Genomic DNA, 461,373 nt, shown 5'->3' with positions numbered 1-461,373 from the left:
TTAGCACAAGCATTAGATCCGAGTTTGCCTGTGCTGGAGCGCTTAACTTTTTTAATTATTTTTTCACGTAATTTAGATGAGTTTTTTGAAATTCGTATTGCTGGCTTGATGAAACAACGCGATATGAATGTAATAGCACGAACCCCTGATGCTGTTCCCACTGAAGTGATATTAGAAGGCCTGTCCGAATCCATTCATCGTGCCGTCAAAAAACAATTTGAAATTTTAAATCATTCGATTTTACCTGAGTTACAAGCACAAGGCATTCAGTTCATCCAGTTCCAAGATATTTTAGAAAAACATAAAGCGTGGATTGCAGAATATTTCGCCAAAGAAATCCAACCGGTTTTGACCCCAATTAGTTTAGATCCGTCACACCCTTTTCCTCGTCTCGTGAATAAAAGTCTGAATTTCATTGTGAGTTTACAAGGTAAAGATGCTTTTGGACGGAGCATTGAGATGGCGATTGTCCCAGCACCGCGCTCATTACCGCGTTTAATTCATATGCCGAAAAACGTGGCAGGCAATATCGACACGCAGATTTTTTTAACCGCAATGATTCAGCAGCACATCAGCGATCTGTTTCCGGGGATGAAAGCCACGGGCTGTTATGCTTTTCGTGTGACGCGTAATGCCGATCTGATTTTGTCTGAAGATGTTGATGATTTGGCGGTGGCACTGAAAGATGAGTTGTCTTCACGCCGTTTTGGTCGCGCGGTGCGTTTAGAAATCGAAGATGACTGTCCCGAAGCGGTGATTGATTATTTGCTCAAGGAGTTTGATTTAACTGAGCAGGAGCTTTATCGCATTGATGGGCCGATCAATCTTTCACGCCTTAGCACCAGTTGTGACCGGCCTGAATTAAAGCATCCAGTGTTTATTCCAGTCATTCCCAAGGTTTTGCGTAAACAAAAAAGTACCTTTGATACCTTAAAAGCACAGGATGTGTTATTGCATCATCCTTTTGATTCTTTTCAGCCTGTGATTGGTTTATTAAAAGAAGCAGCGAAAGACCCAAATGTGCTGGCGATTAAACAAACGCTCTACCGCAGTGGGCCTGACTCAGAAATTGTACAGGTCTTGGCAGAAGCAGCACGAAATGGCAAGGAAGTCACGGCCGTGATTGAGTTGCGTGCGCGTTTTGATGAAGAGTCGAACATTACCGTGGCCAATATTTTGCAAGAAGCGGGTGCGGTGGTGGTGTATGGCATTGTTGGTTATAAAACCCATGCCAAAATGATTTTGATCGTGCGCCGTGAAAATGCTCAGTTGATCCGTTATGCCCATCTGGGCACAGGTAATTATCATGCGGGCAATGCCCGTATGTATACCGATTATGGGTTGATGACCACACAGCCTGATATTTGTGAAGATGTACACCGTATGTTCCAAGAACTGACGGGAATGGGCAAAATGGCCAAGTTGAAGGCGTTGTTACATGCGCCTTTTACGTTACACAGTGAACTGTTAAAACTGATTGAGCAAGAAATTCAGTTTGCACAAGCCGGTCAAAAGGCGCGTATCATCATTAAAGTCAATGCCTTAACGGAGCCGCAGTTAATTGCTGCACTGTATCGTGCATCACAAGCGGGGGTACAGGTCGATCTGATTATCCGTTCGATCTGCTGTTTAATTCCACAGGTCCAGGGCATGTCTGAGAATATTCGTGTGCGTTCGATTGTGGGCCGTTTTCTGGAACATACCCGCGTGTATTGTTTTGAGCATGGCGGTGAGAAAAAGCTGTACTGTGCCAGCGCAGACTGGATGGGCCGTAATTTATTTTCGCGTGTTGAAACCTGCTTTCCAATATTAGATCGCGTTTTGAAAAAGCAGATTTATAAAGACGGATTAATCAGTTACTTAAATGATTGTTTGAATGCTTGGGAGCTACAAGCCGATGGTCATTGGCTTAAAGTGGCCTGTACCGATCCAGAGCAAAGGTATAGTGCGCAGCAACATTTGATTGCACAGAAGCAACTCAAAATTTAACAGTTGCCATAAAAAAGCCTGACATGTGTCAGGCTTTTTTATGGTTGGACCTAATTAAGAGGCTTTAGATTGTTTTGCTTTTAAAATTTCCGTTCTTAAGCTTTGCGCCAACTCCGCAGACTCAGCACCCATGCCATTGACCATAAAGGCATGACGGGTCAAGACATTGGTTGGATTAGGTAAATTCACCAGTTGGTAACTTTCAGAAATGTCTTTCAATAATTCGTTGCTTAAATGTACGGCACTCTCTTTGGCCGACAACTGTTGCACCAAACGCTCAGCAGCTTGATTTGCAGATAGTTGCATTGCATCGACTGCGGTTGAAATGCCACAACGCGTTTGCAAAACAAAGCGCTTTTCTTCGCGGTAACGTTTATACAAAACTTCAGATAGCAGTTGGAACACACTGCTGATCATCATTAAACATGGCACGGCATTAGGTGTGTCTGTCGACATGCTGAGGGTGGCCCCATGCTCATTAAAGGATTGAACTGTAGTAATGTCTGAGCTGTTGAGTTTGTAGTGTTTTAAACAAAGTTCTGTGCTTTTATTGAGGAAAATCTGACACAAATTAAAGTATGGAATAGACACGGTTGTATTGACCGAGTCCATCAACTGTTTCGGGTCGTAGAATTGAATATTAAGCGCAACCGAATGATTATCCACGATCACGGGTTTTTGTTCTTTAGGTTTCGCACTGGTTTTGATTTGTTGTTGTGCTTGGGCAATCGCGACTGCCGTATGGTGTTTCTCTTGTTCAAGCGTTTGGGTTAAAACTTGAATTTCGTGTTTTAAGCGGGATTCATTATTGATCCGTGCCAAATATTCGGTACGGCTTGGGCGCGCAATGGCGCGATAAGCTAACCACAGTAAACCATGAATTGCTAAGGACAATAAAATCGCTAACCACTGAGTACGTAAAATTTCACCCATACTTGGTTTAATGAGCGTGATTTCAATGCTACCCACTTTCTTTTCATTTTGCAGCGCATCACGGACAAACACTTCGCCATCACGAGTTCGAACTTGGCCACCTGTCGCCAAGACTTGATTGTTGGCATCCAAAATACGAATGGAAGCTACGCTTGGATTGGTCGCATAGCGATCGACCAAAAGTGCAAGAGAAACCGTGTTGGCAGGCTCCAGCTCTGCAAGACTGTCCGTGACCAATTGAGAGGTCATCAGTTGGCCTTGGTTGGCACGGTTTTCATTCAGTTGATGAGTCGTTGCCAATACCAATAAAAAGGTATGTAAAGCAAAACTTACAATTAATAGGCTAGCAAATAGCCCTTGTCTAGGCGCATTCAACGTAAACTTCCAAAGAAAATATATTCAATTTCGATTATGATTCTAACAATAGTCGTAGCTCAGACCCGAGTCAATTCATGCGAGAAATCATTCTTATTTCATTTTTAGGACCAGACCAACCTAATCAGTTCACTCGATTAATGCAGGTATTGTCCACTCATTCATTACAAATTTTAGATGTCGGACAAGCAGTTATTCATAACCAATTGACCTTAGGTATTGTTATTTCTTCAGATGACCAAACTGCAACAGCTTTGGCCATGAAGGAAATTCTAATTTTAGCACATGATATTGGTTTAACTGTACGTTTTAAACCAATCACTACAACTGAATATGACCAGTGGGTGAGTGAAGGTGGACGGACGCGTTATATCGTCACGGCTTTGGCGCCAGAGCTTGAAGCGTCTCACTTACAAGCAGTTACAAATATTGTGTCCAACCAAGGTTTCAACATCGAAACCGTGACCCGTCTGTCTGGTCGTCCAGTCTTAAATGGCGAAGTCGATGGGCCGAAACGCGCCTGTGTTCAATTCGGTTTAAGTGGTCAAATGCTGGATGCCGCAGCCATGCGTGCAGCTTGTTTACGTTTGTCACATGAACTAAATGTCGATGTAGCGGTACAAGAAGACAATGCCTACCGTCGTAACCGCCGTTTGGTGTGTTTTGACATGGACTCGACTTTAATCGAGCAAGAAGTGATTGATGAGTTGGCGATTGAAGCGGGTGTCGGCGCACAAGTCGCTGAAATTACCGAACGTGCAATGCAGGGTGAGCTAGATTTCCAGCAAAGCTTCCGTGCACGTGTCGCACTGCTCAAAGGGATGGATGCCTCTGTCCTACCTAAAATTGCAGAACGTCTGACCGTTACAGAAGGTGCTGAACGCTTAATTTCGACTTTAAAAGCGTTGGGCTACCGCACGGCTATCTTGTCGGGTGGTTTTCAGTACTTTGCAGAGTATCTACAAGCCAAACTTGGTATTGACGAAGTTCATGCCAATGTCCTAGACGTTGACAATGGGTTGGTGACGGGCGAAGTTAAAGGTCACATTGTCGATGGTGCACGTAAGGCATTATTATTACGTGAGTTAGCCGATAAGATGGGCATTTCTCTTGAGCAGGCGATTGCAGTAGGAGATGGTGCGAACGATTTACCGATGCTGTCGATTGCTGGCCTAGGTGTAGCTTTCCGTGCGAAACCGCTGGTGAGACAAAACGCCAATCAAGCCATTTCAAGTGTCGGCTTAGATGGGGTGTTGTATTTATTGGGTGTGCACGATAAAGATTTAAATCGTGCTTAAAGCATCTCGGTGTTATCAAAAACGCAGACTTTGAGCTGCGTTTTTTTGTTGCAAATTTAAGCGAAAAACGATGAGCGGTCAGTGAAAAATGTCGATAAAAACAACGATCAACAGAATTGGAAAAAATATTTTTAAGCGCTGAAAATACGGGGTTTATTTTGTAATGACACGCCAAGACTCAGCGCGTCTTTGTTTTGGAAAAGTTCAAATCTAAAAAAATGTAATGACAATATAATATGGCGACAAGGTATGTCGCATTCTAAAAATACAAGCCTTTTTTTCTTTTCAAAACTGCTCATAATGCATGCATAGAGTTTGAAAGCTACACAATCCATTAATTTTAAACGGTATCGGGGATGAGTTCAGCACAGTGTATCAGTCGCCTGAATTTATCTTAGACGGAGGTTTTTATGGTAACAGCGAATTTAGCAACCATCGTTGGCTTAAGTTTAGTCGCCGCTGCGTTAATTGCTGTTTTCTTTTCGCCTTATCGTCGCTGGTTGAGTTTTATGGTGGCGGGTATGGTGTTTTGGGGAATCTTGGAAGTCATTCGCCTAGGTGTGCAAGCAGTGTTTGAAATGCCGATCACTTATAGCTACTTAACTGCTTTAACTTCAGCGATGTTTATTGTGACGATGTTGCTTCTACGTGAAGACCGTCGCGCAGAACGTGCACTGGCGCAGCGCCGTTGTATTGAACATACACCTGTATATGAAGATGACCAACAGCAGTGTTCTAGCCGCTAAGTCATAACCTCAGACCGTAAAAGAAGATGCCCTGTGCATCTTTTTTACGTTCTTACATGATTGTTATACAAAGCCTAGCGGTAAAAATGGCAACTTGTGGTAGCATTGAAAACAGTCAATTTATCAACAATTACAATAGGCTTTCATGTCATGAAACTATCTTCAATTCCTGTGGTTAAACTTCCATTGGTTGATGTCAGCACGGATCCGCTGGATTTAATGGTTACTGGTTTGGCACTTCGTATGAAACAGCTGGCGCGTACCAGTCCAAAATTTATTGAATTAGTTCATGAACGTCAGTTCCGTATTCAAATTGGTACGGATTTGGGTATGGCACGCCAAATTATTGTGAACAATGGTCAGATTGATACCGTTTCAGGTGATGCTGAAAAAGCCGATTTTATTTTACAGTTTGCGGACAGTGAGCAGGGTGTGAAAACTTTAATCAAAGGCGACCCGACCGCATTTATGACGGGCATGCAAAACGGCAGCATTAAAATGGAAGGTGATTTTGGTCTATTGGTTTGGTTCAACCAAGTTGCAAAATTGGTTCCACCAAAGCTACCAAAGCCTGTGAAAGCAAAAATTAAAGCCGCTCGCGCGTTTTTGAAAGAAAAAACCGGTAAGTAAAAATATTTTTTAAACGCCTCGATTTCTGCTCCTTTATAAAAGGGAGATTGAGCGCGATGAAATCGAAAAAGCCCTCTATCGAGGGCTTTTTTATGCGTGGTACTTTATTCGACTTCTAAATTGAAAGTTACGGGCCCATCATTGACCAAATGTACTTTCATGTCGGCAGCAAAAATACCGGTTTGCACATGCTCAAACTGGGTCTTGGTATATTCAACCAGTTGTTCGTATAAGGCCTCGGCATCATTCGGTGGCATGGCTGGTCCAAAGTCAGGACGTAAACCTTTTTGGGTGTGCGCCATTAAGGTGAATTGAGAAACCAGAAGAATACCCCCACCAGCTTGGCTGACATTCCAGCCCATTTTGCCTTGCTCATCGTCAAAAAAACGATACTTTAAAATTTTATCGATCAGCTTTTTGCCTTTGTCTAAAGTGTCTTCTTTCCCCAGACCTAAGAAAACCAAGATACCGTGTTGAATTTCGCCTGTGGTTTCACCATCGACCACCACTTTGGCTTCGAGAACGCGTTGTAATAAGGCCCGCATGACTGATTCTATCTACCATTTGATTGTGCAGACTGAAATTGTAGCAAACCCAGTGCAGCACAGGAGAGATATCGATTGAAAAAACAAGGCAATTGCGTTGATATTCACAGCAATGTTTAAGTAAAAGAGCATAGACCAAAAGCGATGACAGCAAGGGCATCAACACTTGGATTCTGAATAGAGAGAAACAAGGGATGTACCGAGTAATTGGTCGAATAGCAAGGCCGAATTACCAAAACATGGCTATGCAGTTTAAAAAAATGTGCTTTAATGCAATAAGTTGCTAAAAACCGAAAATGATATGTCTGCCATCATCCAATCCTTATTAGATACTGATCTGTACAAATTTACGATGCTACAGGTGGTCCTGCATAAGTTTCCCCAAGCGCATAGTGTGTACCAGTTCCGTTGTCGTAATTTGGATGACACGGTCTATCCTTTGGTCGACATTCTCGAGGATTTAAATCACCAATTAGATTTGCTCTGCCAATTACGTTTTCAAGACGATGAACTGCAATACCTGCGCGGTTTGCGCTTTATCAAAAGTGATTTTGTCGATTATTTAGAGTTGTTTCAGCTCAAACGCCGTTTTATTGTGGCCAGTATCGATCACCAAGGCCGTTTAGACATTCGAATTGAGGGGCCGATGGTTCAAGCTATGATGTTTGAAATCTTTGTGCTTGCCATCGTCAATGAGTTGTATTTCCGCCGTATTCGAAGCGAAGAGGTCATGGCTGAGGGTGAACGTCGACTACAGGCCAAAGTGGCTTTATTAAAACACTATGAAACATCGCAAACGCCAAATGATCCCCCATTTTTAGTCTCTGATTTTGGCACGCGGCGCCGCTATAGTTTGGCATGGCAAAAACATGTGATTGAAGTGTTTAATCAAGCTGCACCGCATATTTTCCGTGGCACCAGCAATGTCTTAATTGCAAAGCAATTGGGTCTGACCCCGATTGGGACCATGGCGCATGAATTCCTACAAGCATTCCAAGCGCTGGATGTACGTTTACGTAATTTCCAAAAATCAGCACTGGAAACTTGGGTACAAGAGTACCGTGGTGATTTAGGTATTGCTTTGACGGATGTAGTCGGAATGGATGCATTCCTGCGTGATTTTGACTTGTACTTTGCTAAACTGTTCGATGGTTTACGTCATGACAGTGGCGACCCTTATGAATGGGGTGATAAAGCCTATGCTCACTATAAAAAGCTGAAAATTGATAGTAAAACCAAAATGCTCACGTTTAGTGATGGACTGAATTTAGAGAAAGCGTGGGATCTGCACAACTATTTCAAAGATCGCTTCCAAGTCAGCTTCGGGATTGGCACCAATTTGACCAATGATATGGGACAAACTCCTTTAAATATTGTGCTTAAATTGGTCGAGTGTAATGGCCAGTCGGTTGCGAAAATTTCAGACAGTCCAGGTAAAACCATGACAGATAACGATACTTTTTTGGCGTATTTACGTCAGGTTTTTGAGATTGCTGAAGCAGAAGCCAATTAATCCAGAATACATGCAATGCCAGAATCCGTTCTGGCATTGTTGTATTAAAAAACTGGTGAATAGTGATATCTATAATTCTGCTAAAAGAATGCAAAAAATCAGAATAATTGTAAAAATGAGTTGTGCTAAGATCAAAGCATGATCTGAAAACATACGAAATAATATGACACATTCTGCCTTTGATTTTGGCTTGTTGATAGACGCAGAGCAGTTGGTTCCGCATTTAGGTAATGACAAATTACGCATCGTAGATTTAAGTCGTGCTTCAGTCTATGACCAATTGCATATTCCTCATGCTTTGCATTTAAAGCCGAGATTTTTGGTGCGCCAAGACGAACAAGCCACCGGTCTACTTCCCGATGTAGACGGTTTACAAGAGCTGATTCGTTATCTGAATATTTCACCCGAGCAGCATGTGGTGGTCTACGATGATGAAGGTGGTGCTTGGGCAGGACGTTTGATTTGGAATTTACACTGCTTAGGTTTTGAAAATACCAGTCTGCTGAATGGTGGAATTCATGCATGGCTTGCAGCAGGATTTCCAACCACTTCGGACGTGGAACAGTTTGAACCTGTCAGTGCTTTGGTGCAGGTCGATCAAGCCAAAATACAGCAGTATCGAATTGAATATGCTGAGTTATTAGAGAAGGTTCAAAGCAGTCAGGTTCAACTCTGGGACTGCCGAACAGAAGATGAATATACGGGCCTGCGTCTTGCAGCGCGACGCGGTGGTCACATTCCAAATGCACTACATTTTGAATGGAGTACTGCCCTTAACCGTGAAAATCATTTAAGATTGCACCCTTTAGAACGCACGCAGCAACGCTTAGAGCAATTGGGTTTTAACTTAAATGAACCTGTGGTGGTGTATTGTCAGTCACATCATCGTTCAGGACTGGCTTATATTTTAGGTCGTTTATTGGGTTGGAATATTCAAGCGTATGACGGTGCGTGGAGTGAATGGGGCAACCGCCTCGACAGTCCTATCATTACCGGAGAGATGCCGTCTTGAGCCTCACATCACGCTTAAAAAAACAAATTTTCATTCAAGCTCAACGTGTTGTACCCCAACATCAGTTATCACGTGTCGTGGGCAGAGTCGCAGCCAGCGAAAATCCGATTGTGAAAAATGCGGTCATCACTGCGTTTAAAGCGCAGTACGGCATTGATATGTCGATTGCTGAGCAGACCAATGCACTGAAGTTCAAGTCTTTTAATGAGTTTTTTACCCGTGCATTAAAAGAGGGTGTACGTGATATTGATACCGATGCGACCAGTATTGTATCGCCTGCGGATGGTGCGATTTCACAGTTGGGTCCCATTGTGGAAGGTGATATTTTCCAAGCCAAAGGACAAAAATTCACCGTTGATAATTTAATTGCAGATCCGCAGTTGGCTGAACCGTTTAAAAATGGTCAGTTTGCAACGGTGTATTTATCGCCTAAAGATTATCACCGTGTGCATATGCCATTTGCAGGCACATTGACGGAAACCTTATATGTGCCGGGTGAATTGTTCTCGGTCAATCAAACCACTGCTGAAAACATTCCAGGCCTGTTTGCCCGCAATGAACGGATGGTTTGTTTATTTGATACGGAAATCGGCCGTATGGCCGTGGTCCTCGTTGGCGCCATGATTGTGGCGGGGATTGAAACGGTTGCAACAGGAAAAGTGAAACCTACTGGCCGTTTAGAGCTAAATCAGCATAACTTGTTCTTAGACAAAGGCGCTGAACTGGGTCGCTTTTACTTAGGCTCAACTGCTGTGGTACTGTTTGAAAAAGACAAAATGACGTGGGATGCAGCCTTTAAAGCCAACTCGACTGTGGTGATGGGTGAAGCGATGGGACATACAGTTTAATCGTTTCAGCTCTCGGTCACCGTCCTTGTTAAACGGAAGGTGAGAGACAAAAAAGCACCGATATCGGTGCTTTTTTCATGCTTTTGAAGAAAGGCTTATTCAGGATTATAGGTGCGTTCTTTGGGGAAAATCACTTTAAAAATAGAGCCTTGATTTTCTTTAGATTCAATTTCTAAATGTGCTTGGTGCTGCATTAACACGTGTTTCACAATTGCGAGTCCTAAGCCTGTGCCACCCGTTTGTCGACTGCGCGCGCTGTCAACACGGTAGAAGCGTTCGGTTAAACGGGGCAGGTGTTTAGGATCAATGCCTATGCCAGTATCTTCCACGGTAAAATAAGCTTGCTCACCATTGTCATGCCAACCCATGGTCACCGTTCCACCTTTCGGCGTGTATTTGATGGCATTGGTAATCAGATTACTAAAAGCACTGGCCAACTCCATATCTGAACCGATCAAGTCGCAGTGACTGTCGATGTCGAGATTGAGCGTATGCCCATAATCAATATTATAGGCATGTGCGTCGTCATAAAGTTGGTTCATTAAGCTAGGCATATCAATGATTTGATTTTTAGCAATTTGCTTGTCATTTTCTAGGCGTGACAGTAATAGCAAATCATTCACCAAGGCATTCATGCGTTTGGCTTGTGCCTGCATTTGGTCAAAGGCCCGCTTCCAACGTGGGTTGAGGTCTTCTTGGTCGGTAAAGGTTTCAATATAACCACTGAGTACCGTCAGCGGTGTGCGTAGTTCATGTGAAATGTTATCGACAAAGTCTTTACGCATTTGTTCGAGATTGTGCATGCGGGTCACGTCATAGGCGACCAGTAAGCGACTTTCTCCACCAAATCGAGTCATTTTGACTTGAACATAATGTTCATCAAAACTGGATGACTTCATTTTTAAGCCATCTGGTGCCGCATCAATATTATTGTAATAATCCACAAAACTTGGTTGGCGTAATAAAGTCAAAATATTACGGCCACGGTCATTTTGTTCGATGCCCAATAACCGTTCTGCAGCAGGGTTCCACCATTCAATTTGTTGCATGTCATCGATCAGCACCACAGCTTCTTGCAAAGCGACCAAGGATGACTGCGCCCGATCAATCAACCCGACCATTTCCGCTTGTACAATCCGTTCTTGGCGCTGTGCACGATAGACATTGAACAATAATGCCCCCCAAATGCCCCCAAGGTTGGGTGGAACTTCGTAGGGACGATTGGAAATCCAGTCATTGACTAAATACAAAGAGCGCATTTGCAGAATAAAAAAAACGGCAAAAGCAAAGGAAATACACGTCCAAAAATAACCGACGCCAAAGCCAATCAAGCTTGCAATCAGCAAGAAAAAGGCAAGGAGACGTAAGTCCTGTTTGGCAAAGCCCCATAAACTGCTGTATCGCGTTTTTTTATGCTCGCGTGCAAGTTCAGGGACCGGGTAGGGTTCATACATAAAACAAAATTAACCTAGGGCGATATCCGCACGTGTAGAGAATCGATAGCCTGTACCCCGAACTGTTTGCACAAAGCGATCTGCCGCATAAGGCTCAAGCACTTTACGTAAACGGCGAATATGCACATCGATGGTACGGTCTTCAATATACACGTTTCCGCCCCAGACTTGGTCAAGAAGTTGTGCACGGGTGTAGGCACGTTCAGGATGAGTCATGAAGAAGGCCAATAAACGATACTCAGTTGGCCCCATGTCGAGGAAATTGTTGCCAAAGCTGACCCGTTGGCTGACAGGATCTAAGATTAAGCCATTGGCATCAATGGATTTTTCACCGCTGAGCGCATTAGCGCGGCGTAAAACGGCTTTAATCCGTGAAACCAATTCACGGGTCGAAAACGGTTTGGTCATGTAGTCATCTGCACCAGCGTCCAGACCTTGTACTTTATGGTCTTCCTCACCACGTGCCGTGAGCATAATCACTGGAATTTCAGAGAGATTTTCATCGCGCTTGAGACGGCGACATAAGTCTACGCCACTGACGCCACCAGGCATCATCCAGTCGAGCAAGATCAAAGCAGGGCGCTGATCCACAATCATTTGGTGGGCTTGTTTTGCATCTTCGGCTTGTAAGCATTGAAAGCCTGCCATATCCAACGAGGTGTGAATCATTTCTCGAATGGGAAGTTCATCATCGACGATTAAAATGTAGTCATCTTTCACAACGCAATATCCTATTGTAGGTAACGGCAGGCCGTTTTAATTTTATGACAGGCTTATTACAAAGATTAATTATGACAGTATCATTGCAAAAAACAGACGATTGATGAAATTTGCAAAAAAATGTGACAAAAAATCGTCATATTGGAATTTAAAATTAATGGAAGTTTAATCTAAATTTCATTCGGAAATGCCGATCTCATCCAAGTGAAAAGTCTTAGACATCCAATTTTGCCCGTGTATTCGGGTCTGAAAAGGTTTCTAGGAGTGAAATAAACACAATACGGCTGGAGGTTAAAACTTCTTCAAAGGATTGTTTAAACCCACTGACCACCCAACGGATCGCAATTTGCGTAACATAGCCATTGAGGCCTGTGGCGACCAGCGAAATTTCTCGTTCGGAACGGTTAATTTGCGGCATCATCAGCATGACAAAGGCTTGAATCATCCGGTCAAAACGGGTCATGGTTTCATGAATGGTGGCTTGGTTATGTAATTCTTGGACCAACATTGCATCGATATAAATAATACGCGCCATGCGGGGATTGTCTTTTAAGGTAGTGAGTAGGGCACGCAGTCCTGCATCAATCATTTTGTGTGGATCTGAAGAGGCTTGCATGATGGCTTGCATGACATTGTGCTGTAACTCATCGATCAGCTTTAAAAAAATGGTTTGAAACAGCTGCTCACTTTTTTTAAACGACTCATAAAAATAACGTTCAGTAAGTTTGGCTTCATTACAAATATCTTTCACCGTCACGGCAAAAAAGCCGTGAGTGCCGTAGGCTTCAATTCCTGCTTCAATCAATTTTTCACGACGCAGCTGTTTACGTTCAGAAAGAGATAAGCCCTTGAATTGTCTTTCTTTGGTTTTATTGTTATCGCTGTTTTGTTGTACTGGTTCAGATGCCGTCATCAGATTTCATCGCCCTATTTTAAAGCCAAGGTTTTGCATAGTTTAGCAATAAACCACGACTCTACCTATGCGTAGGCTTTAATCTCTAGCTGGTTTTTATAGACTTGACACTTTTGGCTATTAAATTTATGACAATTGATATTGTCAATTATAAAAAAAGCATCTACAGTCGATGTACAAAGATAAAGGACAACCACAATCTCATGAAGAATTTTAAAAATAAAGTCGCGGCAATTACAGGTGCAGGATCGGGTATTGGCCAACAATTGGCACTTTTATTGGCCAAGGCGGGCTGTCATGTATCATTGAGTGATGTCAATGAACAAGGGTTGGCGAAAACAGTTGAACTGCTACAAGGCAGCAATGTACGTGTTACCACGAAAAAATTAGACGTCTCAGACCGTTTATCGATGCAAGCGTGGGCTGAAGAAACCGTACAAAATCATGGTTCTGTGAATATGATTTTTAATAATGCCGGCGTGGCTTTGGGTTCAACCGTAGAAGGTGCATCCTATGAAGAGCTGGAATGGATCGTGGGGATTAATTTCTGGGGTGTGGTCTATGGCACCAAAGAGTTTTTGCCTTATATTAAGAAAACAGGCGATGGGCATATCATCAATATTTCCAGTTTATTTGGTCTGACCGCTCAACCGACTCAATCTGCTTACAATGCCACTAAATTTGCGGTGCGTGGCTTTACCGAGTCATTACGCCAAGAGTTAGATATGGAAAACTCTGGTGTGAGCGCGTTGTGCGTGCATCCAGGTGGAATTCGAACCAATATTGCCAATGCAGCCAAAGTGAATGACAGCTTGCGTAGCATCGGGATGAACCCTGAGAAGTCTGCGCAGACCTTTAATAAATTATTACGCTGTCCACCTGAAGAAGCAGCGCGTCAAATTTTAGAGGCAGTACAAAAAGACAAGCGTCGTTTATTGATTGGCAATGATGCGAAAACGTTAGATTTGATTCAGCGCATCTTACCAACGGGCTACCAAAAAGTGACGGCTTTTGCGACCAAATTAAGCCAAAGAAAGTCTTAATGTTGTGATGTAAAAAACCCGCTTTGGCGGGTTCTTTTATGCTTAATTTTAATGAGTGTCATGGTCAAAAAACTGTTTTATCAAATATCCGTTTAGCTTTAAATGAGCGTTTCAATGGTCTTTTTCTTCCAAATAAATTGATAATAAAGCCCCTGCATAATGCATAAGCTGACAAAGGCCAGTGCATAAGCATACCAAATACCTTGCAGTCCCCACCATTCACTAAATAAGTAGGCACAGGGCACTTCAATCGCAATAATCGCAATGATATTGATGATCATGGGCATGGTGACTGTACCGCTGGCCCGCATAATGGAGGCAAAAATGGCACTGGCACCAAAGAATAAAATGGACCACAGCACAATGAACAACAGCTGTTGCCCTAGCTCAACCACTGCATGGTCAGTGATAAAGAGTGCCATGAGGTATTTGGAGAAAAGATAAGCCAAGACCACCAAGGAACCTGTAATGATGATGTTCATGCCGAGCGCGGTACGTGTGACTTTGGCCAATAACTCGGATTTGCCTGCGCCAATGGCTTGTGCACCAAAAATCGATGCAGCAATGGCAATCGATAGAGCAGGGAATTGAATATAATTCAGAACCTGATTGACCGCACCATAAGCTGCGGTCGCATCGGCCCCGTGGCGGTTGACTAGGCCCACAATCACAAGACCCGCAACCGAGGTGGTGATCATTTGAATACCTGTTGGAACCCCTAAGCGCAGAATGATTTTACTCAGCTGGCGGTCAAAGCGAATATGACGTAGCAGTTGTGCATCGAGTCGGAGTGGGTGCTGTTTATAGTTCAAATAGAAATACAAAAAGGTCAGCACAGAAACAAAGCCTAAAATGGTCGCAATGGCAGGCGCAACAATCCCCAGTTTTGGAAAGCCAAAATAACCCGCAATCAGAACGGGTGTGACACAAAGCCCAATCAAGATGGTCATGCCAGAAGCAATTAGAGGTGTCGTGCTGTCTCCGACACCGCGTAAAATTGAGGTATAAATAATATATACAAACAGTAAAGGGCTACCTGCCAACATCCATTGCACATAAGGTAACGAGAGATGCATGACGTCTTCATCGATACCCAAAGTCGATAAAATTGGTCGCGCAAAAATTACCCCAAGAAATGCAATAAAGCTGCCACCAATGAGGGTCATAAAAATAGTGGAGCCGACCACCGCACGGACTTTTTCAATATTCTGTGCGCCCCATGCTTGACCAACCAAGACGGTCGATCCCGCGGATAGTCCAATTACGAAGGCCATTAAGCAAAACAGGATGGGGAAGAACACTGCAACCGCTGCAATCGCCTGCACACCCATCATCTGTCCGACAAAGATGGTATTAATCGTACCCGACAGATTTTGCAGAATATTGGTGGCAATCAAAGGCATCAGGAAAATAAAAAAGGCTTTCCATAGCTTTTGCTGTTGCACCAATGGGGTGTGTGCTGACATAAGTCATCCTGAGGTTATTTTTATTACATTTCTAAGGCTTACCCTAGCATAGTTCGGCGCTGAAAAGCCGATGTATTTCAGTAAGCGAAGCCTGTCTTGTGCAAAAGCAAAGCTGAAAAAAGGTTTAAACGCTTTGCAAAATTTCAGCTGCCTGAGCCAAGGTTTGATCGGTCTTAGCAAAGCAAAAACGGATCATGCGTAGTGCTTCTGGTGCCTGCTGATAAAACACCGAAACAGGAATGCCAACAATGCCATGCTGCTCTGCCAGAAAGTGGCAAAATTCAACATCGTTTAAATCGGGACGAATGCGGCTGTAGTCGACATTTTGAAAGTAAGTGCCTTGCGAAGGTAGCCATTGAAAGCGTGAGCCGGTTAAACCCTCAATAAAACGATCGCGTTTTGCTTGATAAAAGCCGGCTAAGTTTTGAATATGCTCAGGATGTTGCTGCATATAATTGGCCAAAGCCAGTTGTACTGGGGTGACTCCGCAGAAGTTGGCAAACTGATAGACCTGACGGAACAGTTGCATCAGCGTAGGTGTAGCAACGCAGTAGCCGGTTTTCCAACCCGTCACATGAAAGGTTTTGCCAAAGGACCCGACCACTACACTGCGTTCACGCAGTTCAGGAAAAGACAGCGCCGAATAGTGACGTTGACCATCAAATACTAGATGTTCATAGACTTCATCAGACAGGACTAAAATATTGGTGTCGCGAATCAGTTCAATCAGGGTGAGCCAATCTTGCTTGCTCCAGATAGCACCACTCGGATTGTGTGGCGTGTTGATAATGATCAGCTTAGTTTTGGCTGTGATGGCCGATTTGACCTGCTCCCAATCGACCGAAAAATGTGGTGCTTGGAGCGCAATATGAATGGCCTTACCCCCGACCAAAGCCACACTTGGCGCATAGCTGTCATAACTGGGGTCAAAAATGATGACTTCATCGCCTGCATGAACCACGGCTTGAATGGTGGCAAAAAGGCCAATGGTTGCACCTGGGGTGATGGTAATTTCAGTCATCGGGTCAAGCTGAATCTGATCGCGCTGTGCAAATTGTTGCGCCAGTTGCTCGCGTAACAACCAGACCCCATCGCCCGGAGCATACTGATTGAAACCACTTTGAGTGGCCTGTGCTAAAGCATCTAGCAGTTCAGCGGGGGCTTCAAAGTCTGGAAAACCTTGGGATAGATTTAGGGCATTTAAGCGCTGTGCCATGGCAGTCATGGTGCTGAAAATAGTGACGCCTTGTGCAGGCAGTTTAGATGAAGGCAACTGAATCATGAATGCTTAAAAGTGTCTAAATATCAGCCCAAAATAGCATATTCATCCCCTTTTACTTATGCAAATTTTGCATGTAGGGCAGGGGTAAAGCATACATTTTTGTGGATTGCTTTTATAAGAGCTGTTCAACTGCCGCGCGAATAATCCCCAGTGCTAAGCCAATAAATGCACCGACTACCACACCATTGACCCGAATCATATGCAAGTCGCCACCGACTTCATTTTCGATCTTATCAATCATCACACTGGAGTCCCATTCGTGAATACGTTCACTGATAAAACGAATGACTTTTTCACTGTATTGGTCGCTGAGATTGACCGCAATGCCGCTGAGGCGTTGATTAAGCAAGTCTCTGACGGCTTGATTGGAGATGATGTTTTCCCCGATTTGTTGAATGGATACACGGATGTTGTGAGCAATGCCAGAGTCTGGTTTTTGTAGGTCTTGTTTAATGGCATCACATAAAATGACCACTGCACCGCTAATAAAATTCAGCACTTGTGGGCTATCTAGCAGGGCATCTTTGGTTTGGTTTAAACGCTGGCTGGCCCTACTGTCTGTGTCTGCCAGTTCGAGCATGAGCGCGTGCCCTATCGCTTCAATCTTTTGACGCCACGGATGCTCAGGATCGGCCAACATTGACTCGACTCGTTGAATGAGTGAGTCGATGGTTCTTTGCTGCACATCGATGCCAATCCAACTGGCCCCTTTGGCCAGTTTCCAGACCCCGAGTTCTTTGAACAAGGTTCGGGTCAACTCACGACTTTGTTCAGGATGTTGGGTCATCCAGTCATGTGCCAAGTCGAGTCCGCGTTGTAATACATCTTGATGGAAATCATTTTCCAGTACTGCACGCAGCATTTCACTGGCCAAATGATTGACTTGAGTGTTGCGCACCCACTGCACGCTGTTACTTTGAATAAAGCGTCCGATTTGTTCTTGGCCCACAAATTCAAAGACTTTAGGCACCGTTTGTTGAATGACTTGGGTGACTTGCAGATTGTTTTGTGGGTTGGCAAGCCATTGGCCAACCGCCAAAGACAGGTCGGTACTTTGCAGGCTTTTTTCCACCACTTGTGGAGAAAGAAAGTTTTCTTGTACAAAGCGGCCCATAGACTCTGCAATACGGTCTTTGTTACGAGGAATAATTTCGGTGTGATCGCGTAAAAACTTTGGAATTGGCATTTTCCCAAAGGGATTACGGAACAGCACAGTAATGGCATACCAGTCAGCCAAGCCGCCGACTACACCTGCTTCTGCGGATAACATTAAAATATGAATGATCCAGACTTTGTCTGTGGGGACAAACTTGGCCACGACCATCAGCAGCAGCCATGTCACCACTGCCGTGATTAGGGCAATGGTGGCAAAACGTTTGCTGCGTTTCAGACTCGATGGGACGGCTTGAGGTTCATTCATAGGCAGGCTCTATGCTTTATTTGCTGGTCGACGCGGGGCTACTCGGTTCAGGCGGTGGGAGCACTTCACCGGTTGGGCTCAAACCGTATTTTCCACCCAGCGATTTTAAAATCAGCGTGGCATCAAAGGCATCGCTTGGTGCCGATTTTTGGTCTTTAAAGCATTGAATGCTGTATGACACTTGCACGGGGTCAATGTCGACTACACGTGGTACATCGTAGAACGGATCAGGCCAAAAGGCTGGATGACGAGAATAATAACCATATGGGTAATAAGGCATTGGGTTTGAATACACCACGGCTTGTCGGGGCGGTTGGTTTTGGTTGCTCGGGTCATTCAGTACTTTAAAGAAACGATAACCATTTTGCACTGTGGTTTGCGCGGCTTTGACCAGGGTAATTTCTTCAGCCGTGCCATAGCTCATATTTGGGCGCGCTTGGAAACTGATGCGATAAGTCGAGGTGTTTAATGGCGTATTACTAAACCGACCTAACTGGTCGAAGGTTAAGGGCTTTGAGGGGGTAGAGGCACAGCCTACTAAACTCAGACCCGTCGCCAGTGCACAGGCGATTAAAATTTTCTTCATGAGATAGACTCCTTAGCACAGAGGGAGAAGCCGAACAGTTAAAAATGGCTGTTGGGCTGAGTCAAAAAATCCAGTTCTTCTTGGCTTGAGTTGCGGCCAAGGACTTGGTTCCGATGCGGATAGCGTCCAAAACGATCGATAATCACTTTGTGACGCTGTTCAAAATCGAGGTTAATCGGATTGCCTAAGTCTTCGAACAATTTTAAAGCATATTGATGAATAAGTTTCGATTCACTATGCATAAAGGGCATATATAAAAAACTACGTTGTATGGGTGGCAGCGCTGCATCCAGTTGTAGCGTGATGGCTTCTTGTGCTAAAGCCAAGGCCAAGGCATCTTGAGCAAAGGCCAAAGGACTGTTGCGATACAGGTTTCTCGACAGTTGGTCGAGCACAATAATTTCAGCCAAACGCCCTTCAGCACTACTGCGCCAAGACCATAGCTCAGCATGTGCCGCTTGTTGATGAATTGTCTTAAATTTTTCTTCGATGAGTGCATCGAACGCATCATTTTGGCTAAACCACCAGCTTTGGTTTTTAGGATCGAACCAAAAATCTAAAATTTCTTGATAATTCATAAAGTTTACAATTCTTTAGCATTTATTCTTCAATACAATCACACTTTTGACATGTCTAATAGCGTAACTTTGTGATAAATATTTTCCGAAAAAATAGAACAGATGGTTTACTTGAAAATAGGACTGGGTGTAATGTGCCGAATTAAAATCACGTTATACTGATATAAACTGATGATTTTATTTTATTCGTCGTTGTAATTGTTTCTTCCAAAAAGTGAGATTGTAATGGGTCAACCCGCATCTAAATCTACAGCTGTGTTACCGACTTGGGTCAATTCATCACTTTTGCAAGGGATGTTACGCGGGATTGAGCGTGAAAGTCTGCGCATGCAAAGTGATGGTTTTTTATCACAAGCCGATCACCCTCAAGCTTTGGGTTCTGCGCTGACTCATCCGCATATTACGACGGATTATTCAGAAGCTTTATTAGAGTTTATTACGCCACCCCAGCCCAGCATTACTGAGGCGTTGCACTATTTAAAAGACATTCATAGCGTGGCGCATCGTCATTTGGAACATGGTGAAAAGCTCTGGCCGCTGTCGATGCCATGTATGTTGGATGACAATGACGATAAAATTCGCTTAGCCCAATATGGCAGCTCAAATATCGGGAAGTTCAAGACCTTATACCGTCATGGTTTAGGGGTACGTTATGGTCGTCGTATGCAAACCATTTCAGGTTTACACTATAACTTGTCTTTTCCTGATCAACTGTTTGAACAATTACAACAACACGAAATAGATGAGGCACTAAAAGCCTTATCTGCACAAGACTATCGTAGTCACCGCTATTTTGGTTTGATCCGCAATTTTATTCGTCTCACACCGTTGGTGATGTTCTTGGTCGGGGCAAGCCCATCGGTCTGCCAGTGTTTTATGACAGGGCGTGAACACCACCTATTGCCATTGCTGCGCGGGACCTTGTATTTACCGTATGCGACTGCTTTGCGAATGGGACGTTTTGGTTATCAAAACTCAGCACAAAAGCAGCTCGGTATTCATTACAACAATATCGACGGTTATCTCGAAGGCCTACAAAAGGCAGTCAAAACGGCTTATGCGCCGTTTAGTCGTTTAGGCCTCAACGATGCGCAGGGCGAGCCGATTCAAATTAATGATCATGTCCTGCAAATTGAAAATGAGTACTACAGTTTGGTGCGTCCAAAGCAAGTACCGCAAGCAGGTGAAACGCCATCACAAGCACTGAGCAATCGAGGCGTTGGGTATGTCGAACTGCGTGCGGTGGATGTGAACCCATATAGCCCAATTGGGATCAATGAAGATACCGCAGGTTTCTTAGAAGTGCTGGCGCTGTATTGCTTACTGCTGGATAGCCCAGATTTATTAGCTGAAGAGCAAGATCAAATCGAGAAAAACCAAGCGGAAGTGGTCAATCGTGGTCGCGCACCGAATGCTGCAATTGCTGTGGGTGAGCAATCGTTCCCAATTGAAGCATGGAGTCAGTCTCATTTAGAGGCGATGCAAGAACTGGTTGTGTTGTTAGATCAGTGCTATGACACCACACTCTATAGCAAAGCGATGACAGTCATGCAACAGAGAGTCGCTGAAGTTGATGATACTTTGTCGGCGCAGATGATAGAAGATACTCTGGAAGCGGGTGGGACATGGGGCTTTGGTAGCCAAATGGCTGCACAACATGCATCGAGTTATGAGCGTCATCAGTTGAGTGCAGAGACATGGGCTTATTTTGACGATTTAGCCACGCAATCACTGCAACAACAACAGCAATTAGAGCAAGACAGTCAACTGAGTTTTGAACAGTATCTTGCGCAATTTAGATAAAAAATTAAGAGGATTGACCATGCAATGGAGTTATCGCTTCGTGAGTGGTGTTTTGGTTTTAGCCAGTATCATCGGGATGGCCTTTGCCTTGTATTTAGAGCATGGCCCGCTACAGTTAAACCCATGTCCACTCTGTGTGTTCCAACGTGTGGGACTGATTGGACTGGGGATTATTTCGCTGATTGCCTTTTTGCATAACCCTGCATCGAATGGTTTTAAACGCTTTTATGCATTTTTAGGCAGCCTCTCGATCTTATGGTCGGCTGGTGTGGCAGCACGTCACGTTTGGTTACAGAGCTTACCGCCTGATCAAGTGCCGAGCTGTGGCCCAGGCTTGGATTATTGGTTAGACACGTTGCCGCTGCGTGCTGTGTTTGAGCAAGTCTTAACAGGTTCAGGTGAATGTGCACTGGTAGACTGGACTTTCTTAGGTCAGTCTTTACCTGTGTGGTCGTTGGTGTTTTTTGTGACACTGGCGTTGATTAGTCTGTGTCAATTGTTGCGTAAATATCCAAGCCACGTACAGAAAAAATAATAAAGATAAAAAAGCCAACGTCGTGTTGGCTTTTTTATTGGGTGTATCAGTGATTTAGGTGAGTGCAATGCCTTCTAAGTCATCCAGCCCGATCATGTATTCATGCACTTGACCATATTCCGTTTCGGTTGGATTTGGATAGAACCAATTCACGATTTGTTCGGCAACACTGGCATGGGTGTGTAGCTCAAAATGGTTTAAGCCGTAGAAAATGGCTTTATGTGAATCGGGGACTTTCAGTTGAAAGCGTGGATTCATGTGCTCGCCTAAGGCACTTTTCACACTGACCAAGTAATCCCCGATCACATTGAGCGCACGATATTTGCGATGCTCAAACTCAATGGTACCTGCCACTAAGAAGGTATTAATATGAGAGGGTAAAGGGGCTGGCTTACGGTTGTCATCGACATGACCAATACGCGCTTCATTATGTTCCCAGTCATCATCCCGCACACTGCCATGACGTAAGTCTAAAATACCGTTGCTGCGAATGTTGACGATATGCCCAATAATTTTGACAAAAGGGAAACGTCCCAATTTGTCCTGCAAATGAAAGCCAAAACGTTCTAAAGCCGCACCATGATGCGGAGAACCAATACAGACCATGTTTTCCACCACATGAATCCAGCTTTGCATATTTTGTTTGCCGTAGAACAGCGCACTGCGCGAAACCAGTCCGCCCATACTGTGTCCAATCAGATCAATCGAGCTAATCCGTGGGTTACGGTTGAGTAAATCTTGTAGTGAGTTGGCAAAGCTACGCCCATTGGCTGAAATACGACGACCCGTGTTGTAGTTGAGATATAGCATGGTATTTTGTGCACGTTGCGCCAGCAGTTTTTCCCCTATACCGCCATAACGCGCCGTGCTCCAGTACAAATGGTTCATGCAAAGACCGTGGACCATAATCACCACGCGACCAGACAACTCGCCTTGCTGGATAGCACCGTAATGATCATAAAACACCATCGGTAGCGCCACAGGGTTGTGATATTTCAGTAAATAGTCGCCCAAAACACCATTGATTGCACCGACTAAATAATGCATGGTTGGGGTTAAGGATTTGCGATGCAAATTTGGAAATTTTTCAATGATATGACGCAAACTTGGCGCCAATAAATAGCTACCGTAGTTTTGCAAGGTATTGAAGGAAAACTGGTAAATTTTTTCAATTGACCGTGTCGACAGAAACTTCTTGGAACTGGTTTCATTCATTCCAAATAAACTGATTAAAATTTCACGCTGAATGGCCTGAATTAAATCGTGGACGACATCGCCTAAGCGGGTTGTCACCAACTGAGCAATCCCTTCAAGCAGGTCGGCTTGGCTGGGAGGAGTACGATCCCATTTACAATAGGTCTCGTGCAGAGGCGTTAAACTTGGCATTTTTTCTACCCTTGTGTTTCTGTGTCCAAAGGGACTTTATTTTTTTCAACGATCACGGTATAAATTCTTAGCACTCTAGCTTATCTAATTCATCTCGAACAACTTTTACAATAGCGATGAATACACAGATGACCTTATTTTTTTGTCTGACAATTTTTATATCCATACAAAATAATACAGTCGGCTGAAGCCATCTCTTTTGAGCTCAATAAAAATGATGTAGAAGAGTAAATGTACAGCATGAATATTATTTATTTACATGGCTTTCAAAGCAGTTCTTTATCGATTAAAGGTCAATTGCTGAAACGCTATTGCGAATCTCGTCCACAGTGGCACGTGCATTTGCCAGACTTGAACATGCCGCCACATTTGGCCTTAGAAAAATTGGCCGCCTTGATTCAGGAGCTGGATCAGGTGGTGCTGGTGGGCAGCAGTTTAGGTGGGTTTTATGCGACACAACTGGTCGCGAAGTTGGCAGTACCGGCTGTGCTGATCAATCCGGCTATGCAACCATGGCATTTGTTCCGAGATCTATTTGGTGCGACGCAACTGCCCTATAGAGTTAATGAACATTGGACGCTCGATGATGCGCAATTGGACTATTTAGAACAGATTGAGCTGCCATTTGTGCAAGATGCAGACAAAATTTTAGTGTTATTGCAACAAGGCGATGAAGTTTTGGATTATCGTGAAGCACAGCGCTATTATAATGGCGCAGCGCTCGTGATCTCGGAAACGCAAGGCAATCATGCGATGGAAGATTTCGCAGACAAAATACCGATGGCATTACAGTTTTTATCGGACTGCTTAAAATAAGGAAACAGTACAACGTGTCTCAATATACGGCTCAATCGCTTGAAGTATTATCTGGTTTAGATCCGGTACGTCGTCGTCCCGGCATGTATACCGATACCACACGCCCAAACCATTTGGCGCAAGAGGTTATTGATAATGCAGTCGATGAGGCACTGGCTGGTCATGCCAACAAAATTACCGTCACCGTTTATAAAGATGGTTCACTCTCAGTCGAAGACAATGGTCGCGGTATGCCTGTCGATATTCACCCCGAATATGGTCAAAGCGGGATTGAGATCATCCTGACCAAGCTGCATGCAGGTGGTAAATTCAGTACCGACAACTACCAGTTCTCAGGCGGTTTGCATGGTGTAGGCATTTCTGTGGTAAATGCCTTATCTAGCCGAGTCGAAGTAGAAGTTCAGCGTCAAGGCAACCTTTACCAAATGGCCTTTGAGCACGGTGAACCGACTGCACCCTTGACGGTGCTAGAAGGTAAAGCTCCGAAGCGTGCGACAGGAACCACCGTTCACTTTTGGCCTGAAGCCAAATATTTTGATTCACCGAAATTTGCCCTGAAAGCGCTGAAGCACAACTTAAAAGCTAAAGCCGTTTTGGCGGCAGGTTTGCAAATCAATTATGTCGACCAAATTAATGACGAAAAAATCGTTTGGCAGTTTGAAAATGGCCTCGTCGATTATTTGATGGATGAAATTGAGGATCGTGAGATTCTGCCTCATCCAGCCTTTGTGGCAACAGGAGATGCAGAGCGTGCCAGTGCCGAATTTGCCATTTGTTGGAATGCCGATGGCGGAGAATTGGTTCAAGAAAGTTATGTGAACTTGATTCCAACGGCACAGGGCGGCACCCATGTGAATGGTCTACGCTCAGGTGTAACCGATGCGATGCGTGAGTTTTGTGAACTGCGTAACTTGCTGCCACGCAATATGAAGCTGTCGGCTGAAGACGTTTGGGATGGCGTGAACTATATTTTATCGTTGAAGTTCCAAGAGCCACAGTTTTCAGGCCAAACCAAAGAGCGTTTATCCAGCCGTGAAGCATCGGGCATTGTTCAAAACATTGCCAAAGATGCTTTTGCACTGTGGTTGAACCAAAATTCCGATATTGCTATGCAGTTGGCGGAAATGGCGATCTCAAAAGCAGGTCGTCGTCTGAAAGCTGCGAAAAAGGTCGAACGTAAGAAAATTGTGGCAGGGCCAACTTTGCCCGGAAAACTGTCAGACTGCGTTGGGCATACCTTAGAAGAGTCTGAACTGTTCATTGTGGAAGGGGATTCTGCGGGTGGTTCAGCCAAGCAGGCGCGTGATAAAAACTTCCAAGCGATCATGCCTATCCGTGGAAAAATCTTAAATACGTGGGAAGTCTCTTCCGATGAAGTCTTGGCTTCGCAAGAAGTGCATAACATTGCCATTGCGATCGGGGTCGATCCGGGGTCGGATGATTTATCAGAATTACGTTATGGCAAGATCTGTATTTTGGCCGATGCTGACTCGGATGGTCTACACATTGCGACGCTGCTGTGTGCTTTGTTTGTGAAACATTTTCCGATCTTGGTTGAAGAGGGACATCTGTATGTGGCGATGCCACCGCTGTATCGAATTGATGATGCAAAAGATGTGCACTATGCCTTGGACGATGACGAGCTCGAAAGCATGTTAAAAAAATGCAAAACCAAGAACCCGCAAATTACTCGATTTAAAGGTTTGGGTGAAATGAACGCAAGCCAACTGCGTGAAACTACGCTGGATCCAAACACACGCCGTTTGGTGCAATTAGATTTGGATGACAGTCATTTTACTGCTGGTTTGTTGGACAAGTTGCTGGCCAAAAAACGTTCGAGTGACCGTAAAGAATGGTTAGAGCAGAAAGGTAACTTGGCCGAGTTAGTGGTTTAAGTACCGCTAAGGACAAAATCAAAAAGCCCGCACATTGCGGGCTTTTTGCTGCGCAGATGAGCAATAAAATTGCGCCTAATCTGTGCACAATTTTCCAGATCAATCGACTGAATTAGGCGAAATGAATTGATTTGGAACACATGATGTATACAAGTTTGTATGCAGAAAAGTAGCCATTTGAGCGCAAATCTACCTAAAATACAGTGCATTTAAAAATTAATAAATAATTGATAAATATTGAAATAATTAAAATTTTTACAATGATTTTCACATCATAAAACCCTGCTTGGCATAGAAATTGAATTGGCACTCATAGCGCGAATAACAATCATGCATTGCAAAATGCACCCTAAGTTTCAAGTTTGGAGAAAATCAAGATGTTCCAACAAAAATTACTCACTAAAACATTCCTTGCAACTGCAATGATGGGGACTATTGCTTTGACAGGTTGTTCAAAACCTGCGGAGAAAGCGGAAACAGCAACGTCTGAGCCAACAGCGGCAGTGAGCAGCGGTGACACCATCAAAGTCGGAATTTTGCACTCGCTATCAGGCACCATGGCAATTTCTGAAACCTCACTCAAAGATACGGCCTTGATGACTATCAATGAAATTAATGCCAATGGTGGGGTGCTGGGTAAAAAATTAGAACCTGTCGTAGTCGACCCAGCATCTGATTGGCCTTTATTTGCTGAAAAAGCACGACAACTCATTACCCAAGATAAAGTCGCGGTGATTTTTGGTTCATGGACATCGGTATCACGTAAGTCAGTGTTACCTGTGGTAGAAGAGTTGAATGGTTTATTGTTCTATCCAGTGCAGTATGAGGGGCAGGAACAGTCGAAAAATATTTTCTATACAGGCGCCGCACCGAACCAACAGGCGATTCCTGCGGTGGAATATTTGATGAGCGAAGAGGGTGGTAAAGCAGAGCGCTTTGTTCTACTCGGTACGGACTATGTCTACCCACGCACCACCAATAAAATTTTACGTGCGTTCTTGAAGTCCAAAGGTGTGGCCGATGCGGACATCATGGAAGAGTACACACCCTTCAGTCATAGTAACTATCAAACCATTGTCGGTAATGTGAAGAAATTTGCTGCGGGTAAGAAAACCGCGGTCATTTCAACCATCAATGGCGATTCTAATGTGCCGTTCTATCGTGAGCTGGGTAACCAAGGCATTAAAGCTTCAGATATTCCTGTCATGGCTTTCTCTGTGGGTGAAGAAGAACTCCGTGGTATTGATACCAAACCATTGGTTGGACATTTGGCTGCATGGAACTATTTCATGTCGGTGAAAAATCCGACCAACACCGAATTTGTGAATAAAATGAAGCAGTATGCGGTGCAGTATAAGCTGCCGAATGCTGACAAAATCGTGACCAATGACCCGATGGAAGCCACCTATGTGGGCATCAATATATGGAAGCAAGCGGTTGAAAAAGCAGGCAGCACCGATGTTGATAAAGTTCGCGTTGCGATGGCTGGTCAAGAGTTCAAAGCACCTTCAGGCTATACCTTAAAAATGGATGCTGAAAATCATCATCTACAAAAACCAGTGATGATTGGTGAAATCCGTGGTGATGGTCAGTTTGATGTGGTCTATAAAACACCAAAAGTGATTAAGGCGGAACCTTGGAGTCCGTACATTCCTAAATAATTTTCTTAAGCGTTGAGCCTGCTGCGATTGCTGTGGGCTTTTCAGTAAGCACATCCCGATGTGGGATGTTTTAAGCAAGCTTAAGGAAGTCATATTATGAATCTTAAATTTTTTTGTGCCGCACTGCTGTGCGCAATGGCACAGTTCGTGAGTAGCAGTATTTGGGCTGAAGAGGCTCAACTTTCTGCTCAGACCCAAAGCGTATCAGCATCGAGCGATACGATTCAACGTTTTGTCAAAGCTGAGTTTGCTGAGCGCCGTGCCATGCTGAGCCAATGGCCGGGGACGATTGAAGAATTTGATCGATTGGTGGCACTGATCGACAGTGATGAGCTGTATCGGGACAGCGCAGGCACGACGTATATTTTAAAAAATAATGAAAAATTATTGCGTTATCCCGATGAGCAAGTGATTGACACTTGGCCGGGGGATTTGTCTCAGGTAACTTTGGTCAACACTTTACGTAAAGCCTTAAATTTTGGGCAGGCACAGGCCAAATTAAAATCTGAAGAATCTGCCCAACGTTTAGCAGCCATTGATATTTTAGAAAATAATCTGTCTGAACTGAATGTTGCGCAGATTAATCAGCTCTATCTGCATGAACAAAATAATAAAGTTAAACAGCGCTTGGCACAGCTCAAAGCGCGCCTCGACTTTGAAAGTCCAGATGTTTTAGTCCAAATTCAGGCTGCTAAAGTCCTTACTGATTCCAATCGTCCCGAGGTGCTGGCACTGGTTGAGCAGGCTTTAACACAATCAAATTTGAACCCCGAACTCAAAGCTGTTTTGCTGGATGCCAAAAGTCAGATTAAAACCCGCATTCAAGCCAGTGAATGGGCTGGACATGTATTTTCTGGTTTCAGTACAGCCAGCATTTTACTGCTAGCAGCGCTCGGTTTAGCCATCACTTATGGCCTGCTGGGTGTGATTAATATGGCGCATGGTGAGTTGATTATGATTGGGGCTTATACCACCTATGTGGTGCAAAGCCTGTTTAAGACCTACTTGGGTAGCTATGTCGATTGGTATTTAATTGCAGCTATTCCTGCAGCCTTTTTAGTGAGCGCCTTAATTGGCATGTTGATTGAACGGACGGTGATTCGTCCACTGTACGGCCGTCAGCTTGAAACCTTGTTGGCCACTTTTGGGGTCAGTCTGATTTTGATGCAATTGGTGCGGATGATTTTTGGCGCGCAAAATGTTGAAGTCTCGAATATTTCTTGGTTATCGGGCGGGATAGCGCTGAGTCCAAGTTTGATGCTGCCGTATAACCGGATTGCCATTATTGTGTTTACGGTTGCGGTGTTACTGCTGTTGGTTTACCTACTCAATAAAACTCGCTTTGGTCTGTTTGTTCGTGCCGTAACACAAAACCGTCAAATGGCACGTGCTGTCGGTATCCGCTCTAGCCGTATCGATATGTTGGCCTTTGGGCTGGGTTCTGGGCTGGCTGGTCTAGCAGGCTGTGCCTTAGCACAAGTGGGTAATGTTGGGCCTGATTTGGGTCAGAACTATATTATCGATGCTTTCTTGGTTGTTGTGGTAGGTGGTGTAGGACAAGTTTGGGGAGCTGTGCTGGCGGCGCTTGGTTTAGGGATCAGCGGTACAGTCCTTGAAATTGGGATGGGGGCTGTTCTTGCGAAAATTATTCTACTGGTTCTTGTGATTTTGTTTATTCAAAAACGTCCACAAGGTTTGTTTGCCATCAAAGGCCGTTTTGTGGAGTAAGGGCATGAAAATCACTTCTTTATTTTCCGATAAACCTTATAGTGCGCTCGCTATTGCGGTCTGCTTTACGGTGATGTTGATCCTGCCTTGGTTACATTTGCTACCGGCAGATTCTGCCTTTCATCTCTCTGCGTATTGGGTCACCTTGATTGGCAAAATCATGTGTTTGGCTCTGGTGGCTTTGGCGCTGGACTTGGTTTGGGGTTATGCAGGCATTTTAAGCCTAGGCCATGGCTTGTACTTTGCCCTTGGTGGTTATGCCTTCGGCATGTATCTGATGCGTCAGACAGCGGGTGACAGTCTGCCTGACTTTATGCGTTTTTTAAGCTGGACTGAACTGCCGTGGTATTGGGTGGGCAGCAATCATTTCTTATGGGCTTTGGCCTTGGTGGTGTTGGTGCCTGGTATGGTGGCCTTCATCTTTGGTTTCTTTGCCTTTCGCTCCAAAATTAAAGGCGTGTATTTCTCGATTATTACGCAGGCCATGACATTTGCTGCGGCACTGTTATTTTTCCGCAATGAAACAGGCTTTGGCGGAAACAATGGGTTTACAGGCTTTAAGACTATTTTAGGCATGGATATCACTTCTGCTCCCATGCGTGCCACCTTATGTTCCCTAACGGCTTTGGTGTTGATGTTGTGCTTTGTAGGGTTGCGTCATCTCATGAATAAACCCTACGGTCGTGTGCTAGGGGCGATTCGAGACAGTGAAAACCGCTTGCAGTACTTGGGCTATCGTACGCTGTGGTACAAGCTTTCTGCATGGGTACTGTCCGCAGTGATTGCAGGTATTGCCGGAGCATTGTATGTGCCCCAAGCAGGCATTATTAACCCGAGTGAAATGAACCCTGTCAATTCGATTGAAATGGCGGTGTGGGTGGCTGCGGGTGGGCGTGGGACTTTGATTGGTCCAATTTTGGGTGCAGGGTTAATTAATGGTGTGAAAACCTATTTCACCGTGGCTTATCCAGAAGCATGGTTATTGATCTTGGGTGCTTTATTTATTGTGGTCACCATTTTCTTACCCAAAGGTGTCATTGGTCTGTTTGACCGTTTTAAAAAGGAGCGTAGCGAATGAGTGAAATGATTCAACCTCATGGTGGCCATGCTTCAGATGGCTATGGACGTCCCAAAGAACAAGGTGCCGACTTTAGCCATGGGATTGCACTGTACATGGAAAAAGTTAGTGTTTGGTTTGATGCTTTTCGTGCCTTAAATGATTTATCGCTATACATCCAAGAAGGGGAGCTACGCTGCATCATTGGGCCCAATGGTGCAGGTAAAACCACACTGATGGATGTGATTACGGGGAAAACCCGACCGACCGAAGGCTCCGCTTTTTTTGGGCAAAACTATGATTTGGCCAAGATGAGTACCGAGCAAATTGCGGAAGCAGGCATTGGGCGTAAATTTCAAAAACCAACGGTGTTTGAAAACTTTAGCGTGATGGAAAACCTACTACTCGCTGCACCCAAAGATAAGCGCGTCAAAAAAAGCTTTTTTAGCAAACTAGATCCGGACGCACAGCTGGCTTTAGATGAGTCTTTAGCTCAAATTCGCCTAGAAGAATGGGTACACAAACCTGCGGGGCTGTTGTCACATGGACAAAAGCAATGGTTGGAAATCGGCATGTTGCTTATGCAACGTCCTAAGCTGATTCTACTCGATGAACCTGTGGCGGGTATGACCGATGCCGAAACAGAACGAACCGCTGAGCTATGTTTAGAGTTAAAGAAAAATCACACCTTGGTGGTGGTTGAACATGACATGAGCTTTATCGACACTATCAGTGAAAAAGTGACTGTACTGGCTCAAGGGGCGATCTTAGCCGAAGGTACATTGGCTGAGGTACAGGCCAATGAAGATGTGATTGAGAAATATTTAGGACGTTAAGGAGCCGACCATGTTAGAAGTCAAAGACGTCAATCAGTTTTACGGTGGCAGCCATATTTTAAGAGATGTCTCCTTTCAAGCACCTGTAGGAGAGTGCTCCGTGGTGTTGGGGCGGAATGGCGTAGGGAAAACCACTTTACTGAAATGTTTAATGGGGATTTTACCGATTAAGTCCGGACAGATTCTACTTGATGGTCAGGACATCTCAAAAATGAGCCCCGAGCAACGCGTGCGTGCGGGTTTGGCTTATGTGCCGCAAGGGCGTGATATTTTTTCGACCTTAACAGTCGAAGAAAATATCTTGATTGGTATGGCCAAGTTTAAGGGGGCGAAAACTCGAAAAGTGCCTGAGCATTTGTATGAAATTTTCCCAATTTTAGATGAAATGAAGCACCGCCGAGGTGGGGATTTATCAGGAGGGCAGCAGCAGCAACTGGCGATTGCGCGTGCTTTAGCATCAGAGCCTCGGGTGTTAATTTTGGATGAGCCCACAGAAGGCATTCAACCTTCTATTATCAAAGACATTGGCCGAGTGATTCGTAAACTGGCGGATGGCGGCGACATGGCGGTGGTTTTGGTCGAGCAGTTTTATGATTTTGCCGAGGAGCTGGCCGATGCATATACCGTCATGGCCCGTGGACAAGTGATTGCGCAAGGGGCAGGCTGTGAAATGCCTGCAAAAGGTATTCGAGAGTTGGTGGCGATTTAAGCTTTTTTATTCTCCCCCTCTTCCAAAGGGAGAGGGGGATAATGATGAAAATATTGAATATTGTATCGCGATCTTAGTCTACTTTTAGAAATAAACCGTCTGCCGAAACATTGTGCCCAAAACCACAGCTCATGTTATTGGTTTCGCTGACACGGATGGTGTGTCCCATTTTGGGATCGAAGGCGAACTTTAAATTAATTTTACAGTCGTCGACCTGATATTGCGCTTGAGTTCGATTGAGCGGCATTGTGGTTTCAAATTCGCCAATATTGGGGCCATAGATGAGACTGCGTAGTCCCATATAAAGACCATTAAATTCAATCTGATATACATTGTTAAGCGGTTTTACCTTAATCTGATTCCACTGCCCAAAGCCTGCATACTGCACATATTTACCTGCCAGTGTTGCTGATTGTTTAGGGGGTGGCAGTTGCTTTAAATTAAATTGACTGGATTTAGACTCAGCATCACGCAAAAACCATGCTCTAGCCCAAAGCGGTTTTCCCAACTTGCTATAACTTAAACCGACATTGTTATTGGCAATTTCGACATCACGCTCAGTAAGAGATACACCGCTTTCAGGTTGATTCATTAAACAAAAAGAAGACCACGTCGCCTGATACTGAAATTGCTCTAACGCTTTTTGATATTGTTTTTGATCATAAAATTTCTTACCAGTGCTGGCAGAGCTTTTGACTTTAGCACAACCTTGGCGAAGTTCTTGTTCAAAGGTGTCGTCTGCTGAAGCGAGTGTGCTTACAGTTAAAAGTCCAATCAAGAATGGATACTTAAGCATGATTTGATTCCATTTTCGTTATGCTTTGAATAAAACATAGGGAACTATTCGAAGTAAAGGGACAATCTTTAGGGGCTTGGAATTATTCAAGATAGCGGGATGATAGAAACTGAAAAATTACTCATACAAATTGTTTGAGCAGTATGCTTTTAGACGCGTTAAGCTAAGGGAAAGCAACAACAATAAGAGCAGCCATATGGACACATTATTATTAAGTATTCCGCCCAATGCTTTGGAAACGTTGATTTTAGAATCTATTTCTGTCGACGATGTGCTGAATTCGGAGCACATCGAGTCACATCTGCTTTTAGGTAAAAACTGGAAAATCTTACAGACCTTATTGCAAGGCAGTTTTAAGTCTGGCACTTCTTTACTGGCTTTGAGTGTGCAAGCCGAGCATCACTTGGCAGAGCGCCAAAAACAACTTACAGAGGTACGTTATAACACCGCGGTGCGTGTGGTTGAAGTCCAAGAGGCTTTAGAAAAACTGGATATCGAAGACTTTAAAAAGCATATGCAAACCAATTGTTTGAAACGCTTAGAACAGGAACATGGCATCCAGACCGAATCGATTGAATTGCAATTTGCCGAGTTGAGTTTAGTCTTTGCTCAGCTCAGAAACTTTTATGAACATGCGGCCAAGCATACCTATGCCGTGATCAGCGTCACCAGTGACAATTTAGTCCCGACTTCACTGATTTAACAGCAGTTGCATCAACACCAGATCACGCCATTGCCCAAACTTCTGTCCGACTTGGGGCATATAGCCAGTTTGTACAAAGCCAAACTTTTCATGCAAAGCAATTGAAGCCAGATTGGCGTGGTCAATTCCTGCAACCATGACATGCATTTGCTGCAATTTCGCCTGTTCAATCAAATAGGCTAAAAGCTGCTGGCCTAAGCCCTGACGAGCATAGTTAGGTGAAATATAAATCGAGTGCTCAACGGTATAACGATAGCCTGAAAAATTACGGAAGGTGGCATAGTCTGCAAAGCCAGCAATAGCCTGCGTTTCTTGGTCTTCCACCACGCAAAATGGAAATTGGTTTTGTTGAAAGTGTAGTAGTTGTTTTTGGAAATGCGCTAAATCATAGGCATGTTCATTCCAAGTGGCCATGCCATGTAAGACTTCTGCATTATAAATGTTTTGGATCTCGGGTAGATCGTGTTCAGTGGCTGGACGAATGAGAAAAGACATGAAGGCAAGGTTGTATGCGTTGGGGCTTTATCATGCTGCTTTTGCATAAAAAAAAGCAAGACAGAAGTCTTGCTTTTGGATATTCACAAAAGTGAATTAGAAGTGGTATTTGATTAACGCACTTACATCATTTTGGTCAACGCCTTTATAGCCGTATTTGTTATTCCAAACTGAGTGCTCGATACCCATGTATAGGCGTGTATCTGGAGAAATGTGTTTACCTACATTCCATTTGTACTGACTAGTCCAGTTTAACTCGCTTGCATGGTCATCTTCAGCAGTTGACCAGTCAAGGAAGGCATCAACTAAAAAGTCTTCAGAACCAAGTTTGAACGGTACTGCATAGGTGATGGTCATTTGATAATCATCATCAGTCAGGTCGTTATCTGCTTTGTAGAAGTTGATGTTTGCATATTGTGTATATGGCACATTTAAGGCAAAACCAATACCATAGAGGTAGTTGTTGAAACCTTCACCGCCTTCCCATGTCGTTGCAACTAACACATCTTTAACTGGGCCAAGCTCAAGTTTAGTTCCTGTCATCGCACCTAAGCTGAAACGTGGTGCAACTTCAAAGTAAGTTTCATTGCCATCAGCATCGTTGTTGGTACGGTCAGCGAAAGCGAAGAAATCGCCATATTTGAAGCCAGCTGCATATTCTGCAGTAATGGTTGTTTGCTCAAGTTTTTCGTCTTGAGTCACAAATGGTGATTTGTAGTTTTCACCATATAAACCAGTGAAGCTAAAGTCTTGCCAAATCGGCGCAGCTTGAGAGATTGCCGCAGCAGAAGATAATGCTACGAAAGCAGCAATTTGAGTCAGTTTCATGAATATTTCCCCAAAAAATCGGATACAGGATACCGATTATTAAGCAAAAATAAAGCCAAATTTGACGAACGTCATGGAAAATAGATATCAAAATGAGCCATTTTTTATACTTTTTTTACCAAATGGTTTAATGTTACCTTTCAGGCATGACACTTAATTTGATATGGACCTTCCTGGAAAAAATGTTAGGGGATTGAATAATAAATTTAGCAATATCGACATGATACAGCACGGGAAAATCCTAGAATGGAACAGGGTTTGCACTTATTTGGGCATGTTTGCAAAGAATGAATGATCGATGTTTGCAGTCATTCCTGCCGTAATTGAAGTTGTCATAATCATTAGATGTTTTTGTTCATTCTAGCCAATGAAGTCACGTGAATAGTTAGAAGATGGAATCAAATCCATCTGTTTTTAGCCATGCAAGTAAGGGCTTGTCACAATAAGTATCCTTTTCATATTTTTTTAAAAATATCACTTGCATAATTTTCAGTTAGGCCCGATATTCAAAGGAGAAGGACACAGATCTGCAGACTCAAAAGTGTTCATCATTCAATCGATGGAGGTTAAATTCCAAAGCAATTGAAGATGGTCGAATACTGTTAAAACAGTAAGTTACAAGTGTGCCAAGAGATACAAATCTTCGTACAAAAAAGAGTCGAATAAAGAAAGAGAGAGGATGTTATTTTATGAACATAGAAATCCGTACAGATAAAAACATTCAAAATAGTGACCGTTTAATTAGTTATATACGCGAAGAGCTGAATCAAGAATTTCAACGTCACAGTGAGCGCATTACCCACTTTTCAGTGCATCTAAGTGATGCCAATAGCCATAAAGGCGGAGATGACGACATTCAATGTATGATTGAAGCGCGTCCAGCAGGTTTAAAACCCGTGGTTGTAAATCATAAAGGTCATAATGTCGATACTGCGATTCATGGCGCGATCGATCGCCTTAAACGTAGTTTAGAACATACCTTTGAAAAAAATGATAAACCACGTGCTGGCCAACCTGTATATGCAGATCAGGATGATGGCCTAGTTGATGATGAGGAAGATTAAACCTCACCGAATTTAAAAAAAGCCCCTCAATCAGGGGCTTTTTTAATGCTGGGCACTCACTTTTATCCAACATTACGGATAACAAATGTCCCGTTTATTCGGCATAATAGAATAAACTGAATTGAAGAGCGTCATCTCCATGTTAACCGCGCAACAACAAGCTTTCGTGCAAGCACTTGAAGAATTAGATCTTCAACAAGTTCAACGTCTATTGACTGATGGGTTAAGTCTCAATTTTATCGATCCTGAAAAAGGACCTGTGATTTCTGTCTGGTCAGATGGCTTATTCAAATGGTGGGAAGCGATTTGCGAAGCGTATGAAGCAGGCGCACCGCTGTCAGAACAAGAAAAACAACAGACTCTAGCGGTACATTTAGATATTTTAGAACAACTGATTCATGGCAAAGCAAACTTGCATTTGTGGGATACAGAAGAAATTTATGGCCCACTTTGGGATGCTGCAAGTGCTGCATGTGCGCCCGCGGTCAAACGCTTATTGGATGAAAAAGTTGATCCAAACACCAAAGATGAAGATGGCTTAACTATTTTATCTTCAATTAGCGATTTATTCTTTGATTGTGAGTTTGACGAAATTAATTGGGCCGAAGCATTGGCTGAAGAAAAGCAAACTTTAGAGTTGCTTCGTCAGCATGGTGCAAAAATGACAAAAGAATTAGCTTAAACAGCGAGATCATCATGATGCAATTAAAACATTTAGGTTTATGTGTAGCCGCTGGGTTCAGTATGAATGCGATGGCTGCAGATTTTTCCTTTGACCGCCCAGGTTCGGGCATAGGGACAGGGATTACGCCTGTGGGGCAGTTGGCTTGGGAGCAGGGCTTGGCCAATGCGCACTATGCTGAATCGACCACGGCTCATGGTGAAAAAGTCAAAACCACCAGCTTAAATGCAGATATGTTATTGCGCACAGGTTTAGCTGAAAACATCGAATTGCAATTGGGTTGGGCTGGGCCCTCTTGGCAACAAATGAAAGTGGCAGGCAATAAGTCTGAAACAGATGGTTTGGGTGATGTCAGTGTGGGTGTGAAAGCGGCGATTCCTTTGGATGATGAACGCTTGAGTATGGCGGTACTGGCTGAAGCGATTATTGCCACAGGTAATGATGGTTTCACCAATGAAGATGATATTTATAGTCTGTCATCTGTGGTGGCATACGATTATAGTGACCTCGTGTCGACATCCATCACCATGCGTTATGAAGTGCAAAATAGTGATTGGGCCATTTCTGCAATTCCGACTTTAGAGTACCAATTTACCGATAAACTCAGTGGTTTCTCTGAATTGGTTTACCGTAAAGCAGAAAGTCAAGACAATGAATATGCGCTCGGTACAGGTGTCATGTATGCGGTGAATAATCGGATGCAGTTGGACGCAAGTGTTGGTGTTGACTTAAATGGTGCAGATAAAAGTTATTATTCAGGACTTGGCGTTTCATACTTATTTTAATTAGAAAAAAGAACATATTATGAAAAAGCATCTTCATCTGAAACAGGGGATGAGCGGCAAAACGTGGTATCTGGCGCTGTCAGTATTGATCATCAATCTGTGTATCTGGGCCAGTATCCTAAACGTTCATGCGGAAACTCCACTTCTTTCAGCTGAAGATGCTTTTCCATTTACAGTGGAATCCACGACTGAGCATACCGCTCAACTGCACTGGAATATCCCTGAACAGTATTATCTGTATCAGCACAAATTTGAAGTACAGCAGGCGGGTCAGTCCCTTAAGCTTGAGCTGCCGCCTGCGCATGATTTGTATGATGAAAACTATGGACACACCCAAGTTTATTATCAACAAGTGCAATTTGACTTAGACACACAGGCCTCGCAGACCTATAAGGTGACTTGGCAAGGCTGTGCCAAAGATCGTATTTGCTATCCACCGCAAAGCATTGAGTTTAAAACTGATGTCAATGGCTTGGTCAGCCTACAAGATCAAGCGGGTGGATCAAAACGACTGTTAGATTTAGCCGCGCAGTCGAATTCGCAATTTGAGCCTATCAACCCAACGGTCACTGCTGAACCTGCCGCAACAGCTTCCGATGCGATGGCTGCGCAAGATCAAATTTGGTCTGAAGAGTTAGCCAAAAGCTCATTGGCTTATGGTTTATTGCTGTTCTTTGGCCTCGGGATATTACTCGCGTTTACGCCGTGTTCTTTACCGATGTTGCCGATTTTAACCTCTTTAATTATTCGCGATAGCAAAGGCCTCAAAGCATGGATGATTGCCTTGGTCTTTGTGTGCAGTATGGCCATGGTCTATGCCATTTTGGGCTTGGTGGCCTCATCAGCAGGTTTGAACTTCCAGCGTTGGTTACAACAGCCATCCACCCTGATTGCTTTTAGCATTCTTTTTGTTTTATTCGCGCTCAATCTATTTGGTTTGTTTGAACTTAAACTGCCGCAAGCCGTGGTGAATAAACTTGATCATATCCAGTCTATGCAAAAGGGTGGAAGCCTGATCAGTGCTGCGATTATGGGCATGATCTCTGCGCTGTTGGTTGGACCGTGTATGACGGCGCCTTTGGCAGGTGCTTTACTATTTATTTCGCAGACACAAAGTCAGTGGCAAGGGGCCATTTTGTTGTTCACCTTAGGGTTTGGTATGGGTACACCACTGTTACTGGCAAGCGTACTGGGCGCTAAGGTATTGCCTCGTGCTGGGCTGTGGATGAATCAGGTTCGGGTATTCTTTGCTTTTATCATGTTGGCTTTGGCGCTGTATTTTGTGCGTCCTTTGCTTTCTGAAACATGGATGCAAGCACTGAGTCTGCTGCTAGGTTTAAGCTTTATTATCTATGTATTGTATCGTTTGATGTGGCATAAAACCCAGTTGCGTATGCTGTACATTGTAGCTTTAGTCATTGGCGGGACTTACATTGCTTATAGCCAATATCAGCAGAGTCAGCGTTTCTTTGAAGCACCTATGGCTGCATCTGCGCGTTGGCATGTGGCAGCGACGGCAGCGGAGTTTAAGCAGCTCTTGGCACAAGCACCAAAAGGTCAAAAAATCATTATCGATGTCTATGCGGATTGGTGTGTTGCTTGTCAGCCGATTGAACACCGTATATTAAAGTCTGCAACGGTACAGCAAGCGCTTGCGCCATATTATTTGATTAAATTGGATTTGAGTCATTACGATGCAACCCATCAAGTGCTTTTAAACCAGTGGGATATTTTAGGACCACCGACCTATCTATTCTTAGATGCCTCACAACAAGAAATTCGTGGTTTACGTTTAACCGGTACATTTACTGAGGCTGAACTGCTAGCTCAATTACAACGTTTTTAACCTGAAGGAGAGCGGGTATGCAACGTTTATATATTGCCAATAAAAATTACTCCAGTTGGTCGATGCGAGCATGGTTGGTCTTGACTGCATTTGATCTGGATTTTGAAGAAATCCTCATTCGCTTTGATGTAGAAGACCCGACCTTTAAGCAGCAACTGTCTCAGATTCATGCCAATGCTAAAGTGCCTGTATTGGATGTGGGTGAATTTAAAATTTGGGATTCTTTAGCCATCTGTGAATATTTGGCCGAGCAAAATCCAGATTTAGCCCTGTGGCCCAAGCTTGACTATTTGAGAGCAGAAGCACGGAGTATCAGTGGTGAGATGCACAGTAGTTTTATGGCACTACGCCAATTATGCCCCATGAATATTCAGGCGCAGTACAGCATAGCTGAGGGGCTAGCTTTGTGTGCGCAGCATGCTGAATTAAGAGCAGATGTCGAACGAATTGAACAAATTTGGGCACAGCGTTCGGATGAGCATACCTTTTTATTTGGTGATTTTTCTATAGCCGATGCCTTCTATGCCCCTGTAGTGATGCGTTTCAAGAGTTATGCACTACCTGTATCTGAACGCAGCCAGCAGTATATGCAACACATTATGCAGCATCCTGCGGTCATACAATGGGTCGACGCGGCACGGGCAGAAGCCGTTTAGTTAGGTGAAATGTGCTGTGTGTCACCACATGCAGCGCTATATTTGAGCTCACCGGGATTGATTTCTAAATAGCATTTGATTTGATTACGTCCACTGGCTTTAGCGGCATAGAGTGCTTTGTCTGCTTGACTCAAAACTTGCTGAGGTCTGAGTCCATGGTGAGATTGTGCAATACCAAAACTAGCTGTGACATGGATAGATTGGCCTTCATCATTGTTAATGACTAAAGCCTCGATGGCTGAACGACAACGTTCCACAATTTGATGGGCTTTAGAGAGTGAAGCATGTTTTAAAATAAGGATAAACTCCTCTCCGCCAAAGCGCCCCACTAGGTCATGTTTTTGTATCTGGTCATTTAATTCTTGGCTCACTGCGACGAGCACTTTATCTCCCATATGATGTCCAAATTGGTCATTGATGCTTTTAAAATGATCGAGATCTAAGAGGACGACGGCATAGGGATTCTGCGGATCTTGCTGATGCAAATACTCTAAACTTTGGCTAATACGGCGACGGTTAAATGTATTGGTCAGTGGGTCGGTCTGACTTAAATGTTGAATCAGTCGTTCACGATGTCGCCATTGGCTAAGTAAAATTTCAAATAAAATCAGACAAGTGATTAGGATGGGAATAACGAAATACAGCATCGACAGGAGCCAAAACCCATTGAGAAAGAGTTGGCCATCAATCTGAAAAATAGGAGCATAAGGAATCACATCAATAAAACTGAGGTAGCCTGAGAAGGTTAAGAAGCATGTAGCAGGGACTAACATCGCATACACGATCTTTCGCTCAAACAACACCAAACCGACAGCGATCAGACAAATATAGACCACCATAGTGACAGGGCTAAACACCCCAATCATATAACCGTTATAGCAAAGTGAAATGATTAAAATTCCAATCGCAATATAAGGGAGGAATCGTTTTACCCAAGCTTGTTTTTGTAGGGCATAGCAAGGGTAAATCAAACCCAATAACGTGATGAAAAAAATGGAATTAATAACCAATTTGTGGTGCAAAAGCTGAACATTAACGACATGCCAATATTCTGAGTTGAGAAGTACATAAGTCTCCCAAACTAACCAGATCAAATTGACACAACAGCCGAGAACAAGGATTAAAATACACTTTTTCAAGGTATCCCAGTTCATAATCACTTCCTCTTCAAGTAGATAATGAGAAAGTTTGCTGTTGCTTAGCTGTTTAGATATTGAGAACCATGAACTCATTCAATCGTTTCATCCTTGATATATCCGCTTTATTTTTTAAATAATGTGATTGATTTCTTATACATTGCTTTCAACATATCACAATCTTATAAAAAGACGGTATCAAAGGTGACGAACTGAGTATGTAGCTCAGAAGGGAAAGACCATTCTATTTTTAGAACATAGTGTTTTGAATAGGCCTATTATTCTAAGGATAATCTTATTTTAAAATGCAACTATTCAATAAAGATTATGTTGGAACATCCCATGAAAGTTTTACATATTGATTCAAGTATTATGGCGGATGCTTCTGTGTCTCGTCAGTTGAGCCAAGCCATTGTTTCGCAACTCAGCGAAAAGCATGCGCAAGTTGAGGTTGAATATTTGGATTTGGCAACGCAACCGATTCCACATTTAGACGCAGAAATTTTAATGGGTCAAAATGCAGAACAATCGGCTCTGGGCGAACGTATTATTCAACAGTACTTAGATGCGGACGTTGTGGTGATTGGTGCAGCGATGTATAACTTCGGGATTACTTCGACTTTAAAAGCATGGATTGACCGTATTAGTGTTGCAGGTCGTACCTTTAAATATACTGAAAATGGCCCTGTCGGTTTGGCTGGTGACAAGAAAGCCTATATTGCCAGTAGTCGTGGTGGTGTCTATGGTGAAAATAGTCCTGTTGACTTCCAAGAAGGCTTCTTAAAAACTGTCTTTAATTTTACTGGTGTGACCGATGTTGAAATCATTCGTGCTGAAGGCGTGAATATGGGCCCAGAGCTGAAAGACAAAGCCATTGCAGCAGCTCTAGCGCAGGTGCAAACGATCTAATAACAATAACTGTAGTTCCATGATTACTCACTTGGTCAGCGTTAAGCTGACCTTTTTTTATGCGGAATTTGTTTAGTCTTGGTCGAGCGCTTGAGCAAACGTTGCGATATCATCTAACGCCATTTGAGCTTCAGGAAACCATGCATTAAACATTTGAAAGTTATGCCACATGCCTGTGTAAAGTTTAAATGTCACGTCTACGCCGGCCTTGGTCGCTTTATCTCTAAACCGTTGGGCATCGTCCAAGAGAATTTCTTTCGAACCAACTTGTATAAGGGTCGGCGGGAGGTCTGCTAAATCATCAAATAAGGGTGAAATGAGCGGGTCGGCTGGGTCAATTTGCTTTGGGACATAATAATCGATGCCTGTTTCAAGGGCTTCGATCGATAATAGCGCATCGAGTTTGCTGTTATAGCGAATAGATTCACTGGTTAAGCTTAAATCCAAAAATGGTGAAAGCAGAATCAGCCCACTGACTTGAGGACGTTGCTCATCACGAATGCGCAGTGCCAAGGCTAGGGCTAAATTTGCACCACATGAATCCCCTGATAAAATAATGTCTTTGGCTTGTATACCTTGCTCCAATAACAGCTGATAAACGTCAAACAGCGCATCAATGGCTTCAGGATAGGGATGTTCAGGCGACAAAGGATAGTCAAGATGAATGACCTGCATTTGTGTACTGGCTGCAAGGTCTGAGACAAAAGCACGATGGGTATTCATTGAACCTAAAAAGAAAGCCCCACCATGAATGTGTAAAATGAGCTGAGTGGCTTCAGTTTCAGGTTTTAATTCTTCCGCACACAGGCCTGCAAGACGTAGAGGGCGAATGCGGATCAACTTATTGAGCGGAAATGCACGGCACATTTGTTCAAGAAGAAAACGCTGACTACTGGGTGGGAGACTAAAGCGACTTGGGGTTCGAATCGTGGTTTTTAACAACTGCTCCGTCAAAATTTGTTTCCATGGATCGGCAATCTTCATAGTTATTCCATTTTGTTATTTGTTTTACCTTGAGTTTGTGTATTTACCAACATAATTTACAAGGTTACACTAATTGGTCACATTGAAAAATTGAAAAATTGTTGTGACTTTTTAATAATGATAGTCGTCTATACTAGACTAGGGAAATGACAAAAATGAAAAAAATTGCACTTGCACTAAGCGTACTAGGATTAACCGCTCTAGCTCATGCAGCAGATCCGCTGAATGGCACTGTTTGGAAAACGATTGATGATAAAACTAAACAAGCGAAAGCCTTGGTTAAATTCACTGAGCAAAAAAATGGAACTTTAACTGCGAGTATTCAAGGTATTTTGACACCAGGTGAAGAAAATGCATGTACGAAGTGTGAAGGCCCATACAAAAACAAATCGTTGAAAGGTTTAACGATTGTACATGGTCTGAAAAACGCGGGTGGTACAAGCTATGAAGGTGGATCAATTTTAGATCCGCAAACGGGTAAAACTTATAAATTAAAAGGCAACATTGCTGCTGGTGGTAAAAAACTAGAGCTTCGTGGCTACATTGGTGTGGCTGCATTAGGCCGTAACCAAACTTGGATTCGCGCGAACTAATCCCATCCAACAAAAAAAGCCGAGCAATTGCTCGGTTTTTTTCTGTTTTGTTATGCCTTCAAGGCACGAATTGCATCTTCATTGAAACCCACAATAAAACCATTTGGGGTTGCAATCACAGGGCGCTTGATGAGACTGTTATGGGTCGTGAGGGCATCAATGAGTCCTTGCTCTGAAGCTAAAGCAGTGTCTTGTTCTGCTTCAGTCAACTTACGCCAAGTAGTGCCTTTTTTATTCAGGACTACATCTGCCCCAATCTGATCGAGCCATGTTTTGACAGTGGCAGCATCAATGCCTTGTTTTTTATAATCATGAAACTCATACGCTAAACCTAACTCATTCAGTAGGTCGAATGCTTTTTTCATTGAATTACAATTTTTAATGCCATACACGTTTAACATGGAAAACCCTTCTGAATTTTAAGCTGGGTTTAGAGTAACGGAAAAAGCAGAGCAGCTCTAGTGTGTCGATCTAGGCTTAAAGCGTCATCGTCTTGTCATAAAAGCGATTTAGAATCAAATCAAAGAAAAATAGAATCTAAAAAGAAGAAGCATTAAAAAAGGCAGAGACTAAAAAAGAGAAAACCCGCATTTAATCATCCTGATCATGCGGGTCTCATTACAACGTCCATTGTCACATCCTTGAAAACCAACTATTTCCATAGTTCGTTTTAATTTCATCCTACGGCGTCCTGTCCTTGTGCTGTCATCCTGACATCGTCCCTTTGCCGTGGAAACATAATGCACTGATTGATTGATCAGAAAAAGACTCAAAAAACGGCAGATAATGTAGGTTAAAAACTCATATTCAGTAAACAGGTGTTAACTGAATATGAGCTAAATACTTAAATTTTTCTAGATTTTGTAGTCAATAATGACAGGTGCATGGTCGCTAAACCATGTTTCTTTATAGACCCAAGCATTGACTGTACGGGCTTTCCAGTCAGGTGAGCACGCTTGATAGTCAATGCGCCAGCCTACGTTCTTCGCACGAGCTTGTCCTCGGTTTGACCACCAAGAATAAAGCTCAGCCTCTGGACGCACTTCACGGAAAGTATCGACATAGCCAAGTTCATCATAAATATGATCGAGCCAAGCGCGTTCGTGTGGTAAGCAGCCTGAGGCTTTTTGGTTGCCTGACCAGTTTTTAATGTCGATGCGTTTATGCACGATGTTGTAGTCACCACAGACAATCACGGATTTATTTTCATCACGGCATTGTTTCAAAATTTGTTTGTATTCTTCTAAGAAGTGGTCTTTACGTACTTGTGCCTCTTCACCAGAAGAACCCGATGGTAAATAGAGTGAACAAATATGCACGTTTTGGTCTAAGCCTAAGTCAAACTCAGCCGAAATAAAGCGGCCTTGAGAATCGGCCAATTCAAAACCAAGTCCATCCGTGACTGAAACAAACGGTAAACGGCTATAAATAGCAGTGCCAGCATACCCTGGACGTTCAGCAGGGAACAGGTGAGTATGCCAACCTTCAGGTTTAAATTTATCGGTCCATTGTTCGTGGGTGATGCGAGATTCTTGCATGCAAATCACATCAGCATCTGATGTGGCAATCCAATCAAAAATCCCTTTTTTTTCTGCAGAACGTAGACCATTTACGTTAATTGAAACTACACGTAAAATTTTTTGATCACTTGGATAGCTACTCTTTGGTATCATGCGCAAGTCTTACCTCAATTTGAAAATACGGAGCACCGCATGACAACGCAAGCGACATTTAACCCTCAAGCTTTTATCGAACTCGCATTATCACGTGGCGTGCTTAAATTTGGTGAGTTTACTTTAAAATCGGGTCGTGTGAGTCCTTATTTTTTTAATGCAGGTCTACTCAATGACGGTGAAGCCTTGTCATTACTGGCGTCTGGCTATGCAGCCAAACTGACAGAATGCAACAATGTTGAGGTCATCTTTGGTCCTGCGTACAAAGGGATTCCTTTTGTTGCTGCAACAGCTGTGGCTTTGTCACAAAATCATGGGGTGAGTGTACCTTGGGGGTTTAACCGTAAAGAAGCCAAAGATCATGGTGAAGGCGGGGTTTTGGTTGGTGCATCCGTTACAGGCAAAAAAGTCTGGATTATTGATGATGTGATTACTGCGGGCACAGCGATCCGTGAAGTAGTCACCATTTTGAAAAATGCAGGTGCGCAGATTGCAGGTGTGTTGGTGGCATTAGACCGCCAAGAAAAAGGTCAAGGTGAACTGTCTGCGATTCAAGAAGTCCAAAAAGAATTGGAAATTCCTGTGCATGCATTGGTGACCATGAAAGATTTGATGAATTATTTAGAGGCTAAAGGTGAGACAGAAGCTTTAGCAAAAATGGAAGCCTATCGCGTGAAATATGGCGTTTAAGCGTTGAAACAAAAAAGGGAAGCTTCGGCTTCCTTTTTTATTCGCTCTCTCTTTCGGTTGGCGTTTGGCTATGCGCACCTTCCCAACCAATCATCGCGGTTTTACGTGTCGTCCCCCACATATAGCCGCCACGTTGTCCTGAAGACTGAATGACCCGATGGCATGGGATTAAAAAGGCAACGGGATTGTTACCAATTGCTGTTCCGACCGCTCGTGAGGCACGCTCTTGCCCAATCTCTTGGGCAATATGTGCATAACTGCTGAGCTGCCCCATGGGAATTTTGAGCAGGCTTTGCCACACCTTGAGCTGAAAGTCGGTGCCTTTCAGATGCAGTTTAATCTTTGATAGGCTGTGTTGATCTTGCTGAAAAATTGTGAGTGCTTTGCGTTGTAATTCATCCTGATCTTCAATAAATGTCGCACGTGGAAACTGTTTTTTCAGATAGGCCAATGCATCCCGATTTGCTTCGGTAAAGGCCATATGGCAAATCCCTTTAGGGGTTGAGGCAATAATGACGGAGCCAAAAATGGTCTCGGCAAAGCTGTAGTGAATGTGGAGTGCTTCACCGCCCTGTTTATATTCTGCGGGCGTCATCCCTTCGATTTGGACAAATAAATCATGCAATCGACTGGTGCTGGAAAGGCCAGTGTCAAAGGTTGCTGCAAAAATATTATTTTCTGTGTGATTTTTCAAAACCGACTTTGCATATTCCACACTAACATATTGCAGAAATTTCTTCGGGCTAATACCTGCCCATTCGCTAAAGATACGCTGAAAATGAGTAGGACTTAAATGCACGTGTTCTGCAATCTCAGCCAAACTGGGTTGCTGTTTGAAGTTTTGTTCAATGTATTCAATTGCCTTTGCCACACGTGCGTAATTGCTATGTTCTGTCATGATTACTCGCGGAAATCATTTAACTTAAGAAAACAGTAACAAATCCAGTCAGGCCTGAAAATCCGTTTCTTGCGCTTTATCAGAAAAGGTTAGAAGCATGCATCGATTGGCTTAGGCACCCCTTGATAAGCATAAAAAAGCGGAACAGTGACCTGTTCCGCTTGAGATGGCGTTTTAACTGAAGGGGTTTAGAACTGGTAGTTCAAGCGCATGAGGAAGCTACGTGGTGTGCCTGGCATAGAGTCCGAACGCCAGTATTCTTTATTGGTCAAGTTGCTGACAGCTAAAGTCACGTTCCATGGGTCAGTACTATAACCAATGGCAGCATCGACACGGTTGAAGCCTTCCATTTTGTTCAAGTTATTGATGTTTGTGTAATAAGAGCCCACATAAGTCACACCAACTTCACCGTAGAGTTTTTCTGTAGGTAAGTAGCGCACAAATAGGTTGCCTGTGTTTTTAGAGGCATTTGCTAATGCATTCCCTACATTCTCTGGTTTTTCCTTATCCTTTTTCACTTCAGTATCGGTATAACCATAACCACCACGGACAAATACGTTGTCCAGTACACGACCGATGAAGCTGAACTCTAAACCTTTGGCTTGATGTTCACCACCTACGGACCAAAGGAAAGGTTGTTCTTTTGAATCAGGTTGATAACGAATATTCTTTTTACGAATGTCATAAACAGAAAGTTGTGTGTTTAAGCGTTGGTCTAACCAATCACTCTTAACCCCAATTTCATATTGTTCATTGTATTGAGGTTCAGCATCATAGTATTTAGGATCAGTATTAACATCAACAGAAATATTGCCACGACCTCCATAAGGGGCGAAGCTTTTATTGTATGAAGTATAAAAACTGTGTTGTTCTGATGGTTGCCATACAAAGCCAATATTAGGGCTGAAGGTCGTATCATCATATTGTTTTGAAAGGTTCTGGATATGATTGGTCGATTTGAAATTGTACTGATCATAGCGCATACCTAACATCATTTTAAGTTTAGGTGTCAGGCTAATTAAATCTTGAGCAAAGAACCCCATTGACTCACCTACGTGATGATTATCAGAGGTTACAGGGAGACGTTCTGAGCTTGGTAACGTATTATATTGGTCTGCTGGATTGTAAGGGTTAATAAAACCATAGTAGCGAGGAACACCTGTACCACTTGAGTAATTTCCTAGTTTTGGTGAACGGTCTTCACGGCTGACATCTGCACCGACGAGGAGCTGATGTTCTATAGCTCCAGTTTTGAATGAGCCAGAAATATCAAAAGTATTGGTAATGGTCTTATTCATGGTTTCTTGCCATGCATAGCTTTGACGTATGTAACCATTCCAAGTACATGCTTTTGGTGTTGCTTCTAAAGTGAGATTGTTATTGCAATAGGTACCACCAAAGAAGTTGTCAAAGTTTTGATAAGCTTGGCGATAACTGAGCGCCCAGTGGAAATTCCAATTTGGCGCATATTGATATTTCACATCAGTACGAATAACTTGTAATTCATCTTCAATAAAATCGCCTTCTTGAGCAAAGCCAGTCTTGATTGAAACACCCGCGGGTAAGTTACTATAAGAAGGCCCGCGGTCAGGGGTTCGATTTAATTTGTCATAAGTATATTGTGTGGTCCACGTGAGGGTTTCATCATCATTTTTATAAGTGAAACTTGGCGAGATCATTTCAATTTTACTATCAATGCCTGAACGGAAACTATCCGCTTCACCGTATTCACCTGTTAAACGGACAGCCCAATTGTCATTCAACACTTGGTTAATATCTGCTGTTGCACCGTAGTTATCATATGAGCCTACGTAAGTACCGACGGAACTTTTCGAGTCAAAGTTGGCGTATTTACTCACCATATTGATCACACCACCGCCAGCACTACGACCGTAAAGTACCGAGGCAGGGCCTTTTAAAATTTCGATCCGTTCAATGTTGGATGTGCTGCGACGTACTTGGCCACTTTCACGAATACCATCACGGTAAATATCACCCGAGTCGGCAGAGAAACCACGGAGGGTGATGCCATCACCACGCGTATCGTAGCTGGTGGATACTCCCGGTGTGCCTTGTAGCATCACACTGAGGTCGTTAGAGCCATAGATTTTATATTTCTGTACATCGATGGTATCGATGGTTTGAGGAATATCTTTTTTCTTTAACCCATTTCGTGTGACATTGGCATGATCATAATCGACATAGCTTTTGATTGGATCAAGTTCACTCATTGCCTCAATTTTCAAGGTAGGCAGAACTGCTGTTGTGTTCGATTTGTTTGTCGTCGCTTGAGAGGAGGGGTTCTCATTATTTTGTAGTGTCGCTTCATCCGCATAAGCTGCATGCGCATTTAAAATCATAAAGCTGAGAAGGCTATATTTGAATAGGTTAGAACCACAAAGCGGCTGTGGTGAAAATTTCATCATGATTTAAGGCTCGGAGAGAGTGAATTGCCAATAAAAATGAGAAGTATAATCATTTACTAAAAATGAACAAGACTTACGGTAATATTCATTTTTTCTACATAGTTTTACTGAGTTTAAAAGTACAGCTATACAGGCTATTTAATTTTTCTAAAAAATTGATAAATAAGCATTAAAATTTGAAGAAAATGCAAAAGAATTATTTTTGTGAATTTTCCATACATTTTTTACAGCTTAAAAGAACACCTATTTTTTCTTGGCGTCCTTGCTCAGTTTGTACCCAGGGACGGTTTTGCCACGGTGGAGTATGGCGGACATGTTGTGTGTGACCACAGGTAAGCTCCGCCACCCAATGACGTTCTTCATCTAGATGAAAACCGACAATCGCTTGTTGCACTTAAGTATCTCGACTGTCGTGTTGGGTCTGTTCCAAACCGTTTAAAAAACGCTGACACAGTTGATGGATGGCTACCAAATCATCGGGATCTAGACCTAAAGAACATGCCAGCTCAAATGGAATGGCCATAATTTTATCTTTGGCTAAGAGTGCTTTTTCCAGCAGAACGACTTTTTTCATACGTTCATCTTCTTTGACGGCAACACGCTTCAAAAACTGTTTTTCTTCTAGTTTTTTAATAATTGGGGTTAAGGTGCCTGAGTCAAAAAAGGTTTTTTGTCCAATCTCGGTCAGCGTCACATTGTCCTGCTCGTATAAAGCCAACAAAACAATAAATTGCGGATAGGTCAGATCGTAAACCTGTAAGCGTGGACGGTATTGACGAACCATGGCATTGGTTGCGGAATACATGGCAAAACACACGCGGTTTTCTAAAAGTGGGGTGTCCGCCATGTTGCATGTCCTTGGGTGTTGATGTCTGTAAAGCAGTATAAATGAAATAGGGATGAAAGTGTATTGTGCATAATAATCTTGTGCACAAGTTAATTGTGTGCGATATTTATTTGAGGTTGAGATCGATTCAGAACTTGAAGCGACTTTAATTAATGACATTTTGATGAATGGAAGAGATGTAATGACCACAATTTATGATTTTCAGGCCGAACTGTTGGAAGGCGAGCAAAAGAATCTGGCCGATTATCAGGGCAAGGTTTTATTGGTGGTGAATACCGCTAGCCAATGTGGTTTAACCCCGCAATTTAAAGGTTTGGAGCAGTTATATCAGGACTATCAACAGCAAGGCCTGCTGATTTTAGGTTTTCCTTGTAACCAATTTGCGCAGCAAGACCCTGCGAGTAATGAAGAAATTGGTGGCTTTTGTCAGCGTAACTATGGAGTCTCTTTCCCAATGTTTGCCAAAGTTGACGTGAATGGGCCTACAGCGCATCCGCTGTATCAGTATTTAACCACTGAAGCTAAAGGTATTTTAGGTAGTCAAAGCATCAAATGGAACTTCACCAAGTTTCTCATTAACCAAAAAGGGCAGGTGGTGAAACGTTATGCGCCAATTGTTAAACCTGAAAAAATTGCTAAGGATATTCAACGCCTTTTGGCTTAATGGAGAAGGTGTGGAAAGGAGCTGTCGCTTGGTAATGGATGCATACTTTCCTTTGTTGCATCGCGCAGTTAGCATCTGATTAGTTGCCGCAAGAAGTTGTAGTTATTTGAATAAAATAGATTTTTTAATCTTTAATTATTACACAACTTGTTGCACCCAAACCTGAAAACTTCGCTATACTTTTTGCCAAGTTTAAAAAAATTTGAGCGTGAGAATTATGCGTGTACTAGTAGTGATGGACCCGATTGAAACGGTGAATCTGAAAAAAGATTCCACCATGGCCATGTTATGGGCAGCAAGCCGTCGCGGACATGAGCTGGGTTATGCATTACAACACGATTTATATATCGATCAAGGCAAAGCCTTTGGTCTGATTTCTCCCTTAAAAGTGTTTGAAGATTACGATCATTATTTTGAGTTGGGTGAACAGCAAAAAGAGTCCTTGGCCGATTACGATGTGATCTTGATGCGTAAAGATCCACCGTTCGACATGAACTTTGTCTATACCACTTATATTTTGGAACAAGCGGAACGTGAAGGCGCGTGGATTATCAATAAACCACAGTCCTTACGTGACTGTAATGAAAAACTGTTTGCCACGCAGTTCCCCGAACTCCAAGTCCCTACATTAGTGACTTCACAACAAAGCCTGATCCGTGAATTTATCAAAGAACATGGTGATGTGATTGTGAAGCCTCTTGATGGGATGGGCGGCATGGGAATTTTCCGTTTATATCAAGATGGTGTGAACATTGGCTCAACTTTGGAAATGTTGACGGAAATGGGCACACGTCCAATTATGGCGCAGCGTTATATTCCTGAAATTGTGGAAGGGGATAAACGTATTTTGCTGGTCAATGGCGAACCGATTCCATATTGCTTGGCGCGTATTCCACAAAATGGTGAAGTGCGTGGAAATTTGGCCGCAGGTGGTTTGGGTCAAGCACGTCCTTTGACTGAGAATGACAAGGCCATTGCTGCAAAAGTGGGACCCTTCTTACGTGAAAAAGGTTTGGTTTTTGTCGGACTTGATGTGATTGGCAATTATGTGACCGAGATTAATGTCACTAGTCCAACCTGTATTCGTGAGATTGATGCGCAATTTGGTACCTCGATTGCCGATGATTTATTTGATGTCTTGGAAGCAGGCAAAGCCAGCTAAAACGACAGAAAAGGAACCTGAAATGGTTCCTTTTTTCTTTCATGGTGGTGGTCGGTTTTGAAATAGAGCTGTACTTTGCTGCAAAGTGTATCAATTTGGTTGAAAATAAAGCGGATTATGTTGCCAGACACTACAAATTTTCATCCTACTCAAATGTATGCACTCAGATTGTATTTCTAGGCGCTAAAATGACGCGAATAGGGCTTTAGAATTGTATTAAATAATTGATTCCAATCAGCTTCCTAGTTTTAATTTTAAATATCGCCAATTGCGCTGTTGAGCCTGATTGTGTGCTGTAGTTTGAGTAAAAATGCACATCTGATAACAAATCTAGTTTAAACTTGAAAATCAGTAGAAAAAAACAATCAAATGCCTGTTGAAAAAAAGTAAATAATCTTTCGCGACTATGCGTTTGTGATTACAATTGATCGCTTAAAATTGAATTTTGTTTCCATATTTTTAGAATTGAAGAATTAGACTGTGACCGAAGCAACACCAACAAAGCCGAAACATGTAATGATGATGGCTGCCGGAACGGGCGGGCATGTTTTTCCAGCACTTGCTGTGGCTAAGGAATTACAGCAACAAGGCTGCCAAGTCTCGTGGCTTGCTACGCCTACAGGTATGGAAAATCGCCTGCTTAAAAATCATGATATCCCAATTTATCAAATTGATATTCAAGGTGTGCGCGGCAATGGCTTAGTCCGCAAAGTATTGGCACCCTTTAAAATTTTAAAAGCCACTTTAAGTGCAATACGTTACATGAAGCAGCTCAAAGTCGATGCCGTCGCGGGCTTTGGGGGGTATGTCGCTGGGCCTGGTGGATTGGCTGCGCGCGCACTGGGTATTCCTGTGATTATTCATGAGCAGAATGCGATTGCTGGATTTACCAATACGCAGTTATCACGTATTGCCAAAACTGTGTGTCAGGCTTTTCCAAATACCTTTGCTGCACAAGATAAAATTGTGACTACGGGTAATCCCGTCCGCAAAGAGATTACGGAAATTTTAAATCCGTCTTGGCGTTATCAAGAACGTGAAAAAGCTGGAGCCACGCTTCGAGTTTTAATTGTGGGTGGTTCATTAGGTGCACAAGCGTTAAATGAGCGTGTTCCTGAAGCATTGAAGCAATTGAATGTGCCGTTAAGCGTTTATCATCAGTGTGGTCAAAACCATGCAGAGACGACCCAAGCGCGTTATGCCGATGCTCCTGAACAGCTTCAGGTTGAAGTCCACCCTTTTATTGAAGATATGGCCCAAGCCTATAGCGATGCCGATTTAATTATTTGCCGTGCTGGGGCGTTAACCGTTACCGAAATTGCGACTGCCGGTGTGGCTGCGGTTTTTGTTCCACTGCCAAGTGCAGTGGATGATCACCAAACGGCCAATGCAAAGTTTTTAGCCAATATCGGTGCAGCCAAAATTTGCCCGCAAGCAAGCATGACGCCCGAGAGTTTAAAAGCATTATTATTACCCTTGATGAACCGTCAGTTATTGTCTGAAATGGCAGTGAAAGCACGTCAGCAAGCACAACCCGATGCAACCCAACATGTGGTTCGTTTAATTCAAGCATTGTAAACCGAGTATTTTATGTCGCCATCTACGCCTGCTGATCAAGCAAAAAAGTTAATTAAAGTGCCAGAAATGCGCCGTATTAAGCACATCCATTTTATTGGGATTGGTGGTGCGGGTATGTGTGGTATTGCTGAAGTGCTCAAGAACCAAGGCTACAAAGTCTCAGGTTCAGATATTAAAGCATCAAAAACCACGGCTCAGCTTGAAGAAAACGGCATCAAAGTCTATATCGGGCATACCGCTGAAAATATTCAAGGGGCAAACGTGATTGTGGTGTCGACTGCAATTGATGCAGAAAACCCTGAAATCAAAGCAGCCATTGAAACGCGTACACCTGTGGTGCGCCGTGCAGAAATGCTGGGTGAGCTGATGCGCTACCGTCATGGAATTGCTGTTGCGGGAACGCATGGTAAAACCACGACCACTAGCCTTGTCACGTGTATGTTGGCAGAAGAAAATCTCGACCCAACCTATGTGATTGGCGGTTTGCTGAACCGTACTGGTGTGAATGCTGCGCTGGGCGCGAGTCGTTTTATCGTGGCAGAGGCAGATGAGTCAGATGCATCATTCCTGCATTTGCAACCGATGGCTACCATCGTGACCAATATTGATGCAGACCACATGGACACCTATGGTGGTAGTTTCGATGTCTTAAAAGATACCTTTGTGCAGTTCTTACAAAAACTACCGTTTTACGGCTTGGCTGTAGTATGTGGCGATGATGCCAACATTCGTGAAATCATGCCGCGCATTGGTCGTCCATTGATCACGTATGGTTTTAACGAAGATAATGACATTCGTGCAGTGGATATTGAACAAGAAGGCATGCAGTCGCACTTTACCGTATTACGTAAAGATCGTGAGCCTTTGCGTTTAACCATCAATTTGCCAGGTTTACATAATATTTTAAATGCACTTGCGGCGATTGGTATTGCAACCGATGAAGGTGTGTCTGATGCTGCGATTGCACGTGCGTTAGAAAGTTTCAGCGGTGTAGGTCGTCGTTTCCAAGTCCAAGGTGAATTTGACATCGACGGCGGCAACGTGAAATTGGTGGATGACTATGGTCACCATCCTAAAGAAGTCGAAGCGACCATTAAAGCGGCACGTGCAAGCCATCCAGATCGCCGTTTAGTGATGATGTTCCAGCCACACCGTTTTAGCCGTACCCGTGACTGTTTCGATGACTTTGTGGATGTATTGTCACATGTCGATCAGTTGTTGCTGCTTGAAGTCTATCCTGCGGGCGAAAAGCCGATTGTGGGGGCAGATAGTCGTTCATTGGCGCGTAGTATTCGTTTACGTGGCGATGTAGAGCCGATTTTAATCGATCCAGTCGAAGGTAATTTGCAGCATGCGTTGAAAAAAGTGTTACAAGCGGATGACTTGTTATTGACGCAAGGCGCAGGTAATGTGGGGGCTATCTCGGTTGAGCTTGCAAGCAATCATTTATATTTAAAATAATCACGTTTTGTGATTACTCAATGAATAAAACAGTCATAAAGTTTAAGGATATCAACGTGTCAAATGCTTCAAAATTCGGCAAAGTAGCGGTGTTGCTTGGTGGTAGGTCTGCTGAGCGTGAGGTTTCTCTAGATAGTGGTGCAGCTGTACTTGAAGCATTGGTTCGTTCGGGTGTAAATGCAGAAGCTTTTGACCCGAAAGAGCGTAGTGTGACCGAATTGGTCGGTTATGACCGTGCGTTTATTGTGTTACATGGTCGTGGTGGAGAAGACGGTCAAATCCAAGGGGTCTTGGAGTGGCTCAACATCCCGTATACCGGAACAGGCGTACAGGGTTCTGCCATTGGTATGGATAAAGTTAAAACCAAGCAAATTTGGCAGGGTTCAGACTTACCAACAGCGCCTTATCGCATCATTGGCCAAGAGTCAGATTTGGCTGAAGTGGTAGCGAATTTGGGCCTTCCACTGATTATCAAGCCAGTACACGAAGGTTCAAGTGTCGGCATGAGTAAAGTCGAAAAAGCAGAAGATTTGGCAGCGGCAATCGCCAAGGCGACCCAACACGATGCTGTGGTGATGGCTGAAAAATGGATTACGGGACGTGAATTCACGATTTCATTTTTAAATGGTCAACCGCTACCTGTGATTCGTCTACAACCGCCTGCTGATGTGGCTTTTTATGATTATGAAGCGAAATATCAACGTAATGATGTGGAATACGGAATTCCGTGTGGCTTAAGCGCTGAAGAAGAGCAAAAGTTGCAAGCGCTTTGCCTCCGTGCATTCCAAGCGGTGGGTGCAAGTGGTTGGGGTCGTATTGATGCGATGCAAGATGAGCAAGGCAATTTCTGGTTACTCGAAGTGAATACAGTACCTGGTATGACCAGTCACTCTTTGGTACCAAAAGCAGCAAATGCAGTGGGTTATAGCTTTGATGCACTTTGTGTCCAAATTTTAGAGCAAACACTGACAGGTGCGGCTCACTAAATGGCGCAATTACCCGCTTCTATGCGCCGTAAACGCGCAGCGATTACTTCGATACACGATAAACCACCGACGCGTAAGGAAAAGCTTGCCAACTTCGGTGGTTGGGTGATGTTGGTCGTTGCCGTGGCGGTGCTGTTGGTTGGTATTTATGGCTTATATCAAGTCATGACAGATGCACGTGTGGCCGAACTTGATGTAGTCGGCGTACGTTCTGAGGCGGAAAAAAATCAGGTGATGGGACATGTTTCACCAGCCATTACTCATAATTATTTCACCTCAGATTTAGAAGAAATTCGTGATCGCACTTTAGAGTTGGCTTGGGTCGATCGCGTGGTGGTTTCGCGGGCATGGCCGAATGCGATTCGCGTTCGTGTTATGCCACGGCATGCAATTGCACGTTGGGGGACAGGGCGTCTCTTAAGTGACAGCGGTGATGTATTTAGCGAAGTGACGCCGAAAAATAATCAGAATTTGCCTTTATTACACGGCCCAATCAGTCAGTCTAAAATGATGATGCGCCGTTATAATGAAATTAATCAATTATTCCAGCCAGTCAATCTCCGTTTAAAAGAACTATATTTAACGGAGCGTATGACTTGGTTTATGCAGTTCGATTCAGGTTTACGTGTTATCGTAGATCAGGATCAAACCATGAGTAAGCTGCAACGTTTGAGTTATTTGGCTCAAAGTGATTTGAAGCCAGTTTGGGTCAAAGTATCTGCCATTGATTTGCGTTATCGGAATGGCTTGGCCATCCAATGGAAAAATGCTGCCGCACCAAAGATAGCAAATGGTCATTTTGTTGTAACGATTGATGACACAAGCATTGCAGGTGGAGCAGCAGCAAAGCCATAATACTTGGCTTTAAAACAGAGGCATAAAGCCATAAATTAAACAAACATGTGATGGTAGTAGTAAATAATGAATGAAGCGGTTCCCTCAGTTGTTGCGATTGACATTGGGACGCACAAAGTTTCAGTTTTGATTGGTAAGGTACATGCGCCAGACAATATCCAAGTGATAGGAATGGCAACTGCTCGTAACCGAGGCATGAATAAAGGAAAAATTGTAAGTCTTGATAAAGTCATTACAGCGATAAAAAATGCCGTGCAAGAAGCAGAAGATATGGCTGAATGCCGTGTCCATTCCGCGTGGGTCTCAATCCCAAGTGCCGAGTTAAAAAGCTTTTATGCATCTGGACGAACGCCAGTTGAAAATACTGACCATACAATTACAACAAGTGAAGTGGTTCGTGCATTAGAGTTGGCCAAAGCCAGCCACATGACCTCGGATCATTATTTGGTCAGTGCTGTTCCACTGGGCTTTGAGTTGGATGACTCCACTGAGTGGGTACAAAACCCAATACGGATGTCTGCACACAGCATGATTGGTCATTATCAGTTGATGATGTTACCAATTAGTACCATGCAAAACCTTGATCGGGCCTTAAAAGGCGCGAACATCGGGGTGGAGAAACTGGTGGTGTCTTGTCTGGCAACGGCAGAAGCGAGCCTACTCAAAGATGAAAAAGAGTATGGCGTCTGTTTAGTCGATATTGGTGCAGGTACCACCAACATTGCGGTGTATTTGGATGGTCGTTTGGCGTTGACACATACTTTGCAGCGTGGTGGCGAACATGTCACCCGTGATATTGCTGCTGTGTTACAAACCACCACTGAAGAAGCTGAGCGAATTAAATTACTCTATGGGTGTGTCGACATTAAGTCGGTTAAACCGGACCATATGATTCAGATCCAAGGGATTGATGGTCCGCAAACGATTAGTCGTATTGAGCTGACTGAAATCGTGATTGCGCGTTATGAAGAAATCTTAGGCCAAGTTCGCCAAGAGCTAGAGCGTAATGGTGCGATTCATGGTTTGTATCATGGTGTGGTGTTAACTGGTGATGCCAGTCAAATCGAAGGTATGGTGACGTTGACCCGTCGTATGTTGGGTGTGTCTGCGCATTTGGGTAATCCACCTGTGCAAGTGACAGCAGATGAGCAAAGTATTGCCGCACTGCGTCGCTCTCAGTATGCCACTGCTGCAGGTTTGTTGATGTTTAGCCAGAGCGAAACACAAGAAACCATAGTGGAACCAGAAGATACGGAAAAACTGTCTCTGATTAAGCGCGTTGGACGTGCTTGGTCTGGACTCAATGAAAAGCTGAAATCTGTTTTTTAAGTTGAATTTTTTTGGAATATTGTTAAGAAGTTGTACAACGCATCGCTTAAACTTGACAAGCTATGGCTTGCACAGCATGCTTAAAAGCAATTTTGTTTATTAAGATCAAGGCAGTATACGGGCTTAAGTGACTGCCAATAACGAATTAGGAAATCTATAGGTCATGGCCTCATTTGAATTTTTAGAAGATGATCAAACCGATAGCAACGGTCAAGCCCGTTTTACTGTGTTTGGTGTTGGTGGTGCAGGTGGTAACGCCGTACAACACATGCTTGAGTCAGATATTCAAGGTGTAAAATTTGTATGTGCCAATACGGACAAGCAAGCGCTAGACCGTATGAATGCACAATTCAAGATCCAGTTGGGTGAGCAAAGTACTCGTGGCTTGGGTGCGGGTGCCAATCCAAATGTAGGTCAAGCAGCGGCTGAAGAAAGTCGTGACTTGATTCGTCAGCACCTTGAAGGTACTGACATGGTGTTTGTCACTGCTGGTATGGGCGGTGGTACAGGTACAGGTGCTGCGCCAGTGGTTGCTGAAATTGCCAAAGAAATGGGCATTTTAACCGTAGGCGTAGTAACGACACCGTTTAACTTTGAAGGTAAACGTCGTCTTCAGTCTGCTGAGCAAGGCATTGAAGCATTAGAAGCGCATGTAGATTCTTTAATCATCATTCCAAACCAACGTTTGTTAAAAGTTTTCCGTGACATCTCAATGAAAGATGCTTACAAAAAAGCGGATGATGTCTTGTTAAATGCGGTCCGTAGTATCTTTGATTTGGTAGTACGCCCAGGTCATATTAACCTTGACTTTGCTGACTTGAAAACTGCGATGAGCACACGTGGTTATGCCATGATGGGTGCGGGTTTAGGTCGTGGTGAAAACCGCGCACGCCAAGCAGCTGAACAAGCGATTCGTAGTCCATTGCTGGATAACGTCACCATTATGAATGCCAAAGGGATTCTGATTAATGTGACGGGTGGTGATGACGTCACGTTTGGCGAAATCGAAGAAATTACCGACGTTGTGAACCAAATTGTCGATCTAGACGAAGGCCAAGTCTTCTACGGTACCGTATTTGATCCGGATGCGCGTGATGAAATCAGTGTCACTGTCATTGCAACCGGTTTGACTCGAAATTCAGCAGATTCTGCTGAGCCAGTGAAGCGCCCAAATGCACATGTGCAGGTAGCACAACATGGGCATGCAACGCAAGTGGTTGTTGAAGATGATGATGTGCCTGCAATCCAGCGTCAGAACCAAGACGTGGCTGCTGCAGCAAGTTCTGCATCGACAGTGAGTGCCGCACGTCCAACTCCAATGAGTATTCAAGATTACTTGAAAAATCAACAACGTAAGTAGTGTTTGTCTATGTGGTTAAGCCACATGTGATGAAGAAAAGGTAGTCTCTGACTACCTTTTTGTTTTTTATCAATGGCTAAATATGCTAACGTATAGCGGTTTAGTGGTGAGATGATATGAAACATGTTGAAACAAAGAACTCTACAACGTGTCGTTAAAGCAAGCGGCATTGGTTTGCATAGTGGTCAAAAAGTCTTAATTAACTTTGTGCCACATCATGCGGACGGAGGAATTGTGTTTCGTCGTATCGATCTCAATCCACCGGTCGACATTCGTGCAAATGCGATGTTGATCCAAGAAGCCTTCATGTGTTCAAACTTAGTTCAAGAAGATGCCAAAGTCGGTACGATTGAACATGTTATGAGTGCAATTGCAGGTTTGGGTATTGATAACTTGATCATTGAAGTGTCTGCCTCTGAAGTCCCAATTATGGATGGCAGTGCAGGTCCGTTTATTTACTTGCTCATGCAAGGTGGTCTCAAAGAACTGGATGCCCCTAAAAAATTTATAAAAATCCTCAAACCTGTAGAAGCACTTATCGACGACAAACGCGCCATTTTCCGCCCGCATGAGGGTTTCCAACTCAATTTTACCATTGACTTCGACCATCCCGCTTTTAAGAAAGAATATCAGTCTGCCACTATTGATTTTTCAACCGAAACCTTTGTTTATGAAGTCAGCGAGGCTCGTACTTTTGGTTTTATGAAAGATTTGGACTATCTCAAAGCCAATAATCTCGCTTTGGGGGCAAGTTTAGACAATGCCATTGGCGTCGATGAAACGGGGGTGGTGAATGAAGAAGGTTTGCGCTTCTCAGATGAGTTTGTTCGTCACAAAATATTAGATGCGGTGGGGGATCTTTACTTGCTCGGTCACCAAATTATTGCCAAATTTGATGGATATAAGTCTGGGCATGCTTTGAATAATCAATTATTGCGCAATGTCCAAAGTGATCCAAGCAGCTATGAAATTGTAACATTTAATGACGAAGATCAGTGTCCAATTCCTTATGTGAGTGTGACTTAAGTCATTGTCTTTATTGTGTGATGTTATATTGTAACAAACATAAATGTGATGAATTTATCATTTTAAAAACGCAATTCTGAAGCGGGTCGAGACGAGGTTACTTTTTTTTGCTTGCCAAACGTCGCATTGCTTGGCTAAGCTTAGGGTCGCTCACAAAGTCAGCAGCACCTCGGATTAAGTCTTGAGTTTCTGTGCTTAGCGATCTTGAAATAGATTGTATCTTTGCGGGTGTTTGAGAGGGGATTCTCAAACGAACTTGGAGTTTTTGTAGGTCTTTAAACTCATCAAGTTCCGACAGTTGTGCAATATATTGTTTTTGAAGGTAACCAAGTTGACTAATCATCGCTTGATTTTCGCCGGTAATCGTCAAAATACCATATTGATAACAAACAACCTGCCACTGCTCTGGTTGCGGTAGGATAGGTTGAATCAGTTTTGTAAGTTTCTGCCATGCAGTTACTTGCTTTGAGAGAAACGTTAAGTTTCCTGTTTTTATGTGTTTTCTGGTTTGTTGAAAGAGATTCACTGGTTCGGACATACATATTTCCTTCATGTTAATGTCTTAATCTTATGCGCTTCTTTCGGTAGATATCAAGGACGAGATCACGCAAGAAACATTCGTAAGAACAGTTTTAAGAGGTTTTTTATGCATATGCGACGTATTTTGTTGGCTTTTTCTTTTGCGGCATCGGCTGCTTCAGTAGCCTTCGCTGATTTGGTAGAACTCAATACAAATAATGCTTCTTCGGATCGAATTGAGCAATTGACACGCACTTTATCGGAAGGCGCTTATACCGAATCGAATGATATTGATATCCCTGCCGAAACGAAAATGTCCGTGAAACTACGTGAGAAAACGGTTGAGCTCAACAACGCTTCACTGGCGAAAAAATACGGTTCGGAATCCTCTGCAAAAAGTTTTTCAAATAATCCATATTCGTGGTTAGTGACACACCCGCTTCCAAGTGCACGTGTTAGCTCAAGTTACGGTGGCCGTACAATGAATGGTCGTGCTGAGCGCCACTCAGGTCTAGATCTTGCTGCGCCAAGCGGTACACCGATTTATGCGACAGGCCCAGGGATTGTGACCAAGTCAGGTTGGGGTACGGGCTATGGTCAATATGTTGAAATTAACCATGGCAATGGTTATATCACGCGCTATGCTCATGCATCACGTTTAATCGCTCGTGTTGGCGACCGTGTAGACGCGGGTGAACATATTGCTAATGTTGGTTGTACAGGTCGTTGTACTGGCCCACATTTACACTATGAAGTAGTTAAAGATGGTCAACGCAAAAACCCATCGACTTATCTAGCCATGTTGCCTTAATCCCGATTTGATTGATGATCCGAACTTACCGTTGGTCTGATGCTTGAAAAAGAAATACAGCTCTGACGAAATCTAAGTTAGCATCAAAAAACAGCATTAAATGTATAAAAAACCGCCTAAATTGGCGGTTTTTTGTTATCTTGGGTAACGAATGGTCAATGACTATTTAGTTGCTAAATAGTAGGGCTCAGCCATATTCAGCTGTAGCGATACTCTTATAGGACGAAAGTATGATACATATTAGCGTATAAGATTAGGATATCGAAATAGGTGAATTATGGCGTTTTATGGTGATACTGACGCGCAAGAAACGCAAGAATGGCAAGATGCGTTTGACTCCGTTTTACAACACATGGGGACTGAGCGTGCAGCTTTTCTACTAGAAAAACTGTATCAACAAGCAATCGCTAAACATGTCCCTATTCAGCGTTTAAACACGCCTTATTTAAATACAATTTCAGTGGCTGAAGAACCTGCAATGCCAGGCGATCAAGACATGGAGCGTCGTATCCGTGCGTTGATTCGTTGGAATGCGCTAGCGATGGTACTCCGTGCCAATAAAACGGGTGATGACTTAGGTGGTCACTTGGCAAGTTTCGCATCTTCAGCAACTTTATATGATGTCGGTTTTAACCACTTTTTCCGTGCCAATAACGACAACTTTGGCGGCGACATGATCTATTATCAAGGTCACTGTGCGCCAGGCATCTATGCGCGTTCATTCCTTGAAGGTCGTTTGACTGAAGAGCATCTAAACAATTTCCGTCGCGAAGTGGATGGTGTTGGCTTACCTTCTTATCCGCATCCATACTTAATGCCTGATTATTGGCAGTTCCCAACCGTATCGATGGGTCTTGGCCCAATCATGTCGATTTACCAAGCACATATTCAAAAATATTTGATGAACCGTGGTTTGATTAAAGAAGAAAATCGCAAAGTTTGGGCATACCTTGGCGATGGTGAGATGGATGAGCCAGAAAGCACAGGTGCAATTTCACTTGCGGGTCGTGAAAAATTAGACAATCTCATTTGGGTTGTAAACTGTAACTTACAGCGTCTAGATGGCCCAGTACGTGGTAACGGTAAAATTATTCAAGAATTAGAATCTTTATTCCGTGGTGCGGGCTGGCGTGTCATTAAAGTGGTTTGGGGTCGTCATTGGGACCCACTACTTGCAAAAGATAAAACTGGTGCTTTAAAGTCGGTTATGGAAGAAACACTGGATGGCGAATACCAACGCTTACAAGTGAAGGGCGGTGCATATGCACGCGAAAAATTCTTTGGTAAATACCCAGAAGCGGCTGAGTTGATTAAAGACTTAAGCGATGAAGATATTGATAATCTAAATCGTGGTGGTCATGACCCGTACAAAGTTTTTGCAGCCTATGCAGAAGCATGTACAGCCAAAGGTCAACCAACTGTAATCTTAGCGAAAACTGTTAAAGGTTATGGCTTGTCTGATGAAATTGAAGCAGTAAACAAAACGCATCAAATCAAAAAGATGCAGATTGATTCGTTGAAATATGTACGTGATCGCTTCAATTTGCCATTTAACGATGAGCAATTAGAAGAAGTGCCTTTCTATCGTCCAAGCGAAAACTCGCCTGAATTGAAATATATGAAAGCACGTCGTGAAGCACTAGGTGGTTACTTACCTGCACGTCGTAAAGAAAGTGAACAGTTGGCTATTCCAGAACTTTCTGTCTTTGATGCAGTATTAAAAGGCTCACAAGGCAAAGAACAATCAACCACCATGGTGATGGTTCGTTTAATCGCTGCATTGTTAAAAGAAAAAGCAATTAAAGACCGTGTTGTTCCTATTGTTCCAGATGAAGCACGTACTTTTGGTCTAGAAGGTATGTTCCGTCAGTTAGGTATTTATGCAGCCAATGGTCAGCATTACACGCCTGAAGACCAAGAACAGTTAATGCATTACCGTGAAGCAAAAGATGGTCATATGCTTCAAGAAGGCATTAACGAAGCAGGTGCAATGAGCGCTTGGGCAGCATTGGCAACCAGTTATTCAACCAATAACTTACCAATGATTCCAATGTACATGTACTACTCTATGTTTGGTTTCCAACGTATTGGCGACATTGCATGGGCTGCAGGTGATGCACAAGCACAAGGTTTCTTATTGGGTGCAACAGCAGGCCGTACCACGCTAAACGGTGAAGGCTTACAACACCAAGATGGTCATTCACATATTCTTGCGAACACGATTCCGAACTGTGTGTCGTATGACCCATGTTTTGGTTATGAGTTAGCGGTCATTGTGCATGACGGTTTACAACGCATGTACGTGAACCAAGAGCGTATTTTCTATTACTTAACGGTAATGAACGAAAACTACGAGCATCCTGAAATGCCACAAGGTGCTGAAGAAGGCATTAAACGTGGTATGTACTTACTTCAGAAAGATGAAAAAGCCACTGTTCAGTTGATGGGTTCAGGTGTGATTCTGCGTGAAGTCATTAAAGCTGCTCAAATCTTACGTGATGAATACCAAATCCATTCAAATGTATTTAGCGTAACAAGTTTCAATGAGCTTGCACGTGATGGTATGGCATGTGAAGAATATAACCGCTTGCATCCAATGAGCGAGAATGTGAAAGAGGCTTGGGTGACTGAGCAACTGCGCGGTACAGAAGGTATCGTGGTTTCTGCAACAGATCATATGCGTGCTTATAGCGAACAAATTCGTGCATATCTTCCAGACAACCGTCCATTCGTAGCATTGGGTACAGATGGTTATGGTCGTTCAGATTCACGCGCTAAATTACGTAGTTACTTTGGTGTAGATGCTGCACATATTGTGGTTGCCACACTGAAGAAATTGGCTAATGAAGGTGAAGTGGATGCACGCTTAGTGAAAGATGCCATCTCTACATTTGAATTAGATACAGATCGTCCAGTGGCTTGGGCTCCTCAAGCAACGCCATCTGTACACGCTGTAGCTGACTACAAAGAGGAGAAATAAGTATGCAAATTACAACTCCTGATATTGGTGTAGATAAAGCCGTTGTTGCTGAAATCTTAGTAAAAGTCGGTGATCGCATTAGTGTCGATGACAGCATTATTTTACTTGAATCCGACAAAGCTTCTGTTGAAGTGCCAAGCACTTCAGCTGGGGTGGTGAAAAGTATTTTGGTGAGCTTGGGTGACTCGGTTGCCGAAGGTGCAGCGCTCATTGAGCTGGAAGCTGAGGGGCAAACTGAAGCGTCAGCGGCACAAGTACAGGCTGAAGCTGTTCAAGTTGAAGAAAAGCCTGTACCTGCTACTGTTGCTCAAACGACTTCACCAGCTGCGACTACAGAATCACAAGTGATTGATGTGCAAGTACCAGACATTGGTGTGGAAAAAGCAACCGTTGGTGAAATTTTGGTGTCGGTTGGCGATCAAATTGACGTCGATCAAAGCATCCTTGTGGTTGAGTCAGACAAAGCGACGGTTGAAGTCCCGAGTACGATTTCAGGCACAGTGGAATCAATTAGCATTCAAGTTGGTGACAGTGTTAAAGAAGGCGTAGTGATTCTGACTGTAAAAACAGCAGCTTCAGTTGCACCAGTGACTGCTGAGCCTAAGCCAGTTGCAACACCTCAAGCCACTGAAACTCAGCCTGCTGAAGCGGCGCCACAAGCTGCTGCTGCGCCTGCAGATGCAGTTGAAATTGCAGTGCCTGACTTGGGTGTGGACAAAGCGGCTGTTGCTGAAATTTTAGTGTCAGTAGGTGATACGGTTGAAAAAGACCAAAGTATCATCGTGGTTGAGTCAGACAAAGCAACGGTTGAAGTGCCTAGTACAACAGCGGGTGTGATTAAAGCCATTCATGTTGCATTGGGACAAAATGTATCGGAAGGTGTGGCTTTGGTGACCATTGAAGCTGAGGGTCAAGCCCCTGTACCAGTGGCACAAGCGGTTGCTCAGACACCAGCGAAACCTACAGCTGCTCAAGCTGCAACTGTGCCAGTGGTAGCATCTACTGTACAGGCTGCACCAGCAGTTCAAGGTGCAGATAAGCTAACCAAAGAGCAAAATGCAGCCAATGCTAAAGTCTACGCGGGTCCTGCAGTACGTAAACTGGCGCGTGAATTGGGCGTGGTGCTGGCAGAAGTCAAAGCCTCTGGGCCGCATGCACGTTTAATGAAAGATGACATTTTTGCTTATGTGAAAGGTCGCTTAACCGCACCGCAAACTGCACCTGCTGCGACGGTTGTTGCTGCCGCGGGCTTACCGAAACTGCCTGACTTTAGTGCGTTTGGTGGTGTAGAAGAGAAAGTGCTGACACGTCTGCAACAAGTCTCTATTCCGCAGTTGTCTTTAAACAACTATATCCCGCAAGTGACTCAGTTTGATTTGGCAGATATTACTGAACTTGAAGCTTGGCGTAATGATCTTAAAGGTAACTTTAAGAAAGATGGTATTAGCTTGACCATTATGGCTTTCATTATTAAAGCTGTTGCGTATTTACTCAAAGAAGAACGTGATTTTGCTGGTCACTTGGCTGATGATGGCAAGTCTGTACTCTTGCGGAACGAAATCCATATGGGCATTGCTGTAGCAACACCAGATGGTTTAACCGTTCCTGTATTACGTAATCCAGACCAGAAATCGATTAAAGACATTGCGGTGGAGCTTGGTGTATTGGGTCAGAAAGCACGTGATAAGAAGCTTTCGCCGAAAGATCTACAAGGTGCAAACTTCACGATTTCAAGCTTAGGTGCAATTGGTGGTACGGCATTTACACCACTGGTGAACTGGCCACAAGTCGCAATTTTGGGAATTTCTCCAGCGACAATGCAACCAGTATGGAATGGTCAAGGTTTCGATCCGAAACTGATGTTGCCGTTGTCATTATCTTATGATCACCGTGTAATCAATGGGGCTGATGCAGCGCGCTTTACCAATAAGCTGACCAAGTTGTTGAAAGACATCCGTACTTTACTGATCTGATGATCTAGCTTTTAGCCCTGTTGATTTCTTTTCTCAAAAGAGAGAAAAGCTGCTGGAAGTCCTGAAAAATACCTCAATAAAGACCCTGCTTCGGCAGGGTCTTTTGTATTTATAGATTGCCAAAAAACATATTTTCGCCTAACATGGTGTTACTTCATTGGGGAGTAGCCGCTGTTCCTAAGAACAGGTGATGATCAACATATTTGCTCTAAAACGAGCATGGTCATCATAGCAAAGAACCAAATGAGCTTCTAAAGAGCTTTCTTTTGTTGGCAAGACCTTTGATTTACCACTCTGCAGATTTTTGGCTAGCAGGAGCGGTGAGTCATTGGTATTTGTTATGCTAGCCAGAGAAAGACATCATGTATGAATTCCTCCTCTCCACAGCCATCGTGGCTTTAGCTGAAATGGGCGATAAGACCCAACTGCTCGCATTGTTGCTTGCTGCACGTTTTCGTAAACCCGTCCCAATTCTATTGGCTATTTTGCTGGCGACCATTATTAACCATGGTGTCTCTGCTGTTTTAGGCCAATGGATCACCACAGTTTTAAGCCCTGATGCGCTGATCTGGATTCTCTCGATTGGTTTCATTGCTATGGCAGGTTGGATGTTAATTCCTGATCAGTTGGATGATGAGTCAGGCAGCATTAAGAAATGGCAGAAACTTGGGGTATTTGGTGCAACGTTTGTGTTGTTCTTCTTGGCCGAAATTGGAGATAAAACCCAAATTGCTACCGTGGCTTTAGCTGCACGTTTTGACAGTATAGTTTGGGTGATGTTGGGTACGACTTTAGGGATGATGTTGGCTAATGCGCCAGCGGTCTTTATTGGCGATAAGTTGGCGACCAAGTTGCCAATTGCCTTAATTCATAAAATTGGTGCGGCCATTTTCTTGGTCATTGGTATTGCGACACTTGTACAGCATTATTTCTTCTAATTTATCGTAAAAAATAAGAATCCCGACTTAAAAAATCGGGATTTTTTATTGAGAAATGATCTTCAATTTATTGATATATCAAATGATATTGGTCGCAAATGCATTGTAAGTTTGTGTAAATCCATATATGTTGTAGGTATTAAAAAGTCTTTTAAGAAAAACAGCATTTTGAGGGGATGGGCATGGCATTTGACCGCACAACGTCACAGGTTTTATATGATGATGGCACACATAAGTGTATTAGCTTTACCAGCTTGGTCAAAGGAGAGGGTGTACAGGCAAATCAGTTTTTAATTATTGACCATGAGCGTGCTGCGGTCTTAGATCCGGGTGGTGATTTAACCTATGTGCCGCTGACCATGGAGTTGAATAAATATACGCGTTTGACCAATCTTGATTTTGTAATGGCCTCACACCAAGACCCCGACATTATTACCTCAATGCCGCGTTGGTTGGTCTATACCGAAGCGAAAGTGGTGGCTTCTAAACTTTGGGCGCGCTTTTTACCCCACTTGAACTCTGCTTTTATGAGTGAGCGGATGAAAGGTAACTGGCTGGATCGTTTGGTGGAGCTACCAGACCACGGTCAGGTGATTACGTTGGGGCAGTCTTCGATTATTGCTGTGCCTGCGCATTTTTTACATTCGGTGGGTAATTTTCAGTTTTATGACCCAATTGCCAAGATTTTATTTTCAGGCGATATGGGGGCATCGATGGTGGACGATGCCTCAAAACCTTTGGAAAACTTTGCTGCGCATATTCCTAAAATGAAAGGGTTTCATCAGCGCTATATGTGCAATAACAAAGTGATTCGTTTATGGGTCAATATGGTCCGCACGATGGATGTCGAAATGATTGTACCGCAGCATGGTACACCGTTTATTGGGCAAGAGCAGATTCATCAATTTTTAGACTGGATTGAGACTTTGGAGTGCGGTACCGACTTGATGGATGAGAGTGTTTTTACCTGTCCAACTTAAGTGACAAAATAGTCGTAAATTTTGCTTGTTTGGCAACCACAATTTTTTTAATATTTTCTTCCAAAAAAAGTTTTTTGAAAATGAGAATATAAAGGATGTTGTCTCAAGTTCCAACGGAAGATGCCTGTTTAAGCTGCGGGGCATGTTGTGCCTTTTTTAGAGTCTCATTTTACTGGGCTGAAGGCATCTCCATGCCTGAACATTACACAGAGCCAGTGACGGCTGTGTATTCATGCATGGTTGGAACCAATCAAGCCAGCCCACGCTGTATCGCACTGCAAGGCATCATTGGTGAACACGTGAGTTGTGGGATGTATGAACAGCGTAGCTCTTCATGTAAAGAAGTTCAAATCGCTGATGATCAATGCAACAAAGCGCGACGTGCGCACAATATGATTCCATTTGTGCAATTGGAAGCGAGCATTCCTGTCAACGATGAAGGTTTTGATCAAGTGTGTTAATCGGTAAAAGCAGAGTTAAGGCTCTGCTTTTTGAGTTTTAGAACGTCAATTGAACCCATCTCAAAACAAGAAATAAAAAAATAAAGGTGAAAATGAAGGTCTCAAATAAAATATAGGTTTTATCACTTTATTTTCTAAGATAAAAAAATAAATTTTCAATTGAAATGAAATTTAAGTTCATATTTGTTTATAATAGCGCACGGAAATTACCAGTGAGACTGCCATGTTGACCATCGTTCAAGACGCGTTAACTTTTGATGATGTCCTATTACTCCCTGCCTATTCTACTGTTCTCCCAAAAGATGTCTCATTAAAGACACGATTCACGCGCGGCATTAATTTAAATATCCCCCTTGTTTCAGCAGCAATGGATACGGTGACTGAATCACGTATGGCGATTGCGATGGCGCAAAACGGTGGTATTGGTATTTTGCACAAGAACATGGATATTGCTGCACAAGCTGCAGAAGTCCGTCGTGTGAAAAAATTTGAAGCAGGAATGGTGAAAGATCCAATTACTGTGACACCTGAAACCACAGTGCGCGAATTGATCTCGATTACTCAAACCAACAACATCAGCGGTGTGCCTGTTGTGAAAGATGGCAAAGTGGTCGGCATTGTCACAGGTCGTGATACACGTTTTGAAACGAACCTTGAGCAACCTGTAAGCAATATCATGACTGGTCAAGACCGCCTTGTGACGGTTCGTGAAGGTGAGTCGAAAGAAAACATTCAAGCATTGCTACAAAAGCATCGCATTGAAAAAGTTTTGGTCGTTGGAGAACACAACGAACTCAAAGGTTTAATTACAGTCACTGACTTCCGTAAAGCGGAAAGCTATCCAAGCAGCTGTAAAGATGACCTTGGTCGCTTACGCGTAGGTGCTGCAGTCGGTACAGGTGTAGAAACACCAAGCCGTGTAGAAGCTTTGGTTGAAGCGGGTGTAGATGCGATTGTCGTAGATACGGCGCATGGTCACTCTGCGGGTGTGATCGAGCGTGTACGTTGGGTGAAAGCGAATTACCCACAGGTCCAAGTGATTGGTGGTAACATTGCAACAGGTGATGCGGCATTGGCACTCCTTGATGCTGGCGCAGATGCGGTCAAAGTCGGTATCGGTCCAGGTTCAATTTGTACCACGCGTATTGTGGCGGGTATTGGTATGCCGCAGATTTCTGCGATTGACAGTGTGGCTAATGCACTGAAAGATCAAATTCCATTGATCGCAGATGGTGGTATTCGTTTCTCTGGCGACATGGCGAAAGCGATTGGCGCGGGTGCGAGTACGATTATGGTCGGTTCACTCCTTGCAGGGACTGAAGAAGCGCCAGGTGAAGTGGAATTCTTCCAAGGTCGTTACTATAAAGCGTATCGTGGTATGGGTTCATTGGGCGCGATGGCAGGCGCAACAGGTTCTGCGGATCGTTATTTCCAAGACTCTAAAGCAGGTGCTGAGAAACTTGTTCCTGAAGGGATCGAAGGTCGTGTGCCATACAAGGGGCCAATGGGTAACATTGTGCACCAGATGATGGGCGGTTTACGTTCTTCTATGGGTTATACGGGTTCATCTGTGATTGAAGATCTTCGTCAAAATGCGAAGTTTGTGAAAATTACTTCGGCAGGTATGTCTGAGTCACATGTTCATGACGTAACAATTACCAAAGAAGCACCAAACTATCGCGTTGGCTAATAAAGTTATACGAATTGTTGAATGTAAAAGCCGTCATTTTTATGACGGCTTTTTCGTTTTGGTGTAAAGTGTCGTGAGTAAAAAAGTGATGATTTAGATCACCATTAAGAAGTGAGTAGAACATGAGTTATTTTGGTACCGATGGTATTCGCGGTAAGTTTGGCGTCCTCCCTATTACCCCTGAATTTGCCCTTAAATTAGGCTTTGCAGCAGGGAAAGTTTTAAAACGCCACAGTAAAAAATCAAAACCATTGGTAGTACTCGGAAAAGATACACGTTTATCCGGTTATATTTTAGAGTCGGCATTGCAAGCAGGTTTAAATGCGGCAGGGGTTTATGTACATTTATTGGGCCCATTACCAACCCCAGCGATTGCACATTTGACTCGTGCTTTACATGCAAGTTTGGGCATTGTGATTTCAGCATCACATAATCCTTATTTTGATAATGGGATCAAGTTCTTTTCCAGTGAAGGTAAGAAGCTACCAGATGCTATTCAAGAAGAAATTAATCAAGAACTTGAAAAAGAATTAGTGATTGAAGACACGGCAAACTTAGGTAAAAGTGTCCGCGTAAAAGATGCCAATGGCCGCTATATTGAATTTTGTAAATCCACATTTCCATACCATTTAGACTTGAATGATTTAACCATTGTGGTGGATTGCGCCAATGGTGCTGCATATAACGTGGGTCCATCGGTCTTTCGTGAGCTCGGCGCCAAGGTCATTGCCATTCATAATGAGCCTAACGGTGTAAATATCAATGAGCAATGTGGTTCGACCCATCCTGAGCATTTGCAGCAACTCGTAGTGAAACACAAAGCTGATCTGGGGATTGCCTTTGATGGAGATGCAGACCGCGTTATTTTAGTAGATAAAAATGGCAAGCTGATTGATGGCGATCATATTTTATATATCTTGGCGACACAAAGTGCTAAAAAGCCTGCTGGAATAGTTGGTACCTTGATGTCAAACATGGCTTTAGAGTTGGCATTGGATAAAGCGGGTGTGGCGTTATTACGTGCCAAAGTGGGTGATCGCTATGTCCTACAAGGCCTAGAAGAAAAAGGTTGGGTCATTGGTGGTGAGCCATCAGGGCATATCTTAACCTTGGATAAAAGTACCACGGGTGATGCCATTATTGCGGCTCTACAAGTCCTTACCGTGATGGTCGAGCAGAAGAAAGCGCTGCATGAATTGGTTGCTGACTTTAAGCTTCTACCGAATGTGTTGGTGAATGTACGTTTAGAGGCGATGTTTGACCCTTATGCTGTGCCTGCTTTGGTGGCTGAATTTGATAAAGCCGAGCAACAACTTAAAGGTCGTGGTCGTTTGTTGATTCGTAAATCAGGTACTGAGCCTGTGATTCGTGTCATGGTGGAAGGGGATGATCTCGATGAAGTCAGCACTTTAGCCCATGCATTGGCTGATGCTGTACGTGCGAACGCGGCTTAATTGGGAGTGAAAAATGAGTGATTTAATTAAAGATCTCAGCGAGCTTCGTTTAAGTTACCAAAAAGGTGAGCTGCGTGAAGATCGAGTAGAAACCCATCCACATGCTCAGTTCTTGCTTTGGTTTAATCATGCCCTAGAAGCACAATTACACGAACCTTATGCCATGTCACTAGCAACAGCAAGTGCGCAGGGTCGGCCGCATGTGCGAACGGTATTGCTGCGCGGTGCAACTGAAGCAGGTTATGATTTTTATACCAATTATGACAGCCAAAAAGGCAATGATTTGGCTGAAAACCCATATGCAGAGTTACTGTTTTATTGGCAAGAGCAGGAACGTCAGATTCGCATTGGTGGTAAAGTGGTCAAAATTTCTGAAGCAGAATCGACGGACTACTATCATAAGCGTCCACGAGATAGCCAAATTGCAGCACATATCAGTACACCACAAAGTGGTGTGATTGAAAGCCGTGAAGTCTTGCAACAACGTTTTGAGCAATTGCAAAGCCAAGTTGAAGGTAAATCAGAACTGAATAAACCTGTCTTTTGGGGTGGCTACCGTCTTGAGCCTGACTACTATGAGTTTTGGCAAGGGCGTCCGAACCGTTTACATGACCGTTTAAGCTATGAAAAACAGCACGATGTTTGGGTGTTGAAGCGTTTGATGCCATAAATGTCAGCCATTGAAATTAAGCAAAGACCCTTTATTACCTGTCCTGAATTATTTCAGGACATTCCTGCGTTTATTGCAGAAATTTTAGCCCGCCGTGGGGTGGCGTCAACGCAGGAGCTGGAGTTAAAGCTCAAGCATTTACTGGCCCCTAGTCTGAAAGGCTTAAATGAAGCGATTCAGTTGATGGATGCTGCAATTGATCAGCAACACAAAATTGTCATTGTAGGTGATTATGATGCAGATGGTGCAACCAGCACCGCTTTAATGATTTTGGCTTTGCGAGAAATGGGGGCGCAGGTAGAGTATCTGGTTCCAGATCGCTTTAAATATGGTTATGGCTTAACGCCTGCGATTGCGGATTTAGCATTTACCAGCTTTACACCTGATTTATTGATTACCGTTGATAATGGTATTTCCAGTCATGACGGCGTGAAACAAGCGCAAGATCATGGTATGCAGGTGATTATTACCGATCACCATTTGACCACCAAGCCGACTCCCAGTGCCCAAGCGGTAGTGAATCCGAACCAGTTGGGGTGTGATTTTCCAAGTAAAGCCTTAGCTGGGGTGGGTGTGGCCTTTTATGTCTTGGCTAACTTATCGACCTATCGTAAAAAACTAAATAAGTCTTCGACACTCATGAGTCAGTATTTGGATTTGGTGGCCTTAGGCACCTATGCCGATGTTGCGAGTCTTGACTATAACAATCGCATCTTGGTCGATGTTGGCCTGAAGCGCATTCAACAACATTTATGTCGTCCCGGCATTAGTGCTCTACTGGAGATTGCGGGGCGAGAGGCTGCAAGTTTAAAAGCGCAAGATTTGGGGTTTGTACTGGGACCACGTATTAATGCGGCAGGTCGTATGGAAACCATGGATATCGGGATTGAATGTCTATTGGCACAGGACTTTGCCTCTGCCTATCCATTGGCAGAACAACTGAATCAGCTGAATGTGGAACGTTGTCAAGTTGAAACCACGATGAAACAAGAGGCCTTAATAGCCTTGGATCAAATTCAACTAGATGATACGGTCTTACCCGCGGCTTTAATTATGTTCGAGCCGCATTGGCATCAAGGGGTGATTGGCATTGTTGCGGGGCGTTTAAAAGAACAGTTTCATCGTCCGAGTATTGTGTTTGCTGCAGATGAAGATGGGATACACATCAAAGGTTCAGCACGTTCGATTGAAGGAGTGCATATCCGCGATGCCATTGAGTGTGTTGCTGAGCAACATCCACATTTGATCAGCCACTTTGGTGGGCATGCTGCGGCAGCGGGTTTAACCATTCAAAAAGTCCATTTTGAAGAGTTTAAGCAGGCCTTTGAAGTACTGATGGCAGCTCAGGATGAAGGTTTATTTACGGCGACTTTATGGACCGATGGCGAGTTAGCTGCACAGAATATTCAAGTTGAAACGGTAGATCTTCTACAGCAGATTAGCCCATGGGGGCAAAAGTTTCCAGCGCCTATTTTTGAAGGAAATTTTCAAATTTTAGATTTCCGCTGGCTGAAAGAAGTGCATTTAAAATTACGTGTTGCTTTAGACAATGGACAGGTCGTGGATGCCATTGCTTTTAATGCGGCGGACAAATACCAGTTCAATGAGATGAACCATCAAATTCGTTTGGTCTATGAGCTGGATAAAAATGAATTTCGTGGGAATGTCAGCGTACAACTTCGCATTTTGCATTTAGAACAACATTAAAAAAACCGCTCTATAGAGCGGTTTTTTTAATAGATTTTAGTTGCAATTAGAAGCGGAATGTACCATTGATACCGTATGAATCAGCATCTTCCGTTGTTGTGTAGTTCAAGCCAACAGCAATAGCAGGCGTAAAGAATTTTTGCGCGCGAACAGCCCAAACAGTGTCAAAGTCATCGAATGTTGTATCCATAAATGAAACACCAACACTTAAGGTTGGATCGATATATAAATCGGCACCTAAGCGGTAAGCAGTTTCATCGCCAAAGTATGTTGCACCTTCAAAATTGGTAAAATGGTTACCAATTTGAGTCACATATTTAGCGCGTAAGGTCACAGCTGTATCATCTGCTACTGCGGAGATATTTGAGAATGTATCAATGAAGCCATTTTTTGAAACATACATTGGATCAAGATTTTCTTTGGCTACACCAGCCGCAATGAGTAGCCCATCGACAGGCAGGTAACCTGCTTCTAATGCATAACCCACATTATCATCTGATGCTTTACCAAATTCACTTTCAACCGTTACTTCAGCGCGGTTGAGGCTACCAGAAACATAAAATTGAGAGTTTGGGATGAAAAATTCACCATTTAAACCGACTGTGTCAATTTCTAAATCGGCGCCGTCTTCATCAATACTTGAGTTCGCATAACCAAGACCAATGTTGCTTGCTTTGCTTAAAAAAGCAGCCTCTGCAAGTGGCGAATTTTTAGTGTTCACTCCATTTAAGTAGTACTTGCCACTGATGCCAAAAGTATCAAGGTCTTCACTGTCACCATCAAAGCTTGTATTTTCGTAGTTTGCATTGATTTCCGCTTGGTAAGCATGTGCAGTCCCGAAGCTCGCAATAAGTGCGGTAGTAAGTGCAAGTTGTTTAAGCATTTTAGAGGTTCTCTCTTTGTTATAAAAATATGACTGTTCTATGACAGTTGTAACGAAGTGTACAAAAAAGTAGCAGGGAGTCAATCTTTATTTATAACAATGCTTTATGAGAGGGCAAAAAGCCCATTCGAAAATGGGCTTTTTGTATGTAAGGTTTTATTGACTGGTCTTAGAAACGGTATTTCGCAGCTACACCGAATTTGTTGTAGTCGTTGTTGCCAACTTCACCAAAGCCAACACGGCCTTCAAGGCTGACTTGTGGAGTAAAGAATTTACGGGCATTGATACCAAATTCGCTAGTATCACTTAAGTCATTGCTGTAATAGTCAGCACCTAAGCTTAAAGTTTTATCGATGAAGTAATCGCCTTTAAGATTGTATTCATCAAGATCACCAAAAGCTGCGCCTGCTTCTAAGTTAATGTCTTTACCATTGCTCAGTGTGGTCACATATTTAGCACGTAAAGTTGGATCGACACCGTCGTTATAGTCGTTGTCATAACCTTTTAAACCCGCAGCAATTAATAAGCCTGGTGCAGGTAAATAACCGACTTCAGCGCTATAAACGGTGGTATCAAAGTCACCGCCATTGTCAAAAGAATAATCATCACGACCCACTTTACCACCTAGGTAAAAGTCTGAGTTCGGGATGAAAACTTCAGCACCGACGCCATATTGATGACGCTCATCATCACCGACTTCGTCGTATTGGTATTTTGCGTTAACGTTACTTGCACGGTCTAAGAACGCTGCTTCTGCAAGTGGCGCATTACGTGTTTGAACTGGATTGAAATAGTATGTGCCATCTACGCCAAAAGAGCCGCTTGAACTACCGTTGTCTGGATCAATTAAGCCAGCTGAAGCACCCACCTCTGCTTGGTATGCATGTGCAGTACCTGTGATCGCTAGAGCGGAAAGTAATGCTGAAGCAATTGCTAATTTTTTCATGGTATGTACCCCTCGTAAGTGGACCCGTATTTCATTAATTTTTTGTTACAACTTCAGTCTAGGGCAAAATAAAAAAGCGTCAACTAAAGGAAAGTTAATGCTCTGTATCTAAGGTTACATCATGTAATTTTTTAAATTTAAATGATTGATAATAAATTATAAATTTATAATGTTTTGTTTTATTAAAATTGTGTAGATTCTGTGGATTTCATAATTTTTGACGATATTTTAATCAATTTTAACTCAAAATGTTTAGTCCGTTCGTCTGTTGAGAACACTTCTCAGGTGTGTATTTTGTGGGATGGTTCGCATTTAAATGCAGCTTGATTGCGGTTCAAGTGAATACTTTTTCGGAGGCTAAACAGTTTTAAGCTCTAGAAAGAAGGGTGTGATTTTGTCGAATTTGAGATGAATAATCCCAGCCGTCGACTGTGATATAATCAGCGGCTATTTTTCGCTTTATATTGATTGAGAGTAATTCACGTGGAAATTAATCCGTATCTAAACCAATTAAAAGACTTAAACGACCGTGGTCTCACATTACGGGGGTATCTTTGACTACGATCTGAAAAAAGAGCGTTTAGAAGAGGTTCTCCGTGAATTAGAAGACCCAGCGATTTGGAATGATCAAAACCGTGCACAAGCCATGGCCAAAGAAAAAGGCGAACTTGAAAACGTCTTAAATGTGTTAGATGGTTTGGCAACGCAGCTTGAAGATGCGCAAGCGATGCTTGATTTGGCAGTCGAAGCCGATGATGAAAGTCTGTTGGCTGATGTCCAAGCTGAATTGACCTCTGCAGAAGAAGAGTTAGCGAAGCTTGAATTCCGCCGTATGTTCAGTAATCCAATGGACCCAAATCCATGTTATGTGGAAATTCAAGCTGGTTCAGGTGGTACAGAAGCGCAGGATTGGGCGTCAATGCTACTGCGTATGTATATGCGTTGGATTGAACGTCACGGATTTAAAGCTGAATTGATGGAAGAATCAGACGGCGACGTGGCTGGGATTAAGTCAGCAACGATTCGTGTTGAAGGTGAATATGCCTATGGTTGGTTGCGTACCGAATCGGGTGTGCATCGCTTAGTGCGTAAATCGCCATTTGACTCGGGTAACCGCCGTCATACCTCATTCTCTGCTGTGTTTGTCTCGCCAGAAGTCGATGACAACATTGAAATTGATATCAACCCATCTGACGTGCGTACCGATACCTACCGTGCTTCGGGTGCAGGTGGTCAGCACATTAACAAAACAGACTCTGCGGTACGTTTAACCCACGCGCCAACAGGCATTGTGGTGGCGTGTCAGAACCAACGTTCACAACATGCCAACCGTGACCATGCTTGGAAACAGTTACGTGCGAAGTTGTATGAGTTGGAAATGAGCAAGCGTAACGAAGCGGCTCAAGCACTTGAAGACTCGAAGTCGGATATTGGTTGGGGCAGTCAGATTCGTTCTTATGTGTTGGATGACTCGCGTATTAAAGACTTACGTACAGGTGTTGAAAACTCCAACACAGGTGCAGTACTAGATGGTGACCTTGATAAGTTTATTGAAGCAAGCTTAAAACAAGGTTTGTAATTTAAATGATGAATGAAAGCAAAGTGTTATCAGTTATTTTACAATATATCTAAAAAAATCGATATTAAAATCGAAAAAATGCGATATATTAGGTAAAACAAGCTGACAACGCTTTGCTGCCCATTAAACGTGTCTTGAGTATGGATATAGATTTAATTTTTAAAGCCTTGGCTAATCCAACGCGTCGCCAAATTTTGGAATGGTTAAAAAAACCGGAACAATTTTTATCGAGTGACGAATGTGGTGACTTTAGACGCGGCGTATGTGCAGGTCATATCGAACGGTTGGGAAATGTATCGCAATCGACGATGTCGAACCATTTGTCTGTGTTACAGCAGGCCGGTTTAATTCAAGTGGAAAAATATGGACAATGGTCTTATTTTTCGCGCAATGAAGCGTTGATTCAGCAATATATCGAACATTTGCAACGTTCACTTTAATTGAAAAAAGTGGCGATCGAGGCGACTATGGCTGAACTGAATACTTCTTTAACTTTAGGTGATCTACACTTAAAAAACCGTGTCATTATGGCTCCTTTAACACGAAGTCGTGCAACGGCAGACCGTGTGCCAACAGCCATGATGGCGGAGTATTATGCACAGCGTGCAAGTGCAGGTTTGATCATTTCTGAAGCGACCGTGATTTCTGAAGAAGCCAATGGCTACTTGAATACACCGGGGCTATTTAATGAGGCTCAAGTTGAAGGTTGGAAACAGGTGACTCAAGCGGTACATGACCAAGCGGGCTTAATTGTGGCGCAGTTGTGGCATGTCGGTCGTGTATCGCATCCTGATTTATTGGATGGTGAAACCCCAGTTTCAGCAAGTAGTGTACAACAAAAAGGCTATGTCAGCTTATTGCGTCCGAAACGTGAATATGTGGTGCCTCGTGCATTAGAGATTGCCGAAATTCAGAGCATTGTTGAACAGTATAAACAGGCTGCGATTCATGCTAAAGCTGCGGGCTTTGATGGTGTGGAATTGCATGCGGCCAATGGTTATTTGATTGACCAGTTTTTACAAAGCTCAACCAATGTACGTGAAGACCAATATGGTGGCAGCGTAGAAAACCGCGCGCGTTTGTTACTTGAAGTGGTGGATGTGTTGATTGAAGTCTGGGGTGCAGGTCGTGTTGGGGTGCATTTGGCACCACGCGGTGATGAGCATGACATGGGTGATGATGATCCACGTGAAACCTTTGGTTATGCGTTGGAACAATTGGGTCAGCGTCAGATTGCCTTCTTCTTTACCCGTGAATATTTGGCAGATGACAGTATTAGTACTTACCTGAAACAACGTTCGGGTGGTGTGCCATTGATTGCCAATATGAGTTTAAGCCGTGAAGATGCGATTGATCTATTGGCATCGGGTCAGGCTGATGCAGTGTCTTGGGGTAAGGATTATATTGCCAATCCAGACTTGTATGAACGTCTACTACAAGATGCGCCACTGAATGAATTGAAACTGGAAAATATGATTGGAACAGATGTCGCGGCAGGCTATGTGGATTATCCGACTTTAGCTGAAATGGAAACTGCTGCGGTTTAAATTGCTTTTCCGTTAAATTCGCGACAAGATAACAGCGCAATTCATGGGATAATATGAGTTGCGCTGTTTTATTTTTGCATTGATTTTTGGAGCACATATTTGGCTACTCCTTTTTGGTATAACGCAGCACTTGCGCTGATCAAACCGCTGTATAAGTCTAAAATAAAAAAACGTGCAGAGAGTACAGAACAATTTCAACAAGAATGTCTCGAACGTTTCGGGCCATTTCAACTGGTTAAAAATCGCCAAGCGATTTGGTTCCATGTGGTGTCGGTGGGCGAAACCAATGCAGCGCAGCCTCTCATCGAGCATTATTTAAAAGCGGGTCATCCAGTCTTGGTGACCAATACTACCAAAACGGGTCAAGCGCGGGCCAAATCCCTATTTTTAAAAGCACCTTATTTAGACCTGTTCCAAGCCGTATATTTACCTGCAGATCAAAAGCCTTTAGTTCGTCAGTTTTTTGCATTGTATCAGCCCAAACTCTTGGCTTTGGTTGAAACGGAACTATGGCCAAATTTAATTGCTCAAGCGGGGCAGAGTCAGGTGCCATGTATCTTGATTAATGCACGTCTTTCTGAAAAATCAGCCAAAGGCTATGCCAAAGTGTCTAGCCTGACGCAGCCGATGTTACACGGAATAGATCAGCTCTTGGCACAAGATCAGGCAACTGCAGAGCGCTTTATTCAGCTCGGTGCAGCGCCATCGGTAACACAGGTGGTGGGGAGTATTAAGTTTGATATTCATGCGCCAGAATCTTTTGTCAAACAAGCAGTTCAGCTCAAGAAAGAATGGTCGCTCGTTGGGCGTAAGATCATTACTATTGCCAGTACTCATGCACCTGAAGAACAAAAACTGTTAAGTGCGCTTAAGCCATATTTGGATACACAGCCTGAACTGTTGTGTATTGCTGTGCCGCGTCATCCAGAGCGTTTTGATGAGGTCTTTAACATCACGCAAAGTTTAAATTTAAACACCACTCGCAGAAGTACGGGACAAAGAATAGAGGCGGACACCCAAGTCTATTTAGCCGATTCGATGGGGGAGATGTGGTTATGGTATGCCTTATCTGATGCTTGTTTTGTCGGGGGATCACTAAATGAACCTGGTGGCGGACATAATATTTTAGAGCCAATTGCGTTACATGTGCCGACGGTTTTGGGCAAAAACTATTTTAATTTCCAAACCATTGTCGATGAATTTGTACAAGCCGATGCGGTGAAAGTTGTTGATGATGCTGAACAAGCTGCTGCGCTGTTGATGACACTGTTAGAGGATACTGAGCAGGCGAATACACTGAATCAAGCGGCACAAAAGATTATGCAGTTAAATACGGGCTCTTTGAAAAAGCATATTCAAGTGATTGATGCTTATTTATAGACTATTCACAAAAAATAGGAACGGTGAGGTGGCAGGGATGCCACCGTTAGGCTGTGGTATAGGGATGTACTATCAGCCTAACAAAGAGTTTTGCCTACTTTTGCTCTTTCAAAAGTAGGATCATGCCTACACAGGGGCTTTAAATTTATATTGTTATTTGTGGCTATGAGTGATTAAGCTGCTGAATATCACGAGTTCGCACAGTTTAAAGTAGTTTTTTCAAATTATGAATATCGTTCTCTTAGATCCGCGCCAAACTGAATCTGAACTCTGGTCCATTAGCGCCAAGCGTCAGCTTGAACATTTGCATCGGCATTTAGAGCTGAAAGCCGGTGATACGTTAAAAGTCGGGATACAAAACGGAAAGCGTCATCTTACGCAAGTGGTTGATGTTTCCGAAACAGCTGTACGCTTAAAACCCTTATATGAAGAACCTGTACCAGCCAAACTACCCGTGACTTTAATTGTCGCGATGCCACGCCCTAAAGTTCTGCGTCGTTTGATGATGGATGCGGTGACTTTAGGGGTTGAAAAAATCATTTTGTTGCACAGCTATCGAGTCGATAAAAGTTATTGGCAAACCCCGTTCTTACAACAGTTGGATCAATATGTGACTTTGGGGCTAGAGCAGGCAGGTGATACGGTTGCCCCGAAAATTGAAATTTATAAACGCTTTAAGCCTTTTGTTGAAGATCACTTGCCAAGCCTGATTTCAGCCGATTGTCCTGCCTATGTGGCACATCCCTATAGCGATGCCAAAATGCCTTTTGCGATTCAGCATCCGTGTACGGTTGTGATCGGGCCGGAAGGAGGATTTATCCCATACGAAGTTGAACTACTGGAAAAAAACGGCTGCCAAGCGGTGAGCTTAGGCAACCGTATTATTCGAACTGAAACCGCGATTCCTTATGTTTTAGGACGCTTATTTAGCAGCTGAAGTTTCTGTCGGGTAGCTATCATTTTTTGCGACGCGAACTTCTTGAACTGGGTAAGGAATAGAAATCCCTTGCTCAGCAAAGGCCTGAACCACATATTCTTGTACTGAGCTGATCGAGCCAGATACCGTGGTTTCTGTGGTGTTGACCCACCATTGAACTTTAAGATTTACTGAAAAATCTGCAAGTGCAGCGACGTTCACACTAAAACCCGGCTGACTTAAAATAGTCGTGTCTCGGTCTAAAATGCCCAGTACAATATCTTTGGCTTTTTTGATGTCATCTTCATAACCTATACCAACCAAGAATTCACAGCGACGACGTGGATAGGCCGTGTTGACGGTGACCGCACTGGTATATACAGTCGCATTTGGGATCACGATACGACGGCCATCTGGTGCACGTAAGTAAGTGGCACGAATTTGAATATCTTCAACATTACCTTCCATACCCGAGACAATGATGTCGTCGCCAATCTTAAATGGTTCACCCAGTAAAATCAGGATTCCTGAAAGAAGGTTTTGGAAGATATCTTTAAATGCAAAACCAATGGCAACAGAACCAATCCCCAAAGCACTCATCAGCTGACCGGGTGTGAAACCTGGAATTGCAATCACCATGGCAATCAGGAAGCCAATAAAGACGATGGCTGAACTGCCGACACGATTCAGGACTAGGACAAGGTTTTGCTTGGTATAAGAACGATCAGAGAGTGCTTTACGAACAAAAAGCTTAAACAGTTTGGAGAGCAAATAAAAAATGACGAAGGTAATCAGTGCAATACAAAAATAAGGCATACGCTCCCAAAAACCATCGATAAATTTGTCGATGGTGGAATAGGCATCATTATATTTTGCAGTATGTGCAATCACGCTTTGCGTGGTTTTTGCTGTCGCGTCATGTAGCATCTCTGACGTACCTTGAGCAACCTCGCTCAAGCTATGATTTTGTTCTGACACTGGTGCTCCAATCGCTGAAAATTTGGCATATTTTGCCTGAAAAATGTGTGCGTTTAATAGAGAAATACGTATGAAATTATCGCATTCTGGGTGATTGATAGACGGATAAAAACCAATATTTAGGTTTTTTAAACGCTTTAGTTTTGAATTGAAGGCACTAAGTCATGCTCCTTGTGCATGAAATAGTACCGACTGAAGTGTAACAATATGCTTAAAAAAGCCTAGCTGGAGCGACTTTACTAAGTTCAGCTTTGTTCATGTTACGGATTAAACACAGGATGTTATTGAAAGATCACTATAAAATGTGTTTTAAATTGTAGAAATAATATACGACCAAAGCCGTGTTGATCTGTTTAAAAAACAATCGTCATACTGTGGTTATGCAGTCCAATAATAAACCAATAACTGTGGCATGAACTCTCGCGATGAGAGTCAGAATATAAGGAAGTATGATATGAAAGAAGTCTATCCTGTACCTGCTGAATTTGAAAAAACTGCGCGCACCAATGAACAAGAATATTTTGAGCGTTATCAAAAGTCGATAGAACAGCCTGACGAATATTGGGCTGAACAAGCTTTGAAACTCGATTGGATCAAGCCTTTTAGTCAAGTTAAAAACACCCGTTATGACAAAGATAATTTTAAAATTGAATGGTTTGCCGATGGCCAGTTAAACCTAAGTGCCAACTGTCTTGATCGTCATTTGAAAGAGCATCCGTATAAACCCGCCATTATTTGGGAGGGCGATCATCCGTCGCGCCATAAAATCATTTCCTTTGCTGAACTGTATGACGAAGTGTGTCGTTTTGCCAATGTCCTGAAAAAGCATGGTGTGGTGAAGGGTGATCGTGTGGTGCTGTATATGCCAATGATTTCAGAAGCAGCCATTTCGATGTTGGCCTGTGCCCGAATCGGTGCCGTGCATTGTGTGGTGTTTGGTGGCTTTTCACCTGATTCATTGGCGAGCCGAATTGATGACAGTCAAGCCAAAATTGTGATTACCGCAGACTCCGGAATGCGCGGGGGGAAACCCATTCCGTTGAAAGAAAATGTAGACGCGGCATTAAATTTATCTGGGACAGACTCGGTACAAAACGTGATTGTGGTGCACCGGACAGGCAATCCGATTACGCTGAAAGAAGGACGTGATTTGTGGTATCACATGGAAATCATGACCGTTAATGAGATTTGTCCACCTGAACCAATGAATGCCGAAGATCCACTGTTTATTTTATATACCTCGGGTTCAACGGGTAAGCCCAAAGGTGTGCTGCATACCACAGGGGGCTATTTAACTTATGTGAATAGTACCTTCCGTGAAGTATTCGACTTAAAACAAGATGATGTATTTTGGTGTACCGCCGATGTGGGCTGGATTACGGGACATTCTTATGTGCTGTATGGCCCTTTGTCGAATGGAACCACAACAGTGATGTTTGAGGGGATTCCCCAGTATCCAAGTTGGGCACGTACAGGACATATTGTCGACAAACACAATGTGACGATTTTGTACACAGCACCAACAGCGATCCGCGCCATGATGCGTGAAGGGGATGCCTTTGTCCGTGAGAGTGACCGTAGCAGTTTGCGTTTAATTGGTTCCGTCGGAGAGCCGATTAACCCTGAAGCATGGAATTGGTACTACACGGTAGTGGGAGAAAGCCGTTGCCCAGTGGTGGATACTTGGTGGCAAACTGAAACAGGCGGGATTTTGATTTCTCCACTTCCAGGTGCGACACCACTTAAACCTGGGTCTGCAACGCGTCCTTTGTTTGGGATTCAACCCGCTTTGGTTGATGCTGAAGGCAATGAGTTAGACGGAGAGGCTGAAGGCAATCTGGTGATTAAGGATTCATGGCCGGGACAAATGCGAACCATTTGGGGGGATCCTGAGCGGTTTATCGAAGCGTATTTTGCAACTTATCCGGGAACGTATTTCACGGGCGATGGTGCACGCCGTGATAAAGATGGTTATTACTGGATTACAGGACGGGTGGATGATGTACTGAATGTGTCAGGGCACCGCTTAGGCACGGCCGAAGTGGAAAGTGCTTTGGTGGCACATGAGGCGGTTGCTGAGGCTGCCGTAGTAGGAATGCCACATGAGATCAAAGGGCAGGGAATTTGTTCCTTTGTCACTTTACAAGCGGGCACTGCACAAACGGAAGAACTCCGTGCAGAGCTGATTCAGTGGGTACGAAAGGTATTGGGTCCTGTGGCGACACCAGATGCCTTACATTGGGCACCGTCTTTACCGAAAACACGTTCAGGTAAAATTATGCGCCGTATTTTAAGAAAAATTGCGGCGAACGAGTTAGATAGTTTGGGCGATACATCGACACTGGCTGAACCGCAAGTGGTCGAAGTGTTGATTAAAGAAGTATATCCGAACGGATAAATGTTGGCTGCAGCCAAAAAGCCCATGTCTTAAATTTTAGACATGGGCTTTGTCTTTGTGAACGAAGAGCTATTCAAGTGTTTAGTTTTTATGTTTGGAGAATTTATAGCCTTGATCGCAAAGGGCAGTTAAGACCACAAATAAACCTGCTAGCGCTAAAATTAGAATCACGCCTGTCGTCGAATGGGTTGGTGAAGCCGCCACCAACGACAAGGCACCTAAAGGTGCTAAGCCCCCTGCAATTGCTGTTCCAATTTCGCGGCCTGTACTCACTCCAGTAGAACGGTTCTCCACGGCAAACTGACGACTGAGGAAAGATCCCTGTGGTGCGAACATCATTGGAGCAAGAATACCTGTTCCAATCGCTAAAGCGATGTAAATTGAAGTATTGTTCCCTGTTTCCAGTAACTTCATAAAAGGATAGGCAAACAGGATTGAGAGAAAACCACCTAAGATCAGAACATTTCTACTGTTCCATTTGTCACACAACCAACCAAAAAATGGGACAGTGAAAATCGCAACCAAACTGGCAATGGTCACGGATAATGAAGTGACATGTGCCGTAACACCTTGGAATTGAGTTAAATAAGCCAAAGAGAAGGTTTTAAAGATATAGCTCAAGGCGTTATAGCCAATTGCAATCAGAAAGACCACGCTTAGGCCTTTCATATTGGTTTTTAAGATCTGTTTAAATGGATTTTCCTTAGATTTTTCGACATGTGCCTCAGCATAATCTGGGGTTTCAGGTAAGCTTTTACGCACCCATAAACCAATAATCACCAGCACAAAACTGAGAATAAACGGAATACGCCAGCCGCCATTAATCAAGAACTCATCACCATTTAAGGTTAATAAGAAGACCGTAAGTGAAGAGAGTAGGAGACCTAAGTTTAGACCCAGAGCAGGCCATGCACCTTGACTACCGCGTTTATCTTCAGAGGCATGTTCATACGAGGTAATGGCTGCACCCGCAAATTCAGCCCCTGCACCGAGACCCTGAATAATACGGAAGGTCACCAACAACACTGCTGCCCAGATACCGATGGATTCATAGGTAGGAATTAGACCAATGGCCGTGGTACATAATCCCATCAACAAGAAGGTGACAAACAGCATCTTCTTACGACCATATTTATCGCCAAAATAGCCAAAGAATAGCCCCCCTAGAGGGCGTGCGATAAAGCCAATCGCGAAAGTCGCAAAGGCTTTCAAACTGGCACTGCCTGGGTCTGAAGTGTCAAAAAACACTTTAGCAAAGACAATTGAGGCCATCGTGGCATACAGATAGAAGTCATACCACTCTAACATGGAGCCGACAATGGTTGCGGTTGCTACTTTTTTGAGTCGCTTCTTTTTTTCTAATTCTGTTTCATGAGTATTGCTCATTTGATATTCCTTTATGAGAGTCAGTTTTTTATTAGTGGTGAGACATGACTTCGCGCACAATATATTCGGCAATCGCTAAAGAGGAGGTCGCACCCGGAGACGGGGCATTACGAATATGGGTGATATTGCCTTGTTTGCGAATGACAAAGTCATCGACCAATGAGCCATCAGCTTCCATAGCTTGAGCTCGAATGCCACGTGTTGCAGGTTCAACAGAGACGTCAGCAAGAGATGGCACATATTTAGCTGCTTCTGCGACAAAATTGGTTTGGCTAAGGACCGTTCTCAGCTCTCGTACCGCTGCGGGCATGTTTTTAGAGGAGAATTTCCAAAAACCTTTGTAAGTAAGGAAGTCGTAAATATCGGTGAGGTTAAATTTATTACCGGTATAGTTTTCACGGCCAAAAGAAATAAACGCATTTGGTCCAATGGTCATCTGACCATCAATTCGTTTGGTGAAATGTACCCCTAAAAATGGATATTTAGGATCGGGTACAGGATAAATCAGACCTTTGACATGATTTTTGAATTGTTCATCAATCACATAGTATTGACCAAAAAATGGGACAATTTTTGGCGTGGCAATATCGCCTGAATTGCTCGCAAGACGGTCAGACTGTAAACCTGCACAGGTCACGACGTAGTCAAACTGGGTTGGATAGACCTCATGATCGTCAAAATGTACGCTAATTTTATTATTTTTTTCCGTCAAATTAATGACTTTTCGACCCAATACCAATGTGCCATTTTTCTGTTTAATTTCTTCTGCCATTTTTCTGGCAATTGCACCGTAGCTGACAATTGCGGTACGTGGGGAATAGAGGGCTTTGGTTCCAATACAATTCGGCTCCACGTCTTGAATTTCGCCAGCTTGCAGAATACGGACATCAGGAACTTGGTTGGCCATCGATTTTTTGTAGATTGCATCGAGACGACCTTCTTCATCTTTAGAGAGTGCAACCACGACTTTGCCACATTCATCATAGGGAATTTGGTTTTCAGTACAGTATTGTTGAACCAGTGTCGCACCACGACGGCATAAGCGGGCTTTTAAGCCACCTGGTTCATAATATAGTCCAGCATGTACTACACCTGAATTATGGCTAGATTGATGCATGGCAACATCAGTTTCTTTTTCAAATACCGTGACACGGGCATCTGGATAGTCCAACAGAAGTTGGCGGGCAACAGCCAATCCATTGATTCCCCCCCCGATGATGGCATAATGTTTATTCAGCATATTGATTCCCTTTGTAAAACCTCATGAAACTGATCCAAAAACCAAAAACATTAACTGAAGAAGCTTTTGAAATTTTGCAGGATGCAATTATCAATAATCACTTACAGTTCAATGTCTTGTACTCAGCAACAGAATTGGGTCAGATGCTTGGCGGCATTTCACGCACACCTGTACGTGAAGCAGCACAAATGCTTGAAAAGATTGGTATTGTGAAAATTGAGAAAAATAAAGGGATACGTATTATTCCGACAACATTCACCACAATGATTGAATCCTTTCAAATCCGATTGATGCTGGAGGTTCCTCTGGTCTACCGTGCAACTAAGGTCAGAACAGAGCAAGACATTGAACATTTGAATGCTATTTTTGAGGAGTTCAAACTGAAGGCGGCCTCAAATGACATTACAGGGACTCTAAAAGCTGACCGTGATTACCATTTAGCGTTATTACAAATCGTGGGCAATCAGAAAGCGATTGATATTATTAGCAATACCCGTAACCAAGTGTTAATCGCGGGTTCTGCAACCATTCCGCATTCGCGAAATTGTATGCAGACCTTTGATGACCATTTAAAGTTACATCATGCATTTGTGAGTGGAGATGCTCAACAAGCTGCTAACTTGATGAAAGCTCACATAATCAATACCGCTACGCTACTGATAAACCAAGAATCGGAAAAACGTGAAAACTGGTCAGATTACAGTACCAATGACTATCTCAACTGGATCTAAAATTGATAGTAGCATGTTGCATGCAACATGTAAATTTTGAACAATCTCTCCTGTGCGGAAATTTTATACGACTTTAGTCGTAGTTTTTGGCAGCGATTATTGATGTGAAATATGAAGCTCAACCCTTAGAGATTTGAACTGAGAAGAGTCGAAAAGGGGGATGAGTATCGGTAAGTTGATTGATGCTTAATATTTAAATTATACGTATATCATTTTGATAAATAATACTTTTAAAATACAGAAAACGCCTGAGTTAGGCGCTTTTGTACAGCTGTAATGTCAAAAAACGCAGTTTAACGCTGATGGATGCTTTCTAAGGTATCCACCATCGTCCGTGTCATCTGATCAATTTCATAATTGACTGCATCGCCGACTTGTACCGATGCCCATGTGGTTAGACGCAAGGTTTCAGGAATCAAATCAACTGAAATTTCATGGCTGTTACGATCAACACGGTTGACGGTGAGGCTACAACCATTCAGACCAATAAAACCTTTTAAGAAAAAGTATTTGATATTACCCTCGGGAATGTGGAGATCCACATGCAGAGTCTCGCCGTGACGGCTCAGCTGCTTTACTGTAGCCGTTCCTTCGATATGTCCATACAAGTTATGCCCCCCATTTTCCATTCCGACTTTGGCTGAACGTTCGATATTCACCTCATCACCTGCCTGTAAAGTGCCTAAAGTGGTCAGGCGTCGAGTCAAATCTGAGACATCAAAATGGACTTGATTGGCGGTAAGATCGATGTGCGTTGCAGTTAAGCAGGTGCCATTGATAGCTACACTTGCACCGATGAAGACATCGTGAAAAAAGTTGTGTGTATTTGAAACCACAAGGGTGCTAAAACCGTCGCCTTGACGGACATCTAGAATTTTCTCTAAGCCTTGTACAATACCTGTGTACATCAGAAGTCTTCCTCATTCGGGGGTTATGTTTAATGTAAATGATCTACAACTTGATGTGGTATTATTTTGAGTTGAGATGCGCTAAAGCTGTATCTTTAATGGGATTTCGACGCCAATAATAGGGCCGCAAAAATCGGAGCAACAGCCGTAAGGGCGTCATCCATACGATTCGAGTATGGCGACGTTTATTCTCTAAAATACGTTGGGCCAAATAGCGGCAGACCACCTCAGGAGGATCGATAATAAACAAAAAAAGCCGTTTCATTTTGTTCCAGTACTGAACATTGCCATTTTGCCAAGAGGATACCAGTAGGTCAGTTGCTACCATTCCGGGACTGAGTGTACCGACTTGAATGTGGGTCTGTTTGGTTTCTTTAAACAGGGCTTGACTAAAGTACCCTATGGCACGTTTGGTGGTGGCATAGGCGGTCATGCCTGCACTCCATTCGCCTCGAGTACCCCAACCTTCCATATTGAAAATTTGACCATAGCCTTGTGCTAGCATGCCGTTTAAGGCCACTTGTGAGCCGAACATACTGCCTAGAATATTGGTTTGAACCACAGTCTGTATGTCTGCTGCTGCGAGATCTTTAAAGTCTAGTGTCGCTGTACAACTGCCTGCATTATTAATCCAAATCTGAACAGCACCAAAGTGTTGAATGGCTTCATCCCAAAGCGTTTGTACTTCATGGATCTGCGTGACATCGCAAGTGACGGCATGAATCAGCGCAGCGGGAAAACGATGCCGTAGCTGTTGCAGGGTGTGCTGCAAATCTGTGCTATTTCGCCCAGAAATCACGACGGCTTGTTGCTGTTCCAAGAAGGCTTGAGCTAAACCCAAGCCGATACCTTTAGAACTGCCTGTAATGACGATGCAACCTGATTTTGAATTCATATGGATCCTTTACTTTGTGAACTAAAGGACGTCGCTTTTTGTCTGTGAAGCATGCAATAACAAGTGGATAGACTGATCATTGCAAGGTTCATAACCACAGGATTAAAAGCACGAATGAGACTATCTGGGATCAGAAAAGCGACCAGTGCGAATAAAAACACTAAGCTGAAAATACTGAGGTAATGCAGATATTTACTGGAATTAAAAAGTAAAAATAAAGCAAAAACACACTCAAGCACACCTGAGCCCTGACCTGCCAGTTGGGCCTGTGTGTAGGAAAGCCCAAAAGTTTGCCAAATGGCAATCTCATCGGGATTGATAAAAAGGATTTTAGGAACTAAACCTTGATAGCCCCATAAAAAGGCCAAAGAGAGATTAATGAATTTGGAAGGTTGGCTGTTGTTCATATCAAGTGGTTATTTTTTACTTTGTGTGGATTATACACCAATAAAAAAACCCTCAAGCCGAGCCTTGAGGGAAGAATAGAGTCACCTATGATTATTATTTTTTAGTTCGTGTCTGCTGCTTACCGAGCTAAGCAGATTTGGCAGTCTCAACGGATTGCTGCTGAGCTTCCAACTCACGAACCAATGGCAACACTTTGGCACCGAAGTATTCAACCTCTTCGATAAAATGTAAAAAACCTGAAAGGATTAAATCCGCACCAACGGCTTTTAATTCCACAATACGTTCCGCAATTTGGCGTGGTGTACCAATCAAATTGGTTTTAAAGCCATCATTGTATTGAACCAAGTCTTCAAAGGTCGATTTGGCCCAGTTGCCTTCACCTTCCAGTGTTGCTGCACCCGCTTCACGGGTGGCATCGCCAAAGGCGTGTACTGCTTGAATATTGGCTTTATCAATAATTTCTTGCAGAACCGTTTTAGCTTCTTCTTCGGTATCTCGGGCAATGATAAAAGCATTCACCCCAATTTTGACCTGATGGCCATTCTGTTGGGCTTTTGCACGAATATCATCAATCTGTTTTTTGAGCTCCTCAGGGGTATTGCCATTGGTAAAATACCAGTCTGAAACCCGTGCAGCCATATCCCGTGCAGCGCGTGAACTGCCGCCTTGGAAAATTTCAATATGCGGCTTTTGCACAGGTTTGGGTGACAAAGTGTAGTCTTTGAACTGGTAGTATTTTCCATTGAAACTATAGTTGTCTTGGGTCCAAACGCCTTTTAATGCACGAATAAACTCTTCCGAGCGGGCATAGCGTTGGTCATGTTCAGGCCATGGTTCACCAATGGCATCAAATTCGCCGCGAAACCAACCACTAACCACATTAATCGCAATACGCCCTTGGGTTAAGTGGTCGATGGTTGCAAGCTGTTTTGCGGCAAGCACGGGTTTCCACGGGCCAGGTAAAATAGCGGCAATGACTTTGAGTTTGCTGGTTTTGGCTAAAATACCGTGACTAAAACTGACCGACTCATGTTGGTTTTCTGCGTTATAACCCGCAGTAAAACGAATCTGAGTCAGGGCATAGTCAAAGCCATTTTTTTCCGCAGCCTGCGCTAAACGGACGTTATAGTCATAACTCCAGTCTGTGCGTTGCTCAATATTACTCACCACTAAGCCACCGCTGACATTGGGAACCCAATAAGCAAACGTAATATTTTTATTCTGTTGTGACATGTGAAAACCCTCTCAATGCTTTTTGCGTTAAGCGACCTGTGGTTTGGCTTTTTTCTGATGCAAGCGAGACTCGGCTACATCTAAATTCGGAACTGCGGCTGAAGGCAGCACATCGTCTTGTTCGATTTGCGTGTTGATACCCAAGTTCTGATTGGCAAGTTGGGTCTTTTCTTTCACCACTTCTGCACGCTGACCTTTGGCAGGTGCCCATTCTAAGATGGGTAAAGCACGGGCCACAGCAAGAGTAATGCGATCTCGTAATAATTCACTGTGGATGGTATACGCCGGGGTAAAGTCTTTGTCTGTGGCATAGACCCCAATGGGTAACGTTTGCGCTTGGAAGAAACTGAATAGTGGGCGTAGTTGGTGTTCCAGTACCAATGCATGACGTTCACTGCCGCCTGAGGCTGCAAGCAGTACTGGTACATCGACCAGCGCCGTTTGCTCAACAAAGTCGAAAAAGTGTTTGAATAAACCAGTAAATGAAGCACGGTAAACTGGCGTTCCAACAATCAAAGCATCGGCAGCTTCGACCGCGGCTAAGTCATCTTGCACACGTTGTGGCAGTTGATTGCGGTAAATCGCACCACCGAGTAGATGTCCAATTTCGCTGAATTTAATGAAATGTACATGGATTGGGGTTGCTTCCCCCAGTTCATTTAATATTTCTTGTACTAGCGCCTCAGTTTTAGACGGGGTATTTAAACCGCCTGACACAGCGACAATATTGAGTGGTTTTTGCAGTAAAGTAGACATAAGGAAAGCCCTAAAGTGTTGTATCTCGGAATGGGCTTATTTATCTAATATCTGAACGAAGGCTGTAAAATAAAGAAATAGCGTTAAGTTATCTGATTTTAAGATATATCTGTTGATGCTGAAAAAGACTATCTAAATTTTTATTAAATGGTTGTATTTTTTATATATATTTAAATTAAATAACCTTTTTCGATGTGCTGATAAATTTTATATCAAAATGTGATTAGTTATTTATATTTCAATATCGACTTGGAATTGAGGCTATTTTCCTACTTAAAGCGTGATAAAGTGAAAAAAAGTTAGACTTTGCATATCCTTATCGGCACTTGTATGGTTAGAATAGTCAAGACTAGTGCACTCGAAATCTCTCGTTGCTTATGAATATATTAATCGTTGATGACCATCCGCTGTTTCGCCATGCGTTAATCCAAGCTGTTCGTTATAGCTTACCGCAAGCTCAAATTCATGAAACAGCCGCAGTAAACGAGTTTTATGAACGCCTTGAAAAAGGTCCTGAACCTGATTTGGTGCTATTGGACTTAAACTTACCAGGTGCTTCAGGTTTTTCTGCATTGGTACACGTTCGTGCCCAGTATCCATCATTACCGATCATTGTCGTTTCAGCGCATGAAGAGACGTCGATCATTCAGCGTTCAATTGCGCATGGAGCGATGGGGTATATTCCAAAGTCGGCACATCCAAGTCATATTGGCGAAGCAATTCGCGAAGTCTTAGATGGTGAAATTTGGTTGCCACCAAATTTACCCGCTAACATGAACTTTGACCCACGTGCTGCCGATGAAACTGCACTGGCTGAGCGAATTCAATCCTTAACACCGCAGCAGTTCCGTGTTTTGATGATGGTGGCAGAAGGTTTGCTGAATAAGCAGATTGCTTATGAACTTGATGTTTCAGAAGCGACGATTAAAGCGCACGTGACTGCGATTTTCCGTAAGCTTGGAGTACAGAACCGAACTCAAGCGGTCCTTGCGATCAATGCTTTAAATATTGAAGAAAAACGCATGTAAGCTGATCTATTGAATTAAAAAAAGCGCTGAATCATCAGCGCTTTTTTTCGTTTTTGAGTTTAAGCCAAGCAGTTTTGTTTGCTGGTGACATCGGTACAAAATAAAGGATTTAAAGCACATTGCAAGTCATCAATTTGCTCTTCAGAGACATAGCCCTGTTGTTTCAAATAAGCGGCAACACGGTCATCACGCAGACTTAAAAAGGCCGCATCATACACGCCAAGATCGACAAATAAAGCCGCCGTTTCCAAGCTGTTGAAACGGTCTAAGTAGATTTCGTTGTCATACATGAGGAAAATATGGTCTTGTGTTCCTTGCGCATCAATACTTAAGCGATCCGCCAAGACTTGCGGTGGTGTTTTAATAAAGAGCAGATCCGACAATTGGTCAAACTGGGTGGTGTCGAGTTGATCCTGATCGGTTTTGACTTTACCGAGCCATGCTTTAAACACCAAAACTGCACCGCCGCGAAGGAGCATGCTCCAAATTTGATGGCGCACATCTTCACTGAGTCCGCTGGATTCGGCTTCCAATGCCAGCAAGAATGGGTCTTCTTGTTGCTGAAGTTTTTCAAATAGACCTAAACCTTGCGGTTGGTAAGCCGCGGGGCGAAACACATCAAAGTCGAGTTGTTCAAACACTTGTAATGCGAGGGGAATAGCGGTGTGATACAGCGTATCTAAGGCCTGAACATGAGTCTCGCTGAGTTTACTTTGCTTAAAGAGTTCGACCCAGTCAATACTGGGTAAAAAGGCATTGGCACTATACTGGCGTAGAAATTGTTGCGACTGATCTGAGCCATGTGGCATTGCTTTAGAAATGTTCATCATAAAACTCCAAGAGAAGGATGATCAGTTTCTTCAGCGAAGGAAGGGGTATATAGGTAGAAAAACTGATCTTTTCTTAGTCCTAGTTATCTGCCAATCCCCTGTGGAGATGAATACGACTAAAGTCGTAGTTTGTGTTTTTATGTATATTTAGTTTAAATAAAACAAATACTTGAAAAATTGTAACTAAGTATACAAGTGTTCACTAATGTAACTGGTGTATTTTGCCATAGTAAAAATAGATGTGTAATTTTTAGCCAATATTGTTGGGCTTCAAAGGGCTGAAAATGAGCACTTTGGTCGAAATCCTTAAAACTTTAGTCAGTTTGCCATGTATACAGAGCCCAAAAAAGACAAAACCCAAGTCAGGTAACTTGGGTTTTGTGAGCGAATGTAGTGAATTTATTCAGGATTTGAAATTTTTAAACCCGATAACCATGCCCGTAAAGAAGCAGGTTTTAACGGCTTTTTCAACAGCACGATATTCATATCTTTGACCCGTTGTGGCAGTTCAGGATCTGAGTCTGCGGTAATCAAAGCGACGGGGACATTTTCTTGACGATTGGCTAAAATAAAGTCCAAACCAATTTTGTCATGGTTTAAGTGTTGATCGACCAACCAAACCTGAATATTTTCTTGTTGAATCATCTCAAAAGCCTGTTCAGGTTCAGTTGCCTTAAACACTTGATAGCCCCATTTGGTCAGTAAAGTCGACATCCCTTCTAAAATGGTTTCGTCATTGTCCAAGCACAAAATTTTATAGGCTTTGGTTTTGAGTGGAACCGCTTGTACAGGCGCTGCCACGACTTTTGGTGGGTCAATGATTGGTACTTCAATCATAAAGCATGACCCTTTGCCATACTCTGAATAGACATGCACTGGGTAGTCGAGCAGGCTGGTCATCCGTTGTACGATGGCTAAGCCTAAGCCAAGCCCTTGCTCACCCCACGGTGAGGTATGGCCACAGCGCTCAAACTCTTGGAATAGTTTGATTCGTTGTTCTTCTGCAATCCCGGGTCCTGTATCCCACACTCCAATTCGAATATGGCGTGGTTTGTCCGTGGAGCGGAGTACGCCCACCACCACTTTGCCTTTGGCAGTGTAGCGTAGGGCATTACTGACAAAGTTCTGAATAATACGGCGAATCCATTGTGGGTCGGTATCTATCCAGAACTGAGCATCATGTACGCTGAAACGAATACCGCGCTGTGCTGCAATGGATTTAAACTGCAATTCGAGGTCACTGAGTAAATCATGCAGCGGATAAGCCTGACGGTTGGGTTGAATGGTGCCACCTTCAAGACGGGCAATATCCAACAGGGCAGACAACATACTTTCTGCACCGTGTAAGGCACGATCAAGCTGTTGTAAGGTTTTACGGTCTTCTTCACTTTGTACGCTTTGTTCTAAAGCTGTACTGAACAGACGCGCAGCATGCATCGGTTGCAATAAGTCATGACTGGCCGCGGCAATAAAGCGGCTTTTCGACATATTGGCTTTATCGGCTTGTTCACGTGCCAGTTGTTGTTCAGTCAATGCATCTGCTAACTGTTGAGTTCGGTCTTGGACACGCGCCTCCAGCATGGCTTCATTTTCACGGAAGGCGGTAATGTCGGCGAAGGTGGTGACAAAGCCGCCGCCTTCAATTGGATTGCCACGCATTTGAATGACACGACCATCTTTACGAATGCGTTCAAACTCGTGCGCACTACCGACTTGCATCCAGTGCATCCGTTTCCGTACATGTTCTTCGACCGAACCCGGGCCACATTCGCCGCGCTCTGCGTTATACCGAATCAAATCCGAAATCGGACAACCGACATAGACAATGTCTTTTGGATAATCAAACAGTTTTAAATATTGGTTATTCCATGCCACCAAACACATATTTTCATCGACCACACTCACCCCTTGGGTCATGTGGTCAATCATGGTCATGATCAGGTTTTGATTAAAACGTTGCCACTGTGAGGCTTGGTCTAGAATGTTTGCCACTTGCCCCAAAGCGAGGCCATTGTTGACCATTGCGGTGGTGAGCAGGGTACGCGCCGATGCAGCACCAATAGTGCCTGCCAAATATTGTTCGGTAAAACGCCACCACATGCCGTTGGCATTGCTGTTTTCATTCAGCACTACATTGTTCTGGGCACAGAACTGTTGGAAAGCGCGCATAGTTGCGCCATCACCAGTAATCCGTTTGGCTAAGGTGATTAAATCACCAACTTTTAAACGTGCAACATCGTGATGAATGTAGTTGATGTCTGTAGACGTGCTCTGTGTCGGCAGTGGCTTAGTTTCATAATAGAAAAAGCTTTCTGCTTGAATTTGTTCGGCCACGCTGGGGCGGAAAACGCGGGAAATCCAAATGTATAAAATAATATTCAAACCGAGTGCCCATACTACCCCATGAGTGAGTGCGGCAAAGGATTCAAAACCGAGCAGGGCTTCAGGACGTAACCAGTTAATGCCCATGGGCCCGACATTAAGAAAACTTTCGGTAAAGTGTGAATATTCAGCAGGCAAACTGCGCAGCACAGTCGGTAACAACAGGGTGTAGGCCCACATGCCAAAACCAGCCAATAAACCTGCATAGACGCCTTGTTTACTGCCGCCACGCCAGTATAGACCACCAATGAGGGCAGGTGAGAACTGAGCCACCGCACTAAAGGCCAACAAGCCAAAGACTGAAAGTTGGTCAATGTCATTAAAAAAATGGAAGAACAAAAAGCCCAATAACATGACGGCTAAAATACAGACCCGACGGGTAAATTTAAGTACCAAAGGTAAGCGTTTATCGTGGCGGGACAGTAAATTGGTACGCCATAAGGCAGGCATGATCAAGTCATTACTGAGCATGATCGACAGCGCCACTGAAGACACCAACAGCATACCCGTAGAGGCAGAGAAGCCGCCTAAAAAGGCTAATAGGGTTAACCAGTCTTGGCCATAACTTAAGGGTAAAGACAAAACCGCTACATCGGGGATCGCTAAGTAACCTGGCGTTGCATGCAGCGCCCAACTGGCAATCGGGATAATGGCAATGATGGTTAAAACTAAATAAACTGCGAACCAGCGCCGTGCCCCACGAATATGTTTTTCATCACGCAATTCGACCACAGCGACGTGGAACTGACGCGGTAAGCAAATGATCGCGAGTCCAGCCAACAAGGTTTGAATCCAAAACGTATCGGGCACACCAATGAGTTGTACTTGATGGAAAGTCTCCGCGACATCTTTGGAGATTTGATGAATGTTTTCAGGTGCAGCAAACACGAAAAAGAGCGCGACACACAGCAAAGCAAACAGTTTGACAAAAGACTCGAAGGCAACCGCCAACATCAGACCGCCATGTTGTTCTGTATTGGCAATCTGCCTCGTCCCGAAAATCATGGCTAAAATAGCCAAGATACCAGTGAGGAACAGTACACCGTTGGTGGTTGAGGCGATACTGCCTGCGGTGGGCTCTAAAATCACCGCAGCACTAAGTGCAATAGCGCGTAACTGCAGGGCTAAGTAAGGAATAATCGCAATGACGGCGAGGATAGTCACCATTGAGGCCAAAGGCCCACTTTTACCATAGCGTGCAGCGACAAAATCGGCAATCGATGAAATAGCATGGTGCTGACGGACGCGGCCTAAACGACGCCAAATGTCATAGCCCAGTGCGACGAAAAGTAGTGGGCCAAGGTAGATCGGCAGAAAGATAATGCCTTCACGAACTGCTGCACCTGTTGCGCCATAAAAGGTCCAAGATGAACAGTAGACCCCTAAAGTTAAACTAAACAATAGCATGCGCCCACGCGTGCTCAGGCGGCTGGCGTGTTTCTCACCAAAAAAAGCGCAGATAAAGAGTAAGACGATATAGAGGGCCAATACCCCGATAATGAGCCAGCTGTTCATTTTACCTAAAGTTTTTCCATCATCTCGGCCATCATAGCGCATCTGGGATAGAGGCTGCTGAGCTTGTTTAAAATTTACAGACCAAAGTCTAAATTACAACCAATACAGAAGCTTGCTACTTTAGCAAATGTAATAATTCGAATTAAAAAATTGTATCTACGGTTGGATACGCACAGGAGTATGGTTATGGATGAGAGACAAGTAGAACAGATTCTACAAAATCCCAAATTCAAGGAAATGGTTAGTCGTAAAAGTAAACTGAGCTGGACACTGACAACCATTATGTTGGTTGTATACGTTGGTTTCATGTTGTTGGTTGGCTACAACAAAGAATTTTTAATGACTTCAGTCAGTGGTGGGGTGACCACGATTGGCATGCCATTGGGTCTAAGCATTATTGTATTGTCTTTTGTTTTGTGTGGTGTGTATTCGTATATCTCGAATAACAAACTCGACGCATTAAACGAAGAAGCAATGCGTGAAGTTGAAGCCATTGCGCAAGAGAAAGGACAGCACTAATGAAATGGAATTCATTGAAAGCGCTTGCAGTCGCTGCTACAGCACTGTTGGCTTCGAGCCTAGCAGTTGCAGGCCCAGATTTGGGTGAGGCTCAACAACAAGCGACAAACTGGCATGCAATTATCATGTTCGGTATCTTTGTCGGATTTACTTTGCTCATCACCAAATGGGCAGCAAAACAAACCACCAACACTGCTGACTTCTACACAGCAGGTGGCGGGATTTCAGGTTTCCAAAATGGTTTAGCGATTGCGGGTGACTATATGTCCGCAGCATCATTCTTGGGTATTTCCGCAATGGTTTTCAGTTCAGGCTTCGACGGCTTGCTGTATTCATTGGGTTTCATGGTCGGCTGGCCAATCGTATTGTTCTTGGTGGCTGAACGTCTACGTAACTTAGGTAAGTTCAACTTATCTGACGTAGTGTCATTCCGTTTAGCAGAAAAACCAGTACGTACGCTTGCAGCAGTAAGTTCACTGGTTGTCGTTGCATTCTATCTGATCGCTCAGATGGTGGGTGCAGGTCAGCTGATCAAACTCTTATTTGGTTTGAACTACAACATTGCTGTAGTGATTGTCGGCCTTCTGATGATGGCTTACGTGATCTTCGGTGGAATGTTGGCAACGACTTGGGTACAGATTATTAAAGCTGTGATGCTTTTGTCTGGCGCGACATTCATGGCGTTCATGGTGATGAAAGGCGTAGGCTTCAGCTTCTCTGAAATGTTCACGCAGTCAATTCAAGTTTTCTCTAAAGTACATGACATTTCTTTAGCAGAAGCGGGCAATATCATGGGACCAGGTAAACTTGCAGCAAACCCAATTGATGCCATTTCTTTAGGTTTGGCATTAATGTTCGGTACAGCGGGTTTACCACACATTTTAATGCGTTTCTTTACCGTTAAAGATGCTAAAGAAGCACGTAAATCAGTGGTTGTAGCAACAGGTTTCATTGGTTACTTCTACCTTTTAACTTTCATCATTGGTTTTGGTGCGATCCTTTATGTATCGAACAACCCGCAGTTCCTTGATGTCGCGAAAATGGCAGTAACTGGCAAGCTAGAGCTTGTTGGTGGTAACAACATGGCAGCGGTTCACTTGTCTGATGCATTGGGCGGTGACTTGTTCATGGGCTTCATTTCAGCAGTGGCGTTCGCAACGATTCTTGCTGTTGTTGCAGGTCTGACCTTGTCAGGTGCTTCAGCAATCTCGCATGACTTGTACGCAAACGTATTCAAGAAAGGTCAAACGACTCCTGAATCTGAACTTCGTATGTCTAAAATCGCGACTTTAGGTCTTGCTATTTTTGCAATGATTTTAGGGATTCTGTTCGAGAAACAAAACGTTGCTTTCATGGTCGGATTAGCATTCTCTGTAGCAGCATGTGCAAACTTCCCAGTTCTTGTACTTTCAATGTTCTGGAAAGGTTTAACCACGCGTGGTGCGGTGATTGGTGGTGTAGTGGGTCTAGCGACTGCAGTAGTACTTATTGTCTTGTCTAAAGCCGTTTGGGTAGATACATTCGCAATCTCTGAAACGCCAGTAAATCCATTCAATGGTCCAGCGATCTTTGCAATGCCATTGGCGTTCTTCTGCTGCTGGTTGTTCTCTGTGACTGATAACTCAGCACGTGCACAAGCAGAACGTAAAGCATTTGATGCGCAGTATGTACGTTCACAAACAGGTATTGGTATCTCAGGCGCTTCAGATCACTAATCTGAACCTGAACTAAAAAAAGCCCCATTGATTGGGGCTTTTTTTATGGTGTTGAATATCCTAATTTTGTTGGCTTTGAATGCTGAAATGCAAGATCGTGATATACAGTCTGTACTCAAGTTGTAATCAAAATGAATTGACTCACGTGAATAAAAAGCATCGGTTTCAGTGGCTATTCATGCTAAGTTAAAAAAGCGAGAACAAGAACCAATCAAACTTGGCGTTAAAAACAACAGGCTGCATATGCAAGTATTTGTCGAATTTTGGAAAGGCTTCCGTCTACTGCCTTCAGCATGGTTACTGCTGTTGCAATTTATTATGCTGATTTTGGCGTTGTTGAGCGGCCATAGTTTGTCCTTACGTGTATTGGTTTGGGGCTTAGGTGTTTTGGTCCTGTTACTCATTGCCAAGGTCATTCGTCAAACTCCCGTGTTCACCATTCTCGGCTTGAGCTTTGTTGGTGGGGCATTGTTCTTTTCCTTACTGATATTGCTCGGTGCGCGAGATCCGATGCTGTTGGTGATTAGCCATGCCTTTGAGGCGATGGCCTATTTTATTGCGGCCTATGGCTTGCTGCGCTATATGTTTGCAGACCGTTATTTGACCAAAGATGAGCTATTTGCTGCAGGGGCAGTGTTTACCCTTATTGCATGGGGTTTTGCCTTTTTATATAGCATTTGCCAGATTTTAGAACCCAATAGCTTTTTAAATCCCAATGTGGCGGGCGCACAGTCATGGCTCGATTTACTTTTTTTAAGCTTTAGTTTGCAGTCGGCGACAGGTTTGTCCGATTTAATGCCATTAACACCGCTGGCTCGTATGATTGCAATGTTGCAGATGTTTTGTGGGGTGATGTATTTGGCTTTAGTCGTTTCACGCTTGATTGCCTTGCAGTATATTCAGCATCGGCCCAATGATCATAAAGAAAATTAAACTGTTACAGGATTCGCACTGCCTTATTTTTCAACATAAATTATGATGGAACAGAATCGTTAAATTTTAAGCTATTCATTCTTCACTCTTTATTAGACTCGTCTAATTAACCATTTTGGTTATATCTTTGTACTAAAAATAATTTTCTGGGGGAATTATGCCTTCCATAAAGCCATCGCTGTTTGCAAACATCAAACGGAATGTATTTCTCAGCACTGTCCTGATTCTAGTGCTTTTTCTGGCCTTGATTCTTTTTGACCCAAGTGGTTTTGAGGCTTTAACCAAACATTTAAATCAATGGATTATTGATTCATTTAGCTGGTTTTATGTTTTATCTGTCGCGTTATTTCTGATCTTGCTGATCTTTATTGCGCTCTCCGATATGGGGAAAATCAAACTCGGTCCTGATCATAGTCTGCCTGAATATAGCAGTGGTTCTTGGTTTGCTATGCTGTTTACCGCAGGGATGGGGATTGGTTTGATGTTCTTCGGTGTCGCTGAACCGGTGATGCACTATGTCAACCCGCCCACGGGAGACGGGCAAACCGTAGATGCCGCACAACAAGCGATGCGAATCACCTTTTTCCACTGGGGATTACATGCATGGGCCATTTATGCACTTGTGGGATTGTCACTGGCTTATTTCTCTTTCCGACATAATTTGCCGTTAAAGGTTCGCTCCGCTTTATATCCTTTGGTGGGCAAAAAAATCTATGGTGTAACGGGAGATGCAGTTGATACCTTTGCAACCTTAGGCACCATTTTCGGGGTTGCTACCACACTTGGTTTTGGGGTGACCCAAATTAATTCGGGACTGAATTATCTTTTTGGCATTCAGCAAAGTATTGGCATTCAGGTCGGGCTAATCATTTTTGTCACTTTTTTAGCTTCGCTCTCAGTCGGTTTTGGTTTGGACAAAGGCATTAAACGGCTGTCTGAATTGAACTTGGTACTGGCAGTGGTTTTACTGTTATTTGTGTTTTTTGCCAGTTCTTCCATTTATATCTTACAAACCAGCATTCAAAACGCAGGGCAATACGTATCCAATTTGTTCACGATGACTTTCAACCTCTATGCCTATCAACCCAATGGTTGGATTGGTGGTTGGACCATTATGTATTGGGCTTGGTGGATTTCGTGGTCGCCTTTTGTTGGAATGTTTATTGCCCGAGTGTCTAAAGGTCGAACCATTCGTGAGTTTATTGTCGGGGTGTTGTTCATTCCTACAGGTTTTACCCTGATTTGGATGGGCTTCATGGGGAATGCAGCGCTGTTCAGTATTATTCAAGATGGGCACACTTCGTTAATCTCAGCGGTACAACAAGATTCATCCGTCGCACTGTTTGAATTTTTGACCCATTTACCTTTCTCTCAAATATCGAGCCTGATTGCGACCGTTCTGGTGGTACTATTCTTTGTGACTTCAGCCGACTCAGGCTCATTGGTCATTGATTACTTAACCGCAGAAACAGAAAACTCACCCTTGTGGCAACGGCTATTTTGGACCATTCTGATTGCGTTACTGTCGATTATCTTACTGATGGCAGGCGGACTTTCAGCCTTACAATCGGCCACAATTATGAGTGCCTTACCCTTTACTTTGATTATGTTGCTGGTCTGTTGGGGCTTACTGAAAGCACTGCGTTTGGATGTCACCAAAATGCGTGCACTACAAGATGCGCGAATCACGCCACGTGCGATTCAAAATCCACGCAGTTGGCAACAGCGTCTAGGTCTGATTATGCATTATCCGCATACCCAGTCTGAGGTCGAAGAATTCATTGGTCAGCAAGTCCAACATGCTTTTTCAGCGGTACAAAAGGAATTTCAGCGCCGTCAGCTAGACGTGACCATTCAACCGATTGAGCATGGCTTGCAGTTACGCGTGGATCACCATAATGAAATTAACTTCATCTATCAGGTGGTTGCCCGTGAAACCCAGCCACCCAGTTTTATGGCAGATCGACTCGAAGAACAGCAGTTTTATCAAGCTGAAGTTTTCTTAAGAGAAGGTGGACAGAATTATGATGTGATGGATTGGACTTTAGATGATCTCTTGCAAGATATTATTGACCAATATGAGCGTCATTTACATTTTTTAAATTTAGTCAGAGCCACAAACTAAAAAAAGGACGCTTTAAGCGTCCTTTTTTTGTATTCAGTTTCTAAATTGAATTAGAAGCGGAATTTAGCGTTTACGCCAACAGATTGAGTGTCAAGCGCTTTAGTTTCAGCATTAGCATTTACATAGCTCGCACCTACAGCAATCGCTGGAGTGATGAAGTAGTTTACGTTCGCACCCCAAGCTTTGTTCGGTGTTAAGTCAAAGCTAGACTCTGCATAAGAAGCACCAACACTTAACGCAGGTGTTAAGTAAAGGTCAGTTTTTAATTGGTAAGCAGTGTCGTCACCATAAACAAGACCAGCTTCTAAGCCAAGTGCCATGTTAGTACCGTCGATGTTACCTACGTATTTAGTACGTGCAGTAATCGCATCTTGGTCGTCAGCAATAGTCGCTGCTTCGCCAAAAGTTTTAACTACACCATTGTTCATGATACCGAACGCATCAAGAGCAGTTTGGTCAGCAACGCTAGTATAACCTACAGCAACCAAGAAGTTAGGAGCTACTACAGCACCAAGTTCTAATGCATAACGGTCGCCATTATCATCACGAGTTACTGAATTTTTGCCATCAGTGTGAGTGTGGCTGTAAGACGCGCTTGCATAAGCAGGAACGAATTTAGTTGGTACATAAGCTTCAGCTTTAGCACCGTAAACATGAGATTCGATGTCAGAACGACCTTCATCTACAGGAGCATCATACTGACCATATTGGTAAGCTAAAGATACATTTGATGCTTGGTTTAAGAAAGCAGCTTCAGCTAAAGGACCTTTAGATGAATCAACGTTTTTGAAATAGTAAGTACCTTGTACAGCACCAGTGAAGTTTTTGTCGTTTTCAGTTGTATCTACATACTCTGACTGACCTTGTACTTCGAATTGGTATGCTTGAGCACCGGTCATGGCTAATAATAAAGCAGTGGCTAAACCGAGTTTTTTCATGATATTTACCAGATTGTTAACATTGGATTAAACTAAGGCTATTCTATTGTAACAATTTATTAAGTCAATGAACTCTAATGGTATTACATTATTGAGTAATTACTCTAACTATGTTATAGGTTAAAAATTGCTCAATTGATCGTATCCTTGTCAACCAAAAAAAACTTACAGCAGAACAATAGTGTATACCTATTTAGAAAACAGAGAATGCGCGATATCGAATTGTACTGAACTTGATTTTTAATTGATAAATTAGATTGAAGTAATTGGTATAAACGGTAAAAAAGTTAAATAAGGCGCCTCAAATATAGGCGTTTTTGTGTCCTAAGTCTAAAAAATGCCTAAAATTAGCGCAAAAAACTCGGGTTTTGCTTGTATAATGTACATATCTTCTCTGTATTTGTGATAATTCTCACAATAATTATGCAATTATATTAATCCATAGTGCTTTGGTTGGCTTTACAATAGAGCAGATTTATTTCATAATAATTTTAGCGAATCATTTAACAATATTGTTGTTTTCTGAGAAGCTAATTCTCCTCAAACAGTTTTTGTTTATCTGCCCAACTTTCCCCAAGGTTGGGCTTTTTTTATTTAAATTTTCGAGATCTTCTTTTTTTCTGAATAATATATTGGAATTTAATGCATCATAATGGTGCAATTATCAATCTATATTTTTCATTAAAAACTTTTATTCGGGCAAAAAAAAACCAACTTCTAAAAGAAGTTGGTTTTTTCCGCCAAAACTTGTGGGAAAATTAGAATATCTGCTGAGGATATACTCTAATTCGCCCCAATACTGTGCATTATGCACCTAAATGTTGCATTTGTAAATATAGGCACTTTAAAAAATGGGAAAATTAGAAAATATTGAATGAAATTCACCCTAAACATGAATATTATTAAGGATTGATTTACTTAGCTTTCATAGGTGAGTGAAAGTTTAGCCGTGATCATTTGGGGCTGATGAAATCTTAAAATGATGCAAAACAAAGAATTAATCACTTAAATACACGATATACTGTTCGTATAATAAACAGTTAATTTGGTTTTCTTTTATTTTGGAATGGGGGCGTGGTTGAAGTATGCGAGAAATACGCTCTGAGTATTTGAGTCAAAAGTTGTACATTGCAATGAGCATTATTATTTTGTCATTGTGCAGCTTATCCATTCCGTTGATGGTCAAAAGTTATCGAGATTACATCAAAACCAACCAAGCTTTAACTGAAATACAAGCCTTACAGGCTGTTGCAGACTTGGCCAATAAGATTTCACGAGAGCGTGCGCCAGCCAACAAGCTCATGTCGAGTAATCAGCAAGACTTTGCCCAGCATGTGCTTGAGTTAAAACTGTATCGGCTCACGGTAGATGAGCAGATGCAAAAGACCTTAGAGGTTTTAAAGCATTCGAACCTCCCAAATTTAGATTTAAGTTTATTTGACCGTTTAGATGAAGCTTTAACGCAAGGCAGACAACAGGTAGATGCCTATGCAGCTCTACCACGTGAGCAACGTAATGCCGAGACCATGGATCAAGCCATCCTAAAAATGTTCAATGCTTGGGATCGTAGTCATGATATTTTAAAAGACGTAATCGCTGTATCTGAAGGCAAAGACACCGCTGTTTCAAACTTCTATGTCCAAATTTTATTATTAGCGGACTTACGTGATCAGGCCGGTCGTGCTGCATCCAATGTGATGGCGCATGTAGCTTTTAAACAACCGATTCCTGAAACCAATTTAGCGCGTTCTTTACAGACTCGGAAGCAAGTGATGTATTTGTGGGAACTCATTGATACCTTACAGCCCGAGCGTGATAAAACCGAAGAATTTAAAGTGCTGCATCAAGCGGTTTATAACGAGTTTTTAGCCAAAGGGCTATTGATTGTTGAACGCTTGATGAATGAAAGTATTTACCATCGACCATACTATTTAACGGGGACACAGTTAACTGAAGCAATCGTTGATAAATTTTCGACCGTGGTGGAATTGCAAAATTATTTACTTAAATATAGCGTTGAAAAAGCCATCATTGAAAAGCATAAAGCACAAAATATTTTGCTCACAACGGTGGGTATTTCACTGATTTCAATTTTTGCGGCACTGTTTACCATGATCTATGCACGCAAGAGAGTGTTTAGTCCACTTATTCAAGCGCGTGAAATTCTGTTTGATTTATCCCATTCCAGTCTTCGCCCCAACCCGATGGATACCAAAGACCAACCCGCCAATGTTTATTCTTTATTTACAGCGATTCAGCAATTAAAACAGACACTTCAGCAGCGAGATGCGTTGGAGTTTCGACTCAAGAATATTGCACATTTGGATTCATTAACCGGGGTTGCAAACCGTTATGCGTTGAATGAATACATTAAACTTTTGGAAAATCAGCCGACTCAGTTTTCGGAGACTTGTTTAATGGTAATCGACATCGATCATTTTAAACAGGTTAACGATGTGTATGGGCACCTGATGGGGGATCAGGTCATTCAATTTGTGGCTGAAAAATTAAAAGAAAATATTCGGACATCTGACTTGTTGGTACGTTACGGTGGCGATGAATTTATCGTACTGATTGAAAATGTTGGAATGGAGCGCGCTTTAAAAATTGCGGAAAAGATTCGTTCTGAGATTTATGAAGCGAAGTCAGTTGATAATGTACGCTGCCCTGATTTGAAAGTTAGTATTAGTATTGGGGTGGCAATTGGTGCGACCAGTTGGATGGCACTGTTAGAAAAAGCCGATCGTGCTTTGTTTCAAGCCAAAGAGCAGGGTAAAAATAAGGTTGTGGCTTATTCAGTTGATGAAGTGAATGAGTCATATTATATTTAAAAGAACTAGATCAAAATAAATAAGTAAATTGAATAACAGTACAAAAGAATAAATGAGGGGAAAATGGGAACAGACTGTATTTTTTGTCAGATGACACGAAATGAAATACCTTGCCATATTATTGATAGTAATGATGAATTTATGGCATTTCTCACGATATTCCCCAATACTTTGGGTGCAGCTGTTGTAATCCCCAAAAAACATTACACAAGTTATGCTTTTGATTTGGATGATGAAGTTTTAACTGGATTGATGCTATATACCAAGAAAGTTGCGAAAAAGTTAGATGGATTTTTTGAAGACGTTGGGCGTACAGCAATGGTATTTGAAGGTTTTGGTGTGGATCATGTTCACGCTAAGTTATTTCCAATGCATGGTACTAAGCAAGTGCATGAAAACTGGCAAGCTGTGAACTCTAATGTTGATAAGTATTTTGAGCAGTACGAAGGCTATATTTCATCACATGATTTTCAGCGAGCGGATGATGGAGAGTTGGCTTTGCTTGCTGAGCAGATTCGAGCTTTTGAATAATAAGTTGAACGATTGGTATTAATGACTATCGTTTTAGAGCATCTTCCTACTGGATTGCTGGCGTAATTGCTATTGTGTAGCGTTATCTCATTTTTACTGGGCAAAAGTGACAAAACCCATTTGTTTGACTATGCTCAGTCCCTTGAGCATAGTCAAACAGGCGACATTCATGTCGCCTTTCGTGTGATTGGATTTCAGATAAATTCAATCATTAGTAAATAGCTTTATGTAGGCTTTGATACAAGTTCTTTCTAGCCTCTAGAATTTTAGTTCTATATTCGGCTGTTTTCTGTATATCTACCGAGCCATTTTTAAACAAAGTATAGGAATTGAATTTTCCTAAAAGTTCTCCATAAAATCTTAATTTTTCTTGTTGTTCTGTGTATCCTCCGTGGAGTAATAAAAGACCTTCATTCTTGCTTAAAAGATCGAAGTCATTGAAAAGTGATGTTCTTAAAGGATCAAGTCGTTCTAATATTTTAGTTTGATTTATTGGTGATTTCTTTGCTTCGAACTCAAAGATACTCCATATCTTTAATATTAAATGATTAATTTCTTCAACATCTTTAGAAATATTGGTTAGTAGATTTCGGTTGTATAAAAGATTTTCTTTGGTAACAGAAGCTGAGATGCTCGCTTTTTGATTAAAATACGCTATTACACCTGTGACCAGTGCTCCTAAGCCAATTTTAATGGATGTATCTAATATTTCTAATAAAGTCATAAATGTTAAAATTATGAATAAATCATAGTTTTAGCATAATTATTTTATGAATCAAATTCTTCTTCAACCTCCTTTGAAAAAGGAGGCTGAATTATAAAATCACTTCAACATTGGTTTTAAGAACTTCGCTGTATGTGAAACTTTATTCTTCGCGACATCTTCAGGTGTACCTTCCGCAATAATCATCCCACCACCTGCACCACCTTCAGGGCCTAAATCAATTACCCAGTCAGCAGTCTTGATCACATCCAAATTATGCTCAATCACCACAATGGTATTGCCCTTATTGCGAAGCTCATGGAGGATATCTAACAGTTTAGCAATGTCATGGAAATGTAAACCTGTAGTTGGTTCATCCAAGATATATAACGTTTTACCTGTATCACGTTTTGCCAATTCACGTGCCAATTTCACACGTTGCGCTTCACCACCTGACAGTGTCGTTGCAGACTGACCTAAACGAATATAACCTAAACCGACTTGATTCAATGTTTCCAAACGACGATGAATCACAGGAATAGCATCAAAGAAATGCATGGCATCTTCAACTGTCATATTCAGTACATCTGAAATATTTTTACCCTTATAACCCACTTCTAAAGTTTCACGGTTATAACGTTCACCATGACAATTATCACAAGGCACATACATATCAGGTAAGAAGTGCATTGCCACTTTGATCATGCCGTCACCTTCACAGGCTTCACAACGACCACCTTTCACGTTAAACGAGAAACGTCCCGCAGCATAACCGCGTGCTTTGGCTTCAGGCGTTTGCGCAAACAATTCACGAATTGGGGTAAACAAACCTGTATAGGTTGCAGGGTTAGAACGAGGTGTACGACCAATTGGGCTTTGATCAATATCAACAACTTTATCAAGGAATTGCAGACCATCAATCGAGTCAAATTTTTCAGCTGTTAAAGTGGTTGCACCATTAAGCTGTGTCGCTGCCAAAGGCAATAAAGTACGGTTAATCAGCGTAGATTTACCTGAACCAGACACACCAGTCACACAGGTCATCACACCCAAAGGAATGGATAAATCCACATTTTGTAGGTTATGACCCGCAGCACCCATTAATTTAATTTGCTCTTCAGGCTTTGGCGGTTCAGTACGCTTTTTCGGTACTTCAATTTTCAGTTTGCCTGATAAATATTGACCTGTAAGTGATTCACTATTCGCAAGGATTTCATCATAAGTCCCTTCAGCAATCACATGACCACCATGAATACCAGCACCAGGGCCAATATCGATAATATGATCTGCTGCACGAATCGCATCTTCATCATGCTCAACGACTAAAACGGTATTCCCCAAATCACGTAAACGAACTAAGGTTTCTAATAGGCGATCATTATCACGTTGATGCAGACCAATTGATGGTTCATCGAGTACATACATCACCCCCATCAAACCTGCGCCGATTTGCGAAGCCAAACGAATACGTTGCGCTTCACCACCAGACAATGTTTCTGCTGAACGAGAAAGGCTTAAATAATTCAGACCCACTGAAACTAAGAAATGTAAACGCTCACGGATTTCTTTAAAAATCTTATCGGCAATTTCGCCTTTTGCACCATCAAGATTTAAATCTTGATAATAACTTTCCGCATCACCAATCGACATTTTAGTAATTTGGGCAATGGTTTTGTCTTTAACCCGAACATGGCGTGAAATTTCATTCAGACGTGATCCACCGCAGGCATCACATGCCGCATTAGACAAATATTGTGCCAAATCATCACGAACATAGTTTGACTCTGTTTCACGATAGCGACGTTCTAAATGTGGCAAAATTCCTTCAAAAGGTTGCACACGATTATGTTTGCGACCCCGTTCGTCGATATAACTTAAATCAACTTTTTCTTTGCCAGTACCGTATAAAAATTTCTTTTTGGTGTCGGCATCCAATTCATTCCAAGGTGTATCCAAAGAAAAACCAAAATGTGCTGCCACTTTTTCAATCATGCTGTAGTAGTACGGACGTTGTCTGTCCCAACCACGAATCGCGCCTTGGCTAATAGAAACCTCAGGACTTGGAATGAGTTTTTCAGCACTAAAATGGCTACGGGTCCCTAAACCATCACAGGTTGGGCAGGCACCAAAGGGATTGTTAAATGAAAACAAACGCGGCTCAAGTTCTGCAACGGCACGGTCACATTCAGGACATGAGTGTTTAGCCGAAAAGACCCGATCTGGGTGTTCACCATTCATCCACGAGAGAATGGCAATATCACCGCCCAAACGTAGAGCAGTTTCAAAAGATTCTGCAATGCGGTTGCCGAGGTCATCACGGACTTTAAAACGATCCACCACCACTTCAATGGTGTGTTTTTTCTTTTTATCGAGTTCTGGAATTGGGTCGAGATCAACAATCTCACCATCGACGCGCGCCCGTACAAAACCTTGACTTTGTAGCTGTTCAAACAGGTTGGAATATTCGCCTTTACGCTCACGCACCACAGGTGCAAGCAGCATCAGCGCTGTTCCTTCATCCAATCCTTTTACTGCATCGACCATTTCCGATACGGTCTGTGCCACCATCGGCAAATCATGCTCTGGGCAAAAAGGCGTGCCGACACGTGCGTAGAGTAGACGTAAATAGTCATAAATTTCGGTAATGGTACCTACCGTAGAACGTGGGTTATGGCTGGTTGACTTCTGTTCAATCGCAATGGCAGGGCTTAAACCTTCAATTGAGTCAACTTCAGGTTTTTCCATTTGTGACAAGAACTGGCGCGCATAGGCCGAGAGTGATTCGACATAACGACGCTGACCTTCGGCATAGAGTGTATCAAATGCAAGCGATGACTTACCTGAACCAGAAAGTCCCGTGATCACCACGAACTTATCGCGGGGAATATCAAGGTTCACATTTTTTAAGTTATGGGTACGTGCGCCTCGAATACGGATATGACTTTGGCTCATAAAACTATCTCGAAATTGTGCAGATGAAGGAGGTATATGATAACGACTTATGCTTTATTCAAGTGTTAAACATGATTTTATAGCGACAAATCATGTCGGCCAAAAGAAAATTGATGCTGCTAGACTGTAGCTAGATTTCAGTGTTGAAACAAGTCTCAAGCTATCGATATTGGCTGCGACTGAAGACAGAAAGGTGTTTACGCGTTGCGTAAAAAAGAGTGGATCACCCATTCGGCGCAGCGCAAAAGTTGCATCATGGTTGTGCTATTTTTGGTTTGCCATACGCCTTCAGGGATAGAGTGTTGTTGTGGTTGCAGCATTTAGCATGCTAGTGCATAAGGACGTTCAAAGATTGAATCGACCGTCTCAAAAGCAAAGGGACGGATAATGTCATGATGAAGACGGGCATAGAAATTGACTTTGTGCTCAAGAGTTTGCAAGAAGGCATCGTAGTCATTTTCAAAGTCTGGTAGGTCGAGTAAGTCTTGTTCTCGACTTAAAACGCAATGATATTTTTTAATAAACGCCAACATCAATTTTTGAATATGTGGATTGGTATAATAAATGAGATAGGTCGCGGCAGAACCGCAGTGTAAACAGCCTTTTTCAAGGTAAATTTCTTCGTTATTTAGCCAGCAACATTGTACGGTAAAAAATGCACGAATGGCTTCAGTACCTAGAGTATCAGGATGCATGAGAACGGCCCTCGAAAGTTAATTGTGCAAATGATAATTATTATCATTATTGGAGTTTAGTTTTAAATGCTTAAAATAGCAATCGCGCCATCTGAAAAATACGAGATTCGGTCAATAAAAAGCCCTGAAGGGTTCAGGGCTTTTGGGATCATTTTCGCTTTTAAGCGTGGTCTAAACCGAGCCATTGCTGTTGTTTATAAGCGCTGTCCCAGAACAACCATTCCAGTTCAGCCCCTTTACGGTAGGCTTTATGCATTTTCTCAATAGTGTCTGCATCGCAGCGTGCAGCCACTTTATCGATGGTTGCAATTACATTACGTACTGCTTGGTTGAATTCTTCACCTGCGTAAGTATCAATCCACGCTTGGTATGGGTTGTTGGCGATAGAGTTACCCACAATGTCTTTACCGACTTCAGCATAAATCCAAAAACAAGGTAAGAGTGCTGCTAACACTACAGGGTAGCTTTCAGACCAAGCGCTTGCCGTTAGAAATGAAGTGTAATGGTGACATGCTAAAGTCAGCGGGGTTTCTTCAAACTGCTGTTTTGAAATATCAAAATTTTTCATAAAGCCATCATGCAAACTGCGTTCCACCACAATCGCTTCTTTAGCCCCTTGGCTAAACTGAATAATGTCGTCAGCCTCATACGCTTTGGCACCACACACCGCTAAAGCACGACCATAAGCCACCAAGTAGTGCGCATCTTGAATCACATAATGACAAAATGCTTCTTTATTAAGTGTGCCTGAAGCTAATTCTTGGTTAAAAGGTAAAGCCAGTGTTTTTTGATATAAGTCGACATTACGTTGCCAAACGTCTTGAGAAAAAGCCATGATTAGATCCTGAGGGAAGCCAAAATATGGGCAAGACTATAACAACAGTTTACGCGGAACAACAATCCATCTCCGTACATCGGTGAGATAAGTAAAAATTAACGAAGATGTTTTGGTTTCAGGCGCAAAAAGCGTCATAATTGCGGCCATAAAACTCAACCTGTTTTTTAAGTTTTCGTTCATCTCCAAATTTTTTATAGGTCGATCTGTCATGATGAAACATTTTGGTTTCTCTATCATTTTTACGATCGTGTGTCTTGCGTTGTCTGCGTACTGGGGTTTTACCCATGGACCAGAAGCGGGCTTAAAGACCATGTTTACTGCTTTGACCATTACTGCAATTTTAGCGGTGATGGAGGTCTCGTTATCTTTTGATAATGCCGTGGTCAATGCATCTGTGTTACGTGGTTGGGATCATTTCTGGAAAACCTTGTTCCTGACTGTGGGGATTTTAGTCGCTGTATTTGGTATGCGTTTAATCTTCCCTGTCGCAATTGTGGCTGTAACTGCAGATATGGGCTTCGTTGAAGTCGTACAACTGGCTTTGAATGATCCAAAAACCTACTCACAACGTCTGATGGATCATCACCCTGAAATTGCTGCGTTTGGTGGTGCATTCTTGTTACTTGTGTTCTTAAACTTCTTCTTAGATGAAGAGAAAGACACACACTGGTTCCGCTGGTTAGAACGTCGTTTGACCAACTTAGCCAATGTTCCTGCAATGTCAGTCTTCCTTGCACTGATTGCACTTTTGGTGATGGCGGCTAATGTCGATGAAGCCAAACGTCTGGTGGTGACCATGGCGGGAATCTGGGGCATCGTGGTTTATATTGGCGTACAAGTTTTGAGTCATTTGTTGGGTGGTGAACCTGAAGTTGATGAAGATGGCAATGCGGTTACACATGATGCCAATGGCGCAACCACAGGTGTGGTCAAAGCAGGTATTGGTGGTTTCTTATACCTAGAAGTACTTGATGCATCGTTCAGTTTTGATGGTGTAATTGGTGCGTTTGCTATTACTTCCGATGTCGTAATTATTATGCTGGGTCTCGCGATTGGTGCGATTTTCGTGCGTTCGATGACTATTTACTTGGTCGAAAAAGGCACCTTGGATGCCTATGTTTTCCTTGAGCATGGTGCACACTACGCCATTGGTGCTTTAGCATTCATTATGCTGGCAAGTGGTACAGGTCTACATGTACCAGAAGTTGTCACGGGTTTAATTGGTGTGGCCTTTATTGTTTGGGCTGTTATTGCTTCTATTCAATACAAAAAGCATCAAGCCGCTTAAAGCAGATTGCTTTAAACCGCAGAAAAGCGCAGCTCAGGCTGCGCTTTTTGTTTTTCAGATCAGGAAGGCTTTTATTAAACATAAAATTCATGCCGCTAGTCGGATTGAATAGCCTATAATCTTGATCCAAGATTAATTCAATACAGTCTGTCCTCGTTTATGATGAATGCTTTAGAACGTCGTTCAACTTTTGCCTTAAGCAGTATTTTTGCCTTACGCATGTTGGGTTTGTTCATGATCATCCCTGTATTTTCTGTGGCAGGGCAGACCTATGAATATGCAACGCCTGCGTTGCTCGGTTTGGCTGTGGGGATTTATGGCTTAACACAGGCCATTTTACAGATTCCTTTCAGCTTGATTGCCGACCGTTATAGCCGTAAGCCTTTGGTGGTTTTTGGGCTACTCCTATTTGCTTTGGGTGGTGCAATTGCTGCGATGTCAGACACCATTTATGGGGTGATTATTGGCCGTGCCATTGCGGGTGGGGGGGCAGTGTCTGCGGTAGTGATGGCATTACTGGCGGATGTGACCCGTGAAGAAAACCGTATGAAAGCCATGGCAACCATGGGCATGAGTATCGGGGTTTCTTTTGCTGTGGCTTTTAGTTTGGGGCCGTGGCTTACCGGTTTAGTGGGGATTTCAGGATTATTCTGGGTAACGACCATCATGGGTTTGGCGGCCATTTCAATGCTGTTTTTGGTGCCCAAAGTCACTCGCCATCATCGTAATTATCAGCAAGGTTATTTGGCTCAGCTCAAACAGGTCTTAAAAATGGGTGATCTGAACCGTCTGCATGTGTCGGTGTTTAGCTTACATTTATTGCTGACGGCAATGTTTATTTATGTCCCATCACAGCTTATCGATTTTGCAAAAATTCCACTAAATTCGCATGGCTGGGTGTATTTACCGCTGTTGGTAATTAGCCTATTTTTTGCCTTTCCAAGCATTGTATTGGCTGAAAAATATCGCAAAATGCGAGGTATCTTTTTAACGGCCATTGGTGGCATTATTTTAGGCTTAGGCATTCTAATTTTTGGCTTTGAGTCGAAGTATATTTTGCTCACTGGTTTGGGCTTATTCTTTATTGCTTTTAATGTCATGGAAGCGCTGTTGCCGTCATGGTTATCGAAAGCTGCGCCAATTCAGTCTAAAGCCACTGCCATGGGCGTAAATGCCAGCAGCCAGTTTTTAGGCGCATTCTTTGGTGGTGTCACAGGCGGTCAGTTGCTGCTGTTAAACAATACTGCCTTGGGTTGGAGCATCCTGACTGGACTAGCGATTGTTTGGTTATTGATTAGTTTTGGCTTGGCACAACCGCGCTATTTGTCTTCGATGGTGTTGCGTTTACCTGAACATAAACAAACGGACGAGTGGACTTCACAGCTTTTAGCGATTCGTGGTATTGAAGAGGTCGTGGTGATGTCTGATCAGCAAGTAGCGTATGTAAAAGTCGATAAGCAGCAAATAGATGATGCTACGCGACAAGATTTAACGCAGTTGTTGGGGAAAGAGGTAGCCATTTAAGCATAACTCTTATAAAGTAAATAATAGAAATAGATAGGAAGTAAACATCAGATGCGCGGTGTAAATAAAGTTATTTTAGTGGGCACATTAGGCCGAGATCCAGAGACGAAAACTTTTCCAAACGGTGGTTCGTTGACCCAGTTTTCAATTGCAACGAGCGACTCTTGGACAGATAAAAGCACAGGTGAGCGTAAAGAGCAAACCGAATGGCACCGTATTGTGTTACACAACCGTCTAGGTGAAATTGCGCAACAATACCTACGTAAAGGTTCGAAAGTTTATATTGAAGGTTCACTGCGTACTCGTCAGTGGACAGATCAAAATGGTCAAGAACGCTACACTACAGAAATTCGTGGTGAGCAAATGCAGATGCTCGACAACAACCGTCAGCAAGGTGAGCAAATGCAAGGCGGAAATGATGGTTATGCACAACCACGTTTCAACAATAACCAAGGTGGTGGTTATAACAATAACAACAACCAAGGCGGTTATGGCGGCAATCCTGCAGCGGGCAATAGCAACAACCAACAAAGTGGTTATGCGAACAATAACCCAAGCGGTTTTGCACCAAAGGCGGCTCCTCAGTCAGCGCCTGCGGCAGCACCAGCAGATATGGATGATGATCTTCCGTTCTAACTTGTGCAGTTAGTAAATATTGTATGAAGTGAAAAAGAACTTGATTTATATCAAGTTCTTTTTTTTATGGCTAAGCAAATTTGGTATTTAAAAAAGAGCTTTATGGCATCAAAATGTTCAGCTAATACGAGTGACAGAACATACTTTTCCTCTATAAAAAAGGGACCTCCGATGAGATCCCTTTTTAAAAAGACGAAATGCTAATAAATCATGATAAAGATTGCTGAGGATGAACCATATTTTTGATCGATAGCACATCAGCCAAAATTTGATCAGACAATAGGTTTTCAGCTTTAATTAAAGCCAATACACTTTGACCAGTTTCATTGGCTTGTTTTGCAATACGAGTCGTTGTTTCATAGCCCAAATAGGGATTGAGTGCAGTAATAATGCCGATAGAATTATCTACATTGGCCTGACAGTGTTCAGCATTGGCACGGATGTTTTCAATACATTTATGTTGGAACATTTGCATAGCTTTACCCAACAAATCGATAGATTCGAACAGTTTAAAAGCAATTAACGGCTCCATCGCATTGAGCTGCAGTTGACCTGCTTCGGCCGCCAAAGTAATAGCCAAATCATTTGCAATGACTTGAAAACACACTAAATTCATGGCTTCTGGAATAACAGGATTCACTTTGCCTGGCATAATTGAGCTGCCCGGTTGACGCGGTTCTAAATGGATTTCATTCAGACCAGTACGAGGGCCACTAGAAAGCAAACGCAGGTCATTGGCAATTTTTGAGAGTTTAGTCGCGGTACGTTTTAAGAAGCTCGATAATAAAACGAAATCGCCCATATCTGAGGTTGCTTCGATTAAATCAGGTGAACTGCTGATCTGCTTTTGCGTAATTTCAGACAACGCTGCGATGGCATATTCACGATATTTAACTTCGGTATTGATGCCTGTTCCAATTGCTGTTCCACCCAAATTTACAACACTTAAAGCAGACGGCATGATGTCATTGAGCTTGTTTAAATCATTTTGTAAGGTATTTGCAAATGCGCCAAATTCTTGACCTAAGGTCATTGGAACGGCATCTTGCAATTGGGTACGACCCATTTTTAAGATATGCGAAAACTCATCTGACTTGTTCTTAAAACTTTGAATTAAATTTTGAAACGGGCTATTCAATTGCTCTATTGCAAAAATTAAACCCACTTTAATTGCCGTTGGATAGACATCATTGGTTGACTGAGACATATTAATATCATTATTTGGATGTAAATATTGATATTCGCCTTTTAAATGATCTAAATGTTCTAATCCAATATTAGCCAGTACTTCATTGATATTCATATTGGTGGATGTTCCTGCACCACCTTGAATCATATCAATTGGAAATTGGTCATGATACTTATAATTAATAACTTGTTCACATGCATACTGAATAGCATTGTATTTATTTTCTTCAAGTTTATTGAGTTTAAAATTGGCTTCTGCGCATGCAGCTTTAACCATTGCAAGGGCATTAATAAAAACAGGGAATTGATTGAGTTTATTTGGACTTAAATTAAAGTTCTCTAAAGCTCTTAAAGTTTGTACACCATAATAGCAATGAGCAGGAATTTCTTTATGTCCTAATAAATCCTTTTCAACGCGTGTGTTAATCTTAATGTTCATTTAAATAGACTCTAATCTCGAATAAATCGATATTAAAGTGCGCACAGTATTTTTTCTAATGTAAAAATATATTACTACATGCATTTTTTGCATAATAGATTATAATTGATCAAAGGATGAGTGAAGAGTGAGTTATGACTTTAGAAATTCGATGGATTGAAGATTTACTTGCATTAGAGCAAGAAAAATCGATATCTCAAGCAGCAGCTCTACGACATGTCACGCAGTCTGCCTTTACGCGCAGAATTCAGAATATTGAAAACTCATTGGGTTTCCAAATTTTGAAAAGATACAGTAAAAATATTGATTTCACAGAAGCAGGCCAAGTTTTACTGGCTTCGGCAAAAAATATACAAAATCAACTCACTACAACAATAAAATATTTAGAAAAGAATGTGAAACATGATGAGTTAACCGTCAAGTTTGCAGTGTCACACTCGCTCATTACCCAGTTTTTCCCCCGCTTTATTCATGAATTATCGATGGATATGACGGACTTAAAATTGGAAATTATTGCTTCTAATTTCAAACAGGGCATGCGCTTATTAAAAGATGGCTCGTGTGATTTTTTAATCAGCTATTGCGATCAAAAAACATTAGAACAATTCGATCGTTCTTTGTTCGAATTTCATAAAATTGTTGAAATGGAAATACTCCCAGTGACGGCCTTAGATCATGACGGGACTGCCAAATATTCACTCGATCAGTCTTTTCCTTTGTTGTCTTATAGTAAACAAGCATATTTAAGAAACTGTGTGGATGAAGCGATTGAAAATAAGTTGGATTATAGAACTCTATATGAGACGGATAATGCAGGTGATTTAAAAGAGTTGGTATTGCAAGGTTTAGGTGTGGCATGGTTGCCTAAATTATTGGTTGAAAGAGAAATTCAAGAAAACAAATTAAAAGTACTGGACGGTAAGCAGTACTATTTATTCCAAGATGTCTATCTGGTTAAACGAGAAATGTCATTTTCAAATCGAATTAATTATATTTGGAATATTTTAATTCAGAAAAATAAATAATTGGATTTTATGAATTATTTTTTTTAATCGTTGTGAAGCATATTATTAATAATACATAAGGTGATTTTATGAATAGTAAATAAAGAACTTTTTACTTACTATTTAAAAATCACCATTTATTTTCTCTATAAATAAGTCTAACTGTTATCCGCCAATTGGTTTGCGGGAGGAATGTTGTTCACCATGATACCTTCTTGCTCCGTAAGCTCATCTTTATTGCCCTCAGTACGTGCAATCACGGCAGTTGCAATACTATTTCCAATCACATTGGTTGCCGTACGGCCCATATCTAAAAACTGATCAATCGCTAAAATTAATAGAATACCGGCTTCAGGAAGCTTGAACATAGCCAGAGTGGAGGCAATCACCACTATGGATGCTCGTGAAACACCTGCAATCCCTTTACTCGTAATCATGAGGGTAAAGAGTATGAGTGCTTGCTGAGAAAAACTTAAATCGATGTTGTAGGCTTGTGCAATAAATAACACGGCAAATGCCATATACATCATCGAGCCGTCGAGGTTGAAAGAATAACCTAAAGGGAGCACGAAACTGGTAATACGTTTAGGCACACCGAATTTATCCAAAGCTTCCATAGTTTTTGGATAAGCCGATTCACTACTTGCGGTCGCAAATGCCAACATGGTGGGTTCACGCACGATTCGCATCAATCTAAAAATATCTTTTTTCAAGAAGATATAGCCGAAAGCAATCAGGAGAGTCCAAAGCACCAGTAATCCCACATAGAACTGTCCAATGAAAATACTATAATCAATAATCAGCTTAGGGCCTTGGATGGTAATCGCGGAAGCAATGGCTGCAAAAACGGCGATAGGGGCAAATGCCATGACATAATCTGTAATTCGGAACATCACCTTACAGAGTTCATCAATAATTTTGCCAATGACGGTCACTTCACTATGATGTTGAACATAGGCCAGTGCAGAACCAAAGAAAATTGAGAAAACCAAAATCTGTAATATCTCATTATTGGCCATGGCTTCAGCAAAACTACGCGGGAAAATATGCGTAATGAACGTTTCTAAGCTCAGACTTGTCGCACTGACACCAATATCAACCGCTGTTTGAGGGACGGTGAGATTCATTCCAGCACCAGGTTGGAATAAATTGGCTAAGCCCATGCCCAGTAAAAGTGAAATAAATGATGCACCAATGAACCAACTCATGGCTTTTAAGGTGATTGATCCCAGAGATGAGGATTTTCCCATCGAGAGCAGACCAGAAACGATTGTTGCAAACACTAAGGGTGCAATAATCATTTTAATTAATCTTAAGAATACATCGGTCACTATTTTAAAATAGGCGGCAAGTTCTGTGGTTTGTGCAGTTGTTAACGTGCTATGAAAAGCCCAACCAATCAGTATTCCAGAGATCATGGCAATCAGAATATATTTCAGTAATTTCTTCTGCTTCATACTTATCGTTCCTTCTTTTAATCTTCTTTTCATCAACTTTTGGCCTGATGTAGCAAGGCATTGATGACATTCCATGTTGATCAATTTATATAGGCATTGCTTTAGATATTGAGTGCTAAATCGTCGATTGGGGATTTAACTGTGGCAAGTGTTACTTTTTTTTAAAAAAAACGACAATGCAATTTTTAATTCAGTTATGCAAAAAATGCATGAGATGATTCTTTAGTTTTACTTGATATAGGTGAGCTGTTCTTGGACTTAAGACCGAATGTTTGTTTTTTAATTCTGATTGGTGATAGGAAAGATACTAAATTTCCTGACTCTGTGAGGAAGAGCCAAGGTCAGAAAACGAAGCCAAAGTTAATGAATGCACGAACTCAAAACCGAGCTTTTGCTCATCATTTTTCCGCGGACAAAACCATTGAATTTCCCGTTTTTATTCAATATTTTAATAATTAGCTCATGACTTTAAGTTGCTGATATAAATAGATAATTAAAAAAGAGATGTATCGTGTTGATAACATTGATTTAGCAAGATCATGATTTTTCACAGCTCACGCACAAGGGCTTGATGTTTTCATTCTTTCCTTGCGTACATCCACAAAAAATTATCCACGCACAATTCATTGTGAATGCGACAGAATTTCTAAACATGAATTTGGTTCACTTTGGTATGAGATTAAATCATTTTTATTCATGTGATCATTCAGGTATAAATTAAACCACGCTCTTAACGATAGATCATATTCATCGTTGCTTCTTAGCCTGATGCTCAGAAAAATCTGAGAAGGTTGGAAAGACGATTTGCTAGAAAGATCCAAAAAGAAAATTGGACCCTCTAGAAAGAGCATGAAAGAAATTCAGTTTTATCGCAGAAATATAGGGGTAACAGATCGCCATGAGTACAGAGTTTGCATGTTCAATTAAACGCATTCGTTTTGATGAAAACTATCAACCAGCAGATAACACACGTCTAACGACGAACTTTGCTAACTTGGCGCGTGGTGAAAGCCGTGAGCAGAACCTACGTAATACACTTCGTATGATTAACAATCGTTTCAATGCCTTAGCACAAACAGATAACCCGAATGGTGATCGTTATTCGCTTGAAATCGATATTATTTCTGCAAATTTAGACATTGAGGGGAATGGTCAAACTTTCCCGATCATTGAAATGCTGAAAAGCACAATTAATGATCATCATACCCATCAACGTATTGAAGGTATGATTGGCAATAGCTTCTCATCTTATGTACGTGACTACGATTTCAGTGTGGTATTGAAAGAACATAATAAAGAGAATTCGACTTCGTATGCACCTGAAGGTTTTGGTGAATTACATGGCAAGCTTTATCAGTACCTTGTAAATTCAGATACCTTTAAAGCAGAATTTAATCAACAACCAGTGATTTGTTTGAGTGTTTCAACGGCGAAGAAGTATCACCGTACTGCCAATGAGCATCCTGTTTTAGGTGTTGAGTATAAACAAGATGAATATTCACGTACCGATGAGTATTTCCATAAAATGGGCTTACAGGTTCGTTTCTTTATGCCAAAAGGGAGCGCTGCACCTTTAGCATTCTATTTTGCGGGTGATTTACTGCGTGATTACACCGATCTTGAATTGATCAGTGCGATTAGCACCATGGAAACCTTCCAAAAGATTTATCGCCCTGAAATTTACAATGCAAATTCATCAGCAGCTCAAGTCTATCAAGCCAGCCTAGAGTACCCAGATTACTCATTAACACAAATTGTCTATGACCGTGTTGAACGTGGTCAGCTCGCGGTCAAGCAAGGTAAATGGACGGAAGAGAACTTTATTAAGCCTTATCAAGACATCCTTGAACAATGGGCTGCGAATTACACCGTAAACAGCAACGCTGCTTAATTTACCTGAAATAGAATATTGAAATAGAGATTTAAAATGGCCATTTTATTACCAACATCAACTGCGGGCAGTTTACCGAAACCTTCTTGGCTTGCTGAGCCTGAGAAACTTTGGTCACCTTGGAAACTCGAGGGTGAGGCATTACTCGAAGCGAAACAAGATGCCTTACGTTTGTCATTGCAAGAACAACTCCATGCAGGCATTGATATCGTTAGTGATGGCGAACAAACCCGCCAACATTTTGTGACGACGTTTATTGAACATCTGGATGGCGTTGATTTTGAGAAACGTGAAACGGTTCGTATTCGTAATCGTTATGATGCGAGTGTACCTTCAGTAGTCGGTGCAGTAAGCCGTCAAAAGCCTGTGTTTGTTGAAGATGCTAAGTTTTTACGCAGCCAAACAAATCAGCCGATTAAATGGGCGTTACCGGGTCCAATGACCATGATTGATACGCTGTATGATGGTCACTATAAAAGCCGTGAAAAACTGGCTTGGGAATTTGCCAAAATTCTGAATCAAGAAGCGCGTGAGTTAGAAGCTGCTGGCGTGGACATCATTCAGTTCGATGAACCTGCATTTAATGTGTTCTTTGATGAAGTGAATGACTGGGGTGTTGCAACGCTTGAACGAGCACTGGAAGGTCTGAAATGTGAAACTGCGGTTCATATTTGCTATGGCTACGGCATTAAAGCCAATACCGATTGGAAAAAGACCTTAGGTTCAGAGTGGCGTCAATACGAAGAAGCATTCCCGAAACTGCAACAATCTAAAGTTGATATCATCTCACTTGAATGTCAAAACTCGCGTGTACCAATGGATCTGATTGAACTGATTCGCGGTAAAAAAGTCATGGTCGGTGCGATTGATGTGGCAACCAACACCGTTGAAACACCAGAAGAAGTTGCGAATACGTTACGTAAAGCACTTCAGTTTGTCGATGCAGATAAACTCTATCCTTCGACCAACTGTGGTATGGCTCCTTTAGCACGTGAAGTAGCACGTGGTAAGCTGAATGCGTTAAGCGCAGGTGCAGAAATTATTCGTAAAGAACTTTCGGCTTCATACGCAGCAAGTGCGTGATGTGAAAGGGCTACCCGTTTGATAAAATGGGTAGCGCTTATCTGAGTCAAAGCATGTGTCCGTTCTACTGAGGAATAAAATGATGATTGAAGCAACAGACTTTAGAAATGCAATGTCTTTGTTAACCAGTGCAGTCAGTGTCGTAACTACGGCAGGCATGGCTGATCGTCATGGCTTCACAGCATCTGCCGTATGCAGTGTGACGGATACACCACCGACATTATTGGTCTGTATGAATAAAGCATCGCGTTCACATGCACATTTTGTCGATAATAAAATCCTCACTGTGAATGTGTTGGGCGCACAACATCAGCATATTTCGAATGTCTTTGCATCTAAAATGACGTCTGAAGAGCGTTTTAAACATGGTGTTTGGACAGAGTTAGAAACGGGTGCACCTGTTTTAAAGGATGCTTTGGTCAATTTTGATTGTGAAATTGATGACATTCAAGAAGTGGGAACACATACGGTTTTTATGTGCCGTATTGTCGCGATTCAACAAAGCCAGCATGAGCAAAGTTTGGTTTATTTTAATCGTGCTTATCATCAGGTCGGGCAGACGGAAACGGCTTAAATTCACTTTTTATTGAACATCAACGCTTGGAAATGACCTTCCAAATCATAGATTTTCCTCGGCTTGACTCTAGATTTGACTGTATTGCGCTCATTTGAAAAATCGAAAGGTTTTCATTTAGATCATAAGACGGTGAAAATCGGGCAAGATCGTCGGGAAATAATAAATCTAAAAATCCGATAGAAATAATAAAAACTTACTGTTTTACCAATTTTAAATTTGTGCGTATTCTCGCTTCATCACTTAAGCACTCTCACAAATCTTTTGAGGACAAATACATGAGTTTAATCAATACTGAAGTTAAGGCGTTTAATGCAACAGCTTACCAAAATGGTGAGTTCATTGAGTTGTCTGAGCAAAACTTAAAAGGCCGATGGTCTGTCGTATTTTTCTATCCTGCTGATTTCACCTTTGTATGTCCAACAGAATTGGGCGATTTAGCCGATCACTATGCTGAATTTCAAAAACTGGGTGTGGAAATTTATGGTGTATCGACTGATACTCATTTTACCCATAAAGCATGGCACGACACGTCAGATGTGATTGGTAAAATTCAGTATCCATTGATTGGTGATCCAACGTGGACTTTGTCTAAAAACTTTGACGTGCTGATTGAAACTGAAGGTCTAGCAGACCGTGGTACTTTTGTGATTGATCCTGAAGGTAAAATCCAAATTATTGAAATTAATGCTGGCGGGATTGGTCGCGATGCATCTGAACTCTTACGCAAAGTGAAAGCAGCACAATATGTGCATGCACACCCAGGTGAAGTATGTCCTGCAAAATGGAAAGAAGGTGAAGCAACGCTTGCGCCATCAATCGACTTGGTTGGTAAAATCTAAGTCAACCTCAATGGTTGCATCGTGCTGAGTCATGAGTATGATGCCTGTACAAAATCAGCCCAAGTGGCTGATTTTTTATGTGGGTTCTTTTCGGTTCTAGAGATGGTAACCCTTGCTGGTACTGGCAAAGTCTCTTAAACCCTGAATCAAATGCTCAATCAGTTTTTCCATGACCAAACGTTGTCCTTTACGTGAAGCATAGACCAACTGTACGGTTCCAATATTGGAACACCAGTCGGGCAAAATGTGAACTAGGCGACCTGAGGCAATATCTGCCTCTACCGTTAAGTAAGGCAGGTTGGCAATGCCGAGTCCATCCAGAGCAGAGTAATACACACCTGCGACATCATTACTTTTGACCCGTGGTTCTAAAGGAATCACGATCTGTTCATCACTCTGGGTATGATGCAGTAACCATTGATAATTGGACTTTTGTACCCCCAGTGCGAGCGTTGGAAAATCATTCAGCTCGGTGGCAAATTGAATTTCACGGCCCTGTAGCAGATCAGGACTGGCCACCAAACAATGCGTGGTTTTGACCACATCACGGACCACAATGCTCGAGTCTTCATTGGCGCTAAAATTGGTCCGAATGGCAAGATCAATGTCATCATGCAAGACATCGACACGACGGCTGGTCAGTTCCATTTCCACTTGGACTTTGGGATATTGTTTTAAAAAATGATTGAGTAAGTTTCGTACTTGATAGCGCATCATCACAGAAGGGCAGCTGATCTTGATTAAACCTTGCGGTTCACTTTTCTGTTTCAGTAAAACATTGTGTGCACTTTCGACTTGCTGAATGATTTGACGACATTCTTCAAACAGCTCTTGTCCCAAAGGTGTGACTTTAAAATGTCGTGTTGAACGCTGAATCAGGGTCACGTTGTACTTGGCTTCAAGGTCTAAAATGCGGCGACTAAGCTTAGACTTGGTGATGTTCGAGGCATCGCTTGCAGCACTGAAACCGCCGTGCTTGACCACAAGATAAAAATAATAATAGTCGTCAAATGAATGCATGATGGGTTCAAGCCTGTATTGATTTGTGACCGAAGGCAGTCTGTGATGGATAATCTGATACTGTATCATCGCTGATGATTGCACACGACAAAAAAGCGATCCGAGGATCGCTTTTACTGAGGTTTGATTATTTCTGCGCTGTATTTTTGCTATAGCTTTGAATTAGGTTTTTATAGTCTGGAATATGCGCTGCAAAGAGTGAACCGAGGCCTTCAATATCATTACGCCAGTCGCGGTGTAATTCACATGCTGCACCAAACCATGACATCAGCTGTGCACCTGCCTGAGACATGCGATCCCATGCTGCATCATGGGTGATGGGGTTAAAGGTTCCTGAAGCATCGGTAATCACAAAGACGTCAAACTCTTCTTCCAGTGCAGACAGTGCAGGGAAGGCCACACAGACTTCAGTCACTACACCTGCAATAATCAATTGTTTTTTACCTGTAGCTTTTACGGCTTGAACAAAGTCTTCATTGTCCCATGCATTGATTTGTCCTGGGCGTGCAATATAGGGTGCATCGGGAAACATTTCGACCAATTCAGGGACCAAAGGGCCGTTTGGTCCATCTTCAAAACTGGTGGTCAGAATGGTGGGAAGATTAAAATATTTCGCGGCAGCAGCCAGTGCCAGCACATTGTTTTTAAATTTGTCTGGGTCAATGTCTCGGACCAATGAAAGGAGACCCGCTTGGTGGTCAACCAAAAGAACCGCTGCATTATCTTTGTCTAAACGAATGTAAGGTTTAGCCATTTTTTTGTCCTCGTTGTGATTATCAGTCGAGTCTCAAGGCAATCAGTAAATAGGTTACTGTCTTGAGCTTGAATATCATCATAGGTAGGAAAATGAGACAATAAAATAAGCCAAACGAGATGCTTAATCTTAAAAATAGGAAAATTTGAGCAAAAATATGCCATAAAGATAAAGAAAGGCTTTGTTTTTAAATTGGTTTTTATGTGGGTGAGATAATTTTAACGAGATTGTCCTATTCGTGTGATTGTGTGTGCTAGCACAGTGCTATAAGAGGGCTGAGGAAAGGGGTAGTATAGATTGCATATTCATCCTATCGATATAGGAGTTCCAAGATGAAAAAAGTAATTGGTGTTTATCGTAATCAAGACATGCATTGGGTGGGTGATGGTTTTCCTGTCAAAAACCTCTTTTCATATGACCGCTTAGGACAAGCGATTAGTCCGTTTCTACTTTTGGACTATGCTGCACCTTACAAATTTGATCCAACCACATCGCAACGTGGTGTGGGTTCACATCCGCATCGTGGCTTTGAAACGGTTACCATCGCCTATAGTGGTGAAGTGACACACAAAGACTCTAGCGGTGGCGGTGGTACCATCAATACCGGCGATGTACAGTGGATGACTGCGGGTTCTGGTGTGGTGCATGAAGAGTTTCATTCTCCAGCCTTTGCTGAACATGGTGGCCTGTTTGAAATGGTGCAACTTTGGGTGAATTTACCAGCCAAAGACAAAATGACCACACCGCGTTATCAAGCCTTGACCGTGGCGGAGATTCCACGTATTGAAATGGATGATAATGCTGGACATCTACGTGTGATTGCGGGTGAGTTTGGTGGTCATCATGGCCCTGCTCAAACGTATAGTCCCGTCAATGTTTGGGATGGTGAATTAAAAGCAGAGTACGAAACTTTTATCCATGTACCCGTCACACATAACACGATTGTGGTAGTGCTCAGTGGTGAAATACTGATTAATGGCACGCAAAAAGTGGTGGATAGTTCCATTGTGATGTTTGCTCAAGATGGCGAAGCTGCAATTCAACTACAAGCGCTGCAAGACACTAAGTTCTTGGTGTTGACTGGTGAACCACTAAATGAGCCAATTCAAGGTTATGGTCCATTTGTGATGAATAGCAAAGCGGAAATTGTGCAAGCTTTTGACGATTTTAATCGTGGCAAGTTTGGTGAAATCCCCGTTGCTGTGGTGGACTAAAATCTTGTCGCTAAAAAGAAGAAATCCCTACTCGGTCAAGGGTAGGGATTTTTTAGGCGCTGTAGTCTTCTTGTTTTGCATAGTTGGTCATGGATTATTGTGTGATGTAGTTATCGTTTTTATGCGAGGCGTATCTTAGCGTCTTTTTGCTGTTTTGTAAAACAGATGTTATAAAAATAGTTAATTTATATACCTTGTTTTTAAACAACTTATATTTTTATTTAAAATAAAATATATAAAAAACGTGTGCTTATTTGAGTGATTTTTTAGTGTAATGAAATGTAATTTAAGCAGATATCGTCCTATCGGTGCGGCACATGAAAAAATGTGATTCTGGTATTTTTTAATAGCCCTATTTTTTCGACATTGGGTCATAATTTCAGTCAATATAAGTCAGACTGACGGATCATAATTTTGGATATTGCAGTTATTGGTAGCGGCATGGCCGGTCTTGCTACCGCAAGAATTCTAAAGGATGCTGGGCATAATATTACTATTTTCGAAGCACTGACTGGGCGAGGGATGGATAGCCACAGTACAGAGTTTGAAGGTGGTCTGATTGATGCTCCGTTACGTGTCATGAACCCACACTTATGGAAAAACACCTTAAGTCTTGCGACTTATTTAGGCATCAAAACGTATCCAGTACGCACCTACATGGCGTGTAGTTGGTTGTTTGAAGACCGTACAGAAACGTGGCTAACCACTACCCGTAGCCGCATTGGCAATTTCCCGATTATCAATAACCGTAAAGGCCTACAGCAGTATGGATGGCGCTTGGTTAAAGGTATGTTGCAGCTTAAAACCGCGATTGCTAAATTCTTCAAATCTAAAGATCAAGACATTACCTTGGCTGAATTTATCAACCAGCATGACATTGAAGAAGTATTTTGGCATGGCGCAGTCATGCCTGTACTCTATACCATCTGTACCTGTAATCCAAAAACCATTGGCGAATGGCCAGCGAAACCGCTGTTGATCTTTTTACGTCAGTTGACGGATGGCGATGCTTTATTGCGTATACAAGGTGGAACACCTGCCTTGGTCGATAAATTGATTGAAAACATCAATATCCAAAGCGGATCGGCTATTAGCAAAGTCACTGAACAAGGTGACAAGGTTTTGGTTGAAAATAATAAGGGCGAACAGCAACTGTTTGACCGTGTGGTGGTGGCAACGCCAACCACAAAAATTGAAGAGTTTTTAGATCCTGTTCAGTTTGCAGATGATATTGCGCTGTTAAAGCAGTTCCGTTTTGAGCAAGGTCAGCTGGTGATCCATACTGATCCTTCCGTGATGCCGCCTAAGCGTAAAGACTGGTCGGTGCTGAGCTATATGATGGACCGTAAGTTTACCCGTCAACAGTTCACGGTTTGGCTCAATTCAGTCGAACCAAGTCTGGTCGGTAAAAACGCCGTGTTCCAAACGTGGCAGCCTGTGACCGAGATTGACCCGAAAAAAGTGATTTCAACTGTAACTTTGACCCGTGCAGTGGTGGACTCGCAAACTGTGGCTTTGAATAAAGAGTTACAACAACGCCATAAGAGTGCTAACCGAAAAGTCTTTTTCTGTGGTTCATGGTCGTGCGATGGTCTGCCTATCTTAGAGTCTGCCGTAACTTCAGCAATGCATATTGCAGAAATTTTCGGTGCGCCATTGCCGTTTGTTGGATTAAAACCTAAAGTTGAGGTTGCCCCACAACTCGGCTACTAAAGCATGAAATGGCTCCAAACCTTACAGCGACATCTGCCCAAACATAAATATGCAATTGATGCAAAACAATTGGGAGATCACGCTGTATTGGCTTGGAGCAATCTTGGCTATTGGGAAAATAGCCAATCTTCCTATCCTGAGGCTTGCCAAACACTAGCCATACATCTTGCTAATCGATTACAGCTAAAATCAAATGACCGTGTTTTAGACTTGGGTTGTGGACAGGGTGCGAGTCTATTGCTGTGGCAGCAGCATTACCATGTTCAGCAACTTTGTGCGGTTGAGTTACAAGCCGAATGTGTCCAGCGCATACAACACACTTTAAATTCAAAGACCCACATCATTCAAACGTCATTTTTAAATTTAAATTCAAAGCTATTTTCAGTACCTTTTAATGTGGTGTTGTGCCTTGATGCCGCTTATCACAGTGATTTAAATTCATTTCTAAGATCAACCCATTCTGTTTTAAATTCAAAAGGGCGCATCGGTTTTCACTATCTGATGTTGAGTGATGCATTTTTGAATTTAAATCGTTTTGAGAAACTTCAACTGAAAATGCTGTTAAAAGCAGCCGATGTTCATTTGGAACATCTTCAGTTAGAAGTGAACTTGAAGCATTCGATAGAAGCGCAAGGCTATCAGCAGGTTGCTATTGAAGATTTATCAGATGCAGTTTTTGCGGGTTTTTCTCGTTATTATCATGCACATTTAGCACAGCAGGCCGCTCAAAATTTGGATCATTTCAAAATTAAAATGACGGCAAAACTCTGCCAAAAATTATTTGAACAGGGCATTGTGCGCTATGTTCAAATTACGGCAATGAAAGACATTTAAAATGAAATAAAAAACCAAAGGGCTAGAAACAACAAAGCCTCACTAAAAAGCGAGGCTAAGTATAAAATGGTGCCGGCACACGGATTCGAACTGTGGACCTACTGATTACAAGTCAGTTGCTCTACCAACTGAGCTATGCCGGCAACGTGGTGAGAATAATAGCGGATTTTCTTGAAAACGCAAGCCAAAAAGTGAGCGATTGAAATGCACATGGTTGTTTGTGCAAACTTCACCCACCAAAGGGTGGGTGAAAGCTAAGAATAAAATTCGGGGCTTTGATGAAACTGTTTTTAAATAGGGTTAAGTGAAAATATGGAACTTATTTGCTCCTTAAAATTTGATCGAGGTCTTGGGCACATTCTTCCAAAGTAAAAGCCATGTCGAGTTGCATTTGAGGTTTGAGTTCATTGGCCAGTGTTCTCCATTGTTCAATCAGACGAATTGCTTTTTGAATTTTATGTTTGTTGACATCCTTTGCAAGGGTTGGGGTATAACCGCCTCGTTTAGCGTTTTTAATTTGTTTGACATAATTGGTGCTGTTATTCATTCTGACTCCCGAATAGCAGTTTTATTGGTCAATTTTGTGTTTCGCTAGTTATATACCGCAAATGAATTGTGCTTCATAAACATTGCATCTAGATGATCATTGATGATTTATTTTAACCTCCCTTAGAAATTGTTTTAGCTCAAGTTTGAATCAGGTTCAAGTGTTTATTTTTGAATAAATATTTCACTTTGTGGTGCAAATTATCCTGTTTTGTGAAGAGTCGTTTTTATGAAGCAGACTTTATGCCAAGTCTAAATAAGAATGTTCAGCATAAAAAAAGACCTTAATCTTTCGATTAAGGTCTTTAAAATTTTGGCGGTGAAAGAGGGATTCGAACCCTCGAAACGCTATAAACGTTTACACACTTTCCAGGCGTGCTCCTTCAGCCACTCGGACACTTCACCATGGCGGAGGATAATATCGAAAAACATAGCCATCGACAAGGTGAAACAATTGAATTCGAGCAAAAGTTTTAGCTCAATGATATGATTCGCAAAAATAGTGTCGATAATTGAAGACAAGCTTATGCAAAGTACTGCAAAAAAAGCCGCCTTGCCTGCGATGACCTTGGCAGCATTAGGGGTCGTGTTTGGGGATATTGGAACCAGTCCACTCTATGCATTGAAAGAATCCTTCCACGCTGCACATGGCTTGGGCATCACCCCTGCAAACGTATTGGGTATTTTGTCCATTATCTTCTGGACCATGACCATGGTCATTACCATTAAATATTCTGCAATTGTCATGCGTGCAGATAACAATGGTGAAGGTGGGATTATGGCTTTGCTTGCACTCAATTTGCGCAATACCAATTTTAGCCATCGGAAAAAATTACTGTTAATCTCGATTGGCTTTATTGGGGCTTCACTATTTTTTGGGGATGGGATCATCACCCCAGCCATTTCAGTCTTATCTGCCGTAGAAGGCTTATCCATCGCAACCGATGCACTTGACCCTTATATTGTGCCAATTGCGATTAGCATCGTCACTGCTGTATTTGTCATGCAAAAGTATGGGACAGCCTTTGTTGGTAAGTTCTTTGGCCCACTGACCTTATTGTGGTTCTTCTCTCTGGGTATTCTTGGAATTTCGAGCATTATTCAAACGCCTTTAGTTTTAGGTATGCTGAGCCCACATTGGGCATTTCAGTTTATCGTGACCAACCCGTTAATGGCTTTTTTCATTATGGGTGCGGTAGTGTTGACCGTCACAGGTGGCGAAGCCCTGTACGCAGATATGGGACATTTTGGTCCTGTGCCGATTCGTTTGGCTTGGTTTATTGTGGTTTTGCCGTGTTTACTGCTTAATTATGCAGGACAAGGTGCATTGCTGCTGCGTGATCCGACTGCGATCGAAAATCCATTTTACCTGTTGGTGCCAGAGTGGGGCTTGTACCCAATGATTTTCTTGGCCACTATGGCCGCCGTTATTGCTTCACAGGCGGTAATTTCAGGGGTCTTCTCTTTAGCGCGTCAGGCCATTCAATTGGGCTATTTACCACGTTTAAATGTGAAGCATACTTCAGATTCGGAACAGGGGCAGATTTATGTACCTTTACTGAACTGGATATTGTTGGCATCGATTATTGTCTTAATTTTAATCTTCCAAACCAGCTCACAGCTTTCACATGCCTATGGTCTAGCGGTCACCATGACCATGCTGTGTGACACCTTATTGATTGCGGTATTTATTCGTTATACATGGAAATGGAGTATGCCAAAACTGGTGTTGTTGATTATTCCATTCCTTGTTTTAGATTTGGTCTTGGTGAGCGCGACCTCACTTAAAGTATTATCAGGCGGTTGGGTTCCATTGCTGATTGGCGGTATTGCATTTATGTTATTAATGACATGGAAACAAGGTCGCGAGTTAACTTTTGCCAAGCTTCAGCAAGATACATTGCCACTCGATTTATTTGTACAAAGTATTGGTGAACAAGCCAATTGGGTTGAAGGCGAAGCCGTCTTTTTAACAGGGACACCAACTGTTGTGCCACATGCCATGTTGCACAATATGAAGCACAATAAAGTACTGCATCAAAAGAACATCATTCTCACCGTTAAAATCCAAGATGTTCCTTATGTGGAAGAGTCCAATCGCTTCCATGTCGAAACCATGAATCAGCATTTCTATCGTCTTGAATTGTACTATGGCTTTAAAGATGAAATGAACATTCCACAAGCGCTTGAAGCGGTGTATCAAGCGATTGAATTGGAATATAACTTAATGCAGATCAGCTTCTTTGTATCGCGTGAACGGATTATTAGTACCGTGGGTGATGGTATGGCGCCGTGGCGTGAAAAGCTCTTTATCTCAATGCAAAGGAATACCAGTCCTGTGAGCGACTTTTATCAGATTCCACCAAACCGTGTGGTTGAGCTCGGTAGTCAGATCGAGATTTAAAACCTCAATAAAAAAACCAGCGCATATGCTGGTTTTTTTGGGAGGATAAATCAGCTGAAGTCTTAGTTCATTGGGTCATTTACAGGTGCTTCAGGCATCGCTTGGACAGGCTGTTCTGCTGAAGCGTCAGGAAGTGCCTGTGCAGGGGCATCAGGTGATGGTAGTGAATCAGGCTCAACCGCATTGACGGGTGCTTCTGCTGATGAATCTAATTGAGGTGCAGCAGCAGGGGCAGCATTCATGTCTGCATTTGCCGTGGGTGCGACAGCATCATTTAACGCCGCTTCAGCTTGTTGTGCTGAGAGTTCTGCATTTGGTGCCAGCGGATGTTGCTCTGTTGGAGTCGCAGCGACTTGTTGTTGCGCTGTGGTATCAGGTGCGGCCTGTTGAACAGGGGCTTCACTCTGTGGTGATGTTGGCATCACTGCTTGGTCATTGGGTGCACCTTGGCCCGTTGGGCTGACAGGTGCTGCATTTGGATCAAGTAATTTAATTTGCCCTGAGCTTACGAGTTCTTGAATAGAACCCGGTTGACCATTAACAGTAGTCGTGACTTTGGCTTGAGAGAGACTTTCTAAGGTGTCACCCGGTTGGATAGGGGGCTCGGCGAAGGCAGAAGCACTTATCACTGTGCCGATTAAACCAAGAGAAGCTAAAATCTTAGAATGCATAAGAACTCCGTAAATTGCATGTATTATTTCGTTCGATTCATTTTTACCTTGGCATATTTTTTGAAGCGACAGCAATCAAAGATACGCAATCGCATCACGTTGCCGTAGAAAAACTCTACAAAAAAGACATTTTGTTACATGCAAAATCATCTAAATATGGCGTTTTGTTTAATTGTTATGCGAATAGAACTCGAGCGATATACTTCGTATACGCTGATTGTTAAGCTCGTGAAAAACCGATGTTTATTGTAGTTGTGATGGCGAAGAAGAAAAGTAGTTCAGGTAAGTCAGTCTTTAAGATGTTTAATCAAAATGGCCTGAAAGTGATTTTAGGATTGGTGGCAACGGGAAGTTTTGCGATTGCCTTTGGTCAAGAAAAAATTCAGCAATACGTGTCTTTAAGCCCAAGCTCAAATTCAGCCTGTTTAGAACAATTTTATCGGGAAATTCCGCCTTATTTACTCAAAGAAAGTTTAAGTAAACACAGCTATGCACTGTGCTTTAACGGTTTTAATGTGATGTATTCGGGCGTTTCGAAAACACCTCTCTGGGTTGCAGAGGCCCTGACGCCACAGCGCCTGAGCCAAAAAATTCCACGTGAAGATAGTTTTCACGAAGAAAATAATGTTGCAACCGAACATCGAGCGACATTGTCGGACTACCGTGGTTCAGGCTATGACCGTGGACATATGGCACCGAATGCTGATATGCCCAACAAAGCCTCACAATTCGACAGTTTTTCTTTGGCCAATATGGTGCCACAGGCCCCTAAAAATAATCAGCAAGTGTGGCGTGAATTGGAAGAAGCCACACGGGCGCTTGTGACCAAGCAAAAGCTGGATGTTTTTGTGGTAACTGGGCCTGTATTTCAGGGCAAAAAGCTCAAGACCATTGGTCAGGGAGTGATTGTTCCGAGTGCGGTGTACAAAGCGGTCTATATGCCAAAAACGGGTGCAATCGGCGCTTATTACGCAGCGAATGATAATTCACAGCAGGTAAAAATTGTCAGTGTCTGCTATTTGGAAGAGCAGTTGGGTGTAAACTTATTTCCGCAACTGACAGAAGAGCAAAAACGTAATACCTATAAACTACCGTTGACAGCAACGGCAGTAAAAGCCAATAGTGCAATTCAATACTCGCATTGGGATGCGGAAAGTCAGTGTGCTGTAGAGGTTTCATCCGAGCAGCTCAAAGCCTTACAAAAAAACTTTAAATCGGGCTCTACTCAGTCGAGTAGTGGTAGCACAGTCACAAAGGGCACAGGTATTGATGCGGCGGATCAAGATGCGATTGTGAAACAATTGGTCGACGCCTTATTGCAATATATTTTGCAGCTGTTACGTTAAAGTTCTAGGCAGTTGGATGTATAGCATTCGACTGCAGTACCCAATGCCTGAAGAATAAACAAGAGTAAAAATAAAATGTTTAAACCTTTTGTACAAGGTAACGAGTCCCATGCTATTCATGATCTGACCCTTGAAAATGACACGGACTGCGTCAGTATTTATGGCAATTTACAACTCACCAAAGACCAAGCTGGCCTAGCTGCGGCCAAAGCATTGCAGGCGTATCTGAATGCCATTGTGCAACAGCTTGAAAGTGAAGCTCAGCTTCCTGAGAAAATTGAACATCCGCAGCCGGGTGAAATTGACAATCCATTTTTATAATATAGGCCTATCTATGTTCCATGTGGAACAATAAGAAAAGCCCACTGATTGTGGGCTTTTCTTTTAATGAATGGAGAATTAATTAATCCTCTTTTTCTAAAATTTTATAAATAATAGCGCCGATAATGGCACCGACAATCGGAGCAACCCAGAACAACCAGAGTTGGCTTAACGCGGCTGTTTCAGCAAATATGGCAACACCTGTACTTCGTGCAGGGTTAACCGAGGTGTTGGTCACAGGAATACTGATCAGGTGAATCAAGGTTAGGGCTAAACCAATCGCAATTGGGGCGAAACCAGCAGGTGCACGTTTATCTGTGGCACCCATAATCACGATCAAGAACATTGCGGTCAGTACAATTTCAATCATTAAAGCGGAGATTAAGGAGTATTTTCCTGGTGACAGCTCTGCATAACCATTGGTCGCAAAGCCTCCTGTACCAGCAAAACCCGCTTGGCCTTGGACAATCAGGTATAACACCCAAGCGGCTAAAACTGCACCGACCACTTGGGAGACCACATAGGGGATCAGATCTTTGGTATCAAAACGTCCACCGACCCATAAGCCGACACTGACTGCAGGGTTAAAGTGCCCGCCAGAGATATGTCCAAGGGCAAAGGCACCCGTTAAAACGGTTAAACCAAAGGCAAGCGCAACGCCAAGAAAGCCGATGCCTAACTCGGGAAAAGCTGCTGCAAAAATGGCACTGCCACAGCCTCCGAAGACCAACCAAAACGTTCCGATGAATTCAGCAAGATATTTATTCATAATGCGCCTTTTGTAGTTATTGATGTTTTATTCGCGTAGAACTTTATATTTAACGAGAAAATGCTCGTTTTTCAATCAATTTAACAAAAAAAGCATGACATCCTGATGACGTGGATCAAACAGATCAGATTTTAGTGAAAATGCTGAATACGCCACTGCTGAGGTGTGACTTGAGTCCAGTGTTTAAAGGCACGTTGAAAAGCACTTTGTTCAGAGTAACTCAACAACAGTGCAATTTCCTGTAAGCTTAGGTGAGGATCTCTTAAGTATTGCTCCGCCAAGATGCGTCGGACTTCTTGCATCCGCTGTTGGTAGGTCGTGCCTTGTTGTTGTAAGTAACGTTGCAGCTGTCGGACTGAAAAATTTAGTTGCCGAGCAATATGTTCAATTTGATACTGGTTTTTTTGTAGCCCAGTTAAAATCGCATGCTGTAAGCGCTGGTCGATGTGAGTAGAGTTAGGAAGTTTTTCCAGTAAGGCTTCGGCTTGCTGTAAGAGCAATTTTTGCAGGGTTTGATCACCTTGCTGAAAGGGCATGGATAATTCACTGAGGGGAATCATCATCATTGGCCGGCTTTGAGAGAAGCGAACTTTACAATTAAAGTATTGCTCATACAGTGCCGTATTTTTCGGTATAGGGTGAGTAAAATGAACCTCACTAAGCTGGATGTCGTCATGGGCGACAAAGTGCTTCATAAACTGAATGATCAGCGCCATCGCCACTTCATTGCTGAGTTGTGTGGTCAGTTCAATCGGCATCTCCACCCAACCAAAGCATAGATTTTCACCTTCAACTGCAACATATAGCGAGCTGCCATCATAAATGAGACGGTGAAAGTCATGATAACGGGTGAGCGCCTCGCCTAAATTTTCGCAGGACAGCGCAATATAGCCCAAAATGCCTAAATGCTTGGGCTGTACATACTTTGCAATCTCAAGTCCGAGCGCAGGGATGTGCAGATGGCTGTCAAGATCATTCAGTAACTCTAACCACAGGGCATAATCAAAACGTTCTAAGTTCTGTGCTTTTTCAAGCTGTTCAGAAATTGGGTAGCCCACGGCTTGGCAATAGGCATAGAGTAAATGCCCCAGTCCACCGTAGACAGAACCTGTGTAATCTTTGAAATGTTGCATTTATTGGCTCTATTGTTCTTGTCGTAATTTGTCAATGAATTTGAATGCTAGGGTCAATATTTAGCATAGTTTCCACATTATATTCAATCTGAATATAGGAGGAATTTGCCATGTGGAAGGGTTTTGTCGCAGGACTGGTGGTTGCCAATGCGTTTGAGTGGGTTGCACATAAATATATTTTGCATGGAACACACCGTGCTGGAAAGCCACGCTATAGCCCCGTGCCTGACAGCATGAAATCGCATTGGGAGCATCACCGAGAAGTACGTAAAACCACGTTTCATGATCATGGTTATGTTGAAGGTTGGAGCAACTGGCGCACTAAAAATGAAATCGTGTCACTCGCTGTCGTGGCAGGTGTGTTTGGAACGTTATTTTATCCTGTCTCCAAAGGCATGACTTTGTCTGTGCTGTACAGTGCGGGAAATTATTACTACATCCACCGCCGTGCGCACTTAGAGCCAGACTGGGCAATGCGTAAGATTCCTTGGCATTATGACCATCATATGAACTCCAATCAGGATGCCAACTGGTGTGTGACCAAGCCGTGGTTTGATTATATTTTGGGAACGCGGGTCATTTCCTCGCTGGATTTGCAAGAGCAAAATCCGTTGGGTATTGCTTTACCCCAAGTGGTGTCGGATAAGCTCACCCAGTGGGTCAATCAAGTCTTCCCTGCAAAATGGGTTAAGGCACCTGAAGCGATTACATTGAATTCAGTGCAGACGGCGGAAACGGTTGCAGGATAACTGAATAGGTATTTATGTCGTGATTTGTCAATAATATTGGTATGTATTGTCAATATTTCGTCATTTGAACATTCTATAGTAAAGCTGTTGATGAGATGAAATCATCTCATGAGCACTAGTACGTCATTTTTCATTTTCCAGTTTAACAAGACAATGTTGTAGTTATTCTAGGTTTATAGGGAGTCGCAAGACTCCCTTTTTTTTATCTCAAAAATTGAGAGCATAAGTTCGGTCGAGAGCCAGCGAGCATTCTAAACTTTAACATTTGCTGCGTAATAGAAGCGATAGTACTGTCCGACTTAGCATTAGCTCAGCTGTGCCGAAGTACAGCGTAATTGAGCCATTTAATTCGTCTGCTTTTTAAAGCCCGTTAAAATATAGCGATCCATTTCATCGGTATAGTCCGGGGAAAACTGAAAGCAGACATGCTCGTTGATGTTTAAGGTTTTGAGATCAGGGAAGCTTTGTCTGGCACGTGGACTATTGCTAAATAAAAAAGCTTGTCGATCACTCTGAAAGTAAAACACTTTTTCAGTACTGATGTTGTGCCGTCGATAATGGGTGACCTCCGACCATTGTGTAAAAATACCACAAGCCCGAATTTGATCAGGTGCAATCAGCGCTTTTTCATAATACTGTTTAAACTGATATTTGTAGAAGCTGATATAGCTAAACAGGCATAAACCAAGGAGTAGCAGTACGGCCAGCATACCGAAAGGGCGGTCAGCATATTTCTCCATCAACAGGATGAAAACAAAACAGATCAATAGACCACAAATAAATAAGATTAGTTCTAAGTGATACATTTTTTCTCATCTTTAAAATGATAAAAAGAGTACTCGAAAGCACTCTTTTCATAGGTTTTACGGTTATGGTCTGTTTATAGACGCATTTCAATGCCTTGCTCTGCAAGGTATTTCTTCGCTTCAGGAATGGTGTGTTGTCCAAAGTGGAAAATTGAAGCAGCCAGTACAGCGTCTGCACCACCTTTTAAAATACCATCGGCCAAGTGTTGTAAGTTTCCGACACCGCCCGAAGCAATGGTTGGAATTGTCACGCGGTCATTGATTTGACGCATCAGCTCAAGGTCATAACCTGCTTTAGTACCATCGGCATCCATCGAGGTAATCAGCAGTTCACCTGCACCAAAGTCGGCCATTTTTACGGACCATTCAATCGCATCAATACCGGTTGGTTTACGGCCGCCATGGGTAAAAATTTCCCATTTATTCTCGCCCGTTTTTTTTGCATCAATGGCAACCACAATACACTGTGCGCCAAAGCGTTGCGATGCTTCTTGTACAAATTCTGGGTTAAACACCGCTGCTGAGTTAATGCTAACTTTGTCCGCGCCAGCATTGAGTAAGAGACGAATGTCTTCAACTTTGCGAACGCCACCACCGACCGTTAAGGGAACAAAAACCGTTTCAGCCATACGTTCAACAGTACGATAAGTCGTGTCGCGACCATTCGAAGTTGCGGTAATGTCTAAGAAGGTAATTTCATCAGCACCTTGTTCGTTATATCGACGTGCTACTTCTACTGGGTCACCTGCATCACGAATATCAAGGAATTGAACACCTTTCACTACACGACCGTTGTCTACGTCGAGGCAAGGAATAATACGTTTAGCTAGCATAATTTTTTCCAAAAATAACAGCCGATTATGAAACTTCGCGACTTAGATGCTACACCTTAATAGTCGGAGCGGGTATTCTATCAAACTTATGTAAGTTTTTTTGCAGGTTTTATATGTCGGTTTATACCACTTTGACTTTACAGGAAGTTCAGGCGTTTGCCGCACCTTATGGACTTGAGGTAATCGATCTGATCCCAATTCAAGGCGGTATTCAAAATACGAACTATTTTATTGTGTGTGAAAATGCTGTGCAGTATGTATTGACTGTATTTGAAGAAATGGATGAACAGGGTGCAGGCGAGTTAGTTCCTGTACTTGAGCATTTAGGTCAGGCTGGTTTAGCAGTTCCTGTACCCTTAAGTCATTCAGGCAAAGCCATTCATAGTTTAAAAGATAAACCTGCGCAAATTGCTCCACGGATGATGGGCAAACATCCCATGCCTGCGACCCTTGAACAAGCCGAGGCGATTGCAATTGCACAAGCGCAAATGCATGTCGCACTGCAAGATTTTCCACTGGAGCGTGCAGAATACCGTGACCATGACTACTGGCTCGCTGTAGCCTTACAGATGAAACCGACATTAAGTGAGGCGGATCAAGCACTGCTGAGTAAGTTGTTGGGTTTGTATGATGCATTATCGGCGGTTTATCCGAATCGTCCTAAGGGCTTTATCCACTCGGATTTATTCCGTGATAACACTTTGTTTGAGGGCAATCAGCTCAAAGGCATTTTAGACTTTTATGAACTGAATAAAGATGAGTTCTTGTTTGATATTGCGATTACCCTGAATGACTTCTGTACCGAATATCCAAGTGTGCACTTAAATGAAGACAAGGCCATCGCATTCTTAAACGCCTATGAAAGCATTCGTCCTTTAACGACTGATGAAAAATCTTGCCTCGAGTTGTATCTGGCAATGGCTGCTGCGCGTTTTTGGATGATGCGTTTACAAGTGGCGAAAAAAAATGCTGAACAAGGCCGTACGGGGGAGGACATTTTGCAGAAAAATCCTGCCGAAATGCGTAATATGGTGATTGACCGCTTAAAGTTTGTAACTGTTTAAATAGGAAAGAAAAATGCGTGACCAAGGACGACTCGTTGAATGGTTCGATGAAAAAGGCTATGGCTTTATTCAGCCCAACGATGACAGCAAAGATCGCGTGTTTTTACATATCAAGGACTTTGCACGGCAAGGTCCTCGTCCTATTTTAGGCTGTGCGTTGGAATACAACGTGCTTGTGGATGCGCAAGGGCGTTATCGTGCACAGCAAGTCAGTTATTTAAAAGCATCACAAACCCAAAAGAGTCGTACCTCAAAAGTCTCACCGAAAAAGACCGAACAGGGTCAACGCTGGAGTCCAATGCAAATTGCGTCGGTGGCATACATCGTGTTTTTGGCGCTATTGGTATTCATGGGACGTTTGAGTGGATTAGTGCTGCTGTTGATTAGTCTGATGAATGCGGCCAGTTATTGGTTCTATGCGCAAGATAAAGAAGCTGCACAAAATGGGCAGCGCCGTGTACCTGAAAATACATTACATCTCCTTTCATTTTTAGGGGGATGGCCTGCAGCATGGTTAGCGCAGCAAAAGCTACGACATAAAACACAAAAACAACCGTTTAGAAAGATTTACTTTTGTACAATTCTATTCAATATTCTTTTAATTTTATGGCTTATTTCTCCTTTCAATAGTTTGCCTATTTAAAGTTCAAGCCCACTTTATGAGGGACAATATGAATTATTCAGTCGATCAAGATCCGAATCGTAGTCTGACTTTTATTCTTTATATTTTGTATATCGTTGCGATTTTTTCCGCAGGGATTTTAGCGATCATTGCTTTAGTGATTAATTATGTGAAGCGTGGCTCTGTGCGTGGTTCCATTTTTGAGAGCCATTTTACTTGGCAGATTCGCACCTTTTGGTGGTATTTGATTTGGAACGTGATTGCCTTTGTGCCATTTATTTTCTTATTCTTTACGGGTGAAAATGCCACCGCTTTCGCAGGTGTCGCACTCGGTGCTTCAACCTTCTGCGTGTCTGTGATTGGGTTGTCGTGGGTGTGGATTGTGTATCGTGCCATTAAAGGCATTATTCGTTTAAACGACAATCAACCCATGTATCAATAACAAGTGATGGGATTTAAAAAAGGGCAGTGTGCCCTTTTTTTATGACTTTATTTTTTATAACAAGGTTTATGCACCGAGATGAACCAAGCTGATGCAGCAGTGTCTCTATTTTTGCGCAGGCTTTTAAAAAGCATCTTACTAAATTGAATTTCAATATTTACCTTTTTATATTAATAAATTTACTTTTTTAATATTTACAACTTACATTTTTGTTTATAAATAATTATTTTTTTAATAATTATAATTTACATTTTTAATAAATTAACATTACATTAATGTACAGTTATTTATATGAATTAATACGTAGAGAATATTATAAAAAATAGTCCTTTTTTGACTAAGCGTAGAATCTTCCTCGACGACGTTTTAGCCCCAAAACATGGATGGCACGAACCAAAACTGCATAAGAAACCGAATAGCCAAAGTGTTGTTCAAAAAGTGGAACTAAATCGCTAATATTTTGAAATTTTGTATTTTTAACAAATACTTGAAATGCACTCCAGTCTTTAATATGGCTGGGTGCTCCACGGCTGTTGGCTACTTTTGGAGACAAGCCGCCTGTTTCTTCTTCGAGCTTAATCCATGCGTCTAAGGTCACACGAGAGATGTTAAATTCCTTGCAAACTGCAACCTTATAATCCGTGAGTTTATAGCGTTGAATCGCTGCTTTTCGGGTTTCTAAATCGTACTTTGGCATTTAATTCAATATTTTTAAAATAGCGAAGCTGTTATTATATGGCATAGTTGTTGCAAAAACCAAAATCACTAGATTAAAAATGAAAGATGGTGATTTCGGTGAAAAATGCAGATTTTTCTTTAAAGAAAATGTCACTATGGCAAGTGGTCATTATTGGTGTGGCCTATATGACCCCGATGGTCGTGTTTGATACCTTTGGGATTGTGTCTGGGATTACCGATGGGCGTGTGCCATTGGCTTATATTTTGGCGTTGGTTGCAATGTTACTGACCGCATTTAGTTATGCACGTTTTAGCCGAATCAGTGGTGACTCAGGTTCTGCCTATAACTACACGGCACAGTCGTGTGGAGCCAAAGCAGGCTTTTTTGTCGGCTGGTGTTCACTGCTAGATTATATTTTGTTGCCCTTGGTGAATGCCTTATTGGCAAGTATTTACTTAGAAGCTGTGATCCCGAGTGTGCCGTATTGGGTCTGGGTGGTTGTATTCACGGGTTTGGTTACGCTTATTAACTGTTTCCGAATCAATATTTTGGCGAATTTAAGTCTGTTGTTTGTACTTTTACCCTTACTGCTGATGGTTTTATTTATCTATCTAGTCATTCAAGGCGTGGGTTCTGAACAAGGCTATGATCATGTACTGACTTTAGCCCCGCTGTTTAATGGAGACAGTTCTGTTTTGCCTTTGATTGCGGGTGCATCGATTTTATGTTTTTCATTTTTGGGTTTTGATGCGGTCACGACCATGTCCCATGAAACCAAAGATCCGCAAAAGAATATTCCACGTGCCGTGCTGCTTACCACGTTGCTCGGGGGCGGAATTTTTATTAGTGCCTCATGGTTTATCCAGCTGTATTTTCCAAGCAATGTGCGTTTTAACAACCCTGACGAAGCCTTACCTGAAATTGTCCTCTATGTGGGGGGAGCACTTTTCCAAGCCGTATTTTTATGTGCCCAAATCATGAATACCTTCGCTTCAGGTTTAGCCACTCATGCCAGTGCTTCACGTCTGATTCATATTATGGCGAAGGATGGCATTTTCCCCAAAGCAACCTTTGGGCAGCTCCATGCAAAATTAGGTACGCCACTTTATGCCGTCTTAAGTATTGGCTTGATTTCGCTATCGGCCATTTTTCTAGATCTTGCGACGGTGGTCAGCATGATTAGCTTCGGTGCTTTGATTGCCTTTACGGCGGTGAATTTCTCGGTTTTTGTGAAGTTCTATCTGTTGGAAAAACAAACCCAAGGCATTAAAAACAAATGCCTCAATTTGATTCTTCCCTTGTTATCTGTATTGGTGATGCTTTGCCTTTGGGTCAATTTAGAACGAAATGCGCTAATTTTTGGTTGCGCTTGGCTGGCGATAGGCATTGGTCTATTTATTTATAAGAAATTGAAAAGACAAAACATTGTGATTGGAAATGCATATTAAACCCTGCATGAAAATGAGATAAATATTGAGTGTGAATGAAATGAAGATGAATAAACCGACATTTTTAGACGACGTTGAATACAAAACCAGTTCTGCAATGCAAAGTGGTAAAGAGTGGAATTGGTTGAACCCGCAGCGTGCTGCGTTTAGTCATCCAGCCAATTACTACGAAAGCTCGTTACAAGCATGGCATGAGTTTGAGCCTTTAAATGCGGATATCGAATGTGACGTGGTCGTTATAGGCGGTGGCTTACTGGGAGCATCGGCTGCACTGCATTTATCGGAGCAGGGTGTCGATACGGTCTTGGTTGAAAAAAACCGAGTGGGCAGTGCCGCCTCAGGGCGCAATGGTGGGCAACTCACACCGGGATTGGCACGTTGGGAAGCCGAAACCATGATTGAGCACTTCAGCTTTGAAGAGGCTAAAAAGTTATGGCACTTTACCTCAACGGAAGCGATGGCTTTGATTGATAGTATCACTGAAAAATATGACTTAGATGTGCAACGTAAACATGGACACTTGACGGCTGCGGTACACCCTGGACATTTAGATGCACTGCGTGAAGGGATGAAAGCACGTCAGTATTTAGACGAAAAAAATACCACAATGCTGACCCAAGATGAATTACGTGAGCATGTGCAATCCGACAACTATTTTGGCGGTCAATTGGATCAGCTCGGGGGACATATTCATCCTTTAGCACTGACGCGTGGTTTGGCTTATGGCTTTTGTCAAAACGGTGGCACGATTTATGAACAGACAGAAGTACAGTCAATCCAAGAACGTGCCGATGGTATTTATGTGACCACAGCGCAAGGCGTGATTAAAGCACGTAAAAGTGTGGTGATGGGCGTACATCATGCCTCATTTAAACTATTAGAAGAACGCAATCAAACCACCATTCCTTTTTATACTTATGTGTGTACCACTGCGCCTTTAGCATTGAATTTGAAAGAACTTTTGCCGACGGATCTGCCTGTATACGACACCCAGTTTCAAATTGATTACTACCGCGGGGTCTCAAAAAACCGATTGTTATTTGGCGGTGAAGGCACGGGTTCGTGTTGGGGTCCTGAACAAACCCATGACTATTTGCTAGGACGTATTCAACACGTATTTCCTCAGTTAGAGCAGGTCCAGCTTGATTTTGTGTGGAGTGGCACGACCGATTTAACCGTTAATGGTGCCGCAGATAGTCGCAAATTTGGCAGCCAATACCCAATCTATGCTGTTCAGGGGTGGAGTGGACATGGTGTTGCGCAAACGGTGCGTATTGGTAAAGCCATTGCGGATGATTTCTGCGGTCAGAGTGATGACTTTAATATGTTGACCCGTATTCAACATCAGAACATTCCTTTTGGCCGTGCACTGGCGCCGTTGGTCATTCCAATAGCCAAAAGCATGTATGGACTCGGAGCAATGATTAATCCGGGCAAGATGGTGTCATTCTAACCACCTGACTGAGCTACTGAATCGATGGCCATTGATCACTCGATTCAGCAGTTTTTGCGTTTCGGAGATGGGCTAAAGTTGTTCGACGTTCTTTTTCGACTTCAGCAGTTTTGGTTTCCATTCACTGATCATAATGCCAAACACCACCAAAAGCCCGCCCAACAAAGCCAGTGGTGCTAAGCGTTCTCCTGCAAGACGCCCAAACAGTGCCGCCCATACAGGCTCTCCTGCATAAATAATTGCCGCTTGAGATGGATTGACTGAGCGCTGTGCCCAATTCATTACATATTGAATCACGGCACTGGCAAGACCCAAGCCGAGTGCGATACTCAGTAAAGGCCATGAAAAGTCTGGAATGCGGTGTTCACCTGCCAATGGCATGGCTGCAAAGGCGAGCGCAGAGGCAACCGCCAGTTGAATCACCGTCACTCGACCAATATCGACTGTTGGGGCAAAATAACCAATCAGGATAATTTCCATCGCTATAGCGATTGCACCGAGTAGAGTTAAGGTCTGGCCAAAATTCAGTGAAATTGAATTCAGGCTATTGCCTGTAAGTAAGACTAAGCCCATAAATGCACAGAGCGCACCAATCCAAATCATAAAATGGGGCACTTTACGAAAGATCAGCCACAACAATACAGGTACCAAAGGCACATATAGTGCAGTTAAAAAGGCAGATTCACTGCTACTGACTGTTTGTAGTCCGACTGTTTGTGTGCCATAGCCAATAGTGACCATACAGCCAATGAGTGCACCTGCCCACAAGTCCTGTCGGGTGATGTGCTTTAAATGCTGATAGGAAAATAAGCCAATAATTGTCGCGGCGCAGGCGAAACGACAACCTACAAAAAACATGGGGGAGCTGAAATTTAAGGCGTATTTCACGGCCAAGAAAGTACCGCCCCAAATAAAGGTAATTAGAATCAGCGCAATGACAGGCGCTTTAGAACCGAGCTGAGTATTCAACATAAAAGAACCAATGTGCAATATATTGCACATAGCTTGTCATGCTTTGTTTTTTTGTGCAATATATTGCTCAATGTTTTTTGATTTATCTCTATGAAGTCTCCTGCGGTACTACAACACGTCAGTCAAAATGTGCGTCATTATCGAAGTTTAAAAGGCCTGAGTCAGCAACAACTGGCGGATTTGGCTGGTTTAAGTCGTCGCATGGTGGCTGGAGTTGAATCTGGACAGGACAATATTAGTTTGGCAAAACTCAGTTTGATTGCCGATGTACTTGAGGTCGATTTTGTACAGATCATTGCTGCGCCTGAACAGCAAGGTCAAGCGGTCGTCAACGTTCTGGCTTGGCAGGGTACACAAGCCCACAGTGAAGCAAAATTAATGGCTTCAGCGGCAGCAACACAAAAAGTTGAACTGTGGACATGGGTACTTGCCCCAAATGAACACTATAGTGCAGAACCCGACCCAGTCGGTTGGCGCGAAATGCTCTATGTGATGGAGGGGGAGCTAACTTTGGATTTGGCAGGTGACATAAAAGTCTTAGGTGTAGGTGAGTCGATTGTGTTTTCGAGTGCCATCGAATACCAATATATCAACCGTGGAACTGTACCGTTAAAGTTTATTCGTAATGCAATTTATTAAGAAGCAGATCTTAAAAACTGATATTTAGCGCATAAAAAAGAGGTCAAAAGACCTCTTTTTTAAATTCTACAATTAGAGCGATTGTTCATCTAACAGCAATTGTGCTTCACGTAGGTTTAAACTGCCTTCATAAATCGCACGACCGGTAATTGCACCCAAAATACCAGGTTGACCTTTGAGGTTACGTACGTCATCAAGGTTGGTCACACCACCTGATGCAATCACAGGTAGACCAGAGTATTGCGCCAGTTGAACAGTTTGCTCAACGTTCACACCTTGCATCATCCCGTCACGCGCAATGTCGGTATAGACAATGCTCGATACGCCCGCATCGGCAAAACGTTTGGCCAAATCGGTTGCTTTCACATCGGTCACGTTGGCCCAACCATCGGTGGCCACCATGCCATTCATGGCATCGATGCCGACAATGATATGACCTGCAAATTTCTTACAAGCTTCTTCAACAAACTCAGGGGCTTGAACTGCCTTGGTGCCAATAATGACAAAAGACACACCCGCTTCTAAGTAGTGTTCAATGGTTTCTAGTGAGCGAATACCACCGCCAATTTGAATTGGCAGTTCAGGTTGCGCGCGAGCAATGGCTTCAACCACAGGTTTATGAATTGGCGTACCAGCGAAAGCACCATTTAAATCGACCAAATGTAAGCGACGCGCGCCTTCATTTACCCAGTGCTGTGCAGTTGCAACAGGATCATCAGAAAAAACCGTATCGTCTTCCATACGACCTTGTTTTAAACGAACACATTTGCCATCTTTCAGGTCAATTGCAGGGATGATCAGCATGCTTTCGCTCCTAGCCAAATCTTAAATAAAATCAATGTCCGTCATCTTAGCAAAGTATTGGCAATTTTCTAAGCATCTGTTACAGCTTTTCATGACGACAAGGTTTTGTTGTTTTTTCTAATTCTTTGGAAATATCTTTTGGAAGTCGCTCTAAACGCCGCAATTCTTCAAAAACCAACAGCGCCGCATAGGCATCCGCAGCAGCATAGTCAACTTGTTCAGGCGTGAGCATTTTCCTTGCCCAATTTGAAGTGCTGACTTTTTTACTTTTCGGGAAGTTGAGTTGAAACAGCAGGGCGATGGCATTTTTAATGCCAACAGGGTTGGATAAACCAAAGCTGGCAAAGCATTTTGACAGCTCAACCACACCCTTGAGCTCAAAACCTTTTTTACGGAATAGATGGGCATCATTTTTTAAACCAAAGCCCACTTTGAGCTGGGCGGGATTCGCCAAAAATGGTGCAAGGAAGCTCCAAATGGGTGGACTCATTTGAAACAAATAAGCATGCTCGATGCTGGCCAGTTGAATGAGATGCGGACCCGTGGAGACTTCTCCCACTTGAAAGGTCGGTTTGGACTCGCTGTCAAAACCAAAGATGGCAACCTGTTCCAGTTCAACACGGATTGCTTCACACTGTTCTAAGTTTTGAATGACATGAATTGCTTGTTTTGGCAAATTTTGAAAACGAGGAAATTGTTGAATTTCGACTTTGCTGGGAAGGATGTGTTGAAAAGAAGAATCCATCATGCTTTGACTATGCCATTGTTGCCTAAGCCTAAAGCTTTTGTGTTGATTTAGCAAAACAGCCGACCTAGGCAGGCTGTTTTGCATGGGTAATTTTAGGACATAAAACCAGCCGCAATACCGCCGATAATTGCTAAAACGAAAATCACGATGTAAATCCATGCCAAAACGGCTTCCCAGCCTGCGGTTGGGCGTGGTGAGCCATAGCTGTTGCTACGATCATCGCCTGGTGCGAAAATCAGGTAAAGCATTAAGATCACGTTGGCAAGAGGCACCAACATCAACAGTGACAACCAGCCCGTATGGTTGCGGTCATGCAGGCGACGAATAGTAAATACAAAAGTGAAGTACATGAGCGCAACATAGATCAGGGCGATAAAAATCATGCCGCCACCGAAGTTGCCTGTTTCCAAGTTCACGAAGGTATTAGGAAAGATGGCGATGAAAATACCAAGAATAATTGACGCTACAATGGCAAGTAGACAGTTCCATGCAAGGTATGAAAAACGGCCGAAACGACCTGCGGCATTTAGCGCAGATTCTTGTGCATATTGAGTCATAGTGACTTACCTTATCGTTGTAAATTAAGTTTTTTATAAATAAAAATGTCTAAAAAGCAGGCAAATCATAATCAAATTTGGTGACAATGAAAAGGCATCGTAGTCATCTTGAGTATACTAGTCTGCTGTAAAGCAAAGATTTTATATATTGAAAGGTACAGGAGTGAGGTCACACGCCTTATTTACTTAAGCTGTTTCTGATTTATTTTGAGCTTAGGTGCATCAATTTTGGATAAACAAAAAGCCCAACCGAAGTTGAGCTTTTTCAATCAAACAGAGGCTGGAATAAATTAAATTCTCCATTCCACAAAGTTTTTCAGCAGTTGTAAACCTGCGGTATGACTTTTTTCAGGGTGGAACTGGGTCGCAAACAAATTTTCTTGATGAATGGCTGTGCAGAACTCTAAACCGTAGTCACAGGTCGCCGCCACAATGCCAGAGTTGTTCGGTTCAACATAGAAGCTGTGCACGAAGTAAAAACGTGCATCTTGCTCAATGTCTTTCCACATTGGATGACTCGGATCGGCCTGATGAACTTGGTTCCAACCCATATGGGGGACTTTTAAGCCGTCTACATCAGGAAAGCGTTTCACACTGCCTTCAAAAATACCGAGAGCATCCACTCCGCCATTTTCTTCAGAGCGTTGCATTAGCGCTTGCATACCCACACAAATCGCTAAGACAGGCTTATTAAATGCTGCATGACGAACGACTTCATCAATCCCTGCTTCATGCATGCCTTGCATACAGTCACGCATAGCACCTACGCCGGGGAATACAATTTTATCAGCTTGAGCCACTAACTTGGGATCATTGGTCACATCGACCGTTGCACCAACATGCTCAAGCGCTTTTGCTGCTGAGTGTAGGTTACCCATACCATAGTCAAGAAGGGCAATACGGGTCATTACAAACTACCTTTGGTTGAAGCAATGGTGTTGGTTGCACGTGGGTCAATTTCACAGGCCATACGAAGTGCACGCGCAAATGCTTTGAACACACTTTCAATTTGGTGGTGACTGTTTTTACCTTTGAGGTTATCAATGTGTACCGTCATGAGTGCATGGTTCACAAAGCCTTGGAAAAACTCAGAGAATAGATCCACATCAAAACGACCAATCATGGCACGGGTAAATGGAATATCCATAAATAAACCCGGACGGCCTGATAAGTCCACCACAGCACGGCTTAAAGATTCATCTAACGGTGCATAAAAATGACCATAACGACGTAAACCTTTTTTGTCACCTAAAGCTTTGGCAAAAGCCTGCCCAAGCGTGATACCACAGTCTTCAACCGTGTGGTGATCATCAATTTCCAAGTCGCCATCACATTCAATATCAATATCAAATAAGCCATGTCGCTTGATTTGATCAACCATATGATCTAAAAAGGGAATACCTGTGTTGAGCGTGCCTTGACCCGTACCATCGAGGTTTACACGAACTCGAATTTTGGTTTCGTTGGTATTTCTTACCACTTCACTGATACGTTCTGTCATAGACACGTTCCTCAAAGACGTCAAATAATTGATGTAAAATGTTTCGCCGTAACGAAGTCACCGCATATTAGATTGCTCAGGAGGGTTTATCAATGCCTATTACCGTACACGCTTATACTTCACTGGAAAAAGAAGAGTTGCGCAGCCAGCTAGAGCGACTGTACGACACCAGTCCTGAATTTGGCGATGGGCATGATGCCGTAGAACAACTTGAGCAAAATCTAGCTCAGTATACCTTACTTTACACCGCAGAATTTAATACTAAAGTCATTGGCGCCATTTGGTGTAGTGGGCAGGGTGAAAATAAAACCTTAGAATACATCGTAGTACATCCTGCAAACCGTGGACGAGGGGTTGCGGAGCGGCTGGTTGAAGAAGTTTGTCGTATGGAAGAAGCCAAAGGTGTGAAAGTGTTTGAGCCGGGCTGTGGTGCGATTCACCGTTGCTTAGAGCACATTGGTAAAATTTAAGCTTTTTTAAAGCAGTCTTTGGGCTGCTTTTTTCATGAATAGTGATGGTGACGCGCTTTAAGTGCAAATAATGACTCAAAAAATGTACGAAGGGTGCTGGGTTTGCTGTAAAAGTAAACACTCAACTGATTTTTTTGAAAACGCACTTGACGCTGCTTCGCTTAAACTGTTTAATACGCGACATCGGCGTGATAGCTCAGTAGGTAGAGCAACGGATTGAAAATCCGTGTGTCCCCAGTTCGATCCTGGGTCTCGCCACCATATTCAAAATCTTATTTAAAGATTTCAATCCCTGATCCCATCAGGGATTTTTTTTGTCTGAAATTTATCCGATCAAATAAAAAAGTGATGATTTTTATTGACTATTCATCCGAGATACGGCTTAATACACGGCATCGGCGTGATAGCTCAGTAGGTAGAGCAACGGATTGAAAATCCGTGTGTCCCCAGTTCGATCCTGGGTCTCGCCACCATATTCAAAAAAGCCTCAAACAATGTTTGGGGCTTTTTTTTGTCCCATGAAAAGTAGAATTGTATAAGGTGTTGGAGAACATCATGCTTTAGTTAATGGAAAATGTGCTAATTTTGAGTCTAAAAGAAGACTGAGAATGGCTTATGAAAGACCTTTTTTCATCGGGAAGTCAGCTTTATCAACTCGCACGTCCGAATTATCCAGCGGGTTTGATGCAAGAAATACTCAAACATGTGGCGACTCCTCAATTTGCGTGGGATTGTGGTGCAGGATCGGGGCAATTGACTCAATTGTTGGCGCCGCATTTTGATGCCGTGGTGGCGACAGATATCAGTGCTCATCAGTTACAACATGCACCTTATTGTGAAAATGTCAGTTATCAAGTTCAGTCTGCAGAGCACACCAGTTTTGCCGAGCAGAGTTTTGATTTAATCACAGTGGCCCAAGCCATTCATTGGTTTGATTTTGATGGTTTTTATGCAGAGGTGCTGCGGACTTTACGACCTGAAGGCATTTTGGCGGTCATTGGCTATGGTTTAATTCAGCTGCAGCAACCTGAGTTACAGGGTTGTATTGAGCGACTTTATTTTAAGACTTTGAAAGGCTATTGGGATGCCGAACGTCGTTATATCGACGAGGCCTATCAAACCATTCCTTTTCCCTTTGAAGAAATAACGACACCTGAATTGTCGATGTCATTTCAATGGTCTGCTGCTCAATTGTTGGATTATTTAAATACATGGTCTGCACTGAAACATTATCGAGCGAAAAATTCAGATGACCCCTTATATGAGTTCAAAGCATTCTTTGCGTTGGATGATGATGCGAACCAAGTCTTTGCGCTTAAATTTCCAATTTTTTTAAGATTGGGTCGTCTGCCTGTATCGGCGCATTGAGTGTCTGAGCTTAATCGGCAATCAGACGTTTACCAAAGCACACGACTTCGATTTCCTCATAGCCCAGCTGCTCATAGAAGCTTTGCACGTCGATGTTTTCTTTACGTACAAGCAGTTGTAGTTTGGGGCAACCTAACGCAATCAGGCGCTTCTCGAGCTGCTGTATGAGTGCAGTTGCGACTCCATTGCGTTGAAAGTGTGGATGTACTGCCAAATAATTAATCCAGCCGCGATGGCCATCATAACCACCCATCAATGTGGCGATGAGTTGTTCATCTTTAACGGCCAGTAAAAATAAACCATCTTTTTGCGCAGTTTTTCTAAAAATATCAATTTCAGGGTTGTTCCAAGGGCGAGTAAGGTCGCACACCTCCCAAAGTGCAATGACGTCTTCTAAATCTGTTTCGAGATAGGGGCGAATAATGAACATGAGCTTGGCATTTTTATTTTTTGGATGCCTTTAGATTAATTGAGTTTTTTTATTTTGATAAGTGTTTTATTACACTTTTCATCAGACATAAAAAAACGCCCAAGAGGGCGTTTTTTTTTAACTTTAAATTAAGCAGATTTTGCTTCTGCTTGAACAGGAAGCATGTGGCCTGTTTCTTCAAAGTTAGAATGCCAAGACAACGCTTCACGTAGAAGGTGAGGTGTATGACCACCTTTTGCACATGAACGATCGAAGTAGTCGTTTAATGCATCACGATACAGTGGGTGTGCACAGTTGTCGATAATCGCACGAGCACGTTCACGCGGTGCTAAACCACGCAGGTCAGCCAAACCTTGTTCAGTCACAAGAATGTCAACATCGTGTTCAGCATGGTCGATGTGCGACGCAAACGGTACGATTGAAGAGATATCGCCACCTTTCGCAATTGATTTGGTTACGAAGATCGCCAAGTGCGCATTACGTGCGAAGTCCCCTGAACCACCGATACCATTCATCATTTTCGTACCGCAAACGTGAGTTGAGTTTACGTTACCGTAAATATCAAATTCAAGCGCAGTATTGATGCCGATAATACCTAAACGACGAACCAATTCAGGGTGGTTCGAAATTTCTTGCGGACGTAAAACCAATTTATCTTTGTACGCTTCAAGGTTATTAAATACTTTCTCGCCGTATTTTGCAGAAAGGGTAATTGATGAACCTGAAGCAAACTTCATTTTACCTGCATCGATCAATTCGAAAGTACAGTCTTGTAGGACTTCTGAGTACATGACGAGGTCTTCGAAGTTTGAATCTTTAAGGCCTGTAAGTACAGCATTGGCAATTGAGCCAATCCCTGCTTGTAATGGGCCTAAGTTCTTCGGTAGACGCTCTTCAGCTACTTCTTTTTCAAAGAATGTGATTAAGTGGTCTGCAATGCCTTGAGTTTCATCATCTGGCGCAGTTACCGTTGATGGAGAGTCGTGCAAGTCGTTGTTGATGACGATACCCACGATTTTTGCAGGATCAATATTGATCGCGTGCGTACCAATACGCTCATCCACTTGAGTCAATGGAATCGGTTGACGTGTTGGACGGTAAGTTGGGATGTAAATATCGTGTAAGCCTTCAAATGCAGGGCTTAAGTTGGTGTTGATTTCAACAATCACTTTTTCTGCGAAAATTGCGAAGCTTGCTGAGTTGCCTACAGATGTTGTTGGAATGATGCCGCCATCTTCAGTGATCGCAACTGCTTCAATGATCGCTACATCTGGCTTTTTCAACTGAAGATTACGCATTTGCTCAACAGTTTCAGACAAGTGTTGGTCAATGAACATCACTTCGCCATTGTTGATGGCTTTACGTAAAGTGTTGTCCACTTGGAACGGTAAACGACGTGCCAATACACCCGCTTCAGTCAATTGCTTGTCTAGGTCATTACCTAAAGAAGCACCAGTAATTAATGTGATTTTTAAAGGATTTGTGTGTGCACGTTTAACCAATGCCAAGGGTACAGCTTTCGCTTCGCCAGCACGAGTGAAGCCACTCATACCTACAGTCATGCCATCTTCAATAAAAGCAGACGCTTCTTCTGCACTGATGACTTTATCGTGAAGTGAAGCTAAACGGATACGATCTAAAGACATGGTTTACTCTCGTTAATATTCTGGATCTGGCACCGATTGTACCGATCAAGAACGACATTGTGCATACCTGTTAGGCTAAGGTCTAATTTTTTGAAAAAATGTGGGTATAAGGGATTCTGATGATTTGTAAGTGGTTGAAATATATTTGGTAAAATTAAATTGTTGAATAGTTGAACAAAATCGTTTGATCAACTATTGTACAAAGTTTAAAAATGCTCAACCAAGGTTTGCTTTAATTTTTCGAGTGGGTTGTTGCTGGAAATTTCAGCATCTTGATTGTGATGAAGAGGCAGCGAAATAATTGCTTCAAGTCCGCCTTGTTCCCGATTATGAATGCTGAGTTGACCTTGGTGAATGTCGACAATCCGTTTCACAATGGCGAGACCTAAACCACTGCCTTGGACTGTTCTGGCTTCATTGCCACGTACAAAAGGTTGCATGAGTTCTTCAATTTGATCATCAGGAATGCCTTCACCATGGTCTGCTACGCTAATTAAAATATGTTCATTTTCCACTGTTGCGGAAAGTTCAATCGGCTCAGCACCGTAGCGTTTTGAATTATTAATCAAGTTACCAATCAGGCGTTTAAGAGACAGACTACGTGCCTGAATAATCGGTAATTCAGCGGGTTCAAAACGAATATCTAGCGGTTTGAATTGCACCACCAATTCTTGTAACAACATATTTAAATCGGTGTCTTGGATTTCCTCATCCGAGCCGTCACGCATATAGGAAATGAACTGATTTAAGATCGCGTCCATATCTTCAACGTCATAAATCAGTCCCTCTTTTAAAAAATCATCATCGGGCATCATTTCCGCACTGAGTCGAATACGGGTCAGAGGGGTGCGTAAGTCATGTGAAATCCCTGCCAACATAATCCGACGGTCACGTTCAGTCTGATCTAGGGTGTAAATCATGTGATTAAACGCTTGGTTGACCTCGCGAATTTCTTGAGGGCCGTGATTAGTCTCTAAATAAGGCGCTGTGCCTGTTTTACTATAACTGTTGGCAGCATTTTGCAGACGACGCAGTGGGCGATTGAGCTGACGAACCAAGGTTAAAATAATGGCTGCTGCAATCAAGGGGACGCCAAGTAGCCAGCCGAAAATTAGCTCAGGGCTGTAGTTGGCATAGGTTTTCAGTGGTTCCCGTACCCAGTTGCCGTTCATTTCAGGCGTTTGAATCCAAATGCGCGGGCTAGGTTTAAATTGGAAATATACTGTGGCATGTTCGACTTTTAATTCTTTGGCCAGCTTAGCTTCAATTTGGTTGGTAAAGAACTCGGCAATCACCTTATCTTTAACATTGGGGTATTCTTTGGGATCGGTGACGTATTCAATCCCGACGCGGCTTCTTAGCCAGTCATCGACATCGACTTCAGTATTTTGATGATAAATCCGTAAATCGGGGTTGTTGAGAATTTCTATTTCAACAGCAAGATAGCGAGCATGTTGCTGGATTTCTGGAAGATATAGAGTTCGCCAAAAGAACCACAAGGACATAAATAAACTGAAAAACACAATGAAGAGTACCAGTACGGTGGTACGCATGGCAGCAGAGCGCGGCTTGATTTTATCTAAAAAGCGTTCCCAACGCGTGCGTTTCCGTTCTGAATACGTTTCGTAATCTGTAAATTTTTGAGGGTCGATGGGTTCGAGTTTCACGTGATTTCCTGTTTCTATGTAAGAGACATAGTTCAATGGTGACAGGTATGCGATACGCGAAAAGTCATCTGCAATTGTTCGAGGCAGGAGGTCTGAATGTTATAAAGTTTCTGCGAGCATGATGTTGAAATGCAGAAATATGCCGAGTTTTGCAGATGACAATGGTTTTGCTTACTTTTGTCGAAACAAAAGTAAGGCGAACCGCAGGTTAATCGATAAAGTTGAGCTTCATTTTAGGACTCCGTCGTGCTGATTATTGCTACTCAGCTTAAAAAGACCGAAGCCGTATTTTTCTGTTTTGAATTATTCCGCGCCATCTGGAACGAACACATAACCCACACCCCAAACCGTTTGGATATAACGTGCACGAGCAGGGTTTTCTTCCACAAGGCGACGTAGGCGCGATACTTGAACATCAATCGAACGTTCCATTGCACCCCATTCACGGCCACGCGCAAGGTTCATCAATTTGTCGCGAGTCAAAGGTTCACGCGGATGTTGTACCAAGGCTTTGAGTACCGCAAACTCACCTGTGGTTAGGGTTACGACTTGACCTTCACGCGTTAGAGTGCGTGTAGATAAATCAAGTGACCATGGCCCAAAGCTGACCACTTCCATTTGTTGGCTTGGTGCGCCTGGAACTTCACGGACTTGGCGGCGCAGTACGGCGCGAATACGTGCTAACAACTCATTTGGATTAAATGGTTTTGGTAAATAGTCATCTGCACCCGCTTCTAGACCTGCAATACGGTCTGAGTCACTGCCACGTGCGGTGAGCATAATAATAGGCGTATCAATATTGGATTGGCGTAGACGACGGCAGATACTTAAACCATCTTCAACAGGGAGCATGAAGTCGAGCACAATCAGTGAAAACAGTTCGCGCTGTAAGAGACGATCCATTTGGGTTGCGTCATGCGCTGTTTTCACCACAAAGCCTTTATCTTCTAAAAAGCGTTGAAGTAGCGTACGTAAACGCACATCGTCATCTACCACTAAAATGCGTTCAACGCGATCTGCGTCGCTATGTACAGCATCTGTTTTTTCAGCAGGTACAACTAAACTCATTGAAGTGCTCCTTTATTCTTTATTGTCATCGTAAACAAAAGTCGGGATAGTCTTGAGTATACGACTCATTTGTATGTCTTTACTATGCTCTAAAGCAACAAATATTGCAGGTAAAATCAAGACATAGATACCAAATGTATACATCTTAGCCCATAGAAAAAAATGGCAAAGAATACCTAAAAATAAGATTTAACACTGAAAATGAGATGGATTTATGAAATTTGCCTGAAATATGTCACATTTAAGCCATTAAATTAATAAAAACAGTTGTGGATTTTATAGTCTTGGTCTTTATAATCATGGCTTTTAGTACATATCCTTGTGGGATCACATACGATGACTGACTTAGTTCAGCAGTTGGCAAAAGAAATTGCCGTACGTCCAAATCAAATCGAGGCTGCCATCAAGTTGATTGATGAAGGTGCTAGCGTTCCATTTATTGCGCGTTACCGTAAAGAAGTCACGCAAGGCTTAGATGATGCGCAGTTACGTCAGCTCGATACACGTTTGGCTTATTTACGTGACTTATTTGAACGTCGCGACAAGGTAATCGAATCATTAAAAGAACAAGACAAATTGTCTGATGATTTATTGGCACGTGTAAATGCTGCTGAAACTAAAAATGCCTTAGAAGAAATTTACGCACCGTACCGTCCAAAACGGACCAGTAAATCATTTAAAGCCAAAGAAGCAGGCTTAGGCCCGATTGCAGAGAAAATCTTTGCAGAAGCGGTTGATCCAGCTGAAGCATTGGCAGGCTTTAGCCATGAAGATTATCCAGATTTAGAAAGTCAGTTGGATGCGATTCAACATATTCTAATTGATGACTGGGCGCAGAACATTGCACTGACCACTGAACTTAAGGCCACGTTTGCAAAAACAGCCACTTTAAAAAGTTTAGTGGCAAGTGATGAGAAAAAAGAAGTTGGCAAAAAATTCCGCGATTACTTCGACTTTTCTGAAAATTTAAATAAAGTCCCGTCACACCGCTTATTGGCTATGTTACGTGGTCGTCAAGAAAATGTTTTAGGTTTAAAAGTTGATGGCGAAGATGATGCACCATTGGCGCGTATTGAAACAGAATACAGCCTTGAAACTGCACAGCCGCAAGCACGTCAAGACTATTTAAAACAAACGGCTAAATTGTTCTGGTTAGGCAAGGTTCGTCCAAGTATCGAACATTCGTTGCTCACCGAAAAACGTCTTGCAGCTGAATCTGAAGCCATGGATGTTTTTGCTGAAAACTTACGTCATTTGTTGTTGTCTGCACCTGCGGGCGCACGTACAACCTTAGGTGTGGACCCTGGCATCCGCACAGGGGTGAAATTGGCTGTGGTGAATGCATCAGGTGATGTACTTGCACATAGCACGATTTATCCATTTGCACCCAAAGATGATAAAGCGGGTTCAATTGCAGAACTTGCCCGTTTATGCCGCGAGTTCAATGTTGACCTGATTGCCATTGGCAATGGTACAGCAAGCCGTGAAACAGAAAGCGTTGTGGCTGAAATGATGGCTGCAAACAGCGATCTTAAATTGACGCGTGTTTCTGTATCAGAAGCGGGTGCATCGGTTTATTCAGCGTCTGAATTGGCATCTGCGGAGTTACCAGAGTTAGATGTGTCGATTCGTGGTGCAGTGTCGATTGCACGTCGTTTACAAGACCCATTGGCTGAACTGGTGAAAATCGATCCAAAATCGATTGGTGTAGGTCAGTACCAACATGATGTGAACCAAACTGGTTTAGCGAAAACCCTTGAAGCAGTCGTTGAAGACTGTGTGAACTCAGTGGGTGTGGATGTTAATACTGCATCATCTGCTATTCTGGGTTATATCGCAGGTTTGAATAAGTCGATTGCACAGCAAATTGTCGATTTTCGTAAAGAAAATGGCCGTTTCGACAACCGCCAAGATTTGAAAAAAGTACCGCGGTTAGGCGAGCGTACTTTTGAACAAGCGGCAGGTTTCTTACGTATTCAAGATGGTTCAGAGCCACTGGATGCTTCTGCTGTTCACCCAGAGTCTTATGCGCTGGTGGGTAAAATTGTTGAAGCGAAAGCGACGACAGTGAAGGATATCATTGGTAACTCGGAAATCATTCGCCAAGTGAATGCTGAAGAATTTGCAGATGAGAAATTTGGTTTACCAACCATTCAAGATGTACTGTCTGAACTGGAAAAACCAGGTCGTGATCCGCGTCCAGAGTTCCGTACAGCAAAATTCCGTGAAGACATTACCGAAGTTGCGCAACTGACTGAAGGCATGCATCTTGAAGGTGTCGTGACCAATGTGACGAACTTCGGTGCTTTTGTGGATGTTGGTGTACATCAAGATGGTTTAGTTCATATTTCAGAGTTGGCGAATGAATTCGTTGCAGATCCGCATAAAGTGGTGAAGCCAGGGCAAATTGTACAAGTTCGTGTACTCACTGTAGATGCTGAGCGTAATCGTGTGAATTTGTCGATGCGCCCTGAAGGTGCTGAAGCGCCTAAAACTCCACGTCAGCCACGTCGTGAAAATACAGAGCGTAGTGAACGTAAACCACAAGGTAAACGTCCACAACAAGCACGTTTGCAAGGCGAGCGTGCTCAAACAAACAAGAAGCCGCAAACGGCTAAACCTCAAGAAAATAAAATTGGTGGTTTAGGTGCATTGTTACTTCAAGCAGGGATTAAAGGTTCGAAATAATCTTTAAGATTTGAATAAAAAAACCTCCTCATCGGGAGGTTTTTTTTATGTTTACTTTTATCCGTTGATGATGGGCACGATCCAACTGGTGATAATCAGCATAATGCCAAAGTGCCCAAGCTTTCGGCAAACTTTGACAAAAGTTGGGGCGGGTTGTTCCAGTCGAGTGGCATAATCTTTGAGGCTTATGGCTTGTGTACTACGGCTATGCCACAGGAAAACAGCAAGATCGATACAGATTAGAATCGTCCCGACATTGGCCACGATATCCATCATCACATAATCTTGTAAATACAGGCTACTGCCTACTCGGTAGCAGAGATAAATCGCAAAAGCGATACACACATATTGCAGTACGAAAGTAAAAGCGCGCATAAATTCACAAAATAAAAAAAGACGGCTGTTTATAACACAAAAAGCAGAAGGGGCGCGTCGTCTTTATATTGTGTCCACAAAAAAGGGTATGTGCCTTAACGGATTAGGCTTTGTGCAATCAGGCTGGAAAAAATGGAGACTAAACCTATTTTTGAAAAAATATTGCAATACATGCTCGAGGGTTGTGAGGTTGGCCCAGTTTCTGTTTCTAGCGAGCGTATTTCATTCGTCAGTGGGGTAGGCTGTTGCGGTGCGCGTTGGCTCTTAAAGCCAAATTCGAGCAAGATCATCAGCAAACCGCCATGAATCAGCACTTGCCAGATTGAAATATGAGAGAGGGTAAGTTCTGTATACAGATTAAAAGCAGTGATTGCAGCAAAGATGAAGCAAAAAAGCTTGAATAAATAAAGTGCCTGCATTTCTTTTCCCCTTTTATTGTTGCTCTTATGGTGGACTTTTTTTCTTAAGCGAATATTAATAACTATAAAAGAGTTGCGAAAAATTTAGCTACCCAACCTTTGATCAAAGGTTGGGTAAATTGTAAGAAAACTTACCAATGCTCACCTGGGAACAAGCGTGCATACGCTTTTTGTACCCAGTTGAGTTTTTGCGGTTCACCTACCGACGCAGTAGAACTTGGGAATAAGTTATAACCAATCGACATGAGCTTATTGTTGATGTCTGGTGCAATTGAATAAGTGATCGATGCCAAACGACCTAAGTTAGTTGCCACTTTCTTCGGACGCTTCACAATCGCATAAGCAACCAGATCTGCTGCCTGTTCAGGCGAAAGGGTAGGAACGTATTTATAAATTTTTGTTGGCGCAATCATCGGGGTGCGTACCAAAGGCATATAAACAGAAGTAATCGCAATTTTATGTGAATGCACTTCGGCAGAAAGACAGCGACTGAATGCATCTAGTGCCGCTTTAGACGCCACATAAGCTGAGAAACGAGTGGCATTTGCCAATACGCCAATCGAGCTAATGTTAATAATATGCCCATCACGACGAATCATCATTTGTGGCAGGATGTTCATGACTAAACGTACAGCACCAAAGTAGTTGAGCTGCATGGTACGTTCAAAGTCGTGGAAGCGTTCCGCTGACTCATGTACAGCACGGCGGATCGAACGACCTGCGTTATTAATTAAAATATCAATATGATCGACTGAAGCTAAAATCTGCTTAGAGATTTCATCAATCGAGTCTAAATCATTTAGGTCACATGGAAAAACAGAAGCTGAACCCCCTTTGGCTTCGATTTCTGCTTTAACTTCTTCTAATGTTTCTTTGGTGCGCGAAACTAGAAGGACGTGCGCTCCTGCGTCAGCCAGTTTGTGTGCAACGGTTAAACCAATACCACTTGAAGCGCCTGTAATTAAGACGGTTTTTCCATTTACGCGTTCTTTAAAAAGTCTATCTATTCTTGAATTCACGTTATCATTCCTGATCTAAGTCAAATATTTGAGGGTTATGGCTGTTTTTATATTCGATTATTAAGGCTGCATTTTCAAAGAAATGTAGCGGCTTTCCTTCACGGTATAATACCTAAACTGCTTAAAAATATCACGGCATAAGTTATTGAAATAATAAATAATTTTAGAGTAAAAACTCTATTTCATTGGTTCTAATGACTTGTTTTTACCACGAATTCAAGCGAAGTGAAAGGGCTATAAATATAAAAGACAAGCGTATAAAAAACCTCAATCATGTGATTGAGGTTTTAAGTTTGGCAGTCTGTTTTTTAGACTTGAGCCAAGGCCTGCTCTAAATCTGCAATCAAATCATCAATATGTTCAATACCTACAGATAAACGCACCATATCAAGACTTACTCCAGCAGACTTTAATTCCGCTTCATTCAGTTGGCGATGTGTGGTGGTGGCGGGGTGGCAGGCCAGACTTTTGGCATCGCCAATATTGACCAAGCGAGTGAAGAGTTGCAGAGCATCAATAAAGCGGGTGCCACCTTCACGGCCATCTTGTACCCCAAAGGATAAAATTGCCGAAGGTTTTCCTTTGACATATTTTTGCGCCAAGCCATGCTGAGGGTGATCTTTCAGGCCAGCATAGTTGACCCATTTCACTTTGGGATGGGCTTGTAAATATTCTGCGACTTTCTGCGCATTTTCAGTATGACGTTCCATACGCAGATTTAACGTTTCTAAGCCTTGTAGAATCAAGAACACGCTTAAAGGGCTAATCGCAGCGCCGGTATTGCGTAATGGCACCACGCGGGCACGTGCGATATAAGCCGCTTCGCCTAAAGCTTCGACATAGTTCACGCCGTGATAGCTTGGGTCTGGCGTATTCAGCACTTTAAAGCGCTCAGGATACTTGCCCCAAGGGAATTTACCGCTATCGACAATCGCTCCACCAATTGAGTTACCATGCCCGCCAATATATTTGGTCAAGGAATGCACCACAATATCTGCCCCATATTCAAACGGTTTCAGCAGCGCAGGCGTTGCAACCGTGTTATCGACTACCACAGGCACGCCATATTCATGCGCGATTTTGGCAATCGCTTCTAGGTCAATGATGTTGCCGAGTGGATTGCCAATCGATTCAACAAAGACCAACTTGGTTTTTGCATCAATTAAACCGCGTAGGGCTTCTGGATCTTGATAATCAAAGAAACGGACTTCAATGCCTTGTTTCGGTAGAGTGTGGGCAAACAGGTTATAAGTGCCACCATACAAGGTCGATACTGAAGCAATATTGTCGCCTGCTTCGGTAATGGTTTGAATGGCGTAAGTAATGGCTGCCATGCCAGAGGCTAAGGCCAACGCGCCAATACCGCCTTCGAGTGCAGCCAAACGTTGTTCTAGCACCGCAGTGGTCGGGTTCATAATTCGGGTATAAATATTGCCTTGAACTTTTAGGTCAAATAGATCTGCACCATGTTGTGTATTATCAAAGGCATAAGACGTAGTTTGATAAATCGGTACGGCCACTGCTTTGGTGGTGGCTTCGGGGCTATAACCAGCATGGATAGCCAAAGTTTCATCTTTATAGGTCATGGGACTTCATCTGCGTGAGTTAAATATTGCACAGTCTACCATCAATGAATATGAGTGAAAGTGTGAAAATAATGAATATTTATCTAAAAAATTCATAAAGATGAGCTGCGAGCAGCTACTTGTCTGCGGAAAAGTGAGATAAAGAGGGTGTTTAAAAAACAACCGCACTGAAAGTTGTAACATTGCATTGAAGATCGGTTTCATGCCTTATTTTTTCAACGTATTCATCGTATAATGCCCGCAAATATTTTTTCGCTTCTTGCGATTTTTTGGTTTTTCTATTGAGGAGTCCTACGTGGCCCAATATATTTATACGATGAACCGAGTGTCTAAGATGGTTCCGCCTAAGCGCGAAATCTTAAAAGACATCTCTTTGTCATTTTTCCCGGGTGCAAAAATTGGTGTACTTGGTTTAAACGGTGCAGGTAAATCGACCTTGCTTCGTATTATGGCGGGCGTAGACAAAGATTTCTCTGGTGAAGCACGTGCGCAACCGGGTATCAAAATCGGTTACCTAGAACAAGAGCCGCCACTCGATCCAAATAAAGATGTGCGTGGAAACGTAGAAGATGGTTTACGTGAACCATTGGATGCTTTGGCGCGTTTGGACGAAGTATTTGCTGAATATGCAGCAGAAGATGCAGACTTTGATGCATTGGCAAAAGAGCAAGAAAAACTTGAAGCGATTATCCATTCATGGGATGCGCATAACCTGAGCAACCAAATGGATCAAGCTGCAGCTGCCTTGAACCTACCAGCTTGGGATGCAGATGTCACACTACTTTCCGGTGGTGAGCGTCGTCGTGTTGCATTGTGTCGTTTGCTTTTATCTAAGCCAGACATGTTGCTTCTAGACGAACCGACGAACCACTTGGATGCAGAATCTGTGTCTTGGTTAGAGCGTTTCTTGAAAGACTTTGCTGGCACGATTGTGGCGATTACGCACGACCGTTATTTCTTGGATAACGTAGCGGAATGGATTCTTGAGCTTGACCGCGGTATGGGTATTCCATATCAAGGCAACTATTCTTCTTGGTTAGAGCAAAAGAATGCGCGTCTAGAACAAGAGAACAAGCAAGAAGAATCTTTTGCTAAAGCATTGAAGAAAGAACTTGAATGGGTTCGTTCAAATGCCAAAGGTCAGCAAAAGAAAAACAAAGCGCGTATGGAGCGTTTTGAAGAGCTTAACTCACGCGAATTCCAACAGCGTAACGAAACTTCTGAAATCTATATTCCACCTGGCCCACGTCTAGGGAATAAAGTCGTAGAAGTGGAAGGCATCAGCAAATCATTTGATGGTCGCGTACTGTACGAAAACCTAAGCTTTACCGTACCGCCTACAGCAATTGTGGGTATCGTGGGTCCAAACGGTGCGGGTAAAACCACACTGTTCCGTATGATGACTGGTGAACAACAGCCAGATACAGGTACGGTGACTTTGGGTGAGTCGGTTAAAGTAGCGTATGTGGGTCAGATTCGTGACACCTTAGATAACAATAAAACCGTTTGGGAAGAAGTTTCTGGCGGTTTGGATATCTTAAGAATTGGCGATTATGAAATTGCATCACGTGCTTATATCGGTCGCTTTAACTTTAAAGGTCAAGACCAGCAGAAGCGTGTAGGGGAGCTGTCAGGTGGTGAGCGTAACCGTTTACAACTGGCGAAAATCCTGCAAATGGGCGCAAACGTCATCTTACTGGATGAGCCATCGAACGACTTGGATATCGAAACCTTACGTGCGCTTGAGGATGCAATTCTTGTATTCCCAGGTACGGTAATGGTGGTGTCGCACGACCGTTGGTTCCTTGACCGTATTGCAACGCACATCTTGTCGTTTGAGAACGAACAGCCTGAATTCTACGAAGGTAACTATGCTGAGTATGAAGCTTATCGTTTAGCGCGTTTAGGTGATGCTGCGGTTCAAAAACGTACCAAATACAAGAAAATTGGCGGTTAATTTCCCTGCATAAAAAAACCAGCCTTCGGGCTGGTTTTTTATGCTTATTAATTGTCGCTTAAGGCGTTTTAGGGGCATTCACTTGTAAGCTGATAATGGTGTAATACTGATTTTTAGGTTTTGCTTTGGCATCGACTTTTTCGCTCACTTCAATCAGGTATTGCCCAGCTTGTGCAAACGTGAGTGTGGCATGGCCTTGTGCGTCGACAGGTGTGCTTTTCGCTTGCTGCTCAAGCTCACCTTGAGCGCGAACCATGAGTTCTGCGTGTGCAAGAGCTTTGCCTGCTTGAGTAATTTGCAGTTGTACCGGCTGTTGCACCGTGATTTCATTTGGATGGGTTTTGAAGTTGACTTGAATTGGGGCTGGTGTTACAGCAACAGGTGTGGTGCTGTCTTTGCTCACATAGCTTTGAGTGCTCCATTCGCGAACCGTCGAAACCTTGCTTGGTACTTTGCCTTTAAAGTCACTCGGAATGACATAGTCACGCTCGCTTAGGGCAGGGACTTTATCTGCTGCGACATCAGCAAAGATTTTCCATTGACGATTATGTTGTACATATTCAATTGGATATGAGGTTTTGGCAAAAATGGTATAGGTGCCTTTTTCTGGTAGTTTAAGATCAAATGTAGTTGCAGATTCTAAGTGCTTTTGTGCTTGAATCGTCGTCTGTGTTTGGTTTGGTTGGAAAACGCTGAACGAAATATCTTTTAGGGCATATTCAGGATGAAAGGCTTGTTCTGCATAGGCGCTCAATACAGGGACTTGGGTATTTTCAGTGTGATACGCCAGTGGAGCGACATAGGGTTCATGGGCTTGAGCCACTGAACAGAATAAGAGTGTGCAGAGTAGAGCGTTTTTCATAGAGACTAGGCCTAAAATATTTCGTAAGATGAGACTCTTGATTATATCGAGAAAAACTAACAGGTGATAATAATTATTATTTATTCTTTGAGCAGATAAAAGGGAGTGCATAGACTCCCTTTTTGGATGCGGGTTCTAAGTTAAGGCTTAGATTTCCCACTCATGGTCGCACTCGCGGCATTTCCATTTTTTCTGAGACTGCATGAAGCCTTGCATTGAAATCTTAAAATCAGGAAGGTCACGGTAAAATAGGAAGCCTGCAATCAAACACACGATGAAAACCACAACCGTTGCAATTTGTAATGTTGAGCCAGCACCATCCCCAAATAGCCACATTGCGATGCTAATGAGCACCAAAAGTAATAATACAAAAATGGCTGGAACTAAAAAAACCAGACTTTTAGGCACGACAGGGCGTGTTGCTGGAGCTCCTGCTTGAGCAACAGGCATAATTTTTGGGCTTTGACATTGAGGACAACGATATTGCATTACAACTCCAAAATTCGAATCTATGCTGTATTCTAATCGGATTGGAGCAGAAAGCCAAAAAAGCGCGGTAATGAAGTGCTGATAAATTTGAGGTAATAAAAAACCCAAGTCATAATGCTTGGGTTTTTTACCAGATGTTGCCATCTTAAATATGGCGTCCCTACGGGGATTCGAACCCCGGTTACCGCCGTGAAAGGGCGATGTCCTAGGCCTCTAGACGATAGGGACTTATTGAGGCATCACGTTGAGTGGTTAACACCGTCTCTCTGTGTGAGCGCTATATTAGGGATATAACGCCCATGCGTCAACTAAAAAATCAATTAAGCTTCATCAACTGCGTCATTTTTCGGCAATTTTAGACTTTCATTGAGTTTTTCCCAAATTTTTGCTTCTTTTTTGCTTGGACCACCCACAATTTCAAGGGCATGACGTAAGCGCGCGAAAGTTAAGTCAGGGCCAATGGTGACCATGGTTTGCATCACTGGGGTCGAAGCGGTTGAACCTGCAATGGCAATAAAGAACGCTGGCATAAAGTCACGGAGCTTAATTTCCATTTGGCTGGCTAAGTCCATCAAGGTTTGACTTACGGTGTCATTGTTCCATGTGAACATGCTTTCCAAACGCCAAATCGCAAATTGCAGACTTTGACGAACTTGCTCTTCGCTCAGTTTCTTGCTTTCAAACTGTTCTTTGGTCAAGCTTGGGAACTGGTTAAAGTAATGCGCAGACCAGTTCACCGCTTCTGAAAGCAAGTTTATACGAGGTTGAATCGCTGCGGCGATGTCTTCGAGCATCTTACGATCGGCTTTCCATGTCAATAAGGTATCTAACAGTTCAGCAGGGCTTAAGCCTTTGATCCATTGACCATTGAGCCAATTCAGTTTTTCCACATCAAAAATTGGACCACCGAGGGATACCCGTTGAATGTCAAAGTGTTCAATCATCTCTGCCAATGTGAATTTTTCGCGTTCATCTGGCATAGACCAGCCCATGCGGCCTAAGTAGTTCAACAAGGCTTCAGGCAAGACACCAATATTTTTGTAGTAGTTAATAGAGGTTGGGTTCTTACGTTTTGACAGTTTTGATTTGTCTGGGTTACGTAATAATGGCATATGCCCCAATACAGGCATTTCCCAACCAAAGTATTGGTACAACAACTGATGTTTAGGTGCTGAAGGCAACCATTCTTCGCCACGGAAAACGTGGGTGATTTGCATCAAATGGTCATCGACGACATTGGCAAGGTGATAGGTTGGTAAACCGTCTGTTTTAAGCAAGACTTGCATGTCCACTTGCACCCAAGGAATTTCCACTTCCCCGCGCAGTAAGTCATTGACTGTACAAATGCCTTCTTCGGGCACTTTCATACGAATCACGTGTGGCTCACCTGCAGCAAGGCGACTTTGGACTTCTTCAGCAGATAATTTTAAACCACGGCCATCGTACTTTGGTGTTTGACCACGGGCCTGTTGTTCTGCACGCATTTGATCCAACTCTTCACTTGTAGCAAAGCAGTAGAACGCATGACCTTTTTCAACCAAATCCAGTGCATATTGCTTATAAATATGCATACGTTCAGACTGGCGATACGGTGCATGTGGCCCACCAATGTCTGGACCTTCAGACCAATTCAGTCCTAACCAACGCAATGAATCTAAAATCATTTTTTCCGATTCAGGAGTCGAACGAAGTTGGTCGGTATCTTCGATACGTAGAATAAATTCACCACCATGTTGCTTGGCATAGCATAAGTTAAATAACGCAATATACGCTGTGCCCACATGCGGGAAGCCAGTTGGAGAGGGTGCAATACGAGTACGAACAGTCATAGCCAATTATGATTCAGAATGTAAATTGAGGTCTATTATAACGAAAAAGCCCGATCACTTAATGCTTAATTCAACATTCAGTGATCAGGCTTTTATGTGCAAATGTCATAACTTGAGAGAGGTTATGACGCTATTGCTTATTTTTAGTTTAGAGGAACAATGATTGCACAAAACGACTAAAGCGCTGGTTTTGTGTAGCAAAGAAATTTTGTGTCGGTGCAACTTTGATTGAGGTCATGATTTTTAAATCATTATCCGTCATCGTGGTTCGGTCACTGCCTTTTTGTTGGCTGAGCGCTTTTTCAATCAACGATGTTTTCTCAGTGGGCATTGTCGCTTTGTCATTGCTTTGAATGGCTGCACTATGTCCCAGTTGGCTAAAACAAGCCAAGCCGATACTCAACGTAACGGTATGTAAAAATGTTGCTTTCATGTCCTTTTCCCCCTCTCAACATGGTATTGGAACAAATTTTTATTAAAATCATTGGTAATCTAGTTTCAATTTAACCGATTTTACAAATAAAAAAGTAGAACTGTGTCACACAATTTACAAAATTATAAACAAATTTGGGCTAAATTGACATTTAAACATCAAATATAAATCATTTGGCTTTTGTACCAAATAACTGTGGAGATAGCATGGAGATTTTGAGCTTGATCTGTGGAGGATGGATATGGGTTTATCCTTAAAAGTGCACAAAATAGTCCTTTTAGAGATATCTTTTTATCAGATATAAAAGCCATAATTAATTATAACTAGATGATTGTATTGATTTTTTATCGTTTATATAGTGAGCAAATTCAGTTCGAGTATAAAGCAATGAAAAAAATATTAGCGACATCTATTTTAGTATTACTTGGGGGCTTTGCAGCCAGTGCTTATGCGGCAAAAGATATTTTAAATGTGTCTTATGACCCGACCCGTGAGTTTTATCAAGAATATAACCAAGCCTTTGGACAGTATTGGAAAAGCAAAACTGGGCAGGAGGTCAACTTTAAACAGTCTCATGGTGGATCGGGCAAGCAAGCACGTGCCGTTGCAACGGGTCTACAAGCAGATGTGGTGACCTTGGCCTTGGCTAATGATATTGATGAAATTGTGAATACTGGACAAATTGATAAAAACTGGCAAAAAGAATTTCCAAATAATTCTGCACCTTATACTTCAACGATTGTTTTTTTAGTGCGTGAGGGTAATCCGAAACAAATTAAAGACTGGAATGATTTAACCAAACCTGGGGTTGAGATTATTACCCCAAATCCAAAAACAGGGGGGGCGCCGCGTTGGATCTATTTATCGGCTTGGGGTTATGCGTTAAAACAACCGGGAGGTAATGATGCTAAAGCCAAAGAATTGGTGAAAAAACTTTATCAAAATGTCAAAGTCCTTGATTCAGGTGCGCGAGGTTCATTGACCACGTTTGCTGAACGAAGCATAGGAGATGTGTTGTTGTCTTGGGAAAATGAAGCCTTACTGGCAACCCAAGGCCTCGGTAAAGACAAATACGATATTGTTTATCCGTCTATTTCGATTTTAGCGGAGCCATCGGTTGCGATTGTGGACAAAACCGTCGACAAAAACGGCAATCGAAATTTGGCCAAGGGCTATTTAAATTATCTGTATTCGCCAAAAGGGCAGGAGTTGGCGGCGAAGCATTTCTTCCGTCCACGAAATAAACAAGTGGCGAACAAATACCTTACGCAATTTCCAAAGCAAAAAACCTTTAATATTAATGATGTCTTTGGAGGGTGGGCCAAAGCGCAGAAAACTCACTTTGTAAATGGTGCGATTTTTGATCAAATTTATACTGAAAAATAAACGTGCTGTGGTTTAATGAGATCACGTTCGAACATAAAAGTGGATATACGCATATCCACTTTTATTATATTTTAAGCATAAAAATTTATATAATAAGAATAAGTAAAGTGTTTGCTATTATTTTAAATAAAAACAATTCATTAAGTCTTAGTGATTCTAAAATAACGAGTATTTAAAAAACAAAAGTGAATTGCGATTTATGATTTTGTTTCATATATTTAGCATAATTCTTGATATTTAATTTAATACGCCATGAAAATGCATTTGAAATCTCTCTGGGCTGCTGCCGTAGTGGCAACAGGTCTGACATTTAGTATGACATCAGCTCAAGCGGCTGACCGTACTATGCTCAATGTCTCCTATGATGCAACACGCGAATTTTACGATGAGTTCAATAAATCCTTTGGTGCTTATTGGCAAAGTCGTACAGGACAAACGGTCGATTTTAAACAGTCACACGGGGGTTCAGGTAAACAAGCCCGTTCGGTCGTGGATGGTCTAAAAGGGGATGTGGTGACCTTGGCCTTAGCCAATGACATTGAAGAAATTGTTAAATCAGGTCAAATCCAGCCGGGTTGGCAAAAAGAGTTCCCAAATAACTCTGCACCTTATACGTCGACCATTGTGTTCATGGTACGCAAAGGCAACCCGAAAAAAATTAAGGACTGGTCTGATTTAACCAAACCGGGTGTACAAATTATTACGCCTAATCCTAAAACAGGCGGTCTACCACGTTGGGTGTATCTGTCTGCTTGGGGTTATGCACTGAAACAACCAGGTGGCAATGAGGCCAAAGCCAAAGAGTTCGTGGGTAAAATGTACCATAACGTGAAAGTCATGGACTCTGCGGCACGGGCGTCTATGACCACCTTTGCAGAACGTCGCATTGGTGATGTGTTGTTGACTTGGGAAAATGAAGCCTTAGTGACACAAAAAACTTTAGGTAAAAATCAGTTCGATATTGTTTATCCATCGATCTCGATTTTAACTGAGCCTTCGGTGGCAATCGTGGATAAGACTGTGGCGAAAAATGGCAACAAGTGGTTAGCACAGGGTTATATCAACTATTTATATTCACCACTGGGTCAGGAAATGGCGGCGAAACACTTCTATCGTCCGCGTAATGCTGCGGTTTTAGAAAAATATAAAGCGCAATTTCCACCGTTAAAAACCTTCACCATTGATGAAGTGTTTGGTGGTTGGGCCAATGCTCAAAAGACCCACTTTGTGAATGGGGCGACCTTCGACCAAATCTATAATAGCCGTAAATAATCAGTTAATTATTTCAGCTACTGCTTAAAAAGCCTCCCTTGGGAGGCTTTTTTGATAATGAATGCTGTTTAAAAACGGTTTTGTCTATGAAAAGTAATATTTCCCTACAAAAAGTCGTTTGGAGCTTTGTTAAAACAAGGTAATAATGTGCAGTTACATTTCTCCTTCCGATCATATTGAGTCTTTATGTCGCATATTTCTGTATTACTTCACGAAACTGTTGATGCTTTGGTAGCAGATCGCAATACAGGGATTTTCATTGACGGGACGTTTGGTCGTGGCGGACATACGCGTTTGCTGTTGTCTAAGCTGGATGAAAATGCACGTGTCTATGGTTTTGATAAAGACCCGCAAGCACTGGAAACAGCCGCAATTTTAGAACAAGAAGATCCACGTTTTAAAATTATCCATGCCAGCTTTGCTGACCTTAAACATGAGTTAGAAGTACGTGGTATTGGCTTGGTCGATGGTGTCATGGCCGATTTGGGCGTGTCTTCACCGCAGCTTGATCAGGCGGAGCGTGGCTTTAGTTTTATGAAAGATGGACCACTGGATATGCGTATGGACAATTCAAAAGGTCCAACCGCAGCGCAGTGGTTGGTCAATATTGAGGAAGAGGCATTAGCCAATATTATTTTTCAATACGGTGAAGAGCGTTATAGCCGTCGTATTGCCAAAGCGATTAAAGCGGCTGGGTTGATTGAAACCACAGCGCAATTGGCTGAAATTGTGAAAGTAGCGCACCCGAAATGGGAAAAAAATAAACATGCCGCAACACGAACTTTCCAAGCAATTCGTATTGCCATTAATAAAGAATTAGAAGATATTGAAGTTTTCCTACCGCAAGCGGTAGACGTATTAAAACCGAATGGTCGCTTGGCTGTGATTAGCTTCCATTCGCTAGAAGATCGATTAATTAAACAATTTATTCAAAAAGAGTCGACACTTGAGGAAGACATGGGTTGGGGAATGCCACAACAACGACCAGATACACGTCGTTTAAAGAAGGTATCACGTGTGAAAGCAAGTGATGCCGAGGTTAAAGCCAATCCACGTTCACGTAGTGCATGGCTTAGAGTTGCAGAGCGCTTAGCACTTAAAGGCGAATAATGAAAACTGAAGTCGTTGAAAAAATTCCAACAAAGTTAAAGTTTAAGAAGCTGATTGCCTATGTCATTTTATTGGTGCTGGTATTTATTAGTGCCATGATGGTGGTGTTTCAAGTGTTTGAATACCGCCATGACTATCGCGAAATGAGTTCTTTTATGCGCGAGCGTGATGACTTAAATGCAGAGTGGGGCCGTTTGCTGATTGAACAGCAAACTTTTGGCGCAACTGCACAAATTGGAACGCGCGCAGTGACGCAACTGCGGATGTATTCACCACCTGCGGCGCAAACCGTAGTGATTTCTTTACCCACGACTTCAGAAGACAAAAAATAAGGCCGCTGTAACATGGTAGAAAAGCGTAAACCCACTCGTAAAAAACAGCAAGCGGTGACTGAAAAATCGGCTCTACAGGTTGAAATGTGGCGCTTTTATCTCATGTGGGCGGTGGTTTTAGCTTGCTTTATTGCTTTGGTTGGACGTGCTTTTTACGTGCAGGTCATCAATACCGAGTTTTTGCAAAACAAAGCCAATGCCAATATTTTAAGAACTGAAAAAATTAAAGCCATGCGCGGTGTGATTTATGACCGTCATGGTGTGCCTTTGGCGATCAGTACGCCGATCATGAAAGTGGTGATTGATCCACGTGATTATTTTGATAATAAAAAACTGTTTGATGAAATTACCGCTGAATTAGCCAAAGATCCACACAATCGTAAATTGAAGCGTCAATTACCAGACAAAAATCTAAATCTGGATGAACTGGCTGATGCCGTGGGCATGGATCGTGCGGAACTGAAGCGGAAACTGAATGAACGTCCGCGTTCGCGCTACTTGGTTTTGAAAAAAGAAGTGCCACCTCAGCAGGCCGAACTGATTGCAAAACGTGAGTTCCAAGGTGTGTATACCGAAAAGAACTACAAACGTTACTATCCGCAGCCACAACCGAATGCGCAAATTATTGGTTTGACCAACAGTGAAGGTTCGGGCATTGAAGGTTTAGAAATGCAGCTGAATCAACGCCTGTCGGGTATTGATGGTGAGCAGCAAATTGTTCGAGATAAAAAGGGCAATCGTTTTAAAGATGCAGAGGTAGTTAAAGAAGTTGAGCCGGGCGAAAATATTACGCTCAGTATTGATTCGCGCCTTCAGTACATTATGTACCGTGAACTGACTGCTGCGGGTGTAGCCAATAATGCTCGTTCTGCAACAGCGATTGCGGTCGATGTGAAAACGGGTGAAATTTTAGCGATGGCGTCGTGGCCGTCGTATAACCCGAACGATAAAAACAGTTTGTCCAATAAAGACGCCATGCGTAACCGTGGTGCGGTTGACTCTTTCGAACCGGGTTCAACCATGAAGCCTTTGACCATTTCAATGGCTTTGGAAAGCGGCAAATATATGCCGAATACGGTGGTCAATACCACTCCAGGTTCGATGCGGGTCGGTAACCATACCATCAGAGATACACATAACTATGGTCCACTAACTTTGGGTGGGATTATTCAAAAATCATCTAACGTGGGTGTGGCTAAAATTGCCTTGTCTCTCCCTTATGCAACTTTACCGACTTTTTATAAACGTCTCGGTTTTGGTCAGCGTTCTGCGGTTAAATTCCCAGGTGAAAGTGGTGGTTTAATTCTTCCGCCAAGTAAATGGAATGTATCGGAAGTCGCGACTATGGCATATGGCTATGGCTTAAATGCGACTGTGCTGCAAATGGTGGATGCTTATGCCATGTTGGCTAACAAAGGCGTGAAAATGCCTTTGAGTTTGTATAAGTTGGATGCACCGCCCCGTGGTGAACAAATGATTGATCCAAAAATTGCGGATCAAGTTTTGTTTATGATGGAAACGGCAACCTTACCGGGTGGTACTGCGACGCGTGCGACTATTCCGGGTTACCGGGTGGGGGGTAAAACAGGAACCGCGCATAAGTTACGTGCTGACCGTAAAGGCTACTCAACCAATGAATATCGTGCGCTTTTTGCTGGTGTAGCACCTGTCAGCGACCCGCGTTTAGCGATGGTGGTTGTGGTCGAAAACCCGCAAGGGACCTACTATGGTGGTACGGTGTCCGCGCCTGTATTTGCCCGTGTTATGCAAGAATCCTTACGTTTAATGAACGTACCTTTAGATAAACCTTTAGATGCTCCTGTAATCAAGAGATAGGTGATGAATGTCCATTACATTTCAACAACTCTACACCGCTAACTTCAGCGCTGAATGGATGGCACAGCCATTTCAAGGTTTTGTTCTTGATGGTCGTAAAGTACAGGCAGGGCAAATTTTTATTGCGCTGACATCGCTTTCACAACCTGAAAAAACCGTGCAGTTTGCACAAATAGCCTTGGACAAAGGGGCTTTAGCGGTGGTGAGTGAAACTGAGCTTGGGCTTGAAAACAGTATTGTGGTGCCGAATGTACGTCACTTGATGGGAGGCTGGCAAAAGCAATTTTTGTTGGCCACTAGCCAAGTACAGCCTGCTCGCATTTTAGCGGTGACGGGAACCAATGGTAAAACCACCATTTCTCGTTTGGTTGCTGAACTGTTGATGTTGCAAGGTCAGTCTTGTGCTGTGATGGGCACGACAGGTAATGGCATTTTACCCAATTTAGAAGCATCGTCGCATACCACTTTAGATGCGCTACACTTACAAAATGCACTACATAGCTATGCCAAGCAAGGGGCTGAATTTGCTTCGATTGAAGCTTCTTCACATGGTTTGGAACAAGGTCGTTTAGCGGGCAGTGAAATTGAAATTGCTGCATATAGTAACTTAAGTCGTGACCATTTGGACTACCATGGCACGCTTGAGGCCTATGCCGAAGCTAAATCGCGCTTGTTTCAATTTCCATCATTGAAAGTTGCAGTGATTAATCTAGATGATGAGCATGCTGGAGTCATGATTCAAGCGGCACAAAATAATCCAGCCCAACCGAAAATTTTAACCTATTCAACCACGCAGCCTGCAGACTATCAGGTGAAGAATATTCAATATAGCCTGACGGGTGCAAACTTCAGCCTGTGTACGGCACAGGCCGAATATCAGGTACAGAACCCATTATTGGGTCATTTTAATATTGAAAATTTGGTCGCAAGTTTGATTATGGTTGAACAAGTGGGTTTTGATTTAGCCGATGTGGTTACTACGACAGCACAGCTGAAGGGTGCACCAGGCCGTATGCAAGTGATTCGTGATGATGCGCGTTTGTTTGTGGTTGATTATGCGCATACGCCTGATGCTCTGGTGCAAGTATTAAGCACGTTGAAGCGCCATGTAGAACAGCAACTCTGGGCAGTATTTGGTTGTGGTGGAGACCGCGACCGTGGCAAACGGCCACTCATGACCCAAGCAGCATTAAACGGAGCAGATGTGGTGTTGTTGACTTCAGATAACCCACGGACCGAAAATCCTGAGCAAATTTTTGCTGATATGAAAGCGGGTGTTGATTTCTCAAACCGTGTGGTTCATGAAATCCATGATCGTCGTGAAGCGATTAAATTTACCGTTCAACAGGCCCAAGCGGGTGATATTGTCGTGATTGCAGGCAAAGGTCATGAAAACTATCAAGAAATAGAGGGTGTTCGGCATTGGTTTGACGATGTCGTCGAAGTGCAATCCGCGATTGATGCACAGCACCACACTACTGATTCTGCTTATCCTGCACACTAAGGAAGTCGTATGCATACCTCAACAACCAGCACAGTGCCTTTAGTGTCATGGACCGCCGCACAGTTACTCGAAGCCACCCAAGGTTATTGGCTAAATGATCAAGCGCCGAACAGCGATATCAAACGTATTTTGACGGATTCACGTGATGCAGAAGCAGGAGATGCTTTCTTGGCACTCAGAGGCGAACGTTTTGATGCGCATGCTTTTATTACGCAAGTCGCTGAACAAGGCTGCCAAGTGGCCATTGTGAGTCAGCCTATAGATGCAGAGATTTGTCAGTTGGTGGTGCCTGATACACGTTTGGCATTGGGACAGCTGGGGGCTTATCGTCGTGCACAAAACGCACAGCTAAAAGTGATTGCGCTGACGGGGAGTAGTGGTAAAACCACCACCAAAGAAATGTTAGGCAGTATTTTGTCACGTATAGCACCAACGTTGGTGACCCGTGGCAATCTGAATAACGACTTGGGTGTGCCGGTCATGTTATTGGAATTACGTCCTGAGCATCAATATGCAGTGATGGAATTGGGTGCAAGCCATCAAGGTGAAATTGATTATACCTCGAATTTGGTTCAGCCCTTGGTTGCAGGCATTATCAATATTGGTACAGCACACTTGGGTGAGTTTGGTGGACGCGATGGCATCTGCCGTGCCAAGTCTGAGATTTATGCGCATATTGCCCCAAATGGGACATCTATTGTTCCTGCGGCTGATGATTTTGCCGATAGTATTCGTCAAGCAGTACAAACTGAACAGATGCTCAGTTTTGGTGCGGGTGGTGAAATCTTTGCCACTGAGATTGAGTTACAGGCACAATCGGCAACGTTTAAGTTGAATACCCCGCAAGGCGTGCGTCAGGTGAATTTACCATTTGCTGGGGAGCATAATGTTCAAAATGCAACCGCTGCGGCAGCTTTTGCTTTAGCGATTGGTATTAGCTTGGATGATATCGTGCTTGGCCTTGAGCAAGCGGTCGGTGCAAAAGGGCGTTTGAACTTTATTCAACAAGGCCGTCATTTGTTGATTGATGATACCTATAATGCCAACCCAACCTCTATGCGTGCCGCTGCTGAAGTGCTTGCACAGCAAGAGGGGGTTCGAGTGATGGTGATGGGTGATATCGGTGAGCTAGGTAGCTCTGCTGCACAGCAGCACTATATGCTGGGGCGTGATTTGGTCTCGGTGAAAGGGCTGAACTTCGTGGTGGCTGTTGGTGAATTTGCACCTGCGGCACAAGAAGGCGCACGCAGCACGCAATATGGCAAAAAAATGCAGGCTTTTTTAACTCAAGAGCAGGCTTTGCCGTTCTTACTCAGTTTAATTGAAACACATCAACCCCAGTCTATGAGTTTCCTGTTTAAAGGTTCTCGTTATACCCATATGGAAACGTTGATGGCTGATTTGATGGAGAAACTCTAAATGTTGTTATGGTTATTTGAACAGCTGGCGGGCTACCATAGTTCGTTTCAGGTGGTTCGTTATTTAACATTGCGTTCCTTGCTCAGTGTTTTAACCGCACTGACCATTGGTCTAGTGCTCGGTCCTGTGATGATTCGCAAGTTGCAAGCACTCAAATATGGTCAAGCCGTGAGTTCATATGCTCCTGAAAATCATGCCAAAAAAATGGGCACACCAACCATGGGTGGTGTGTTGATCTTACTCTCAATTGGTATCTCTACACTGTTGTGGGCAGATTTATCCAACCCATATGTATGGATTGTCTTGGCAGTGATGGTGATTTTTGGTGCAGTGGGTTGGGCCGATGACTGGATCAAGATTCGCTATAAAGACAATGCAGGCTTACCTGCCCGTAAAAAGTTCTTTTGGACCTCGCTTGCATCATTGGGTGCTGGTATTGCACTATATGTAATTGCGCAGCAACAGAGCAATCCTGTACATACCGCAAATATGCTGGATCTGCTAATTCCATTTTTTAAAGATTTAAGTATTCCTTTGTCGGTGATTCCGTTGGGTATTGGTTTTATCATTTTCACCTATTTGGTGATTAATGGTGCATCAAATGCCGTGAACCTCACTGATGGTTTGGACGGTTTAGCGATTATGCCTGTGGTACTGGTTGCAGCGGGTTTAGGCGTATTTGCATATCTGGCTGGTGATGTCCGTTTTGCCAATTATTTACATATTCCTTATGTGCGCTTTGCCTCTGAATTGGTGGTGATTTGTGCCGCCATGATTGGTGCGGGTTTAGCCTTCCTCTGGTTTAATGCACATCCTGCACAGGTCTTTATGGGCGATGTGGGTGCATTATCATTAGGTGCAATGCTCGGTACAATTGCGGTCATGGTTCGTCAGGAAATTGTCTTTGCTATTATGGCTGGTGTATTTTTGGTTGAAGCGATTTCAGTCTTCTTGCAAATTGGTTCCCTCAGAATGCGCAATAAACGGGTGTTCTTGATGGCGCCATTACATCATCATTATGAGAAAAAAGGCTGGCGTGAAACCCAAGTGGTGATTCGTTTCTGGATTATCACAATTATGCTGGTAGTTTTAGGGCTAATGACCTTAAAATTGCGTTAAGCAAAAGTATGAAAAGAGTCGGTATTTGCCGGCTTTTTTTTATGCCTGAGGTAATGTCTTGGAGAAAATAATGAATCTGCTCATGTGTCCTGTGTGTCGTGAGGCTTTAACTTTAAACGAAAGAACATGGCGCTGTGCGAATTCACATAGTTATGATGTGGCGAAACAAGGCTATGTCAATCTGCATGTCGTCCAACATAAGCACAGCAAAAATCCGGGGGATACGCCTGAGTCGGTACAAGCCCGCCGTGCCTTCTTAAGTGCAGGTCATTACGCGCCTTTACAGCAAGCGGTGATCAATAAGGTACGTGAGTTACGTATTGAAAATTTACTCGATATTGGCTGTGGTGAAGGCTATTACACCGATGCGATGCAGGCCGAAGTACTGCAATGTGTCGGTGTAGATATTGCAAAAAATGCAGTGCAAGTGGCTGCGAAAATCAATAAAAATATCACGTGGGTGGTGGGTACAGGAGCAACTTTACCGGTGCTAGATCAATCGATTGATCTATGTAGTAGTTTGTTTAGCCCGATTCCAAGACAAGAGATTTTAAGGGTGCTCAAGCCGCAAGGATATTTGTTGGTGGTGACGCCGGCGCCTCAGCATTTATATGCAATGCGTGAGGCTTTGTTCGAAGAGGTGAAGCCGCATGAACCGAGCAAATTTGTAGAACAGTTGAGTGATGCATTTGACTTGGTGAGTGATGGTGTCGTCGATGCTGAACTTAAGCTTAATCAGCAGGATTTAAAAAACCTGATTGCCATGACCCCTTATGCCTATAAAGCAAAACAAGAGCGCCGTGAAGCTTTAGAGTCGCAAGCAGCTTTTGACTTACATGCCCAGTATCAAATTTTACTGTTTCAGAAAAAAGCATAAGTATAAAAAAGCCCGCAGATGCGGGCTTTGATTATTGGACTTGATTAATCAAATGATCGAGCGCATCCGTTTTAGGTTTCGGTTGTTCTTTGGGTGCTTGCATGATGGGTGGGGCGCTGTTCTTTGGAACCAGCGTTTCCTCTTCACCCGGCAAATCATCAAAGTCACGCTCAGGAGTACGTGGAACCACCACCGGTGCAGGGCGATACAACGGTTGCGCCAATGGTGGGGTCGGCCCTAAGTTGCTCTGAGGTGCTTCTTTCTGATGGCGTTGAATCGGTGCTTTGGCTTTGGCGTCGAGTTGAACCCAAGCCGAAGGCGTGCCTTGTAAGGCTTTGCCCATGAAGTCTGTCCAAATCGGGAGCGCAGCCACACCGCCATATTCACGGCGCCCTAAAGTCGTCGGTTGGTCGAAACCGACCCATGCTATAGTCACCAGTTTGCCATTAAAGCCAGCAAACCAAGCATCTTTTGCGTCATTGGTGGTTCCGGTTTTACCGCCCAAGTCATCTCGTCCAATACGTAGCGCAGCACGGCCTGTACCATGTTGAATCACGTCTTTTAAAATATTCGCCATATCGTAAGCAGAACTGGATTTTAAAATACGTTGCGCTTGACGATAGTCACTGTTGATCTCAACAGGTTTTGCCGATTTTTCAGCAGGGTTCAGATCTTGGTTAGTGACTTCAATTACTTCATCATCAGGTGTGATGGTGTCAGCAGATTGGGGATTTGATTCTTGTTGAGAGATACAACTGATACATGCATATTCAGGGTTGTTCTGATAAATGACCTTGCCATAGGCATCTTCAATCCGATTGATGAAGTGTGGCTGAATACGGTAACCGCCATTGGCAAATGCAGAGTAACCCGTGGCCATTTGAATTGGTAAAACCTGAGGTGTTCCGAGTGCAATGGTGTAGTTACGCGGAATCTGTTCATCGGTTAAGCCGAAGTCCATGAACAATTGGCGTGTACGTTCAATGCCCACGGTTTGCAGGAGTCGAACTGACACGGTGTTACGCGATAAATAGAGTGCACGACGCAGGGGAATCATGCCTAAATAACGACCATCGGCATTACGCGGTGACCATTTCCCAATCGTGATTGGGCTGTCATTGACCATGCTATACGGTGTCATACCGCGCTCTAAAGCGAGTGCATAGACAAAAGGTTTAATAATCGAACCTGGTTGGCGCCAGCCTTGTGTAGTTCGGTTAAATTTAGATTGATAAAAATTATAACCACCAACCAATGCTTCTACAGCGCCATTGTTTGGGTTAAGTGCAATCAGCTGACCCTGAACTTTAGGCAGTTGCACCAAAGCCCATGAGGTTTTGGTGTCATTGGGGCGCAGACGTACAATGTCTTTCACTTTAACAATTTGAGATGCTCTTGATGGCGCACCGCCTACGGCATTCGCGTTGCGATAAGGACGTGTCCAAGACATGCCAGACCATGGTACGGTTACCGTTGAGCCATCTTGCATTAAGGCATCAAAACTATTTTGATTCACACGGGTAACTTCGGCAGGGAAGGTGTTGGCAAATGCACTAAAGCTACTTAAGGGTTTGTCATGAGCTTCCGCACCACGCCAACCATGACGACGGTCATAGGCTTCTAAACCATCTTGTACCGCTTGTTCAGCATAGGCTTGGCGTTCACTGTTGATGGTGGTGTAGACTTTATAACCAGAGTCAATCGCGTGCTCACCGAACTTTTCAATCAGTTCGCTACGGACCATTTCACCGATGTAGGGAAATCGTTTGCTTACCCCACGGTCAGGCATATCGAGGTTAATTGGTTCGGCAATGCTTTTTTCATATTGGCTTTGGTTAATGTAGCCTAGCTGCAGCATACGACCCAAAATCCAATTACGGCGTTCTAAAGCACGTTCGGGGTTGACCACTGGATTGTATTTAGACGGCGCTTTAGGCAGACCTGCAATCATTGCCATTTGCGCAATGCTGAGTTCATCTAAGCTTTTGTTGTAGTAGATTTTAGCTGCCGCTGCGATACCGTAGGCATTTTTACCCAAGAAAATCTTATTGACGTAGAGGGTTAAGATTTCCTCTTTCGTCAAATTTTGTTCAATTTTTCGGGCCAGAAAAACCTCAGTCAATTTACGTTTTAATGTACGCTCGGGACTGAGATAATAGTTTTTTGCCACTTGCATGGTGATGGTCGAGCCACCCGTTTGGACGTTTGAGCCGGTAATACTTTCACTGACTGCACGTCCTAAGCCTTTAAAGCTAATGCCACTATGCTCAAAAAAAGAAGAATCTTCCGCCGCTAAAAAGGCGTGAATAAAACTTTGTGGGATCTGATCGTAATCTACGGGTACAGATAGCTTGCCACCGTATTCCGAAATGAGTTGGTTATCCGCACTATAAACTTGTAAAGGTTTTAGTAATGGCGCCTTTTTTAGAGTTGTCATTTGCGGCAAAGATGGGGCAATATAGAGATACATGCCATAAAAACCCATTGGAATTGAGACCAACATTATAATAATGATCAAAAAAAATGGATGAACACGGCCCGAACAAGATAGCTTTTTCATAACAAGTAAGTTTTAATAAGAGCTAATGGCAAACTAATTAGCGGTCAGTATATCCTGTACACATACGGAATGTTAGATGAGTTATTGTATCCGTATAAAATTATAGACGCGGACTAATTAGTGGGTTACTTTTTTTGGGGATAAAAAAATAATAGGAATGATACTGTGCTCAGGTTATATCGTAAGCCAAGTAAGGGGTTAATAGGAGTAGATATTAGTTCGACTTCTGTTAAGGTATTGGAACTTTCTGTTAAAAACAATCGGTATTGGGTGGAGAGCTATGCACTAGTCCCATTACCAGAAGGAAGTGTGGTCGAAAAAAATATATTGAATCCAGAAGCAGTTGGTGATGCCCTTGAGCGTGCGGTAAATTTGGCCAATGTTCAATCGACAGACGTAGCACTGGCAGTTCCGACGTCCATGGTGATTACTAAAATCATCGAAATGGATGCCGATATGAACGATGACGAACGTGAAATTCAGATTCGTGATGATGCTGAACAATATATTCCATTCCCATTAGACGAAGCGAGTTTGGACTTTGAAGTCCTTCCAGACCGCTTAGCCAATCCCAATCGTGTCAATGTACTCCTCGTTGCAACCCGCATTGAAAATGTAGAGGCGCGTGCCGAAGCATTGGAGTTGGGTGGTTTAACGCCTAAGATTGCCGATGTTGAAAGTTTCGCCATTGAAAATGCATTCAAAGTCTTTTCAGATACGCTTCCAATGGGTGTAAACACCGTTGGGATTCTGGATATTGGTCACACCATGACCACCTTATCCGTCATGCAAAACAATAAAGTCATTTATACGCGTGAACAGGTGTTCGGTGGTAAACAACTGACTCAAGAAATTCAAAACCGTTATGGTTTGTCTTTTGAAGAAGCTGGACGTGCCAAAAAAAGCCGTACCTTGCCTGACGACTATGATATTGAAGTACTTGAACCTTTTCTTGAAGCTGTGGTGCAGCAAGCAGCACGTTCTTTGCAGTTCTTTTTTTCGTCCTCTCAGTTTAATGAGATCGACCATATTTTATTGGCAGGGGGGAATGCCAATATTCCAGGACTGGCGAAGTTATTACAACAAAAATTAGGTTATCGGGTCACTATTGCCAACCCATTTTTACAGATGGGCTTTTCTCCACAAATCGACATTAAAAAAATTGAAAATGATGCTTCATCACTCATGGTGGCATGTGGATTGGCATTGAGGAGTTTTGATTAATGGCAAAAATAAACCTACTCCCTTGGCGTGATGCGTTAAGAGAGAAACGAAAAAAAGAATTTATTGCCTATTGTGTTGGGGCTGCATTAGTTGGGGTTTTAGCTGTTGCTTTGGCTTGGTTCTTTTACAGTCAAAAACTTGAAGATCAAGAACAGGCCAATCAGTTGGTGGTGAGTACCAATCAAAACTTAGATGTTCAATTAAAGTCATTGGAAGGTCTGCAAGAGCAGCGCAATGCGATTGTTGAAAGGATGAAGTTGATCCAAGGTTTGCAAGGTCAGCGTCCTGTGGTTGTTCGTTTGGTCGATGAAATGGTGCGTGTCACACCAACTAATATGTATATTACTAAGTTTGTGCGTACAGGCGATAAATTTACCATTGAAGGGAAAGCGGAAAGCCCGAATACAGTTGCGGAATTCTTACGTAATTTAGAAGCATCGGCGTGGTATCGCAATGCCTTTATGAATTCATTCTTGGTTGCTGAAGAGAAAAAAGATAAAGCACCAAGTTCCATCGTGCCACGTGTTGAAGAAACCTATGGCACCTTTGTGGTCACGGCAGATTTAGATGAGATTGCTCAGCCAGTAGCACCTGATGCGACGACGACACCTGAAGCAACAAGCACAGTTAATAATTCAACAGCGGGGGCAGCACAATGAGTCGCGATGAATTTGAAGAATTAACATCAGAAAACCATGCTGTAACCAAGAAAAAAATGACGGTTGATAAGTTTTTTCAACAGTTTAATACTTTAGATCCAAACAATTACGGCAGTTGGCCATTTTCTGTCAAATTGACTTGTTGGATCTTTATCATTTTAGTAATTGGGGCATTGGGTTATTTTGTCGTGATTAAGCCGAAGCTTGATGCGATTTCAAATGCACATGCACAAGAACAAAATTTACTGAATGAGTTTCGTGAAAAAGATTCAAAATTACGTAACTTGCAGCAATATCAAGCGCAATTGCAAGAAATGGAAGCTAATTTCAATCAGCAGTTAGAACAGTTGCCGAAAGAAACTGAAATTCCTGGTTTGGTTGAAGATATCAACGTGAGCGGCGTAAATTCTGGATTAAAGTTTAAGAATATTCGTTTAGAGCCAGAAATTCGCCAAGAGTTCTTTATCGAACAGCCGATTTCTATTGAAGCGACGGGTGATTATCATTCTTTTGGTTCATTTGTCAGTGGAATAGCAGCTTTGCCGCGTATTGTGACCTTGCATGACTTCGATATCTCAGCATCAAGTAATAATGAAAAAAAGACGGATATTCCGCAAATTTCATACAGTGTAAAAGCGAAAACCTACCGTTATGTCGGGGCGACAGCTGCTGCAGGTGTGGAAAATACAGCTAAAGTAGATGCAGGAGGTGCTCAGTAATGAAATATCAAAATCTCATGCTTAGTCTCTGCGTAGGACTATTCCTTGTCGGTTGTGATTCACGTATTGATGCGGTCAATATGCAAATGGCTGAAATTCGCAATCAGCCACCATTGCCGATTGAGCCTTCGCCAGATTTTCCACCTGTACCAACTTTTAATTATGCTGCGCATCAATTAAAGAGCCCGTTTATGCCAAGCTCATTAGCGGCTGAGCTGAAGATTATGGCTGGAAAGCGTGTCTATCCAAACCTATCACGCCAATTACAGCCCTTGGAAAGTTATGCGATTGAATCGCTTAACATGAAAGGCAGCATGCGCGGACAAAATGGACAAATTCTGGCGTTGATTCAAACACCTGATGGTGAAATTGAACGCGTGCAGCGTGGTAGTTATTTGGGGATGAATCATGGTCGTGTGATTAATATCACCGCCACACAAATTGATTTGATTGAAATTATTCCGGATGGGCGTGAGGGCTATGTCGAGCGCCCGCGAAGCCTAGTATTAATTGGGCCGGCGCCTTAAAAAAGGAAAAGGAATAAAAATGAAAAATAGTGCTAAAGATTTTATATTTGGGGATGGCAATACGATGAACCATATGTTCCGTCAGTTTTCAATGGGTGCAATTGCAATGGCGGTGATGCAGGCTGCAAGTGCGCAAGTCAGTATTACGAATATTGTGCCGATGCAAATTCCGGGACAGGGAACAGAAATTCGTGTCATGTTCAACGGTTTGCCACCACAGCCGCAAGCCTATCAGTTGGAACAGCCATCACGTTTGGTTTTGGATTTTGATAAAGCACAGCAGAGCTTAAAACAAGGCAGTATTGCGGTGGCAACGGTTGAAGCAAGTACAGTAGATGTAACTTCAGATGCGCAGCGTTCACGTTTAACTGTAAATTTGGCTGATGCCGGTGCATTTACTACACGTGTTGAAGGTAATACCTTTATTCTGAAAATTAACTCAGCGAACCCAGCGGTAGCAACACCTGTTGCTGCAGCGCGTTCAGAGCAAGGCATTTCAAATATTGGATTCCAACGCGGTTCAGATGGTGAAGGCCAAGTTGTGATTGATTTAAAAGGTAGCAATACCCCTGTCGATGTGAAACAACAAGGCAGTAAAATTGTGGTGCGCGTTTTGGGGAATAAAATTCCTGCCCACTTATCGCGCCGTCTCAATGTGAATGATTTCGCCACGCCTGTATCGACCATCGATGCACAAAATGATGGTAGTAACGGCCTGATTACGATCCAATCGAATGGTAGTTTTGAATATATGGCTTATCAGGCAGAAGATAAGCTCACCATTAGTTTAAAGCGTCCTGAAGATAAAAATCCAATGAAGCCTAAAGCACCAAGTGCTTATACGGGCAAAAAGATTTCTTTAGATTTCCAAGATATTGAAGTGCGCCGTGTATTACAGCTCTTGGCTGATTTCACAGGTATTAATATGGTGGCCTCGGACACAGTACAAGGCAATATTACCTTGCGTCTTAAAGATGTTCCGTGGGATCAAGCACTTGATATTATTATGAAAACAAAGAATTTGGACAAGCGACGCAATGGTAATGTGATTTGGATTGCGCCTGTAGCTGAACTGATCAAATCTGAGGAAGATGAAGCGAAGGCGATTGCACAAAATATTAAGCTTGCACCAATCCAAACAGATTATATTCAATTGAGTTATGCAAAAGTAGAGGATATCGAAAAGTTAATGACCCAATCGAAAGGGTCGAATAATTCAAATGGCGTTGGCAATGATAATAATGATTCATTGCTTAGTGCGAGAGGTTCGGTGACGTCTGATAAGCGTACCAATACGTTAATTTTAAATGATACATCACAAAATATTGATAAGATCCGCCGGATGATTGACTTGCTGGATGTTGCAGTGAAACAGGTGATGGTCGAAGCCCGTATTGTCACGGCACAAACGGATTTCTCTCGTGAACTAGGCATCCGTTGGAGTGCTCAAAAATTGGGGAATAGTCCAGTTTGGGGGGGGGATTTCCAGCCGAGTTTTGACTTGGGAGTAGATTTAGCAACAGGTACGGCTGGAACGTTTAACTTTGGTTTATTGAAAATCTCAGATTATATGCTGAATCTTGAGTTAACTGCACTACAAGCAGATGGTCATGGTGAAGTGTTATCTGCGCCGAAAGTACTCACGGGTGACAAGCAAAAAGCCTATATTTTACGTGGAGATCAAATTCCTTACCAAACTTGGAGTGCTGAGACAGGGACAACAACCAGTTTTGTTGATGCGAATTTAAAGTTAGAAGTGACTCCAAGTATTACGCCTGATGGCCGTGTACAAATGTCGTTGAAAATTGAAAAAGATACTGTTGGCGCACTAACATCTGCAGGGTATTTGATTAATACCAATGAACTTGAAACCAATGTTTTGGTGGATGATGGCGAGACGGTTGTATTGGGTGGTATTTTTGATGACATTAAGCAAAATCAATATGAGAAGGTTCCCTTTTTTGGGGATTTGCCTGTAGTGGGTGCTTTATTTAAAAATAACACCAAATCTAGTGCGCAAACTGAGTTATTGATTTTTGTGACACCACGAATTGTTAATGACAGTGTTTCAAGAAATCATTAATATATTTTCAATTTGAACAAATCTAAAAGGTGACTCCTTGCCAAGCAAAGAGTTTGAAACCCTACCAAATATTTATTTGGTAGGGCCTATGGGGGCTGGAAAAACAACGGTAGGACGACATTTAGCTGAACTGTTAGGACGTGAATTTCTTGATAGCGATCATGAGATCGAGCGTAAAACAGGGGCAACGATTCCATGGATCTTTGAAAAAGAGGGTGAGCTTGGGTTTCGTAGTCGTGAAACAGTTGTGATTGATGAGTTAACCTCTCGACCCAACTTGGTCTTGGCCACAGGTGGTGGGGCGGTGACTCAGGCTCCAAATCGCACATTTCTCAAACAACGAGGTATCGTTGTTTATCTTTATACTCCTGTAGAGATTCAACTACAGCGAACCTATCGTGATAAAAATAGACCACTACTTCAAGTGGAGAATCCTGAACAAAAGTTAACTGATTTACTCAGCGTTCGAGATCCTTTATATCGTGAAGTTGCCCATTATATTATCGAGACCAATCAAGGGGCTGCACGTGATCTTGCGCAGCGTATCTTAAACTTGATTCTTGTAAAGTAGTTTTGATTCAGTTTTGAAGTGATTTGATCCATGCAAACCTTATATGTTGAACTTGGCGAACGCCGTTACCCGATCTTTATTGGTAGTGATTTAGATCCGAAAGCTTTACTTGAGCCGTATATTCACGGGCGCCAAGTCATGATTGTGAGTAATGAAACGATCGCGCCTTTGTATTTAGCGCGTTACGTGGCAGCAATTGAAGCATTGGGAAAAACAGTTGCAACGTGTATTTTGCCCGATGGTGAAAAATATAAGAATATTGAGCACCTCAACCTGATTTTTGATGCATTGTTAGTGTCAGGTTTCAACCGTGATTGTACAGTTTTAGCTTTAGGTGGTGGTGTGATTGGTGATATGGCAGGCTTTGCTTCAGCATGCTTCCAGCGTGGGGTCTATTTTATTCAGGTGCCAACGACACTTCTTTCACAGGTTGATTCGAGTGTCGGTGGTAAAACAGGGATTAACCATCCGCTGGGTAAAAATATGATCGGGGCATTTCAGCAACCGCAAGTGGTCTTGGCGGATATGTCTCAACTTAAAACGCTGCCAGCACGTGAGTTATCCGCAGGTTTAGCAGAAGTGATTAAGTACGCACTCTTGGGTGATGCTGATTTTCTCGCTTGGTTGGAGCAACATATAGATGATTTGGTGCAGGGTGATGAAGCTGCACTGGCTGAAGCTGTGTATCGTTCTTGTGCCCATAAAGCGCGTATTGTTGCCAATGATGAAAAAGAACAAGGTGAGCGTGCCTTATTGAATCTTGGGCATACCTTTGGACATGCGATTGAATCTTATCTAGGCTATGGTGAATGGCTCCATGGAGAAGCTGTGGCAACAGGTATGGTGATGGCAGCAGATTTATCGCAGCGTATGGGATGGGTCAGTGCAGAAGATTTGGCACGTACAAAAAATATCATTCAACGCGCGAATTTGCCGATAGTATGTCCACAGATTCCCCTCGATGACTTTTTGGCGTATATGGCGCATGATAAAAAAGTCTTGAACGGGCAGCTGCGTTTGGTTTTGATGCAAGCGGTAGGGCAGGCCATCATTACCAAAACATTTGATGTAGAATTGATGAAACAGGCGATTTTAGCCAACCAAGAACAGGCATAACTTTATTATGGCAACAACCCTTCGAACCCAGTGGCAGACAAAGCAAAATTATATTTGGCTTGCATTCGGAGGGGTATGCTTGTTTGGCGCCTTAGTCTTTTGGGCCATTACAGATCAAGAGACTGTGGTTGAAGTTGAAAAAAAAGCTGAATCTGAAGTTGAGTTACAAATTCAGCCAGAAAAAGTCGCAACAACCGCACATTTAGGCTCATTCCTCGATGAAGTAAAGCCTTTGGATATGACGACACGTGTTGTAGCAATCGCGCAGCATGAAGCTGAATTTCGTGGGACCAAATTTATTCAGGAAAATAAAAAGAACAGTACAGTTGAACTGTTTAGAGTCTCAGAAGAAGCGATTATTAAGCGCTTTTTGCAAAGGCAATCTGATCGTCAAGCTTTTAGCTACTTAAGACTGACGGGTGAAAACCAAATTGAGCAATATGTGCTGATCTATGGTGTGTATAAAAATGCCAATGAGGCGCAAAAGGGATTAGCTGATTTAAAACTGACGTTGCCGAAGTCGGTGCAACCCAAAGTTAAAAAAATTGAAAGCTATGCCGAATATGTCAATGACCTCGGTTCTGATGAGCTTGTACTTAGCAATAAGCTCTATGCCGTGCAGTTGAAACCAGCCGCTGTGCCCGTGATTGATGAAGCCACGCTTGCTGCGCGTCAACAAGCGGCACGTGCAGCAGTTGCACAAAATAAACAATCGACAACATCGACGACGGTTACTCGTCGTGATACGGATGGAAATGTGGTTGATGTGCAAAAGTCACAAACGACCGTAGAGAATGCGCCACAAAATAAAACAAATGTACCTGAAGTGACCGACCCATTTAATTAAAATTGGTTCATTATGGCGCATCAAAAAATGTAAATTCCATATGTGCACAGATATAGTGCAATAAATGGATTGTCCTCGAACTAAATTTTTACGTAAAAAACACAAACCTAATAAAACTAAAGCGTTTAACACACAAAATAAATAATTGGCATAAAACTTGCTTTAATGGTGCATGAATTGAGTTGATGTCACTGTTTTGGCGCAAAAAAGATTCGATTTATGAGCGAAATAGTAGCGGCCAAGTGCCTTAAATAAGTGCGTGACTGCTGCATACATTTTTTCAATTAAGACATGCATAAAGACGAAAATCAGTCTATCTTGGGTGTGAAGAAAAAATGCTGTACTTCAATCAGAATCTGAATATGAGTCAATTGAACGAATCGGCAAGAAGTAATTAGATTGTTAGACGCCCGACAGGGCCTGTAGAAAGAAGGGTACGCTATGCACATGCCATCGCCTAATACTGTAGCTCCCGCTCAAGGTTTATACCAACCGGATGAGTTTAAAGATAACTGTGGTTTTGGTTTAATCGCCCATATGCAGGGTGATGCAAGCCATGATCTTGTCAAGACTGCTATGCACAGTCTGAGCTGTATGACCCACCGCGGTGGTATTGCTGCAGATGGTAAGACAGGGGATGGTTGCGGTTTACTCTTAGCAATGCCAAAACAGTTTTTCCGTGAAGAAGCGAAAAAACTCAGTGATATTACACTCAGTGAGGTTTTTGCTGTCGGTACGGTGTTCTTAAGCCTCGATCCAGCAATTGCAGCATATGCAAAACAAATTCTAAGCAAAGAAATTGAATCTGAAGGTTGCCGAGTATTGGCGTGGCGTGTGGTCCCGACCAATAACGATGCTTTGGGTTCGATTGCGATGCAGTCACTTCCTGCATTTGAGCAAATTATTGTGAACTGCCCAATGGGTGTGTCTGAAGTTGAGTTTAACCGTAAACTCTTCTTGGCACGCCGCCGTGCAGAACAGCAGCTTACTAATGACGCTTCATTTTATGTAACTACATTATGTTCAACAGTGATTAGCTATAAAGGCTTGATGATGCCTGAAGCGATTGCTGACTTCTATACAGACTTGGCAGACCCACGTCTTGAGTCACATATTGTGGTGTTCCACCAACGTTTCTCGACCAATACTTTGCCGCGTTGGCCTTTGGCACAGCCATTCCGTTATCTTGCGCACAATGGTGAAATTAATACCATTACTGCGAACCGTAACTGGGCGATGGCACGTACGCCAAAGTTTGAAAACCCATTATTGCCTGGTTTAACTGAACTCAACCCAATTGTGAACCGTACTGGCTCGGATTCTTCAAGCTTAGATAACATGCTTGAAATTCTTGTTGGCGGCGGTATGGACTTGTTCCGTGCATTACGTATGTTGGTTCCGCCAGCATGGCAGAACGTGGAAACTTTAGATGCTGATTTACGTGCATTCTATGAGTTTAACTCGAAACATATGGAAGCGTGGGATGGTCCTGCTGGTCTCGTGATTCAAGATGGTCGTCATGCGATTTGTATGTTGGACCGTAATGGTTTGCGTCCAGCCCGTTGGGTGATTACCAAAAATGGTTACATCACATTGGCTTCTGAAATTGGTGTATGGGGCTACGAGCCTGAAGACGTGATTTCTAAAGGTCGTGTCGGACCAGGTCAAATTCTAGTGATCGATACTTTCACAGGTAAAATGCTCGACACTAAAGATGTCAGCACGCATTTGAAAAAAATGCGTCCTTATCGTGAATGGTTACGTGAAAACTCAGTTCGTGTACAAGGTAGTCCAGAGCTTGAAGAGTATTTATGTGATCAAGGCTTAAAAGGCGATGACCTGAAAGCATCACAAAAAATGTTTATGGTGACCTTTGAAGAGCGTGATCAATTGCTTCGTCCAATCGCTGAAAGCGGTCAGGAAGCAGTGGGTTCAATGGGTGATGATACGCCAATGGCGGTTTTGTCTCGCCAAGTACGTCATGTGTCGGATTATTTCCGTCAACAGTTTGCTCAGGTTACTAACCCACCAATCGATCCATTACGTGAATCGATTGTGATGTCATTGGAAACGTGTTTAGGGCGTGAGCAAAACGTTTTTGAACAGAGCCCTGAGCATGCGGATCGCTTGATCATTTCAAGCCCAGTACTGTCAAATTCGAAAATGCATCAAATCCGTACGCTGGGTCGTAAGGGTTATGAAATTGCAGATATCGATTTAAATTATGCGGAAGATGAAGGTCTAGAAGCTGCAATTGCGCGTATTTGTGAAGAAGCAGCGCAAGCGATTCGTGATGGCAAAACCTTATTGGTGTTGTCTGATAAGAAAATTCGTCAAGGTTTCTTGCCTGCCAATGCATTGATGGCAACAGGTGCTGTACATCACTATTTAATTAATGTTGGTTTACGTACTGATGCCAACATTATTGTTGAAACAGCATTGGCGCGTGATCCGCATCAATTTGCAGTTATTCTAGGCTTTGGTGCGACAGCAATTTATCCTTATCTTGCTTATGACGTGATCAATGACTTGGTTGCCAAAGGTGAGCTATTGGGTGACCCAATCCAAGCGCAAGTGAATTTCCGTAAAGGCATTGAAAAAGGCTTGTTAAAAGTCCTTTCAAAAATGGGGATTTCAACGGTGGCCTCTTACCGTGGTGGTCAGTTGTTCGAAGCGGTGGGTCTGTCTGAAGAAGTGGTTTCAAAATGCTTCACAGGTGTACCGAGCCGTATCAAAGGTGCAACCTTTGTTGATCTTGAAAATGACCAAAAGAAATTGGCTGATACCGCATGGAAAACACGTAAACCAATCGATCAAGGTGGTTTGCTGAAATTTGTCTTCGACAAGGAATACCATGCATTCAACCCAGACGTGATCAATGCTTTGCATAAATCAGTGCGTTCTGGTCAATATGCAGACTTTAAAGAATATGCTGAGCTGGTGAATAACCGTCCAGTGGCAACAATTCGCGACCTATTAAAGTTAAAAACAGATAACTCGATTGCTCTAGATCAAGTGGAGTCTGTAGAAGCGATTTTACCGCGCTTTGACTCTGCAGGCATGTCTTTAGGTGCATTGTCTCCTGAAGCGCATGAGGCGATTGCGATTGCGATGAATACCATTGGTGGCCGTTCAAACTCGGGTGAGGGCGGTGAAGATCCAGCGCGTTATGGCACGATTCGTAACTCGAAAATCAAACAGATTGCATCAGGTCGTTTTGGTGTAACGCCTGCGTATTTAACCTCTGCTGAAGTCTTGCAGATTAAAGTGGCGCAAGGGGCTAAACCGGGTGAGGGTGGTCAGTTACCAGGTGGTAAAGTGAATGGCTTAATTGCGCGTTTACGTTACTCAGTGCCGGGTGTAACACTAATTTCGCCACCGCCACACCACGATATTTATTCGATCGAAGATTTATCGCAATTGATCTTTGACTTGAAACAAGTCAACCCTCAGGCGATGGTATCGGTGAAATTGGTTTCTGAGCCTGGTGTTGGAACGATCGCAGCAGGTGTTGCAAAAGCGTATGCAGACTTCATTACCATTTCTGGTTATGACGGTGGTACAGCGGCATCTCCACTTTCATCGATTCACCATGCGGGTTCACCTTGGGAACTCGGTTTAAGTGAAGCACATCAGGCGCTTCGTGTGAACGATTTACGTGGTAAAGTCCGTGTTCAAACCGATGGTGGTTTGAAAACAGGTTTAGACGTGGTGAAAGCAGCGATTTTAGGTGCAGAAAGCTTTGGCTTTGGTTCTACGCCAATGATTGCTTTAGGTTGTAAATACCTGCGTATTTGTCACTTGAATAACTGTGCAACGGGTGTTGCAACTCAACAAGATCATTTACGCCAAGAACATTATATTGGCGAGCCACAAATGCTCATCAACTTCTTCACCTTCATTGCTGAAGAAACACGTGAGTGGCTGGCAGCGTTGGGTGTTTCAAGCCTTAAAGACTTGATTGGTCGTACGGATTTGCTTGAAATGCTTCCAGGTGAAACGGAGAAACATGCGCACCTTGATTTGAGCGCATTACTGGAGTCACATCCTTCTGCGCAAGGTAAGGCGCAGTACTGTGAAGTTGAAGGTAACGCACCGTTTGATAAAGGCTTGCTTGCTGAGAAAATGGTTGCTGAAATGCTACCAGCAATTGAAGCTGGGACCACAGGTGAATATCACTTCAGCATTGGTAACTGTGACCGTTCAATTGGTGCTCGTATTTCTGGTGAGATTGCGCGTCGTTATGGCAACCTCAGCATGGAAGCGCACCCAGTAAAAATGAACTTGGTCGGTACAGCGGGTCAATCTCTCGGTGTTTGGAACGCAGGTGGTTTGCACATTCGTTTAGAGGGTGATGCGAATGACTACGTGGGTAAAGGTATGGCAGGTGGTCGTGTGTCGATCTTCCCACCAAAAGGTTCGCCTTTCCAAACCCAAGAAACTGCAATCATTGGTAACACCTGTTTATATGGTGCAACAGGCGGTAAATTGTTCGCGGCAGGTACGGCAGGTGAGCGTTTCGCGGTACGTAACTCAGGTGCTTTTGCCGTGATTGAAGGTGCGGGCGATCACTGCTGTGAATATATGACAGGCGGTATCGTGACCGTACTTGGTAAAGTGGGTCATAACTTCGGTGCAGGTATGACAGGCGGTTTTGCTTACGTTCTTGACCTTGATAATGACTTCGTTGATCATTACAACCACGAGCTGATTGAGCTGAATCGTATTTCTACTGAATCGATGGAAGAACATAAAGAGTTCTTAGGCCGTATCTTAGATGAACACATTGCTGAGACTGGTAGTGCTTGGGCGTACAAGATCCGTAATGAGTTTGATTTCTACAGTCGTAAATTCTGGTTGGTGAAACCGAAAGCTGCCAACTTACAGACTTTGTTGAAAACCACTCAAGCTGATCCACAATAATTCCACTACTGCTGATACATAGGCAGGTGCAGACGATAGATAAACGGGCTGCACCTACCCACGGAGAGAGACATGGCAGAGCGCCTAAACAATGACTTTCAATTTCTGGATGTAGCACGCCAAGATCCAGAGAAAAAAGAGATTCAGGTCCGCAAAGCAGAGTTTGTGGAAATTTATAAACCTTTTACAGCGGAAGTGGCAGCAAATCAGACCCACCGTTGTTTAGGGTGTGGTAACCCATATTGTGAATGGAAATGTCCAGTACATAACTACATTCCAAACTGGTTAAAGTTGATTGCTGAAGGCCGTATTTTCCAAGCAGCAGAGCTGTGTCACCAAACCAACACGCTACCAGAAGTATGTGGTCGTGTTTGTCCGCAAGACCGTTTATGTGAAGGGGCTTGTACCTTAAACGATGGTTTTGGTGCAGTAACGATTGGTAACGCTGAAAAATATATCAATGACACTGCGTTTGCACTGGGCTGGCGTCCAGATATGTCTTCAGTAAAGTGGACAGATAAAAAAGTCGCGATCATTGGTGCAGGCCCAGCGGGTCTAGGCTGTGCTGATATTTTGGTGCGTAGCGGGGTTAAACCTGTTGTATTCGACAAACGCCCTGAAATTGGTGGTCTACTGACCTTTGGTATTCCAGAATTTAAAATGGAAAAAGATGTGATGAAGCGTCGCCGTGAAATCTTCACGGGCATGGGCGTGGAATTCCGCTTAAATACTGAAATTGGTACAGATGTTACTATTGATCAACTCCTTGCAGAATATGATGCGGTGTTCATGGGTATGGGTACTTATACCTACATGAAAGGTGGCTTCGCAGGTGAAGATTTAAATGGTGTCTATGATGCCTTGGATTTCTTGATTGCCAATGTCAACCGTACTCAAGGTTGGGAAAAAGACCCAAGCGAATACATTAGTGTTGAAGGTAAAAAGGTGATCGTTCTTGGCGGTGGTGACACAGCAATGGACTGTAACCGTACTTCGATTCGTCAGGGTGCGGAAGTGGTGAGCTGTGCATACCGTCGTGATGAAGAAAACATGCCAGGTTCGCGTCGTGAAGTGCAAAATGCCAAAGAAGAAGGTGTGAACTTCTTGTTTAATCGTCAACCGATTGAAATCGTCGGTGAAAATGGCAAAGTCACGGGCGTGAAAGTGGTTACGACTCAACTTGGCGAGCCTGATAGCCGTGGTCGTCGCAGTCCAGAACCAATTCCGGGTTCAGAAGAAATTTTACCTGCAGATGCAGTTTTATTGGCATTTGGTTTCCGTACCAGCCCTGCGGATTGGTTTACAAATGTGAATATTAACCTTGATGGTTCAGGTCGTGTAGTTGCGGCTGAACAGCAAACCTATAAATTCCAAACCTCAAACCCGAAAATCTTTGCGGGTGGTGATATGGTTCGTGGTTCAGACCTTGTTGTCACAGCGATTTGGGAAGGCCGTCAAGCAGCTGAAGGTATTTTGGATTATTTAGACATTTAATCTAAATCGTTCAACACAAAAACCCGCTTCGGCGGGTTTTTTTATTGATTACTGTTTGCCTGAGATGATATGAAAGAGGTGGGTCGGGATAAATCGAAAGAGATCTGGTGGTAAGTTCTGTAAAAATGGACGAATTTGCAAACGCACTAAGCATTTTTGCCATATGTGAATGGCCTCTAAATTCAGATACTGAAGATCGCTCGGTTAAATGTTAGGAAATGGACATGACTCAAGTGACGACAGAAAAACTATATCAACATCGTCCAAAAGCTCAGGGTATTACGATTCGGCGTTTGCAATTCAACCCCAAAGCCATTCGTCGGCATTATTTTGCCAATTCACCAGTCATGTCGCATTTGCTGACGGCATTGTCTTCGACGTTTCCCATAGGCGAGCAGTTCTTTGTGCATAGTGTGCGCAATGTACGTGACCAAGTGAAGGATGACAATCTGCAAGCGCAGATTGCGGCATTTATTGGTCAAGAGGCGATGCATTCTCAAGCACACACGGCATTTAATGCTGCATGGCGCCGTGATGATTATAATCTCGACCGTTTTCAGGCATGGTTGGCGCGTAAAGATGATTATGTGAAAAATCTGCATCCTAAAATTCAGCTCGCAATCACCTGCGCTTTTGAGCATTTTACGGCACTGCTAGGCGGCTATATTTTAAGGCATCCTGAGGTATTGAGTACCTTGGATGATGATGCGGTTAAACTCTGGGTGTGGCATGCCATTGAAGAAATTGAGCATCGTGCGGTTGCCTTTGATGTTTATCAAAATGTGTATGGTGATGACAAGATTCGCCGTTTAATTATGCGCAGTGTAACGACAGGTTTCGCCAGTTTAACTTTTTACTCGGCTAGTCGATTATTTTTACAAGACCACAAAAAGAGTATACCTAAATTGGGCGGGAATCTGTTTGGATTGTATTTGCTGGCGAAGATGTTTGTGCAATTGCTGCCTGAATATTTGTCGTATTATAAAACCAACTTTCATCCCTCAGATATTGATTACACCCAACTGTTGAAATACTGGAAAACCCGTTTGGCAGACGACTATCAACTCGAAGGTTTTCAGCAGGAATTGCAGGCGGCTATTTAGTTTAAGTATAAAAATAAATAATCAAAACCGAGTGAAAATCGCTCGGTTCTTTCATTTTTAGCTACTTTAACTAAAAGCAACAAAAGGATAATCAAATGTGTTTACAATCAGGTTATTGCAATAAATACAAAAGAAAGAGGATAGCTGAATGAATTTTATGAAAAAAACTGCTGTCGTTGTTACCCTCGCGAGCACGTTAACGCTATCGGGCTGTGGTTATAATACCTTGCAGGTCAAAGATGAGGCAGTTACAGCTGCTTGGTCAGAAGTGCAAAACCAATATCAGCGCCGCGCAGATTTGGTGCCGAACTTGGTGAATGTAGTGAAGGGGTATGCTAAGCATGAAGAGCAAGTCCTAACCGAAGTCACACAAGCTCGTGCCAATGTGGCGGGTTTAAAAGTCGATAAAGAAGTATTAGAAGACCCTGCATTATTCCAAAAATATCAAGAAGCGCAGGCGCAAATGACAGGTGCATTGTCGCGTTTAATTGCGGTCTCAGAAAATTATCCAGATTTAAAAGCCAATGAACAATTCCGTGATTTGCAGGTTCAGCTCGAAGGTACCGAAAACCGTATTGCTGTGGCGCGTAATCGCTATATTACTACGGTGCAAGACTTTAACTCCTATTCACGCCAGTTCCCACAAGTCATGACTGCCAAGGTGATTGGGATGGACACCAAACCGAACTTTAGTGCAGAGCAAAGCGCGCAAAAAGCACCAACGGTGTCATTTAATTAACTGAAACCTCAGTGATCTAAAGCAATCGTAGGCATAGGGTGAATGAATGATAGGACAGCAGCAGTTCGTACGCTTTTCGTATAAATGGGTGCTTGCATTCATTTTATCAGGACTGCTGTGTCTAAGTTCTTTAACATGGGCAGAGGTTGCTACAGCAACAGATGGTGGTGCTGAAACAGTTATCGCTGGAAAAATTATTCAAGGTCAGCAAGCGGAGAGTTCCAATAATGTAAGCTCGACGAATATTGATGCCGTTCCACAACCACACGTTGCCAATGATATGGCAGAAGGTGAATCGATACGAGCGTTACCGACCTTAAATGAACCCGTGGTCGATCAAGCACATATTTTAAGTACTGAAGATAAACAAGCCATTGGCCAAAAAATTCGTGCCTTACATGACACAGGAAAAGCCCAAATAGGCGTAGTGATAGTACCGACCACAGGTCAAGAGGATATTTTTGGTTTTGCCATGCATATTGCAGACCAATGGCAGCTCGGTTCAGCAAAGCAGGACAACGGTTTGCTGATAGCAATTGCCGTTAATGACCGGCGTATGCAGATTCTTACGGGTTATGGTTTGGAAGGCGTCATTCCTGACATTATTGCGAACCGCATTATTAACCAACAAATCACACCGTATTTTAAGCAAGCTCAGTATGCTCAAGGGATCAATGCGGGGCTTGCTGAAATTGAACGGATTTTAAATCTTGATCCTGAAGTTGCAGCCCAAGCGGCGCAAGAACTAGAAGAACGCCAAGACCAAACCATTCGGGAACAAGAGGCCGAAAGTAAAACCTTTAGTATGGCTTTATTTATTTTAATTGCTGGCGCAATTGGCTCATTTGTGGTGGGGAAGCGTTTAAGTGCCTCGACTGCAGCAGTTGCAGGCATCGTGGCAGGCTTGGTGAATGGAGCAGGTTTAGTCACCAGTTTACTGATTGGTGGTGGGATTTTCTTTTTACTCATCACGACCTTAGCCCAAACAATTTTTCAGCTTTTTCTCTCCTCAGGCGGGGGAGGTGGACGTGGAGGGCGTGGCGGCGGCGGTTTTGGTGGAGGTGGATATAGTGGCGGGGGCGGCGGCTTCGGCGGCGGAGGAGCATCAGGATCATGGTAACAACAACTGAAACGACGGAAATCGTCACTAAGCCAAAGCTAGATGAAGTCGTACAACCGAGTTTTAAGCGTTGGTTAAAGCATTTACTGCATATGCCAGCAAGTAAACGTTTCTTTAATCAGCAAGATCAACATGTGATTGCGCAAGCGGTAGTTGCTGCTGAACATGGGCACATTGGTGAAATCCAAGTTGTGATCGAAGGGCACATGCCTGCACGAGAAGCCTATTATTTAGATACTCGTGGACGTGCGAAACAACTTTTCGCTGAGCTAGGTATTTGGGATACCGAGCTGAATAGTGGTATTTTACTTTACTTAAACTTGTGTGAGCGGAAAGTCGAGATTGTCATTGACCGTGGGATACAGCAAGCCACTACACAGCAGGTGTGGGATGAGGTCTGTCAGAGTATTATTAAAAAAATGTCACAGCAACAGTATCGGCAGGCTTTAGTCGAAGGCGTAACTCAAATCGGGACTATTTTGGATCAATTCTATGCCAATAAAATAGAAGACAAAGCTGATGAATTGAGCAATTCGCCAATTATGTTGAACTAGAAAGAGGGAAATTGACAATATTTGTCAGTTTTTTACATAAAAACACAATGCTCAAAAATAAATTCTTAAATAGTGAAATAAAGTGCTGTTTTTTATTTGAAAATAAATATAATAAAAGTTGGCATAATACATGCTAATTACAAAGTAGCTTAAAAAGCTTATAAAAAATTAACAAAACATTTGTGGAGAATGTTATGAACGCTCAAAAGGGTTTTACTCTTATTGAATTAATGATCGTTGTTGCAATTATCGGTATTCTTGCTGCGATTGCGATTCCTGCGTATCAAAACTACACGAAACGTGCGCATGTTTCTGAAGGTTTGAGCTTAGCTGGCGGTGCAAAAGCTGCTGTTGCAGAATTCTATTCTTCTAACAACCGTTTGCCACAAGCTAACTCAAGTGTTGGTTTGGCTGATGCTGATAAAATTACTGGTAATGCTGTGAGTAAGGTCTTTGTTGGATCTGCTGACTCAAGTGGTGTAGCTGATGGTCAAATTCTAATTCAATATAATGATAAAATTGACGCTACGAAAAAGGATTTAATTTTGAGTCCGATTACCTCTGTAGGCGGTGTTAAATGGACTTGTAAGCCACAAACAGGTACATCGGGTATTGATACTAAGTTTGTTCCAACAAACTGCCGTTAATATTTATTAATAAAAAACGCTCATCAAAGATGGGCGTTTTTTATTTTTTAGTTAAAGCATCTTAAGAGTAAGATATGTACAAAAAATATTATTCAATTATCATATTTTTCTTTATTTTAGTTTTAACGGTATTTGTATATTGGACGGGTTTGCAAGGTAATTTTTTATTTGATGATTATCCTAATTTACAAGATTTAGGTACTTATGGAGTTATAGATAGTTGGGATAAAGTCAGAAACTTTATTTCTAATGGTTTTTCTGGCCCGACGGGTCGCCCAATTTCATTACTCAGTTTCTTAATTGATGCAAATACATGGCCAGCATCCCCTTATTCATTTAAATATACCAATTTAATGATTCATTTGTTAAATGGTGTTCTTTTATATTGGGCAATATTATTATTGCTTAAAAATTATAATTACAAAGAAAGTAAATCTATATGGATTGCACTAGTTGCAAGTGCGATTTGGTTATTGCACCCATATTTTGTTTCTACTACGTTGTATGTTGTGCAAAGAATGGCACAGCTTGCTACTTTATTTAGCTTAGTTGGTATTGTTGGATATTTAAAATACCGTTTATCTATACCTTTTAAGCCTGTTCGGGCATACATTGGGATGGTATTTTTTCTGGGATTGGGAACAGTCTTTGCAACATACAGTAAAGAAAATGGTGCTTTGCTCCCTTTTTTAATCTTAGTGATAGAGTTTTGTAATCCCAATAAAATGAATAGACCAATATGGCAATGGAGGGCTTTCTTTTTATGGTTACCATCTATTGCCATTTTGGTTGTGCTTAGCAAGTATATAACGTTTGCTGAAGATCCTTGGCCTAATAGAAATTTTAATATGATTGAACGACTTTATAGTGAAAGTCGAATATTATGTGAATATTTATTTAATTTACTGATACCTCAAGTTGAATTAAGAGGTCTATATCAAGATGCTTTTATAGTGTCAAAATCAATTTTTAATCCTATTACAACTTTATATTCAATAGTTTTTTTATTAGCTTTGGTGTTTTTAGCTTTATTTTTTAAAAAGAGATATCCTTTATTTGCACTGGGAATTCTATTTTTTTTAACAGCACACTTAATGGAATCAACAGTTATTGGTCTAGAACTATACTTTGAACATCGTAACTATTTAGCTGCAATTTTCTTATTTTTACCTATAGTAAGCGGTCTTGCACTTCTCAAAGATAAAATAAATGCTCAATTGGTTAATTTGATTGTTATTTTCATTTTAGGTGGATTGAGTTTTTTTACCTATGAAAGAGCTAAACTCTGGGGTAATACTCCTGCTTTAGAACTGTATTGGGCTCAAAATTCACCTAATTCGCCCCGAGCTCAAAGTTCTATAGCGGGTATGTTATTTGATCAGGGGAGGGTGCTTGAGGCTAATCTATTTTTAGAAAAAGCAATTCAACGCATGCCTGAAAGTGCTTTGCTAAACATGCGGTTGCTATTGCAGAAAGTTTATTCGGATATAGCAACAGAGCAAGATTTTGCAATAACGTCTCAAATGCTGAGAAAACAGCTTTTTGATGCACAAGCTGTTCAAGCCTTACGTAATTTAGTTGAATATATTACAGCGCAACATAAAACGCAGCATTATGGGCAATGGTCGTTACAGCTGATAAATGAATTAGAGACAAATAATGAATATAAAAATTACCCAGTATTTCAACGTTTGATGCCTTACTTGAAAGCTAAAATTTATTTAGAGCAAGGGAATGTAGAAAAATCTTTAAAATATTATAGTGATGCAATAATTTTATATAATGATGTTGAGGCAGGAATGATGATGGTTTCCGAACTGGCCACACATGGAAAGATGAAAGAAGCGTTGGTTTTGTTAAATACAGTGGAAACCATTTACAAAAAGCAAGAGATATCCACCCTTAAGCGGTCAAGTAAAGAGTATGACTTCGAAATAGGTAGAATTAGAGTGATTTTGGAAGAGCAATTAAATGAACATAAGTCATGAAGTGTGTAAAATTAGTATAGTTCTACCAGCCAAAAACGAAGCAGGAGCTATTCAGCAGACAGTTAAGGCAATTAAGCAACTCAATAGAGTTGATGAAATTATTGTAGTCAATGATGGTTCAACTGATGATACTGCTCAAATTGCAGAGCAAGCAGGTGCTAAAGTCATTAGCCATCCTTATTCGAAAGGCAATGGTGCAGCAATTAAGACAGGTGCTAGAAATGCAACGGGTGATATCATTATATTTATGGATGCTGATGGCCAGCATGATGCTAATGATATTTTTAAGCTCATTGAAAGAATTGAAGAAGGTTATGATCTCGTTGTAGGTGCTCGTCAAAAAGGTTCACAAGCAAGTATAGGTCGTGGAATAGCAAATAAGCTTTATAATAATTTAGCAACTTATATGTCTGATCATCCTGTAGAGGACTTAACATCAGGCTTTCGAGCAGTACGGGCAGAAAAATTTAGAGAGTTTATTTATCTTTTACCTAATGGCTTTTCTTATCCAACCACCAGTACGATGGCATTTTTTAGAGCGGGTTATTCTGTGAGTTATGTCCCAATACATGCGGCTAAAAGAATTGGAAAAAGTCATATTCATCCATTGAAAGACAGCATTCGCTTTTTTCTCATCATTTTTAAAATAGCAACCTTATATTCTCCTTTAAAAATGTTCCTGCCATTTTCAGTTTTGTTATTTATTTTAGGAACAGGATGGTATGGATATACACTTTATGAATATCAGCGTTTTACAAATATGAGCGCTTTATTGTATACCGGAAGTATTATGATATTTCTTATGGGATTAATATCAGAGCAAATTACATCATTAATGTATAAAAAAGATGAGTGAGTGTTGACGTGTTGAACACTGTATTTGGAATTTGGAACATACTTACACCTTTAGATAAACGAAAAGTAGGAATCGTTTCTTTACTCGTTATTTTGATGGCTATAGTTGAATCTATTGGTGTTATATCAATAATGCCATTTCTTGCAGTTTTGGCAGATTTTGAAGTAGTTAATCAAAATAAATTATTAAAAAAATTGTATATATTTCTTGATGTAAATAATATTAATGAATTTATTGTTTATTTAGGAGGTATTTCACTTTTTATTGTTATTTTTTCTGCCGTTTTAAAAATTATCACTCAATATGCGCTAAATCGTTTTTCAAGTTTGCAGCGTCATTACTTTTCAAGCCGTTTGCTAGATATATATCTTCAGCAAAACTATAGTTTCTTTACCCAAAGAAATAGTGCGGAATTGTCAAAGCATATTCTTTCAGATGTTGATCAGGTTGTCTGGGGAGTTATTAAACCACTATTAACAATAGTGTCATATGGATTGGTTGTGGTCTCCATGATTGTAATATTGGTTTTCTATGATCCAATCATGGCTTTATCTACGGCTATTATTATTATTTTTTTTTACACCCTAATGTTTGTTGTTGTAAAAAGAATGATGAGTAAAATCAGCAAAGAATATTCGAAAGCGAATGAAGAGCGTTATCAGAGCTGTCAGGAAGTATTCGGCGGTATTAAGGATGTCATGATTAATCATGCACATTCACATTATTTAAAGCGTTTTGACTCTAACTCCCGTATATATGCACGACATTTAGCTACACAAGAGTCTTTAGGGCAAATTCCATTACATGTAATTGAAGCAATTGGCTATGGTTGTTTAATTTTATTGGCAATTTTTCTTGTATTGCAAAATCAAGATGTGGGCACTATTTTACCAGTGATTGGATTGTATGGAGTAGCAGCATATAGAATGTTGCCAGCGGCACAAAATATCTATCGTTCATTTACTACTTTAAAATTTTCAGAAAATATATTGAAAGAAGTGTTAGATGAATTTGAATTAAAACATCAAGAATTAAAAGCAGATTTTGTTACCTCTCCAATAAAATTTGATAAAGGGTTTAGTTTATCAAATGTAAAATTTTACTATCCCAATAACCCTAATAAAGTAATTTTCTCTGATGTTAATATTGTAGTTGAAAAAAATACAAGTTTAGGCATTGTTGGTAAAAGTGGGTCAGGTAAAAGTACTTTGATGGATATAATGTTGGGACTGCTTGAACCTACACAAGGCATTTTGACAGTAGATGAGCAAATTATAACTCAAGATAATGTTAAATCTTGGCAAAAAATTGTGAGTTATGTACCTCAATTTATATATTTGGCTGATACGACTGTGATGGAAAATATTGCATTTGGTATTCCTCAACATAAGATTAATCTGGATGCTGTTATCGAGGCGGCAAAATTGGCGCAAATTCATGAGTTTATAGTTAGTAATTTAGAAAATGGCTATCAAACTATAATTGGGGAAAGGGGGATTCTGCTTTCAGGCGGGCAACGACAGCGTTTGGGTATAGCACGTGCATTATATGTGCAACCGCAAGTTATTTTTATGGATGAAGCAACAAGTGCTTTAGATGTGGGAACAGAAAAAGCAGTAAATGAAGCAATTCAAAGCTTAAATGGAAAAATGACTATGGTAATTATTGCACATAGAGAAAGTACAGTTGCAGATTGTTCTAATATTCTAAGTATTGGTTTTGGGGATTTATATGAAAAATGATAAACCAGCTTTTATATTCCGATTATTCAGAGCATTTACGCCACCAATTATGTTTAATTTCATAATGAAATTGATAGATAAGAGTCAATCATCACTTTTTGATGGGGAGCAAAATGCTTTATTATTTAAAAAATATATTCAGGACTGTAGAGTGTATGGTGAGTATGGATGTGGTTTAAGTACAAATTATGTTTTAAAAAACACAAACTGTTTTGTAATTGCTACCGATTCTTCAAGTGAATGGGTTGAACTGGTTGAAAAAAGAGCAAATTTTTCTAAAAAACTAGATATAAATTACATAGATGTAGGTGTTGTTGGTGATTGGGGAAGACCAATAGATTATAAAAAAAGAGAAAATTTTAAAGATTATACAGATCAATTATGGGGGAGAAATTTAAAACCTGATTTAGTTTTAATTGATGGTAGGTTTCGAGTCGCTTGTTTTTTAACGTGTCTATTAAAAGCACCAATAGGTACAGTAATTATATTTGACGATTATATAAATAGACCTCAATATCATATTGTTGAAAGTTTTGCTTGTTTGACAGAATTTAGTGGTAGACAGGCTGTTTTTATTAAACAGGCTTTAACACAAGATCAGGTCGTTGGAGTTCAGAATATGCTTGATAAATTTCGTTATGTTATGGATTGAGGCGTTATGGTTAATATTGATGAATTAGCTCCAATAGCGCTGTTTGTATATAATCGTCCAGAGCATACTAAGCGAACTATTGATGCTTTAAAAAATAATAAATTAGCAAATCAAAGTGAGTTATTTGTTTTTAGTGATTGGGCAAAAAATGATGAGAATATTAAAGATGTAGAAACAGTTAGAAAATATCTCAAAACTATTACAGGGTTTAAGAAAATTACAATTTATGAGAGAGAGAGTAATTGGGGACTAGCTCAATCAATTATTGATGGTGTAACAAATATTATAAATAAATATAATAAGATCATAGTGGTTGAGGATGATTTACTGGCTAGTCCGTATTTTTTATATTTTATGAATGATGCTTTATTTTTTTATGAAGATAAAGCCAAAGTTTGGCATATAAGTGGTTGGAATTATCCAATAGATTCATCCGAATTAGGGGAGTACTTTTTTTGGAATACTATGAATTGTTGGGGGTGGGCAACGTGGAAAAACAGATGGGAAAATTTCGAAAAGAACCCTAAGCGCCTTATTAGAGAGTGGTCTGAAGAGCAAATTAAACAATTTGATTTGGATAATTCGGGTATATTCTGGAGTCAAATACTTGCTAATATGGAAGGGAAAATAGATACGTGGGCTATTTTTTGGTATGCAACAATATTTGAACATGACGGATTATGCCTCAATCCTACGAAAACATTTGTAAAAAATTTTGGGCATGATGGTACAGGCACTAATTGTACAAAAAAAAATAATTATTTAGAAGGTGAGCTTAATTTGAAAAGGATAAATATAAAATCTAATCAAATTATTAATTCAACAAAAGCAACCATCTTAATTCAGAATTATTATGCCACTCCAAAAAGCATTTGGAAAAACTTAGCTAGAAAAATTAAACTATTCATATGTAGAAAATGAAATAGTGAGTGCAGTATTTATATGATAAGTTTTAACTAGTGAGTTCTTTAATGAATATTGATTTTTCTAATATTAGTTTTAATACATATGAAATAGAAGAGATAAATAAACTATTGGCTAGGCAAAAGGATGGGCTTAGTGATTTAGAGCAAATGTGGTATTTGATGGATTTAATATGGGATGATATGAGATGTGATAATGAAGACTTAAATTGGGAATCTATAGCTGCTTTTTATTCACATCCTGTATGGTTGTTGAATGGGTTTTTCATTGAACAAGATTCAGTATCTATGGAACATAGGCATAATATTAGTAATTGGATGATTACGCAAAGATTTGTTAATATTGTAGATTATGGGGGTGGATTTTGTACTTTAGCTCGTTTAATTGCAATAAAAGATGTCAAAATCAATGTTGATGTATACGAACCTCATCCAAGTGAATTTGGTTTAAAAAGAATAGCTGAATTTGATAATATAAAAATTATACAAAATTTAACTCAAAAATATGATTGTTTAGTTTCTACAGATGTTTTAGAGCATGTCCCTGATCCGTTGAAAGTTTTTTCGGTGATGGTTGATAGTGTAAAAGAAGATGGTTATTTAGTAGTAGCCAATGCTTTTTTTCCTATGATTAAATGCCATTTACCTCGAACTTTTCATTTAAGATATTCTTTCCCTTTTTTTGCAAAACTTATGGGACTGAAAAAAATAGGGTTATTGGATGGAAGTCATGCAACAATTTACCAAAAGATTAAAACTGCTCAACCCAATTGGTATACGATTCGTTTATTTGAATTGATATCTAAATTAGTATTTCCCCTTCTCGAAATATTAAAGAAAACCCTAAATTTTTTAAAAAGAATTAGTAGATGAAAATTGTACATTTTAATAAATCTGATCTTCATGGCGGTGCTGCTCGTGCAGCTTATCGTATTCACCATGCATTACGTAAGATTGATATAAATTCAACAATGCAAGTTGATAATGCTGTCTCAGAAGATTGGACTGTGCAAACATCTGAAAGTTTAATTTATGATTTAATTAAAAAAATACACAGACTTATATCGAAAACTGTAAAACGATTATTAAGAACAAAGAACCTTATTCTTCATTCACCTGCAATTTTTTCATCGGGGAGGGATAGGAAAATTAATAATAGTAATGCTGATATTGTACACTTACATTGGATACAAGGTGAAATGCTTTCAATTAAGGAAATTGGAAAGATAACGAAACCAATAGTTTGGACATTACATGATATGTGGGCATTCTGTGGTGCTGAGCACTATACCGAAAATAACCGCTATAAAGATGGGTATGTAAAATATAATCGACCTAATGATGAAGAAGGTTTTGATTTAAATCGTTGGACTTGGAATAAGAAATGCAAGTCTTGGAAAAGGCCAATTCATATTGTTACCCCTAGCCATTGGTTGGCTGATTGTGCGAAATCAAGTTATTTAATGAAAGATTGGTCAGTTACTGTTATTCCTAATGCTATTGATACAGACCAGTGGAAGTTTATAAACAAAGGTTACGCTCGTTCAATATTGACATTACCAGAGAATAAAAAATTGTTGCTATTTGGTGCTATGGGCGGAGGGAGCGATTTAAGAAAGGGTTTTGACTTATTATTATCGGCTTTACAAGTATTAAAAGAACAAGTTGCTGAAATTGAATTGGTTATTTTTGGGCAACTTGAACCAAGGGAGCCACTCCATTTAGGCTTTCCAATTCATTATATGGGACATTTATATGATGATGTGAGTTTAAATTTACTATATAGTGCGGCAGATATTATGTTGATTCCTTCGAGACAAGACAATTTGCCTAATACAGGTGTTGAGTCACTAGCTAGTGGGACTCCTATAGTTGCTTTTGATACTTGTGGGCTGTCAGATATTGTAAAGCATTGTAAAACAGGCTATTTAGCAGAAGCATTCGATATAAATGATTTTGCTAAAGGAATAGCGTGGATTTTAGAAAATGATCAACGATATGAAATTTTATCTAATAATTCACGGCAATTTGCTGTTAATAACTTTTCTTATTCTGTCGTTGCAGGAAAATATCGAACTTTATATGAAAAAGTTATGGAGCAGCAATGAAAAAAGCACTCATCACAGGAATTACAGGGCAAGATGGTTCTTATCTAGCAGAGTTTTTGCTGGAAAAAGGTTATGAAGTTCATGGGATTAAGCGTCGTACTTCAAATTTTAATACTCAGCGTATTGACCACATATATCAAGACCCACATGTAGATCACCAACGTTTAGTACTTCACTATGGGGACCTAACGGATTCATCTAATCTAACTCGTATTATCAATCAAGTTCAGCCAGATGAAATTTATAATTTGGCTGCGCAATCACATGTGGCAGTTAGTTTTGAGTCTCCAGAATATACTGCTGATGTCGATGCTTTAGGAACTTTGCGATTATTGGAAGCAATTCGTTTTTTAGGTTTAGAGAAGAAAACTAAGTTCTATCAAGCATCGACGTCTGAACTCTATGGTTTAGTGCAAGAGACTCCTCAGAAAGAAACAACGCCTTTCTATCCTCGTTCTCCTTATGCTGTGGCTAAACTTTATGCCTATTGGATCACGATCAATTATCGTGAAGCATATGGCATGTTTGCTTGCAATGGAATTTTGTTCAACCACGAGTCTCCAAGACGCGGTGAAACTTTTGTAACACGAAAAATTACTCGATCATTTGCAAATATGGCAGTGGGATTGGAAGAGTGTTTATACTTAGGAAATATGGATGCATTGCGAGATTGGGGGCATGCAAAAGACTATGTACAAATGCAATGGATGATGTTGCAACAAGAACATCCTCAAGATTACGTGATTGCAACAGGTGAGCAATATAGTGTTCGTCAGTTTGTTGAGTGGTCTGCTGAGGAGTTAGGTATTCAATTGCGTTTCGAAGGTTCAGGGGTTAATGAAATTGGAATTATTGAGTCTCTTTGTTCCGAAAATTGTCCAGCATTAAAAGTAGGGCAAATTGTTGTACGTGTTGACCCAAGATATTTTAGACCCACTGAAGTTGAAACCTTATTGGGTGATGCTTCAAAAGCAGAACATGAGTTGGGGTGGAAAGCCCAAATAAGTGTAAAAGAATTATGTGCTGAAATGGTTCAACATGATTTAAAGCTTGCTCAAAAAAATGCATTATTAAAACAACATGGTTATACCATAGATGTTTCTTTGGAAAAGTAAAACATGAGTTCACCGCGTATTTTTGTTGCAGGGCATCATGGGATGGTGGGCTCAGCAATTGTTAGACAACTTGCACAAAATTCAGATTGTGAAATTTTAATCGCATCTAAACAAGAGCTAGATTTGTGTGATCAAAATGCCGTTAATCATTTTTTAAAGCAGAACCAAATTGATCAAATTTACTTAGCAGCCGCAAAAGTAGGAGGGATAGGAGCAAATTCACAATATCCCGCTGATTTTATTTATAAAAATTTAATGATTCAGAATAACGTGATTCATGCTGCTCATTTGAATGATGTACAAAAATTACTATTTCTCGGATCTTCCTGCATTTATCCTAAGTTTGCTCAGCAACCTATTGCCGAAACTGAATTGCTGACTGGCTATTTAGAGCCATCAAATGAGCCTTATGCTATTGCAAAGATAGCGGGCATAAAAATGTGTGAAAGTTATAACCGTCAATATGGTCGTGATTATAGAAGTGTAATGCCAACCAACTTATATGGGGTAAATGATAATTTCCACCCAGAGAATAGCCATGTCGTTCCAGCATTGATACGTCGGATACATGAAGCAAAACACAATCATTATAAATCGGTTGTCATCTGGGGAACGGGACATCCATTACGTGAATTCTTATATGTAGATGATATGGCAGCTGCGTGTGTATATCTACAGAATTTGAATCTAGAAAGTTATGAACAATGTGTTAGTCCAATGATGTCTCATATTAATATTGGGACCAACGAGGAAGTATCTATTTCACAATTAGCAAGCGTAATCAAAGAGATTGTTGGTTATACTGGACAACTTATCTTTGATACAACTCAACCTGATGGAACACCTCGTAAACTCCTAAATAGTAAGAAAATAAATAATTTAGGTTGGAAATCAAAAATTGGGCTAAAACAAGGAATAAAAATCACGTATGATTGGTTTCTAGAAAATGAAAATCAATTAAGACAAGTCTAATTTGGGGGAAATGGATGATTGTTCCTGTGATTTTAGCGGGAGGTGCTGGTACTCGTTTGTGGCCATTATCTCGCACTAGCTACCCAAAACAATTTCTAAGATTACTGAATGAACATTCGTTATTGCAAAATACAATCTTAAGACTTAAAAATTTAGATTTACCTTTTGTTGACCCAATTATTATTTGTGGTGAAGAGCATCGTTTTATTGTGGCAGAGCAGTTACGTGAAATTGCTATTGAACAGGCAGATATTATTTTAGAACCCGTAGGTCGAAATACAGCTCCAGCAATCACACTTGCAGCACTACATGCACAAAAGAAATACCAACAAAAGGGGGTGAATTTATTTGTACTCTCGGCTGATCATGAAATTCAGAATCTTATTGCGTTCAAACAGAGCATTGAGCAAGCTTATAATTATCTCAAAGACTCTTCAATTGTTATATTTGGAATAGAGCCAGAATATCCTGAAACAGGCTATGGTTATATTAAATATAGTGAATTGATTGATTTTCAATCAATTTGTAAAGTTGATCGCTTTGTAGAAAAACCAAACTTAAAAAAAGCTGAAGAATATTTACAAATAGGCGGCTATGCATGGAATAGCGGTATGTTCATGTTTGATTTGGACGAGTTTTTTAATTTGATTGATCAATATGCTCAGGATGTAAAACAAACTTGTATTCAAGCTTATGAACAAGCCAGAGTTGATTTAGACTTTATTCGTATAGGTGTAACCGAATTTAAACAATGTCCAGATATTTCGATTGATTATGCATTAATCGAAAAAGTAAATAATTTGTTGATGGTAAAGTTAGATGCAGGTTGGAGTGACATTGGATCATGGGCTGCTCTTTGGAATATTCAAGAAAAAGACAAAGATCTTAATGTGATAAAAGGAGATGTTATACAGCTTCATAGTCAGAATAATTTGGTATATGCTACTGATAAATTAGTGAGTTTACTGGGTGTTGAAAATCTTATTGTTGTAGAGACAAAAGATGCATTGTTGATTGCAAATAAAAATTATATGCAGAATGTAAAGGACATTGTTCAAATTTTGAAAAAAAATGATCGAACAGAAGTTTCAGTGCATCGACAAGCTTTTAGGCCATGGGGGAAATATGAATGCATTGATGTTGGTTCTCGTTACCAAGTAAAACGTATTACTGTCAATACAGGTGAAAAATTATCTTTACAACTGCATCATCATCGAGCTGAACATTGGATTGTGGTGAAAGGAACTGCAAAAGTGAGAAAAGGGGATAGTAGCTTTTTACTAAGTGAAAATGAATCAACTTATATTTCAATTGGGGAAATTCATTCGTTAGAGAATCCGGGCTGCATACCGTTAGAATTAATAGAAATACAAACAGGTTCTTATTTAAGTGAGGATGATATTCAGCGGTTTGAAGATTTATATGGAAGAACACAACCATGATTGAAAATAATAAGTATAAGATAAGTGTAATTACTGCAGTTTATAATGCTGAATCTTGTATTCAAAATTTAATAGAAAGTTTAAGAGATCAACAAGATAAAGACTTTGAGTGGGTTGTAGTAGATGGAGCTTCAACAGATAAAACTTTGGAAATTTTGAAAAATATAAATGACTTAAATATTAAAATTATCTCAGAACCTGATTTTGGTATTTATGATGCTTTAAATAAGGGTGTACAAGCTTGTTCAGGTGAGTATTATTTGGTTGCTGGAGCTGATGATATATTTTTTCCAAATGCGATTCATAGCTATAAAATAGTAATTCAAAACGATATAAGTTTAATAACTGCGACTATTATTAAGGGAGGGCATAAATTAAAGGGCGGGAAGGGTCAATCCTGGATATATGGGCAGTTTCATTGGATTTCTGATCATGCTTTGGGGACATTAATTAAGAAAGAATTGCACAATGAATATGGGTTTTATTCACGAAAATTTCCTATAGCAGCAGATCAGCTTTTTATTAAAACTTGTTGCCAGAATGGTGAAAAAATTAAAAAAATAGAATGTGTTGTTGGTGAGTTTGGTTGCAATGGTGTAAGTTCCGTAGATAGTATTGGTACATGTACAGAATTTTTTAGAATTCAGTTGTTAACAGAGCGATATAAGTGGGTGCAATATATATTATTTGTATTAAAGTTGACAAAGAGAATATTACTAAGTAAATAGTTTTTTACTAATTTCAGACCACTGATGATTGTCAGATTGATTTAGAATTATTTTTCTTTCTTTAATTTGAAGATTTATTATTTTACATAACGATTCTATGTCGTTTACAAGTGCAAAATCATTAAGTGTTGCATGCTCAGATAAGTTAAAGTTTTGGGTAATATTCGACGATAGCGTTGCGACAATAGGTACTTGTATGGCAATATATTCCGCTATTTTACAAGAAGAAGCATTATTCAAAAACTCTGAATTTCTATAGGGTAAGGCGAGTAAATCACAGCATGCCATAGCAATAGGTACTTTGGAAAAAGGTATATTTCCAAGATAAGTAATAAATTTGTAATTCAAATTTAAATTCTCTCGTTTTTTCCCACTAAGTAAGATATATATATTTATATTTTGTTGCCTTAGTATTTTTACAGCTTCAATTAAATCATCAATACCACGCTCTTCTTCCATGCTCCCAAAATACCCAATATATATAACCTCTTAGCGCTGATGGTAGTGTGGAGTTATCCATGTGAGAGTAAGTCATCGCCAGCTCATTAATTCAAATCCCCCTCCGCTTATAGCTGAGGGGGATTTTTTTATGCACGAAAGGTTAAATAATATAAATAAAGAATTATTAAGAGGGAAAAATAAGAAGAAGTAATCAGATGAAAAGAGCTGGAAATAAGCTATCTATAAGGGCCTAAATAGTAAAAAGCCAGCATTTGCTGGCTTTTATATATTATTTGATGAAATCATTTAATTGCACACAGAAAATCTTATTAAAAGAACATGCATCATGAATTTCGCAGTTTAGGTATCGTATCTAGCTGTCGACGTGCATGTTTTAATGCCGTTCTTAAACCTTCTTCAAGGGTTGGGTGATAAAACGGTTTTTCCAAAATTTCATCGACGGTCAGTTGTTCTGAAATCATCCATGCCAGTAAATGGGCCAAATGTTCAGTAGATTCTGTGAGTAATTCAGCACCAAGTAGTTTTCGACTGCTTTTATCCACATACACGTCAATGGCCCCATGGTTTTTACCCAGAACTAATGCACGCCCTTGTTTAGCATAAGATACTTCGCCGATGACAAAATCGATAGGTGCACTTTGTAGTTGCTGAAAGTTTTGTCCAACCATTGCCATTTCTGGGCTACTAAACACGATGCCTAAAGGTGTTAAAGTTTTGACTGGTTCTATAGTGGGGAAGTTCAATGCATTTTTGACCGAAACTTTACCTTCGTGTGAGGCTTCATGTTGTAATGGAGTATCAGTATGTGCATCGCCAATGATAAAAATCGGATAGTCGGCGAGTTGTTTGGTCTCAGGATCAACAGGTAAATGTTTTAAGTCTGTGAATGAGGTGTCGATATTTTCGAGTTTAAGGGTATTTAAAAGACTGCTGCGTCCTGTAGCAACCAATAAATAATCGACGTTGAGTGTTTTAGGCTGACCATTTTCAATAAAACTAATTTCAACTTGATCGTTTATATACTTAATTTTAGTGGGTAAAACTTCGAACTTGATCTCAAGTTCAGTGCTAATTTCTGTTTGTGCCAACTGCTGCAATTTCGGGCTGGTCAGAACGCCGACTTTACGACTACGTGCAAAGACTGTGGTATTGACGCCAAGTCGTTGCATGGCTTGCGCAAGTTCAATCGCGATGACTCCGCTCCCAATCACCGCTAAAGATTTGGGTAAAGCATTGAGTTCAAAGATTTGATCGGAGGTGATGAGTCGATCACCAAGTTCATTCTTCCATGCTGGGTCAAAGCTAGGTGTGGAGCCTACAGCTAAAATAAAGCTTTTGGCTTGGTAGAGTTGCCCATTAACTTCGACCGTTTTTGCATCGACAAAGCGAGCACGACCCTGAATTTTATGAGACTCAGGCCAGCTCTCTACGGTTTTAAGGGTGCTATGAGTAAAGCGATCACGGAGTTTTTGTACGTGTTGCATGACCTGACTGCGGTCTATTTTTGACTCTACTTGCAATCCGACACGATCCGCATGTTGAATATCATGCATGCGATTTGCTGTAGAAATCAGCACTTTTGACGGCATGCAGCCGACACGTGCACAAGTAGTGTCCCATGGCCCATCATTAATGATTAATAGATTTTGTGTGGACTTCACGGCTTGTTGGTAGGCTGCGATACCCGCAGTTCCAGCCCCAATAATAATCAGATCATACATAAGTAAACGTTTATCTAAGCGAGACATACTCTATAGTTAACATATTCAGGGCTGTAGATGATTATATTTTGTAAAAAAACGGCACTAGATGCCGTCTTTACTTTCATTTGACTTATAAGCCAGTACCAACGCTTACCCCAACAGTAGGACGTACATTCATTGAACTACATGCTGTCATTAAGGTACAGCAGAGTAAAAGTAGCAACAGTTTATTCATGGAGTAATCCTCGTTGTTTTGCCTGATTGAACAGCAGACTAGAGCGAGCACCACTCTTACAGACCATTAAAATAGGCTTGGGCAATTCATTATAATATTTAGCAAATTCGACCACGTCTGTTTCAGAAATTTTACTGCTGGTAACCGGTTGGTAAATTACGCTGACTTTGGACTGTTCCGCAATATTACGCAGTTGATCAACGTGAACGGTATTACCTTGTTCTTGATCTGGTCGGTTGACAATGACCGACTTAAAACCTTGTTTTATCAACTGTTGAAACTTGTCTTGGGTCATTTCCCCTGAAATACTGAGCTGTGGGCTGAGTGCTTGACTCAGGTTATTCGTTGCCGCCCATAATGCACTGCTTGTTAAAATCAGAGCAGTGCAGATGACACTTTTAAACAACCGTTTAGTCATCTAACAGGTCCATTTGTTTCGCCAGTTGGTATAAGTTGTTTGAGCGATTACCAGTACGGCAGAACATTAAAACAGGTTTTGGTAGCTCATTGAAATGATTGGCAAAAGTGCGTACATCCATTTCTGTGATTTGCCCTGCAACCACAGGTTGATAGACATAATCGAGGCCTGCAATACGTGCTGCTTCTTCAATTTGAGCGCTGGTTGGTTGTTCTGGGCCACCTTCCATATCTGGGCGGTTATTGATCACAGATTTAAACCCTTTTTCAACCACTTGAACCAAATGTTCTGGGCCAATTTGACCTGCAAAGCCTACATTTTCGCTCATGCTGTCACTCCAAAATTAAACTAATCGAGATATGCTTTATGATAGCATTAAGCTGAAAGCTCAGCCTATGCTGTTGAAATATTTATAAGCGATTACAACCATAAAATAACGCAATGGAGCAGGTATGCACGCCTATACCGTTGAACCGCTATATGTCAAAAGTGGCCAAGAGGTCATTGCTGCGGATTTCTATCGTCCGAAAACTGAAGAAAAGCCAGCAGTGATTGTGATGGCCCATGGTTTGGCTGGGCTGCGCCAATTCAAACTGATCCAATTTGCGCAGCGTTTTGCACAAGCGGGTTATGCAGTCGTGTTATTTGACTACCGTTATTGGGGCGGTAGTACTGGACGTCCACGAGAATTGGTCTCGATTAAGAAACAGCTGGAAGACTGGCGGACTATGATTAACCACCTCAAAGAACGTAAGTCGATTGATAGTCGACGGATCGTGCTGTGGGGGACCGCGCTCAGTGGCGGTTATGTGCTCGATATCGCAGCAGAGTTCAAGAATGTACAGGCCGTGATGGCGCAAGTGCCTTTTGTAGATGGGGCAGCAAGTGCTAAGTTATATCCTTTGCAACAGTTCCCCAAAGCCTTAAAACTATCCAGCCAAGATTATATGGGGGGAAAAGTAGGGATGTCCCCGACTACTTTACCTGTGGTTGATCCACGTGAGTTATGTTTTTTGCCGACGCAAGATGCGTATTTGGGTTATCGTTCGATTATTAATCCTGATTATTATTGGAGTGGAGAGATACCTGCCCGACTCTTTTTTAATCTAATTCGTTATCGTCCCATTCAAAATGTCAGACAAATTAATATTCCTGTACTTTTCATTGCTGCCAAGCATGATAGTTTAATTCCGATCGAATCCAGTCGTGAAGCAGCCACCAATATTGCCCCTTTTGTTCAATATCATGAGTGGGAAATGCAGCATTTTGATATTTATCATGCCAGTTGGTTTGAAAAAGCCATTTCGACCCAATTAGAATTCTTACATCAACATATTGGAGTCAACTAAATGATTATCGTCTGTCCTACTTGTTTGGCCAAGAATCGTGTGCCTGAAGAGAAATTAAGTGCTAATCCGAGCTGTGGTCAATGCCACGCAGCGCTTTTACCTGCGGCACCGATTGAATTGAATGAGCAGAATTTTAGCCAGTTCATTAGCCATAGCGATTTACCTGTGTTTATTGATTTATGGGCAGAGTGGTGTGGTCCATGTAAAATGATGGCTCCGCACTTTGCTGAAGTGGCCAAGCAAAATCCGCAGGTTATTTTTGCTAAAATTAATACCGAAGAATCTCCGCGCTTGAGCAGTGCGTTTAACGTACGTAGTATTCCAACCTTAGTTTTAATGAATAAAACTACTGAAATTGCTAGAATAAGCGGTGCGCTCCGTGCGCCACAATTGCAACAATGGTTAGATCAACAGTTGCAAGCCCAGTCATAACGAAAATTGGAGTCAACGTGTCAGAGATTCATGTGAAACCAGAAGGGATGTTGTCTCTTCAGACAATTGCAATGCCAGCCGATACCAACTGGAGTGGAGATGTTTTTGGTGGTTGGATTGTGTCACAAATGGATTTGGCGGGTGCAATTCACGCAGAGCGTTTTAGTAAGGGACGCTGTGCAACGATTTCAATTAATCAGATGACGTTCTTAGTCCCAGTGAAAGTTGGCGATGTCATCAGTTGTTATACCAAACTGTTAAAAGTGGGCAATACGTCTATTCAGATGGAAATTGAAGTGTGGGATAGTCATGACAGTTCACGTCCGCCTGTACGTGTGACTGAAGGTGTATTTACCTTTGTTGCGGTTGATGTCAAAGGCAATAAACGTCAGATTCCAGCGGATGTTAAAGAAAAGTTTCTTGCGAGCCAATCCAACTAAGGTTTGAGTCGGTCTGCAAAAAAGCCAGTGTAATCACTGGCTTTTTTATTGTTATTCCACACAGTCCGATGGATTAAAACATGGTATTGCGGTTCGCGGACTCCGCGGGAATAGTTTGTATCACATCCCAGTGTTCTACAATTTTGCCTTGTTCGACGCGGAAAATATCGACAACGGCTTCACCACGATCTTGTGTATTTTGAGTGGAATGTACATGGAGCACCACCAAATCACCTTCGGCCACGACACGTTTGATGGTATTTTTTGCATCTGGATGTTCTTTAAAATACTGGGTGAAGTAGTTTACAAAAGGTGCTTTTCCGTCTGCAACATAGGGATTATGTTGAATGTATTGTGTACCAATATAGCGGTCAGAATAGGTTTGAACCTGATGTTTGCTAAAAACTCCTTCATAAAAGTCCACTACAAGTTTTTTATTTTGTTCGGTCAGGGCAGAGGCAGAATGGTGACTCGGCATTGTTGAAACAGATTCATTGGCGGGATTGTGCTGTTGGCAGGCCACCAGCCCTAAAGAAAATAGGGCAATCGCTAAAATTAGTCTTTTTTTCATCAAGTCAGCTCAAATATTCATGTTATGTAGCATGATTTTGAGCTGAGTCGAAACAAAGATATAGTAAGTTTTAGTCGCAGCTTTAGCGTATTGTTTTAAATTTTATACTTACCAAACAGTAAGTTATATTTACATTTTTACTTTTTTAATGATGCTTTGTCGAGCCACGCCCATAACATTTCACATTGAACAGGTGCTTCACCCGATTCATCCAGCACTGTCACAGAAACTAAAGTTTCACCTTTAGCGGTGGTTTGCATCAGCTGCTGCTGTTCTGGTGTTAAGGTGGCTGTCGCTGTCATGGCACCTTTACTTGGGCGTTTAAAGTCAACGTGCATGCTTTTAATCAGAACGATGCAATGGTCAGGCACATTCATCCCTGTTACAAAACCAGTTGCCGTTTCAGCAATCAAGGCCATGGCACAGGCATGCAGTTGACCAATATGGTTTTGCATGGCACGGTGATTTTCGATTTTGACCACGACTTCACTTGGGCTGACTTGCAAATAACGAATATTGGCACTGCCGACCATCGGAACTATGCGACCAAAAGCTTGACTCCATAATCGCGTACGCAACGCTTTCGGCAAGCGTGACGTGGTTTTTACAAGTTTTGATAAGCGATTGGACTTTTGCATAGTTACCTCAAATGATCAAACAAGAGTATTAGTCTTTAAAGTTATTGAACTGTAAAGGCAGACCAAATTGTTGTTCTTTTAAAAAGGTCATTACTTGTTGTAATGTATCGCGCTTTTTATCAGTCACACGAATTTTGTCGCCTTGAATTGAAGATTGCACTTTAATGCCGCTTTCTTTAATGGCCTTGTTAATTTTTTTTGCGGTATCTGAGTCAAGTCCGTCTTTTAATTTCACCACTTGAAGTACATTTTTACCTGAAGCAGTCATTTTTTGTGGATCAAGCGCTTGAATATCGACTTTACGCTTAAAGAAATGGTTCTCTAACATGGTGTACACTTGTTCACACTGGAAATCACTTTCAGTTGAAATTTTGATTTCTTTGTTTTTTTCATTGAGTTCAATTGAAACGTCCTGACCACGGAAGTCGAAACGGGTTGCGATTTCCTTTTGGGTGTTCTGAACGGCATGATTTACTTCAAAAATTTCTAATTCTGAAACAATATCAAAAGATGGCATGGATTAAACCTTTACAAATGGAAAGAATATCTGAGATGCTAGGGATGTTTTCTTCATTTGCCAAGTGTTGTTTACATCAAAGGAGTGCGCAATGATCCGTAAACAAGAAATTACAACATTTGAGTTCCCAGAGGATGCGATCATCTGGGATGTACGCGATTCAAGTGCTTATGCTGAAGCACACGTGAAAGGGGCGATTAATCAGCCAATCACAGAACTTTCAGCACAAAGCCTTACTCAAGTGTCGACGGATCAACCGATTTACATTTTATGTGGTGGCGGTAGTAAAGCGCCACGTGCTGCAGAGTTACTCGAAGGTTTTGACAGTGCGCGTGAGTATGTGATTTTAATGGGTGGTACCCGTGCTGCTCGTGATGCTGGTTTAGCCTTAGAACAAAGTCACTAAGCAGAAGCAAAAAAAGCGCCGTAAGGCGCTTTTTTAATGTCTTGGAAATGTGATTTTTTTCTATAACGCCATGCGCTGTCTTGAGTCATAAGCAAAACTAAGACGGCGTTTTAAAATAAGGCTTTTTGGCTTTGAGTTTTTTCTGGAATCGGGTCGGGCTAAACTTTTGTAGCAGTGACTCAGGAACGGGGCAGGCCTCTTTCAGTATCTGCGCTGCTAAAATTTCACTACATAAAGGCGCAAACAAAAAGCCTTTAGAACCCAAGCCAGCAAAGCTATAAATTTCAGACTGTTCAGACATTTTTCCAAGGACTGGAAAATAGTCCAAACTTTGCGCGCGAACGGATGCACGGCCTTGCCAATTCGTTACGTCAGGAAGTGATTGTGCATAATCTGGAAAGACACTGTGGATAAGCTCGTAGTTATGCACATGGTCTTCAAGCAAAACATCGCTGTCATCCCGATTGGGATGGAAGGATGCACCTAAAATGAACTGTTGAGCATCAAGCTGCATACAATAGCCGCCATAGCTATAAGCTTGATTGAGGGTTAAAGGTTGTGCGGTGTTCTCCACCCAACTGACTTGTCCGCGAATGGGCTTCAGCACGGGGTACTGCTCAAAGAAAGCAGCCGTGTGGCGTGCACAACACACAATCACATGATCAAACTGACCTAAAGATTGGGCTTGTGCATTGAAAAGTTCATTGTGCTCTGGGTGGATTTGAGTAATGTTGGCTTGTACGAACTGAATGAGCGGATGCGCTAAGATTTGATCTTTGAGTTGATGTGGTGATACAGCGCCGGCTTCGGTTAAATTCAGACTAGGATATTCAGTAATTAACGCAGAATCAGCAGCGGTTTCGGCTGTCAAAAGACCCGCAGGATATTGTTGTTCGAGATCGAGTAAGTCTTCGGCTTTTTTCAGTGCCAGTTGATGTACTTGAATGGGGCGAAAAGCCTGAAACTTGGGATAGTGCTGTAAAGCATGTTGCCAAGCCAAAGTCATTAAATGTTCATGACTTTGTTCAATCGGACAAAGTTTGGGATTAAGTAAGGCCAGCGGATTGCCTGAACCTCCTGCAAGTGGCTCAGATTGGTCGTAGAGCGTGACTTGGTGCCCACGTTCAGCAAAGGCCCATGCACTAGTTAAACCTGCAATCCCTGCGCCAATGATAGCAATCTGGCGTTGTTTAAAAGTGTGTGGTACTTGATCAGGTTGATTTTGATTTAATACTGATTGGGTATCTACAGCATCTGATGTATTTTCAGGCTCAGCAGATAACCAGATGGCTTTCAGCATTTCGCGTTTATGCTTATAGCCACGCGGACGTGAAATAGAAATACCATGCTGTGTTAAACCACGTTTGAGCACGCCTGCGACACTAAATGAAGAAAATGTCGTTCCAACACCAGATAAGCGAACGATGTGATTCAGTACTTGCTCTTCCCATATGTCTGGGTTACAGGCAGGTGCAAAACCATCGAGGAACCATGCGTTAACGCTACTGGTTTTTGCCATGCTAGGGAAAAAATCTTGTGCATCGCCTAACCAAAGGTCAAGGCTGAAACGTTCCTCAGGGAAGCTCAGGCGATGACAACCCGCAATTGGGTGCGGGTACTGTGCGATCAGTTGATCGGCGATCGGTTTGAGTTCAGGCCAGACATTGAGTGCACGTATTAGATCAGTCTTAGACAGCGGAAATTTCTCAACTGAAATGGCATGAAGGTGGCTGTGGTTATTTGGGCGCACCTGTTGCCAAAGTTGCCAAAGTGCCAAGATGTTGAGCCCTGTGCCAAAGCCTGTTTCACCAACACTAAAATATTCAAAGGGCTGAAGATTGGACAGGCGCTCAGATAAATCATTGCCATTTAAAAAGACATGGCGAGTTTCGAGTAGACCATTGTCTTTGGAAAAATAGACATCGCCAAATTGTTTTGAGACTGGCACATCTATGCCACCAATCTGTTGCCACTCTAAATCGGCAGTTTGAATTGCACGCGACACAACCACAGCACCCTATTGTTTTCAATAGGGCTTAGCTTACCACTGACGACGACGTTTGGTGTAAACGTAACTGGCAATTAAGAAACCCAGTAATACGCCAACAGCAATGGTCGCCGCGCCGTAGAGAAACATTTGCGCACTGCGTTCGCTTTGTAAGACTTGTACTTGTACACCGAGGCTATCATTTTTGAGTTGTAGCTCTTGGTTTTGCGCCAAAGCATCAAGGTTGGCTTTTTCCAATTGTGCAAGACGTGAAGCTTGGTCTTTGACCAGTGCTTTGACTTTGGCATCTTGCAATGCTTTGTTCTTTGCCAGTTGTTCAGTGGTGAGTGGTTTGGCTTCTTGTGGTTGACCTGTTGGGCTAACTGTGGCCACTGCTGGAATGATTTTCGGTTGAGTTGTACTGCCTTGCACTTGAACAGGTGCGGCAGTCGTTGCTGGTACAGCAGAGGCTACACTCGGGGCAGGAGCGGTTTCAACGGCCCACACCATAGAAGAAAAAAGAGATAAGCCCAATAAGCTTGTGACAACAACGCGCATGACCTTATCCTTGAGGGAATGCTTTATTAAATGGTTTAACATCAATCTGACGATAAACCCCTGCTTTTAAGAATGGCTCTTCCTGTAACCAGACATCGAGTGCTTCACGTGAGTCAAAGTCAACAATGATCGTACTGCCGTAAAAGCCTGCTTGCGGATTGCTTGGATCTTTCGGCATCGCTCCTGCAACAATTAAACGACCTTCGTCATTGAGCTTTTGTAAACGAGCAAGATGTTCTGGACGTGTAGCAAGACGTTTTTCGACTGTACCTTCTTGATCGGTACATGTGACGACGAATAGCGGCATAAGAGTTCTCGATGTATGTTCTGGCTAAATTACTCTTCAGAAGATTTAAAGTATTTACGCAATACAATAAACTGAATAATGATAAAGGAAAACATCACGATCATGTCACCAAAAGCCGTGAATTCTCCCCAATATTTTCCGTCCATAAATAAAAATGCGAAAAATACGTGTAAAAAAGACATGAGGGCAAACATAGCAGCCCATGCAAAGTTTAAATTTTTCCAACCTGCGTCGGTTAAATTGAAGATTGGGCCAAACAAGCGTTTGATCAGCGGTTTGCGTTCTTTGCCAAAATAAGGAGAAAGTAAGAAAGCGCCTGAGAAAATAATATTCAGTAAGGCCGCTTTGAGTTTGATGTAAAAGTCATCCGACAGCATTAAGGTGACACCGCCGAAAATAACCGTCATAAACAACACAATCCACTGTTGTTTGTCTAAACGGAACTTTTGCATAAAGAACAGTGCGCCGTAAACCACCAGCATCGAAATAATCAGACCTGTGGTGGCTACAAGAATATTATTATTATCGACACCCCCAGCAGAACCAATCAATTGGAGCAATGGGTGATCAGTATTTTTAGGATCTACAGTTTTATATAAATAAAAGAAAATTATCAGCGGCACAAAGTCTAAAAGTGCTTTCATGTTAGAGTATCTAAATCTGTTCAAATAAATAGCTAGTATAAGTGATGGAAGGCGTAGATTTACATACTCACAGCAATATTTCTGATGGTACTTTCACACCGAAGCAATTGGTTGATGCTGCTGCGGAAAAAGGCATCCACACCTTGGCTTTGACAGACCATGACACCATGGATGGTCTCGCGTTGGCAGAGTTGGCTGCAAAGTCGCATGCGATGCGTATTATTTCGGGTGTAGAAATTTCGAGTCAGTGGTCGAGACCCTCAACCCAGAAAAACTATGGTGTGCATGTGGTTGCATTGAATATGCAAGATCTAGAGCCACTGCAAAAATGCCTTGAACAGCAAAAACAAATCCGTGCGCGACGTGCTAAGCAAATCTGTGATTTGTTGATTCCATTGATTGGTGAAGATATTTATCTCGATGTTTTAGCGAAAGTTGAACAGATGCCTGACCGTGTGACTCGAACGCATATTGCCAAGACCTTGGTTGAAAAAAAGTATGTGAGTCGTGCGCAACAAGCGTTTGATAAATATATTAAGGAAGGTAAGAAAGCCTACGTGAAATTTGATGGGCTGGGTTTAGAAGAAACCATTCAAGTGATTCATGCCAGTGGTGGTTTTGCCGTATTGGCGCATCCGACACGGTATGACTTATCTGCTACGAACATTCGTTATCTGATTGAAATATTTGCGCAGTTTGGTGGGGATGCGGTTGAGTTGCCGCCCAATGTCGAACCGACATCTACCCGTCAAATGGTGGACCGAATGATTGCCGAGCATGGTTTAAAAGTATCGGTCGGGAGTGACTTTCATGGCGACAATATGCCGTGGATTAAGTTGGGCAATATTCCCAGAGTTAAAGACGGGCAAGTGGGGATTTGGGAAAGTTTTGTCTAAAGATTTTTGACCATTCCTACCTTCTCCAAGAGCTATATAGCCTAAGAGAAGGTAAGCATGAGCTCGATTAGAGTAAGTTATTGTCTTGTGCTTGAATGGGGGGGGGAGTCGGTTTACCTAAAGTCCCAAGCAGTTCAATTTCGATGGTACGTACCATCGAGTCCAGCGGCAAGTCATTACTTTGCGTTCCGAAAGGTTCTTCAATTTCCGAGCTTAAAGCATCGAGTCCTAAGAAAGTATAGGCCAACACACCAACCAATAGCGGGGTGAAAATACCCAAGGTTGAGCCTAAGCTGAACGGTAAAATGAGACAGAAAAAATACACCGTACGATTGAGTAATACCGAGTAGGCAAAAGGTAGCGGCGTTGTCGCAATACGGTCACAACCGGTTTGCACCACACTCAAGTCAGCAACGTGCTGATTTAGCTGCGCATACACAATGTCACTAATTTCACCTTCTTTTAATGCCTGCATCAACTCCCACTGAATTAAGCTGAGCGTGTACTGCGGGGCATTGGCTTGTTGATATAGCTGAGTCAGTGCATTTTGACTTAAGCCACTGGTCTGCACCAATTCTGTTGGATTGGCTGTTTGATGGCGTAAACGGTCACGCAAGACATTGGCAAAGACAATGACATGTTGAATCACACGTTCACGACGACCTTGAGTCAAGATACGACAGTCACGGTCAAAGTGACGCGAGTTAGCAATTAAAATGCCCCATAACTTCCGCGCTTCCCACCAACGGTCATAGCAGGCACTATTTTTAAAGCCGAGGAAAATAGAAAGTACCACCCCAATGAGGGTGAAGCCGACCAAAGGCAGTTCAGGGAAGTGGAAATAGCCGACATAGGACAAAATGCCAATAATGGCGGAGACCAACATGACCACGCCCAAAGGGGGTAAAACTTTGGGAAGAATGGTGCCACGCCATGAAAAAAGCACCTTAAAAATACTTGGCTGATCACGCACAATCATGTGATTAGAATTCTTTTAAAATTTTGCTTGATCTTCATATTTGTCGTCGTATTTGTCAATCATTTGTCTGCATATTTAAACGGATTGGATCAGGCCGTGTTCAGCAAAAGAAAAAGCACCTTCGGGTGATAAAATGAAATGATCAATCACTTGAATATCCACGAGCTGAGTGGCTTGAAGAATGCGCTCGGTCAGTTCGATGTCCGCCGTGGAGGGTTGAGCTTTTCCAAGCGGATGGTTATGGGCAAGCACCATGAATGTAGCGTGTTGAGCAATACAGTAACGTAGCAATTGATTGATCGATATTTCACAAGAATTGACTGCGCCAAAAAACAATTTTTTAAAGTTTATTTTTCTTAAATGTGCATCTAAGCAGAGCACCGCAAAGACTTCTTGGTTTTCGCCAGAAAATTCATACTGTAAAAACTTGAGCAGTTGAGCTGAATGATTGAGTTCCAACTTGTGTTGCTTGAGCTGCTGGCTGCCGTAACGTCGCCCCAATTCTTTGACGGCCATTAATTGTGAATACTTGGTCGGGCCAATGCCGTGAAACTGGCTGAGCTCGGGCAGTTCAGCATCGAAAACCGCATTCAGACTACCAAAATGTTGCAACAAAAGACGTGCCAATTCGACTGCAGAATGTTGTGTTGAACCCGAGCGGATGAAAATAGCCAGCAGTTCTGCATCGGATAGGCTGGCTGGCCCTTGTTGTAATAAGCGTTCACAAGGCCGTTCTTGTTCAGGCCATTTTTTTATGGATAAGTGCATTATTTTATACTTTTTTATTCTTAATCCGAGAAACAGGGCCCAATCGATGATTGGGTACGAGACTATTTAATGCTATTGTGAGCGCCACTGCAACAGAAAGGTAGCCTGTTCGTGAGCTTTGATCTCAGTGTAATTCCAAATAAAAATATCCTTTTAGCTGTTACGGGCGGTATTGCTGCCTATAAAAGTGCCATTTTGGTTCGCCGTTTAAAAGATGCGGGTTTTCAAGTCCGTGTGGTGATGACCGAAGGTGCGCAGGCTTTTATTACGCCGCTAACTTTTCAAGCTTTGTCGGGCAACCCCGTACATACAGAACTTCTCGACCCTGAAGCCGAAGCGGGCATGGGGCATATTGAGCTGGCACGCTGGGCAGACCTGCTTTTGGTTGCGCCTGCCAGTTGCAACACCATTGCAAAGTTTGCTGCGGGTTTAGCTGATGACTTACTTTCTACTTTATATTTAGCCACCAAAGCCCCTGTATGGGTCGCACCAGCCATGAACCAACAAATGTGGGCAGCAAAAGCGACACAGCGTAATTTAGCGACTTTGGTGGAAGATGGCATGCATGTGATCATGCCAGATGCGGGTGCGCAAGCTTGTGGTGATGTCGGTTTAGGCCGTATGCCTGAGCCTGAGGATTTGGCACATCAAGTGACAGAATACTTCCATAAAGTGCAGCGTGCCATGGCTGAAAAATTTGGGATGTTGGCGGGTAAAAAAGTCACCATTACTGCTGGGCCAACGCGTGAAGCAATTGATCCTGTGCGTTATATTTCCAACCACAGTACCGGAAAAATGGGCTTTGCCATTGCTGCTGCCTGTTATGCGGCAGGAGCCAAAGTAACTTTAATTGCAGGTCCTGTCAGCTTAGACACACCGAACGGTGTACGCCGAATCAATGTTTCATCTGCCATGAAAATGCTGGATACCAGTATGCAAATGTTAGATGAAGGCTGTGATGTGTTTATCGCGACTGCCGCTGTTGCGGACTATCGTGTTGCAGAAGTTGCAGAACATAAGATTAAGAAAGCAGGGGACGAGCTCAATGTTTCTTTAATCAAAAACCCTGATATTGTGGCGACCATTGCACAGCAAGATAAACGCCCGTTCATGGTGGGTTTCGCAGCAGAAACACGTAATGTCGAGGAATATGCCGCAGGTAAATTGGTCGCGAAAAAGCTCGATATGATTGCCTGTAATGATGTGTCACGTCCTGATATTGGTTTTGCTTCTGATGAAAATGCGATGACGGTCTTTTTTGCAGAAAGCTATAAAATGGACAAGCGCGATTTGGAAAAAGCGTCGAAACAAGAAATTGCTTTGCAGTTGGTTGAGGCGATTCATGATGCTTTACATCGAGACCCTGAAAGTGATGATGATTTTTAATTTACATCAGTCTTAATTTTTGCGATATTCAATGCAGCCTTAGGCTGCATTTTTTTTGCAAACTCATAGGAATAAGAATGAAAACATTATTAAAGGTTGTGCTGTTGAGCAGTGGTTTATGTTTGGCAGGACTTGCACAAGCGTCGGAAGTGCTAGAAGGTGCGATGAAATCTTTGGCGAAAAACTCAAAAGCTTTTACTCAAGCCAAGACTGCCACAGAGGCGAATACCGCATTAGCTGAAATGCAAAAAGCCGCGGCAACTGCCAAGCAAAACAAGCCTGATACTTTGGTGAAACAACCAAAAGACAGTGTTAAAGTGAAACAATATGAACAAAAGTTTGATGCATTAACCCAAGAAATTGAACATGCTCAACATTTGGTACAGGCAGGGAAACTTGCGGAAGCTAAACAAAGTTCAGCCAAGTTTGAGGCCATTAAGCAGCAAGGCCATAAAGCATTTAAATAATTCAGTACAATAAAAAAGACCGCAAAAGCGGTCTTTTTTATGTTTGAAGGGCTTAAAGTTTTAAGCTTGACCTTCAACAGCGGCTGCTTGAGCACGCTGCATATTTGCTTCGAACTCAGCATCAAAGTTAATTGGAGTAAGTAACAATTGTGGGAAACTGCCTTTAGTCACCATATCATTCACCGCTTCACGAAGGAACGGGAACAAGATGTTCGGGCAATATGCACCTAAGATGTACGGAAGACGTTCTTCTTCAACACCATCTACAAGGAAAATACCCGCTTGAGTGACATCAACAATAAACGCCGTGTCGCCTGCATTGTTTGCTTGTACAACCACTTTAAGTGAAACTTCGTAGTGAGTTGGATCAACTTTTTCAGCAGAAGATGACAAGTTGATGTTCAACTCTGGTTGCCATTCTTTGGTAAAAACTTGCGCCCCAGGGACTTCAAAAGAAATATCTTTTGTGTAAATACGTTCTAAAGCAAGTTGTGGTTGAGCTTCACTCATTTTCTAATCCTTAATATGCTGAGCTAATTATGCCAATAGTTGGTCGAGTTTACCTTCACGCTCTAAAGCATAAAGTTGATCAAAACCACCAATAAATTGGTCATCAATAAAAATTTGTGGAACCGTACGGTGATTGGTGCGTTGCATCAATTCAATGCGGACTTCTGGCGCTTCTTTAGATAAATTAATTTCTTTATATTCAACGCCTTTACGCTCAAGGAGCTGCTTTGCGCGAACGCAATATGGACATACAGTCGTTGAGTAAATAGTGACTTGAGCCATGAGTTTCTCCTTGTGCGAATTATTTAGCTTTAACCAGTGGTAAGCCTTGAGCCTTCCAGTTGCTAATCCCGCCATCTAAACGATAGCTGTCAGTATGTGCAACTTGTTGTAAAGCGGTACCTGCCACTTGGCCTAAGTTACAGATGAACACGAGTGGACGATCTGCTGCTTTTAACTCTTCAGCATGTTTTGTAATTTGGCTGTAGGGAATGTTGCGACTTCCACTGATATGACCCTCACGGAAATCTTTGGCATCACGTAAGTCAATCAACATGGCATTTTTAGCTTTCACTAAAATACCTAAAGATTGTGGTGAAATTTTGCGACCATTGCGTTGTCCTTCAAGTACGAAAAACAAAACAACCAATACCGCAAGTGTTCCAAATAAGAAGGGGTGATTCCCCATAAACTCGAACCAACGTTCCACAAGTCACCTAAATTACAATTCAAAAATTGCTAGAGAGTATAGCTCATAAAATATGGTGATCAAAATCACCGCTTCAAGGGCTAAGGTTGAATAAAAATTAATTTTTTTGCTGAGCTTCAGCAATTTCATCAATCAGACGTAAATAGCTGTCTAAACGGCGCGTTAAAATTTCACCATTTGCCGCTGCTAAGCGTAAAGCGCATTGTTTTTCATGTTTATGGGTGCAGTTACGGAACTGACAGTAGCCCAACAAGTTTTCAATTTCAGGAAAGCCGCGTTGCACTTTGTCTGCATCTAAGTGCCATAAACCAAACTCACGAATTCCTGGTGAGTCAATCAGCGAGGCGCCTTCGCCAAAACCAATCAAACGGGTAGAGGTCGTGGTGTGCTGCCCTAAGGCTGAGTTTTCAGAAATCACATTGGTTTTTTGTGCAGCGTCAGGCACGATGGCATTAATCAGCGTACTTTTACCAACGCCAGACTGACCGACAAAGGCCACAGTTTCATTTTTTAAACGCTGGGTCAGTGCGGTTAAATCGCCATCGGCTTGTGTTTGCATCACTTCATAGCCTAAGGTTTGATATTCCGCAATCAACGCTAAAATCGGGTCATTGTCTTTGAGCAAATCGGTTTTGTTCAGCACCAAAAGTGCTGGAATGTTGGCATCGGCACAGGCCACCAAATAACGGTCAATCAGACCTGGTGCAGGCTCAGGCAGTGGCGCAAACACAATCACAATCAGGCTGATATTGGCCGCGACAGGTTTTACTTTATGGTAACGGTCTGGACGAGTCAGTAGCGACTGACGTGGCTGTATGGCATTGATGATCCCGAGCCCCGTATTTGGGTCGGCTTGCCATTTGACACGATCACCTGTGACCAGAAGTTCGAGGTTGGTGCGTGTATGACAGCGCCAAATACTGCCCAGTTCAATCGGTTTCCAAAACGGTTCAGGCTCACCTGCTTGTACTGTCGGTTTGATGGGATGTGGATCTGGAGTCGTAAGGGCTTGCACTTCAAGCTGACGGCCGTAGTGTTGTACCACCAAGCCTTCTAAATCATTTGAAGTGTCGATATCTTCTTGACGTGTTTGCTGTTGTTTCTGAATGCGACGTTGTTGCTGTTCAGTTAAACGACGTTTACGAATTAAAGCCATTCATATCCTAAAAAACCATGAATTCAAGATGGCAAAAATAGCACGAAGCAGGGTATCAGTTACAGCATCGAAGCAATTAATTTGCTACTATCATCGTTTTTAAGCCGAATAAGATTGCACATTTATGAGCAGCACCGCTGATACGCGTTTGATTTGGATTGACCTTGAAATGACAGGTCTCGATACTGATAATGACCAAATTATTGAAGTTGCTACAATTGTGACGGATGATAACTTAAATATTTTAGCTGAAGGGCCTGTGCTTGCTGTACATCAGCCAGACCGTGTGCTGAATGCAATGGATGAGTGGAACACCCGTCAACATGGTCAATCGGGCTTAATTGAACGTGTACGTCGCAGTAAATTGACTGCGCAAGATGCGGAGCAGCAAACTTTAGAATTTCTAAAAAAATGGGTCAATCCAAAAAGCTCACCAATGTGTGGCAATTCAATTTGCCAAGACCGCCGTTTTTTACACCGTTTAATGCCTGAAATGGAACAGTATTTCCACTACCGTAATTTAGACGTGTCTTCGGTAAAAGAGTTGGCTAAACGCTGGCGTCCAGAAATTATGAGTGGCTTGAAAAAGAATGCTTCACACTTAGCGATGGATGACATTCGTGATTCGATTGCGGAACTGAAGTATTATCGTGAATACTTTTTTATTATGAATAAATAAGTAGTAAAGAAAGAGGCGCTAGCCTCTTTTTTATTGAAATCGAATAGAATAGAGCTGAGGGTGTTTGTGTAGAAAAAAGAAACACTTTTTTGCTATACAAGTTTAAAACAAGCTTTATGATAAAGTAAATTAATTAAATTATAACAAAGAGTTGAGTTATGCAAAGTAATAACCCTATTTTGAACCGCGTGGAAACACATGCGGACTATAGTCAACCGATGACTGTTCAAGGTGCTATTCAGAAGTCTGTATTACTTACAGTGATTGCAGCTGTGGTCGGTATGGCACTGTTTTTATACTGTTTCATGACCTTAAATATTTCGCTGGCCTATGCTGCAACCTTAGTCGGGGCAATTGGTGGTCTAATTTTAGGCCTGATTGCAACTTTTAAACCAAATACCGCACGTACCCTTGCCATTCCATATGCCTTGTTTGAAGGTGCTTTTTTAGGTGGGGTGTCGGTTATCTTCCAATTGAAATATCCGGGTGTACCTTTACAAGCGTTGTTGGCAACTTTTGTCACCACTTTAGTGATGTTTGGCCTGTATCGTTTTCAAATTATTCGTGCCACTGAAAAATTCAAATCGGTAGTAATGTCTGCATCGATTGCCATCGCGATTGTGTTTGTGGTGCAGATGGTTATGCGTTTGGCTTTTGGTTCAAGCATTCCATTTTTATTTGAAAACAACTTATTAGGCCTAGGTTTTGCCGCTTTTGTTGCAGTGATTGCATCACTGAACTTAATTCTAGATTTTGATTTGATTGAAAGTGCTGCGGCTCAACACGCTCCGAAAGCGATGGAATGGCTGTGTGGTATTGCGCTACTAGCAACTTTGGTGTGGATGTACTATTCATTCCTACGTCTACTCAGCATGCTGCGTGGTGATGACTAATCTCCCTAGTTTTAATAAATACGCCCCTTCATCGGGGCGTATTTGTTATTGAATGTTGATGACTTGAAAAAAGGCGCATTATGCAATTTCGGTTTCAACTTAAACTTGGCATTATGCAGATAAATTATTTTGAGTGAGAGTCACATGGCACAAGGACTATTGGCTGGAAAGCGTTTTTTAGTAGCGGGTATTGCAAGTAAATTATCAATTGCATTTGGTATTGCTCAAGCGCTTCACCGTGAAGGTGCGGAACTTGCGTTTACTTATCCAAATGAAAAACTGAAAAAACGTGTAGATGAATTTGCAGCACAATTTGGCTCAACGATTGTTCTACCATGTGATGTGGCTGTCGATGCTGAAATTGAACAAACTTTTGTTGAATTGGCAAAACATTGGGATGGTTTAGACGGTGTAGTACATTCGATTGGTTTTGCGCCTGCGCATACCTTGGATGGTGACTTTACCGATGTAACGGATCGTGATGGTTTTAAAGTGGCACATGACATCAGTGCATATAGCTTTATTGCTATGGCGCGTGCTGCGAAGCCATTACTTTTAGTTCGTCAAGGTTGCTTATTGACCTTGACTTACCAAGGTTCTGAGCGTGTGATGCCAAACTACAACGTGATGGGTATGGCGAAGGCCTCGCTAGAAGCGGGTGTACGTTACTTGGCTTCAAGCTTGGGTGCAGAAGGGATTCGTGTGAATGCGATTTCAGCAGGCCCAATCCGTACTTTGGCTGCATCAGGTATTAAATCGTTCCGTAAAATGTTAGACGTCAACGAAAAAATTTCACCACTTAAACGTAATGTGACCATTGAAGATGTGGGTAATGCCGCATTATTCCTTTGCTCACCTTGGGCAAATGGTATTACGGGTGAAATCATGTATGTCGATGCAGGTTTCAATACTGTAGGAATGAGTCCAGACTTGATGCTCGATGAGTAATTAGACTGATTCATGTTATATGATAAAGCCGCTTTTATAGCGGCTTTGTTTTCAAAATGGTAGCGAGACTCTAAAAATTATAGCAATATGTTAAGCTCCTAATATTGTTGCTTTAAAGTTAATTTAATTTGTTGTTTTATAAAATAAAAATTTATTAAAACTAAAGAGCTGAAACGTTGATAATCATTTTCAAAAGATTTAAAATTTGATTGAGTTTACAAGAAAAATGTCAACTCATATACTTCATCTAGAGATAGCGCATGGTCACTCTACACACTGAAACACCTTTAGCAAAGGCTATTTTTGAACTATTCAATGATTTGGCTCAATTAATCAAAGACAATCACAGAGACTTAGTTGCTGGTTCAATAACTGCTTATATATTTGGAGGTTGTGCAGTTCACTTGTATACAAATGCACGTGGAAGTAATGATTTAGATGCAGAATTAATCGCTGCAAACAAACTTGATATCAACAGCATAATTTTAGAGCTTGATCCTGTCTATTTTGATGATCCAGAGGCAGGTGAGTCAAGCCTAGATTTTGATATAAATTTTAATATTGGTTTGCCATCCTTAGGTCCTGATTACAAAGAAAATGCTATACCTTTAGTAAGTGAGGACAGTGTATTACATATATTCTTAGTGAGTGCGGTTGATATTGCTGTATCTAAGCTATCTAGATTGGCGGAAGATGATTTAAAAGATATTATTTCACTTTATAAAGCAGAACGTTTTAGTTTAGAAGACTTTCAACGTGTAGCAAGAGATGCTGTGTATTACAGTCCTACGCCTGATAGTTTGCAAAAGAACGTAGACTATGCTATAAGATGCATAGAGGAAGTATGATTATTAATCATCGTAGGTTTGTAACAATGAAACGTACACAAGAAGTTTTTGATAGATTGGTCAGTAGTGAGTTCAGTTTAGTATCTTTTGAAGATGTCAAGACTGTTGCTTTAGCTATGTGGCATGAAAATTTCGTACCTCAAGTGAAACATTTATCTGAATTCTCTGCAAAAGCTGCTGGTTATATAGTAGATAAATTAATGCGCTTTAATTGTGTTTCTCAAGAGCTTAAAGCAAAACTACGAAATGTACTGACAGAACTTAAAGCGAAGTTTAGTTTCACACCAGTTAAAGTCAAAAATTGTGATAAGTTGGCTCAAAACTGGGGGTTAGCAGAAGACCTGAAACAACAAGTTCGAGAACTTCTCGAATATCAAACGAGACACTATAAACATACTTAAGCAATAAATTAAAGCACCTTATGAGGTGCTTTAATTTATGCATATATTACTGCGACTATACAACAATTTATAGCTAAAAATTTTAATGTGATACTCAATTTAATAATTAACTATATTTATAAACATATCGAAAAATATACCTAATCATTTGTCATCTAATATTTTATATGCTAATAAATCCTAGTTTTTGTTGAATTAAAATTCTAAAGATAAAGTCAATAAGCATATAATTTTGAGCTTTCGGGGTAGGTTAAAGCGTGAAAAAAATAACTGTTGTTTTTGGATTAGTCACTCTTCTTTCACTTCAAGGTTGTGCCGCGGTGATGGCGAGTAACCAGCCGCATAAAAAGAATTTGACAGTTTTAGAGGTTGGAAAACACCGTAATTATGTGATTTCTGAATTGGGTGCGCCAGTCACCTCAGAAACCGTTAATGGAGAGTGTAAAGAGATTTATACTTTCAAACAGGGCTACTCAAAAGCAGCCAGAATCAGTCGTACGTTATGGCACACGACTGCGGATATTGCCTCGATTGGTCTATGGGAAGTGATTGGCTCTCCAGCCGAGATGTATTTCGATGGTCAGCAACTTTCGTATGAAGTTGTTTTTGATGACCAAGACAATGTTAAACGTATTCACCAGATCCAGAATAATCCAGATATGGTGAAAGAATAAGAGAACAAAACAATAGCGCTAGGACTATTGTTTTGGTAGTTCTTTTATAGGGCTACCACCGAGTGCTTGCATCAACGTCACATAGGCGTTGTATTGGCTTTGTTTGGTATTGACCAAAGTTAAGCGCGCAGTGCGCGTGGTTTCTTGTTGATCCAATAAGGTTTTTAAAGCCACGGCACCATAGCGATAACGCACTTGGGTCAAACGTTCCACTTTCTCAGCAAGTTCTAAATTCCGCTGTTGCAATTGCACTTGTTGACTCAACTCAGTTCGTGCTGACAATGCATTTTCCACATCGGCAAAGGCTTGGTACAAGGTCTGACGATACTGCACGATAGCTTTTTCATAGTCCAATTGGCTAATCGCAAGGTCGCGTTTCATGTCGTTATATTGCAAGAACGGTAGACTTAAACTTGCGCCTAAGGTTAGGGCAGGGTTTTTGAGCAGTTGCGTGAGCGAGGTACTGCTTGAACCAAGATTCCCAGTCAAACTGATCGAAGGATAATAGCTCGCCGTGGTGGCATCTTTGGTGGTTAAACTCTCTCGTAAACGTAGCTCAGCCGCTTTTAAGTCTGGACGGCGCGACAAAATGTCGGCAGGTAAGCCCGCAGCAATGGTTGGTAAAGCCAATTGTGGTAAACGCTGAGGTTCATCAATACTCAACTGCTGTACAGGCATATGCAGTAACACGGCAATTGTGGTACGGGTCTCGACCAAACTTTGCTGAATTTGACTCAGACTGGCTTTTTGACTTTGTACTGACTGTTCAGCTTGAGTTAAGTCCAATCCTGATACAGCACCAGCTTGATACTGAACTTTAACCAAGTCATAGAGTTTTTGTGAGGTTGCAAGGCTTTGCTCGGCAGTTGTACGGCTTTCATTATAATAGGCCAACTGCCAATATAACTTCGCCGTGGTGCCAATTAAGCTTTGAGCAGTGGCTTGTAAATCTTGCTCAGTCGCTAGTGCTTCCCATCTCTTTGCTTCAGTTTGACGAGCCAATTTACCAAATAAATCGACTTCATAACTTAAGCCAGCACCCAAAGACAGGCCACTTGAGCTGTCATTGCCTGAATTTAAGTCGAACTGATGACCTGTAGATACTGTAGAGCTCACTCGTGGCTTTTGTTGATTCTCAGCCAGTTCTGCTTGTAAGCGCGCTTGTTTTAAGGTCATCCCGGCAATGGCTAAATCGGCATTCTTTGCGAGCACAGCATCGACCAGTTGATTGAGTTGTGCATCACCAAATAACGTCCACCATTGATCGGCATACAAGGCTTGTTGGCGTTGTTGTGATGTTGCTTTGTCGTATTGAAACTGAGTTGGCGTCTGTACTGCTGGTGCTTGATAAGGGGTTTTAACCACAGCTGCACAGCCAACCAAAGTGCTGCCAAGCAGCATCGCGGTACAAAGGCGCGTTAATAAAAAAGGCATATTTTTTCCTTATTCTCTGGCAAGTGCTGCAACAGGGTCGAGTTTGGCTGCATTTTTGGCAGGCAAGAAACCAAACACCACACCAATTAACGTCGAGCATACAAATGCGGCGATAATAGACGTGGTTGAGTAAGCAACCCCGAAATTGCCCCCAGCAAATTTTTGAATGATTTGTCCTAAGCCAAGTGAGAGCAACACGCCTAAAACCCCACCAATCAGGCAGACTAAAATGGCTTCAATCAGGAACTGCTGCAAAATATCACTTTGACGTGCACCCACTGCCATCCGAACCCCAATTTCTTGCGTCCGTTCGGTGACCGAGACCAACATAATATTCATTACACCGATACCACCTACCACCAAAGAAATCACGGCAATTGCAGAAACCAATAGGGTCATGGTACTGGTGGTCTTTTCAATGGTTTGGCGAATACTATCGCTGTTCATGGTGAACACATCTTGTTGACCATGGCGCAAGGTGAGTAAGTTCACAATTGCGTTTTCAGCCGCGCTGGTGGAGTACTTATCGTTGATTTGCACCACGATATTACGCACATTACTTTGACCGAGCATACGACTCATGACCGTGGTGTAGGGCATATAGACATTCAAAGTATCATCGGAACCCATAGCACTGGTTTGTGGTTCGACGACACCAATAATGCGTGCAGGAACACTGCCCAAAAGTACAACTTGCCCAATTGGACTGCTACCATCACTAAAAAACTGTTTTTGTGTATTGGTGTCAATGACCACGTCTTGGGTGCGGTCACGGACGCTCCGCTGGTCAAAGGTTTGTCCATTTTTGAAGGTCAGGCCTTTCACTGTGAAATAATCACCGCCGACACCATTAATGGTGGCATTGGCTTCACTCTGTTGATAGCGAATGGTTTTGGATGAACTCACCATTGGACTAACCGCACTCACATACGGTTGGGTGGCGAGCGCTTCAGCATCGGCAGGAACAAGAGTTTTAAAGTTGGCCGTTTTGGAGTTATCACCAAAACCGCGACCTTGGAACACCGTAATGGTGTTAGTTCCTAAACTACTGATGTTACTTAAAATCTGTTGTTGTGATCCATTTCCCAAAGCCACCACTGTCACGACGGAGGCAATCCCGATAATAATGCCGAGCATGGTCAAAAAGGTTCGCATGCGGTGTGCATTCATGGACAAAAGTGCCATACGAAAGGCTTCACCTAAACGATCAAGCAGAGAACGCCATGCAGAGACACTTTTATTTTTTTCTTGCTGGGCAGAAATCGCAGTTTCTGCATCAGGGTCACTGTGTAGTTCAGTGTCGTGCTCAGGTTGATTGACACGGTCTGCAATGATTTGGCCATCGCTGATCTCGATAATCCGCGAGGCATTTTTCGCCACTTGCATATCGTGGGTGACCAAAATAATGGTATGGCCTGCGGCATTTAACTCACGCAAAATCCGCATCACCTCCACGCCACTATGCGAGTCTAGGGCACCTGTCGGTTCGTCAGCGAGAATGACATCACCGCCATTCATCAACGCACGTGCAATCGAGACACGTTGTTGCTGCCCCCCAGAAAGTTGACTTGGACGGTTTTGAGTTTTATTGCCCAGCCCTAATTCTGTCAGTAAAGCAGTGGCACGTTGTTTACGTGCATACGGTGTTGCCCCTGCATAAACCGCAGGGACTTCAACATTACCTTCTGCGGTTAAGTCGCCTAAAAGGTGGTAACGCTGGAAAATAAAACCAAAATACTCACGACGTAATTCGGCCAATTGATCCGGTTCGAGTTTGCCAGTTTCGCGACCATTGACCTGATAACTCCCAGAGGTCGGGCGGTCGAGACAGCCCAAAATATTCATCAGGGTCGATTTACCTGAACCAGACTGGCCGACAATGGCAACCAATTCACCTTCGTAAATGGTCAGATCAATACCTTTGAGAATTTGGACAGTACTTTCGCCAGCAGGAAACTCTCGCACCAAATTGCTGACTTCAAGCAAGGCTTTTTTGGTCATGCTTACATTCCCATTGGTGGACTGTTACGACGGCGGTTGCTGCTATTGGCAGAAGCGGCAGAGTTCTCCGAACTGTCTGCAATCACCACTTGATCGCCTTCTTTTAAGCCTGCAAGCACTTGTGCATTGACACGGTTATTGATCCCCACCAAAATTTGTTTGGGTTGAGCTGAGCCGTCCGCTTGTAAGACACGAACCACGCTCAGCGTAGCTTTGCCTTCTTTGACCAATTGTTGTTGTGCTGCATTTAAATTTAGACGTTCAAGTCGCGGACCTTGAGGTCGGTCTGAGTCCGATTTGCTTTGTGTCGATGACGCAGCTTGCGTATTTGAACCGCTGTTACGCTTTGCATTTGCAGGACGAGTGGAAATCGCAGAAGAAGGGACTAATAACGCATTTTTTGCAGAATCGAGCACGATGTAGACTTGTGCCGTCATATCAATACGTAGCTTGCCATCATGGTTGGGTACATCAAACAGCGCATTGTAGTAAATTGCAGTGCTGGTTGATGTGCTGGTAGTACTTTCATCTGTAATCGAGTCTGGCGCGGGCTCAACTTGACGTAGGCTAGCATAACGCTTGCTGTCATCACCTAAAGTGGTGAAATAGACCTGTTGGCCTTTTTCAACTTTCATAATGTCCGCTTCACTGACCTGCGCCTTAATGGTCATGTTTTGCAATTTTGCAATTTTAACAATAGTCGGCGCACTTTGATTGGCGTTTACAGTTTGACCTTCCTCAGTCACGATCGCCACCACAGTACCATCAGTAGGTGCCACAATGCGGGTATAACCGATATTGGTTTGTGCGGTCGACTTGGTTACTTTTGCAGATTCAATCTGTGCATCAATCGCTTTAATCTGTGCTTGTGCTGTTTTATAGCTGGCCTCAGCCGATTCTAATTCTGCTTTTGATGTGGCATCTTGCGCATACATTTGTTGTTGACGCTTATATGCCAGTTGCGCCTCATTAAGACTGGCTTCTTGTTGTAGACGCTGCGCTTGCAAATTTTTAATATTGGCTTCTGCTGTTTTGAAGCTGTTTTCTTGAGTGGTTGAATCAATTTGCGCAATCAATTGACCTTGTTTAACTTCATCGCCCAATTGCACATACATTTTCTGTACTTGACCTGAGACCTGTGCGCCGACACTCACCAGTTTGGTTGCATCTAGAGTACCTGTCGCCAATACCGTATTTTCAAGATCACCACGAGTGACAGATTCGCTAATATATTGTGGTTGTTCTTGTTTTGGTTTGAAATATGTCCACGCGACATAAGCAAGTACGGCAACACATAGTACCGCGATAACCATTTTGACAGCTTTTATTTTTTGCATTGGAATCAGGGAGTAAACAGAATTGCAGATAGTATAAAAGCGAAATACGGATAAATCGTGAATTTTTTGAACAAATAGAAATGATTATTATTTTAAAAAGACTCGTTGCGGTAATTTAAGCGGGAAAGAGTGACTTTCCACACAGCGTTGCAATGGCTTGCATCACGACATGTTCAGCATTTTCATGCCCCAAACCTTTAATCGAAGCATCAATGCGAAGCAAGAGACTAGGCCACGTTAAAAAGCACTGCGGATTCAGTCGACGTAAGGCGTGTTGATAGACGCTGACTTTATTCTTCCAAATCCCCAGTTGTAGTGCATTTTGCGGTTGCTCAAACAGTTGCATGAGTAAACGCATTTCTTTACTGATGCTCCACAAAATCAAACTGAGGGGTTCACCTGAGGCAATCAGGTATTGGTAAATTTTAATCGATTGCGCCAGATTGCCTTCGAGCAGAGCATCACTTAAATCGAAAGTACTATAGCGGGACTGATCTTGTAAGCAGGCATGTAAATGATCAATCTGAATCAGCTCAACCTCGGCAAAGGTGTCGCTGACACGCATTAAGCTATTTTTAGCTGCGAGTAAGTTGTGTTCATGGTGTTGTTCTAACCACTGCCATGCATCCTGACTCAGTTTAACCCCAAGCTTATCTGCTTCAATGCTTAAAATCTGCTGACGATCACGCGGATAATTCGCGGTCAGGGCAACATGCACTCCATTGGCTTCAATCGTTTGGAAAAAGCCCGTTTTTAGGCTGGCGCTGTCCTGTTTTGGCATCACCACCAAAAGCAAGTTCTGTTCATTGCTTTGGATATAGCTTTTTAGCAACTTTAAAGCGTTAGCATCGGGCTTAATATTGCCATGAACTTCAATGGCAAGCTGACTTGAAAATAAGGACAAGCTATTGAGCGCATTAAAGACATTTTTCCAGTCATTGACATTGCTAATGTCATGCCGTTGTCGTTCAATCTCTTGCTTTTGCCAACTTGCTCGAAAGGCATCCAGTAAGTTTTGCTCAAGCAATGGTTCTTGACCTTGCATAATCCACGCGCCGCGAGCTTCATCGACACGTTTTAGGGCCTGCAAATAGTCAAGTTTCATTGTTAAACCTTACTGCTGTGCTGGTGGTAAGCGGTTCGAAGAAATCTGACGCACAATTTGCTGCGCGACATCATCCACGATGACTTGATTCAAATAGTTTTTCTCTTGGTCATCGGTGTTGACGGTTTCAACGTTGTATTGATAACTACGCGTTGCAACTACGGTTCGTGGTTCAGTCAGCGCACGGCCTTGCGCATCTTCGATACGGAAGGTGACATTGAGGCGTAGTAATACTTCAATCAGTTTGCCGTTCAGCTCTAAACGCTGTGGTTTATAGTCTAGCACGCGAAGCACATAGGCATCTGATCCACTGCTCAGCTGTACACCTGACGCACCCAAATAAATGGCCAATTTTTCATGCAGTTCATCGGTGTTCTTCGGAAGCACCAAATTCATTTTTGAATAAGCAATCGGTGTTGCGCTTGGATTGGTGCCTTTTAAATGAAAGCCACACCCGACCAAGCCAGCACTTAGGCCACAAGTTAAAACAATAGCTGCCAAACGTTTGCCTAAATGCATGTGTTGTCCTCTGTTTGCTCTTTTTGATAAAAGAAAAATAATATGTCGTGATTGTATGTGCAAAGCCCGTTGACTGGCAACGGGCTTTGTTTGGGTTTTGTTTATCGTTTTCAGTTCCTTCTCCCTTAGGGGTGAGGGGAATTTACCTCTCCCTAGCCCTCTCCTTGAAGGAGAGGGCACTTAAGAAGGAGTTTTAAAGCTTTTTAAACCACCAAATTCACTAATTTATTTGGCACCACAATTTCTTTCTTGGTTGGACCTGTCAAGAATTGTTGAACTTCTGGTAATGCTTTAGCCAGTGCAAGCAATTCATCTTTCGATGTATCGACAGACACTTCTAATTTGCCACGCAGTTTACCATTCACTTGAACCACAATCGTTTGCGTATTACGTGTGAGTGCAGATTCATCTACAGTCGGGAACAATACACTGGTTAAGTCCAGTCCAAATTCAGCCAATAAAGTCTGGCTTAAATGTGGTGCAAATGGCGCAAGTAAAGTTAAAAGCGTTGTAATCGATTCACGAGCAACCGCAACATCATTATCATTTTTCGCTTCAAACTTATTGTTCGCATTTAACAGTTCCATCATTGCTGCAATAGCCGTGTTAAAGGCATGGCGGCGTTCGATGTCATCACCCACTTTTTGAATGGTTTCATGCGTTTTACGACGTAAGTCTTGTGCTTCTGTAGACAGTTGAGCAGTATCAATTGCAGAGGCTGCATTGCCTTTTTCAAGGAAGCTGGCAACCAAACGCCATACACGTTTCAAGAAACGGTTTGCGCCTTCTACACCTGCATCAGACCATTCAAGTGATTGATCTGGTGGAGCTGCAAACATCATGAACACACGTGCCGTATCTGCACCGTACTGATCAATAATAGCTTGTGGGTCGATACCGTTATTTTTCGATTTCGACATTTTCTCTTGGCCGCCAACAATCACGTCCTGACCATCACCTTGGTATTTCGCAGACAGAATACGACCTTTTTCATCACGTTCGAGGTCGATATCCGCAGGGTTAAACCAAGTTTTCTTGCCTGACTCAGCTTCACGGTAATAAGTGTCTGCCAAAACCATACCTTGAGTTAACAGGTTGGTAAATGGTTCATTACCTTGTACTACACCTTCATCACGCATCAATTTGTGGAAGAAGCGTGCATAAAGTAAGTGCAGAATCGCGTGTTCAACACCACCGATGTATTGGTTTACAGGAAGCCATGTTTGAGCAGCTTCAGGCTTAACTAAACCATCAGTAAAATCAGGGGATGCATAACGTGCATAGTACCAAGATGATTCTACAAAGGTGTCCAAGGTATCGGTTTCACGACGTGCATCGCCACCACAACTTGGGCATTTGGTTTCGTAGAATTCAGGCATCTTGTTCAATGGGTTACCCGAGCCATCAGGTACGACATCAGTTGGTAAGACCACTGGAAGTTGCTCTTCAGGTACAGGAACCTGACCACATTTTTCACAGTTGATCATTGGAATTGGGCAGCCCCAATAACGTTGACGCGATACACCCCAGTCACGTAAACGGAACTGAACTTTCGTACTTGCAAGAGTTGTTGGTTCTAATTTTGCCAAGAACGCATCATAAGCAGCTTGGAAGTCTAAACCGTCAAATTCTGCTGAATTGACCAATTTACCTTCTTTAGAGCCGTACCATTCTTGCCATTGTGCAGCATCAAAGTCTGCATCGTCTGCACCTTGAGCATCAATCACTTGTTTAATGGTTAAGCCGTATTTATTGGCAAATTCAAAATCACGTTCGTCGTGTGCAGGTACAGCCATCACAGCGCCAGAGCCATAAGACATCAACACGTAGTTGGCAATCCAAACAGGAATTTCTTCGCCAGTGACAGGATGCTTCACAGACAGACCTGTTGCCATGCCTTTCTTTTCAGCAGTGGCAAGGTCAGCTTCAGCCACAGAACCCATACGGCATTCTTCAATAAATGCCTTAAGTTCAGCATTGTTTTCCGCAGCTTTCAGCGCCATTGGATGTTCTGCTGCAACTGCAACATAAGTCACACCCATTAAGGTGTCAGCACGTGTAGTGAATACAGTAAGGCCGTCTGCGTAAATTTCAGGATTCGCTGACGGGAAGGTGATATCCATTCCTTGTGAGCGACCAATCCAGTTACGTTGCATGGTCAAGACTTGTTGTGGCCAACCGTCTTTTAAGGTATTTAAATCGTCTAATAATTCTTGCGCATAGTCAGTAATGCGGAAGTAATACATTGGAATATCACGTTTTTCAACCAATGCACCTGAACGCCAGCCACGACCATTTTCAACTTGTTCATTGGCCAGTACCGTCTGATCCACAGGATCCCAGTTTACTGTTGAAAGTTTACGGTAAATAAGGCCTTTTTTATAAAGTTGCACGAACAACCACTGTTCCCAGCGGTAGTATTCAGGGGTACACGTTGCAAATTCACGATCCCAATCAACTGATAGACCTAATTTTTTTAATTGGTCACGCATATATGCGATGTTTTCAAAGGTCCATTTTGCAGGTGCAACTTGGTGTGCAATCGCAGCGTTTTCAGCAGGTAAACCAAAAGCATCCCAACCCATAGGTTGTAGGACGGTTTCACCCTTGAGGCGGTGGAAACGGCTGATGACATCACCAATGGTGTAGTTACGCACATGACCCATATGCAGTTTGCCACTTGGATAAGGGAACATCGAGAGGATATAACGATGTGGACCTTCTACAGAGTCGGCAACTTTAAAGGCTTTACGAGCTTCCCAGTCTTGTTGGACGGTAGGTTCAATCGCGCTCGCTTGATATTCAGGGTCAATGTGAGTAGTCATATACGTATGTAGAACAATGGTTAAAAAGTTTGTTGCACAGCATAGCGCAAAATGCACCTAAAAGTGAATTTTGCGCTATGTTTTGTGCAGGAAATTAAAGAGGCTGAAAATTAATCTGGAACCGTAAGGAATGATTAAACCGCAGGGCGGACTTGTTGGCCTTGTTGAAGTGCTTCATTCGCTTCACGTCGTTGATTTTCTAACTCAACCGCTGGTGCTGCTGGGGCAGCGCTTGGTACAGCATTGGGGGGAGCTGGTACGGTATTTGGCATATTGGCAGGTGGAGGTGCTTCCGATGACGCAGCTTGTGGCGAATTTTTCCAACCATAGGTATCGACTTTGCCTTTTTTCTTTGCTGTTTTAGGTGGAGGCGTCGTGGTGTAATGTGTCGAGCCTTGATTATCGACCCACTTATAATAAGTTTTAGCAAAGCTTTGTGTGCTGCCCATTGCAAGCCCCATCCCCACCAAACATGCTGCCATTCTTGCAAACTGAATACTCATCTACCATTGTCCTTTTTATATCCGTAGTCATTGGATTTTATCGGGTTTATCGTTGTCGGTATTTTATGCCAATTTTAGAACAATAAGCATTGTTTGATGCGTTTTTCATCTGAGTTTTTTGAAATATTTTGCAGGTCAAATCCTCAGTTTAACGTGTGAAATATGCGTTATGGCACAGTATGAAAATAAGAAGGTTATGCTAAAACCTGATGTATAAATGCTGATCTATATTTAAAACTGAAAAAATCTGAGATAGATGTTGGATTTAAATTTGGGTGAATATCTTATTAAACTTATTTATGGGTTTTATTATGTTTTTTTATTAATAAATTCAGTGAAATAGAAATCTATTTGTTTTTGCACTAAAAAACCAAGAAAAAGCAGCTCAGTTTTCTTTGTCCGTGATGAATAAAAAACAAACGCTCTGTAAATAAACAAAAAAAAGCTAATTTTTAAACTTGACTTTAGTCACGAAACTCCTAAAAATGCTGTCTTTAGTTTTATATGCCTTTACTCGATCACCCTTCGATAAAGTGTCATTTCATGCAATGGACACGCTTTCTAGCCGAGACCGTGAACAAAGTAAAAAAATGTGTTTATCCCAACACGTTTTAGATCTCATATTGCTCAAACAGCATACAGATCAGAATTTTTTCCTATTGCTATGAAAACTAAGAAATATGTGTGCTATAACAGTGCAGACAATCAATGAATGAAACACTGCTGGTGCCTTCCACCATTGCAGTGATAAAGATTAGGGTGAATCACGTTGGAACTTTTATCTGGTGGTGAAATGCTCGTTCGCGCATTGGCGGACGAAGGCGTTGAACATGTATTTGGATACCCAGGCGGCGCAGTTTTACATATCTACGACGCGTTCTTTCAACAAGACAAAATCAATCATTACCTCGTGCGCCATGAACAAGCTGCTGGTCATATGGCAGATGCTTACTCACGCGTAACAGGTAAGACGGGTGTGGTCCTCGTGACTTCAGGTCCGGGTGCAACCAATACTGTGACTCCAATTGCAACGGCTTATATGGACTCAATCCCAATGGTGATTTTGTCCGGTCAGGTTGCGTCACATTTAATTGGTGAAGATGCATTCCAAGAAACAGATATGGTCGGTATTTCTCGTCCGATCGTAAAACATAGTTTCCAAGTGCGCCATGCCAGCGAAATTCCTTCGATTATTAAGAAGGCATTTTATATTGCAGCTTCTGGTCGTCCGGGTCCAGTTGTGGTCGATATTCCAAAAGATGCAACTAATCCTGCTGAGAAATTTGCTTACGAATACCCAGAAAAAGTGAAGATGCGTTCGTATCAACCACCGCATCGTGGTCACTCAGGTCAAATTCGTAAAGCGATTGAAGAGCTGATTCACGCTAAACGTCCTGTGATTTATTCAGGCGGTGGTGTGGTTCAAGGTAATGCTTCTGCACAGTTAACTGAATTGGCGCATATTTTGGGCTTCCCAGTCACCAATACCTTGATGGGGCTTGGTGCATTTCCTGGCAATGATCCGCAGTTTATTGGCATGTTGGGTATGCATGGTACGTATGAAGCGAATATGACCATGCACAATGCTGATGTTATTTTGTGTATCGGTGCGCGTTTCGATGACCGTGTAACCAATAATCCAGCAAAATTCTGTCCAAATGCCAAAGTGATTCATATTGATATCGATCCTGCGACGATTTCAAAAACCATCATGGCGCATATCCCGATCGTGGGTGCGGTAGAACCTGTCCTTCAAGAAATGTTGACACAGTTGAAACAAATGAATGTGTCTAAACCAAATCCTGAAGACATGGCTGCTTGGTGGGCGCAAATCAATGAATGGCGTAAAGTTCACGGCATGCGTTATGAGTCAGGTGCAAATGGGGTAATGAAACCACAACAAGTGGTGGAAGCACTGGATAAAATCACCAATGGTGATGCGATCATTACTTCTGACGTAGGCCAGCATCAAATGTTTGGTGCGAACTATTACAAGTATAAACGTCCACGCCAATGGATTAACTCAGGTGGCCTTGGCACCATGGGTGTGGGTTTACCCTATGCGATGGCGGCGAAATTGGCTTTCCCTGACCAACAAGTGGTGTGTATCACAGGTGAAGCATCGATTCAGATGTGTATCCAAGAGCTTTCGACGTGTAAGCAATATGGCCTAAACGTAAAAATCCTCTGCTTGAATAACCAAGCTTTAGGGATGGTGAAGCAGTGGCAAGATATGAACTATGAGGGACGTCACTCAAGTTCTTACATTGATTCATTGCCTGACTTTCCTAAATTAATGGAAGCATATGGTCACGTTGGTATCCAAATTGACCATGCGGATGAGCTAGAGTCGAAGCTTGCTGAAGCAATGGCGATCAACGATAAATGCGTATTTATTAATGTGATGGTTGACCGTACAGAGCATGTTTATCCAATGCTTATTGCAGGTCAGTCAATGCAAGATATGTGGTTAGGTAAAGGGGAGCGCACGTCATGAGACACATTATCTCTGTACTTGTAGAAAACGAAGCTGGTGCGCTTTCTCGTTTGGTGGGTTTATTCTCTCAACGTGGTTATAACATTGAGACTTTAAACGTTGCGCCAACCGAAGATCCAACCTTATCTCGTTTGACATTAACGACTTATGGCGATGATCATAAAATTGAACAAATCACCAAACAGCTCAACAAATTGGTTGAAGTGGTGAAAGTGGTTGATTTGTCTGAAGGTGCGCACATTGAACGTGAGTTGATGTTGATTAAAGTCAAATCACTTGGCTCGGCACGTGCTGAAATCAAACGAACTGCGGACATTTTCCGTGCGCAAATTGTTGATGTCACCCCAACGACGTATACCATTCAAATCGCGGGTACGACTGAAAAAATTGATGGTTTTATTGATGCACTCGCAGAGAACACCATCCTTGAAGTTGTACGCTCAGGTGTTTCAGGCATCGCGCGTGGCGAAAAAGTTTTAACCATTTAATTCATTAACACGATTCAACCTCCTTTTGAGAAAGAGGAGGATTTCATCAAACAATAAACCCCTTGATGGAATTACAGAATACCAAGCATTTTAGCGGAGACAGCAATGCAAATTTTTTACGATAAAGACTGCGACTTATCTATCATCCAATCTAAGAAAGTAGCGATCATTGGTTACGGTTCACAAGGTCACGCGCACGCGCTTAACCTTAAAGATTCTGGTGTAGACGTAACTGTTGGTTTACGTGCAGGTTCTACTTCTTGGAAAAAAGCTGAAAATTCAGGTCTTAAAGTTGCTGAAGTTCCTGCTGCAGTTGCTCAAGCTGACGTTGTCATGATCTTGACTCCAGATGAGTTCCAATCACAACTTTATCGTGACGTGATTGAGCCAAACATCAAAGAAGGTGCAACATTAGCATTTGCTCATGGTTTCTCTGTTCTTTATAACCAAGTTGTTCCACGTGCTGATCTTGACGTAATCATGGTTGCACCAAAAGCACCAGGTCATACAGTACGTTCTGAATACCAACGTGGTTCGGGTGTTCCTGACTTAATCGCGATTCATCAAGATGCGTCTGGTAATGCACGTAACCTAGCACTTTCTTATGCTTCTGGTGTAGGTGGTGGTCGTACAGGTATTATCGAGACTTCATTCCGTGAAGAAACTGAAACTGACTTATTTGGTGAGCAAGCAGTTCTTTGTGGTGGTGCAGTAGAACTTGTGAAAATGGGCTTTGAAACTTTAGTCGAAGCAGGTTATGCACCTGAAATGGCTTACTTCGAATGCTTACACGAACTTAAGTTAATCGTTGACTTGATGTTTGAAGGCGGTATCGCGGACATGAACTATTCAGTGTCAAACAACGCTGAATATGGCGAATATGTAACTGGCGTTGAAGTAATCAACGAACAGTCTCGTGAAGCGATGCGTAATGCACTTAAACGTATCCAATCTGGTGAATACGCAAAGATGTTCATTAACGAAGGTGCGTTGAACTACCCATCAATGACTGCGCGTCGTCGTCAAAACGCAGCGCATGGCATTGAAGTAACTGGTGGTAAGTTGCGTGCGATGATGCCTTGGATTCAAGCAAACAAGATCGTAGATAAAGAGAAGAACTAAGGTTACGTTACGTGCCTTTAAAAATGGGAAAGCAATGCTTTCCCATTTTTTTCGTACCTTGGATTCAAGCGAACAAAATCGTAGACAAAGAAAAGAACTAAGTTTCTGATCTAGCTAATTTTAAGTAATAAAACCCTGCTTTGGCAGGGTTTTTTATTAATCTACTACCAGTTTGTTATGTAGGGCAAACCTATTGACTAAAAAGCTGTGAGTACAAATGGGATGCTGATATGGATATTGCTACACAGCTATAAGTTGATCTTACCCGTGTTCAAAATCGTTATATGGAATCAATGAGAATTCCATTTCAGTGCTAGATGTATGGCAGCGTATATTGTAAAAACTGTTGGATTAATAACGTATCCGTGGGCTTTATTGCAATAAATGAAACTCTCAGAAAAGTGTACTTATCATTATGTTTGGATTTTTAGAGTGAGCTTTAGTTTTTTAAAATAGTGGGTCATGTAAATTTAAGGCTTGATTATGTGATTTTAGTCATATTGTTCAATCACTGAAATTGGGTAAATAGCATGTGAATAAACTTTGGATTTTAGCAAGATGATCGACATGAATTGGAAAATTGATGGAAATATAAAGTAAAAAAAAGATGAAAAATGAATTTTTCAGCGATTTAAGAAATTATTTAATTGAAAATGTAATGAAATGTAAAAATAAATTTCTAATATAAAACAGAGATCTATTTAAAATATAAAAAAGCACTAAAATGGAGCATCACTGAAATTAGTGTAACTGTTTTTAGGGATTTATAAAATTAATTAACAACTAAAATAGAAATAAAAACAAAATCTTAATTTCACTTTACTGGGGTTTTAAAGTTGGTTCTTTATTTGAGTGAAAAAGGCTGCATAGGTGGTTTTTTATACAGAATAACTAGAATAAAAACACACTTAAGAAAAGCTTGGTAGCCAAGCAAGGTCCAGTTTTGATTAAGGGTGATCATAACAATTAATCAGGTTTAAAAGAAAAATCTCGGAGAGTAGCTATGAATAAAATACTTCAAGCATCACTAGTTGCAACACTATTAGGTGCAGGTTCTACAGCCCTTTATGCAGAGGAAGATACAGCATCACGCCCTAGTTATAACTGGGGGAACTGTACTTCTCTAGGTTGTGAAAAAGATATTCCTATTAAATTAGAAATCCCTAAAAAATGTGAAGTGCTTGGCGGTAGTGCCATTACGCTGAATAAAAATGGTGGAACACAAAGTTCAAATTATACTGTACGTAGTAATACGCACTATACACTTAACATTCAAACAGCGAACACAGGTACAAGTGCAAGTACTTATGTTAAACATGAGGACGATGGCAGTGTTCGTGTACCAACAACAATTGTTACAAATAAAACAGGTGGCGGTGTAATTCCATTCGGTAATTCAAATCATAATGGTCTAGCTGACGATCAATATTCTGTTTCGGTAACTAATGCAGCAGTTGGTGCATTCCAACGTGCGGGTACATATACTGATACTTATCGTATCAAAGTCTATTACTAATTTTTTACTAAACCTAACTTGATCACAGCATCAGGTTAGGTTTTTTTATAAATTATAATAAGGCGGTGTAACATGAAAAAAATAATAGCGATTTTGGTGTCTTCGATGTTTTATATGTCGGTATCAAATGCTGGTGTTTCAGTTGATCCAGTCCAAATGTATATTCAAAATCCAACAAAACAAAGAACCACAACACTTACCTTAGAATCTAAAGATGAAACTGAGAAGAGAATTTTTGAAGTAAAAGCATTTAAGTGGACGCAAAAAGAAAATGGCGAAAACGTACTGGAGCCTGATAACTCCTTAATTATTAATCCTAAAAACTTTATTTTGCAGCCGAATGGTAAACAGACTATTCGTGTGGGCTTTAACCGTCCCATTGAGTCTATTTTAAGTGGACAGCAAGAAGGGACATGGCGTGTGATGGTTGATGAGATTCCGCAGGCAGTGAAAGAGTCATCTGTGAATTTTCTTGTAAGTTTTAACTTGCCACTCTTTGTTGGAAAGCAAGAAGATGTTAAACTCAAATTTAATGTAGAAAATAATAAACTCGTTGTTAAAAATAACGCGAATTCCCATATTCAAATTGCAAATTTGAAGATTGTCGATGCTAATAAAAAAGAAGTTTTTAAAACGGAGACTATGAGTTATTTGCTTGCAAATAAAAGCACGTCCTATGATTTAAACAATACACGAATATCAAATCCTAAAAATTATTATGTTCAATTGTTTACTGATAAGAACGATAAAATGGTGGAACTCAAATTCTCGGATTAGTCTGAGGTGGGGAGTTTACGATGAATACGAAAATAAGAATACTTATCGTTATTCATATTTTTTTTGCACTAAATGTGAATGCCAGTGAAGCTGTGCTGGAAGAAAATATTGCAAATTTATGGATTAATGATTTAGATCATCATACGGATGTTGCCTTATTAAAAGAAGGCGATCAATACTATATTGAATGTAATATACTGGCAGAACGTCAAATTACAACAAGCCAATTAAAAACGCTCTCCTCTCGGCCAGAGTTTTGTTCAGTGTCATCAGGAGTAATTCAGTCAGCGTTTGATGACACATCACAATCCATTAAATTGACTATTCCTACAGACTCTTTTGAATCTGATTTTAATAACTTAAATGGAAGTGTTATTCCAGAAAAAGCCAGTTTTGGTGGTTTCATAAATTATGATTTTCTTTATGCAACTAGTAATTCTAATAACTCATATAGTGGACTTATGGAGCTAGGGGTTTTCAAAGATTATTGGATCATGAAAAACTCTATGTTGTATCAGAATACCCCCACTGATGAGCGGGTGGTTCGCCTGAGTAGTAGTGTCGATTTTGAATTTCCTAAACATATGACCCGCTTAACGATAGGGGATACTACAACTACATATAACCCTTTGATTAATTCTTTACGTTTTGCAGGTTTAAATTGGGGGACGAATTACACTGAAAGACCAAATTTTGTGTACTGGAATATGCCAAGTTTACAAGGGAGTGCACGCGTTCCTTCTACTGTTGATTTATATATAAATGGCGTAAATATTTATAATCAAAAGGTGAGCCCTGGTGATTATAACTTACTGATGGGGGCACAAATCCAACAAGCAGGTAATGCGCAAATTGTAGTTGAGGATGTACTCGGGAATCGAAGTGTACAAAGCTTTCCTATTATGGTGACCAATAGACTATTACGATCTGGTTTGAATGAATATAGTGTTGCAGCAGGTAAACTTCGTTACAACTATAATTTGGATAGCAGTGATTATAGGGACTTCTTTGTGAATACTTATTTTCGCAGAGGTATGTCAAACTCAACTACGTTAGGAAGCAATTTATCTTACAGTAAAGATATACAAAATATAGGGTTCATGTGGACACAAGCGATTAGTAATATTTTTGTTCTCGATAGTGTTGCTCTTGCTTCTCATGATGATGAAAACCAATTTAATTATTCCTATGGGTTATCCGCAAGTAAAGACTTTGGTCGATTTTCAATGGGGGCGAGTTCAAAATATACAGAAAAAGATTTTAAATTTTTAGGAGATGAGTTAGGTGCCAATTCTAACTATCCGAAGTTTGAAAATCTTGCATATTTTGGTATGAGTAATGTGCCCTATTTACATAATCTAAATATTAACTATGCAGAACAAAAATACTATGAAAATCCTGAGTTTCCTAATAGTAACCAAAAGGTAATAAATGTTGGGTTTAATCGGAATTTTGGTCGTCGAATTTCATTTGGTTTAAGCTATTTCAACTCTTTTGGTGACAGGAAAGACTCAGGCGGCATTCTTTCACTTAGCTACAGTTTTGATAATAAGTCCGTTTACTTTAGTCAATCAGCTGACCAAAATACAAATCTCCAGTTGGTGAAATATGATTCCAATCAAGTCGGTTTCGATTATTCTCTTGGAGTAAACCGTCGTAGTGAAGATACGATGTTTAACTTTAATGGTGTTGTTAAAACAGATGTAGGAGATTTAGATTTCTATCATGTGCAAGGTCGTGAAGATCGTGAATCACAGTTAAATTATCGAGGAGCAGTTGTTTGGTTGGGTAATAAAATCAGTTTTACTAAAATGGTTGATAACGCATTTACTCTAGTCAAAGTAGGGGATTATCAAGATATTGATATTTTAAGATCGCTGACCTATGTTGATAAAACCAATAAAAAGGGGTATGCCTTTATTCATGATGTTATTCCTTATGTTAAATACGACATTGCATTTGATCAAAATCAACTACCTATCGAAGATAAAATACAGTATTCAAGCAAACAATTAACAGCTTTAAATCAACGCGGTTATATCATCAATTTCCCAGTATTCCATGCGAAACAAGTCACTGTTAAACCAGTAGACAGTAACAATCGGTCTTTTGCTGCTGGTTCGGAGCTTTATATTGATAATAATGGTGAAGGAGAGGTTTATCCGATTTCTACCGATGGTAGCGTAACGCTTTATGGTTTGATTCCGGGAATATATAAGATACAAATTAAAACTAAAGAAGCACGCAGTTGTTCGGCAGAACTTACAATTACAGATACTAAGAATGATGACAACTCATCAGTACTGGATCTTCAGTGTAAATAAATGGAGTAGAGCCATGAAACTGAACATTATTATACTGCTGTTTTGTGTAGCGGCCACCCCAATAGCTTATGCAAAACAGTGTCAAATTGAGCGTTTAACTTCAAGTCAGTTGAATCTAAGTTCATCGTATCTTAGTCAAGCTGCAACTTCTTTCTCAGTGGCTTGTGATAGTAATTACGCGATTAAATTCAATTCGCGTAATTTAACTAATGCAACAGGGAGTAGTTATTTAGTCAATGAGAAAAACTATAAATTGAGAACTCAAATGAATATTTCAGGAGCAAGTGCATCACGTTGGAATAGCCCTATTGCTCAACCAGCAACTGAGCAAAATAAGTTTGTAGTCTTGGTGCAATTGATGGAACGCCCAACTGCCTTAACCCCAGCAGGTGTGTATAAGGATAGCTTGTATATTAATTTGATGTTTTAAATTTTAGGCCTTTAAATTATTAATATGTAAAAAGATACCTACTAATCATAGGTATCTTTTTATTTGATTGCATTCATTATCATCAAACTGTCAAATAGTTTAACTAAACTTGAGAGACAATAAGAAAAGTTTGGAATAACATGATCGGTTCAATGACAACAAAATTATTCAAACAGCACAATTTTCCAGAAACTCAGCGGTTTTACCTCAAACAACAACATCGGCATGATCTTCAGCAAGAACTCTCTATCCTTGAAGAAACACTCAAGCCTAAGTTAAAAATAACCATCGTGACGGAAACATGGTCACCAGAAATCAATGGTGTTGCGAACTCTTTATTACAACTGTGTAAAGGTTTGCAGAAACTGGGGCATCGTATTCAGCTCATCCGCCCAATACAAAAAACCATATGTACCGACTTTCAGGCAGAACAGGAGTGTTTGGTTTGGGCAAAGAGCATTCCTAAATATGCTGACATGCAATTTGGTATGCCTCAGTATGTTAAAGTCAGCAAAGCGATTGAGCGCTTCGCACCAGATGTGGTCCATATTGTGACGGAAGGTCCTCTAGGGCTGACTGCACTGTATGCGGCTCAAGCACATCAAATTCCAGTATCAAGTGGCTTTCATTCAACTTTTCATGATTTTAGCCGCTTCTTTGATTTGGCTTTGCTTGTTAAGCCGATTGAAAGTTATCTTTGCTGGTTTCATAACCATACGGTGCTCACCTGTGTGCCGAGTCAAACGACGTTAAATCAACTCCATGCTTTTGGAGTGACTTGTCCTTTGGTTGAGGTTGGACGAGGGGTCGATACAACTCGCTTCCATCCAGAGCATCGCTCAGAACAACTGCGTCAGCGTTGGGAGGCAGATGCAAATACCACTGTGCTTTTATATGTAGGGCGTTTATCTCCGGAAAAAGAAGTCGATGTGCTCATTCAAAGCTATTTGAATATCAAGAAGCAGTCATCACGCAAATTTAAAATGGTGATTGTGGGGGATGGGCCAGATCGTAAGCGTTTAACGGAGATGGCCAGTGGTTCAGATGTTATTTTTACAGGCAGCTTAACAGGGCAGTCATTAGCTCAAGCCTATGCCAGTGCGGATGTTTTTGTTTTTGCTAGCCAAATAGAAACTTTTGGCAATGTGGTACTCGAAGCCATGGCCAGTGGCTTGCCCGTGGTGGCCTATAACTATGCCAGTCCACAGCGCTATATCAAGCAAGGTATAACAGGGTGGTTGAGTCCTTGTGGACAAGTGGCACACTTTATGCAAGCTATTATGCAGTTGCCAGAGCAAAAGGTGCTTAGATGTATGGGAACTCAAGCGCGTCAAGACATTGAGAGTGTGGGTTGGCAGTATCCTGTGAAACAGTTTGAGCAAGCCTTATATCACGTGGCCAATATTAAGGCAGCCCCTTAACCAATAGTTGTATTAAAGCGTCCGTGATAAAGATGAGTTGGGTAATTTTGATGGGTTTTAACTTAAATCATCAAACTGTCAAAAATACCCTTTAATATGAGCTTAACGAGAAGCGATTTTGATGAATTAAATCGTCATATAACAATGATTTTCCAGCTGAACTTTCAACATTGTTGTTAAGGAGAAGTGGTATGAATCTTAAAACTGCAAAAATAAGAATATTAGATTTAGATTTAAAAGGCTGTGTTTATCTCAATCATTTTTCCCATTCGCATACTGTAGCCAATTTTTTTAAGCGGATCAGTCGATTGGGAGATGGCATCTTTTGGTACACCATGTTGGCTTTAACTTGGTTGTTGCAAGGCTTGGTCTACAGTTTGCAAATCGTGTATTTGGTGCTTGGTTCATTGTGCGGGACTTTAATTTATAAAGTTTTAAAAATCAAAACTATTCGCCCAAGACCCTATCAAGTACATCAGGTGATTCGAATGGGTGAGCGACCACTTGACCATTTTAGTTTTCCTTCAGGTCATACTTTACATGCGGTGATGGTCAGTACTTTATTGGGCTTTGTACAGCCAATTTTATTGGTGCTCATGTTGCCTTTTACTGTTTTGGTTGCCGCGTCACGCATGATTTTAGGGCTACATTATCCAAGTGATGTGTTGGTGGGAGCGGCTATAGGTGCGGTGGTAGCTGTTACTTTAATTTGTAGTGCACCATTTTTAAATATCGCGTTGTAAAAAAAGCCCAGTTTTATCTCAAACAAACTAGCGCTTAAATTTCAGAGTTTGCTACAGTACAGCATCTTCTACATTGTGATGAGACTCCACCATGGGCTTACGTTGGTCAGACACTATTGATATTGCTATTGAGTTGTATGAAGCTCATCCAGATGTCGATCCGCAGTGGATTCGCTTTACAGACTTACATGCTTGGGTGTGTGCCTTACCAGACTTTAGTGATGATCCGACCAAGTCGACTGAAGGTTTGCTTGAAGCAATTCAAATGGCATGGATTGACGAAGCGCGATAATCCTTGTATTGAAAAAAGCAATTTTTTACAGAGTAAAAGCAGAAAATTGTGCATTATGTCGGTATAATGCGCCAAAATTTTCATGTCTACATTGACTTAAGGAGCCAATCATGGCTATTGAACGTACTTTATCTATCGTAAAACCAGACGCAGTTGCTAAAAACCACATCGGTGACATTTTTGCTCGTTTTGAAAAAGCTGGTCTTCAAATCGTTGCAACTAAAATGAAACACTTGACTCAAGCTGAAGCTGAAGGTTTCTACGCAGAGCACAAAGAGCGTGGTTTCTTTGCTGACCTAGTTGCGTTCATGACTTCTGGTCCAGTTGTTGTTTCAGTTCTTGAAGGTGAAAACGCAGTTCTTGCTCACCGCGAAATCCTTGGCGCAACTAACCCTAAAGAAGCTGCTCCAGGTACTATCCGCGCTGACTTCGCTGTAAGCATCGACGAAAATGCTGCTCACGGTTCTGACTCTGTAGCATCTGCTGATCGTGAAGTTAACTACTTCTTCGCTCAAACTGAGATTGCTCCACGTACTCGTTAATTCGAAGTATTCAAACCAGATAAGTGTTATTATACTTATCTGGTTTTTTTATTCCCTGAATAAATTTCTGCTCGTTTATTGAGCTTCTCCTTTCATCGTTAGACATGGTTTAGGTAATACACATGAGTACTGAAGTGGTCGCTGTCTCTACAGTTTCGGCTGAACAGCAACAATCTCCATCCGCTCCTGCACAGCAAAATTCTGTTGCGAAAGTGAACTTACTTGGCATGTCACGTCCGCAGCTTGAAAAATTCTTCGAAGATATGGGAGAAAAAAAGTTTCGCGCAGGACAGGTGATGAAATGGATTCACCAGTTTTTTGTGACTGATTTTGCTGAGATGACCAATATCTCAGGTAAATTGCGTGAAAAACTTGAAAAGCTCTGTGAAATTAAAGCGCCAGAAGTGGTGCATAAAAATTATTCTAAAGATGGCACGCGTAAGTGGGTCTTTCGTGTTGGTGAGGGCGAAGGCTCTTTGGTTGAAACCGTATTGATTCCTGCTGAGCATCGCAGTGGTTTGCGCCGTACTTTATGTATTTCATCTCAAGTGGGCTGTGCACTGGATTGTTCATTCTGTTCAACCGGTAAACAAGGCTTTCAGCGCGACTTAAACCCAGATGAAATTATTGGTCAGTTATGGGTCGCAAACTATTCTTATATGGAAGATGTGCCTGTAGCTGAGCGTGAGCGTTCGGTGACCAACGTCGTAATGATGGGGATGGGCGAGCCATTACTCAACTATGATGCCGTATTGAGCTCAATGCGTATTATGCTTGATGACTTTGCTTATGGTATGTCTAAGCGCCGTGTAACCTTGTCAACTTCAGGTGTGGTGCCGAAAATTGATCAATTGGCACAAGATATTGATGTTGCATTGGCAATCTCCCTACACGCGCCAAATGACGAACTGCGTAATGAATTGGTTCCAATCAATAAAAAATATCCATTGGTACAGCTGATTGCAGCATGTCAGCGTTATATCGCCAAAGATGGTAATGAAAGTGCGCGTAAGCATGTCACGATTGAATATGTGATGTTGGATGGGGTGAATGATCATCCTGAGCATGCACAGCAGATGATTAAACTGTTGAAGAATTTACCAAGTAAAATTAATTTAATTCCATTTAATCCATTTCCACACGCGCCTTATGGTCGTTCAAGTCGCAACCGCATTATTTCTTTCCAAAAAACTTTGTCTGATGCAGGATTTGTGTGTACGATTCGTCAAACGCGTGGTGATGATATTGATGCTGCCTGCGGACAATTGGTTGGTCAAGTGGCCGATCGAACACGTCGTGCCGAGCAGTGGAAAAAGAAAGTAGCAGAGAAAAACGAGATTCTACGTTCACAAGGATAATATAAGGGGATGCCAATTGAAAAAACCCGTTTCTAAACTTTACCTTGCGCTGACACTGGGTGTGTCAGTGTGGTACTTGATGGGTTGCCAAACCGTGAATACGAAAGGTGACCCAAGTAAAGCAGTACAAGTTAGAACGCAATTGGCGGCTGAATATATTAAGTCGAATGATTACGATGCTGCGAAACGTACATTGGATCAGGCATTAGACATCGACTCTCGTGATGCATCTGCAAATATGATGATGGGCGTGTTGTTACAGCGTGAAGGCAGTCCACAAAATGTGGAAAAGGCAGAGCGTTATTTTAAGCATGCAATTGCGGCTGAGCCAAAAAATGCACAGGCTCGTAACAACTACGGTACGTATTTATATCAAATTGGGCGTTATAATGACGCGATTGATCAACTTCAAGTTGCAGGTTCAACTTTAGGGTATGATCAACGTTATCGAGCATTGGAAAATTTAGGTCGTGCGTATATACAAGTAGGTCGAGTGGCGGAAGCAGAAGCTGCTTTTAAACAAGCTCTACAGGTAAACTCAGGTGCCTATCTTGCTATGATCGAAATGGCGGAAATTTCATATTTACGTCAGCAAAATGCTGAAGCTACGCAATACTATGAACAGTTTGTGCGAGCGGTGGGCGAGAAAAACTTAGATGCGCGTGCGCTTTGGATTGGGATCCGAATTGCGCGAGCAAATCATGACACCATGGGTTCGCAAGTACTGGTCAACCAGTTACGTGCATTGTATCCAGACAGTCAAGAATACAAACGTTATTTGCAATTACAGTACACTACTGAGGCCGTATGGAAGTAAATCCTAATTCACCACAATCGAATGGTTCTAGCAATGCTTTAGGAAATATCCAACGTCCGGGTGATTATCTTCGTCAAATTCGTATTACACAAAAACGTGAATTAAGCGACGTTGCCAAAGAGTTGAATATTCCACTCAAGACCTTAACTGCGCTTGAGCAGGACGAATATACAGCGCTTCCAGAAGCAACCTTCATTAAGGGTTACTATCGTACTTATGCGAAGTTCCTAAAAGTGGATGCTACTACGATTATTCAGCGTTTTGATGACATCTATGCCAATGATACGGGGCTATTGCCAAATCACGCATTGAATAATTCACCGATTAAAATCATGGGTAAATTACCCGGTTCTAACCGTGACCGTAACCGTAAATGGTTGAAACGTGGGCTGATTGCGATTGTTGTAATTGCGATTTTGGCAGCGTTGTTTGGCATGATTCAGAATTGGTCAGGCAGTACAGATGAGGCTGCGACTCCGCAGACGGCATCTGATGTACAAATCATCAATATGAATGGGGCTGCTGCAACCACAGGGGATCAGTTGAAACTTGAGTTCAATCGTCCTACGTCTGTACATATTGTTGATTCAACGGGGAAGGTACTGGCAACTGGGCGTCAAGCCTCTACACTTGAGCTTGCTGGTGAGACACCTTTTCAAATTCGTATCGATGATGCTGCTGCTGTGTCACTCAGCTTAAATAATGAAAGTATTTCATTGTCACCATATACCGTCGGTGGAAAAGCAGATTTCCGCTTGTCACGTTAATGGGATCAAGGAAAAGCAATGATTGTAAACCCAATTAAACGCAAGCCTACTCGTAAGATTCGTGTAGGTTCAGTCTATGTCGGTGGCGATGCACCCATCAGCATTCAAAGTATGACCAATACTGAAACTTGTGATGTGGAAGCAACGCTAGCGCAAATTCAGCGCTGTGCAGATGTAGGTGCGGACATCATGCGTGTTTCTGTACCGACGATGGAAGCTGCAGAGGCTTTTGGTGAAATTCGTAAGCGTTCATCAGTGCCGTTGGTTGCAGATATTCATTTTGATTACAAGATTGCACTGCGTGTTGCGGACTTGGGGGCGGACTGTTTACGGATTAATCCCGGAAATATTGGCTCTGAAGCAAAAATTCGTGAAGTGGTGGCTGCAGCGCGTCATAACGATATTTCTATGCGTATTGGGGTGAATGCAGGTTCACTGGAAAAAGATATTCAAAAGAAATATGGTGAGCCAACTGGTCAGGCATTGCTTGAGTCGGCGATGCGCCATATTGATATTCTAGACCGTTTAGATTTCCACGAATTCAAAGTCTCAGTGAAAGCATCCAATGTGTTTTTAACCATGGACGCTTATCGCCTACTTTCACAGCAAATTGATAATCCGTTACACCTTGGTGTAACGGAAGCTGGGATTTACCGTACAGGTTCAGTGAAGTCTGCGATTGCATTGGGCGGTTTGTTATTGGATGGCATTGGTGACACCATGCGTATTTCCTTGGCAGCGGAACCTGAAGAAGAGATTAAGATTGGTTTTGATATTTTAAAATCACTCAGTCTTCGCTCAAATGGCATTAACTTCATTGCTTGTCCAAGCTGTTCACGTCAAGAGTTTAACGTGATTTCAGTGATGCAAGCCTTAGAAGAGCGTTTAGAGGATATTCGTACCCCAATGGATGTGTCGGTGATTGGGTGTAAAGTGAATGGTCCGGGTGAAGCCAAAGAAGCCGATATTGGTGTAGTTGGTGCAAGTCCACGTTCACTGGTGTATCGTAATGGTGAAAAGAGCCATTTAATTGACACAAATCAGTTGGTTGACGAAATCGAAACGATGGTTCGTCAGCGTGTTTCAGAGCTTGAAGAAGCTAAATCTAAAGAGATCATCCGTAGTTCATCATGAGTTCAATTGTCGCAATCAAAGGTTTTAATGACATTCTTCCTACGCAAACACCAGCGTGGAGACGTCTTGAACAGCATCTCGCATCATTGATGGATGCGTATGGCTACCAGCAAATTCGCCTGCCTATTGTTGAACAAACCAATTTGTTCAAACGTTCGATTGGTGATGCAACGGATATCGTTGAAAAAGAAATGTACACCTTCTTGGACAAAGGTAATCCGCCTGAGTCTTTGACTTTGCGTCCTGAAGGAACAGCAGGCTGTGTACGTGCCATGCTGGAGCATAACTTGCTTCGCGGTGCGACGCCTCGTGTTTGGTATATCGGGCCGATGTTCCGTTATGAAAAGCCGCAAAAGGGTCGTTATCGTCAGTTCCACCAGTTCGGCGTGGAAACCTTTGGTGTGGCAACCCCAGATATGGATGCTGAGCTGATTTTGATGACAGCACGTCTGTGGAAACGTATGGGTGTAGCAGATAAAGTTCAACTTGAGTTAAATACTCTCGGTGAATCTGATGAGCGTGCAGCTTATCGTGCGGCATTGGTGGAGTTCTTAGAATCACATAAAAATGATTTGGATGAAGATTCACAGCGTCGTTTAACCACCAATCCACTACGTATTCTTGACTCTAAAGATGCCAAAACTCAAGCCATTTTAGAAAATGCGCCGAAGTTGCATGATTTTATGGGGGAAGAGACGCTACAGCACTTTGCCACTTTGCAGCAGTATTTAACCGATGCAGGTGTGAACTTTGTGATTAATCAAAAACTGGTGCGTGGCTTAGATTATTACAATAAAACTGTATTTGAATGGACCACCACGCATTTGGGCTCACAAGGCACAGTCTGTGCGGGCGGTCGTTATGATGGCTTAGTGGGTCAGCTTAAAGGCAAGTCAGATCAGTCTGTACCTGCAGTTGGCTTTGCGATGGGCATGGAGCGTCTGTTGTTGTTGCTTGAGCAAGTCGAAGACGCTACACCTATACGTGACTGCGAAATGTTTTTGTTGGCAGATCCCGCCTCTCAAGGCAAAGCTTTGGTGCTTGCAGAACAAATTCGTAACCAGTTAGATGCTGCATCAAGTACGCTTCGTTTGAAAGTTGGATCACATGGTTCAATGAAGTCACAAATGAAAAAAGCGGATCAGTCTGGCGCATTGTTTGCCCTCATTTTGGGTGAGCGCGAGGTGGAAGCTGCACAGTTTGCCGTAAAAGAGTTGGCGACAGCTGAACAAACTTTGGTTGCGGTGGATGACATCGTGCCATTTATGATTGAAAAATTTTCTTCAAAATAAGCCAAAATATAAGGAAAGGGTAGTCACATGAGCGCATTAAGTGATGAAGAACAACTTGATAGTTTAAAGTCTTTCACTAAGAAATATGGTTCAGCCATTATTAGTGGGATTTTAATTGCGCTGATTGCCTTTTTTGGATGGCAATACTGGCAGAAGAAGACTTTGGCTGAGAACCAAATGAACACGGCTAAAGTTCAGCAATTAATGGATGAAGCACGTGCAACACAAGGCGATGCATTTACAGCCTTGTCTGCAACTGCGGACAAAATTGTGAAAGAAGCACCAGATTCAGCGCAGGCTATTCAAACGCAATTGTTGATGGCAAAATTGGCCTATGACAAAGCGGATTATGCTAGTGCTGAAAAAGCGTTAAAGAAAGTTGAAAACTCGAAAGTGGATGACGACGGCTTAGTGCAAATTGTGAAATTGCGTTTAGCGTATGCACAATTGGCTCAAAAGAAGTTTGATGATGCGATTAAAAACCTCGCATTGGTAAAAGATCCTGCTTTTAAAGCGACAGCCGATGAAGCTTTGGGCGATGTCTATGTGGCTAAAAACGACATCGAAAATGCGAAAAAAGCCTACCAAAGTGCATGGGATCAGTTGGTTAAACGTAAACAAGAACGCCAAATTTTACAAATTAAACTCGAAAGTGTTGGTATTTTAGTTGATGATCCTGAAATCGAACGTCCACTTATAGAAACAGCAGCGGAAGAAACTGAATGAATAGAAAATACAAAATTTCGTGCGCATTAACCGTATTAACTTTAGCGCTTGCGGGTTGTGCAAGTAGCGGAAAAGTAGAAGAAGTTAAGCCGAATCCACTTCCAAAACTGACGCAGGCGAAAACTCTGACTCCTGTATTTTCTCAAAGTGTGTCTTCAACTTCGACTGCTGATCCTTTACGTTTACGCCTAGATGCAGACAACGGTGTAGTTTTTGCACTTGACCCTAAAGGTGTCGTAACGGCGTATCAAGGCAAACAAAAACTATGGCAGAAAGAAGTATCTAAAGCGGGCTTGAGTTCAGGTGTTGAGGCTGCCGATGGTCATGTCATTGTAGGTAACGCCAAAGGTCAGTTGTTTGCTTTAGATCAGGCAACTGGTGAGCAAAAATGGACTGCACAATTAACAGGTGCACTTCTTGCGCCATCGTTGATTCAAGCGGGTCGTGTTATTTCTGTCAGTAATGATGGCACTGTTTTTGCGCATGATTTGGCAACAGGTCAGCAAGTGTGGACCTATAACTTACCAAATGTACAACTTAGCTTACGTGGTAATGCAGCGCCTGTTCCTGTTGATGCGCGTACAGTGCTCATTTCTTCAGCTAATGCCTATGTTTATGCTTTAGATGTGCTCACTGGCGTGCCACGTATGCAGCGCCGTGTAGCTGTGTCGGATGGTCGTTCGGATATTCAACGTTTGAATGATGTTGATGGTGATCCTGTAGTGGCAGGTCAGTACTTGATTACGACCAGCTATCAAGGTCAAGTGACCATGACAGACTTGGCTTCACAGCAAGTGGTGTGGAGTGAAGATTCGAGTAGTACGCAGCGCCCTGAAGTGGTGGGTAATGGTGTATTCGTGGCGCAAACTGACGGCAAGTTAGTGGCTTATGAAATTAGCACGGGTCAAAAGCTTTGGGAAAATGACAGCCTGCTGAACCGCCAATTGAGTAATCCTGTGATGTTAGGCCAAGACTTGATTGTCGGTGATCTAGATGGCGTATTGCACATGCTGAACCCTGCGACAGGTGAATTGATCGGTCGTGCTAAGACGTCTGGCGAAGTGCGTACTTTACGTGTGATTGATGATCAGCTCTATGTTGCGACACGAAAGGGTGCATTAAGCATTTGGCAGAATCGTTAATTCTGTTCGACTTATGTTAAACTAGTCGAAATTCGTATTTTTTAAATTCCTCGGGGTGTTTGCTTAGTCAAAACCCCGAGTTTTTATTCAGGTTTTTCACCTAATTTTTCTTCCAGTTTCTGATGTTCAGACCAGTCTCACTGGCTGATCTTGAATAAAGGTTAATCTATGAAACCCGTAATTGCGCTCATTGGTCGTCCGAACGTCGGAAAATCAACGCTATTTAACCAGATCACCAAAAGCCGAGATGCGCTTGTTGCTGACTTTGCCGGTCTGACTCGTGACCGTAAATATGGTGATGCCGTATTTCAAAATAAGTCTTTCATTGTGGTTGATACTGGTGGTATTGGCGAAAATGAAGGCGGTATCGACTCTTACATGGCGGAACAGTCTAAAACAGCCATCAATGAAGCCGATATTATTGTCTTCGTAGTCGATGCACGCGCAGGCCTACTCGCATCGGATGAGCAAATTGCTCGTGAGCTACGTACACTCGGTAAGAAAGTTTACCTTGTGGCGAACAAAGTTGATGGTGTACATGCCGAAGCTGCACTTGTTGAATTCTACAAGTTGGGTATGGGCGAACCCATGCAAGTGGCTGCGAGCCATGGTCGCGGTGTACAGCAAATGCTTGAAGATGTGCTTTCAAGTGTGCCTGAAGATGAAGATGCAGACGAACACGATAAGAACACAGGCTTACGTTTAGCGATTATTGGTCGTCCAAACGTAGGTAAATCGACGCTGGTGAACCGTTTATTGGGTGAAGAGCGTGTAGTTGCATTTGACCAGCCGGGGACAACCCGCGACTCGATCTATATTCCGTATGAACGTGATGGCCGTCAGTACACCTTAATCGATACTGCAGGTGTGCGCCGTAAAGGTAAAGTCGATGAAATGATTGAGAAGTTCTCAATTGTGAAAACACTCCAAGCTATTAAAGATGCGCATGTTATCGTGGTTGTACTTGATGCACGTGAAGGTGTGGTTGAGCAAGATCTACATTTGATTGGTTACGCGCTTGAAGCGGGCCGTGCGATGGTGATTGCGATTAACAAATGGGACAATATGTCCGAGTATGATCGTAAACAATGTAAGTTGGATGTCGATCGTCGCTTTGACTTTATTCCTTGGGCGAAAGTGCATTTAATTTCTGCATTGCATGGTACGGGTGTGGGGGATCTATATCCATCGATTCACCGTGCTTATGATTCGTCACATTTGAAAGTTTCACCTGCAAAAATCACACAAATTTTAAGTGATGCTACGGATGCGCACCAACCGCCAATGGTCGGTGGTCGCCGTATTAAAATGCGTTATGCACATATGGGTGGTCAAAATCCACCAACGATTGTAGTGCATGGTAACAAAGTCGATAAAACCCCTGCGGATTATCGCCGTTATTTAGAAAACGTATTCCGTAAAGTGTACAAACTTGAAGGTACGCCAGTACGTATTGAGTTTAAAACCTCTGAAAACCCATTTGAAGGACGTAAGTCACAGGTGGATGAACGTACAGCAGCACGTAAGCGTCGTTATGTTCAGAAGTTTAAGAAAGCTGAGAAGAAATTCAAACGCTAATCAGGCATTTAGGTTTTGATGCTGAAAAGCCCAAAGTGATCTTTGGGCTTTTTTATTTTATGATGCATGAAACCATGATAGGAAGGCAAAGTGGCAAGGACAATACGTGTTGAGCTGAAAAAGATTGAGGACATTGTTCAGGTGGATCACAGCCTGTCACGTGTGGAGCAAATTACGCAGCGAAAACAAGCCATTTATCAATATCGCAATCAATGCTTATCCGAACAACGGCAAATGATTGTGGATGATCACTCCATTGCGCTCAGTGAGACAGGTAAACCTTATTTACTTGATCAACCTTCCTTTTATTTCAATCATAGTCACAGCCAAAACTACTACGCTTTAGCTACGAGTGAGCGGATGCAGGATCTAGGTGTGGACGTGGAGGAGTTAAGCCGAAAAGTCCGCTTTGAGGCTTTGGCTAAACATGCTTTTCACGTAGAGGAACTTCGCGTGTGGCAACAGTATGATCAGGACAAAGCATACTGGTTTAAGGTCTGGACCACCAAAGAAGCTGTGCTTAAAGCATCAGGTTTAGGCATTCGTTTAAACTTAAATGAACTGAACACTCAAGCACATCCAACGCATAATGGCGGCATGTGTAGTCATCCGCTGATTGGGAGTTTTGCCTATCAAAATTTTGAGTTGGGAGATGTGATGTTGACCGTGGCTTGGCGGGCAGAACAGTCCTGCCGTGGCTATGCGTTGCCTCAGATTGAGCTGATACAACATCTTCACACCGACATAAAAAAGCCTCTCGATTGAGAGGCTTTCTTTTTTCACACTATGGTGTGCATTTATGGAATTTCATTTTCTTCTTCAAACTCAGGCTTCACTTGAACAATGAAGTCTTGACGGTTTAAGCCACGCCATAAAGCAAAAGCTGTACCGATGTAGATTGAAGAGTAGGTACCCACAAAGACGCCCACAAACATCGCAACAGAGAACCATTTAAGGCCATCACCACCGAGGATCATCATCGAGATCACCACCAACAATAAAGTCATTGAGGTGTGAATGGTACGACGTAGGGTCTCAGTTAAAGCGATGTTAACGATCTCTAAAGGCGAAGCGCCACGAATCTTACGGAAGTTTTCACGTATACGATCCGAAACGACAATATTGTCATTCAGTGAGAAACCAATCAGAGCCAGAATTGCAGCCAATACAGTTAAGTCAAATGGCCACTGCATCATGGCAAAAATACCAATGGTGACCACCACGTCATGGAACAAAGACAGTACCGCACCCATCGCCAGTTTGAACTCAAAGCGAACCGTTACGTAGACCAACATTAGCAGTAACGCTAAAGCCACAGCACCCGCTGAGCGAATGTAGAGTTCATTCCCGACTTGTCCACCCACCACATCAACTTTGTTAACTGAAGCCGAGTTACCCGGTAACTGTACAGCTTGGGTAATGGTTTTGGTTAAGTCTTCTGCGGCTGTGTCCTCTTGTACAGGCATACGCACAATCAAATCACGATCTGAACCAATGGTTTGTACCACAGGGTCATGAAAGCCAGCTTTGGTTAGTGCAGCAGATACATCGGCTGATTTCACTGGTTTGCTATAGTTCAATTCGGCAGAAATACCACCAGTAAAGTCCAAACCTAAGTTAAGACCCTTGGTGAAAATAAAGAATAGGCTGCCGATGGTTAAGACAATAGAAAGAATGGCTGCAGGCAGCGCAATCTTCATAAAATCAATCACACGTTCATCATCTGGACGGCCGTATTTTTTTGAATCTTGTTGAGTCACATCAGTCATCATCGATCTCCTTATATGCTCAACTTTTTCAAGTTACGTTTTTTGCCATAAATGAGCTGTACAATCGCACGTGTTACTGTAATAGCAGTAAACATAGAGCAGATAATACCGATCATTAAGGTCACAGCGAAGCCTTTAATTGGGCCAGTACCGATAGCAAATAGGATAAACGCAACCAAGAACGTGGTTAAGTTTGAGTCGAAAATGGTGTTATAAGCACGGTCATAACCCGCCACAATGGCTTGTTTGGGCGATGCTCCCCACTTTATTTCTTCACGTATTCGCTCACAGATCAAGACGTTGGCATCGACCGCCATACCAATGGTAATCACGATACCCGCAATACCTGGGAGGGTAAGGGAAGCACCAATCCAAGACATGACCGTTAGAATCATGGCTAAGTTGAAGACCAAGGCAAAGTTAGCAATTAAGCCAAAGAGACGGAAGAACACCACCATCCAGATCGCGACAAGTAAGAAACCGATTTGAGTCGATAGCACACCTTTATCAATGTTTTCTTGACCGAGGCTTGGACCAACAACACGCTCTTCAACAAAGTACATTGGCGCAGCAAGTGCACCCGCACGTAGCATTAGTGCGAGTTCAGACGCTTCTTGAGGTGAATCTAGACCCGTAATACGGAATTGAGAGCCGAGGACTGCTTGAATAGTTGCAGCGTTAATCACGACAGACTCTGCATAAGGTGTACGGACTTCGGTTTGCGCACCAGTCGCAGGATCGGTGATATAGCTAATACGTTGTTTATTTTCAATGAACAACACAGCCATACGCTTACCCACCGCATTACGGGTTGCATCCGCCATCAGTTTACCACCTGCTGTGTCTAAGGTAATGTTTACCTCAGCACCGCCAGTGTCTTGGCTAAAGCCACTTGATGCGTTTTGAACACGTTCACCCGTTAAAATACGGTTACGGTTTAAAAGTAATTCACGTCCGCTGTCTAAAGACTGATATGCAAAAAGTTCGGTTCCTGGTGGAAGCGGTTGACCATTGCTCTTGCCGGTATAAGGGTCAATCACTTGGTCATTTTGGTCAGAGACCAAACGGAACTCTAGGTTTGCTGTACGACCCAAGACACGTTTTGCTTCAGCAGTGTCCTGAACACCTGGAAGCTCAACCACGATGCGGTTACTACCTTGTGTTTGTACCAAGGCTTCTGCCACACCTAACTCGTTAATACGGTTACGTAAAGTGGTTAAGTTTTGGTTCACGGCATAAGATTGAATTTCTTGGCGGCGAACATCGGTATAGGTTAAACGTAAGGTTGAACCTGTCGCAGTTGCGACCGCTTGCTGATTAAATTCATTACCATTGCTACGTAAGTAGTCTTGAGCCGCAGTACGATCATCATTGTTGGCGAACTGAACGGTAATGGTGTTGTTGTTTAATGCAAGGCTGTTAAATTTAATTTTGTTGTCACGGAACTGACGACGTAAATCAGTCGCAGAGGTTTCCATGCGTTGAGCAATCGCTTTATCCATATCCACTTCTAATAAGAAGTGAACACCACCACGTAAGTCCAGACCGAGCTTCATTGGTTTTGCACCAATTTTTTGTAGCCACTCTGGCGTGGTTGGCGCCAAGTTCAACGCGACAACATAGTCATCACCAAGGCCACGACGTAACGCTTCTTTGGCTTTTAATTGTGCTTCGCTAGAGTCAAGACGTAACAGTGCAGCATTATTGCTAAAACTGTTGTCATGGCTTGAAATACTTTCAGATTTTAAAATCTGCTCTGCTTTTTGTACGATGCTTTGGTCAATTTGGGTACCAGCTTTGGCACCAGAAATTTGAACCGCAGGCTCATCCGGATACAAACTAGGCAGGGCATATAATGTACTGATCGTCAAAACCACGAGAATCAGTAGATATTTCCATGCTGGGTAACGCATTTGTTTTCTTCTTAAAATGAAAAAAGTCGTGCGGATGCACGACTAATTTTTTTGATTAAAGGTTATTTAATGTGCCTTCAGGAAGAACTGAAATCACACTTGCGCGTTGAATTTTTACGTCTACACCGCGGCTCAGTTCAACCACTGCAAAGTCACCTTCGAGTTTAGTGATTTTACCCATTAAGCCACCAGCAAATACTACTTCGCTGCCTACGCCAAGGCTTTCAACCAAAGAGCGGTGCTCTTTAGCACGTTTTGCTTGAGGGCGCCAAATTAAGAAATAGAAGATTGCAATAAAAACAGCAATCATCAATAAGTTTGCGACCATACTTGGTTGTTGTGCAGCTTCACCCGCTGCGTGAGCTGTAGAAATAAAAAGGCTCATTTCAAATTCCTAAACTAAAAAAACGGTGACCAACGAATTGATCATAAATAGACTTGTTCTGCAATTTACCTTGTCTTTTTACCAAGCGCAAATGCTCACAACAATTAATCTTGGGGGCAAGGTGGAACTTCTAAACCACGACGTGCATAAAAATCTTCAACAAAGGCATCAAAGCGATCATTATCCAATGCATCACGAATGTCTTGAGTGAAGCGTTGGTAGTAACGTAAGTTGTGAATAGTACCTAGCATTGAACCCAGCATCTCTCCACATTTTTCCAAATGGAATAAGTACGCGCGAGTAAAGTTGGTACAGGTATAACAGTCGCAGTGTGGATCAAGCTGACTTTGATCATGACGGTATTTACTGTTACGGATACGTACTAAACCGTCGGTCACAAAATAATGTCCATTTCGGGCATTACGTGTAGGCATGACACAGTCAAACATATCGACACCACGGCGGATGCCTTCCACGATGTCTTCAGGTTTACCCACGCCCATCAAGTAGCGCGGTTTGTCTGCTGGCATTTTTTCTGGAAGATAATCCAGCACCTTGATCATTTCTTCCTTCGGTTCACCGACGGACAGACCACCAATGGCATAACCATCAAAACCAACTTCAAGCAAGCCTTTTAAAGACTCATCACGTAAGTCTTCATACATACCACCTTGAATAATGCCGAATAGTGCATTTTTATTTTCAAGCACATCATGATGCTGAGTCTTACAACGCTTTGCCCAACGCAATGACAGTTGTAGAGACTTTTGTGCTTCTTCATGTGTTGCAGGATAAGGGGTACATTCGTCAAAAATCATCACGACGTCTGAGTTCAATGTATGTTGGATGTCCATTGAGATTTCAGGAGACAAAAATACTTTAGAGCCGTCAATTGGAGAGCGGAACGTTACGCCATCTTCTTTAATTTTACGCATCGCGCCCAAACTGAAGACTTGGAAACCGCCTGAATCGGTCAGAATGGGTTTATCCCACTTCATGAATTTATGCAGGCCGCCGTGCTCTTTAATCACTTCAAGGCCAGGGCGTAGGTAAAGATGGAAGGTGTTACCTAAAATAATTTGCGCTTTGATATCTTCGATATCACGCGGGAGCATGCCTTTCACCGTACCATAAGTACCGACAGGCATGAACACAGGGGTTTCAACCACACCGTGCTCTAAAGTTAAACGACCACGACGGGCGCGACCCGACTGACCTAATTTTTCAAACTTCATAAAATATCCTGAACAAGAGCAAAGCACTGCTTTGCTTGCAGTGCAAGAGCGAAAAAACAGTTCGCCGCTAAAAGGAGGCTATTTTCCTTGATTATGCAAATAAACACCAGTGTTGTAACACTTTTAACGCAAAGCACTTCGGAGCAGGGGTGTGTGCTGTAAGGGCTGTTTCGGTTTGAATTTATGTCATGGTGGCGAGTGAGTCGTGATTAGGATGAAAAGAGTGGATCGCCTAGACGATGTTGTGAACCTAGACGTTAAAAAGGCACTCATTTTGAGTGCCTTGGATGTGTGATTTGTGTTAAAGCGATTTTTTAGTTGAAATTGGGGCGGTAATCAAAATTTTGCAGCGCAGCGGCGTCACGGAATGGACGCACAGCTTTTTTACCAACAGTCATGGTGTTTACAATGTTATTCGGAAAGATTTGAATGTGGTTGTTAAACAGTTCGACATTGCGGTTAAAGATGCTGATCGCAGCACCGACATTTTCATTTTGCTCTTCAATTTCATTCATCATTTTTAGATAAATATCATTGGCTTTAAGTTCAGGGTAGTTTTCGACCACAACATTGAGGCTACGCATCAGCTCTTGGTTTAATGCTTCGATACGTTGTAACTGATTGACATCTGTATTGTTTAAGTTCAGGTTGAGAATGTTCTGACGGAGCTCAGTAACTTTTTCCAAGGTGCCTTTTTCAAAGCTGGAGTATTGTTCGACTAGAGGCTCTAAGCCATCTAGAATTTTTATTTTCTGGCGCTCATAGGTTGCTACATCCGACCATGCGCGAATGGTTGCATTGTGGTGTCGCACAATATTATTGCGAATGACGATTATGCCAAACACGATTGCAATAATAATCAATAAGAAAATCAATAGCCCCATACAGTCCTCAAACGGCAAAATGTCATTATTTTAAAAATTGCGTTAGATCAGATTCTAAGCGCTCTAGATAAGGTAATTTAAAAGTGCGTAAGTGTCCACGCAATGTCGAAATGTCATTGATTTTTTTTGTTTTGCTGGATATTTCAAACAGGTTTTGTGGGCTGATATAGCACAAGATATTTTTTTCAGGATGAAAAAGTAAATCGCCTTCACGAGAACGGAAAAAATCGGCAGTACGCAGCACAAATGCAGGGGAGAGGAGTTTGGCCATCTGCATCTGGTCAGTACCAAAAAACTTGAGCTTTTGGTTGATTTGAATATCACTGCTATGCCATGGAAAACTATAAGGATAATAAAATTTTTTATTGTATGCGGTAATCGCGAGTCCTTGCGTGGGTACCTCAAAGACAAAACATCCCCATAAGTCTTTATGCACTTCTTTAACTTTTAACTCATTGCCATCTTTATCACGTACGCGAATTTCATCGACAAAGTGGTATTGAAACAGCAAAACCTGATGTTGTTGTCCTGCTTCATCCTGCCAAGTGGTACTGGCGTAGTAAGGAATATCATTGCTGATGGCGCCTTGATTAAAAATTGGAAACAGCTGTTTGAGGTGGGCAATAAAAAATGCAGGTTGTAGGGCCACGCCAATATGCTGCGGAGGGGTAAACTCGTTGAGCTGGTATTTTTTATGAATAATTTGTTTTTCGAGATAGTCAGTGACCTCTTCAAGCGGATCATCTTGCTCATAACTTAAATAGGCCCAAAGCAGACAGCCTAAGCCGAATAAAAAGCTGAATAAGGTCCAAATGTGCTCTCCGACAAAGAACACTGGCACAATAAAAAAAATGCCGACTATTCCAAGTAGAATAGGCAGCACATTTTCAAATTTGAGGGTAATCGGGGCATTCCAAGGGTGCAGTCGGTCAAGAATGTCTTGTGCCGAATCTGCCCCTCGGCCGATGTCCCAAAGCTTGTCGATATTATCAAACACAACTTTATTCTTTTTACGTCGAATATGAATGGAATGTTTGATTGTATCGATAGGCATATGAGGTTCTTATTTGGGTTGAAGTTGGTCGACTAACATGGCATCGCCATAACTAAAGAAGCGATACTGGTTGGCTACCGCATGTTGATAAGCCGTCAAAATATTATCACGATTTGACAGCGCTGAAACTAACATCAGAAGGGTCGATTCAGGCAGATGGAAGTTGGTGATAAGACGATCCACCACTTTGAACTCATAACCTGGATAGATAAAAATTTGAGTATCTCCCGTCCACGCTTTCAGTTCACCCTGATGCGCTTGAGCCGCACTTTCTACGGCACGGGTGGCGGTTGTTCCAACAGAAATGACTTTGTTGCCGCGAGCTTTGGTTTGGCGAATCAGCTCAACGGCGTGCTCCGGAACATCACACCATTCACTGTGCATAATGTGATTGGCAATATCATCGGTACGTACAGGCAGAAAGGTACCAGCACCCACGTGTAAAGTGACAAAGGTTTTCTGAATACCTTTGGCTTCAAGTTGATCCAAGAGCTTTTGGTCGAAGTGTAAGCTTGCGGTAGGTGCAGCGACACTGGCTAACTTGGTTGGATCATTAAATACTGTTTGATAACGCTCGGTATCAATGGCTTCAGCTTCACGGTTGAAGTAAGGAGGGATCGGAAGTTGTCCGTATAAATCCAGCACCGTTAAAATTGGCTGGGAAAACTCCACAATAAATAAATTTTCATGACGACCTAGCACCGTGACTTTAACGACATCTGGGCCAATAAAGAGCTCAGCGCCCGCTTTGGGTGTGTTGCTGGCTTTGATGTGGCAGTGTGCAATAAATGCATCTTGCATGCGTTCAACCAGAACTTCGACAGCTCCGCCGCTAGCACGTTTGCCTTTGAGACGTGCTTTCATCACTTTGGTATCATTTAAGACCAGTAAATCACCTGCATCGAGCAAATCTAAAATGTCGGTGAATTGGAAGTCATGATGCTGACCTTGAGCATCGAGGTGTAACAGTCGAGAAGCACTGCGCGTGTCTAAAGGATAACGGGCAATAAGTTCATCAGGGAGGTCGAAATTAAAATCAGAAAGTTGCATGATGGGAAAGCAGCGTCAAAATAAAGGAGGTCAAAATTGCGCTTAGTATATGCGTTTTTGTTGAAAAACGCTGAAATTGCACAAATATAAAGCAAAAAAATCAAATATGACTTAAAAGTAGCCAATCATCACCAACTTGCGTTGACAAGTTTTCCAAAAAGTTTAATATACGCATCAACACCTTCCCGAGGTGGTGAAATTGGTAGACGCGGCGGACTCAAAATCCGCTGTCAGAGATGACGTGTCGGTTCGAGTCCGACCCTCGGGACCAAGATATTAAAAAACCCAAGCATATTCAGTCTTGGGTTTTTTATTGCCTGAAATTTAAGATTTGAATTAAATCGCCGTAAAACGTTACAGATGGCTTAAAGCAATTGAATGTTTGGGGTGGGTTTGCTTAATTATTTCCTCATATAATGGACTCAAAATTTTGTTTTAATCATTCTGATAAATAACGATTTTTCAAAAAGAGAAAGTACTCACAAGATAAAAGCCTGACATAATTGATTTTTTTGTTAAATGCCACGCTTGTATTGTTGTATTTTTATATTGTTTTAATGCTGAAAATTTGCTAATAAATAGAAGTAAATAATAGGTTTGTGCCGAAAAAATCACAAAAGATGAGGCAGAAATGGGTATTCAATTGCTAGATGTCGGGTCTGATACAGAACAGTTAAGTGCTTGCCACTTATCTTTATTGTTGGGCGTGAACAGTAATGACAATAAAATTAAGAGCTTTCTCAAATTTGCGCGAAAAATTTTAGGTGCACATGCCGCAATTTTAACGTTTAGCAATGAACCTTATAGTTGGTATGCAGGCAAACATGCATTCAATGCTTTTCAGTTACCCGCTGAAGCCAATTTTGCTACTCATTTTGAAGGGGATATCACGATTGATGTCCTGCATCGCCATTATCATCATCTTTCTCAGCAGGTGAGTGCTCTAGGCTTTGAACATCGCCGTATCATCGCATTGGATTTAAAGGCATCGGATAAATCTATAGGGCAAGTGATTTTCTTTGATGAACAGTTGGAAGCTTTTACGCAAGATGCTGTAGAAAATGTCTATGAACTGGCATCTGGTTTTCTCAATCTGCTACATTTGCGCATGGAAAATGCGGAGCTCAAAGAGTTGTATGAGCAACAGGTGGCCATGAATGTCAGTAAAACCAAATTTTTCCAAATTATTGCACATGACTTAAGGGCGCCTTTTCATGGCTTAATTGGTTTCTCAGAAGTGTTGGCTGAAGAGCGCAAAAGTTTGGATGAGTCTGGTGTGCAAAGCATTGCAGATTATTTGCATGATACCGCACAATCGACTTATAGCTTGTTGGAGAGTTTACTGAATTGGGCGATGGCAGAAGGCGGGCGCTTTGTTTATCACCCCATCCATTACAAGCTTAAGCAGTCCTCTCAAATCGTTTTTGATGTGTTGCATGCGTTGGCTATCAATAAAAATATTCAACTGATTGACCGTGTCCCCGACGATTTAAAAATTTTTGCAGATATCAATATGGTGACCTCGGTGATCCAAAACTTGGTCTCAAATGCGCTAAAATTTACCCATATGCATGGCGAAGGTGTTGTGACGATTGATGCTAAACAACGTGATGACTTTATCGATATCTACATTCAAGATACGGGTCTAGGTATGACATTGGGGCAAATTGAATCTTTGTTTGAACCGAAACTAACCGTTAGTTTTAAGGGGACAGCTGGGGAGAAAGGTACGGGTCTAGGTCTGGTGTTGTGTAAGCGTTTTGTTGACTTAAATAAAGGTGAAATTTCAGTCACATCGAAAGAAGGTGTCGGTTCAATTTTTATCGTCAGTCTGCCACGTTCGAACAGCGCACATCAAGCATTGCCACTCGAGACATCCCAGCAAGAATTTAGTGAATAATCATACTTTTCTTATAAAATAATTCACCTAATCTCATGATCTGCTGTTATAAATAACCAAAACAATCCGAAAGAGTCGATCATGAATGCTGAGCAATTGCAAAAGACATTGCGCGCAAGTCAATATGCGGAACAAGTCCTATCTATACATCAGGTTTATCTTGAACAAGATTATGCAATTGATCAATTTTCTCAGCCATTGACCACCGAACAAATTTTCGATGTCGTTCAAAACACCTTAAAAGAGATCAGTGATGAAAGCACATGGATGCGCACCATCCGAATTTTACGTGCGCGTTTAATGTTTCGCTGGATTTGGCAGGATGCCAATCAACTGATCGATGTGATGACGCTAACGCGGGAGTTATCTGATTTTGCTGATGCAGCCATTTGTGTGGCAAAAGCGTTTGCCTTAGCGCCATTGGTGGCTAAACATGGTCAGCCTGTGGGCTATAACCATAAAATTCAAGATTTAATTGTGGTTGCGATGGGGAAGCTCGGTGCACAAGAGCTGAATCTCTCCAGTGATATCGACTTGATTTTTGCTTTTGATGAGCAAGGTGAAACTGATGGTCGTAAATGCATCGACGTACAACAGTTTTGCATTTTGTGGGGGCAGAAGCTCATTTACTTGTTGGACCATATCACGGCTGATGGTTTTGTCTTCCGTGTGGATATGCGCTTGCGCCCTTGGGGCGATGGTTCTGCATTGGCCATTAGTCATGCGGCACTGGAGAAGTATTTAAGCCAACATGGGCGCGAGTGGGAGCGCTATGCGTGGATTAAAGCTCGGATTGTGGCAGGGGGCAAAGAGGGAGATGAGTTGTTGGACATGACTCGTCCTTTCGTGTTCCGTAAGTATGTCGATTACACCGCTTTTGAAGCTATGCGCGAAATGAAAGCCATGATTGAGCGCGAGGTATTACGCCGCAATATCGAAGATGATATTAAGTTAGGTGCGGGCGGTATTCGTGAAGTCGAATTTATTGTGCAAGTTTTTCAGCTAATTTATGGCGGGGCAAAATTAGAATTACAAGACCGTCAATGTTTAGTGAGCTTACATCATTTGGGTGAAGTGGGTTTGCTGGATGGTCAGGCGGTCAGTGAGCTGGAAGATGCTTATTTATTTCTGCGCCGTGTAGAGCATGCAATTCAAGCCTTAAATGATCAACAGACCCAGTCTTTGCCCACAGAACCAGAACTCAGACAAAGGATGATTGATACCTTGGGTTTTGTAAGTTGGGATGCATTTATTGAGCACTTAAACCAAAAGCGCGTCAAAGTTATTTACCAGTTTGAGCATTTAATTAAAGAAAAAGAGCATGACCCTTTCGTAGAAAGTTTTAGTCAGTTAGAAGCGCGGTTAAATGAGGTGTTGGATGCGAATGCAAAAAACCTCATTCATGAATTTTGGAATGGTCATGCGCTAAAAAAGCTGCCTGCAAAAGCGGTGCAGCGTTTAAAAATGTTTTGGCCGCATTTGATTGAAGCGATTTTACAGTCAGATAAGCCGCAAGCCGCGCTGCTTCGCCTCATGCCCTTGGTTGAGTCGGTGATGCGACGCACCGTATATTTGGTCATGTTGATTGAGAGTAAAGGGGCTTTACAGCGCTTAGTGAAAATGGCAACCGTAAGTCCATGGATTTGTGAAGAGTTGACCCATTATCCAGTGCTCTTGGATGAATTTTTGTCAATGGACTTTGAGCTGCCGCGCCGTCAAGATTTGGAAGATTCTCTGCGTCAACAGTTGCTTCGTATTGAGCTTGATGACGTTGAAGATTTGATGCGTGTGCTGCGCCTATTTAAAAAATCCAATGTTTTGGCAGTTGCAGCCAGTGATGTTTTGGCTGAAAGTCCGTTGATGAAAGTATCCGATGCTTTGACCGATATTGCAGAAGTTTCGGTCAGTACAACTTTAAATTTGGCTTACCAAATGACGGCAAAGAAACATGGTTATCCGCTCGATGTTGAAGGACAGCGCTGTTCGATCGATCATTTGGCATTTGCTGTGGTGGGGTATGGAAAAGTTGGCGGGATTGAGCTGGGTTATGGCTCGGACTTAGATCTGGTCTTTATTCATTATATGGATGAGCAAGCCGATACCGATGGGCTGAAGTCGATTAGTGGATTCGAGTTTGCAATGCGTGTTGCGCAGAAATTTATGTCGTTGATGACCACGCAGACCCTCGATGGTCGGGTCTATGAAATCGATACACGCTTACGTCCATCGGGTGAAGCAGGGGTATTGGTTACCAGTTTAAAAGCCTTTGAACAGTATCAGTTGAAAAATGCATGGGTCTGGGAGCATCAAGCATTGGTACGTGCTCGTTCGATTGCGGGTGAGCCAAGTTTGCGTGATAAGTTTGAAGCATTGCGCTGTCGGATTTTGACGCAGCCACGTGATGAAGAAAATGTACGCGCAGAAGTGCTGAAGATGCGTCAAAAAATGAAAGACCATTTGGGTTCTTCTAAAGAACAACAAAAAGATGGAATTTTTCATTTAAAACAAGACGCAGGTGGTATCGTCGATATCGAATTTATGGCACAGTATGCTGTGTTGGCATGGAGCGGATCTCATCCAGATCTTACCCATTATTCCGACAATGTACGAATCCTTGAAGACGCCGCAAAAGCCAGTTGCTTATCCAGTGACGATGCGACTGCATTGATTCAAGCTTATCTCAGTGAACGAGCCGAGAGCCACCGTTTAGCCCTTGCGAATCAATCCATGCAAGTAAATGCTGCGGACTGGCGCGATACCCGAGTGATCGTTTGCAAATTATGGCAAAGATTAATTGATCCAAGCTCAATCGTGAGCATTGGGTAACATGACTGTGTATATAAATTTGGAGTGTGTGTCATGAATTTGGCTGATCGTGATGGTTTTATTTGGCAAGATGGACAATTGGTTGACTGGCGTGAGGCAAAAACTCACGTATTAACACATACCTTGCACTACAGCATGGGTGTGTTTGAAGGTGTCCGTGCCTATGAAACACCGAATGGCACGGCTATTTTCCGTCTAAAAGAACACACTAAGCGTTTATTGAACTCTGCAAAAATTTATCAAATGAAAGTCCCGTTTGATCAAGCAACACTAGAGCAAGCTCAAATTGATGTGGTTCGTGAAAATAAATTAGCGTCTTGCTACTTGCGTCCAATTATTTTTATTGGTTCGGAAAAATTAGGTATTGCTGCAACAGACAATACGATTCATGCAGTAGTAGCGGCATGGAGCTGGGGTGCGTACCTTGGTGATGAAGCAATGGCGAAAGGTATTCGAGTGAAAACTTCATCGTTTACCCATCACCATCCAAACGTGACGATGTGTAAAGCGAAAGCATCAGGTAACTACACCTTGTCGATTTTGGCTCACCAAGAAGTAGCGCATTCAGGTTATGACGAAGCAATGTTGCTCGACCCTCAAGGTTATGTATGCCAAGGTTCTGGCGAAAACGTATTCTTGGTGAAAGATGGTGTTTTACATACGCCAGATATCGCGGGTGGTGCACTGGATGGTATTACGCGTCAAACCATTATTACCATCGCAAAAGACTTGGGCTATGACGTGGTTGAGCGTCGTATTACACGTGATGAATTCTATATTGCAGATGAAGCATTCTTTACAGGTACTGCTGCTGAAGTGACGCCTATTCGTGAATATGATGACCGTGAAATCGGTTCAGGTACGCGTGGTCCTATTACTGAACAAATTCAAACCACATTCTTTAATGCGGTTAAGGGTAAAGACCCGAAATACGCACACTGGTTAACTTATGTAAAATAAGTAATTAGGTGAAAAAGGGCTCTTCGGAGCCCTTTTTTATTTTCATTATTTAAAAAGGTATATGAATTATATTTTATAGCATTTAGTTGTTTATAAAGGATCGAAGATTTTTGAACTTTTAGTAAAAATAATATTCTTAAAGAAGCAAAAGTATTTAGAACATTATTTGTTTCTGATGAGAGATATCTAAAAAAAAGGTTTATTAATAAATTAGGGTATACCCCAAATTTTAATCAACCTGAAAGTTTTAATGAGAAAGTTACTGCACGAATGATTTTTGAAAGAAGTGCACTACATACCAAATTAGCTGATAAATCGGCAGTAAGAGAATTGATTATAGATCGGATTGGAGAAAAACATCTGGTCCCACTTATAGGCACATATTGTGACTTTAAGAATATTGATTTTGATCAACTTCCGAACCAATTCGTTTTAAAGTGTACCCACGACAGTGGAAGCGCTATTATTTGTCGCGATAAAGGTACATTTGATGTTAATAGAGCGGAAAGCAAACTAAATAACAGTTTAAAAATGAATATGTACTACCGCAAGCGAGAGTGGCACTATAAAAATATTTCGCCGCTCATCTTGGCAGAGCATTATGTTGACTTATATCGTGATGCTAACACGAATGCCACCATTACAACATGTCGTGTTCACTGTTTTGAAGGGCAGCCTAAGTATGTTGAAGTCGATGTCCAAGGGAGTGATGGTACAGAGTATTCAAATATTTATGATACCTCTTGGGTGCTACAGCCTTTCACCGTAGATTGCAAAGAAAATACGCCAGAAGCGGTGATAGAACCGTGCAAGATGCATAAAATGGTTGAGCTATCTGAGCAGTTATGTTTGGAATATGGTTATAGCCGAATTGACTTCCTATTGTCACAAGATGAAGTGCTGTTTAGTGAAATTACATTGACCCCAAATGCAGGACGTATGGTTATTTCTCCTGTTGAGTGGGATGTAAAACTTGGAGAATTATGGCGTTCTTAATCATATATTGATAAATATATGCAAAAAGAAAAATAAATAAATTATTTTTATAAAGGTAGAGTCATCATAGGATTATTTATGATGGCTCTGGTGGTGTTTAATTTGGTATTTCTCTTAAATAATTTAAGCCAATGTTTTGTATAGGCTTAATATTTTTTGATACTGTAATTTTTAATAAAAGCCATTCCATAAACCTCATCGAGTATAAATAAAAGTTATCCTATTGCTAAGATGTTGCTATTTAAAAATAACCTTCGTTTATTTAGTTGAGGATCTTCAACAGAAGGAAGGATAGATTTTTTCTACCTCAAAGAATTTGTATAGGTATAGGGGACAGTTTTGTGTTGGATGGTGATTTAGTAAGAAAAATTTATAGTGTAACGATCTACAATTTAATTTAAATACACCTGTATTTAAAAACCCTAATTACACAGTAATTAGGGTTTTTATTTTAGATTGGTTTAATTAGCGAGAGGCTTTTTATTTAAACCTGATAAAAGTCACGATACCAATCTACAAATTGTTTCACACCAGCTTCAACTGAAACAGAGGGTTTATACCCCACACTTTTTTCTAAAGCGCTGCTATCTGCATAGGTATCAGGTACATCACCTGCTTGAAGCGGGAGTAATTCTAAAATGGCTTCTTGGCCAACGGCTTTTTCAATTGCTTGAATATATTCGATGAGTTTCACAGGATTGTTATTGCCGATGTTGAATATACGGAAAGGCGCATTGCTGGTCGCTGGATCTGGGTGATTGCTGTCCCAATTTGGGTTGACCTCAGCAATTTGATCACTTGAGCGAATCACGCCTTCAGCAATGTCTTCAATAAATGTGAAATCGCGGGTGTGATTACCATGGTTAAATACGGGAATTGATTGACCCGCAATGATGTTTTTGGTGAACTTAAACAGCGCCATATCGGGGCGTCCCCAAGGTCCATAGACCGTAAAGAAACGTAAGCCTGTGGTTGGCAATTGAAATAGGTGACTATAGCTATGCGCCATTAATTCATTTGCACGTTTTGTTGCTGCATAAAACTGAATTGGATGGTTTACACCATGTTGCTCACTAAAAGGCATGGTGGTATTTGCACCGTATACGCTGCTGGTGCTGGCATAGGTCAGATGTGGTGTTTTCGCATAGCGGCAAGCTTCAATAATATTGGTAAAGCCAATAATATTGCTTTCTACATAACTCATTGGATTTTCAAGTGAGTAGCGCACGCCTGCTTGTGCAGCCAAGTGAATCACACGGTCAAACTGGTGTTGTTGAAAGCATTGATCAACTGCTGTTTTATCGGCAAGATTGGCTTGAATGAAGTCAAATTGGCCAGCACTTTGCTGAGCAGTTTGATGTAATAAGTCGATACGAGCTTGCTTTAAAGCAGGATCATAATAATCATTCATATTGTCAAAAGCGACAACTCTATCACCACGCTCGAGTAGTTTTTTAGAGACATGAAAGCCGATAAAGCCTGCTGCACCTGTTACTAAAACGTTCATTCATCGCCTCCAAAAATATCACGGGTATAGATTTTGTCTTCAACATCGCTTAAATCCTGTGACTTACGATTGGCGATGATGACATCACTTTGTTGTTTAAATTGTTCTAAATCATTAATCACTTTGGATTTGAAAAACTCATCCTCATTTAAGGTTGGTTCATAAACAATCACATCAATGCCTTTGGCCTTAATGCGTTTCATGACGCCTTGGATCGCGGACGCACGGAAGTTATCAGAGCCACTTTTCATCACTAAACGATAAATGCCGACGGTATTAGGATTTTTTGCAATAATAGAGTCTGCAATAAAGTCTTTACGGGTACTGTTGGAATCTACAATGGCCTGAATCAGGTTGCTCGGCACTTGATTGTAGTTGGCAAGAAGTTGTTTGGTGTCTTTCGGTAGACAATAGCCACCATAGCCAAACGATGGGTTGTTATAATGATTGCCAATGCGTTGATCTAAACATACGCCTTCAATAATTTGACGAGTGTCTAGACCGAAAGACTGGGCATAAGTATCGAGTTCATTAAAGTAAGCGACACGCATCGCGAGATAGGTGTTGGCAAATAACTTAATCGCTTCGGCTTCAGTTGAGTCAGTGAACAATACAGGGCTGTCTTTTTTGATTGCACCTTCGATCAGCATATCTGCAAACAATTGAGCACGTTCTGACTTTTCACCAACAATAATCCGAGAGGGATAAAGGTTGTCATGCAGCGCCTTGCCTTCACGTAAAAACTCTGGGGAGAAGATCACATTGTCAGTGTGATATTGGTTTTTGACTTTTTGAGTAAAGCCCACTGGCACTGTTGATTTGATAATCATCGTTGCCTGAGGGTTGATCTCGACCACATCTCGAATAACACTTTCCACACTCTGCGTGTTGAAATAATTAGTTTGCACATCATAGTCGGTGGGTGTTGCAATGATGACAAAATCAGCGCCTCGATAGGCTTCATATTTGTCAGTTGTGGCACGAAAATTGAGCGGTTTTTCGCTTAAAAATGTTGATATATCTGTGTCTTGAATCGGGGAGATTTTTTGATTCAACATGTCAACTTTCGTGTCGATGATGTCTAGTGCAATCACTTCATGGTGTTGTGAGAAGATCATGGCATTAGAAAGGCCGACGTAACCTGTGCCTGCAACTGCTATTTTCATATCAACCTGATTATATATTCTTCATATGAGAGCTAAGTGAACCCTGTAAAGGATTTATCTAAGCGACTCCGTATCATAGCACAAACTATTTTTGAGTATTATGAGGGCTTTGAAAAAGCCATACACTAACTTATTGCAAGAAATGTTATGATACAACGCAGAATGCTGGTGGATGATAGAACATGCTGGAAAACGTAAACGACTCGTTGTCAAAACAGGCTGAAACACAGACAGATCAAAATATTGTGTTATGCATGAAATGGGGCACCAAATATGGGGCCGAGTACGTCAATCGTTTATATAACATGGTGAAGCGTCACACCACGGTTGATTTTAAAATGGTTTGTCTAACAGACCGCACCGAAGGGATCGATCCTGCAGTTGATTGTTTTCCCATTCCACCTTTAGCGCTTCCAGAGGGAAGTCCTGAACGAGGTTGGAATAAATTGTCTACATTCGAGCCAGACTTGTACGGTTTACAAGGTAATGCGCTCTTTTTAGATTTGGATGTGGTGATTGTTGACAATATTGACAGTTTCTTTACCCATCCTGGGGACTTCCTAATTATTCATGACTGGAAACGTCCTTGGCGGATTACAGGCAACAGCTCGGTTTACCGTTTTAAACTGGGTGCTTTCCCTGGACTGATGCCTTATTTTCGGGAGCATTTTGATGAAATTCGTCAAAAATTCCGCAATGAGCAAGCTTATTTGTCTTGGTATGTCGATCAAGAGAAAAAACTTTCTTACTGGCCTGATAGTTGGTGTAAGAGTTACAAATATCACTGTTTGCAAAAAATTCCGTTGGCATACTTTAAACCGCCTGTAAAACCTGAAGGGGTTAAGGTCATTATTTTCCATGGTGAAATCAATCCACCTGATGCTATTAATGGTGGTGGTGGAAAATGGTATCGTTATGTATTGCCTTCACAGTGGATTAAGGATGCTTGGCAATAAATGCCTATTAGACTCAGATTTTGAAGTGATCAAGTGAATGCAAAATATTGATATCGTGATTGCCTGGGTAGATGGCAATGATCTTGAATTAAAAAAGAAACGTCATAAATATCTGACTGGTGAAGATGCATCTGACGCAGTCAGTGCGACGCGCTTTGCCAGTAATAACGAAATTTATTATAACATCGCTTCCATTTTGAAATATGTACCGTTCTGTCGACATATCTATGTGGTGGCAGATAGTCAGCGTCCTGAGTTTATCGATGAATTTGCAGCGCAAGGTTTGTGTGCTGCCGATAAAATTCGTGTGGTTGATCACCGAGAAATTTTTAGAGGTTTTGAAGAGCATTTACCGACCTTCAATACCCGTTCCATTGAAAGTATGCTTTGGAATATTGAAGGCTTATCAGATTATTTTATTTATCTAAATGATGATTTCTTTTTTAATGCGTCTGCACAAGTCGAAGACTTTTTAAAAGCGGAAAACTTGGTAATCTATGGCCATTGGCAGAATAGTTTTGCACTCAAGGTAAAGCTCAAATATCGTCAGCTGATGAGTCGCCAATTTGGAAAGCCAATTCAGCCGAAACATATGATTGCGCAGATGCTTGGTGCGGATGTTTTGGGATTCAATAAATTTTTTGAAATCCATCATTATCCACATATTGTAGATCGTCATGCATTAAAAGAGTATTTGCTTGAGCATCCACAGCTTTTAGAAACACAGATCAAGTTTAAATTTCGTAGTGTAGAGCAGTTGAATCCGATTTCATTAATGAACCACATTAAGATTCAAAAACAGCAGGCTGAGTTAAAGCCTGATCTCGAATTGGCCTATCTTAAAAATCAGGACAGTTTGAATAGTTTTATACAAGCCCTACATAATCCTGAGATTAAGTATGGCTGCATACAGAGTTTGGATCAGCTTGATAGTGATGCTGCAAAGAAAATCAGTATGGCTATGCAGGAAAAATTAGCAGGCTATTTGCCCCATTCAGTTTTAGTTTAAAGGTTCATGATGAAAGTTGTTACTTATTTGATTAATTTGGACGGCAGTCAGGAACGACTTGAAAGAGCAACTCAGCAGCTGAATCAAGTCAACTGGCCTTTTGATCGCTTTTCTGCAGTCGATGGTCGTGGTAAAGATTTAACTGAATTTGCAAACTACGATGATCAAGGGGCGAACGACGTACTTGGCCGTAAACTGATGAATTCGGAATTGGGCTGCTATTTAAGTCATTATGGCTGCGCGGAAAAATTTTTAAGTACAGATGCTGATTATTTGGTGGTGCTTGAAGACGATATGAAAATCAACCAAGACTTTAAAAACAAGCTTGATGGCGTGATTGAGTATCTAGATCAGCATAAAGAGCTGGATTGGTACTTGATTAACATTGCAACCAAAAAGAAAAAGCTAGCTAAAGATATTACGAATGTTGATGGTATGAGTTTGTGGCATGCTTTTTATTTTCCTATTCGTGGTTTAGGTTTGGTGTGGTCACGTCAAGGTGCAGAAGCATTTATGCAAGCTGGGAGAAAAATGACCATGCCTGTCGATATTTTCTTTCAAACATGGCTCAGTAAAAATGGGAAGGGTTTAGGCGTGTGGCCTGCTTTAGTGAAACCTGCTGGCTTGGATAGTGATATCTTGGGCACCGTGGCAGCACAAGGTATTTCTCGTAAAGAAAAAGAAGGGCGGAGTCTTTCTCACGGCATCAAAAAACAAAAGCGGATGTGGCGTGATAAGTTTTATGCTGTAAAGCATTTGGTTGCATCGAAATAAGTAGTATCGATATGAAAAATATAGTCATTAGCTTAAAAACAGCGGCTGCGCGTCGTGAGCATATCGTGCGAGAATTCGGCAAACAGAATGTTGGGTTTGAGTTTTTTGATGCGCTGACGCCTGATTTAGCACGTCCTTTAGCAGAAAAAATGCAGCTCAATATTCGGGATGAGTTTTTAAGTCCTGGTGAGTTGGCTTGTTTTATGAGTCATGTCTCGATTTGGCAAAAAATGGTAGATGAGCACATTCCTCATTTGGCTATTTTTGAAGATGATGTGTATTTAGGTAATGCTGCTGCTGAATTATTAAATAACGCAGGCTGGATCAACCCAAATTGGGACATTATTAAGACGGAAGCATTTGCAGATCAAGTTTTTCTCGGTAATGCCCAGTCGGAAATAGCAAATGGCACGCGTCATATTGTTCAACTCACGGGAAAAAACTTAGGCACCGCAGGTTATATCCTGAGTCTTGAAGGTGCTCAAAAATATTTGGAATATGTGAAAAAAATTCAATTGATCCCACTGGACCAAGTGATGTTTGATGAATTTATACGTCATACATTTCATCCCGTATATCAGATGACGCCTGCTTTATGTATACAGGAAATGATGTTATTTCCTGAAAAGAAAACGACACTTTCAAGCGACTTGCTTGCAGAGCGTAAAGCTCGGATGAAAAAGCAAAAGAAGAAGGGGTGGGCTAAAGTCAAACTTGAGATTTTACGCATATTGAAACAAGTAAAATATGCGTTAGTAGGTAAGCGTGTTGAGTTTAAATAAGAGCTGATCTAGCAGTTAAAGTGAATACTTTGATATCTTACTTAACAAATCAAAATGTAAATGTGATGAAATGATAGGAATAGCTTGATATGCGCATTCTAGTAACTGGTGGCGCTGGATTTATTGGTTCAGCAGTAATACGTCATATTATTGAAAACACCCATCATCATGTTTTAAACGTAGATAAGTTGACTTATGCAGGTAATCTGGAGTCACTTCAATCCATTGAACAAAGTGAACGCTATCAATTTTTCCAAACCGATATTTGTGATCAGGTTGAATTAGAAAAAATCTTTGAAAACTTTCAACCGAATGTAGTGATGCATTTGGCTGCCGAATCGCATGTCGACCGCTCAATTGATGGTCCTGCTGCATTTATTCAGACCAATATTGTGGGCACTTATAGCTTGTTGGAAGCCGCACGAAAATATTGGTTAAGTCTCACCTTAGACGCAAAAGAAGCTTTTCGCTTCCATCATATTTCGACCGATGAAGTGTATGGTGATTTAGAGGGAACTACGGATTTATTTACCGAAACAACGTCCTATGCACCAAGTTCACCGTATTCTGCAAGTAAAGCCAGTTCAGATCATTTGGTTCGTGCATGGCAGCGTACGTATGGTCTACCCACGATTGTGACGAATTGTTCAAACAATTATGGCCCATATCACTTCCCTGAGAAATTGATTCCTTTGGTTATTCTCAATGCTCTAGATATGAAACCTTTACCCATTTACGGCAAGGGTGATCAAATCCGTGATTGGTTATTCGTTGAAGATCATGCACGTGCTTTATATCAGGTTGTCACAGAAGGTGTAGTTGGTGAAACCTATAATATTGGTGGACATAACGAAAAGCAAAATATTGAAGTCGTAAAAACGATTTGTAAGATCTTGGATGAATTAAAGCCTCAAGCCAATGGTCAAAAGTATGAGTCTCTTATTAAATTTGTCGAAGATCGTCCTGGGCATGATTTGCGTTATGCCATAGATGCGGGAAAAATTGAAAAAGATTTATGCTGGAAACCCCTAGAAACCTTTGAAACTGGAATTCGAAAGACGGTTGAATGGTATCTGAATAATTTAGATTGGTCCCGTCGAGTTCAAGATGGTAGTTACCAACGAGAAAGATTAGGTGTAAATGCTCAATGAACACAAAAGGCATTATATTAGCAGGTGGCTCTGGTACACGACTGTATCCGATTACCCAAGGTGTATCGAAACAGCTACTGCCTATTTACGATAAACCAATGATTTATTATCCATTGTCAGTACTGATGTTGGCAGGAATTCAGGATGTTCTGATCATTACAACTCCTGAAGACTTAGATAGTTTTAAACGCTTACTAGGCAATGGGGCTCAATTCGGTATTCGATTAGAGTATGCCATTCAGCCAAGTCCAGATGGTTTAGCACAAGCATTTATTATTGGTGAAGAGTTTATTGGTGATAGTAATGTGTGTTTAGTACTAGGCGATAATATTTTCTATGGTCAAGGTTTTACACCAATGCTAAAACAGGCTGTTGCGCGTGAAAAAGGTGCAACAGTTTTTGGCTATCAAGTAAAAGACCCAGAACGCTTTGGTGTCGTTGAGTTTGATGAGCAGAAACGCGCAATTTCACTAGAAGAAAAACCTCAACATCCAAAGTCTCATTTTGCAGTAACGGGGCTGTATTTCTATGACAATGATGTGATTCAAATTGCCAAACAAGTTAAACCATCAGAGCGTGGCGAATTAGAAATTACCACCGTGAACCAAATGTATTTGGAACGTGGGGATTTAAATGTGGAACTACTTGGACGTGGTTTTGCATGGCTCGACACAGGTACACATAGTAGTTTACTTGAAGCTGCACAATTTGTAGAAACTTTAGAAAAGCGTCAAGGCTATAAAGTGGCATGTTTGGAAGAAATTGCATTTAATCAAGGTTGGTTAAGTAAAGAGCAGGTTTTAAAAATCGGTCATACTATGAGTAAAAATAGTTATGGTCAGTATTTGATTTCATTAGTTGGTTCGTTGTAGTTATGTCTAAAAAAATAATTCATGTCAGTATGGCTGATAAGTTTTTACCGCCATTTATTGATTTTATACAGGAAAAATTTTCTAAAGAAAATAATACTTTTTATCTCTATGGTGATGAGAGTGTTTATGGTTTTTTAAAAGATAGGGGGGTATTTTTTTTGGGGAAAAAAGAGAGTCAAGTAAGTTATTTTCGACTTCTGTTAGAAATGTATAATGCTGATAAAATAATTTTACATGGCTTGTTTAATTCAAAAGTAATAAAGACTCTATTTTATCACCCTTGGTTATTAAAAAAGTGCTATTGGTCAATGTGGGGGGGGGATTTATATGGGGAAGATAAGAGATCTAAAATATCTAATTTATATAAAAAAATGGTTATAAAGAATATGGGTTTTTTGATAACTTTTATTCCAAGAGATGTTGAATATGCACGAGATAAATTTGGTGCTAAAGGAAAGTATGTTGAAAATCTTGGTTATTTGAGTAACATTTTTACTCCAGTTTATTCTTTGATAGAAGAAAGGAAAGGAAGTGTTAATATTCTGTTAGGTAATTCAGCAGATCCTGCGAATGAGCATATTGAAGCGTTAGTTAAACTTGAAAAATTTAAAGAGTCAAATATTAAGATTTATGCACCTTTATCTTATGGAAATCAAACTTATGCTGACCAAGTGATCCAATATGGAAAGACTATATTTGAGCATAAATTTGTCCCCTTGACTGAGTTTATGCCATATGAAAAATATTTAAGTTTTCTTCAAAATATAGATATTGCTATTTTTAATCACAAGCGGCAACAGGCTATGGGTAATACAATTAATCTTTTAGGCATGGGGAAAATAGTGTGTTTGAGGAATGGAACTCCGCAATGGGAACTGTTTAAAGGAATGGATATTGATATTTTTGATATTGAAGAATTTAGTTTAACTAATAATCAAAAATTAGTTAAAAATGAAAACAATATAAAAAGTTACTTTTCAAAAGAAAACTTTGAAGATAAATGGAAAAATTTGTTGGAGTCATAAGAAGTGGCATATTTATCTGAAGAACAACTCAATGTAATGGGTTTTAAGAATTTAGGCATAAACGTAAAAATTAGTGATAAAGCTTCGATTTATAATTGCGAACAAATAACGATTGGTGATCATTCGCAGATTGATGATTTTTGTGTTATTTCAGGTAAAGTAACAATAGGAAAGTATTGTAGAATAACGCCAATGTGCTTATTAGCTGGAGGATCGATGGGTATTATTCTTCAGGATTATGTTTCATTAGCGTATGGAGTTAAAATTTTCAGTCAAAGTTCAGATTATTCAGGCACTACAGTCGCTAGTTCACTTATTCCAGAAAAGTATAAAAAGGAATATAAAGCAGAAGTAATTGTTGAGCAATATTCTATAATTGGGGCAAATTCAACAATCTTACCTGGTGTAAATGTTGCAGAAGGTTCTTCTATTGGTGCAATGACTTTAATATTAAAAAGTACCGCACCATGGGGAATTTATATTGGAATACCTGGGAAAAGAGTAAAAGATAGAAGTCGTGAAATGTTAAAATTAGTGGATGAATTTAACTCGGAGTCAAATAAGTGATTCCTTTTAATAATGCGCCAGTATTAGGTTCTGAAACTAAATTGATTGTAGACGCCATCCAGTCTAAAAAGCTCTCAGGTGATGGTAAATATTCGAAGTTATGTCAAAAATGGTTTGAAGACTCGTTTACTTGTAAAAAAACTTTATTAACCCCTTCTTGTACACATGCACTTGAGCTAGCAGCATTATTGCTAGATATTTGTGAGGGGGATGAAGTCATTATGCCAAGCTATACTTTTGTAAGTACGGCAAATGCATTTGTTTTACGAGGTGCAAAAATTATTTTTGTAGATATTCGTCCGGATACAATGAATATCGATGAAACAAAAATAGAAGCAGCAATTACATCAAAAACAAAAGTGATTGTTCCAGTGCATTATGCAGGTGTTGCATGTGAAATGGATGTAATTATGGATTTAGCCCATAAATATCATTTATATGTCGTTGAAGATGCTGCGCAAGGTGTCATGTCTAGCTATAAAGGAAAGGCATTGGGGACTATTGGACATTTAGCTGCTTTTAGTTTTCATGAAACAAAAAATTATACGAGTGGCGGTGAGGGCGGGTTATTACTCATAAATGATCAACGGTTTATAGAAAGAGCAGAAGTTATTAGGGAAAAAGGCACTAATCGTAGCCAGTTTTTTAGAGGTATGGTGGATAAATATACTTGGAGTGATATTGGTAGTAGTTTATTGCCAAGTGAGCTTCAGGCTGCTTATTTATTTGCTCAGTTGGCTAGTGCTGAACATATTAATCAAGAGCGCTTAAAGGCATGGAACTATTATTATGAAAAATTGGTTCCCTTAACATATAGCTCAAAAATAGAATTATCACCAATTCCTGAAAACTGTAAACATAATGCTCATATGTTTTATGTGAAAGTTAAAGATATAAAACAAAGAACTAGTGTACTCCAATATTTGAAAGACAACGGTGTTCAGGCTACATTTCATTATGTTCCCTTGCATAGCTCTCCCGCAGGTGAAAAATACTCTGAGTTTTGTGGTCTTGATGAATTCACGACTAAAGAGAGCGAGAGATTGCTAAGGTTGCCTTTATGGTATGGTATTTCTAATCAACAACAGGAAACTGTCGTGAAAATGATTTATACATTTTTTGAAACTATAATTAGTGCAGATAAATGATGGAACCACTAATTTCTGTATATATACCAACCTATAATAGGTTGGAGCTTTTAAAAAGGGCAGTTCAGTCTGTACAGAATCAAACATATAAAAATTTTGAAATCATTATTGTCGATGATAACTCATCAGATGGTACACAAGATTTTTTAGTTGGATTGGCCAAAGTAGATTCACGTATTCGCTATTTTTTTAAGGATAAAAATAGCGGTGCATGCGTCAGCCGAAATATTGCAATTAATTTAGCACAAGGTGAGTTAATTACAGGCTTAGATGATGATGATTATTTTTTACCACATCGCCTTGAGTTCTTTCTAGATTATTGGGTAAATAAAAAGAGAGAAGACTCAATCGCTTTATTTACCTCAAATATTAAAAGTGAAAAAAGTAATCAAACAAAAGAGCATAGTTTATTTTCTAAAAAATACTTTAAGAAAGATGATCTCCTTTTTGCAAACTATGTTGGTAATCAAATTTTTACAGAAACAAAAACGTTACGACAAGTTTCTGGTTTTGATGAGAGTTTCTGCATGTGGCAAGACTTAGAGCTTTGGTATCGAGTTGGTGACTTGGGTAATTTTGAGCACGTTGATAAGCCTACATATTTTTTTGATACAAGTCATTTGTATGGGAGAATTAGCGAAGCTAAATCAGAAAAAATATTTAAAACAGTTGAGCAGTTTTCCGAAAAAAATCAGTTAAATAATTTTAAAAAAAGAATGTTAAATAATCACTTATACAACTATAAAGTGATAGATAAAGATCGTTTCGCAAATTTTATTAAAGAAATTTTGAAGTTAAGTATTATTATGAGAAACTTTTTTAAATAAATGGGCTTATTTCAGAGAGTATTTAGAAATACTCTCTGAAATAAGTTTTTTGCTTATTTGCTTTTTCGGCCTTAAATTTATAGGTTAATTTATATATTTTATATATATCCTTTTCTAACTTGGAACTATCAATTTGATTAATCTCTTTAAATAAAATGCTATTTAAAAGATGGCGATTGTCACCATATTGAGGTAGTTTTTTAAGATTCTCTTGGAAAGATTGTATATTTCGATATAAAAGTTCGAAATAATAGTCGATTAAAAAGTAATCTACAAGTTGATTGTTATTTTTCCAATATTCGAAAAATAAGTCTTTAAATAGCAAAGCAATGAAATCATTTTTACCAAATTTTATAAAATTACCAGCCCAACGACCTTTTGATATTGAGTAGGTAGGAAAAATAGCGCTAGTTAAGCTAAAAAAAGAATGATTTGTTACGTATTTGGGAAGTGGTGACAGGGTTAAATATGTTGAATCAATCCATATACCCCCATGCGTTGCTAACAAGGTAAATCTTAATATATCCGAGAGTTGTGTATAAGAGATGATACCTTTTTTAAATTTTTCTTCAATGTAAGAAGGTAAATCAATAAAATCTTTATAATTATCTAATGTTACTATTTTAATCGTGTATTCATCTTGATTAAATTGCTTTAGATTCCAGATACACTTTTGTACCAGAGCAGGAGCTTGATCTTCTCCCTGAAACCAGCATACCCAAATAATATTAGTGATGCTTGGGTTATTATTTATTAATAGTTTCTCTTTGTACGTTTCTAATGTATCGAGATGTAATTTTTGTAATTCCTGAACAATTAAATCTGTTTTTTTCTGGAATAAAAAGTTTGAAAATCTTCTCAAAAAATAATGCTTTTTTGAAATTTTAAACAATTTATTGATCAATTGAACTTGTCTAAATATTTTTGGCGAAATTGTTTGCATATATTTAGAACCTATTCCTTATCCGCATTTCCTTTCAGGACCATATAAATTAAGCCAACAAAAATGACAAAAGCACCTGCAAGGCTACTTACACAGAAAAAGACAATGCGGTCATAGGTTGTTAAATTGAATAATTGATTGTCTAGAATATAGCGCATGAAAAACCATTGTACGATTGCAAACACAATTAGCACAATACCACGACGACGGACTTCAGGGCGCATAGCCATTTGGTTGCTCACAACTTATCTAAAATAGTGCGCTATTATGCCACTGCTGAGAATTGATCTCAAATGAATAAAAGTATTCTATTCAGGCCTTTAGCAAATAGCATAAATTATTGCTTTCGAACTGCTTGAGATCATGTGCGAGTTTGTGGAGCCTACATTGGTGGCTGTATCCGATAAGCATTGATATTGCCATAACAATTTCTAAAACGTTTATAGGACCAAATATACTGTTCAGGTGCTTGGTTAATTATGTCTTGCATGGCAAGATTTAAACTGTCCACCGACAGCTGTAGATCTGTCGATAAAATATCTTGAGATAGCTCAGTACAGTACACATCAAAACCTGCTGCGTCAGTATTACGAATACAACTTAATCCGATCACATTGCATTGTGTTTTTGCCGCCATTTTAGAGACCAGTGTCGTGGACAAAGTATTCTGCTGGAAAAAATATGAATAAATACCGCCACTAGGTTTTGGCAGATGATCCGGTAAAATCACCGTCAGCCCACCTTGTTTTAAGTGTCTGAAGATACTGCGGATACCCGTTTCATCGGTGGGAACTAGTGTGGCATTAAACTTTTGACGTGCAGCTAGAATATAGCGGTTAATCCCTTTAATTTTATAGGGTTTATACATAATCATTGGTTGCGTATAGACATTTAACCATGCATTTAACAGCTCCCAACAACCAAAATGCGGAATGACCACAATCACGCCTTTTTTATTGGCTAAAGCCTCGGTTAGAACAGATTCACCATGAATGTTTTTCAATAAATCTAGGTTGTATTGTGGAGGCATTCCCCAACATTTTAAAAATTCAATATAGGTCTGACATTGGCTTTGAATACTGAGATGAACGCGTTTCTGGAGTGTTATTGGGTCGAGTTCAGGGTAGGCCAACTGCAGATTAATGGTGGTGATACGCTTAATTGAAGAGTCACTAAAGTAAAGTAGGTGCGCAATTCCGCGTGCGATGTATTGTAAAAAGGACAATGGAAAAAGTGAGATGATTTTAAGTAGATAATAAATAGCCATATTTTGACTCAGAAATCTTTTTAAAAGATGAGATGAGAGAAAATTTTGCAAAGAGACTTAAAAATCTAAGATAGATAAAATCAAAAAAAGATGAGTGTCTTAAGAACAAAATAAATGAATAAATCAACAGAATGATTTAGTGCAAGAACTGCTGCAATAAAATATAGACTATCGTGAATCACTGTAAGGGGGATAGATCAAAAGTTCAAAAGAAATTTTGGAAAATTTGAAGCGAAAATAATATCTATTGAATGGATGGTCTGGTCTTGAATGAAAAAAACCCTGCGCATGGCAGGGTTTCTTTAATCAAAATCTAAAGATTATTTGGTTTCTTCAGCTTTTGGTTTTTCACGTAAGCGAATACCTAAATCACGTAGTTGATTTGATTCAACTGGTGCAGGTGCTTGCGTTAATGGACATTCAGCAGTTTTCGTTTTCGGGAATGCAATTACATCACGAATAGACGCACCACCCGTCATGAGCATGACTAAACGGTCTAGACCGAATGCTAAACCACCATGCGGAGGAGCACCGTAACGTAATGCGTTGAGTAAGAAGCTGAATTTTTCTTCAGCTTCTTCTTCGCCAATACCTAATGCTTCAAAAATTGCTTTTTGCATTTCTAGGTTATGAATACGTAGTGAACCACCACCAATTTCAGTACCGTTTAACACCATGTCATAAGCCACAGAAAGTGCAGCACCTGGGTTATTTTTCACATCTTCAACGCTTGATTTAGGCAGTGTGAATGGGTGGTGAACAGAGGTCCATTTGCCATCATCTGTTTCTTCAAACATTGGGAAGTCTACCACCCAAAGCGGTGCCCACTCGCAAGTTGACATTTTTAAGTCATGACCGACTTTAATACGTAAAGCCCCCATGGCATCGTTCACAACTTTAGCTTTGTCTGCGCCGAAGAACACGATATCGCCATTTTCTGCGCCAACACGTTTCAAGAGATCAAGCACGATTGGCTCGATGAATTTCACGATTGGAGACTGTAAGCCTTCGATGCCTTTTTCAAGCTCGTTCACTTTAATGTACGCTAAACCTTTTGCACCGTAGATGCCGACAAATTTCGTGTATTCATCAATTTGGCTACGTGGTAGTGAACCTGCACCCGGAACACGTAATGCAACGATACGACCCTTAGGATCTTTCGCTGGACCTGCGAATACTTTGAATTCAACTTCTTGCATTAGGTCTGCGACGTCAACCAATTTCAAAGGAATACGTAAATCTGGTTTGTCCGATGCATAGTCACGCATAGCATCTGTATAGGTCATGCGTGGGAATTTATCGAATTGAACGTCAAGAAGTTCTTTGAACATCTTAACCGTCAACGTTTCCATTAAATCCATGATGTCATCGTCACTCATGAACGATGTTTCAACGTCGATTTGGGTGAATTCAGGCTGACGGTCTGCACGTAAGTCTTCATCACGGAAACATTTTGCGATTTGGTAGTAACGATCGATACCACCGACCATCAACAATTGTTTGAATAATTGTGGTGATTGTGGAAGTGCATAGAAGCTACCGTTAGATACACGGCTTGGCACTAAGTAGTCACGCGCACCTTCAGGCGTTGCACGGGTTAAAATCGGAGTTTCAACGTCTAAGAAACCATTGTCTTCGAAATAGTTACGAATTAGGTTGGTTAGCTTAGAACGGAAACGTAAACGATCTAACATTTCAGGACGACGGATGTCCAAGAAACGGTATTTCAAACGAATTTCTTCAGAGATATTGGTGTTGTCGTCATTCAATGGGAACGGCGGAGTTTCTGATGCAGCAAGAACTTCGATTTCTTTACCTAAAACTTCGATTTGACCGCTCACCATATTGGCATTTTCTGTGCCTGCATAGCGGCGACGTACACGACCTGTAATTTTTAATACGAATTCTGAACGTACTTTGTCTGCAGTTGCGAATGCTTCAGGAGTGTCTGGGTCAATAACCACTTGCACAAGACCATCACGGTCACGCATATCAAGGAAGATGACACCACCGTGGTCACGGCGACGGTGTACCCAACCGCAGAGGGTTACTGTTTCATCAATTTGAGTTTCGGTTAAAGAACCGCAGTAATGAGTTCGCATCATGGCGTTAAAAATCCAACTATATGGCTAAAGGTAGCGAATACGTAAACAGCGTACCGCCAGAAATAAAGGTAGGATTATGCCTCTTTGGACATTGACTCTCAAGGTATAGCTTAAAAAAGGCATGAAATAGCATTTAAGCGTTGGTCTAAATTCAGCCTAAACGATAGTCTCGATCTAAAAATAAAAACAGAATGCAGCCAAAGATTAAAATCAGTAAAGCGACTTGGCTAAACTCATTAATACTTCGCCCTGTAAAATAATACAGGTCTGACTGCCAAACTTGCGTGGGAATATAACGTGCATAGTCCCAAACACTGACGAAACCGCCTAAAAGGCTCAGTATGAACAGTCCAATTGCAAAGCGTTTGATTTTTAAACTCACTGGAAAATGTTGCTGATAGGTTTGGTAATAGCGCCAACCCATCCACGCCAACAAGGGCAAAGCCAGTGCCGATGTGCCAATTTGTAAAATGCGGTGTAGCGGATAGCCGTGCCCTAACAAAGAGATCTCTTGGCTTAAAAATGCATGTCCAAACAAGGTGCGGAAGTCAGCATGGGTGAGTCCGTCCCATAACAGATGCGTTGCTGTACCCAGCAGGATCGCGAGAATAACGGCCACAGAAAATTTAAAAAAACGTAGCATACTGCTCAGCCTTAACTCATGCTGAATACCTAAAAAACGATAAAAAAAGGGCCGCAATAGCGCGTACCACAAAACACAAAAACTGAGTCCAATCCAAAGATCGGGGTGAATCAGTGAAGTCCAGTAGTGGGTAGTATTTGAATTGGCTTGTGTAAACAGTCGATAAAGATCGGGGGTCATACTACCAATAGCAATGGCAGCAATGGGTAATCGGTCACCACTGAGTTTGGCTAGAGGAGGCGCGAGAACAGCATGTGAAATGGTAAAGGGCATTGATCTGTTGGCGTTGGCATCGACTTAGATGGATAGGGCAGTTTATCTTTTTTCTACCATTGGAATGTTTTTTATTGCAATGAATTTGAAATGTTATATTATAACAATATTCAAAAATTGTACGCTTGAGTGAGTTCCATGGCTTTCCATAAAAATTTGATAACGCTCTCTATTTTGGCGGTGGTTGCACCTGCCGTTTTTGCAGATGACACAACAACACAACAACTTGAAACGTTGACCAGCCAAGCGCATCCACTCGTTCAGACCGCTGCTGATTTTGCAGTCGCCGATCAGGTTATCGAGCAAAAAAGCTTAAAAGAACGTGCACCGACCATCGGGGATGCTTTGGCCGATGAGCTAGGCGTATATTCAAATCAATATGGTTCAGGTTCAAGTCGACCCGTGATTCGAGGTCAAGATGGCCCACGCGTGAAAGTTTTACAACATGCTTCAGAAACTGCTGATGTCTCGACTTTATCGCCAGACCATGCCGTGACGGTCGATCCGATTTTGGCCAAGCAAATTGAAATCATCCGTGGCCCTTCAACCCTGTTATATAGTGCAGGTACCGTGGGCGGTTTGGTCAATGTCACCGATCAAAAAATTCCAACCAGCATGCCTGAAAAAGGTTTAGAAGGTACGGCTGGATTACGCTACAACTCTGGCAGTGATGAAAAGTTGGCCAGTGCTGGGGCAACGGTTGCTTTGGGCAGTCAGTTTGCTCTGCGGGTTGAAGGTTCAAAGCGTGAAGCGAATGACTATATTGCGCCGAACTATTTCCATGAACATGAGGGTGAACTCGAAAAAGAACGTCGTGTTGGAAATACCTTTGCCAAAGGTGAAACCGTTAGTGTTGGTGGTTCATGGATTGGTGAGCGTGGTTTTGCGGGTATCGCCTATACGAACCGTCAAGATCAGTACGGTTTACCTGGGCATAGCCATGAATATGAGAGCTGTCATCCGCATGAAGACCATTTGCACTGTGACGGAAGCGATAATCATGGACATACGGATGAACATGATCACTCAGGACACGACCATGCACATGACGAACATGAGACAGGGCCTTGGGTTGACTTAAAGTCGGAGCGTTATGACTTCCGTACAGAAATTTTAAATCCGATTGCAGGGTTTGAGAAGTTACGTGCCCATGCCAGTTATACCGACTACCAACATGATGAAATTGAAGGCGATAGTGTTGCAACTACCTTTAAAAGTAAAGGTTATGATGCACGTCTAGAAATGGTGCATCAGCCGATTGCAGATTGGGAAGGTGTGGTTGGCGTACAGTACAATCAACAAAAATTAGATATCACGGGTGAAGAGTCTATTTTAGAACCGACCAAGACGCAAAAGTGGAGCGTATTTGGTTTAGAACATAAACAGTGGAATGACTTCCATTTTGAGTTAGGGGCGCGTGTCGATCAGCAGACGATTGATATTGAGTCAGATCGAAAAGACTATGATGATTATGCCGTGTCCTATTCGGGTGCTGTGAATTGGATGTTTGCACCGAACTATAAACTGTCTTTGGTCGGGTCACATCAAGAGCGTTTACCTTTGGCACAAGAGCTTTATGCTGATGGTAAGCATCTTGCAACCAATACCTATGAGCGTGGCAATGAAAATCTCGATGTCGAAAAGTCCAATAACCTAGAGTTAGGTTTCCATTACGATACGGATAAAATTGATTATCACGTTCATGTTTACCACAACTGGTATGACAACTACATTTATGCTCAAACCGCAGACCGATACGAAAACTTCCGCCTAGTAGACTACACCCAAGACAAAGCGCGTTTTTATGGGACTGAAGCAGAAGCGTCTTATGCCATCAATGATGTATATAAAATGAGTGTCTTTGGTGATTATGTACGTGGCAAAATTGACAATGAAAATGCGCCACGGGTGCCTGCTGGCCGTTTAGGAACAAAAGTGAATGCTAACTTTAGTGACACGTGGTCAGGAACGGCAGAGTACTACCATGTGTTTGAGCAAGATCGAATTGCAAGCTATGAGACCGAAACCGAGGGCTATAACATGGTGAATTTGGGCTTGGCGTATAATGGTCAGTATATGCAGGGTAATGATTATCGCGTGTATTTCAAAGCCAATAACCTCTTAGATGAGACGGTTTATTCGCATACCTCTTTCTTATCGACCATTCCACAAGTTGGGCGTAACTTCACAGTTGGACTGGACTTTAGTTTCTAAGTGCTATTTCAAGCCTCAACCCAACCTTTTCCGTAAAGAGGAGGTGCTCCCTCTTCTTAAAGGAGAGGGTTAGGGAGAGGTTGCCAAAACATTGACAACAGAAATCCTCTTGAAAAATCAAACAATAAAACCTAGTCTGAGTATATTGGATTAGGTTTTTTGTTATGCGTATCTTTCGAAAATTACATCAAAAGCTCAATTGGACATCGACCCGTTATGTCGGTGTCGTGGTGGGTTTATTGGCTCTGACTTATTTAACCTCCGCAGTTTACCATAGCGTTAAACCACTGCCTGATGGGCTGGACTATACGGGCAAGTTACGTCATGCCGATGTCAAATTTATTGCAGATCAAACCTATATCGATGCACAAGGCAAGCAGCAACAAGATCATCATATTTTCAACGCAGTGTTTAAACTAATTGAAGATGCACAAACCACGATTGTGTTGGATATGTTCTTGTTTAACGATGAAGTGGGAACATCTCAAGCATCACAACGGGCGTTGACTCGTCAGCTGACCGATGCGTTGATTGTCAAGCGAAGCTTACATCCGAATATTGAAATCAAAGTCATCACCGACCCGATTAACTCGGTGTATGGCGGGCTATTACCTGAGCATTACCGTAAATTGCGTCAGGCAGGTGTGGATGTGATTGAAACCGATTTACGTCCGCTACGTGCTTCTAACCCTATTTGGTCAGGTTTTTGGTATATCTGTTGTCAAAATGCAGGCAATAATCCCGACGGCGGTTGGTTAAGAAACCCGTTTGGGGATGAAAAAATTACCCTACGTAGTTATTTAAACTTATTTAACTTTAAAGCCAATCATCGCAAAACATTGGTGGTCGATACCGCGGAAGGTTGGAAAACCTTGGTCACATCTGCGAATCCGCATGATGGCAGTTCGCGACATTCCAATGTGGCGCTGTTGGTGACAGGCAATACCGCAATTGATGTCTTGAAAACAGAGCAAACTGTGGCTCACATGTCTCAGGGCGATGTACCGATGGTGATTTTGGGCGAAATTGTAGGAAATCCATCGCAGCCTCAGGTACAGGTGCTGACGGAAAAAGCAATCCTAGATGCAACACTCAACTTGTTGAATACGGCAAAAGCTAATGACCAGATTGATTTGGCGATGTTCTATTTGTCTGAGCGTCAAATTATCAATGCTTTAAAAGATGCGCAGAACCGCGGCGTTAAACTTCGGATTTTACTCGACCCCAATAAAGATGCATTTGGTCGTCAAAAGAATGGAATTCCTAATCGTCAAGTTGCGTCTGAGCTTAACGATGCTGGTATTACAGTGCGGTGGTGTAATACTCAAGGAGAGCAGTGCCATAGCAAAATGATTTTAAAACGCCATGCGCAAGAAGCAGAGCTTATTTTAGGTTCTGCGAATTTTACCGCACGGAATTTGAAGAATTATAACTTGGAGACCAATTTACGTGTGATCGGCCAGTCTAATGCAGCGGTGTTTACAGATGCACAGCAATATTTTGATGGGGCATGGTCGAACTTAAATGGTCGTCAAATGAGTGTGGGCTATGAGCAATATAAAGATGAGTCAAAACTCAAATATGGGCTATACCGTTTTATGGAGTGGAGTGGTTTGTCGACGTTTTAATTTCGAATTTTTTTACCATTTCTTGCCGTTTCATGAAAAGCGGCACTTCTCTTATATTGTGCAAGATGAAAAGTCCCTCTTTTTAAAGAGGGACTTAGGGAGATTTAATTTTTAAGATTTTACTGCTCAGGATTTGGCGGGATGATTTGATCCAAATCTTTATCGCTCATGTTATCGAGTTCATGTAGATCGGTTTTGATTTTCCATTTTTCGGCATTTTCCACTGGACTCGGTAGGCGTGCTTCTAACCAGTCACAAATGACATCAGGTGGAAAGTCAGGATGGTTACACTGAATAACCCATGCCAAGAATTGCTTGGCTTCACCATTCATATATGGCGGCGGGGAAACAGGTAGAAACTGCGTCGGTAGGCGCTCATTTTTAGAAATATAGTTCAGTACATGTCCAAGCTCTTGTACCGTTTGCCATGCCAAAGAATGATCTACATCAATTTGAAACTTAAACCACCATGCACTTTTTCCATCTGTGCCATAAGCATCAATCAGATTTTTTTGAATACTGGGCACTTTTGCAAAATATTCATAGAGTCGATCAAAACTTAATTCAGCCACGATTGTTCATCCAATACATTTATAAACAAAGATTAAGTATAAACTGAAAACTCATGCATTTTTTGCTTTTCAAAGAAATCCTGCTTCAAACCTTATAGTGGTGATAACGACCAGTGATCTAAAATTGATGGTTTGTACATTTTTTATCCATAAAATGGGTTTAAAATAATAATATTCACCTCAGTGGAGGAAGATGATGAAATATTTAAAAATAATCTATGGAATAAGTTTACTCAGCTTATTTCCTGCACTGAGTTCTGCTCAACCAGCGACGCGTTATTATGGAAAACCGCTGACTTCGCAAACCCAGCGTTTCCCAACCTATGCTGGGCCGTATCAAGGTGCAATGCCCAGACCTACATCACCGCCTCAAATTGAGCCCCCTCATCACAGACCACCTCCGCATCATCCACCACATGGCGGATATCCGATGCGACCAGGTGTGAGTATTATTTACCGAGCCCCCAGCTATTCAACCTATAGTCAGGAAACCAATAGCTATGTGTATGGGGATGGCGACTCTAGTATTGAAAGCCGTGATTATGTGTTGATTACCGATTGGCGACGTTTGGGACTGCCAGACCCACCTGAAGGCATGCACTGGATCTATGAAAATGGACGCTACGCTTTAGAACCTGATTCAAAATAAGTGAATCTTTGCTTGATACAGAAAACCCTCGCTTGTTTAGACGGAGGGTTTTTTAGTGGTCAATAAAGAATTAAGCGAGCTCATCGTCTTGTGGGCGTGGTGTTTTCCCTTCAGGTAAAGGCTTGTCGGCATGTTTATCCCGAATTACTGAAGGATAATTCCACGATGCATAACGCACCACCAAGATTGCAATCGCCATAATTAAAATTGAACCCGTAATAATCACCAAATCCATATCCGCTTTGTGGTCATGCTGGATATCGGAAATTAAAAGACGGGTGAGGGCGGTGATGGCGATATAAATTAAAAAGCGGACAGGCATGTGGTTGGTTTTAAAATAGATACCAACCATTGCACCCAGTTCTAAGTAGATGAATAACAGTAAAATATCATCAATTGAGGCATATTGTTTAATGGTCAGGATCTCATAAACGGTATGTCCTGCCGACCAAATCACCATACAGCCAATAATAAATAAAGCCACATAGTGAAAACTTTCTACTGCAGTATTGCCCAGTTTATCGAGGAGGGTTTCTATTTTCTCTATTTTAGGGTCACGGTTAGTCATGGCTGCCTCCTGATATGTTGATGGTGGTTTATTGCATCATAAGCAAATTTCATGCACATGACGTATAAAAGCAAAAATAAAGCTGAGCCATAAAAAAACGCCTGACAAAGCAGGCGTTTTTTTATTCAGTCTTTAAGCGATTAAGCTTGGCTGGTGAAGTAGTCTTCAGAGAAGTTCATGATGACTTCTGCACCTGCTTTTACTTTTGCAATACGTAAGTCGATTTCAGGCAAAATGCGTTGAGCAAAATAAGCTGCAAGCGCCAGTTTGTTTTGATAAAAGTCACCATCTTTGGTTTTTGCAGCATTGGCAATTCTTGCAAACATATAGGCAAAGCTGAGTAGGCCGACTGCATGTAAGTAATCTACTGCTGCAGCATTCGGGAACTCTGCACTTTCAGCAGCACGCTCAAGAACATACTTGGTCACTTCTTCCACTTCAGTTGCTGCATCGAGTGTTGCATCTTTAATGAAGTTTAGGTCAGCGTCTAAGCCGTTAGCAAAGTCACGGATTTCAGTAATGTAGTCTGCGATGAAAGCACCACCGCATTTAATGGTTTTACGACCGATTAAATCTTGAGACTGAACGCCGTTGGTGCCTTCATAGATTTGTGCAATACGTAAGTCACGTACACATTGCTCCATGCCCCATTCACGAATATAGCCATGACCACCGAAGACCATTTGTGAATCAATTACTGCGTTAAATGCAGTATCTGTTAAATACGCTTTTGCAATAGGGGTTAATAAGGCAACACGGTCATTGGCTGCTTTCACAGCTTCAGGGTCTGTTGAGAACTTGGTGATATCGAGTTGTTGACCGACATATACTGCAAAGGCACGAGATGCTTCGTTGTTCGCACGTGCATTCAGCAACATACGACGCACATCACCATGCACAAGAATGCTGTCTGCAGGTTTAGCAGGCGATTGCACACCAGAAGCGCTACGACCTTGTAGACGGTCTGTTGCGTACTGTGCCGCATTTTGGTAAGCAAATTCAGATGCGCCTAACCCTTGAATACCCATCGACAGACGTTCGTAGTTCATCATCACGAACATTGCCGCAAGGCCTTCATTTTCTTTACCGACCAAGTAACCTTTGGCACCGTCAAAGTTCATTACACAAGTTGCAGACGCTTTGATCCCCATTTTGTGTTCAATTGAACCTGGACCTGCCGCATTACGCTCGCCTACAGAACCATCTGCATTCACTAGGAATTTAGGCACGATGAAGAGTGAAATACCACGTGAACCCGCAGGTGCATCAGGAGTTTTTGCCAAAACTAAGTGAATGATGTTTTCAGCTAAGTCGTGGTCACCGCCAGTAATAAAGATTTTGGTCCCTGTAATGTTATAGGTACCGTCTTCGTTACGTTCAGCTTTAGTTTTGATAATGCCTAAATCTGTACCTGCATGTGGCTCAGTTAAACACATGGTCCCAGACCATTCGCCTGAGTAAATTTTAGGTAAATAGGTTTCTTTTTGTTCTTGCGATGCATAGCTGTTTAGCGCCATACCCGCGCCGACAGAAAGAAGTGGGTAGAGCATGAATGATGGGTTGGTTGCGAACAGCATTTCATCTGCTAGAACTGTCAGCATTTTAGGCATGCCTTGACCGCCCCATTCTTCATCAGCCGCTAAGCCAATCCAACCGCCTTCAGCATATTGCTTAAACGCTTCTTTAAAACCAGCAGGTGTAGTCACTGCTCCATTGCTAAATGTTGCACCTTCTTCATCACCTGTACGGTTTAAAGGCAGGGTTACGTTCTGCGCAAATTTAGCCATTTCCTCGAGGATCGCTTCAGCCGTCGCACTGTCTACATGAGCTAGATTTTCATTAGACTGCCAGAACTGATCTGCATTGAAAACGTCATTGAGGATAAACTTCATATCCGCAAGTGGGGCATTATAAATTGGCATGTTCGTTCACCTGTTTATTGTTTGAATCTCTGTAGACTTAGGACAGCTTAATTAACAACGCAGAGTGTTGTTAAATGACCCAAGCGAAATAACGCTCTATTTATAAAGAAAAAGGACCGCCAAAGCTATGACTGTCCTTTTTCATTTCTGTACTCAAGAGTACAACTATTTCGAATATCGAATTAGTTATTAATTACTTAGAATGCAAAGTGCTCTGCATCTAATGCGAGTAATGGTTCTACGCCACCAGCAATCACATCAACGTGTGAGCGAACACGTGGAAGAATCTTCTTGAAGTAGAAACGAGCTGTCGTTACTTTCGCATTATAGAAGTCAACGTCAGTTGTACCTGCAGCCAATGTTTCTTGAGCCACAAGTGCCATACGTGCCCATAGGTAAGCAAGCGTTACATAACCAGAGAAGTATAGGTAATCGACCGCAGCTGCACCCACTTCATCTGGGTTTTGCATTGCTTTCATACCAATTTGCATGGTTAAGTCGCCCCACTCTTTGTTTAGAGCAGCAAGAGGTTCAACAAACTCTTTCATTGCAGCATTGTCTTTGTTTGCTTCAACAAATTTGTGAATAATCTTAGTGAAGTCTTTCAACATTGCACCTTGAGTACCCAAAACTTTACGACCTAACAAGTCAAGCGCTTGGATTTCAGTTGTCCCTTCGTATAAACACGCAATACGTGTATCACGAACGATTTGTTCCATACCATGCTCTGAAATAAAGCCGTGACCACCAAACACTTGAACGCCGTGTTTTGCAGATTCAGAACCTGTTTCAGTCAAGAATGCTTTTGCAATTGGAGTAAGCAGTGACAAGATGTTGTCAGAAGATTTACGCTCTTCTTCAGTTGCACCTTGCTCAACTACGTCCGCATGTAGAGACAATAAGTAAACCAGTGCACGACCACCTTCAGCAAATGCTTTTTGAGTTAACAGCATGTTACGAACAGCAGGGTGAACAATAATTGGATCGGCTTCTTTTTCTGGTGCTTTAGGACCTGTCAAAGAACGCATTGCTAAACGGTCTTTCGCATAGGTTAATGCACCTTGGAATGCGCCTTCAGATGCTGCCAGACCTTGTACAGCCGTACCAATACGTGCAGTGTTCATGAAAGTGAACATGCAGTTTAAGCCACGGTTTTCAGGGCCAATCAGGAAACCTTTTGCATTGTCAAAGTTGATCACGCAAGTTGAGTTACCATGGATCCCCATTTTGTGTTCGATAGAACCACAACGCACGGCGTTACGCTCACCCACAGTACCGTCTGCGTTTAAGTTAAACTTCGGCACGATGAATAAAGAAATACCTTTGGTGCCTTTAGGTGCGCCAGGAAGACGAGCAAGTACAATGTGAACAATGTTCTCAGCCATGTCATGTTCACCCGCTGAGATAAAGATTTTCTCACCAGTGATTGCATAGCTACCGTCAGCTTGTGGCTCAGCTTTAGTACGGATAATACCCAAGTCAGAACCTGCATGAGATTCTGTCAAGCACATCGTACCTGTCCAAACACCTGAAACAAGGTTTGGTAAGTAAGCATCTTTTTGTTCAGCTGAACCGTGATGTTCTAAAGTACGAACTGCACCATGAGAAAGACCTGGGTACATACCCCATGCCCAGTTTGCAGTACCGACCATTTCTGAAATCACGTTACCCAAAGAAACAGGTAATGCTTGACCGCCATATTGCTCTTCAGCAGAAAGAGACGGGAAGCCAAGTTCGATATATTTTTGATACGCTTCTTTAAAGCCAGTTGGAGTTGTAACAACGCCATCATTCCAAGTACAACCTTCGCGGTCGCCGCTTTGGTTGATTGGAGACAATTCGTTTTCACAGAAATCTGCAGCAGCTTCTAAATATTGGTCAACCAATTCACGGCTTACGGTTTCCTGAAATGCAGGCAATTTAGAATAGTGTTCTTCTGCATTCAATAGCTCATGCAGTACGAATTGCATATCACGTAAGGGCGCTTTGTATTGTGGCATATCGGTTTCCTCAATACTGGTTTAACCAGCTTATAATCCTAATAAACATAAAAACGTGTCTTCTTTGACACGGATTGGAATAACTTAATCGTGCAACATCTTCTAATTTGGTACAAGCGGTTCAGGTGCTTTTCTTGGTGACTGTAAAGTCAAATAAATATTATTCAAAATCGCTAAGTGCACTGAGTGTAAACAGTTTTGCTGCTTTTGGCATGACATAAATAGTCAAAAAGCGTAAAAAGTTATGTCCAATAAAAAAGGCGCAATTTGCGCCTTTTTGATCTATTTATACTTTTTAGAGTGGTTTAAGCAGCCTTATTGGGTGCTGAAACAGGAGCTTTAGGTTGGAAGTGAACGATACATTTGCCATCTACTGTTTGTGTGCCAACTTTTAACTGCACGGCTTTACCATCGGTTTGACCTTGGCAGGCTTTGGTCGCAGCTTGTTGGCGCGCTTGACGTTCAGCTAAACGTTGATCGTATTGCTGGGTTAACTCAGCACGTTTCGCATCGGTTAGTGGTTCGCCGCGTTGCATATGCATACCACGGAATTCACCACGATCGGCTTGATCGCCACGCATTGGGCGATGTTCACCACGTTTCATTTCATCACGGTTCGGTTTAAATGAAATCGCACATGTACCTTCTAGTGTTTGCTCACCTGCTTTGACTTGGACTGCTGAACCCACCGCTTTGCCATCGCAGGCTTTTTTAATGTCTTGCATGACTTGTTTACGTTCAGTACGCATTTTTTCAAATTGTTCGCGTTGTTCAGGTGTCATGTGACGGTCTTTCTGATAATGACCATGCATATGTTGCGACTGCTCCATATCTTTTGGTGCTTGGGTGGATTGACAGGCAGTCAACGCACCTACAGATAAAACGCTGGCAGTGGCTAAAGCAATTTTTGTCATCTTATTCATTCTACAACTCCCCCATACAAGAGCATGTGATTTTGGATGATTAAAGATTAAATAATAAAGATGTAGAAACAATGGAGAGTTTTTTGATGCAGTGTTCTATACAATAACAAGGCAAAAGAATGACCGAGAGACTGCTTTTGAAGATTCGCCGCGTACCGATTGCTTTACGCTTATTCCTCACTGTATTGCTGACCACTTTGGTGATTACCACGGTGAGTTTAGGTGTGCTGCATTGGACGATGCAAAAGAATTTTGCCAAATATGTGGCGGACGTGGAAATGCAGAAGCTCGATCATCTGATTGATAACTTAGCAGGCGTTTATAGTACCTATCATGACTGGGGCAATGCCATTCAAGCGCAAATTTTGCAGATTGAAGGACATGCCGCGCCAGATGATTATGACCGTCTCTCTCGTTGGTGGCTACGCCGCCAGTACGATATTGCTCTGCAACAGCGTTATTTTAAAGAAAATACCAAAACCTTACTTAGTGATGTCTCAACCACTGAAGTTAAACATGAAAAACAGATTTTAACCGAACAAGAACTGCAAGCTTTAGAAGAAAATTTACCTTCGGAGTTTCAACCCTTTGAAGGTTTAAAGTTTCCGCTCAGCGCCAATCAAAATGTTTTTCGTCCAGATCGTAAAAAAGAAGAGATTGAACAAGAGAGCAAACAAAACACAGGCAAAAAACAGTTTATTTCCACGCCTGACCGTTTGGGTCTGAGCTCGCGTTTGTCTTTATACGATACGCAGCGTCAGTTTGTGGTCGGTGAACCCTCGGATGATCAAGTTTCTTTCCGTCCTATTGTGGTGAATAACCAAGTGGTGGGCTACTTGGGGCTGAAACCAGTCCTCGATCAAGATGATGCATTGAGTATTAACTTTTTTAGTAATCAAAAACGTTATTTATTGCTGGTCTATGGTTTAACCGTTTTTGCCAGTTTAATTGCTGCGTTGTTACTTGCGACTTATTTTAAGACACCGATTCAACGCTTGTTAAATGGTACGCGTGAATTAACGAAGGGCAACTTCCAGCATCAAGTTAAAGTGAATCGAAACGATGAGCTGGGTGATTTATCCAATGAACTGAACCAACTGGCGGTGATTTTAGATCAGCATGAAATTTCGCGTCGTCAATGGGTGTCAGATACTTCACACGAGTTGAAAACACCGCTGGCAGTGTTACAAGCGCAGATCGAAGCGATGCAAGACGGTATTCGAAAACCAACGCTTGAGCATTTTGAATCGATGTTACGCCAAGTCACCAGTTTGAAAAAACTCACGCATGACTTGGCCGATTTGGCGCAAGCGGAAGCACAGCAATTAAACTGTTACTTTGCAACCGTGAACCCGTGGACGGTGATTGAGCAAGAAGTGGAAAACTTTAAGCCCAAATTTGAACAAGCCCATTTAAGCATTAGTGTCGAAGGTGAGGGCGCTGAGTTACAACTTGATATTGATCGCTTTAAGCAAATCATGGTCAATTTGTTGGGTAATAGCATTCGTTATACCGAAGCAGGTGGTCAGGTTCGAGTTCATACGGAACAGTCTGCAACAGATTGGACGGTCTATGTCGATGACAGTCCATATGGCTTAAGCGATGAGCAGTTGGCACGACTCGGTGAGCGTTTCTATCGGGTAGATGACTCGCGGACGCGGAGCACAGGTGGTACAGGTTTAGGTTTGGCTTTATCGGCTAAACTGGCACAGGCTTTAGGCGGCGAATTGAGTTTTGATCATTCGCCTTTGGGTGGTTTACGTTGCAAGTTAACGTTCCCAAAAAAATGAAACACAAAAGGAAGTATGTATGAAACATATTATGCTGGTTGAAGATGAAGTAGAACTTGCACAATTGGTCCGCGATTATCTTGAAGCAGCGGGCTTTGAAGTCAGTATGTTTCATGATGGGCAGGAAGCTTACGATAGCTTTACGCAGCGTAAACCTAGTCTGATGATTTTAGACTTGATGGTGCCGCGTATGGATGGTTTGACCATTTGCCGTAAAGTTCGTGAACAGTCGGATTTGCCGATTATTATGGTCACTGCACGTACGGAAGAAATCGACCGCGTGCTTGGCTTGAACATGGGGGCAGACGACTATGTGTGTAAACCCTTTAGCCCGAAAGAATTGGTGGCACGTGTGCAAGCCGTGTTACGTCGTTTAGAGCGTAAGGCTGAGCCTGAAGATCAGTCTTTGTTCCGTATGGATAAAGCGCAGCAACGCATTTGGTATCAACAAAAGCCTTTAAACCTAACACCGACCGAGTTTCGTTTACTGGAGTTGTTTTTAGAGCATGTGGGTCAAGTCTATTCACGTGCACAGTTACTGGATCATATCAACCCAGACAGTTTTGAAGTGGCTGACCGTGTGATTGATAGTCATATTAAGAACTTACGTCGTAAGATTTCAGATGCAGCTGAAACAGGCAACCGTCATGAATGGGTGCAGGCGGTATATGGGGTAGGCTACCGTTTTGAATATCCTGAAGATTAATTCAGTTTTCTGAACAATAGAAGAAGCGGATAAGCGTAGGTTTATCCGCTTTTTTTATGGGATGAAGTCAAGGCGGTAATCAAAATCAACAGTTCGCTTAAATCTCTAGCTTGTGAAATGAAACCTAACAATCTGCGATTTTAAAGGACAAGACTGGTTGATCGTCTGTGCAAACGGTACAATTCATTTTTTTATCAGATGAGCATGTGTTTTGAGCAGCGAGACGCCTAAACTTCAGCGCCGTTTAAAGAACCGCCATATTCAATTGATCGCCATGGGTGGTGCAATTGGCACAGGGCTGTTCTTAGGTTCAGCACATATTATTGAATCTGCTGGCCCATCGATTATTTTGGGTTATATGATGGGCGGTTTGATTGCATTTTTAATTATGCGTCAGCTCGGTGAAATGATTGTGCATGAGCCAGTGACGGGTTCATTCAGCTACTTTGCCTTTAAATATTGGGGGCGGTTTTCAGGCTTTTTAACGGGCTGGAACTACTGGGTACTGTATATCTTGGTGGTGATGACTGAACTGACCGCGATTGGCAAGTATGTGAATTACTGGTGGCCACATATTCCTGCGTGGGTCTCGGTGCTGGTGTTTTTTGTGGTGATCACGTTGGCCAATCTCGCTAATGTCAAACTGTATGCGGAGTCTGAGTTTTGGCTGTCGATGATTAAGGTTGTGGCGATTATCGCCATGATCATCTTCGGGGTTTATCTGTTGTTGACGGCTGATATCGGTTCAACCGCATCCGTCACGAACTTATGGGTACATGGCGGGTTTTTCCCACATGGCTTTGAAGGCTTGTTTTATATGTTGGCCTTTATGATGTTTGCCTTTGGCGGCATTGAGCTGATCAGTATGGCGGCTGCGGAAACCGAAGACCCTGAAAAGAACATTCCAAAAGCCGTCAATCAAACGGTGATACGGGTTTTTCTGTTCTATATTTGCTCGCTGGCGATACTTTTGTCTTTGGTACCTTGGAATCAATTGGATTTGGGTGGCTTAGATAAAAGTCCATTCGTACTGATTTTTAAGCAAATTGGCATTGATTGGGCAGCGCATTTACTGAATTTTATTATTCTGACTGCATCGGTTTCTGTTTGTAATAGTGGGATGTATGCCAATAGCCGCATGCTATTAGGTCTGGCCGAACAGGGCAATGCTCCACAAGTTTTTAAGCAGGTTAATCGGCAAGGGACACCGATTGCGGCTGTTTTATTTTCAGCATTACTGATTTTTGGTTGCGTGCTGTTGAATTACTTTTTGCCTGAAAAAGCGCTCAGTTATCTGATTTATATTGTGGTCAGTGCGGCGGTGTTGAATTGGATGATGATCAGTTTGATCCATCTTAAATTTAGACAGAGTATGAAAAAGCAGGGCATTCAAACTAAGTTTCCAGCGTTATTTGCACCGTTTAGCAATTATTTTGTTTTAGTGTTTATGCTGATGATTTTATATATCATGTGGAATCAAGGTTTTATGCTTTCCGTGTTGATGCTTCCTGTCTGGATCCTCGTGTTATTTGTTTTATTTAAAACATTGAAGGCGAAGAAGAGTTAAAGCGCAAGTGATGATGTTGAAAAGGACTCATATTGAGTCCTTTTTTTATTGGGCTTTTGATTATTTAGTGTTCTGGTTTATGGGGGGATTATAAGTATCTAAAATAATGTTTTAGTTTGTCTTTTTACTTTTACGTTTGTTTTAGACAAAGTCGATGAGTCGATATTCAAATCAGCGAAGCATTCTGCTAGTCATATGTATGTCACTTTGGGGTTTGGACTGTGAGATGGCATTCTAACTTTTCAACAATGCAATCAAATAAGCAACTGAATATGAAAATGACTAAGACTTTACTGATTCTCAGCCTGTCTTTGTACGAGTTCGGCATGGCTTTCTGATTAACTTGAGTGGAGAGTGAGCGACTTGCATACTCCATCTTTTTAGGTTGGTATGTATAGATAATTAAATAGGCAAAATCGAGAAAGGGGAGGTTGTATTTCCAACAGATTGAAGTACTGAGCTATAAAGTTGCTTTTAAATCACGCAAAAAGTAATTTTTAGGAGTAAGGCTCAGCTTTAGTCATCCTGAAAACTATCCACAATTTCTGCGGATAATTTTGGGGGTAAGTCTAATTAAGCTTATTTTTCTATGTACGTTTTGGCTTACACTAATTCAAGCGGATTGCGTCTAGGTCAGCTCTGAAATATTTTATATGATGCAGTCATAGAGAACAGGAAGTTCCAAAACATAAAACAAAAATGATAAGTTCAACACTAGGATGTGAGGTAGGACAGGAGTTATACCTAGCTAACCAATACGAAAAAGCCCGACAGGATGTCGGGCTTTTTTTTATCATCTATAAATGTCTCATTTCACTTTTCGTTTCGAATTTTGGGTTCCAAAGTGGGCAATACGTAGAAAATGTTGAAAAACTGTTTAGCCGAGACAATATACGTTCAAATCCATAACCTGTTTGATGCAGTGATAGAGTTGCGCTTTAGGAAATGTAATAGGAATAATTTAAAAATCTTTTTCATTCAATACATATTTAGGTGATGGCTTTAAGCGCAGCGATTCGCTGTCTTTGTAGTTTATTCAGCTTGGATACCACGAGCTCATAAGAGCTATGTACTAGATCAATGACTAAATCCGAATCTAAGTTTTCATCTTCATATATTGAAATCCAATGCTTTTTATTCATATGCCAACCTGCATGAATATACGGATAAATATCACGTAGCATCGCGCCGTGGCCAGGCGTAACTTTTAAGTTACTTAAAGCCGCGCCACTTAAAGATGAATTGAGCAAAAACATTTTATCCATGACTTTATAGACATCACAGCCTTCACCAAAGGGCTGACTACACGTCACTTCTGGCAGGGCAAGTGCAGCTTTTGCAGCAATAAGATGTAAGGACATGTTGATCATCACTCAGTGGGCGAAGCCCTGTGGATATTGTTTAATTTATCCACAGTTTAAGCCAAATGCTTAAGATGAACAACTCACCATCACTTCAGGCACATCCGTTGGTAAAGGTGCTAAATCCTCAGCTTTCTCTAGTGCTACATTCCGCTCAAATGGATGGCTAAGCAGGTCAAATAAGCGTTCGACTTCTGAGAAATCGTTCCGTTCAGCCAGCTCAATCGCTTTTTGTGCCATGTGATTGCGTAGGATATAAACAGGATTGGCTTGCTGCATAGCTGCATTGAGTTCTGTTGTGTTTTGATTTGCACGAATCTGTTCATATTGCGCGAGGAAACTTTCAAATTGACGACGGTCAAGGCAGTCATCTTTAATCATTTCATATTGCTGCTCTTGCAAACGCGTAAAGCTTTGTGTGTAGTCGAGCTGTTCAGTTTGTAGAATCCGTAAGAAGGTCATGGCACAGTCAAAACTGTCAGTATGAAAATGAGGTAAGCCCATTTTCTGACTTAAACCCAGTTTGTAGTGCTCCAAGAATGTGGGTTCATAGTGCTCTAGGCAATCGGCAAGGTCTTGCTTCCATTGTTCTTTGTCATAGTCTTGCGGACAAAGCGGAATGAGGTTATTCAACCATGTCCATAAATTCCAGTGACCAATGCTCGGCTGCTGCTGATAGGTATAGCGGCCTTGATAGTCGGAGTGATTGTTAATCCAATTCGGACGGAAGCGCTCCATAAAGCCATAAGGGCCAAAATCGAGGGTTGAACCCGTAATGTTTAAATTATCGGTATTCATCACCCCATGTGCGAAACCGACCAGTTGCCATTTGGCAATCATTACCGCAGTCCGTTGAATCACTTGGATTGCAAATGCCAAAACGGGTTGGTCTGCATCTAAACACTCGGGGTAATGCCATGCGATGCATTTTTGGGTAAATTCGTCGAGTAAATCAGGTTGATACTGATTGATCCATTCAAAATGCCCCAAGCGAATATGACAGTCTGATGTACGTAACATCATTGCACCAAGTTCTAATTTCTCCCGCTGCACGCCTTGAGCTGATGAGGTAAAGCCCACCGCGTTGCTTGAAGCCACGCCTAAACTATTCAGCGCATGTCCAGCTAGATACTCACGAATGACGGAGCGAAGTACCGCACGACCATCTCCCATACGCGAGTAAGGAGTAGAACCTGCACCCTTTAAATGCAGGTCAATGGTTTGCCCATATTGATCGAGAATTTGTGCGATCAATAAACCTCGACCATCACCAAGCTGTCCTGCCCACTGACCAAATTGATGTCCTGCATAGACCATCGCCAATGGTTCAAATTCACTAAAGGTTTTTTGTCCGCTGCAAATCTCTACCCAAGACTGTTTGTCGGCTTCAGACCATTGCAACTGTTCTGCCAATACAGCATTGAAATGACCTGCTTTTGTCCCTTTCAGTGGCAGGGGCTGTTGATGGTGATAAAGCTTTGACGGAAGGAGAGAATAGCGTGAATTGAACTGCATAGTGAAGGATCACAAGGGATAAGCCATGACCCTATCAATATAGCAAAGTTTTAGTGTTAAGACATATATCCAACTGTTTTAGTCAACTATAAACAGCTTGGCACCCTTTGAGGTGGACGAGCGATGGGCTTCAGCTTCATCTGCAACTTGGTAACTCATGCCAGCCGTGAGGGTAAAAATTCGACCATCATCTAGTTCGGTGTGTAGTTCGCCTTCTAAGCACAACAGAATATGCCCTTTAGAACACCAGTGGTCGGCCAAATAGTTCTCAGAATACTCCACCATACGCACGCGAATTGCGTCAAATTGCTGAGTACGCCACAGAGCATAACCTTGATCACCTGTATGGCGGATGGTGGGTATCTCGGCCCAGTTGGTGATACCGAAAGGAATGTTGTTAATATCCATGTTGTTATCCTTTATAAACTGCTAAAAAAAGCCCCTTGCGGAGCTTTCTTTTGAAATGGTAAATCAGAGATTAGTTATTGAGAAACAGGGGCTTTTTTAATGCTGCGCATCAGTGTGGTCAAGGTTTGACGATGATGACCTAAGCGCTGTTCGACTAACTGAAATTCAATTTTGAGCTTTTCATCCATTTGATGGATTTTTTCAGCCACTGCTGTTTTCTTGGCTTGAATTTCTTGTTCTTTCAATTTTGCCCAGTCATTCAAGGTTTGGGTGAATGCATCATACTCTTGCGCAATACGATCTTTCGCCGAGCTGATGTCATCACTGACATTGAGACCATGAACTTCTAAGTCTTGTTCAGCATATTTAAACTTCATCGCAAGTTCAGCTTTTTTAATATTGAAGCTCGGAATACGACGTAAGTTTTTAGCTAAACCCAGTTTTGAGCATGACCAAATCAACCATTTGGTTGGGTCATATTGCCACCATTTCACACCATTACGGTAGTCGTATTGGAAAATGTGGTGGTAGTTATGATAACCCTCACCCCAAGTAGCAATCGCTAACCAGAAGTTGTCACGTGCAGTATTTTCGTCTGTATATGGACGTTTGCCCCACATATGACATAAAGAGTTAATAAAGAATGTGACATGGTGGCTGAGGATTAAACGCATTAATCCGCCCAACAATAATACGCCCCACAAGTCACCTACCGCCCAACCAATCGGTAATAAAATACCTGTGTGTACGATGATTACTAAAGGAACATAGTATTTGTGTTGGAACATCACCAATTTATCATTCAGTAAATCGGGTGCATTTTTAAAATCAGGTTCTGCTGACGGATAGTCACGAAGCATCCAACCCATGTGCGCATACCAAAAACCATTGTTAATCGAGTACGGATCTTTCTCGATATCATCGACATGGCGGTGGTGGGTACGGTGACCTGAACTCCAAAATAAAATACTGTTTTGCACGGCAAAGGTACCCATAATCATCAAAATGATTTTTAAAGGTAAGCTTGCTTCATAAGCACGGTGTGCCCATAGACGGTGATAGCCAGCGGTAATACCTAAGCTACTAACACCCAGTAATACAAACATACTGATCCAAGCAGCTAAGCTGAAATCATGCTGAAAGGCATATAAGGGAATTGCAATCACAGCCACAATGGGAAGAAAAACCAATGCAAAAATTGCAACCCAGTTAAATGGGGCTTTGGGTAGGGGAGCATTCATCTCCAACAGCACTCCTGAAACCTTGGGAGGTATAAATGGAAGGTCAATCCATTACTTTTTGCATGGATTAAGCTACAGCATATTAGCATGAGCGAACCTTGGTTCACTAGCATTATTGTACAGATGTATTGTACTAAACAGTAACAGAATACGAATGTTTAGATATCAAAATTATCGAAGCATTTCTAGGCTTTATATTAGCAGAGCGATCAATATGAAAAATGAACATTTTCAGTGCTACTAGTCATGTAAAACTCAAGTCCATCTTTGGCATTGTTCAATGCACATCTATCAAATGTTGTAGCATCATTTTAGGAAAATCTGTAATTAATCCATCAATGCCACAGTCACGTAAATGTTTGGCGCGCTCGATGTCATTCACTGTCCAAACACTAATGGCTAAATTTACTTGTTGTGTGGCTTTTAACAAGTCATCGGTTGCGAGTTGGTTCATCCAGCCGATTTGGCAACAGTCGTATTTGAGCGCTTGTTCAATCGCGAGATGTTGAATATCGTCTTCAATTAATAAACCACGTTTAAATGTTGAGTGTTGATCTTGGAGTGCTTGTAGGATTTTAAGATCAAAACTAGTGATGACCGCAGTGCGTTCAAAGCCTCTAAGTTGCTGTGTGAGATGGTGTGTTAGTCGCTCAGCTTCAGCTTGTGTTTCTACAGCTTTGACTTCAACTTCAAGATGTTCGAAGTCCTGCATAATCTGAAGGGCTTGTAGCAATGTTGGGGTACTTTGCTTTTTCCAGTCTAACCAAATATGTGCTTGATTATAGGTATCGAGTTGTGTGCTGTTTAATGGGTAGAGCGCTTGGTCGATCCCTGTGGTTCGGAGCATGTTGTCATCATGCATAATGATCAGCTCATGGTCTTTGAGCTGACGAACATCAAATTCGACCGCACGTATGCCCAGATCATGAATATATTGAAAACCGCCGAGTGTATTTTCTGGGGCTTCGCCACGTGCACCACGATGTCCGATGATTCTCATATTGAACCTGATCTATATATATCTTTTGAGTGATTGTAGCGCTAAAACATTGGATTGGGGGATAGATTCTAAGGTGGAGATATTAGATATGCGTAAATGCGATTTGTAATGGTTTGCGGCGGAACTGAATTTGAATGAAATGCTTCTGTGAAATTTAGGATAAGAGATGGTAGTAGACGAGTTTTACGCTTGGAAAATGGTTTTGGTTTCTTTTCACAAAAGAAAAATAATATCAAAAAGTCTTCCAGTGAATTGATCACAGGAAGACTTCGAAAAAATCTATTTCGTTCTAAAAACTTAGAATCGTTTAAATAGTTTCATTGATATTTTTTTGCCAAAGTACTTCCGATCCACCTTCAGCACGCTGTAAAGCACGCGATGCAACAAAAAGCCAGTCAGATAAGCGGTTGAGTAACTGTAGTGCGGTGCTTTGAATATTTTGATCACGAGTGTGCACCGACATTAAGCTACGTTCAGCTCGGCGACATACCGCTCGTGCTTGATGTGCATAGCTACATGCCAAAGAACCTGAAGGGAGAATAAACTCTTTCAGCATTGGTAAGTTTTCATTCATACGGTCAATTTCTTGTTCAAGAAACTCAATACAAACAGGCTGGAGCAAATGATAATTTGGAATACACACTTCACCGCCTAAGTCGAAAAGCCAGTGCTGGATCAGGCTTAAGCTTTTATCCCATGTGGCTTTGTCCGTGATTTGACTTGCGGTAATTTGAGCACGAAGTACGCCAATTGTTGAATTAAGTTCATCCACATCACCAAGTGCGGTAATTCTTAGATCATCTTTAGTGACACGTGATCCATCACCCAGACCTGTGGTGCCTGAGTCGCCAGTACGGGTATAAATTTTACTTAAACGGTGGCCCATAATTTGTCCTGCCTAAAGAATGAAAAAAAGGATAATGCCGGTCAAAACATTATCCATAAACTGCGCTGTTTTAAATGGTTTTTTGAGTCTTTACATTAAATTAATAACGGAAAGTGACTCCTGCGGTAGCCAGACGGCCGCCATTCATATAGTAATAACCACGGTCTTGATATGCGGTTTTATATTCAACATCACCAATATTCTGAATATTCGTGAAGAGTTTTACATATGGGTTTACATTCCAAAATGCATTGATATCAATGGTTGCATAACCTGAAGTACTATAGTTTTTATTCCACTCTTTGGCTTTAGATTTGGCAACTAATGAAGCACTAATACCATAAACTTCGTTTTGTAAACCAGTCGTTAAAGTGAATCCTTGGCGAGGTCTACGTTTTAAATCTTCATTGGTTTCTTCATTTTGAGCTTTAACATAGCTATAGGTTGCTTTCGTAAACAATTCATCTTGTTGCCAACCTAGATATAGCTCACCGCCTTGATAAGTTGCCTCTTGAATATTGGTTAATAAACCATTTGAACCAGATGCAATTAAGTCATCTACTTTTATGTAATAAGCAGATAAACCTGTTTGGAAACCGTAAGCTAAAACCTGATCAAGACCAATTTCATAGGAAGTACTTTCTTCAGGATCTAAGTTAGGATTACCATTCCATGAGTTATAGAGTTCATTTAACGTTGGTGATTTAAAAGCAGTGCCAATATTTGTATAAATACTTGTGTTAGCGAATAATTGATAACGTGCCGCCATTTGGCCTACAGTATGTGAACCATATTTTTCGTTATCTTCAAGGCGAATACCAACTTGAGTATTTAGTTTTGAACCGTTGTATTGATGTTGAGCATAGTAACCAGTTGAATCTACATCTTCATTATAAGGTGTACCATAAGATAAGATGTCGCCTTCAAGTTTGCGATGGGTAATCCCAGAAATAATAGATTGGCTAGGAGTGAAGTTCCATTTGCCATAAAGTTCAGCTTCTTGTGTCTTACTATGGACGTAGTCTGTTGAATCTTTTTGATCAACTTCGTCATTAAATTGAGATAAACGTGTGTTGAGTTCAAATTGATCCGTTACATTTAAACGGCTACGCAGATTGATGATCTCATTTTCAAAATCTTGTTTTAGTAACGTACCATCAAAGGTGTAAGCATCATATAAGCTTGTACCTTTATTACTGCTGTAATCTACTGATACAGCATAGTCTTCTTTTTCGACGCCTAATTTGGTACTAAAGCCTTTTTGATCGAAAGATGCAGTATCAGTTTTATTGGTTTTTTGATCCGTCACTTTAGTTGCATCTGATTCTAGGCGTTGACCACGAACTTGTGCATAAAAACCATTTTCTGCTAAGTCTGCACCTATTACAGATTTATAAGTGCTGTGCTCACCCATTTCTCCTGTAATAAAAGCGCCTGTTTTTTCTGGTGTTTTAGATACAAGTTGAATTACACCGCCAATCGCATCGGTACCATATAAGACGGATGCTGGACCTTTGAGAACTTCAATTTGTTTAATGTCAGTAGTATCTAAAAATGCAAGACTTGCAGTACCTGAAGAAGCATTATTTAAACGAACACCATCACGTAAAATTAAGGTGTGATCTGATTCAGTTCCACGTAAGTAGATATCTGCAAGCTGCCCTATACCACCGCTTTGCACCATATTGATCGCGGCATCTGTTTTTAATAGATCAGGTAAAGATGCAATTGGCGATTGTTCTACAATCTGTGGTTCAATAATTGAGATACGTGCTGGTACGTCTTTAATCTTTTCTTCAGAACGTGTTGCAGTTACAACTAGTGTATCTAAAGAGGCATTAATGCTGTCTTTTGCAGATGCAGACACGGAGAAACCCATCGCAATAGCGATTGCGCCCACTAAAGCTGTAGGCTGAAATAAATTTGGCATGCTGGCTCCATACATTCACCCCCCGTGAATGATTGAGTTAAATGGCGCAATAAGCAGGTCTCCGGACTTAAATATAAATATTGCGAACAATATTGGTATATCCATCTTCCCACACGAGTGCAGTGATGTAAGTGCAAACACTTATAAAGATATACGTTTCGTTTTACCGTTGCGGGGGCAGTGTTGGACTCTCACCAACTTCCCTAAAGCATAGTGCTTAGACTTATTGCATTTGCGCGAAGTATAAGGTTTGTATGTGAATTAAACAATCTATGTAAAGATTTTTCAGGATGAACTTTACGCAAGGCGAAAAAATTGCATTACAATGATTCGCCCTGTTATTTATAGATCAGCTATAAATAGGGTTGAGCCAGAGTCATAACCTATGCGAACCCGTGCCAAAATTTGTGGAATTACCCGTAGCCAAGATATTCAAGCTGTGGTCAATGCCGGGGCTGATGCAATTGGTTTTGTATTTTTCCCGCCTAGTCCACGCCATGTCAGTGCAGCTCAAGCTAAAGAATTGATTCAACATGTGCCTGCTTATGTGCAAACAGTTGGACTTTTTGTGAATGCCACTGCGGATGACATTGTAGATGTGTTAAAACAAGTGGCGCTCGATATCATTCAGTTTCATGGTGATGAAACACCAGAAGACTGTCAGGCAATTGCGGCACAAGTAGGACGTCGTTGGTATAAAGCCATTCAAGTGAAACCTGACCTGAATGTGGTGGCAGAAGTTCAACGGTTTCAACAGGCAGGGGCAAGCGCAGTGCTCTTAGATGCATGGCATCCTGAACTGAAAGGGGGAACAGGACACAGTTTTGACTGGTCACAATTCCCCAAGCTCGATATTCCTTTAATTTTAGCTGGTGGTTTAACCCCAACTAATGTTGAAGACGCTATAAAGACGACTGGGGCTTATGCTGTAGATGTCAGCGGAGGCGTCGAATCCGCTAAAGGTATAAAAGACCAACAACTTATAGAAAACTTCATGCAAGGAGTCCATCGTGGATCAGCAAAGTAATGTGATTGACTATACCCAATACCCAGATGAACGTGGGCATTTCGGTATCCATGGCGGACGTTTTGTGTCAGAAACTCTAATGGCAGCATTAGAAGACTTAGAAAAGCTCTATTTCCGTATGAAAGATGATGAGCAGTTTCTGGCAGAATTCGACCGTGACCTCGCCTACTATGTAGGTCGTCCTAGTCCTTTATATTATGCTGAGCGATGGTCGAAAGAGTTGGGTGGTGCGCAAATTTACTTAAAACGTGAAGACTTGAATCATACGGGTTCACATAAAGTGAACAACACGATTGGTCAGGCTTTACTGGCAAAATTATCGGGTAAAAAACGTATTATTGCTGAAACTGGCGCAGGTCAGCACGGTGTGGCAACGGCAACCATCGCAGCACGTTTAGGTCTTGAATGTGTGGTATTCATGGGTGCAGATGACGTGAAACGTCAAGCCATGAACGTCTATCGTATGCGTTTACTTGGTGCGACCGTTGTGCCTGTGGAAAGTGGCTCTAAAACATTAAAAGATGCCATGAACGAAGCCATGCGTGACTGGGTGACTAATGTTGACTCAACTTACTACGTGATTGGTACAGTTGCAGGTCCACATCCATATCCACAGTTAGTTCGTGATTTCCAGTCCATTATTGGTCGTGAAGCTCGCAAACAAATTCAAGAGCAAGCAGGGCGTTTACCTGATGCCTTGGTGGCATGTGTAGGCGGTGGTTCAAATGCGATGGGCTTGTTCTACCCATTCTTAAATGATCCAGATGTTAAAATGTATGGTGTCGAAGCGGCAGGTTATGGTATTGAAACCGGTAAGCACTCTGCACCTTTAAATGCAGGTCATGTTGGTGTTTTACACGGTAACCGTACCTATTTAATGTCGGATGAACAAGGTCAGATTATTGAAACTCATTCGATTTCAGCAGGTTTAGATTATCCAGGTGTAGGTCCTGAACACAGCTTCTTAAAAGACATGCATCGTGTTGAATATGTGCCAATCAATGACAATGAAGCTCTGCAAGGTTTCCGCGATTTAACTCAGATTGAAGGCATCATTCCTGCATTAGAGAGTTCTCATGCCATGGCTTATGTCACTAAACTTGCGCCAACCATGTCTAAAGATCAAATTATTATTGCGACGGTTTCAGGCCGTGGTGATAAGGACTTGATGACTGTGGCACGTATTGATGGCGTGGAAATGGTTGAGATGTAATTAGCTCCTTGAAGCCTCCCTATTTGGGAAGGTTTTACGACTAGATTTAAAGAATCGTGTTGGGTGAAAGCTCAGCACGATTTTTTTGAAATAGAAGTTTATCCAAAACATGAATAAGGTAAGGCGACATGGATGTTGCCCGTTGAGCAGCATTACAGGGATGTAATGTCTGCTCAATAAGATGGTTTTGTTACTTTTGCCGAAACAAAAGTAAGATATTTCCTGCCAATGAAAACTTTGGTCAAATCTATCTTATTGTATTGGTCGTAACGTTATTTAAATTTTGACGGAGTCTTACTGTTTAAACCTCAAATGTAAGGAGTTCATAATGTCACTTTGGATAAGCCCAAAGTAACCAAAGGCATTGTCATTCGCAAAACTCGTCCTATACTTTCATGTGATTAATGGAGTTGCAAAAACATTTCTCTCGAAATGTAGTTTACCTCGAACAATTGCGAATGATGCTTCCGTGAAGCGCCTGTTAGCTATAAAAAAATATCTCAAAAGAAAGGAAATAGAATGCCTAGCCTATTTATGGTCATGCTCGGCGGTCATCATGCACGCGCCAATACCGAAGTCCATGATGTTGTATTTGCAGTCGCTGACAGTTTAGAAGAGAGTTACCCGCAACTTAAAAATGCATGGTTTGGTGAACAAAAAGGCTTACATATTGATGCTTGGATGCAAGTGGAGTGTGTCGAAAGTGCAGGGAAAAAATACCAAATACAGTTTAGTGATGCCCAACCCCAAGCAGAGGATGAAAAACTGTGGCTCATAAATTTAGGTGGCTATGACACACGTGAATTTGGGGAGTTACATCGTTATGTACTCGTCGTTGCGCCGCATGCCGCGGAAGCTAAACAACTTGGCAAACAATATTTTGATCAAAAGTGGCAAAAGCAACATACTGACCGTGTTTTAGACGTTGATGGCTGTATTGCGATTGATTGTGTACATGGTCGTTATGTGGCTTTGGTTGAAGCTGAGTTTGATGCAAACACATGGGAAAATATATATCTCATGTTAAATTAGGTTGGATTATTCCTAATTTTTTTAAGTGATGTATTAAAACGAAAAGCAGGTTTAGTGAATAATTTGATGAAAAAACAAACTAAATACTTTTCACCTTTAAAATTATAGGCATAATATGCTTAGGGATATTAATTAACTTTTGCTTAAGGATAAAGCATCAATGGATTTGATACAGTCCAACGGACAACCACATTATGGTCGGTTTAGCGAACTTCCAAAAACCATTGATTTAAATAAGTATCAGTATAAAACCCCATATGGTGAAGTACTCACGGGATGGCGGAAAAAGCTGAAATATAAGAAATTTAAGTTTTGTAGCATTCAACATGAGCATTACACTATTGGCTTAGCGATTGCTGATATTGCTTGGGCTGGGCATGGTTTCGTTTATATTTACGATCATTTTAAAAATGAAGTACTTGAATGGAACGCCGTGAATTTTCTGGCGCGTAAAACCGTTTTAGATGAACAGCCTTTGTATAACCAGAGTGTGTTTGCAAATTCACCGTTTCAAATTGAAATTCAGCATGCCAATGGGGTGCGCTATGTTCAAGTCACCAAGTATGGTGAGATTAAGCTGAGTGCCCGAATTTTCTGCGCAGGTACTGATCCATTGAGTATGTGCAGTCCAACAGGGATTAATGGTTGGACTTATACCCAAAAATTGACCACCTTAGCGTGTGAGGGTTTTTTTACCAACAAAGCAGGGCAGATCATTCAGTTTAATGAGCGGACCTTAGCTGCGCTAGATGATACCTGTGGTTTCCTCCGACCGGAAACAGCTTGGTTTTGGCTCTCTTGTAGTTTTTGGGATGCACAGGGTAAGCGTATTGGTCTGAACTTAGCCTCTGGTGTGAATGAAAGTTTTGGCAATGAAAACTGTCTGTGGATGAATGGAAAGCTCTATACCGTGAGTGATGTTCTGTTCCAAATGGAAGAAGAAGGACGTTGGAGCATTCGCTCGTTAGATGAATGTTTAAATTTAACCGTGACTACAGGTTGGCGCCGTTTTGAAAATCTAAACTTGCGTCTCGTGGGCAGTCAGTTTAGTCAGTGGCAAGCCAAGATTAGCGGTACGATTCAACAGGGTGATCAAGAGGTTGTATTGCTGAATGAATATGGACTGCTCGAACAGCACTATGCAAAGTGGTAAAAAGACCTGTGATAAATAAACCGGCTTCATGCCGGTTTTTCTTTTGCCTTTATTTATTAAAACGACTAATTTGCTCCAATGCTGCTTGAACATGAGCATAGTTTGGTTCTTGATCTGACATTGGCTGATTCTTTTTATCTAAGATTTCGAACTGACCAAGAGCCCCCACTTCTAAGATGTTTTTAGGTGTGACGATGCCATACTTACTATAGCTAGATGCTAAGATCCAATCACGTTGAATTTGTGCTCCCAACAAATCTTCACCCACTGAATAGTCGTGAATTTTTGTGGTTACACCTAAATAGTTCTTCATGAGAGTTGGAACAATATCTTGATGGCTGGTTAAAACTTGGTTATTCCATAGTTTATCAGCTTGAATCTTCGGACCAATGATTGCAAAGGGAACTTTGACTTGAGGGTCGGTAAAGTTACCATTATGTCCCCAAAAGTTTTGAAGATTATCATTCACTTCTTGCCCATGGTCGCCAGTAATGATGACCAACGTGTTTTCTGCATCACCTGTTTCTTTGAGTTTATCTAAAACCTGTTTCACAATGCTGTCGACGTAATGCACACTAGTTTTATAACGATTCATCATTAATGAACGATCGGAATCATTACTTAACTTGAGATAATTAACCTCATCCAGCATAGGTTTGTACTGGTGTGGATAGTCTTTAGGGAAGCTGTATCCGTGTGGGGAGTCGTAAAATAAAAATGAAAAGGTCGGTTTGTTTCGATCTCTTTTTTCATACCACTTTAACCAATCTTGCGTTAATTCTTCATCTATCCCCCCCGCCACTTTGCCAGAAGAACCAATACGTAAATTTGGCACTTTTGAAAACGCGGTTTCATGGAATTCAGGGTTGGTTAATTTGGCAGCAGCAAATAAACCCAGTTGATAATTCAGTGCTTGCAAACGGTCAATAAATACTGGACTTTGGCGGTTCACAATCATGCCATGCCAGTAAGTACCAGGAATACCATAGAACATCCCAAAAATACCTGTGCGTGTGGCATTTCCTGTTGAATAGTGTTGATTAAAAATCTTTCCGTTCTGCGCATAATTCCACAAGTTTGGTGAGTTGTCTGCATTAAATGTGTCTGCACGCCAAGAATCAATCACGATAAACATAATATTGGTGGGTTGCTTTGGAGCTTCTCCAACAATCGGCGTCAGCGGATAATTCAGGTCACTTTTACGTTCTAAAGACATAGCCTTTTGTTTTTCTAAGGCTTCTTCATCAATCCAGCCGTACTTTTTCATGGTTTTATTCGAGGTCATCGGATAAAACATCGGTAAATAGCGTTGTGTCATGGTTACAGGTTGATACACATGTGCTGCAGCCCAAACGTGAATACCATTACTTAAAAGTAAAGCGACAAACACTAAGTCTGTAAACTTTTTACCAATGCTCCATGAAAAAGTGGGTAATTTTTTCTCTAAGAATCGGATCAAGTAAAATTGTGCTGCAAAAATACAGGCAATCGCAGCAATGACCATCAGCCATGTTGAGATTGAGAAACTCACAACCTGACCTGACATCACCAGTTCCAGCATGACGGTATTGATATGGAAACGGTACTGTGCATAAACAAAGGTATCTATGATCAGTGCAATGAGTGCCAAGCTAGCAATACTTGCTTGCGTAATATGACGTAGCGTATTGGGTAGAAATAAGCTCGGAATCAAGATCAAGCCAATCAATGAAGCAAGCACAGTCATGTGCGAGAATGTTCCAGTAAATAAGAAACTGAATCCCAATAAATCTGTTGGAAACTCAGATAAATACAGGAAATATCTGCAAGCAATGAGCATCGAGATCACTGCATTGACCATGATCAGATAACCAAGAACGCGGAGTTTGAATTTAAACGACATTTTTAACTTCGGATGTAATCGGACATACAAATTCAACTTCATATGCCCATGTTTTAAGATGGCGTATGATACCTAAACTCATCCAAAGTGTATATTTGTTGTGCTTACTGAATTATTTCCCTGCTTGCCAAAAAGCTTCACCTGCTAAAATCGGGTCATGACTTTCTGCGAGGGTATCGATCCAAACATCGTACTGTGCAATCACAGGATGTTGATTGGGATGAAAGTCTTTCTTAAACCAATCGAGATATTGACCACGCATGCGGGACAGTATCCCTTTTTTACCAAAGAACCAAGGCAGCCCTTTACGCATCATTTGCAAGCGCTGAATACGGTTAAAGCCATCATGTTTGAGCATGACATCTGCACGATAGGTAGTGAAACCAAACATCATCACCGTGGTAAAGGCCAATGCAAATAGACGCGTTGTTTCGGGTACATGTCCGACTTGTTTCATCACATCAAACGCCACATCGCGGTGTTCCATTTCTTCAATGGCATGCCATGCAAATAAAGCACGCACATAAGGGTGAGCCTCAGCCAACGTGGCTTTATGGCTATAAAAAGTTTCGGCCATCAGTGCTGTTAAATGTTCTGCCGCAGCAGTCATGGCAATGTTGTATTGAGGTGAGCGTTTGTTTAATTCGAACTTAAAGATTTTATTTAAACGCTGAATAAACTGATCGACAGGCATGCCTTGTTCTCGCATGACCTGATTCATTTTGTCATGGGCAATGCCATGCTGTGCTTCCTGTTTAATAAAATCACTGACACGAGCCGCTAAGCTTGAGTCTGTAATTTGGTCCCTAAACAAACGCACGCTTTGAATAAAATAGCGTTCTCCATCGGGGAAAGTGAGGCTGAGTGCATCGAACATGCGCGTCCGGAATGGGTCGCCGCCAAACCAAAAACGTGGCACTTCATCGAGCTTAAAATTGAGTTGGGTTCGCACAATCGGTTCAATAGGGGCTGTAACAATGGCATTCATTTTGTTTTACTTCATTTGCCTTGGATGATTGCAGTATGTCGGAGAAAATGCAGTTTGTTTTGACAGATATTGCCATTTTTTATACATTTTACGCCAATGTGAAAATATCGCATGTCAAATAGCGGGTTGGCCGTCATGCAAGAATTACAAATCCCCAATGGTTATTTTCAGCTCTGGAACATGTATCTCATAGAGCAAGGAATTGATTTTCATCAACTCGGTTTTTTAGCGCAATATCAGTATGAACTGGAGCATATATTACAACTGCCAATCGATACCCAATCGCCATTTTCATTCTTTCAAACGATTTTACAACTGACGCGAGAGCAGCTGGATTGCCCTCAGTTGATTATGGAGATGGCAAAATTTATTCAACCTGAGCATTTTGGTGTTTTGGGCTATATGGCCACACGCAGTAATAGCGTGGCTGAAGCACTGAGTTATGTGATGCGTTTTAGTCGTTTGGTGATTGATGGTGCAGAAGTGAGTCCCATGCAGATGCAGCAAAGGGGCAATGAAATTTGGCTGACTTGGCCTTTTCTCAATGATAAATATGCTTCACTGAATGAAATGACCATGGCATCCATTGTGCATTTGGCCAAGAAAATTTTTCCCGATCAATTACAATTCTTAAAAATCCAAATGGCGCATCCAGCCCAGATGACACAGTATCATTATCAAAAATTTTATGGCTGTGAAGTGAGCTTTAATCAAGCCTGCTATGCCTATGTGATGAGTGCGGACAGTTTGACTTTAAAATCGGGCTTTGCGGATCCTTCTTTAACGCAGCTATTACTGAAACAAGCAGAGGTAGCAATTGCCCTCAAGCCTCGTTATGAGGGCGTATTACAACAGATTCATAGCGCCGTGGCTGATTATCTTAAAGCACATGCGGAAGCTCCTAAAATTGAACAGATTGCCAATGAATTACACCTGTCAACGCGGACCTTACAACGCCAGTTGCAAGACTGGGATAGTTCATTTAAGAGAATACTTGAGTCAGAGCGCATGAAACGATGTGAATATTTATTACAACAAGGTTTGAGTTTGACTGAAATCGCTTTACAACTCGGCTATTCGGGACAGTCTGCTTTAGCGCGTGCCTATAAACAGCACAGTGGACAGACCTTATTGCAGTTGAAACGACAACTGAAATAACAGCAGGCATAAAAAAAGCGCCTTTGTACAGGCGCTGAAATGTATGTAATGATCAGGCTGATTTCAGTCGTGGAAAACGGAATGCAATCGCAAGGATGGCAAAGATCGCCAGTATCCAACAGTAGTAAATGCTGCCGATGAGTTCAACTGGCGAAAGCTTTGCAATTGAGCAGGCCAATAGAAGCTGTGCTCCATAGGGAATAAGCCCTTGTACAACACATGAAAAGATGTCGAGCAAAGCGGCTGCACGTTTGGGGTCTACGCCATATTCTTTAGCGACTTCACGCGCCATATCGCCCGATAAAATAATCGCTACAGTGTTGTTGGCCACAAAAATGTTAGAGAAAACTACTAAAAAGCTCAATCCGATTTCACCTGCGCGCTCACGACCAACTTTAAATAAACGGGTGAGGCTGTAAATGCGTTGAATAAGCCAGTCGAGTCCACCTTCTTTTTGCATAATGGTCGAAAGACCGCCCAAGAACATCGACAGTAACGCGACTTCAAACATTCCGACAAAACCATCATAGATGGCTGTGTTGAGTTGAATGACGGTAAATTCTGGCTGTGCAATCAGTCCCATCACCCCAGAGAGCACTACACCGACTGTAAGTACCGCAAGCACGTGTAAACGACTGAAGGCGAGGAAAAACACCACGACATAGGGCAACACCAGCCAAGGATTAAAGTCTTTGGATTGAATGGTTTCGGTTTGATGGATGCTAAAGACATAAATCGCGATTGTGATTAAAGCTGCTGGTACTGCAATCCAGACATTGACGCGAAACTTGTCTCGAAGTTGAACTTTTTGACTGGTGGTGGCTGCAATGGTGGTATCCGAAATCATCGACAGGTTATCACCAAACATCGCACCGCCCACGACCGCGCCTATGGCATAGACCGCAGCAATATCAGTGGCTTGAGAGAAACCAAAGGCAATCGGTGCGCAGGCCGCAATGGTGCCCATCGAGGTGCCCATTGCCGTTGCAATGAATGCTGAAATAATAAATAGCATGGGCAGCACAAAGGCTGGTGGAATCGCAGACAAGCCCATTTGCACTGTGGCATCTACACTGCCAATGGCACTGGTAGTACTGGCAAAAGCGCCTGCCAGCATGAACACCATAAACATCAAGATAAGGTTCGGGTGACTTGCACCGCGCAGAAAGGTTTCGATGCCTTGATTCAGCTCACCGCGATAAATCAACACCGCCAAAATAATGGCAGGAATGGCCGCAACAGGCGCTTTCATTTGATAGAACGCAAACTCAGTTCCAATCACAGAATGGTAAATACCACTGCCTAAGAAAATGGCTAAAAAAACAATAAGCGGTAACAGCGCAAGCGCACGTGCTTGCACTAAACCTGAGTTATCGGTGGTCATAGGAGATAGGGAAATGAAAGAATGTGCGTAGTATAATGCAGGTTTTGCTATTTCATAAAACTTTAAATGTAAAAGCTAAACTGCCTATTTTTATCATTTTTTTGCAAATAAAAATAAGTTTATCTAAAACTTAGACATTTTGGTATTTCCTAAAATTAGGCATCTTTGATCATTGAGAAAAAAACCGAAATATCAGTAAATGGTGCTTTACGGTTGTTCTGAAAATATTTGACGAAAAATGAATTGGAACGCGAACGCGATGTGCTCTATTCAATGAGTAAAAAATAGCGTTACAATGCAGCGTCTTGTATTTTTACAAAGCCAACTCCTCAGTAGTTTTAATTTTAAACAAGTTAAGGAAAGCACAACCCTATGTCACGTTTAGCCACTCGTTTTGGACAGCTTAAATCTCAACAGCGTAAAGCTTTGGTTTCTTATGTTATGGCTGGTGACCCTCATCCTCAGGTAACAGTTCCTTTGTTACATCAGATGGTCGAGGCGGGTGTAGATGTGATTGAACTCGGTCTTCCATTTTCAGACCCTATGGCAGATGGTCCTGTGATTGCCCTTGCTGCAGAACGCGCATTGGCAGGTGGCACCAATACCTTAGATGCTTTGAATATGGTCAAAGAGTTCCGTCAAAAGGATCAAGAGACCCCAGTCGTATTAATGGGTTATCTGAATCCTGTTGAAGTCATTGGTTATGAAAAGTTTGTATCGACTGCGCATGCATGTGGTGTCGATGGCATTCTACTGGTGGACTTACCACCAGAAGAAGCAGCAGAGCTTGATGTTGTATTGAAGCAATTTGATATGGATCAAATCTTTTTACTAGCGCCAACCTCAACGGACGAACGCATTAAACATGTAGTGAAACAGGCGAGTGGTTTCATCTATTACGTGTCTTTAAAAGGGGTCACAGGTGCAGCAACTTTAGACGTTGCTGAAGCTGCAAACCGAATTGCGAAAATTAAAGCAGAAACAGATATTCCTGTCGGTGTTGGTTTTGGGATCAGTGATGCGACATCTGCCAAAGCAATGGGCGGAGTGGCTGATGCTGTGATTGTTGGTAGTGCTTTTGTTAAGCAATTTGCAAACTTAGCACCAGAACAAGCCGTGGTTGAAACGGTTAATAAAGTCAAGGAGCTTCGAGCAGCGCTCGATGAGTTAGTATGAGTCAAGATGTTAAATCAGGGAAAATCCTAAGCCCATCGACGCCATGGACTGAACGTGGTGTACCCGGTATTCAAGTACCTGATGAGCAAACCTCACTCAAGGCGACGTTTACAGAACCAACGATTGAATGCCCTGAGTGCCATGCACTTGTTACACGTACTGCAATGTCATTTAACGCGTATGTTTGCCCTCAGTGTGATGAACATTTGCGTATGAAAGCCCGTGATCGTTTGAATTGGTTCTTTGACCAAGTGCAAACAGAGTTGGGACAAGAATTTAAAGCCAAAGATCCGTTGAAATTTGTCGACTCAAAGCCATATCCAGCGCGTATGAGTGAAGCACAGACCAAAACAGGTGAAACTGAAGCCTTGGTGGTGATGCAAGGTTTACTTAAAGGTATTCCTTTGGTTGCCTGTGCCTTTGAATTTGACTTCATGGGTGGCTCAATGGGTACAGTTGTTGGTGACCGTTTTGTGCAAGCGGCTGAAAAAGCCATTGCGGACAAGCAACCTCTGATTTGCTTTGCTGCTTCAGGCGGTGCGCGTATGCAAGAAGGTATGTTGTCTTTGATGCAAATGGCGCGTACTTCAGCGGCCATTCAAAAAATGAAAGATGCTGGCCTACCATACTTAGTGGTGTTGACGCATCCTGTTTATGGTGGTGTAACCGCATCTCTAGCGATGCTCGGTGATGTACATATTGCTGAACCGAAAGCGATGATTGGTTTCGCTGGTAAACGCGTGATCGAACAAACTGTACGTGAAAAGCTAGAAGAGCCGTTCCAACGTGCGGAATACTTGCTTGATCATGGTGTAATCGATCAAATTGTTCACCGTCACGCATTACGTGATACAGTTTATCGTATTGTCGCGAAACTGATGAATTTGTCTTGAACACAGCACCACTTGCAACAGACTCTTTAGAAACATGGCTCGATTATTGGGGCCATGTTCACGTTACGGGGATTGATTTAGGATTGGAACGGGTCATTCCTGTAGCTGAAAAGCTCGGGGTGACGCGTCCCGATGCTAAAGTTTTAACTGTAGCGGGAACCAATGGAAAAGGTTCGACCACCACCACACTGGCTGCTATTTTAAATGCGCAAGGCTATAAGGTGGGACTGTATCAGTCACCACATATTTACCGTTTTAATGAACGGGTTAAATTGCGTGGTGTAGAGGTCGATAACCAAAGCTTGGTCGATGCTTTTGTACAAGTGGATCAAGCGCGCCGTGATTGTGATTTAAGCCTCTCGTTCTTTGAGGCGACCACACTCGCGGCTTTTGTCATTTTTAAAGACCAATCATGTGATGTTTGGGTCCTTGAAGTCGGTCTAGGCGGTCGTTTAGATGTGGTTAACGTGATTGAACCCGATGTTGCGGTGATTACTAATATTGGTTTGGACCATACTGACTGGCTGGGCGATACCATTGAAAAGATTGCCTTTGAAAAGGCAGGCATCATCCGTCCAAATATTCCTGTGGTGTTTGGCGGCTTACAACAAATCCCTCAGGCGATTATCGATAAGGCGGATGCTTGTGCTGCAAAGCTTTATGCAGTGAATCGTGACTATTTTTATCAACGTAGTGAAAATGATGAGTCGTGGATGTTTGCATCCTCAGGTACAACATTAAAATTACCCCTCGGCACATTGGCGGTTGAGAATATTTCAACAGCTGTTGCTGCTGTTTTATTGAGTGGTTTAACGGTTACTCAAGCGGCTATTTCTGAAGGAATTCAAAACGCACAACTGCAAGGTCGTTTTGAAATTCGCCAAATACACAATAAAACCGTAATTTTTGATGCAGGGCATAACCCGCATGGTGTTGCTTTTTTATTAAATCAATTGCGAAATTTCCTAAAATACAATAAACAGTACACTGAAGTAGTCAGTGTTTTCTCGATGTTGGCAGATAAAGATGTGAAATCTGTCACAGAGTTATTGAAAGATTCCATACAAATGTGGAAAATTGCGGCATTAACTGTCCCGCGTGCAGCTCCAATTGAACAATTGGATCAAGCGCTGCAAGGGCAATATGTGCAGCACTTTGACAGTGTGAAATTGGCTTTTAAATCAGCGCTCGACGAAACAAAGAATAATCAGCTGATTTTGGTATGTGGTTCATTTCATACCTTAGAAGCGGTATGGGAGTATTTGGAAGAATGTCAATGAATAGCAAACAACGTTGGATGGGTGGCGTTGTTTTATTAGGTGGTGGTGTCCTTTTGGCGGCATTACTGCTTAAAGGCAAAGAAGAAATACATCAAAATAATATTAAAACACCAGAGCTAGTCACACAAAATGTGCAACGCAATGCCGAAGGTGAGTTGTTTCAACTTCAGCCGTTAACGGTTGATGTTGAAACAGAAAAGCGGTTACTGGAACAACAACGTGTAGCACGTGAAAAATCGGTTGCTGAACAAGAAGCTCGTGCGGCCGAATTTTTAGCAATGCAACAGCAAGCCGAAGCAGATGCTGCACGTAAAGCAGCGGAAGAATATGCTGCGTTGAATGCGCACCGTAATGCTGCACAGCAAAGCTCGGACAACATTCCACCAGAATTGGTTGAAGATGAAAAAGCCAAGCAACAGCGAATTGCTGCGGATAAAGCCGCTGAGCTGAAGAAGTTGGAACAGCAAAAGCTGCAAGCGCGTACTGAAGCTGAAAAAGCAGCGGCTGCAAAAAAACTGGCTGAGCAAAAAGCCTTAGCAGAAAAGCAAGCACTTGAAGATAAAGCTAAGCGAGAAGCAGAGGCTAAACGTAAAGCAGAAGATGAGCGTAAGGCTGAAGCGAAAAAAGAAGCTGAACGTAAAGCAGATGCTGATAAAAAAGCGGAAGACAAACGTAAGGCAGATGAAAAGCGAAAAGCTGATGAAGCCAAGAAAAAGGCGGAAGCTGAGAAAGCGCGTGATTTGCTTGAACATGGCGATAAGCAATGGATGGTACAGGTGGCATTGGCTGCCAATGAAGCCAATGCGGATGCACTGGCTGCTAAGCTTCGTGCCAAGGGCTATAAGGTCACTAAAAGTCCAACCTCTAAAGGCGTACGAATTATGGTGGGGCCATCTAAAGACCGTGATACTGCCGATGCAGCCCGCAAAAAGATCACTTCAGATGCGAGCCTCGGTATGAAGTCCGCATGGGTGATTGACTGGGTGCCACTCGACAAACGTTAAGATCGGGGTTAACCCAATTGCCTTCACTAAAATGGATTCAACAGTTGCTGTTGAATCCATTTTATATTTTCGGGGCTAAATAAAGGCTCAATATTTTGCCAAATCGGATGAAAACCATAACCGCCATGTTTCATCTCAGCCAAGGCATCAGTGGTAGACCAGTTTTGAAAAATAATGCGATACATGGCCACACTGGCACCTGTACGGTCTGAACCATGGTAGCAATGCAGTAAAACTTTTTGCTGGTTTTGCTCTGCATGTTGAATTTGCTGCATGACCTTTAATAAATCGTCTCGGTCAATCGCCCATGTATGAATTGGGATATGCACCAGTTTAAACCCTTGGTTGGACAGTTTTTTCAGGTCTTGATTGCGCGAGCGTAAGTTAATAATCACATCAATTTTCTGTGCTTTTAAACTCTGAATTAAATCTTGATCGGGTTGCTCACTACGAAAAACGGTTTCACTGATTTGATAGAAGTTATGTGCAGGTTGGATCGACTGCCCCCAGTGTTGTGGACGCTCTGTATCTAGCAGCGCAGGCGTAGTCATACAGCCAGAAATACTGATACACAGAGAAAGAATAACTAGATATTTGGTCATAGGATCAGGCTCTGATGGTATGAGAGTTCAACAGGGTCATGCGCACAAAAGATTTCGATACTTGGTTCAGACTGTGCCAAGTGTTGAATCTTATGCAGGTTGCTTAAGCGCTGTGAATTATCTTCGGCAAAAAATACTTCCAAAGCATTTAAGCTGCGAAGTTTATTTTGAGGGTTAAGCTCTAGGTGGGAGTAGTAGGCATCCCCGCAGAAGAGTTTCCAACCTTGTTGGGTTTTAATGGCAATGCCACAGTGACCTTCAGTATGCCCAAACAGCGGAATCAAAAGAATCTCATCATGAAATAAGTCAAACCCTTGCACTTGAGTCAAATTAAACCATGCGTCATCGTGGATCGGCTCAATAAAGTGCCAATGGCGATGCTGCTGAAATTGTTGTGTTTTATAACGGGCTTTATTTTTAAATGACTTCAGGTTTTGTGCAGCATTATATTCGTTAGACAGGATATGTACCGTTGCATTGGGAAAGTCGGAAATACCACCCGCATGGTCAAAATCCAGATGTGAAACCAAAATGTGTTTGACATCTTTTGGGCTAAACCCAAGTTTTTGGATTTGTGCAATTGCGGTTAATTCTAAATTCTGTTCAATTTTTCCAATCCGAGCCACCAGCTGCCCCAAACGCTGCTTGATGTGTAGATAGTCTTGTATGCCTAAGCCCGTATCAATCAGCACCAGCCCTTGATCTGTTTCAACCAAAAGACAATGGCACACTACCTTAGCTTGAAAACCTTTTTGACCAAAGAGTGGGGCACACACTGGACACATGGTGCCGCAATGTAAATGGTGAATGTTATAAATCATAAAGTCGTTTTTATCGTATTGTTTTGACTGTTATAGCGGAAGATTTGAGTTTTAACAGTTTGATTTTGTTAAAGAGTCATGTGTACCTACTTTAGGCGGAAAAAAGCCTGTCGATTGACAGGCTTTCAAAAGATCAAACTCGGCTCGTCATTGGAGTTTGAAACGATCATACAAGGTGACTCAGAACGTATTTTTATTGTTTAGGTTCCTCTTTGGATTGCTTGGAGTTCAGTGCCCCATTTTTGTTTTCAATGGGGCTGTTCGGTCAAAACTTCGGGCTTCGCTTGTCTGCTACAAGGGCAGAGTATTTTATCCTTGCTCAGGCTGTGGAGTCAGGCGCAAATACGGGGTGACAGCCTTATAGCCTTTCGGAAAGCGCTGTGCGATTTCAGCTTCATCTTTGAGTGATGGCACAATCACCACATCTTCACCTTGTTGCCAGTTCGCAGGAGTTGCAACTTTGTGATGATCTGTCAGCTGCAGTGAGTCAATCACGCGTAAGATTTCATGGAAATTACGACCAGTTGATGCAGGATAAGTGATAATCAAACGGACTTTTTTGTTTGGGTCGATAATCACTAAAGATCGGACAGTCAATGTTTCACTGGCATTTGGATGGATAAAACCATATAGCTCAGACACTTTACGGTCTTGGTCGGCAATGATCGGGAAGTTCACCGTAGTATTTTGGGTTGCATTGATGTCTTTGATCCACCCCTGATGTGACTCGACATCATCGACTGAGAGAGCAATCGCTTTTACCCCACGTTTTTCAAATTCATCTTTGAGTTTTGCGGTAAAGCCAAGCTCGGTGGTACATACTGGCGTGTAGTCAGCAGGATGTGAAAATAGTACTCCCCAGCTATCGCCTAAAAATTGATAAAAATCGATTTCGCCTGCACTTGATGCTTGTTGGAAATTGGGTGCGATGTCGCCTAAACGTAAACTCATGTTGAACCTCAAATTATCTTTATGTCTATGGAATGAACATCACTATGGCGCAATTTCTTTTGCATGAAAAATAGTGTTTTATTATTTGTTTATACAAAATATTCATAATTGGTCGGATAGGTGTTCTGTATTTGGGCATGTCAAAGATGACCTTCATGGTTGCTCTAGAGACCGCTTATTTGCATATTTGGTAACGAGATTATTTCTGCTTCTGAAGTGGGTCGCTCTATAGAATTGATCGTGCATACGATCGGTTTATTATGAGCTATAATTATTTTTATGATTGATTTATATTTGTTTTTTAAAGCAATTCCACAAAGTATAAAAAACTTGAGCATTCGAACAATGAGAAAAATAGGTATCGCCCTGACGTTCTTGTGTGGGGTCGCTTCAACCCATGCGCAGAATGGTGGGCAATTGAAATAAGCCCAAGTGAGTACCTCCCATCAAACACCACAACAAATCACAGATCAATATCTAGCATCTCAAAAAAGCCTCAAACAGCGTAAAGCGACCCTTTCACAGGCTCTCGAGCGTGAGTTGGCTCAAGGTCAGAATACGAATGCGAGTAATGTCTATAATATTACCTGCGTACAGCTCGTTCCGATTCTCACCGCGATGCGGGTCAATGATGAACAACTCTTGGGTTTTCTACAGAGCATGAATCCAAATCAACCCAACAACGGGGTGAAAGCTTCGCTGCGGCAAAATCAAGCGCTTGAAAGCAAAACCTTAAATAACTGCAAACAATTAAAGTCGCTACTTTAAAAAGGACCGTTGAATCCTGATGAGTTCGGATGAAATATCTATGTCGGCTGTTTAAAATTTGTTACATTAGTTTGCCTTAGATTCGATGGGCTAGAAACAATGAATAGATTTTTTAAATGGTTTTGTGTAAAGCCCTTGTACTTCAAATTTCTAGCACCATAATAACGACTAAGAAAACATATTCATTTGACAAGCAAGATTTAGAGAGTCTATTCATGTTGGCAAGTCTGATCGGAGGAATCTTCGGTACCAAAAATGAGCGCGAACTCAAACGCATGCGTAAAATCGTAGACAAGATTAATGCGCTCGAGCCGACGATATCCGCTCTTGGCGATGCAGACTTATCTGCAAAAACTGAAGAATTTAAACAACGATATAACAAGGGCGAAAGCCTCGATAAATTACTCCCAGAAGCATTTGCCGTCTGCCGTGAAGCAGCTAAGCGTGTAATGGGCATGCGTCATTATGATGTACAGTTGATCGGTGGTATTACCTTACACGAAGGTAAAATTGCGGAGATGCGTACAGGTGAAGGTAAAACCCTGATGGGTACCTTGGCATGTTATTTAAACGCGATTAGTGCTCAAGGTGTTCATGTCATTACCGTGAATGACTACTTGGCACAGCGTGATGCTGAGTTAAACCGTCCGCTCTTTGAATTCTTGGGTTTAAGCATCGGGATTATCTATTCCATGCAAGATCCAACAGAGAAAGCTGAAGCCTATCGTGCCGATATTACCTACGGTACTAACAACGAATTTGGCTTTGACTATCTACGTGACAACATGGTGTTCTCGCTTGCTGAGAAAAAACAACGTGGTTTGATCTATGCCATCATCGATGAAGTCGATTCGATCTTAATTGATGAAGCACGTACGCCTTTGATTATTTCAGGTCAAAGTGATGATTCTTCACAGTTGTATGCTGCAATCAACAGCATTCCACCCAAACTACATGCGCAGAAAGAAGAAAAAGTCGCAGATGGCGGTCATTTCTGGATTGATGAAAAACAACGTTCTGTTGAAATGACAGAAATTGGTTTCGAAACGGTTGAAAATGAACTGATTGAAATGGGCTTGTTGGCTGAAGGTGAAAGCCTGTATTCATCGACCAACCTAAACCTAGTTCATCATGTTACTGCTGCCATTCGTGCGCATTACTTGTATCAACGTAATGTGCATTACATCATCAATGATGGTGAAGTGATTATTGTCGATGAAAACACAGGGCGTACCATGCCAGGTCGTCGCTGGTCTGAAGGTTTACACCAAGCAGTTGAGGCAAAAGAAGGCTTAGAAATCCAGCCTGAAAACCAAACGCTTGCAACTACGACCTTCCAGAACTATTTCCGTCTATACAAAAAGCTTTCGGGTATGACCGGTACTGCCGATACTGAAGCTGCGGAAATGAAAGAAATTTATGGTCTAGACGTGGTCATCATTCCGACGCACCGTCCAATGATTCGTCTCGACCAAAACGATTTAATCTATTTAAATCGTAATGGTAAATACAACGCAATTATTCAAGAAATTCAACGTGTGCATGAGTCTGGTGTCGCACCAATTTTGATTGGTACAGCAACTATTGAAGCCTCTGAGATTCTTTCTGATAAATTACGTGATGCTGGTATTCAGCACGAAGTGTTAAATGCGAAACAACACGAACGTGAAGCGGATATTATTGCGCAAGCGGGTGCACCGCGTGCAGTAACTATTGCAACCAACATGGCAGGTCGTGGTACAGACATTCTGCTCGGTGGTAACTGGAAAGCTTTACTGGCAAAAATTGAAAACCCAACCCCTGAAGATGAAGCGCGCTTAAAAGCTGAATGGGAACAAAGCCATGAAATGGTATTGAGTTCTGGTGGCTTACACATCATTGGTTCTGAGCGTCACGAATCACGTCGTATTGATAACCAGCTTCGTGGTCGTGCAGGTCGTCAGGGTGACCCTGGTGTGTCACGTTTCTACTTGTCACTTGAAGATGACTTAATGCGTATCTTTGCGGGTGATCGTGTTGTGGGCATGATGCGTGCGATGGGCTTACAAGAAGATGAAGCCATTGAGCATAAAATGGTGTCACGTTCGATTGAAAATGCGCAGCGTAAAGTTGAAGCACGTAACTTCGATATTCGTAAGAACTTATTGAAATACGATGACGTCAACAACGAACAGCGTAAAATTATTTACTCACAACGTGATGAAGTTTTGGCTGAAAGCACATTGCAAGATTATATCGAAGAGATGCAACGTGATGTGATGCAAGGCGTGATTTCTAACTATATTCCACCTGAGTCAATTCATGATCAATGGGATATTGATGGGCTTGAAAAAGCGTTACGTGAAGACCTTGCAATTGATTTGCCAATCAACCAATGGTTGGAAGATGACCGTCGTTTAGATGAAGAATCTTTAGTTGAGCGTATTACTGATGAAGTTGTACAGCGCTACCGTACCCGCCGTGAGCAAATGGGTGATGAAACAGCAGTTATGCTGGAGCGTCACTTCATGTTGAACTCGCTGGATCGTCACTGGAAAGATCACTTGGCTGCGATGGATTATTTACGCCAAGGCATTCACTTGCGTGGTTATGCACAGAAAAATCCTGAGCAAGAATACAAAAAAGAAGCATATAACTTATTTGTAAATATGTTGGCGATTATTAAATCGGATGTTGTGACTGATTTATCTCGCGTACATGTGCCAACGGCTGAAGAGCTGGCTGAAATGGAAGCTCAAAAGCAAGCTCAAGCTGAAGCGATGCAATTGAACTTGTCGCATGCAGACTTTGATGGTTTGTTGGCCGATGATCAAAGCCAATTCGCAGAAGTAGATGCACAGTACGAGCCTGTAGAAGAGTTTGCGGCACCTGCGAGTCGTAACGCGCCTTGCCCATGTGGTTCAGGCTTAAAATACAAACAGTGTCACGGTAAAATATAAACTGTGAACGAGTGAAAAAGCAGAACTTCGGTTCTGCTTTTTATTGATATGACTAAAAAATTGACGTTAAGATCAATCCAAATACGATTCTGATTACAGCTAAAGCGTTGCATAATGTGAATAGCATTTGCAGTGTTAGGCATTAAATGCTATTTAGTTGCTCATCATCTAAACCTCTAAAGTGGAAAGACAATGAAAAAAGTATTAAAACCAATCATGATTGTAGCTTTAGCGCTTCCAACTTTTGCATTTGCAGATACCACTACCGCAGCTAAAGTTCAACAAGCGCGCGGTGCAACCACAGCACCTGCGGCACAAGCCAATGGCAATATTACAGTACAAAGTCCGCGTACAGGTATTCGTTATACCTTTGCTAATCCAAATCAACGTCCAGTGGTTCTGCAAACGGCTGCTATTGCTCCTGTAAATGCAGCAACGGTGAACCGTATTGTGGCTTCAAACCCAGCGCTTTCTCCTGTAAGTCAAGAAAATGCTAAACAAGCGCTTTTGTCTAGCTCAGCACAGCTTGCTTCAAATTAATCAAATGCTACTGCATAAAACCAATCTTCGGATTGGTTTTTTTATGTCAAAAATGAGTGTGCATTGAAAAGTTAAAGCAAACAAAGTCTTCTGCTCGATTTTTTCTGAAAATTCTAATAAGCTGTGTTTTTTCTAACAAATGAATTGGACGTTTAAAATGCCAGTAGGTGACGTATCAATGCCACAAATGCACGTGGTGAAAGGGGTAAGAATCGGAACGGCTGAAGCTTATGTGCGCTATCAGAACCGACGTGATCTTGTCATTTTCGAATTTGCTGAAGGAACGAATGTTGCGGGTGTTTTCACTCAAAATGCATTCTGTGCAGCGCCCGTGCATGTGTCAAAAGCGCACTTACAAGTGGCGAATCCGCGCTACCTCATTATTAATACTGGCAATGCCAATGCAGGTACAGGCAAAACGGGTATGCTGAATGCTGAGCGTACTTGTGCACAGTTGGCTGAGCTTGCCGGTGTGCAAGCAACGGAAGTGTTACCGTTTTCAACAGGGGTGATTGGTGAACAATTGCCGTTGGAGCGTTTGTTAAATGGATTACAGCCTGCATTAAATAGTTTGCGTGCTGATGCTTGGGGTGATGCTGCTACTGGGATTATGACGACTGACACCACACCGAAAGGCGCATCTGAGCAATTCGAATTGGATGGCGTCACGTATACCATGACGGGTATTTCTAAGGGTGCAGGCATGATTCGTCCCAACATGGCAACGATGTTGGGCTATGTTGCAACCGATGCACCTATCAGTCGCGAGTTGGTTCAGCAACTGTTGAGCGAAACGGTTAATGTTTCGTTCAACCGAATTACCATTGACGGTGATACTTCAACCAATGACTCCTGTATCTTTGCGGCTACGGGTCAAGCGGGTGGTGTTGAAATTAGCTCAGCCCAAGATGCACGCTATACCGTAGTGCTAGATGTACTCACGCGTATGATGAAACGTCTTGCACAACTAATTGTGCGTGATGGTGAAGGAGCAACCAAGTTTATTACGGTTGCTGTTGAAGGTGGGTATGACACGCAAGAATGCTGTGATATTGCTTATAGTATTGCGCATTCACCTTTGGTTAAAACCGCGATTTTTGCGTCAGATCCGAACTGGGGACGTATCTTGGCTGCGATTGGTTATGCTGAGGTTAAAAATTTAGATGTTGAAAAAATCCAAGTTTGGTTAGATGATGTGCAAATCTGTAAGGATGGTGGCGCGGCTGCCGATTACACGGAAGCGGAAGGTGCTCGTGTAATGTCACAAGCTGAAATGACCATTCGTGTAGATCTAGGACGCGGGGCAGCGAAAGACACAGTGTATACCTGTGACTTATCTTATGACTATGTAAAGATTAATGCGGATTATCGCTCTTAATCTTAACGAGTTTAAAAAAAGCCTCCTTTGGAGGCTTTTTTACCATAAGAACTTTTGAATGATTGGTCAAAAGCCGAGAAGCCATTTGGCCAATAAATTAAGTGCGGGACTTGCTTGCCGACAAGCATGAAGGGATGAATGAATGATGAACAATGCGACCAATTTAATTGCCAATGACGCAAAATCAATTGTGCAGGCTCATTTGGACCGTTTGGGTGAAACCAAAGACTCAAAGCTCAGTGAAGAACTGAAGCAAGAAAAATTTGCTTTAATCTTGGACGAGTTGAAAAAGCGCGATGCGGTATTGGTGGCGCACTACTATTGCGATCCTGAAGTGCAGGAATTGGCCGAGTTAAGTGGCGGATGTGTATCCGATTCATTGGAAATGGCCCGTTTTGGTCGTGATCATCCGGCATCGACCTTGGTGGTGGCGGGCGTTAAATTTATGGGGGAAACCTCAAAAATTTTATCACCGAATAAAACCATTCTGATGCCCACTTTAGAAGCTACATGTTCTTTAGATTTGGGTTGCCCTGTTGAAGAATTTAGTCAGTTTTGTGATGCCCATCCAGACCATACAGTAGTGGTCTATGCCAACACTTCAGCAGCCGTTAAAGCCCGTGCCGATTGGGTGGTGACTTCAAGTTGTGCGGTTGAAATTATTGAGCATCTAGACAGTTTAGGTGAAAAGATTATTTGGGCACCTGATCAGCATTTAGGCCGTTATATCCAAAAGAAAACAGGCGCAGACATGTTGCTTTGGGATGGTGCTTGTATTGTGCATGAAGAATTCCGTGCACGTGGCATTGCGCAAATGAAGGCGCTTTATCCTGATGCTGCGGTGCTGGTACATCCTGAGTCACCTGAGTCAGTGGTGGATGTTGCTGATGCTGTTGGAAGTACTTCACAGCTGATTAAAGCTGCGCAAACCTTACCCAATGAACGACTGATTGTGGCAACTGATCGGGGTATTTTCTACAAAATGCAACAAGCGGTGCCCAACAAAATTTTGGTTGAAGCACCAACAGCCGGAGAGGGTGCAACCTGTCGTTCTTGTGCACATTGTCCATGGATGGCAATGAATGAGCTGGATGGGATTTTAGAGGTATTGCAGCGTGGCGATCAGGAAATATTTGTAGACCCAGCACTTGCTGAGCGTGCGAAATTACCTTTAGATCGCATGTTGGATTTCAGTGCATCGCTAAAACGTTAAAATTTGTATAAAAAATGCCTGAAACGCTTGATTAATATACATTTGACGTGATTTTTTTATTTTTTTTAAATATAGGTGTTGACGTTATCAAGCGTCACGCCTAGAATGCACACCGTACCGAACGAGATGTTCGATACAAAAGCTGAGATGAATCGGAGCATAGCACAGCCTGGTAGTGCACCTGGTTTGGGACCAGGGGGTCGTAGGTTCGAATCCTACTGCTCCGACCAATTCTTCAAGGCAAGGTTATCCATAATACCTCGTATTATTGGTCATGCGCCTGTAGCTCAGTTGGATAGAGCATCCGCCTTCTAAGCGGATGGTCACAGGTTCGAATCCTGTCAGGCGCGCCATTGGGTAGCTTGGTATTAAGAACCGACACGTTATGGTGGATGTAGCTCAGTTGGTAGAGCCCTGGATTGTGATTCCAGTTGTCGCGGGTTCGAATCCCGTCATTCACCCCAACTTTAAAAAGTTGAAATCGGAGCATAGCACAGCCTGGTAGTGCACCTGGTTTGGGACCAGGGGGTCGTAGGTTCGAATCCTACTGCTCCGACCATTTATTGAAATGGTCGAGATAAAGATACCGCGTTAAGCGGTTTTTTTATGCCTGAAATTTAGCAAAGTACATAAAAAGCCTTCGTAACGAAGGCTAAAGATAAAACATAAAACAGAGACGTTTAAGGAATAATAATAATATTCACGCGACGATTTAGCGCTCGATTTTCCTCGCTCCTATTTTCTACCAGAGGTTGTGACGCACCGCGACCCATGCTCTGAATATTTTGAGTTTTAAACCCAGTTTCGATAAAAATCTGGCTAACTGTTGATGCACGTTTCTGCGAGAGTGTTTGATTATAGCTTGGGTCACCAATATTATCTGTATGTCCAACCACTTTAATTTTATTCAAATTATACTGCTGCAATTGTTTGGAAAGTGCTTCGAGTGCGGGTTTTTGAGAGGCTTGAATATCTGATTGGTCAAAGCCGAACAATAATTTTTCAGGCAGTCTCAGCGTCCAGCCTTCTTCGGTCAAGGTAAAGCCTTGTTTCTTCAGCATTCGCGCTTGTTTATAGTTGAGGTGCCCTAAACTGAGACAGCCAGATAAAGCAGTGATAAGACCTGCGATAAGCATAAATTTACAAAGATGTTTTAACATGAGGGTTCCTGATCAGGATTTAGGCAAGGTGTGATATACCACCCTTGAGCTAAGTTTTTGGCTTTATACATGGCATTGTCTGCTTCAGCAATCAAATCTTCAGGTGTTGTTGCACATTTTGAGAAAGCAACGCCAATACTGAAACTAAAATGAATCTGATGTTGATCAAAAGATAACGGTGCTTTACTGCATTCGATTAAATGCTCACAAATCAGTTCTAGGTGATCATAGTGTTTGATATTACGGAGCAGAATTGCAAACTCATCACCACCTAAGCGCGCTACCACATCGTGGCTTCTGACATTCTTTTTTAAGCGTTGAGCCATTTCTTTGAGCACTGCATCACCTGCTAAGTGCCCATACACATCATTAATGTTTTTAAAGTTATTGTTATCGATAAAAAAAAGAGCTGTCTGGTTTTTCTCTGGGTGCTCAAATTGATTGAACAAAATATTGTAAAAATAATGACGATTCGGGAGTTCGGTTAACTGATCATGCAATGCTTGATGTGATAACTGAGAGTTTTCGCTTTGTAGTTTTTCATTGGTGCGCTGCACCTTATCTAATAAATTATTAAATGCACCACTGATGACGCGAAATTCATAAATAGGCGATGATGGAAGACGTGCTTGATATTGAGTATCAAGATTAAGGCTTTCAACGGTATTGACCATGGGTTGAATTGAGTGCATTAGTTTTTGATATGTTGAATGTACCAACCACAACATAATCAACAGGATGACAAAAATCCCAGCGGAGAGACAAATCAAGAGCTGAAAGAAAAAGCTCATGAGTTGAGTGGCACTACCGTAAATAATCAATGTCCCGTACTGGTTGTTTTGATGTTTGATGGTGCGTGTCACAGGGTGTTTAAAGAAGACCTTATCAAACAGATTTTCCATCCATGCAAATTCAGGTGTCGGTTTGTATGCTTCGGCCAGTGGTTTCCCTTGCAGGTTGATGACTTGAATAGCACGAATTGGATATTGCTGAATATGATTGTTCAGTGTTTGCTGTAGCGTAATACGATCATTGAAAATGACAGCAGGTTGAATTTGCTCACTTAAGGTTGCGCTAAAAATATTAAGGCTTTGTTTGGCATAGGTATTCATGGTGTAGATGGAAATCACCACGAAAATAAAACTACAAATTCCAAGAGTAAGAGCAAAAATCAGCAATTGAGACTGACTAAAAATTTTTTGTAGGGAAGTATTAGAGCTTTTACGAAACATTGACTTAAGGCTCCGTAGATTTTGCTAATAATAAAACGCGTGGGTCAACACGCGCTTGTGACTGGGACAGGCTGGTAAAGTTTACCTTAAAGGAAGTTCGTGTTTTGTTTTGATATAAACAAAATGCGCTGCCTAATTCACATTCAGTATTGTTAGAGCTGAATGTTAGAGGAGCATCTTTTAGGTTATTTATAATATTTTGCTCTTCACGTGGTGTGTAGGTTGAGAAAAAAACAGCATTGCACATAACCTTATTCAATTCAGACAAACTGACCGCTTGAATTTGATATGCACTTTTGAGTTGCTGATTCGCTTGAATGAACTGATTGGATAATTGGTTGTTATTTAAAATGCATAAAGAAATGGGATTGGGAGTATTCCAACGTACATAGCTCAAAATCGTCAATGTGGTTGCGGGGAGATTTAGTTGTGGTTGTGCCTGCACCTGGGAAATCATTAAGCAGGACAAGAGAGTTAAATAAATTTTGTATTTAAAAGCTGTCATTATTCATTTTGCTTGGCAGCGAAAGTGAGCTTATTTTAACGAAAAATAAACAGTGATGGTTAAAATTGCTTTAATAATCGACAAAAATCACATTTTTGACCAAAAAATATGCGCTTGAAATAAAATAATAGAAAAAGGTGTTGCAAGGGATTAGAAATGCTGTAGAATGCACATCCATCGGCGGTGATGTTGATTAAAACTTGTTGAGAAACAAGGATTTAGCCCAAGCGGTAGAATCTGAAAGTCTTGAATAAGTTTAAAAATAATTAACAAAACCAGTTGACTTCTTCTTGAAAGAGAGTAGTATAGCCGACCTAGCTTGCTGATGACGAATCAGTAAGAAGATCATTAAGAGATTANATTGGTAGTAATTCAATAAAACTATCTTACACTATGTTCAATATGTATTTAAAAAAATAAAAAAACCAAATATTCATTATGTTAAGCTTATTAAGTTGTTCGGCTTATGCAGCTGACCCACAATTACGTCCAGACTTATAAATAGATGCCGTTCAGCGCCAGCAACAACGTGATGAAGCATTACAAAAGCAATTACAGCCCGAAGCTGTAGTGCAAACGGGATTAGAAAAACAACTTCAAACCCAAACATAACTGCAATATCTAAAATCAAACAGTGAAGATGTATGTTTGAAATTAAAAAATTTGTGTTGATGGGGGAGGATGCGCGTCAATTTACTTTTACTATGCGCCCCGTCACGCAAGTTGAACATAATCTCATTGGCCGATGTATTGGCGTACAAGATTTAAACCAAGCTTTAGATTTGATTCAAAACAGTATTATTAGTCATGGTTATGTCACTACCCGAATGCTGCTCCCTCAACAAAATATTGCCTCGGGTGAGATTAAACTACAAGTGATTGCTGGGAAGGTAGATCAAATTCAATTTGTTCAAGAGACGTCAAAGCGTGCTCATAAATTTAATGCCTTGCCTGTTTGCTCTGGGGATATTTTAAATATTCAGGATATTGAACAAGGCTTAGAAAACTTTAAACGTGTGCCGACTGTTGAGGCAGACTTTAAAATAAAACCCTCAGAGCAACGTAATCAACCTGGCTATAGTGATTTAGAACTGGGAAGGCAACAAACAAAACCCTACCGGATTCATTTAGGTGTTGATGATACAGGCTCAGATTCAACTGGGAAATCTCAAAGCACAGCAACCTTATCTTTAGACCATCTGTTTACTGATGTGTGCTGAAATTACAGGAGACTTCCACTTGGGAGATTCTATACAGCTAACTTGTAAAAGTCCTCTGCCATTTGATTCGGTGTTTTAAAATCTAACCCTTTTTGGATTCTTTGCTGATTATAAAATAGCTCTATGTATTTTATAATATCCGCTTTCGCTTCTTCTCTTGATTTATAGTTACAATGATGAATCAACTCATTTTTAAGTATTCCCCAGAAGCTTTCAATTGGGGCATTATCGTAACAATCTCCCCCGCTTACTCATTGAAAGGTTAATGGTAATGGATATCACAGCGCAAAATCGATAGAAGATTTAGAGGAAATATTAACTCATAAAAAGGTCGAAATTTTTTATAGCTGTCGAGGAGGAACTCAATATTTTATTGAAAACTCAGATAAAAAATCTAACTTCAACAGGTAAAATAATTAAATATGGAAAATAAATTGAATTTACAAATTATATTGGATGAAAAAAATTTAAAAATTGATAACTTAACTATTGATTTGGCTAATATTCATGCTTTAAATTTTTTCAAAAAAGAATCAATAAATGGCAAACAACACTACTTTTATAATCAACTAATTTATTTAAGTGATATGGTTGATTTGAAAGTATTTCTGAAAACAGAAAATATGATTTATATATTGTTTCAAACCACAGAGTTTTTTGAAAAAGACTTTCTTAACTCTAAGATTTTGAATAGATTCATGAAAAAATATAAATTAGAGCATAGTAATTTCTATGTAGAACATCTTACTAAAGTTATTTTGAATAAAGAAAATCACAAATGGAATTTAGTCGAGTTTACTTACGATCCCAAACAAGGCGATATTTCCATGAGTTTGGAGTTTTAAAACGTAATAATAAAAATTATGCTTTCTTATTTTTGTTCAAAGTGAGGTGTGAGTTAGTATAAGTTAATGAAATTTAATTTAAATAGAATATATATCTGTGAATGTCTAAAAGAAATCATAGTAAAAGAAATAGATTTAGGAAACTCTATTAGATCTTATAATGAAATGCCTGAGTGGCCCAAGAAAGATAGTAGATTCATTTTTTTAAATAACAAACTTGCCTCAAAATCATTGGTCAATATACCTTTATGGATCTTTGTAAGCATTAATAATGACATGCATTATACTTGGTATAATGAAATATATTGCGAGAAACATCATGATTTATTGACAGCTGGTGATATGTGATTTTGAATAAAACCATTAGTTTGTATTGTAAAAAAATGAAAGTATAAAAGTACGCTACTCTGGAAATTAGTGATGACCATCAAGAATATTTGTTTTCAATAAGTATGATCAAAGAGTTACCATAATTTGTTTCTAATAGAAAAAGGCTGCAAATAGCAGCCTTTTTCTATGACAACTGATGTGTCGTTCAACGCGTGTTTTACCTTACCAGCTCAACGCACCGCCAGTCTGATAATCTGTCACACGCGTTTCGAAGAAGTTCTTCTCTTTACGCAAGTCCATCATTTCAGACATCCACTGGAATGGATTGTTCACACCAGCAAACTGTTCAGGTAAACCTAACTGAGCCAGACGGCGATTACAGATGAATTTCAAGTATTCTTCCATCATCGCAGCATTCATACCCAATACACCACGTGGCATAGTGTCACGCGCATATTCGATTTCAAGCATCGTACCTTCAAGAATCATTTGAATGATTTCTTCTTGGAATTCAGCAGTCCACAAGCTTGGGTTTTCGATCTTGATTTGGTTAATCATATCGATACCAAAGTTCAAGTGCATCGACTCATCACGTAAGATGTATTGGAATTGCTCAGCAACACCATTCATCTTATTACGACGGCCCATCGACAAGATTTGGCTGAAACCACAGTAGAAGAAGATCCCTTCAAGTACGCAATAGAATGCGATCAAGTTACGCAGTAGAATTTGGTCGTTTTCAGGTGTACCCGTTTGGAAAGTAGGATCACTTAAAGACTGCGTATATTTCAAGCCCCAAGCCGCTTTACGCGCAACTGATGGAACTTCGCGGTACATGTTGAAGACTTCGCCTTCATCCATACCCAAAGATTCGATGCAGTATTGGTAAGCATGTGTATGAATCGCTTCTTCAAATGCTTGACGTAAAATGTATTGGCGACATTCAGGATTGGTAATGTGACGATAAATCGCCAAAACTAAATTATTAGCAACCAATGAGTCCGCAGTCGAGAAGAAACCCAAAGAACGCATAACAATGGTACGCTCATCTTCAGTTAAGCCATTTTCAGACTTCCAAAGCGCGATGTCATGGTTCATGTTCACTTCTTGTGGCATCCAGTGGTTTGCACAACCATCTAGATATTTCTGCCAAGCCCATTCGTATTTGAACGGTACAAGTTGGTTTAAGTCCGCACGACAGTTAATCATCGCTTTGTCGTCAACTTGTACACGTTGCGCACCCATTTCTAGTTCTTCTAGACCTGGAGCAACATCTAAACTTTCTAAGGCGTTAGATGCTCTTGCCAACGGATCGGCTGGATTTGTTGATCGGCTTCGAGGGGTTGAAGCGGGTTGTGCAGTTGCCACATTCTTCTGTGGTTGCTCTGCAGCAGATACCATCTGCGGATTAGCCGCTTTTTGCGGTTCGACGGGCGCAGACTTGTGTTCAGGTGCAGCCGGTTTTTGCGAATCATCTTCGAAATCGTCCCAACTTAGGATAGACATATCAATTCTCTCTACGTTGCTTTATATCTTTTATCGACATCCAGCAGTGCTGAGATGTCTTACTATACGCTTAATTTGTGAAAGCAAAATTAAGTTTTGCCAATCATTGTTCTAAAACTGTGCATAGAACGTGATTCTCACGACTTATTTTGCTTTCGCTTTTTGCTTTGGTTTGCTTTTACCCAAAAGTAGGCAATGGGCATATAAAACAAAACCACAAAGGAAATCACCAAGGTCGCAAGACCTAACATATAGTTATGTGTCATATGGAGCATGGTGAGTTCCTAGGTTGTCTTTAACTTTTTAATCACCCTAAATCCCGCTTTAAAAAGAGGGGGGACTCCTCAAATCCAATTGAATTTTTGGAAGCCCCTCTTTAGAAGAAGGGGGGATTTTTTATTAAGCAACTACTTGAGTAGTTGGCTTAAAGTTTTCAATATTTTGCTCATTTGTTTGATCTGTGAAGACAAATATAGCTGCTGAGCAAGGAAGTAAGCATGTATAGCAAAAGATTTGAATCTGTTTACGTACAATGCGAGCTTTCTTTTTAAAATCTTTTAACTTCTTCGACATGTTCGCTCCTAAAAGGAATCAATCATTACGAAGTAGCAAGAATGAGTTCTTATGCTAACCACTCATAAGAATCAACCATTGCTAATACCGCAATGAAGAGATAGATCTCGGTTGATTCCTAAATTGGTTAACTTACTGACAAGCCTCACAGTCTGGATTGTCAATTGAACATGCCATTGGCACTGGAGCTGCTTGACCGAAGCCTTCATCTTCAGCAACCACTTCTGGTTTAACTTCCTGAGCAACTGCTGCAACAGGCGCTGCCGTTACAGTTGCAGGTTTTACTGCATTCAATGCACCAGTGTTAATGGTCGATTTCTCAGCAGAAGTTGCACCTAAAGCTCGAAGGTAATACGTTGTTTTCAGACCACGTAACCAAGCCATTTTATAGGTCAAATCAAGTTTCTTACCGTTTGCACCAGAGATGTAAAGGTTTAAAGACTGCGCTTGATCGATCCATTTTTGACGACGTGATGCAGCATCCACAATCCAGCGTGGCTCAACTTCAAATGCCGTCGCGAAGATTGCTTTAAGCTCTTCAGGAATACGTGAAATCTTCTGAACTGAACCTTCAAAGTGTTTCAGATCATTCACCATCACAGAGTCCCACAGACCACGGTCTTTCAACGCACGTACTAGGTACGGGTTGATCACTGTGAATTCACCTGATAGGTTCGATTTTACATATAAGTTTTGGAATGTTGGCTCAATCGACTGAGACACACCACAAATGTTTGAAATGGTTGCAGTCGGTGCAATGGCCATCACGTTTGAGTTACGCATACCGTCTTTTTGAACTTTGGCACGTAAAGTGTCCCAGTCCAAACGTTGAGTGCGGTCAACTTCAAACATACGCTCAGGACGTGTTTTAGCCACAAGGTCTAGTGAGTCAATTGGCAGGATACCTTGATCCCACAGTGAACCTTTGAATGTCTCATAAGTACCACGTTCAACAGCCAAATCACTTGATGTTGAAATTGCGTAGTAGCTGATCACTTCCATCGATTCATCAGCAAAGTCTACTGCTGCATCAGAACCATAAGCGAGTTGCATTTCATACAGCGCATCTTGGAAGCCCATGATACCCATACCCACTGGGCGGTGTTTCAAGTTCGAGTTTTTCGCTTGTGGCACAGCATAGTAGTTAATGTCGATCACGTTATCGAGCATACGAACCGCTGTTTTTACTGTACGTGCAAGCTTTTCACGGTCTAACACACCACCTTGAACGTGTTGTACAAGGTTAATTGAACCTAAGTTACATACTGCAATTTCATCTTTGCTTGTGTTTAATGTGATTTCTGTACACAAGTTAGAAGAGTGAACTACGCCAACGTGTTGTTGTGGTGAACGTAAGTTACATACGTCTTTGAATGTGATCCACGGGTGACCTGTTTCAAACAACATCGACAGCATTTTGCGCCACAAATCTTTTGCACGGATTTTCTTGTGCAACATATTTGTTTCTTTCGCAATGGCTTCATAGTGTGCATAACGCTCAGCGAATTCTGCACCCATCAAGTCATGTAGATCTGGTGTTTCAGATGGCGTGAACAGTGTCCATTCAGCATCTTCAAAGACACGTTGCATAAACAAGTCAGGAACCCAGTTTGCGGTGTTCATGTCATGCGTACGGCGACGGTCATCACCGGTGTTTTTACGTAGCTCTAAGAATTCTTCGATGTCCAAGTGCCAAGTTTCAAGGTATGCACACACAGCACCTTTACGCTTACCACCTTGGTTTACCGCAACAGCAGTATCGTTCGCCACTTTAAGGAATGGAACTACACCTTGTGACTTACCGTTTGTACCTTTGATATATGAGTTCAAGGCACGAACTGGCGTCCAGTCATTACCTAAACCACCTGCCCATTTAGACAGCATTGCGTTATCACGCATAGCGCCATAAATGTCGTATAGGTCATCATCAATTGTCGTTAAATAACAGCTAGACAACTGTGGACGTAGCGTACCTGAGTTAAACAGGGTAGGTGTAGACGCCATGTAATCGAAGCTAGACAAGAGGTTGTAGAACTCGATTGCACGTTCTTCACGGTTTGCTTCGTTGAGTGAAAGACCCATCGAAACACGCATAAAGAATAATTGTGGCAATTCGAAACGTACGCCATCTGAGTGGATGAAGTAACGATCAAATAATGTTTGTAGACCTAAGTACGTAAATTGGTTTGAACGCTCTGGTTGAATCGCTGCGGCCAATTTCGCAAGGTCAAAGTTAAGAAGTTCTGGTGAAAGTAGGTCTAGCTCAATACCTTTCTTCAGGAAAGTTTCTAAAGCATCGCCTTCAGCTGTGTCTTCAGACAAGCCAAGGAAAGTTAAACCTGTTGCGACCAATTCATCACGAAGTAGGCGAGCCGTCACGTAGGTATAGTTTGGTTCTTGTTCGATACGTGTACGTGTTGCCATCATCATCGTGGTTGCGATGTCAGATGCTTTTACACCGTTGTAAAGGTTTTTGATGGTTTCATCGATGATCGCTTGAACATTAATGCCTTCTAAACCTTCAGCCGCTTTTGTTACAGTCGCTTCAAGCTTACGCATGTCAAGCGGTTGAAGCTGACCATTGGCGTCAGTGATTTGTAAGGTTGGGTGATGGTTTTCACCTGCTTGTTTACGAGCATCAGCACGTTGATCGCGGTAGATGACATACGCACGAGCAACTTTCTGTTCACCTGTACGCATCAGCGCAAGTTCAACTTGGTCTTGGATTTCTTCGATGTGAATTGTACCGCCAGAAGGTAGGCGGCGACTGAACGTATTTAATACCATCTCGGTAAGTTGAGAAATACGATCGTGGATGCGGCTTGAGTCAGCACTTTGTTGGCCTTCAACAGCCAAAAATGCCTTACCAATGGCAACAGAGATTTTTTCTGCGTCAAAGCTGGCAACATCTCCAGTGCGTTTAATCACCTGAATTTGACCAGGGGTTGAATTCGATACGCTCATGCTAGCATAGCTCCATTTTGTCATCTATTTTTATGTCTATGGACCGTTTGAACTGGGCAATTTTTATGCCACAGTGTTTGAGGTTTAAACACAAGACCTAGTGGTTTAAAAATTAATTGAACACAAGATACGGGAAAATTCAGGGTAGATCAATATTGACATTTTATTAAATATTTTGATCGATCTGGTCTCGAAAAGATCTCAAAAAGATCCCTTTTTTTTGATTCTTGTATTAAGCCTTATTAGACAAGGCGATAGCATAACAAAGCTAGGTTTAAGTACTTATAGATAACATTGTGGATAAGTTCAAAACAGACGAATGAGTGAGTTATAAACTGTTCAAACAGTGACTTGGTATGAAAAATCGCCATTTTGTAAAGAAACGTTTCTTTTGCTTTGGTTGGATATACAGCAAACGCGAGAAAGCGCTCATTTGGAGGCTGAAAAAATGTATAACAAAATGCTACTTTGATGTATCAGTTTGGTGAACAAGATCTTGTTTACAATGTAAACGTGTGTATATTGCAAAATATATCAGAGCGTATCCCTTGGATTTTAAAGGATACGTTAAGTCGTCAAAATAAAGGGGCACTCCATGAGCCAAGAAGAAAAGTTACCAAAAATTTTAATCGTAGAAGACGATGAGCGCCTAGCTCGCTTAACTCAAGAGTACCTGATCCGTAATGGTCTTGAGGTTGGGGTAGAACCCGATGGTAACCGTGCCATTCGCCGTATTATTGCAGAACAACCCGATATGGTGGTGTTGGATGTGATGCTTCCAGGTGCAGATGGTTTAACCATTTGCCGTGAAGTTCGTCCACATTATCATCAACCGATTTTGATGTTGACTGCACGTACCGAAGATATGGATCAAGTGCTTGGTCTAGAAATGGGTGCAGATGACTATGTAGCAAAACCAGTTCAGCCACGTGTTTTACTTGCACGTATTCGTGCCTTATTACGTCGTACTGACAAAGCACCTGAAGATGAAGTTGCACAGCGTATCGAATTTGATGATCTGGTGATCGATAACGGTGGTCGTTCAGTGACTTTAAATGGTGAGTTGGTTGACTTTACCAGCGCGGAATATGATTTATTGTGGTTATTGGCTTCAAATGCAGGTCGCATTCTTTCTCGTGAAGACATTTTCGAACGCTTACGTGGTATCGAATATGACGGTCAAGACCGTTCAATTGACGTGCGTATTTCGCGTATCCGTCCAAAAATTGGTGATGACCCTGAAAATCCAAAACGTATTAAAACGGTACGTAGTAAAGGCTACTTATTTGTAAAAGAAACCAATGGTCTTTAAGCCGTTTATTTGATTCGTTAAAACGGGACATTTTTAGTGTTCAAACACAGTATATTCTTGCGTATCTATGCTGGGCTGGTAGTGCTGGTCGCTATTGTTGCCCTCATGGGATATTTGCTTGTACAAATTATTAACTATCAGCGAGTGCAAGAATATCGCGAGTCTTTGACGGACGGGATTTCCTTTATTATTAGTGAAGGTGTATCCCGTCAGACCAATGCACAGCAAAAAGCAGACTGGATTTCAGATGCTTCAGATTTGCTTGAACTGCCGATTAATATGATCCCAGCCGATAAAGTGGATTTGAGTCGTGCAGAGTTAAAGCGGATCAGTGAGCGTAAAGCGGCTGTGCGTTATGATGCGCAAACGCAAGTGGCGTACCTGATCATTGGTCTAAAAGATGATCCGAATCATTTACTGTATATTAAAGTAGATAAAATTGGTGAGCTGCAAATGAAAGCACTCCCGATTTTTATCCTAGATTATCTGGTGTATTACCCAGGCCAAGAAGAAGAGTACTTGGAAAAAGTACAGAAACATTTCTCTTATCCTGTACAAATTGAAGAAGTACAAAATCTGGCTTTGGAGTCGGAGCAGATTGGTCGTTTGCGTTTAGATCATAGCGTGATCTTATATCGTGATAGTGCCTCTGTGCGTGGCACCACCATTTCTATTGTGTCTCCACCTTTACCAAGTTCACCGAGCAAGGTTTTGGTATTGGGTCCTGTACCTATTTTCAACTGGATGCCGTTTCAGCTCGCAGCAGGGATTACCTTGTTGAGCCTGTTTGTGCTGAGTTTAGGGGTGTATGGTTTGCTTGTGCCGATGCAGCGTAAGCTGCGTGAGGTCAATTACGGTTTAAACCGTATGAAAGCAGGTGATATGACCCTACGTTTGCCTGTTGACGGCACGGATGAAATGGCCAGTCTAGCAAATAGCTATAACAGCATGTCAGACCATATTCAGCGACTCATTGAGGCGCAGCGCGAACTGATGCGTGCGGTATCGCATGAACTTCGTACGCCCGTTGCTCGGATTCGTTTTGGTATGGAAATGCTGGCTGAAGAAGATGATTATGAATACCGTCTTCAGCAAGTCGATATGATTGATAAAGACATTGAGGCTTTAAATACCTTAATTGATGAAATCATGACCTACGCAAAGTTGGAGCAGGGCACACCATCACTCGATATTGAAAACATTGTATTGTTTGAAGTCTTAGATCAGGTGGTGGTTGAGACGGAAGCCTTAAAAACCCAGAAAGAAATTCATTTAAATGCTCCTCCTTTAACCTTAAAAGTTGAAGCTGAACGTCGTTATTTACACCGCGTGGTGCAGAACTTGGTTGGTAATGCGGTTCGTTATGGCGACCATCAGGTGCTGGTCAGTGGTGGTATTAATGACAGCGGTATGGCCTATGTTTGTGTTGAAGATGATGGGCCTGGTATTCCAGAAGATGAGCGAGAGCGTGTTTTTGAAGCATTCGCACGTTTGGATGATAGTCGGACTAGAGCATCGGGTGGCTATGGTTTAGGTTTGTCGATTGTGAGCCGAATTGCCTATTGGTTTGGTGGTAGCGTTAAAGTGGATCAGAGTCCAAGTCTCGGTGGTGCACGTTTTACTATGACGTGGCCAGCACATCGCTTTAGTAAGTCTAAAAAGAAGTATAGTGTTAAAGATAATACAGACTCAAAAAGCTAAGCATTAAAAAAGCACCGAATTTCGGTGCTTTTTTATTTTCTATGCTGACTTATTCTTGGATGCTGGCATCGGGAGAAATAATCTGTTTGCCTTGTTTTAGGCTTTCAAGCGCATCTGCATTAAAGTCAATCAATAATGAGTTGTTTTGCGTATCTATGCCATAACGGCTAATGAGCTTCTGATCACCATTAATCGTTTCAATTTTATATTCGTCCACAATATTCATAATGCCATCAAGGTTGGTGGTGGCTGAAGCTTTGTCTTGGCGAAAAAGTTCATAAATGTCGCGTAAATCAAAGATGGCGTTATTAGCATCAGGGTGTTTACGAACATAAGTTTCAACATGGCGAATAAGCAACTGGGCGAATAAAAAATAGTTAGGTTTATGGGTGAATTCCAGACTCATGTGGTGCTCCTTATTCTTTGTTGTTGGTTGTCTATATCAATAGCACAAGAAAAAGCCAAGTGCATTAATTGATTGGAGTGATTTGCAAAAAAATACAAAAAATATGAGTGACTTAATCTACTTTTGTACTTTTTAAATAAACAAAATGCAGCGGTTGTTGAGCTTAGTTTTTTAAACTGCTGATTGTGTGATTGTTATCGGAATGAGGTTGAAAAATGGTTTATAGGCTTTGTTTGAATGTCAAAATTTGGAAAAATAATAGAATAGTAGTGTTTTATTAGATAAAGCGATTGGTTTCGAAATAAAAGGGCTTTCATAGAAAAAATCTCAAAAAACGAAGAGAAATCATCCTAAAGACGAAGGTCTATAAGCTAGCAACTTACGTCAGCAATCGGGTACAATTGGCGGGATTAATTTTGTGTTTGGTGTATTTGAAGGCCAATACATGCATTCTTTGTTAATAAATTAGGCCTGCCAGGAGTTATCCCCGCATGAGTGCCATTACTCCATACGAATGGGCAATTATTGCCTTCGTGATCGGCGTTACATTTCTTTGCGTCTTTATGCTTACTGTCCCATTACTCCTTGGGGGTAAGTCATGGGGCCGTGCAAAGCAAGAGCAATTTGAATCAGGTGTGGTTGGTGCTGGTGGCGCACGTATCCGCCTGTCAGCAAAGTTCTATTTGGTTGCAATCTTCTTCGTCGTATTCGACTTAGAGGCGCTTTACCTTTACGCATGGGCTACATCGGTTCGTGAAGTGGGTTGGGTGGGTTTCACCACTGCAGCAGTATTTATTTTAGTTTTACTCGTTGGTTTGGTTTATGAGTTGTCTACCGGTGCGCTTAACTGGTCGCCTTCTGACAAACGTAAAGCAGCAGGGATTAAACCTAAAGTTGGTTCTCCAAATATGAATCTTGCAGAAATCACTCGCTTTAATTCAATTGAAGAGTTGGTTATGGACCCTACAGGTCAAATCCCAGCTCAATCATCTGGTCGTGTGAAAGATAAGTCACCGGCTAAATCGTCTGATAAGGAGTAACTCGGGATGAAATATACATTAACCCGTGCGAATCCGGATGCTGATCAATATCCACTTCAAGAGCGTCAAATCGTAACGGATCCGCTTGAAGAAGAAGTGAATAAAAATGTGTTCATGACTCGTTTAGAGGACGTGGCACATACAGCAGTGAACTGGGGTCGTAAGAACTCAGTTTGGCCGTTTAACTTTGGTACATCTTGCTGCTACGTAGAGTATGCAACGACTTTAACTGGCGTGCATGACTTGTCGCGTTTCGGTGCCGAAGTAATCCGTGCTTCACCTCGTCAGGCTGACTTGATGATTGTTGCAGGTACATGTTTCGTCAAAATGGCTCCAGTTATTCAACGTTTATATGAACAAATGTTGGAACCGAAGTGGGTTATTTCAATGGGCGCATGTGCAAACTCTGGCGGTATGTACGATATTTATTCAGTTGTACAAGGTGTGGATAAAATCATCCCAGTTGATGTTTATATTCCAGGTTGCCCCCCACGCCCAGAGGCATTAATCCAAGCATTAATGTTGTTACAAGACCAAATTCAATTAGAGCGCCGTCCACTTTCTGCCGTGATTGGTGATGATCTTAAGCCAGTGTATAAGCCAAAGATGATGCCAGAACGTGACCGTAAGAATGCTGAACGTATTGCAGTGAAAAACTTACGCTCTATGGATGAAATTAAATAATTTAAACGACAGTTGTTTTGATGCACCCGGTCTGGGTGTAGTTGTCGTTTAGGTTGAATGAATTTGTATTAAATAGGAAGCCAAGCCAATGGCTGAAACTGAAAACGCTATGCCAGAGTCAGCGCAAGTTGATTCACGCCCAGCATTTGCAATTGTAGAAGAGCTCAAAACCAAATTTGGCGAGAACTTCTATGTGCAAACGACTTTTGAAGACTTTCCAACGGTCTGGGTTGAGCGCGCGCGCGTACAAGAAGTTTTAATGTTCTTGCGTACAGTGTCACGTCCATACGTGATGTTGTTTGACTTGTCTGCGGTAGATGAACGTTTACGTACACACCGCGACGGTTTGCCTGCGTCTGACTTTACTGTGTTCTATCATTTATTATCGCTTGAGCGTAATAGTGATATTCGTATCAAAGTTGCATTGAATGAAAATGATGTAAATCTTCCAACTGCAACCAACATTTGGCCAAATGCCAACTGGTACGAACGTGAAGCTTACGATATGTTCGGGATCAATTTCGAAGGGCATCCAATGCTCCGTCGTATTTTGTTGCCGACCTATTGGGAAGGTCACCCTCTTCGTAAAGAATACTCTGCACGTGCGACTGAATATACACCGTATATGCAGAACCAAGCGAAGCAGGATTACGAACAGGAACACCTTCGTTTCGTACCCGAAGATTGGGGTATGAAGCGCGGTAATGACGACGAAGACTTCATGTTCTTGAACTTAGGTCCGAACCACCCATCTGCGCACGGTGCTTTCCGTATCATTTTGCAGCTGGACGGTGAAGAAGTGAAAGACTGTGTACCTGATATCGGTTATCACCACCGTGGTGTGGAAAAGATGGCTGAACGTCAAACGTGGCATTCTTTCATTCCGTATACCGACCGTGTCGACTACTTAGGTGGTTGTGCACAAAACATGCCTTATGTGATGGGTGTGGAGCAAATGGCGGGTATTACTGTACCTGACCGCGCGCAATGTATCCGTGTCATGATGTCTGAATTGTTCCGTATCAATAACCACTTATTGTATATCGGTACTGCGATTCAAGATGCCGGCGGTATGACGCCTGTGTTCTACATGTTTGCGGATCGTCAAAAAATCTATGACGCGATTGAAGCGATCACCGGTTACCGTATGCACCCAGCATGGTTCCGTATCGGTGGTACGGCACACGATTTGCCAAACAACTGGCAGCACTTGATTCGTGAAATCCTAGATTGGATGCCGAAGCGTATGAATGAATACTATACAGCTGCATTACGCAACTCAGTATTTATTGGTCGTACCCGTAACGTAGCTCAATATGATGCAAAATCTGCGTTGGCTTGGGGCGTGACTGGTACAGGTCTGCGTGCAACAGGTATTGATTTCGACGTTCGTAAATATCGCCCGTACAGTGGCTATGAAAACTACGACTTCGACATCCCACTTGAGTACGAAGGCGATGCATATGCACGTGTGATGGTTCACTTCCGTGAAATTGAAGAATCACTTAAAATCGTGAAGCAATGTTTAGACAACATGCCTTCAGGTGCGTACAAAGCAGATCACCCATTGGCTGTTCCACCACCAAAAGACAAGACTTTACAAGACATTGAAACCTTGATTACGCACTTCTTAAGCGTATCTTGGGGTCCAGTCATGCCTGCAGGTGAAGCATCTGTGATGGCGGAAGTGGTAAAAGGTGCGTCGAACTACTACTTGACTTCAGACAAGTCAACCATGAGTTACCGTACCCGTATTCGTACACCGACCTTCACGCATTTACAGCAAATGCCTTCTGTGATTAACGGCAGCTTAATGTCTGACTTGATCATTTATTTAGCGACTATTGATGTCGTTATGGCTGACGTGGATCGCTAAGGGGTAAACGCATTATGATGATTTTGACTGATAAAAAGCCACGCGTGAATGTTGAAGGGATTTTGACTGCGGACGAAATCCACGAAATTGAACATCACATTGGTCACTATCCGTACCCACGTGCAGCATCTTTGGATGCTTTGAAGTGTGTACAACGCCGTAATGGCTGGGTAGATGACGCGCAGCTAAACGCCATTGCTCAGTTATTGACAATCAGTGTTGCTGATTTGGAAGGGGTTGCAACTTTCTACAACCGTATTTACCGTCAACCCGTGGGTCGTAACGTCATTTTACTTTGTGACTCGATCGCATGCTTCTTGATGGGTGCGGAAACTTTAGCAGAAGCTTTTCAGCGCGAGTTAGGCATTCAGTTTGGTCAAACGACTGCTGATGGTCGTTTTACTTTGCTGCCGATTTGCTGCTTAGGTAACTGTGACAAAGGCCCAACCTTAATGGTGAATGAAGACACTCACGGTTTGGTTGAAGTTTCTTCAGTGAAACAGTTATTGGAGAAGTATGTATGAATACCGAACCAAAACCAATTTATGGCGAAGGTAACCCAGAAACGCATCCATTAACTTGGCGTTTGAGTAAGCAAGAGCACGTTCGTAATGCAGATGATTATGAAGCGCTTGAAGGTTACGCGGGTCTAAAAAAAGCAATCACCATGCCGCCGAAAGATGTGCTTGAAGTGATTAAAGCTGCGACCGTAAAAGGTCGTGGTGGTGCAGGCTTCCCAGCAGGGATCAAATGGTCTTTGATGGCGCCAAATGACAACTCAGGTCCACGTTACCTGATTTGTAATGCCGATGAGATGGAACCAGGGACCTTTAAAGACCGGTTGTTGATGGAAAAACTTCCTCACCAATTGATCGAAGGGATGTTGATTGCAGCGTATACGCTAGAAGCAACGCATGGTTATATCTTTATTCGTGGCGAGTACATTGAAGCAGCTGCGTACTTAAATGAAGCGCTTGAGCAAGTTCGTGCCAAAGGTTACTTGGGTGATAACATCCTTGGAACTGGCTGGAACTTCGAGTTGCATGTGCACACGGGTGCGGGTCGTTATATCTGTGGTGAAGAAACTGCATTAATCAACTCGCTTGAAGGTCGCCGTGCAAATCCACGTACGAAACCACCATTCCCACAAGTTGCAGGTGCTTGGGGTCGTCCTACCATTGTTAACAACGTAGAGACCTACAATAACTTACCGGCAATCATGTTGCGTGGTCCTGAATGGTATATCGGCTTATCTGCGGGTAAGTCGAAAGATCCAGGCACAAAAATTTATGGTGCATCTGGCAAGGTGAAATTCCCTGGTCTTTGGGAGCTTCCATTTGGTACAACTGCGCGTGAAGTCATTGAAGACTATGCGGGCGGTATGCGTGATGGCTTAAAGCTTAAAGCATGGTTACCGGGTGGTGCGTCTACAGACTTCTTGGCTGCTGAACACATTGATCTACCGATGGATGCTGAGAGCATCATGAAAGCAGGTTCACGTTTAGGTACGTGTTTGCTGATGGTGGTGGATGAAACGCAATGTATGGTTTCAGCGACACGTAACTTAGAAGAATTCTTTGCACGTGAGTCATGTGGTTTCTGTACGCCTTGTCGTGATGGTTTACCGTGGGCGGTGAAAGCACTGAAAGCATTGGAAGATGGCACAGGTAAGAAAGAAGATATCGATCACTTACAAGAACTTACTCGTAAGCTTTGGATTGGTAAGACTTTCTGTGCGCATGCTCCAGGTGCAATGGAACCGTTGATGGGTGCACTCAAATATTTCCGTGGCGAGTTTGAAGCAAAAGTAGTGAATGCTGCTGCGCAAACTAGCAACGTAGAACAAGCTTAAGGAATTCGACTATGGCTACAATTCATGTCGATGGCAAATCGTACGAAGTCAATGGCTCAGAGAACTTGCTGCAAGCATGTTTGTCTTTGGGTATTGATATCCCGTACTTTTGTTGGCATCCATCCTTAGGTTCTGTCGGTTCTTGCCGTCAATGTGCCGTGACTCAATACGCGAATCCTGAAGATACGCGTGGCCGTTTAGTCATGTCATGTATGACGCCTGCATCTGACAATACCTACATCTCGATTGAAGACAAAGAAGCGAAGGACTTCCGTGCGTCAATTGTTGAGTTCTTGATGACGAATCACCCACACGACTGTCCAGTCTGTGAAGAGGGTGGTCACTGTCATTTACAAGATATGACCGTGATGACTCAACACGACCGTCGTCGTTACCGTTTCACAAAACGTACACACTACAACCAAGAGCTGGGTTCATTCATTTCACACGAAATGAACCGCTGTATCGCATGTTACCGTTGTGTTCGTTACTACAACGACTATGCGGGTGGTACAGACTTTGGTGTGTATGCAAGCGCGTCACGCGTTTACTTTGGTCGTCCTGAGTCAGGCACTTTAGAGTCTGAATTTTCAGGTAACTTAACTGAAGTATGTCCTACAGGTGTATTCACCGACAAAACTCACTCAGAACGCTATAACCGTAAGTGGGACATGCAGTATGCGCCAAGCGTATGCCAAGGCTGTTCTTCGGGTTGTAACATCTCTCCGGGTGAGCGTTATGGCGAACTTCGTCGTGTCGAAAACCGTTTTAACGGTGAAGTGAACCAATACTTCTTGTGTGACAAAGGTCGTTTTGGTACAGGTTATGTGAACCGCACAGATCGTCCACGTCAACCGCAGTTCCGTGATGGTGCTGAAGTCACTACAGTTTCTGTAGATCAGGCATTAGATACGGTGATTGCAAATATCCAAGGCAAAAAAGTTTTGGGTATTGGTTCTCCACGTGCATCACTTGAGTCGAACTTCGCGCTTCGCGAGTTAGTCGGCCAAGAGAACTATTCAACGGGTATGTCTCAAAAAGAGCAAAACTTGGTTGAATTGGCTGCATCGATTATGCAAACAGAGGGTGTATATAACCCAGGTATGCGTGAAATCGAAAGCTATGATGCTGTGCTTATTTTGGGTGAAGACTTAACACAAACTGCGCCACGTATGGCGTTGTCTGTTCGTCAAGCGGCGAAAAACAAAGCCAAAGAAATGGCTGCGGAACGTCGTACCCAAGACTGGTTAGCAGAGCCGCTACAACGTATTGCTCAAGATGCGAAATCACCGATTTTCATCCTCGCTGCAACACAAACACGCTTAGCTGATGTTGCCGCAGGTGAAGTGGTTGCTTCTCCAAACGACATCGCTCGTTTAGGTTTTGCCGTTGCTGCTGCTGTGAAAGGTGATGCAATTCTTGGTCTAGCGGATGATGCGAAAGCATTTGCTCAGAACATTGCAGATACACTGAAAGCGGCGAAGAAACCACTGATCATTTCAGGTACAAGTTTACAAGACGCATCCATCATGGAAGCTGCTGCACAAGTCGCGCAAAACCTTGGTGGAAATGTTGGCTTAAGCTTGACGGTTCCTGAAGTGAACTCTATGGGCTTAGCAATCTTCGGTGGCCAAAGCTTAGAACAAGCGTTTGCGCAAGACTATGATACGGTTGTGATCGTTGAAAATGATCTATTCCGTCGTTTACCTGCGGTACAAGTTGAAGCAGCACTTTCTGGTAAAGATGTGATTGTTTTAGATCACTCTGAAACTGAAACTGTGAAGAAAGCGGATATCGTACTTTCTGCTGCGTCATTTGCTGAAGGCGATGGTACGGTTGTCTCTCAGGAAGGCCGTGCACAACGTTTCTACCAAGTGTATGACCCGAGCTACTACAAACCTGAACTGGCGATCAAAGAATCTTGGCGCTGGTTACATGCCATTGAAACCGGCGTGAAGGGCAAAGCGATTTCTTGGACCTTACTTGATGACGTGATTGAGTCAGTTGCGAAAAACGTACCTGCACTTGCTGCGATTCAAGATGTGGCTCCAGATGCGGGCTTCCGTGTCCATGGTTTGAAAGTTGCGCGTGAACCGCGTCGTTACTCTGGTCGTACCTCTATGCGTGCACCATTGAACGTGCATGAACCGAAACAACCGACAGATATCGACTCTGCATTAACATTCTCTATGGAAGGTTATGTTGGGAACCAGACTCCGTCTCCACTGGTACCATTTGCATGGTCAGCAGGTTGGAACTCACCGCAAGCTTGGAATAAATTCCAAGATAACGTGGGTGGTCACTTAAAAGGTGGTGATTCGGGTGTGCGTTTATTCGATCGTTTAGCGAAGCGTCCAGCACGTACTTTCGTTGCTCCAGCGGTTGTTGTTGCAAACCCTGAAAGCTTCCGTTTAGTGCCGATGCATCACATTTTTGCTTCTGGTGAATTTACTGTGAAAACACCTGCGATGGAATCGCGTATTCCTGAAGCAGTCTTTGCAGTGGGTGAGCAAGATGCAACTCGTTTGAATGTTCAAGATGGTCAAAAAATCACTGTGAAAGCAGGCGAGACTTCGATCGTACTTCCAGTTCAAGTGATTGATTATTTACCTACAGGTTATATTGGTTATCCAGTTGGTCTTGCACCTACGGTTTCACTTGCTGAGCCTGTATCAGTCGCGGTAGGAGCGTAATTCATGCAACAAGAATTAATCCGTCAAACGCCGCTTTGGGCTGAGAACTGGCCAATTGCCTACTCAGTCATTCAAGCGATTGTGATTTTACTCGTTGTAGTACTCATCGCTGCGTTGATGTCTTTTATTGAGCGTCGTTTACTGGGCTTATGGCAAGACCGTTATGGTCCGAACCGTGTAGGTCCTGGGGGGATGTTCCAGATCGTTGCCGACATGTTGAAAATCATGTTCAAAGAAGACTGGACACCAAAGTTTGCTGACAAATTGACTTTCCGTTTAGCTCCTGCTGTTGCCATGGCAACAGCGGTGATGTCGTTCATGGTTATTCCTGTATCACCATACTTAGGTGTTGCAGACATGAGCATCGGTCTATTGTTCTTTATGGCAATGGCAGGTATTGCCGTCTATGCCGTATTGTTTGGTGGTTGGTCATCAAACAATAAATATGCATTGCTTGGCGGTCTACGTTCTGCAGCTCAAACCATTTCGTATGAAGTGTTCCTGGGTATTTCATTGATGGGTGTGGTTGCAATTGCAGGCTCATTCAACATGCGTGAAATTGTAGAAGCACAAAAAGATGTATGGTTTGTAATTCCACAGTTCTTAGGTTTCTTAATCTTCGTGGTTGCAGGTGTTGCGGTAACTCACCGTCACCCATTTGACCAACCAGAAGCAGAACAAGAATTGGCGGAAGGTTACCACGTCGAGTACGGCGGTATGAAATGGGGGATGTTCTTCGTTGCGGAATATGTCAACGTGGTTCTGATCTCTGCATTGATCGTAACGCTATTCTTCGGTGGTTGGTTAGCGCCATTTAACATCGATATTCCGTTCATTCCACCAGTATTCTGGTTCATTATCAAAACAGCATTCTTTGTGATGATGTTTGTCTTGGCTCGTGGTTCACTTATGCGTCCGCGTTATGACCAAGTGATGAACTTTGGTTGGAAGATTTGCTTACCATTAGCGTTAGTTAACTTATTAGTTACTGGCGCAGTGATTCTGTGGTAAGGGCAGGGAGAATAAAATGTATAAAATTCTAGCTGGGTTCGGGTCAATCGTACGTTCACTGTGGATGGTTTTCTCACACGTGACACGTAAACGTGACACCATTCTTTACCCAGAAGTGCCAGCCGAACAAATTGTTCCACCACGTTTCCGTGGTCGTATCGTGTTAACACGTGACCCAGATGGTGAAGAACGTTGTGTTGCGTGTAACTTATGTGCAGTTGCATGTCCTGTTGGCTGTATTTCACTACAAAAAGCAGAAAAAGAAGATGGTCGTTGGTATCCGGAGTTTTTCCGTATCAACTTCTCACGCTGTATTTTCTGCGGTATGTGTGAAGAAGCATGTCCGACGACTGCAATTCAAATGACTCCAGATTTCGAGTTGGGTGAATACGTTCGTCAAGACTTGGTATATGAGAAAGAAAACTTACTCATTTCAGGTCCTGGTAAATACCCAGACTACAACTTCTACCGTGTAACAGGTATGGCTGTAACTGGAAAAGACAAAGGTCAAGCGCAGCGTGAAAGCGCACCAGTTGATGTACGGAGCTTATTACCATGATGTGGCCATTTTATTTGATGGCACTTGTGGCCATCGTTTCTACGATTCGTGTTGTGACCAACGCGAATCCTGTACACGCTTTATTAAGCTTGATCGTGTCACTTCTTGCAGTTGCAGGCATGTTTATGATCGTGGGTGCGCCATTTGCTGGCGCGCTTGAGATCATCGTCTATGCAGGCGCGATCATGGTGTTATTCGTATTCGTAGTGATGATGTTAAACCTTGGTCAACACACTGTTGAACAAGAGCGTAAATGGTTAACATCGTCTGCTTGGGCCTATCCAGCACTCATGAGCTTCTTAATGGGCTTGGTGTTGGTGTGGATGCTCGGCTCTGACTACACAGCGGCTGGCCCTGTTATGGGTACTGAAGTTGTGGGTCCAAAAGTCGTTGGCCAAGCACTCTTTACTCACTATTTATTATTGGTTGAAGTTGCTGCCATGTTATTGCTTGCTGCGTTGGTTGCAGCATTCCATCTTGGCAAACGTGAACCAGGTGCAGAAGAGGACAAACAATAATGGGCAACATCCCTTTAGAACATGGTTTGATTGTTGCAACCATTCTTTTTGCACTGGGTTTTTACGGTGTGATGGTGCGACGCAATCTATTATTTATGTTAATGAGCCTTGAAATCATGATGAACGCAGCTGCGCTTGCGTTTGTTTTGGCTGGTAGTGCATGGGTACAACCAGACGGACAAATCATGTTTATTCTGATCTTAACGCTTGCTGCGGCAGAGGCTTGTATTGGTCTTGCGATCGTCCTTCAGTTCTACCATCGCTTCCATCACTTGGATGTGGATGCTGCTAGTGAGATGCGCGGATGAGTTTTTTATATTTAACAGTATTATTCCCGCTCATTGGTTTTGTCCTTTTAGCGGCAGGTCGCAACAAGCTTCCTGAAAATGTCGCTGCCATTATTGGTGTGGGAGCGGTTGGCCTTTCTGCATTGGTTGCTTTGATCGCTGGTCTAGACTTTGTTAATAATGGCAAAGTGACTTATGTTCAACATCTTTGGACATGGTTCAATGTTGGCAACCTAAGCCCAGGCATTAGCTTACATCTTGACGGTTTATCACTGCTCATGATGGGTATGGTGACAGGTGTGGGTTTCCTTATTCACATCTTTGCATCATGGTATATGCGTGGTGAAGAAGACTTCGCGCGTTTCTTCTCTTATTTCAACTTGTTCGTTGCCAGCATGTTGCTGCTCGTATTAGGCGATAACTTAGCGTTATTGTTCTTAGGTTGGGAAGGCGTAGGTCTATGCTCTTACTTGCTGATTGGTTACTACTACCAAAATCCTGCAAATGGTTTTGCAGCAATTAAAGCATTCACCGTAACACGTGTCGGTGACGTTTTCTTACTGATCGCTTTGTTCTTAATTTACCAACAGTTCGGTACTTTAAACATTGCAGAAGTGGTTGCAGCTGCACCAACAGTGATGACACAAAGTTCATCTTTAACCATTTGGACAGCACTGATGTTGTTCTTGGGTGCTGCAGGTAAATCTGCACAGATCCCATTACAAACATGGTTGGCCGATGCAATGGCAGGTCCTACTCCTGTATCTGCATTGATCCACGCTGCAACGATGGTAACTGCAGGTGTTTACCTGTGCTGCCGTATGTACACCGTGTTTGAAATGGCCCCTGAAGTGATGATGTTTATCTCAATCACTGGTGCGGTAACGTTGTTGGTGGCTGGTTTTGCTGCATTGGTTCAAACCGATATCAAACGTATTTTGGCTTACTCAACGATGAGTCAGCTGGGTTATATGTTTATGGCTGTGGGTGCTGAAGCTTACCAAGCAGGCCTGTTCCACATGCTGACTCACGCATTCTTCAAGGCATTATTGTTCTTGTCTTCAGGTGCAGTGATTTTGGCTTACCACCACGAACAAAACATCTTCAAGATGGGCGGTTTGTTCTACAAGAACAAATTCCTATTTGCTTGTTTCGCCATTGGTGGCGGTGCATTGGCCGCGATTCCATACTTCACCGTGGGCTTCTTCTCGAAAGACGCGATCTTGGGCGCAGTTTGGGTACAAGGCGAATCAATCGCAGTGTATAACTCATTGTACTGGGTGGGTGTAGCTGGTGCTTTCTTAACGTCGATTTACACATTCCGCCTCATTTGGGTTGTGTTCTTTGGTAAAGAAAATACGCCGTATCATGCGATTAAAGGCATTACCTTCTGGGGGCCTTTGGCAATTCTTGCTGTACTTTCAACTTTCGTCGGTGCGGCACTTAAAGCACCTGTGGAAAGCATTTTAAATGCAGCAAAAATTCCAGCATTTGTGATTCCTGAAGCTTTAGAACATGGCATGCATAGCGCTGAATGGACTGCTGTGGGTATTGCGTCGGTTGGTTTAGTGATTGGTGTGGTCTTGTTTGCGTTTGCTTATAGCGCAGTGAAAGGCTTTGCAAAAACGTCATTGGGTGCAGGTCTTGCAAACATTTGTCGTAATGCACTGGGCTTCGATGCGCTTTATGAAATCGTTTTTGTGAAACCATATTTGCTTATTGCGAAGATTTTAGGTCGTGATCCAATTGATCGCTTGTGGTTAGTCTTGCCTGCACTTGTAAAAGGCGGTCACAGCTTCACAAGTTCACGTCAAACGGGTTCATTGCGTGATTACGCATCAAGCATGGCATTAGGTATCTTTGTATTACTAATGGTCTTGATCGTCACTCAGATCGTGGGGAAATAAGATGGAAATCACAAACAACTGGATTCTACCCGCGCTGATCTTAGTTCCGTTCATTGCTGGTTTTATTTGTTGGTTAGTCGACAAACTCGACGACAAACTGCCGCGTTATATCGCGTTAGTGGGTATGCTCATTACTTTGGGCTTAACTGTTGCCCTATGGCAGACAGGTACATTTAACTACGAACTTGGCGCGAAAGTGCCATCGTGGTCTGCTGAATTCATGTTGCCATGGATTCAGACTTTAGGCATTAACATCCACTTAGCTGTGGATGGTCTATCTCTATTAATGGTGGGCTTAACGGCACTTTTAGGTGTGTTGGCTGTCGGCTGTTCTTGGGGTGAAATTCAAAAGAATGTTGGTTTCTTCCACTTAAACCTTTTATGGTCTTTGGGTGGTGTGATCGGTGTATTCTTAGCGATTGACATGTTCTTGTTCTTCTTCTTCTGGGAGATGATGCTTGTACCTATCTACTTCTTGATCGCACTTTGGGGTCATAAAGGAGCAGAAGGTAAGTCACGTGTTTATGCTGCAACCAAATTCTTCCTCTACACGCAAGTAGCGGGTCTTATCATGCTCATCGGTATCCTAGGCCTTGTGGTTTACGGTTACATGATGACGGGTATGATCGGTTTTGATTACAACTATTTATTAGCTGTAGCCAATACTTTAGACAAAGAATTACCCGCTGTTGCTTTTGCATTCATGCTGTGTTTATTCGTCGGTTTTGCGGTAAAACTTCCAGTTTTCCCATTACATGGCTGGTTACCAGATGCGCATGCGCAAGCCCCTACAGCAGGTTCGGTTGACCTTGCAGGTATCTTAATTAAGACGGCTGCATATGGTTTACTACGTTTTGTGATTCCATTCTTCCCAGCGGCTTCTGCACAGTTTGCAGACATCGCGATCATTTTCGGTTTAATCGGTATCTTCTACGGTGCTTGGTGTGCTTTCCAGCAAACCGATATGAAACGTTTACTTGCGTATACGTCTATTTCACACATGGGCTTTGTTTTACTTGCGATTTACGCAGGTAACATCTTAACCTTCCAAGGTTTGATGATCATGATGTTGGCACATGGCTTGTCATCTGCTGCATTGTTCATTATGTGTGGTCAAGTGTACGAGCGTGTTCATACACGTGATATGCGTTTGATGGGCGGTATGCGTGGTCAGTTCCCATATCTTGCATTCTTCCTCATGTTCTTCGTGGCGGCGCTTGTAGGTATTCCAGGTCTAGGTAACTTCATTGGTGAGTTCCTGATCCTGATGGGTTCTTATGCAAAATTTCCAGTGTTTACTATTCTTGCAGCAGTAAGCTTAGTATTTGCAGGTCTTTATGGCTTGATTCTGATCCACAAAGCGTTGTTTGGTACGCCAAACGAAGAACAACAGCAGCACTACAACAACCCATTGAAAGACTTAAATGCGCGTGAAGTAGTGATCTTGTTAATCTGTGCTTTCGGTCTGTTATGGCTTGGTTTGTACCCACAAAGCTTCCTTGATATTTCAAATTCAAGCATGGCGTGGTTAGCGAACAGCTACATTCCTGTACAAGAAGTAGTTGACGTTGCGAGTCAAGCAACTGTTCAACTCGAAAATGTGGAGATGCAATAAGTCATGAACTTCACAATGTCATTTTCTGAGCTTATGCCTTTAGCTCCTGTGATGATCGTTGCTTTAACAACGATCGTCGTGATGATTCTTACTGCAATTAAGCGTAACCATAACTTAATTGCGACAGCATCAGTGGTGGGCTTAAACCTTGCAGCAGCATATGTACTATTCACAATGTTCGGTGGTGCTTTTAAACCTGCGAACGTGATGGGTATGTTCATGGTGGATGCGTTCACCTTGCTGTACCAAGTGATTATTCTAATTGCTGCTTTGGCATGCTGTACTCTGTCGCATGCCTATATTGAAAGCTATAAAGATAATCGTGAAGAACTGTATATCTTAATGTTGTCATCAGTGACTGGTGCAATGTTAATGGTGGCAAGCTCTCACTATGCATCGTTCTTCATTAGCCTTGAGTTGATGTCGATTCCTGTATATGGCTTATTGGCCTATACACACCAACGCTCTAAGTCTTTAGAAGCGGGGGTGAAGTACCTGGTGCTTTCAGCAACAGCTTCGGCAATGTTGTTGATGGGTATGGCTTACATTTACGCGTACACAGGTTCAATGTCGTTCTATGACAATGTTCAAGCGTTAATGCAAAACATCCAACAGCCAATGGTACTTTTAGGTTTAGGCCTGATTGTTTTTGCTGTGGCATTCAAACTGTCTTTAGCGCCATTCCACAAATGGACACCAGACGTTTATGCAGGTGCCCCAACTCCGATCGCAACTTTCCTTGCTACAGCTGCAAAAGTAGCGACGATTGGTTTGTTTGTACGTTACATCCTAACCTCAGGTGCGATTCTTGTTGACTCAATCGTCACGATCTTAACCGTGATTGCGGTATTATCGATCTTGGTGGGTAACTTCCTTGCAGTGAAACAAGTGAACTTGAAACGTATCTTGGCATACTCTTCAATTGCACACTTTGGTTACTTGTTGATTGGTTTAATCAGCATGACTTATGCAAGCCTTGGTAACGTATCGGTCTATGTGATCACTTATGTGTTAACTACGATTGGTGCGTTCGGTGCGGTTGCATTGATGTCTAGTCCATACAACAACGTAGACGAAGCAGAAAGTCTAGCGGACTACCGTGGTCTATTCTGGCGTCGTCCAGTGCTGACTGCCGTATTAACCGTGATGATGCTATCGCTTGCAGGTATTCCATTGACAGCGGGCTTCATTGGTAAGTTCCTTGTGGTCATGGCTGCCGTAACGACTCAGCACTGGTTCCTTGCTGCGATGATCATCGTTGGTTCTGGTATTGGTCTGTACTACTATCTCCGTGTGATGGTTGTCATGTACATGACACCACCAGATGCACCTCGTGTAGATGCTGTGGATCATTGGGGCCAAAAAGTGGGTGGTATTATGGTGCTTTTAGCTGCGGCAGCAGTGCTTGTGATTGGTATCTATCCAGATCCAATTATCAAGTTAGCACTCCAGTCAGAGATTCTATCTCCAATCCACTTTATGCTTTCTCAACAGCACTAATTTTTAAAAACGTTTCGTTTTAACAAAAAAGCCTCCATCAATTGGGGGCTTTTTTGTTTTTATCGCACGATAAAAAGCTTTATAATGTAAGGAATTTTATTTTACCTTTTAGGTGCTCTCCCGTGGCTATCCATGAAATTCGTCATCCACTGATTCGTCATAAGCTTGGTCTTCTTCGTCGTGCTGATATCAGCACCAAAAACTTCCGTGAGCTGGCTCAAGAAGTGACTATGCTGTTGACCTATGAAGCGACCAAAGATTTACCTGTTTGCGATCATGAAATTGATGGTTGGAATGGTAAAGTAACAGTAGACCGCATTGTGGGTAAAAAAATCACGGTTGTGCCAATTTTACGTGCGGGTATTGGCATGTTAGATGGTTTCTTAAACTTGATTCCAAGTGCTAAAGTGTCTGTACTAGGGTTAGAGCGTGATGAAGAAACGCTTGAAGCACGTACTTATTACAAAAAATTAGTTCCAGATGTACAAAACCGTTTAGCGATGATCATCGACCCAATGCTTGCAACGGGCTCTTCATTGGTTGCTGCGATTGATGTATTGAAAGCAAGTGGCTGTAAAGACATTCGTGTGATGGTGTTGGTTGCGGCGCCTGAAGGGATTAAACGTGTTTTAGATGCGCACCCAGATGTCACTATTTTCACAGCTTCAATTGACCAAGGCTTAAATGCCAATGGTTATATCGTGCCGGGTCTAGGCGATGCGGGCGATAAAATCTTTGGTTCAGTTCAAAAAGATTAAGATTGAGCCCCAGCAAAAAGAGGCTTTTATAGCCTCTTTTTTATATACTACAACAAAGCGTGTACATATTAGGATCTGTTTATGAAAGCCGAGCAATATCAAGGCAAAGTTAAGCAATATAACGCTGACAAAGGTTTTGGCTTTATTTCCTCACCTGAAGGCGACGTATTTTTTCATATCTCGGATTTCCCTGCAGACTCAGGTGAGCCGAAACGCAATGAACGCGTGAAGTTTAATGTGGTTGAAAATGGCGATCGCTATAAAGCAATTAAAATTGAGCGGGTTGAAGACAACTCTGCCAAAGCCAAGAAATCGAAAGTCTCAAGTCATAATAAATCGATTACCACAGATTTATTGTCTAATTTTCGACGCTAAGTCAGCATTGATTCAGACTTCAATGGTGCAAAGATTAATCTTCGCATTTTGAAGCAAAGAGGCTTTTTAGCCTCTTTTTTATTGATTACAATACGAAAAATACAGTTGAATAGAGCAGATTATGTTTCTGAAAGGAAAAATCAAAAGCTTTAGTACCTCACGTGGTTTTGGTTTCATTGAGGTGGAAGGGGATATTGATGATGTGTTTTTTCATATCAAAGATTTGCCACAGAACAACATTGAACCTAAGATTGGTGAAGTGCTTCAGTTTATGATTGTAGAAGACCAAGGCAAGTTTAAGGCTGGGAATATCCAGCGGCTCGGTCTGTCCTCAGAAAGCAAAGCAACGACATCACCAAATAAGAAAAAAGCACGTACCCAAGCCTCACCACGTTACCATGAGGCAGGGCATAAAAGTACCATCATCACCGTGATTGGAATCATCATCGTTGTAGTATTGGGCTTTTTGACCTATGGGAAATATCAAAGTTATAGTGCAGAAAAACAGCGTAAAGCTGAACAGTTGATGCTCGAGCAGCAACAGATTGTAGAAGAACAGCGTAAAGCTTTAGGAAAGTTGCCCGATCAAATCCTGTCCGAGCAAGGGAAGCGTAATTTAGATGCAGGTCTGCATCAGACCAATCAACCACGCTCTGAACGCGTGACGCAAAGTATTGATAAACAAAATGGTCGTTTACCTGTCAGCACAGGGCAGTTTAAATGCGATGGACGAACCCATTGCTCCCAAATGCGTTCCTATGAAGAAGCGGTTTATTTCTTAAGAAACTGTCCAAACACCCAAATGGATGGGAACAATGATGGTGAGCCTTGTGAGCGCCAATTTGGGAAATAAAAAAAGCACCCTCGGGTGCTTTTTACTTACTTATTTTTCGCAGAATTTCATAAAGGCTTTGAGTCCTGGGCCTTGGTATTTCTGACGATGTACCAACATGAATAGTGGACGTGTTAGAGACCAAAACGGAGTATCAAGCACCACCAACTGGCCTTTTTCTCGCAAAGGTTCAGTTGCCAGTTTTGAAATACATGACATCCCTAAACCACCTGCCACGATTTTTAAAATCGCTTCATTATGACCCAAGGTCAGACGGATATTGGCATCAGGCAAGTCTTTTAAAATAGCATTATCAAACACTTCACGCGTACCTGAACCTTCTTCACGCAAGATCCACTCGACCGATTTAAAGTCTTCAGGCGTTAACGTGCGATTTAACTGCGCCAAAGGATGATCTGGTGCACAGCAGACGGCCAATTCATCGTCACGCCAGTGGATACATTGTAATTGCGGTAAGTGACAAGAGCCTTCAATCAAGGCCAAATCCAGTTGGAACTGATTCACCGCCTCAATCATTTGACGGGTGTTACCGACTTGTAGCTGTAAATGGGCTTGAGGCTGAATTTGTAAGAAGTCAGCCATCAGGTCAGGCATGAGGTAGTCACTGATGGTCAGGGTTGCACCCAAACGCAAATCAATGCTTTGTAACTCACCTTTAGCGGCTTGTTCGAAAGCATCACAGCGACCCAAAATTTCTAAAGCTTGTGGCAGTAGGAAACGACCCAAATCATTGAGTTGAAGACGCTTACCTAGACGGTCAAACAGTGGAGCCCCTAAACCGTCCTCTAGATCTGCTAAAGCCATACTCGCAGCACTCTGGGTGAGTCGAACCGCATCACTGGCTTTGGTTACTGTGCCTTCTTGAGCAACTGCTACAAAAACCGCCAACTGGCGTAAAGTCATGCGCATGAATATAGCCTTAACATTTAAAAAATATTAACAAATTATGTGGTCATGCTAACATGAGCAACGTCTTTGATGCCACGCTGAAATCATGTCAATTGAAAAATTTAGCCTAGAAAAGGTTTTATCCGTACACCGTTGGACCAATACACTTTTTAGCTTCACCATGACGCGACCTGCACATTTTAAGTTTACCGCAGGACAGTTTGCCCGTATTGGCATCAAAGTGGGGGATGAATTGGTGGTTCGAGCGTATTCAGTGGTGTCCTCTCCCTTTGATGAAACTTTAGAGTTTTTTTCGATTGTGGTGCCTGAGGGTGCATTTACCTCGAACTTACAACACTTAAAAGTTAATGATGAGATCTACCTCGAAAAGATCCCATACGGCTTTTTGACCTTGGCGCGTTATCAGTTGCCATTACCAAAAGACTTATGGTTACTGGGCACAGGGACAGGGCTTGCACCTTTTATTTCGATGTTACAAGACTTTGAGACGTGGTCGAAATACGAAAGCATTACACTGGTTTATAGTGTACGTACAGCCTCTGAACTGGCCTATGCAACACGCATTCAAGAAATTGCAGAGACCTTTGGTGAGGGCCATACTGGCTTTAAATTTGTGCCGATTATTACCCGTGATCCGCATGCGCCACTACATGACCGCTTACCTGTACTGATTGAAAATGGTGACTTGGAAAAAGCAGTTGGTTTAAGTCTAAACCCTGAAACCAGTCATGTGATGCTGTGTGGTAACCCGCAAATGGTCGAAGACACCAAAGAGGCATTAAAAGCACGTGGTCTGACCATGAACCGCCGTGGTGAAGGAAATATTGCGGTCGAAAACTATTGGTAAAGCTATTTCACTCAATAAAAGGGCTCATCGAATGATGGGCATTTTTTCACTCAAAATTTGAATCACTCAGATTTTAAACTTGGCTCAAAGAGAGTAGCGCAGCTTGTGCGCTCAGATCGCGCTATAATTTCTCTTTTGTACTGGGTTGGATGGGTTATGTCTTCAGCGTTAAAAACGATGGCTCAGCCAGAGGCTCAACTCAGTCCGCAGCAGAAAAAATTAAATCGTTTGATTGAGCGTATTGAACAACAAAAACAAGAACTGGCGACATGGAAAAATGCGCAAGCCGACATTCAAAATTATACGCGCAGTAAGCTTTTGCCCGTTTATACAGAGTTACATACGGTTCTATTTACACAGCTTGATACCCTTTGGAATCATTTGACTAGCGATGGCTTTAGCAAAGCAGACTTGGTGCAGATTGACACCAAAATAGCCGCTTTAGCCAAGATGCTGAAAAAATCACAGATGCTAACTTCCGAGCAAAAAGAACAGGTAGAGAAAATTGATACTTTCTATATGCAGCATGCAGAGCATATACGCGCGAAGAAAACCAAAGCAAACTCAATACAAAGTCATAACCTTGCTGAAACGGTAGAACAAAACGTGGATGTGGACTGGGAAAATTATGAATACGATTCTGCCCAATATGAAGCAGAACGAGAACGTGTCAAGCAGTTAAAACAACAAGAAAAACGTGAGCAAGCAGCCAAAATGGCAGAGCAGTCACTGAAAACCGTGTATTTAAAAATTACCGCGATGATTCACCCTGACCGTGAGCCTGATGAAGCGAAGAAGTTGGATAAGACTGAACTTTTGCAGAAGGTGAATGAAGCTTATGCAGAGCAGGATTTATTTTATTTACTAAAACTCCAGTTACAGCTAGAGACCAATAAAGGCTTAAGCTCAAAGCCATTAAGTTCTGAACAAGTCAAGTTTTATCAGTTGTCTTTGGAAACGCAGAGTCAGAATTTGCAAAGCCAGTTAGAGGAGATCTTTGCATCTTTTCACTTGAGTAGTCATACCAACACCAAACAGCTCAAAATGAGTGATGTGTATAAGGTGATAGATAAGGATGCTGCTGAGTTAAAACAGCAGTTGAAGTGGGAAAAAGAACGTTTAAAGCATATGAAAAAGGTGAGTGGAGTAGAGATGTTGTTGGGGCATGGGGTGTTGTAACTTTTCCCCTTGCGCAGCAGCGCTGCTCATCTCCTAGAAGGAGAGGGAACTTCATTGTGTATCGAATAACTATTAAATTAATAAAGAATGCTCCCTCTCCCTCAGGAAGAGGGTTAGTCATCTAAATCATCATCCCTATTGTTTGCTTTATTTTCTATTCCTTTCCTCAACATTTCTATTAATTCTTTTTCCTCGTCTGAAAGAATAGAAGTATTAGTAGAGTCAATAATATTTAATATGCGTGTAATGTCTAAGAAGTTTTCAACTGTATCAGCTTTTATGTATTTTTTGATATTTGAGATAGTATAAAAATCATTAGATGATCTAGTAACTAAAATCATACTTTGAAGTACTTTTAATATTCCTTCAATATTTTGAGTTTGTGTTTCAAACCAAGTTAATACAATTGAAGAATTTTCCCATTCTTTCCAACGGTACATCAATGAAAGGAAAGAATGATGTTGAATTAATTTATCAGGACATGAATTAGCGAAGCGATTTAATTGAACAATAAAATCATTTTTGAGTGCTTGAAAATCAGAATCATCTAGTAAAATTTCTTGATTTTCCTCTCTGTTTTTCTGTTCTTTAAATAAAAAATAATTAATGAATGAAAAATTCGAATTTAGATTAATGTACTTTTTTAAAAGCGTAGCTCTTTCTTTTTTATCCTGAATATTTTCTAAACACCAAAATGATAATCTAAATAAATAGGTTTGCGATGAAAAGCCAAAAAATTGGTTAGATTCGCTGTTGATACCATCAGCACTGTCTAACATTGCATATAGATATGATTCAAAATTTTCTTGAGGTACCTGTTTACTATAGGCTTCAAATTTGGATAGGAAGTCTTCCAATACATTTCTGGCATCTAGGGCAAGTATTTTTTCTTTAAGTTTTTCTCTAGAAACCGTTAGTTGGATGAAATTTATAAAATCTGATGTAGAAAAATCTTCACTATCAAAACTCAGTTTGAAATATTTATCAAAGTGATCTTTATGACAAACTCTCAGTTGAGTGAACCATTCCTGATATGAACTATGATCATGATAATAGTTGCTTATAATCCATCTAATCGTAGGGAAAAGAGATGTTAGAATTTTTTTAACAGATTCTTTATTTTTTTCAGATGCACTATTGATTACATCTTCAATAACTCTTAAGTATTTTACTTTTTCTGATTGATTATCACCATAGCTAGAACTTAAGGTTGTGAAAGCTCTCTTGGATTGCGAAAGTTTTATATAGACAGTTGGTTCAAATACTCTTAAGCATTCAATAGCAATTAAATCTATTGGATCTGCTTCGAAAATATCATTATTTTTGAATAGATTAAAATTAAAAGAAAGAGTTGAGTTGAATCTATATACATTTCTTAAATTATTAAAATAATTTTTAAAACCATTATGATATATTTCAGTCCATCTTTCTTTATCAAATTTTTTGTCTGCGTCAGTGTGACTATTGATTACATTATTTAGTAATTTAAATAAGACCTCATGTACTTGTTTCAGTTGAATTTGAGGAATTGTAAAAGGAATTTGAATAATTTTTTCTAGATAATTCTCACCAGCTTGAGTACTATCAGTGAGTTTATTTTCTACAATATCTTTTTGAAATAAAAGTAAAAATATTACATTGGGAAAATCAGTATTTGCTTTAATTAACTGAAAGATCATCCGTAATTCTGTAGTTGTAAGACGATCTAAATCATCCATAACAATCAAAAGTGGAGTCTTCCTTTTACTTAAAGCTTCTATAAGCTCTTCACGAATTTCTGTTAAATTCTGTTCATTTAACTTTGCTTTCTTTTCATAATTTTCAGAAAGTTTCCCCAATAATTCACCACCTTTTTCAGTTGCAGGTAAAATTAAAGTAATAAAAGAGGTAATAGTTGCAATTAGTATTGGTAATTGGGCATTTTCTGTAAAGTAACTACTAATTACACCAGTACTTAATATTGCAGTTACAATTAGTGGTAAAGCAAGATTAGCACACTTTGAGAAAAGTGTGAGCTGTTGATAAATGATTACCATATTTAGAGAATATGTTTGCTAAATTTTGATCTTCTTGAGAGGAGTTTTTTCTTCCGATAGATTTTGATATTTCATCAAAGAAAGCTTGAATAATCTTATCCTGAGCAGACCATTCCCAAGGCGAAAATTCTATAATTGTGGGAGAGTTTGCTTGTTGTTTTGAATGTGCTAAAGCCATATTTTTTATAGATGATTTTCCAGCACCCCAATCCCCATGCAGAGCAATAACTAAACTATCATCACCTTTCCATTGAGAAATAGCATCACTTAAATTTTTAGAAAAATCGGCTCTACCTAATAAATCCTCTTGCAAACTTTTAATTGGTCTGTCGGCAGAAAATCCATATTTATCTGTAGTTGTCATATCTAAGTATTTTTTGAAATTTCAATAAGTGCATATTATCAAATATATTTATGATTTTTAATAAAAAACCCCTCAATGGAGGGGTTTTAAAATCAAATTAACAACACCTTAAAGCGCTGCAATCTGCTCCATATTCGCTTTAATCTTCACTAACTGGTCAGCAAACTCAGCCAGTTTCACTTTCTCACCTTCAACCACAGCAGCAGGTGCTTTCGCTACAAAACCTTCATTAGAAAGTTTGCCTGCAATGACGTCATGCTGCTTTTGTACTTTGTCTAAGTCTTTCTGTAAACGACCAAGTTCCGCTTTCGGGTCAATTAAACCTTTCATCGGAACAAAGACAGACACATGTCCAACAACAGAAGAAGAAGACAATGGCGGTTGTTCAGCATCTGCCAAGAACGTAATGCTTTCTACTTTCGCCAAGGCTTTAAACAACGCTTCAATACGGGTGATCTGTGCTTTCTCAGCTTCCGTTGTGTTTTGTAGAAGCACTGGTAATAAACGTGCATTACCTAAGCCCATTTCACCACGGATGTTACGCACCGCACCAATCAAACCTTGAAGCCATTGCATATCTGCTTCAGCCTGTTCGTTTACACGCTCAGGGTTGGCAACAGGGTATTGCGCCAACATGATGGTTTCGCCAGAAATACCAAGTTTTGGTGCAAGTGTTTGCCAAATTTCTTCAGTCAAATACGGCATAAGCGGATGTGCAAGACGTAAAGAAGCTTCCATTACCGCAAGGAGTACACGACGAACTTCAGCTTTACGCTCAACCGATACATTTTCATCGTTCAGAACAGGTTTGGTCAGCTCGACATACCAGTCACAGTATTCATTCCAAATGAACTCATAAATCGCTTGTGCAGCCAAGTCTAAACGGTAAGTTGCAAAGGCTTGTTGTACCGCAGCTTCAGCTTTTTGTAAGCGGCTCACGATCCACTGTTCAGGCAATTCCCAAAGGTCTTGACGAACTTCAGTACCAATCACTTGCTCTTCACAGTTCATCATCACGAAACGGGTTGCGTTCCAGATTTTGTTGGCAAAGTTACGGTAACCTTCAACACGCTTCATGTCGAACTTAATGTCACGACCTGTATTGGCAAGCGCACAGAAGGTGAAACGCACTGCGTCCGTACCATAGGCTTGAATGCCTTCAGGGAACTCTTTACGGGTTGATTTTTCAATCTTCGCTGCTTGTTTCGGGTTCATTAGACCTGTAGTACGTTTTTGTACCAAGGTCTCAAGGTCAACACCGTCAATCAAATCTAATGGGTCAAGCACGTTGCCCTTAGACTTCGACATTTTTTGACCTTCGCCATCACGAACTAGACCGTGAACGTATACCGTTTTAAACGGGACTTGTGGCGTACCATCTTCATTCTTCATGAAGTGCATCGTAAACATAATCATACGAGCAACCCAGAAGAAGATGATGTCAAAACCAGTCACCAATACATCCGTTGGATGGAAAGTATTGAGGAAATAGTTTTCCGCATCTTTCTTGGCATCGCCAGTCCAACCAAGGGTTGAGAAGGTCCACAGCGCAGAAGAGAACCATGTGTCGAGTACGTCTTCGTCTTGGCTAAGCGCAACATCAGCAGGGATGTTGTTTTTCGCACGGACTTCCGCTTCGTCACGACCCACATAGATGTTGCCTTCAGCATCGTACCAAGCAGGGATACGGTGACCCCACCAAAGTTGACGAGAGATACACCAGTCTTGGATGTTGTTCATCCACGCCATGTACATGTTGCTGTACTGTTCAGGAACAAACTTAATACGACCGTCTTGAACCGCTTCAATGGCAGGTTGCGCCAATGGTGCAATTTTTACATACCATTGATCCGTCAATAATGGCTCAACGATTACGCCTGAACGGTCACCGCGAGGTGGTTTCAAGGTATAGGGTTGAATTTGGTCTAACCAACCTTCTGCTTCCGCTTGTTCAACCAGTTTTTTACGTGCTTCAAAACGCTCTAAACCAATGTAGTCCGCAGGAGCAGGGATGGTTTTAGAAATTTGCTCGCCCGCTTTCGCGATGTATTCAAACTCAGCCAACACTTCTGCATTTTTATTGAAGATGTTGATGATTGGGAGTTCACAACGCTTACCGACTTCATAGTCGTTAAAGTCGTGCGCAGGGGTGATTTTCACACAGCCTGTACCGAATTCTTTATCAACATATTCATCTTTCACGATTGGAACAGCACGACCTGTAATTGGCAAAATGATGTTCTGGCCAACAAGGTGCGTATAGCGTTCATCATCAAGTGCCACAGCAACTGCGGTATCACCTAACAAGGTTTCAGGACGTGTGGTCGCTACAACAATATGGTCTTTGTCATCATGGGTACGGAGGTTTTTATCTTCAAAGAAATATTTGAAGTGCCACAGTGAACCTGCTTCTTCTTTATCCGACTCAACTTCAAGGTCAGAAAGGGCAGTTTGTAATTTTGGATCCCAGTTTACTAAACGTTTGCCACGGTAAATCAAACCGTCTTCGTGCAGTTTAACGAACACTTCTTTGACTGCATTGGATAGACCTTCATCCATGGTGAAGCGTTCACGCGACCAGTCGACTGAAGAACCTAAACGACGGATCTGACGGGTGATAGTGTCGCCTGATTGCTCTTTCCATTCCCAGATTTTTTCGATGAATTTTTCACGACCAAGGTCATGACGACTCACACCTTGAGCACCCAACTGACGCTCAACCACCATTTGCGTGGCAATACCCGCATGGTCTGTACCCGGTTGCCATAAGGTATTTTTACCTGACATACGGTTGTAGCGGGTTAACGCATCCATAATGGCATTGTTAAAACCATGACCCATGTGCAAGCTACCGGTGACGTTTGGCGGCGGAATCATGATACAAAATGACTCACCTTTTTCAGAGGGCTTGAAATAGCCACGTTCTTCCCAAGTTTGGTACCATTTTTTCTCGATCTCGGTCGGATCGTAAGTTGTAGCGATATTTTGCGCTGAATCAGTCATAGTTCAAACAGTTCAAAAGTAGATAAAAAATTTCATCTATTGTAGCAAAGAAATCGCAAATGGGGGCATGTAAAGCAAATGCGTTGATCTAGCAATTGCGACATGATGCAGAGCACTTTATGATGTGTCTAAGCCTAGAGTGCGCTTTGTTCGCAGTAAAAATCAAAAAAGGGGGGATCACTATGACTTATCAAATATCATTAAAATTAAAACCTGAAACTCACCAACGTTTTGCACACATTCATCAACAGCTTAATGCCGGCGAAAGCCAAAGCCTTGCCAAACCTTTGGGTGAGGTTTTAGCGGATATTTCATGTGAAGTGATTGATCAAGTCTTTGGCGATCTTGCGCGTTTGTCTACCTCAGGTGATGGGGAGTCCGAGAAAATTATTCAGCACATTGTAGACACTATGCGTAAGTACATGCCGTGGTCCGTGTCGTTTTTTTCAAATGACCGTCTAATTCCAATGGTGAATTATCTAGAGCAAATGATGTATGACACCGAGAGCATGCATTTTTTAAGCTACCCAGTCGAAAAAACCTTAGTTACCGAACTTTTGGGTTGTGCGGAACAGATGGAAAAGGGCAATAACAGTTATGTTGCTCCAGCTTTGAAGGTGTTTACACAAATTGTCGATCAAGGGGTGACCAGTTTGGTTCGTGAACCCAAAAAAATGCTTAAATTTAATCTGGTGGTCGATAAAACACTGAATGGGGTGATTAACTTGACGACCCAGTTGGGCTATAAACGTTTTGATAAGTTAGGGCGTATCTATGATGCGCAGATGATGAGTCAATATTTTGATCATTTCCTGACTTTTTTAAATGATCAATCTGCAAATAAAACTTCGGTATGAGGCAATAAGGACATGGCACAGTTAAACAGTTTAGACGCTAAAGTGGTATGGATCTCGGGGGCATCTTCAGGGTTAGGTGAAGCACTAGCCAAAGAATGTGCTTTACAGGGTGCTGAGGTCGTACTCACGGCAAGACGTTTTGACGAACTCGAGAAAGTTCGTGTCGGACTGCTGAATCCAGATCAACACATTTCCATTTGTGCGGACATTACCGACGAAGCTCAAGTTCGCCATGCCTATGAGCAAGTGCTACAGAAAAAAGGTCGAATTGATTGGTTGATTAATAATGCGGGTTTAAGCCAGAGAGCCTTGATTGCTGACACCAGCATGCAGACTGAACGTGCAATTATGGAAGTGGATTATTTCTCACAAGTGTTTTTAACCAAAACTGTTCTACCGACTTTTTTAGCGCAAAAATCTGGCCGTATTGCTTTTGTTTCGAGTGTTGCAGGGCTATTGGGGACACAGTACCGTGCCAGTTATTCAGCAGCCAAAGCGGCCATTCATATGTGGGCAAATAGCCTGCGTGCTGAAGTGGCCAATGAGGGGGTGGACGTATCGGTGATTTTCCCAGGCTTTGTTAAAACCAATGTTTCGTTTAATGCTTTAAATGGCGAAGGTAAACCGCAGGGTCATCAAGATGAAGCAATTGAAAATGGTTTAGAACCCGATATTTTTGCGCAAACGGTGGTGAGTGCATTGCTTAAAGGTGAAGAATACATCGTAGTCGGCGGTCGCAAAGAGAAAATGGGGGTTATGGTGTCTCGTTTATCGCCTACCACGTTGTATAAAATGATTCGTAAGATGAAAGTGAAGTAAATTGAAAAAGGCAGGAGGAACGTCTCTTCCACCTGCCTTTTAGGATCATGATGTTCACATATCCCATCCCCCCATGTTTTGATAGGGGGGAACACCGCTGCACTACTTACTGATTTTATTTAAATAATTTAAGAACAATTCCGCATTTTTTCCACGCACTTGCCAAGACATACAACGCACACCGCCGCCCATATGACAGACATTAGAAGACTGTACTGGAACAACAGTACGTTTGGTTACGCTACGAATTTGCTGTAACGCGACAGCATCTTCTTTAATCCCAAATTGCGGGAAGTAAATCCGTTCAGGCGTGACCAACATATTGGTGTATAGGCCACATGCAGAACCAAATTTTTCATCGTAAATTTCGCTGCCATCATAAGGGGTGATGATTTCACGAATTTTAACATTGGGAATACCGCGCTTTAAATCTGCTTTGAGTTGCTTGGCATAGTCGGGATCTTCAGGGTAGGAGTTAATCACCAAGGTATTTTGGTCGACAAAGCTGACTACGCCATCGGCATGTTCCAAGCCCCCTTGTTCATCGGCTTCAATGAACGCAATCTGCTTTGCACCCGTCAATGCCATGAGTTTCTTACGGGCTTCGCTTTCGGTGAGCTTGTTATCCGCTAGGAATTTGGTGCTGAGGACGACATTGCCATAACCATCTTCCACCCAGTTTCCGCCATCATTCAACAGTTTGCTTTGCGTAAACTGTAAGCCAGCCTTTTGGCTGTAGTATTTAAATTCGTCTTGCACTTCATCTGAAATGGCCTGACCTTTTTTAGCGCCACCTTGTCCTGCCGCCGTGTAGCGGAACATGACGGGTTGAGCTGGGTTGGCACTGGTGAAGTCGCGCATCCAAATGTCATGCATCGGTGCGATTGCCACATGCTTTTTGCCCAAGGCTTTGACATAGTCGGGGTAGAGGTGTTTGTCCGTCAGAACAACGACATTGTCTCCGTTTTTAATAATTTTTTTTGCATAATCGACGTGAAAATCAAAAATATCATCAATCATTTTTGCATAGTAAGCATCATTACTTTGAGGGGATGCCAGTACAATTAATTCAGCTTTGGCTACAAGTGGAATCATGCTGAGTACAGCCATACTTATTTTTAGTGCTAAAGATTTCATTATCTGTGACCTATTTACAGTGTAGGTAATGTCCATTTTTATTGTGTTCAGTGTAGAGAATTATGCTCTAGTGAGCAATCTACCGTCCGAATGTACGATAGAAGGTGAGCGAGCATGAGCTATTTTGAACGCTCATGCTGTTTGAGTTTAGTGAATGGATGATTGTTCAATAGTCGCTGTTTAAGGATTTTGAATGGCAGTCCCATAAGCAAAGACTTCGACCATACCGCCTTGCATGCCCATTTCTGTGGTCGCCAGGCGCATACAAGCAATATGCGTTGCGCCGTGCTTTTCCGCTTCAAGTTTGAGTCGGACGATGGCTTCACGACGGGCACGATCGACGACACTTTCATAGCTGGTGAGTCTACCCCCCAAAAAGTTTTGCACGGTCGCCAATACATATTTGAAATAATCATGAGAAATCACAACATTGCTACTGATCATGTGCCCAGACTGCTCGAAGCTTACTTTGCGTAAATTACCCACGGTAATGTAGGCAAGACGCTTCTCATTCTGTTCAAGCTCCGCCAAATGTTTACGTTCATTGTAGCGACCAAAGCCAAAACCGACGCTAAAGAGCACCGCAAAGATCAGCAGTTGGAAAACTAAACTTTCCATTGCTTAGGCCTGTGTTGGAAATGGATCGGGGAGATGGTTGTCTAACGGTGTGACACGGACTGCAGTGCCATAAACAAATAACTCAGATGCACCTTGGGCAATATTTGAGGTTGAAAAACGAATACCTACAATGGCATTGGCCCCTAAGCCTTGTGCTTTTGCAATCATACGATTCATGGCTTCTTGGCGGGATTCTTCTAAAAGCTCGGTATAGGCGGTGAGTTCACCACCGACAATATTTTTTAACCCTGCCAAAAAGTCGCGCCCGACATGTTTACTTCGAACCGTACTGCCATAGACCACATCCAGTTGTTGAGAAATGGTATGTCCAGGAACAGACTCAAGGTTACTTAAAAGCATAATGTTCAATATTCAAATGATTTGATTATCTTTGAAGATAGGAAAAAGCCCAGCAAAAAGCAATAAAAAAGCCCACCTAAGTGAGCTTTTGATGTTGCAAACCTTAGTTTGCTGTTTTGTTGTATTTCACATCTGAAGATGAAGGTTGTTTCACCACTTGATCAGACGTATTGGCTTTTACTCCGCCACCGAGGGTTTTATACACTTCAACTTGGTTGTTTAAGTTTGCTTGTTCAAGCAATAACAACCCTTGTTCCGCCGAGTACGATGTACGCTGTGCATCAAGTACAGTCAGGTAGTTATCGATACCTGCACGGAAGCGGGCCGTTGAAAGCTTATAGGTGGTGTTGGTTGCATCTACCAGACGACGTTGCGCTGCTAGACGGTCACCAATATTTTCACGTACTGCCAAGGCATCATTCACTTCGCGGAAAGCGGTTTGAATGGTTTTTTCATAATCTGACAACGCAATTTTTTGGTCAGTTTCTGAAATCTTCACATTGGCACGACGTGTGCCCCAGTCAAAGATTGGAATATCCAAGCTTGGGCCAAGTGACCATACAAAAGCACCTGATTTAAACAAATCGCTTAAATCTGTCGATGCATAACCCGCTGTGCCTGTTAAGCTGATGGTTGGGTACAACTGTGCTTTTGCCGCACCAATGTTGGCACCCGCAGCAGACAATTGATATTCCGCAGCACGGACATCAGGACGGTTATTTAACAAGTCGCTTGGCAAGCCCGCTGTCAACGCCGTACTTTGGGTAATGCGTTTCACAGGTTGAGGAGACAATAAGTTTGCAGGAACAGGCTGACCCACCAACAGGTTGAGTAAGTTCTGTGCTTGTGCAAGTTGAGTCTTGTAGTTCGCAACGTCATTACGTGCGGTTTCAACCGAAATTTGCGCTTGACGTACAGGGACTTCGCTATCGATACCGACATCAAAACGTTTTTTGTTCAGATTGTATGATTCAAGCTGTGCTTTTAAGGTTTGGTCTGCTAGTTTTAAGTTGGCATTGGCAAACGAATAGCTCAGCCATGCTTGTGCAACCTGACCAATCAACGAAATTTGTGTTGCATCACGTGCACTTTGAGTCGCCAAATAGCTGTCTAATGCATTGTCTTTTAAGCTACGAACACGACCCCAAAAGTCTAACTCATACGCAGTTACGCCAAGGCCAACATTATAGGTTGTCATGGGTTTGTTGCTACTGAGCGTATCTTGGCGAAGTACACTACCACTTGCACCAATGGTTGGCAGTTGGTTGTTTTCGCTAATTTGATACGCTTGCTGAGCACGTTGAATATTTAAAGTCGCCGTACGGAGGTCACGGTTATTGGCTAATGCTAACTCGATGACTTGGACTAAACGCTGATCAGCAAAAAAGTCTTTATAGCCTTGTTCTGCAACAGATGGACCTGTCGTTGAACCAATATATCCTGTTGGGATATCCGCTTGAGCGACGGGTTCTGGACCACGCATGCTTTGACATGCAGTCAAAGCAAGCGCAAGTGCAGATACCGCAATGCTACGACCTGAAATAGACCATACTTTTTGCATCACGATGTTTGCTCCTGATTATTTTGTTTCTTAGGTTTGTATTTGAAAATACTACGAATCCAAACAAAGAATACTGGAATGAAGAAAATACCCAACAGTGTAGAACTAATTACACCACCAAGGACACCAAAGCCTACCGAGTGTTGACTACCTGCACCAGCGCCTGTTGAAAGGGCAAGCGGAAGGACACCAAAACCGAAAGCAAGGGTGGTCATGATAATTGGGCGTAAACGCATTTTTGCAGCATGAAGGGTTGCATCAAACAAGTCTTCACCTTGTTCTTGCAACTCTTTTGCAAACTCTACGATCAAGATCGCATTTTTCGCAGAAAGACCAATCACGGCAACAATCGCAACTTGGAAGTAGATGTTAAACGACAAGTTTGGATCGCCCTTAATGATCATACCTAACCATGTCAATGCAAATGCACCAAGAATACCGAGTGGTACAACTAGCAATACTGAAACAGGGATAGACCAGCTTTCATACAATGCGGCAAGACATAAGAAGACGATGAGCATTGAAAGAACAAGGAGCGGACCTGTTTGATTGCCCGAATCACGTTCCTCTAAAGATAAACCTGTCCATTCATAGTCGAAACCTTGTAAGCCCATAGATGGTAACTTGGCAATGATTTCTTCCATCGCGAGCATCGCATCACCCGAACTTACGCCCGGTGCTGGAGTACCTTGGATGTTCACAGAAGATACACCGTTATAACGCTCTAGACGTGGTGAACCATAAGTCCATTCGCCTGTTGCAAACGCTGAGAAAGGAACCATCGTGCCACTGCTATTGCGCACATACCACTTGTTCAAGTCTTCAGGCATCATCCGTGTATTCGCTTCACCTTGGACATATACCTTTTTCACACGGCCACGGTCAACGAAGTCATTGATATAAGTACCACCCCAAGCCATGCTCATGGTTGTATTTATATCCGCAATACTCACACCCATTGCACCCGCTTGCGCTTGATCAATGTTGATTTGGTACTGAGGTGTATCTTCTTGACCATTAGGACGGACGCCTGCAAGACGTTTGTCTTGTGCAGCCATACCTAAAATAGCATTACGTGCAGCAATCAATTTCTCATGACCTTGGCCACTTGCATCTTTCAACTGGATGTCAAAACCAGCCGATACACCTAACTCAGGCATTGCAGGTAACTGTAATGGCATGATGTAAGACGCATCTTTAATCATGTTCAATGACATGCCGCGCTGAATGATGGCACCAATTTGCGACTCAGGTGTCGTACGCTCACTCCAGTCCTTCAGTTTAATAAAGGCAAGACCCGCATTTTGACCGACACCTGTGAACGAGAAACCAGAAACTGTAAAGATCGACTCTACATGCTCTTTTTCTTTATTCAGGAAATAATCCGTCATGCTAGACACGACTTTGTCTGTACGTTCAAGGCTTGCACTTGGTGGAAGCTGAACTAAAGTCATGACGACGCCTTGGTCTTCATCTGGTAAGAATGAAGAAGGTAAGGCTTTATACAGACCGAATAATCCTGCAAGCACCAATAGATAAACCACACCAGAGAATATTTTATGGTGAGTCATACGGTTGACACCACCTTGGTATTTCACGGCAACTTTTTCAAAGCTACTGTTAAACCAACGGAAGAATCGCGCAAAAATATTATTACTTTCTGGCTTGTTTGCATCATGTTGTTTTAACAAGGTTGCACACAGGGCAGGGGTGAAGGTTAATGCCACGATCAGTGACAAAATCATTGCGGTAACCAGCGTAATCGAGAACTGACGATAAATAACACCCGTTGTCCCCGCAAAGAATGCCATCGGTACGAATACTGCGGTTAACACACTGGTAATACCGACCAAGGCACCAGAAATCTGTTGCATTGATTTTTCGGTCGCAGCCACAGGGTCGAGGTGTTCTTCTTGCATGACACGTTCGACGTTTTCCACCACAACAATCGCATCATCGACCAGAAGACCAATGGCCAAGACCATCGCAAACATGGTGAGCGTGTTGATTGAGAAACCGAAGATGTTAATGACAGCAAATGTACCCAAGACAACCACTGGAACAGCCAATGTTGGAATAACCGTAGCACGCCAGTTCTGTAAGAATAAGAACATGACAATGAACACCAACACGACAGCTTCAATTAATGTGTGTACAACACTTTCAATCGATAGCTTAATAAATGGTGTGGTGTCATAAGCCAGTTGATCTTTTAAACCATCTGGATAGTTTTTTCGTAGTTCATTTAAACGTTCTTCAACGGCAGCAGCAGTATCTAGTGCATTAGCGCCTGTTGCCAGTTTAATGGCAACACCGCCCGCAGCTTTACCATTAAATTTAGAGTCAAATTGATAGTTATCTGAGCCGAGTTCAACACGCGCAACATCACCCAAGCGAACTTGAGCACCTGAAGCTGTATTTTTTAGAAAAATATTTCTAAATTGTTCAGGGGTTTGCAACATGCTTTGAGCATTCACTGTTGCGTTCAGCACTTGACCTTGCACAGATGGTGCACCGCCTAACTGACCTACCGCCACTTGCGAGTTTTGCGCATTAATCGCAGCTGCAATATCAGTTGGTGTCACTTGTAGGCTGGTCATTTTGGCAGGGTCTAGCCAAATACGCATTGCGTATGAACCACCAAAGACTTGAAGTTCACCCACACCCGCAACACGGCTAAGCGGTTCAGAGATGTTTGAGTTTACATAGTCTTTAATGTCTGACGCAGATAGGCTTCCATCTGGAGAGTAAAATGCAAGAACCTGCATAAAGCTCGCACCAGACTTGGTGACTTTTACACCTTGACGTTGTACATCTTCAGGTAAAAGCGCCGTTGCCGATTGCAGTTTGTTCTGTACTTGAACTTGAGCAATATCAGGATCGATGCCTTGTTCAAAGTTCAAGTTAATAGACGCTTGACCATTACCCGCACTGTTTGAAGAGATATAACGTAGACCATCCAGACCATTCATTTGTTGTTCAATGATCTGAGTGACCGTGTTTTCAACAGTCTGTGCAGAAGCACCCGGATAAGTTGCAGAGATCGTCACCGTGGGCGGTGCAATCGTCGGATATTGGGCAACTGGCATTTTTGTCAGCGTGAGAATACCCGCCAACATAATCACCAGTGCAATCACCCACGCAAAGATGGGGCGATGAATAAAAAATTGAGCCATTCAGTCTACCCCTTATGCGTTTGAAGTAGCTTTTTGTTCAGTTTTCGCACCAGCTTCTGTCTTTTTAGCATCCGTTGTTGGAGCTTGAGGTGCTGCTGCTTTAGGTTGATACGGTTTCGCAACAACTTTCTGTTCAGCTTTAACTTTCGCTATTCCGTCAACAATAACTTTTTCACCTGTTTTAAGGCCTTCAGTCACAATCCAGTCTTGGCCTTGAATGCCAACGGTGGTGATTTGACGAGGTTCTACTACGCCTTTGTCATTCACAATCATGGCCATCGCTTGACCTGTTGGTGTGCGTGTCACTGCAATTTGCGGCACTAACATCGCATTCGGGATTACGCCTTGAACGATTTGTGCATTGGCAAACATACCAGGAAGCAACAAGTGATTCGGGTTCGGGAACACTGCACGAATCGTCACTGTCCCTGTATCTGGATTGACACTGGCATCAGAGAACGCTAAGCGGCCTTCGATTGGATAGTCACTGCCATCTTCAAGTTTCAGTTTCACACGCGTGTTGTTACTGCTGTCTAAGCTACCTTTACTCAATTGTTGACGTAAACGAAGAAGTTCAGAGCTTGATTGGTTGATATCAACATAGATCGGGTCTAAACGTTGAATCGTCACCAATGGCTCTGTTTGGTTTGCAGTCACTAAAGCACCAGCAGTAACTGTAGAGCGGTTGGTTTGACCTGAAATTGGTGAGCGGATGGTTGAATAACCTAAGTCCACTTCAGCATTTTTAACTTGAGCACGTGCTGCCGCCACTTGTGCCTCAGCTACATTTACTTGACCCACTAAGTCGTCATAGTCTTGTTTCGCAACAGCGTTGCTTGAAACCAGTTGCTGATAACGATTCAGTTTGGTTCTGAGTGTGCTTAAATTCGCTTCTTGTTGTAATAATGCTGCTTTGGCATTATCAAATGTTGCGCGGTTGGTACGAGAATCAAGTTCATAAAGTGCCTGACCTTCACGTACATAACTGCCTTCCGCAAACAAACGTTTTAGAATGATTCCACTCGTTTGTGGGCGAACTTCAGAGATTTCAAATGCCGTGGTTCTGCCAGATAACTCTACAGATTGTTCTACATTTTGCGGTTGTGCAACAATGACACCGACTTCAGTAGGTGGCATTTGTTGAGAAGCGCCAGCTTGCTGCGCATCCTTTGGATCTTTGCTACAACCAACAAGTGCAATACTCGTTGCTAATGCGCAAGCGGTAAGGGCTGGGGCCCAAAGCTTTGCCGACATCATTGTTCCACCTCGATTAGATTCTTATCTAAAATAATTTGTATTTAATTGGGTATATCTGCCACACAAGATGTAAAGCAGTGAAATCCAGATAATACTAATGCTCCAACCTGCGAGAACGTCGGATGGGAAGTGTACTCCAAGATAGACTCTTGAAATTCCCATCATCAGCATCCATAAAATAGCAATGCATACAACATAACGATGTGCAGGAAATGGTCGACTTAAGAAAATGGCAAGACACGCCAAAGTGGCAGCATACATACTGTGCGCACTCGGAAAGGAAGCACCATAGCTCGTCACTAGGTGAAACATTTCTGGTGGGCGTGGTCTTGAAATTAGAAATTTAAGTAGCCAAGCAGAAGCAATACTTCCAACAACGCCTAAACCAATAAAAACAACATCTCTATACTTTTTATACCATGCACGATGGAAACACCATAGAGTGGTTAGAAATAATACAAACGGCATGCCACCGAGTGCCGATAAAAGTATTGCAAGTTTATCTATAGGCTCAGTTCTTAATGTGCTGAAATATTCGACCATCGCCAGATCTAAAGCTGAGAGTGGTTGAATGCTTAGAGCTAATACACTGATTATAAATAAAATAATACCGATAAAAAGCAACAAGTAAGGCATGCTGGAACTCGTGTCATTTCAACCGATTTAAGCGCGGTTATTTACTGGGTTAAAGTGTACTCATCAGTACACTTTAATTCAAGTGTTGATTAATCATGTATAAAATTTTGTTCACAGTGTAGCAAGAGCTCAAAATGGGTACAAAATCATTTTGTATGGTGTTTTGTATTGTTCGAACTTTCATCAACTTCAAGAGGTACTTTCGGTGGCCAAAAGAAGTCACTTGGTCGCGTTAGAAAATGGGTTAAAACCAATTTTGCTAACGGTTTCCACTGTTCAAAACGGACCCGACGTGCACGTAAAGCCACAATAATCGTGAGGGTAAAACTGACAAATAAGTTCGTCAGACCAATAGCGAGTACCCCGAGGAAAGATACAATAATCAAGCCAATCTCAGGGCTACCATTAATATTCATCAGGCCTTGAATGAAGTTTGCTGAAGCAAAGGCAATATGGCGAATATCTAGGGGTAAACCCAAAATATAACCAATGGTTCCCATACTTCCTAACATAATCCCGAACAGAAAATTACCTGCCAACGCACCTAAGTTGCGTTCTATATAGCCTGCAAATTTATCGAGTCGTTCTTGTCCCATGATGGTTTTGAGACGAGGGTGTGCTTTTAAACGAGGGCCAACTTTGCGATAAACCGCCATATTGTCAAAATAACCTGCCAAAAGTCCCGATAAAAACAAACAGACACCCGCAATCGCGGCGTGCGGAATGGCCAAAGAGGTAAAAGGGTTTAAGTCATGTAAGACTTTCGCCGCTTTTGCATGGTTGAGTAGCGGTTCATGCATGCCAGTTGCCCATGCCCATGTAATAAAGGCGGCAACAGGGATGGCAATTGAGATATTGCCCAAAATAGCAATAAATTGCGTACGAATAATATTAATAATCAGCGCTGCTAATTCAGCAATTTGCGCTGTTTTTGAGCCTTTACGCTGTTGTACCGTTGCCGCGAGTGCCGCTGCTGTCATCGCTGGTTGTTTGGTTGCCACGGTAAAGTGCAACACATGAATCAGCATAAACCCCAGTGAGTAGTTCATGCTGTAAACAAAGGCTTGCATGAGTGGCGCCATGATCATCCGTGCAGACAAGATTTTCAGGGTGGCCATGGTTGCAATGATGACACCCGCACCTGCTGCGGACTTATACATGGCTAAAAAGCCTTGTTTATCTGTACTTACATAGTGTTCGCCCGTTTTACTGGCATTTTCGGTCACCTGTAAAGCAATCAATTCACTATTGGTCGTCAGTAAAGAGCGCACACTCCGTTCACTATAAATCGCAGCGGTAATGTCGACCAAGAGCAGACTCACCGCTTCATAGTGTGCTTCGCCTTCTTCTACAATTAAATTGAGCAACAGTTCGACGCGGTCTAAGCATTGCTCAAGTAAGGAAATCAGATAAGTTAAACTGACACTGACTCCAATACGTTTGGTCGCACGACGAATTTTTAATACTACATCACGACACTGCTCAATCATGACCAGTGCTTGAGAGGCATCGGGAGGGGCAACCACACTAGAGGTTTCTGCTTCTTGATGTGCCTTTTTATACTGTTGAATGAATTCAACAATTTCGCGGTTCTGCACTAAAAAAGGCGATTCATATTCGGTCAACTCAGGATGCGCATTAATAAACTCTGGATATAAACCAATACCGCTAATCCGATAAGACAGCACCGTAATGGCTTTAATCACTTCACTGCGAATTTTGACTTTTTCTTTTTGATTGGCATGCCCGTGATTGAGCAGGTTCAGCAGTTGTAGCCAGTCACTGTCTCGGATGTTATCGAGCCAATATTTATCACTTCGGTTGGGGAAAACGCGACGGACTAAATCTTGCAGTTGAGTTTCGTCATTAATCAGCGGGAGAAAATGTGCCCCTAAACGCTGTGACAATTGGTTCCAAAACCCATCTAAAGACAAGATGCCTGTGTCGGCATAAAGACTGGTTTGTTTATATTGGGAAATAAGCCGCAGCACAAAGCTTTGTAAGGTCGATGCGGCATCGGGCGTGATGAGTAATGCTTGAATGAGCGCTTGAAATTTATGATGGATTTCATCGGTTTGATACGCATCTATTGGACGAATACGTTCCACCAACTCAATTAAAAGTTGATCATTTAAAACAGCTTGAGGTTGCTCAAGCTGTTGCTGCATTTGAGAGAAAAGATCATTAAATTTTATATGCATAGGCAAGTTAAAAACATTTTAAAGCATCATTTGTTATTGAATTCGATGTAAAGCCAGTTGGGTTAAATTGACCAGTGCTTGACGATATTGGCTGTCAGGTAAAGCCTGTAATGCTTGAAGTGCGGCTTCGGTTTCTTCATGCGCCCGTTGTCGGCAGTAATCTAGTGCGCCAGAACTGTTTACGATAGCAATGACTTGATCAAGATCTGTTGTTCCACCTGTCGCAATACTTCGACGAACAATGTCATGTTCTTCACCCTTTGTATTTTTCAATGCTGAGATTAACGGCAAAGTCGGTTTACCTTCCATTAAATCATCGCCAATATTTTTACCTAATGTTTCAGCATCTGAGGTGTAATCCAAAATATCATCAATGATTTGAAAGGCATTGCCAAAGTGGCCTGCAAATAAACGTAGTGGTTCACGGTACTGCGGTGTCCCAGAAAGAATGGCAGCCCCTTCAGTTGCCAGTTCAAATAAACGTGACGTTTTACCGTGAATAATATCTAAATAAGTTTGTTCTGTGGTTTCAGGTTGGTGCTGTGCTTGAAGTTGTAGCACTTCACCTTCGGCAATTTCACAAGTCCCTGTAGAAAAATCTTTGAGTAAGGTCATATCACCGAGATCGACCAATAAATCAAAGGCACGTGAAATTAGAAAGTCACCCACCAGTACTGCGGTCTGATTGTTCCAAGTTGCATTGGCCGTTGGGCGACCACGACGTAAGCCAGATTCATCGACCACATCATCATGGACTAAAGTTGCGGTATGCAGCATTTCAATGATTGCAGCAAGTTTACGTTGGCGTTCAAGGTCTTCTGCACCACAGGCTTTGGCGGCCAATAAACACATAATGGGACGCATGCGTTTACCACCTGCTTCAACCACATGTTTACTCACCGCCATGACTAATGCCACTTTAGAGGTAATGCCTTCATTAATAAATGTGTCCATCGTGGCAAAGTCTTGAGCTACAGGGGCGAGAATATCTTGCTTAAAGTCGATGGTCATTTGAAGAGCGGCCTCATCTATATAAAGTGATAAAAATCAGCATTACCAGTATTGTGTAAATAGGGATACCTGTCTAAATGATTCATTTCAATCATAAATAAGACTCGCTAGCGTGCGAGGCTATATTTTACGAAAGACAGTTCCTTATTTCCCCAATGTATAAGCGTACTGCATTTGTAGGCTTATTTACATTTTAAAAATCAATTCATCCATACTATAGCGGATTGATTTTAAAAATCTATTTCATTGTAAGCAAAGTCAAGCCAGAGTTGAACTGTAATTTGTTGATTGAGTTTTTCTCGATTATTAAATAATCGTTAATTTAGTCTAATAAGTTCGGCAAATCTCTTGTTGTTTGAGTCAATATCACTTAAAATCCTTGCCCTTGATTAACCCCAGTGGCGTTCGTATTAAGATCGATATCTTCCTTTATCGGCACGACGACACGGGCATGTTTGGAGTACATTATGTACGCAGTAATCCAAAGCGGTGGTAAACAGCACCGTGTTGTAGAGGGTGAAACCCTTAAAGTTGAATTGTTGAAAGCTGAAACTGGCGCAACTATTACGTTTGATGACGTATTAATGCTAGTAAATGGCGACAGCATTCAAATCGGTGCTCCAGTTGTTGCTGGTGCTACTGTAACTGCTGAAGTAGTTAGCCATGGTCGTCACGACAAAATCCGTATTGTAAAAATGCGTCGTCGTAAACACTACCGTAAACAACAAGGTCACCGTCAATGGTTCACTGAGTTGAAAATTACAGCTATTTCAGGCTAATCACGAGGAGTAATGAGACATGGCAACTAAAAAAGCCGGTGGTTCGACTAAGAACGGTCGTGATTCGAACCCTAAAATGCTTGGTGTTAAAATTTACGGTGGTCAATCTGTGACTGCTGGTAACATCATCGTTCGTCAACGTGGTACAGAATTCCACGCAGGTCAAAACGTTGGTATGGGCCGTGACCATACTTTGTTTGCAACCGCTGACGGCGTAGTAAAATTCGAAGTGAAAGGTCAGTTTGGCCGTCGCTACGTAACTGTTGAAGCGTAAGTTTTAATAGTAAGAAAAACCCACATTTTGTGGGTTTTTTTTCGTCTATTCATATGGTTAGCTTATTTTTCTTGTGTTTTTATATTTTGAGATAAAGCACTAAATACCAATAAATAGTGATGTGCATCACAAAAAATAGGAGTGTAATAGAAAAACAAAACTAAAAGAAAGGCAGACGGATATGAATAAAATAGATACAAATGTCTTGGGCAATCCAGACAGCCAGATAACGAAAGTCTCTGGTCAGAACTTAAAACAAGAACATACTCATATTAGTACTGCAGTATCTGCTGCAATGAATCTACAAACACTTAAGCCAAACCATTGTCTACAAAGGTTTGCTATGAACGTGCTTGTTTTAAGTGCGATTTTAATGACAGCGAATACAAATGTTTTTGCAGGTTCGTGTAACTCTAATCAAGACACAGGTAGTTGTCCCGAAAGTGGAATCCCAGGACCCGCAGGACCTGCAGGGGCTGATGGTGATAGTGCTTATCAGGTAGCTGTGAACAATGGTTTTATAGGTACAGAGGAGGCCTGGTTAGAGAGTTTGCAAGGAACAGATGGTATAGATGGCACTAACGGAACCAATGGTATTGATGGTGTAGATGGTCTTAACGGACTTGATGGTAAAGATGGCGTAGATGGTCTTAACGGTCTTGATGGTAAGGATGGCGTAGATGGTCTTAACGGCATTGATGGTGTAGATGGCGTAGATGGCATTAATGGAACCAATGGTATTGATGGTAAAGATGGTGTAGATGGTCTTAACGGACTTGATGGTAAAGATGGCGTAGATGGTCTTAACGGACTTGATGGTAAAGATGGCGTAGATGGTCTTAACGGTCTTGATGGTAAAGATGGCGTAGATGGTCTTAACGGAACCAATGGTATTGATGGTAAGGATGGCGTAGATGGTCTTAACGGTCTTGATGGTAAAGATGGCGTAGATGGCATTAACGGAACCAATGGTATTGATGGCGTAGATGGTCTTAACGGACTTGATGGTAAGGATGGTGTAGATGGTCTTAACGGACTTGATGGTAAAGATGGCGTAGATGGTCTTAACGGAACCAATGGTCTTGATGGTAAGGATGGCGTAGATGGTCTTAACGGTCTTGATGGTAAAGATGGCGTAGATGGCATTAACGGAACCAATGGTATTGATGGTGCTAAAGGTGACACTGGTGCTAAAGGTGACACTGGTGCAACAGGTGCACAAGGTCTCCAAGGTGAAACGGGAGCACAAGGTGAACAAGGTCTCCAAGGTTTACAGGGTGTGAAAGGTGATACTGGGGCACAAGGTGAACAGGGTCTCCAAGGTTTACAAGGTGTGAAAGGTGATACTGGGGCAACAGGTACAACTGGAGCGCAAGGTGAACAAGGTCTCCAAGGTGTGCAAGGTGAAACGGGAGCGACAGGATATAATGCTTATCAAGTTGCGCAAGTAAATGGTTTTGACGGTAGCATCACTGAATGGCTCGCGAGCTTAAAAGGCGATATGGGTAATACAGGGATGACAGGTGCAACAGGTTTTAGTGCTTATGATGTTGCAGTTGGTAATGGCTTTGAGGGTAGCATTACTCAATGGTTGGCCAGCCTTAAAGGTACAAATGGCACCAATGGGATCTCTAAAGAAGTGATGGATGCTGCTGATACCTACATCTTGAATGAAGCAAAAACCTATGTGAACCAAGTTGGGCAACAAACCCTCAATCAAGCAAATGCTTATACCGATAGTCGTGTAAATGCCTTGAACCGAGACATGCGAAAACTCGAAGATCGAACCTATGCAGCAGTTGCATCAAGTATTGCGATAGCATCTTTACCGCAACCGACAGATGCTGGCTACAATATGTTTAGTGCCGGTGTGGGTACATGGGAAGGTGAGCAAGGTTATGCTTTTGGTCTCAGCGGTGTGACTGAAAGTAACAAATATGTATACAAAGTAGCTGTGACAACCAATAGTGAAGGTGATTTCGGTGCAGGTGCAGCAATTGGTTGGCAATGGAAATGACAGTGATAATTCTTAACCTTAGTTAGAAAAGCCTCTGCACATTCAGAGGCTTTTCTATATGTAAAGAGCACATCTTATCTTCATCATGATGGATATTTCACAACATTAAGCACCAATAAATATACAAATCTTCTTATATTCTAAATTATTAGCCATAAAATTTGATTTAAGATAGCTCATCTAACAAATTGCGACTGCGCAAATTATAAAAGGTGAGATTATGAAAATGCTTCGTAAGACTTTATATGCAATGACAGTGGGTGTAGTAACACTTGGCCCTGTTATGAGCAGTACAGTATTTGCAGCTCCGGTTGCAGCATCGGAGCAACAAGCGACGACGAGTTTAGTGAAACAGTTGAGTGGTATCCAAAGTATCAGTTCTAACTTTGAACAAACCACCAAAGTCACAAATTCATCTAAAGCGCCGAAGAAACAAGGTTTATCAGCCCAGCACATGAATCAGACCTTTAAAGGGGTGATGAAAGTTGAGCGTCCAGGGAAATTCTATTGGGAAACCACAAGCCCTGCGAAACAAACCATTGTAACTTCGGGTAAAACGGTATGGATTTATGATCCAGACTTACAGCAAGCGGTTCGTCAAACTTTAGATGAACAGGTGGCGAATACACCTGCACTATTATTGTCAGGGAATACGGAACAGATTCGTAAGTCATATCGTATTACGCAACCAAATCAGAGCAAAACCTACTATACCTTGTACCCAAAAAGCGATGATGGTGCATTTCAAAGCTTAACGATCAGTTTTGGTGCGAAAAATGCGCCGACGCTAATGATCTTAGAGGATTCTTTGGGACAAACAACCTATGTACGTTTTAATAACATTAAGGTAAATACCAATATTCCAGCTTCAACCTTTAATTTTACTCCACCTAAAGGCACAGACATTATTGACCAATAATATGAGTCTGCTGTTCAAAACCACCTTCGGGTGGTTTTTTATTAGATCAAGTTCAGTTACATAACGTGGTGGGAAGTTATGGCTGTGCTTTGTATAGTCTGTGCTATTGAATACGTAACTGCGGGTAAATCATGATATTACTTCATAACAATAAAATTGGATCTGTTTTCACAATGATGTTGTGCGTTGGATTGCTCAGCGCATGCCAGCCACAAAATGACAGTAACGCTGCAAAAAATGAAGAGACAGCTAAACCAGCTCAAGTCGTAAAGACCTTGCCACTGATTGAGGCGAAAGTTCGACCATTACAATTGGCGCGTTCTATTGCTTGTGATGAAGAAGGGTGCACCCAATACCAGTTGTACAGCTTGGACACCAATGTCCCATGGATCAATCAATATTTTGATGAGCGGATGAAAAAAGCCAATCCTGTGGCGTTTGAAAGCTCAAAGCAAGCAAAGCCACAAATCGAAGAAAACATGCTCAGTGAAACTTTGTCTGATGTCCGTTATGTGGCGCAGCGTGGAAAATATGCTGATTTTGTCTTGATGAATTATCACTACCCAGCGCGTGCCGCGCATGGCATGTATCACAACGAATACATCACCTTAGATTTGGCAACGAAAAAACGGGTTGCGCTGAGTGACATTGTGGTGGACAAGACTGAATCGCAATTATTAGATGCATTGTATAGTGCCAATAGCATGTGGCTGTCCGATCATAATATTTCACGCGAGCAATTGAAGCTGACCGATAATTATTATATGAGTGCCAAAGGTGTGGTGTTTGTCTATCCCTTATACGAATTAGCGTCTTATGCAGAAGGGATGTCTGAATTGGTTTTACCGTATCAACAAGCCAACGGCTTAATTAAGGCGGAATATTTGCCGAGTTTTGTCGATTATGCAGCTGAACGAGAAAAAGCGAGCAAAGAAAAGCCATGAAAATTGCTGTAATAAGCCACAGCTAGTGATCGCGTGACTGTATTTTTCGGCCTGAAGCGCTTACACTATAGCCAGTTTTTTTCTTTGCAAAAGATTGGCTATGATCGACCCGAAATTACTCAGAAATAATATTGAGGCTGTAAATTTAGCCTTAGCAAAACGTGGTGTACAACTGAATGTTGAAGAATGGGCATCACTAGAAGCTCGCCGTAAAGAGATTCAATCCAAAACTGAATCTCTTCAGGCTGAACGTAATTCGGGTGCAAAACAAGTTGGCCAAATTAAAAAAGCTGGTGGTGATGCATCTGAAATTATGACGCGTATGTCAGCGATTGGTGATGAAATCAAAGCGGCAGAAGTCGCTTTGTCTGAATTACAAGCTGAACTTGAAGCGAAATCACTCAGCATTCCAAACTTGCCAGATGAGTCTGTTCCTGAAGGAAAAGACGAAAGCGATAACGTGGAAATCCTCACATGGGGTACGCCGCGTACGTTTGACTTCGAAATTAAAGACCATACTGACCTTGGTGAGTGGATGGGTGGTCTTGAGTTTGAAACAGCGACCAAATTGACAGGTTCTCGTTTCAGCGTGCTTAAAGGGCCTCTTGCTCGTCTACAACGTGCGATTACACAGTTCATGTTGAATACACATACTTTGGAAAATGGTTATACCGAAGCTTATGTGCCATATTTAGTCAATGCTGACTCACTCCGTGGTACAGGCCAATTGCCTAAATTTGAAGAAGACTTATTCAAATTACAAGGTGAAAAAGAGTATTACCTCATCCCAACTGCGGAAGTGCCTGTAACCAACTTTGTGCGTGATGAAATCATTGATGCAGACCGTTTACCATTGAAATATGCAGCGCATACCCCATGTTTCCGTAGTGAAGCAGGTTCATACGGTCGTGATACGCGTGGCTTGATTCGTCAACACCAATTCGACAAAGTTGAAATGGTGCAAATTGTTAAACCTGAAGACTCCATGCAAGCACTTGAAGAGCTTACAGGTCATGCTGAAGGGATCTTGAAAGCACTTGGTTTACCATACCGTAAGATCATTCTTTGTGGTGGTGATATGGGCTTCGGTGCAACTAAAACTTACGATCTTGAAGTTTGGGTACCCAGTCAAAACACGTACCGCGAAATTTCTTCATGTTCAAACATGGGGGATTTCCAAGCACGTCGTATGAAAGCACGTTACCGTGCAGACCAAAAGAAAACTGAATTTGTGCATACGCTGAATGGCTCAGGTTTGGCTGTGGGCCGTACTTTACTTGCAGTCATGGAAAACTACCAACGTGCTGATGGTTCGATTGAAATCCCAACCGTGCTTCGTCCATATATGGGCGGTGCTGAGTACATTGACTAATAAAGTCGATGTACTGCACAGTTTTGTGCACAATAATTGCTTTAAGACAGTCAGATAAAACTCATTGAGGTCGTGTGTGGATATTTTTCCAATCTCTTTAAAGTTGCAGCAGCAACCTTGTCTGATTGTCGGTGGTGGGCATATTGCTTACCGTAAGGCAGTGTTGTTACATAAAGCAGGAGCGGTGATTCATATCATTGCTCCTGATATTGATGCAAATTTATTGCAACTGGTTGAAGAAAGCCAAGGGCAATATATCCAAGCGCTATATCCTGCGCAGATTCAACTCAATGACTATCGTTTAGTGATTGCTGCAACAGATGATTATGAGGTGAATACTCAAGTCTTTGAGGACTGTGAAGCGCTGAAAATACTGGTCAACAGTGTTGATGATCCACCACATTGCCGATTTATGGTTCCTGCCATTGTCGACCGTTCGCCTTTGGTGATTTCAGTGGCCAGTAATGGCACATCTCCCGTGTTATCTCGCCAAATTCGAACCCAGCTTGAAACTAGTATTCCACATGGGATGGGTAAGCTGGCTGAATTTTCAGGAAAATGGCGTGCAGCGGTGAAAGCGAAGATTTCCAATCCTGACGAGCGCCGTGTTTTTTGGGAAGACCTATATGCAAGTCCGCTGAAAGAACAGGTTTTTCATGACAATCTTACAGAAGCGGATCGTTTAATCGAACAAGCACTGTTGGAGTGGAAAACCCCGAAAGGTGAGGTGTATTTGGTTGGTGCAGGTCCGGGTGATCCTGAGTTGCTGACCCTTAAAGCATTGCGTTTGATGCAACAAGCGGATGTGGTGATTTATGATCGCTTGGTTTCCCCTGCGATTATGGAACTCTGCCGTCGCGATGCAACAAAAATTTATGTAGGTAAAGCCCGTTCTAACCATGCTGTTCCGCAAGAAGGCATCAATGCTTTGTTGGTAGAATATGCCTCAAAAGGTCAACGTGTTTGCCGTTTAAAAGGTGGTGATCCTTTCATCTTTGGCCGTGGTGGTGAAGAAATTCAAGAGCTTTTTGCCGCAGGTGTACCATTTCAAGTAGTGCCAGGGATTACTGCTGCGTCGGGTTGTTCGGCTTATGCAGGAATTCCGTTGACACATCGCGATTATGCGCAAAGCGTGCGTTTCCTTACGGGACATTTAAAAGAAGGTTCGCCTGAGTTACCGTGGGGTGAGTTGGTCTATCAGAATCAAACACTTGTGCTGTACATGGGCTTGGTTGGTTTAGAAAAAATTTGTGAAAAGTTAATTGAGCATGGGCAGCGCCCAGACATGCCCGTTGCTTTGATCTCGAAAGGCACCACGCCAGAACAAAAAGTGGTGGTCGGAACCTTAGCGGATATCGCATCAAAAGTTGAAGAAAATCATATTCAAGCGCCTACATTGACCATTATTGGTGATGTAGTAAGCTTGCGTGAACAATTACAGTGGCAAGATTAACTTTTGCCATATTGAAAGAGTAGAGAAAAGCTGTGATCCATATTGTTTTATACGAGCCCGAAATTCCTGCAAACACAGGCAATATCATTCGTTTATGTGCCAATACTGGAGCGCAGCTGCATTTGGTTAAGCCTCTCGGCTTTGAACTGGATGATAAAAAACTTAAACGTGCAGGTTTGGACTACCATGAGTGGGCGCGCATGCAAATTTGGGAAACATTCGATGAGTGTTTAGCAAATTTAGCTGAAAAAGGTGTCGATATAAACGCGATTTATCCTCTAACCACCAAAGGAACGGAAACCCCGCATACTTCGGATTTGAATCGCCCCGTGGCTTTACTCATGGGACCTGAGACGCGTGGTCTGCCTGAACAGGTTCGTATGTTATTTCCAAAAGAGCATTGGATTCGTTTGCCAATGGCTGAAAACTCGCGCAGTTTGAACTTATCCAATGCGACAGCTGTGATTGTGTATGAAGCATGGCGTCAGCAGGGTTTTAAGCCTTTAGCCTAATCAAATTACTGTGACAGAGCCCGCTTAAGCGGGCTCTGTTTTTTCTAGCTTTTGATCGAATCCAGCTCTGGATTTTAAAACTTTAAGCATATTGGCTTCGACCCAATCTTTCATTTGATAGGCATTTTGAGCAAAGTCTTTGCCAATCTCAGTTAACGCGTATTCCACGCGAATCACGTTATCTTCATGAATGGTTCGCGTCAAAAAACCATCGCGCTCTAAGATCTTTAATTTTTGTGACAGCACTTTAGGTGAAATACCTAAAACATTTTTCTTGAGCTCATTAAAGTGTTGCGACTCTTGATCCAGCGTATACACAATCAATAAAATCCACTTGTCTGCAAATTTTTCAAAAAAAAGACGAGCAGGACAATCTGGATGAAAAATATTAAATTTCATTGGCTTATTCATTTCTAACCATGCTCCTTTTACGTTCTATGTTCATTTGAAACAATCAATCAGACCAGTTACCAAGTGGTAACTAATTGATACTAGGTTTCATAAGTGTATCATGAATACAGACTTAATGCAGCGCTGTCATCAGACTACGCTTTCGCAAGATACTGGCAATTGGATGGATCACATCATGAAAGTTTCAGAGGGTGTTGTTTTTATTACGGGTGCGAATCGTGGCTTAGGACTTGCCATCGCTCGGGAGGCACGTCGTCAGGGTGCTAAAAAGATCTATGTGGGTATGCGCCAGATTGGGAGCTTTCAGGAAGAAGGGCTTACCCCGATTCAACTCGATGTAAATGACGAAGCATCTATTCAGCAGGCAGCAGAACAATGCGCAGATACCACGATTCTTGTGAATAATGCGGGCATTGCACTTTTGAATGAACATCCTGTCGAAGCCAATATCATTACGACTACGCAAAAGATTTTGGAAACTAATTTATTGGGTTTGATGCGGGTGACGCAAATTTTTGCTCCGATCTTGCAAAAGAGCCAACAGGCTTATGTGGTCAATATTCTCTCGGATGTGTCATGGGAGCCAAGCACTGTTTTGACCAGTTATGCCATTTCCAAGGCAGCAGCATGGTCCTATACCAACTCAAGTCGTCAGTGGTTGTCTCAATTTAATATTCAGGTCATGGGGGTGCATGTGGGTTTTATTGACACCGATCTGACTCGTTCATTACCCATTCCGAAGATTGCGCCAGAAACAGTAGCTCAAGAAATATTTCAAGGCATCGAGCAAAATGCTTATGAAGTTTTGATCGGTGAAAAGACCCAGCAGTTGAAGCAGGGCCTAAGCGCTGAAGTTGCAAGTTATGTGAAGCTCAAGCCCGATCAGGCAAGTGTTTAAGATATTTCATACTATTTATTTTTAATGGTTTACGCAGCGTCATGCTTGACGAAGCAATGCCAATCAAGTGATTCAAAAGAGGAAACTAAAATGTCGAATATTTCAGTGGTTTTTTATTCAGGCTATGGACATACCAAAGTGATTGCACAAACTTTTGCGCAAGAAATTGGTGCAAATTTGGTGGAGATTGACCCAAATGGAGACATTCCAGAGCAAGATTGGCAGACATTGGATCAATCTGATGCAATTGTATTTGGTGCACCAACCTATATGGGCACTGCACCATGGCAATTTAAAAAGTTTGCCGATGCATCTTCAAAAAAATGGTTTACTCGTGCATGGCAAGATAAAATTTTCGGTGGCTTTACCAATAGCGCAAGCTTAAATGGTGATAAGCAAGTGACCTTAATTCAACTACAAACACTTGCATCGCAGCATGGCGGTATTTGGGTAAGCTTGGGCTTATTGCCTGCCAACAGTAAAGCGGCAACCCGTCAAGATGTAAATAATTTGGGTGGTTCTGTAGGCTTGTTGGTGCAATCACCATCGGATGCGAGTACGGATGAAATCCCAACCGGGGATCTCGAAACCACAAAAGCCTATGCACAACGTATTGCTAAAATGACTAAACAATTTAAGGGCTAGTTTTTTAGCTCTAGTTTAAAAAAGAAAAAGACGCACTTGGCGTCTTTTTCTTTTGAATGAAAGATTAGAGCGGATCGTCAAATTCATTATGTTGTGGTGCAGGTTGCTTAAAGCCTTTGGTTTTATAACCTAAGTATAAAATACCAAACATTGCCCACCATAAACCGAATTTCAACGCGGTTTCTTCAATCTCTAGCCACATGGCAAAAATACTGAGGAATCCACACATTGGAATCACCACAAAGCTAAAGATATCTTTAATATTCTTTGTGCGGCCATCACGTAGTGCATATCGTGAAATCACTGATAAGTTTACAAAGGTAAATGCAGTTAACGCACCGAAGCTGATCATCGAAATAACGATGTCTAAGTCCATGAAGCCAGCGGTTAATGCTACAGCACCTACAATTAGAATGTTATAAGACGGTGTAAAGCTTTTCGGACTAATGTGACCAAAAATCTTCTTGTTAATCACGCCATCACGGCCCATTACATACATTAAGCGTGAAACGCCTGCATGTGCCGAAATACCCGATGCCATAACAGTTACAATTGCGAAGTACAACACCACCGTTTTAAACGCAACGCCACCGACGGCTTGTAAAATGTCAGGCTGTGTTGCAGCAACATCTTCAAAGTAAGTCTTTGGATCGTTCGGGAAGTAAATCTGCATGAAGTAGGTGCTGATAATAAAGATCACACCGGCCAAGAGTGCCGTTAAGAAAATCGCTTTAGGTAGTGTTTTCTCGGTATCTTTTGTTTCTTCTGCAAGCGAGCTGAGCGAGTCAAAACCAGTGAATGAGAAGCACAGCAAAGTTGCACCTGTAATCAGGGCACCCAGTGAAGTAAGCTCATTCCAGAATGGCTCTAAACTCCATAACTGATATTTTGCATTGACCAAAGTACCATCTGCGTTGACGCCACCAGCAAGTAAGCTGTAAACCATCCACGTGAAGTAAGCAATCACACCTAACTGTACAAAAACGATCAAACCATTAAAGTTTGCAACGAAGCGTGCACCACGTAAGTTGACCGCGGTCATAAATGCAGTTAAACCAACCACCCAGACCCAATGGTTTACATCCGGGAATAAGGCTTCAAGGTAAATCACGGCAAGAATGATGTTGACCATTGGAGACAATAAATAGTCTAACCATGATGACCAACCGACCATAAATCCGACATTCGGATGGATAGATTTTTGCGCATAGGTATAGGCGGAACCCGAGGAAGGGTAGCGACGAATCATGTGACCATAACTGATCGACGTGAATAAAATTGCAATTAAAGCAATGATATATGACGTTGGCACATGATAATGACTTTCTTCTGATACTAAACCGAAAGTATCAAATAATGTCATTGGTTGAATATAAGCTAAACCAATAATAATGATGTGCCAGAGACCTAGCGTTTTTTGCAGTTTAGCTGCCGATTGAGTCCCAGAAATATTAGTCAACGGCGTTATCCTCTTAATCGTTGATCAAGGATCAGTCATGTTTAATAAGGATCGTTTGAGACGAACGATCCCCCCTGTGTTTAATTTCAAAAGTGCGCCAATCTACATTAATTTGGCCGCTTTTGTCAGTAACTTTTTCAGATTTTTTAGCAGTTTTTATGCCAATAGGTATAAGGAAAGCATTATTCCTTATGGCAAATAAAAGCCCGATGTTTAAAAAAGCATCAGGCTAAGATTGTCGCTATATTGGCTGATTTTTTATGAATTACCAAGCTTTTTCTAAAATTGCTTTTAAATCTTTTAAGCTGGCTTCTTTCGGGTTGTAAATGATTGAACCATCGTTGAGGGCTTTTTCTGCCACCTCATTGAGTTGTTCTAAGGTCACTTTTCCTGTTTCACTCAAGGTACGGGGTAACTTGGTTAGGGTAAATAAGCGATCACGCATGGTGAGTAATGTGCTGATGGCTTTGTCTGCACGTAAGTGGGCAGGAGTCTGCGCATAAATGTCTGGCCCTGCAAGTGGTAACAGGAGCTCTGCAATCTTTTCTCCATTCACTTCCTTGTTAAATTCAAGGACATAAGGGAGGAACAGGTTCATGCATAGTCCATGCGGCAAGTGTGCCACTGCACCTAAGGCATGTCCAAGTGAGTGTACAAGGCCCACCATCGAGTTTGAAAATGCAATGCCAGCCATAGTTGAGGCTTGAGCCAATTCTAAACGGCCGTTGGCATCGTTTGGATTATCCAGCACATTAAACAAATGATTGCTGACTTTTTTAATTGCAGCCGTAGCATAGGCATCTGAAATCGGATTGTGTGCCATGCATGTATAGGCCTCGACGGCATGGGTCATGGCATCCATTGCAGTCATTGCGGTTAAGTGCGGTGGCAGGGTTTGGGTCATACGTGGATCGAGAATCGCAGCATGCGGCATTAAATAGTACGATGCGAAAGGTAGTTTGACATTTTTCTCTGGATCAGACACCACTGCAACCATGGTGACTTCAGACCCTGTACCTGACGTGGTTGGAATCACAAAAAAGGGTTTGAGTGGTTTAGGTAGGTTGTGTGCCCCAGAGTATTTCAGTAAGTCATCACCACCTTCAGATACCAAAATATTGGTGGCTTTCGAGGTATCAATCACCGATCCGCCACCGACAGCAATAATCGCATCGCACTGGTGTTCACGATATAAATTGGCCGCTTTACGCACCGTCTCTAAGCTTGAATCGGGTGGAACATCATCAAAAATTGCACCAATCACTGCATCGGTAGACTCAAACGCTGCTTCAATGGGTGCCAGTAAATTGTTGGCACGTACACCTTTGTCGGTAATGATTAAAGGTCGGGTTGCCCCTAATGTTGCCAGTTCAAATGGAATGTGTTCTAAAGCAGCATGACCAGCGATCACTTTTACAGGACAGAAAAATTCGTAATAAGGCTTCGCCATGTTATGCACTCCGTTTTAAATATGATTGGGCTACTTTGAGATAAATATTTGCAGCACCAGTGAGTTTTTCTTTTAAGCCCAATTCAGTTGGGTATTCTTTGACGGCAAGTTCAGCGACCATTTTCGGTAAAATCAACGATTCCATTTTATTTAGACAGCGGACGAGGCGAATTGCATAGGAAATATCGCCATCTGCGATCATACGATCATGTGCAAATGCTTGTGCTGTACTTTCTTGAAATGAAAACACCAAAAAGGCATGACTTAGATGTTTAAAAGTGATAGTTAAATCTGCCTTTAAACTTCCTGGAGTAAGTAGTTCGAGTTGATGGTTTTCGGTCACTTTGGCTAAAAAAGCCGGGCCGTTTGGAAAGACATTCATCGATAAGGTGAAATTGGCTGGAAATTTGGCAACTTCTTGCTGAATTTCACTATCGACTTGGCTGGCCATGACCAATCCTCGGCCAATCACATCCATCATAAGTTTGACATAGGTCAATTGCAGAGAGGGTTTCACTGAATTTACGTTAATCACTCGCTGTTGTCCTTTCTAAAAATAATTATTAGTTTAGAGTAAATACTCTAATTTATTTTTCCATGAAAAGCAAAGCCTTTATATATGCTGTACTTGAACTTCTTTAAAGTAACCGCTGTGCTGTAAAGTTTCAATAATGTCAGCACATAAGTTTTCAAAGCGCGGGTAGTCTGGTTTGAGGTCTGAGATTCGCACCATTTCTAAGCCCGCATAGCCACATGGATTAATGGTGTGAAACCCAAATAAGTCACAGTCAATATTTAAGGATAAACCATGATAACTGCGGCCTTTACGAATTTTAAAACCCAATGAACCAATCTTGCGTCCATCGACATATACGCCGGGTGCATCAGGTTTGGCATAGGCTTCAATCTCATATTTTTTGAGTAACTCAATCATCAGATTTTCAGCATAAGACACCAAGGTGCGGACGTTCCAGCCAAGTCGGTTGAGGTCAAACATAAAATAGGCAACCAACTGACCGGGACCATGCCAAGTAACTTGCCCCCCGCGATCCGTTTGTACCACAGGAATGTTACTGCTCATGAGGATATGTTCAGGTTTTCCAGCTTGACCTTGAGTGAGCACGTCATGATGTTGCAAAATCCAAAGTTCATCTGGTGTGTCTACATCCCGTTGTTCAGTCAGTGTTTTCATTTCTACAAAGCGGTCAGCATATGAAGTTAAATTATCAAACTGGCGAATAATGAGTTGTGGTTTGAGAACGGCATCTGACACGGCACTTGCGTCCTTATAAAACAAAAAGTATGTCTGAAATTATAAAGAAAAGATCTAGAGCGTAGGGGGATTTCTTCAGTGAATAAGCTGAATTCAATAGATCAAAAATTTAGGCACAAAAAAACACGCTCGTAAGCGTGTCTCATTGATACATCATTTGAATTACAGCGCCGTTTTAATTAACGGACAAGCCGCAAGGTCTGCATACAGTTGATGAACTTGTTCTAATTCTTCAAAACGCAATTGGGCAGTTAAAGAATGGTATTTACCTGTGCGTGATGGCTGGACTTGGATAGATTCACCATCAAACTCAGGGAAATGTTTGACTAGAATTTCAACCACTGCAACATGTAACTCAGTGCTGGCAAAGCCAATGAGTTTGATTGGGTAGTCCATAGGGAATACCCAAAGATGTTCTTGTAATTCACGTGATGGTGTACGGTCTAACATAGTCATGAGCGTCAGTCCCCCTTATTTCAAACGCCTGCGAAACTGCAGGCGTTAGGTGTTGCTCTTAAATACTTAATGGAGACTCGTGATTAAATTTCAAGTCTCCAGTGTATCGGTATCAATTAGTCGTTTTCTAGGAATGAACGTAAATGTTCAGAACGAGAAGGGTGACGTAATTTACGCAGTGCTTTCGCTTCAATCTGACGAATACGTTCGCGCGTCACGTCAAACTGTTTACCTACTTCTTCCAAAGTATGATCCGTTGGCATGTCGATACCAAAACGCATTTTCAAGACTTTCGCTTCACGTTCAGTCAAGTTTTCAAGCACTTCACGCGTTGCTTCTTTTAAGCCTTCAGACGTGGCAGCATCGACAGGTGAAGTGATGTTGCTGTCTTCAATGAAGTCACCCAAATGCGAATCTTCATCATCGCCAATCGGTGTTTCCATCGAAATAGGTTCTTTGGCGATTTTCAGCACTTTACGCACTTTAACTTCATCCATTTCCAAACGTTCACCGAGTTCTTCAGGTGTTGGTTCACGGCCCATTTCTTGTAGAAGTTGGCGTGATACACGGTTGATCTTGTTAATGGTTTCGATCATGTGTACTGGAATACGAATGGTACGTGCTTGGTCGGCAATCGAACGAGTAATAGCCTGACGAATCCACCACGTTGCATAAGTCGAGAACTTATAACCACGACGGTATTCAAACTTGTCTACCGCTTTCATCAAACCAATGTTACCTTCTTGGATCAAGTCCAAGAATTGTAAGCCACGGTTGGTATATTTTTTCGCAATCGAAATTACCAAACGTAAGTTCGCTTCAACCATTTCTTTTTTCGCGCGGCGTGCTTTCGCCTCACCTACAGCCATACGTTTTGAAATCTCTTTGATGCCTTTAACATCAAGGCCCAAATCTTTTTCAATGTCTGCAATTTTTTGTTGGAACGCTAAAACGTCAGGGCGTACTTTTTCAAGATAACCTTTTTGGTCTGGCGACGCTTTCGCAATTTGTTCATCTAACCAAGCAAAGTTTGACTCTTGACCTGGGAAAGAGGTACGGAATTGAGTCCGATCCATACGACCACGACGTACTGCATAGCGCATTACTTCACGTTCAGAGGTACGGATTTGTTCATGTGTACCACGAATCATTTCTGAAATGATGTCAAATAAACGTGGTGTAAATTTGAACATCATAAACACAGTTGCAAGTGACTCTAAAGCATCTTCTGCTTCTTTGCTTGAACGACCATGTTTCTCGATGATGGTTCGGGTGTTTTTCCAAGCCGCAGTCAGTTCGTCAAAACGCGCTTTGGCAATTTCAGGATCTGGGCCAGATTCACCTTCAGAATCATCATCACTTTCAGACTCTTCTTCTTCCTCGTCATCATCCAATTTCACATCTTTGGTAGACTTGGTTGAAGAATCATCTTCTTCATCAATTTCAGCCTCTTCTTCAAGGACTTCTGGAATCGCTTCATCGGTTTCAGGGTCTAAATAACCTGAAAGGATATCCGCAAGGCGACGTTCGCCTGCTTCATAATCTTTGTATTCTTGTAATACCACTTCAACCGCATTTGGCCAGTAAGCAATCGAGTGAAGAACGTCACGAATCCCTTCTTCAATACGTTTTGCAATACTGATTTCGCCTTCGCGCGTCAACAGTTCAACAGTACCCATTTCACGCATATACATGCGGACAGGGTCAGTGGTACGACCAGGCTCATTTTCTACAGAGGCAAGAACAGCAGCGGCTTCTTCTTCAGCAACTTCATCGGCAGCTTCATTACCACCCTCAAACATTGCATCATCAGATTCAGGCGCACGTTCGTGCACAGGAATACCGACGTCTTGAAGCATTTGAATAATGTCTTCAATCTGTTCGCTTTCAGTGATCGAGTCTGGGAGATGATCGTTAACCTCAGCGTAAGTTAGGTAACCTTGCTCTTTGCCTCGGCTAATCAGAGCCGCTACTTGTGAAGTAGGGGAAGTCATATCGCTCATCTTTGCTTACTCTTCGTTGAATCTGTGGCAGTGGAAAATTGTGCATCTGGGCACAATTCGCTTCATAAACTTATTTGTAAATAACTGCGTATTCCATCAGGGATAGTCAGCCAAAAGCTGCCTGATAAAATATTAAAAATATAAATTCAGTGATTTAGATGGGGGTGAATTTGTTGTTTTCAAGTTCATCCCGAGCGTGCTCAAGTTCAAAACCCAAATTTGAAATCTGAACAATTTGGATTTTATGTGACCATTTTAAAGTCGTAAACTACAAAGACGCAGGGTGGATTATATCATGCCATAAAAATTGGTTAGAAATAAAGACTAAAAATCAAATTAATTGCTCTAAATTCAAATAAAACTTGACAAGGTTCTGGAACCCATATAAATAGCGGCTAAGACCCTTCACATTTTTTCACTATGAGGTAGTTTTAGTGTCTTCTACAGATTTTGAACTAGATGATAACTACGCTGATGATGATGTTAATTTTGATGAGTCATCAAGTAAAATTAGTGCGAAAGAATCATTAGAAAAACGTCGCCTGATTGATGACCTTCTTGCACAGCGCCGTTTGGAACGTGAGCTTAAAGATTTTGATTACGACATCGACGATGACGACGATTTTGACGACGAAGAAGACTAAAATCAGATGTAGCATCGTGTCTGAAAATGCTATGCTAATGCCCTAATCAGTTTCTGAATTTGGATTTGAAATGAGTGCTTTAGATTTAGACTTATTGAGTGAATATCTAGATGGTGACCAAAATGAGTATGGTCTAGATTTTGCAGCGACTCATGGTTTCTTGTGTGCAATTGCAGTTGGTCCTACTTTTGCAAAATGGTTGGATGAACTTTTTGATAATAATCAAAAGAAAGTGCCTGCCGAGATCATCGCGCAAGTGAAAGCTTGGCTTGAGTCTATTCGTCAAAACCTTGCCAATGAGGAAGGGATTGAATTTCCTTTTGAAATTGAAGAGGCCGATGTTGAGTCAAGTCTAGGGGATTGGAGCGTTGGTTTTGTCGATGCAATGTTCCTCAATGAAGATGCATGGTTCACGCCTGAGTTTGAAGAGCAACTGGTCGATCTTACTTTACCAATTATGGTATTTAGTGGAATTGATGAAGAAGATCCGCAAATGGAAACTTTCCGTCGTAACGGTCAGTTAATGGATGAGCTTGCAGAAGAAATTCCAGAGAACTTAAACGAACTTTATCTCATGTATCATACACCAGCATAATTGTTCTTGTGTCGTGACATCAGCGACGCAGGCATTATAAGCAAATAAAAAAACGTCCCTAGAGGACGTTTTTTTATGCCCAAATTTTAGGGTTTAAACGCTGGTACCACACATGCTTAGTTTGTGAGAAATAAGCAAAGTCCTAAAGTTGCGAGTACGGTACCAATGACACGGTTAATGCTCACTTGTTTGCTTAAAATTTTATTTCGAATCACTGGGGTCGAACAGAATAGTGAAATGAGCAAAAACCACAGCAGATGACTGACCGAGATAAACATGCCATAACCAATTAAATGCATCAGACCATGATTGCCTCGCAGTAACTGTGCAAAGATGCTCATCACAAATAGCGTAGTTTTGGGATTTAAACTGTTGCTAAGAAAACCTTGTATAAATGCCTGTCGTGGGCGCAGCAAAGCATGAGTTACATGGTCACTAATTTGCTGTTGGGTAAATGTTTTGTACCCGATATACATCAGATACAGTGCGCCAATATATTGAATGATATGTAATAGGTTTGGAATGTAGTGCTTTAAGAAGCTGAGCCCCAGTACACTATAGCTAATGTGGATCCATACAGCACAAGCAATACCATATGCGGTATAGATCCCTTGTTTACGCCCATATAGATAACTATTTCGGCTGACCAAAGCGAAGTCAGCACCAGGACTAATGACTGCAAGTAGGGTAATGATTGCAATCGCTATAATTTCATTCACTCATTGATCCTTGTTTGGATTGAATTAAAGGATTTATATATTTTTCATATATTTGCTATAGTGAAAATCGATTTTAATTATTGCCTATTGATGAGTTTTTGGAATGATTGAGCGTTTATCACTGAATTCTCTTAAGTTTTTTTATTATGTCGCCCGCTATGACAGTGTGACTATCGCTGCTGAAAAACTCTTTGTCACTCAAGGTGCGGTCAGTAAACAGTTAAAAAATTTGGAAGAGGCACTGGGGCATCGTTTATTTATTCGTGACGGCAAAAAGTTACAGCTGACGGGAGATGGCCTAACACTGTTTGATTGTTGTGAGCAGGTGTTTCCTCAGATTGACCAGTGCCTCGTGCAGATGACAAGAGAAAAGAAGAATGAGAAGAAGACCTTAATCTTATCCTGTGAGCCGACTATCGCCATGAAATGGCTGATTCCGCGTTTAGTTCAATTTAAGCTGCGTTATCCTGAGATTGATATCAGTTTGTTAACAGCTGGTGGAGAAGCGGATTTTAAAGCGCAAAACATTGACTTGGCCTTAAGGCGTAATGATTTTGAGTGGGGCAAGGCCATTTATAGCGAAAAAATGGCGGATGAGCATATGGTTTGTGTATCGCGTCATAATCATTTAGCCCCGATGTCACAGCTGTTTATTGCCAGTTCGCGACCTAAAGTTTGGACACAATTTAAAGATACATATAAAGCGCAGTTTAAGCATTTTGAAAAAGTAGCGTTGGAACATTTCTATTTGTGTATAGAGGCATGTTTAGCTGGTTTAGGTGCAACAGTGGTTTCAGCCTATATGGTTGAAAAAGAGCTCGATTTTCAAATGTTAGATATGCTTAGCCCTATTGTGCAAGATGGCTCCGCTTATTATTTACTTTCCGCATCTCCTTTTGAGGATGATCCAAATAAAGTCATTTTTAAAAATTGGTTGATTGAAGAAATGAGAGCCAGCCAAACAAAGTTAATGGCACTTTCCGCTCAAAAGCACTCATGACGTGCGGCATTTGATCGCTATCTATCGAGCATAAAAAAACACCTCAAACGAGGTGCTTTTTTATGGCAACTTTTTAAAACAATAGTCTGCGTACCAACCATAGGCAATATGAAAAATAGCGCCATGAATCGCGACCATACACAGCATAACGACAGCGGTGAGTCCAATGCCAGCATTATCGACGGATTTCATAATCGCTTCAGCATTGGGATTCATTAGTACTAAAAACAGTACAAAGAAACTACCGATGATAATTGCGACAGCACTTGAACCCCAAACCAGTTGAATTTTTTCATGATTGTTTGGAACACGGTGTTCTTTTTTTACGAAGTGCCCGACACTAATTAGTGCACAAGCCACTAAAGTCGGAATTAAGGTTAAGCCGCCAAGGTTTAAACCAAAGACCAGTACGGTGATTAACAGCACCAAAGCAATGCTATATACCGCCGCAAAATGCAGTAAATAGTGTTTCATGTATTCCCCCAAAATAAATAAATTAGCCGCGTGTTTTACCTAAATGTCTGCGATATAAAAACCAAAGGATAATCACAGCGACAATGGCAATAATGACATAACCGACTTTGCTAAAAATTTGATGCATCAGTGCTTGGTTTTCACCAAAGTAATAACCGACTGTTGCTAAAAATGTCGTCCAGATAATCGTACCGAGTCCACTATAAAACATGAACTTCCAAAAGGGCATACGGCTCATTCCCGCAGGGATGCTAATCAGTGAACGTACCGCAGGAATCATGCGACCAAAAAATACAATACGGTGACCATACTGCTCAAACCAATCTAAGGATTTTTTCACATCGGTGGATTTGATAAATAAATATTTACCATAGCGGTCAACCCATCTGAAAATGTGCTCTTGTTTAAATTGATAACCGATCCAATACAGCACTGCTGCGGCAAAGAGTGAACCAATACATCCTGCAATAATGACCCCAACTAAAACCAACTCGCCTTGTGAGGCGGCATAACCTGCAGAAGGCATGATAATTTCAGAAGGAATAGGCGGAAAAACATTATCAAGAAACATCAGTAAGGCTATTCCCCAATAACCCAGTTGTTCCATGACAGAGATGATCCATGCAGTGAGGTTCATATAGACCATAAAAATAAATGCGATAAGTTATCTTAAGGACTTATCGCATGTGGGTAAAGAATTGAAATGTATTGTTTTCTATTCATCGAAACGGGTATGGGTCAGGGTGTGAATATAGACTTTACGTAAGCTATAGGCCAACGCAATCGGGATTAAACTAAGCAACGTATAATTTAAGAGATTTGAACTTAAATGGTAACCAATGCCGAGGGCAATACTTGAACCAATCAACATGCCCAAAACTACGATAAATAAATGCGTGCGTTGTTCAAGCTTGGCTTTGATTTGGTTGAAGCTGGTATTGTGATATTGTTCGATACGGCTTGCTGCGGCATTGCGAATCAGTGTGCGATGGCGTGGCATGATTATTTTATGCATGGCAATCATCCTATTTTCGTCGTTTAGGTATGTCATTTTTATTGTTATGTGGAGACCTTCAGGGCACCACTTTAGCTTATTATTTATACAGTATGACTCAGATTGAGTTCAATGTTGTGACAAAATTGTTAAATATTTTTAAAAAATGCGAACTGCATAAAAGAATAAGCCCTCAAATGAGGGCTTATTCTTGACTTAAATCATCTGAATGATTTTAAAGGCGTTTACGTTTAGCCGCAGCAATTTGTGACTGGCGCATACGGAAGCCTTCTTTTTGTTTTTCTGTGGTGTTGTCGATACAGTATTTGCATGACACACCATGTTCATAGCTAGGTTCTTCTGCTTCAGCAGGAAGAAGTGGCCAACCACAAGCATGACACTTAATGTTAAGGCCTTCTTCAACACCATGAGTGACAGCAGTACGACCATCAAAAACGAAACATTCGCCTTCCCACATGCTTTGTTCAGCAGGGGTTTCTTCTAAGTATTTTAAGATGCCGCCTTTTAAGTGATAAACCTCGTTGAAACCTTCTTGAAGAAGAAGGGAGGTCGATTTTTCACAGCGGATACCACCTGTACAGAACATCGCAATTTTTTTATCTTTGTGCTGTTCAAGGTTTTGTTTAACGTATTCTGGAAATTCTCGGAAACTTTCTGTTTTCGGGTCAATAGCACCCTTAAATGTTCCAGCTTTGTATTCATAGTCATTACGAGTATCGATCAAAATGACGTCATCACGAGCAATCAGGTCATTCCATTCTTTCGGATCAAGGTAGTGACCGACTAAATCACGTGGCTTTACTTCAACGCCTAGAGTGACGATCTCTTTTTTAAGTTTGATCTTCATTTTACGAAATGGTTTGTCTGCACTGTCAGACTCTTTGTATTCCATTTCGTTAAAACCTTCATTCAGAAGGAATTGATGAATCATATCGATCGCGGCACGGTCGCCTGCAACCGTACCATTAATGCCTTCGCCCGCTACAATCAGAGTACCACATAGGTTGATGGTTTTTACCAAGTCTAAAAGACGTTGTTGAAGATCAGCAGGATCTTGAACTTCTTTGAATTGATAAAGTGCGGCAACAACCCAACCAGTCGTCGCTTGCTGTTCTACAGGTGCAAGCTGTTCTACAGTAGCGTTCATGGAGTACTCCAATGTATTTTGATAGATAATTTTAAGGCGCACATTTTACATGGAATTCAGTCAAGATGCGAGATAAGTAAACATTTTAAATGGCTTCTCAAGTGGTAGGTGAGCGTGTATATTCAGTTGCCAAAGACAAAATCCGTTTTGTTTTGGTGCGTTTATTAACAGGAGTATGTTTTGAGTACAGATCGTCGAATTGCCTCTTTGACCCCATGTGCAGGGCGTTGTTCAACGGTATTTGGTGATTCTGTGTGTCGTGGTTGTCGTCGTTTTAATCATGAAGTGATTCAGTGGAATACCTACACTTCGGAGCAGCATCGTTCAGTTTGGCAACGCTTAGATGCACAACTAGATCAAATTTTAGTGCCCATGTTACCTTTTGCTGATGTCCCGCAGGTAGAAGCTTTTGTTTTATCTAAACGCGTTCGTTTACGTCCCGATGCATCAAAAGGGCGGAAACTTTATCATGCGTTAAAAGTATGTGAAAAAAATAAGAACTTTACCGAAGAAAGTGGTTTAGGCATTCAAGCGCAGCAAGTGAAACCGATTTGGCAAGAGTTTGAACGCCGTGTTCTTGCACTTGCTACAGCCAGTTATGATTTGGCATTTTTGCGTGCTGACGCAATTCGACAACAGCTCATCCATATGGAAGAGGACGAATAAGTCCTCTTGGTTTGATATAGAAAAAGAATACTCCGCATACCTAAGCTATTTGCGAGAGTGACTGGGGAAAAGGGTTTTTCGATGGTGAATGTATTTGAACTGGCGTTGTACTGTACGGCTGTGGTGGTCATGATTGCAACACCTGGCCCAGTGATGTTGTTGGTTGCCAGTGCAGGTCTAAAAGGTGGATATAAACAAGCCTTAAAAACCATTTTTGGGACGAATTTAGCCTCTTTGGTTCTCATTGTACTGTCTGTACTCATCTTAAAAGGCTTTTTAAACATTGCAGAGCATTGGTTAAATACGATTAAGATTTTAGGCTGCGTATATATTGCCTATCTTGGTTTTCAAATTTTAAAAGAAGCAATTGCACAAGAAACAGAAACATCGCCAGTGCAATTAAAGGCAGTGCAGGGGGGCTTTAAGCAAGGTTTCTTGGTGGGGATTTCAAATCCGAAGGATATTATTTTCTTTGCTTCATTTTTCCCACAATTCATTGGGGTAACCAGTGATGTCGATATCAGTCTTGTACTGTTGACCATTCTCTGGATTATTCTAGATTTCAGCACATTGTCTTTGGTTTATTTGGGTTTTAATAAACTATCGCAGTCCGCTTTGTACAATAAGTTATTAGGCGTTTGTGGTGCGATATTAGTCAGCATTGCGCTCTATGGTATTTATACTGTCTTTGCTTGATGCTGATGGTATTACATCAAAAAGCCTCAAACATAGAGGCTTTTTGATGGAGAGCCTAAAAATTAGACTCCGTGTTTAATGCGATATTGCACCAATTCTTCAATGGTGATCACAGTCAACTGATGCGTTTGAGCATATGCCAACACTTGAATGCCAGAGGCCATAGTTCCATCGGCATTGGTCAGTTCACACAAGACACCTGCTGGTTTTAAGCCTGCTAAACGTGCTAAATCAATCGTCCCTTCGGTATGACCGCGACGGGTGAGCACACCACCTTGGCGTGCACGAAGCGGGAATACATGACCAGGGCGGTTTAAGTCGCTGGCAACAGCCCCATCTTTAATTGCTGCTTTGACTGTGGTGGTACGATCTTGCGCAGACACACCTGTGGTCACGCCAGTTGCAGCTTCAATGGTCACAGTGAATGCTGTTTTAAACTGACTTGAGTTATCTGACACCATAGGCATAAGCTCTAAGTGATCGGCCAGTTCATCGGTCAGACATAAACAGACAATGCCAGAACCATCACGAATCATACGTGCCATTGTTTCGACGGTGAGGGTTTCAGCAGCCACAATGAGGTCGGCTTCGTTTTCACGGTCAAAGTCATCCATCACCAAAACAGGTTTGCCTCGGCGGATATCTTCTAAAGCTTGTTGGATACGTTGTTCAGCTGGAGAAAGGGCTGAAAAGAAAATTTCGGGTTGAATCAAACTAGACATTGAAACGCTCGCGTAAAATTGAAGTACGGTTGAACATTTCAGGACTTTGAAAAATTGGCGTAGCAATAAATCCTCACAGGTTTGTACCTGAGATTCTATTGGTCACGTCGTCTTCTTTCATCCGGACTATACCGTCGGCTTTGGAATTGAACCAAATCTGCGAGCCAAATAGATGATTTCTGCTTGGCTGGCTCGTGGGCTGATTCAGTTTTAATAATTCAACTGAACTTACCACCGGTGGGGAATTACACCCCGCCCTGAAGCGATGTAAATCCATTATAGTGCTAAATATTTAGAAAAACAGGGGGGAGTTTTAGAATGATCAGTTTTATACATAGAACAAATTTTGCTATAGCTTTGCTAAAGTTCAACAATCTCTTTGCGTGATTTAACTTAGTATGGGTATAAGGTTTCAAAATGAATGCCCAAAATAAAGGGCATAACTTAAATGAGTATAGCCTTTCTAGGTTGAATCCTTTTAAATAATGAAGATAAAAATAAGAGTGAGGAGTTAGGATTGATCAAAACTCAACAATATGATTATCCTTGGAATGCTGAATCCTTTATAAAGCATCTGCAAGTTTTTGGCTTTACCCTCATTGCGGTCAGTATGCTGTATTTGGTTGCTGCCAATTGGTTTATGTTGCCACAAAATATTCAGCTGGCTATTCCTCAGTTGTTATTGTTACTTAGTGCGGTTTGTAGCTTGTGGCTGACAAAACATGATTTTCTCGTGCAATGTTTACATAGTATCTGTGGTTTGATGATTGGTTTAAGTTTGGCTGTGATTGGTCAAATTTATCAAACGGGTGCTGACAGCTATTTATTATTTTTACTTTGGTCTGTGCTGCTTTTACCGTGGTTATATCGTCCGAATATCGGTGTATTTTTCCTTTTATGTATTATCAGCCAATTGGCACTGTTTCTGTTTTTTATCCAAACCTTTTGGGGGGATCAATATCCAAATCTCTTTTTAATCTGTATTCATGTATTTGCACTGATTCAATTCTATTTCTGCAATAAATATTATTCGAAACTTCGTTATTTATTCTTGCTGTGGTTTGCCATTCTCTCGATTTGGCATATGGCGATGTATCTCTATGCGGATAAAAGCATTCTTTATTTCACAGTGTCTTTTCTCTTGTTGGGCATTTCACTGGCTTACTATTATCAAAATAAAGATCAGCTATGTAGTGCACTTTCAGCCGTTGGCTTAGGCATTAGCTTTACCTTGATCATTGTGAAGGCGGTGACGGAGTGGTTTGGTCAGAATGAAATTTTTGAATTATTTTTTATCGCACTGATTATTTTTGCGTGGTTTGCTTTCATCACTTACATGTTGATTAAATTTATTCCACATAGTCGGTTCAATGCTATTCCCCTTGCTGTGGGAGCTTGGATTGCGGGTATCGTCTTTGCAACGTTGATGCTGACCTTTTGGGGGAATTTCTCCTTGATTATGGGCATTGTCTTTGTAGTGTTGGCAGCTTATCTGTTAAAAGCCAAACAAAGTTTGTTTTTAAGACAATTTGCTTATTGTCTTTGGGTTGCAGGACAAATTGCGGTGATCTTTCACACCGTTGATTTAATCAATCAAATTCTTCCTATTCTATTTTTACAATTGGCGATGCTAGTACTCGCTTATTTTATGCGAACACATTGGTTCTTTGTCTTTGTTCAAATTTTGGGTTTATATGCAGCAGGTGTGGCGTGTATTTGGGATATTAATGCACATCTCAGTTGGCGTAATATTGTTGAGAATTTTGTTTATCTAGCACTTTGGAATTATGTTTTTTATCTGGGAATTTTGGTCATAAAATTCATACAGCCAACTGAATATCAACGCAGTTTATTACTTTCTGCACTTGGGATTATTCTATTTTCTATGGGTTTTTATACTTTATTTGGGAAATACGAATTAGCGAAAATTGAGCACATTCCTATATTGGCTTTTGGCCTACCGATTTTATGGTTTGTACTTTTTGTCTTTTTACATATTCAAAAGCAGTTTCATTTATTTGCGCATTTTATTTTGACTATTTTTGCTGCGGGACTGATTTTTTATGGTTATTTCGATATTTTTATTTGTTTGGCCATCATTTCATGGGCATTAAAAACACAAGATAAAGTGATCTATGGATTTGCGCTGGCAACTTTCGCTTTAATTTTAGGGTTTTTATATTATTCCCTTGACGTGACCTTTCTAATTAAAAGTTTAAGCATGTTCTTGTCAGGTCTGATATTGCTCTTGCTGACATTGAGCTTGATGCTATTTAAGCAAAAAGAGGAGTTCGGCATATGAAGAAAATGATTCCTCTTGTTTTGGCATTACTCAGTATCGCGATGTTTTTAGGCTTAATTTTTAAAAATGAATGGCACTTAAACAATAGTCAAACCATGTATGTGCGTTTGCAACCTGTAGACCCGCGTTCGATTATTCAGGGGGATTATATGGCACTGAATTATCAACTTTATTTTGCGCCTCAGCATTTGAGTCCAGAAAGTACCAACCAAGCCAACAGCAATCAAGAAGATCAGATTTTTTCAGGTCATTATTTTGATGAAGTGATTAAGAACAAGTCTTCGGTGCTCACTCATGTTGAACTCGATTCACAGAGGCGCGTGATCCATAGTTATTTTGAGTTGCCGAAAAATGTTCGTACAGCTCGACTGATTTTACAAAACCCGAATAATCGCTATAACGGGCTTTATGCTGCGTCGAGAAGTTTTTTATTTGCAGAAGGTTTAGCCGATTGTTATCAGCAGGCAGAATATGCTGAGTTTAAAGTCGATGAGCAGGGCAATGCGATACTCACGGCATTGAAAGGTGATCAGCTACAAGATTTAGGCTGTGAGAGCAAACGAGATTGGTTGAGCGGGTTTCGTGCTACTCAGAATTGATCCAATTGCATTATTCTGCTCATAAAAAAATCCGCACGCAGCGGATTTTTTTAATCTATTGGGCTTAAGCCACTTGTACTGGAATACAGTTTGCCATGTGACTTACAGTATTGTCTGGATTTGCATAAACTAAACGTGGTTTATGTGCATTTGCTTCAGCTTCTGTAAAATCACCAAAGGTAGCAATAATCATTAAATCGCCTACATCGGCCTGATGTGCTGCACCACCATTGACTGAAATGATGCCAGAACCTTCTTCACCACGAATTGCATAGGTACTGAAACGCTTACCATTAGTCACGTTCCACATGTGAATTTCTTCATATTCGCGGATACCGGCTAAATCCAATAAAAGACCATCGATTGCACATGAACCTTCATAATGAAGTTCAGCTTGAGTAACAACACAACGGTGGATTTTTGCTTTTAATAAACGAGATAGCATGGCTAGCGTCTCCTGAGTGGACCTAAGATCGTTATCTTATGGTTGAATCAATCTGAACTTGCTGGATAAGCAATCAGGCAAGCGCATTTTGCCTTTAAAATGACAGTATGGCAAGCAGCATGGTTCAACATTTTTTTGACTTATCAGTTTGGTTTGTAAGCATTGATTTGATTCATGGCAGGCTGAATCTCACCATTCACCAGCATTTTAGTGCGAGCTAATGCGTGATGGATTGCGTCATCCATTAAATTTTGTTCATTGCTTGGTGCTTTGCTTAAGACATGTCCTGAAACACGTTCTTTTGAACCGGGGTGACCAATACCAATGCGTAAGCGATGGAAATTTGGACCGATATGAGGGACTATGTCACGTAAACCATTATGACCACCATGACCACCACCTGTTTTTAGGCGAATGACACCAGGGTTCATATCCAGTTCATCGTGAGCAATCAGTATTGCTTCTGGAGCAATATTGTAGAATTTTGCGAAGGGAACAACACTTTTACCAACAAGGTTCATAAAGGTTGTGGGTAATAGCAGACGGACGTCTTGACCTTCGATATTACCACGCCCACTCATTCCATTGAATTTTGGGTCTTTTTTAAGCATAATGCCATATTGTTCTGCAAGGCGTTCAACAAACCAAAAGCCTGCATTATGGCGGGTTTGGGCATACTCAGAACCTGGGTTGCCCAAACCAACAATCAGTGAAATATTTGACACTAATTACACCAATAACACTTATGCGCGAACGAAGTCAGCGTGCATAGGCGTGTTTTTAGCTGGGTGACGTTGTAACGCTTTGATTTTAACGCTTTCAACTTTTTCGCCAACTTTGATTTCAACAACTTCTTCGAAGAAAGCGTTGTTTTCTAAAGCTTTAACAAGCTCACGAAGTTCTAAAGTAACAGCTACAGGTTCAGCAGCACCACCGTAGATGATAGCTGGAACTTGAGCAGCGTGACGAAGGCGGCGGCTCGCACCTTTCCCTTGGTTAGCTGCTTCACGCGCTTGAGCGTTTAATACGAAGTTTGCCATGATAGACATCCTTAATTTAAGTTTTAAATAAACTAGATCTGCGACCGACCTAGTGAGACAAAGCCCTGCACTGGGCAGGGCTTTTAAAATTCAGCGCTATATTATAGATAAGAATCAAACATTGCGCTAATAGATTCTTCGTTGTTAATACGACGAATTGTTTCAGCAACCATACTCGCAACTGAAACTTGGCGAATCTTACCAAGAGCTTGAGCTTCTTCAGAAAGAGGAATGGTGTCTGTAACAACCAATTCATCAATCACAGAGTTTTTCAAGTTTTCGATAGCTTTACCTGATAAAACAGGGTGAGTTGCATAAGCAACCACTTTGCGCGCACCAAATGTTTTCAATGCATCAGCAGCTTTACATAACGTACCTGCAGTATCCACCATGTCATCTACGATGACGCAGTCACGGCCTTTAACATCACCAATCAAGTGCATGACTTGTGATTCGTTTGCCTTTTGACGACGTTTGTCGATGATAGCAAGGTCAATATCGCCCATTTGTTTAGCAACAGCACGTGCACGAACGACACCGCCAACGTCAGGAGAAACCACCATGAGGTTATCATGTGATTGTTGACGAAGGTCAGCTAAAAGCGCTGGTGTACCGTAGATGTTGTCTACAGGGATATCGAAGAAACCTTGGATTTGGTCAGCGTGAAGGTCGATCATTACCACACGGTCAATTCCTACAGTTGTCAGCATATCTGCGACAACTTTTGCAGTAATTGGAACACGTGATGAACGAGGACGACGGTCTTGACGCGCATAACCGAAATAAGGAATCACTGCGGTAATACGACCAGCACTTGCACGACGCAAAGCATCAGCCATAACGAGGATTTCCATCAGGTTATCATTCGTTGGGGCACAAGTAGGTTGTACGATAAATACGTCTTTACCACGAACATTTTCAGTAATTTCGACAGCAATTTCACCGTCAGAAAATTGACCAATAGATGCAGCACCTAAAGGGATGTGCAAGTGGCTTACGACTTTTTGGGCGAATTGTGGATGTGCAGATCCACTAAAAACGACAAGATTGGGCATGAAGCACCCTTGGCGGTTGGCAATTTAGGAATTAGATGGCAGGGGTAGCTGGATTCGAACCAACGGATGCCGATATCAAAAACCGGTGCCTTACCACTTGGCGATACCCCTAATGCGGCAGAACTTTAATATTTTTGCGTCATTCTGTCAAGGTAAATTAACAGTAGAACAGCAAAGTGTTGTTCTGTCTTTTTTGGAAAATGGCAGGGGTAGCTGGACTCGAACCAACGGATGCCGATATCAAAAACCGGTGCCTTACCACTTGGCGATACCCCTAAATTTGATTACTGTAAAATGGCAGGGGTAGCTGGATTCGAACCAACGGATGCCGATATCAAAAACCGGTGCCTTACCACTTGGCGATACCCCTAGTACAGTCATCTACAGGTGAAATAAAATGGCAGGGGTAGCTGGATTCGAACCAACGGATGCCGATATCAAAAACCGGTGCCTTACCACTTGGCGATACCCCTATCAGGTAACGTGGAAATGTCTTATTGGTGATTCATTCAAGCTGTTGACCAAGTAAGCTTTACATGGTGCATTTGCAAGAATATCATCAATGTTCATATCACTCGTTACTTCAGCAAAAACACAAGCACCTGTACCTGTAAGTTTTGCAACACCGAACTGGTCGAGATATTGCATCGCTTCATCTACTTCTGGATATAAACTTCTTGCCAAAGGCTCAAAATTATTTCCAAAATCAGATGGCTTTAACTGATAGGCGCAAAATTTAGAGCTCTTCGTGTTTCTTGTCAATGTTTTTTGTGAAAAAAGCAATTGAGTGCTGATAAAACAATCAGGTTTTAGCACAATGTATTGTTTTTGATCTAAGTCTATGAATGTTAAGTGCTCACCTATACCTTCAGCCCATGCATTGCGACCATGGACAAAGATGGGAACGTCTGCGCCTAACTGAACACCCAAGTCTGCTAATTGCTCAGTATTTAGCCCGCATTGCCACAGTTGATTGACCACGATTAATGTCGTCGCGGCATCCGATGAACCGCCACCTAAGCCTGCACCCATCGGAATATTTTTTTCAAGACGAATGGATAAACCGGTGGCTGTTTGTGCATACGGCTTAAGTATCTGTGTCGCTTTATAAATCAGATTTTGACTCAAATCGACACTGTTTAAACCTTCAATATGAATCTCTTGATCCGTACGAGGCTCAAATTCCAACCAATCACACAGATCGATCAACTGAAAAATACTTTGCAGTTCATGGTAGCCGTTTTCACGGCGACCCGTAATGTGTAAAAACAAATTCAGCTTTGATGGGGCAGGGACACGGATCATAACGAGATAAACTAGCGGTTTTGAATGACCATTGTAATACGGTTTTCTGCACCATTTTCAAGTGCTTGTTTTAAAATTAACCGATTTGGCATATGGGCTTGTTCGTTATAGCTCAGCTCAACGCTCCAACCATCTTCAATGATCTGTACTGCTCGTTTGGCACTGTCACGTTGGATTTGTGCTTGAACTGTTGCGGGTTTGGCCTGAACCCAATTGACTAAATGGGTGATGGGTGCCTGCCAACCAGTTGCTGTTTTTAAAAGTTCTTCAGGAGTTTCTGCTTGAATCAACCCAGTTTTAGCACTATTCAGGCTAACTTCACCTGGACGACCGGTAATTTGCGTTTTACCAACGCCTAAAATTCCACTGAGTTCAATATCAAATTCTTGTTGCTGTTGTACCCATGTAAAAAAAGCACTGCCTGTTTGTTCAGGTGTACGCACCCCAATTTTACCCTGTAAGCTAAATTGTTGATCAGATTCGGTTTGTATGGTGTTTGGGTCAAGCTGTGGTTTGGTAAACTGTTGACAGCCTGTTAGTGCCAAGCTACTTGCAGCAAGTAAGCTTAAGCTCAGATTTGAGAAAATACGCATAAAAACTATGAGCTCTTTTTCAGTTGTTGGGGTAACAATAAAGTATTGAGTTGATCCAATTGAGGATCATTTGGATGTTTTTGTTTGAGTTGTTGTAACACAGTGGAGAATTTTTGCAGATCACCGAGCATATAGACTGAACGTGCATAACGCACGCCAATATTGACACTACCACTGATGATGTAGGCTTTTTCTAAGACTTTGGCTGAAGTGCTAAAGTCATTTTGTAAGTAACAAATAAAGCCTAAGGTATCTAAGATGGAGGCTTGTTCGGGGGCATATTCTAAAGCATGTTCAACAAATCTACGTGCATCATCTAAGCGTCTGTTTTGCAAGGCTAGAGTGTATGCATAAGCATTGAGATAGGTTGGGCTATTAGGCTCGATGCTTAACAGTTGATTCAGCAACTTCTCTAGTTTGTCTTTATCCGTATGTGGATCCAACATTAGCACTTCAGAATAGATCAGTTCAGGATCATCCGGTAAGTTTTTAATCGCCTCATCTAACAGTCGCATGGCTGCAGCTTTGTTATTCATGCGCTTTAAAATATCGGCTTGCGCCTGATACAAAAAACTTGCATGTTGTGGGTAGTTCACGCGTTCTTGGGTTAGGAAGCGTAAAGCATCGTTGGGTTTGTTTTGCTGGGTATAGATACTGATGAGGCTACGACGCGATACGGTATACAGGCTACCATCGACCAGACGATAGTAGGCTTTTGCTGTTTCAAAATGCTGTTTTCGCTCAGCATTCACTGCTAGATAGTAATAGGCTTCATTTTGATATTCGGCCGAATTACGTAGTTCAACCAGATATTTTTCCGCTTTTTCGTACTTCTTTAAGTCAATACTGGTTAACCCCGCAATAAACAAGGCTTCTTCTTGTTTAGGCCATTTTTTAATCAAGCTCTCAAGCTTGGTTAAGGCCTCATTTGACGCATTAATTTTTATTAGATATTTGGCTTCGGCTAAACGGACATCGACATTGTCGCGGTGTTTACGACTCGATTTTGAATACCAATTACGGGTTTCTTCCTCTTGGCCGAGTGCGCTGAGTAAGTTGGCCTTCATCAAAATGTAGCCTGTGACTTTTCCGCGCTTTTTTAGGGCTTTATTAATGGTGGTTAGGGCTTGGTCAAGCTGGCCATTTTGAGCCTCTAAACCTGCAATCAACGCCAAAATAGAGGGATTGTTCCGCTCCTTACTCGAACGTAACGCTTGAATGAGAATTTCTTGATCTTCAGGTTCTTCAGGGGCAATTCCAGCAAGGATTTGCTCTAAATCAGCATTGGCATCAATGTTGAGAATTTTATCGAGCGTTTCAGCCGCGAGTTCATATTCATGTGCTTTGAGTGCAATGTGCGACAAATAAAATAAGGCTGGAACATCGGTAGGCTCTTGCACCACCCAATGCGTTGCAATGTCGAGTGCGGCATGCAAATCATTTTGTTCAAGGGCAATATTTAAAGCGCGTTGTTTAATAGTGGTGGAATTACTTTTAATCGCCAGCACAGTATAGTTGTGCAAGGCAGTCGCGCTGTCTTGGTAAGCCAGTGCAAATTCGGCAATCATACTTTGTTGAATTGCATCATAATTAGATAGCGAAAAATCTCCAGCTGCTCTAAGATGAGCACTAGATGCCATGCTACCGACGAGTAAGAATGTGGTAGAATATTGCTTAATTCTCGCGCCGCTCAGTCGGCAATGTGTTTGACGCAATTTTTCTTGATCCAAGTAATGCTTTTTATGACACCGTTATTGCACAATAGCATAAATTTAGCGAAATGATGATCTGATATGTCTTTCTTTGCATTGGGTGTCAACCATCAAACCGCCTCCGTAGAATTGCGTGAGCAAATTGCATTTAACCCTGAAAAGTTAACGCAACTGCTTGAGCAACAAGGCCAAAACCAAGACTTAAATGAAATGGTGGTGGTGTCTACGTGTAACAGAACAGAAGTGTATGCCATGTCTGAAAATTCAGATATGGTATTGAACTGGCTCGCCCAAGCAAATGGCATAGATGTTAAACAATTGTTGAATCATGTATACCGTTATGAAAATGCGCAGGCTGTCACTCACTTAATGCGTGTTGCAAGCGGTTTAGATTCACTCATGCTTGGTGAACCGCAAATTTTGGGGCAGGTTAAATCTGCACTATCTCTAGCGAAGACGGCTCATACTGTTTCTCCTCATTTAAACCGAATTTTTGAATATGCTTTCTATGCGGCGAAACGCGTCCGCTCTGAAACGGCTGTGGGTAGTCATGCTGTATCGATGGGTTACGCGGTGGCTCAGCTTGCATTACAAGTGTTTAGTAAGCCTGAAAAGTTGACAGTCATGGTGGTAGCTGCGGGCGAAATGAATAGCTTGGTGGCGAAGCATTTGGCTGAAATGGGAGTCGCAAAAATCCTCATTTGTAACCGTACCCGTGAACGGGCTGAAGCTTTGGCTCAAGAAATAGCCCATCGTGTAGATGTTGAAATTATTGAGTTTGATCAGTTGGCCAATAACTTAGCGCGTGCAGATGTCATTTCCAGTTGTACGGGAAGTTTACATCAGGTGATTCATTATCCAGATGTAAAAGCTGCCTTAAAAAAGCGTCGTTATCAACAAATGTTGATGGTGGATTTGGCTGTTCCGCGTGATATCGACCCGAAAGTGGAAAGTTTGGATGGCGTCTATTTATATGGCGTAGATGACTTACAGTCGGTGATTGATGAAAACCTTGCTCAGCGTCGTCAGGCGGCGGTTGAAGCAGAGGTGATGGTTAACCAACTAGCAACGGAGTTAGTGACCCAGCAAAAGGTCAATCTGGCGGGTGAAACCATCCATGCTTACCGTCAGCAAGGTGAACAGTTAAGACAAGAAGAATTAGATCTAGCGTTGGCACGAATTGCAAAAGGAGAACAGGCCGAGCAGGTGATGCAAGAATTTGCACATCGTTTGACGCAGAAATTGCTACATCCGACCTCGATTCTGCTGCGTGAAGCAGCCAAGTCAGAAGATCCGAGTCATTTTGAGCAAATGCAAACGTGTTTAAATGAGACTTTTGCTAAACGTCGTAAAACTAAAAAGTAAACCCAGATAAAAAATGCAATAGGTTTAAGTAATCAGTCTTAAGCCTATTTTTTTGGTCAGTTCAAAGAGTTTATGTTTTAAATTTCGTGTCTCAATTAATGAATTTGGGGCTTTAAGTTTAAGTTTTAAATATTTTTCTTCAAGCGAAAGGGCATATTCACTGGCCAGTTTATCCGCCAGTTCTGGTGTTTTAGTTAGTTCTTCAATATTTGTGCGCTGCATAATATCAGCAATTGCGTTGGCATAACGGCTACATGCACCCAAAACATAATAGGTTGCCAGTTCTTGGTCATCAGGTAAATCATCAAAGATGCCATCTAAGACTTGTAGCACATGCGCTAAAAGTTCATCTTCAGGTAGATAGGCGCGTAGAGTTTCAAAGTGAATATACAAAAACGGATGATGGATCAGAACGGCGAGGGCGAAGTCTTCATCTTTGGTACGAATATTAAAAGACAACGAGGCATCGTTGCTGACTTGAGGTGTCCAGCGACGACCAAAACCGAGTTTTTCTTTGAAGGATTGATTCAGCAAATAACGGAAAGAGCCTGTTTTGGGCAATAAATCCGTTAGTTGGCGTAACTCACTCATGACCTGACTTTTACCTTCAGGGCTGCTGATGTCATGGTTCTGCGTCAGATGTGCAAAAACAAAGTCTGACAACAGTGGGGCCTGTTGGAGCAGTTTATTAAAGTTTTCAATCCCTTCGCGACGAATCAGTGAATCTGGGTCATGATCATTCGGTAAAACAAAAAATTTTAGCTCACGACCATCATTAAGTAAGGGGAGCGCAATTTCTAAAGTACGGCGTGCCGCTTTTTGTCCAGCCACGTCACCATCAAAGGCAATGGTAATACGGTTGTTTTGTTTAAACAGAATATTTAAGTGTTCGGTGTTACTGGCAGTTCCTAAGGTCGCCACGGCACCTGCAATCCCATACTGCTGTAGCGCAATCACATCCATATAGCCTTCGACCATCAGCCAGTCTTGGGCTTTTTGTTTACGGCCTTCATATAAACCATAAAGCAATTGGTTTTTATGAAATACTTCAGAGTCTGGCGAGTTGATGTATTTGGGCTTAATTTCGTCATTTAGAGCACGACCACCGAAGCCCACCACGCGACCTTTGGCATCACGAATCGGAAATATGACACGATCCCGCAACAAGTCAAAGTCACGACCGTTATCGCTAGTACGGATCAGTCCGAGTAGTTTTAAGCCTTCGATATCTTGCGGGAAGGCTTTTTCTAAGTGTTGCCAGTCTTCAGGTGCATAGCCTAAACGCCAATACGCAATAGTATCTCGGCTGAGTCCACGCTGTTTAAAGTACTGCTGAGCAGCACGACTATGCGGTAGTTGTTGCTCATAGTATTGCGCAATATTTTCTAACAGGTCGTATAAGTTACCTTCCTGAACGGGGGCGGTGTTGAAGCCTTCGAAGGTATCAAAATCAGCATAACCTTCTTGGTAGTCCATGGACTGAAATTCAGCAAAAGGATCATGCTCAATCTGAAACTCCGGTTGTGCTGGAGCTGGCTCAGCTTTCTTGGCTTCTGCGACATCGACCTGTGGTTTTTGGACAGGTTTAGCTTCGCGCTTATACACCAGTTTTTTCGAGTCACGGTTGTCTTTTGGAAGTTCGATGCCTGTTTGACTCGACAAATCCTTCATCACATCAATAAAGTTACGACTGTCGATGTCCATTAAAAAACGAATGGCATTACCATTGGCCTGACAACCAAAACAGTGAAAATATTGTTTGTCACGATACACGTGAAAAGATGGTGATTTTTCTTGATGGAACGGACAGCAGCCTGAATAGGTGCGACCTGACTTTTTAAGTTTCACACGTTGACCAATCAGGTCGACAATGTCGGTCCGATCTAAAATTTGGTCAATGGTGTGTTGAGGAATAGCCATGTCGAATCGTCAGTCGCTGATGTTTTGAAAACCGTGAGAAGAAGCAGAGATGGAGGTTTTAAAATGCAAAAAACCATCGAATCTAGATTGTTTTGTATACCTTTTAGGCATTTTGATCAAGCAAAAATCGCACAAAACAAAAGGGCAAGTATGATAACTTGCCCTTTCTAAAATAGCGAATATTTCAGAGGAATTATTCGGTTTCAGTATTGATGTTTTGCTGTGTTTCAGGACGATCGAGCAAACCGAAACTGATACGGTTGGTAAAGCTGCGCTCTGTTGTTTGTTTCGGCTGTTCGATTTTTTCTTCAGAACTGTTTTGTTCTTCGCGGCCAAACACACCTAAAGTCGCACGGTTGACCCAACTTGCTTCTTTACGTGCAGCGCGTAAGTTCACTTCACCATTCGATTTCACTAAATTTGGATAATTTAGTTTCAAGACATCGGTATATTGTTGAGCAGTTTGCTTGTCGCCCAATTGGTCATACGAATAAGCAACAGTTGCTAAAGCTTCAGGCACTTGAGGGCTTTGTGGATAATGTTCAATCACCCATTGCGCACGCTCTAGTGCTGCGACCCATGCTTTACGTTTGATATTAAAACGTGCCGCATTCATTTCGCTTTCAGCCAACTCATTGCTGATAAACTTCATGCGCTGTGCGGCATCTACAGCATAAGTGCTTGAAGGGTAACGACGAATAAAGTCTACGAAGTTTTGATACGCCACTTTAAGATAGCTCACATCGCGATGTGCTTGCTTTAAAGATGTATAGCGAATCAAACCATCATAGTTTTGTTCCATGTTGGCTACACCACGTACATAGTAGGCATAGTCCACGTTTGGATGCTGAGGGTTCAAACGAATGAAACGATCAGCCAGTGCAATCGCACCTTCATAATCTTTCTGCTGAAACTTCACATAGAGCAGCTCTAGTTGAGCTTGTTGCGCATATTCACCTGTAGGGTAATAGGTATCTAATGCTTCTAAGTGTTTTGCAGCGTCGGTATATTGACCACTTTGCAGTGCTTTTTCTGCTTTTTGAATATAAACCTGTTCACTCGATTGTGGACCGGTATCTACCACTTCTTTCTTGGGATTGCTGCTACAGCCTACCATTGCAGATGCAATGCCAATCGTTAGAGCAAGCATTGTCATTTTATAATGTGGTAGCGACATAAAAATTCCTCTGTTAATACGGGCAATGAGCTACAATTGCGCTATTAAATCACTTTTATTTGAATGATCAAATGGCTCAAGCACAATCTTCCGATCCAAATTTCCCTGAAACCGATTTCAATTTACTTGAAGATTCTGAGGATGCAGATAACCATACTTCAAGCTCTACTGCAACACGTTTATCGTTGCAATTTCAATTGGATGAAACTTATCTCGGACAGCGTATAGACCAAGTTGCAGCAACGATTTGGAGCGACTTTTCGCGTGAAAAACTCAAACAGTGGCTAAAAGAAGGCCATTTGTTGGTAAATGGTAACAGTGTCAAACCGAAATATAAATGTGAAGGATTTGAACTGTTAACCCTTGAAGTTGAGTTAGAAGCCCAAACTCGTAGTCTGCCTGAAGATATTCCGCTGGATATCGTCTATGAAGATGACGACATTATTGTTGTTAATAAACCTGTTGGGATGGTGGTTCACCCAGGTGCGGGCAACTCATCGGGTACGTTGGTAAATGCATTATTGCATCACTATCCAAAATCGGCAGAACTGACTCGTGCGGGTTTGGTACATCGTATTGATAAAGATACTTCTGGTTTATTGGTCGTTGCGAAAAACTTAGAAGCGCAATTTTCACTGAGCAAGCAATTGGCGAAAAAAACGGTTTATCGTGTTTATGACCTGATTGTGTATGGCAATGTGATTGCTGGTGGCACGGTGGATGAACCAATTAAACGTCACCCTGTAGATCGTGTCAAAATGGCGGTATTACCAGGCGGTAAAGATGCTGTAACACACTACAACGTGAAAGAACGCTTTCAACATTTCACCCGTATTCAAGCTCGTCTTGAAACTGGACGTACGCATCAGATTCGTGTGCATTTTAGTTATATTGGTTTTGGTTTAGTTGGCGATCCTGTGTATATGCCACGTGTGCGCGTGCCAGCAGGTGCAACAGAACTTTTAGATGAGACCTTGCGTAGTTTCAGACGTCAAGCTTTGCATGCAGCAGAGCTCGGTTTGAAACACCCTCGTACAGGTGATGAAATGTTGTTTAAAGCGCCGTGGCCAGCAGACTTGGCGACCTTGGTCGATGTACTCCGTACGGAAAACAAAGCCTACTAAGTTATAGCTGAATCATCATAAGGACAGTATATGCAATTTGTTCAAGGACTTCCGGCAGGTGTTTTTGTGGGGCAAACCCGTGTGCATCATGATCGTGCTTTAGAAACCACTCAAACTGAACTACAAGGCTTTAATTTGGCTTTGCATGTACAGGATGATGCTGCACGTGTGCAACAGCATCGCATGATCTTGCTCGAAGAGTTTGCAGGCTATGGGGTCGATAAAATTACGTGGATGACGCAAACCCATAGCACCATTTGCTGTGTAGTGAATGAGCAAATTGACTTTGATGCTCAAGAAGGGGATGGTTTGGTGACACAGCGCCCGAAGCATGCCCTGATGATGATGACAGCCGATTGTTTGCCAGTGGTTTTAGGCAATGCAGATGGAACTGAAGTGGCCAATTTGCATGCAGGTTGGCGTGGGCTGGCGCATGGCATTATTGAAAATACCATTGCCAGCATGAACACTCAGCCGACATGGGCTTGGTTGGGCGCAGCTATTAGCCAACCTTGTTTTGAAATTGGGGCGGAAGTAAAAGAAGCCTTTTGTTCAAAGTATGCTGAACTTGAGTCTGCATTTCAAACAGCTGAGCAAGCTGGAAAATATTATGCTGACTTATATGCGATCGCAAAATTCATTCTAAAACAGCATGGTGTTGAAGTGGTTTCTGGCGGTGATCAGTGTTCATTTAGCCAGTCGGATGAGTACTTTTCTTATCGACGTCATGCCAAAACTGGGCGTATGGCGACCTTTGTGTTTATGCAATAGTTTGGCTTTTGATGAAGTGCTTGGCTGTTTTAATCCTTGTACTTACTCCCCCTCAGTGATTGGAAGTGTTAAACTTAACTCAATTCTTTGGTCTTAAAAGTTTCCATGTCTGTACCTGATCTTGTTTCTGCTGCACCTGTTCATATGTGTGTGGTTTATCATAGCGCCTATGGTCATACGGCGAAAGTCGCTCAGTATATTGCACAAGGTGCAGAGCAGGCGGGTGCTGATGTGCATTTAATTTCGGTTGCTGCAGTACAGTGGGACTTGTTAGATCAGGCCGATATTATTGTGATGGGTTGCCCAACGTATATGGGCAGTCTTACCGCAGCGCTTAAGCAGTTTATGGAAGATTCCTCTAAGCGTTGGTTAGCACGGGCTTGGCAAGGAAAACTGGCTGCAGGCTTTACCAATGGTGGGGGCTTAAGTGGCGATAAACTGGCGGTATTACAACAGATTAATTTATTTGCTATGCAGCATGGTATGTTGTGGGCTGGTTTACCGTTTATGCCGACGGGACGTAGCCAGCACGATATTAATCGGATGTCGAGCTTTTTAGGCTTGATGACTCAGTCCGACAACGCGAGTATTGAAATAACCCCACCTGAAGGTGACTTGGAAACTGCTCGAAAGTTCGGAAAGTATTTGGTCGAGCTAAAAGCTGATTATTAATAATAAAAAACCTCCACATGGGAGGTTTTTTATTATTTATGCATAATGCGGGCTTTATCACGTTGCCAGTCACGGTCTTTTTCCGTGGCACGTTTGTCATGCAGCTGTTTGCCTTTCACTAAAGCGATTTCTAATTTCGCACGTGGTCCTTTCCAATAAGCAACAAGCGGAACACACGAATAACCTTTTTGATTGACTGCGCCGAGTAACTTATCGAGTTCACGACGGTTCAACAGTAACTTACGGGTACGGGTCGCTTCAGGAACAATGTGCGTAGATGCACTGAGTAAAGGCTGAATTTGAGCACCGAACAGGAAAGCTTCACCATTTTTAAAGGTGATATAACTCTCAGACAGCGTCATACGACCTGCACGTAATGATTTCACTTCCCAGCCTTGCAGTGACAGGCCAGCTTCAAATTTTTCTTCAATAAAATAGTCGTGACGTGCACGTTTATTCTGTGCAATCGTCCCGCTGGTATTTTTTTTAACTACAGTTGCTTTCGCCATAATCAATTACTTCCAACAATGTACCTATTGTGCCTTAAAGCAGGGTTAAGGTGAAGTTTTTTCAAATTTATGGAGTTTCTTCACCTATAAAACAAGTTTTTGCTAAAATATGGCTCTACAAAATCAACAGAGTAAAAATGGATGTCTAAAACTCGCGTCATTTACCCGGGGACTTTTGATCCAATTACCAATGGTCATATTGATTTGGTCACACGTGCATCACGTATGTTTGATGAAGTGGTGGTAGCCATTGCCATTGGTCATCATAAAAACCCTCTCTTTAGTTTAGAAGAGCGTGTGAGCTTGGCCAAAGCATCATTAAGCCATCTTGATAATGTTGAGTTTGTAGGTTTTGATGGTTTGTTGGTAAATTTCTTCCGTGAACAGAAGGCAACGGCTGTACTGCGAGGATTGCGTGCAGTGTCTGACTTTGAATACGAGTTCCAGTTAGCCAATATGAACCGTCAACTTGATTCACACTTTGAGGCAGTATTTTTAACGCCGTCAGAGCAGTATTCATTTATTTCATCGACGTTGATTCGTGAAATAGCACGTTTAAAAGGTGATGTGACAAAGTTTGTACCGCAAGCTGTAGTCGCTGCTTTTGAACGTAAACATCAACAAGGTTGGTAGCGTGTCTTTATATATAACCGATGAATGCATCAATTGTGATGTTTGTGAACCTGTGTGCCCCAATGAAGCCATTTTCATGGGGGAATTGATTTATGAAATCAATCCAGACTTATGCACAGAGTGTATCGGACATTATGATAAACCGCAGTGTCAATTGTTCTGTCCAGTGGATTGTATTCCGCTGGATCCTAATCATGCGGAAACTGAGGATGAACTCATGGATAAATATAAAAAGCTGATTGCTCAAAAAAGCGCAAGCAATTAAGTCTAAGATTTGATACTATGCGCCTCGAAGTGAGCCAGACGATCGCTGCTGTGGAGATCTCCGTGATTGAAGCAGGGGAGGAAAGTCCGGGCTTCATAGGGCAAGGTGCCAGGTAACGCCTGGGCGGCGTGAGCCGACGGAAAGTGCAGCAGAGAGTAGACCGCCTTCATTATGGTTTCGAGCAATCGAAATCGGAGGTAAGGGTGAAAGGGTGCGGTAAGAGCGCACCGCATGACTGGTAACAGTTCATGGCATGGTAAACCCCACCGGAAGCAAGACCAAATAGGGATCCTTTAGGCATGGCCCATGCTGGATCCGGGTAGGTCGCTTGAGCGTATGAGTGATTGTACGCCTAGAGGAATGATCGTTCTCGACAGAACCCGGCTTATCGGCTCACTTCGACAAATTTTGATCAATTAAGCGCGCAAGGTACTTGACGTACTAGTGAGAAAACCACATAATGCGCGCACAGTTTACGGCTATGTAGCTCAGTTGGTTAGAGCACCGCACTCATAATGCGGGGGTCACAAGTTCAAGTCTCGTCATAGCCACCATTTTTATAGACCACGTTCCAAAACGTGGTCTTTTTTTATCCTTATTTTGGGCTTAATATCCACCCCCAATTTGCGTTTGTTGTTGTGAAGAAACTTCCTGAGCAGTAATTTTCTGCTGATTATCTGTTTCAATTAAATAGGTGGAAGAACGTTTTTTTGAAATTAAGCCAAACTGATAGCGAGCGGTGAGTTGAACATAATTTTCTAGATTTTTTGCACGATGACGTGGTTCTAATTTGAAAATATATTGTGCAAATTCTTCAGCATAACTTGGATTATTGAGTAAATTAGGATCGGTAATCGTGGCTAAATAATAATGTTGAGTTGGATTTATACCTTCCTCATTTTTAGGCAGGATGAGATAACCATAATCAAATTGGCTTAATTCCTTAAATTTTAGATTTTGTAAGGAAATAGGAATATAGTCTTGATCACTTGTAATACTGTTCCAAACTTGTAACCCTGAAAAAATTAAAACTAAAATAGTCGCGATGTAAAAATGTACATTCCATGTTGTAGAAATAGTCTTGGGTTCACTCCCATTCTTTATGACAATTGTGTGGGCTAGATAGTCGTGAATAGAGCGGCGATTTTTTCGGTTAAAAATATATAAATAAAGTATAGAAATCAGTAAGCTACCTAATAGTATCGTAAAGATGCTATTCAATACTGGGTGAAAAAGTAGCGTAAAAGACATTAAGCAGAAAGGGGCATATAAAATTGCCGAGCGTAGAAATGAGGCGGATAGGCTGAGATACTGCTGATCTAGTTTGACGACTTTAATGGATTGAAGAATTTTGCCAATTGTTTGTCCATTATTGTTAACGCTATTGCAATAAGTAAAATATAGAACAACGAAAAGATAACCAATTAATGTTATGAGTATAGGGTATTCATAAGGAAATTTACCTAATAGGCTAGAGATAATGTTACAGAAAGCACCGATGAGCAAAGCATCAATGATAAATGCGAAGCTTCTACGCCAAAAGCCTGCAATATAAGGTTGTGTATCAGGTGATACATCATTTTCAATTGTATTATCCAAAATAATGACTCATGCTGTTATAAAATTATTGGTTTTGATGTTAAAAGTAATCAGTGATTAAAAAGTTTTAATCACTTTATTAAATAGTGAGCTGTTTTACAGAATTGTAGAGATGAAATCAATAATTCGAAGAGATTCTTTTTATTTACATTGAGTTGATACTTCTGCGATTTTAATCCTTGGAAGCTATTTTGGATCTGCATATAGGCAGTACATTATTCTGCAAAAATTTATTTTTTAGCCTGTAATTTTATTCTTTGTTCAGTTTAACTGTGTGTAATGCATAACTTTAGCATTACAATTTCAAATTGTTCAGATGGCGATCTTTTTGAACATGATATAAGTGTTGTTGGACCTTGTTGAGCTACGTCATGCTTCATTTTTGTTGCATGTTCTGTAAGTGTTGATTGATGATTCATTTGGCAACATCCATGTGAGCGTGATTATAATTGACCAAGACTGGATTCAAGCTGGCATGCACTTAGTGCTGTTAAGAGTGTAGCAATAAGCAAGGATTTGATCTGAGTAAGGATAATTTTCTTTATGTATTTAGCTATTGTGCCCTATGTTTTTTTACTAAATATGTATTAATTTTAAACATTTAATTATCAATTGTTTAAATGCTGATCATTGGGGGTGGAGTTTTCATGAATAGGTATAAAACCATAAATTACGATTACAAGTCTTAACATGATTTAGCTTTCTGAGTGCATAATTATTTATTAGTTCATATGAAAGACAGATATAGATTTTATAAAGAATAGATCTTTGGTTGTATAAATTTTAATTATATAACGGTCTGTCTTAGGAACTTTCATGGCAACAATGGAAGTACACAATTAAAAGAAAAGTTTAGAGGTGTTACTTATGGCAGCTACTAATGGAATGTTAGACCCTGATGATTCGATAATTTTGCTGATTGATCATCAAAGTGGACTCTTTAATACCGTACGTGATTTACCTGTACCCGACTTACGAAATTATGTGATTGCAATTGCAATTGCAAAAGCGGCGACGCTATTAAATATACCGGTCATCACCACGGCTTCTGTACCAGACGGACCGAATGGCCCTTTAATCCCTGAAATTCACCACTTTGCCCCTCACGCAGTTTATGTACCACGTACTGGACAAATTAATACTTGGGACAATCCCTTATTTGTGGATGAAATTAAAAAAACAGGAAGAAAGACTTTAATTATTGCTGGAACACTAACCAGCGTATGCATGACATTCCCAGCTGTCAGTGCACGTAAAGAAGGCTATAACGTCTATTGTGTTGTCGATGCCTCAGGGAATTGGAACAAAATGGCAACGGATACATCAATTGCTCGTGTCACCCAAGCAGGTGCGATTCCAACCGATACCTTTGCGATTGTGGCTGAGTTAATGCGCACTTGGAACCGTCCAGAAGGCTCGCGTTTTGCTGAAATTATTTCGGAACACATTTGCCCGGAATATAAATGCTTGATGGAAAGTTATGCAAAAGCACAAGCTGTGGTCAAAGATGGGCCAGAAACAAACTTGGATAAATATCAATAATCAGACCAAACCTATTTTAACTGAAATTCATCCCTAATTTTTAAAGAAACAACCCAAATTCTGATGCGGAATTTGGGTTGTTTCTTTAATTAGGTTGAACTATTAAATATAAAAATAATTAAACTAAAATAGATACTTAAGCGCCGATCAGTGTTTTTATCCTAAAGTTGCTTTAATTGTTGTGAACCGACCCAGTGTTTAGAAAATTGATAGGCTGCACGTCCAGAGCGTTGTCCACGCGCTTGACACCAACGAAGAGCTTCGGCTCGTACCATATCGTCCATGACGATTTGAGCTTTTGCTAAGTAGTGATGAACGATGTCCAAATATAAGTTTTGATCCATTGGATAAAAAGACAGCCATAATCCAAAACGATCGGAGAGTGAAATTTTTTCTTCAATGGCTTCTTGTGGATGTAGTTCAGTGTACTGCGGTACGTCGACTCGAGTCACAGGCATGTTTTCATGCATAAACTCTGGCAGTAAATGACGACGGTTACTGGTGGCATAAATAATAAAATTACTTGAACCTGACTGCAAAGACCCATCCAGCACACTTTTTAAACTGCGATAATTTTCATCTTCGGCGTTAAAAGCCAAGTCATCACAATATACAATAAACTTTTCAGGACGCTCTGCGATCAGCTTTTGAATTTCAGGCAGTTCGGATAAATCATCACGTTCAATTTCAATCAGCCTTAAGCCTTGCTCTGCGTATTCCGTTAATAAAGCACGCACAATAGAGGACTTGCCTGTCCCGCGAGAGCCTGTAAGCAGGACGTCATTGGCAGGTAAACCATTGAGAAATTGTTCTGTATTTTGCAGTACTTTTTCTTTTTGACGCTCAATGCCTTTTAAATCATTTAATTCGATTCGTTTGAGCTGATGAATGGCTTTTAACTCGCCATTTTCCCATTTAAAGGCAATCGCTGAAAAATCAGGTGCTTGTTTAACTTCTGGTAGGCTTTGCTGTAGTTGTTGGAGTACAGTCGATAGTGCTTCTAAGATATTGTTCGGTAGGTCAATGGTCGCCATGATTAATCAGCTTATAATTACACTTGTCGTCGATCTTAACATCCGATCTAGCCGCATCAAACCCTTAACGTGGTGCAGATTTGCCAATTTTAGGGTTGAAATGGCAATTGTAATGCTCACATAATTTGCACATAGTCAGTTAGACTGACGGTTGAACGTGTCAGTGAAATTTTAGGAAAACAAAAAAAGTGGGTGAGGATGAATATGTTGTTTAAAGATTTCACACGGGAAATCAACCCGCACCAAGCCTATCGAATCAAAAAACTGAAAAACCAATTGGCTCAGGCAGACAACTATACTGAGTGGAAAAGCATTGCGCTTAGAATTGATGAAGAGTCAGGGGCGCAAGAGTGGAAGTATGACAACTGTTCACCTTATTTCGATGCAGAAGTGATTACCCATCGTTTAGGGTTGTTGAAACGTTATCGCCAACAAAAGCGTACGACCGATTTGATGTACCTGCTACGTGAAGGTTTGAGTTACGACATTGCCAATATTGCTCACCCCATGTTGTTTACTGCAACCTATGTCGGCACCAAAAAAATTATTGAAGACTATATTGAAGAAGTTAGTCGAGGTTTAGCATTTGTAGCATCTACGGATTGCCAGTGTTTAGATAAACAGCAAAAAATTGAATTTTTTCAGCACTGCCAAAAAGCCTTTGGGCAACCGGCCATGATGTTTTCAGGTGGTGCAACATTAGGGTTGTTTCATACAGGTGTGTGTAAAGCTTTGCTTGAGCAAGACTTGATGCCGAAAGTGCTGTCTGGTTCAAGTGCAGGTGCCATTATGACAGCGATGCTGGGGCGAGCGACTCCTACAGAAATGCTGAGCATCTTAAATGGTGAAAACTTTTTCACCGATGCCTTTCAGTTTCGTGGTTTTCGTGAAGTCTTAAAGGGCAATGGCGGCTTAGCGGATGTAAAACATCTAAAAAACTTTTTAATTGCAAATTTGGGTGACGTTACCTTTGAAGAGGCATTTAAGCAGTCAGGCTTATATAACAATGTCGCGGTTGCGCCTTATGATGCCTCACAAAATCCGCGCATTATGAATACCTTTACTTCACCTGACTTATTGGTGTGGAGTGCGGTGCTCGCGTCTTGTGCAGTGCCGATTCTATTTCCACCAGTCAAGCTCACCAGTAAGCGACATGATGGCTTATATACTCCCTATATGTCTTCCACACGCTGGGTCGATGGCAGCGTGCGTAGCGATTTCCCTCAGGAAAAAATGGCGCGTTTATACAATTTAAACTACACCATTGCCAGTCAAGTGAACCCGCATGTGGTGCCATTTATGCAGTCAGATGAAGCGCGTTTTCGTAAAGATATGTTGAGCTGGCCTGAACGGATTGTACGCAGACAAGGCAAAGTGATTAGTAAAGGGGTGATGGACTTTGCCCGTGAGCGTGTGGGAATGATTCCACCGATCCGCCGTTTACTGGATCATGGTTATGGCGTGGTCGATCAGCGTTATTATGGCGATGTAAACATTGTGGGGAAATATGGCCTGCGCCATTATAGCTATATGCTGCAAAATCCAAGACCACACTTATTTAAACTCTTACAACGTGAAGGCGAACGTGCAACTTGGCCAAAAATCTCAATGATTGAAACACATGCTCGTGTTGGGAAAACTATACAACATTGTTTAGAGGTCTTAACTGCATTGGATACGGCAGAGATGAATGAATCCGAATTCTTGGCAGTTTGATCGTCAAGAATTAAATACTCTCGCGATGTCGCTTCATACCCCGACTCAGCGTTTGGGTTGGGGGCGCAGGCTTTATCGCTTTGAAGTTGCAGAGCAGGGGTATTGGTTAAAGTATCAGTCACTATCAGAGCATGCGGCGCTAATTAACGGCTTTGACGCTGAACTTAGTTTTTATCAACATGCACTTGCGATGCTGCAACTGCCGAAGTTCTTGCCTGAAGTGCAAATCTTTGAAAATTTTGAGTTTCACTCAGAGCAGGTGAAAGCCGCACTCATCTTAAAAGATGTCCCATCATTAGTTATGGCGAATCCCCTTCAGTTGAGTCGAGATCATGTCATTCATATCATCTTTAAAATGCTGAATGCAGTTGAAGAATTACATCAGATGGGGTGGATTCATGCTGACTTAAAACCTTCACATTTTTTGTTAGATGGCTCTACATGTAAGTTAATTGATTTTGAGCAGAGCCAAAGAATTGGTGAAACTGCGCGTCAAAAGGGTCTAACAGCGACACCGCGCTATATGGCACCTGAGTTATTTCATGGTGAAGCAAAGACCGTACAAACAGACTTGTATGCACTTGGGATCATTCTACTTGAGTGGTTGACTGATCAACGTTTGCAGGCAGCAAGCTACCAAGACTGGGCGTATTTACACTGTCAGTCTTTGAAGATAGCACTTCCAGAATCTTTTCAGGGTTTTAGTCCACTATTACATGGACTTTTAGCTAAGCAAAAAAGCCAAAGATGGCAAAATATCATGGCTGTAAAACGATGCTTAATGACTGAAATTGAATGAGAAAAAGCCAAGCATGAAGTTTTTGTTTCTTATTTAATCAAATGAGTGTGTTTTTCTTAAAAATTGCTTGTCATGCGAAAATGATCCCTATAGTATACACAGCCATTGGGGACGTGGCGAAATTGGTAGACGCACTGGATTTAGGTTCCAGCGCCGCAAGGTGTGAGAGTTCGAGTCTCTCCGTCCCCACCATAAATCATTTGAATTAAGATGGTTTATAAGGCAATAGAGGATTGGTGTAATGGTAGCATGACGGTCTCCAAAACCGTTCGTCAAGGTTCGAGTCCTTGATCCTCTGCCAACTTAAAGTCTAACGCAAAGTTAGCACCCTGATGGGGACGTGGCGAAATTGGTAGACGCACTGGATTTAGGTTCCAGCGCCGCAAGGTGTGAGAGTTCGAGTCTCTCCGTCCCCACCATCAGTAATGAAGCAAGGTATAAAGCCTTGCTTTTTTATTGCCTAAAATTTAATAGATGATTCATATATAAAAAAAGCCCCTTTAAGGGGCTAAATTTTGATTCATCACGCGAAGTAAGTATGGAGCAATTTTAGGCTTTCAAATGGTCTTCGAATTCTTCACCGAGCTGCATGGCTAAGTTATTGCCCGCTAGGTCGCAAGTCACCAGTCCATATTCTTTTTTAAAGCTAAAAGTAAAGCCACGGTTGTCTGCTAAGGTTTTAACTGAATAACCTAATTTCTCTAGCCAAATACGGAAGGCGATGAGGTTTTTTGCTTTCACTACTTTTTTCACGAGGATATTCCTTTTTCACTGATAAATTATTAATAGGGATATTTCACGCTTTTTTAAAGGGGATTTTTTTATATATTTTTGTTTTTGTCTCTTTTTAAAGCAATCTAAACTAAGGCGAAAACGTATAGAAAGCATAAACGAGAGTTTTTCATTGTTTAAAATAATTTTATCATGATGAAAAATAATAATATTTTGAGATGAGTCTCAATACAATGGAATTATGTGCGTTCGTGATAGAGAAGTATTTTGTCGTAAATAGAAATGTAATGATTTTTTTCAAAGGCTGGGTGCTTTGAGACAGTATTCTCAAACAGCCTTGCTCGTGATCATTCGATTCTGGCATCGTGTGGCTTGAAACTGCATTGGTTGAAATTTTGAGAGCTCAAAGGTTAAGGGTAGAAGCCCCAACTGATCATTTTAGCTCAATAGAAGCATACATAATAGGAGACTGCGTTAGTCAGCAGTCTCTGTAGAGGGGAGGAGAACAATTAAAATTGATCCTTCAGATCACGCAGTCGTTTAAACTCTTCAATATTTTCTGTACGTAAAAAAGGATTGGTTTCGAGTTCGATCTCAATACTGCTAGGCAGGGTACATTGGCCCAAATAGCGCATGGTTTCGACATGGTCTAAACGCTCTTGAATAGCGATATTGTCTGGTTCGACATGGTTGGCAAACTTCGCATTAGAGAGCGTGTATTCGTGCGTACAATAGACTTTGGTTTCGGCAGGCAAAGCTGCTAAACGATTGAGCGAATGGTACATCTGCTCATGTGTACCCTCAAACACTCGCCCACAGCCCATAGCAAACAGGGTGTCACCGCAAAATAAAGTCTGGATGGATTCAATAAAGTACACAATATGGCCCAGTGTATGGCCAGGAACTGCTAAAACGTCGACATGTAAATCATGAAATGAAAAATAGTCATCATCCATCAATGCATGGGTGATGAAAGGAATTTTAGATAATTCTTCACGTGGCCCATACACAGGGATATTCCGACTCGCAATCAGGTCAGCGACACCACCAATATGGTCTTTATGCCAATGAGTCAGCCAAATTTGAGCAATGCTTAAGCCATGTTCAGTGCAATAATCTTCAACTAATCCAGCCTCAGTTGGATCAACCACCACGACTTGCTTTGATGAGGTGTGTTCCAGTAGCCAAATATAGTTTTGGAGTTGGTTTTTCACATCAATCATATGAACTTGATAAGTCATTTTTCTTCTTCAAAGAGCTGCATGTATTCATTCTACTGTAGCGGGTACACGCACTGAATTCCAGTCATGAATCATGTACAGCGCATAGAGGACAGGTGTTTCTTATTCTGTATTTTTCTCTTTCTTGTTATATTGTACTGTTATCTTGGACATAAAAAACCACGCTAAAAAGCGTGGTTTTTTATGTGTTCAATCTAATTTAGATTAGATTTTACCTACTAGGTCGATTGAAGGAGCAAGAGTTGCTTCGCCTTCTTTCCATTTAGCTGGGCAAACTTCACCTGGGTGAGCGTGAACGTATTGAGCTGCTTTAACTTTACGAAGTAATTCTTGAGCATCACGACCAATACCACCAGCGTTGATTTCAACGATTTGGATTTTACCTTCTGGATCGATTACGAAAGTACCACGGTCAGCAAGACCAGCAGCTTCGATTAGAACGTCGAAGTTTTTAGAAAGAGTCCAAGTTGGGTCGCCAATTAATGGGTATTGGATTTTACCAATAACTTCAGAAGTGTCATGCCAAGCTTTGTGAGTGAAGTGAGTGTCAGTAGAAACACCGTAGATTTCCACGCCTAATTTTTGGAATTCAGCGTAGTTGTCAGCAAGGTCACCAAGTTCAGTTGGGCAAACGAAAGTGAAGTCAGCTGGGTAGAAGAATACTACAGACCATTTGCCTTTAAGATCTGCTTCAGTTACGTCAACAAATTGACCGTTGTGATATGCAGTAGCTGCGAATGGTTTTACTTCAGTATTAATCAAGCTCATCATTGTCTCCATGATTGGGGTTTGTATTTAATGTTGGATAGGGTATCGAAATTTTTGTTATTGCTGAAACAGTATTTTTACATTACAAGAATCGGAAAAACCGAATCTTACTTCAGACTATTTCAGCGAATGTGATCATTCTGTTCATTTAGCATGATAAATATGATGACCAAATGACAAAATCATCTATTCCGCAACTCATTTACAAACATGATGTCCCTAGGCTTAAAATTCAAGGGGATTTTTGAAAAAAGTTAAAATTAAAAAATTATGCTGTACTTTCGCTTCGCCGTATTACCACGTAAACTAAGCGATTGATGTTTTTGATGTGGGTATTTTTTCTGTGCAGCGTCCTTTAAATATAGAGCAATTGGTGATGGTCAAAGACCGTCATCGTTTAAACCGACTCAAAAAAGGAAAAGATGCCAACGAAAAGCAATATCAAGCATTATTTGAACAGTCGCATTTAAAAGTTCTAGAGCGTATTGAACGCATTCCGAATATTAAACTGAATCAAGATCTGCCTGTTACGCAGTATGCGGATAAGTTAATTGATGCCATTCAAGAGCATCAAGTGATTATCGTTGCAGGGGAGACGGGTTCGGGTAAAACGACACAGCTACCGCAAATTGCAATGTTGGCGGGTCGTGGTTTAACCGGTCTGATTGGTCACACACAGCCACGTCGTTTGGCTGCGCGTAGCGTGTCCCAGCGTATTGCAGAAGAAGTTGGTGAGAAACTTGGTGAGTCGATTTCCTTTAAAGTTCGTTTTAATGAACAAGGGTCGCAGGATTCGATCATTCGTTTAATGACAGATGGTATTTTGCTGGCAGAGTTGGCCAATGACCGTTATCTCAATAAATACGACACCATTATTATCGATGAAGCGCATGAGCGTTCGCTTAATATCGACTTTATCATGGGGTATCTCAAACAACTTTTGCCTCGCCGTAAAGATTTAAAAGTTATCATCACTTCGGCAACTTTAGATGTAAACCGTTTTAGTCAGTACTTTAACAATGCGCCTATTTTTGAAGTAGAAGGTCGTAGCTTTCCAGTCGAACTACGTTATCGCCCAGTCTCTGAAATGAGCATTGTTGGTAGTGATGATGATGAGTTTGATGACTTTGAAGAAAATCTACCTCGTGCAGTAGTGCAAGCTGTGGAGGAGTGTTTTCGAGATGCACAAGAAAAAGGCCATCCTGAATATGCCGATACTTTAATTTTTGCTAGCACTGAACAAGAGATTCGTGAGTTACAAGAAACTTTGCAAAAGCATGGGCCGCGACATACAGAAATTTTACCTTTATATGCACGCTTGGCCTTGGCTGAACAACAAAAAATTTTTAATCCATCAGGTGGTGGGCGACGCATTATTATCGCTACCAACGTTGCAGAAACAGCGCTGACTGTACCCAATATTCGTTATGTGATTGACAGTGGTTTTGCGCGTATCTCTCGCTATAACTATCGTTCACGCGTACAGCGTTTACCGATTGAAGCGGTTTCACAAGCAGCGGCAAATCAGCGTAAAGGTCGTTGTGGTCGTATTGCCCCAGGTGTATGTATTCGTTTGTATTCTGAGGAAGACTTTCAAAGCCGCCCTGAGTTTACCGAACCCGAAATTAAGCGAACGAACTTGGCATCAGTTATTTTACAGATGCAAAGTTTAGGGCTGGGTACTTTAGAAGATTTTGATTTTATTGAGCCGCCAGATCATCGTTTAGTCAACGATGGTCGTAAGTTGTTGGTTGAACTTGGGGCTATGACGGAGAAAAGTAAAGCCCCTCTTTTGCAAAGAGGGGTTGGGGGAGATTCATCTGAAGACAATCCCCCTCAATCCCCCTTTTCCAAAGGGGGAAGTAAAGGAGATTTAACCAAAATTGGTCAACAAATGGCCAAAATGCCAATTGATCCACGTTTGGCCCGTATGATTTTGGGTGGGGCACATTTTGGAGTGTTGAATGAAGTCTTGGTGATTGTTGCCGCTTTGGCAGTACAAGACCCACGTGAACGCCCTGCGGATAAACAAATGCAGGCAGATCAGAAACATGCGTTGTTCCGTGAAGCCGATTCTGACTTTCTGTTCTATCTTAAACTTTGGGAAGCATTGGTTGCCAACCGGGATATGAGTGAAAACAAACGTCGTACTTTTGCGCGTAATCACTTTTTAAGCTGGTTGCGTCTACGTGAGTGGAAGAAAACTCATGAGCAATTGGTCGATTTGGCAAAAGGCTTAAAGCTGTCTTTTAATGAGAAAAAAGCCAGTTATGAAAATTTACACCGTGCGCTTTTAACAGGTTTGTTGTCTTTTATTGCCAATAAAACCGATGAACGCAATGTGTTTATGGCGGTGCGTCAGCAAAAGGCCCGCATTTTTCCAGCATCTACTTTACATAAGACCAATACGCCTTGGGTCATGGCTTTTGAGATGGTAGAAACTTCACAGGTCTACATTCGTACACTGGCAAAAATTGAACCTGAGTGGATTTTTCTTGCAGCAGGTGATTTGCTGAAGCACCACTATTTTGAGCCGCACTGGTCGAAAAAAGCAGGTGTGGTCAATGCTTATGACCAAATTTCATTGTTTGGCTTAATTATTGAGCCGAAACGTCAAATCAACTATGAAAAAGTCGACCATGTTGCAGCACATGAAATTTTCCTTCGAGATGCACTGACGACAGGGCATTTGGGCATTACGCCACCATTTTTAAAACACAACCTGCTTAAACTTGAAGAGGTTGAGCGGGTCGAAGATAAGCTACGCCGCCGTGATTTGGTGGTGGATGAAGAAACCATTTACCAGTTTTATGCGGCTAAAGTTCCTGAAGAGGTGGCAAGCCGTCGTAGTTTTGAAGACTGGCGCGCAACGGTTGAACCGCAAAACCCACGTTATTTATTTATCGATGATGATGCGCTGTGGATGAACGACCGTCCAACCACACAACAATTTCCCGATTTTTTACGCAATGGCGAACTGCGCCTAGCAGCCAGTTACCGTTTTGATCCAAGCCATGACGAAGATGGTGCAACAGTGAAAATTCCGTTGCAAGCCTTGCCTCAGGTGGATGAAAACTTGTGGTCGTGGGGCATTCCCGGCTGGCGTCAGGATTTAATGGAAGCCTTACTCAAGGCGCTGCCTAAAGATAAACGTCGTCATTTGGTGCCTATCCCTGACACGGCTGCAAAGCTAATGGCGAAAGTAGATGCGATGCATTTGCAACAGCATATTTTTAGCTTTTTAGCCTTCCAGTTGCGTGGCGAACAAATCACTGAAAAAGACTTTAGCTTTGAGCGGATTGAACAATATCTATTGCCATTGATTAAAGTGATAGATGACAAAGGCCGTGTGATTGAACAAGGTCGTGACTTGTCTGAGTTAAAAGCGCGCTGTCGAACAGAAACTCATAGTCCAGTCAAACAGCTCAAAGGTGAGTTCCAAACTTTTCCTGAAAATTTTGTGTTTGAAGCATCACAAAAAGTGACGGGTGTGGTGGTGAAGCAGTATCAAGCTTTAGTCCCGACCAAGGCCTTTGCGGCACTGGAACAAAAGGATGAGTCTGGTGTGGTGATTCAGACCTTTAATGATCAAGCTGAGGCGATTAAACAGCACCGTGAGGGTGTACTTCGTTTGGTGCATATACAACTGGGGGATTTGGTCCGTCAGTTGAAAAAGCAAATTTCCAAACCGTTGGCATTGGCGTATTCACCTTTGGGCGATAAGGCGCAGCTGGAGCAAATGTTAGTTTATGCCACACTGCAAATGTCGATCAATGAACTGCCTGTCAACGCACAAGAGTTTGAAAACTTGGTTGCAAATGTCAAAAAAACTTTTCTGACTCATGGGCAAAAAGCACTGGCAGATGTGACAGAGATCTATATCCAATGGCAGGATATACGTCGAAAGTTGTTGGTCTTAGATGATGCTGTGTTTGGGAAAAATATTGATGATGTTGAAGATCAGCTAGATTTGATGTGCTTATCAAACTTTGTCTATGTAAAATCTTCCGACATTTGGCTTGAATTTCCTCGATATTTGAAAGCATTGGTCTTGCGTTTGGAGCGCCTGCCCAATAACCTACAGAGGGATAATTCTGCCATTGATCAAGTTGACCCGTGGATGGAAAAATTATTTAAGTTTAAAAATGACACTCGCCTTAAAGAATTGTATTTCATGGTTGAGGAGTTTCGGATTTCTTTATTCTCTCAACCGATGAAGACAAAGATGCCCATTTCTCCGACTCGCTTGCAAAAAGTATGGGAAAAACTTGGAATCAGTTAAGATATAGGTAATTTAAAGAAGGAGTTTTACATGGGCATCCGCATTACAGGTACGGGTCTTTATCATCCTGAAGACATCATTACCAATGAAGAGTTAGTTGAAAGTTTAAATGCTTATGTGGAACAGTCTAACCTAGACAATGCTGACAAAATTGCTTCGGGCGAGTTGGAAGCCCGTCGTGGGTCAAGCGCAGAGTTTATTGAAAAAGCATCTGGTGTAAAACGTCGTTATGTGGTTGAGAAAACAGGGATCTTAGATCCAAAGCGTTTACGTCCATTGTTACATGAACGTTCAAATGATGAACTCTCGATTCAAGCCGAATGGGGCGTGATCGCTGCAAAACAAGCGATGGAAAATGCAGGCGTGACTGCAGAAGATATCGATGTGGTAATTTTATCGTGTTCTAATTTACAGCGTGCTTATCCTGCTGTTGCAATTGAAATCCAAACAGCATTGGGTATTCAAGGCTATGCCTACGACATGAACGTGGCATGTTCAGCCGCAACCTTTGGCATTAAACAAGCGTATGATGCGATTAAAGCGGGTGGACGCCGTGTATTATTGGTAAATGTAGAAATCACCTCTGGTCATACCGACTACCGTTCACGTGATTGCCACTTTATCTTTGGTGATGTTGCAACGGCTTCAATCATTGAAGAAACCGACAGCAAAACTGGTTTTGAAATTGAAGACATTAACTTATTCACCCAGTTTTCAAACAACATCCGCAATAACTTTGGATTCCTAAACTTAAGTGAAGTCGATGCAGACATTGAAAATAATCGTTTCGCTCAAGACGGTCGTAAAGTGTTCAAAGAAGTTTGTCCACTGGTTGCCAAAATGATTACAGCGCAACTTGAGAAAAACAACATTGCACCGACTGATGTGAAGCGTTTTTGGTTACACCAAGCCAATGCCAGCATGAATGAGCTGATTTTGAAATTGGTCGTAGGCAAAGAAAATGCTCAGCCTGATTTAGTGCCGATCATTTTAGATGAATTTGCAAATACCTCTTCAGCAGGTGTCATCATTGCGTTGCATCGCACAGCAGACCAAGTCAATGACGGTGAATACGGTGTCTTGTGTTCATTCGGCGCGGGTTACTCTGTTGGTGCTGTGCTTGTGAAAAAACACGTTGCATAAGCCCGTATGTTGCAGGTTGAACATGATGCAAAATGGATTAAACGCCTGAGTGCTTTATCCAAAGTTTATTTCACACCGACATTTATCGGTGCTGAACAGTTAGATGCATCACAACCTGCAATGTATGTAGGAAATCATTCCTTATATGGTGTGCTTGATTCACCTATGTTGATTGATTATCTCTACAATGAGCATCAAGTGGCTGTGGTCAGTATTGCTGATCATAGCCATTTTTATTTGCCACTGTGGCGCAGTGTGGTGAAAAAATTTGGTGCAGTCGATGGTGTCCCAGCCTATGTGCGTGAAGCCATGCAACAAGGCTATTCTATTTTGGTTTTTCCTGGTGGCGGACGCGAAGTTCTAAAACGTGAGGGTGAACAGTATCAACTGATTTGGAGACAGCGCTACGGCTTTTTAAAGCTCGCTCAAGAATTTGGCTATGACATTGTACCCTTTGCCGCGTTAGGCGGAGATGAAGTCTTTGATATTGGTTTTGATGCTAATAAAGTGGTTCAGCACCAATATTTTCAAAAGTTGCTACAAGTGCCGCAGTTAAATCGCTTGCTGCGTAAAGGGGAGGTGATCCCATCTTTACCGAAACATTTGATTCCGAAACGCTTGCCTTTTTATTTTAAGTTTATGCCCAGACAAAGTTTGATGCATATTGAAAACCTAGAACAGTTACAGCAGTTCCGAGACCTGATTGCAGCAGAAATTTATACTGGGCTTGCAGACTTAAGAGTATTGCGTCAACAGCAACATGGTGACCGATTTGATTGAGCATTTACAGGCGTAAACTTGGCTTAGTCTTCCTGTAAATCTTTCAACAAATGTGCAATTTTTAAAGTATGGGGCTTATTCCCTTTGACTTCCATAACCTTATTTTCCACCCACCATAAATATTCAAAAATTTCAGTTTCACTGGCTTGTTCACAAATGAACCGAAATAAACTGGGTAAGTATTCCTCATATTCATCTTGTAGTGCAGGATTACGATAGATCCGCAGGGGATCCCAGTCTTTAATCAGTATTTTGTTAATCGCATGTAATAAAGAAACATGTCGATTTTCCTCGGTAAACATAATACACCCCGCTGTCCTTGGGTTGGTTTGACGTTTAAAAAGAAGTTGTGCTGAAGATTATTTATCTATTGTTTTCATGTTTTAAAAGATCTTAGCGTGCTTTTCGCATGAGTAAATAGCACGCTCAGATAAATGGAAGCTAAAGAAAAATGTCTAATAAAGTTGCAGTAAAGTTAGATCGCAGATTTACTTCAAAATTTTTTTCAGAATAAATGTTTCAAAATAGTGCGTAATTACGGATTAAGTAACATATAGTAATAATTTAAAAATCAAGTATTTGTTTGAATGACGCAATTTTCACTAATCCCGTGAATTTCATCACTCTCTAAATTTACATCATCCCATTTTTGCATTTGCTGTGTGAGCCAAACAAAATCCGAAACTTGCGGCTGGGCTTGTTCGGGAATAAAACCACGAATGATGTTCTGAATCAGGTGATATTTTTCGACGTGAACACTTGCTGAACATGCAAAGCGAATGATGTTGTAATCGACCAAGACTTGCCAAACAGGTTCAAGATCCTGCATCTGTTTAAGTTCAACTTGTGCTTTTTGGATGCCTTGGACGAGGGCTGCAAGTGTATTGGGATTGGAGGTAGCCCATTCTTGAGTCACAGCCAGTACTTTGTCTGCGACGCGAGGAATAATGTCTGAGCCAGTCGCAATGATTTGGCTATAGCCTTGAATTTCCGCTTGTGTGTTCCAAGGTTCCCCAACACAAAAACCATCGATCAATTGATTTGAAATGGCTTCCACCATATAGGGCGGCGGTAAAGTGCGGAGATGTACGCGTTTGGCAAATTCAGTATTGGCCAACGCCAACCACTCACGTAAACAATAATGATGAATAGACTGCTTAAACACATGGGCAATCGGAAGATACTGTTCATGCTGCATGGCGCTAAAAAATTTCTGTGCGGTGGTGGCTGCATCGTCAGTTTTTTTGATATCGAGCGCATAGCATAGTTTTTGGCTTAAGCTGATAAAAGCACTGTTGTAGCTTAATACGAGAGGGGTTTGTAGCGGAATACCGAGTTGATCTTGAGCGAGTGCAGCAGCAGGCAACATGGCCGATAAACAATGCGCGGCGTCTAGAAAACCAAAAGCCAAACGATCTCTTAAGCTTGCCCAAGACGCTTCTTTGACTAAGCTTACGTCTAAGCCTACTTCCTCAAAAAAACCGCGTTGTTTAGCCCACAGTAAAGCAACACAGTCTAAAAGTGGAATATAGCCCAGATGAAGTTGTGACTTTTCGAGTTGAGCCATGACTTAGTCCTTGAGTTGAGATTGTAAAAGCTGTTGAGCATCCAACAGACGTCTTGCCATTTCACCGATGGTCATACGGTGGCTCATGGCATTTTTACGCAGCAATTGAAAGGCATCATCTTCAGATAGTCCATGTAATTGCATCAGCAAGACTTTCGCACGCTCCACATCTTTACGGTCAGCCAGTTTATTTTTGGTGTCTTGTAAGTCTGTGAGCAACTTTTTGTGTTTACGAAACTGTTCGATCGAGATTTCTAAAATATTTTCTAACTTTGAAGGATCAATCCCATCCACTATATAGGCCGTCACTCCAGCATCTATGGCACTTTTAATGGTGTCTTTATGGCTATTTTTAGTAAATAAAACAGTGGGTAGGTTAAATTGACTTACACAGCTTTCAATAATGTCACGTTGCGGATGGTCCATATCTAACAAAATGACATCCGCACTTAATTGTTCAAGACGGCTAATATTGATGTGATCGATAATCAGGCAGGCAACTACATCGAAATCATGTTCGATGAGGGAATTTCGAATATATTGTGCACGTTCTTGATTGTCATCAATCAATGCAATTTTCAGTTTAGGCATACTGTACAGTGCTCAGGAAAACCTGAAAATGAGATCTAAAAGTGTACAAGCAATTTAAATGCCAAACTTAACAAATGCCAGCTTTATCTCGAATCAGGCAGTCAATCTTTATGGTCGCGATTACAAGCAAAGTATGCATGTTGGCATGAAGACGATTGCGGATATGGGTTAAGTAAATCGAAGTGTTGATGTTCTCAATCGATTTGTACATATAAGGGCGAATTTCTAGATGTCGTGCTTAGAACAAAGCAATGTCGTTTATTAGAGAAAGCAGATGCTCATCCATAATGCAAAATGCACCAAGAGGTGGCAGGGTTTTAAAAATTCGGAAAAATTAGCTGTTGTGCTTTAAAAATAAAAAGAGCTGACTATATCGAATTATAAGATTGTTTTTTAAATAAATCTTTAAAAAACAATATTTTGTTATTTAATTATAAATATTGGCACACTCGTTGCATTATCCCTAATGAGTCAAAGACGACTCTAAATCAAATTTGTAAGACGGCCAACGACGTCCGTTCTGATCGCTTCTACATCCCAAGTGTTTGTGCTGTAGAAAAACTATACGCTCAGTTCAGTCTGGAGAAGGTTATGTCTTCAAATTTACATGCTAAAAAAGCAACAAAAATAAGTCTTTTCAGTTTTAACGGCGCAGCAATGAGAGCCTTCCACATGAGTTGGCTCGCCTTTTTTGTCTGCTTCTTTGCTTGGTTCGCTTGTGCACCGTTGATGCCAGTGATTGCAGGTGAATTTCATTTAACCAAAGATCAAATTGCCAATATTAATATTGCGGCCGTAGCCATCACCATTCTGGTTCGTCTTATTGTGGGGCCATTGTGTGATAAATACGGCCCGCGTAAAACCTATACCGCACTTCTTGTACTCGGCAGCATTCCAGTCTTTGGAGTAGCGTCTGCAAATAGCTATGAATCCTTCTTGTTCTTCCGTCTATTGATTGGTGCGATTGGGGCAAGCTTTGTCATCACTCAGTATCACACCAGCATTATGTTTGCGCCAAACGTAGTCGGGACTGCAAACGCAGCGACAGCAGGTTGGGGTAATGCAGGCGGTGGTGCAACACAAGTACTCATGCCATTGATGCTTGGTGCCTTAGTGATGTTTGGTGTAGAGCAAGCGATGGGCTGGAGAATTGCACTGATTGTTCCGGGTGTCTTGATGTTGATCGTGGGTTTGATGTATTGGAATTTTACTCAAGATTGTCCACAAGGCAACTTCAAAGAACTTCGTGCAGAGGGTGTCAGTGTTGGTTCTGATAAAAAAGGTGGTGTAGCGATTCTGATGCATGCTGCGAAAAACTACCGTGTTTGGATTCTATTTGGTGCCTATGCCGCGTGTTTCGGGATTGAAATCTTTATTCATAACATTGTCGCGATGTACTACGTCGACCATTTTAGCTTTGGTTTAAAAGAAGCAGGAATGGCGGCAGGTATTTTCGGTCTACTGGCACTGTTTGCTCGTGCTCTGGGTGGCATTGTGTCAGACAAAGTCGCAACCAAAAAAGGGCTTGATGGTCGTACCAAAGTGCTGTTTGGCATGATTCTGCTAGAAGGTCTTTTCCTCGTCCTATTCTCTCAAATGAATACCCCTATCTTCGCGATTCTTGCAATGACAGTCTTTGCATTGTTCACGCACATGGCATGTGGTGCAACTTACGCTTTGGTGCCTTTCATTGATCGTGATGCCTTGGGTGGTGTGGCAGGCATTATTGGCGCAGGGGGGAACGTGGGTGCAGTGGCAGCAGGTTTCCTACTCAAAGGTATGTTGGATATTCAAACCACACTGATGATTTTAGGTGGCTTGGTGGTCATCGCTGCAAGTTTTGTTCTCATGATTCGCTTCTCTGTTGAGCATAAAGAAAAGGAACAGCGCTTATTCGAACAAGCAGTACATGATCGTAGCATTGCTGAAGCGCAAAACTAAATAAAGAGATTAAACCCAAGCCTCAAGGCTCAGGCAGAACAAATGAAATATTGCGGAGAAAGAATATGAAAATCATCATGATTGGTCATGGCATGGTTGGCCACAAATTTATCGAATCAGTACTCGAACATGTGGGTGATGATGTTGAAATTACCATCTTGGCCGAAGAACCGCGCTTGGCTTATGACCGTGTACATTTGACTGAATATTTCAGTGGTAAATCAGCAAAGGATTTAACCCTTTGTCGTGCAGATTTTGCTGATGCTTATGGCATAGATTTACGTTTGAATACCAAAGCGGTTGCAATTGATCAAAGCCATAAAACGGTAACGACGAATCATGGTGATGTTCTTAGTTTTGACAAACTAATCTTGGCAACAGGTTCATATGCTTTTGTTCCGCCTATTTCGGGTAATGACCGTGAAAACTGCTTTGTCTACCGAACCATTGAAGACTTAGATGCGATTCGTGCTGCAAGTCTTAATGCGAAATCAGGTGTGGTAATTGGTGGTGGTTTACTGGGCCTAGAAGCCGCTAAGGCGCTACGGGATTTGAACTTGGAAACACATGTGGTTGAGTTTGCACCGCGTCTCATGGCAGTCCAAATTGATGACTTGGGCGGAAAGGTTCTACGTGCAAAAATTGAAAACTTAGGTGTAAAAGTCCATACCCAAAAAGCGACTTCATCGATTGAGGAAGGTGCTACGACGAAGCATGTCATGAAATTTGGTGATGGTTCTGAGCTTGAAACAGACATCATTTTGTTCTCAGCGGGTATTCGCCCACGTGATGAGTTGGCGCGTCAAAGTGGTTTAGCGCTTGGGGAGCGTGGCGGGATCATGATTAATGATTATTGCCAAACGTCAAATCCAGATATTTATGCTATTGGCGAATGTGCACTGTGGCAAAACAAAATTTATGGTCTGGTGGCGCCGGGCTATGACATGGCACGTATTGCAGCAAAACATGTCACTGAACAAGCTTGTACTGAATTTGCGGGTGCAGACATGAGCACCAAGTTGAAACTGATGGGCGTTGATGTTGCTTCCGTCGGTGATGCACATGCGATGACACCGAATGCACTCAGTTATTTCTATGCCGACGAAGATACACAAGTTTATAAAAAAATCGTGGTGAACGGCGAAAAAACCAAGTTACTTGGCGCGGTTTTAGTGGGCTGTGCAAAAGAGTACAACGACTTACTACAAATGATGCTGAATGGTTTAGCGCTTCCAGAAAATCCTGAAAGTTTAATCATGCCGGGTTATGCACTATCTTCCACTAAATCTGGCGGTAGTGGCGTCGATTTACTGCCAGACAGTGCAACCATTTGCTCATGTAACAACGTTTCTAAAGCCGATATTTGCAGTGCAATTGCCGAGGGCTCAACGTCTCTAGGTGCCCTAAAAAAATGTACCAAAGCAGCTACAGCCTGTGGGGGGTGTGCGCCACTGGTCACTCAAGTGCTGAAGTCTGAATTACAACGCCAAGGCGTGACCGTGAATAACCATATTTGTGAGCACTTTGCTTACTCACGTCAAGAGCTGTATCACTTGGTGCGGGTCAATGAAATCAAAACTTTTGATGATCTGATTCAACAACATGGTCATGGTTTGGGCTGCGATATTTGTAAGCCAACAGTAGCCAATATTTTAGCGTCGTGTTGGAATGACTTTGTTTTAAAACCAAGCCATGCAGGTCTACAAGACAGTAACGACTACTACCTAGGAAATATTCAAAAAGATGGTTCTTATTCTGTAGTC

418 protein-coding genes, 18 tRNA genes, 1 other RNA gene, 2 pseudogenes and 3 riboswitches (2 of these 442 cut by a window edge) are annotated in these 461,373 nt (G+C 42.0%); of the genes and pseudogenes, 253 read left to right on the top strand and 186 right to left on the bottom strand.

What is annotated here, in order from left to right; genetic code table 11:
- Positions 1-1,989: the 3' portion of a polyphosphate kinase 1 gene (gene ppk1, locus GVX98_RS16255; RefSeq protein WP_159128667.1), read on the top strand. Its footprint begins 75 nt before the window's first position; the window shows 1,989 of its 2,064 coding nt (coding positions 76-2,064); the start codon falls outside the window, past its left edge; its stop codon occupies positions 1,987-1,989.
- 54 nt (positions 1,990-2,043) lie between these two features.
- Here the strand turns inward: ppk1 and GVX98_RS16250 are convergent, their stop codons facing one another.
- Positions 2,044-3,297, bottom strand: a complete 1,254-nt coding sequence (locus GVX98_RS16250; RefSeq protein WP_004691810.1) for a hypothetical protein — start codon at positions 3,295-3,297, stop codon at positions 2,044-2,046.
- Between the two features lie 77 nt (positions 3,298-3,374).
- Between GVX98_RS16250 and serB the strand changes: the two genes are divergently transcribed.
- The 3 genes from serB to GVX98_RS16235 all read left to right on the top strand — a co-directional run bounded on the left by serB (position 3,375) and on the right by GVX98_RS16235 (position 5,971).
- Positions 3,375-4,595: a phosphoserine phosphatase SerB gene (gene serB, locus GVX98_RS16245; protein WP_131230867.1), complete on the top strand. Its 1,221-nt coding sequence runs from the start codon at positions 3,375-3,377 to the stop codon at positions 4,593-4,595.
- 410 nt (positions 4,596-5,005) lie between these two features.
- Positions 5,006-5,341: a ciprofloxacin tolerance protein AciT gene (aciT, locus tag GVX98_RS16240; protein ID WP_159128666.1), complete on the top strand. Its 336-nt coding sequence runs from the start codon at positions 5,006-5,008 to the stop codon at positions 5,339-5,341.
- 150 nt (positions 5,342-5,491) lie between these two features.
- Complete coding sequence (locus tag GVX98_RS16235; RefSeq protein ID WP_004691804.1) at positions 5,492-5,971, top strand: SCP2 sterol-binding domain-containing protein; 480 nt, start codon at positions 5,492-5,494, stop codon at positions 5,969-5,971.
- A gap of 104 nt (positions 5,972-6,075) precedes the next feature.
- Here GVX98_RS16235 and dtd read toward each other — a convergent pair whose 3' ends face one another.
- Positions 6,076-6,516: a D-aminoacyl-tRNA deacylase gene (gene dtd, locus GVX98_RS16230; RefSeq protein ID WP_126034778.1), complete on the bottom strand. Its 441-nt coding sequence runs from the start codon at positions 6,514-6,516 to the stop codon at positions 6,076-6,078.
- Positions 6,517-6,817: 301 nt separating this feature from the next.
- Between dtd and pncB the strand changes: the two genes are divergently transcribed.
- The 3 genes from pncB to asd all read left to right on the top strand — a co-directional run bounded on the left by pncB (position 6,818) and on the right by asd (position 9,889).
- On the top strand, positions 6,818-8,029 hold the full coding sequence (gene pncB, locus GVX98_RS16225) for a nicotinate phosphoribosyltransferase (RefSeq protein ID WP_159128665.1): 1,212 nt from the start codon (positions 6,818-6,820) through the stop codon (positions 8,027-8,029).
- A 163-nt stretch (positions 8,030-8,192) separates the two neighbouring features.
- A complete protein-coding gene (locus GVX98_RS16220; RefSeq protein WP_159128664.1) occupies positions 8,193-9,041 on the top strand; it encodes a sulfurtransferase in 849 nt (282 codons plus the stop codon).
- On the top strand, positions 9,038-9,889 hold the full coding sequence (gene asd, locus GVX98_RS16215) for an archaetidylserine decarboxylase (protein ID WP_159128663.1): 852 nt from the start codon (positions 9,038-9,040) through the stop codon (positions 9,887-9,889). Before GVX98_RS16220 ends, asd begins: the two co-directional genes overlap by 4 nt.
- Positions 9,890-9,984: 95 nt before the next feature.
- On the opposite strand, the gene phoR is transcribed toward asd, so the two are convergent.
- From phoR to GVX98_RS16200, 3 genes are all read right to left on the bottom strand, one after another.
- The gene (gene phoR / locus GVX98_RS16210; protein WP_004691795.1) at positions 9,985-11,343 is read right to left on the bottom strand and encodes a phosphate regulon sensor histidine kinase PhoR; all 1,359 of its coding nucleotides are present in this window, start codon (positions 11,341-11,343) and stop codon (positions 9,985-9,987) included.
- Positions 11,344-11,352: 9 nt separating this feature from the next.
- Positions 11,353-12,063, bottom strand: coding sequence for a phosphate regulon transcriptional regulator PhoB (gene phoB, locus GVX98_RS16205; RefSeq protein ID WP_004691794.1), 711 nt, complete (start codon positions 12,061-12,063; stop codon positions 11,353-11,355).
- A 214-nt stretch (positions 12,064-12,277) separates the two neighbouring features.
- Positions 12,278-12,976, bottom strand: a complete 699-nt coding sequence (locus GVX98_RS16200; RefSeq protein WP_151835583.1) for a TetR/AcrR family transcriptional regulator — start codon at positions 12,974-12,976, stop codon at positions 12,278-12,280.
- A 203-nt stretch (positions 12,977-13,179) separates the two neighbouring features.
- On the opposite strand from GVX98_RS16200, the gene GVX98_RS16195 reads away from it, so the two are divergent.
- A complete protein-coding gene (locus tag GVX98_RS16195; RefSeq protein WP_159128662.1) occupies positions 13,180-14,019 on the top strand; it encodes an SDR family oxidoreductase in 840 nt (279 codons plus the stop codon).
- A gap of 98 nt (positions 14,020-14,117) precedes the next feature.
- Here the strand turns inward: GVX98_RS16195 and GVX98_RS16190 are convergent, their stop codons facing one another.
- From GVX98_RS16190 to GVX98_RS16170, 5 genes are all read right to left on the bottom strand, one after another.
- Positions 14,118-15,485: an MATE family efflux transporter gene (locus GVX98_RS16190; protein WP_159128661.1), complete on the bottom strand. Its 1,368-nt coding sequence runs from the start codon at positions 15,483-15,485 to the stop codon at positions 14,118-14,120.
- Positions 15,486-15,609: 124 nt separating this feature from the next.
- Positions 15,610-16,767 carry a methionine aminotransferase gene (locus tag GVX98_RS16185; protein ID WP_159128660.1) on the bottom strand — a complete coding sequence of 386 codons (1,158 nt, stop codon included), beginning with the start codon at positions 16,765-16,767 and terminating at the stop codon, positions 15,610-15,612.
- Positions 16,768-16,879: 112 nt separating this feature from the next.
- A complete protein-coding gene (locus tag GVX98_RS16180; RefSeq protein ID WP_159128659.1) occupies positions 16,880-18,187 on the bottom strand; it encodes a DUF445 domain-containing protein in 1,308 nt (435 codons plus the stop codon).
- A gap of 16 nt (positions 18,188-18,203) precedes the next feature.
- Entirely contained in the window at positions 18,204-18,773 is a 570-nt protein-coding gene (locus GVX98_RS16175) for a hypothetical protein (RefSeq protein ID WP_058951504.1), read from the bottom strand.
- Between the two features lie 38 nt (positions 18,774-18,811).
- Complete coding sequence (locus GVX98_RS16170; protein WP_159128658.1) at positions 18,812-19,351, bottom strand: DUF924 family protein; 540 nt, start codon at positions 19,349-19,351, stop codon at positions 18,812-18,814.
- A 225-nt stretch (positions 19,352-19,576) separates the two neighbouring features.
- On the opposite strand from GVX98_RS16170, the gene gshA reads away from it, so the two are divergent.
- Both gshA and GVX98_RS16160 read left to right on the top strand, forming a co-directional pair.
- Complete coding sequence (gshA, locus tag GVX98_RS16165) at positions 19,577-21,154, top strand: glutamate--cysteine ligase (RefSeq protein WP_159128657.1); 1,578 nt, start codon at positions 19,577-19,579, stop codon at positions 21,152-21,154.
- Between the two features lie 19 nt (positions 21,155-21,173).
- Positions 21,174-21,689, top strand: coding sequence for a disulfide bond formation protein B (locus tag GVX98_RS16160; protein WP_159128656.1), 516 nt, complete (start codon positions 21,174-21,176; stop codon positions 21,687-21,689).
- Positions 21,690-21,743: 54 nt separating this feature from the next.
- Here the strand turns inward: GVX98_RS16160 and GVX98_RS16155 are convergent, their stop codons facing one another.
- A complete protein-coding gene (locus GVX98_RS16155) occupies positions 21,744-23,075 on the bottom strand; it encodes a hypothetical protein (RefSeq protein ID WP_159128655.1) in 1,332 nt (443 codons plus the stop codon).
- A 240-nt stretch (positions 23,076-23,315) separates the two neighbouring features.
- On the opposite strand from GVX98_RS16155, the gene GVX98_RS16150 reads away from it, so the two are divergent.
- The 7 genes from GVX98_RS16150 (at position 23,316) to urtE (ending at position 31,777) form a co-directional block, all read left to right on the top strand.
- Positions 23,316-23,891, top strand: a complete 576-nt coding sequence (locus GVX98_RS16150) for a YqiA/YcfP family alpha/beta fold hydrolase (RefSeq protein ID WP_078388343.1) — start codon at positions 23,316-23,318, stop codon at positions 23,889-23,891.
- Between the two features lie 14 nt (positions 23,892-23,905).
- Positions 23,906-25,786, top strand: a complete 1,881-nt coding sequence (gene parE, locus GVX98_RS16145; protein WP_159128654.1) for a DNA topoisomerase IV subunit B — start codon at positions 23,906-23,908, stop codon at positions 25,784-25,786.
- Positions 25,787-26,163: 377 nt separating this feature from the next.
- Positions 26,164-27,447 carry an urea ABC transporter substrate-binding protein gene (urtA, locus tag GVX98_RS16140; protein ID WP_159128653.1) on the top strand — a complete coding sequence of 428 codons (1,284 nt, stop codon included), beginning with the start codon at positions 26,164-26,166 and terminating at the stop codon, positions 27,445-27,447.
- 96 nt (positions 27,448-27,543) lie between these two features.
- Positions 27,544-29,175, top strand: coding sequence for an urea ABC transporter permease subunit UrtB (urtB, locus tag GVX98_RS16135; RefSeq protein ID WP_159128652.1), 1,632 nt, complete (start codon positions 27,544-27,546; stop codon positions 29,173-29,175).
- Positions 29,176-29,179: 4 nt separating this feature from the next.
- Complete coding sequence (urtC, locus tag GVX98_RS16130; RefSeq protein WP_159128651.1) at positions 29,180-30,253, top strand: urea ABC transporter permease subunit UrtC; 1,074 nt, start codon at positions 29,180-29,182, stop codon at positions 30,251-30,253.
- On the top strand, positions 30,250-31,068 hold the full coding sequence (gene urtD / locus GVX98_RS16125) for an urea ABC transporter ATP-binding protein UrtD (protein ID WP_159128650.1): 819 nt from the start codon (positions 30,250-30,252) through the stop codon (positions 31,066-31,068). Before urtC ends, urtD begins: the two co-directional genes overlap by 4 nt.
- A gap of 10 nt (positions 31,069-31,078) precedes the next feature.
- Complete coding sequence (urtE, locus tag GVX98_RS16120; protein WP_004691766.1) at positions 31,079-31,777, top strand: urea ABC transporter ATP-binding subunit UrtE; 699 nt, start codon at positions 31,079-31,081, stop codon at positions 31,775-31,777.
- Positions 31,778-31,850: 73 nt separating this feature from the next.
- On the opposite strand, the gene GVX98_RS16115 is transcribed toward urtE, so the two are convergent.
- Positions 31,851-32,573 (bottom strand): hypothetical protein, encoded by a 723-nt coding sequence (locus GVX98_RS16115; RefSeq protein ID WP_159128649.1) that lies wholly within the window; start codon positions 32,571-32,573, stop codon positions 31,851-31,853.
- Between the two features lie 196 nt (positions 32,574-32,769).
- Here GVX98_RS16115 and GVX98_RS16110 point away from each other — a divergent pair, with 196 nt between their 5' ends.
- Complete coding sequence (locus GVX98_RS16110; RefSeq protein ID WP_148825309.1) at positions 32,770-33,276, top strand: DUF1877 family protein; 507 nt, start codon at positions 32,770-32,772, stop codon at positions 33,274-33,276.
- Here the strand turns inward: GVX98_RS16110 and GVX98_RS16105 are convergent.
- Both GVX98_RS16105 and GVX98_RS16100 read right to left on the bottom strand, forming a co-directional pair.
- Positions 33,265-33,771, bottom strand: a complete 507-nt coding sequence (locus GVX98_RS16105) for a GNAT family N-acetyltransferase (RefSeq protein ID WP_159128648.1) — start codon at positions 33,769-33,771, stop codon at positions 33,265-33,267. The genes GVX98_RS16110 and GVX98_RS16105 overlap by 12 nt on opposite strands.
- Positions 33,772-33,867: 96 nt before the next feature.
- On the bottom strand, positions 33,868-34,599 hold the full coding sequence (locus GVX98_RS16100; protein WP_159128647.1) for an outer membrane protein OmpK: 732 nt from the start codon (positions 34,597-34,599) through the stop codon (positions 33,868-33,870).
- Positions 34,600-35,288: 689 nt separating this feature from the next.
- Between GVX98_RS16100 and GVX98_RS16095 the strand changes: the two genes are divergently transcribed.
- From GVX98_RS16095 to GVX98_RS16075, 5 genes are all read left to right on the top strand, one after another.
- Positions 35,289-35,663: an HPF/RaiA family ribosome-associated protein gene (locus GVX98_RS16095; RefSeq protein WP_004691760.1), complete on the top strand. Its 375-nt coding sequence runs from the start codon at positions 35,289-35,291 to the stop codon at positions 35,661-35,663.
- Between the two features lie 139 nt (positions 35,664-35,802).
- The gene (locus GVX98_RS16090) at positions 35,803-36,345 is read left to right on the top strand and encodes a hypothetical protein (RefSeq protein WP_004978318.1); all 543 of its coding nucleotides are present in this window, start codon (positions 35,803-35,805) and stop codon (positions 36,343-36,345) included.
- Positions 36,346-36,359: 14 nt separating this feature from the next.
- Positions 36,360-37,130 carry a transporter gene (locus GVX98_RS16085; protein ID WP_159128646.1) on the top strand — a complete coding sequence of 257 codons (771 nt, stop codon included), beginning with the start codon at positions 36,360-36,362 and terminating at the stop codon, positions 37,128-37,130.
- A 19-nt stretch (positions 37,131-37,149) separates the two neighbouring features.
- Positions 37,150-38,976: a protein-disulfide reductase DsbD gene (gene dsbD, locus GVX98_RS16080; RefSeq protein WP_159128645.1), complete on the top strand. Its 1,827-nt coding sequence runs from the start codon at positions 37,150-37,152 to the stop codon at positions 38,974-38,976.
- 17 nt (positions 38,977-38,993) lie between these two features.
- Positions 38,994-39,632, top strand: coding sequence for a glutathione S-transferase family protein (locus GVX98_RS16075; RefSeq protein WP_159128644.1), 639 nt, complete (start codon positions 38,994-38,996; stop codon positions 39,630-39,632).
- Here the strand turns inward: GVX98_RS16075 and GVX98_RS16070 are convergent.
- Entirely contained in the window at positions 39,629-40,864 is a 1,236-nt protein-coding gene (locus tag GVX98_RS16070) for a GGDEF domain-containing protein (protein ID WP_171503356.1), read from the bottom strand. The genes GVX98_RS16075 and GVX98_RS16070 overlap by 4 nt on opposite strands.
- 246 nt (positions 40,865-41,110) lie before the next feature.
- Between GVX98_RS16070 and GVX98_RS16065 the strand changes: the two genes are divergently transcribed.
- Entirely contained in the window at positions 41,111-41,677 is a 567-nt protein-coding gene (locus tag GVX98_RS16065) for an FMN-dependent NADH-azoreductase (protein ID WP_087011908.1), read from the top strand.
- A gap of 72 nt (positions 41,678-41,749) precedes the next feature.
- On the opposite strand, the gene GVX98_RS16060 is transcribed toward GVX98_RS16065, so the two are convergent.
- Positions 41,750-42,661, bottom strand: a complete 912-nt coding sequence (locus tag GVX98_RS16060; RefSeq protein ID WP_159128643.1) for an alpha/beta hydrolase — start codon at positions 42,659-42,661, stop codon at positions 41,750-41,752.
- 155 nt (positions 42,662-42,816) lie between these two features.
- On the opposite strand from GVX98_RS16060, the gene GVX98_RS16055 reads away from it, so the two are divergent.
- Complete coding sequence (locus tag GVX98_RS16055) at positions 42,817-43,254, top strand: DUF2147 domain-containing protein (protein ID WP_004691748.1); 438 nt, start codon at positions 42,817-42,819, stop codon at positions 43,252-43,254.
- 50 nt (positions 43,255-43,304) lie between these two features.
- Here GVX98_RS16055 and GVX98_RS16050 read toward each other — a convergent pair whose 3' ends face one another.
- Both GVX98_RS16050 and GVX98_RS16045 read right to left on the bottom strand, forming a co-directional pair.
- Positions 43,305-43,655, bottom strand: coding sequence for a Spx/MgsR family RNA polymerase-binding regulatory protein (locus GVX98_RS16050; RefSeq protein ID WP_159128642.1), 351 nt, complete (start codon positions 43,653-43,655; stop codon positions 43,305-43,307).
- A gap of 453 nt (positions 43,656-44,108) precedes the next feature.
- Positions 44,109-44,927: an exodeoxyribonuclease III gene (locus GVX98_RS16045; RefSeq protein ID WP_159128641.1), complete on the bottom strand. Its 819-nt coding sequence runs from the start codon at positions 44,925-44,927 to the stop codon at positions 44,109-44,111.
- A 39-nt stretch (positions 44,928-44,966) separates the two neighbouring features.
- On the opposite strand from GVX98_RS16045, the gene pyrE reads away from it, so the two are divergent.
- A complete protein-coding gene (gene pyrE / locus GVX98_RS16040; protein WP_159128640.1) occupies positions 44,967-45,617 on the top strand; it encodes an orotate phosphoribosyltransferase in 651 nt (216 codons plus the stop codon).
- Positions 45,618-45,654: 37 nt separating this feature from the next.
- On the opposite strand, the gene GVX98_RS16035 is transcribed toward pyrE, so the two are convergent.
- The 4 genes from GVX98_RS16035 to GVX98_RS16020 all read right to left on the bottom strand — a co-directional run bounded on the left by GVX98_RS16035 (position 45,655) and on the right by GVX98_RS16020 (position 49,788).
- Positions 45,655-46,515, bottom strand: coding sequence for a methylated-DNA--[protein]-cysteine S-methyltransferase (locus tag GVX98_RS16035; protein WP_159128639.1), 861 nt, complete (start codon positions 46,513-46,515; stop codon positions 45,655-45,657).
- Positions 46,516-46,703: 188 nt separating this feature from the next.
- Positions 46,704-48,941 carry a TonB-dependent siderophore receptor gene (locus GVX98_RS16030; protein ID WP_159128638.1) on the bottom strand — a complete coding sequence of 746 codons (2,238 nt, stop codon included), beginning with the start codon at positions 48,939-48,941 and terminating at the stop codon, positions 46,704-46,706.
- Positions 48,942-49,137: 196 nt separating this feature from the next.
- Positions 49,138-49,335, bottom strand: a complete 198-nt coding sequence (locus GVX98_RS16025) for a DUF3565 domain-containing protein (RefSeq protein WP_159128637.1) — start codon at positions 49,333-49,335, stop codon at positions 49,138-49,140.
- On the bottom strand, positions 49,336-49,788 hold the full coding sequence (locus GVX98_RS16020; RefSeq protein ID WP_159128636.1) for a MarR family winged helix-turn-helix transcriptional regulator: 453 nt from the start codon (positions 49,786-49,788) through the stop codon (positions 49,336-49,338). It abuts the gene before it with no gap.
- Between the two features lie 181 nt (positions 49,789-49,969).
- On the opposite strand from GVX98_RS16020, the gene GVX98_RS16015 reads away from it, so the two are divergent.
- From GVX98_RS16015 to lpxC, 9 genes are all read left to right on the top strand, one after another.
- The gene (locus GVX98_RS16015) at positions 49,970-50,452 is read left to right on the top strand and encodes a glutathione peroxidase (RefSeq protein ID WP_159128635.1); all 483 of its coding nucleotides are present in this window, start codon (positions 49,970-49,972) and stop codon (positions 50,450-50,452) included.
- A 217-nt stretch (positions 50,453-50,669) separates the two neighbouring features.
- The gene (gene gshB, locus GVX98_RS16010) at positions 50,670-51,614 is read left to right on the top strand and encodes a glutathione synthase (RefSeq protein WP_058870511.1); all 945 of its coding nucleotides are present in this window, start codon (positions 50,670-50,672) and stop codon (positions 51,612-51,614) included.
- 480 nt (positions 51,615-52,094) lie between these two features.
- On the top strand, positions 52,095-53,192 hold the full coding sequence (gene murG / locus GVX98_RS16005; protein WP_159128634.1) for an undecaprenyldiphospho-muramoylpentapeptide beta-N-acetylglucosaminyltransferase: 1,098 nt from the start codon (positions 52,095-52,097) through the stop codon (positions 53,190-53,192).
- Between the two features lie 12 nt (positions 53,193-53,204).
- Complete coding sequence (gene murC, locus GVX98_RS16000; RefSeq protein WP_005401502.1) at positions 53,205-54,653, top strand: UDP-N-acetylmuramate--L-alanine ligase; 1,449 nt, start codon at positions 53,205-53,207, stop codon at positions 54,651-54,653.
- A gap of 56 nt (positions 54,654-54,709) precedes the next feature.
- Positions 54,710-55,639, top strand: coding sequence for a D-alanine--D-alanine ligase (locus GVX98_RS15995; RefSeq protein WP_159128633.1), 930 nt, complete (start codon positions 54,710-54,712; stop codon positions 55,637-55,639).
- Positions 55,640-56,494 carry a cell division protein FtsQ/DivIB gene (locus GVX98_RS15990; protein WP_159128632.1) on the top strand — a complete coding sequence of 285 codons (855 nt, stop codon included), beginning with the start codon at positions 55,640-55,642 and terminating at the stop codon, positions 56,492-56,494.
- A 66-nt stretch (positions 56,495-56,560) separates the two neighbouring features.
- Positions 56,561-57,823, top strand: a complete 1,263-nt coding sequence (ftsA, locus tag GVX98_RS15985; RefSeq protein WP_087011895.1) for a cell division protein FtsA — start codon at positions 56,561-56,563, stop codon at positions 57,821-57,823.
- A 163-nt stretch (positions 57,824-57,986) separates the two neighbouring features.
- The gene (gene ftsZ, locus GVX98_RS15980) at positions 57,987-59,183 is read left to right on the top strand and encodes a cell division protein FtsZ (protein WP_159128631.1); all 1,197 of its coding nucleotides are present in this window, start codon (positions 57,987-57,989) and stop codon (positions 59,181-59,183) included.
- Between the two features lie 123 nt (positions 59,184-59,306).
- Positions 59,307-60,209 carry a UDP-3-O-acyl-N-acetylglucosamine deacetylase gene (gene lpxC / locus GVX98_RS15975; protein ID WP_062031958.1) on the top strand — a complete coding sequence of 301 codons (903 nt, stop codon included), beginning with the start codon at positions 59,307-59,309 and terminating at the stop codon, positions 60,207-60,209.
- A 97-nt stretch (positions 60,210-60,306) separates the two neighbouring features.
- On the opposite strand, the gene GVX98_RS15970 is transcribed toward lpxC, so the two are convergent.
- Complete coding sequence (locus GVX98_RS15970) at positions 60,307-60,747, bottom strand: hypothetical protein (protein WP_058870506.1); 441 nt, start codon at positions 60,745-60,747, stop codon at positions 60,307-60,309.
- A 108-nt stretch (positions 60,748-60,855) separates the two neighbouring features.
- Between GVX98_RS15970 and GVX98_RS15965 the strand changes: the two genes are divergently transcribed.
- The 10 genes from GVX98_RS15965 (at position 60,856) to recJ (ending at position 74,392) form a co-directional block, all read left to right on the top strand.
- The gene (locus GVX98_RS15965) at positions 60,856-61,539 is read left to right on the top strand and encodes a M23 family metallopeptidase (RefSeq protein WP_125280667.1); all 684 of its coding nucleotides are present in this window, start codon (positions 60,856-60,858) and stop codon (positions 61,537-61,539) included.
- 277 nt (positions 61,540-61,816) lie between these two features.
- Positions 61,817-64,519, top strand: coding sequence for a pyruvate dehydrogenase (acetyl-transferring), homodimeric type (gene aceE, locus GVX98_RS15960; RefSeq protein ID WP_159128630.1), 2,703 nt, complete (start codon positions 61,817-61,819; stop codon positions 64,517-64,519).
- A 2-nt stretch (positions 64,520-64,521) separates the two neighbouring features.
- Positions 64,522-66,492 (top strand): 2-oxo acid dehydrogenase subunit E2, encoded by a 1,971-nt coding sequence (locus GVX98_RS15955; RefSeq protein ID WP_159128629.1) that lies wholly within the window; start codon positions 64,522-64,524, stop codon positions 66,490-66,492.
- Positions 66,493-66,639: 147 nt separating this feature from the next.
- A riboswitch (yybP-ykoY riboswitch) is annotated at positions 66,640-66,778 on the top strand.
- Positions 66,779-66,854: 76 nt separating this feature from the next.
- Positions 66,855-67,430, top strand: coding sequence for a TMEM165/GDT1 family protein (locus tag GVX98_RS15950; protein WP_062031969.1), 576 nt, complete (start codon positions 66,855-66,857; stop codon positions 67,428-67,430).
- Positions 67,431-67,612: 182 nt separating this feature from the next.
- On the top strand, positions 67,613-68,410 hold the full coding sequence (locus GVX98_RS15945) for an MBL fold metallo-hydrolase (RefSeq protein WP_004691719.1): 798 nt from the start codon (positions 67,613-67,615) through the stop codon (positions 68,408-68,410).
- Between the two features lie 95 nt (positions 68,411-68,505).
- Complete coding sequence (locus GVX98_RS15940) at positions 68,506-68,871, top strand: YkgJ family cysteine cluster protein (protein WP_159128628.1); 366 nt, start codon at positions 68,506-68,508, stop codon at positions 68,869-68,871.
- 223 nt (positions 68,872-69,094) lie between these two features.
- Complete coding sequence (gene guaB / locus GVX98_RS15935) at positions 69,095-70,561, top strand: IMP dehydrogenase (RefSeq protein ID WP_159128627.1); 1,467 nt, start codon at positions 69,095-69,097, stop codon at positions 70,559-70,561.
- Between the two features lie 122 nt (positions 70,562-70,683).
- Entirely contained in the window at positions 70,684-72,015 is a 1,332-nt protein-coding gene (glmM, locus tag GVX98_RS15930; protein WP_159128626.1) for a phosphoglucosamine mutase, read from the top strand.
- A gap of 13 nt (positions 72,016-72,028) precedes the next feature.
- Positions 72,029-72,685, top strand: a complete 657-nt coding sequence (gene pdxH / locus GVX98_RS15925; RefSeq protein WP_159128625.1) for a pyridoxamine 5'-phosphate oxidase — start codon at positions 72,029-72,031, stop codon at positions 72,683-72,685.
- Entirely contained in the window at positions 72,686-74,392 is a 1,707-nt protein-coding gene (gene recJ, locus GVX98_RS15920) for a single-stranded-DNA-specific exonuclease RecJ (RefSeq protein ID WP_159128624.1), read from the top strand.
- Between the two features lie 46 nt (positions 74,393-74,438).
- Here recJ and GVX98_RS15915 read toward each other — a convergent pair whose 3' ends face one another.
- Both GVX98_RS15915 and GVX98_RS15910 read right to left on the bottom strand, forming a co-directional pair.
- Positions 74,439-75,275 carry a putative porin gene (locus tag GVX98_RS15915; protein ID WP_062031986.1) on the bottom strand — a complete coding sequence of 279 codons (837 nt, stop codon included), beginning with the start codon at positions 75,273-75,275 and terminating at the stop codon, positions 74,439-74,441.
- 169 nt (positions 75,276-75,444) lie between these two features.
- Positions 75,445-76,221 (bottom strand): putative porin, encoded by a 777-nt coding sequence (locus tag GVX98_RS15910; protein WP_005401517.1) that lies wholly within the window; start codon positions 76,219-76,221, stop codon positions 75,445-75,447.
- Positions 76,222-76,704: 483 nt separating this feature from the next.
- Between GVX98_RS15910 and prfB the strand changes: the two genes are divergently transcribed.
- From prfB to GVX98_RS15885, 5 genes are all read left to right on the top strand, one after another.
- Positions 76,705-77,800 (top strand): peptide chain release factor 2 gene (gene prfB, locus GVX98_RS15905; protein WP_155115836.1). Its coding sequence is split into 2 segments (ribosomal slippage): positions 76,705-76,776 and positions 76,778-77,800, totalling 1,095 coding nucleotides; the frame shifts between segments, so codons are not numbered across the junction.
- A 140-nt stretch (positions 77,801-77,940) separates the two neighbouring features.
- Positions 77,941-78,240, top strand: a complete 300-nt coding sequence (locus GVX98_RS15900; RefSeq protein WP_004691709.1) for a helix-turn-helix transcriptional regulator — start codon at positions 77,941-77,943, stop codon at positions 78,238-78,240.
- Positions 78,241-78,267: 27 nt separating this feature from the next.
- The gene (locus tag GVX98_RS15895; protein ID WP_159128623.1) at positions 78,268-79,347 is read left to right on the top strand and encodes an alkene reductase; all 1,080 of its coding nucleotides are present in this window, start codon (positions 78,268-78,270) and stop codon (positions 79,345-79,347) included.
- A gap of 99 nt (positions 79,348-79,446) precedes the next feature.
- Positions 79,447-80,727 (top strand): 3-deoxy-D-manno-octulosonic acid transferase, encoded by a 1,281-nt coding sequence (locus GVX98_RS15890; RefSeq protein ID WP_159128622.1) that lies wholly within the window; start codon positions 79,447-79,449, stop codon positions 80,725-80,727.
- Positions 80,728-80,953: 226 nt separating this feature from the next.
- Positions 80,954-81,664, top strand: coding sequence for a 16S rRNA (uracil(1498)-N(3))-methyltransferase (locus tag GVX98_RS15885; protein WP_159128621.1), 711 nt, complete (start codon positions 80,954-80,956; stop codon positions 81,662-81,664).
- Here GVX98_RS15885 and GVX98_RS15880 read toward each other — a convergent pair.
- Entirely contained in the window at positions 81,650-82,621 is a 972-nt protein-coding gene (locus GVX98_RS15880) for a mechanosensitive ion channel family protein (protein ID WP_159128620.1), read from the bottom strand. The genes GVX98_RS15885 and GVX98_RS15880 overlap by 15 nt on opposite strands.
- A 454-nt stretch (positions 82,622-83,075) precedes the next feature.
- On the opposite strand from GVX98_RS15880, the gene acs reads away from it, so the two are divergent.
- Complete coding sequence (gene acs, locus GVX98_RS15875) at positions 83,076-85,019, top strand: acetate--CoA ligase (protein ID WP_159128619.1); 1,944 nt, start codon at positions 83,076-83,078, stop codon at positions 85,017-85,019.
- A gap of 81 nt (positions 85,020-85,100) precedes the next feature.
- On the opposite strand, the gene GVX98_RS15870 is transcribed toward acs, so the two are convergent.
- Together GVX98_RS15870 and lhgO are read right to left on the bottom strand one after the other, a co-directional pair.
- Entirely contained in the window at positions 85,101-86,405 is a 1,305-nt protein-coding gene (locus GVX98_RS15870) for an MFS transporter (RefSeq protein WP_159128618.1), read from the bottom strand.
- Positions 86,406-86,436: 31 nt separating this feature from the next.
- The gene (gene lhgO / locus GVX98_RS15865; RefSeq protein WP_159128617.1) at positions 86,437-87,645 is read right to left on the bottom strand and encodes an L-2-hydroxyglutarate oxidase; all 1,209 of its coding nucleotides are present in this window, start codon (positions 87,643-87,645) and stop codon (positions 86,437-86,439) included.
- Positions 87,646-87,668: 23 nt separating this feature from the next.
- On the opposite strand from lhgO, the gene GVX98_RS15860 reads away from it, so the two are divergent.
- Positions 87,669-88,376, top strand: coding sequence for a GntR family transcriptional regulator (locus tag GVX98_RS15860; RefSeq protein ID WP_159128616.1), 708 nt, complete (start codon positions 87,669-87,671; stop codon positions 88,374-88,376).
- Between the two features lie 293 nt (positions 88,377-88,669).
- Here GVX98_RS15860 and GVX98_RS15855 read toward each other — a convergent pair whose 3' ends face one another.
- The 5 genes from GVX98_RS15855 to msuE all read right to left on the bottom strand — a co-directional run bounded on the left by GVX98_RS15855 (position 88,670) and on the right by msuE (position 92,576).
- Positions 88,670-89,284: a riboflavin synthase subunit alpha gene (locus GVX98_RS15855; protein WP_159128615.1), complete on the bottom strand. Its 615-nt coding sequence runs from the start codon at positions 89,282-89,284 to the stop codon at positions 88,670-88,672.
- A 61-nt stretch (positions 89,285-89,345) separates the two neighbouring features.
- A complete protein-coding gene (locus tag GVX98_RS15850) occupies positions 89,346-90,179 on the bottom strand; it encodes an SDR family oxidoreductase (RefSeq protein ID WP_159128614.1) in 834 nt (277 codons plus the stop codon).
- Entirely contained in the window at positions 90,176-90,586 is a 411-nt protein-coding gene (locus GVX98_RS15845) for a DoxX-like family protein (RefSeq protein ID WP_159128613.1), read from the bottom strand. Before GVX98_RS15845 ends, GVX98_RS15850 begins: the two co-directional genes overlap by 4 nt.
- Positions 90,587-90,713: 127 nt before the next feature.
- Positions 90,714-91,820, bottom strand: a complete 1,107-nt coding sequence (gene sfnG, locus GVX98_RS15840) for a dimethylsulfone monooxygenase SfnG (RefSeq protein ID WP_159128612.1) — start codon at positions 91,818-91,820, stop codon at positions 90,714-90,716.
- 27 nt (positions 91,821-91,847) lie between these two features.
- Positions 91,848-92,576 (bottom strand): FMN reductase, encoded by a 729-nt coding sequence (gene msuE / locus GVX98_RS15835; RefSeq protein ID WP_159128611.1) that lies wholly within the window; start codon positions 92,574-92,576, stop codon positions 91,848-91,850.
- Positions 92,577-92,953: 377 nt separating this feature from the next.
- On the opposite strand from msuE, the gene GVX98_RS15830 reads away from it, so the two are divergent.
- The gene (locus tag GVX98_RS15830; RefSeq protein ID WP_004691689.1) at positions 92,954-93,604 is read left to right on the top strand and encodes a response regulator transcription factor; all 651 of its coding nucleotides are present in this window, start codon (positions 92,954-92,956) and stop codon (positions 93,602-93,604) included.
- A gap of 59 nt (positions 93,605-93,663) precedes the next feature.
- Here GVX98_RS15830 and GVX98_RS15825 read toward each other — a convergent pair whose 3' ends face one another.
- Both GVX98_RS15825 and GVX98_RS15820 read right to left on the bottom strand, forming a co-directional pair.
- Complete coding sequence (locus GVX98_RS15825) at positions 93,664-94,431, bottom strand: hypothetical protein (RefSeq protein WP_159128739.1); 768 nt, start codon at positions 94,429-94,431, stop codon at positions 93,664-93,666.
- 402 nt (positions 94,432-94,833) lie between these two features.
- Entirely contained in the window at positions 94,834-98,331 is a 3,498-nt protein-coding gene (locus tag GVX98_RS15820; RefSeq protein WP_159128738.1) for a PAS domain-containing hybrid sensor histidine kinase/response regulator, read from the bottom strand.
- A gap of 186 nt (positions 98,332-98,517) precedes the next feature.
- On the opposite strand from GVX98_RS15820, the gene GVX98_RS15815 reads away from it, so the two are divergent.
- From GVX98_RS15815 to GVX98_RS15800, 4 genes are all read left to right on the top strand, one after another.
- Positions 98,518-98,850 carry a DUF485 domain-containing protein gene (locus GVX98_RS15815; RefSeq protein WP_004691685.1) on the top strand — a complete coding sequence of 111 codons (333 nt, stop codon included), beginning with the start codon at positions 98,518-98,520 and terminating at the stop codon, positions 98,848-98,850.
- Entirely contained in the window at positions 98,850-100,565 is a 1,716-nt protein-coding gene (locus tag GVX98_RS15810; protein ID WP_159128610.1) for a cation acetate symporter, read from the top strand. Before GVX98_RS15815 ends, GVX98_RS15810 begins: the two co-directional genes overlap by 1 nt.
- 243 nt (positions 100,566-100,808) lie before the next feature.
- Positions 100,809-101,498 (top strand): ion channel, encoded by a 690-nt coding sequence (locus GVX98_RS15805; protein WP_004691682.1) that lies wholly within the window; start codon positions 100,809-100,811, stop codon positions 101,496-101,498.
- Between the two features lie 157 nt (positions 101,499-101,655).
- The gene (locus GVX98_RS15800) at positions 101,656-103,623 is read left to right on the top strand and encodes a choline BCCT transporter BetT (protein ID WP_159128609.1); all 1,968 of its coding nucleotides are present in this window, start codon (positions 101,656-101,658) and stop codon (positions 103,621-103,623) included.
- Positions 103,624-103,673: 50 nt separating this feature from the next.
- On the opposite strand, the gene omp33-36 is transcribed toward GVX98_RS15800, so the two are convergent.
- A complete protein-coding gene (gene omp33-36, locus GVX98_RS15795) occupies positions 103,674-104,561 on the bottom strand; it encodes a porin Omp33-36 (RefSeq protein ID WP_159128608.1) in 888 nt (295 codons plus the stop codon).
- 1,085 nt (positions 104,562-105,646) lie between these two features.
- Here omp33-36 and GVX98_RS15790 point away from each other — a divergent pair.
- Complete coding sequence (locus tag GVX98_RS15790) at positions 105,647-107,392, top strand: GGDEF domain-containing protein (protein ID WP_159128607.1); 1,746 nt, start codon at positions 105,647-105,649, stop codon at positions 107,390-107,392.
- 63 nt (positions 107,393-107,455) lie between these two features.
- On the top strand, positions 107,456-107,923 hold the full coding sequence (locus tag GVX98_RS15785; protein WP_159128606.1) for an HIT family protein: 468 nt from the start codon (positions 107,456-107,458) through the stop codon (positions 107,921-107,923).
- A 211-nt stretch (positions 107,924-108,134) separates the two neighbouring features.
- Here GVX98_RS15785 and GVX98_RS15780 read toward each other — a convergent pair whose 3' ends face one another.
- The 5 genes from GVX98_RS15780 to tenA form a co-directional block, all read right to left on the bottom strand.
- A complete protein-coding gene (locus GVX98_RS15780; RefSeq protein WP_159128605.1) occupies positions 108,135-108,647 on the bottom strand; it encodes a hypothetical protein in 513 nt (170 codons plus the stop codon).
- 99 nt (positions 108,648-108,746) lie between these two features.
- Complete coding sequence (gene uvrA / locus GVX98_RS15775; protein ID WP_159128604.1) at positions 108,747-111,578, bottom strand: excinuclease ABC subunit UvrA; 2,832 nt, start codon at positions 111,576-111,578, stop codon at positions 108,747-108,749.
- 197 nt (positions 111,579-111,775) lie between these two features.
- Positions 111,776-111,898: a hypothetical protein gene (locus GVX98_RS17015; RefSeq protein ID WP_256350717.1), complete on the bottom strand. Its 123-nt coding sequence runs from the start codon at positions 111,896-111,898 to the stop codon at positions 111,776-111,778.
- A complete protein-coding gene (locus GVX98_RS15770; RefSeq protein ID WP_159128603.1) occupies positions 111,899-112,273 on the bottom strand; it encodes a hypothetical protein in 375 nt (124 codons plus the stop codon).
- A gap of 160 nt (positions 112,274-112,433) precedes the next feature.
- On the bottom strand, positions 112,434-113,108 hold the full coding sequence (gene tenA / locus GVX98_RS15765) for a thiaminase II (protein ID WP_159128602.1): 675 nt from the start codon (positions 113,106-113,108) through the stop codon (positions 112,434-112,436).
- A gap of 211 nt (positions 113,109-113,319) precedes the next feature.
- Between tenA and GVX98_RS15760 the strand changes: the two genes are divergently transcribed.
- The 3 genes from GVX98_RS15760 to ssb all read left to right on the top strand — a co-directional run bounded on the left by GVX98_RS15760 (position 113,320) and on the right by ssb (position 116,559).
- Positions 113,320-114,399, top strand: a complete 1,080-nt coding sequence (locus GVX98_RS15760) for a DUF475 domain-containing protein (protein WP_058870674.1) — start codon at positions 113,320-113,322, stop codon at positions 114,397-114,399.
- Between the two features lie 159 nt (positions 114,400-114,558).
- Positions 114,559-115,923 carry an MFS transporter gene (locus GVX98_RS15755; protein ID WP_004978200.1) on the top strand — a complete coding sequence of 455 codons (1,365 nt, stop codon included), beginning with the start codon at positions 114,559-114,561 and terminating at the stop codon, positions 115,921-115,923.
- 51 nt (positions 115,924-115,974) lie between these two features.
- Positions 115,975-116,559 carry a single-stranded DNA-binding protein gene (gene ssb, locus GVX98_RS15750; protein WP_004691666.1) on the top strand — a complete coding sequence of 195 codons (585 nt, stop codon included), beginning with the start codon at positions 115,975-115,977 and terminating at the stop codon, positions 116,557-116,559.
- Positions 116,560-116,767: 208 nt separating this feature from the next.
- On the opposite strand, the gene GVX98_RS15745 is transcribed toward ssb, so the two are convergent.
- Entirely contained in the window at positions 116,768-118,186 is a 1,419-nt protein-coding gene (locus GVX98_RS15745) for an aspartate ammonia-lyase (RefSeq protein WP_159128601.1), read from the bottom strand.
- 134 nt (positions 118,187-118,320) lie between these two features.
- Between GVX98_RS15745 and GVX98_RS15740 the strand changes: the two genes are divergently transcribed.
- The gene (locus tag GVX98_RS15740) at positions 118,321-119,211 is read left to right on the top strand and encodes a LysR substrate-binding domain-containing protein (RefSeq protein WP_004691641.1); all 891 of its coding nucleotides are present in this window, start codon (positions 118,321-118,323) and stop codon (positions 119,209-119,211) included.
- 137 nt (positions 119,212-119,348) lie between these two features.
- On the opposite strand, the gene GVX98_RS15735 is transcribed toward GVX98_RS15740, so the two are convergent.
- Positions 119,349-120,647, bottom strand: a complete 1,299-nt coding sequence (locus GVX98_RS15735) for a dicarboxylate/amino acid:cation symporter (RefSeq protein WP_159128600.1) — start codon at positions 120,645-120,647, stop codon at positions 119,349-119,351.
- An 898-nt stretch (positions 120,648-121,545) separates the two neighbouring features.
- On the opposite strand from GVX98_RS15735, the gene GVX98_RS15730 reads away from it, so the two are divergent.
- The 4 genes from GVX98_RS15730 to ahpC (GVX98_RS15715) all read left to right on the top strand — a co-directional run bounded on the left by GVX98_RS15730 (position 121,546) and on the right by ahpC (GVX98_RS15715) (position 125,037).
- Entirely contained in the window at positions 121,546-122,538 is a 993-nt protein-coding gene (locus GVX98_RS15730) for a DUF1852 domain-containing protein (RefSeq protein WP_159128599.1), read from the top strand.
- A gap of 36 nt (positions 122,539-122,574) precedes the next feature.
- Complete coding sequence (locus tag GVX98_RS15725) at positions 122,575-123,621, top strand: methionine synthase (RefSeq protein WP_004691635.1); 1,047 nt, start codon at positions 122,575-122,577, stop codon at positions 123,619-123,621.
- A gap of 82 nt (positions 123,622-123,703) precedes the next feature.
- Positions 123,704-124,195 carry a flavin reductase gene (locus GVX98_RS15720; protein WP_005401563.1) on the top strand — a complete coding sequence of 164 codons (492 nt, stop codon included), beginning with the start codon at positions 123,704-123,706 and terminating at the stop codon, positions 124,193-124,195.
- Between the two features lie 278 nt (positions 124,196-124,473).
- The gene (ahpC, locus tag GVX98_RS15715; protein WP_078390306.1) at positions 124,474-125,037 is read left to right on the top strand and encodes an alkyl hydroperoxide reductase subunit C; all 564 of its coding nucleotides are present in this window, start codon (positions 124,474-124,476) and stop codon (positions 125,035-125,037) included.
- 96 nt (positions 125,038-125,133) lie between these two features.
- Here the strand turns inward: ahpC (GVX98_RS15715) and GVX98_RS15710 are convergent, their stop codons facing one another.
- Both GVX98_RS15710 and ycaC read right to left on the bottom strand, forming a co-directional pair.
- A complete protein-coding gene (locus GVX98_RS15710; protein WP_159128598.1) occupies positions 125,134-126,057 on the bottom strand; it encodes a LysR substrate-binding domain-containing protein in 924 nt (307 codons plus the stop codon).
- Positions 126,058-126,184: 127 nt separating this feature from the next.
- Entirely contained in the window at positions 126,185-126,811 is a 627-nt protein-coding gene (ycaC, locus tag GVX98_RS15705; RefSeq protein ID WP_159128597.1) for an isochorismate family cysteine hydrolase YcaC, read from the bottom strand.
- A gap of 332 nt (positions 126,812-127,143) precedes the next feature.
- Between ycaC and GVX98_RS15700 the strand changes: the two genes are divergently transcribed.
- From GVX98_RS15700 to GVX98_RS15690, 3 genes are all read left to right on the top strand, one after another.
- A complete protein-coding gene (locus GVX98_RS15700) occupies positions 127,144-128,025 on the top strand; it encodes a pirin family protein (protein ID WP_159128596.1) in 882 nt (293 codons plus the stop codon).
- Between the two features lie 414 nt (positions 128,026-128,439).
- On the top strand, positions 128,440-129,738 hold the full coding sequence (locus GVX98_RS15695) for an FAD-dependent oxidoreductase (RefSeq protein WP_004978178.1): 1,299 nt from the start codon (positions 128,440-128,442) through the stop codon (positions 129,736-129,738).
- A 3-nt stretch (positions 129,739-129,741) separates the two neighbouring features.
- Positions 129,742-130,572, top strand: coding sequence for a cyclopropane-fatty-acyl-phospholipid synthase family protein (locus tag GVX98_RS15690; RefSeq protein WP_159128595.1), 831 nt, complete (start codon positions 129,742-129,744; stop codon positions 130,570-130,572).
- Positions 130,573-130,639: 67 nt separating this feature from the next.
- Here GVX98_RS15690 and GVX98_RS15685 read toward each other — a convergent pair.
- The 3 genes from GVX98_RS15685 to GVX98_RS15675 all read right to left on the bottom strand — a co-directional run bounded on the left by GVX98_RS15685 (position 130,640) and on the right by GVX98_RS15675 (position 131,523).
- Positions 130,640-130,715, bottom strand: a tRNA-Thr gene (locus GVX98_RS15685).
- Between the two features lie 176 nt (positions 130,716-130,891).
- Entirely contained in the window at positions 130,892-131,119 is a 228-nt protein-coding gene (locus GVX98_RS15680) for a hypothetical protein (protein WP_004691623.1), read from the bottom strand.
- A gap of 313 nt (positions 131,120-131,432) precedes the next feature.
- Positions 131,433-131,523: transfer RNA gene (locus GVX98_RS15675), tRNA-Ser, on the bottom strand.
- 121 nt (positions 131,524-131,644) lie between these two features.
- On the opposite strand from GVX98_RS15675, the gene GVX98_RS15670 reads away from it, so the two are divergent.
- Positions 131,645-133,522 carry a potassium transporter Kup gene (locus GVX98_RS15670; RefSeq protein WP_159128594.1) on the top strand — a complete coding sequence of 626 codons (1,878 nt, stop codon included), beginning with the start codon at positions 131,645-131,647 and terminating at the stop codon, positions 133,520-133,522.
- A 62-nt stretch (positions 133,523-133,584) separates the two neighbouring features.
- Here the strand turns inward: GVX98_RS15670 and GVX98_RS15665 are convergent, their stop codons facing one another.
- Entirely contained in the window at positions 133,585-134,193 is a 609-nt protein-coding gene (locus GVX98_RS15665) for a hypothetical protein (RefSeq protein ID WP_159128593.1), read from the bottom strand.
- A 257-nt stretch (positions 134,194-134,450) separates the two neighbouring features.
- Here GVX98_RS15665 and GVX98_RS15660 point away from each other — a divergent pair, with 257 nt between their 5' ends.
- Positions 134,451-135,539, top strand: a complete 1,089-nt coding sequence (locus GVX98_RS15660; protein ID WP_159128737.1) for a DNA/RNA non-specific endonuclease — start codon at positions 134,451-134,453, stop codon at positions 135,537-135,539.
- A 75-nt stretch (positions 135,540-135,614) separates the two neighbouring features.
- Positions 135,615-135,860, top strand: a complete 246-nt coding sequence (locus GVX98_RS15655) for a hypothetical protein (protein WP_126034999.1) — start codon at positions 135,615-135,617, stop codon at positions 135,858-135,860.
- Between the two features lie 82 nt (positions 135,861-135,942).
- Here the strand turns inward: GVX98_RS15655 and aqpZ are convergent, their stop codons facing one another.
- Entirely contained in the window at positions 135,943-136,629 is a 687-nt protein-coding gene (gene aqpZ, locus GVX98_RS15650; protein ID WP_087011827.1) for an aquaporin Z, read from the bottom strand.
- Between the two features lie 131 nt (positions 136,630-136,760).
- Positions 136,761-137,762, bottom strand: a complete 1,002-nt coding sequence (locus tag GVX98_RS15645) for an AraC family transcriptional regulator (RefSeq protein ID WP_159128592.1) — start codon at positions 137,760-137,762, stop codon at positions 136,761-136,763.
- Positions 137,763-137,872: 110 nt separating this feature from the next.
- Here GVX98_RS15645 and GVX98_RS15640 point away from each other — a divergent pair, with 110 nt between their 5' ends.
- Positions 137,873-138,511 (top strand): hypothetical protein, encoded by a 639-nt coding sequence (locus tag GVX98_RS15640; RefSeq protein ID WP_159128591.1) that lies wholly within the window; start codon positions 137,873-137,875, stop codon positions 138,509-138,511.
- Between the two features lie 344 nt (positions 138,512-138,855).
- On the opposite strand, the gene GVX98_RS15635 is transcribed toward GVX98_RS15640, so the two are convergent.
- Both GVX98_RS15635 and hisF read right to left on the bottom strand, forming a co-directional pair.
- Complete coding sequence (locus GVX98_RS15635; RefSeq protein WP_159128590.1) at positions 138,856-139,317, bottom strand: hypothetical protein; 462 nt, start codon at positions 139,315-139,317, stop codon at positions 138,856-138,858.
- A gap of 74 nt (positions 139,318-139,391) precedes the next feature.
- The gene (gene hisF, locus GVX98_RS15630; protein ID WP_207778907.1) at positions 139,392-140,153 is read right to left on the bottom strand and encodes an imidazole glycerol phosphate synthase subunit HisF; all 762 of its coding nucleotides are present in this window, start codon (positions 140,151-140,153) and stop codon (positions 139,392-139,394) included.
- A 110-nt stretch (positions 140,154-140,263) separates the two neighbouring features.
- Between hisF and GVX98_RS15625 the strand changes: the two genes are divergently transcribed.
- The 3 genes from GVX98_RS15625 to GVX98_RS15615 are packed head-to-tail and all read left to right on the top strand — an operon-like array spanning position 140,264 to position 142,278.
- Positions 140,264-141,214, top strand: a complete 951-nt coding sequence (locus GVX98_RS15625; protein ID WP_159128589.1) for a homoserine kinase — start codon at positions 140,264-140,266, stop codon at positions 141,212-141,214.
- A gap of 13 nt (positions 141,215-141,227) precedes the next feature.
- Entirely contained in the window at positions 141,228-141,857 is a 630-nt protein-coding gene (locus GVX98_RS15620) for a DUF1294 domain-containing protein (protein ID WP_159128588.1), read from the top strand.
- Positions 141,858-141,885: 28 nt separating this feature from the next.
- Positions 141,886-142,278, top strand: coding sequence for a hypothetical protein (locus tag GVX98_RS15615; RefSeq protein ID WP_004691561.1), 393 nt, complete (start codon positions 141,886-141,888; stop codon positions 142,276-142,278).
- A gap of 337 nt (positions 142,279-142,615) precedes the next feature.
- On the opposite strand, the gene GVX98_RS15610 is transcribed toward GVX98_RS15615, so the two are convergent.
- Positions 142,616-142,975: a transposase gene (locus tag GVX98_RS15610; protein ID WP_005401389.1), complete on the bottom strand. Its 360-nt coding sequence runs from the start codon at positions 142,973-142,975 to the stop codon at positions 142,616-142,618.
- Positions 142,976-143,073: 98 nt separating this feature from the next.
- On the opposite strand from GVX98_RS15610, the gene GVX98_RS15605 reads away from it, so the two are divergent.
- Positions 143,074-144,405, top strand: coding sequence for an APC family permease (locus GVX98_RS15605; RefSeq protein ID WP_171503355.1), 1,332 nt, complete (start codon positions 143,074-143,076; stop codon positions 144,403-144,405).
- 40 nt (positions 144,406-144,445) lie between these two features.
- Positions 144,446-145,858, top strand: a complete 1,413-nt coding sequence (locus tag GVX98_RS15600) for an FAD-binding oxidoreductase (RefSeq protein ID WP_159128586.1) — start codon at positions 144,446-144,448, stop codon at positions 145,856-145,858.
- A 72-nt stretch (positions 145,859-145,930) separates the two neighbouring features.
- Here GVX98_RS15600 and GVX98_RS15595 read toward each other — a convergent pair whose 3' ends face one another.
- A complete protein-coding gene (locus GVX98_RS15595; protein WP_159128585.1) occupies positions 145,931-146,830 on the bottom strand; it encodes a DMT family transporter in 900 nt (299 codons plus the stop codon).
- A 90-nt stretch (positions 146,831-146,920) separates the two neighbouring features.
- Here GVX98_RS15595 and GVX98_RS15590 point away from each other — a divergent pair, with 90 nt between their 5' ends.
- Positions 146,921-147,469 carry an XRE family transcriptional regulator gene (locus GVX98_RS15590; protein WP_126035009.1) on the top strand — a complete coding sequence of 183 codons (549 nt, stop codon included), beginning with the start codon at positions 146,921-146,923 and terminating at the stop codon, positions 147,467-147,469.
- 72 nt (positions 147,470-147,541) lie between these two features.
- On the opposite strand, the gene hisA is transcribed toward GVX98_RS15590, so the two are convergent.
- The 5 genes from hisA to hisB all read right to left on the bottom strand — a co-directional run bounded on the left by hisA (position 147,542) and on the right by hisB (position 151,079).
- Complete coding sequence (gene hisA, locus GVX98_RS15585) at positions 147,542-148,273, bottom strand: 1-(5-phosphoribosyl)-5-[(5-phosphoribosylamino)methylideneamino]imidazole-4-carboxamide isomerase (RefSeq protein ID WP_159128584.1); 732 nt, start codon at positions 148,271-148,273, stop codon at positions 147,542-147,544.
- Between the two features lie 79 nt (positions 148,274-148,352).
- Positions 148,353-149,018, bottom strand: a complete 666-nt coding sequence (locus GVX98_RS15580) for a 3'-5' exonuclease (protein ID WP_171503380.1) — start codon at positions 149,016-149,018, stop codon at positions 148,353-148,355.
- 95 nt (positions 149,019-149,113) lie between these two features.
- Positions 149,114-149,578 carry a DUF805 domain-containing protein gene (locus tag GVX98_RS15575; protein ID WP_159128582.1) on the bottom strand — a complete coding sequence of 155 codons (465 nt, stop codon included), beginning with the start codon at positions 149,576-149,578 and terminating at the stop codon, positions 149,114-149,116.
- 290 nt (positions 149,579-149,868) lie between these two features.
- Positions 149,869-150,486 (bottom strand): imidazole glycerol phosphate synthase subunit HisH, encoded by a 618-nt coding sequence (gene hisH / locus GVX98_RS15570; protein ID WP_159128581.1) that lies wholly within the window; start codon positions 150,484-150,486, stop codon positions 149,869-149,871.
- The gene (hisB, locus tag GVX98_RS15565; protein WP_058951612.1) at positions 150,486-151,079 is read right to left on the bottom strand and encodes an imidazoleglycerol-phosphate dehydratase HisB; all 594 of its coding nucleotides are present in this window, start codon (positions 151,077-151,079) and stop codon (positions 150,486-150,488) included. Before hisB ends, hisH begins: the two co-directional genes overlap by 1 nt.
- Positions 151,080-151,171: 92 nt before the next feature.
- Here hisB and GVX98_RS15560 point away from each other — a divergent pair, with 92 nt between their 5' ends.
- The 4 genes from GVX98_RS15560 to GVX98_RS15545 all read left to right on the top strand — a co-directional run bounded on the left by GVX98_RS15560 (position 151,172) and on the right by GVX98_RS15545 (position 152,917).
- A complete protein-coding gene (locus GVX98_RS15560; protein WP_004691552.1) occupies positions 151,172-151,549 on the top strand; it encodes a GNAT family N-acetyltransferase in 378 nt (125 codons plus the stop codon).
- Positions 151,550-151,734: 185 nt separating this feature from the next.
- Positions 151,735-151,810, top strand: a tRNA-Phe gene (locus GVX98_RS15555).
- 136 nt (positions 151,811-151,946) lie between these two features.
- Positions 151,947-152,022: transfer RNA gene (locus GVX98_RS15550), tRNA-Phe, on the top strand.
- 142 nt (positions 152,023-152,164) lie between these two features.
- A complete protein-coding gene (locus GVX98_RS15545) occupies positions 152,165-152,917 on the top strand; it encodes a class I SAM-dependent methyltransferase (protein ID WP_159128580.1) in 753 nt (250 codons plus the stop codon).
- Positions 152,918-152,927: 10 nt separating this feature from the next.
- Here GVX98_RS15545 and GVX98_RS15540 read toward each other — a convergent pair whose 3' ends face one another.
- From GVX98_RS15540 to ompR, 4 genes are all read right to left on the bottom strand, one after another.
- On the bottom strand, positions 152,928-153,347 hold the full coding sequence (locus tag GVX98_RS15540; protein WP_004691549.1) for a GNAT family acetyltransferase: 420 nt from the start codon (positions 153,345-153,347) through the stop codon (positions 152,928-152,930).
- A gap of 128 nt (positions 153,348-153,475) precedes the next feature.
- Positions 153,476-154,993 (bottom strand): acetyl-CoA hydrolase/transferase family protein, encoded by a 1,518-nt coding sequence (locus GVX98_RS15535; RefSeq protein ID WP_159128579.1) that lies wholly within the window; start codon positions 154,991-154,993, stop codon positions 153,476-153,478.
- A gap of 206 nt (positions 154,994-155,199) precedes the next feature.
- Positions 155,200-156,660, bottom strand: a complete 1,461-nt coding sequence (locus tag GVX98_RS15530; protein ID WP_159128578.1) for an ATP-binding protein — start codon at positions 156,658-156,660, stop codon at positions 155,200-155,202.
- A gap of 303 nt (positions 156,661-156,963) precedes the next feature.
- A complete protein-coding gene (gene ompR / locus GVX98_RS15525; RefSeq protein WP_004691545.1) occupies positions 156,964-157,728 on the bottom strand; it encodes a two-component system response regulator OmpR in 765 nt (254 codons plus the stop codon).
- A 336-nt stretch (positions 157,729-158,064) separates the two neighbouring features.
- On the opposite strand from ompR, the gene GVX98_RS15520 reads away from it, so the two are divergent.
- On the top strand, positions 158,065-160,416 hold the full coding sequence (locus tag GVX98_RS15520) for a Tex family protein (protein ID WP_159128577.1): 2,352 nt from the start codon (positions 158,065-158,067) through the stop codon (positions 160,414-160,416).
- Between the two features lie 57 nt (positions 160,417-160,473).
- On the opposite strand, the gene GVX98_RS15515 is transcribed toward GVX98_RS15520, so the two are convergent.
- The 4 genes from GVX98_RS15515 to GVX98_RS15500 all read right to left on the bottom strand — a co-directional run bounded on the left by GVX98_RS15515 (position 160,474) and on the right by GVX98_RS15500 (position 163,815).
- Positions 160,474-160,791, bottom strand: coding sequence for a hypothetical protein (locus GVX98_RS15515; RefSeq protein WP_004691542.1), 318 nt, complete (start codon positions 160,789-160,791; stop codon positions 160,474-160,476).
- A gap of 95 nt (positions 160,792-160,886) precedes the next feature.
- The gene (locus GVX98_RS15510) at positions 160,887-161,210 is read right to left on the bottom strand and encodes a hypothetical protein (RefSeq protein WP_159128576.1); all 324 of its coding nucleotides are present in this window, start codon (positions 161,208-161,210) and stop codon (positions 160,887-160,889) included.
- 131 nt (positions 161,211-161,341) lie between these two features.
- Positions 161,342-162,229 (bottom strand): SDR family NAD(P)-dependent oxidoreductase, encoded by an 888-nt coding sequence (locus tag GVX98_RS15505; RefSeq protein ID WP_159128575.1) that lies wholly within the window; start codon positions 162,227-162,229, stop codon positions 161,342-161,344.
- A gap of 308 nt (positions 162,230-162,537) precedes the next feature.
- The gene (locus tag GVX98_RS15500) at positions 162,538-163,815 is read right to left on the bottom strand and encodes an O-acetylhomoserine aminocarboxypropyltransferase/cysteine synthase family protein (protein ID WP_058951618.1); all 1,278 of its coding nucleotides are present in this window, start codon (positions 163,813-163,815) and stop codon (positions 162,538-162,540) included.
- A 295-nt stretch (positions 163,816-164,110) separates the two neighbouring features.
- On the opposite strand from GVX98_RS15500, the gene ettA reads away from it, so the two are divergent.
- On the top strand, positions 164,111-165,772 hold the full coding sequence (gene ettA / locus GVX98_RS15495; protein WP_004691537.1) for an energy-dependent translational throttle protein EttA: 1,662 nt from the start codon (positions 164,111-164,113) through the stop codon (positions 165,770-165,772).
- 58 nt (positions 165,773-165,830) lie between these two features.
- On the opposite strand, the gene GVX98_RS15490 is transcribed toward ettA, so the two are convergent.
- The 5 genes from GVX98_RS15490 to GVX98_RS15470 all read right to left on the bottom strand — a co-directional run bounded on the left by GVX98_RS15490 (position 165,831) and on the right by GVX98_RS15470 (position 169,385).
- On the bottom strand, positions 165,831-166,634 hold the full coding sequence (locus GVX98_RS15490; RefSeq protein ID WP_159128574.1) for a DUF4198 domain-containing protein: 804 nt from the start codon (positions 166,632-166,634) through the stop codon (positions 165,831-165,833).
- Positions 166,635-166,781: 147 nt separating this feature from the next.
- Positions 166,782-167,123 carry a hypothetical protein gene (locus GVX98_RS15485; RefSeq protein WP_159128573.1) on the bottom strand — a complete coding sequence of 114 codons (342 nt, stop codon included), beginning with the start codon at positions 167,121-167,123 and terminating at the stop codon, positions 166,782-166,784.
- Between the two features lie 152 nt (positions 167,124-167,275).
- Positions 167,276-167,351 (bottom strand) — tRNA-Glu (locus GVX98_RS15480).
- A gap of 92 nt (positions 167,352-167,443) precedes the next feature.
- A complete protein-coding gene (gene gltX, locus GVX98_RS15475) occupies positions 167,444-168,952 on the bottom strand; it encodes a glutamate--tRNA ligase (RefSeq protein ID WP_159128572.1) in 1,509 nt (502 codons plus the stop codon).
- 148 nt (positions 168,953-169,100) lie between these two features.
- Positions 169,101-169,385, bottom strand: a complete 285-nt coding sequence (locus GVX98_RS15470) for a hypothetical protein (protein ID WP_004978106.1) — start codon at positions 169,383-169,385, stop codon at positions 169,101-169,103.
- A 387-nt stretch (positions 169,386-169,772) separates the two neighbouring features.
- Between GVX98_RS15470 and GVX98_RS15465 the strand changes: the two genes are divergently transcribed.
- The 9 genes from GVX98_RS15465 to GVX98_RS15425 all read left to right on the top strand — a co-directional run bounded on the left by GVX98_RS15465 (position 169,773) and on the right by GVX98_RS15425 (position 180,240).
- Complete coding sequence (locus GVX98_RS15465; protein ID WP_159128571.1) at positions 169,773-170,771, top strand: sulfate ABC transporter substrate-binding protein; 999 nt, start codon at positions 169,773-169,775, stop codon at positions 170,769-170,771.
- A gap of 252 nt (positions 170,772-171,023) precedes the next feature.
- Positions 171,024-172,043: a sulfate ABC transporter substrate-binding protein gene (locus GVX98_RS15460; protein WP_159128570.1), complete on the top strand. Its 1,020-nt coding sequence runs from the start codon at positions 171,024-171,026 to the stop codon at positions 172,041-172,043.
- A gap of 186 nt (positions 172,044-172,229) precedes the next feature.
- Positions 172,230-173,153, top strand: a complete 924-nt coding sequence (gene rsmH, locus GVX98_RS15455) for a 16S rRNA (cytosine(1402)-N(4))-methyltransferase RsmH (RefSeq protein WP_058951622.1) — start codon at positions 172,230-172,232, stop codon at positions 173,151-173,153.
- Entirely contained in the window at positions 173,153-173,485 is a 333-nt protein-coding gene (gene ftsL / locus GVX98_RS15450) for a cell division protein FtsL (protein WP_004691506.1), read from the top strand. Before rsmH ends, ftsL begins: the two co-directional genes overlap by 1 nt.
- A gap of 12 nt (positions 173,486-173,497) precedes the next feature.
- Positions 173,498-175,321: a penicillin-binding protein PBP3 gene (ftsI, locus tag GVX98_RS15445; protein WP_159128569.1), complete on the top strand. Its 1,824-nt coding sequence runs from the start codon at positions 173,498-173,500 to the stop codon at positions 175,319-175,321.
- 7 nt (positions 175,322-175,328) lie between these two features.
- Complete coding sequence (locus GVX98_RS15440; protein ID WP_159128568.1) at positions 175,329-176,825, top strand: UDP-N-acetylmuramoyl-L-alanyl-D-glutamate--2,6-diaminopimelate ligase; 1,497 nt, start codon at positions 175,329-175,331, stop codon at positions 176,823-176,825.
- Between the two features lie 9 nt (positions 176,826-176,834).
- Positions 176,835-178,244 (top strand): UDP-N-acetylmuramoyl-tripeptide--D-alanyl-D-alanine ligase, encoded by a 1,410-nt coding sequence (murF, locus tag GVX98_RS15435; protein ID WP_159128567.1) that lies wholly within the window; start codon positions 176,835-176,837, stop codon positions 178,242-178,244.
- Positions 178,245-179,363, top strand: coding sequence for a phospho-N-acetylmuramoyl-pentapeptide-transferase (gene mraY, locus GVX98_RS15430; protein WP_004691502.1), 1,119 nt, complete (start codon positions 178,245-178,247; stop codon positions 179,361-179,363).
- A gap of 70 nt (positions 179,364-179,433) precedes the next feature.
- Positions 179,434-180,240, top strand: coding sequence for a putative RNA methyltransferase (locus GVX98_RS15425; RefSeq protein ID WP_159128566.1), 807 nt, complete (start codon positions 179,434-179,436; stop codon positions 180,238-180,240).
- Between the two features lie 31 nt (positions 180,241-180,271).
- Here the strand turns inward: GVX98_RS15425 and ponA are convergent, their stop codons facing one another.
- Positions 180,272-182,800 (bottom strand): penicillin-binding protein PBP1a, encoded by a 2,529-nt coding sequence (gene ponA / locus GVX98_RS15420; protein ID WP_159128565.1) that lies wholly within the window; start codon positions 182,798-182,800, stop codon positions 180,272-180,274.
- A gap of 165 nt (positions 182,801-182,965) precedes the next feature.
- Here ponA and GVX98_RS15415 point away from each other — a divergent pair, with 165 nt between their 5' ends.
- The 26 genes from GVX98_RS15415 (at position 182,966) to GVX98_RS15290 (ending at position 213,652) form a co-directional block, all read left to right on the top strand.
- On the top strand, positions 182,966-184,024 hold the full coding sequence (locus tag GVX98_RS15415; RefSeq protein WP_004978085.1) for a pilus assembly protein PilM: 1,059 nt from the start codon (positions 182,966-182,968) through the stop codon (positions 184,022-184,024).
- Complete coding sequence (locus GVX98_RS15410) at positions 184,024-184,683, top strand: PilN domain-containing protein (RefSeq protein ID WP_159128564.1); 660 nt, start codon at positions 184,024-184,026, stop codon at positions 184,681-184,683. The genes GVX98_RS15415 and GVX98_RS15410 overlap by 1 nt, the downstream gene beginning before the upstream one ends.
- The gene (locus tag GVX98_RS15405) at positions 184,680-185,402 is read left to right on the top strand and encodes a type 4a pilus biogenesis protein PilO (RefSeq protein WP_159128563.1); all 723 of its coding nucleotides are present in this window, start codon (positions 184,680-184,682) and stop codon (positions 185,400-185,402) included. The genes GVX98_RS15410 and GVX98_RS15405 overlap by 4 nt, the downstream gene beginning before the upstream one ends.
- Positions 185,402-185,929, top strand: coding sequence for a pilus assembly protein PilP (locus GVX98_RS15400; protein ID WP_159128562.1), 528 nt, complete (start codon positions 185,402-185,404; stop codon positions 185,927-185,929). Before GVX98_RS15405 ends, GVX98_RS15400 begins: the two co-directional genes overlap by 1 nt.
- 19 nt (positions 185,930-185,948) lie before the next feature.
- The gene (locus GVX98_RS15395; protein ID WP_159128561.1) at positions 185,949-188,012 is read left to right on the top strand and encodes a type IV pilus secretin PilQ; all 2,064 of its coding nucleotides are present in this window, start codon (positions 185,949-185,951) and stop codon (positions 188,010-188,012) included.
- 37 nt (positions 188,013-188,049) lie between these two features.
- Positions 188,050-188,583: a shikimate kinase AroK gene (gene aroK, locus GVX98_RS16960; RefSeq protein ID WP_159128560.1), complete on the top strand. Its 534-nt coding sequence runs from the start codon at positions 188,050-188,052 to the stop codon at positions 188,581-188,583.
- Positions 188,584-188,613: 30 nt separating this feature from the next.
- Positions 188,614-189,699, top strand: a complete 1,086-nt coding sequence (gene aroB, locus GVX98_RS15385) for a 3-dehydroquinate synthase (protein WP_159128559.1) — start codon at positions 188,614-188,616, stop codon at positions 189,697-189,699.
- A gap of 7 nt (positions 189,700-189,706) precedes the next feature.
- Positions 189,707-190,546, top strand: coding sequence for a hypothetical protein (locus GVX98_RS15380; RefSeq protein WP_159128558.1), 840 nt, complete (start codon positions 189,707-189,709; stop codon positions 190,544-190,546).
- 447 nt (positions 190,547-190,993) lie between these two features.
- The gene (gltB, locus tag GVX98_RS15375; RefSeq protein WP_171503354.1) at positions 190,994-195,469 is read left to right on the top strand and encodes a glutamate synthase large subunit; all 4,476 of its coding nucleotides are present in this window, start codon (positions 190,994-190,996) and stop codon (positions 195,467-195,469) included.
- Positions 195,470-195,541: 72 nt separating this feature from the next.
- A complete protein-coding gene (locus GVX98_RS15370) occupies positions 195,542-196,963 on the top strand; it encodes an FAD-dependent oxidoreductase (RefSeq protein WP_151835964.1) in 1,422 nt (473 codons plus the stop codon).
- A 224-nt stretch (positions 196,964-197,187) separates the two neighbouring features.
- Positions 197,188-198,066: a metal-dependent hydrolase gene (locus GVX98_RS15365; RefSeq protein WP_004978063.1), complete on the top strand. Its 879-nt coding sequence runs from the start codon at positions 197,188-197,190 to the stop codon at positions 198,064-198,066.
- Positions 198,067-198,214: 148 nt separating this feature from the next.
- The gene (locus tag GVX98_RS15360; protein ID WP_004978062.1) at positions 198,215-198,805 is read left to right on the top strand and encodes a LemA family protein; all 591 of its coding nucleotides are present in this window, start codon (positions 198,215-198,217) and stop codon (positions 198,803-198,805) included.
- A gap of 46 nt (positions 198,806-198,851) precedes the next feature.
- Entirely contained in the window at positions 198,852-199,925 is a 1,074-nt protein-coding gene (locus GVX98_RS15355; RefSeq protein ID WP_159128556.1) for a YgcG family protein, read from the top strand.
- Positions 199,919-200,479 carry a TPM domain-containing protein gene (locus GVX98_RS15350; RefSeq protein ID WP_159128555.1) on the top strand — a complete coding sequence of 187 codons (561 nt, stop codon included), beginning with the start codon at positions 199,919-199,921 and terminating at the stop codon, positions 200,477-200,479. Before GVX98_RS15355 ends, GVX98_RS15350 begins: the two co-directional genes overlap by 7 nt.
- A gap of 194 nt (positions 200,480-200,673) precedes the next feature.
- Positions 200,674-201,126: a pilin gene (locus GVX98_RS15345; RefSeq protein WP_159128554.1), complete on the top strand. Its 453-nt coding sequence runs from the start codon at positions 200,674-200,676 to the stop codon at positions 201,124-201,126.
- Between the two features lie 74 nt (positions 201,127-201,200).
- Positions 201,201-203,114: a lipopolysaccharide assembly protein LapB gene (locus GVX98_RS15340; RefSeq protein WP_159128553.1), complete on the top strand. Its 1,914-nt coding sequence runs from the start codon at positions 201,201-201,203 to the stop codon at positions 203,112-203,114.
- A complete protein-coding gene (locus tag GVX98_RS15335) occupies positions 203,098-203,970 on the top strand; it encodes a glycosyltransferase family 2 protein (RefSeq protein WP_228716303.1) in 873 nt (290 codons plus the stop codon). The genes GVX98_RS15340 and GVX98_RS15335 overlap by 17 nt, the downstream gene beginning before the upstream one ends.
- An 8-nt stretch (positions 203,971-203,978) precedes the next feature.
- Positions 203,979-205,712, top strand: coding sequence for an ABC transporter ATP-binding protein (locus GVX98_RS15330; protein ID WP_159128552.1), 1,734 nt, complete (start codon positions 203,979-203,981; stop codon positions 205,710-205,712).
- Entirely contained in the window at positions 205,702-206,364 is a 663-nt protein-coding gene (locus tag GVX98_RS15325; protein ID WP_159128551.1) for a hypothetical protein, read from the top strand. The genes GVX98_RS15330 and GVX98_RS15325 overlap by 11 nt, the downstream gene beginning before the upstream one ends.
- A 6-nt stretch (positions 206,365-206,370) precedes the next feature.
- Positions 206,371-207,285: a glycosyltransferase gene (locus tag GVX98_RS15320; RefSeq protein WP_216070685.1), complete on the top strand. Its 915-nt coding sequence runs from the start codon at positions 206,371-206,373 to the stop codon at positions 207,283-207,285.
- A 50-nt stretch (positions 207,286-207,335) separates the two neighbouring features.
- Positions 207,336-208,160 (top strand): methyltransferase domain-containing protein, encoded by an 825-nt coding sequence (locus tag GVX98_RS15315; RefSeq protein WP_159128550.1) that lies wholly within the window; start codon positions 207,336-207,338, stop codon positions 208,158-208,160.
- On the top strand, positions 208,157-209,395 hold the full coding sequence (locus GVX98_RS15310; RefSeq protein ID WP_159128549.1) for a glycosyltransferase family 4 protein: 1,239 nt from the start codon (positions 208,157-208,159) through the stop codon (positions 209,393-209,395). Before GVX98_RS15315 ends, GVX98_RS15310 begins: the two co-directional genes overlap by 4 nt.
- Positions 209,392-210,510 carry a GDP-mannose 4,6-dehydratase gene (gene gmd, locus GVX98_RS15305; protein ID WP_159128548.1) on the top strand — a complete coding sequence of 373 codons (1,119 nt, stop codon included), beginning with the start codon at positions 209,392-209,394 and terminating at the stop codon, positions 210,508-210,510. Before GVX98_RS15310 ends, gmd begins: the two co-directional genes overlap by 4 nt.
- Positions 210,511-210,513: 3 nt before the next feature.
- Entirely contained in the window at positions 210,514-211,482 is a 969-nt protein-coding gene (locus GVX98_RS15300) for a GDP-L-fucose synthase (RefSeq protein ID WP_159128547.1), read from the top strand.
- 14 nt (positions 211,483-211,496) lie between these two features.
- A complete protein-coding gene (locus GVX98_RS15295) occupies positions 211,497-212,924 on the top strand; it encodes a mannose-1-phosphate guanylyltransferase/mannose-6-phosphate isomerase (protein WP_159128546.1) in 1,428 nt (475 codons plus the stop codon).
- Positions 212,921-213,652: a glycosyltransferase gene (locus GVX98_RS15290; RefSeq protein WP_159128545.1), complete on the top strand. Its 732-nt coding sequence runs from the start codon at positions 212,921-212,923 to the stop codon at positions 213,650-213,652. Before GVX98_RS15295 ends, GVX98_RS15290 begins: the two co-directional genes overlap by 4 nt.
- Here GVX98_RS15290 and GVX98_RS15285 read toward each other — a convergent pair.
- From GVX98_RS15285 to GVX98_RS15270, 4 genes are all read right to left on the bottom strand, one after another.
- Positions 213,641-214,129, bottom strand: coding sequence for a glycosyltransferase (locus tag GVX98_RS15285; protein WP_228716307.1), 489 nt, complete (start codon positions 214,127-214,129; stop codon positions 213,641-213,643). The two genes, GVX98_RS15290 and GVX98_RS15285, sit on opposite strands and share 12 nt — an antisense overlap.
- A gap of 308 nt (positions 214,130-214,437) precedes the next feature.
- The gene (locus tag GVX98_RS15280; RefSeq protein WP_171503379.1) at positions 214,438-215,835 is read right to left on the bottom strand and encodes a dihydrolipoyl dehydrogenase; all 1,398 of its coding nucleotides are present in this window, start codon (positions 215,833-215,835) and stop codon (positions 214,438-214,440) included.
- 209 nt (positions 215,836-216,044) lie between these two features.
- The gene (locus tag GVX98_RS15275) at positions 216,045-216,470 is read right to left on the bottom strand and encodes a sulfur transferase domain-containing protein (protein ID WP_004983427.1); all 426 of its coding nucleotides are present in this window, start codon (positions 216,468-216,470) and stop codon (positions 216,045-216,047) included.
- On the bottom strand, positions 216,463-216,798 hold the full coding sequence (locus GVX98_RS15270; RefSeq protein ID WP_004983428.1) for a TIGR01244 family sulfur transferase: 336 nt from the start codon (positions 216,796-216,798) through the stop codon (positions 216,463-216,465). The genes GVX98_RS15275 and GVX98_RS15270 overlap by 8 nt, the downstream gene beginning before the upstream one ends.
- 124 nt (positions 216,799-216,922) lie before the next feature.
- Here GVX98_RS15270 and GVX98_RS15265 point away from each other — a divergent pair, with 124 nt between their 5' ends.
- The 3 genes from GVX98_RS15265 to GVX98_RS15255 are packed head-to-tail and all read left to right on the top strand — an operon-like array spanning position 216,923 to position 218,691.
- The gene (locus GVX98_RS15265) at positions 216,923-217,819 is read left to right on the top strand and encodes an alpha/beta hydrolase (protein ID WP_058870325.1); all 897 of its coding nucleotides are present in this window, start codon (positions 216,923-216,925) and stop codon (positions 217,817-217,819) included.
- Positions 217,820-218,251, top strand: a complete 432-nt coding sequence (trxC, locus tag GVX98_RS15260; RefSeq protein WP_004697614.1) for a thioredoxin TrxC — start codon at positions 217,820-217,822, stop codon at positions 218,249-218,251.
- Positions 218,252-218,268: 17 nt separating this feature from the next.
- On the top strand, positions 218,269-218,691 hold the full coding sequence (locus tag GVX98_RS15255) for an acyl-CoA thioesterase (protein ID WP_004697616.1): 423 nt from the start codon (positions 218,269-218,271) through the stop codon (positions 218,689-218,691).
- A gap of 73 nt (positions 218,692-218,764) precedes the next feature.
- Here GVX98_RS15255 and GVX98_RS15250 read toward each other — a convergent pair whose 3' ends face one another.
- The 3 genes from GVX98_RS15250 to GVX98_RS15240 form a co-directional block, all read right to left on the bottom strand.
- Positions 218,765-219,262 carry an ester cyclase gene (locus GVX98_RS15250; protein WP_159128542.1) on the bottom strand — a complete coding sequence of 166 codons (498 nt, stop codon included), beginning with the start codon at positions 219,260-219,262 and terminating at the stop codon, positions 218,765-218,767.
- A 137-nt stretch (positions 219,263-219,399) separates the two neighbouring features.
- Positions 219,400-219,900 (bottom strand): DUF4442 domain-containing protein, encoded by a 501-nt coding sequence (locus GVX98_RS15245; protein WP_159128541.1) that lies wholly within the window; start codon positions 219,898-219,900, stop codon positions 219,400-219,402.
- A gap of 28 nt (positions 219,901-219,928) precedes the next feature.
- Complete coding sequence (locus GVX98_RS15240; protein WP_004697619.1) at positions 219,929-220,417, bottom strand: YajQ family cyclic di-GMP-binding protein; 489 nt, start codon at positions 220,415-220,417, stop codon at positions 219,929-219,931.
- 91 nt (positions 220,418-220,508) lie between these two features.
- Here GVX98_RS15240 and GVX98_RS15235 point away from each other — a divergent pair, with 91 nt between their 5' ends.
- On the top strand, positions 220,509-220,823 hold the full coding sequence (locus GVX98_RS15235; RefSeq protein ID WP_159128540.1) for a rhodanese-like domain-containing protein: 315 nt from the start codon (positions 220,509-220,511) through the stop codon (positions 220,821-220,823).
- Positions 220,824-220,920: 97 nt separating this feature from the next.
- On the opposite strand, the gene mnmC is transcribed toward GVX98_RS15235, so the two are convergent.
- The 4 genes from mnmC to GVX98_RS15215 are packed head-to-tail and all read right to left on the bottom strand — an operon-like array spanning position 220,921 to position 224,319.
- Positions 220,921-222,828, bottom strand: a complete 1,908-nt coding sequence (gene mnmC / locus GVX98_RS15230; RefSeq protein WP_159128539.1) for an FAD-dependent 5-carboxymethylaminomethyl-2-thiouridine(34) oxidoreductase MnmC — start codon at positions 222,826-222,828, stop codon at positions 220,921-220,923.
- Between the two features lie 36 nt (positions 222,829-222,864).
- Positions 222,865-223,368 (bottom strand): hypothetical protein, encoded by a 504-nt coding sequence (locus tag GVX98_RS15225; protein WP_159128538.1) that lies wholly within the window; start codon positions 223,366-223,368, stop codon positions 222,865-222,867.
- A gap of 4 nt (positions 223,369-223,372) precedes the next feature.
- A complete protein-coding gene (locus GVX98_RS15220) occupies positions 223,373-223,675 on the bottom strand; it encodes a YciI family protein (RefSeq protein ID WP_004697623.1) in 303 nt (100 codons plus the stop codon).
- A gap of 29 nt (positions 223,676-223,704) precedes the next feature.
- Positions 223,705-224,319 carry an inner membrane-spanning protein YciB gene (locus GVX98_RS15215; protein ID WP_004983445.1) on the bottom strand — a complete coding sequence of 205 codons (615 nt, stop codon included), beginning with the start codon at positions 224,317-224,319 and terminating at the stop codon, positions 223,705-223,707.
- A 44-nt stretch (positions 224,320-224,363) separates the two neighbouring features.
- Here GVX98_RS15215 and GVX98_RS15210 point away from each other — a divergent pair, with 44 nt between their 5' ends.
- Positions 224,364-225,215: a PHP domain-containing protein gene (locus GVX98_RS15210; protein ID WP_114837575.1), complete on the top strand. Its 852-nt coding sequence runs from the start codon at positions 224,364-224,366 to the stop codon at positions 225,213-225,215.
- Positions 225,216-225,282: 67 nt separating this feature from the next.
- Here the strand turns inward: GVX98_RS15210 and GVX98_RS15205 are convergent, their stop codons facing one another.
- Together GVX98_RS15205 and radC are read right to left on the bottom strand one after the other, a co-directional pair.
- A complete protein-coding gene (locus GVX98_RS15205; RefSeq protein ID WP_004697627.1) occupies positions 225,283-226,194 on the bottom strand; it encodes a bestrophin family protein in 912 nt (303 codons plus the stop codon).
- 75 nt (positions 226,195-226,269) lie between these two features.
- The gene (gene radC, locus GVX98_RS15200; protein WP_159128537.1) at positions 226,270-226,962 is read right to left on the bottom strand and encodes a DNA repair protein RadC; all 693 of its coding nucleotides are present in this window, start codon (positions 226,960-226,962) and stop codon (positions 226,270-226,272) included.
- A 111-nt stretch (positions 226,963-227,073) separates the two neighbouring features.
- On the opposite strand from radC, the gene coaBC reads away from it, so the two are divergent.
- Together coaBC and GVX98_RS15190 are read left to right on the top strand one after the other, a co-directional pair.
- Entirely contained in the window at positions 227,074-228,348 is a 1,275-nt protein-coding gene (coaBC, locus tag GVX98_RS15195) for a bifunctional phosphopantothenoylcysteine decarboxylase/phosphopantothenate--cysteine ligase CoaBC (RefSeq protein ID WP_004983463.1), read from the top strand.
- Positions 228,349-228,425: 77 nt separating this feature from the next.
- Positions 228,426-228,815, top strand: coding sequence for a cytochrome b562 (locus tag GVX98_RS15190; RefSeq protein WP_159128536.1), 390 nt, complete (start codon positions 228,426-228,428; stop codon positions 228,813-228,815).
- Between the two features lie 60 nt (positions 228,816-228,875).
- Here GVX98_RS15190 and secB read toward each other — a convergent pair whose 3' ends face one another.
- The 4 genes from secB to rsgA form a co-directional block, all read right to left on the bottom strand.
- Entirely contained in the window at positions 228,876-229,325 is a 450-nt protein-coding gene (gene secB, locus GVX98_RS15185) for a protein-export chaperone SecB (RefSeq protein ID WP_004697631.1), read from the bottom strand.
- A 27-nt stretch (positions 229,326-229,352) separates the two neighbouring features.
- Positions 229,353-229,607, bottom strand: coding sequence for a glutaredoxin 3 (gene grxC, locus GVX98_RS15180; RefSeq protein ID WP_004697632.1), 255 nt, complete (start codon positions 229,605-229,607; stop codon positions 229,353-229,355).
- A gap of 19 nt (positions 229,608-229,626) precedes the next feature.
- Positions 229,627-230,034, bottom strand: coding sequence for a rhodanese-like domain-containing protein (locus GVX98_RS15175; RefSeq protein WP_004697633.1), 408 nt, complete (start codon positions 230,032-230,034; stop codon positions 229,627-229,629).
- Between the two features lie 97 nt (positions 230,035-230,131).
- On the bottom strand, positions 230,132-231,190 hold the full coding sequence (gene rsgA, locus GVX98_RS15170) for a ribosome small subunit-dependent GTPase A (protein WP_114392671.1): 1,059 nt from the start codon (positions 231,188-231,190) through the stop codon (positions 230,132-230,134).
- Between the two features lie 124 nt (positions 231,191-231,314).
- Between rsgA and orn the strand changes: the two genes are divergently transcribed.
- The 6 genes from orn to GVX98_RS15140 all read left to right on the top strand — a co-directional run bounded on the left by orn (position 231,315) and on the right by GVX98_RS15140 (position 235,633).
- Entirely contained in the window at positions 231,315-231,869 is a 555-nt protein-coding gene (orn, locus tag GVX98_RS15165; protein ID WP_004697635.1) for an oligoribonuclease, read from the top strand.
- A 158-nt stretch (positions 231,870-232,027) separates the two neighbouring features.
- Entirely contained in the window at positions 232,028-232,762 is a 735-nt protein-coding gene (locus GVX98_RS15160) for a Bax inhibitor-1/YccA family protein (RefSeq protein ID WP_004697636.1), read from the top strand.
- A gap of 144 nt (positions 232,763-232,906) precedes the next feature.
- A complete protein-coding gene (locus tag GVX98_RS15155) occupies positions 232,907-233,710 on the top strand; it encodes an enoyl-ACP reductase (protein WP_004983469.1) in 804 nt (267 codons plus the stop codon).
- 260 nt (positions 233,711-233,970) lie between these two features.
- On the top strand, positions 233,971-234,558 hold the full coding sequence (locus tag GVX98_RS15150) for a DUF6036 family nucleotidyltransferase (protein WP_004983475.1): 588 nt from the start codon (positions 233,971-233,973) through the stop codon (positions 234,556-234,558).
- Between the two features lie 26 nt (positions 234,559-234,584).
- A complete protein-coding gene (locus tag GVX98_RS15145) occupies positions 234,585-234,959 on the top strand; it encodes a hypothetical protein (RefSeq protein WP_212749327.1) in 375 nt (124 codons plus the stop codon).
- Between the two features lie 257 nt (positions 234,960-235,216).
- The gene (locus GVX98_RS15140; protein ID WP_159128535.1) at positions 235,217-235,633 is read left to right on the top strand and encodes a hypothetical protein; all 417 of its coding nucleotides are present in this window, start codon (positions 235,217-235,219) and stop codon (positions 235,631-235,633) included.
- Positions 235,634-235,657: 24 nt separating this feature from the next.
- On the opposite strand, the gene GVX98_RS15135 is transcribed toward GVX98_RS15140, so the two are convergent.
- From GVX98_RS15135 to GVX98_RS15105, 7 genes are all read right to left on the bottom strand, one after another.
- Positions 235,658-237,067, bottom strand: coding sequence for an efflux transporter outer membrane subunit (locus GVX98_RS15135; RefSeq protein ID WP_159128534.1), 1,410 nt, complete (start codon positions 237,065-237,067; stop codon positions 235,658-235,660).
- 9 nt (positions 237,068-237,076) lie between these two features.
- Positions 237,077-239,068, bottom strand: a complete 1,992-nt coding sequence (locus GVX98_RS15130; protein ID WP_058870313.1) for a MacB family efflux pump subunit — start codon at positions 239,066-239,068, stop codon at positions 237,077-237,079.
- Positions 239,069-239,070: 2 nt separating this feature from the next.
- Positions 239,071-240,405 (bottom strand): MacA family efflux pump subunit, encoded by a 1,335-nt coding sequence (locus GVX98_RS15125; protein ID WP_078388512.1) that lies wholly within the window; start codon positions 240,403-240,405, stop codon positions 239,071-239,073.
- Between the two features lie 115 nt (positions 240,406-240,520).
- A complete protein-coding gene (gene holA, locus GVX98_RS15120; RefSeq protein WP_159128533.1) occupies positions 240,521-241,510 on the bottom strand; it encodes a DNA polymerase III subunit delta in 990 nt (329 codons plus the stop codon).
- Between the two features lie 9 nt (positions 241,511-241,519).
- The gene (gene lptE / locus GVX98_RS15115) at positions 241,520-242,029 is read right to left on the bottom strand and encodes an LPS assembly lipoprotein LptE (protein WP_004983482.1); all 510 of its coding nucleotides are present in this window, start codon (positions 242,027-242,029) and stop codon (positions 241,520-241,522) included.
- Between the two features lie 203 nt (positions 242,030-242,232).
- Positions 242,233-244,854, bottom strand: coding sequence for a leucine--tRNA ligase (gene leuS / locus GVX98_RS15110; protein ID WP_159128532.1), 2,622 nt, complete (start codon positions 244,852-244,854; stop codon positions 242,233-242,235).
- A 134-nt stretch (positions 244,855-244,988) separates the two neighbouring features.
- Positions 244,989-245,357, bottom strand: coding sequence for a DUF4124 domain-containing protein (locus GVX98_RS15105; RefSeq protein WP_004983489.1), 369 nt, complete (start codon positions 245,355-245,357; stop codon positions 244,989-244,991).
- 769 nt (positions 245,358-246,126) lie between these two features.
- Here GVX98_RS15105 and GVX98_RS15100 point away from each other — a divergent pair.
- The 20 genes from GVX98_RS15100 (at position 246,127) to GVX98_RS15005 (ending at position 267,088) form a co-directional block, all read left to right on the top strand.
- Positions 246,127-247,854, top strand: a complete 1,728-nt coding sequence (locus tag GVX98_RS15100; RefSeq protein ID WP_058870307.1) for an acetolactate synthase 3 large subunit — start codon at positions 246,127-246,129, stop codon at positions 247,852-247,854.
- Positions 247,851-248,342: an acetolactate synthase small subunit gene (ilvN, locus tag GVX98_RS15095; RefSeq protein WP_004697653.1), complete on the top strand. Its 492-nt coding sequence runs from the start codon at positions 247,851-247,853 to the stop codon at positions 248,340-248,342. The genes GVX98_RS15100 and ilvN overlap by 4 nt, the downstream gene beginning before the upstream one ends.
- Before the next feature lie 105 nt (positions 248,343-248,447).
- Positions 248,448-249,464, top strand: a complete 1,017-nt coding sequence (ilvC, locus tag GVX98_RS15090) for a ketol-acid reductoisomerase (protein WP_004983494.1) — start codon at positions 248,448-248,450, stop codon at positions 249,462-249,464.
- A 1,003-nt stretch (positions 249,465-250,467) separates the two neighbouring features.
- Positions 250,468-250,980: a hypothetical protein gene (locus tag GVX98_RS15085; protein ID WP_159128531.1), complete on the top strand. Its 513-nt coding sequence runs from the start codon at positions 250,468-250,470 to the stop codon at positions 250,978-250,980.
- A 72-nt stretch (positions 250,981-251,052) separates the two neighbouring features.
- On the top strand, positions 251,053-251,757 hold the full coding sequence (locus tag GVX98_RS15080) for a molecular chaperone (RefSeq protein WP_126035290.1): 705 nt from the start codon (positions 251,053-251,055) through the stop codon (positions 251,755-251,757).
- Between the two features lie 20 nt (positions 251,758-251,777).
- On the top strand, positions 251,778-254,081 hold the full coding sequence (locus GVX98_RS15075) for a fimbria/pilus outer membrane usher protein (RefSeq protein ID WP_159128530.1): 2,304 nt from the start codon (positions 251,778-251,780) through the stop codon (positions 254,079-254,081).
- A gap of 13 nt (positions 254,082-254,094) precedes the next feature.
- Entirely contained in the window at positions 254,095-254,511 is a 417-nt protein-coding gene (locus GVX98_RS15070; protein ID WP_004983505.1) for a hypothetical protein, read from the top strand.
- A 140-nt stretch (positions 254,512-254,651) separates the two neighbouring features.
- Complete coding sequence (locus tag GVX98_RS15065; RefSeq protein ID WP_159128529.1) at positions 254,652-255,932, top strand: glycosyltransferase family 1 protein; 1,281 nt, start codon at positions 254,652-254,654, stop codon at positions 255,930-255,932.
- A gap of 191 nt (positions 255,933-256,123) precedes the next feature.
- Positions 256,124-256,675 (top strand): phosphatase PAP2 family protein, encoded by a 552-nt coding sequence (locus tag GVX98_RS15060; protein ID WP_125280205.1) that lies wholly within the window; start codon positions 256,124-256,126, stop codon positions 256,673-256,675.
- 91 nt (positions 256,676-256,766) lie between these two features.
- On the top strand, positions 256,767-256,967 hold the full coding sequence (iscX, locus tag GVX98_RS15055; protein WP_004697668.1) for a Fe-S cluster assembly protein IscX: 201 nt from the start codon (positions 256,767-256,769) through the stop codon (positions 256,965-256,967).
- Positions 256,968-257,077: 110 nt separating this feature from the next.
- Positions 257,078-257,509: a nucleoside-diphosphate kinase gene (gene ndk, locus GVX98_RS15050; protein WP_004697669.1), complete on the top strand. Its 432-nt coding sequence runs from the start codon at positions 257,078-257,080 to the stop codon at positions 257,507-257,509.
- Between the two features lie 122 nt (positions 257,510-257,631).
- Positions 257,632-258,867, top strand: a complete 1,236-nt coding sequence (gene rlmN, locus GVX98_RS15045; RefSeq protein WP_130235009.1) for a 23S rRNA (adenine(2503)-C(2))-methyltransferase RlmN — start codon at positions 257,632-257,634, stop codon at positions 258,865-258,867.
- 79 nt (positions 258,868-258,946) lie between these two features.
- Positions 258,947-259,684: a type IV pilus biogenesis/stability protein PilW gene (gene pilW, locus GVX98_RS15040; protein WP_228716306.1), complete on the top strand. Its 738-nt coding sequence runs from the start codon at positions 258,947-258,949 to the stop codon at positions 259,682-259,684.
- On the top strand, positions 259,675-260,451 hold the full coding sequence (locus GVX98_RS15035) for a helix-turn-helix domain-containing protein (protein ID WP_159128527.1): 777 nt from the start codon (positions 259,675-259,677) through the stop codon (positions 260,449-260,451). Before pilW ends, GVX98_RS15035 begins: the two co-directional genes overlap by 10 nt.
- An 18-nt stretch (positions 260,452-260,469) precedes the next feature.
- Positions 260,470-261,585: a flavodoxin-dependent (E)-4-hydroxy-3-methylbut-2-enyl-diphosphate synthase gene (gene ispG / locus GVX98_RS15030; protein WP_004697677.1), complete on the top strand. Its 1,116-nt coding sequence runs from the start codon at positions 260,470-260,472 to the stop codon at positions 261,583-261,585.
- On the top strand, positions 261,582-262,877 hold the full coding sequence (hisS, locus tag GVX98_RS15025; RefSeq protein WP_159128526.1) for a histidine--tRNA ligase: 1,296 nt from the start codon (positions 261,582-261,584) through the stop codon (positions 262,875-262,877). Before ispG ends, hisS begins: the two co-directional genes overlap by 4 nt.
- Positions 262,878-262,904: 27 nt before the next feature.
- Complete coding sequence (locus GVX98_RS15020) at positions 262,905-263,603, top strand: tetratricopeptide repeat protein (protein ID WP_004983519.1); 699 nt, start codon at positions 262,905-262,907, stop codon at positions 263,601-263,603.
- The gene (gene bamB / locus GVX98_RS15015; protein WP_058870298.1) at positions 263,600-264,745 is read left to right on the top strand and encodes an outer membrane protein assembly factor BamB; all 1,146 of its coding nucleotides are present in this window, start codon (positions 263,600-263,602) and stop codon (positions 264,743-264,745) included. The genes GVX98_RS15020 and bamB overlap by 4 nt, the downstream gene beginning before the upstream one ends.
- 168 nt (positions 264,746-264,913) lie before the next feature.
- Positions 264,914-266,323, top strand: a complete 1,410-nt coding sequence (der, locus tag GVX98_RS15010) for a ribosome biogenesis GTPase Der (protein WP_004697684.1) — start codon at positions 264,914-264,916, stop codon at positions 266,321-266,323.
- Between the two features lie 90 nt (positions 266,324-266,413).
- Complete coding sequence (locus GVX98_RS15005) at positions 266,414-267,088, top strand: 4'-phosphopantetheinyl transferase superfamily protein (RefSeq protein ID WP_171503353.1); 675 nt, start codon at positions 266,414-266,416, stop codon at positions 267,086-267,088.
- Between the two features lie 32 nt (positions 267,089-267,120).
- On the opposite strand, the gene secF is transcribed toward GVX98_RS15005, so the two are convergent.
- The 7 genes from secF to queA form a co-directional block, all read right to left on the bottom strand.
- Positions 267,121-268,095: a protein translocase subunit SecF gene (secF, locus tag GVX98_RS15000; protein WP_171065426.1), complete on the bottom strand. Its 975-nt coding sequence runs from the start codon at positions 268,093-268,095 to the stop codon at positions 267,121-267,123.
- 8 nt (positions 268,096-268,103) lie between these two features.
- Positions 268,104-270,005 (bottom strand): protein translocase subunit SecD, encoded by a 1,902-nt coding sequence (gene secD / locus GVX98_RS14995; RefSeq protein ID WP_004983529.1) that lies wholly within the window; start codon positions 270,003-270,005, stop codon positions 268,104-268,106.
- 55 nt (positions 270,006-270,060) lie between these two features.
- On the bottom strand, positions 270,061-270,390 hold the full coding sequence (gene yajC / locus GVX98_RS14990) for a preprotein translocase subunit YajC (RefSeq protein WP_004697692.1): 330 nt from the start codon (positions 270,388-270,390) through the stop codon (positions 270,061-270,063).
- A gap of 104 nt (positions 270,391-270,494) precedes the next feature.
- Positions 270,495-271,625, bottom strand: a complete 1,131-nt coding sequence (gene tgt / locus GVX98_RS14985) for a tRNA guanosine(34) transglycosylase Tgt (protein ID WP_159128525.1) — start codon at positions 271,623-271,625, stop codon at positions 270,495-270,497.
- Between the two features lie 314 nt (positions 271,626-271,939).
- The gene (locus tag GVX98_RS14980) at positions 271,940-272,509 is read right to left on the bottom strand and encodes a LemA family protein (RefSeq protein WP_159128524.1); all 570 of its coding nucleotides are present in this window, start codon (positions 272,507-272,509) and stop codon (positions 271,940-271,942) included.
- Positions 272,510-272,534: 25 nt separating this feature from the next.
- Positions 272,535-273,563, bottom strand: coding sequence for a hypothetical protein (locus GVX98_RS14975; RefSeq protein ID WP_159128523.1), 1,029 nt, complete (start codon positions 273,561-273,563; stop codon positions 272,535-272,537).
- A 9-nt stretch (positions 273,564-273,572) separates the two neighbouring features.
- Positions 273,573-274,613: a tRNA preQ1(34) S-adenosylmethionine ribosyltransferase-isomerase QueA gene (gene queA / locus GVX98_RS14970; protein WP_159128522.1), complete on the bottom strand. Its 1,041-nt coding sequence runs from the start codon at positions 274,611-274,613 to the stop codon at positions 273,573-273,575.
- Positions 274,614-274,797: 184 nt separating this feature from the next.
- Between queA and GVX98_RS14965 the strand changes: the two genes are divergently transcribed.
- The 5 genes from GVX98_RS14965 to GVX98_RS14945 all read left to right on the top strand — a co-directional run bounded on the left by GVX98_RS14965 (position 274,798) and on the right by GVX98_RS14945 (position 281,295).
- Positions 274,798-274,884 (top strand) — tRNA-Leu (locus tag GVX98_RS14965).
- Between the two features lie 360 nt (positions 274,885-275,244).
- Positions 275,245-276,513 (top strand): sensor histidine kinase KdpD, encoded by a 1,269-nt coding sequence (locus tag GVX98_RS14960; protein ID WP_159128521.1) that lies wholly within the window; start codon positions 275,245-275,247, stop codon positions 276,511-276,513.
- Between the two features lie 81 nt (positions 276,514-276,594).
- Entirely contained in the window at positions 276,595-279,339 is a 2,745-nt protein-coding gene (glnE, locus tag GVX98_RS14955) for a bifunctional [glutamate--ammonia ligase]-adenylyl-L-tyrosine phosphorylase/[glutamate--ammonia-ligase] adenylyltransferase (RefSeq protein WP_159128520.1), read from the top strand.
- 33 nt (positions 279,340-279,372) lie between these two features.
- A complete protein-coding gene (locus tag GVX98_RS14950; RefSeq protein ID WP_004983545.1) occupies positions 279,373-280,299 on the top strand; it encodes a branched-chain amino acid transaminase in 927 nt (308 codons plus the stop codon).
- A 132-nt stretch (positions 280,300-280,431) separates the two neighbouring features.
- The gene (locus GVX98_RS14945; RefSeq protein WP_159128733.1) at positions 280,432-281,295 is read left to right on the top strand and encodes an ATP-grasp fold amidoligase family protein; all 864 of its coding nucleotides are present in this window, start codon (positions 280,432-280,434) and stop codon (positions 281,293-281,295) included.
- A gap of 484 nt (positions 281,296-281,779) precedes the next feature.
- On the opposite strand, the gene GVX98_RS14940 is transcribed toward GVX98_RS14945, so the two are convergent.
- Positions 281,780-282,802 (bottom strand): NAD-dependent epimerase, encoded by a 1,023-nt coding sequence (locus GVX98_RS14940; protein WP_004983551.1) that lies wholly within the window; start codon positions 282,800-282,802, stop codon positions 281,780-281,782.
- A complete protein-coding gene (locus GVX98_RS14935) occupies positions 282,799-283,968 on the bottom strand; it encodes a nucleotide sugar dehydrogenase (protein WP_159128519.1) in 1,170 nt (389 codons plus the stop codon). The genes GVX98_RS14940 and GVX98_RS14935 overlap by 4 nt, the downstream gene beginning before the upstream one ends.
- Before the next feature lie 182 nt (positions 283,969-284,150).
- On the opposite strand from GVX98_RS14935, the gene GVX98_RS14930 reads away from it, so the two are divergent.
- The 10 genes from GVX98_RS14930 (at position 284,151) to GVX98_RS14885 (ending at position 293,079) form a co-directional block, all read left to right on the top strand.
- Positions 284,151-284,924: a glycosyltransferase gene (locus GVX98_RS14930; RefSeq protein WP_148825491.1), complete on the top strand. Its 774-nt coding sequence runs from the start codon at positions 284,151-284,153 to the stop codon at positions 284,922-284,924.
- 37 nt (positions 284,925-284,961) lie between these two features.
- Positions 284,962-285,933, top strand: coding sequence for a stealth family protein (locus GVX98_RS14925; protein WP_159128518.1), 972 nt, complete (start codon positions 284,962-284,964; stop codon positions 285,931-285,933).
- A gap of 9 nt (positions 285,934-285,942) precedes the next feature.
- Positions 285,943-286,707, top strand: coding sequence for a glycosyltransferase family 25 protein (locus GVX98_RS14920; protein WP_159128732.1), 765 nt, complete (start codon positions 285,943-285,945; stop codon positions 286,705-286,707).
- 11 nt (positions 286,708-286,718) lie between these two features.
- Positions 286,719-287,489 carry a glycosyltransferase family 25 protein gene (locus GVX98_RS14915; RefSeq protein WP_159128517.1) on the top strand — a complete coding sequence of 257 codons (771 nt, stop codon included), beginning with the start codon at positions 286,719-286,721 and terminating at the stop codon, positions 287,487-287,489.
- An 89-nt stretch (positions 287,490-287,578) separates the two neighbouring features.
- A complete protein-coding gene (gene rfbB, locus GVX98_RS14910) occupies positions 287,579-288,640 on the top strand; it encodes a dTDP-glucose 4,6-dehydratase (RefSeq protein WP_159128516.1) in 1,062 nt (353 codons plus the stop codon).
- Positions 288,637-289,512: a glucose-1-phosphate thymidylyltransferase RfbA gene (gene rfbA, locus GVX98_RS14905; RefSeq protein WP_159128515.1), complete on the top strand. Its 876-nt coding sequence runs from the start codon at positions 288,637-288,639 to the stop codon at positions 289,510-289,512. The genes rfbB and rfbA overlap by 4 nt, the downstream gene beginning before the upstream one ends.
- Positions 289,513-289,514: 2 nt before the next feature.
- Positions 289,515-290,537, top strand: coding sequence for a TDP-N-acetylfucosamine:lipid II N-acetylfucosaminyltransferase (locus tag GVX98_RS14900; protein ID WP_159128514.1), 1,023 nt, complete (start codon positions 289,515-289,517; stop codon positions 290,535-290,537).
- A gap of 3 nt (positions 290,538-290,540) precedes the next feature.
- Positions 290,541-291,104, top strand: a complete 564-nt coding sequence (locus GVX98_RS14895) for an acyltransferase (protein ID WP_159128513.1) — start codon at positions 290,541-290,543, stop codon at positions 291,102-291,104.
- Positions 291,101-292,252 (top strand): dTDP-4-amino-4,6-dideoxygalactose transaminase, encoded by a 1,152-nt coding sequence (gene rffA, locus GVX98_RS14890; protein ID WP_159128512.1) that lies wholly within the window; start codon positions 291,101-291,103, stop codon positions 292,250-292,252. Before GVX98_RS14895 ends, rffA begins: the two co-directional genes overlap by 4 nt.
- Complete coding sequence (locus GVX98_RS14885; RefSeq protein ID WP_159128511.1) at positions 292,249-293,079, top strand: glycosyltransferase; 831 nt, start codon at positions 292,249-292,251, stop codon at positions 293,077-293,079. Before rffA ends, GVX98_RS14885 begins: the two co-directional genes overlap by 4 nt.
- Positions 293,080-293,101: 22 nt before the next feature.
- On the opposite strand, the gene GVX98_RS14880 is transcribed toward GVX98_RS14885, so the two are convergent.
- From GVX98_RS14880 to GVX98_RS14860, 5 genes are all read right to left on the bottom strand, one after another.
- Complete coding sequence (locus tag GVX98_RS14880; RefSeq protein ID WP_004983572.1) at positions 293,102-294,022, bottom strand: capsular polysaccharide synthesis protein; 921 nt, start codon at positions 294,020-294,022, stop codon at positions 293,102-293,104.
- Between the two features lie 11 nt (positions 294,023-294,033).
- Positions 294,034-294,252: a hypothetical protein gene (locus GVX98_RS14875; RefSeq protein ID WP_004983573.1), complete on the bottom strand. Its 219-nt coding sequence runs from the start codon at positions 294,250-294,252 to the stop codon at positions 294,034-294,036.
- A 152-nt stretch (positions 294,253-294,404) separates the two neighbouring features.
- Entirely contained in the window at positions 294,405-295,289 is an 885-nt protein-coding gene (locus GVX98_RS14870) for a lysophospholipid acyltransferase family protein (RefSeq protein WP_159128510.1), read from the bottom strand.
- Positions 295,290-295,609: 320 nt separating this feature from the next.
- Positions 295,610-297,394 (bottom strand): aspartate--tRNA ligase, encoded by a 1,785-nt coding sequence (aspS, locus tag GVX98_RS14865; RefSeq protein ID WP_004697728.1) that lies wholly within the window; start codon positions 297,392-297,394, stop codon positions 295,610-295,612.
- Between the two features lie 151 nt (positions 297,395-297,545).
- The gene (locus GVX98_RS14860; protein ID WP_159128509.1) at positions 297,546-298,310 is read right to left on the bottom strand and encodes a DUF4184 family protein; all 765 of its coding nucleotides are present in this window, start codon (positions 298,308-298,310) and stop codon (positions 297,546-297,548) included.
- Positions 298,311-298,448: 138 nt separating this feature from the next.
- On the opposite strand from GVX98_RS14860, the gene znuD reads away from it, so the two are divergent.
- Both znuD and GVX98_RS14850 read left to right on the top strand, forming a co-directional pair.
- Positions 298,449-300,524, top strand: coding sequence for a zinc piracy TonB-dependent receptor ZnuD (gene znuD / locus GVX98_RS14855; RefSeq protein WP_159128508.1), 2,076 nt, complete (start codon positions 298,449-298,451; stop codon positions 300,522-300,524).
- Between the two features lie 164 nt (positions 300,525-300,688).
- On the top strand, positions 300,689-302,152 hold the full coding sequence (locus tag GVX98_RS14850) for a phospholipase D family protein (protein ID WP_159128507.1): 1,464 nt from the start codon (positions 300,689-300,691) through the stop codon (positions 302,150-302,152).
- 119 nt (positions 302,153-302,271) lie between these two features.
- Here the strand turns inward: GVX98_RS14850 and GVX98_RS14845 are convergent, their stop codons facing one another.
- The gene (locus tag GVX98_RS14845; RefSeq protein ID WP_159128506.1) at positions 302,272-302,724 is read right to left on the bottom strand and encodes a hypothetical protein; all 453 of its coding nucleotides are present in this window, start codon (positions 302,722-302,724) and stop codon (positions 302,272-302,274) included.
- Positions 302,725-302,917: 193 nt separating this feature from the next.
- Here GVX98_RS14845 and GVX98_RS14840 point away from each other — a divergent pair, with 193 nt between their 5' ends.
- Positions 302,918-303,373, top strand: a complete 456-nt coding sequence (locus tag GVX98_RS14840; RefSeq protein ID WP_005401677.1) for an RcnB family protein — start codon at positions 302,918-302,920, stop codon at positions 303,371-303,373.
- Between the two features lie 70 nt (positions 303,374-303,443).
- Here GVX98_RS14840 and GVX98_RS14835 read toward each other — a convergent pair whose 3' ends face one another.
- From GVX98_RS14835 to GVX98_RS14820, 4 genes are all read right to left on the bottom strand, one after another.
- The gene (locus GVX98_RS14835) at positions 303,444-303,941 is read right to left on the bottom strand and encodes a phosphate-starvation-inducible protein PsiE (protein ID WP_004983586.1); all 498 of its coding nucleotides are present in this window, start codon (positions 303,939-303,941) and stop codon (positions 303,444-303,446) included.
- Between the two features lie 140 nt (positions 303,942-304,081).
- Positions 304,082-305,863, bottom strand: a complete 1,782-nt coding sequence (locus GVX98_RS14830; protein ID WP_159128505.1) for an acyl-CoA dehydrogenase C-terminal domain-containing protein — start codon at positions 305,861-305,863, stop codon at positions 304,082-304,084.
- A gap of 197 nt (positions 305,864-306,060) precedes the next feature.
- Positions 306,061-307,863: an acyl-CoA dehydrogenase C-terminal domain-containing protein gene (locus GVX98_RS14825; protein ID WP_004983590.1), complete on the bottom strand. Its 1,803-nt coding sequence runs from the start codon at positions 307,861-307,863 to the stop codon at positions 306,061-306,063.
- Positions 307,864-308,168: 305 nt separating this feature from the next.
- Entirely contained in the window at positions 308,169-308,786 is a 618-nt protein-coding gene (locus GVX98_RS14820) for a hypothetical protein (protein WP_126035358.1), read from the bottom strand.
- A gap of 119 nt (positions 308,787-308,905) precedes the next feature.
- Here GVX98_RS14820 and baeS point away from each other — a divergent pair, with 119 nt between their 5' ends.
- From baeS to GVX98_RS14805, 3 genes are all read left to right on the top strand, one after another.
- Entirely contained in the window at positions 308,906-310,576 is a 1,671-nt protein-coding gene (gene baeS / locus GVX98_RS14815) for a sensor histidine kinase efflux regulator BaeS (protein WP_159128504.1), read from the top strand.
- Positions 310,577-310,595: 19 nt separating this feature from the next.
- Positions 310,596-311,282 carry a response regulator gene (locus GVX98_RS14810; RefSeq protein ID WP_004697755.1) on the top strand — a complete coding sequence of 229 codons (687 nt, stop codon included), beginning with the start codon at positions 310,596-310,598 and terminating at the stop codon, positions 311,280-311,282.
- A gap of 211 nt (positions 311,283-311,493) precedes the next feature.
- Positions 311,494-312,849 (top strand): amino acid permease, encoded by a 1,356-nt coding sequence (locus tag GVX98_RS14805; RefSeq protein WP_159128503.1) that lies wholly within the window; start codon positions 311,494-311,496, stop codon positions 312,847-312,849.
- Positions 312,850-313,838: 989 nt separating this feature from the next.
- Here GVX98_RS14805 and GVX98_RS14800 read toward each other — a convergent pair.
- The 7 genes from GVX98_RS14800 to GVX98_RS14770 form a co-directional block, all read right to left on the bottom strand.
- Positions 313,839-314,210: an MmcQ/YjbR family DNA-binding protein gene (locus GVX98_RS14800; protein WP_159128502.1), complete on the bottom strand. Its 372-nt coding sequence runs from the start codon at positions 314,208-314,210 to the stop codon at positions 313,839-313,841.
- Positions 314,211-314,279: 69 nt separating this feature from the next.
- A complete protein-coding gene (locus tag GVX98_RS14795) occupies positions 314,280-315,725 on the bottom strand; it encodes a YdiU family protein (RefSeq protein ID WP_159128501.1) in 1,446 nt (481 codons plus the stop codon).
- Between the two features lie 78 nt (positions 315,726-315,803).
- Positions 315,804-316,133: a DHCW motif cupin fold protein gene (locus GVX98_RS14790; RefSeq protein ID WP_159128500.1), complete on the bottom strand. Its 330-nt coding sequence runs from the start codon at positions 316,131-316,133 to the stop codon at positions 315,804-315,806.
- 74 nt (positions 316,134-316,207) lie between these two features.
- Positions 316,208-317,374, bottom strand: a complete 1,167-nt coding sequence (locus GVX98_RS14785; protein WP_159128499.1) for an acyl-CoA desaturase — start codon at positions 317,372-317,374, stop codon at positions 316,208-316,210.
- Positions 317,375-317,651: 277 nt separating this feature from the next.
- The gene (locus GVX98_RS14780) at positions 317,652-318,374 is read right to left on the bottom strand and encodes a glycerophosphodiester phosphodiesterase (protein WP_004983604.1); all 723 of its coding nucleotides are present in this window, start codon (positions 318,372-318,374) and stop codon (positions 317,652-317,654) included.
- Positions 318,375-318,681: 307 nt separating this feature from the next.
- Complete coding sequence (locus GVX98_RS14775) at positions 318,682-319,260, bottom strand: cob(I)yrinic acid a,c-diamide adenosyltransferase (protein ID WP_004983606.1); 579 nt, start codon at positions 319,258-319,260, stop codon at positions 318,682-318,684.
- Positions 319,261-319,360: 100 nt separating this feature from the next.
- Positions 319,361-321,190 (bottom strand): TonB-dependent siderophore receptor, encoded by a 1,830-nt coding sequence (locus tag GVX98_RS14770; RefSeq protein ID WP_004983609.1) that lies wholly within the window; start codon positions 321,188-321,190, stop codon positions 319,361-319,363.
- Between the two features lie 34 nt (positions 321,191-321,224).
- Positions 321,225-321,432: riboswitch (cobalamin riboswitch) on the bottom strand.
- Between the two features lie 143 nt (positions 321,433-321,575).
- Between GVX98_RS14770 and GVX98_RS14765 the strand changes: the two genes are divergently transcribed.
- The 4 genes from GVX98_RS14765 (at position 321,576) to GVX98_RS14750 (ending at position 325,615) form a co-directional block, all read left to right on the top strand.
- Positions 321,576-322,217 carry a phosphoribosylanthranilate isomerase gene (locus tag GVX98_RS14765; protein ID WP_126035369.1) on the top strand — a complete coding sequence of 214 codons (642 nt, stop codon included), beginning with the start codon at positions 321,576-321,578 and terminating at the stop codon, positions 322,215-322,217.
- Positions 322,201-323,430, top strand: coding sequence for a tryptophan synthase subunit beta (gene trpB / locus GVX98_RS14760; RefSeq protein ID WP_159128498.1), 1,230 nt, complete (start codon positions 322,201-322,203; stop codon positions 323,428-323,430). Before GVX98_RS14765 ends, trpB begins: the two co-directional genes overlap by 17 nt.
- A 519-nt stretch (positions 323,431-323,949) precedes the next feature.
- Entirely contained in the window at positions 323,950-324,462 is a 513-nt protein-coding gene (locus GVX98_RS14755; protein ID WP_159128497.1) for a DUF1543 domain-containing protein, read from the top strand.
- Between the two features lie 160 nt (positions 324,463-324,622).
- Positions 324,623-325,615, top strand: a complete 993-nt coding sequence (locus tag GVX98_RS14750; RefSeq protein WP_159128496.1) for a DUF2804 domain-containing protein — start codon at positions 324,623-324,625, stop codon at positions 325,613-325,615.
- Between the two features lie 49 nt (positions 325,616-325,664).
- Here GVX98_RS14750 and GVX98_RS14745 read toward each other — a convergent pair whose 3' ends face one another.
- Positions 325,665-327,497, bottom strand: a complete 1,833-nt coding sequence (locus GVX98_RS14745; protein WP_171503352.1) for a DUF3413 domain-containing protein — start codon at positions 327,495-327,497, stop codon at positions 325,665-325,667.
- A 112-nt stretch (positions 327,498-327,609) separates the two neighbouring features.
- Positions 327,610-328,485: a metal-dependent hydrolase gene (locus GVX98_RS14740; RefSeq protein WP_159128494.1), complete on the bottom strand. Its 876-nt coding sequence runs from the start codon at positions 328,483-328,485 to the stop codon at positions 327,610-327,612.
- Between the two features lie 135 nt (positions 328,486-328,620).
- Here GVX98_RS14740 and GVX98_RS14735 point away from each other — a divergent pair, with 135 nt between their 5' ends.
- Positions 328,621-329,643 carry an AraC family transcriptional regulator gene (locus tag GVX98_RS14735; protein ID WP_159128731.1) on the top strand — a complete coding sequence of 341 codons (1,023 nt, stop codon included), beginning with the start codon at positions 328,621-328,623 and terminating at the stop codon, positions 329,641-329,643.
- Between the two features lie 52 nt (positions 329,644-329,695).
- Here GVX98_RS14735 and GVX98_RS14730 read toward each other — a convergent pair whose 3' ends face one another.
- Complete coding sequence (locus tag GVX98_RS14730) at positions 329,696-331,027, bottom strand: Na+/H+ antiporter NhaC family protein (protein ID WP_159128493.1); 1,332 nt, start codon at positions 331,025-331,027, stop codon at positions 329,696-329,698.
- Between the two features lie 372 nt (positions 331,028-331,399).
- On the opposite strand from GVX98_RS14730, the gene trpA reads away from it, so the two are divergent.
- The 4 genes from trpA to GVX98_RS14710 are packed head-to-tail and all read left to right on the top strand — an operon-like array spanning position 331,400 to position 335,380.
- The gene (gene trpA / locus GVX98_RS14725; RefSeq protein ID WP_005401958.1) at positions 331,400-332,203 is read left to right on the top strand and encodes a tryptophan synthase subunit alpha; all 804 of its coding nucleotides are present in this window, start codon (positions 331,400-331,402) and stop codon (positions 332,201-332,203) included.
- A complete protein-coding gene (accD, locus tag GVX98_RS14720) occupies positions 332,200-333,096 on the top strand; it encodes an acetyl-CoA carboxylase, carboxyltransferase subunit beta (protein ID WP_004697788.1) in 897 nt (298 codons plus the stop codon). Before trpA ends, accD begins: the two co-directional genes overlap by 4 nt.
- Entirely contained in the window at positions 333,093-334,376 is a 1,284-nt protein-coding gene (gene folC, locus GVX98_RS14715) for a bifunctional tetrahydrofolate synthase/dihydrofolate synthase (protein WP_159128492.1), read from the top strand. The genes accD and folC overlap by 4 nt, the downstream gene beginning before the upstream one ends.
- The gene (locus GVX98_RS14710) at positions 334,373-335,380 is read left to right on the top strand and encodes an SPOR domain-containing protein (RefSeq protein ID WP_159128491.1); all 1,008 of its coding nucleotides are present in this window, start codon (positions 334,373-334,375) and stop codon (positions 335,378-335,380) included. Before folC ends, GVX98_RS14710 begins: the two co-directional genes overlap by 4 nt.
- A 26-nt stretch (positions 335,381-335,406) precedes the next feature.
- Here the strand turns inward: GVX98_RS14710 and GVX98_RS14705 are convergent, their stop codons facing one another.
- The 3 genes from GVX98_RS14705 to GVX98_RS14695 all read right to left on the bottom strand — a co-directional run bounded on the left by GVX98_RS14705 (position 335,407) and on the right by GVX98_RS14695 (position 337,754).
- Positions 335,407-335,982, bottom strand: a complete 576-nt coding sequence (locus tag GVX98_RS14705; RefSeq protein ID WP_159128490.1) for a dual specificity protein phosphatase family protein — start codon at positions 335,980-335,982, stop codon at positions 335,407-335,409.
- Complete coding sequence (locus GVX98_RS14700; RefSeq protein WP_159128489.1) at positions 335,979-336,803, bottom strand: MBL fold metallo-hydrolase; 825 nt, start codon at positions 336,801-336,803, stop codon at positions 335,979-335,981. The genes GVX98_RS14705 and GVX98_RS14700 overlap by 4 nt, the downstream gene beginning before the upstream one ends.
- Positions 336,804-337,112: 309 nt before the next feature.
- Complete coding sequence (locus GVX98_RS14695; RefSeq protein ID WP_151836097.1) at positions 337,113-337,754, bottom strand: peroxiredoxin; 642 nt, start codon at positions 337,752-337,754, stop codon at positions 337,113-337,115.
- Between the two features lie 432 nt (positions 337,755-338,186).
- Between GVX98_RS14695 and GVX98_RS14690 the strand changes: the two genes are divergently transcribed.
- The 9 genes from GVX98_RS14690 (at position 338,187) to GVX98_RS14650 (ending at position 345,151) form a co-directional block, all read left to right on the top strand.
- Positions 338,187-338,522 (top strand): hypothetical protein, encoded by a 336-nt coding sequence (locus GVX98_RS14690; RefSeq protein WP_228716302.1) that lies wholly within the window; start codon positions 338,187-338,189, stop codon positions 338,520-338,522.
- A gap of 215 nt (positions 338,523-338,737) precedes the next feature.
- Positions 338,738-341,461 (top strand): preprotein translocase subunit SecA, encoded by a 2,724-nt coding sequence (gene secA / locus GVX98_RS14685; protein WP_159128488.1) that lies wholly within the window; start codon positions 338,738-338,740, stop codon positions 341,459-341,461.
- Positions 341,462-341,653: 192 nt separating this feature from the next.
- The gene (locus GVX98_RS14680; RefSeq protein ID WP_004983653.1) at positions 341,654-342,001 is read left to right on the top strand and encodes a hypothetical protein; all 348 of its coding nucleotides are present in this window, start codon (positions 341,654-341,656) and stop codon (positions 341,999-342,001) included.
- A gap of 157 nt (positions 342,002-342,158) precedes the next feature.
- A complete protein-coding gene (argJ, locus tag GVX98_RS14675) occupies positions 342,159-343,379 on the top strand; it encodes a bifunctional glutamate N-acetyltransferase/amino-acid acetyltransferase ArgJ (protein ID WP_159128487.1) in 1,221 nt (406 codons plus the stop codon).
- 145 nt (positions 343,380-343,524) lie between these two features.
- On the top strand, positions 343,525-344,592 hold the full coding sequence (nadA, locus tag GVX98_RS14670) for a quinolinate synthase NadA (protein ID WP_151836119.1): 1,068 nt from the start codon (positions 343,525-343,527) through the stop codon (positions 344,590-344,592).
- 153 nt (positions 344,593-344,745) lie between these two features.
- Positions 344,746-344,822, top strand: a tRNA-Pro gene (locus tag GVX98_RS14665).
- Between the two features lie 46 nt (positions 344,823-344,868).
- Positions 344,869-344,945 (top strand) — tRNA-Arg (locus GVX98_RS14660).
- 35 nt (positions 344,946-344,980) lie between these two features.
- Positions 344,981-345,056: transfer RNA gene (locus GVX98_RS14655), tRNA-His, on the top strand.
- Positions 345,057-345,074: 18 nt separating this feature from the next.
- Positions 345,075-345,151: transfer RNA gene (locus GVX98_RS14650), tRNA-Pro, on the top strand.
- Between the two features lie 121 nt (positions 345,152-345,272).
- On the opposite strand, the gene GVX98_RS14645 is transcribed toward GVX98_RS14650, so the two are convergent.
- From GVX98_RS14645 to GVX98_RS14635, 3 genes are read right to left on the bottom strand one after another with little or no spacing between them, the layout of a single operon-like run.
- Positions 345,273-345,752, bottom strand: coding sequence for an OmpA family protein (locus GVX98_RS14645; RefSeq protein WP_159128486.1), 480 nt, complete (start codon positions 345,750-345,752; stop codon positions 345,273-345,275).
- Positions 345,746-346,984 (bottom strand): sensor domain-containing diguanylate cyclase, encoded by a 1,239-nt coding sequence (locus tag GVX98_RS14640; protein ID WP_159128485.1) that lies wholly within the window; start codon positions 346,982-346,984, stop codon positions 345,746-345,748. The genes GVX98_RS14645 and GVX98_RS14640 overlap by 7 nt, the downstream gene beginning before the upstream one ends.
- 4 nt (positions 346,985-346,988) lie before the next feature.
- The gene (locus tag GVX98_RS14635) at positions 346,989-347,489 is read right to left on the bottom strand and encodes a YfiR family protein (RefSeq protein WP_159128484.1); all 501 of its coding nucleotides are present in this window, start codon (positions 347,487-347,489) and stop codon (positions 346,989-346,991) included.
- Positions 347,490-347,927: 438 nt separating this feature from the next.
- Here GVX98_RS14635 and GVX98_RS14630 point away from each other — a divergent pair.
- Positions 347,928-348,697, top strand: a pseudogene (locus GVX98_RS14630) (POTRA domain-containing protein); the annotation flags it as partial.
- 41 nt (positions 348,698-348,738) lie between these two features.
- Here the strand turns inward: GVX98_RS14630 and GVX98_RS14625 are convergent.
- A pseudogene (locus tag GVX98_RS14625) lies at positions 348,739-348,951 on the bottom strand (IS3 family transposase); the annotation flags it as partial.
- Between the two features lie 192 nt (positions 348,952-349,143).
- Here GVX98_RS14625 and GVX98_RS14620 point away from each other — a divergent pair.
- Complete coding sequence (locus tag GVX98_RS14620; protein ID WP_228716301.1) at positions 349,144-349,554, top strand: hypothetical protein; 411 nt, start codon at positions 349,144-349,146, stop codon at positions 349,552-349,554.
- A 552-nt stretch (positions 349,555-350,106) separates the two neighbouring features.
- On the opposite strand, the gene GVX98_RS14615 is transcribed toward GVX98_RS14620, so the two are convergent.
- From GVX98_RS14615 to GVX98_RS14605, 3 genes are all read right to left on the bottom strand, one after another.
- Positions 350,107-351,390 (bottom strand): ribonucleotide-diphosphate reductase subunit beta, encoded by a 1,284-nt coding sequence (locus GVX98_RS14615; protein ID WP_159128482.1) that lies wholly within the window; start codon positions 351,388-351,390, stop codon positions 350,107-350,109.
- Between the two features lie 399 nt (positions 351,391-351,789).
- A complete protein-coding gene (locus GVX98_RS14610) occupies positions 351,790-351,963 on the bottom strand; it encodes a hypothetical protein (RefSeq protein WP_159128481.1) in 174 nt (57 codons plus the stop codon).
- A 132-nt stretch (positions 351,964-352,095) separates the two neighbouring features.
- The gene (locus tag GVX98_RS14605) at positions 352,096-354,927 is read right to left on the bottom strand and encodes a ribonucleoside-diphosphate reductase subunit alpha (RefSeq protein ID WP_004695373.1); all 2,832 of its coding nucleotides are present in this window, start codon (positions 354,925-354,927) and stop codon (positions 352,096-352,098) included.
- Positions 354,928-355,522: 595 nt separating this feature from the next.
- Here GVX98_RS14605 and bfmR point away from each other — a divergent pair.
- Positions 355,523-356,239 carry a response regulator transcription factor BfmR gene (bfmR, locus tag GVX98_RS14600; RefSeq protein ID WP_004695375.1) on the top strand — a complete coding sequence of 239 codons (717 nt, stop codon included), beginning with the start codon at positions 355,523-355,525 and terminating at the stop codon, positions 356,237-356,239.
- 36 nt (positions 356,240-356,275) lie between these two features.
- Complete coding sequence (gene bfmS / locus GVX98_RS14595; protein WP_159128480.1) at positions 356,276-357,940, top strand: sensor histidine kinase BfmS; 1,665 nt, start codon at positions 356,276-356,278, stop codon at positions 357,938-357,940.
- A gap of 49 nt (positions 357,941-357,989) precedes the next feature.
- Here bfmS and GVX98_RS14590 read toward each other — a convergent pair whose 3' ends face one another.
- The gene (locus tag GVX98_RS14590) at positions 357,990-358,346 is read right to left on the bottom strand and encodes a hypothetical protein (RefSeq protein WP_004695379.1); all 357 of its coding nucleotides are present in this window, start codon (positions 358,344-358,346) and stop codon (positions 357,990-357,992) included.
- A 491-nt stretch (positions 358,347-358,837) separates the two neighbouring features.
- On the opposite strand from GVX98_RS14590, the gene GVX98_RS14585 reads away from it, so the two are divergent.
- From GVX98_RS14585 to GVX98_RS14510, 16 genes are all read left to right on the top strand, one after another.
- Positions 358,838-359,386 carry an NADH-quinone oxidoreductase subunit A gene (locus GVX98_RS14585; protein WP_004695380.1) on the top strand — a complete coding sequence of 183 codons (549 nt, stop codon included), beginning with the start codon at positions 358,838-358,840 and terminating at the stop codon, positions 359,384-359,386.
- Between the two features lie 6 nt (positions 359,387-359,392).
- On the top strand, positions 359,393-360,070 hold the full coding sequence (locus GVX98_RS14580) for an NADH-quinone oxidoreductase subunit B family protein (protein ID WP_004695382.1): 678 nt from the start codon (positions 359,393-359,395) through the stop codon (positions 360,068-360,070).
- Positions 360,071-360,158: 88 nt separating this feature from the next.
- On the top strand, positions 360,159-361,946 hold the full coding sequence (nuoC, locus tag GVX98_RS14575; RefSeq protein ID WP_078426486.1) for an NADH-quinone oxidoreductase subunit C/D: 1,788 nt from the start codon (positions 360,159-360,161) through the stop codon (positions 361,944-361,946).
- 14 nt (positions 361,947-361,960) lie between these two features.
- Positions 361,961-362,470 (top strand): NADH-quinone oxidoreductase subunit NuoE, encoded by a 510-nt coding sequence (nuoE, locus tag GVX98_RS14570; protein ID WP_004982912.1) that lies wholly within the window; start codon positions 361,961-361,963, stop codon positions 362,468-362,470.
- A complete protein-coding gene (gene nuoF, locus GVX98_RS14565; RefSeq protein WP_004695387.1) occupies positions 362,467-363,798 on the top strand; it encodes an NADH-quinone oxidoreductase subunit NuoF in 1,332 nt (443 codons plus the stop codon). Before nuoE ends, nuoF begins: the two co-directional genes overlap by 4 nt.
- 11 nt (positions 363,799-363,809) lie before the next feature.
- Positions 363,810-366,491 carry an NADH-quinone oxidoreductase subunit NuoG gene (gene nuoG / locus GVX98_RS14560; protein ID WP_159128479.1) on the top strand — a complete coding sequence of 894 codons (2,682 nt, stop codon included), beginning with the start codon at positions 363,810-363,812 and terminating at the stop codon, positions 366,489-366,491.
- Between the two features lie 3 nt (positions 366,492-366,494).
- Complete coding sequence (gene nuoH / locus GVX98_RS14555; RefSeq protein ID WP_004695391.1) at positions 366,495-367,502, top strand: NADH-quinone oxidoreductase subunit NuoH; 1,008 nt, start codon at positions 366,495-366,497, stop codon at positions 367,500-367,502.
- A gap of 16 nt (positions 367,503-367,518) precedes the next feature.
- Positions 367,519-368,061, top strand: a complete 543-nt coding sequence (gene nuoI / locus GVX98_RS14550; protein ID WP_004651038.1) for an NADH-quinone oxidoreductase subunit NuoI — start codon at positions 367,519-367,521, stop codon at positions 368,059-368,061.
- Positions 368,061-368,579 carry an NADH-quinone oxidoreductase subunit J gene (gene nuoJ / locus GVX98_RS14545; protein ID WP_171056751.1) on the top strand — a complete coding sequence of 173 codons (519 nt, stop codon included), beginning with the start codon at positions 368,061-368,063 and terminating at the stop codon, positions 368,577-368,579. Before nuoI ends, nuoJ begins: the two co-directional genes overlap by 1 nt.
- The gene (gene nuoK, locus GVX98_RS14540) at positions 368,579-368,887 is read left to right on the top strand and encodes an NADH-quinone oxidoreductase subunit NuoK (RefSeq protein ID WP_004695395.1); all 309 of its coding nucleotides are present in this window, start codon (positions 368,579-368,581) and stop codon (positions 368,885-368,887) included. Before nuoJ ends, nuoK begins: the two co-directional genes overlap by 1 nt.
- Entirely contained in the window at positions 368,884-370,773 is a 1,890-nt protein-coding gene (gene nuoL / locus GVX98_RS14535) for an NADH-quinone oxidoreductase subunit L (protein ID WP_004982908.1), read from the top strand. Before nuoK ends, nuoL begins: the two co-directional genes overlap by 4 nt.
- Positions 370,774-370,780: 7 nt before the next feature.
- Positions 370,781-372,388 (top strand): NADH-quinone oxidoreductase subunit M, encoded by a 1,608-nt coding sequence (nuoM, locus tag GVX98_RS14530; protein ID WP_171065421.1) that lies wholly within the window; start codon positions 370,781-370,783, stop codon positions 372,386-372,388.
- A gap of 3 nt (positions 372,389-372,391) precedes the next feature.
- Positions 372,392-373,888 carry an NADH-quinone oxidoreductase subunit NuoN gene (gene nuoN / locus GVX98_RS14525; protein ID WP_005400347.1) on the top strand — a complete coding sequence of 499 codons (1,497 nt, stop codon included), beginning with the start codon at positions 372,392-372,394 and terminating at the stop codon, positions 373,886-373,888.
- 122 nt (positions 373,889-374,010) lie between these two features.
- Positions 374,011-374,646, top strand: a complete 636-nt coding sequence (gene upp, locus GVX98_RS14520; RefSeq protein WP_058870138.1) for a uracil phosphoribosyltransferase — start codon at positions 374,011-374,013, stop codon at positions 374,644-374,646.
- Between the two features lie 81 nt (positions 374,647-374,727).
- Positions 374,728-375,021, top strand: a complete 294-nt coding sequence (locus GVX98_RS14515) for a cold shock domain-containing protein (protein ID WP_005400349.1) — start codon at positions 374,728-374,730, stop codon at positions 375,019-375,021.
- A gap of 121 nt (positions 375,022-375,142) precedes the next feature.
- Complete coding sequence (locus GVX98_RS14510) at positions 375,143-375,874, top strand: cold shock domain-containing protein (protein ID WP_159128478.1); 732 nt, start codon at positions 375,143-375,145, stop codon at positions 375,872-375,874.
- Positions 375,875-375,904: 30 nt separating this feature from the next.
- On the opposite strand, the gene gigC is transcribed toward GVX98_RS14510, so the two are convergent.
- Positions 375,905-376,783: a LysR family transcriptional regulator GigC gene (gigC, locus tag GVX98_RS14505; RefSeq protein ID WP_010327351.1), complete on the bottom strand. Its 879-nt coding sequence runs from the start codon at positions 376,781-376,783 to the stop codon at positions 375,905-375,907.
- An 85-nt stretch (positions 376,784-376,868) separates the two neighbouring features.
- Here gigC and GVX98_RS14500 point away from each other — a divergent pair, with 85 nt between their 5' ends.
- Complete coding sequence (locus GVX98_RS14500; RefSeq protein ID WP_058870135.1) at positions 376,869-377,630, top strand: ferredoxin--NADP reductase; 762 nt, start codon at positions 376,869-376,871, stop codon at positions 377,628-377,630.
- A gap of 156 nt (positions 377,631-377,786) precedes the next feature.
- The gene (locus tag GVX98_RS14495) at positions 377,787-378,809 is read left to right on the top strand and encodes a molecular chaperone DnaJ (protein ID WP_159128477.1); all 1,023 of its coding nucleotides are present in this window, start codon (positions 377,787-377,789) and stop codon (positions 378,807-378,809) included.
- A gap of 113 nt (positions 378,810-378,922) precedes the next feature.
- Here GVX98_RS14495 and GVX98_RS14490 read toward each other — a convergent pair whose 3' ends face one another.
- From GVX98_RS14490 to GVX98_RS14480, 3 genes are all read right to left on the bottom strand, one after another.
- Entirely contained in the window at positions 378,923-380,845 is a 1,923-nt protein-coding gene (locus tag GVX98_RS14490; protein WP_159128476.1) for a P-loop NTPase fold protein, read from the bottom strand.
- Positions 380,799-381,209 (bottom strand): P-loop NTPase fold protein, encoded by a 411-nt coding sequence (locus GVX98_RS14485; RefSeq protein WP_159128475.1) that lies wholly within the window; start codon positions 381,207-381,209, stop codon positions 380,799-380,801. Before GVX98_RS14485 ends, GVX98_RS14490 begins: the two co-directional genes overlap by 47 nt.
- Positions 381,210-381,317: 108 nt before the next feature.
- Entirely contained in the window at positions 381,318-384,212 is a 2,895-nt protein-coding gene (locus tag GVX98_RS14480; RefSeq protein WP_159128474.1) for a valine--tRNA ligase, read from the bottom strand.
- Between the two features lie 182 nt (positions 384,213-384,394).
- Between GVX98_RS14480 and GVX98_RS14475 the strand changes: the two genes are divergently transcribed.
- Both GVX98_RS14475 and GVX98_RS14470 read left to right on the top strand, forming a co-directional pair.
- Positions 384,395-385,069, top strand: a complete 675-nt coding sequence (locus tag GVX98_RS14475) for a hypothetical protein (protein WP_004982886.1) — start codon at positions 384,395-384,397, stop codon at positions 385,067-385,069.
- Between the two features lie 12 nt (positions 385,070-385,081).
- Positions 385,082-385,888 (top strand): SDR family NAD(P)-dependent oxidoreductase, encoded by an 807-nt coding sequence (locus tag GVX98_RS14470; RefSeq protein WP_159128473.1) that lies wholly within the window; start codon positions 385,082-385,084, stop codon positions 385,886-385,888.
- A 102-nt stretch (positions 385,889-385,990) separates the two neighbouring features.
- Here GVX98_RS14470 and GVX98_RS14465 read toward each other — a convergent pair whose 3' ends face one another.
- The 9 genes from GVX98_RS14465 to sdsA form a co-directional block, all read right to left on the bottom strand.
- Positions 385,991-387,025 (bottom strand): agmatine deiminase family protein, encoded by a 1,035-nt coding sequence (locus GVX98_RS14465; RefSeq protein ID WP_159128472.1) that lies wholly within the window; start codon positions 387,023-387,025, stop codon positions 385,991-385,993.
- 180 nt (positions 387,026-387,205) lie between these two features.
- Positions 387,206-387,643, bottom strand: a complete 438-nt coding sequence (locus tag GVX98_RS14460; RefSeq protein WP_159128471.1) for a YbjQ family protein — start codon at positions 387,641-387,643, stop codon at positions 387,206-387,208.
- Positions 387,644-387,646: 3 nt separating this feature from the next.
- Positions 387,647-388,003 (bottom strand): YbjQ family protein, encoded by a 357-nt coding sequence (locus GVX98_RS14455; RefSeq protein WP_010327337.1) that lies wholly within the window; start codon positions 388,001-388,003, stop codon positions 387,647-387,649.
- A gap of 103 nt (positions 388,004-388,106) precedes the next feature.
- Positions 388,107-389,564, bottom strand: a complete 1,458-nt coding sequence (gene adeK, locus GVX98_RS14450; protein ID WP_159128730.1) for a multidrug efflux RND transporter AdeIJK outer membrane channel subunit AdeK — start codon at positions 389,562-389,564, stop codon at positions 388,107-388,109.
- Complete coding sequence (locus GVX98_RS14445; protein ID WP_159128470.1) at positions 389,564-392,740, bottom strand: efflux RND transporter permease subunit; 3,177 nt, start codon at positions 392,738-392,740, stop codon at positions 389,564-389,566. Before GVX98_RS14445 ends, adeK begins: the two co-directional genes overlap by 1 nt.
- Positions 392,741-392,752: 12 nt before the next feature.
- Positions 392,753-393,997, bottom strand: coding sequence for an efflux RND transporter periplasmic adaptor subunit (locus GVX98_RS14440; RefSeq protein ID WP_087012681.1), 1,245 nt, complete (start codon positions 393,995-393,997; stop codon positions 392,753-392,755).
- A 21-nt stretch (positions 393,998-394,018) separates the two neighbouring features.
- The gene (locus GVX98_RS14435) at positions 394,019-394,633 is read right to left on the bottom strand and encodes a phosphatase PAP2 family protein (protein WP_159128469.1); all 615 of its coding nucleotides are present in this window, start codon (positions 394,631-394,633) and stop codon (positions 394,019-394,021) included.
- 146 nt (positions 394,634-394,779) lie between these two features.
- Positions 394,780-396,834 (bottom strand): site-specific recombinase, encoded by a 2,055-nt coding sequence (locus GVX98_RS14430; protein WP_004982857.1) that lies wholly within the window; start codon positions 396,832-396,834, stop codon positions 394,780-394,782.
- 33 nt (positions 396,835-396,867) lie between these two features.
- Positions 396,868-397,845, bottom strand: coding sequence for an All-trans-nonaprenyl-diphosphate synthase (gene sdsA / locus GVX98_RS14425; RefSeq protein WP_159128468.1), 978 nt, complete (start codon positions 397,843-397,845; stop codon positions 396,868-396,870).
- 467 nt (positions 397,846-398,312) lie between these two features.
- On the opposite strand from sdsA, the gene rplU reads away from it, so the two are divergent.
- The 8 genes from rplU to GVX98_RS14385 all read left to right on the top strand — a co-directional run bounded on the left by rplU (position 398,313) and on the right by GVX98_RS14385 (position 406,115).
- Positions 398,313-398,624: a 50S ribosomal protein L21 gene (gene rplU / locus GVX98_RS14420; RefSeq protein ID WP_004695441.1), complete on the top strand. Its 312-nt coding sequence runs from the start codon at positions 398,313-398,315 to the stop codon at positions 398,622-398,624.
- 19 nt (positions 398,625-398,643) lie between these two features.
- Positions 398,644-398,898: a 50S ribosomal protein L27 gene (rpmA, locus tag GVX98_RS14415; RefSeq protein ID WP_004695443.1), complete on the top strand. Its 255-nt coding sequence runs from the start codon at positions 398,644-398,646 to the stop codon at positions 398,896-398,898.
- A gap of 181 nt (positions 398,899-399,079) precedes the next feature.
- Positions 399,080-400,915, top strand: coding sequence for a YadA-like family protein (locus GVX98_RS16955; RefSeq protein WP_159128467.1), 1,836 nt, complete (start codon positions 399,080-399,082; stop codon positions 400,913-400,915).
- A gap of 220 nt (positions 400,916-401,135) precedes the next feature.
- The gene (gene lolA, locus GVX98_RS14405) at positions 401,136-401,834 is read left to right on the top strand and encodes an outer membrane lipoprotein chaperone LolA (RefSeq protein WP_159128466.1); all 699 of its coding nucleotides are present in this window, start codon (positions 401,136-401,138) and stop codon (positions 401,832-401,834) included.
- A 131-nt stretch (positions 401,835-401,965) separates the two neighbouring features.
- The gene (locus GVX98_RS14400) at positions 401,966-402,778 is read left to right on the top strand and encodes an RsiV family protein (protein WP_216070684.1); all 813 of its coding nucleotides are present in this window, start codon (positions 401,966-401,968) and stop codon (positions 402,776-402,778) included.
- Between the two features lie 100 nt (positions 402,779-402,878).
- On the top strand, positions 402,879-404,150 hold the full coding sequence (serS, locus tag GVX98_RS14395; protein WP_004695457.1) for a serine--tRNA ligase: 1,272 nt from the start codon (positions 402,879-402,881) through the stop codon (positions 404,148-404,150).
- 76 nt (positions 404,151-404,226) lie between these two features.
- Positions 404,227-405,603: a siroheme synthase CysG gene (gene cysG / locus GVX98_RS14390; RefSeq protein WP_159128464.1), complete on the top strand. Its 1,377-nt coding sequence runs from the start codon at positions 404,227-404,229 to the stop codon at positions 405,601-405,603.
- Between the two features lie 32 nt (positions 405,604-405,635).
- Complete coding sequence (locus GVX98_RS14385; RefSeq protein WP_159128463.1) at positions 405,636-406,115, top strand: tRNA (cytidine(34)-2'-O)-methyltransferase; 480 nt, start codon at positions 405,636-405,638, stop codon at positions 406,113-406,115.
- A gap of 24 nt (positions 406,116-406,139) precedes the next feature.
- Here the strand turns inward: GVX98_RS14385 and GVX98_RS14380 are convergent, their stop codons facing one another.
- Complete coding sequence (locus GVX98_RS14380; protein WP_004695464.1) at positions 406,140-406,526, bottom strand: helix-turn-helix domain-containing protein; 387 nt, start codon at positions 406,524-406,526, stop codon at positions 406,140-406,142.
- Between the two features lie 115 nt (positions 406,527-406,641).
- Here GVX98_RS14380 and GVX98_RS14375 point away from each other — a divergent pair, with 115 nt between their 5' ends.
- Together GVX98_RS14375 and GVX98_RS14370 are read left to right on the top strand one after the other, a co-directional pair.
- Positions 406,642-407,424: an SDR family NAD(P)-dependent oxidoreductase gene (locus GVX98_RS14375; protein WP_159128729.1), complete on the top strand. Its 783-nt coding sequence runs from the start codon at positions 406,642-406,644 to the stop codon at positions 407,422-407,424.
- A gap of 90 nt (positions 407,425-407,514) precedes the next feature.
- The gene (locus tag GVX98_RS14370) at positions 407,515-408,069 is read left to right on the top strand and encodes a flavodoxin family protein (protein WP_159128462.1); all 555 of its coding nucleotides are present in this window, start codon (positions 407,515-407,517) and stop codon (positions 408,067-408,069) included.
- A 64-nt stretch (positions 408,070-408,133) separates the two neighbouring features.
- Here GVX98_RS14370 and GVX98_RS14365 read toward each other — a convergent pair whose 3' ends face one another.
- The 6 genes from GVX98_RS14365 to rpoD all read right to left on the bottom strand — a co-directional run bounded on the left by GVX98_RS14365 (position 408,134) and on the right by rpoD (position 414,710).
- A complete protein-coding gene (locus tag GVX98_RS14365) occupies positions 408,134-409,528 on the bottom strand; it encodes an APC family permease (protein ID WP_005400375.1) in 1,395 nt (464 codons plus the stop codon).
- A 265-nt stretch (positions 409,529-409,793) separates the two neighbouring features.
- A complete protein-coding gene (locus tag GVX98_RS14360; protein ID WP_159128461.1) occupies positions 409,794-410,978 on the bottom strand; it encodes an iron-containing alcohol dehydrogenase in 1,185 nt (394 codons plus the stop codon).
- A gap of 1 nt (position 410,979) precedes the next feature.
- Entirely contained in the window at positions 410,980-411,513 is a 534-nt protein-coding gene (locus GVX98_RS14355; RefSeq protein ID WP_159128460.1) for a hypothetical protein, read from the bottom strand.
- Between the two features lie 78 nt (positions 411,514-411,591).
- Positions 411,592-412,251, bottom strand: coding sequence for a lipoyl(octanoyl) transferase LipB (lipB, locus tag GVX98_RS14350; RefSeq protein WP_159128459.1), 660 nt, complete (start codon positions 412,249-412,251; stop codon positions 411,592-411,594).
- Between the two features lie 162 nt (positions 412,252-412,413).
- Positions 412,414-412,701 carry a YbeD family protein gene (locus tag GVX98_RS14345; RefSeq protein WP_010327321.1) on the bottom strand — a complete coding sequence of 96 codons (288 nt, stop codon included), beginning with the start codon at positions 412,699-412,701 and terminating at the stop codon, positions 412,414-412,416.
- Positions 412,702-412,823: 122 nt separating this feature from the next.
- Positions 412,824-414,710: an RNA polymerase sigma factor RpoD gene (gene rpoD, locus GVX98_RS14340; protein ID WP_125273200.1), complete on the bottom strand. Its 1,887-nt coding sequence runs from the start codon at positions 414,708-414,710 to the stop codon at positions 412,824-412,826.
- A gap of 434 nt (positions 414,711-415,144) precedes the next feature.
- On the opposite strand from rpoD, the gene GVX98_RS14335 reads away from it, so the two are divergent.
- Together GVX98_RS14335 and GVX98_RS14330 are read left to right on the top strand one after the other, a co-directional pair.
- On the top strand, positions 415,145-415,354 hold the full coding sequence (locus tag GVX98_RS14335) for a PA3496 family putative envelope integrity protein (RefSeq protein WP_004982817.1): 210 nt from the start codon (positions 415,145-415,147) through the stop codon (positions 415,352-415,354).
- Positions 415,355-415,424: 70 nt separating this feature from the next.
- Complete coding sequence (locus tag GVX98_RS14330; protein ID WP_004695482.1) at positions 415,425-415,949, top strand: YecA family protein; 525 nt, start codon at positions 415,425-415,427, stop codon at positions 415,947-415,949.
- Positions 415,950-416,065: 116 nt separating this feature from the next.
- Here GVX98_RS14330 and GVX98_RS14325 read toward each other — a convergent pair whose 3' ends face one another.
- Positions 416,066-416,668 (bottom strand): LysE family translocator, encoded by a 603-nt coding sequence (locus tag GVX98_RS14325; protein WP_159128458.1) that lies wholly within the window; start codon positions 416,666-416,668, stop codon positions 416,066-416,068.
- Between the two features lie 103 nt (positions 416,669-416,771).
- Here GVX98_RS14325 and GVX98_RS14320 point away from each other — a divergent pair, with 103 nt between their 5' ends.
- The gene (locus GVX98_RS14320) at positions 416,772-417,668 is read left to right on the top strand and encodes a LysR family transcriptional regulator (RefSeq protein ID WP_159128457.1); all 897 of its coding nucleotides are present in this window, start codon (positions 416,772-416,774) and stop codon (positions 417,666-417,668) included.
- A 60-nt stretch (positions 417,669-417,728) separates the two neighbouring features.
- Here the strand turns inward: GVX98_RS14320 and GVX98_RS14315 are convergent, their stop codons facing one another.
- From GVX98_RS14315 to GVX98_RS14300, 4 genes are all read right to left on the bottom strand, one after another.
- Positions 417,729-418,142 (bottom strand): ABZJ_00895 family protein, encoded by a 414-nt coding sequence (locus GVX98_RS14315; RefSeq protein ID WP_004695488.1) that lies wholly within the window; start codon positions 418,140-418,142, stop codon positions 417,729-417,731.
- A 22-nt stretch (positions 418,143-418,164) separates the two neighbouring features.
- Entirely contained in the window at positions 418,165-418,779 is a 615-nt protein-coding gene (locus GVX98_RS14310; RefSeq protein ID WP_159128728.1) for a DedA family protein, read from the bottom strand.
- A gap of 78 nt (positions 418,780-418,857) precedes the next feature.
- On the bottom strand, positions 418,858-419,157 hold the full coding sequence (locus GVX98_RS14305) for a hypothetical protein (protein ID WP_058870106.1): 300 nt from the start codon (positions 419,155-419,157) through the stop codon (positions 418,858-418,860).
- Between the two features lie 214 nt (positions 419,158-419,371).
- On the bottom strand, positions 419,372-420,304 hold the full coding sequence (locus GVX98_RS14300) for a rhodanese-related sulfurtransferase (RefSeq protein ID WP_039890019.1): 933 nt from the start codon (positions 420,302-420,304) through the stop codon (positions 419,372-419,374).
- A 180-nt stretch (positions 420,305-420,484) separates the two neighbouring features.
- Here GVX98_RS14300 and GVX98_RS14295 point away from each other — a divergent pair, with 180 nt between their 5' ends.
- Together GVX98_RS14295 and GVX98_RS14290 are read left to right on the top strand one after the other, a co-directional pair.
- Complete coding sequence (locus tag GVX98_RS14295) at positions 420,485-420,970, top strand: DUF1289 domain-containing protein (protein ID WP_159128456.1); 486 nt, start codon at positions 420,485-420,487, stop codon at positions 420,968-420,970.
- 84 nt (positions 420,971-421,054) lie between these two features.
- On the top strand, positions 421,055-421,666 hold the full coding sequence (locus GVX98_RS14290) for a LysE family translocator (RefSeq protein ID WP_171503376.1): 612 nt from the start codon (positions 421,055-421,057) through the stop codon (positions 421,664-421,666).
- 62 nt (positions 421,667-421,728) lie between these two features.
- Here the strand turns inward: GVX98_RS14290 and ribB are convergent, their stop codons facing one another.
- Complete coding sequence (ribB, locus tag GVX98_RS14285) at positions 421,729-422,388, bottom strand: 3,4-dihydroxy-2-butanone-4-phosphate synthase (RefSeq protein ID WP_159128454.1); 660 nt, start codon at positions 422,386-422,388, stop codon at positions 421,729-421,731.
- 105 nt (positions 422,389-422,493) lie between these two features.
- A riboswitch (FMN riboswitch) is annotated at positions 422,494-422,656 on the bottom strand.
- A gap of 249 nt (positions 422,657-422,905) precedes the next feature.
- Here ribB and GVX98_RS14280 point away from each other — a divergent pair.
- Positions 422,906-424,690: a DUF2157 domain-containing protein gene (locus GVX98_RS14280; protein WP_159128453.1), complete on the top strand. Its 1,785-nt coding sequence runs from the start codon at positions 422,906-422,908 to the stop codon at positions 424,688-424,690.
- Positions 424,687-425,289 (top strand): GDYXXLXY domain-containing protein, encoded by a 603-nt coding sequence (locus tag GVX98_RS14275; protein ID WP_159128452.1) that lies wholly within the window; start codon positions 424,687-424,689, stop codon positions 425,287-425,289. Before GVX98_RS14280 ends, GVX98_RS14275 begins: the two co-directional genes overlap by 4 nt.
- A 64-nt stretch (positions 425,290-425,353) precedes the next feature.
- Here the strand turns inward: GVX98_RS14275 and panD are convergent, their stop codons facing one another.
- The 11 genes from panD to GVX98_RS14220 all read right to left on the bottom strand — a co-directional run bounded on the left by panD (position 425,354) and on the right by GVX98_RS14220 (position 431,442).
- Positions 425,354-425,734, bottom strand: a complete 381-nt coding sequence (gene panD, locus GVX98_RS14270; protein WP_004695506.1) for an aspartate 1-decarboxylase — start codon at positions 425,732-425,734, stop codon at positions 425,354-425,356.
- Positions 425,735-425,877: 143 nt separating this feature from the next.
- The gene (gene pth / locus GVX98_RS14265) at positions 425,878-426,459 is read right to left on the bottom strand and encodes an aminoacyl-tRNA hydrolase (protein ID WP_159128451.1); all 582 of its coding nucleotides are present in this window, start codon (positions 426,457-426,459) and stop codon (positions 425,878-425,880) included.
- A gap of 18 nt (positions 426,460-426,477) precedes the next feature.
- Positions 426,478-426,774, bottom strand: a complete 297-nt coding sequence (gene rplY, locus GVX98_RS14260) for a 50S ribosomal protein L25 (RefSeq protein ID WP_159128450.1) — start codon at positions 426,772-426,774, stop codon at positions 426,478-426,480.
- A 101-nt stretch (positions 426,775-426,875) separates the two neighbouring features.
- Positions 426,876-427,829, bottom strand: a complete 954-nt coding sequence (locus GVX98_RS14255; protein WP_004695513.1) for a ribose-phosphate pyrophosphokinase — start codon at positions 427,827-427,829, stop codon at positions 426,876-426,878.
- Positions 427,830-427,865: 36 nt separating this feature from the next.
- Positions 427,866-427,940: transfer RNA gene (locus GVX98_RS14250), tRNA-Gln, on the bottom strand.
- Between the two features lie 90 nt (positions 427,941-428,030).
- A tRNA-Gln gene (locus GVX98_RS14245) sits at positions 428,031-428,105 on the bottom strand.
- A 19-nt stretch (positions 428,106-428,124) separates the two neighbouring features.
- Positions 428,125-428,199 (bottom strand) — tRNA-Gln (locus tag GVX98_RS14240).
- Between the two features lie 28 nt (positions 428,200-428,227).
- Positions 428,228-428,302: transfer RNA gene (locus tag GVX98_RS14235), tRNA-Gln, on the bottom strand.
- A 1-nt stretch (position 428,303) separates the two neighbouring features.
- A complete protein-coding gene (gene ispE, locus GVX98_RS14230; RefSeq protein WP_159128449.1) occupies positions 428,304-429,134 on the bottom strand; it encodes a 4-(cytidine 5'-diphospho)-2-C-methyl-D-erythritol kinase in 831 nt (276 codons plus the stop codon).
- 11 nt (positions 429,135-429,145) lie between these two features.
- Positions 429,146-429,727 carry a lipoprotein insertase outer membrane protein LolB gene (lolB, locus tag GVX98_RS14225; protein ID WP_004982790.1) on the bottom strand — a complete coding sequence of 194 codons (582 nt, stop codon included), beginning with the start codon at positions 429,725-429,727 and terminating at the stop codon, positions 429,146-429,148.
- A 5-nt stretch (positions 429,728-429,732) separates the two neighbouring features.
- Complete coding sequence (locus tag GVX98_RS14220) at positions 429,733-431,442, bottom strand: hypothetical protein (protein ID WP_035326991.1); 1,710 nt, start codon at positions 431,440-431,442, stop codon at positions 429,733-429,735.
- 78 nt (positions 431,443-431,520) lie between these two features.
- Here GVX98_RS14220 and hemA point away from each other — a divergent pair, with 78 nt between their 5' ends.
- Positions 431,521-432,804 (top strand): glutamyl-tRNA reductase, encoded by a 1,284-nt coding sequence (gene hemA, locus GVX98_RS14215; RefSeq protein ID WP_004982785.1) that lies wholly within the window; start codon positions 431,521-431,523, stop codon positions 432,802-432,804.
- A 24-nt stretch (positions 432,805-432,828) separates the two neighbouring features.
- Here hemA and GVX98_RS14210 read toward each other — a convergent pair whose 3' ends face one another.
- Together GVX98_RS14210 and GVX98_RS14205 are read right to left on the bottom strand one after the other, a co-directional pair.
- The gene (locus GVX98_RS14210; protein ID WP_159128448.1) at positions 432,829-434,724 is read right to left on the bottom strand and encodes a DNA primase; all 1,896 of its coding nucleotides are present in this window, start codon (positions 434,722-434,724) and stop codon (positions 432,829-432,831) included.
- Positions 434,725-434,917: 193 nt separating this feature from the next.
- Positions 434,918-435,901, bottom strand: a complete 984-nt coding sequence (locus GVX98_RS14205; protein ID WP_004695525.1) for an outer membrane protein assembly factor BamD — start codon at positions 435,899-435,901, stop codon at positions 434,918-434,920.
- Between the two features lie 71 nt (positions 435,902-435,972).
- Between GVX98_RS14205 and rluD the strand changes: the two genes are divergently transcribed.
- From rluD to GVX98_RS14190, 3 genes are all read left to right on the top strand, one after another.
- Positions 435,973-437,025, top strand: a complete 1,053-nt coding sequence (rluD, locus tag GVX98_RS14200; RefSeq protein WP_159128447.1) for a 23S rRNA pseudouridine(1911/1915/1917) synthase RluD — start codon at positions 435,973-435,975, stop codon at positions 437,023-437,025.
- 30 nt (positions 437,026-437,055) lie between these two features.
- Complete coding sequence (gene pgeF, locus GVX98_RS14195) at positions 437,056-437,796, top strand: peptidoglycan editing factor PgeF (RefSeq protein ID WP_004982779.1); 741 nt, start codon at positions 437,056-437,058, stop codon at positions 437,794-437,796.
- Positions 437,797-437,901: 105 nt separating this feature from the next.
- Positions 437,902-438,468, top strand: coding sequence for a flavodoxin family protein (locus tag GVX98_RS14190; RefSeq protein WP_004982777.1), 567 nt, complete (start codon positions 437,902-437,904; stop codon positions 438,466-438,468).
- Between the two features lie 32 nt (positions 438,469-438,500).
- Here GVX98_RS14190 and smpB read toward each other — a convergent pair whose 3' ends face one another.
- The gene (gene smpB / locus GVX98_RS14185; RefSeq protein ID WP_004695532.1) at positions 438,501-438,977 is read right to left on the bottom strand and encodes an SsrA-binding protein SmpB; all 477 of its coding nucleotides are present in this window, start codon (positions 438,975-438,977) and stop codon (positions 438,501-438,503) included.
- Between the two features lie 141 nt (positions 438,978-439,118).
- Here smpB and coaD point away from each other — a divergent pair, with 141 nt between their 5' ends.
- The 4 genes from coaD to GVX98_RS14165 all read left to right on the top strand — a co-directional run bounded on the left by coaD (position 439,119) and on the right by GVX98_RS14165 (position 440,429).
- The gene (gene coaD, locus GVX98_RS14180) at positions 439,119-439,610 is read left to right on the top strand and encodes a pantetheine-phosphate adenylyltransferase (RefSeq protein WP_004695534.1); all 492 of its coding nucleotides are present in this window, start codon (positions 439,119-439,121) and stop codon (positions 439,608-439,610) included.
- A 1-nt stretch (position 439,611) separates the two neighbouring features.
- Positions 439,612-439,875: a YfhL family 4Fe-4S dicluster ferredoxin gene (locus tag GVX98_RS14175; protein ID WP_004695536.1), complete on the top strand. Its 264-nt coding sequence runs from the start codon at positions 439,612-439,614 to the stop codon at positions 439,873-439,875.
- 26 nt (positions 439,876-439,901) lie between these two features.
- An RNA gene (gene rnpB, locus GVX98_RS14170) (RNase P RNA component class A) lies at positions 439,902-440,279 on the top strand.
- Between the two features lie 73 nt (positions 440,280-440,352).
- Positions 440,353-440,429: transfer RNA gene (locus GVX98_RS14165), tRNA-Met, on the top strand.
- 52 nt (positions 440,430-440,481) lie between these two features.
- Here the strand turns inward: GVX98_RS14165 and GVX98_RS14160 are convergent.
- Complete coding sequence (locus tag GVX98_RS14160) at positions 440,482-441,474, bottom strand: RDD family protein (protein WP_078389147.1); 993 nt, start codon at positions 441,472-441,474, stop codon at positions 440,482-440,484.
- An 867-nt stretch (positions 441,475-442,341) separates the two neighbouring features.
- Here GVX98_RS14160 and GVX98_RS14155 point away from each other — a divergent pair.
- Complete coding sequence (locus GVX98_RS14155) at positions 442,342-443,016, top strand: isochorismatase family protein (RefSeq protein WP_004982199.1); 675 nt, start codon at positions 442,342-442,344, stop codon at positions 443,014-443,016.
- A gap of 161 nt (positions 443,017-443,177) precedes the next feature.
- Here the strand turns inward: GVX98_RS14155 and GVX98_RS14150 are convergent, their stop codons facing one another.
- On the bottom strand, positions 443,178-444,050 hold the full coding sequence (locus GVX98_RS14150; protein WP_004982197.1) for an ATP-binding protein: 873 nt from the start codon (positions 444,048-444,050) through the stop codon (positions 443,178-443,180).
- Between the two features lie 204 nt (positions 444,051-444,254).
- On the opposite strand from GVX98_RS14150, the gene GVX98_RS14145 reads away from it, so the two are divergent.
- The 5 genes from GVX98_RS14145 to GVX98_RS14125 all read left to right on the top strand — a co-directional run bounded on the left by GVX98_RS14145 (position 444,255) and on the right by GVX98_RS14125 (position 446,984).
- Complete coding sequence (locus tag GVX98_RS14145; RefSeq protein ID WP_004982195.1) at positions 444,255-445,766, top strand: DUF3336 domain-containing protein; 1,512 nt, start codon at positions 444,255-444,257, stop codon at positions 445,764-445,766.
- Positions 445,741-446,565: a protein kinase gene (locus tag GVX98_RS14140; RefSeq protein WP_159128446.1), complete on the top strand. Its 825-nt coding sequence runs from the start codon at positions 445,741-445,743 to the stop codon at positions 446,563-446,565. Before GVX98_RS14145 ends, GVX98_RS14140 begins: the two co-directional genes overlap by 26 nt.
- Positions 446,566-446,672: 107 nt before the next feature.
- Positions 446,673-446,757: transfer RNA gene (locus tag GVX98_RS14135), tRNA-Leu, on the top strand.
- 35 nt (positions 446,758-446,792) lie between these two features.
- A tRNA-Trp gene (locus GVX98_RS14130) sits at positions 446,793-446,866 on the top strand.
- Between the two features lie 33 nt (positions 446,867-446,899).
- Positions 446,900-446,984, top strand: a tRNA-Leu gene (locus tag GVX98_RS14125).
- A 130-nt stretch (positions 446,985-447,114) separates the two neighbouring features.
- Here GVX98_RS14125 and GVX98_RS14120 read toward each other — a convergent pair.
- From GVX98_RS14120 to ahpC (GVX98_RS14110), 3 genes are all read right to left on the bottom strand, one after another.
- Positions 447,115-447,318 carry a hypothetical protein gene (locus GVX98_RS14120; protein WP_004696295.1) on the bottom strand — a complete coding sequence of 68 codons (204 nt, stop codon included), beginning with the start codon at positions 447,316-447,318 and terminating at the stop codon, positions 447,115-447,117.
- 488 nt (positions 447,319-447,806) lie between these two features.
- On the bottom strand, positions 447,807-448,538 hold the full coding sequence (gloB, locus tag GVX98_RS14115; RefSeq protein WP_159128445.1) for a hydroxyacylglutathione hydrolase: 732 nt from the start codon (positions 448,536-448,538) through the stop codon (positions 447,807-447,809).
- A 204-nt stretch (positions 448,539-448,742) separates the two neighbouring features.
- Complete coding sequence (ahpC, locus tag GVX98_RS14110; protein WP_004982189.1) at positions 448,743-449,306, bottom strand: alkyl hydroperoxide reductase subunit C; 564 nt, start codon at positions 449,304-449,306, stop codon at positions 448,743-448,745.
- A gap of 343 nt (positions 449,307-449,649) precedes the next feature.
- Between ahpC (GVX98_RS14110) and hrpA the strand changes: the two genes are divergently transcribed.
- Genes hrpA through GVX98_RS14095 form a run of 3 tightly spaced genes read left to right on the top strand, consistent with a single transcriptional unit; the run spans position 449,650 to position 455,511 of the window.
- Positions 449,650-453,588: an ATP-dependent RNA helicase HrpA gene (gene hrpA, locus GVX98_RS14105; RefSeq protein WP_159128727.1), complete on the top strand. Its 3,939-nt coding sequence runs from the start codon at positions 449,650-449,652 to the stop codon at positions 453,586-453,588.
- Positions 453,589-453,618: 30 nt separating this feature from the next.
- Positions 453,619-454,731: a beta-ketoacyl-ACP synthase III gene (locus tag GVX98_RS14100; RefSeq protein WP_159128444.1), complete on the top strand. Its 1,113-nt coding sequence runs from the start codon at positions 453,619-453,621 to the stop codon at positions 454,729-454,731.
- Positions 454,732-454,737: 6 nt separating this feature from the next.
- Positions 454,738-455,511 carry a 1-acyl-sn-glycerol-3-phosphate acyltransferase gene (locus GVX98_RS14095; protein ID WP_159128443.1) on the top strand — a complete coding sequence of 258 codons (774 nt, stop codon included), beginning with the start codon at positions 454,738-454,740 and terminating at the stop codon, positions 455,509-455,511.
- A gap of 23 nt (positions 455,512-455,534) precedes the next feature.
- Here GVX98_RS14095 and GVX98_RS14090 read toward each other — a convergent pair whose 3' ends face one another.
- The 3 genes from GVX98_RS14090 to GVX98_RS14080 form a co-directional block, all read right to left on the bottom strand.
- The gene (locus GVX98_RS14090) at positions 455,535-455,813 is read right to left on the bottom strand and encodes a hypothetical protein (protein ID WP_159128442.1); all 279 of its coding nucleotides are present in this window, start codon (positions 455,811-455,813) and stop codon (positions 455,535-455,537) included.
- A gap of 269 nt (positions 455,814-456,082) precedes the next feature.
- A complete protein-coding gene (locus GVX98_RS14085; protein ID WP_159128441.1) occupies positions 456,083-457,078 on the bottom strand; it encodes an ABC transporter substrate-binding protein in 996 nt (331 codons plus the stop codon).
- A gap of 3 nt (positions 457,079-457,081) precedes the next feature.
- Positions 457,082-457,669, bottom strand: coding sequence for an ANTAR domain-containing response regulator (locus GVX98_RS14080; RefSeq protein ID WP_004982170.1), 588 nt, complete (start codon positions 457,667-457,669; stop codon positions 457,082-457,084).
- 591 nt (positions 457,670-458,260) lie between these two features.
- Here GVX98_RS14080 and GVX98_RS14075 point away from each other — a divergent pair.
- Together GVX98_RS14075 and nirB are read left to right on the top strand one after the other, a co-directional pair.
- Positions 458,261-459,610, top strand: a complete 1,350-nt coding sequence (locus GVX98_RS14075) for an MFS transporter (protein ID WP_159128440.1) — start codon at positions 458,261-458,263, stop codon at positions 459,608-459,610.
- A gap of 65 nt (positions 459,611-459,675) precedes the next feature.
- A protein-coding gene (nirB, locus tag GVX98_RS14070) for a nitrite reductase large subunit NirB (protein WP_159128439.1) crosses the window boundary here: on the top strand, positions 459,676-461,373 show its 5' portion. Its footprint extends 849 nt past the window's final position; only the first 1,698 of its 2,547 coding nucleotides appear in the window; it begins with the start codon at positions 459,676-459,678; its stop codon lies off the right edge, out of view.

The organism is Acinetobacter sp. 8I-beige (assembly GCF_902505955.1).
GTDB lineage: Bacteria > Pseudomonadota > Gammaproteobacteria > Pseudomonadales > Moraxellaceae > Acinetobacter > Acinetobacter johnsonii.
The sequence above is the reverse complement of the archived record's forward strand: the minus strand, read 5'-3'. Positions and strand labels throughout refer to the sequence as shown.

Coding starts and splice junctions, on each gene's coding strand:
- GVX98_RS17015 (WP_256350717.1), bottom strand. CDS start 111,898: ATGCTGCAACCACAACAACACTCTATCCCTGAAGGCGTATGGCAAACC.
- ribB (WP_159128454.1), bottom strand. CDS start 422,388: ATGTCTAGTTTGATTCAACCCGAAATTTTCTTTTCAGCCCTTTCTCCA.
- hisB (WP_058951612.1), bottom strand. CDS start 151,079: ATGACAGAACGTATCAGTGAAGTGGTAAGAAATACCAACGAAACCAAA.
- GVX98_RS14580 (WP_004695382.1), top strand. CDS start 359,393: ATGAAATATACATTAACCCGTGCGAATCCGGATGCTGATCAATATCCA.
- GVX98_RS15485 (WP_159128573.1), bottom strand. CDS start 167,123: ATGCAATATCGTTGTCCTCAATGTCAAAGCCCAAAAATTATGCCTGTT.
- GVX98_RS15990 (WP_159128632.1), top strand. CDS start 55,640: ATGGCGCAATTACCCGCTTCTATGCGCCGTAAACGCGCAGCGATTACT.
- GVX98_RS16035 (WP_159128639.1), bottom strand. CDS start 46,515: ATGACAGAACATAGCAATTACGCACGTGTGGCAAAGGCAATTGAATAC.
- GVX98_RS15820 (WP_159128738.1), bottom strand. CDS start 98,331: ATGAACAGCTGGCTCATTATCGGGGTATTGGCCCTCTATATCGTCTTA.
- secF (WP_171065426.1), bottom strand. CDS start 268,095: ATGATGACTGATGTGACTCAACAAGATTCAAAAAAATACGGCCGTCCA.
- GVX98_RS15670 (WP_159128594.1), top strand. CDS start 131,645: ATGCAAAGTACTGCAAAAAAAGCCGCCTTGCCTGCGATGACCTTGGCA.
- GVX98_RS15290 (WP_159128545.1), top strand. CDS start 212,921: ATGATTGAAAATAATAAGTATAAGATAAGTGTAATTACTGCAGTTTAT.
- GVX98_RS15690 (WP_159128595.1), top strand. CDS start 129,742: ATGAAATGGCTCCAAACCTTACAGCGACATCTGCCCAAACATAAATAT.
- iscX (WP_004697668.1), top strand. CDS start 256,767: ATGGGCTTACGTTGGTCAGACACTATTGATATTGCTATTGAGTTGTAT.
- aqpZ (WP_087011827.1), bottom strand. CDS start 136,629: ATGAATAAATATCTTGCTGAATTCATCGGAACGTTTTGGTTGGTCTTC.
- pdxH (WP_159128625.1), top strand. CDS start 72,029: ATGAGTGATTTAATTAAAGATCTCAGCGAGCTTCGTTTAAGTTACCAA.
- dsbD (WP_159128645.1), top strand. CDS start 37,150: ATGAAAAAGCATCTTCATCTGAAACAGGGGATGAGCGGCAAAACGTGG.
- hisS (WP_159128526.1), top strand. CDS start 261,582: ATGAGTTCAATTGTCGCAATCAAAGGTTTTAATGACATTCTTCCTACG.
- GVX98_RS14850 (WP_159128507.1), top strand. CDS start 300,689: ATGCGTATCTTTCGAAAATTACATCAAAAGCTCAATTGGACATCGACC.
- GVX98_RS14470 (WP_159128473.1), top strand. CDS start 385,082: ATGGCACAGTTAAACAGTTTAGACGCTAAAGTGGTATGGATCTCGGGG.
- GVX98_RS14830 (WP_159128505.1), bottom strand. CDS start 305,863: ATGCCAATTTATAATGCCCCACTTGCGGATATGAAGTTTATCCTCAAT.
- serB (WP_131230867.1), top strand. CDS start 3,375: ATGCGAGAAATCATTCTTATTTCATTTTTAGGACCAGACCAACCTAAT.
- murF (WP_159128567.1), top strand. CDS start 176,835: ATGCATACCTCAACAACCAGCACAGTGCCTTTAGTGTCATGGACCGCC.
- GVX98_RS14785 (WP_159128499.1), bottom strand. CDS start 317,374: ATGAATGCTCCCCTACCCAAAGCCCCATTTAACTGGGTTGCAATTTTT.
- GVX98_RS15275 (WP_004983427.1), bottom strand. CDS start 216,470: ATGACTAAACGGTTGTTTAAAAGTGTCATCTGCACTGCTCTGATTTTA.
- rsmH (WP_058951622.1), top strand. CDS start 172,230: ATGTCGCATATTTCTGTATTACTTCACGAAACTGTTGATGCTTTGGTA.
- rplU (WP_004695441.1), top strand. CDS start 398,313: ATGTACGCAGTAATCCAAAGCGGTGGTAAACAGCACCGTGTTGTAGAG.
- GVX98_RS15070 (WP_004983505.1), top strand. CDS start 254,095: ATGAAACTGAACATTATTATACTGCTGTTTTGTGTAGCGGCCACCCCA.
- GVX98_RS14465 (WP_159128472.1), bottom strand. CDS start 387,025: ATGAAATCTTTAGCACTAAAAATAAGTATGGCTGTACTCAGCATGATT.
- ftsI (WP_159128569.1), top strand. CDS start 173,498: ATGGTAGAAAAGCGTAAACCCACTCGTAAAAAACAGCAAGCGGTGACT.
- baeS (WP_159128504.1), top strand. CDS start 308,906: ATGACCGAGAGACTGCTTTTGAAGATTCGCCGCGTACCGATTGCTTTA.
- GVX98_RS14860 (WP_159128509.1), bottom strand. CDS start 298,310: ATGCCCTTTACCATTTCACATGCTGTTCTCGCGCCTCCTCTAGCCAAA.
- GVX98_RS14645 (WP_159128486.1), bottom strand. CDS start 345,752: ATGTTAAAACATCTTTGTAAATTTATGCTTATCGCAGGTCTTATCACT.
- coaD (WP_004695534.1), top strand. CDS start 439,119: ATGTCTAAAACTCGCGTCATTTACCCGGGGACTTTTGATCCAATTACC.
- secD (WP_004983529.1), bottom strand. CDS start 270,005: ATGCGTTACCCAGCATGGAAATATCTACTGATTCTCGTGGTTTTGACG.
- glnE (WP_159128520.1), top strand. CDS start 276,595: ATGAATGCTGAGCAATTGCAAAAGACATTGCGCGCAAGTCAATATGCG.
- GVX98_RS14900 (WP_159128514.1), top strand. CDS start 289,515: ATGTCTAAAAAAATAATTCATGTCAGTATGGCTGATAAGTTTTTACCG.
- GVX98_RS16115 (WP_159128649.1), bottom strand. CDS start 32,573: ATGCTTAAGTATCCATTCTTGATTGGACTTTTAACTGTAAGCACACTC.
- GVX98_RS15855 (WP_159128615.1), bottom strand. CDS start 89,284: ATGTACACAGGTATTGTACAAGGCTTAGAGAAAATTCTAGATGTCCGT.
- GVX98_RS15830 (WP_004691689.1), top strand. CDS start 92,954: ATGAATATATTAATCGTTGATGACCATCCGCTGTTTCGCCATGCGTTA.
- GVX98_RS15500 (WP_058951618.1), bottom strand. CDS start 163,815: ATGACCTATAAAGATGAAACTTTGGCTATCCATGCTGGTTATAGCCCC.
- ftsA (WP_087011895.1), top strand. CDS start 56,561: ATGAATGAAGCGGTTCCCTCAGTTGTTGCGATTGACATTGGGACGCAC.
- GVX98_RS15405 (WP_159128563.1), top strand. CDS start 184,680: ATGAGTCGCGATGAATTTGAAGAATTAACATCAGAAAACCATGCTGTA.
- serS (WP_004695457.1), top strand. CDS start 402,879: ATGATCGACCCGAAATTACTCAGAAATAATATTGAGGCTGTAAATTTA.
- gmd (WP_159128548.1), top strand. CDS start 209,392: ATGAAAAAAGCACTCATCACAGGAATTACAGGGCAAGATGGTTCTTAT.
- GVX98_RS15600 (WP_159128586.1), top strand. CDS start 144,446: ATGAAGATGAATAAACCGACATTTTTAGACGACGTTGAATACAAAACC.
- GVX98_RS15150 (WP_004983475.1), top strand. CDS start 233,971: ATGGTCACTCTACACACTGAAACACCTTTAGCAAAGGCTATTTTTGAA.
- GVX98_RS15365 (WP_004978063.1), top strand. CDS start 197,188: ATGACTCAAGTGACGACAGAAAAACTATATCAACATCGTCCAAAAGCT.
- GVX98_RS15265 (WP_058870325.1), top strand. CDS start 216,923: ATGCACGCCTATACCGTTGAACCGCTATATGTCAAAAGTGGCCAAGAG.
- GVX98_RS15520 (WP_159128577.1), top strand. CDS start 158,065: ATGACTGACTTAGTTCAGCAGTTGGCAAAAGAAATTGCCGTACGTCCA.
- GVX98_RS15580 (WP_171503380.1), bottom strand. CDS start 149,018: ATGGATTCTTCTTTTCAACACATCCTTCCCAGCAAAGTCGAAATTCAA.
- glmM (WP_159128626.1), top strand. CDS start 70,684: ATGAGTTATTTTGGTACCGATGGTATTCGCGGTAAGTTTGGCGTCCTC.
- GVX98_RS15350 (WP_159128555.1), top strand. CDS start 199,919: ATGGTAACAACAACTGAAACGACGGAAATCGTCACTAAGCCAAAGCTA.
- GVX98_RS15515 (WP_004691542.1), bottom strand. CDS start 160,791: ATGCGCGCTTTTACTTTCGTACTGCAATATGTGTGTATCGCTTTTGCG.
- ssb (WP_004691666.1), top strand. CDS start 115,975: ATGCGCGGTGTAAATAAAGTTATTTTAGTGGGCACATTAGGCCGAGAT.
- GVX98_RS14610 (WP_159128481.1), bottom strand. CDS start 351,963: ATGTCGAAGAAGTTAAAAGATTTTAAAAAGAAAGCTCGCATTGTACGT.
- GVX98_RS14835 (WP_004983586.1), bottom strand. CDS start 303,941: ATGACTAACCGTGACCCTAAAATAGAGAAAATAGAAACCCTCCTCGAT.
- GVX98_RS14080 (WP_004982170.1), bottom strand. CDS start 457,669: ATGCCTAAACTGAAAATTGCATTGATTGATGACAATCAAGAACGTGCA.
- aroB (WP_159128559.1), top strand. CDS start 188,614: ATGCAAACCTTATATGTTGAACTTGGCGAACGCCGTTACCCGATCTTT.
- GVX98_RS14155 (WP_004982199.1), top strand. CDS start 442,342: ATGGCAGCTACTAATGGAATGTTAGACCCTGATGATTCGATAATTTTG.
- GVX98_RS15240 (WP_004697619.1), bottom strand. CDS start 220,417: ATGCCATCTTTTGATATTGTTTCAGAATTAGAAATTTTTGAAGTAAAT.
- GVX98_RS15885 (WP_159128621.1), top strand. CDS start 80,954: ATGAATATCGTTCTCTTAGATCCGCGCCAAACTGAATCTGAACTCTGG.
- GVX98_RS14500 (WP_058870135.1), top strand. CDS start 376,869: ATGTCAATTGAAAAATTTAGCCTAGAAAAGGTTTTATCCGTACACCGT.
- GVX98_RS14255 (WP_004695513.1), bottom strand. CDS start 427,829: ATGCCCAATCTTGTCGTTTTTAGTGGATCTGCACATCCACAATTCGCC.
- lhgO (WP_159128617.1), bottom strand. CDS start 87,645: ATGCTGAATAAACATTATGCCATCATCGGGGGGGGAATCAATGGATTG.
- GVX98_RS14455 (WP_010327337.1), bottom strand. CDS start 388,003: ATGCTTTTAAGTAACCTTGAGTCTGTTCCTGGACATACCATTTCTCAA.
- GVX98_RS14770 (WP_004983609.1), bottom strand. CDS start 321,190: ATGCCAAATTTATTTCAGCCTACAGCTTTAGTGGGCGCAATCGCTATT.
- rluD (WP_159128447.1), top strand. CDS start 435,973: ATGGCTCAAGCACAATCTTCCGATCCAAATTTCCCTGAAACCGATTTC.
- GVX98_RS16160 (WP_159128656.1), top strand. CDS start 21,174: ATGCAATGGAGTTATCGCTTCGTGAGTGGTGTTTTGGTTTTAGCCAGT.
- GVX98_RS14840 (WP_005401677.1), top strand. CDS start 302,918: ATGATGAAATATTTAAAAATAATCTATGGAATAAGTTTACTCAGCTTA.
- smpB (WP_004695532.1), bottom strand. CDS start 438,977: ATGGCGAAAGCAACTGTAGTTAAAAAAAATACCAGCGGGACGATTGCA.
- GVX98_RS15900 (WP_004691709.1), top strand. CDS start 77,941: ATGGATATAGATTTAATTTTTAAAGCCTTGGCTAATCCAACGCGTCGC.
- GVX98_RS15945 (WP_004691719.1), top strand. CDS start 67,613: ATGGCATTTGACCGCACAACGTCACAGGTTTTATATGATGATGGCACA.
- GVX98_RS15625 (WP_159128589.1), top strand. CDS start 140,264: ATGTCGGTTTATACCACTTTGACTTTACAGGAAGTTCAGGCGTTTGCC.
- GVX98_RS16085 (WP_159128646.1), top strand. CDS start 36,360: ATGATGCAATTAAAACATTTAGGTTTATGTGTAGCCGCTGGGTTCAGT.
- GVX98_RS15310 (WP_159128549.1), top strand. CDS start 208,157: ATGAAAATTGTACATTTTAATAAATCTGATCTTCATGGCGGTGCTGCT.
- GVX98_RS15940 (WP_159128628.1), top strand. CDS start 68,506: ATGTTGTCTCAAGTTCCAACGGAAGATGCCTGTTTAAGCTGCGGGGCA.
- GVX98_RS15730 (WP_159128599.1), top strand. CDS start 121,546: ATGAGTACAGAGTTTGCATGTTCAATTAAACGCATTCGTTTTGATGAA.
- rpoD (WP_125273200.1), bottom strand. CDS start 414,710: ATGAGCGATATGACTTCCCCTACTTCACAAGTAGCGGCTCTGATTAGC.
- GVX98_RS14210 (WP_159128448.1), bottom strand. CDS start 434,724: ATGGCTATTCCTCAACACACCATTGACCAAATTTTAGATCGGACCGAC.
- queA (WP_159128522.1), bottom strand. CDS start 274,613: ATGCAACTTTCTGATTTTAATTTCGACCTCCCTGATGAACTTATTGCC.
- GVX98_RS15460 (WP_159128570.1), top strand. CDS start 171,024: ATGAAAATGCATTTGAAATCTCTCTGGGCTGCTGCCGTAGTGGCAACA.
- GVX98_RS14820 (WP_126035358.1), bottom strand. CDS start 308,786: ATGAATAAGATGACAAAAATTGCTTTAGCCACTGCCAGCGTTTTATCT.
- GVX98_RS14275 (WP_159128452.1), top strand. CDS start 424,687: ATGAAGAAAATGATTCCTCTTGTTTTGGCATTACTCAGTATCGCGATG.
- GVX98_RS15080 (WP_126035290.1), top strand. CDS start 251,053: ATGAAAAAAATAATAGCGATTTTGGTGTCTTCGATGTTTTATATGTCG.
- GVX98_RS15220 (WP_004697623.1), bottom strand. CDS start 223,675: ATGCCGCTATTCGTCGTCACATGTACCGATCAAGAAGGTACAGTCGAA.
- ompR (WP_004691545.1), bottom strand. CDS start 157,728: ATGAGTTTAGTTGTACCTGCTGAAAAAACAGATGCTGTACATAGCGAC.
- hemA (WP_004982785.1), top strand. CDS start 431,521: ATGTCTTTCTTTGCATTGGGTGTCAACCATCAAACCGCCTCCGTAGAA.
- GVX98_RS14330 (WP_004695482.1), top strand. CDS start 415,425: ATGAGTGCTTTAGATTTAGACTTATTGAGTGAATATCTAGATGGTGAC.
- hisA (WP_159128584.1), bottom strand. CDS start 148,273: ATGCTGATCATCCCTGCAATTGACCTGAAAGATGGCAAATGTGTTCGT.
- GVX98_RS14090 (WP_159128442.1), bottom strand. CDS start 455,813: ATGTTTACCGAGGAAAATCGACATGTTTCTTTATTACATGCGATTAAC.
- ftsL (WP_004691506.1), top strand. CDS start 173,153: ATGAAAACTGAAGTCGTTGAAAAAATTCCAACAAAGTTAAAGTTTAAG.
- GVX98_RS15655 (WP_126034999.1), top strand. CDS start 135,615: ATGTTTAAACCTTTTGTACAAGGTAACGAGTCCCATGCTATTCATGAT.
- gloB (WP_159128445.1), bottom strand. CDS start 448,538: ATGACTTATCAAGTTCATATGATTGATGTGAAAAACCAACTCCAAAAC.
- lpxC (WP_062031958.1), top strand. CDS start 59,307: ATGTTGAAACAAAGAACTCTACAACGTGTCGTTAAAGCAAGCGGCATT.
- gltB (WP_171503354.1), top strand. CDS start 190,994: ATGCCATCGCCTAATACTGTAGCTCCCGCTCAAGGTTTATACCAACCG.
- nuoF (WP_004695387.1), top strand. CDS start 362,467: ATGAATACCGAACCAAAACCAATTTATGGCGAAGGTAACCCAGAAACG.
- GVX98_RS15125 (WP_078388512.1), bottom strand. CDS start 240,405: ATGCAAAAAATAAAAGCTGTCAAAATGGTTATCGCGGTACTATGTGTT.
- GVX98_RS15035 (WP_159128527.1), top strand. CDS start 259,675: ATGGAAGTAAATCCTAATTCACCACAATCGAATGGTTCTAGCAATGCT.
- argJ (WP_159128487.1), top strand. CDS start 342,159: ATGCCAGTAGGTGACGTATCAATGCCACAAATGCACGTGGTGAAAGGG.
- ponA (WP_159128565.1), bottom strand. CDS start 182,800: ATGAAAAAGCTATCTTGTTCGGGCCGTGTTCATCCATTTTTTTTGATC.
- GVX98_RS15595 (WP_159128585.1), bottom strand. CDS start 146,830: ATGTTGAATACTCAGCTCGGTTCTAAAGCGCCTGTCATTGCGCTGATT.
- GVX98_RS15205 (WP_004697627.1), bottom strand. CDS start 226,194: ATGATTGTGCGTGATCAGCCAAGTATTTTTAAGGTGCTTTTTTCATGG.
- sfnG (WP_159128612.1), bottom strand. CDS start 91,820: ATGTCACAACAGAATAAAAATATTACGTTTGCTTATTGGGTTCCCAAT.
- GVX98_RS15360 (WP_004978062.1), top strand. CDS start 198,215: ATGAATTTTATGAAAAAAACTGCTGTCGTTGTTACCCTCGCGAGCACG.
- rlmN (WP_130235009.1), top strand. CDS start 257,632: ATGAGTACTGAAGTGGTCGCTGTCTCTACAGTTTCGGCTGAACAGCAA.
- panD (WP_004695506.1), bottom strand. CDS start 425,734: ATGCTATCTCGTTTATTAAAAGCAAAAATCCACCGTTGTGTTGTTACT.
- pyrE (WP_159128640.1), top strand. CDS start 44,967: ATGACAACGCAAGCGACATTTAACCCTCAAGCTTTTATCGAACTCGCA.
- GVX98_RS14345 (WP_010327321.1), bottom strand. CDS start 412,701: ATGTTAGACCGTACACCATCACGTGAATTACAAGAACATCTTTGGGTA.
- GVX98_RS16045 (WP_159128641.1), bottom strand. CDS start 44,927: ATGATACCAAAGAGTAGCTATCCAAGTGATCAAAAAATTTTACGTGTA.
- GVX98_RS14870 (WP_159128510.1), bottom strand. CDS start 295,289: ATGGCTATTTATTATCTACTTAAAATCATCTCACTTTTTCCATTGTCC.
- GVX98_RS15720 (WP_005401563.1), top strand. CDS start 123,704: ATGATTGAAGCAACAGACTTTAGAAATGCAATGTCTTTGTTAACCAGT.
- GVX98_RS14100 (WP_159128444.1), top strand. CDS start 453,619: ATGGGCATCCGCATTACAGGTACGGGTCTTTATCATCCTGAAGACATC.
- GVX98_RS14940 (WP_004983551.1), bottom strand. CDS start 282,802: ATGAACGTTTTAGTAACAGGTGCAGCAGGCTTTATCGGCTTTCATGTC.
- lptE (WP_004983482.1), bottom strand. CDS start 242,029: ATGCATTTAGGCAAACGTTTGGCAGCTATTGTTTTAACTTGTGGCCTA.
- GVX98_RS14775 (WP_004983606.1), bottom strand. CDS start 319,260: ATGGGCCACCGTTTAAGTAAAATTTATACCCGTACTGGCGACTCAGGC.
- rsgA (WP_114392671.1), bottom strand. CDS start 231,190: ATGGCTTTAATTCGTAAACGTCGTTTAACTGAACAGCAACAACGTCGC.
- GVX98_RS15910 (WP_005401517.1), bottom strand. CDS start 76,221: ATGAAAAAATTAGCAATTGCTTCAGCATTACTTTCCGCTCTAGCGATC.
- GVX98_RS15665 (WP_159128593.1), bottom strand. CDS start 134,193: ATGCATTCTAAGATTTTAGCTTCTCTTGGTTTAATCGGCACAGTGATA.
- GVX98_RS14435 (WP_159128469.1), bottom strand. CDS start 394,633: ATGCCTTACTTGTTGCTTTTTATCGGTATTATTTTATTTATAATCAGT.
- GVX98_RS16170 (WP_159128658.1), bottom strand. CDS start 19,351: ATGAATTATCAAGAAATTTTAGATTTTTGGTTCGATCCTAAAAACCAA.
- GVX98_RS16030 (WP_159128638.1), bottom strand. CDS start 48,941: ATGATGAAATTTTCACCACAGCCGCTTTGTGGTTCTAACCTATTCAAA.
- GVX98_RS14825 (WP_004983590.1), bottom strand. CDS start 307,863: ATGCCACAATACAAAGCGCCCTTACGTGATATGCAATTCGTACTGCAT.
- GVX98_RS15355 (WP_159128556.1), top strand. CDS start 198,852: ATGATAGGACAGCAGCAGTTCGTACGCTTTTCGTATAAATGGGTGCTT.
- GVX98_RS15465 (WP_159128571.1), top strand. CDS start 169,773: ATGAAAAAAATATTAGCGACATCTATTTTAGTATTACTTGGGGGCTTT.
- GVX98_RS15635 (WP_159128590.1), bottom strand. CDS start 139,317: ATGTATCACTTAGAACTAATCTTATTTATTTGTGGTCTATTGATCTGT.
- bfmR (WP_004695375.1), top strand. CDS start 355,523: ATGAGCCAAGAAGAAAAGTTACCAAAAATTTTAATCGTAGAAGACGAT.
- nuoG (WP_159128479.1), top strand. CDS start 363,810: ATGGCTACAATTCATGTCGATGGCAAATCGTACGAAGTCAATGGCTCA.
- ndk (WP_004697669.1), top strand. CDS start 257,078: ATGGCTATTGAACGTACTTTATCTATCGTAAAACCAGACGCAGTTGCT.
- GVX98_RS15130 (WP_058870313.1), bottom strand. CDS start 239,068: ATGACCAAAAAAGCCTTGCTTGAAGTCAGCAATTTGGTGCGAGAGTTT.
- GVX98_RS15425 (WP_159128566.1), top strand. CDS start 179,434: ATGAATCTGCTCATGTGTCCTGTGTGTCGTGAGGCTTTAACTTTAAAC.
- recJ (WP_159128624.1), top strand. CDS start 72,686: ATGTCAGCCATTGAAATTAAGCAAAGACCCTTTATTACCTGTCCTGAA.
- gshB (WP_058870511.1), top strand. CDS start 50,670: ATGCGTGTACTAGTAGTGATGGACCCGATTGAAACGGTGAATCTGAAA.
- GVX98_RS15780 (WP_159128605.1), bottom strand. CDS start 108,647: ATGACTTTATTAGAAATATTAGATACATCCATTAAAATTGGCTTAGGA.
- GVX98_RS14430 (WP_004982857.1), bottom strand. CDS start 396,834: ATGCATATAAAATTTAATGATCTTTTCTCTCAAATGCAGCAACAGCTT.
- phoR (WP_004691795.1), bottom strand. CDS start 11,343: ATGTATGAACCCTACCCGGTCCCTGAACTTGCACGCGAGCATAAAAAA.
- GVX98_RS16060 (WP_159128643.1), bottom strand. CDS start 42,661: ATGAAGATTGCCGATCCATGGAAACAAATTTTGACGGAGCAGTTGTTA.
- sdsA (WP_159128468.1), bottom strand. CDS start 397,845: ATGACCATCGACTTTAAGCAAGATATTCTCGCCCCTGTAGCTCAAGAC.
- GVX98_RS15105 (WP_004983489.1), bottom strand. CDS start 245,357: ATGAGTATTCAGTTTGCAAGAATGGCAGCATGTTTGGTGGGGATGGGG.
- pilW (WP_228716306.1), top strand. CDS start 258,947: ATGGGTTGCCAAACCGTGAATACGAAAGGTGACCCAAGTAAAGCAGTA.
- GVX98_RS15915 (WP_062031986.1), bottom strand. CDS start 75,275: ATGCTTAAACAACTTGCACTTACTACCGCACTTATTGCGAGCTTCGGG.
- yajC (WP_004697692.1), bottom strand. CDS start 270,390: ATGAGCCTTTTTATTTCTACAGCTCACGCAGCGGGTGAAGCTGCACAA.
- radC (WP_159128537.1), bottom strand. CDS start 226,962: ATGCACTTATCCATAAAAAAATGGCCTGAACAAGAACGGCCTTGTGAA.
- GVX98_RS16235 (WP_004691804.1), top strand. CDS start 5,492: ATGAAACTATCTTCAATTCCTGTGGTTAAACTTCCATTGGTTGATGTC.
- GVX98_RS15770 (WP_159128603.1), bottom strand. CDS start 112,273: ATGCATCCTGATACTCTAGGTACTGAAGCCATTCGTGCATTTTTTACC.
- GVX98_RS15760 (WP_058870674.1), top strand. CDS start 113,320: ATGATGAAACATTTTGGTTTCTCTATCATTTTTACGATCGTGTGTCTT.
- GVX98_RS15700 (WP_159128596.1), top strand. CDS start 127,144: ATGAAAAAAGTAATTGGTGTTTATCGTAATCAAGACATGCATTGGGTG.
- GVX98_RS16070 (WP_171503356.1), bottom strand. CDS start 40,864: ATGAGTTCATGGTTCTCAATATCTAAACAGCTAAGCAACAGCAAACTT.
- GVX98_RS15615 (WP_004691561.1), top strand. CDS start 141,886: ATGAATTATTCAGTCGATCAAGATCCGAATCGTAGTCTGACTTTTATT.
- GVX98_RS16100 (WP_159128647.1), bottom strand. CDS start 34,599: ATGAAACTGACTCAAATTGCTGCTTTCGTAGCATTATCTTCTGCTGCG.
- GVX98_RS14305 (WP_058870106.1), bottom strand. CDS start 419,157: ATGCATAAAATAATCATGCCACGCCATCGCACACTGATTCGCAATGCC.
- GVX98_RS14490 (WP_159128476.1), bottom strand. CDS start 380,845: ATGGTAATCATTTATCAACAGCTCACACTTTTCTCAAAGTGTGCTAAT.
- GVX98_RS16155 (WP_159128655.1), bottom strand. CDS start 23,075: ATGCCAAGTTTAACGCCTCTGCACGAGACCTATTGTAAATGGGATCGT.
- GVX98_RS15380 (WP_159128558.1), top strand. CDS start 189,707: ATGGCAACAACCCTTCGAACCCAGTGGCAGACAAAGCAAAATTATATT.
- GVX98_RS14635 (WP_159128484.1), bottom strand. CDS start 347,489: ATGACAGCTTTTAAATACAAAATTTATTTAACTCTCTTGTCCTGCTTA.
- GVX98_RS15620 (WP_159128588.1), top strand. CDS start 141,228: ATGCGTGACCAAGGACGACTCGTTGAATGGTTCGATGAAAAAGGCTAT.
- urtB (WP_159128652.1), top strand. CDS start 27,544: ATGAATCTTAAATTTTTTTGTGCCGCACTGCTGTGCGCAATGGCACAG.
- GVX98_RS14925 (WP_159128518.1), top strand. CDS start 284,962: ATGCAAAATATTGATATCGTGATTGCCTGGGTAGATGGCAATGATCTT.
- GVX98_RS15610 (WP_005401389.1), bottom strand. CDS start 142,975: ATGCCAAAGTACGATTTAGAAACCCGAAAAGCAGCGATTCAACGCTAT.
- GVX98_RS15315 (WP_159128550.1), top strand. CDS start 207,336: ATGAATATTGATTTTTCTAATATTAGTTTTAATACATATGAAATAGAA.
- ispE (WP_159128449.1), bottom strand. CDS start 429,134: ATGATCCGTGTCCCTGCCCCATCAAAGCTGAATTTGTTTTTACACATT.
- GVX98_RS15860 (WP_159128616.1), top strand. CDS start 87,669: ATGAAACTGATCCAAAAACCAAAAACATTAACTGAAGAAGCTTTTGAA.
- nuoH (WP_004695391.1), top strand. CDS start 366,495: ATGCAACAAGAATTAATCCGTCAAACGCCGCTTTGGGCTGAGAACTGG.
- tenA (WP_159128602.1), bottom strand. CDS start 113,108: ATGGCTTTTTCTCAAGACGTTTGGCAACGTAATGTCGACTTATATCAA.
- aspS (WP_004697728.1), bottom strand. CDS start 297,394: ATGATGCGAACTCATTACTGCGGTTCTTTAACCGAAACTCAAATTGAT.
- GVX98_RS15740 (WP_004691641.1), top strand. CDS start 118,321: ATGACTTTAGAAATTCGATGGATTGAAGATTTACTTGCATTAGAGCAA.
- GVX98_RS14150 (WP_004982197.1), bottom strand. CDS start 444,050: ATGGCGACCATTGACCTACCGAACAATATCTTAGAAGCACTATCGACT.
- trpA (WP_005401958.1), top strand. CDS start 331,400: ATGTCACGTTTAGCCACTCGTTTTGGACAGCTTAAATCTCAACAGCGT.
- GVX98_RS15135 (WP_159128534.1), bottom strand. CDS start 237,067: ATGCCTTTTTTATTAACGCGCCTTTGTACCGCGATGCTGCTTGGCAGC.
- GVX98_RS15295 (WP_159128546.1), top strand. CDS start 211,497: ATGATTGTTCCTGTGATTTTAGCGGGAGGTGCTGGTACTCGTTTGTGG.
- GVX98_RS15225 (WP_159128538.1), bottom strand. CDS start 223,368: ATGCGCGTTGTTGTCACAAGCTTATTGGGCTTATCTCTTTTTTCTTCT.
- GVX98_RS15640 (WP_159128591.1), top strand. CDS start 137,873: ATGTGGAAGGGTTTTGTCGCAGGACTGGTGGTTGCCAATGCGTTTGAG.
- GVX98_RS15235 (WP_159128540.1), top strand. CDS start 220,509: ATGATCCGTAAACAAGAAATTACAACATTTGAGTTCCCAGAGGATGCG.
- orn (WP_004697635.1), top strand. CDS start 231,315: ATGAGCAGCACCGCTGATACGCGTTTGATTTGGATTGACCTTGAAATG.
- GVX98_RS16020 (WP_159128636.1), bottom strand. CDS start 49,788: ATGGCGGACACCCCACTTTTAGAAAACCGCGTGTGTTTTGCCATGTAT.
- GVX98_RS16110 (WP_148825309.1), top strand. CDS start 32,770: ATGGACACATTATTATTAAGTATTCCGCCCAATGCTTTGGAAACGTTG.
- GVX98_RS15540 (WP_004691549.1), bottom strand. CDS start 153,347: ATGTTCATTATTCGCCCCTATCTCGAAACAGATTTAGAAGACGTCATT.
- secA (WP_159128488.1), top strand. CDS start 338,738: ATGTTGGCAAGTCTGATCGGAGGAATCTTCGGTACCAAAAATGAGCGC.
- mraY (WP_004691502.1), top strand. CDS start 178,245: ATGTTGTTATGGTTATTTGAACAGCTGGCGGGCTACCATAGTTCGTTT.
- GVX98_RS15575 (WP_159128582.1), bottom strand. CDS start 149,578: ATGACTCAATATGCACAAGAATCTGCGCTAAATGCCGCAGGTCGTTTC.
- GVX98_RS15250 (WP_159128542.1), bottom strand. CDS start 219,262: ATGAAAAAAAGACTAATTTTAGCGATTGCCCTATTTTCTTTAGGGCTG.
- GVX98_RS16075 (WP_159128644.1), top strand. CDS start 38,994: ATGCAACGTTTATATATTGCCAATAAAAATTACTCCAGTTGGTCGATG.
- msuE (WP_159128611.1), bottom strand. CDS start 92,576: ATGTCTACTTTACTGCAAAAACCACTCAATATTGTCGCTGTGTCAGGC.
- GVX98_RS14315 (WP_004695488.1), bottom strand. CDS start 418,142: ATGAAACACTATTTACTGCATTTTGCGGCGGTATATAGCATTGCTTTG.
- pgeF (WP_004982779.1), top strand. CDS start 437,056: ATGCAATTTGTTCAAGGACTTCCGGCAGGTGTTTTTGTGGGGCAAACC.
- GVX98_RS16055 (WP_004691748.1), top strand. CDS start 42,817: ATGAAAAAAATTGCACTTGCACTAAGCGTACTAGGATTAACCGCTCTA.
- ycaC (WP_159128597.1), bottom strand. CDS start 126,811: ATGGCTAAACCTTACATTCGTTTAGACAAAGATAATGCAGCGGTTCTT.
- GVX98_RS14740 (WP_159128494.1), bottom strand. CDS start 328,485: ATGAATGCCATTGTTACAGCCCCTATTGAACCGATTGTGCGAACCCAA.
- GVX98_RS14380 (WP_004695464.1), bottom strand. CDS start 406,526: ATGAATAAGCCAATGAAATTTAATATTTTTCATCCAGATTGTCCTGCT.
- GVX98_RS14640 (WP_159128485.1), bottom strand. CDS start 346,984: ATGTTTCGTAAAAGCTCTAATACTTCCCTACAAAAAATTTTTAGTCAG.
- ahpC (WP_078390306.1), top strand. CDS start 124,474: ATGAGTTTAATCAATACTGAAGTTAAGGCGTTTAATGCAACAGCTTAC.
- GVX98_RS15965 (WP_125280667.1), top strand. CDS start 60,856: ATGCATATGCGACGTATTTTGTTGGCTTTTTCTTTTGCGGCATCGGCT.
- bamB (WP_058870298.1), top strand. CDS start 263,600: ATGAATAGAAAATACAAAATTTCGTGCGCATTAACCGTATTAACTTTA.
- GVX98_RS14370 (WP_159128462.1), top strand. CDS start 407,515: ATGTCGAATATTTCAGTGGTTTTTTATTCAGGCTATGGACATACCAAA.
- GVX98_RS15440 (WP_159128568.1), top strand. CDS start 175,329: ATGTCCATTACATTTCAACAACTCTACACCGCTAACTTCAGCGCTGAA.
- GVX98_RS14320 (WP_159128457.1), top strand. CDS start 416,772: ATGATTGAGCGTTTATCACTGAATTCTCTTAAGTTTTTTTATTATGTC.
- GVX98_RS14800 (WP_159128502.1), bottom strand. CDS start 314,210: ATGTCCTTACATCTTATTGCTGCAAAAGCTGCACTTGCCCTGCCAGAA.
- GVX98_RS14495 (WP_159128477.1), top strand. CDS start 377,787: ATGTCTTCAGCGTTAAAAACGATGGCTCAGCCAGAGGCTCAACTCAGT.
- GVX98_RS14975 (WP_159128523.1), bottom strand. CDS start 273,563: ATGCCTATCGATACAATCAAACATTCCATTCATATTCGACGTAAAAAG.
- GVX98_RS15850 (WP_159128614.1), bottom strand. CDS start 90,179: ATGAATTCAAAATCAGGTTGCATCGTCATTACAGGCAGTTCTAAAGGT.
- acs (WP_159128619.1), top strand. CDS start 83,076: ATGAAAGAAGTCTATCCTGTACCTGCTGAATTTGAAAAAACTGCGCGC.
- urtC (WP_159128651.1), top strand. CDS start 29,180: ATGAAAATCACTTCTTTATTTTCCGATAAACCTTATAGTGCGCTCGCT.
- GVX98_RS14780 (WP_004983604.1), bottom strand. CDS start 318,374: ATGAGAATCATCGGACATCGTGGTGCACGTGGCGAAGCCCCAGAAAAT.
- GVX98_RS14480 (WP_159128474.1), bottom strand. CDS start 384,212: ATGACTGATTCAGCGCAAAATATCGCTACAACTTACGATCCGACCGAG.
- GVX98_RS14950 (WP_004983545.1), top strand. CDS start 279,373: ATGAATTTGGCTGATCGTGATGGTTTTATTTGGCAAGATGGACAATTG.
- GVX98_RS14140 (WP_159128446.1), top strand. CDS start 445,741: ATGAATCCGAATTCTTGGCAGTTTGATCGTCAAGAATTAAATACTCTC.
- GVX98_RS14750 (WP_159128496.1), top strand. CDS start 324,623: ATGGATTTGATACAGTCCAACGGACAACCACATTATGGTCGGTTTAGC.
- GVX98_RS14790 (WP_159128500.1), bottom strand. CDS start 316,133: ATGGATATTAACAACATTCCTTTCGGTATCACCAACTGGGCCGAGATA.
- GVX98_RS14810 (WP_004697755.1), top strand. CDS start 310,596: ATGAAACATATTATGCTGGTTGAAGATGAAGTAGAACTTGCACAATTG.
- GVX98_RS14980 (WP_159128524.1), bottom strand. CDS start 272,509: ATGGGGCTATTGATTTTCTTATTGATTATTATTGCAATCGTGTTTGGC.
- GVX98_RS15870 (WP_159128618.1), bottom strand. CDS start 86,405: ATGAGCAATACTCATGAAACAGAATTAGAAAAAAAGAAGCGACTCAAA.
- GVX98_RS15745 (WP_159128601.1), bottom strand. CDS start 118,186: ATGAACATTAAGATTAACACACGCGTTGAAAAGGATTTATTAGGACAT.
- GVX98_RS15060 (WP_125280205.1), top strand. CDS start 256,124: ATGAATCTTAAAACTGCAAAAATAAGAATATTAGATTTAGATTTAAAA.
- dtd (WP_126034778.1), bottom strand. CDS start 6,516: ATGCGGGCCTTATTACAACGCGTTCTCGAAGCCAAAGTGGTGGTCGAT.
- GVX98_RS14755 (WP_159128497.1), top strand. CDS start 323,950: ATGCCTAGCCTATTTATGGTCATGCTCGGCGGTCATCATGCACGCGCC.
- GVX98_RS16185 (WP_159128660.1), bottom strand. CDS start 16,767: ATGATTCAGTTGCCTTCATCTAAACTGCCTGCACAAGGCGTCACTATT.
- znuD (WP_159128508.1), top strand. CDS start 298,449: ATGGCTTTCCATAAAAATTTGATAACGCTCTCTATTTTGGCGGTGGTT.
- GVX98_RS14930 (WP_148825491.1), top strand. CDS start 284,151: ATGCTGGAAAACGTAAACGACTCGTTGTCAAAACAGGCTGAAACACAG.
- GVX98_RS14475 (WP_004982886.1), top strand. CDS start 384,395: ATGACTTATCAAATATCATTAAAATTAAAACCTGAAACTCACCAACGT.
- GVX98_RS15955 (WP_159128629.1), top strand. CDS start 64,522: ATGCAAATTACAACTCCTGATATTGGTGTAGATAAAGCCGTTGTTGCT.
- secB (WP_004697631.1), bottom strand. CDS start 229,325: ATGAGTGAAGCTCAACCACAACTTGCTTTAGAACGTATTTACACAAAA.
- GVX98_RS15825 (WP_159128739.1), bottom strand. CDS start 94,431: ATGAACATTTCTAAAGCAATGCCACATGGCTCAGATCAGTCGCAACAA.
- GVX98_RS15270 (WP_004983428.1), bottom strand. CDS start 216,798: ATGAGCGAAAATGTAGGCTTTGCAGGTCAAATTGGCCCAGAACATTTG.
- aceE (WP_159128630.1), top strand. CDS start 61,817: ATGGCGTTTTATGGTGATACTGACGCGCAAGAAACGCAAGAATGGCAA.
- nuoL (WP_004982908.1), top strand. CDS start 368,884: ATGAGTTTTTTATATTTAACAGTATTATTCCCGCTCATTGGTTTTGTC.
- GVX98_RS15790 (WP_159128607.1), top strand. CDS start 105,647: ATGCGAGAAATACGCTCTGAGTATTTGAGTCAAAAGTTGTACATTGCA.
- GVX98_RS16220 (WP_159128664.1), top strand. CDS start 8,193: ATGACACATTCTGCCTTTGATTTTGGCTTGTTGATAGACGCAGAGCAG.
- GVX98_RS14310 (WP_159128728.1), bottom strand. CDS start 418,779: ATGAACCTCACTGCATGGATCATCTCTGTCATGGAACAACTGGGTTAT.
- GVX98_RS14075 (WP_159128440.1), top strand. CDS start 458,261: ATGTCTTCAAATTTACATGCTAAAAAAGCAACAAAAATAAGTCTTTTC.
- GVX98_RS16190 (WP_159128661.1), bottom strand. CDS start 15,485: ATGTCAGCACACACCCCATTGGTGCAACAGCAAAAGCTATGGAAAGCC.
- ftsZ (WP_159128631.1), top strand. CDS start 57,987: ATGGCCTCATTTGAATTTTTAGAAGATGATCAAACCGATAGCAACGGT.
- rfbB (WP_159128516.1), top strand. CDS start 287,579: ATGCGCATTCTAGTAACTGGTGGCGCTGGATTTATTGGTTCAGCAGTA.
- GVX98_RS14745 (WP_171503352.1), bottom strand. CDS start 327,497: ATGTCGTTTAAATTCAAACTCCGCGTTCTTGGTTATCTGATCATGGTC.
- GVX98_RS14700 (WP_159128489.1), bottom strand. CDS start 336,803: ATGATTTATAACATTCACCATTTACATTGCGGCACCATGTGTCCAGTG.
- GVX98_RS15545 (WP_159128580.1), top strand. CDS start 152,165: ATGAAAGACCTTTTTTCATCGGGAAGTCAGCTTTATCAACTCGCACGT.
- hisH (WP_159128581.1), bottom strand. CDS start 150,486: ATGACCCGTATTGCCCTTCTTGACTATGGTATGGGTAACCTACACTCA.
- GVX98_RS15075 (WP_159128530.1), top strand. CDS start 251,778: ATGAATACGAAAATAAGAATACTTATCGTTATTCATATTTTTTTTGCA.
- GVX98_RS15535 (WP_159128579.1), bottom strand. CDS start 154,993: ATGTCTTTAGATCGTATCCGTTTAGCTTCACTTCACGATAAAGTCATC.
- pncB (WP_159128665.1), top strand. CDS start 6,818: ATGTCTGCCATCATCCAATCCTTATTAGATACTGATCTGTACAAATTT.
- GVX98_RS15845 (WP_159128613.1), bottom strand. CDS start 90,586: ATGAACAACAGCCAACCTTCCAAATTCATTAATCTCTCTTTGGCCTTT.
- GVX98_RS15645 (WP_159128592.1), bottom strand. CDS start 137,762: ATGCAACATTTCAAAGATTACACAGGTTCTGTCTACGGTGGACTGGGG.
- GVX98_RS15155 (WP_004983469.1), top strand. CDS start 232,907: ATGGCACAAGGACTATTGGCTGGAAAGCGTTTTTTAGTAGCGGGTATT.
- GVX98_RS14710 (WP_159128491.1), top strand. CDS start 334,373: ATGAATAGCAAACAACGTTGGATGGGTGGCGTTGTTTTATTAGGTGGT.
- nuoN (WP_005400347.1), top strand. CDS start 372,392: ATGAACTTCACAATGTCATTTTCTGAGCTTATGCCTTTAGCTCCTGTG.
- GVX98_RS15300 (WP_159128547.1), top strand. CDS start 210,514: ATGAGTTCACCGCGTATTTTTGTTGCAGGGCATCATGGGATGGTGGGC.
- GVX98_RS14730 (WP_159128493.1), bottom strand. CDS start 331,027: ATGACCACCGATAACTCAGGTTTAGTGCAAGCACGTGCGCTTGCGCTG.
- GVX98_RS14680 (WP_004983653.1), top strand. CDS start 341,654: ATGAAAAAAGTATTAAAACCAATCATGATTGTAGCTTTAGCGCTTCCA.
- nuoC (WP_078426486.1), top strand. CDS start 360,159: ATGGCTGAAACTGAAAACGCTATGCCAGAGTCAGCGCAAGTTGATTCA.
- GVX98_RS16015 (WP_159128635.1), top strand. CDS start 49,970: ATGACCACAATTTATGATTTTCAGGCCGAACTGTTGGAAGGCGAGCAA.
- nuoJ (WP_171056751.1), top strand. CDS start 368,061: ATGTGGCCATTTTATTTGATGGCACTTGTGGCCATCGTTTCTACGATT.
- GVX98_RS15085 (WP_159128531.1), top strand. CDS start 250,468: ATGAATAAAATACTTCAAGCATCACTAGTTGCAACACTATTAGGTGCA.
- adeK (WP_159128730.1), bottom strand. CDS start 389,564: ATGCAAAAAGTATGGTCTATTTCAGGTCGTAGCATTGCGGTATCTGCA.
- nuoK (WP_004695395.1), top strand. CDS start 368,579: ATGGGCAACATCCCTTTAGAACATGGTTTGATTGTTGCAACCATTCTT.
- gigC (WP_010327351.1), bottom strand. CDS start 376,783: ATGCGCATGACTTTACGCCAGTTGGCGGTTTTTGTAGCAGTTGCTCAA.
- GVX98_RS16150 (WP_078388343.1), top strand. CDS start 23,316: ATGAATATTATTTATTTACATGGCTTTCAAAGCAGTTCTTTATCGATT.
- GVX98_RS15210 (WP_114837575.1), top strand. CDS start 224,364: ATGGAAGGCGTAGATTTACATACTCACAGCAATATTTCTGATGGTACT.
- GVX98_RS16090 (WP_004978318.1), top strand. CDS start 35,803: ATGTTAACCGCGCAACAACAAGCTTTCGTGCAAGCACTTGAAGAATTA.
- GVX98_RS14585 (WP_004695380.1), top strand. CDS start 358,838: ATGAGTGCCATTACTCCATACGAATGGGCAATTATTGCCTTCGTGATC.
- rfbA (WP_159128515.1), top strand. CDS start 288,637: ATGAACACAAAAGGCATTATATTAGCAGGTGGCTCTGGTACACGACTG.
- GVX98_RS15340 (WP_159128553.1), top strand. CDS start 201,201: ATGTACAAAAAATATTATTCAATTATCATATTTTTCTTTATTTTAGTT.
- GVX98_RS15215 (WP_004983445.1), bottom strand. CDS start 224,319: ATGAAAGCACTTTTAGACTTTGTGCCGCTGATAATTTTCTTTTATTTA.
- nuoE (WP_004982912.1), top strand. CDS start 361,961: ATGATGATTTTGACTGATAAAAAGCCACGCGTGAATGTTGAAGGGATT.
- GVX98_RS15400 (WP_159128562.1), top strand. CDS start 185,402: ATGAAATATCAAAATCTCATGCTTAGTCTCTGCGTAGGACTATTCCTT.
- GVX98_RS15725 (WP_004691635.1), top strand. CDS start 122,575: ATGGCCATTTTATTACCAACATCAACTGCGGGCAGTTTACCGAAACCT.
- GVX98_RS14885 (WP_159128511.1), top strand. CDS start 292,249: ATGATGGAACCACTAATTTCTGTATATATACCAACCTATAATAGGTTG.
- GVX98_RS16050 (WP_159128642.1), bottom strand. CDS start 43,655: ATGTTAAACGTGTATGGCATTAAAAATTGTAATTCAATGAAAAAAGCA.
- GVX98_RS15145 (WP_212749327.1), top strand. CDS start 234,585: ATGAAACGTACACAAGAAGTTTTTGATAGATTGGTCAGTAGTGAGTTC.
- GVX98_RS14915 (WP_159128517.1), top strand. CDS start 286,719: ATGAAAAATATAGTCATTAGCTTAAAAACAGCGGCTGCGCGTCGTGAG.
- GVX98_RS15245 (WP_159128541.1), bottom strand. CDS start 219,900: ATGCAAAAGTCCAATCGCTTATCAAAACTTGTAAAAACCACGTCACGC.
- GVX98_RS15680 (WP_004691623.1), bottom strand. CDS start 131,119: ATGAATAACAGCACCAATTATGTCAAACAAATTAAAAACGCTAAACGA.
- aciT (WP_159128666.1), top strand. CDS start 5,006: ATGGTAACAGCGAATTTAGCAACCATCGTTGGCTTAAGTTTAGTCGCC.
- GVX98_RS14205 (WP_004695525.1), bottom strand. CDS start 435,901: ATGTCGCTACCACATTATAAAATGACAATGCTTGCTCTAACGATTGGC.
- GVX98_RS15800 (WP_159128609.1), top strand. CDS start 101,656: ATGCCTTCCATAAAGCCATCGCTGTTTGCAAACATCAAACGGAATGTA.
- GVX98_RS14375 (WP_159128729.1), top strand. CDS start 406,642: ATGCAGCGCTGTCATCAGACTACGCTTTCGCAAGATACTGGCAATTGG.
- guaB (WP_159128627.1), top strand. CDS start 69,095: ATGTTGACCATCGTTCAAGACGCGTTAACTTTTGATGATGTCCTATTA.
- gshA (WP_159128657.1), top strand. CDS start 19,577: ATGGGTCAACCCGCATCTAAATCTACAGCTGTGTTACCGACTTGGGTC.
- murC (WP_005401502.1), top strand. CDS start 53,205: ATGTCGCCATCTACGCCTGCTGATCAAGCAAAAAAGTTAATTAAAGTG.
- GVX98_RS15490 (WP_159128574.1), bottom strand. CDS start 166,634: ATGAAAAACGCTCTACTCTGCACACTCTTATTCTGTTCAGTGGCTCAA.
- accD (WP_004697788.1), top strand. CDS start 332,200: ATGAGTCAAGATGTTAAATCAGGGAAAATCCTAAGCCCATCGACGCCA.
- GVX98_RS16095 (WP_004691760.1), top strand. CDS start 35,289: ATGAACATAGAAATCCGTACAGATAAAAACATTCAAAATAGTGACCGT.
- GVX98_RS16105 (WP_159128648.1), bottom strand. CDS start 33,771: ATGTCTTTTCTCATTCGTCCAGCCACTGAACACGATCTACCCGAGATC.
- GVX98_RS15810 (WP_159128610.1), top strand. CDS start 98,850: ATGAAATGGAATTCATTGAAAGCGCTTGCAGTCGCTGCTACAGCACTG.
- GVX98_RS14960 (WP_159128521.1), top strand. CDS start 275,245: ATGGGTATTCAATTGCTAGATGTCGGGTCTGATACAGAACAGTTAAGT.
- urtA (WP_159128653.1), top strand. CDS start 26,164: ATGTTCCAACAAAAATTACTCACTAAAACATTCCTTGCAACTGCAATG.
- GVX98_RS15815 (WP_004691685.1), top strand. CDS start 98,518: ATGGATGAGAGACAAGTAGAACAGATTCTACAAAATCCCAAATTCAAG.
- GVX98_RS15805 (WP_004691682.1), top strand. CDS start 100,809: ATGCAAGTATTTGTCGAATTTTGGAAAGGCTTCCGTCTACTGCCTTCA.
- GVX98_RS15785 (WP_159128606.1), top strand. CDS start 107,456: ATGGGAACAGACTGTATTTTTTGTCAGATGACACGAAATGAAATACCT.
- GVX98_RS14085 (WP_159128441.1), bottom strand. CDS start 457,078: ATGGCTCAACTCGAAAAGTCACAACTTCATCTGGGCTATATTCCACTT.
- gltX (WP_159128572.1), bottom strand. CDS start 168,952: ATGACTGTTCGTACTCGTATTGCACCCTCTCCAACTGGCTTCCCGCAT.
- GVX98_RS15160 (WP_004697636.1), top strand. CDS start 232,028: ATGCAAAGTAATAACCCTATTTTGAACCGCGTGGAAACACATGCGGAC.
- GVX98_RS14400 (WP_216070684.1), top strand. CDS start 401,966: ATGATATTACTTCATAACAATAAAATTGGATCTGTTTTCACAATGATG.
- GVX98_RS15065 (WP_159128529.1), top strand. CDS start 254,652: ATGATCGGTTCAATGACAACAAAATTATTCAAACAGCACAATTTTCCA.
- GVX98_RS15325 (WP_159128551.1), top strand. CDS start 205,702: ATGAAAAATGATAAACCAGCTTTTATATTCCGATTATTCAGAGCATTT.
- nuoI (WP_004651038.1), top strand. CDS start 367,519: ATGTATAAAATTCTAGCTGGGTTCGGGTCAATCGTACGTTCACTGTGG.
- urtE (WP_004691766.1), top strand. CDS start 31,079: ATGTTAGAAGTCAAAGACGTCAATCAGTTTTACGGTGGCAGCCATATT.
- GVX98_RS14795 (WP_159128501.1), bottom strand. CDS start 315,725: ATGCAGTTCAATTCACGCTATTCTCTCCTTCCGTCAAAGCTTTATCAC.
- GVX98_RS15470 (WP_004978106.1), bottom strand. CDS start 169,385: ATGAAAGCAACATTTTTACATACCGTTACGTTGAGTATCGGCTTGGCT.
- lolA (WP_159128466.1), top strand. CDS start 401,136: ATGAAAATGCTTCGTAAGACTTTATATGCAATGACAGTGGGTGTAGTA.
- GVX98_RS15950 (WP_062031969.1), top strand. CDS start 66,855: ATGTATGAATTCCTCCTCTCCACAGCCATCGTGGCTTTAGCTGAAATG.
- GVX98_RS15395 (WP_159128561.1), top strand. CDS start 185,949: ATGAAAAATAGTGCTAAAGATTTTATATTTGGGGATGGCAATACGATG.
- GVX98_RS16195 (WP_159128662.1), top strand. CDS start 13,180: ATGAAGAATTTTAAAAATAAAGTCGCGGCAATTACAGGTGCAGGATCG.
- rpmA (WP_004695443.1), top strand. CDS start 398,644: ATGGCAACTAAAAAAGCCGGTGGTTCGACTAAGAACGGTCGTGATTCG.
- GVX98_RS14485 (WP_159128475.1), bottom strand. CDS start 381,209: ATGACAACTACAGATAAATATGGATTTTCTGCCGACAGACCAATTAAA.
- uvrA (WP_159128604.1), bottom strand. CDS start 111,578: ATGAGCCAAAGTCATATCCGTATTCGAGGCGCACGTACCCATAACTTA.
- GVX98_RS15710 (WP_159128598.1), bottom strand. CDS start 126,057: ATGCATTCATTTGACGACTATTATTATTTTTATCTTGTGGTCAAGCAC.
- GVX98_RS14735 (WP_159128731.1), top strand. CDS start 328,621: ATGCAAGAATTACAAATCCCCAATGGTTATTTTCAGCTCTGGAACATG.
- GVX98_RS15895 (WP_159128623.1), top strand. CDS start 78,268: ATGGCTGAACTGAATACTTCTTTAACTTTAGGTGATCTACACTTAAAA.
- GVX98_RS15510 (WP_159128576.1), bottom strand. CDS start 161,210: ATGCAGGCACTTTATTTATTCAAGCTTTTTTGCTTCATCTTTGCTGCA.
- GVX98_RS16200 (WP_151835583.1), bottom strand. CDS start 12,976: ATGACGGCATCTGAACCAGTACAACAAAACAGCGATAACAATAAAACC.
- tgt (WP_159128525.1), bottom strand. CDS start 271,625: ATGAAGTTTGAAAAATTAGGTCAGTCGGGTCGCGCCCGTCGTGGTCGT.
- GVX98_RS14615 (WP_159128482.1), bottom strand. CDS start 351,390: ATGTCTATCCTAAGTTGGGACGATTTCGAAGATGATTCGCAAAAACCG.
- rplY (WP_159128450.1), bottom strand. CDS start 426,774: ATGGCAAACTTCGTATTAAACGCTCAAGCGCGTGAAGCAGCTAACCAA.
- GVX98_RS14445 (WP_159128470.1), bottom strand. CDS start 392,740: ATGGCTCAATTTTTTATTCATCGCCCCATCTTTGCGTGGGTGATTGCA.
- GVX98_RS14300 (WP_039890019.1), bottom strand. CDS start 420,304: ATGAACGCTACTGTAGAACAGCTTGCACCTGTAGAACAGCAAGCGACG.
- GVX98_RS15190 (WP_159128536.1), top strand. CDS start 228,426: ATGAAAACATTATTAAAGGTTGTGCTGTTGAGCAGTGGTTTATGTTTG.
- ilvC (WP_004983494.1), top strand. CDS start 248,448: ATGCAAATTTTTTACGATAAAGACTGCGACTTATCTATCATCCAATCT.
- GVX98_RS15320 (WP_216070685.1), top strand. CDS start 206,371: ATGGTTAATATTGATGAATTAGCTCCAATAGCGCTGTTTGTATATAAT.
- GVX98_RS16065 (WP_087011908.1), top strand. CDS start 41,111: ATGAAAGTTTTACATATTGATTCAAGTATTATGGCGGATGCTTCTGTG.
- nadA (WP_151836119.1), top strand. CDS start 343,525: ATGAACAATGCGACCAATTTAATTGCCAATGACGCAAAATCAATTGTG.
- GVX98_RS14590 (WP_004695379.1), bottom strand. CDS start 358,346: ATGAGTCTGGAATTCACCCATAAACCTAACTATTTTTTATTCGCCCAG.
- GVX98_RS15970 (WP_058870506.1), bottom strand. CDS start 60,747: ATGTCCGAACCAGTGAATCTCTTTCAACAAACCAGAAAACACATAAAA.
- grxC (WP_004697632.1), bottom strand. CDS start 229,607: ATGGCTCAAGTCACTATTTACTCAACGACTGTATGTCCATATTGCGTT.
- omp33-36 (WP_159128608.1), bottom strand. CDS start 104,561: ATGAAAAAACTCGGTTTAGCCACTGCTTTATTATTAGCCATGACCGGT.
- GVX98_RS15020 (WP_004983519.1), top strand. CDS start 262,905: ATGAGCGCATTAAGTGATGAAGAACAACTTGATAGTTTAAAGTCTTTC.
- GVX98_RS15335 (WP_228716303.1), top strand. CDS start 203,098: ATGAACATAAGTCATGAAGTGTGTAAAATTAGTATAGTTCTACCAGCC.
- GVX98_RS14460 (WP_159128471.1), bottom strand. CDS start 387,643: ATGGAAAGTTTAGTTTTCCAACTGCTGATCTTTGCGGTGCTCTTTAGC.
- der (WP_004697684.1), top strand. CDS start 264,914: ATGAAACCCGTAATTGCGCTCATTGGTCGTCCGAACGTCGGAAAATCA.
- holA (WP_159128533.1), bottom strand. CDS start 241,510: ATGAAACTTGACTATTTGCAGGCCCTAAAACGTGTCGATGAAGCTCGC.
- GVX98_RS15755 (WP_004978200.1), top strand. CDS start 114,559: ATGATGAATGCTTTAGAACGTCGTTCAACTTTTGCCTTAAGCAGTATT.
- GVX98_RS15370 (WP_151835964.1), top strand. CDS start 195,542: ATGGCAGAGCGCCTAAACAATGACTTTCAATTTCTGGATGTAGCACGC.
- GVX98_RS14695 (WP_151836097.1), bottom strand. CDS start 337,754: ATGAGTTTACGTTTAGGCGACATCGCACCCAATTTCCAACAAGCATCA.
- GVX98_RS15410 (WP_159128564.1), top strand. CDS start 184,024: ATGGCAAAAATAAACCTACTCCCTTGGCGTGATGCGTTAAGAGAGAAA.
- GVX98_RS14190 (WP_004982777.1), top strand. CDS start 437,902: ATGTCTGTACCTGATCTTGTTTCTGCTGCACCTGTTCATATGTGTGTG.
- GVX98_RS14510 (WP_159128478.1), top strand. CDS start 375,143: ATGTTTCTGAAAGGAAAAATCAAAAGCTTTAGTACCTCACGTGGTTTT.
- trxC (WP_004697614.1), top strand. CDS start 217,820: ATGATTATCGTCTGTCCTACTTGTTTGGCCAAGAATCGTGTGCCTGAA.
- ispG (WP_004697677.1), top strand. CDS start 260,470: ATGATTGTAAACCCAATTAAACGCAAGCCTACTCGTAAGATTCGTGTA.
- GVX98_RS14440 (WP_087012681.1), bottom strand. CDS start 393,997: ATGATGTCGGCAAAGCTTTGGGCCCCAGCCCTTACCGCTTGCGCATTA.
- leuS (WP_159128532.1), bottom strand. CDS start 244,854: ATGACTACTCACATTGACCCTGAATATCAAGCGAGCGCGATTGAACCT.
- GVX98_RS14765 (WP_126035369.1), top strand. CDS start 321,576: ATGCGAACCCGTGCCAAAATTTGTGGAATTACCCGTAGCCAAGATATT.
- GVX98_RS14605 (WP_004695373.1), bottom strand. CDS start 354,927: ATGAGCGTATCGAATTCAACCCCTGGTCAAATTCAGGTGATTAAACGC.
- GVX98_RS14145 (WP_004982195.1), top strand. CDS start 444,255: ATGTTGTTTAAAGATTTCACACGGGAAATCAACCCGCACCAAGCCTAT.
- GVX98_RS15660 (WP_159128737.1), top strand. CDS start 134,451: ATGGCGAAGAAGAAAAGTAGTTCAGGTAAGTCAGTCTTTAAGATGTTT.
- GVX98_RS14095 (WP_159128443.1), top strand. CDS start 454,738: ATGTTGCAGGTTGAACATGATGCAAAATGGATTAAACGCCTGAGTGCT.
- GVX98_RS14920 (WP_159128732.1), top strand. CDS start 285,943: ATGAAAGTTGTTACTTATTTGATTAATTTGGACGGCAGTCAGGAACGA.
- GVX98_RS14875 (WP_004983573.1), bottom strand. CDS start 294,252: ATGGCTATGCGCCCTGAAGTCCGTCGTCGTGGTATTGTGCTAATTGTG.
- GVX98_RS14935 (WP_159128519.1), bottom strand. CDS start 283,968: ATGAAAATAGCAGTTGCAGGCACAGGTTACGTCGGCCTTTCTAATGCC.
- ahpC (WP_004982189.1), bottom strand. CDS start 449,306: ATGAGCTTGATTAATACTGAAGTAAAACCATTCGCAGCTACTGCATAT.
- GVX98_RS16175 (WP_058951504.1), bottom strand. CDS start 18,773: ATGAAGAAAATTTTAATCGCCTGTGCACTGGCGACGGGTCTGAGTTTA.
- GVX98_RS15735 (WP_159128600.1), bottom strand. CDS start 120,647: ATGAAGCAGAAGAAATTACTGAAATATATTCTGATTGCCATGATCTCT.
- GVX98_RS14880 (WP_004983572.1), bottom strand. CDS start 294,022: ATGCAAACAATTTCGCCAAAAATATTTAGACAAGTTCAATTGATCAAT.
- lolB (WP_004982790.1), bottom strand. CDS start 429,727: ATGCGTATTTTCTCAAATCTGAGCTTAAGCTTACTTGCTGCAAGTAGC.
- GVX98_RS15345 (WP_159128554.1), top strand. CDS start 200,674: ATGAACGCTCAAAAGGGTTTTACTCTTATTGAATTAATGATCGTTGTT.
- GVX98_RS16955 (WP_159128467.1), top strand. CDS start 399,080: ATGAATAAAATAGATACAAATGTCTTGGGCAATCCAGACAGCCAGATA.
- GVX98_RS14515 (WP_005400349.1), top strand. CDS start 374,728: ATGAAAGCCGAGCAATATCAAGGCAAAGTTAAGCAATATAACGCTGAC.
- GVX98_RS15590 (WP_126035009.1), top strand. CDS start 146,921: ATGAAGTCTCCTGCGGTACTACAACACGTCAGTCAAAATGTGCGTCAT.
- GVX98_RS14360 (WP_159128461.1), bottom strand. CDS start 410,978: ATGGCGAAGCCTTATTACGAATTTTTCTGTCCTGTAAAAGTGATCGCT.
- GVX98_RS16180 (WP_159128659.1), bottom strand. CDS start 18,187: ATGAATGAACCTCAAGCCGTCCCATCGAGTCTGAAACGCAGCAAACGT.
- urtD (WP_159128650.1), top strand. CDS start 30,250: ATGAGTGAAATGATTCAACCTCATGGTGGCCATGCTTCAGATGGCTAT.
- GVX98_RS15280 (WP_171503379.1), bottom strand. CDS start 215,835: ATGTATGATCTGATTATTATTGGGGCTGGAACTGCGGGTATCGCAGCC.
- ilvN (WP_004697653.1), top strand. CDS start 247,851: ATGAGACACATTATCTCTGTACTTGTAGAAAACGAAGCTGGTGCGCTT.
- GVX98_RS14705 (WP_159128490.1), bottom strand. CDS start 335,982: ATGACCAAATATCTAGTTATTCTTTCTCTGTGTATCAGTATTTCTGGC.
- GVX98_RS15560 (WP_004691552.1), top strand. CDS start 151,172: ATGCCTATTACCGTACACGCTTATACTTCACTGGAAAAAGAAGAGTTG.